Genomic DNA, 368,790 nt, shown 5'->3' on the forward strand with positions numbered 1-368,790 from the left:
ATCCTCATCCCGCCTGAAGAGACGATGAATGCCCGCATGGGTTCCGTGGTGGTGGTTGAGCTGGTCCAGCGTCCGAACCGTCGCAGCAAAGCGATCGGTAAAATCGCCGAGATTCTGGGCGATGATATGGGCACCAGCCTGGCCGTAGATATGGCGCTGCGTACGCATGAAATCCCGCACACCTGGCCGCCGGAAGTGGAAGCTCAGGTCAGCAAGCTGAAAGAAGAAGTCCCGGAAGAGGCCAAAAAAGGCCGCGTCGATCTGCGTAAGCTGCCGCTGGTCACCATCGATGGTGAAGATGCCCGTGACTTTGATGATGCTGTTTACTGTGAGAAGAAGCGCGGTGGCGGATGGCGCCTGTGGGTGGCTATCGCGGATGTCAGCTATTACGTCCGTCCTGGCACTCCACTGGATGACGAAGCGCATCAGCGCGGAACCTCGGTCTACTTCCCGTCGCAGGTTGTGCCGATGCTGCCGGAAGTGCTGTCGAATGGCTTATGTTCGCTTAACCCGCAGGTCGATCGCCTCTGCATGGTGTGCGAGATGACCATCTCGACCAAAGGTAAACTGACCGGCTTTAAGCACTACGAAGCGGTGATGAACTCCCATGCGCGTCTGACCTACAACAAAGTCTGGAACATCCTGCAGGGCGACAAAGAGCTGCGTCAGCAGTATGCGCCGCTGGTTAAAGACCTTGAAGAGCTGAACAACCTCTATCATGCGCTGGAAGCCGCTCGTGAAGAGCGCGGCGGTATCTCGTTTGAAACGGAAGAGGCGAAGTTTATCTTCAACGCCGAGCGCCGTATTGAGCGTGTTGAGCGTGTGTCACGTAATGACGCTCATAAGCTGATCGAAGAGTGCATGATCCTGGCGAACATCGCCTCGGCACGCTTCGTTGAGAAAAATCAGGAACCGGCGCTGTTCCGCGATCACGATCGCCCGACTGACGAAAGCATCAAGAGCTTCCGTACCGTGCTCAACGAGCTGGGACTGAGTCTGCCTGGCGGCAACAAACCGCAGCCAATCGACTATGCGGCGCTGCTGAAGCAGGTTGCCGATCGTCCTGATGCGGAAATGCTGCAAACCATGCTGCTGCGTTCGATGAAGCAGGCCGTTTACGACCCGGAAAACCGTGGTCACTTTGGTCTGGCACTCTCGTCGTATGCGCACTTTACCTCGCCAATCCGTCGTTACCCGGATCTGACGCTGCATCGCGCCATCAAATATCTGCTGGCAAAAGAGCAGGATGAAGGTAAAGGCCTGGTACAGCGCGCTATTAAATACCTGATGCCGAGAGATCGCAGCGTCGCCAAAGATATGACGACAGCAACCGGTGGCTATCACTACGACATGCCGCAGATGCTGCAACTGGGCCTGCACTGTTCTCTGACCGAACGCCGCGCCGATGAAGCGACCCGTGACGTCGCGGACTGGCTCAAGTGTGACTTCATGCAGGATCAGGTTGGCAACGTCTTCAACGGCGTCATCTCCAGCGTGACCGGATTTGGCTTCTTTGTACGCTTAAGCGATCTGTTCATTGATGGACTGGTCCACGTTTCGACACTCGACAACGATTACTACCGTTTTGACCCGGTAGGTCAGCGTCTGATCGGTGAATCGGGCGGTCGCACCTATCGTCTGGGTGACACGGTTGAAGTGCGTGTTGAAGCCGTCCATATGGATGAGCGTAAAATCGACTTTGCCCTGATCTCCAGCCAGCGTCAGGTACGTGGTGAAGGCAAAACCGCACGTGACCGGGCGAAGCGTGACGACAAAGCGCCAGCGAAACGCCGTCGTGATGCGAGCAAGAAGTCCAACTTCGAGCCGGACGCCGCTTTCCGGGGCGACAAGGGTAAGCCCGCCGCTGCAAATACCGAGAATAAAAGTAAAAACGTCTCGGAAAAAACCCGTAAAATCGCCGCCGCCACCCGGGCGAAGCGCGCCAGAAAAAAGGCGCAGCCTGACTGATGCGCGCACCCGCCCTTTCTCACTGAGAAAGGGCGGTAATTCATTCATTTCCAAACACTGAGCAGATCGATGAGCGAAATTATTTTTGGTATCCATGCCGTGCAGGCGCTGCTGGAACGTGATCCACAACGTTTCCAGGAAGTCTTTATCCTCAAAGGCCGCGACGATCGTCGCCTGCAACCCGTGGTCGCCGCGCTGGAAGCTCAGGGGGTCGTGATTCAGCTGGCCGAGCGTAAGTGGCTCGACAGCCAGGTTGAAGGCGGTGTACATCAGGGTATTGTGGCGCGGGTAAAACCGGGTCGTCAGTATCAGGAAGGCGATCTGCCGGATCTGCTGCAGAGCCTGGACAAACCCTTCCTGCTGGTGCTGGACGGGGTCACCGATCCGCACAATCTGGGTGCCTGCCTGCGCAGTGCCGATGCGGCCGGTGTTCACGCGATTATCGTGCCGAAAGATCGCTCTGCGCCCCTGAATGCAACGGCCAAAAAAGTGGCCAGCGGCGCGGCAGAAAATGTGCCGTTGATCCGCGTCACCAACCTGGCACGTACCCTGCGTCTGCTGCAGGAGTACAACATCTGGGTTGTCGGTACCGCAGGTGAAGCTGATCATACTGTCTTCCAGAGCAAAATGACCGGTCCGATGGCGCTGGTGATGGGCGCGGAAGGGGAAGGCATGCGTCGTCTGACCCGTGAGCATTGCGATGAGCTGATCAGCATTCCGATGGCGGGCAGCGTCTCTTCGCTGAATGTCTCGGTTGCAACGGGTGTCTGCCTGTTTGAAGCGGTGCGTCAGCGCAACGCCTGATCCCTGTTGTGATCTTCGCCACAAATTAGTTTCTGTACCAGGCATAACTGCGCGTCATTCGTATATACCCAAAGGATTTCGGGTTGCATTGAGGCGGCAAGAGAACGAATCCCGATGAGCTTACATGAGTAAGTGATTCGGGTGAGTGAACGCAGCCAACAAAAATGCAGCTTGAAAGACGACGGGTATACTTACTGAGTGACATCCGCGAGGAGTGGTTATGACCTGGACAACACACACCGTTTTTAATCAGCCCCATCCTCTGAGCAACAGCAACCTGTTCCTGTCTGATACGCCGCTCGGCGAGGCACTGTCACGCGAAGGCGCCGGATGGGACCGGGAATGGCTGGCTTCCGTAGGCCTACAGCTGGGCAGCGCCGAGTCGCTGGAGCTGGGCCGGCTCGCCAATGCGGAGCCACCGGAACTGCTGCGCTACGACGCCCGTGGCGTACGGCTGGATGAAGTCCGTTTTCACCCCGCCTGGCACCTGCTGATGCAGGGTGTCTGCGCCAGCCGCCTGCACAATCTCAGCTGGCACCCCACAGTACGTGAACAGGCCAGCGTGGCGCGGGCTGCGCGCTTTATTCTGCATGCGCAGGTTGAAGCGGGCACGCTTTGCCCGGTGACCATGACGCACGCGGCCATTCCACTGCTGCAGACTTATCTGCCCGCCGCGTTCGAAGGCTGGCTCGATCCGCTGCTCAGTGATCGTTACGACACCCATGCGCAGCCCGGCGACCAGAAGCGGGGTCTGCTGATCGGTATGGGCATGACGGAAAAACAGGGCGGCAGCGATCTGCTCACCAGCACCACCCGGGCCGAGCCGCTGGGCGCGCGCGGCCCGGGTGAAGCCTACCGGCTGACCGGCCACAAATGGTTCTTCTCGGTGCCGCAGAGCGATGCGCATCTGGTGCTGGCGCAGACGCCGGCCGGATTAAGCTGTTTCTTCCTGCCGCGCCTGTTGCCTGACGGGTCACGCAACGCCATCCAGCTTGAGCAGCTTAAAGATAAGCTGGGTAATCGCTCAAATGCCAGTTGTGAGGTGGAGTTTCGCGATGCGACCGGCTGGCTGCTGGGAGAAGAGGGCGAAGGCGTGCGGCTGATCCTTAAAATGGGCGGTATGACGCGCTTCGACTGCGCACTTGGCAGTCATGGCCAGATGCGGCGTGCATTCTCGGTGGCACTCTGGCATGCACATCAGCGCCAGGTGATGGGGAAAAACCTGGTGGATCAGCCGCTGATGCGTCAGGTTCTGGCACAGCAGGCGCTGCAGCTGGAGGGGCAAACTGCGCTGCTGATGCGGCTGGCGCGCGCCTGGTCACAACCGGCAAAACCGCATGAGGTCACGTTTGCCCGCTTATTAACTCCGGCTGCAAAATATCAGATCTGCAAAGCGGGTGCCCCGTTCGTCGCGGAGTCGATGGAAGTGCTGGGGGGCATCGGCTACTGCGAAGCGAGCGAGCTGCCGCGCCTCTATCGTGACATACCGGTCAACCGCATCTGGGAAGGGTCGGGCAACGTGATGTGTCTTGACGTACTGCGCGTGCTCACCCGTCAGGCAGAGGTTTCGGAGATGCTGAGTCAGGAATTTGAAGCGGTGAAAGGGAGTAATCGTCATTTCGATGCGCGCTGGCGTCAGTTACGGCTGCGAATGAGCAACGTCCCCGAAGAGCAGGCGAGCGAGGTGACCCGCACGCTGCTGCAGCTTGCGACAGGCGCTCAGCTACTGAAATATGGCGAACCACCGCTGGCAGATGCCTGGTGCCAGCAGTGGCTCGATCGACGTGGCTCCCGCCCGCTTGAGACAGCAATCACAGACCGTTTACTGGCCCGCGCCTGTGGCAGGTGATGCGCCGTAAAGAATCGCGCTGGCGTACCAGAGACCGGGCATCACTGTTTCACTCAGCGCCACGATCTGATAGTAAGCCGCACCAGCCTGGTTAGCCCGGGCGGCCACGGCCCGCCCGGCATCATCCGGTGAGCCACGCACGTTAACGGTAATATTGCCCAGCTTCGGCAAACCGCCACTCTGCGCCCGTGAAATTTCCTGCGCCTGTTGCGTCGGCGCGGGCGGTGCTTTTGGCGTGGTATCAAGCGCGGAACAGCCTGCCAGCAGCAGGCTTATCATCAGTAAATAAGCGAAACGCATAGCAAAACCCTCTTTCAGGACGAAGCATTAAGTGTATGCCATCGCCCTGAATGGCGTCAGGATTTAAGGCTGAATACACTGACCAGCTGGGTCAGGTGATGCCCTTTATCACTCAGGTTCTGCGCGCTGTTTTCCGCCTGTGTCACCAGTTCGCTGTTCTGGTGAGTCGCCTGGCTGATCTGGTTCATCGCCAGATTAACCTGGCCGATGCCTGCCGCCTGCTGCTGCGCCGCGACGTTGATCTCGCCCATCAGCGCCTGCACCTGCTCGATGTGGGTCACAATGTCGCTCATCGCATCGCGCGTCTGCTCAGATAACTGATGGCCTTCCGCCACATTGCTGATGGAGGTCGCAATCAGTCCATCAATCTCTTTAGCGGCCTGCGCAGAACGCTGTGCCAGCGCACGCACTTCTGCAGCCACCACGGCAAAGCCACGGCCCTGTTCCCCGGCACGTGCCGCTTCAACGGCGGCGTTCAGCGCCAGGATATTGGTCTGAAAGGCGATCGACTCAATCACGTGGGTGATATCCGCAATGCTTTGTGATGAAACCTTAATTGCCGACATGGTGTTGACCGAGCGCACCACCGTCTGGCTGCCGTGACTGACGATATCGCTGGCTTCGGCCACCAGTGACATCGCCTGACGCAGGCTGTCTGCGGTGTGTTCAACCGTTGCGCCAAACTGCTCCATGCTGGCGGAGGTCTGTTCCACACTGCTGGCCTGACGTCCGATCTGCTCGCTGATGTTATGACTGCTGGCCGCGATGGTGTCCGTGCCGTCGCTGATCTCCTGCGCCGCGCCGCGCACCTGGCTGACGATTTTCTCAAGGCCATCGCCAATGCCGTTGATCGCAACGATCAACTGGCCCACTTCATCGCGACGCTGGGTATCCATATGGACCTGCAGATTCCCGGCGGCATACTGCTCCGCCAGATGGATCACCTGCTGCAGCGGACGGGTAATCGCCCGACGGCTGTACCAGACAAACCCCAGCGCAAAAACCACCACCAGAATCAGTCCGGTTATCAGGAACAGGTTACGGCTATGCGTAATCGGGGCGAGCAGGCTGGCCCGGTTAACTTCGCCGGCGATCACCCAGTTCCAGCCCGGCAGCTGCTGCCAGGCCAGAATCTGGTGCTCGCCGTTGATCTCTGCCTGCAGCATGCCCTGCGGCTGAGTCAGCAGCGGCTGGAGTGTCGCGTCATCCCAGGCGGGTCGTTTTCCTTCGTCGTGCTGATCGAAAAGATACACTCCCTGCGTCTTGCCGGGGGTGCCGTTGAGCACAAAGAAATGACCACTATCACCCAGCTTGCGTGCCAGGATTTTTTCACGCATCAGCGCATACTGCTTATCAATGCCAACGCCGACAAACAGGATGGCGACGACCTTGCCACTCTCATCTTTTACCGGCTGATATTGTGTGATGTAGCGATGGCCGAACAGCGTCGCCAGTCCCTGATAGACGTCGCCCTGACTGACGCTTTTCCAGGCGGCGCCGTTGCGGTCAAGCTGCGTACCGATCGCGCGACTGCCATCCTGCTTTTTCAGCGAGGTGGAAATACGGATAAAATCATCGCCGTCGCGTACAAAAATGGTCGCCACAGCGGCGGTGCGTTCGGTGAAATCGTCTACCGCGGTCTGGTCGAGGTTCAGCGTTTTTAACCCGGCGCGCAGCACCGGCGTCGAAAAGGCGCCGACCTGCACCCGGGAGCCTTCATCCAGGCTAAAACGCTTAGGCAGGAAGCTGGTAAACAGACTGGTGTAGTGAGCCACCTCTTCGGTGAGGGTAGCATTGAACATGGTGGCCATTTCACTGATGCCCTGCACCTGGTTCTGCATGTCATCGATGGCGAGATTTTCCAGCTGCCGCGAGGCGGTGTGGCTCTGGGTCAGCGTCAGAACCAGCAACAATAGCGCTACGCTGAAAGACGTCAGTACAGACAGCTTAACTCCAAGACTCAGGCCGCTGAGAGAGAGACGCTTCATAAATTACCTTTGATCAAATTAGGGGGACACAACATCAACGGCAAAGCGCGGGAAAAGTTTAGGCCGAAATCTGGCGACTAAACGCAGCAGGGGATTTCGTAAATTAACCCGCAGACGTACACTCAATCGGCACGCCTTGCCCCTTCTCAGGAGAGACCATGATTGAACTCACCACAGAAACGCTGGCCGGTATCGAATGCCTGCACGCCACGCCTGCCGGACAACGGCATCAGCCACTGCCTACCGTGCTGTTTTATCACGGCTTTACCTCTTCAAAAGAGGTCTACGCCTACTTCGCTGTCGCGCTGGCTCAGGCGGGGTTCCGGGCGGTGATGCCGGATGCGGATCTGCACGGCGCGCGCTATCACGGCGATGCCGATGCACGCCTTGGCCGCTTCTGGGAGATTCTGAAACAGAACATTGATGAGCTGCCGCTGCTGGAGTCGGCGCTGCGCGCTGACGATCTGATCGCCGGCGAGCGCTTTGCGGTGGCGGGCGCGTCGATGGGCGGCATGACGGCGCTGGGCGCGATGGCGCGTTATCCGCAGATTCAAAGCGTCGCCTGCCTGATGGGATCGGGCTATTTTATGCAGCTCAGTCAGTCGCTGTTTCCGCCGCTGGTGGCCGACACGCCTGAGCAGCAAGCGCAGTTTGCTGCCCGCATGGCACCGCTGGCGGACTACGATCCCTGCAACCGGCTGGAGGCACTGGCAAACCGTCCGCTGCTGTTGTGGCATGGTGAGGCGGATGAGGTGGTGCCCTGGGCGGAGAGCGTCCGGCTGGAGAGGGCGCTGCGTGACAACGGGCTGGCGCAGCATCTGACTTCGCTGTCGGAAAAACAGATTGGACATAAGATCACGCCATCAGCATTGACGGCGCTGGTCAGCTTTTTTAAACAGCAGCTATAAAAAATGAACGGGCGGAGAGTGAATCTGCCGCCCGTAAACTTACCGGCACTTACCAGTGCGCAGACGATTTCTCTGCTGCTCTGGCAGGCGCGTTGACCGGGTTCTTTTGTGGCGCATCCAGCCGATTAACGTAGATATAACCCGATGCCGCTTCGCTGCTGTGACTTCTTATCTGCTGCGCACAGTCAGCATTGCTGGCAAGAGCGGGTGGAGACAGGAAGAGACCCAGTAAAGTGGCGATGACGAACGTTTTCATGCCCGACTCCTCACTTCAGGGAACACACTCTGTTAGACGCCGATAAGCCAAACCGCAACGTCTGCATTAAGTTTAGCGACTGTGCACATTATCGCCAGATCGTCCGCCTGAACCTCTTTATCAGCTTTTTTGAACCTTTCCCGCTTAACGCGCTGTATTCACATGATTAGCACGAAAAGCTACCGTATATGGCACGCCGGATGGCATTTGTTGAAATGCGCGCTTGAGTTTAGCCGTTGCCGCCAGTATGATTACGCGTCAATTTTTCAGCCGCATTCTCAGGCTGTGTCCCACAAACGCTCGTCACAACGAACCTTTGTGGGACACAGCCTATAACGTTCCTTGCTTCCATGGGCCGCGGTTGACCCCGACAGGAGGCTGAATAATCCGTAAGGAGCAATTTCGATGCGTCATTACGAAATCGTATTTATGGTTCATCCTGACCAGAGCGAACAGGTTCCTGGCATGATCGAGCGTTACACTGGTGCTATCACTGGTGCAGAAGGCACGATTCACCGTCTGGAAGACTGGGGCCGCCGTCAGCTGGCTTACCCGATCAATAAACTGCACAAAGCGCATTACGTTCTGATGAACGTTGAAGCGCCGCAGGAAGCGATCGATGAGCTGGAAACGAACTTCCGCTTCAACGACGCCGTTATCCGTAGCATGGTTATGCGCGTTAAAAACGCGGTAACTGAAGCATCACCGATGGTTAAAGCGAAAGATGAGCGTCGTGATCGTCGCGAAGATTTTGCTAACGAATCCGCTGATGAGTCAGATGCTGGGGATTCTGAAGAGTAATCCATCGTGACGGTTAATCGACTGCGCTTGTCTGGCACTGTGTGCAAGACGCCGGTTCGAAAAATTAGCCCGTCAGGAATTCCTCACTGTCAGTTCGTGCTTGAGCACCGCTCAGTGCAGGAGGAGGCCGGGTTTCACCGGCAAGCCTGGTGTCGTATGCCGGTTATTATCAGCGGCAGTGCCCATCAGGTGATTACTCAACATATAACGGTCGGCACGCAACTCACACTCGACGGTTTCATTAGTTGCCATCAGGCACGAAATGGCCAGAGCAAAGTGGTGTTCCATGCCGAGCAGATTGAATTGATAGATTCTGGAGACTAGCCTAATGGCACGTTATTTCCGTCGTCGCAAGTTCTGCCGTTTCACCGCGGAAGGCGTTGTTGAGATCGATTACAAAGACATCGCAACGTTGAAAAACTACATTACCGAAAGCGGTAAAATTGTCCCGAGCCGTATCACCGGTACTCGTGCAAAATACCAGCGTCAGTTGGCTCGCTGCATCAAGCGTGCGCGTTACCTGTCTCTGCTGCCGTACACTGATCGTCATCAGTAATCGGCAACTGTCCATTAACGACTTTAAGAGGATAAGGTAATGCAAGTTATTCTGCTTGATAAAGTAGCAAACCTGGGCAGCCTGGGTGATCAGGTTAACGTTAAAGCGGGCTACGCTCGTAACTTCCTGGTACCACAGGGCAAAGCTGTTCCTGCTACCAAGAAAAACGTTGAGTTCTTCGAAGCACGCCGTGCTGAACTGGAAGCCAAACTGGCTGACGTTCAGTCTGCAGCAACTGCACGCGCTGAGAAAATCAATGCACTGGGCACTGTAACCATCACGTCTAAAGCGGGCGATGAAGGTAAACTGTTCGGTTCAATCGGTACCCGCGACATCGCTGATGCAGTCACTGCAGCAGGCGTTGAAGTGGCTAAGAGCGAAGTTCGTCTGCCGAACGGCGTTCTGCGCACTACCGGTGAGCATGAAGTGGACTTCCAGGTTCACAGCGAAGTATTCGCGAAACTGATCGTGAAAGTAGTTGCTGGTTAATTATTAACTGAGCACTACACAAACGCCGGCCCTGTGCCGGCGTTTTTGTTTTTGTGCCTTTCAATCGCCGCTGTTCGCGTTACTGCGCGCGAATAAAGCTGCCGTCTGGCTGACGTGTAAACAGCACCGGGCCGTTTGTGCCATCGACCGTCAACCCTGTTACAGCCCCCTGCGCATCCTGACGGATTTTCACCTGCTGACCACTTTTCAGTGAGCTGAGTGGCTGATCGCTGCCTTCCACCCGCGCCATCGCAAACACATCATTGACCGGCAGACTGTTATCACGAAACAGCTGCGCCAGCGTCTGACCGGAAGCGATGGTCAGGTTGCGCCACTCGCCCTGAGAATCGGCTTTTGGCGTCTGCTGAGACGGTGAGGATGACGGCTGGCGACTACTGTTGTTCTCATAAATATCCGCCTGCATCGGCACCTCTTTTTCCGTCTGGGGTGCGACTGGTTGCTCGACCGGATAGCGCAGCGTGCTGGCGGGCCAGAGGAACGCCACCAGCATCACCAGCAGTGCGGCCACAATGCCACGACGGTGCGGCGCAGGCAGCGGGTCCATCCAGCGAATGTGGTCGGTAAAATGCCAGATACGCTGAAGCCATGTCGGCAGGCGGGATGACGTGTCTGAAGCCATGCGGGGTTCCTCCTCTCCGGCAGGCTGCTTTAGCCTGCGTGCGGCCAGCCAGGTCTGCAGCCGGGATACAAGATGTTTTGCACGCATCCTGCGGCGTCGTGGGGCTATCTGGCCCATGTTTGCTCTCTTATTCGTGTGCTACAGAGGGGGTGATCCCCCCCGATAGTTATAGTATGGGCAATACCGGCGCGAAGTGCCTGCCAGCATTGATAAAATTGACGGCTCTATTGTTTCTCTTTCCCCGGCAAAAGTCATCTGCGATGCAGGGCATTTTACGCCAGCGGCCTGCGCTGCTATGCTGCCGGTTCGAATTTATCCGAGAGTGAAAGGAACGAAGATGACTACCCCTTCTTTCGACAGCGTCGAAGCACAAGCAAGTTACGGTATTGGTTTACAGGTTGGCCAGCAGTTGCTGGAATCTGGTCTGCAGGGTCTGCAACCAGAAGCACTGCTCGCGGGTCTGCGCGACGCGCTGGAAGGGAACTCGCCGGCCGTACCGGTTGATGTGGTTCATCGCGCACTGCGTGAAGTGCATGAACGCGCTGAAGGCGTGCGTCGTGAGCGCACCGAAGCCATGGCCGCAGAAGGTCAGGCGTTCCTGCAGGAACATGCGCAGCGTGAAGGCGTGAGCAGCACCGAATCAGGCCTGCAGTTCAGCGTGATTACGCAGGGCGAAGGTCCAATCCCATCACGTCAGGATCGCGTACGCGTTCACTACACCGGTAAACTGATCGACGGCAGCGTATTCGACAGCTCTGTTGCCCGTGGCGAACCGGCGGAATTCCCGGTAAGCGGCGTGATCCCAGGCTGGATTGAAGCGCTGACCCTGATGCCGGTTGGCTCAAAATGGGAACTGGTGATCCCACAGAACCTCGCGTATGGCGAGCGCGGTGCGGGTGCCTCTATCCCACCATTCAGCACCCTGATCTTCGAAGTCGAACTGCTGGAAATTCTGTAATTCCGGACGCTGCAACCCCCCCGGTTGCAGCGTTTTCCCCCGCCTTATTTCTGCTGTAAATTCACCTGCCACAGAGCAAAGCCGATCGCATCTGTCCCTTTGGGCTGAAGCGGATATTGCGCATGCTGCTTAATAAATCCGGTCGCTTTATCACCCGGTGCCGTTTCAAACTGAATGTCGAGCGGGGTGGATGAGGTAATCGGTGCCAGACGCCAGTTATTGTCCGCCTTCGGCTGAACTTCACCGTGCGCTTTGGTTTCCGCGCTGATGTAGGCTGCAACCACGGAACGGTTCTCATCCGGCGAGGCAAAGGCGATGTATTTATCCCCGGTGCCGGCAAACTTGCCGCCGTAAGCGCGATAGTTATTGGTCGCCACCAGGAAGGTCGCCTGTGGATCGACGGGTTTACCCTGCCAGCTAAGCTGACGGATACGTGAGGCCTCAGGATGGATCAGCTGACACTCTGCGTCGTAGCGCGCGGGCTGGGTCACATCAATCTGGTAATTAACCCCGTCAATCACATCAAAGTTATAGGTGCGGAAATCCCAGTTGATCAGCGACTGCGTTTTCGTACTGTGGGGATCGATCTGATTAAACTGGCCCGCTGAGCACTCCAGCCACTCTTTTACCTGCGCACCGCTGACTTTCATGACCACCAGGGTATTGGGATAGAGATAGAGGTCGGCCGCGTTACGGAAGGTCAACGCGCCTTTCTCCACTTCGACATAGCTTGCCGGATCGTTTTTACGTCCGCCCGCTTTAAACGGCGCAGCAGCAGAGAGCACTGGCAGGCGGCCCAGATCTGGATCGCCCTGAATGAAATGTTCCACGTAGGCGTGCTGGGCATTATTGACGATCTGTACCGTCGGATCGTCCTGTACCAGCGACAGATAGCTGTACATCACATCGGCGGACTTGCCGATGGGCTTCGCCACAAACTCCCGCGTGGCGCGGTGATCGTCAGCCAGTACCTTCACCAGCGCCGGATCCTCTGCCGCCAGCGATTTCTTCGCTGCGGTGTCATAGATTGGCCGCGCCTGTGCTTTGCCGCTGCTCACCTGCCAGCGTCCGCCCTCATTGTTCAGCACCAGGTCGACCACGCCAAGGTGATCGCCCCACATGCCTGGCATCACCGCCGGAATACCGTTCAGGGTGCCGTTGGCGATATCTGCGCCCTTGATGTCAGAAAACTCCTTGCCGGGGAAGACCGCATGCGCATGACCAAACAGGATGGCGTTGATGCCTTCCACCTGGCTGAGATAGTAAACCGAGTTCTCCGCCATCGTGTGATACGGCTCGCTGCTCAGGCCGGAGTGGGGGATAGCAATAATCACATCAGCGCCCTGCGCGCGCATCTCAGGCACGTAGCGGCGTGCTGTTTCGGTGATGTCATCGACGCGTACCTTGCCCTGCAGGTTGGCTTTATCCCACACCATGATCTGCGGCGGCACAAAGCCGATATAACCTATCTTCAGGGTCTGCGTCTTGCCTTCGCGATCAACCACCGTAGTGGATTTGATGAGGTAAGGGGTAAACAGCGGTTTGCCGCTCTTCACATCAATCACGTTGGCGTTCACATAGGGAAAACGCGCGCCTGCCAGCGCTTTTTTCAGGTAGGGCAGGCCATAATTGAATTCATGATTACCGAGGTTACCGACACTGTAATCCAGCGTGTTGAGCGCCTTGTAGACCGGATGGATCTCGCCCTCACGTAATCCTTTGGCCGCCATGTAGTCACCCAGCGGGCTGCCCTGAATGATGTCGCCGTTATCGACCAGCAGGCTGTTTTTCACCTCCTGGCGTGCGGCATGGATCAGCGTGGCAGTTCGCACCAGACCAAACTTCTCGGTTGGCGTGTCTTTGTAATAGTCGAAATCCATCATATTGCTGTGCAAATCGGTGGTTTCCAGTATCCGCAAATCCACCGTCGCCGCCTGAGTGGCGATGGAAACGCTCAGTGCCAGTAACATCATTCCGGGCTTAAACATGCTTGCTCCTGCTGCAAAATAAATAAGGATCTCAAAATAATGTAAAAGCATGACAGATAGTCATTTTAAATCGTGATGGGTATAACGTTTTGGCGCATCGGTCAGCGACGGATTCTTAAACGATGGAGGCGTAGCGGCACAGGCGTGGCGATAAATGGGTAACTATGATATTGATATATCTATAAATTGAATCGCCGGAGTGCCTGTAAATGGGTACTTCAGGCGGAACTGCTAAAATGTCACTATCTGACGATGAGCTGATCCGGCAGCAGACAGACACAATGAGGTGAAAAATGTTAGAGCAAATCTGCCAACTGGCACGCGAAGCAGGCGACGCGATTATGCAGGTCTATAACGGTGCCGCGCCGCTTGACGTTTCTCACAAATCGGATGATTCGCCGGTGACCGCCGCGGATATCGCTGCGCACGAAGTGATCCTCGCTGGCCTGACACAGTTAACGCCTGATGTGCCGGTGCTGTCAGAAGAAGATCCGCCAGCCTGGGAGGTGCGTCAGCACTGGCAGCGCTACTGGCTGGTCGATCCGCTGGATGGAACCAAAGAGTTCATCAAACGTAACGGCGAATTTACCGTTAACATTGCGCTGATCGAAGCGGGTAAGCCGGTAATGGGCGTGGTCTATGCGCCGGTGCTGGGCGTGATGTACTCCGCTGCAGACGGCAAAGCGTGGAAAGAGGAGGGCGGTCAGCGTGAACAGATTCATGTCCGTGATGCGCGACCTCCGCTGGTGGTGGTGAGTCGTTCACATGGCGACGACGACGAGATGAAAGAGTATCTGAAGCAGTTAGGTGAACATCAGACCGTCGCGACCGGATCCTCACTGAAGTTCTGCCTGGTGGCAGAAGGAAAAGCCCAGCTCTATCCCCGTTTTGGACCCACCAACATCTGGGATACGGGCGCGGGCCATGCCGTGGCGATGGCGGCGGGCGCGCATGTGCACGACTGGCAGGGTAAAACTCTGGACTACGCGCCGCGCGAATCCTTCCTTAATCCTGGCTTCCGCGTTTCACTGTTTTAACGCTGTCTGAGCGCTCAGCCTGCTGAAGGCTGAAACCCCGGCGGGCGATTCTCTTCCCACCGGGGCTTCAGCGATTAATCCTTCAGCAGGGATGTGACCAGCGTAATCACTTTCGTCACTTCATCCTGCGTCAGCGATCCATCCTTCACAAATTTCACCTTACCCTGCTTATCCAGCACCACAATGGCGGAACCGCCCGGCTGTAACTGCCAGGCATGCTGCACATTGCCCTTGCTGTCGACGACAAACTGCGACCACGGATATTGCTGCTTGTTGGTCTCGACGCTGCTGCGCACAAACATGCCCGTACCGGGAATGGCATCATCTGTATTCACGATGGTGGTGGTCTGATAGCGATCATGCGGCAACTTCGCGGCCTTAATCGCCTCGATCAATGCGGCATTCATCTCTTTAGCGGATGAGCGCCCCGCGATGTGCTGAACCACGCGAACTTTTCCGCTGAGCTGCGCGCTATTCCAGTTTTTGTAGCTAAACTTATCCTGCTGCAATAACAGCTCGCCTTTGTCATTCACGCCAACGGCCGGTACCCGCATATCCTGCCTGAGGTCATGAGCCATCACGCTTGCCGGTATCAGTAAAGACAACGCTACAGCTGTCAGAGTTATTCGCATTGCTATTTCCTTGAGTGATCAGACCAGTTAGTCATTTTACTGCAATAGTAAGCAGGGATGATGCGCCTGTCCTGGAAAGGTGTCAGGTTTGTTATGGCCGCCACAATTCCTTAACCAACGAAGGTTTATACTGTGTTGTGTGAGCCTGATAACAGAGTGTTCTGTAATGATGTGTCAATTCAGTAAAAAAAATCACTTTTAGGAACATTAGTAGGTTTGAGTGTTCTATAGTTATCGCGAATTCGCGCTTCATGGGCTGGAACCAAATTTGGAAACGGCGAAGCGTGCTTAAAAATGTACAGGAGTTAGTCAGTATGAAGATCTTCCAGCGCTATAATCCGCTACAAATAGCGAAATATGTAAAAACGCTGTTCAAAGGAAGGTTGTATATCAAGGACGTCGGCGCGTTCGAGTTCGACAAAGGGAAAGTATTAATCCCGCGCGTCAAAGACAAACAGCACCTGAGCGTGATGTCAGAAATTAACCGCCAGGTCGTTCGTCTCAAACTTGAGTTCAACTAATCATAAGGGCGCCATCGGCGCCCTTAGTGTCTGGCCAGTCAGGCCATTCTATTTGTTACTCTGAACCTGAGCACTGCTCACAATTCTCACAGACTACGTCTGCTTCGGATTGTTCCGCGCTGTCCGTGTCCAGACTGCCTGCAGCAATTATACCTGCTGGGCCAGGTTGCTGGTCATTCTACTCTTCTTCGCTTTTCGTCATGCTTAGCACCGGTGGTCGTTCATCGATGCGGGTGACCAGCAGCTGATCGATGCGATAGCTATCAATATCCACCACCTCGAACTTGTAGCCAGCAAACTTCACAAAATCGGTACGCTTCGGAATCTTGCGCAACATATACATCATAAAGCCGCCGATGGTTTCGTAGTTACCTGACTGCGGGAAATCATCAATGTCCAGCACGCGCATCACGTCATCAATCGGCGTACCGCCTTCAACCAGCCATGAATTCTCATCGCGCGCCACAATCTGCTCTTCCATACCCTGACCAACCAGATCGCCCATCAGCGTGGTCATTACATCATTCAGGGTAATAATGCCTACAACCAGCGCATATTCGTTCATGATCACCGCGAAATCTTCTCCGGCGGTTTTAAAACTTTCCAGCGCTTCAGAGAGCGTCAGCGTGTCCGGCACGATCAGCGCTGAGCGAATCTGCAGGCCGCTGTTCAGCGCCATGCTCTGATTACCCAGTACGCGCAGCAGCAGCTCTTTGGAGTCGACATAACCAACGATATGGTCGATATCGCCGCTGCAGACCAGAAACTTCGAGTGAGGATGCTGGGCGATTTTGGTTTTGAGGCTGGTTTCATCTTCATGCAGATCAAACCAGACGATATTCTCACGTGAGGTCATTGAAGAGGGAACGGTACGTGACTCCAGCTCAAACACGTTTTCAATCAGCTCGTGCTCCTGCTTACGCAGCACGCCAGCCAGCGCACCGGCTTCCACCACCGCGTAGATGTCGTCGGAGGTGATGTCATCTTTACGCACCATCGGCAGCTTGAAAATACGGAAGAAGACGTTTGCCAGGCCATTAAACAGAAACACCAATGGACGCATTATCAGCAGGCAGAAACGCATCGGGTTGATGATGCGCAGCGCGATGGTTTCCGGTGCGACCATGCCGACCCGCTTTGGGGTTAAGTCAGCAAACAGGATAAACAGGCTGGTAACGATGGTGAAGGAGCAGATAAAGCTGAGCTGCTCCGCCAGTTCCGGCGAGACAAACCGGTTAAACAGGCCGCTGAAAACCGGTGAAAACGCCGCATCACCGACAATACCCCCCAGGATGGCGACGGCGTTGAGGCCAATCTGCACTACGGTGAAGAACATGCCCGGCGTTTCCTGCATTTTCAGCACGCGCTGCGCATTTACGTTGCCTTCATCGGCCAGCAATTTCAGTTTGATCTTACGGGCGGCCGCCAGCGAGATCTCCGACAGGGAGAAAAAGGCACTGATTACGATCAGTAACAGAATGACAAGTAAGCTATCTAACATATGAGATCCAAAGGGTTATCCACTTGTCATTTTTGGCCTGGGCAGCGTGGGTAAGCGCAAACAGAGTTGGTTTATCCGTGAAACAAAGCTATCCGTGCCAAAAATGTCTGCGCCAGTTCGACAACAAACGACATGTCGGGGCAGAAATGAAAACAGGCGGCATGCCTGTGGTGGCCGATTATAGCAGGAGCGCTCATCGCGCCGCCAGAGGGCAAACCGCTGCTTAAGGGCGCATTAGCAGCCAGAGCGGCCGGTTACAGACTCGGATTTATCTGAGTGAGTCATATCGGACTGATCATTCCGACCCGCAGGAGTTGTATCGCTCACCCCATTTACCGACAATAGCCCCGTTATTTGACTTAGATGTCAGTGTTGCTCCGCCGTTTGCCATAAAGTGCGGCTATGATGAGGATGTTGCCGTTGCGGTAGTGCGGGCAAAGAAGATTAATAAGCGCCCCGCGGAAAAGGGGCCGGCATGATTAACAGGAGTACAGGTGCCACGATTTTATGTTTATTGCATGGCTGGCCTGCTGCTTGCCGCGCCCGCCCTTGAGGCGGCAACAGTGCGATTACAGGTAGACGGCTTATCCGGGGATCTGCAAAAGAATGTCAGAGCGCGTCTGTCCACCATCGGCAGCGATGAGGTCTCTAATGATGGCCGCTTTCGCGCGCGCGTTTCTGTTGCGATAAAAGAGGGGCTGCGCGCGCTCGGTTATTACGAGCCCACCATCGATTTTGAATCCCGCCCCGCGCCTGCGCAGGGGGGACGACCGGTATTAGTGGCACACGTAACGCCTGGTGAACCGGTAAAAATCGGCGGCAGCACGATTGTGGTCGAAGGCGATGCGCGTAATGACGCGGATTACAAAGCCTGGGTGAAGCAGGGACGCCCTGAAGTGGGCAGCCAGCTTAACCACGGGCAATATGACAAATTCAAAAGCGGCTTCTCTAATCTCGCACTGCGTAACGGCTATTTCGACGGCACGTTTAAAAAAAGCCAGCTTGGTGTCTCGGTGGAGCGGCGTGAAGCGTTCTGGGATATCGACTACGACAGTGGCGAACGCTATCGCTTCGGCGACGTCACTTTCCAGGGATCGCAAATTCGCGAAGAGTACCTGCAAAACCTGGTGCCGTTTAAAGAGGGGGACTACTACAGCTCCCGCGATTTAGCCGAGCTGAATCGCCGCCTCTCCGCTACCGGCTGGTTTAATTCGGTGGTGGTCGCGCCGGAATTCAGCAAGGGACGACAGACCAAAGTGCTGCCGCTGAGCGCAGTAATGTCACCCCGCACCGAAAACACCATTGAAACCGGCGTCGGCTATTCCACAGACGTCGGTCCGCGCCTGAAAGGGACCTGGAAAAAACCGTGGATCAACGACAGCGGTCACAGCCTGGCGGCCAGCGCCTACGTTTCCGCGCCGGAACAGCAGGTCGATCTCAGCTATAAAGTGCCGCTGCTGAAAAGCCCGCTTGAGCAGTACTATACCTTCTCCGGCGGCCTGAAGCGCACCGACCTCAACGACACCAAAGCAGATACCACGACGCTTGCGATGTCGCGCAACTGGGACAGCAGCAGCGGCTGGCAGAAGGCGGTCAACCTGCGCTGGAGCCTGGATCACTTTACTCAGGGCAGCGTGACCAACACCACTATGCTGCTCTATCCTGGCGTCAGCGTAAACCGCACCCGTTCCCGTGGCGGCCTGATGCCGACCTGGGGCGATTCACAGCGCTATTCGGCAGACGTCTCTGATACTACCTGGGGTTCAGACGTCGACTTCCTGATCCTGCAGGCGCAAAACGTCTGGATCCGTACCCTTGGCGACAGTCATCGCTTTGTGGCGCGCGGCAATCTGGGCTGGATCGAAACCAACGACTTCGACAAAGTGCCGCCGGATCTGCGCTTCTTTGCCGGTGGTGACCGCAGTATTCGTGGCTACAAATACAAAAATATTTCACCGCGCGATGATGACGGCAAACTCACCGGTGCATCAAAACTCGCCACCGGATCGCTGGAATATCAGTACAACGTCACCGGGAAATGGTGGGGCGCGGTGTTTGTCGACTCGGGCGAAGCGGTTAACGACATCAAGCAAAGTAACGTCAAAACCGGTGCGGGTGTCGGCGTGCGCTGGTCTTCACCGGTTGGCCCAATCAAATTTGATATCGCCAGACCCATCGGGGATGACGAAGAGCATGGATTACAATTTTACGTAGGGCTGGGGCCAGAACTATGAAGCTGTGGAAAAAGGTCCTGATCGGCATTCTGATCTTTCTGGTCGTGCTGTTGGGCGGCGTAGCATTTTTAATCGGTACCACGCCTGGGCTGCATTTAGTGCTGAAAGGTGCGTCGCGCTGGGTGCCGGGCCTGTCAATCAAACAGGTCGATGGGGGCTGGCGTAACCTGACCCTTAACGGTCTGCGTTACGAAATGCCCGGCGTCAGTGTCGATGCCGGGCAAATTCATCTGGCGGTGGATCTCAACTGCCTGCTGCACTCCTCCGTGTGCGTTAACGATGTCTCCCTGCGCGATATCAGCGTGGTGGTCGACAGCAAGAAAATGACGCCAGCCGCACCAGCCCCGGAAGAGGAGAGTGGCAACACTAACCTCAGCACGCCATACCCCATCACGCTGCGTCACTTTGGCCTGCACAATATCAATGTCAAAGTTGATGACACCGCAATATCGCTGCTCGACTTCACTACCGGCCTGCAGTGGCAGGATCGTGCGCTGACGCTGAACCCGACCCATATTCAAAGCCTGCTGATTGCGCTGCCGAAAGCGGCGAAAGTGGTCAATGACGAGGTGGTGGAGCCGAAAGTCCAGCAGCCACATCCCGCTGAAAAACCGCTGGGTGAAACGCTGCAGGCGATGTTTGCGCAACCCCTGCTGCCTGAGATGCCTGATTTCCGTCTGCCGCTGGATATTGAGGTGCAGCAGATTCTGGGTGAACAGCTGCGCATTACCGGCGACACCGATATTTCTGTGAGCCGGTTGCTGCTAAAAGCCAGAACCGCTGACCGCCAGATGCAGCTCAGCACGCTGGAGGTGGACTCGAACCTCGGCAACCTCAAGGGTAGCGGTCAGGCGACGCTGGCGGATAACTGGCCGGTCGATTTCTCCCTTAACGGCACAGTGAATACCGATCCGATTAAAGGCGAAAAGCTCGCGCTGAAACTTAATGGCGCGATGCGCGACGAGCTGAAGATGGGGCTGAACCTCTCCGGTCCGGTGAATGCGCAGCTGGACGCCACGACCCAGCTGGCGGTGGCGGGATTGCCGCTGTCACTGAAGCTGACCAGTCCGCAGTTACGCTGGCCGCTGACCGGTCCGGTAGCGTATCAGGCGGATAACCTGGACTATCAGTTCAAAGGCAAAGCCACCGACTATGTGATGTCGCTGCAGACCGCCGTGAAGGGTGAATCTGTACCACCGGCGACGATCTCGCTGACGGGTAAAGGCAACGTTGAGCAGTTCAGCCTCGACCGCCTGCGCGTGGCTGCGCTGCAGGGCAATATCGATCTCACCGCGCTGGTGGACTGGAGCAAGGCGATAAGCTGGCGCAGTGAACTGACGCTGGCGGGAATCAATACCGCTAAACAGTATCCCGACTGGCCAGCACGGCTGGATGGCAAAATCACCACCCGCGGCAGTCTGTATGGCGGCAGCTGGCAACTGAGCGTGCCGCAGCTACAGCTGAAAGGCAATGTGAAACAGAACGCCGTGACCGCTGATGGATCCCTGACCGGTAACAGCTACAACCAGTGGACGGTGCCGGGCATTAAGCTGGCGCTGGGACGCAACCATCTGGATGTTAAAGGGGCGCTGGGCGACAGTCTGGATCTCGATGCCAGCATCGACGCGCCCCAGCTCGACAATGCGCTGCCGGGTCTGGGCGGCGTCATCAACGGCACAATAAAAGCGCGTGGCACCCTGAAGGCACCGCAGCTGCTGGCCGATCTCAATGCCCGTGGTCTGCGCTGGCAGCAGATGCAGATCAATCGCGTCACCCTGAATGGCGACGTCCGTTCCGGCGAGCAGGTGGCGGGTAAACTGCAACTGCGCGTCGAGCAACTGAAGCAGGATGCGCTGAACATCAGCCTGCTGACGCTGAATGCGGACGGCAATGAGCATCAGCATCAGCTGAAGCTCAATGTGCAGGGCAAACCGGTCTCTGGCCAGCTGGCGCTGAACGGCAGCTTTGATCGCCAGACCGAGCGCTGGAAAGGGTCGCTGAACGACACCCACTTTGATACGCCAGTCGGTGAGTGGCGTCTGACCCGCGCCATGGCCATCGACTATCTGAACAGCCGCCAGACGGCAACCATCGGGCCGCACTGCTGGCAGAACCCCAATGCGCAAATTTGTGTGCCGGAGCCGGTTGAAGCGGGCCCGGCAGGCAAGGCGCATGTGGTGCTGAACCGCTTTGACCTGGCGATGGTGAAGCCGTTTATGCCGGATGCGACTCAGCTTAGCGGCCTGTTCAGCGGCGACGTGCGCGTCAACTGGACTGCCGATGGCAGCCTGCCGACCGGTACCGTGGCGCTGAAGGGCAACGGCGTGAAAGTGGTGCAGGATGTGCAGGGCAACAATCTGCCGATCGCCTTTGACACGCTGAACCTCAATGCCGCGCTGCGAAACGGACGCGCCCAGCTCGACTGGCTGATCCGCATCGCCAATAACGGTCAGTTGGATGGTAACGTGCAGATCGACGATCCGCAAAATCGCCGCACGCTGGGCGGTAACGTCAACATCCGCAATGTCTCGCTGGCGATGCTCAATCCGGCGCTGATGCAGGGCGAGAAGATCAAAGGCAGCCTGAACAGCAGCCTGCGCCTGGGTGGCAGCGTGCAGCAGCCGCAGGTATTTGGTCAGCTTGGCCTGACGGGTGTGGATGTGGATGGCAACTTTATGCCGGTTGATCTGACCAGTGCCAACCTGAATCTGGTATTTAACGGCATGAGCTCCACCCTGAACGGGCTGGTGCAGACCGGGCAGGGCAATATCAACCTCAGCGGTAACGCAGACTGGAGTCAGCTCGACAACTGGCGTGCGCGCATTGCGGCGCAGGGCAGCCGGGTTCGCGTGACCGTGCCGCCGATGGTGCGCATGGATGTCTCGCCGGATCTGGTGTTTGAAGCGACGCCAGCGGCCTTTAACCTTGATGGCCGGGTCGATATTCCATGGGCGCGCATCACGGTGCAGGAAGTACCGGAAAGCGCCACCGGCGTCTCGTCGGATGAGGTGATGCTGGATAAACAGCTGAAGCCGATTGCACCGCAAACCGCGGCTATTCCGATTAACAGCAATCTGGTGATCCACGTCGGCAACGATGTGCGGCTCTCTGCGTTTGGCCTGAAAGCGAAGCTGAATGGCGATCTGAAAATGGTGCAGGATAAGTCAGGACTCGGTCTGAACGGTCAGATCAACATTCCGTCCGGCCGCTTCCACGCTTATGGTCAGGATCTGATCGTGCGTAAAGGCGAGCTGCAGTTTGCCGGTCCGCCGGATCAGCCTTACGTCAACCTGGAAGCCATCCGTAATCCGGATGCTACCGAGGATGGCGTCACCGCGGGTCTGCGCGTCACTGGCCTGGCGGATGAGCCAAAAGCGGAAGTCTTCTCCGATCCGGCGATGTCGCAACAGGAAGCGCTTTCCTATCTGCTGCGCGGTCAGGGATTGGGCAGCGACGGCGACAGTAACGCCCTCACTTCAGCACTTGTTGGCTTAGGGGTTGCACAAAGTGGGCAGGTTGTGGGTAAAATCGGGGAGACATTCGGTGTCAGCAATCTCGCTGTTGATACTGCCGGTGTTGGCGACAGCCAGCAGGTGCAGGTCAGCGGCTATGTGCTACCGGGTCTGCAGGTAAAATACGGTGTTGGCATATTTGATTCACTGGCGACGTTAACCTTGCGTTACCGCCTGATGCCTAAACTCTATCTGGAAGCCGTGTCCGGTGTGGATCAGGCTCTCGATTTGCTCTATCAGTTTGAGTTTTAGCAATGCGAATAATTGTCTACGGCAGTTTACGGCGCAAACAGGGAAACAGTCACTGGATGACGAATGCGCAGTGGCTGGGTGATCACCAGATTGAAGGCTTTGAGCTTTACAGTCTGGGCCATTATCCCGGCGTGATTGAGGGCAATGGAGCGGTACATTGTGAGGTGTACCGCATTGATGCCTCAACCCTTGCGGAGCTGGATGCGCTTCGCACCAAAGGGGGAGAGTACAAACGTTATCTGACTCAGACGCCGTTTGGCAGTGCATGGCTTTATGTCTATCAACGCTCAGTGGCAGGACGCCAGCGCATCATGAGTGGTGACTGGCTGAAGCGCGATGAGGAGCCAGAGGCCTGAACAAAAACACCGTCCATCCGGACGGTGTTTTTTTTTCGACTCACAAACCGGCAGCAGAATTACTTCTTCTGTGCGCGCTCGTAAGAGGAGATGATTTCAGCTTTAGCGGCTTCGGCATTATCCCAGCCATCCACTTTCACCCATTTGCCTTTTTCCAGATCTTTGTAGTGCTCAAAGAAGTGGGTGATCTGTGCACGCAGCAGTTCTGGCAGGTCGTTCACATCTTTGATGTGATCGTACTCTTTAGAGAGTTTGGTATGCGGAACGGCAACCAGCTTGGCATCTTCGCCAGACTCGTCGGTCATTTTCAGCACGCCAACCGGACGGCAGCGGATCACTGAGCCTGGAACCAGTGGATACGGGGTCGGAACCAGTACGTCAACCGGATCACCATCCAGAGAAAGGGTATGGTTGATGTAGCCGTAGTTGCACGGATAGAACATGGCGGTAGACATGAAACGGTCTACAAACAGGGCACCAGACTCTTTATCAACTTCATATTTGATCGGATCAGCATTCGCTGGGATCTCAATGACAACGTAGATATCTTCTGGCAGGTCTTTACCTGCTGGCACCTGGTTCAAACTCATCTGGCATTCCTTCAGTAGTCGTATGTTGAGTGTCGGCTATTATAGCCAACTGACTCTGAAAGTATGCCCCCTTTTTGGCGTTTCGGAATGCGCCCAAACGCTACTTAGCCGCCACAAACAGCGAAACAATGCCTGCGGCAATCAGTGGTCCTACCGGCACCCCACGGAAGAACGCCACGCCAATCACCGTACCAATCAGCAGACCACCAATCACCGAAGGCTGGACGCTCATAAAGTTCACGCCACGACCGCCCAGCCAGGCGACAAAGATCCCTACCAGAATCGCCACAATCGACTTCCAGTTAGCAAACGACTTGATCAGCGCAGAGGCGGGCAGTGAGCCGCTTGCCAGCGGGGCCATCACCGCCACGGTAAGAATAATGATGCCTAAGGTAATGCCCTGTTTTTCTACGTAGGGGAAGAACTGAGCCAGCGGGGTGATTTTAATCGCCAGCAGCACCAGAATCGAAATCGTGACCGCGTTGTTGTGAACGAAATAACTCAGTACGGCGAGGCAAATCAGAATGATGGTCGAGGCGTAAGCAGCCATGGTTTCTCCCTGAAGGTTAATGAGTGCGCTGACTTCAGTCAGCGCAAAAGCCGGTTATCGATCAGCAGTCATCGGGGTTAGCACAGCTGCCTTTACCAAGTGACTGCAACATCAGTGCCTGATTGCGCACCAGGCTCAGGCTCTGAGCGCTCAGCGCCACGCTGCCCAGCGAGCCTTGTGTACTGAGCTGGCTGCGGCTCGCCTCAAGCCAGCTGTCGCGGTAGCTCAGCCAGGCGCGCTGTGCGACACGCAGTTTGTTTTTAGGTTCGCCGGAGAGGGTTTTCATCAGTTTGTTGTACTGCTTATTCATCTCCTGATCCCAGGCCCGATTGGCCGCAGCGTAGCACTGGTTCATGGCAAGGGTAGTAGAGGCGTCATTGAGGCAGCGGTCGGGCGAGGCGTCCTGGGGCATATCCTCTGCCAGCGCCGCCGTGCTGAGGCACAGCAGCATCAGAAGTAATCCTGGTTTCATTCTTTTCTCCGGAGAACGGATAAGCGGCGATTAGCTTGATGGATGTTCCCGTGATGATCAAGTTGTTAACACTAATCAGGGTTAAAGTTTCGCGCCGTTACTGCCGATACTTCATCCGTTTTAGGGCCGCTGGAAAATTTGCCTTTTCACATACACGGAAACTATCTGGATGAAACAGTTATCACTTCGCACGGGGTTGCTGGCCTTGCTGGCATTTATGACACTGCTGCTGTTGGCGGTGAGTTTTATGGGTATCGTGGCAATTAACAAAGGGAATCGCTCGCTGGATGTGATCAACCGCATTCAGGGGATCGAGCTGAACAGTCTTTACCAGAGCAATGCAGATCTGATGCGGGCCCGCGCTAATGCCGCGCTGGCGGTGCGTAAAATTGAAATTGGTTTACTGGAAGAGGGGGCGGCAGTAACAAAACTGTCGCAGGCGGATGTGGTCTCATCACAGCAAAGCCTGAAGCGCTTTGTGGACGCCGGAACGGTGACGGCGCACGGCAAAAAGCTGGCCGATGCGGTTTCGGCCAGTTACAAAGCCTATCTCGACCAGGGCATCAAACCGATGATGAACGCCCTGGATAAGCAATATACCGACGAGTATTACCAGCTGCTGGAAGGCAACCTGGCGACGCTGGCGGCCAGCTACAACAAGGCCGTCACGGACTTCAGCCAGCTGGCCGATCAGATCACGCAGGCCCAGCTGGCGCAGGCGGCCTACAACGAAACCAAAATGAAAATCCTGATCGCCGTGGCGGTGGTATTAACACTGCTGCTGCTGGTGCTCGCCTGGCAACTGCTGCGTCGGATGCTGCTGCAGCCGCTGAACCTGGCCATTCTCCATCTTGAGCAGGTCGCGGCGGGTGACCTCTCGCAGGTGCTGCCACCGTCGGGCAACAATGAGCTGGGGCGGCTTAATCATGCGCTCGCCGGGATGCAGCAGTCGTTGCGTACCTCGGTGAGTCAGGTGCGCGAAGCGAGTATGCAGATCGACATCGGCAGCCGTGAACTGGCCGCGGGCAACGTCAATCTGTCGCAGCGTACCGAAGAGTCCGCCGCCTCGCTGGAGCAGACTGCGGCCAGCATGGAGCAGCTCACGGCAACCGTGCGGCTTAACGCCAGCAACGCCCAGCAGGCGCACCAGCTGGCTAACGCGGTCTCTGATACCGCCGATCGCGGCGCAGAGGTGGTCTGCTACGTGATGGAAAAAATGCATGAGATTACCGACAGTGCCAATCGTATCGGCGACATTCTTGGCGTGATTGATGGTATCGCCTTCCAGACTAATATCCTGGCGCTCAACGCCGCCGTTGAAGCGGCGCGCGCAGGCGAACAGGGCCGTGGCTTTGCGGTAGTGGCAAATGAAGTGCGCACGCTGGCACAGCGCAGCGCTAACGCGGCCAAAGAGATCCGTACGCTGATTAGTGATTCACAGTCGCGGGTCAAAGAGGGCAGCGAGATGGCGACGCGGGCCGGGGAAACCATGGATGAGATTTCTGGTGAGGTCATGCGCGTAACGGCGCTGATGAAAGAGATCTCGATGGCCTCCGACGAACAGAGCCGTGGCATTGAGCAGGTCAATCTGGCGGTCACACAGATGGATGCGGCGGCGCAGCAGAACGCGGCACTGGTGGAGCAGGCAACCGCCGCGACCCAGTCGCTGGAAGCGCAGTCCGATCAGCTTCAGGCAACCATGGCGCAGTTCAGGTTGCAGACGGCGTAAAAACAGCAAGGGCGCGAAAATCGCGCCCTTGCTGTTTTATATGATTTTTATATCACTGCCGGATTAACCCTGACGGCAATCCGGGAACTCGGCCAGGAAACGCTCAACGTCGTTCACCATCGCCTCGTTACCGCAGTAGAACGGGCAGCGCTGATGCAGCGTGACCGGTGGAATATCCAGAATACGCTTCTGACCGTCGCTGGCTTTACCGCCCGCCTGCTCTGCCAGGAACGCCATCGGGTTGCACTCATACAGCAGACGCAGCTTACCCTGAGGATGGCTGGCGGTGCTTGGGTAGAGGTAGATGCCGCCTTTCAGCAGATTACGATGGAAATCCGCGACCAGCGATCCGATGTAACGTGAGGTATAAGGACGGTGCGTTGGCAGATCCTCTTCCTGACAGAACTTCAGATATTTCTTCACACCCTGCGGGAAACGAATGTAGTTACCTTCGTTAATAGAGTAGGTGTAACCCGTTGGTGGATAGGTCATACGTTCGTGGCTGAGGCAGAACACACCCAGAGACGGATCGTAAGTAAACGCATGCACGCCTGCACCGGTGGTATAAACCATCATGGTGGAGGAGCCGTAAACCACGTAACCGGCAGCGACCTGCTTGTTGCCTGGCTGCATGAAGTCCGCTTCTACAACCGGCGTACCCGGCTCGCTGACGCGGCGGTAGATAGAGAAAATGGTGCCGACGGAAACGTTAACGTCGATGTTAGAAGAACCATCCAGTGGATCCATTAACACCACGTACTTACCGTTTTCTTCACCTTCAAAGATCACAAACTCGTCTTCTTCCTCAGAAGCGATACCGGCGACGATGCCGCGTGCCTTCAGTGCTGCCTTCAGTTTCTCGTTGGCAAACAGATCAAGTTTCATCTGCTGCTCACCCTGAATATTCTCGACGCCGCTGGCACCCAGAATATCCACTAAACCGGCTTTGTTGATATCGCGGTGGATGATTTTGGCACCCAGCTTAATAGCGGAAATCAGCGCTGTCAGTTCACCTGTAGCGTGCGGAAAGTCATGCTGCTTCTCGACGATAAATTCGCCCAACGTTTTCATAACACATTCCCTGAATCTTCGATGGAGTGGCAGCACGCGTAACAGTCTGCCAACGGATGCGTACGCAGTTTAGCCGATTGAACTTCAAAAACCATAGTCCTAATCCGTTTCTTCCATCTGCGAGCGGCGTTACACTGTGCGCCGAACTTTTGAGTAATGGATCACGTAATGCGCATTCACATCCTCGGGATTTGTGGCACTTTTATGGGCGGTCTGGCGATGCTGGCCCGTTCACTTGGTCATCAGGTGACCGGGTCAGACGCCAACGTTTACCCACCTATGAGTACTTTGCTTGAACAGCAAGGCATTGAATTAACAGAAGGTTACGACGCCAGCCAGCTTGACCCGGTGCCTGACCTGGTGATAATCGGCAACGCGATGACGCGGGGTAATCCTTGCGTGGAAGCAGTGCTGGAACGCAACATTCCTTACCTCTCTGGCCCGCAGTGGCTGCACGATTTCGTGCTGCGCGATCGCTGGGTGCTGGCGGTCGCGGGAACCCACGGCAAAACCACCACAGCCGGCATGGCAGCGTGGATTCTTGAGGCCTGCGGCCTTGAGCCAGGCTTTATTATTGGTGGTGTACCCGGAAACTTCGATGTCTCGGCAAAATTAGGAAAAAGTCCATTCTTCGTGATTGAGGCGGATGAGTACGACTGCGCGTTTTTCGATAAGCGTTCCAAGTTTGTCCATTACTGCCCACGTACGCTGATCCTCAATAATCTTGAGTTTGATCACGCCGATATCTTTGACGATCTGCGGGCGATCCAGAAGCAGTTCCACCATCTGGTGCGGATCGTGCCGGGCCAGGGCAAGATCCTGCTGCCGGAACATGATCCTAACCTCAAACAGGTGATGGCGATGGGCTGCTGGAGCGAACAGGAGAACGTCGGCGAGCACGGGCGCTGGCAGGCGAAGAAGCTCACTAACGATGCCTCTCACTGGGAAATCTGGCTCGACGGCGAAAAAGTCGGGGAAGTGAACTGGGCGCTGGTGGGTGAACACAATATGCACAACGGGCTGATGGCGATTGCTGCCGCGCGCCATGTGGGTGTGAAGCCGGAAGATGCAGGCCAGGCGCTGAACAGCTTTATCAATGCGCGTCGACGGCTGGAGCTGCGCGGCGAAGTGAACAGTATCAAAGTCTATGATGACTTCGCCCACCATCCGACCGCGATTCTGGCGACGCTGGCTGCCCTGCGTAGCAAAGTTGGCGGCAGAGCGCGTATCCTGGCTGTGCTGGAGCCACGCTCTAATACCATGAAGATGGGCGTCAGCAAGAACGATCTGGCACCGTCGCTGGCGCGTGCTGATGAGGTCTTTCTGTTCCAGCCGCACCATATTCCGTGGCAGGTATCAGATGTCGCAGAAGCGTGCATTCCGCCTGCGCACTGGAGCGCGGATATCGATACCCTGGTGGAAATGGTGGCCAAAGCCGCTCAGCCAGGCGACACGATTCTGGTCATGAGCAACGGCGGGTTTGGTGGCATCCACCAGAAGCTGCTGGACAGGCTGGCATAATGTCACAGGCGCCCGTTTCGGGCGCTTTTTTTAAAAGCATTATTTCCGGAAATATTATTCCCTCAATAAATCCCGCATATTTTTGAATTCGATCTGCTCACTCTTCCTGCCGTTGCCATATTTTTCTTATTAGTGTCTGAAACAGAAAGGCCGCTCTCGCCGGTTATTTCTAGCATCATCCCTGTTGTTACTGAGGAATAATAATTAAAGCCTTAAAGTTAAAGGAATAAATAACGGGTTATCTTTATGCGCGGTCTTATATTGATGATGATTTTAAATATAAGTTAACTTTGAGTTAAATGAATGAGTTCGGATAATTCATTGCTCTGATTACCACTAATAAGGATGTTCATATGGGAAATAATATTTCATTGCCGTTTTTGCTGGGCGCCGCGCTGTTATGCAGTTCTGCTGCGGTGCTGGCCACGGCCACCGTTGATTACCGGCATGAGTACCGCCTTCGCGACCGCACGCACTATGATAAGCTGGGTCTGAGCACCACGCTGCCGGACAATATGTTTCTCGGCGTCGAAACCAAATTCAAAACCGGCGGCGCCGATCCAAAAGACAAATATTATAACGACACCGTGTTAAATGTGGTGGAGGTGACCTTTCTGAAATCGTATTACTGGGGGAACTGGACACTGTCGCCTTTTATTCAGCCAGAGTTTAACTCCTCGCGCACTGAATGGAAATTTGGTGTGGCACCCTGGTATAAATTTAATGATCGCTGGTCTCTCGGTGGCCTTTATCGTCTTGAGCTGACCGATTATGCACATGACGATCAATGCCGTACCGGAGGTATTGATTATTGCGATACTGACCGGCATCGCACTGCCAACCGTTTTGATCTCTATCTGCGAAATAAAAGCGATCGGCTGACCACTACGTATAAGCTGGTGTATAAGCACGCGGATGCGAAACTCTTTGCCAATAAACATGATGATTACGAACAGGAGTTACAGTTCGATTATGCGCCTGGCAACGATCGCGTCTGGGTGCCTTACGTCACCTTTGGCGATATCGGACGTTCTGCGACATCGAGCGAACGCCAGCTGCGGCTGCGTACCGGTATTCTCTACATCTATCGATGAATGCGCTGCCGGGAGGCGGGCGAGGCTGCCCGCCATGGCGTTACTTCGCTTCGGCCAGTTCGCGCAGATACTGGAAAATCTGACGGGCAGACTTCGGCGGCTTGCTGCCCGCTTTCTCTTTCTGCGCGTTACGGATCATGCTGCGTAACTGCTGACGATCGGCATCGGGATAAAGCGCAATCACGTCGCCCATCGCTTCATCACCCTGTTCAATCAGACGATCGCGCAGCATTTCCAGTTTATGGAACAGCGCAACCTGCTGGTTATGGCGATTATTGAGCTTGTCCAGCGCAACGCGGATCGGCTCCACATCAATACTGCGCAGCAGTTTACCGATCAGCTGCAGCTGACGGCGGCGACCCTCTTTCTTGATGCGCTGTGCCAGTTCAACTTCGGTACGCAGGCGCTCATCCAGCGGGATTTTATCCAGCGAGTTTTTACCCAGATCAACCAGTTCGGCACCCAGGCGCTTTAACTCTTCTGCATCGCGTTTAATTTCACTCTTACTGACCCAGATAATCTCTTCATCTTCTTCTTCGTCATTATCTGGCACATCGTCGAGCCACTCATCGGGCTGTTTGGTCATTTCCGGGCTCCCAAAAAAAAGAGGCTAATCCTACCAGTTTATCGGGTGACTGCGAAATTGTTCTCTGACTCTGATAGACTCAAATCATTCACACATAAGATTAGACGGCAGGTCGATGAACGTATCTACTCAGGTTGCAGAACAGCGAAAAGTACTGGAGCAGGCCATTGCGCAGGCACTTGAACTGGCTAAAGCAAGCACTGACAGCGCGGAAGTGGCAGTCAGTAAAACCACCGGCATCGGGGTCAGCACCCGCTATGGCGAAGTGGAAAACGTCGAATTCAACAGCGACGGTGCGCTGGGCATCACCGTCTATCATCAGAATCGTAAAGGCAGCGCCTCATCGACCGACCTCAGCCCGGACGCGATCAAACGCACCGTGCAGGCGGCGATTGATATTGCACGCTATACCTCGCCCGATCCCTTTGCCGGTCCGGCCGACGCAGAGCTGCTGGCCTATGATGCGCCAGACCTGGATCTCTACCATCCGTGGGAGATTGATGCTGACCGCGCCATTGAACTGGCTGCGCAGGCGGAACAGGCATCACTGCGCGCCGACAAGCGTATTACCAATACCGAAGGTGGCAGCTTCAACAGCCACGTTGGCATCAAAGTCTTTGGCAACAGCCACGGTATGTTGCAGAGCTACTGCTCAAGCCGTCACTCGCTCTCCAGCAGCGTGATTGCCGAGCAGGATGGCAACATGGAGCGCGACTACGCCTACACTATTGGCCGCGCGTTTGAAGATTTGAAGAGCCCGGAGTGGGTCGGTGCAGAGTGCGCGCGCCGCACGCTCTCCCGTCTGGCACCGCGTAAACTTCCGACCATGAAAGCCCCGGTGATTTTCGCCTCAGAAGTGGCAACCGGCTTATTTGGTCATCTGGTTGGCGCGATCAGCGGCGGCAACGTTTACCGTAAATCGACCTTCCTGCTGGATTCTATGGGTCAGCAGATCCTGCCGGAGTGGCTCACCATTAATGAACAGCCGCATCTGCTGAAAGGGCTCGCCTCCACGCCATTCGACAGCGAAGGGGTGCGTACCCAGGCGCGCGACATCATTAAAGATGGCGTGCTGCAGACCTGGCTGTTAACCAGCTACTCAGCCCGCAAACTGGGCCTGACCAGCACCGGTCATGCTGGCGGCATTCATAACTGGCGCATTGCCGGCCAGGGCCACAGCTTTGACGACCTGCTGAAGCAGATGGGCACCGGGTTAGTGGTGACCGAACTGATGGGGCAGGGCGTCAGCGCGATTACCGGTGATTACTCACGCGGTGCGGCCGGATTCTGGGTCGAGAATGGCGTTATTCAGTACCCGGTCAGCGAAGTGACTATCGCCGGAAATCTCAAAGAGATGTGGCGCAACATGGTGACCATCGGTGACGATATTGAAACCCGCAGCAATATCCAGTGCGGTTCAGTGTTACTGCCTGAGATGAAGATAGCGGGACAATAAAGATGGATTCCTGAAGCAGCCGGTTGGCTGCTTTTTTTTCATCACAATAAAAAGGAAGTAATGATGCGTAAGCATGTGATTGCAATGTTGTCGGCTTCTCTGTTGTTCTCCAGCGTCAGTCTCTATGCGGCGGATCTGGAGCAGGATATGGATACACTGAATGCGAACTTGAAAATCGTCAAAAAAAGTGACAATGCCCAGGAGATGCAGCAGGCGTTAACCAAAATGCGTGCCGCGGCACAGGATGCGCGAAAGGGCACGCCGGATAAGCTGGAAGGCCAGCCGGCTGACAGTCCACAGGTGAAAGATTTCCATGCCGGTATCGACTCGCTGATCGCGCAGATCGATGTGGTCAGCACGCTGGCGAAAGCCAATAACGTGGATGGTGCAAAGCGCGAAGCAGCGAAGTTCGACGACATCCGCAATACCAACCATAAGAAATTCCGTTAATCAGATCGCCGGTCAGCCCGACCGGCGGTTTTTTACCATCACTTCTGCTTATCACCGCACCCTGAACCCCCGCGCGTCCGGCTTGTCGCCGCACAACATCGCCGCCTTTCACGATTTAATCCATCAAATTGCGCATTTTGCGACGCATGTCGCACTAAGCATGCAGCCTGCGATCTGACGCACAACCTTCACTTCAATTTCCACTTGCTGCTGGAAATGTTGCCTCTCCACAGCCGGGGCGATGACCGTTAATTTGTTTTTAACGCGAATTATCCGGTTTAACAGGAGTAGCAAGGTGAGTAATAACGGCGTCCCGGTGTATGAAGCGGCACCTGAGAAAGTGCAACAGCTGGCTGACAGCGTGATGACGCAGATTGCTGCGATCTATCAGCAGCAGGGTATTCAGCCCAATGCGGTTCAGCAGCAGATGCTGCAATCGCATGTCGGTGCCATGGCGTCACGCTCGCTGAGCGGTGAGCCGCTGCCGGAAGTGGAAGCGGAGCTGTTTGAAGATATTCCGCCGGAAACGTTAGCGCTGGCGCAGCAGGTCGTCGATCTGTTTGGCAATCTGCCCCGCGAAGAGGCCTGGCTGCTGTCAGTGCATATTGAAGTCGCGCGATCAAACAACTAGAGAGGAACACAACATGGTAACAGTAGTGATTGGCGATCGTTTAGGTAAAGGGCAGAAAGTGGCTGCGGGCATCGAAAAAGCGGGTGGCCGTGCCGTCGTGGTGCCAGGTGTCGCCGCTGACATGAAACTGGGTGACGTGATGAAGGCGGAAAACGCCGATTTCGGCATCTCGTTCTGCGGCAGCGGCGGCGCTGGTGCTATCACCGCTCAGAACAAATATGGCTACAAAGCAAAGCATGGCATGCGTTCTGTCGACGAAGGCGTCACCGCCATCAATGAAGGTGCCACGGTGCTGGGCTTCGGCTTTATGGATAAAGAAGAGTTAGGCGAGCGGCTGGTGCAGGCCTGGAACAAGAAGCACGGCAGCTGATTATGAAAGAACAATACGTTACCCAGGTGACGGTCGAGGGCAAAGGCGACACTAAAGCGAAAGCCTTTGCCGATGCCCTGAGTCGTGTGCAGAACCAGGTTCTGCGCGCGACGCAAAAAATTCTGCTGCGCATTGAACCTCAGGATGTCCGGGTGCTGCGCGCGCAGGAGAGCGTCAAAACCGAGAAGTTTCTCTTCTTCTTTCTGGCGCGCCAACGGCGGAGCTTCAGCGTCACGCTGGAGATCACCGTCAGCGTCACCGTTTTCGACACCGAACAGGTGGCGTTCACGGCGGCATAGTAAAACAGAGCCTGTTAACGCCAGCCAGCCGTTTGCCCGATGCTCTGCTGTCGCGACATCGCGATGATCAGGCGTGGGCGATGCGGTGGCGTGCGATAGGGCAGGTAAAAACGACAACAAGGTACAACAACATGTTTTTAATCATTTTGTTTAAGTCGTTGATCATTGGCGGGCTGGTAGGGGTCGGCGTCGGCGCGGGTGCGGCGCGCATGTTCCACGCGCCAACCACTCAGGGCATGGGCGCTTTCCGTACGCTGGGCGAGCTGAACTCGTGCGAGGGCGATCCGGCATCCCACTTCTCCTTTGGTCTTGGCTTCTTTTTCAATGCCTGGGCATCATCTGTCGCAGCCGGTTCATTCACTCAGGATGTGGATCATCGCATCATTCCAAACTGGGGTGCGGCCGCCTTGATGGTGAAGAATCGTAATGTGGCGGAGACGCTGCACGATCCGAAAAAAATGGCCATCGCCTGCGGCATCATCGGCATGATCGTGGTCGCCTTCCTCAACTCCACCGCCTCGGCTGTTCCGGCTGCACTGCAGGTCACGGCGGTCAAAGTGCTGGTGCCCGCCGCTAACCTGCTGGTGAACACCGTCATGCCGGTGATCTTCTGGCTGGCGGCAATCGACGCGGGCAAAAAGTCAGGCTTCTGGGCCACCATTTTTGGCGGTCTGGCGCAGCTGATCATGGGCAATGCCGTGCCGGGACTGGTGCTGGGTATCCTGATCGGTAAAGGCGTTGAAGAGAGCGGCTGGAACCGGGTCACCAAAGTCATGATGACCGCCATCGTGCTGCTGTTTGTGCTGAGCGGCTTCTTCCGTGGTTTCGACATGAAGCTGCTGCAGTCCTTCCAGCTCGGCATTCCCGGCTGGCTCGACATGATCCACAACTCAGTCAGCGGCAAATAAGAGGCGATGCGATGAACGAAAATAAAGGCTTCTGGTATGCCGACTGGTCTTTCCCGATCTTTGTTGGCCTGCTCTCTTCTGGCGTCTTTGCCGGAACTCACATGTATTACCTCTATGGTATCGGCGCGTTCAACGAAGTGGCGTTTGTGTCGATGCTGCGCGCAGGCATGGAGACCGGCGTCTACGGCGCGGTCGCTGCCTTTGGTGCCAGCTTCCTGTTCGCCCGTATCATCGAAGGCTCACTGGTGGGCATTCTGGATATCGGCGGGGCGATTCAGACCGGCGTCGGGCTGGGCGTTCCGGCACTGCTGCTGGGTGCGGGCATTGTCTTCCCGGTGGCGAACTTCGCTGCCTCGCTGGCGACGGGCCTGGTAATTGGTGTGGCGATTGGCTACCTGATTATTCTGGCGCGTAAATTCACCATCAATCAGAGCGACTCAACCTACGGCGCAGACGTGATGATGGGTGCGGGTAATGCCTCGGGGCGCTTTCTGGGGCCGCTGATCATCCTGTCAGCCATGGCGGCATCCATTCCGATTGGCCTGGGTTCGCTGCTGGGCGCGCTGCTCTTCTATCTCTGGAACAAGCCCATTACCGGCGGCGCCATCCTCGGCGCGATGATCCTTGGGGCACTGTTTCCGATTGCTCTCTGAATCTCACCGGCAGCCCGGCAGCGGGCTGCCGTTAAGGAGAAACCATGTACGACTTGATTATTCGCGGTGCGCGTCTCAGCGATGAGCAGGTGGTCGACATTGCGCTGCAGGATGGCCGTATCGCCGCCATAGGCAAGGTGCAGGGTAACGCGCAGCACGAGCGCGATCTGGCTGGCCGTTACTACCTCAGCGCAGGCTGGATCGACTCCCACGTTCACTGCTATTCCAAATCACCGATTTATCATGATGAAGCGGATGCGATTGGTGTTACGCATGGCGTCACCACGGTTGTCGATGCGGGCAGCACCGGCGCTGAGCACATTGATGACTTTTACCGGCTGACACGCGCGGCACAGACACAGGTTTATGCACTGATCAATATCGCCCGCACCGGCATCGTCACCCAGAATGAGCTGGCTGACATGAAACAGATAGATGGCGAGGCGGTGCAGCAGGCGGTGGCGCGGCTGCCCGATTTTATTGTCGGCCTTAAGGCGCGCATCAGCAGCAGCGTGGTGGGCGAGAATGGTGTGCAGCCGCTGATCAAAGCGAAGGCGATCCAGCAGGAAACCGGCGGTCTGCCGCTGATGGTTCACATTGGCAATAATCCGCCCAATCTCGACCAGATTGCGGATCTGCTCACCACGGGCGACATCATCACGCACTGCTTTAACGGCAAACCCAACCGTATCCTGACGCCGCAGGGCGACCTCAAAGTAGCGGTAAAACAGGCTATCGCGCGTGGCGTCAAACTCGATGTCGGCCACGGCAGTGCCAGCTTCAGCTTTGAAGTCGCCCGCACGGCGATTGCGCAGGGCATTCTGCCCGACACCATCAGCTCTGACATCTACTGCCGCAATCGTCTGGCCGGACCGGTTCACAACCTGGCGCATGTGATGTCGAAATTTTTCAGTGTCGGTATGACGCTGCCGCAGGTGATTGACTGCGTAACGGTCAATGCGGCGGCAGGACTGCGCCTGCAGCGCAAAGGCCAGCTGAAAGTCGGCTACGACGCCGATCTGACTGTGTTTAGCGTCAAAGAGGAAACCCGGCCATTCATCGATTCAGAAGGTGAACAGGTCGCAGGTGAGAAGCATCTGGTCCCGCTGGCGGCCGTCGTTGCTGGTACGTGGATCGCGACTGAAGAAGGAATAGCGCATGACCTCGGTATATGAAAAGTATGGCCTGAAGCCGGTGATTAACGCCTCTGGCCGTATGACGATCCTCGGCGTCTCTACACCATCGAGTGAGGTGATCGATACGGTAAAATATGGCCTCGATCACTACTTCGAAATGAAAGATCTGGTGGACAAGACCGGTGCTTATATCGCCGGTCTGCTGAAGGTGGAGAACGCGCTGGTGGTCTCCTGCGCCTCGGCCGGTATCGCCCAGAGCGTGGCGGCGGTGATTGTGAAAGACAACGACTGGCTGGTGGATAACCTGCATGCCGCGCCGCTGACCGTCCCGCACCAGATTGTGGTGCCGAAAGGGCACAACGTGAACTATGGCGCACCGGTCGGCAGCATGGTGGCACTGGGGGGCGGACAACTGGTGGAAGCGGGTTACAGCAACGAGTGCTCACCCGCCCAGCTGGCGGCGGCGATCACCCCACAGACCGCGGCGATCCTCTATGTAAAATCGCACCACTGTGTGCAGAAGAGCCATCTCAATGTGGCGCAGGCCGCAGCCGTTGCGCGCCAGCATGGCGTCCCGCTGATCGTCGATGCGGCGGCGGAAGAGGATCTGCAATGCTACTACCAGGCGGGTGCCGATCTGGTGATCTACAGCGGAGCAAAAGCGATTGAAGGGCCGACCAGCGGACTGGTGATTGGCCGACACCACTACGTTGAGTGGGTCAAACGCCAGACCAACGGTATTGGCCGCGCGATGAAAGTGGGCAAAGAGGGGATCCTGGGGCTGACCCAGGCGATTGAAAACTATCTGACGCAGCCAAAAATCAGCGGCGCGCAGATGGTAGAAAAAATGACGCCGTTCATTGAACAGCTCAACAGTCTGAATGGCGTGACGGCCCGGGTAGTGTGGGACGCAGCCGGACGCGACATCGCCCGTGCTGAGATCAAGTTCGACGAAGCCGCGATCCAGCAGCGCACCGGCGATCTGGTGCAGGCGCTGAAAAACGGCGACGTGGCGATCTACTTCCGTGGATACAAAGCCAACGAAGGGATCATTGAGGCGGACGTACGCAGCGTCAGCGCCGATCAACTGCACACTATTTTCACCCGCATTCAGGCACTGTTAAACGGAGAGAAAAACGCATGACGCTGACCCCAAATTTCTATCAGGATCGTCTCTGCCTTAACGTACTGGCGGGATCGAAAGAGAATGCGAGCGCTATCTGGCAGGCGGCAGAAGGGCATGTGCTGGTCGGCGTGCTGTCGAAAAACTACGCCAGCAATGAAGCCGCTATCGCCGATATGCGCGAGTATGCCGCGCTGATCGATAATGCGCTCTCGATTGGTCTGGGTGCGGGCGATCCCAACCAGTCACAGATGGTGAGTGAGATCGCGGCAGTGCTGCAACCGCAGCATGTGAATCAGGTCTTTACCGGCGTCGCCACCAGCCGTGCGCTGCTGGGGCAGTCGCAGACGATAGTGAACGGTCTGATCTCGCCCACCGGCACGCCAGGGCAGGTGAAAATCTCCACCGGACCGCGCAGCTCAAAACAGCGTGATGGGATTGTGCCCGTCGAAACGGCGATCGCGATGCTGCAGGATATGGGCGGCAGCTCGGTAAAATATTTCCCGATGGGCGGTCTGCAGGCGGTGGATGAGTATCGCGCTGTGGCGGAAGCCTGTGCAAAGCTGGATTTCTGGCTGGAGCCAACCGGCGGCATCGATCTGGAAAATTTCGGTGAGATCGTGCGCATAGCGCTGGAGTCGGGCGTCAGCAAAGTGATCCCGCACGTCTACAGTTCGATCATCGACAAAGCCAGCGGAGAGACCCGCGTTGAAGATGTGAAGCAGTTGCTGGCCATCTGTAAAACGCTGCTGGCTTAGAGATCAACACGATCTGCCTGTAACAGGCAGATCACGCAACATGGACGTTGCGAGACGATCTCCGTAGGCTGATGTTCCCTATTTCTGTCTGCAAACAGGTAACGCTTGTGAGATTTCCCAATCAGCGCCTTGCGCAACTGTTCGATGCCATGCAAAACGAAACGCTGCCTCAGGATGAGCTGGCGCGGCGTTTCGCCGTCTCGACACGCACCGTGCGTACCGATATCACGGCGCTGAATGCGCTGCTGGCAGAACATGGCGCGCAGTTTGTCCTCAATCGTGGCGCGGGCTATCAGCTGAAGATTGAGGATGCTCAGCGCTTTCAGCATCTGCAACAGCATACCGCGTCGCCGCTGCGGGTGCCGCGCACCTCGCCGGATCGGGTTCGCTACCTGCTGACCCGCTTTCTTACCGCCGCCTATTCCCTGAAACTTGAAGAGCTGGCAGAGGAGTGGTTTGTCAGCCGCGCCACCCTGCAGAATGATATGGCGGAGGTGCGCGAATGGCTGGGGCGCTATCACCTCACCATTGAGAGCAAGCCACACTACGGCATGAAGCTGTTTGGCAGCGAAGTGGCAATTCGTACCTGCCTGACCGACCTGTTATGGCAAATCGATCAGGCGCAGCCCGAGAGCCCGCTGCTCACTATCGAAGCGCTGAACAGCGGCATGCTGGAGACGCTGCGCCCGCTGCTGCAAAGCTGTTTTGCTCAGCACAACATTCGGCTCAGCGATGAGGGTGAACGCTATCTGCGGCTTTACTGCGCCGTGGCGGTGCGGCGCATTAGTGAAGGCTATCCGCTTAACGATCCGGGTGCAGAGGAGATTGGTGATGAGGTGCGTGAAGCGGCCCATCACCTGATTAATCTGATACGCCCGCTGGTCAGCAAACCGATTTCACCGGCGGAAGAGAACTGGCTGCGGGTCAATATCGCCGCGCGACGCATTCAGGCGATTGCTCCCAGCGCCATCAATGCTGATGACGCCGACGCGCTGGTGGATTATCTGCTCAGCTTTATCAACACCCATTACAACTTCAATCTGCAAAACGATCAGCAGCTGCGTGCTGACCTGCTCACCCACATCAAAACCATGATTACGCGGGTGCGCTATCAGATTCATATTCCCAACCCGCTGCTCAGTAACATCAAACAGCACTATCCCATGGCCTATGATGTCACCTTAGCGGCGGTGACCAGCTGGGGGAAATATACCCCTTACGTGATCACCGAGAATGAGATTGGCTTTCTGGTGCTGCATATTGGTGTCGGGCTGGAGCGCCACTATGACGTCGGTTATCAGCGTCATCCGCAGGTGCTGCTGGTCTGCGACAGCGGTAACTCTACGCTGCGAATGATTGAGGCGATGCTGCTGCGCAAATATCCGCAGTTGCAGGTCACGGCCCGCCTGTCCCAGCGCGAGTATGAGGCGCGCAGCCGCATCGACGAAGATTTTGTTATCTCTACCATCCGGCTCAGCGAAAAAGAGAAACCGGTAGTGGTGATGTCGCCGTTTCCCACCGGTTTTCAGCTGGAACAGATTGGCAAGCTGGTGCTGGTGGACCGTACCCGGCCCTATATGCTGGCGAAATTTTTTGATGCCCAGCACTTTCATATCGTCGACAGGCCGATGACCCAGTCTGAACTGTTTCGCCAGCTGTGCGATCAACTGGAGGCGGAGGGATTTGTGGATGCGGCGTTCTATCCGTCGGTTGAAGAGCGCGAAGCGATTGTCAGCACCATGCTCGGCGAAGGCATTGCGCTGCCGCACTCGCTGGGGCTGCTGGCAAAGAAAACCGTGGTTTACACCGTGCTGGCACCGCACGGCATCGCCTGGGGAGACGATACTGCCTATGTCATTTTCCTGCTGGCGATCAGCAAAAGTGAATATGAAGAGGCGATGGCGATATACGATCTGTTTGTGACGTTCCTGCGTGAAAGGGCGATGACCCGCCTGCGGGACAGCACCGATTTCACCCGCTTCAGGGCAGTGGCGATGGATTGCCTGAGCCGCTCCTGGCCCTCGCCCTGAATCGGCGCTTTAGTTTTTCTTCGCCAGCAGGCGCGGGATCTCACGCAGGCACCAGGATTTGGCTTCGCCCATGCTGTCACGCCGCCACGCCATAATAATATCGACTTCGCGGGTATATTCCGGACTCACCACCCGCAGACGGCCTTCCGCAATATCCTGCTCCACCAGCGAATAGGGCATGGTCGCCACGCCCAGGCCAGCCAGCAGCGCACGGCGCTTATCGTCCATGCTGCTCACGGTCAGGCGCTGCTGCTTATCCAGTAACTGCACGGTCAGCACCGGACGCTCACGCGCGGTATCTGCGACCGCAATGCCACGGTATTTCACCCGCGTCACTTCAGACTGGGGCTCAGGCTCGTTATGAATCGGGTGGTCAGCACTGGCGACATAGACGCTCATCATGGTGTAGAGCTTGCGCGTATTGATCTCGGTGGAGGCGCGGAAGTGCATATCGGGAGCGATCACGATATCGGCCCGGCCCTGTTCCAGCCGTTCCCATGCGCCTGCCAGCACTTCCGTCACCAGTGAAAATTGCGTATTGGCCTTGTCGGCCAGTCGCGTCACCAGCGGAAACAGCGCATCAATGGGCACCAGCGCTTCGGTGACGATGGTCAGATGGGTTTCCCAGCCACGCGCCAGCGCTTCAGCATCGGTGGTGAGCTTATCCGCCGCTTCCAGCAGCACCCGGCCACGCTCCAGCAGCATGCGTCCCACGTTAGTAAATTTGGTACGGTGACCGGAACGGTCAAACAGCACCACATCCAGCTCTTCCTCCAGCTTTTGCATGGTGTAGCTGAGGGCGGAAGGGACGCGCCCCAGTTCATCCGCCGCCGCGGCAAAACTGCCACGCCGATCAATCGCATCCATAACGCGTAAAGATTCAAGGGTTAACGCACGCTCTTTAGCCATCCCGGTTCTCTGTCAGGAAATTTGAACATGCCCGGCAGATTAACTGGCTAACAATCCGGCGTCCAGACTTTTACCATGGGAGCATATAGTCCGTGGCCGATCCTCGTCACCGGATGCTGGAGGTAAACAATGATAACGACACGCAGTGCGTCCGCATGTGGTCAGGCCGATTTCGGCTGGTTACAGGCGCGCTACAGTTTCTCTTTTGGCCACTATTTTGATCCCAAACTGATGGGGTACGCGTCGCTGCGCGTACTGAACCAGGAAGTGCTGGCGCCGGGTGCCGCTTTTCAGCCGCGCACCTATCCACAGGTTGATGTGCTGAATATCGTGCTGCAGGGTGAAGCTGAATACCGCGACAGCGAAGGCAACACGATCAGCGTGCGGGAAGGGGAGGCGCTGCTGCTCTCTGCCCAGCCGGGTGTGAGTTACACCGAAATGAACCTGAGCAAAGATCGACCGCTGACACGCATGCAGCTCTGGCTGGCCGCCTGTCCGGAGCGCGAAAATCCACGGATGCAGAAAATCGCCCTGACGGATGGCCGGTTGTCCCAGCTGATCGCCTCGCCGGATGGCATGGACGACAGTCTGCAACTGCGTCAGCAGGTGTGGATTCATCAGGTCGAGCTGGCACCAGGCGAAAAGCATTCGCTGCGGTTACAGGGGCCGCGAGCCTATCTGCAGTCGATTCACGGTTCGCTGGAAGCGATGTCCGGCACGGATCATCAGGAGAAGCTGGGCTGTGGCGATGGTGCCTTTTTACAGGAAGAGAAGCTGTTGCAACTGACGGCGAAAACCGCGACCCGCGCGCTGGTCATCGACATTCCCGTCTGAACATCGGGCAATAAAAAAGGCGGCCATGGCCGCCTTTTTTGCTTTTTGCGTATTACTTCAGCATGGTGAAGGCCGTGGTGACGTGCTTCACGCCACTGACGCGGCTGGCGACATCAGCCGCTGCCTGCGCTTCCTGCGGTGTCACCAGACCCAGCAGGAACACTTCGCCATTCTCCGTCGTCACCTTCACGTTGGAGGATTTCACCTGATCGCTGCCCAGCAGCTGCGAGCGGATTTTTGTGGTAATCCAGGTGTCTGACGACGTGGTGCCCAGCGTCACTTTCTGGCCGATACGGATCTCGTTATAGACCTCGGTTGCGCCATCAACGCCCATGGTGATCTGTTTGGCACGACCGGCGATCTCCTGAGAAGGCGCCTGACCGGTCAGCAACACTTTGCCCTGATAGGCCGTGGCGATAATGCGGGCATCGGTTTTAATCTGCTGATCTTTAGCCAGCGCGTTAGTGACGCGTAGCTCCAGCGTGCTGTCATCAACCTGCGTACCCACCGAGCGTGGATCGGTGGCCGTTTTAGTGGCAACCGCTGCGCCACCCGCCACAACCGCAACGCAGCCCTGCAGCAGCATGGCGGTTAACAGAATAGCTATAGCATTCAATGCTTTCATTCGTGCTCCTTCGGTCATTCCTGATGGGGAAAGAGAGTGTTATCGATCAGATCGCATAAGCAATTAACGGTGAGCATATGCATCTCCTGAATACGGGCGCTGCGGTGCGACGGAATGCGGATCTCCACATCCTGCGGACCCAGCAGTCCGGCGAGCTCTCCGCCATCATACCCGGTAAGCGCAACGATAGTCATATCGCGTGTTACCGCCGCTTCTACGGCCTTAACGATGTCGCGGGTGTTGCCACGGGTTGAGATAGCCAGTAACACATCGCCTGCGTGTCCCAGAGCGCGCACCTGCTTGGCATAGATTTCATCGTGCAGGCGGTCATTACCAATCGCGGTCAGCATCACGTTGTCGGCGCTCAACGCCAGCGCCGGTAAGCTTGGGCGTTCGGTCTCGAAACGGTTGATCATGCTGGCGGCGAAGTGCTGTGCATTGGCGGATGAGGCACCGTTGCCACAGCTCAGGATTTTATTGCCATTCAGTAACGACTGCACCAGCGTCATAGCGGCGCGGGAGATGGCATCGGGCAACGCTTCGGCTGCGGCAATCTGAGTTTGAATACTTTCGGTAAAACACGCTTTAATTCTGTCCTGCACACGACCACCTGGTTCTAAACGTCTGCATTAAAGGCATTCGGCAGCCACTCGAGCGCCGTGCCGGTAATGGCGATGATGTCGAAACGGCAATTCACTGTTTCAAAACTGCCGCCGCGTTGCGCCAGCCAGAGAGCGGCAGCGCACAGCAGCTTTTGTTGTTTATTCCGGGTTACGCTGGCGAGCGCGCCACCATAACGCGCATCGCGTCGGTAGCGAACTTCAACAAACACCCAACAGTGCCCGTCACGCATTATCAGGTCAAGTTCACCATTGCGAAAGTGAACATTACTGGCGACCCATATCAGGCCAGCCTGCTCCAGATAGCGCCGGGCATCTTCTTCATGCCTGGCGCCAGTCTGACGCCGATTTAGTTGGCCGGTGCGATTTCGCCCCGACGATACTGGTTCCATGTCAACTTCCTGTTGATCACACAATCCGTGTTGGCGCTGAGCTTGCCGGTATTGCCGTCCAGCGTAAAGCCAGGTGACTGACGCATCTGGTTAAAGTGATTCGCCAGCGTCCAGGCATCCATTCCCATGGCATAGAGACGCACCAGCGAATAGTCATTATTGAATGACTTCGACGTCTGCTGCATCAGGCCAGGATTGCTGCCGGAGAGCAGCGGAATATCGCTGAACTGCAGGCCATCCATTTCCAGACGGAAGTCCGGGCCGGCACCTGCCTGCGCGCTGCGCGAACTGGCGTAGAGCGAGATATTGCTGCGACTGCCGGTGCGCATGGTGATCATCGGTTTGATTAGCTGCAGTTCGTCCTGCGTTGAGACGATGTAGACCGCATCGACGCCACCACCGCTGCTGGTGCTGACCACATCTGGCGTGTTCTGCTGCGGTGCCGGGATAGTCAGGCCCGCAATCGTAACACCCTGCGGCTCGGCAGGTGCAGCGTTCACTGGCGTACCGGATAAGCTGATGCCCGCGCCGCTGTTAATACCCTGTTTCAGTTCTGAGGTCGAACCAAAGCGCTGCTGCATCACCGTGCTGCCACCCAGCGTCTGCCACTCCTGAGCAAAGGCGTTGGTGACGCGATCGCCCAGTCCGCTGCGCGGAACCAGCAACAGCGGCTGGCGTTTACCCTGATCCCAGATATGGTGCGCCGCATCGCGCGCTTCGTCTTCAGGAGAAAGCGCAAAGTAGCAGATATTCGGATGGTTCTGGATTTTTTCCGGCTCGTTGAGCGCCAGCACATTCAGTGGCGTCTGGCTGTTGGCAACCTTCTCAACGTTGCTCTTCAGCAGTGGGCCGACCACAATGGTGGCACCATCCTGCTGTGCCTGTTGCATCACCTGCTCAATCGGCTGGCTGCTGGTGTCATAGACCTTGATCTGTGCGTTGCTGGCCGGTTCTGCGGCAGCAGGCTGAGATTGAGGCTGTGGCGTCGTGTCGGCAGGCTGTTGCTGCTGCGGCGCGCTGATTGGATCGGTGGAAGAACCAGCAGCGGCAGCGGGTTGGGTGCTGGCTGTTGCATCAGCGGCGGCGGGCTGAGCAGCTGCTGGCTGAGCGACCGGCGCGGAGATGCCATTCTTAGCATCATTAAAGCCTTTCTGAATCGCGTTGGCGAACACCTGCGCCTGGCCATTCAGCGGCAGCAGCAGCGCGATGATGCTGGTTGAGGCTTTGGTGTAGTTCTGCATCTGGCTCAGCTGCGTCGGCAGCGTTTTGGCCGCCGGGTTCTGCGGATAGCGGGTCTGCCAGTCTTTGATGCCTGACTTGAGCATCTCAGCATCCTGCGTGTTGGCGCGCCAGACCGCGAGCAGATCCAGCCAGCCCTGCAGCACATTTTCATCGGCATTGATGACCAGGTTGCTGACTTCCTGCGGCGACATCTGGGTCAGTGTCTGCCAGGTGGCGTCGATATTGCCCTGATGATCGGTGCCTTTCAGCAGCGGCTCCTGGGCAATATAGTTGCGCAGCAGCGAGAGTGAAGGGCGACCCTGTGCGCTGGCAATCTGCAGGCTGTAATAACGCGCCAGCTGATCCTGCGACAGTGCGCCGGTTTTCACTGCCGCTAACAGCGGTTCGGCGTCTTTGATCTTCTGCTGTGCAATCAGCAATTGCGCTTTCAGCAGCAGGGATTCCTGTTGCTGCGTCTCAGAGAGCTGCTGCGGCAACTGGCTCAGTTGCTGAGTCGCCTCAGGATACTTTCCTTCCTTCAACAGGGCGCGGATTGCAAGTAATTGCCAGTCGGTCTTGCTATCATCGCTGCTTTGCTGCGCTTGCTGCAGATAGTAAGCGGAGCTGGCTGTGACGGGCCCCTGAATATTGACGGTTGAGGTTTGCGGCCCCTGACCGCTACATGCGGCTAAAATCAGCCCAGCAAGAATGACAGGCAGAAAGCGTCCTGCTTTATGACGAACGACTTTTGAAGGAAGCATACTGTATCCAGTGATGTTTTTTTCAAGATGCTCAATATTAAATCGGCAATTCGGATGAAACAATGAAACAACTCGATCGGGCAGAGATTTCTGCCAGCACGCTCTACATCGTTCCAACCCCGATTGGTAATTTGGGTGATATCACCCAGCGGGCGCTGACGGTGCTTTCGAGCGTCGATCTGGTCGCTGCGGAAGATACACGTCATACCGGACTGTTGCTACAACATTTCGCCATCAATGCGCGACTCTTCTCACTTCATGACCACAACGAGCAGCACAAGGCTGAACTGCTACTGACGAAGCTGCAGGAGGGTCAAAGCATAGCCTTAGTTTCTGATGCTGGCACGCCGCTGATCAACGATCCGGGCTACCATCTGGTGCGTCGCTGCCGTGAAGCGGGCATCCGTGTGGTGCCGCTGCCGGGCGCCTGTGCTGCCATTGCTGCATTAAGTGCTGCAGGACTGCCATCCGATCGTTTCTGTTACGAAGGGTTTCTGCCCGCCAAAACCAAAGGCCGTTGCGACGCCCTGCGGGCGCTGGTGCAGGAGCCGCGCACGCTGATTTTCTATGAGTCGACCCACCGTCTGATCGACAGCCTGCAGGATATGGTGAGTGAGCTGGGTGCCGAACGCTACGTGGTGCTGGCGCGCGAGCTGACTAAAACCTGGGAGTCGATCTACGGTGCACCGGTCGGCGAGCTGCTGGCGTGGGTAAAAGAAGATGAGAATCGTCGCAAAGGCGAGATGGTGCTGATTGTCGAAGGGTACAAAGTTGATGATGACGATGCGTTACCGGCCGATGCGCTGCGTACGCTGGCGCTGCTGCAAAAAGAGCTGCCGTTGAAACGCGCGGCTGCGCTGACCGCTGAGATCCACAGCGTGAAGAAAAATGCGCTTTATAAGTATGCGCTGGAGCAGCAAGGGGCGTGACAAACGCCGGCGAATGTCCTATTATCCCGCGCCGAAGCTGACCAGACAGTCGCCGCTTTGTCGTCGTCCTCACTTGTGGGGAGACGGGCAGAGGGGAGGAAAGTCCGGGCTCCATAGGGCAGGGTGCCAGGTAACGCCTGGGAGGCGCAAGCCTACGACAAGTGCAACAGAGAGCAAACCGCCGATGGCCCAGAAATGGGATCAGGTAAGGGTGAAAGGGTGCGGTAAGAGCGCACCGCGCGACTGGCAACAGTTCGTGGCACGGTAAACTCCACCCGGAGCAAGGCCAAATAGGGGTTCACAAGGTACGGCCCGTACTGAACCCGGGTAGGCTGCTTGAGCCAGTGAGCGATTGCTGGCCTAGATGAATGACTGTCCACGACAGAACCCGGCTTAACGGTCAGCTTCGACTTTTTATCAAAAACCCCGCTTCGGCGGGGTTTTTGCTTTGTGTTGCGCGGTGGTTTGAAGGTCAGCGGTGAGATCGCGCCTGCAAAGGAAACAGGGTCAGATCGGAAAGTCGCAAAATCCGTCATCCCTGACATGCTCGGCCCGCGCCATCCCTGGCGCGGGACGCTTTCCTCTTCTGACCCTGTTCCCTTCGCGTTTAGATTGTCATTGCGGTCAGATTGTATCTGCTCCCTGCGCGATATGCATGCAGCTTAACCGCGGCCGTGCGGCTCATCCCAGTCAAATGCCGGGCCCAGCGAAATAACACCGTTCGGGTTGATGGTCTTGTGGCTGCAATAGTAGTGATGACGAATATGCGGCAGATTAACCGTCTCTGCGATACCAGGCATCTGATAGATATCACGCAGGAAACCACTCAGGTTTCTGTAGTCACTGATACGATGGCGATCGCATTTAAAGTGGGTCACATAGACCGGATCAAATCGCACCAGCGTGGTCCACAGCCGCAGATCCGCTTCGGTCAGTTGATCGCCGGTGAGATAGCGATGCTGGCCTAAAATCTGCTCCAGCCGCGACAGCGAATGGAACAGCGCAGTGACTGCCTCGTCATAAGCAGACTGCGAAGTGGCAAAGCCTGCTTTGTAAACGCCGTTGTTCACCGTGTCGTAAATCCAGCCGTTCAGTTCATCAATCTTCTCATGCAGAGCAACAGGATAATAATCCCCTGCACGGGCACCGACAGCATCAAACGCACTGTTGAACATGCGGATGATATCGGCAGACTCATTGCTGACGATGGTGTTCTGCTGCTTGTCCCACAATACCGGCACGGTTACGCGGCCACTGTATTGCGGATCGGCGTGCAGATAGAGCTGATAGAAGAACTCATTCTGGTAGAGTTTATCGCCGGTCGCATCCTGGAAACTATCATCGAAGGTCCAGCCATTCTCTAGCATCAGCGGATGCACCACGGAGACATCGATCATGCTATCCAGGCCCTTCAGCTGACGCATCAGCAGTGTGCGGTGTGCCCAGGGGCAGGCCAGCGAGACATAAAGATGATAGCGGTCGCGTTCGGCGACAAATCCCGCTTTACCCACCGGACCGGCGCTGCCATCCGCGGTAACCCAGTTGCGGAAAGTCGACTCTGAACGCTTGAAACGTCCGCCGGTAGATTTAGTGTCGTACCAGGTGTCATGCCAGACACCGTCAATTAACTGTCCCATAATGGCTCCAATGCAAACAGGGCGGGGAAATGTCCCCGCCCTGCTAAGTATATGTGGCATTACGCTTTATGTGAGATTAGCGCGCAATCGCTGGCTGTGGTTTTCTTTTGCTGATCAGGCGATCAATGCTGTATGCACCAGGACCCACCAGACCTAACACCAGGAAACCACCGGCGATAGAGAGGTTCTTCATGAACATCAGCTGGTTCACGCCTTCGGCAAAGTTACTGTGGAACAGAAACGCGGTCAGGATGGTGAAGCCTGCAGTAAACAGGGCAGTGAAACGGGTCAGGAAACCAAACAGGATGGCCAGACCGCCGCCAAACTCCAGCAGGATAACCAGCGGCAGCATAAAGCCCGGGACGCCCATTGCTTCCATATATTGCTGAGTGCCTGCATAACCGGTGATTTTGCCCCAGCCAGCCGTAATGAACAGGATTGGCATCAGGATGCGAGCCAGTAACAAACCAACGTCTTCGAATTTTTTCATCATTTACTCCAGCGCTATCAGGGATGCAGGGCACGCTGCCCGCAAGGTTTATGCCCGCTGAAAGCAGTATTGCGTTCATTGGGTTGATAGCTGGAGATGATAGTCGCGGAGTGGAAAGGTTGTAAGCGAGATATACTGTCAGTGTTTTTCAGAAATTCTGATGAAGAAAAGCCGGCCTTTTCAGGACCGGCTTTTAGCAAAATTAACGCGGTGGCAGAGCGGACTTGATCATGCGCCAGGTACTCCAGGCGCCGAATCCCCGTTTTACCCAGCGTAACAGCATGTTGGGACTGCGAACGGAGTAGATGGCCAGCGCGCTGCTGCCAATGGCCAGATAGCGGCGTAAGCTGAGGAAAGTGAACCAGCCGCGATCGTAATGGGCGGTGCCTTCCAGCCAGTCACGCCGCGCAGCGCTTAAATCCAGCCGCTGCTGCTGCACATGCTTAAGCAGTTCATGGATGCGTTCTTCACGCTCGCGGCGGCTCATCAGCGCTGGTCCTCAAGTAAATCCCGGTCTGTTTCCAGCTCCTTGCGCGTGTGGCGCAACAGCGTGGACTGACGTGATTTTCGAAGCGTCCAGAGCCCCAGAATAACCGCCAGCAGTAGCAGCGTGCCGGTCGTGATGCCAATGGCCATCAGACGGTACTGCGCATCCACTGCCCAGATAATCAGAACCATCAGGCTCATCAGACCAAATGCAGTGAACAGCATTGTCAGGCCAACCATCAACAGCAGCTGAATCAGGTTAGCTTTCTCGTGCTCCAGTTCCACCACTGCCAGACGAACGCGCGTCTCGACCATGCCAACCAGCGTGGTAACAATGCGCTGGCCGATGTTAATGACCCCTTTAGCCGGGCCGTGGTTATGCTGTGAGTCAGCCATAATTATCGACGCGAAATGAGCATGCCCAGTGCGACGCCAATCGCTGCACCGATACCCACACCATGCCATGGATTTTCACGCACGTAGCCTTCGGCTTTTTGCGCCGCTTCGCGGGTGGTCGCAGCAATGCGCTCGCTTGATTCGCCCAGACGTTCACGTGAGCTATCCAGCGCCACACGCGCTTTATTGCGAAGTTTATCCAGCTCGCCTTTGGATTTTTCAGTGCTGCTGCTCAGCACCTCTTCCAGGGTATCGGCCAGGTTTTTCAGTTCAGCACGCAAATGTTCCGATGATGTGTCTTTAGACATAAAATACTCCTTTAACATCAGTTGGTTAGTTCCGATTAATAGGGCTCCGCCTGTAACTTTTTCAGCTCCCGGCGCGCTTCATCCAGTTTTTGTTGTCGCTTAGCAATCTTCTCCTTGTCATGGCCCTCTTCACGCTCTTCCCTGAGTGCGTGCTCACGCTCAGCAACTTTCTGCTTCTGAGCGTTAATTCTTTCCAGATGGGCGGCCTCGAGCTTTTTGTCGCTGCAATCGGCCCGGACTTCGGTCAGCGCGCGCTCCAGACCGTTAACCCGGCGCTGGTTGTTATGCTTCTGCGCCATCCCGATTTCACGCTGAATATCCTGCTCTTTCTGCTCACACAGCGATTCTGCCGCCAGCAGCGATCCCGACAGCGAAAACAGCGCGACTCCCAGTAATACTTGATATTTCATTGGTCCTGGACCCTTCCATTGCGACCTGATCCGTCATCACCCGCGTAATCATATGGCTGCGGGTGCTAAGAATCGACTCTCGCTTAAGCATAGACACCCATAGTAAAAAGTTCAAAGAAGACCGGGAGATAGAGCGCCTTTCAGACCGCCGCAGGATGGCGCGACGGTCTGAAAAGGAGAGGGGAGTCGGGGGATTACGCCAGTGAGAGGTGCTGAGAGTGATCGTGCTGCGCCACAATAAAGCCCTGTGGCAGCAGACGGCGTAACACCTTCTGGGCCGCCAGGCTCTGCTCTTCGCTATCAAAATGGATGATCAGTGCATCACCCGCAGGCGTAATGCTTTTGATACGAATACCCTGCGCACTTAATTGCTGGTAGAGATAAAAACCATCGGGCAGGGTGGCGCCAGCATGGGAAACCCGAATCTGCACCACCGTCTCGTGCTTCATCAGACCGGGGACCACACAAAGCGCGACCAGTGCAAAGACGCCAGCGATCAACCACGGTAACCACCGTTTAGGAATAGCCTGCAGCAGTTTCATTACTCGGCTTTCCCGTTCTGATTCGCCTGACGCTTACGCCATATGACCACCAGCGATCCCACCAGACCAAACACCAGCAGCACCAGCGGCAGCATCATCAGGAAGAACATCATCTCATCTTCATAACGACGGAAAATCGGGGTTTTACCCAGCGCGAAGCCGATAACGGTCAGAATCACCACCCACAGGAACGCACTTACCCAGTTGAAGAACTGAAAGCGGGCATTACTTAGGCCTGATAATCCGGCGATGGTAGGCAGCAGAGTCCGCACAAACGCGATAAAGCGACCAATCAGCAGGGCAGATAAGCCGTGACGATGGAACATGCTGTGCGCGCGCAGATGATACTGGGCAGGAAGATGGGAGAGCCATTTCTGTACCGTGGGCGTGTTACCCAGCCAGCGGCCCTGTAAGTAGCTTACCCAGCAGCCAAGACTGGCACCGGTCGTTAACACCAGAATCGTCAGAGGGAAGCTCATGGTGCCTTTAGCAATCAGTACGCCGACCAGAATCAGCAGACTGTCACCCGGCAGAAATGCAGCGGGAAGAAGGCCATTTTCCAAAAACAAAATCATAAACAGCACGCCGTAAATGGCCCATACCAGCGTGGGATCGGAGAGGGTTTCGTAGTCCTGCTGCCAGAGGGCATGCAGCAACGATTGCAAAATATCCATCAATTCATTCCTGAACATCATTGTTAAACATGTCCCACAGGGACTTAAACGCAGACCGGCATTTCGTTATAAATTTTAGGAGCGCAGCCTGGGCGGGATTTTCCGGATCCTTCCAGAATTGATTGTTAAATCAGCGACTTTATAACCCCCAGTCGCAAAGGGTAATAAAAGGGCGATAACTGTAACAAAAATCGCCTGTCTGAGACAGGAAAACTCTCTGGCGAACAGGAGTTTTACCTTGTGAAACGGCGTGTAAAAAGGAGCTTTACATGACCTGACACTATTGCAGATTAACTGACCGTCTCAGGGCATTTTCAGGCACTTTTAGCGGGCGTTATTGGACCCATCAGGCAGGATGACCGGATTCTCACCAAACATGTATCGATCCACGTTAAATTCAAAATCATCCGCCGTCGCGTTAAACAGCATCTGTTTAGTATTTTCCAGATGTTGCCACATCGCCAGTTTGCTGGCGGCGGGATCTTTGCGCATCAGAGCTTTAAGAATCTGATCGTGGTCGTCGCACCAGCTGAGAATGCTGCGCTGGTCGATGTGTTCGTGAAGTTTGAGCCAGTAGGGATTGTGCAGGCGATGCAGCCACATTTTTTCAACGATGGCGGCTAAGGCACTGTTCTGGGTGGATTGCGCGATACGTACATGAAACTGCATATCCCACTCGGAGTCGCGGAAATGATCCTCCTGGCGGGCTTTTTCCTGAATCGCCATCAGGTCGATAATGTCCTGACGCGTTACCTGCGTTGCAGCGAACTCGGCCACATTACTCTCAATCAGCTGACGAGCCTGGAGCAGTTCGAAGGGGCCAAACGTGGCGAACTCCAGCTGACTGCTGGTGGAGGCGATGCGGTTCTGCTGCTGGCTGGCAATGACGTGGATGCCCGAGCCTTTGCGGACCTCAACATAGCCTTCAACTTCCAGCATGATGATCGCTTCACGTACGACGGTGCGGCTCACTTCCATCTCTTCGGCAATCAGGCGCTCAGCAGGCAGTTTATCACCCACCGGATAGATTCCGGTTTCAATGCGGCTTTTCAGCTCGCTGGCCAGCTGTTGATAAAGTCGACGGGATTCAGTGAAGTCCATAGCACAATCCTGGTAGCAGACAGATAAGTTGTTATACCACTTCAGGAGGTGCGAGGAAATGGGCTGGCTTGCGCCAGCCCGGCAGATTAACTGCGAACGGCGCTGGCCTGCGGAATAACGGCTTCGGCATTCAGCTCTGAAATGGGTTTATTTTTCAGAACCGTCCAGATAACGACGGCACCCAGCAGATCAAACACCGCCAGCGCGGCAAACAGCGGGCTGAAGCCCAGCGTATCGGCCAGTGCGCCTACCACCAGCGCAAACATGGTACTGGCGGTCCAGGCTGCCATGCCGGTCAGGCCATTAGCCGTAGCGACTTCATTGCGGCCGAAAACGTCTGAGGAGAGGGTGATCAGCGCGCCAGAGAGGGCCTGATGCGCAAACCCGCCGATGCACAGCAGACCAATGGCTATGTAGGGGCTGGTGAACAGGCCGATGGTGCCCGGCGCAATCATTAACACCGCACCCATCGTCACGACCATCTTGCGGGAGACGATCAGGTTAACGCCGAACCAGCGCTGAAACAGCGGCGGCAGATAGCCACCCAGGATGCAGCCGAAGTCCGCGAACAGCATCGGCATCCAGGCGAACATCGCAATCTCTTTAAGATTGAAGCCGTAAACCTTAAACATAAACAGTGGAATCCAGGCGTTGAACGTTCCCCACGCCGGTTCTGCCAGAAAACGCGGCAGGGCAATACCCCAGAACTGGCGGTTACGGATAATCTCCAGTGCTGACATTTTGCGGGTGTTGCCGGTCTGATGCTGCGCTTCCTGACCGGAGATAATATAGTCGCGCTCTTCATCGCTCAGCTTCTTCTGCTGTTTCGGGTGTTTGTAAAACACCAGCCAGCTGAGTGCCCAGGCCATGCTCAGCACACCGGTCATGATAAATGCCATCTGCCAGCTGTGCGCCACAATCGCCCAGACCACCAGCGGCGGAGCCAGCATCGCACCGATAGACGAACCCACGTTAAAGTAGCCCACGGCGACCGAACGCTCTTTAGCCGGGAACCATTCGCTGCTCGCTTTCAGTCCGGCCGGGATCATCGCCGCTTCAGCCGCACCGACTGCGCCTCGTGCCAGCGCCAGTCCGCCCCAGCTGCCCGCCATCGCCGTAGCGGCACAGAAAATCGCCCACATAATAGCAAACACCGCGTAGCCGACTTTGGTGCCGAGCAGATCCAGTACATACCCTGCCACCGGTTGCATCAGCGTGTAGCAGGCTGAATAGGCCGCAATTATGTAGGAGTACTGCTGCGTGGTGATATGCAGCTCTGACATTAATGTCGGGGCCGCCACGGCAATGGTGTTACGGGTCAGATACCCCAACACCGTACCGAGCGTCACCAGTCCAATCATGTACCAGCGTAACCCTTTGATCTTACGCATCCTCTACCTCTTCCAGTTCTGTATGCGGTCTTGCCGCTGTTGTTATCTGGAGCGGGACAGCACGTGATGCAGCTCTGCTCACGCCCGCAGGTTCTGTATAAGCAACCCTGTTATGACCTTGCCATTTGTGAGTCGCTAACGACCTCACGATGGGGCGAGAGCCTAACTTGTTATACAACTTTAAAAGTTGAGAGCCATCACAAAAACCCTTTCTGCACTGTGGGATACTGGAAACCTGCGTAATGACAGCCATTTAGCGCGATACGGGCGACAAAAACGTCCATAACGGCAGCCAGCTACCGCCGTTTATGTGAGCAGGATCGCAAATAAATCCGTAACGGACTAGAATTGGTATGATAACTTTGGGCCATCAGTGGTTCAGTCGATGAGGAAGCATGTATGTCACGTTTCATGACCGAAGATTTTTTGCTGGATACCGAATTCGCCCGTCGTCTCTATCATGACTATGCTAAGGATCAGCCGATTTTCGACTATCACTGCCACTTACCGCCGCAGCAGATTGCCGAAAATTATCGCTTCGCCAACCTTTATGACATCTGGCTGAAGGGCGATCACTATAAGTGGCGGGCTATGCGCGCCAACGGTGTGGCTGAGGCGTTCTGCACCGGTAACGCCAGCGATCGTGAAAAATTTGACGCCTGGGCGCGCACCGTGCCGCACACTATCGGCAACCCGCTTTATCACTGGACCCACCTGGAGTTACGCCGGCCTTTCGGTATCACCGATACGCTGCTTTCTGAGAAAACAGCTGACAGCATCTGGCATCGCTGCAATGAACTGCTGGCGCAGGATAGCTTTACCACGCGCGGCATCATGCAGCAGATGAAGGTAAAGATGGTGGGCACCACTGACGATCCGCTGGATGACCTGCGCCATCACCGCGCGCTGGCAGACGATGCCAGCTTCAGCGTTAAAGTGCTGCCGAGCTGGCGTCCGGACAAAGCGTTTAATATTGAAGCGGAAACCTTCCTGCCGTGGATCGAGACGCTGGAGCAGCTGACGGACATCAGCGTGCAGCGTTTTGACGATCTGCGCAGCGCACTGCATCAGCGGCTGGATCACTTCGCGGCGCACGGCTGTAAAGTCTCCGATCACGCGCTGGATGTGGTCTGCTACGCCGAGGCGGATGACGCTACGCTGGATGCGATTCTGGCGCGTCGTCGCAGCGGTGCCGCGCCCAACCCGCAGGAAACGGCACAGTTTAAAACGGCGGTGCTGGTCTGGCTGGGCAGCGAATATGCCCGCCGTGGCTGGGTGCAGCAGTATCACATTGGCGCACTCCGCAATACCAATCCGCGCCAGTACCAGCTGCTGGGGCCTGATGTCGGCTTCGATTCAATCAACGACCAGCCGCTGGCCGAACCGCTGGCACGCCTGCTGGGCGCGCAGAATCTCAATAATGCGCTGCCTAAAACCATTCTCTACTGCCTGAACCCGCGCGACAACGAAGTGCTGGCCACCATGGCGGGCAACTTCCAGGGCGAAGGTCAGGCGGGCAAGATGCAGTTCGGTTCAGCCTGGTGGTTCAACGACCAACTGGATGGTATGCAGCGTCAGATGACGCAGCTGGCGCAGATTGGTCTGCTGAGCCGTTTCGTCGGCATGCTGACCGACAGCCGCAGCTTCCTCTCCTACACCCGCCACGAATATTTCCGCCGCCTGCTGTGCCAGATGATGGGCCGCTGGGTGGAGCAGGGTGAAGCGCCAGCCGATGAAGCACTGTTAGGCCAGATGGTACAGAACATCTGCTTCAACAATGCCCGCGATTACTTCGGCATCGAGCTGGGAGCCTGATAATGAAAAGGCTAAACCGTCACGACTTCCCGGGCGCTGTCTATCGCGACCGGGTGATCCAGTTCGGCGAAGGCAACTTCCTGCGCGCCTTTATTGACTGGCAGATCGACTGGCTGAATGAACATCAGGGCACCGATGCCGGGATCGTGGTGGTGCGGCCGCGCAACCGTGAAGTCAGCGACAGCCTGAATCAGCAGGATGGTCTCTATACCACGCTGATCCGCGGGCTGAACGATCAGGGCGAGCAGGTCAGCGAAACCCGGCTGATCCGCAGCCTCAACCGTGAAATCCACCCCTGGCAGCAGTTCGGCGAATTTATGGCGCTGGCCCGTAATCCTGATCTGCGCATGGTCTTCTCCAATACCACCGAAGCGGGCATCGCCTTTGTCGGCAAGGATCAGCTTACCGATCAGCCCGCCAGCAGTTTCCCTGGCAAACTGACGCAGCTGCTGTGGGCGCGCTATTCCCACTTCAATGGCGCCAGCGACCGGGGCTGGCTGGTGGTGCCGTGCGAGCTGATTGACCATAACGGCGATACGCTGCGCGATCTGGTGCTGCGCTACGCCGATCAGTGGCATCTGCCCTCAGAATTTAAAACCTGGGTTCATCAGCACTGCGCGTTCTATAACACTCTGGTCGACCGCATCGTCACCGGCTTTCCGGCGGAAAGCGAGCAGCTGCAACGCGAGCTGGGTTATGAAGATCGCTATCTGGTGGCGGGCGAAGTCTACTATCAGTTTGTGATTCAGGGGCCGTCGGCGCTGTTTAATGAACTGAAGCTGGCGGCACTGTCGCCGCAGGTTCGGCATGTGGATGACATTGCGCCCTATAAAGCGCAGAAAGTGGCCATTCTCAATGGCGCGCACACTGCGATGGTACCGGTCGCGTTTCTGGCCGGTATTGAGAGCGTGGGAGAGGCGATGGCCGATCCGGCTATCGCCGGATTTGTGGATAACCTGCTGCGTCACGAAGTGATCCCGACGCTGGATCTGCCTGCCGATGAACTGCACGCGTTTGCCGATGCGGTACAGCGTCGTTTCCGCAATCCGTTTATTCGCCATGCGCTGCTGTCGATTGCCCTTAATGGCATGACTAAATTCCGCACCCGTCTGCTGACGCCACTCCTTGCCGCGCATCAGCAAACCGGCGAGTGGCCGACACACATCACCTTTGCGCTGGCCGCACTGATCGCTTTTTATCGCGGCGAGTCAGCCGGCAAGAGCTGGCCATTGCAGGACGAGCCGCAGTGGTTACAGCGCTACGCCGACGCCTGGAAAGCACTTGATGCGGATCAGCTGTCACCGCAACAGCTGGTGAACGGCGTACTCAGCGACGCGCAACACTGGGGTGAAGATTTAACCCGTCAGCCCGGACTGGCTGCGGCTGTCACCCAACACCTGCAAAATATCATCGCCCACGGAATGCGTGAGGCGCTGAGCCAACTGAGATAACGCTATGCAAGACGCAATTAAAATTGATCCCCGCGACAATGTCGCCGTGGCGTTACGTGATTTAGACGCGGGCGCCACGATAGAGCTGCCGCCACTGCGTGTGGCGGTGCAACAGGCGGTCGGACGCGGGCATAAATTTGCTCTGCAGCCTATCGCGCAGGATGAACTGGTGATCAAATATGGGCTGCCGATTGCCCATGCCACGCAGCCTGTGGCCGCCGGTGAGTTAATCCATTCGCAGAACGCCCGCACCAATCTCAGCGATCTGGATCAATATGCGTATCAGCCCGAGTTTGTGACGCTGCCGCCGCAGCCGGGTGACCGTGAGGTGCAGATCTACCGTCGTGCTAACGGCGAGGTTGGCATCCGCAATGAGCTGTGGATCCTGCCGACCGTCGGCTGCGTCAACGGCATTGCGCGTCAGATCCTGCAGCGCTTTCTGAAGGAGACGCAGGATGCAGAAGATATCGATGGCGCGTTCCTGTTCAGCCATACCTTCGGTTGTTCGCAGCTGGGGCAGGATCACGAAAACACCCGCACCATGCTGCAGAATATGGTGCGCCATCCTAATGCTGGCGCGGTGCTGGTGATTGGTCTCGGCTGCGAAAACAATCAGGTTGATGCCTTCCGTGACACCCTCGGCGCGTTTGAAAGCGACCGGGTCGAGTTTATGGTGTGCCAGCAGCATGACGATGAGGTGGAAGCCGGGCTGGAGCGGCTGCACGCATTGTATGAAAAAATGCGTCACGACCAGCGCGAGCCGGGCAAACTCAGCGAGCTGAAGTTTGGTCTGGAGTGCGGCGGTTCAGATGGTTTGTCTGGCATCACCGCCAATCCGTTGCTGGGACGTTTCTCGGACCAGATGATCGCTAATGGCGGTACCACCGTACTGACCGAAGTACCGGAAATGTTTGGCGCAGAACGGATTCTGATGAGTCGCTGTCGCGACGAGGAGACCTTCAGCAAAACGGTGGCGATGATCAACGACTTCAAACAGTATTTTATCGATCACCAGCAGCCGATCTACGAAAACCCGTCACCAGGCAACAAAGCGGGCGGTATCACCACGCTGGAGGAGAAGTCGCTGGGCTGTACCCAGAAAGCGGGGCAGAGCCAGGTGGTTGATGTGCTGAAGTATGGCGAACGGTTAAAAACGCCGGGGCTGAATCTGCTGAGTGCGCCGGGTAATGATGCGGTCGCCACCAGTGCGCTGGCAGGTGCCGGTTGCCACATGGTGCTGTTCAGTACCGGACGCGGCACGCCTTATGGCGGTTTTGTGCCGACGGTTAAGCTGGCCACCAACACACCGCTGGCGGAGAAGAAGCCGCACTGGATCGACTTTAATGCCGGACGGTTGATCGAGGGGATGAGCATGGACGCGATGCTGGAAGACTTTGTCGACAGCATTGTGGCGATTGCCAGCGGTCAGCCGACCAACAACGAGAAGAACGATTTCCGCGAGCTGGCGATTTTCAAAAGCGGTGTGACGCTTTAAACAAAACGACCCGCTAAAGTGCGGGTCGCTTGAGATCGTTGATAAAGTCCGGCTCTGTGGCGGTGAGACCGAGCCTGCGAAGGGAACACGGTCAGATCGGAAAGTCGCAAAGGCCGTCATCCATGACACGCTCGGCCCGCGCCATCCCTGGCGCGGGACGCTTTCCTCTTCTGCCCGTGTTCCCTGCGCGTTGAGTTTATCCGTTGCGGCTGGATTAACCCTGATGTGGGCATGGCAGCAGCCTTAAGCGATCCGTAATTATTCATACGGGTCGCCTTTTTTATGTTAACTGAATCAGGCCCGGCTGGTTTTGCGATCTGCTTCAGCCTGACAGACGGCTGCGGTAAACAGAATATCGGTTGAGGAGTTCAGCGCGGTTTCCGCCGAATCCTGCAAGACGCCGATAATAAAGCCGACCGCCACTACCTGCATTGCCAGATCATTCGGAATGCCGAACATGTTACAGGCCACCGGGATCAGCAGCAGCGAACCGCCCGCCACGCCAGATGCACCACAGGCACAGAGTGATGCCACCAGACTCAGCAGAATCGCCGTCGGCACATCAATGCTGATCCCCAGCGTATGCACCGCCGCCAGCGTCAGCACGGTAATGGTAATCGACGCCCCCGCCATACTGATAGTTGCGCCCAGCGGAATCGACACCGAATAGGTATCCTCATCCAGATCCAGACGTTTCGCCAGCGCCATATTCACCGGAATGTTGGCGGCAGAACTGCGGGTAAAGAAGGCGGTCACGCCGCTTTCGCGCAGGCAGGTAAAGACCAGCGGATAGGGGTTACGGCGGATTTTGCTGAATACCAGCAAGGGATTCACCACCAGCGCCATCAGCAGCATACAGCCGATCAGTAACGTCAGCAGATGGGCATATTGCCACAGCGCGCCAAAGCCGGTAGACGCGAGGATCGAGGCCACCAGACCGAAAATACCGACCGGTGCGCAGCGAATCACGCAGCGTACCAGCCAGGTCACCGCATGAGAGGCATCATTGAGAAAGGCGCGCGTGCTGTCACTGCTGTGACGGAACGCCAGCCCGAGACCAATTGCCCACACCAGAATGCCGATGTAGTTGGCGTTCATCAGGGCCGTGATCGGATTCGACACCATGCTCATCAGCAGTCCGCGTAATACTTCGGTAATGCCGGATGGTGGTGTGATTTCCGTGGTACCCACCGCCAGCGTCAGCGTCTGCGGGATCAGATGGCTGAAGACCACCGCGACGACCGCCGCGAAAAAGGTGCTCAGCAGATAAAGCATAATAATCGGCCGGATATTGCTCTTCTGGCCCTGCTGGTGGTTGGCAATCGAGGCGATTACCAGCATCAGTACCAGCAATGGCGCGACCGCTTTCAGCGCACTGACAAACAGTTCACCCAGCAGACCGACCGCGATCGCGGCATCGTGTGAAATCCAGGCGAGCGCCACACCAGCGATCAGCCCAATCATGATTTGCTTCACCAGGCTACCGGCGAGCAGCGTACCCAGACGTGCGGAGAGAGTTTTCTGCATAATATTTTCTATATTTTGTCGCGGATGTAGTTTCAGACGCGATGTTTTGCATCGGCTAAAACGGTTTGCCCGGCGGAGTATAAGGAAAAGATCGGACGAGAAAAGAGAAAGTTCTGTCACTGTGGAGCAGGTCAGATTTTTATTATGCTGGATAGTGGAAGTGTGACAGAGGGATGAAATGGCGTGACAGGCTGCCACAAAATAAAACAGGGGCATCCGCTGCCCCTGCAGGTAATTATGGTGCGAGCTTTTTCTGGTCTCTTTTGCGGTTAACCCAGGCATTAATCAGCAGAGTTGATGCCAGAATGGCACCGACCACACCCAGCGAGATACCGACCGGGATATGGTAGAGGTCGACAATCAGCATCTTAAAGCCGATGAACACCAGCACAATCGCCAGGCCATACTTCAGCATTGAGAACCGTTCCGCCACGTTTGCCAGCAGGAAGTACATGGCACGCAAACCCAGGATAGCGAACAGGTTTGAGGTCAGCACAATAAACGGGTCGGTTGTCACGGCGAAGATCGCCGGGATACTGTCGACCGCAAAGATCACGTCGCTGATTTCCACCATGATCAGCACCAGCAGCAGTGGCGTCGCAAACAGCACGCCGTTTTTGCGGGTGAAGAACTTCTCGCCGTCGAGATCGTCAGTCATGCGCAGATGCTTACGCAGCCAGCGCACCACAGGTTTTTCGCCCACCGCGCCGTCATCCTCTTTTGCCAGCGCCATTTTCACACCGGTGAACAGCAGGAAGGCACCGAACACATAGAGGATCCAGCTGAACTGCGTGACCAGCCAGCTACCGGCGAAGATCATGATGGTACGCAGCACGATAGCGCCTAATACTCCATAGATCAGCACCCGGCGCTGCAGATTGGCCGGAATAGAGAAGTAACTGAACAGCATCAGCCAGACGAAGACGTTATCCACCGCCAGCGCTTTTTCCAGCACGTAACCGGTCAGGAAGGCGAGCGTCTGCGTGTTAGCAACTTCACGTCCTGCGCTGCCCTCCAGATACCACCAGAAGGCGGCGCTGAACAGCAGTGAGACTGAAACCCAGATCAGCGACCAGATAGCCGCCTGCTTGAAAGACATGGTCTGCGCGCCACGGCGTCCCTGCAACAGCAGGTCGATAGCCAGCATGATAAGCACCACAACCGCAAAGCTGCCCCACAGTAAAGGCGTACCCACAGTTTGCATATTCGTATCCTGTCCGAAAAATAAAAAAAACGGCTGAAGTCAGAAGACGTCAGCCGCTTATTTTTGTGTAAGCAAACCTCGCCTTCCGGCAAGGTCTCACTTACAACACAGAAATTGATTCCGGGTTGCCTGATGACCGGATGCTTTCGCATCGTAATGACGATCAATCAGCTTACAAGTTACTCCCCTTTGCAGGAGGGTAAGTTACGGTTTAGCTGCACAGGAAGCAACACCTCTCAGACATATTTAGAAATATTTACACAGCAGCCTGGTCGGCCGGGAAGATCACGCCGGTCTGGCGGCGTATCTCAGTCAGCAGCGATGCAGTAATCCGCGAAACCTCAAGCGAAGGGTGGTCCACCTGGCGCTGCTCAACCAGCCGGGCAAAAGCGGCGGCCTCATACAGCATGGTGTTGATATGCTGCGGCTGGTTCAGCGTCTGCTTTTCCGCGCCCCGTGGCACAAACGTCAGCTGCTGGCACTCCGATAACTTCTCTATCACCAGCGCGCCCGCTTCACCCTGAATCTCGCTGGGGAGGCTGGAATCACTCACCTTCGAATGCAGAATCGTCACGTCGAAATCACCGTAACTCAGCACCACCACGCCGTGCGCGTCCACGCCGCTTGCAAGCAAAGTCGCGCTGGCCTGCACGCGATCTGGCTCGCCCCACAGCGTCACCGCCGAGGCCAGGCAGTAATAACCGATATCCATAATTGAGCCATTCGACCAGCGCGGATCAAAGGTATTGGGGTTCTCGCCGTTGAGATAGCGTGGGTAACGTGAGGAGTACTGGCAGTAATTCAGCAGCGCTTTTCGCAGTTTACCCACGTCAGGCAGTGCCTGCTGCAGCCGCAGGAAATTCGGCAGGCTGGCAGTTTTAAATGCCTCAAACAGCACCACCTGATGCTCACGGGCGCAGGCGATCATCTGCTCCACTTCTGCCAGGTTAGAGGCCAGCGGTTTTTCGCAAATCACATGCTTGCCGTGCGACATAAACAGCAGAGCCTGCTGGCAGTGCAGTGCGTTGGGGCTGGCCAGATAGACCGCATCGATCTCCGGGCTGGCGGCCAGCGCTTCCAGTGAGGTAAAGGTCTGTTTGCAGGGATAATCGGCGATAAAGGCCTCAGCCTGCTGCTGACTGCGTGAATAGACCGCACAGAGCTTCATCGCTCCGGTTTCATGAGCGGCATCAATAAACTGGCGTGTAATCCAGTTTGTTCCCACAATGGCAAAACGAATCACGTCATCTCTCCGGCAGCTGTAAAGCGGCAGAGTAACATCTCACCCACGCTGTGCAATGGTGCCGGGCGGGCAGGGATTGATCCTGCGATCCGCATTCCAATAATATGCGGAAGCGATGATGTTTATGTACCAACCAGGGAGCGCAGGTGAAAGCAAGTAAGCACGCATTAAACTGGACCACACTTCTGATCGCCATTCCGGTCGGGTGTGCGGCGTCGCTGGTGACGCTGGCTTTCCGCGGCGTGATTGAACTGATCAACCATCTGCTGTTTGCCCGCAGTGGCGAAATAACCGAATCCCTGCATCTCTGGCCGTGGATCTTCTGGCCCCTGCTGGTGGGGGCGGGCGGCGTTCTGGCAGGCTATTTTCTGCGTTATGCCGTTGCCATTGAGCAGCAGCAGACGGTGAAAACGGATTACCTTGAAGTGATCAACGCCCGGCTCGATGCGGTGCCGACCCGGACCTCACTGTTCCGCGCCTTATCGTCGATTGCCAGTATCGGCAGCGGCGCGTCGATAGGTAAAGAGGGGCCGATGGTGCAGCTCTCGGCACTGTGCGGCAGTGCGATTGGTCGCCTGTTACCGGCCTCACTTAACCTGAAAAACAGTGACGTGGTGGCGATGGCGGCGGCGGCGGGCCTCGCGTCGGTTTACCATGCGCCGCTGGCGTCGGCGATTTTTGTGGCGGAAATCGCCTTCGGCATTTCTGCGTTGCAGCGGCTGATCCCCCTGATCATCGCAGCCGCCACGGCGGTGATGACCATGTGGACGCTGGGTTTTCGCAGCGCGCTCTATCCGCTGGCAGACGCGAACTTCGCTATGGATCTCAGCAGTCTGCTGATGACGGTAGTGATTGGTCTGTGCGCCGGGCTGGCGGGCTGGATCGTGATTAAATGCATCGCCCGCAGCAAAGTGCTGTTCAGCCGGGTCGCCTCCCTGCCGCTGCGCCTCGGGGCGGGCGGCTTTGCGGTCGGCTTACTGGCACTGATCTCCACTGATATCCTCGGCAACGGCTACGAGGTGATCGTCAAAGTGATGGCAGGGCACTACCTGCTGCCGGGTCTGCTGCTGTTGCTGGTGCTGAAAACCCTTGCTACCAGCCTGTCGGTAGGCTCGAACGCCGTCGGCGGACTCTTTACCCCTTCGCTGCTGATTGGCGCGCTGCTGGGGGTGATCATCGCGACGGTGGGGGCAGCGCTGCATCTGCCGCTTGGCAATGTGCTGCTCTATGCCGCGATTGGTATGGCGGCGGTGCTGGCGGCGGTCAGTCAGGCGCCGTTGATGGCGATGCTGATGGTGCTGGAGATGACGCTCAACAGCAGCCTGCTGTTTCCGCTGATGATCGCTACCGTGCTGGCGTCGATGGTGGTCTATCGCCTGCAATCCGCCAGTACCTATCCGGTCGTAAGTCATCACTTCAGCCGTTCAGAAGCGAAATATGATTTCGATAATATGCGCATTGCCGAGCTGATTATTGCGGGTGCGGCGTTGCAGCCGGAGGAGTCGGTGGGGCAGGCGCTGGCGGTCAGCTCCCTGAAGCGTGAACGCTATGTTTATGTGATCAACGCCGCGGGCGCTTTCCTCGGTGTGGTCTCGATTCATGAAATTTCGCGCCGGGTGCTGGCACAGGAGATCACCCTCGACTCACCGGTGCAGTGCGTGATGGATCAGGATTTCCCGGTGGTGTATCAGAATCAGAGTATGCGTGAGGGATGGGAAGCCTTTGCGGCGGTGACGCTGGAGCGGTTGCCGGTGCTCAACAATCCGCAGGAACGGCGCTTTCTGGGGGCGCTGACCAAAACCAGCCTGATTCAGAAAGCGCAGGAGTTTCTTTAAGCTGCGTTGCCGCGCATCGCCTGGTCCGTCATCCACAGTCGCGCATCAAATTCGAGCTGGTGATAATCCGGCTCCATATGGCAGCAGAGCTGGTAGAACGCCTTATCGTGATCTTTCTCTTTAAGGTGTGCCAGCTCATGCACCACGATCATCCGCAGAAACGGCTCTGGCGCGAGGCGGAAAAAGGTCGAGATACGAATTTCCGCTTTCGCCTTAAGCTTACCGCCCTGAATCCGTGAGATGGCTGTGTGCAGCCCGAGTGCATGCTTCATCACCTTAATCTTGTTATCCCACATCACTTTGCTGATCGGCGGCGCATTGCGCATATAGCGATTTTTCAGCGCCTGCGTGTAGTCATACAGCGCTTTATCATTCATCACGTCGTGGGTGTCGGGATAACGTTCCTGCAGAAACGCACCTAAGCGCTGATGGGCGATCAGCGACTGAACCTGCTCAAGAAGGGGGGCAGGATAACCCTGAAGGTAGATCAGTGAGGACATTAGGGATTCCAGGCGAAAGACAGTATACTGCGCCCCCGATTTTGGGGCGAAAATCAACCAAAGTGTACCACGCCGGAGAATTCATGAGCCAACTTGAACTGAACGATCGCACACTGATCCTGCATCGCTTCCCGCAGATGCGTGACGAAAGTCCATTACAAGCCTGGGATGCGGCTGATGAATATCTGTTACAGCAGGCGCTGCCAGAGGGGCCGGTGCTGGTCTTCAACGACAGTTTCGGGGCATTAACCTGCGCCCTGAATCCGCGTACCGTCTGGCACGTCAGCGACTCCTGGCTGAGCCAGCAGGCCGCCCGTCAGAATCTGACCTTTAATGGGCTGGATGACAGCGACGTTCACTTTGTTGATAGCCTGGCTGAACTGCCTGCTTCACCTGCGGCTGTGCTGATCAAGGTGCCTAAAACCCTGGCGCTGCTGGAGCAACAGTTGCGCGCCATTCGCGAAGTCGTCACGCCTGATACGGTGATTCTGGCGGCGGCGCGCGCCAAAGAGATCCATAACTCTACCCTGCAGCTGTTCGAACAGATCATTGGTGAAACCAAAACCTCACTGGCGTGGAAAAAAGCGCGTCTGATCTACAGCCAGTTCAGCAGGCCTGAACTGCGTGAGGCCACGCCGACGCTGGTCTGGCCGCTGGATGGTACCCCTTATCAGATTCACAACTACGCCAACGTCTTCTCGCGCGCTTCGCTGGATATCGGTGCACGGCTCTTTGTGCAGCATCTGCCGGAAAACATTGAGGGCGAGATTGTCGATCTCGGCTGTGGTAACGGCGTGGTGGGACTGGTGGCGCTGGAGCAGAACCCGCAGGCCGAGGTGCATTTCCTTGATGAGTCTTACATGGCGGTCGCCTCCAGCAAGCTTAATGTGGAAGTGAACCGTCCTGAGGATCTGTCACGCTGTCAGTTCCTGGTGAACAACGTGCTGAGTGGCTATCCGTCGGATCGGCTGCACGCGGTGCTGTGCAACCCGCCGTTCCACCAGCAGCACGCGGTGACCGATCACCTGGCATGGCAGATGTTCCGCGATGCCAAACGCTGCCTTCAGTATGGCGGCGAGTTGCGCATTGTCGGCAACCGCCACCTCGATTATCACCACAAGCTGAAGAAGCTGTTTGGTAACTGTACGCTGATCGCCTCTAACCAGAAGTTCGTGGTGCTGCGCGCGGTGAAAATGCGCTAGTCAGACGGTTAATGCCAGTTGCGTCGCCTGCGCAATCGCACGGCGCGCATCCAGCTCCTGCGCCACATCCGCACCGCCGATGACTGTTACCCTCTGTCCTTTTGCACGCAGCGCGGCTTCCAGTTCGCGCTGCGGCTCCTGTCCGGCACAGATAATCACGTTATCGACCTCCAGCAACAGCGTTTCGCCGTTGCGCCGCAGATGCAGGCCGCTGCCATCAATCGCCAGATACTCAACGCTGCCCCACATCTCAACGCCCTGCGCCTGCAGACTGGCGCGATGGATCCAGCCGGTGGTTTTTGCCAGCCCGGCACCCGGTTTTCCCGATCGGCGTTGCAGCAGCCAGATTTGCCGTAACGCGGCAGGCGGCTCGGGTTTCATCACACCGCCACGCTGCGTCAGGCTGTGGTCGATGCCCCATTCGGCATAAAACGCCGCCAGATCTTCGTCATGGGATGGCTGTGACAGATACTCCGCCACATCGAAGCCAATACCACCGGCGCCGATAATCGCTACCCGTTTACCCACCGGGCGCTTATCGCGCAGCACCTCCAGGTAGCTCAGCACGCTGGGGTGGTCGATGCCCGGAATGTCAGGCGTACGCGGCTGAATGCCGGTCGCCAGTACCACTTCATCGGCGTCACTCAGCTGATCCGCCGTCACCCGACTGCCCGTCTGAACCGTCACGCCTGCGGCCGCCAGCTCATGCCTGAAATAGCGCAGCGTTTCGCTGAACTCCGATTTGCCGGGGATCAGCCGGGCAAGATTGAACTGGCCACCTATCTCCGGCGCGGCCTCATAGAGTGTTACCTGATGGCCGCGCTGCGCCGCCTGTAGCGCAAACGCCATGCCGGCCGGACCGGCACCCACTACGGCCAGCCTGCGCGGGGCGGTGCTGGCGATGACCGGCATCAGCGACTCGTGGCAGGCGCGCGGATTGACCAGGCAGGAGGTGATTTTACCGGCGAACACCTGATCGAGGCAGGCCTGATTACAGGCAATGCAGGTGTTGATGCTGTCCGGTTCACCGCGCTGGGCTTTAGTGACAAAGGCGGGATCGGCGAGAAAAGGGCGGGCCATCGACACCATATCGGCGCAGCCCGACTGCAACAGCTGCTCGGCGACGGCGGGATGGTTGATGCGATTGGTAGCGATGACCGGCACCTTCACCTGTTCACGCAGGCGCTGCGTCACCCACGCAAAGGCCGCACGCGGCACGCAGGTGGCGATGGTCGGGATGCGCGCCTCATGCCAGCCAATACCGGTATTGAACAGCGTGACGCCGCACTGCTCCAGTTCGCCCGCCAGCAACAGCGTCTCCTCCAGCGTGCTGCCCTCTTCGATCAGGTCGAGCATCGACAGCCGGAAGATGATGATAAAGGCGTCGCCGGTCGCGGCGCGAACGGCGCGGGTAATCGCCAGCGCGAACTGCATCCGCTGCCGGAAGTCGCCGCCCCAGCGGTCGGTGCGCTGATTGGTGTGCTTCACCAGAAACTGATTAATCAGATAGCCTTCGGAACCCATGATCTCCACGCCATCATAGCCCGCCTGCTGTGCCAGTCGGGCGCAGCGGGCAAAGTCATCAATGGTCTGTTCAATCGCCGCCTCGCTCATCGCCTGTGGCGTAAACGGGTTAATCGGCGCCTGGCATGCCGAGGGCGCAACCAGATCGGGCTGATAGCTGTAACGGCCGGTATGCAGGATCTGCAGGGCGATTTTGCCCTGGTGCTGATGCACCGCCTCCGTGATCTGCCGGTGCCAGTCACATTGCGTCTCGTCGGTGAGCATCGCGCCATGCGCGGTGGTGACACCCTGCGCATTGGGTGCGATGCCGCCGGTGACGATTAGCGCGACACCTTCACGCGCCCGCTCGCCGTAAAAAGCCGCCAGCCGGGCTGCACCATCCGGATGTTCTTCCAGTCCGGTGTGCATCGACCCCATCAGAAAGCGGTTTTTCAGTCGGGTAAAGCCAAGGTCCAGCGGCGTAAACAGCGCAGGATAGTCAGGATTGACGGACATGATAGTCACTCACGATAAAGTGGTCGGATGAGTTCACTCTAGCCACTTCTGCGTTAAAAAAAAGTGAAAGAATGTCAGGGTGTGAGTGAAATCATAAACAACGGCAGGTGAGTGAGGTGAGTGACAAAGAGTGGGCGGAGCTAGCCCGTGCCTGGCGCAAAGAGGTGAAGACCGCCATCCATGGCCCGCGTGGCTTTGCGACAGGCGTCAGCGCCCGTCTCAGTTCAGGTTCCGCTATCTGCTGTCAGCGCGGTGCTAGAAAACCCATTAACGTCGACGGATCCACGAATAGCGCGAGCGATAGCCGCTGCCGTGGTGAGTATTGAAGCGGTAGCTTGAACCGCTCTCGGCCATACAGTAGGTGCAGACATTGACGTTATCGATCTGCGCAGCCGGCACACCCGCGTTTATCAGCAACTGCGTCGCCAGCGCAGGCAGATCGAACCAGACACCCTGCTGGCGGGCAGCGGCCTGTGGACGTTGCGCCAGAGGATTAACCGGCTGGTTCTGGTGCCAGCGCAGCCCGCTGGCCAATGCCGGGTTCTGCGCAATCTCCGCCAGCTGCGGTTCGGCCAGTTCATAACAGCAGGGGCCCATCGCCGGACCGATCGCCACCATCAGGTTCTGCGGCTCACAGCCCTGTTCGCACAGTTTTTCAACCGCGCGGGTCAGCACACCCGCCAGCGTACCTTTGAGTCCGGCATGAACCGCGGCCACGATCCGCTGCTGGTGATCGGCGAACAGCACTGGCAGGCAGTCGGCAGTGTAGACCGCCACCGGGCGCGTCCCACTGCCGATCACGCCGTCAGACTCGCAGCTTTTGGGTGGGATGTTCTCGATATCGGTGACTACGGTCGCGCTGTGGCGCTGATGTCCATAGGCGGCCTCAGCGGGTGGTGGCTCTCCGGCTGGCTGAAACGCATATTCGAGCCACTCCAGCGAATCGAGCAATGGCGAGCGCGGGATCACGGCCATAGGAATCTCCTGTTATAACAGCGTGCGTTGGGCTGCCCACAGCTTACGTTAACTGCTACATTTTTGAAGCTTCTCCTCAGACCTTTCTCACCTTAAGGATGAAATGATGAAAACCTCCGCAAAACTGGCTGCATCCGGACTGGTCGCGCTGCTGCTTACCGGCTGCGCCTCGTCGTCACATCAGACCGCGCAACAGCAACTCGGCCAGCAATCGGTGCTGGCGGTAAACTGGTTCCAGCAGTCTGGTGAATATCAGGCGCTGACCTGGCAGGCATTTAATACCGCGCGTATGGCATTTGATCAGGCCCCCTCGCTGACCGGCAAACCCAAAGCGGTGATTGTCGATCTGGATGAAACGATGCTGGATAACAGCGCCTACAGCGCATGGCAGGCGAAGAACGGCCAGCCGTTCAGCAGCAAAACCTGGTCAGCCTGGACGCAGGCGCGGCAGGCGAAAGCGGTGCCGGGCGCGATAGAGTTTGCGCGTCATGTCACACAGAATGGCGGCACGCTGTTCTATGTGTCGAACCGCGATCAGAAAGATTACGCGGCCACGGTTGCTAATATGCAGCAGCTCGGCTTCCCCAACGTCAGCGATAAAACGGTACGTCTGAATACTGACAGCTCCAATAAGCAGGCGCGTTTCGATGCCATTAAAAATGCCGGCTATAACGTGGTGCTCTACGTAGGCGATAACCTCAACGATTTTGGTGGCGCGACCTGGCATCAGGGCAATCAGACGCGTCGTGATTTTGTGAATCTTAACCATCAGCAGTTTGGAACGCAGTTCATCGTGCTGCCGAATCCGCTCTACGGCGACTGGGAGAGCGGAATGGCGGAAAACTACAATAAACTGACACCGGAACAGCAGCTGTCTGTGCGGGAATCGCGCCTGCAAAGCTGGAACGGTAAATAATTCGTCAAGAAAAAGAGCCTGACCGGGTCAGGCTCTGTTAAATCGTGGTCCTGATTTACTTTCTCCCGTCACTATTTTGCTGCAAATTAAATTAATTATCTCTTGCTTCATTCTTATCTGAAACCAGGCATATCTGACTGGCTATCAGCAATTAAGCCGGTTGATCGTGCTAATGGTTAATTTTTTAATTAAGAGTATTCCTGGTAAAAAGCAGGCCGGTTGGTATGGCAATTAATACCCCCTTCTTTAATGATTGTATTTTTTTGTCAGCAGTAACTTTAGTTTATTATCTTTTATATTTTAATGTATTGATATTGTTAGCTTTAAAATGATTGCCGCTAATTATTCCACTTCTCTTCTGCTTAATTAAATTTACTTAACCCTGACTCTTACTGACGTCAGATTGACAAATAGCATGATGTTAAAGTGCTGTGAAATATTGCTCGTGCATTGGTAATGGTTAGCGGCTATAACCTTTTTCTGTGACTCAGTTCTTATTTACCTGGCGGCTCACGCTTTATTTGTGAGCCGATACACTTTGTGGTTAGCCAGGATGCGACATCCCGGTAGTAGAGAGAAGATGATTGTGACGACACTTAAACCCTTATTAGCGAAAAATCGCAGTTGGGCATTACAGCGCCGCCAGCGTAATCCAGACTACTTTAAAAAATTCCTTCATCAGCAAAAGCCGCACTCACTCTGGATAGGTTGTTCTGATAGTCGCGTTCCGGCAGAAGTCTTAACCGGCTCCCATCCTGGCGAACTCTTTGTGCATCGTAATATCGCCAACATGGTGATTGAGGACGATGACAATTTACTGAGCGTGCTGCAATACGCGCTCTTTTTTCTCGGTGTAAAACGCATTGTATTAAGCGGCCACTATGGCTGCGGTGGAGTGGAAGCCGCGCAGAATCTGCCGGGTAGCGTGCTGGACGGGCAGGAGAGCGCGCTGGCGAGACGCATTCAGACGCTGCGTCATGATATTCAGCATGGCCTGGCGGAAAGCCCCCCTTCAGACGCGGAGCCGGGTGAACAGCTCGATCGGCTGGTTGAGGCCAACGTTAAGGCGCAATTCGCCAGACTGGTGAAATCTGAACCGGTCCGGCAAATCTGGCAATCGGGCCAGGAACTGGAGGTGTTTGGTTGTGTTTATGACCTGCGCTCCGGCCATCTTAAAGAGCTGATTCATCAATCTGCAGAGGAACCTTCATTATGAACCTCGATACCCTGCGTCGCGACATTCCTGCGGGTCTGGTGGTGTTTCTGGTCGCCTTACCGCTCTGTCTTGGCATCGCACAGGCCAGCGGATTACCGCCGTTTGCCGGTCTGCTGACCGGTGTGATTGGCGGCCTGGTGGTCACATCACTGAGTCCGTCCCGGTTTGCCGTCAGCGGCCCGGCGGCAGGCCTGGTCACCATCGTCGTCGCCTCAATGGCATCACTGGGCAGCTTTTCCGCCTTTCTCACCGCGCTGATTATCGCCGGAGCACTGCAATGTCTGTTTGGCCTTCTGCGTGCCGGACGATTTATTTCGCTGGTGCCGGGCAGTGTCATCAAAGGGATGCTGGCGGCGATCGGTTTGCTGCTCATCATGCAGCAGATCCCGGTGGCGCTGGGTGCCGCGGGCGATGCGGAGCTGGTTTCACTGGTGACCGGTGAGATGACCTTCTCGCTGCCCGCGATTCTGGTAGCGGGTGTCGGGCTGGCCATTTTATGTCTCTGGACCACCGCACCGGTGAAACGGATCAAAGCGCTGGCCTGGATCCCTGGGCCGCTGATTGCCGTGCTGATAGGCTGCCTTGCTACCGTCGTGGGTGGACGGCTGTTCCCGGAGATGACCAGCGGTCTGGCGCGCATTTCGTTGCCCGCTTTTGACAGCATTTCCGCGCTGGTGGCAGAGCTGGAAACGCCCGACTGGATGGCCTGGCAGAATCCGCAGGTCTGGGTCGTTGCGGTGACCTTAGCCCTGGTCGCCAGTCTGGAAACGCTGCTGAGTCAGGAAGCGCTGAAAAAACTGCGTCCTCAGACGCCCGCGCCGTCGCCCAACAAAGAGATGTTCGCGCAGGGTATCGGTAACCTGGCGGCCGGTTTCCTTGGCGCGATGCCGATCACGGCGGTGATTGTGCGCAGTTCCGTTAACGTCAGTGCGGGCGCGCAGACCAAACTGTCGATCTTCATTCACGGTGTGCTGCTGCTGATTTGCGGTATGTGGTTCAGCGAGATGCTGAACGCCATTCCGCTGGCCAGCCTCGCTGCCGTGCTGCTCTATACAGGCTACAAGCTGGCGACACCCAAACTGTTTATTGAGCAGTTCCGGATGGGCGCCCAGCAGTATGTGCCGTTTCTGGCCACCATCGTCGGTATTATCACGCTTGGCATGCTGGTCGGGATTGGTATCGGCATCGCCACGCAGATTCTCTATAGCATCTATAAAAGCCATCGCAACGCGTTGCAGCTTACCCGCTATGACGACCACTACGTGCTGCGCTTTCAGCAGAACCTGACTTTTATGCACAATCCAAAGCTGCAGGGATTGCTGGATGAGATCCCGGAGAACAGCGTAGTCATCGTTGATAATGACAATGCGGAATATATCGATCCCGACGTCAAAGCGGTGCTGAAAGATTTTGGCGATAACGCCGACAAACGCGGCATTCGCCTGAGTCAGTGGCCGGTTGCCGTAAAATAGCGTTAGCGCAACGGTAAAGTCGTCAGAACAGCAAAAATCGGATATCTCGGATATCCGATTTTTTTATTTGCGATGCATAATAGAGTCCCAGTTTCTGCTGTCATCTGATGGGTTTAGCCTCAAAACGGTAACTTTTCTGAGTTAGCCCATGAAACGAGGTTTTATCGCCGGATGACACTGAGGATATTCAGGATTTAATCATTCTGACACCACGCGCCTGTCCAGGCTGGCGTGGACAGCCAGCCTCTCTGTGACAAGGTCCGGATGTATGCGCATACAGCTGTTTGAAGAGCACAACGTTAAGAAGAACGCATTTTCACTGTTTTTAATCACGTTGCTGTTTTGCTTTATCGGCGGACACCTGCGCTTTCCACAGGAGCTGTCGCTGTTCTGGCCGGTCAACGCGATCGTTACTGGCGTGATCGTCCGGAATCCTTTTCTGCATCAGACCCGCTATTACCTGGCCACCTTTGCTGCGATGGTGTTTAACGACATCGTTTTTTCAGGCTGGGCGCTCTCTGCTTTTACCCTCAACATGGCGAATCTTCTGTTTGTGCTGGTGGCGGTGACGCTGCTGGTAAAACATCTTCAGCACGACTCCGGCAGCGAGCGTATAACCAGCGTGCTGCGCATTTTTCCGGCCTGTCTGCTGGCCGGACTGGCCTGCGCCAGCTGGGGGGCGCTGGCGCAGCAGGCCGATTTCAACAGTGGGCTGGTGACGGCCTGGGGCGAATGGTTCAGCGAACAGTTCTCAACCGGACTGATGCTGCTGCCCTTTTTGCTGACGCGCGACTGGGCGTCGCTGTCGCCCCGGCAGTTTATGCAGATGCGCAAACTGGCACCGGTTGTCGCCGTGATTTTTTCGCTGATGATTGGCGCGATGATGGGCGGCGCAGGCAGCCTGACGTTCCCGGTTCCGGCGCTGGTCTGGTGCGCCATCGTGCTGCCGATGCCGCTCACCAGCCTGGTGATTTTGCTCACCGGCATTAGCGAAATCATTCTGGTTTCGCATGGCGTGATGAATATCCAGGGCGATGACAATATGCTGCCAATTACCCATCTGACCTCGGCACGGCTGGGCGTGGCGACCATTGCGATCAGCCCGCTGATTGTGGCGGTGAGCATGGATGCGATTCGCCAGCTCAACCAGCGTCTGGCGTTGCGCGCCAACTATGACTTCCTGACCCGGCTGCTGTCGCGTTCCGGCCTCTATGAAAGTCTGCGTGCTGAGCCGATCTTCCCGGACCGCCGGGCGGGCGTGATCCTGCTGGATGTCGACTACTTCAAAGCGATTAACGACAATTTTGGTCATGATGCGGGTGACAGTGTGCTGGAAGAGATCGCCCGCCGTATGCAGCGCGTCGTGGGTAAAGAGGGGCGCATCTGCCGTTTTGGCGGCGAAGAGTTTGTGGTGGTGCTGTTCGACCAGAATCCGGAAAAGCTCTACTTTCTTGCTGAGAGCATCCGGCAGAAGATGGCGAAAGAGAAGTTCTGGCTGCAGGGCAGTACGGCCACGGTCACTGTCAGTCTGGGGCTGGCGCATGGCAGTGCCGGTGAGGCGCCGGAGTGGCACCGCGTGATCAACCGGCTGATTTCCGCAGCCGATAAAAATCTCTATCTGTCGAAACGCAATGGCCGCAATCAGACCTCGCCGGTTAACTACCGTGCCATCACCAGCGACGTGGCATAACGCCACGCCGCCGGGTTGTGTCAGCTGACGCTGCTTTTCAGGGTACTGGCCTGCTGGTGGCGTTCAATCGCCAGGTCGATCAGACGACTGATCAGATCCTGATAGCTGAGTCCGGCCGCCTGCCACAGTTTCGGATACATGCTGATATTGGTGAAGCCGGGCAGGGTATTCACTTCGTTGACGATAATTTCGCCGTCGGCAGTTAAAAACACATCGACGCGCGCCATGCCAAAGCACTCCAGCGCGGTAAAGGCTTTGATGGCGACCTCACGAATCGCATCGCTGGTTTCCGATGAAATGGCTGCCGGGACCACCGTCTGCGCACCGCTCTCGGAGATATATTTGGTGTCATACGAGTAGAAAGCGTCATGCACCACCACTTCACCGCAGGGGCTGGCTTCAGGGGCATCGTTGCCCAGCACCGCACACTCGATCTCGCGGCCTTTGATACCCTGCTCAATCAGCACCTTGCGGTCAAAGGAGAAGGCCAGCGCCAGCGCGGCATCAAACTCTTCAATGCTGTCCACTTTGCTGACGCCCACCGATGAACCCTGGTTGGCGGGTTTGATAAACAGCGGCAGGCCAAAGCGGGCAATGACTGCGCTGGCGTCCAGCTGTGCGCGCTGGGCCTGGGTGACGCTCACCCATGGCGCGACGTTGAGGCCGGCGTCGCGCAGCAGGCGTTTGGTAAAATCTTTATCCATGCTGACCGCAGAGCCCAGCACGTCGGAACCGACGAAGGGTAACGAGGCCATACGCAACAGGCCCTGCAGGGAGCCATCTTCACCCAGCGTACCGTGCACGATAGGGAAGATAACGTCGATCTGCGACAGCGGATGGGCGTTATGACGGGTGATGATCTGCTGCTGAGTTGTGCCGGGCACCAGCGCCACATCTTCAGCGGCGTGATTCAGCGCGATCAGCGCCGGATTTTCAGCGTTAAGTAAGAAGTTTGAAGCATCGTTAAGACGCCAGTGTCCCTGCTTATCAATGCCCAGCAACACCACGTCAAACCTGGTTTTGTCGATCGCCTCAAGGATATTTTTGGCCGACTGTAACGACACCTCATGCTCAGCCGATTTCCCGCCAAACACGATCCCTACCCGCAACTTTGTCATCAATTTTGCCCACTGAAAAAATCAAAACCACAAGATAGCATGGGCTTCGCGCGGGAAAACAGGGCAGGGCGACAGATAATTGTGGGCAGGTTGAACCCTCGCCATTCACCAGAACGCTGCCGTTGAACTGCCCGTGCTGACGCCGGTGGCAGCTCAACGGCTCGCTTGCTAAGGTCACTGAATCTCCTCTTTCACCTGATGCAGGCGGAGTGTCTGGTTTAACTTAATCTGACGCAGAGCCCAGCCAGACTTCAACCTGATGTTCCTGGCTATGGCTTTCCAGCGCTATTTCGTCGCCGTCACACCGTTTGCCATCCAGCCACAGCTGATAGGTGCTGTCACCGCGAGTAACCCGGATGTTGTAGATCCCTTCTCCCTCACGGTAGACGATTTTTATCTCTGACCAGTCAGCGGGCAGCTGTGGGCGAAGAGACAGCGCGTTGCCGCGCCGGCTTATCCCAAGCAGACTCTCACTGATAAGCTGATAGGCCCAGCCTGATGAACCGGTATACCAGGTCCAGCCGCCTCGCCCGCTGTGGCCTTCAGCCGCATACACATCCGCAGCCATCACATAAGGTTCCGCTTTGTAGATCGCCATATCCTGTTGATTGCCACTATGATTAACCGGATTAATCATCGAGAGCAGGGACCAGGCGCGCTCTGTTTCACCCATCGCCGCAAAGGCCATAATCGCCCACAGCGCCCCATGGGTGTACTGACCGCCATTTTCCCGGACGCCCGGTAAATAACCGCGAATGTAACCCGGATTTGGCCCTGCGCCATCGAAAGGCGGAGTGAGCAATTTAATCAGCCGGTTGTCCTTATCAACCAGATGCTGATAAAGCGCCGCCATCGCTGACCGGCATCTGGCGTCCTCGCCTGCACCAGAGAGTACCGACCAGCTCTGGGCAATGGCGTCTATCCGGCACTCACTGTCAGCATGTGAACCGAGCGTCTGGCCACTGTCAAAAAAGCCGCGCAGATACCATTCACCATCCCAGGCCGCATGGTTAAGCGCGGTTTTGAGCGTCTGCGCGTGCTCCTGACAGTGGCGGGCGGTATCGGTATCGCCGAACCGCGCAGCCAGCGCGGCAAAGCGGTCCAGAACCGTATAGAGGAAGAAGCCGAGCCAGACGCTTTCACCTTTGCCGGCAATCCCGACGGTACTCATACCATCGTTCCAGTCCCCGGAGCCCATCAGCGGGAGGCCGTGCTGGCCGAAATTAAGGGCGTGGTTAACCGCGCGAACGCAGTGCTGCCATAGCGTTTCATTAATCTTACTGACGCCCGGAAGCTCATAGACAGACTCTTCGTCCTCTGCCAGCAGGCGACCTTCAAGGTAACTAACTGGCTGTGACAGCAGCGCCATATCATCGGTTGCCTGCACATAGCGGCACAGCGCATAGGGCAGCCACAGGTAGTCGTCGGAGCAGCGGGTTCTGACGCCACGGCCAGCAGGCGGATGCCACCAGTGCTGTACATCTCCCTCGATAAACTGGCGGGATGCACACAACAACAGCTGATCGCGCAGCCGCTGCGGGGCAGCGTGGGTCAGCGCCAGCGTATCCTGCAACTGATCGCGGAAACCAAAGGCACCACCGGATTGGTAATATCCGCTGCGCGCCAGCAAACGGCTGGCCAGCGTCTGGTACAGCAGCCAGCCGTTTGCCAGTAAATCGACCTCCGCTGCCGGCGTCTGGATTTGCACTTTAGTCAGTAGCTGGTGCCAGTGCTGCTTAACCCTGGTCAGCTCGTTCTGAGCTTCCCCGGTGGAGAGGAACTGTTGCATTAGTGCGGTCACTGCACTCTCATCCTCCCCCACGCCGAGGGCAAACACAAAGCTGCGGCTGTCGCCGTCAATCAGTGTCGTCAGCGTCTGCAGCGCGGCGCAGGGATCTATTCCTGCCCCGGTATTACCCGACAGACCACGAACATTCATCATCGCGGGCTGCCGTGTAGTGCCGTTACGACCCAGACACTCAAGCCGGTTGCCGCTGTGCGCAATCCGGGTACCTGTGACGGCAAAAAAAGCGGTCCGCGCAGAGCCCGTGCTGTTATAAAAGTTTCTGGCCAGAACCGCGTTGCCTGTGGCGATAGCGGCAGGGGAGGTCACCACATGCCTTGCGGAGCGGCTCGCCAGCTCACCCAGAACCCATTCGACGTATCCGGTAATCGACAGATTACGCGTTTTGCCAGAGAGGTTACTCAGCGTCAGCAGGGAAAGTCTGACCGGCGCCTCCTCTGCCACGAACACCGTTAACGTGCTGCTGATGCCATACCCCGTGTGTTCAAACGTGCTGTAACCGAAGCCATGACGGGTCAGATAATCCCCCTTGCCGCGAACCGGAAGCGGCGTCGGCGACCAGACATCACCCGTCTCTTCATCACGCAGATAAAGCGCTTCGCCAGAGCTGTCACTGACGGGATCGTTGTGCCAGGGCGTCAGACGATATTCATGCGCGTTTTCATACCAGCTATAGCCCTGGCCACTCTCGGAAATGACGGTGCCCAACTGGCTGTTGGCCAGCACATTGCACCACGGCGCAGGCGTCTGCTGCTGGCCGGAAAGAATGATGTGATATTCGCTACCGTCCTCGTTGAAGCCACCGGTACCATTGAAAAACTGCAACCGCTCCGGCGAAATGGTGACGGCTGCAGGCGGCGGCGTCTTACTGACCGATGGAAACGCAAAAGCAGGCGGGGTGCGCACCGGTTTTAACAGCGTGCTGAGCTGATCGGCGAGGCTGCCGTTCCGGCCTTCCAGCACGACCGCCGCGACGCTCAGCAACAATTGCAGATCGTCAGCGGAAAAACTTTCGCTTTTGCGGATAAATATGCCGCCAGGTTTGTCCGCCTGCTGCCGTTCATCTCCGGCGGGGATCAGGGTCGTGAGCTGATTGAACAGGTTCTGCTGGTAGCCGCCCTGGTCGCTGTTCAGGATGAGCAGATCGACCGTCAGCCCTTTTTGTCGCCAGTACTGGTGCGCCTGAATGAGCGTGGTGACCAGGTCGAGCTGATTATCGTTTTCTATCCGAACCAGAAGAATCGGCAGATCACCTGAAATGGCATGGCGCCACAATGACTCCTGGCCCAGCCGGTTCTGCATCAGCGCGTCTGATTCGCCACGCATTTCGGCGCTGGAAAACAGTACGGCACTGGCCAGCTGATTAAACAGGCTGGTATCTTCGGTGCGGATATTCAACTGACGCAAGGCGACCTGACTGTGGGACCATGCCAGTTCAAACACCCGATCGGCGCTGATGTGGTTACGGTACTTCTCAATCAGCGCAATAGTGGTGTCACGCTGAAGTGTCACACCGTAAAGCATATCGATGGTGACGGTCTCTCCCGCTTTTAACGTCACTGACTGGCGAATTGATAACACGGGATCTAACACCGCTCCCTGCTGACCCGTTAATTCATTGCCCGGCATCAGCGCCTGAGCATCGGCTGGCGTCCTGCCGCGCCCGAGAAAACGAGCCCGGTCGGTTTCAAAAGAGGTCTGGCGGCCGGTATTGCCATGTATCGCCATCGCGTGAAACATCCATGCCGTCACTTCTTTCTCTTCACGTGGCCGACGGTGAGCCAGAATCGCTTCCAGCCTGTCAACGATCTCAGTCTGGACGAACAGATTACTGAACGCAGGGTGAGCCATATCGCTGGCTGCTGGCGCCAGTACCACTTCGGTGTAGCTGGTGATATCAAACGGGCGGGTCTGACGGGAACGGTTAGTGACCGTGATGCGTCTGATCTCCACATCATCTTCCGGGGAGACCACGATATGCGTGTGAATGCTGAAGGTGCTGCCTGAAGCGTCAAATTCAATCCCGGCATCATTGAAACGGGTTTTATAATGCGGACGCTCGCAGCAGGTCGGCTGATAGCTGTGAGCAATCACTTCGGCGGATTGCTGATCGGTAACGTAGCAGAACGTTCCGTAGTTGTTGCTGGTGCTATCCGCACGCCAGCGGGTGAGTGCCAGCCCCTTCCACTGGCTGTAGCCTGTCCCCGCGTGCGTCACCATCAGATGATAATCTGCATTGGAAAGCAGCTGAAGTTGTGGCTGGCGCGGATCTGAACCACTGAATTCACGCTGGTCGGGAATGCTGCGCTGCTGTTTAGGGTCACTGTTTTCGACAAAACTGCGGCGTGGGGTATAGAGCTCAATATCATCAGGCACTTTTTCCTGAAGCAGCAAACGCGAAGACTGAAACAGTGCGCTGGACATAAAGCGCGCGACCATGGGCGCATCCAGCAGCTGGTGAGAGAGCGCAAGCAATCCCATCGCCTGATGATGAGCCATATACGATTTGACGATCGCAAATGGCTGACCGGGAGCCAGTCGATCCGCAGTGAAATCCAGCGCTTCGTAATAACCGTAGTCACCGCTGGCACCCATTTTTTTAAGTCTTATCAGATTAGCCGTCGCCTCATGTGGCAGCACCATCAGCGCCAGCAGCGTCGCATAGGGCGCAACAACATGATTGTCATTCAGGCCGCGTTTCAGCCCCAGTTCCGGCGTACCAAATGCCCGATACTGGTAGTTATGATTGACGTCAAACGCAGCGTAACCCGATTCCGAAACACCCCAGGGCGTATCAGTACTGTTACCCGAGGCAATCTGTTGCCTGACCGCCGATAACGCCATCTTTTCCAGCAGCGTGTCGGGGTAAACCGGCATGACCAGGTGCGGCATCAGGTATTCAAACATTGAGCCGCTCCATGACATCACGGCGGGCTGGTTATTAAGCTGAGTAAATAAGCGACCCAGTACAAACCAGCTCTTGGCAGGAAGCTGACTGGTGGAGATTGCAAAGTAGTGTGTCAGGCGGACTTCTGAAGGGAAAAGGTCATATTTGCTGGCGTCCAGCAGACCGCTGTCCATGTTGTAGCCCACGCTGAGTAAAGACGTGGCCGGATAATAGAGAAAGCGGAAGTCCATACTGGCGTGATCGCTAAGGCGGCTGTCCAGCTCCAGCAGGGCAGCCATCCGTTCGCGGGCGGCCCATATCACAGTCTCTGCCTGTTTTTCCGGGAGTCCGGGGCGGTTCAGGTTCAACTCAGCGAGCCACAGCAATGACGGAATGTCGGCAGGTAGTGGCGCATCCGGGCTAACCCAGCTGAAAAGGAGGGCCCACTCCTGAGTAAAATCGACCAGCTGCTGATGGAAAAGCGCCGGCCAGTTTACCCGCGTTGTCGGAAGATAAGCCTGTTCTGCCACCACGCTTAACGCCAGCAGAGCCTGCATCCCGGCGTGAAAATCGGCGGGCGAAGCGCGCTGCATCAGGCTTAGCTTAGCTGCGATTTGTTCCACAATGTCGCTGCGGGTGTCGCTCAGTTGGTTTTTAAGCAGTGAGAAGGTATCGCTGAGACCTTCCAGGATACAGGGAAGAGACATCACCGGCTGGTATTTCCACTGCGCCAGGCCCGCCTGAAGGGTTACAAGGTGAGCCGCCATATTACCGCTGTCTACCGTTGAGACGTAGCGTGGGTTCAGCGGTTTTAACGTCTGGGTGTCATACCAGTTATAAAGATGACCTCTGAAATGCTCCATTCTATCAAGGGTATCGAGGGTGTCGAGCGTCCGGCTGATGACCCGATTCTGGCTGATGTAACCAAAATCCCAGGCCGTCAGGTTTGCCAGCAGCGACAGGCCAATGTTGGTCGGTGAGGTCCGGTTGGCCACCCGCGACTCCGGAATCTCCTGCAGATTATCCGGCGGCAAATGGTTGTTATCACTGCTGGCAAATTCGTTAAACCAGGCCCAGGTTTTACGCGCGGTGCGACGCAAAAAGATGCGCTGTTCCGCTGAAAGGCTGCCTGGCTGAGCGCGTTTAGGCTGGCTCATGCGGCTCAGTAACGCGGGGGCGACGGCCCACAATAATGCGAGCGCCAGTGCGACATGCGTCATCGACGGCATGCTCAGGCTGGTCAGAAATACCAGAACCGCGCCTGCTACCGGATTAATCCACATGCGGCGGTAGAAATGGCGCACATCAGGCTCGACAGGTTTCTGTGATGAAGCGCTTTTCCACTCGTTCAGAAAGCGGTGGCTGATAGTCAGGCGCCATAAGGTTACGATAACCGCCTTCAGCGACCAGTAACTCTCGTGAGGCAGGACGGCCAGCGCCAGGCCAGCGCGGGAGAGGCGGTTAAAGGCATCGGTGACCAGCATGGATAGATGCTGCCGCCAGGCACGCTTTTTACTTTTCGTCACCCCATCGATTACCAACGCTGGCAGCCCCGGAAGCAGCAGAAAGAGCATGATGCATCCGACCCAGAATACCGGGTTCGGCACTATCGTACACAGCATAAACACCAGCATCAGCAGGGCTGGCGCCACCAGGCTGCGGCGCAGATTGTCTGTTAATTTCCAGCGGGAAAGCGCACTGAGCGGGTTTTTTTGACGACTGCAATCTTCCTGCCGCACCTGCAGCCGTAGCCAGTTAAGGAGTTGCCAGTCCCCCCGCACCCAGCGAAATCGGCGGGCAACATCGCTCAGGTAGCTATCCGGATATTGTTCATACAGTACGACGTTACTGACCACACCGGAGCGGGCATAACATCCCTCCAGCAGGTCATGGCTCAGCACCAGATTTTCCGGACAGGTATTGCGTATCGCCCGGCTAAAGGCAGCGACATCGTAAATACCCTTGCCGACAAATGAGCCTTCACCAAACAGATCCTGATAAATATCGGATGAGAGTGAGGAATAAGCATCATTCCCCGGAATGCTGCTGCACAGCCGGGCATAGCGGCTCTGACCGTTAACCGGTATCTCTTCAGCCAGACGAGGCTGCAGGATGGCATAGCCTTCAACCACCCGATTTTTGAGATCGTCGAACACCGGCGCATTGAGCGGGTGGGCCATGACGCCAATCAGCTTATGCGCAGTCTCACGCGGCAGTATTGTGTCGCTGTCGAGAGTAATCACATATTTAACGCTGTGCAGCTGCGCCTGCGTGGCACCTACCGTGACGCTGAAGGCGTTTTCTTCACCCTGAAGCCAGCGATTCAGGGCATGGATCTTACCGCGCTTGCGTTCATACCCCATCCAGACGCCCTGAGAAATATTATGGGTGCGGTCACGGTGTAACAGGGAGAAGAGCGCAATATCCGATTTACCTCCGCTGTAGCGCCGATTCAGCGCTTCCGTTTTCAGCACGGCGTAACGGATAAGCGCGGCGTCATGATGATGATCCTGTTCGGCGCTATCGGTAAAGTCGGTCAGTAACGCAAAACTGATATTCGCTAAGGCGTTACCGAGATAGCAGATTTCCAGAGAGCGCAACAGGGCGTCTGTTCCCTCATTGCTGCTGAGTAAACAGGGGATAATTACCAGTGTGCGGTTATGCTCCGGTACCGCCAGAGCATAATCGAGTCGGGGCAGGGGAAGCGGATGGCGGCTGCGGGTGGTCAACTCGCTCAGCAACTGCAAGGCTAGCTGGCTGCTGACAATGATGGCGGGCAGCACCAGCAACCAGAGTAAAGATGCCATGCCCGCCTGATGAGTGCTGTAGAGCATCTCGGCGGTAAACGCGGTTGTCAGCAGTAAAAGGCTGCCTAACCAGGAGAGCAAAGGGGTCTGGCTCAGATGCTGCCGGCTCTTGTTCAGCCACGTCACCTTAACGTCAAGCTGTTGTTCCAGTTGCTGAAATCCTTTATCCAGCAGGTAATAGCCGACATGCTGCTGACGCAGGGGAAGATCAGGCTGGCTTGCCAGCGTCAGCACAGCCTGGGCGACTTCACGTTCATCAAACCGACTGTGCCGCGCCAGACGTTCAATCACGTGACGGTAGTCATCGCGACTGTCAAAATGCATCAGCGGGTATGTCCCGGTGGGATCCTGCTGCAGGACTTTCTCAACCACGCTGACGGATTCGACAAAGGCCTGCCAGTCAATTTCACCGAGTTGCCGCAGGCCGGTAATACTGTTGCTGACAGAGAGCTGACTCAGGGCCAGCTGCCGGTTGAACTGCTCAATGACTTCCGAGGTTTTCCGGCCGGTATTCTCCAGCTGTTGTTCGACCCAGGTTAATGTCAGGGTATTGTTCTGGCCACTTAATCGCCGTTCAAGTTCAGCGACGAAAGCGCCGGAAACCTGCGGGTTCTGGCGGGCCATATCAGCGATGACCAGAATAACTTTTGACGCATCTTCGGCGGCAGTGGAGAGGATATCGCTGATCCACTGCTCCGCTTTATTACGTTCCTGATGTACCCTGGCGACGTCAGCCGCAATCCGGGCCAGATTGTTGATAAGCGCAAACCGTAACATGGCAGGCAGGGCCCACAGTTCGCCGAGCAGCAGGGGCGTAACGCGCTGGTAGGCAGCGATAAAAGGATGCAGGACGCTGGTTTCCAGTCTGCCATCACTGTGCTTAATCATCTCCTCGGCGATAGCCTGGATGCGCAGGTAATGAGCCGACTCCTCCAGCATGGGCAGTCCTTTACCGAATTTGGCCGGTAACAGGTGCCGGACCAGGCGGATCTGCTCTTCAATGATGTAAAAATTATCCAGTATCCAGACGGCCGCCGGTGTCTGGCTGCGTTTATCGCCTTCACTCAGGATCTCTGCGCTGCGCGTCAATGACAGTTCATTATCTGCCAGCTGCTGCAACAGTCGGTAGGACCATTTTCCACCCGACAGAGTATGCGTTTTCGCTAATTTTTCGCCGTAGTTATCCATTTGTTCAGCCGAAAAAATATCTGGCCGGTGGGCCTGATAAATACCTTCAGTCGGGAACAAAGGAAAATGCTCATCGGGTAATTCACTTTCCCGGCTGAACCACGTCGTCAGTTTTATTTTCACACTCATTTCCTTGCGCTTACGCAGCAGCTGGATCCGGAAAAAAAGAAAGGATGACAAAAAGGAGCCAAAAGAAGGGCTGGAGGTGATAAACAGGTGTAGATGATATTGATTATAGTCCTGTTTCCGTTATTCGTAGCTATCCTGATTAACCGGCTGGCGTTCCTTTATGGCGATAAAATAAAGTTAAAAAAAATAAACAGCTGCCTTCTCCTCACCTTAGCCCTTTTTAACATCAGAGCCGACAGATAAAAAAAATTAATTTACCTGCACTGTGTTACGCTAATGGCAACATTTCAGAGGATAACGACATGACCTGGTTGAGCTTTCTCTTCGACGCGCTACACAGCAGCGAAACCAATACACAGTGTCCGGTGTGTAAAAAGTTTTCCAGACAATCTGTAGCTAAAAAGAATAAAGGACAGGCAGTCTTATGCCCTCACTGTAAGTCATTGTATGTTATATAAAGTCCGTCGTCTTTTTAGGTTGTGATCACCACGCAGCAGCAGGTCATACTGTTTAACCTTATCCCTCATTGAGGCAATTTATCCGTAACATGTTTTTCAATGCGCTGATAATTCTGCATTATCTTTCGTACTCGGTGAAATAACGCTGTGATTCACCCTGGTCGAGAAATTCGAATGGTGAAGGTTGAATAATATCTGGTCCTGCAGACCACGCTTCATTAACTCTTGAAATAATATCGCCTTCCTGAAGCGTCAGAAGGTTATTAATGCGTAACACAGCAAATCTGCCATTTTCAAATTCGACCTGATACAACGCAACTTTCTTCAGCGGCATGATGGTTCTTCCACGAATTACCCGGCAGCAGAGTTCAGCACTCGATGAACTTTTCATGATAAACCTCTAATCTATTCATACTCTTCTGTTCAATAAATTAATCTGCAAAATTGTGAATCTGACCTCAGCGCACACGTTGTGCAGATTTCAATTGGCCCGTCTGGACTGTATTTGTTCATATCCGTAAATATAGCGGGTTGATGAAAATAATCTGATACACCCTCTGCAGGGTTTAAAAGTGACTCCGGGGTATCAGTCGGGTTATCAGAATGAGGATGAGTGGCGTTTTTTACAGGGAAAATGGTGGGTAAGAGAATGTGAGGTTAAGCAGGGAAAGGAGAGGTGAAACGGCAATATACTGAAGCCTGCCTCCCGCTGACTTGGTTTACCCTGCGTGGCCCCGACCAGTGGGAATAAGCGCACTAAGGCATCACCACGGCGCCTGTTGAGTTCGCGAAAGGCCGCACTTTCGATCTGATGGAATCGGATATCAATCAGCAGATTTCCGGCCTGTCGGGTTAGCTGTCGGTGGCTTAACAGAAAAATTTCAGATTTTTATAGAAAGAGAGAAACAAGGAATGGGATTTGAAGGACAAACAAAAAAACACCCTGAAAGGTGGCTTCGATCTGCTGATTAAACAGCTAAAATTTGGTGGCCCCTGCTGGGTTTGAACCAGCGACCAAGCGATTATGAGTCCCAATTTAAAGTGAATTAAATCATTGGGTTACTGATTTTTATGTTTTGTTCAGGCCGAATAGTAACGAAAAGTGGCGCATAGCGCTGAGCTTTGCTGCCACTTTATCAGACATCTAGGAATTCAAAATTTTCATCAGGATGAATTGGTTTCGATTTAGTCTTTGTTGCAGCAAAAAAATCTTTATCTTCGATATTTTTTCTTTTAAGAAAATAGGATTTTATTTTATTATCGAGAAAGTAGGACTTCTGATTTTCTAACCAAAATAAATTTCCTGTTGTTAGGAAAACGGTTTTGGCCATAAAAATTCTGTTCATAACGCTGGGTAGATATTCTTTTTTATCGAAATTATTAAATGGATTTCCAGTTGAGAAAATTGAAATATTTAACGGGCTCGCATTTTTTTTTAATTTCTCTGCCGATTTTGTAATTCCATAAGGAAGAAACATTCCAGTTTTTATGCCTTTTTTTAAGGAGGAAAATGCAATCTTTTTATCAAATGAAGATCCTCCAAAAAGAACACTTAATTTATTTGATTCACAAAAGTCAAGCAAACGTAATATGAATTTAGTTTCTTCAATGTCAGGGTTCGTGCTTGCAATTATTGAAATGTCATAATCTTCAGGTTTTTCACCAATGAAATAAATATTATTAGTAGTGTATCTTGAAAGGCTTTTAGGATAATCATAACTGTTAATTTTTATAGTATTAATATGTAAGTCATCAAGTTCTTTCAGCTGATTAGATGACAGCGATTTTTTGTTTTTAAATTCTCGAGATGATTTAGGATTAAATACTAATATGCGATTGTCGGAGCTTGATAGCTTTGAGAGGATCATTTTTTTCACAATGCTCCAATCAAGGCCGCCATGCCCACATCCTAAAGCAGGCAATGTAATTGTGAGTCCTTTTTTATCTTTTAAATATTTTTCTAACCATATTAAACCCTTATCAATATATTCATATTCAGAAGGGTTTTTCCAATGGTCTTTAGTCGGAAAGTTTATTATTTCAAGGCTAATAGAAAACATATCTCCTTCTTTCCAGACTGTAGGGTTTCCTGGAGAGATTTCATTATTCTTACACTGCATAACGTATTCTTTATACATTTTAGGGTATTTGTTTTTAAATAAAAGGGCAACGCCCGCTCCCATAACACCGACACAGTTAACAGTATTGATACGAATATCGGCATCAAAATCAAAAAAATCTCCTTCGACGAACTCAATCATAAATCATCCTCAAGATATTTGTACATTTCTTGACGCAAATCTTCAATTTCATCTTGATATTTTATCACCCAATCTGGATTGATTGCACCCATATCAGCTTTTGCTATTGATATTAATAGGTTAACATCAGTCCTGTTACGGATTATTTCTTCTAACTGACATTTTTTTCGGCATTTAGCTAGAATATCACCAACTAAGTCGTCATAAATCACTAGCATGTGAATTCTTCTTATATCACTTTTAGATAATCCGGATATTTCATCACATAATATCCTTTTCAGCATAGGTAGAGATTTTCGCGGATGATCTTCATCCACTTTTTGTATACCAGTTTCCCATCTTGATTTCGGGCCTTTACCTATATCGTGTAAATAAGCAGAAAGTATTAAAATCAATTTCTCATTTTCATTATACTCATTGAACATGCTGTCTTGTTTGACTAACGCTGCCACAGACCTACTGTGCGTACCTACGCATTCTTTATGAATAATATTATCGGTTTCGAGACCATCTATATCTTCAAGTTCTTTAATACATGAAAAATTTTTTTCAATTGCATCAACTAATGATTTCAAATTGGTGTGGTGACAATCTTTTTTTTGGTTTTCTATAGTTTGATTTATATTTTTCTTGGTTAGAAGATATAGCTGTCTTGGGCCGGTTATAATATTGGTTCTTTCTTTTTTGTCGAATATTGTGAAGTAATGATGCTTAAAGTGTTTTTCGTAGTCTGTTACAACTGGTAAAGAATCTATATTGTTCTTCGTAAGAATCTCTTCAATGTGTTTTTTGAATTTTTCATTCCACACAACAATATGAGAAAATTCATTAATGTTTACTTTTCCATAGATTAGCATCTCAGCCATTTTGTTGTGCCTGTCATCATCATTAGGATAAGTCCATTTGTAACTGTCAATTGCATCCCAATCAAGGTTATTTAAATCTTCAGGTTTGTTATAGAAAGTAGGGGGAGGGTTTGTATTTGCAGACGATCTTGAAAAGACAACATCATCATCAATCACTTTCTCAATTGGAATAGCTAAATACATGATGTCAATCTGGTCAAAGTTTTTAGATTTCACTATATTTAAAAGCATTGGTGTTCTTTTCGCAAAGTAGAAGGGGACATAATCATGTACAACTCCTCGTTTTCCGCAGGTTACTGCCATAGTGCTACGGCGCTGCTGTATGCTACCATTCGCAATATCGTCATGAGTTATATTAAGGCTGTTTTTTAAGTTAGTGCTTAATAGTCCATTAGCAATTATATCTTCAAAGTTGTATACAGAAGTAAAGTGATAAGCAAAACGTCCTTTGCATTTGTTAGGAATCATATCATCCTTCCTGATTTTGATTTGTTGGATTAAATATTGTTGGTAGTTTAAGGTTTTTTTGTTAGGTAGTTAGATCAATAATCAATATATATCGCTAATATATGTAATATCAACCACATTTTTGGTTTTTTTAAGTTATTGATCTGTTTGTAAAAATAAGCTAGGTGGAGTGGTGGGGATTTAATTCCTAGATTTTAACGTTATTTTGGGACTAAATTTTATTTAGTGGATTAAGTATCACCGCTTCTGACAAATGATCGGGGGCAAAGTGTGCATACCTCATTGTTACCTTGATATCCGTATGCCCCAAAATCCGTTGAAGCACAAGAATATTGCCACCATTCATCATAAAGTGGGAAGCAAAGGTGTGACGTAAAACATGCGTCAATTGCCCGGCAGGTGTCTCGATTCCGGCACGTTGCATGGCCTTTCTGAAAGCTGAATAACATGGTTTAAAGAGCAACTGCGCTTTCCTGCTCGATGGCAGTTCAGCCTGTAATTTTTCAGTTATCGGCACCGCTCGGTTTTTCTTGCTTTTAGTTTTCACGTAGATGATCTGACCGGCGCGGATTTGGTTGCCCTTCAAGCCTTCGGCTTCACTCCATCGTGCACCTGTTGCCAGGCAGATTTTCACAATGGTCGTCAAATCTTTAGATCGGCTGTTCTCACATTCGGCGAGGAGGGTTCTAATTTCCTCAATGGTGAGATACGCCATCTCTGATTCACTGATTTTAAACTCGCGCACGTTCTCTAATGGGTTCGGTGCCGTCCATTCATCTAACCGGCGTAGTTCGTTAAACATCGCCCTGAAATACGCCAGCTCTAAATTAACAGTGCGCGGCGTAACCGTCTTCACTCGGATGGAACGGGTGATCTTCCCGCTTAATCGCTGCTCACGATAAGACGCCAAAATTTTCGCGTTGAATTCGGTAGCCAGTGGATTTCCCATCGCTTCGCAGGCGAACGCCATCGTAGTTCGCCGCTTCTCGCCATCTGCCAACGTGATGCCATGCGTGTTGAACCACAATTCAACCAGCTCAATTACCCGGCGCTTATCTGTTTTCTCTCCCAGCCAAGGTTTGTTCTGAGCCTGATCTTTTACAAACTTCTCAAAAGATTGCGCTTCGCCTTTAGTGGCGAACTGGCGGCGAATCCTTTTGCCGTCGCGGCCGTTTGGGAAAACTTGTGCCTGCCATTTCCCGTTGGGTAATTTACTGATCGCCATGCTGTGCCTTTATAGATACTCAGTGCGGGCAACGACTTTGCCCAATACCTTTATGTCGTCTGCTTTGCATTCGAATGAGGTTTTTCCTTCTCAACACGAATACGTCCTCCAAGAAAACGATATAGCTCCTTAACGCTGATGAGCTTATCGATCTCGATTAGCCACACCCCATCGGTGATCTCTGCGGCGGTCATATCAACCAGGTAGTTCTGCTTCTCAAAATGTAATGACAGAGCAGGTTTAACATCAATGGGTAGAATTGCGCATCATATTCAACCTAATCAGATGATGAAAAGTTCCCATTTGTGATTTTTCTGCGTTCGATTATGGTTGATAAAGCTTCCTGGTTTGTGATGTTTGAATCACCGCGGCCATACGTTAGCCACTCCAGCGAAGTACCGATTTCCATAGAGCAAATCAAAACTCAATCAGCAGGAAAGTTCCCACGCATTATGCGGTTAGCCATAGTACTTTGAGACACGTTCAAATGGCGGCACAGTGTCTGGATGAAGTACAGGAAGGTGGTACAGGCCATCGACGTGTCGGGCGCGCCGGTTTTCAGTTGGCCGGAAAAGCCCGTCTGATGGGCAAAGCGGTAACGGATTAACAAGCTGTCGCGCAGATGTTAGAGTTAAAATTTGTTGACCATCCAATGAGAGGGATCTGAGACGATGGATACGACTGAGCAACTGAACGGAACCTATTTTTACCACGGCGTGCCGAACCTGACACCGCAGGAATTATTATTCTGGGTGCTGCTTGATGAAACCCAGAAACAGTTGGGCGTGCAGGATATTGTAGCCGTTGCAAACATCATTCTCGGTAACAATAATATTGACGTGCCGGGGAAACCGCTCACGTCAACGCCAGGCACGTCGGTTGTGTCACTCTTTTTCCGCAGGCATATGTCCTATAAATTCCGGCGGCGCATTCTTCCAACTCTGACCTTAAAATCCTTCAGTCTGCGCGGGCTGAAAATTTTCTGGGTGAATAATCTGGGAGCCTTTGTGGGCAGGGCCGTGCCGGTTGTAGGGTGGGTTATCCTGGCAAATGATGTTGCGCAAATCAGTTTTCGCACCGTACATCGCTATAACATGATTGTGAGGCCGGAGGATAAAATCTGGTGAATGATATGACGACTACTCCTGACCTGGTGCGCAAATATATCCTGCGCGAACTGCCGCTGGTAACCACGCTTCTTTTAAAAAAGATTGAAATCGGTGACGATGATGTTTTGCAGGAACTTTTTGAAGCAGAAGATATTGCAGAGGTATCGGAGAAATTTTTTCGTGATTTTAACGTACAGCCAGCAGCTTTTACGCTCGCCACTTATTTCCCCTGGAAAACCCGTTCTTTTTTCACGCGCGCGCCAGTAAAGCAGGGTAAAGCCCCCCTGACTATACGCATGTTTATTGAGTCAGCTGTTGCCGGTCGCTGGCTCTTTTAGTCACTGTCTGCGGGCAGCAGGTTTGTCTGTTGTGTCAGCTGCCACACAGTGACAACAGCATGATTTCCCTTCCCTAAAATCTGACCATCGCGGAACCCCTTCACAGGAGAACCGCCACATGTCACAGGATTATCACCACGGCATGCGCGTTGCGGAAATCAACGAAAGCACGCGAACCATCAACACCGTTAGCACCGCGATTGTCGGGCTGGTCTGTACCGGCGACGACGCGGCCACTTTTCGACTAAACCGCCCGGTACTGTTAACCGACATACTCACCGTCTGCGGCAAGGTCGGATACTGGGAGCGCCAGACCGATCAGGCCATTCGTGAAACGTCCATGAGCCGGGAAGTTAAAGCCGATATGGAAACGCGTGATCTGGTCAGCAGGGAAACGACAGTCAAAGCCACGGACAGGACCACTGTGATCGGAACGGCGTCACTGATGGCCGGAGCAATTCAGCACGTAACTACCGGCAGTTACAGCGTGGCTGCATAGCAGAATCAGCTGATTACAGTGGGCGGCAATGCGGAAACGGACGTCACCGTCACCGTCAGCGTGACGATAAATGTTGGTCAGGCACTGACTGAAAAAATTGGCCAGCTGCGCCAGAGTATTGCCGGGGCGCGTCAGGAAATTATCGCGCCGGTGGGGTGGATAGGTTCAGCAAAGATTAATGTGGCCCAGCTGATGCTCGATACCGTGGCGATTATGCAGCCGCTGGCTGACCAGCTATACGTACCCCTCAACCGGCCAGCCCACGAACAGCAGTGCCATCGCACAGAGTGGCCAGCAGGCCGCCGCGCTTAGTACGAAATACTCACCCGTCATCGGCAAGTAAGCCAGCCAGCAAGCAGCGAGTTTTTTATTGCCCGTCACCAGAACGCCTCAGACGCACGATGCGCCACGCAAAGGCGCGCCCATCAGCAAGTCAACCATAAACAGATCATCCGCACAGCGCGGCACTGGCTGCGCGTCAGCACGGCAAAATAATCGTCCGGCAGACAAAATCGGCGCTACACCGCACCCGCCTGCAGGTTTTGGATCATAAAAATTTTTCAGTTTTATTTTTCTTCAAACCACATTGCTTGACCGCGTCATTGTTGGCGGCTTTGCGGAAAACCAAAACTGAAAAGATTGAAAAGAATTTCAGTACTTTTCAGTTTTCGAGGATCTAATACATGGCGGTGATTTTTCTAATTAACTGATAATTAATGGGAATTTTTATTTATGCGATGTGTGAGGATCTAACTGCTCGGAAGTAAGGGATAACTTAAAAAGCCCGCTCAACCAGTTGGTTTGCGGGCTGTGCAGTATTGTAAGATTCGTTGTTGACTGAAATAATTCAACTAACTATTGGCTAACATTTGAATTAACGCTTCTTAGGAGGTGGGGAAACCTGTTGTGTCTGTTGAGTTTGGCTAGGAGGTTGATACCCGTTATTTTGCTGGTTTGGTCTACTAGTTGGTTGGTTACCCTTGTTCACAGGTTGCCAGCCGTCATTTGCAAACCCTGGTTTGCTGACTGGTTTTTCTTCAGGCATCTTTCGTCTCTCTATTGCTGGTTGTAGGTTCTTGCAACTTAATAAACTCAACACTTTCTATTTCATTAGTCAATATGATAATGCCTAATGTATCGGTCAGTTCATGATCGAAGTCGCCATTGTTATCCAAAGCCCAATTTTTTTCTAAGTAGAGTTGTTCTGGTTCCGGCCTACTTGATGCAAAAGAGTTATAGCTATATAAGCCGCCATATTTTTTCCCATTTTTGAGTGTTACTAAAACCCAGCAGCATTGGTTCGTTGAGAAAAAATAGTCCCAAGCACGTCCCATAGGATGAGGGAGTATCTGCCTAATTCGATTGCTTTGTCGAATCATCAGCAGGAGTATGGGTAAAAAAACGGGAACAATAATTAGAACTAAGAAATAAAAAATATAATACCAGAATGGATGTGAATCGATAATCTTATTTGTTTCAATTAAGTAAATGGGTATTAGCAAAAATGAGTAGTTAATGCAACTATATGAAACTACGTCGATTAATATTTTTGATGTGTCATTATCTGCGGCTGGATGAAAAAGCCGATAAACTCTCATGCTGATAAAACCGGGCATAATAAAAAGTACGAATAAAAGTAATTTACCTTTTTCAAGTACGTCCACAGTCATTCCTTCAGTGTGTGAAAATCATTGAATGGCTAAAAGTAAGAATTATAGCTTTGCATCGTAGGTCCTGACATCAATAATCTGCTTATTTTTTAAACAATACCAGTAAGTTTCTGCAGGTGTTAATACCCCTCTTTACATTCTTTGCACTTGGTGAGGGGCATGTAAATTCCTTTTTGCGTGTCTGAGCCGCGATTCATTGCCTAGTCAGGGGATTGTGGGGGGACAAAAAGGGGCATTGACCTTAGTAATAAAAAAGCCACTTAGCGTTTAAGTGGCTTAATTATATGATTTTAAATCTAAAATTTGGTGGCCCCTGCTGGGCTTGAACCAGCGACCAAGCGATTATGAGTCGCCTGCTCTAACCACTGAGCTAAGGGGCCAGCGGAGCGGGGATTATAAAGTATCTCTTCAGGGCAATCCAGCACTCAGCCACCGGTTGCTGAAATAAGCAGCAGTGATTTACCTGCTGATTTCTATAACAAATCTGGCGAACCGCGATCCTGAAGTCGCAAACAGGCACGGATCATGCTTCTCCGTGCCTTTAGTGAAACCGGACTTCAGTCGTTATGGCTGACGGCTGACTCAGCGCTGACGATAACGTGATGCTGATTGATTCCGCGAAAGGTGGGGAACCATTGTGCCACGTGCCTGATCGTAGTCGTGCCACATCTGCAGATCTTCCAGCGCCGGAATGGTTACCGTCTCCTTGCTGTCGAGTCCGGCAAGCGCGGCGTCCACCATCTCATCAACGTCCATCAGCATTTCAGCCGGAATGTCATTAATAGACTGGCCTGCGCGGTCGAAAATCTCCGTACGGGTCGCACCGGGCAACACCGCCTGTACCTGCACGCCGCTCTCTGCAAGTTCACGCTGCATCGCACGCGTCAGAGTCAGTACGTAAGACTTAGTGGCGTTATAAGCGCCGTTGAACATCTCGTGCACCAGTGACAGCACTGAGGCGATATTGATAATGATGCCATTTCCGCGCGCTTTGAAAGCCCGGCCAGCTGCCTGTGCCAGACGGGTGGGTGCCAGAATATTTAACGCCAGCATGGTGTTTATGCGTGTGATGTCCGCCTCCAGAAACTCACCCTCAACGCCCATGCCCGCGTTGTTCAGCAGCAGCGTAATCTGTGCGTTGTTCGCGAGTTCCGACTCCACGCGTTGCAGATCCTGCTCGTGCGTTAAGTCAGCCGCCATAACCGTCACCCGAATATCGTGCTGCTTTGCCAGTGCGTCAGCCAGGGTGGTGAGCCGCCCCTGATCGCGCGCGACCAGAATCAAATCATAACCGCGTGCTGCCAGTCGTTTTGCATAGGTCGCACCGATACCGCTGGATGCGCCGGTGATTAAAGCTGTGCCTGATTGTGACATCTCTTTTTCCTCGTATGATGGTCGTCATAATAGCCATCAATATGACGATCATCATATCTGTCGTCAAGCTGGAATATGATGACCGTAATAATTACTATAATAGCCAGACGCTACGTAGCAGATACCGCAGGAGATGAAATGGAGAAGCAGAGCAGCAAAGCGCATACGCGGCGGCGTATCCTTGATGAGGCGGCGCGCGTGATGCGTGAAACCGGCACCGAAGGAATTGGTGTAGCGGCGCTGATGAAGCGGGTCGGGCTGACACACGGCGGTTTTTATGCGCATTTTACCTCACGCGAGGAGCTGGTTGAGGAGGTGCTGAAGCATATGTTTGCTGAAGCCGATACCTTAAAGCCCGCGGAGTCCGTGACCCAGCCAGCGCAACAGCTGGCAGATTTTATTGATAGCTATCTTTCCGAGGCGCATCGCAATGCACCAGCGCAGGGCTGTCCATTAGCCGCTCTGGTGAGTGAAGTAGCTCATCTTCCACAGCCAACGCGGCAGATCTTCGCACAGGGCTTTAATGCGATGCACGCCGGTCTGATGCAGATATTGCTTGGGCTGAGGCTGCCGGATGCGGAAGCGCTGGCCTCCAGCATGCTGGCAGAGATGGTTGGCGCGCTGGCGCTGGCGCGAGCCTGTCCGGATGCAGAGCAGGCCAGCCAGATGCTGCAACGCAGTCGCGATGCGCTGAAGCAGCGCACGCTGGAGGTGGCGGCATGAGTGAACACGCTATCCGCGACATCATCACCTCCGGTCTTGATGTGCTGTTCTGTGGCATTAACCCGGGTCAGTCAACCGCCCATCAGGGGTTCCACTTCGCGCATCCCGGCAACCGGTTCTGGAAAGTGATCTATCTGGCCGGATTCACCCAGCAGCAGCTGAAGCCGGAAGAGGAGCAGCGCTTAACGGAGACCGGCTGCGGCATCACCATGCTGGTTGAGCGGCCCACGGTACAGGCGAGTGAATTAGCGCCTGATGAGCTGCGCGATGGCGGCAAACGGCTGATGGAAAAGGTGCTGGATTACCAGCCAGCAGCGCTGGCGATTCTGGGTAAGGATGCGTTTCGTCGTGCTTTTAAACAGGGCAAAGTCGAATGGGGCAAACAGCCGATATGTATGGGGAAAACGCAGGTGTGGGTGTTGCCGAATCCCAGCGGCCTTAATCGCGCATCTCTGGATGAGATGGTAGAGGCGTATCGTCAGCTCTATGTTGAACTGCATGCGGGGAACGAATGAATCTGCGCAGGGCAGGGGAGAGGCAGTAACAGGCAGGCATAAAAAACCCCGGCGAACCGGGGTTTTTGTCTGACTTAATCGTCGAGGAAGCTGCGCAGCACTTCCGAACGGCTCGGATGGCGCAGTTTACGCAGAGCTTTGGCTTCAATCTGACGAATACGCTCACGCGTAACGTCGAACTGTTTGCCCACTTCTTCCAGCGTATGGTCAGTGTTCATATCGATACCGAAACGCATGCGCAGCACTTTCGCTTCGCGCGCGGTCAGGCCAGCCAGCACGTCATGGGTCGCAGAACGCAGGCTCTCTGAGGTAGCAGAATCCAGCGGCAGCTCCAGCGTGGTGTCTTCGATAAAATCGCCCAGATGTGAATCTTCATCATCACCAATCGGCGTCTCCATAGAGATCGGCTCTTTAGCGATTTTCAGCACCTTGCGGATTTTATCTTCTGGCATCAGCATACGTTCGGCCAGCTCTTCCGGCGTGGGTTCGCGGCCCATCTCCTGCAGCATCTGGCGTGAAATACGGTTGAGCTTGTTGATGGTCTCAATCATATGCACCGGAATACGGATGGTACGCGCCTGGTCGGCGATAGAGCGGGTGATAGCCTGACGGATCCACCATGTCGCATAGGTCGAGAACTTGTAACCACGGCGATATTCAAACTTATCTACCGCTTTCATCAGGCCGATATTACCTTCCTGAATCAGGTCAAGGAACTGCAGACCGCGGTTGGTATATTTCTTGGCAATCGAAATAACCAGACGCAGGTTAGCTTCCACCATCTCTTTCTTGGCGCGACGTGCTTTGGCTTCACCGATCGACATGCGACGGTTAATGTCTTTGACCTGTTCAATGGTCAGACCGGTCTCTTCTTCAACCTGCGCCAGTTTCTGCAGGGAACGTGTCACGTCATCCTGCACTTCCAGCAGCTTTTCAGACCACGGCTTGTTCATGGCCAGTGCGGCTTTGAACCAGGTTTCATTGGTTTCGTTGCCGGTAAACAGCGTGATGAAGTTTTTCTTCGGCATTTTGCACAGCTCAATACAGAGCTTCATGATCAGACGTTCCTGCGTACGGACGCGTTCCATCATGGTGCGCATGCTGCCTACCAGGTAATCGAACTGCTTCGGTACCAGGCGGAACTGCTTGAAGACATCAGAGAGGTTCTGGATTTCAGCAACGGCGGCAGCATGACTGCGACCTTTGCTTTTAATCACTGCGCGGGTAGTTTCATATTGCTTACGCAGGTCAGAAAACTTCTCGCGCGCCAGTTCCGGATCGATTGAGTTATCGTCGTCGGAGCTGTCATCATCCTCCTCATCTTCTTCTTCATCGTCCTTACGATCGGCTTCAGAAAGTTCAGAGCCCACGTGCGTTGCCGTTGGGGCGATATCTTCTTCTGCGTTAGGATCGACGAAACCGGTGATCAGATCGGAGAGGCGTGATTCGCCTGCTTCAACTTTGTCGTACTGATCAAGAAGATACGTAATCGCTTCAGGGTATTCGGCTACAGAACACTGAACCTGGTTGATACCGTCTTCAATACGCTTAGCGATGTCAATTTCGCCTTCGCGCGTCAGCAGTTCAACGGTACCCATTTCGCGCATATACATGCGGACCGGGTCAGTGGTACGCCCGATTTCAGATTCAACGCTGGATAACACCTGAGCGGCAGCTTCCGCGGCATCTTCGTCAGTATCGGAGCTGTTTTCGTTCAGCATCAGATCGTCGGCATCCGGGGCTTCTTCAACCACCTGAATACCCATGTCGTTAATCATCTGGATGATGTCTTCGATCTGATCTGAGTCGACGATATCTTCCGGCAGATGGTCATTGACCTCAGCATAGGTCAGATAGCCTTGCTCCTTACCACGGGTGACAAGAAGCTTGAGCTGTGACTGCGGGTTTTGCTCCATAAGACGGTATCCACACTTCTGTTAAATTAGATTGGTGTCGGTCGGCAGCGAGCCAACAATAGCAGTAAAGGCATTTAATTCTTGCCGCTGCCTTCGTCGCGGCGTGGGCTTTGCCCATCAGTATTCGGCACTTAAGCCGCTTGTATAAACTCTGTGCTAAGGGCCTGGCTTACTTGCCATTCTTGTCCCCGGCAGTGCTCGCTTTCCTCACGTACTTCAGTACGCTCCGGAAGCGGTGCGCTGGCGGTGACCAGACTGGCTTTGACGCCTGCGGCCTTTAAATTTTGTGCTGCTGGCCTGGCTCTACGCCAGAGGCCTTTAAACCTGGTACTGCGGGCCATTTCGATCCCGGACTGTTCACGGTAGTGAAACAGCTGGCAGCACTAAAACAGGCAATCTGCCCTTTCCTCTGTCAGAACGGGCAGCGTGCTGAAAACAGTTACTTTCTGGCAAACGCCTGACTGAGAGTCCAGAGTTCCCGGCGCTCATCGGCGCTCAGTCCCTGGGTGCGTTCACGCGCAATCAAAAACTCCAGGCGCTCTTCAAGAGCAGAGTCGTAGATGCTGGCCAGCGAGTCCTGAAACACCGCTTCGGCTTCCTCATCTACTATCATGTGGTTCCAGATCGCCAGTGTTTCAAGCGTCTGACTAAAATTTGTTCCGCGATATAACTCTAGTAGCTGACCGGTGGTCAATCCAGGATTCTCATTACAACGGCCCACTAATTCAATAAATAGCGGTAAACCCGGCATTTTTGACTCAGACAGCCCATCAAGCGAAGGCACCAGGGTGGCCAGCTGCGGACTCTGAATCAGCAACGCGATCAGCACGCGCATAGTGGTACGCTTCAGCGGTGGCGCTACCGGCGTCGTTCCGCTTGCGGCCAGCTTCGGCATCAGCTTTTCAAGCTGATTGTCGTCAAGAATACCCAGCTTATTCCCCAGTTCCTGACGCATATAAATTCGTAAGGTCTCACCAGGGATCTGTGTAATCAGCGGTAAAGCCAGCGTGCTCAGGCGCGCCTTTCCGTCGCGTGAGCTCAGATCCACCTGCGGCAGCAGGCTATCAAATAAAAACGAAGAGAGCGGCATCGCCTGCTCCATCCTCGCTTCAAAGGCGTCTTTACCCTCTTTGCGTACCAGCGTATCCGGGTCTTCCCCATCAGGTAAAAACATAAAGCGTAGCTGACGACCATCATTCATGTAAGGCAATGCGGTTTCAAGCGCACGCCATGCCGCTTCACGACCAGCCCTGTCGCCGTCGTAACAGCAGATCACGGTGTCGGTACTGCGAAACAGCAACTGAATGTGTTCAGCAGTGGTGGAGGTGCCTAATGACGCAACGGCATAATCTATCCCGTACTGCGCCAGCGCAACCACGTCCATGTATCCCTCAACCACTAACAGGCGGGCGGGTTCAGGATGGTTCTTAACGGCTTCATAGAGGCCATAGAGCTGGCGGCCTTTATGGAAAATAGGTGTTTCCGGCGAGTTCAGATACTTCGGCGTATCGTTACCCAGCACGCGTCCGCCAAAACCTATGACGCGTCCACGCTTATCGCGGATCGGAAACATGACGCGGTCGCGAAACCGGTCATAAGTACGGCCTTTGTCATTGCTGACCAGCATGCCCGCTTCCATCAATGACTCGCGATCTTCCGATTGCTTACCAAAACGCTTGAGAACGTTATCCCAGCCGGCTGGCGCGTAACCTATGGCGAAGTGATTGATGATTTCGGCGCTCAGACCACGACGATCAAGATAGTCGCGTGCTGGCTGCGCACTGGATTGCTGCAGACCCTGCTGATAAAAACCGTTCAGGTTCTCCATCAGCTGATACAGGCTCTGGCGCTGATGGCGTTCCATCTGGCTGGGCCCGTTGCCTGCTTCATAAGGCACGTCTAAACCGTGGGAAGTGGCTAACTCTTCGATACTTTCCACAAACTCCAGACGATCAAAGTTCATTAAAAAGTCGATAGCGTTGCCGTGTGCACCACAGCCGAAACAGTGATAGAACTGCTTTTCGCCGTTTACAGTGAAAGAGGGCGTTTTTTCATTATGGAAAGGACAGCACGCATGGAAATTCTTACCCTGCTTTTTCAGCTTAACGCGGGCATCGATAAGATCCACGATATCCGTGCGGGCAAGTAAATCGTTGATAAATACGCGTGGAATTCGTCCAGCCATACGCCCCAGATTTTCAGCTCATAAACGGCAACAAGCCGCGCTTCCTTTCGGAAAGCACGGCCTTTTACTTGACTCTGTCTGCGTGAATCACGCGGTGGAGGCGGACCTCCGGAACGACTTAGTACAGACGAGTGCGGCGTGCGTTTTCGCGAGCCAGTTTCTTGGCGTGACGCTTAACTGCTGACGCTTTAGCGCGCTTACGTTCGGTAGTCGGTTTTTCATAGAACTCACGACGACGAACTTCAGCCAGAACGCCTGCTTTCTCGCATGAACGCTTGAAGCGACGCAGTGCTACGTCAAATGGCTCGTTTTCACGTACTTTAATTACCGGCATGTAACTCTCACCTCGATAAAATTCGGTTTTTGCTGCTGACTGCGGCGCCAGCACATTTCAAAATGGTGCAGCATTTTACTCCAACTCAAGTTGGTTTGTAAAGCACCATGGATAATTTGAAACCAACAGGAGCGTTTGCCTGTGCGGCTGCCGGTTTTTCCAGGGGCGGGAGTATAGCGCACTCTTTAGCCGACAGAAAATGACTTTTTACGGTGGATGCCCGCGCTGCACATCCAATTGCTGTGATAAACTGCGCGCCGCAAGAATGAGGTGATGCAATGCGAATTCTGGGTATTGAAACGTCGTGCGATGAAACCGGCATCGCAATCTATGATGACGAGGCCGGATTACTGGCTAACCAACTCTACAGCCAGGTAAAACTGCACGCCGATTATGGCGGTGTGGTGCCGGAACTGGCCTCACGTGATCACGTGCGTAAAACCGTGCCGTTGATTCAGGCTGCGCTGAAAGAGGCCGGTCTGGAGCCGCAGCAGATCGACGCGGTGGCTTACACGGCAGGCCCTGGACTGGTCGGTGCGCTGCTGGTTGGTGCCACCATTGGCCGCGCCCTGGCGTTTGCCTGGAAAGTCCCCGCCGTGCCGGTCCACCATATGGAAGGCCACCTGCTGGCGCCAATGCTGGAAGAGAATCCGCCGGAATTTCCGTTTGTCGCACTCCTGGTGTCGGGCGGACATACGCAGCTGATTAGCGTCACCGGCATTGGTGAATACGCGCTGCTGGGTGAATCGATCGATGATGCCGCGGGTGAAGCGTTCGACAAAACGGCCAAGCTGCTTGGGCTGGATTATCCGGGCGGGCCAATGCTGTCTAAGATGGCGCAGCAGGGCACGGCGGGACGTTTTACCTTCCCGCGTCCGATGACCGATCGTCCGGGCCTGGATTTCAGCTTCTCCGGCCTGAAAACCTTTGCCGCCAATACCATCCGCGCCAATGATGATGACGCTCAGACCCGTGCTGACATCGCCCGCGCCTTTGAAGACGCGGTGGTGGATACGCTGTCGATCAAATGTAAGCGTGCGCTGGATCAGACCGGCTTTAAGCGTCTGGTGATTGCCGGTGGCGTCAGCGCTAACCGCACACTGCGCGAGCAGATGGCGATCATGATGCAAAAGCGCGGCGGCGAAGTGTTCTACGCCCGCCCGGAGTTCTGTACCGATAACGGTGCGATGATCGCGTATGCGGGCATGGTGCGGTTAAAAGGCGGAACGCGGGGAGAGTTAAGCGTCAGCGTGCGACCGCGCTGGCCGCTGGCGGAACTGCCCGCCATCTGATGTGAAAAAAGCCGGCTTGCCGGCTTTTTTTATGGCTGAGATTTCTTTTTGCGCTTCCAGATTTTGCCTTCCTGACCCCGCCACAGCCGCTGAATATTATCGTGATGACGCAGCAGGATCAGACAGGAGAGCATAGAAACCGGGAAGGTGAACTGCGGTTTGAACCACCACACATAAAAAGGCGCGATCAGCGCGCTGACGATGGCACCCAGCGAGGAATAGCCGCTGAGTAAGACCGTTAACAGCCAGGTGCCGGTGACCAGCCCGGTTAAGTCCCAGCCAATCGGCGCAATCGCGCCAAATGCCGTCGCCACACCCTTGCCACCGCGAAAGTGAAAGAATACCGGATAGATATGACCCAGACAGGCGGCGATGGCGGTCAGGCCGAGATAGAGCGGAGTCACATGCATCAGATAGGCCAGCCAGACCGGCACCATCCCTTTCAGCACATCAAACACTAATACGCTGGCTGCTGCGGTTTTACCGCCCAGACGCAGGACGTTGGTGGCACCCGGATTGCCGGAACCGTGTGTGCGCGGATCGGGCAGGCCAGCGAGTTTGCAAACCAGAATCGCACTGGAAATCGAACCGCAAAGATACGCGAAAATAATCATACCAAGCGCGAAAGCACTCATAACACCGTACCGTTCCCTTTAGGGTCGTTTTGATCTCTTTAACCGTGGATAATACGCATAATCAGCCGGAAGTGGTATCCGGCTTAGCCAAAAACAGAGACTCTCATCATGGATATCGTATTTATAGAACAACTCACGGTTTTCACCACCATTGGCGTTTACGACTGGGAACAGGGCATACAGCAGAAGCTGGTGCTCGATGTCGAAATGGCCTGGGATAACCGTCTGGCGGCCAGCAGCGACGATGTGAAAGATTGTCTCAGCTATGCGGATGTCTCCTCGGCGATTCTGACGCATCTTACCGGCAGTCGTTTTGCGCTGGTTGAACGGGTTGCTGAAGAAATCGCGGATCTGTTGATGAACCGTTTCAATTCGCCCGGCGTCCGCATAAAGGTAAGCAAACCGGGGGCTGTAGCCCAGGCAGCACAGGTTGGCGTGCGAATTGAGCGCGGGACTATTCCTAAATAAATACGATGTGATTGCCATCACAATGAAACCAAACCAAATTACTGTCTGTCATAGCGTGTACCGTTTCGTTACAGCAGGCGAAATGGTGTAGACCTTAAGGTTTAATTCAGGCTGATAGCGGCATGATTTCAGGCGATAGCCACGCGCTACCGCCTTTTTAATGGTTTTGAAACGGATAGAGGAAACATTTGATGGCAGATATTCATCAGCTTTGGGTAGCTGCAATCCTGGGCGTTGTGGAAGGGCTGACCGAATTTTTACCGGTCTCTTCCACAGGGCACATGATTATAGTGGGTCACCTGCTGGGCTTTGAGGGTGAAAAAGCCGAGACCTTTGAAGTTGTGATCCAGTTAGGATCGATTCTGGCTGTAGTAGTGATGTTCTGGCGCCGTCTGTTTGGCCTGATCGGCATCCACTTTGGCGAAGTCAAACATGAAGGCGTCGGTACTGGCCGTCTGTCGCTGATCCATATCCTGCTGGGTATGGTACCGGCGGTGGTCGTGGGTCTGGTGCTGCACGATCAGATTAAAACGCTGTTTAATCCGATCAACGTGATGTACGCCCTGGTGGTAGGTGGTGTGCTGCTGCTGGCAGCAGAGTTCCTTAAGCCAAAACAGCCGAAAGCGGTGGGCGTCGATGATATTACCTATCGTCAGGCGTTTATGATTGGCTGTTTCCAGTGCTTAGCGCTGTGGCCGGGCTTCTCACGTTCCGGTGCAACCATCTCCGGTGGCATGCTGATGGGCGTGAGCCGCTATGCCGCGTCTGAGTTCTCCTTCATCCTGGCGGTGCCAATGATGATGGGTGCGACCGTACTGGATATGTACAAGAGCATCGGCTTCCTGACGATGGCGGATTTCCCGATGTTCGCAGTGGGCTTTGTCACGGCGTTTATCGTGGCGCTGATTGCGATTAAAGCCTTCCTTCAGCTGATCAAACGCATCTCGTTTGTTTCGTTCGCGATCTACCGCTTTATTGTGGCAGCCGCGGTTTACATGGTCTTCATGTAAAGCCCACGCAGCCTGCTAGTCAGGCTGCGTAATCGCCAGACCCTGCGCGACGGCGTCAATCCGTCGTCGCGTCAACTCTTCCCGCACTTCTGCACCTTTAAATCCCGCTTCGACCACTGCTTTGGTCGGCACCGCCTGCGCCAGCGCAAAAGCACGACGCAGATAGTCGCCCTGCGGATAAGGCATGCTCTCCAGCCCGGCTCGCCCGCGCGCATCCGCTTCGCTGGTCAGTGCCATCTGCTCAACGCGCTGTGGCTTACGCCAGGCATCGATCCGGTCAAACAGTGCCACCAGTGACGCGGCGGATTGCCGTTCAATGGTGTGCACTACGTCGTGAAATTCGGTCACAATCAGCGCCAGATCGCGAATCGCGTTTGGCACCCGCAGTCGCTGGCACAGCGCCCCGACCAGGGGAACGCCCGCCAGGCCATGACCGTGGTGGCTGGGCCACAACTCAGGCGGCGTCAGAGCCTTGCCGACGTCATGGAACAGCGTGGCGAAGCGCACCTCGATCTCACTGGAGAGGGCGGCGGCCATCGCCAGTGTCATCAGCGTATGGACGCCGGTGTCGATCTCCGGGTGCCACTTAATCGGCGCAGGAATACCAAACAGATTATCCAGCTCAGGAAACAGCACCTGCAACGCACCGCAGTCGCGCAGAACCTGAAAATAGACCTGCGGATTACGGGAGCTCAGCGCCTTTTCCGTCTCTTTCCACACCCGCTCAGCAGTGAGATTCGACAGCTCGCCGCTTTCGGCCATCTGCTGCATCAGCTGCTGGGTTTCGGGGGCAATACGGAAGTTGAGATGGGCAAAACGCGCCGCAAAGCGCGCAACGCGCAGTACCCGCAGCGGATCTTCACTGAAGGCGTCAGAGACGTGACGCAGCAGGCGCAGGGCAATATCACGCTGGCCATTATAAGGATCGACCAGCTCGCCGTTTTCATCCTGCGCAATCGCATTGATGGTCAGATCGCGGCGCTGTAAGTCCTGCTCCAGCGTCACGTCGGGCGCGGACCAGGTGACAAAACCGGTGTAGCCTTTCCCGTTTTTCCGCTCGGTACGTGCCAGCGCATACTCTTCGCGACTGACGGGATGCAGGAAAACGGGAAAATCGCGACCGACCTGGTGATAGCCCTGCTCAAGCATGGCTTCGGGCGTGGAACCTGTCACCACCCAATCTTTGTCTGTAACCGGCAGATTCAGCAGCGCATCACGCACCGCACCGCCAACAAGAAACGTCTTCACGCAAAACTCCAGAGAAAAAGAAATGACCTGCACGCCGGGCGCGTCCCGCGCCTGAAATCAGCGGTGCATATCATTTTATTGTTGCACAGATTCCCCGGATTGCAGACATGCCAAAAGGGGGATCCTGCGATCCCCTGCTCAAATCCGGCTAAATGGTATCAGTTCATCCAGCGATCGCTTTTCTTACGGCGCGGCAGCATGTGCGGCAGTAACAGGCCCAGCAGCAGGCCGACGCCCAGCACGCCGCCGCCATACATAAACCACTGCATGATGATGGTGCGCTGCTTATCATCCAGCTGAACGTTAGCGGCGCTGACTTTCTTCTGCGCGACGATCAGCTCATTTTTCAGCTTCTGATTCTCGCCTTTCAGCCCGTTGATAACGCCGTCGCTGCTGGCGACTTTGTTCTGCATCTCAGCCGTGCGCTGGTTCCAGCTGTTGTCGATGTTATCCAGTTTGGCGGTCAGATCTTTCACCTGCTGCTCAAGCTGAGGCACCCGGGTGCGCAGGCTCGGATTAGCACTGAGCTGCGACAGCGGGATCCAGGTAGTACGGCCTTCCGAATCACGGATCTGGCCATAATGCGTGTCATTGTTGGTCTGTAACAGTTGCACCTCTTCCCCGGCGTTCAGCTTACCGAGCAGGCGAAACTGATCGCCCGGTCCGCTACGAACCCAGGTTGAAAGTTCATCAGAAACATAGCGTTTTTCGTCGGCATGGGCAGGTGCAAGGGTGCTAAGGGCCAGCAAAGTGAGTCCAGCGAGAGTAATTTTTTTCATTCGATTTCGTTTGGCTTAGTCTGACTAAAAATTTACCGGCACAGTCTGGAGAGGCCTCGCATAAATCTGAATGAGAACTATCCTGGTCTCATGAGAGTGCGAAAAGGTCTGCGAAAGAGCAAAGAAAGCAGAGACAGCGCGGCTTCTGTGCATTAATCTTCGCCTGATAACCCCTTGCCCTCCAGGCGACAGCTTGAGTAACCTGCTGATAATCGCCTGAAATATGCAGGAAACACCCTCTTAAGTGCCAGCGGCGTAGTGAATAAAAAATTATGACCATCGAAATCGAACTAAAGTTCATTGCAACTCCACAGGCGGCCGGGAAACTGGCTGAACTGCTCTCCACTCTGCCGCATCAGCATCAGGCTGCTCGCGAGCTGACCAACATCTACTTTGAAACCGACGACAACCAGCTACGACGCTGGAATATGGGATTGCGTATCCGCGGCGTTGACCAGCGTTATGAAATGACGCTGAAAGCGGCGGGGCAGACGCTCGGCGGACTGCATCAGCGCCCGGAATACAACGTTGAGCTCAGCGAACCGGTTCTGGACATTGCACGCCTGCCAGCAGAGATCTGGCCGCAGGGCACTGATGTCGCGGCGCTGCAGCCGCGCTTGCAGCCCCTGTTTACCACTCATTTCCAGCGCGAGATCTGGCTGATCACCACAGGCAACAGTGAAATTGAAGTGGCGTTTGATCAGGGCGAGGTCACGGCAGGTGATCTCAGCGAACCGCTGTGCGAGATCGAGCTGGAGCTGAAACGTGGCGAACGCCAGGATCTGCTGGCCTTCGCACAGCAGCTGGTGGCGCTGGGCGGTCTGCGTATGGGCAGCCTGAGCAAAGCCGCCCGCGGCTATCAGCTGGCGCAGGGTAATCCGCCGCGCCAGATACAGCCTTTCCCGCTGCTGAAAGCGGGTGCCAAAGCCACCGTAGAGCAGGGCATGGTGGCCGCGATGTCGGCAGGACTTCATCACTGGCAATATCATGAAGAAGTCTGGCTGCGCGGCAATGCGGCGGCTCAGGATGCGGTGCGCGAAGCGCTGGATCTGCTGCGTCAGGCGTTCAGCCTGTTTGGTGCGCTGGTGCCGCGTAAAGCCAGCAGTGCGCTGCGTCAGCAGCTGACCACGCTGGAAGAGACGCTGGTGAATGAAGAGCAGGATGCTGCCACTTTCTGCTTATCTTCCCTTTCGGTTGAGACGCAGCTGGCGCTGACACACTGGCTGGCTGAATCTCAGTGGCGTCAGTGGATCGATGCCAAAGGGGAAGCCAAGCTGCAGGGGTCCTATAAACGCTTCAGCGACATTATGCTGAGCCGCGTCAATGCCGATCTGAGAGAAACGTTCATCACGGTAAAACAACCCAACGAGTATCAGGACAAAGCTACCCGTCTGGCGCGTCAATTGCTTACCGTCCACCTGCTGGCGGGATTCTATCCGTCTGAGGCGGTCGTCAGCTGGCTCGACCCGTGGCAACAGCTGCTGTCGGCAATTCATGAAAAACAGACGTCCGGGTTAGCCTGGCTGGCGATGCAGGCGCTGAAACAGCCTCCGTTCTGGCTCACCAGCGGCGCTGGCCGCTAACGGGCATTCCGTCACGCCATCAAGGAGGGAGTTATGTTGTCAGCACTTCCCGCGTTGCTACGCGACCAGGCCGAAGAGGCCGCCCGACAGCTTGGGGTTCCGCTGGCTTCGTTAAGCCCGGAGCAGGCTGCCGGACTGGCTTTCAGCGATTTTGTGCTGGAAAACCTGCAACAACATCCCGACTGGTGGCAGGCGTTGCTCGACCAGCCGCCGCAGCCTGATGAGTGGCAACACTATGCTGCGTGGCTCAATCAGGCGCTTAGCGGCATCGACAGTGAAGCGAGCCTGATGCGTGAACTGCGGCTGTTTCGTCGCCGTATGCTGGTACGCATCGCCTGGATGCAGTCTCTGCAGCACGCCACAACCGAACAGAGCCTGCAACAGCTCAGCGCATTAGCCGAAGTGCTGATCAGCCGGGCGCGTGACTGGGTTTATCAGGATTGCTGTCGTGATTTTGGTACGCCCTGTAATGCGGACGGCGACGCGCAGCCGATGCTGATTCTTGGCATGGGCAAGCTGGGCGGCGGCGAACTCAATTTTTCTTCTGATATTGACCTGATCTTTGCCTGGCCGGAAAACGGCACAACGCGTGGCGGACGGCGTGAACTCGACAACGCTCAGTTCTTTACCCGCATGGGGCAGCGGTTGATCAAAGTGCTGGATCAACCCACCATGGATGGCTTTGTCTATCGGGTGGATATGCGGCTGCGCCCGTTTGGCGACAGCGGCCCGCTGGTGATGAGCTTTGCCGCGCTGGAAGATTATTACCAGGAGCAGGGACGCGACTGGGAGCGTTACGCTATGGTCAAGGCGCGGCTGATGGGTGATGACCACGATCGCTGGAGCCTTGAACTGCAGCAGATGCTGCGACCATTCGTTTACCGCCGCTACATCGACTTCAGCGTGATCCAGTCGCTGCGAAACATGAAAGCGATGATCAGCCGTGAAGTGCGGCGACGCGGGCTGAAAAACAATATCAAACTGGGTGCGGGCGGCATCCGTGAAACCGAATTTATCGTTCAGGTATTCCAGCTGATTCGCGGCGGGCGTGAGCGCTCGTTGCAGCTGCGTTCACTGCTGCCGACGCTGGAGGCGATCAAAACCCTGGCCCTGCTGCCCACGGAACAGGTCGATGCGTTGCGTGTTGCCTACCTGTTCCTGCGGCGGCTGGAGAATCTGCTGCAAAGCCTGGGCGACGAGCAGACCCAGACCCTGCCAGAGGATGAACTGCATCGTGCCCGGCTGGCGTGGGCGATGGATTGTGCCGACTGGCCTGCTCTGATGACCCGGCTCGACGGCCAGATGGCGGCGGTGCGCGCTATCTTCGACGAGCTGATTGGCGAAGATACCCCCGAAATTGGCGACCAGCGTGAGCTGGCGGAGTTTCAGGTGCTGTGGCAGGACCAATTGGAAGATAGTGAACTGGCGCCGCTGGTGCCGCAGCTCAGTGACGAGCAGCGGCTTACGCTGCACCAGACGCTGGAGGCGTTTCGGCAGGATATCAACCGGCGCACCATCGGCCCACGTGGTCGTCAGGCGCTGGACCAGCTGATGCCGCGTCTGCTGAGCGAAGTCTGCCCGCGTGAAGATGCGGCGGTGACGCTCGGCCGCCTGACGCCGCTGCTGCTCGGCGTGCTGACCCGCAGCACCTATCTGGAGCTGCTGACCGAATATCACGGTGCGCTGCGCCACTTAATTCGCCTGTGCGGCGCCTCACCGATGGTGGCCAGTCAACTGGCGCGTCACCCCTTATTGCTGGATGAACTGCTCGATCCCGCCACGCTCTATCAGCCAACCGCCACCGATGCTTATCGCGATGAGCTGCGTCAGTATCTGCTGCGCATCCCTACCGAGGACGAAGAGCAGCAGCTGGAAGCGGTGCGGCAGTTTAAGCAGGCACAGCATCTGCGTATTGCCGCCGCCGACATCGCCGGAACGCTGCCGGTGATGAAAGTCAGCGATCATCTCACCTGGCTGGCAGAAGCGATTATCGAATCTGTGGTGCGCCAGGCGTGGAATATGATGGTGCAGCGTTACGGGCGTCCTTCGCATCTGAGTAATGAACATGAACGCGGTTTTGCCGTACTGGGCTACGGCAAACTGGGGGGCTGGGAGCTGGGTTACAGTTCTGACCTCGATTTGGTGTTCCTGCATGACTGCCCGGCAGACGCGGTGACAGAAGGAGAGCGCAGCATCGATGGCCGTCAGTTCTATCTGCGCCTCGCCCAGCGCATCATGCATCTTTTCAGTACCCGCACCTCCTCCGGCATTCTCTACGAAGTGGATGCGCGCCTGCGTCCTTCGGGTGCGGCGGGCATGCTGGTCAGTACCTTTGAGGCGTTTGAAGAGTATCAGCGCAGTGAAGCCTGGACCTGGGAGCATCAGGCGCTGGTCAGGGCACGCGTCGTCTTTGGCGAGGCAGCACTGGGTGAACGTTTCAGCGTGATTCGTCAGGCGATTCTGGCGCTGCCCCGTGCCGCCGAAGCGCTGCAAACTGAAGTGCGTGAGATGCGTGAAAAGATGCGCGCTCACCTCAGCAACAAACATAAAGGTCGCTGGGATATTAAAGCCGACGCGGGCGGCATCACCGATATTGAATTCATCGCCCAATATCTTGTCTTACGCTACGCCGCTGAGCAGCCTGAACTGACGCGCTGGTCTGACAATGTGCGCATTTTCGAGTTGATGGCGAAGTACCATAAAATGCCCGCCGATGAAGCACAGGCGCTGACGCAGGCTTATGTGACGCTGCGCGACGCATTGCACCATCGCGCCCTGCAGGAACAGCCCGGTCACGTTGAGCCAGAGGCCTATGCAGCGGAGCGGCAGACGGTTCTGAGCAGCTGGCAGCGCTGGCTGATAACGCCTGCGTCTATCCTGGCGTGATGCTGATAGCACAAATCGCAACTGTGCTATCATCCGCGCACTATTTTTAATGCAGTCTGGAGTGTCTGGAATGAAAGTGACTCTGCCCGCGTTCGGCCAAGCCTCAGTGCTGGTTGTTGGCGATGTAATGTTGGATCGTTACTGGTATGGCCCAACCAGCCGTATCTCCCCTGAAGCGCCGGTTCCGGTGGTGAAAGTGGACACGGTTGAAGAGCGCCCTGGCGGCGCGGCAAACGTGGCGATGAACATTGCAGCACTCGGTGCCGCGTCGCGCCTGATTGGCCTGACTGGCGAAGATGATGCGGCGCGAGTGTTGAGTAACACGCTGAAAGACGTCAACGTGCATTGTGACTTCGTGGCGGTCAAAAGCCATCCGACCATTACCAAACTGCGCGTGCTTTCCCGTAATCAGCAGCTGATCCGTCTCGATTTTGAAGAGGGCTTTGATCAGGTCGATCCGGAGCCGATTCACCAGAAAATGCGTGATTCACTGGCCGCCGCGGGTGCGCTGGTGCTATCCGATTATGCCAAAGGCGCGCTCTCCAGCGTGCAGACTATGATTACTCTGGCGCGCGAAGCGGGCGTACCGGTATTAATTGATCCGAAAGGCACCGATTTTGCGCGCTACCGTGGCGCGACGCTGCTGACGCCGAACCTCTCTGAATTTGAAGCCGTGGTCGGCAAATGCAAAAACGAAGAGGAGATCGTGGCGCGTGGCACCCAGCTGATCGCCGATTTTGACCTCTCCGCGCTGCTGGTGACCCGTTCAGAAAATGGCATGACGCTGCTGCAGCCGGGCAAAGCGCCTCTGCATCTGCCCACCCAGGCACAGGAAGTCTATGACGTGACCGGTGCGGGCGATACGGTGATTGGCGTGCTGGCGGCGGCATTAGCGGCCGGTGACTCGCTGGAAGAAGCCTGTTTCCTGGCCAACGCGGCTGCGGGTGTGGTGGTGGGTAAACTGGGTACGTCTACCGTCAGCACCGTTGAGCTGGAAAATGCGATTCACGCCCGCCCGGAACAGGGGTTCGGCATCATGACCGAAGCGCAGTTAAAAGCCGCCGTGGAGATGGCCCGCCGCCGTGGCGAAAAAGTGGTAATGACCAACGGCGTGTTCGACATTCTGCATGCCGGTCATGTCTCCTATCTGGCAAATGCCCGCAAGCTCGGCGATCGACTGATTGTCGCGGTGAACAGCGATGCGTCGACTAAACGTCTGAAAGGCGAAAGCCGTCCGGTGAACCCACAGGAAAACCGGATGATCGTGCTGGGCGCGCTGGAAGCGGTCGACTGGGTGGTGGTCTTTGAAGAGGATACGCCGCAGCGGCTGATTGCGGGCATTCTCCCTGACCTGCTGGTCAAAGGGGGAGATTATAAGCCGGAAGATATCGCGGGCAGCAAAGAAGTGTGGGCAAATGGCGGCGACGTTCAGGTGCTGAACTTCGAAGATGGTATCTCTACTACCAACATTATCAAAACCATCCGCGGCAGCTAAAGCGCGGCGTAAGCGGGAGCCGCGCTCCCGCTTAAAGGCTTATTCTGGCTTGTTGTCCGCGACGGGTTTCACCACGTCTGCAACCGGTGACGGCGAAGCTGCGGGTGAGGTCGCTACGGCGGCTGATGGTGTGGTTGCAGCAACAGGCGTTACCGGTGCGGTTGCCGTCGGCGGCGTACCGGCTGATGACCCCTGACTTTCCAGCTGCGCCAGACGCTGCTCCAGCGCCGCCAGCTTCTCACGTGTACGCAGTAATACCTGCGTCTGCACATCAAACTCCTCACGGTTGACCAGATCCATCCGGGTCAGCTGCGCCTGAAGAACCTGACGAATTTTCTTTTCGACATCATCACCAAACTCACGAACACCTTTAGGCATCGCTTCGTGAACCTGACGGGCAAGTTGTTCAATTTTTTTCGTGTCGATCATGATGATTTCCTGGTTACGGGGAGCTGTGTCAGCGTGTTTACCAACGTAATAAGTGTTAAGTGTAATGCCAGAAATGAAAAGGATAAACCTCAAATCGGTAACGCAGGAAATGCAAAAGCAATTGCGCTATTGATGATTGCCGCCTCAAACGATCGGCGTTATAGTTAAAGTGCTTATTCTCAGGGCGGGGCGCAATTCCCCACCGGCGGTAAATCAGCTTCGGCTGAAAGCCCGCGAGCGCTTTATCTTGATGAAAAGAGAGGTAAAGGTCAGCAGATCCGGTGTAATTCCGGGGCCGACGGTTACAGTCCGGATGGGAGAGGGTAACGACATCTGTCGGACAATTGTGTCTGCTTCACGTTATTGCCACGTCTTTTTGACGTCACTCCTAAGCACGCCCTGATTCTGGTAACCCATACATTTTAAGGTTTTTAATTACCATGAATCAGACGCTACTTTCTGAATTTGGCACGCCTGAACAGCGTGTAGAACGTGCTATCGCCGCCCTGCGTGAGGGACGCGGTGTGATGGTACTCGACGATGAAAATCGCGAAAACGAAGGCGACATGATCTTCGCCGCAGAAACCATGACCGTTGAACAGATGGCACTGACTATCCGTCACGGCAGCGGCATCGTCTGCCTTTGCCTGACCGAAGCGCGTCGCCAGCAGCTCGATCTGCCAATGATGGTGGAAAACAACACCAGCTCTTTCGGCACTGGCTTCACCGTGACCATTGAGGCCGCAGAAGGCGTCACCACGGGCGTCTCCGCGCAGGATCGTATCACCACCATCCGCGCCGCCATTGCCGACAATGCCAGACCCACCGATCTGCATCGCCCTGGTCACGTCTTCCCGCTGCGTGCCAGTGAAGGCGGCGTATTAACCCGTGGCGGGCATACCGAAGCGACTATTGATTTAGTCACCCTGGCCGGCTTTAAGCCCGCAGGTGTGCTGTGCGAACTGACCAACGATGATGGCACCATGGCCCATGCGCCAGAAGCGATTGCGTTCGCCCGTCAGCACAACATGCCGGTGGTGACCATCGAAGATCTGATCGCCTGGCGTCGCGCGCACGAAACACGCCACGCCAGCTAATCTGGCTGCCGCGATAAACAGGCCCCTCCCGGGCCTGTTTTTCTTCCTGACGCCCGGGATGGCGCGGCCTGACCGCTGACTTCTCCTCTCTCCTTCATGCCGAAGGCTCTGTTAAACCCGCCACGTTAAATTTCATTCAAATTTCCTGATGATCACCATCATGGTTATCCGCGTGATAAAGCAGTGGATGCGCGTATCGTAATGGCTATCAAATACTCGATCCCGGGGATCACATGAGCCAGTTACGAATGCCAGCGCTGTTTTTGGGTCACGGCAGCCCGATGAATGCCCTTGAAGAGAATCGCTATACCGCCGCATGGCGTCACCTGGGCGATACTCTGCCACGTCCACGCGCGATTATTGCGGTTTCGGCGCACTGGTATACGCGTGGCACCGCCGTGACGGCAATGGCACAGCCTGAGACCATTCATGATTTTGGTGGCTTTCCGCAGGCGCTGTTTGATACGCGCTATCCGGCACCGGGATCGCCTGAACTGGCGCAGCAGCTGGTGGAACAGTTAGCGCCCGTTGCGGTGACGCTGGATCACAAGTGGGGACTGGATCATGGTTCCTGGGGTGTGCTGATCAAGATTTATCCGGATGCCGATATTCCGGTGGTGCAGCTAAGCATTGATGGCACCAAACCCGCGGCATGGCACTTTGAGATGGGCCAGAAACTGGCTGCACTGCGCGATCAGGGTGTGATGATTGTCGCCAGCGGCAACGTGGTACATAACCTGCGTAAAGTGCGCTGGGATGGCAACAGCGAAGTTTATCCATGGGCCAGCAGTTTTGAACAGTTCGTGCGCGATAACCTGGCAGTGCAGAGCGATGCTGCTTCTCATCCGCTGGTTAACTTTATGGATCATCCTGGTGCGGCGCTTTCTAATCCGACACCTGAGCACTATCTGCCGCTGCTCTATGTACTTGGCGCACGTCAGCCGGATGACGCCATCAGCATTCCGGTTGATGGCATGGAGATAGGTGCGATCAGCATGTTGTCGGTTCAGGTAGGTTAGGGAAGCCAGAAGAAAACAGGCCAGAAGCTGGCCTGTTATTATCGCGGTGCATTAACCGATAAAAGCGTGCGGATAGAAACGGGAAAGATCCTGCGTGATCAGGTCGCGATCTTCCCGCAGGCCGATACCGGCCGGTTGATCGTCAATCAGCCAGCTGCCGATCAGCGTATAGCTGTCGCCAAACTTAGGCAGCGGATGGAACTGCTGGACGATCATTCCTTCTTCGCCACAGGGTCCATCGACGCGGGCGATCTCCTGACCATTTTCCACGATGCGGATGTTGGCACCTTCACGTGAAAACAGCGGCTTAACCACATATTTGTCCATGTGCGGCACGTCATCTTCCGCGAACCAGGCGGGCAGCAGGTTAGGGTGATTCGGGAACATCTCCCACAGCAACGGCAGCAAGGCTTTATTCGAGATAATGCTTTTCCAGGCCGGTTCCAGCCAGCGCACGCCAGCATCGCCCAGCTTGGTGGAGAACATCTCACGCAGCATGAATTCCCACGGATAGAGCTTGAACAGGTTGCTAATCACCTGATCCTGGGCGTCGGTAAATTCCCCTTTTTCGCCCAGTCCAATTTCATCCATGTAGAGAAACTCACTCGGGAGTCCCGCTTCGGTGGCGCAATCCTGAAGATATTGCACGGTGCCGCGATCTTCGTCGGTATCACGGCAGCAGGCGAAGTGCAGCCAGTTGAAGCCGTGCTGCTGATGTAACGCGGCAAAGCGTTCAATCAGCTTTTCCTGCAGGCTATTAAACTGATCGCTGCCTGCGGGGAGCTGACCGGCGTTGAGCTGGTCCTCCAGCCACAGCCACTGGAAAAATGCCGCTTCATACAGCGAGGTCGGCGTATCGGCATTGTTCTCCAGCAGCTTTACATCGCCTTTGCCATCCCAGGCGAGATCCAGACGAGAGTAAAGCGAAGGCTGACGCTGATGCCATGAATCGCGCACAAAGTCCCAGGTGTGTTTGGGGATGCGGAATTTAGTCAGCAGCGCTTCGCTGTTAACCACTTTTTCCACCACCTGCAGGCACATTTGATGTAATTCAGCGGTCACATCTTCCAGATGCTCGATTTGCGCCAGCGTGAACTGGTAATAAGCATCTTCACACCAGTAGGGTTCACCATGCATGGTGTGAAAACGAAAACCGAACTCGGTGGCTTTTTCGCGCCAGCCTGGGCGCTCTGAAATGGCAATGCGTTCCATCGGGGCGTTAGCCTCCCATTGAACGGCTGGAAGTGCCGCTGGCGCTGCTACGCTGCATGCTGTTCTGCTTCGCGACGGTTTCACCAAAGCCACCACGGGTAATGGTGGAGGTGGTAGCCGGTTTTGGTGCCAGCGCCGTTTTCGGCACGGTCATGCTTTTGCCGGATGTTGCTGCACCATAATTGCGGCCTGATGCATCAACAAACTGACCATTGGCCGGGCTGCGGGCATTTTTTGGAGAGAAGAGCGGTTGCTGTGCAAAGCCCGAACCACCGCCCATCATGCGGCCCATCATGTAACCTGCCATCAGTGGCATCCAGAAGCTGCCGCCACTCTGCTGCGATTCGGCATTAGTGGTGCCCACGCCCGCCTGAGCCGGTGTCTGCTGACACTGGTTTTCACCAAATTCAGCGACACAATCTTCACGCGTGGCATATTTTGGCGCGGTGCGTTCCGCCTCTTTTCTGGCTTCATTGAATGCGGTAGTACATTGCGCACTCTGGCCCGGATTGGCTTTTGAACAGTCATCGGCATTCTGGTACATCGAAACTGTTTCGTCGTTCTGTTCACAGCCAGCCAGCATAAATACCGCCGAAACGGCGATAGCAACGGGCGTTAAATGGCGTGCCTGCCAGCTTTTGCGAAAAGCGGCATAGCGAATAGATTTTGTGCGTTTCATTATGATTATCCTGTGCCCAAAGGTAGCGCATAGAATAGGGGATGGGGGGGTAAAATTGAAGCTGGAGGCCTGGTACAACAGGGATCTTTACTTAGTTATACGTTCAACAGAGAGACGGGCCGCAAAGCAGCCCGTCCGCTCATTAATTACCGAAAGGATTACCGCTGCTGTGGCGAGCCGCAGGACGCGCTGCCTCAGAAGAGCCGGTTGCTGCCGGACCGCTATCCACGCGCGCGGTCTGCTGTGCATTTTCCGGTGCTACCGTTTCCGGTGACGTCGGGATCTCTTTACCCAGCTGGCTGTTCAGTTTCTGCAGGCTCTGCTCATTGAGCGTACCCAGCGCATAGCTGATATTCAGCTGGTTAATCAGATAGCTATAGCGCGCATCGGAGAGCTGCTGCTTAGCGTTGTAGAGCACGGTGGTTGCATCCAGCACATCAACGATAGTACGCGTACCAACCTGATAGCCCGCTTCTGACGCATCCAGAGAGCTTTGCGCAGAGACCACGGCCTGTTTATAAGCGTTGATGCTGCTGATAGAAGCATTCACGTTGTTAAACGATGAGCGGACTGTCTGAACCGCAGAGCGGTGCGCGCTTTCCAGTGATTCACTGGCGCTGACGAAGCTGTACTGTGCCTGTTTCACCTGAGAGGTGACGCTGCCGCCGCTATAGAGTGGCAGCGAGAAGCTCAGACCCACCTGGTTAGAACCGGTAATCGAGTCAGTAGATCCCTGGCTCTGGTTCGCACGGCTGCCGCCATATTTGCTGTTCGACATGCCGGTAGAGGCCGTCAGACCCAGCGTCGGCATGTGACCAGCTTCAGCTGAGCGGATCTGCTCACGGGCTAAATCCTGGTTCAGACGCGCAGAGAGCAGCGACAGGTTACGGCTTTCCGCCTGCTTAAGCAGCGCGCTGACCGGTTCGGGCTTATCGGTTCTGAAGCGATCAATACTCAGAGAAGCCAGCGACATGTAGTCCATGCCGGTAATCTGACGCAGCGTTTCCACGTTGTTATCGAGGTTATTACGCGCGGTCACTTCGTTAGCCAGCACGCTGTCATATTGCGCACGGGCGTTCTGTACATCAGTAATGGCAACCAGGCCAACGTTAAAGCGCTGGGTGGTTTGATCCAGTTCGCGATAGATCGACTGTTTCTGCGCTTCGGTGTAAGAAAGGGTATCAATCGCTTTCAGCACGTTGAAGTAGGCGGTCGCGGTATTCAGAATCAGATCCTGCTGCGCCACCTGATAGGTCACATCCTGGATACCGGCAGCTTTTTCCTGCAGGGTCAGTGCGCGCCATTTCGACATGTCGAAAATAGTCTGGGTTAATTGCAGCGAGCCGCTGGTCGTGTTGGAATGGAGACCGCTACTGTCGCGATAGCCGTTGTTATAGGTGTAGTCTGCACCCAGGCCGAGCTGGGGTAATAATGGGCTACGCGCTTCGTTGATTTTCTCAAAGGCAGAATCGCGATCGGCAGCGGCGCTGCGCAGATCCGGGTTGCTCAGACGTGCTTGTTGATAAACCTGAAGCAGGTCTTCGGCCTGGCTGGCGAAGCTGAAACCGCCCAGGCTCAGCCCAATAAAAAATGGGAGCAGTTTTTTCATTTGCATTCCTTTTGTTGCAGCAAATTGCAGTGGGTGCGCTGCCGGGTAAGCCAAAAAATTATCGCCGATTCTAGCAGAGGGCAACTGTGAGATAAGTTGGCTGAACGTGCCTTCTCCCCCTAATTTACGTAAATAATTCAGAAAGAACCACTTACATGGAGCACGGTTACAGGCTTTTTTCGCTCCACCTCAATCTGCATAAGGAACCTGATGATGCCGGAAGAAAAAAAATCCCCTGTGACTTTCACAAAAAACGATGTAGAAATTATTGCACGCGAAACCGTCTATGATGGTTTTTTTTCCGTCGTACGTTATCGCTTCCGCCACCGCCAGTTTAACGGCGAAATGAGTGGAGAAGTACAGCGCGAAGTTTTTGAGCGCGGACATGCCGCCGTGCTGCTACCTTATGATCCCTTACGCGATGAAGTGGTGCTGATTGAACAGATCCGCATCCCGGCTTATGACAGCAGTGTTTCGCCCTGGTTGCTGGAGATGGTCGCCGGCATTATTGAGCCCGGTGAATCTGTCGAGCAGGTCGTGCGCCGTGAAGCCGTTGAAGAAGCAGGATTAGAGGTCGGCCGGATTAAGCCCCTGCTTAACTATCTGGCCAGCCCTGGCGGCACCAGCGAACGTCTGTCGGTGCTGATTGGGGAAGTGGATGCCAGCCAGGCAGAGGGATGCCATGGTCTGGAGGAAGAGAATGAGGATATTCTTGTCCATGTGGTGAGCCGCGAACAGGCTTACCGCTGGGTGGAAGAGGGGATAATTGACAATGCGGCGTCTGTCATCGCCCTGCAATGGCTGGCGTTGCACCATGAGAAACTACGCGAAGAGTGGATACAAAAATGAAACAGCGCTATACCCCTGACTTTCCCGAAATGATGCGGCTCTGCGAAACCAATTTCGCCCAGTTACGCCGCCTGCTGCCGCGTAACGATGAGGCGGGAGAATCGGTGATCTATCAGGTGAGTGGCGCCCGTTATCAACTGACGATTCAGGAGTCGACACGCTACACCACGCTGGTGGAGATCCGCCAGGTCGCGCCTGCCGTGAGTTACTGGAGTCTGCCCTCGATGTCGGTAAGGCTCTATCACGATGCGATGGTCGCCGAAGTGTGTTCAACTCAACAGATCTATCGTTTCAAAGCGCGCTATGATTATCCTAATAAAAAATTGCATCAGCGCGATGAAAAACATCAGATAAACCAGTTTCTCGCAGACTGGCTGCGCTACTGCCTGGCACATGGTGCGATGGCAGTTCCGGTCTGCTGATGCGTATAATGCAGTAAATGGCGTGGAGACGAAGGAAACGCTTTGGATAGCCTGCTAACTCTTCCTGCAGCGAACGGTTCCGAAATCAGGATTTTGCAAATCACGGATACCCACCTGTTCGCGGGAAAACATGAATCGCTGCTTGGGGTGAACACCTGGTCGAGCTATAAAGCGGTGCTGGATGCGATTATTGCGCAACATCGTGACTACGACCTGATTATCGCCACCGGCGATCTCGCCCAGGATCACTCTATCGAAGCCTATCAGCATTTTGCTGAGGGCATCTCACGTTTGCCCCGGCCCTGCGTCTGGCTGCCCGGTAATCACGATTTTCAGCCCGCGATGTTCGACACGCTGGCAGCCGCTCATATCAATGCCCACAAGCAGGTGCTGGTGGGCGAGCAGTGGCAGATTGTGTTGCTGGACAGCCAGGTCTCAGGTGTGCCGCACGGGATGCTGAGCGATTATCAGTTGGAGTGGCTCGATAACGCGCTGGCCCGCTATCCGCAACGTCATACGCTGGTCCTGCTGCACCACCATCCGCTGGCCTCTGGCTGTACCTGGCTCGATCAGCACAGCCTGCGCAACTCACATCAGCTCGATGCGGTGTTACAGCATTACCCGTTAGCCCGGACGCTGGTCTGTGGTCATATTCACCAGGAGCTGGACCTTGAGTGGCACGGTCGTCGTGTGCTGGCCACCCCTTCAACCTGCGTTCAGTTCAAACCGCACTGCACCAGCTTTACGATCGATACCGTGGCACCAGGCTGGCGCTGGTTCACGCTGTATCCGGATGGCGGTCTTGAGACCGAGGTTAACCGGCTCGACACCGACGCTTTTCGTCCCGATTTAGACTCAGAAGGATACTGACGCGTGGCGGCATTACTCTATCTGCACGGTTTTAACAGCTCGCCGCAGTCGGCTAAGGCGACGCAGTTCCGGCAATGGTTAGAGGCGCAGCATCCGGAGATCGAAATGATCGTGCCCCAGCTGCCGACGTTTCCGGCCGATGCCGCCGCAATGCTGGAAGATCTGGTACTGAGCCGCAGCGGCGAAACGCTGGGGCTGGTGGGCTCTTCGCTGGGCGGTTATTATGCCACCTGGCTGTCGCAATGCTTTGTGCTGCCTGCTGTGGTCGTCAATCCCGCGGTGCGGCCTTTTGAGCTGCTGGCGGATTTCCTGGGCGAAAATCAGAATCCCTACACCGGCCAGCAATATGTGTTAGAGTCACGCCACATTTACGATCTGAAAGTAATGCAGATTGAACCGCTGGAAGCGCCCGATTTACTCTGGCTGCTGCAACAGACCGGCGATGAAGTTCTCGATTACCGTCAGGCGCTCGACTATTACAGCGCGTGCCGTCACACGGTAGAAGAGGGCGGAAATCATGCATTTACTGGATTCGAGCGCCATTTCCCGCAGATTCTGGACTTTCTCGGTCTGAATCATCCCTGAGTAATGCGGAAATCGCACCCCATTTCACCCTTCTAATCAGACATTTACGATGAGTCAATCTAACTATAACGCGGATGCCATTGAGGTCCTGACTGGCCTTGAGCCTGTTCGCCGTCGCCCCGGGATGTACACCGATACGACGCGGCCCAACCATTTGGGTCAGGAAGTGATTGATAACAGCGTCGATGAGGCGCTGGGCGGCCACGCGAAGCGGGTTGAAGTGATTCTGCACGCTGACCAGTCGCTTGAAGTTATTGATGATGGTCGCGGCATGCCGGTGGATATTCACCCGGAAGAGGGCGTGCCTGCCGTCGAGCTGATCCTGTGTCGTCTGCACGCGGGCGGCAAATTCTCCAATAAAAACTATCAGTTCTCGGGCGGCCTGCATGGCGTTGGTATCTCGGTGGTTAACGCCCTGTCAAAACGCGTCGAAGTCACGGTGCGCCGTAATGGCGAAATCTATGACATGGCGTTTGAGAATGGCGACAAAGTCCAGGATCTCACGGTTACCGGCACGGTTGCTAAACGCAACACCGGCACGCGCGTCCATTTCTGGCCCGATGAAAGCTTCTTCGACAGCCCACGTTTTTCGGTGTCACGCTTATCACATCTGCTGAAAGCCAAAGCGGTGCTCTGTCCTGGCGTTGAGATTGTCTTTAAAGACAAGCTGAACAATACCGAACAGACCTGGTGCTACGAAGATGGCCTGACTGACTACCTGTGCGAAGCGGTGAATGGCTTACCGACGCTGCCGGAAAAACCTTTTGTCGGCAGCTTTGCTGGCGATGTGGAAGCGGTTGACTGGGCGCTGTTGTGGCTGCCGGAAGGCGGTGAGCTGTTAACTGAAAGCTACGTTAACCTGATCCCGACCATGCAGGGCGGGACTCACGTCAACGGTCTGCGTCAGGGACTGCTGGATGCGATGCGCGAGTTCTGCGAATACCGCAATATTCTGCCGCGTGGCGTGAAGCTCTCCGCTGAAGATATCTGGGATCGCTGCGCCTATGTGCTGTCGGTGAAGATGCAGGATCCGCAGTTCGCCGGGCAGACCAAAGAGCGCCTCTCTTCACGTCAGTGCGCAGCCTTTGTCTCTGGCGTGGTAAAAGATGCCTTCAGCCTGTGGCTGAACCAGAATATCCAGATCGCAGAGCAGCTGGCTGAGCTGGCGATCTCAAGCGCCCAGCGACGTATGCGGGCAGCCAAAAAAGTGGTGCGTAAAAAGCTCACCAGCGGTCCGGCTCTGCCGGGCAAACTGGCGGACTGCACCGCGCAGGATCTGAATAAAACAGAACTGTTCCTGGTCGAAGGGGACTCGGCAGGCGGCTCGGCTAAACAGGCGCGCGATCGTGAATATCAGGCGATCATGCCGCTTAAGGGCAAGATCCTTAACACCTGGGAAGTCTCTTCCGATGAGGTGCTGGCATCGCAGGAAGTGCATGATATTTCCGTGGCGATCGGCATCGATCCCGACAGCGAAGATCTTTCACAGCTGCGCTACGGCAAGATCTGCATTCTGGCGGATGCGGACTCCGATGGTCTGCACATCGCCACGCTGCTGTGTGCCCTGTTCGTGAAACATTTCCGTTCACTGGTCAGAAACGGACACGTCTACGTTGCCATGCCGCCGCTCTACCGTATCGATCTCGGTAAAGAGGTCTACTACGCGCTGGATGAAGATGAGAAAGAGGGCGTGCTTGAGCAGCTGAAACGCAAAAAAGGTAAACCTAACGTTCAGCGCTTTAAAGGGCTGGGCGAGATGAACCCTTTACAGCTGCGCGAAACGACGCTGGATCCGAATACCCGCCGTCTGGTACAGCTGACCATCAGTGAAGAGGATATCGATCAGACGCTGCGCATGATGGATATGCTGCTGGCGAAGAAACGTTCCGAAGACAGGCGTAACTGGTTGCAGGAAAAAGGCGACAAGGCCGATATCGAAGTGTAAAAAAACAGGACGCGAAAGCGTCCTGTTCTCTTTGTGCTTCAGCCAGCACATTCCCAGAGAACCCGGCAGATTCAGAGCAGAGACAGTAACCCTTGTGAAAATTACCCTGGAAGAGCTACGCGCCTGGGTGGCGGTGGTGGACAGCGGTTCCATTACCGCGGCAGCATCCCAGCTGGCGCAGACCAGTTCGGGCATCAGCCGGGCGTTGTCCCGGCTGGAGAGCAAGCTGCAGACCACCCTGTTGCATCGCACCACCCGACGGCTGGCGCTGACCGAAGAGGGACAGGTTTTTCTGGAGCATGCGCGCCAGATCCTGGCCTCGGTTGAGCAGGCCGAAGAGCAGATAGCCCTGCGGCGCGAGATGCCGTCAGGACGGCTGCGGGTAAACGCCGCCACCCCTTTTATGTTGCATGTGATTGTGCCGCTGGTGGACGATTTCCGCGCCCGCTATCCCCTGATCCAGCTTGAACTGAATACCGACGATATCCTGATCGATCTGCTGGAGCAGCAAACGGACATTGCCATTCGCATCGGCGAACTGCGCGACTCTACGCTACGCGCCCGGATGCTTGGCAGCAGTGCGATCCGGCTGATGGCCAGTCCGGCCTATCTGGCGAAAGCGGGCACCCCGCAGAGCGTGGCCGATCTCGCGCAGCATCAAATCATCGGCTTCAGCCATCCTGAATCCCTCAACGTCTGGCCGGTCCTGCAGCCTGATGGAGATTTCATGCGCATTAAGCCCACAATCTCTGCCTCCAGCGGCGAAACCATCCGGCAGCTGGCGCTGGCAGGACAGGGGATCGCACGCCTCTCCGACTTTGTCAGCCGGGAAGATTGCGCGGCAGGCCGGCTGGTGCCGGTTCTCCCCGCTGAAACCCGCGAGCTGCGGTTGCCGGTGCATGCGGTCTATTACCGTAACACCACGCTCTCTTCGCGCATCGGCTGCTTCCTGGATTTTCTCCGCACCGAGATTGATCAGCGTCAGCTGCTCTGAACCAGCCTGTCAGAAACAAAAAACCTCTGTCACAGGACAGAGGTTCAGATGGGTGACAATTACGCATTCGGGCACATCTGGCCGCAACGTATTAGCTCAGCGCGCAGGGACCAGGGTCAGAAGAGGAAAACGTCCCGCGCCAGGGACGGCGCGGGCCGAGCATGTCATGGATGACGGCTTTTGCGTTTTTCCGATCTGACCCTGATCCCTGTGCCGGCTCGATCTCACAGCGACTGTGGCCGGAATTTGTCAGCAGCCTTGACCCCTTTTACCGAAAAGGGGTTAAGCTTTCAGCATGAATCAGGCGCTGGGTTCCAGCACCAGAATCTTCACATCCACCACATCATCTTTAATGATGGCGCGATGCGCATCCATATGCGGCATCTGCTGATGCTGCTCCAGATGACGCAGCGTTTCCCACTGTTCCAGCATAAAAATGGAGTCTGGCGAGTTCTGTTTCCATGGCACCTGCGCCTGATGGTCCAGCAGCGCGTCATACTGATGGCAGCCATCTTCTTCTAAAACCAGCGGGATCAGTTTTTTCACCGCATCCAGCACGGCCTGACGGCGACCGGGTTTGACACAAATTTCAGCAACGACTGTTAACATTCGCGAATTCCTCTTTCGTGGGAAAATAGGGGGTATCCCCCAGCCATCTTACGCAAAAACGCGACTAAGATGGGTCCGATAAGCGGCAATATCGCGTGGCACGTCCGGCGCTTTAATCACATCGTTGCAGATAAAGGTCGGCAGCGCTTCCATACCCAGGAACTGGTTGGCTTTGTGGAAGTGCAGATAAAGACCGTCGACGCCGACGCCTTCAAAGAACTGCTCCGGGTCGGTAAAGGCCTGCAGTGGCGCATTCCATGTCAGCGACAGCATATATTTTTTGCCCTGCAGCAGACCGCCGGAACCATATTTCTTCGCCGCATCAGAACGGGTACGGCCATCGCTGGCGTAGAGTGAGCCGTGGCCTTCGGTAAAGACTTCATCGATGTAACGCTTCACTGTCCACGGCTCGCCCATCCACCAGCCAGGCATCTGATAAATCACCACATCGCTATCGACATATTTCTGCACTTCATCGGCGACCACGTAGTCGCTGTCAGCCAGGGTCACAGACACCTCATGCCCCATGTCACGCAGCTGGCTGGCCGCAACGTCGGTCAGCGTGTGGTTCAGTTCACCTTTAGAGTGGGCAAAGGTTTTGCCGCCATCGATAATTAAAATCTTGCTCATGAATCGTTTGCCTCATTTCCTGAATATGGCGCTTAGCTTACGCGCGCTGCGGTCGCAGAAAAATGGGAGGTTGATCACAACACTTTTGCTGTGGAAGCAACAATGCGCCGGTTTATGGCACCATCGGCAGGCAAACTCACTGTGAAAACAATTATAGAAAAACGCAAAATGAAAAAAATTGTCCTCTCTTTGCTGCTGGCCACCGGTGCTGTCCAGGCACAATCTCATCTCGACACCATCCTCAGTTCTAAAACGCTTAAGGTCTGCACCACCGGCGATTACAAGCCTTACAGCTACCTGCGACCCGATGGTCAGTATGAAGGGCTGGATATCAGCATGGCGAACGCGCTGGCTACCTCGCTCGGCGCGAAAGTGGAGTGGGTGCCAACCAGCTGGAAAAACCTGATGCCCGATTTTCTGGCAAAGCAGTGTGATATCGCCGTCGGCGGCGTCTCCGTCACGCTGAAACGCCAGCAGACCGCCTGGTTTGCCCGGCCGCTGGATGTGGATGGCAAAATCCCGCTGGTGCGCTGCAGCGATAAAGAGCGCTTCCAGACCATCGAACAGCTCAACCGGCCTGACGTGCGGCTGATTGAACCGGCTGGCGGCACCAACGAAGCCTTTGTGCACAGCCACCTGCCACAGGCCTCACTGACGCTGTTCCACGATAACGTCACCATCTTCCGGCAGCTGGTGGACAACAAGGCGGATGTGATGATCACCGATGCCTCTGAAGCGCGTTTTCAGCAGCAGCATTACCCGACGCTCTGTGCGATCAATCCCGACAAACCGCTGCAGTATGGCGAGAAGGCTTACATGATTCCGCGTGACGATATCAGCTGGAAGCTCTATGTCGATCAGTGGCTGCATCTCAGCACCGCCACCGGCGAATATCGTGACATTGCCCGCCAGTGGATGGGCGCAAAGCCCTGATCCACTTCCGCAGACAGGTCAGACACTTGCCGGTCTGAATCCGGCGTGTCTCTGACACATAAAATTGCGCGGCGGGACGCCTGCTCTCCCGCGCTTCCCCTGTGACTAACACCAGCGAATAAGGTACTATCCTCGCCAAACCACCGCCGGGTGTCCCGCCGTTGTGGGCCACGATGTGAGGATGAGAAATTAATGAGTGAACTGACTCAGGATGGTGCAGAGCGTCTTGCCCTGCACACATTCACCGAGAATGCGTACTTAAACTATTCGATGTACGTCATCATGGACCGCGCCCTGCCTTACATTGGCGACGGATTAAAGCCGGTTCAGCGACGTATCGTCTACGCCATGTCCGAACTGGGACTTAGCGCCAGCGCAAAATTCAAAAAATCGGCGCGTACCGTAGGTGACGTGCTGGGTAAATACCATCCGCACGGCGACAGCGCCTGCTATGAAGCGATGGTGCTGATGGCGCAGCCGTTCTCCTACCGTTATCCGCTGGTCGATGGCCAGGGTAACTGGGGTGCACCGGATGATCCCAAGTCATTCGCGGCGATGCGTTACACCGAATCCCGCTTGTCAAAATATGCCGAGCTGCTGCTGGGTGAGCTGGGTCAGGGGACGGTCGATTATCAGCCGAACTTTGATGGCACGCTGCAGGAGCCGAAGATGTTACCGGCGCGCCTGCCCAATATTCTGCTGAACGGCACCACCGGGATTGCCGTCGGTATGGCGACCGATATTCCGCCGCACAACCTGCGCGAAGTGGCTCAGGCCGCCATCGCACTGATCGACTCGCCGAAAACCACGCTGGAACAGCTGCTGGATATTGTCCAGGGGCCTGATTATCCTACAGAGGCGGAGATCATCACGCCGCGTGACGAAATCCGCAAAATCTATCAGACCGGTCGCGGCTCGATTCGCCAGCGTGCAGTCTGGAAGAAGGAAGAGGGCGAGGCGGTGATTACCGCGCTGCCGCATCAGGTGTCGGGCGCGCGCGTGCTGGAGCAGATTGCGAACCAGATGCGCAATAAAAAACTGCCGATGGTGGAGGATCTGCGTGATGAATCGGATCACGAGAACCCGACCCGCCTGGTGATCGTTCCGCGCTCCAACCGCGTCGATCTCGATCAGGTGATGAACCATCTGTTCGCCACCACCGATCTGGAAAAGAGCTACCGCGTTAACCTCAACATGATCGGGCTGGATAACCGCCCGGCGGTGAAAAATCTGCATGAGATCCTGACCGAATGGCTGGTGTTCCGCCGCGATACGGTCAAACGTCGTCTGAATCACCGCCTGGATCGCGTGCTGCGCCGCCTGCATATCCTGGAAGGTTTGCTGGTTGCGTTCCTGAACATCGATGAAGTGATCGAGATCATCCGTACTGAGGATGAGCCTAAGCCGGTCCTGATGTCACGCTTTGGCATCAGCGAAACCCAGGCCGAATCGATCCTTGAACTGAAGTTGCGCCACCTGGCAAAACTGGAAGAGATGAAGATCCGTGGCGAGCAGGCGGAGCTGGAAAAAGAGCGCGATCAGCTGCAGGCCACGCTGGCCTCTGAACGCAAGATGAACACCCTGCTGAAAAAAGAGTTACAGGCTGACAGCGCCAGCTACGGCGACGATCGTCGCTCGCCGCTGCGTGAGCGTGAAGAAGCCAAAGCCCTGAGCGAAACCGAGCTGGTGCCGTCTGAACCGGTGACCATTGTGCTGTCGCAGATGGGCTGGGTGCGCAGCGCCAAAGGCCACGATATTGATCCTGCCGGACTCAGCTACAAAGCGGGCGACAGCTATCTGGCTGCAGCACGCGGCAAGAGCAATCAGCCGGTGGCCTTTATCGACTCCACCGGCCGCAGCTACACTCTGGATCCGACGTCGCTGCCTTCAGCGCGCGGGCAGGGCGAGCCGCTGACCGGCAAGCTGACGCCACCGCCGGGTGCGGTAGTTGAACAGGTGCTGATGGAGCCGGATGACCAGCGCCTGCTGATGGCCTCTGATGCGGGTTACGGCTTTATCTGTACCTTCAGCGATCTGGTGTCGCGCAACCGCGCCGGTAAAGCGCTGCTGACGCTGCCGGAAAACGCCCGTGTGATGACGCCGATGGCCGTCCATCATGAAGATGACATGCTGCTGGCGATTACCCAGGCGGGACGGATGCTGATGTTCCCGGTTGGGGAGCTGCCGCAGATGTCGAAAGGCAAGGGCAACAAAATCATCTCGATTCCATCCGCGGAAGCGGCCGCCGGTCAGGACAAACTGGCCTGGCTGATGATTTTGCCGCCGGGCAGCGCTATCACGCTGCACGTGGGCAAGCGTAAAATGCTGCTGCGCAGTGAAGAGCTACAAAAATTCCGCGCCGATCGTGGACGTCGCGGCACGCTGTTACCGCGCGGCCTGCAAAAAATTGATCGTGTTGAACTGGATGCGCCTGCGCGTCCGGCGAGCCCGGATAGCGAAGCGTAAACTACCCGGCTGACACCGCGTCAGCCGTGGCTCAATGAGGGAACTATGTTACTGATTCTGCGTGCCATTATTGTGGTCATCTATTCGATCTTAGTCTGTATATCTGGCTGTATCTGGTGTCTGTTTTCACCGCGCAATCCGCGTCACGTCGCCACATTTGGCCATCTGTTCGGCAAACTGTCGACGGTGTTTGGCCTTAAAGTAGAACTGCGCAGACCGGAAGGTGCTGAGAACTATGGTAATGCGATCTACATCGCGAACCATCAGAACAACTACGACATGGTCACTGCGGCTAAAATGGTGCAGCCCTGCACGGTGACGGTGGGCAAGAAGAGCCTGCTGTGGGTGCCGTTTTTTGGCCTGCTCTACTGGCTGACCGGTAACCTGCTGATCGATCGCGATGACCGTGCAAAAGCACGCGGCACGATCGGTCAGCTGGTAGATGAGTTTAACAGTAAGCGCATCTCCATCTGGATGTTCCCGGAAGGGACGCGCAGTCGTGGCCGTGGCCTGCTGCCGTTTAAAACCGGTGCCTTTCACGCCGCTGTGGCGGCGGGTGTGCCGGTCATTCCGATTGTGGTCTCCAACACGCATGGCAAGATCAACCTCAATCGCTGGAAAAACGGGCTGGTGATCGTTGAGATGCTGCCACCGATTGATGTAAAGGCTTTCGAGTCGTCGTCGGTGCGTAAGCTGGCGACCCACTGTCGCGAACTGATGGCGGCAAAGCTGGAAGAGCTGAACGCCGAAGTCGCAGAACGCGAAAAAAACGGAAATATCTGACCGGCGAACCATTCGCCGAACTATCCTGCAGGGATGCCGCACGGCGGGGCACGTCCGCCCGCCGTGAACGCAGCACAGCAAAAACAGATCAATAAAAACAGGGTCGGCGCTTAGCGCCACGCGTAAAGGGTCAGAAGTTTTATGTCTTTCAGCAGACGTCAGTTCATCCAGCTTTCTGCCGGAGCGGCGCTTAGCGCCAGTGTACTACCTCATGCGGCGCGTGCCGCTTCTTCAGCTAATGGCGACACGCCACTTCCGGTTCCGCCGTTGCTGGAATCCCGTCGCGGCCAGCCGCTGTTCCTTACAATGCAGCGCAGCCACTGGTCTTTTAATGGCGACAACAACAAAGTGCCGGTGTGGGGCATTAATGGCCTCTATCTTGGCCCGACCGTCCGGGTTTACAGCGGCGATGACGTTAAGCTGATCTACAGCAACCGTCTGAACGAGCCGGTCTCCATGACTATCAGCGGTCTGCAGTTGCCGGGTGCGCTGATGGGTGGCGCGCCGCGTATGATGTCAGCCGGTGTTGACTGGTCGCCGGTGCTGCCGATTCGTCAGGCGGCCTCAACCTGCTGGTATCACGCCAACACGCCGAACCGCATGGCTCCGCACATCTACAACGGACTGGCGGGGATGTGGCTGGTGGAAGATGATATTGGCAGGCAGTTGCCGTTGCCGAAGCATTACGGCGTCGATGACTTCCCGATTATCATTCAGGACAAGCGGCTCGATAACTTTGCCACGCCGGTCTATGACCCGCCGCAGGATGGTGGTTTCCTGGGCGACACGCTGCTGGTGAATGGCGTACGCAATCCGTTTGTGGAGGTATCACGCGGCTGGGTGCGTCTGCGTCTGCTGAACGCGTCGAATGCGCGCCGTTACGAGATGGTGCTCAGCGACAATCGTCCGTTTATGGTCATCGCCAGCGATCAGGGCTATCTGCCTGCGCCGGTGGCGGTGCAGCGCCTGTCACTGGCACCGGGCGAACGCCGCGAGGTGCTGGTGGATATGTCGCAGGGCGATGAAGTGTCGATTACCGCAGGTACGGCGGCGGGCATTATGGATCGGCTGCGCGGCTTCTTTGAGCCATCCTCCATTCTGACGTCAACCCTGATCCTGACGCTGCGGCCAACCGGCTTGCTGCCGCTGGTGACGGATAATCTGCCGATGCGGCTGCTGGCCGATCAGATTCTGGATGGCGTGGCGGTTCGCACCCGTGAATTCCGCATCGGTGACAGCATGCCGGGCATTAACGGTGCGATCTGGGATATGAGCCGCATTGACACCACGGCACAGCAGGGCACCTTTGAGCGCTGGATCCTGCATGCTGACCGGCCACAGTCGCTGCATATCCAGGGCGTGATGTTCCTGATTAAAAATGTGAATGGTGCGCAGCCGATGGGCGAAGATCGTGGCTGGAAAGATACGGTGTGGGTCGATGGCAGCGTGGAACTGATGGTCACTTTCCCGCAAAGTTCGTCAGATCACTTCCCGTTCGTCTACTACAGTCAGACGCTGGAACTGGCCGACCGTGGCACTGCCGGTCAGCTGGTGGTGCAGCCCAGCGCATAACAGCGCGGTCAGGCAGGGAGAGCCCGCCTGACCGCGTTAATCGTTAGCTGCCCCAGCCGCAGGGCAGATAAGGTGAGGTCACCTGGTGACGCCAGGCCTTAGTTAAAGGTTTCCGGATCCGGCCCCAGACGATTGCCGCTGTCCAGCTTCGCAATATCACTCACTTCATGCTTGTCCAGACGGAAGTCGAATACCTTAAAGTTCTCTTCGATGCGGGCTGGTGTCACCGACTTCGGAATCACCACCAGGCCGCTATCCAGATGCCAGCGGATCACGATCTGTGCCGGCGTCTTGCCATATTTCTTCGCCAGCGACTTAATGATCTCCTGATCGAAGACCCCTTTGCCGCCCTGCGCCAGCGGACTCCAGGATTCGGTCTGGATCTGATGCAGTGCATTCCACGCATGCAGCGTGCGCTGCTGTAGCATCGGGTGCAGCTCAATCTGGTTCACCACCGGCGTGACACCGGTTTCATCCAGTAGTCGCTTCAGATGCGCCTCATGGAAGTTACAGACGCCAATGCTTTTGGTCAGCCCCTGCTGCTGCAGTTCAATCATCTTCTTCCAGGCATCGACATAATTGTCTTTTTCCGGGCACGGCCAGTGCATCAGATAGAGATCGACCTGCTCCAGTTTCAGTTTCTCCAGGCTGGTTTCCATCGCCTGCTGAACGTTCTGCTGATCGTCGTTCCAGAGTTTGGTGGTCACGAAAATCTCTTCACGCGGCACGTCAGTTTCCTGCAGTGCCTGGCCAATCGCCTCTTCATTCTTATAGGCGGCGGCGGTATCGATTGAGCGATAGCCGACCTCCAGCGCTTTCAGCACCGCATGACGTGCATCTTCAATGCTGGCCTGCCACACGCCGAGTCCGAGTTGCGGCATCATATTGCCATCGCGCAGTTTGATAATGGGTTGGTCTGCCATAGTTGCTCCTTTCCGTTGCGGTTAATCCGTGAGATTTCACTGTGCTTAAGTCTAGCCAACAATTCTCAGCCTGCTTAGCTGAGGCAACAACAGCGGTTCTGCCGCCATGCCCGATTCGGTAAATTTCTTGCCTGATTCTCCAGGCTGCTGGTGATTCAGGCATTCGCACGGCACACTGGCTTTTTGCCCGTAAAAGGAGTCGCTATGGCGCACGATGCCCTGTGTCACCGGCTGGCGCAGCAGGTCGTCACGTTAATGACCCACGGTCACGACCGTCTTTGCCCGGTCGAAAATGTGTCGCTGATTTACGCTAATCAATATCGTCCCCGTACGCCGATGATGTATCAGCCCGGCATTGTGATCCTGTTTCAGGGCAGCAAAACCGGCTATCTCGGCAGCACCGTGTTTCAGTATGACGCCAGCAAGTACCTGATGATCACCGTGCCGCTGCCGGTGGAGTGCGAAACCTGGGCCTCGCCAGAGGTGCCGATTGCCGGGCTGTGTCTTAATGTCGATACCGCCAGCCTGCAGGATCTGCTGATTGAAATCGGCGATGACGATCAGTTTCAGCCGCAGCCGCAGACCTCGGGGATCCACTCGGCCTGGCTGACGGAACCGATGCTGTGTGCTGCTGAGCGGCTGCTTGATGTGATGACCCAGCCGCGCGATGCGCGGGTGCTGGGGCCGCACATCGTGCGGGAGATTATCTACTACGTGCTGACTGGCCCGATTGGTGGTGCACTGCTCTCACTGGTAAGCCGACAGACGCAATTCAGCCTGATCGCGCGTGCCCTGCGACGGATTGAGAATCACTATGCGAAAAACCTCAGCGTCGATGCGCTGGCGGCGGAAGTGAACATGAGCGTTTCAGCCTTTCACCATAACTTTAAAGCGGTTACGCAGACGTCGCCCCTGCAGTATCTCAAGCGATATCGCCTGCATCAGGCGCGATTGCTGATGCTGCACGATGGACTGAAAGCGAGTGCGGCGGCGGTGCGGGTTGGCTATGAAAGTCCCTCACAGTTTTCGCGGGAATTTAAGCGCTATTTTGGCGTGACGCCAGGAGAAGAGGTGAATCGTGTGCGGCAGACGGTAGCGGATCCGTCCGCCTGAGTGGCGGCGGATCCTGATGCTACACGCTGACGTCAGGCCTGTTTCTGCCGACGCTTTTTCCAGATAACCAGAATGCTGCCAAACAGCCCGAGAAACAGCAACACCATCGGCAGTACCATCAGGATCTCCATCACCTGATCTTCATGACGCTTGATGAAAGGCACCTGGCTGATGCCATAGCCAAACGTCACGACGATGCCAACCCACAGCACGCCGCTGAGCCAGTTGAAGAGCTGAAAGCGACCATTCTGTAAGCCCGCAATGCCCGCCATGGTCGGCAGAATCGTCCGGATGAAGGCCAGAAAACGGCCGACCAGCAGCGCCATCAGGCCGTGACGGTTAAACATATTCCAGGCGCGCTGGTGATACTGCGCCGGCAGATGCATAAGCCAGCTCTTCACCAGCCGGGTATTCCCCAGCCAGCGACCCTGCAGATAGCTCAGCCAGCAGCCCAGGCTGGCGGCGGTGGTGAGGATCACCATCGTCGGCACAAAATCCATTACCCCTTTTGCCACCATCGCACCCGCCAGCAGCAGCAGGCTGTCGCCCGGCAGGAAAGAGGCGGGTAACAGCCCATTTTCCAGAAACAGCGTCAGGAACATCACGCCGTACACCACCCACACCACATCCGGATTTGCCAGCGCGGCAAAATCCTGATGCCAGAGCGCGTGGACAATCTCGTGTAAAACACCCATTTGCTATTCCATCACGTCACAAGGAACTATCCGTCTGCATTCAGGCAATCGGTCGCGGCGCTGCGCAATAAATGCAGCGACCTCACTGATGACCTGAACGTTCTGGGATAAATTTTAACAATAAATGAGCAGCAGCCCGGCAAACTCTGCGGGTGGCCGCTACCCGGTTCATCTTCTGTTTAGCGTCTGTTTATCTTTTACCTGAGTTTATTAACGCGTCAGGCGCGCAAAACCGGCGTCCAGGTCAGCCAGCAGATCGTCAACGTGCTCCAGACCAATATGCAGTCGCACCAGCGTACCGGTGAAATCGACTCCACCCGCCGGACGAATCGCGGCCAGCTCTTCCGGCTGATTCGCCAGGATCAGCGATTCATAGCCGCCCCAGGAGTAGGCCATGCTGAAATGATGGAAGTGATCGAGATATTCCGCCAGCTGGGGCGCGCTGAGTTTTTCCTGCAGGATAAAAGAGAACAGGCCGCTGCTGCCGTTAAAATCACGCTGCCAGAATTGATGACCTTTGCTCTGCGCCAGCGCCGGGTGATTAACCCGCGCCACTTCTGGACGCGCGGCCAGCCACTCTGCCACCTGAATCGCGCTCTCTTCATGCTGACGCAGACGGGTGCCCAGCGTGCGGAGACCCCGACTCGCCATGTAGGCGGTATCGGCATCGACCATCTGACCCATCAGATAGGAGTTCTCGCGCAGCTGATCGATACAGCGCGCATTGGCGACCGCCGTGCCAATCATCGCATCGCTGTGCCCAATCAGATATTTGGTGCCCGCCTGAATCGAAATATCGATGCCGTGCGCCAGCGCATCAAATAAGATACCGGCCGCCCAGGTGTTGTCGATCATGATGATCGCCTCGGGCGCTTTAGCGCGAACCGCCGCCACAATCGCCGGAATATCCTGAACTTCCATCGTAATAGAGGCTGGCGATTCCAGGAAAACGACCCGGGTATTGGGCTGCACCAGCTCACCGATTTCACTGCCGATGCAGTGATCGAACCAGCCCGTTGAAACCTGCAGCTTAGTCAGGATTTTAGTACAGAAATCCTGGGTCGGTTCATAGACTGCGCCACTCATCAGCACGTGGTCGCCCGCCTCGACAAACGCCAGAATCGCGTTCGCCACGGCAGCCGCGCCGCAGGGATAGAGCACACAGCCTGCGCCGCCTTCCAGCTCCGTCATCGCATCCTGCAGCGCAAAGTGCGTCAGGGTGCCACGACGGCCATAAAAGAGTTCGCCTTTTGCCCGACCGGCGGTGGCGCGTTTCTTCTCCGCGACCGTATCAAAAACCAGCGAGGAGGCCCGTTGAATTACACTGTTCACCGAGCCCTGGGTATAACGCTTGCTGCGTCCTGCACTGACGAGCGTGGTATCAATTTTTCTGGTGGTCATGAGTCGCCTTTGCCGCTTCTGACTAAGCCCTCACGTTACCACGAAACGACCAGCAGGGTTGAGACTCAATGGTGATTATCAGAGTGCGTCGCAGGATGAAAATCGGGTCCGCTACCGGACCCGATTTTGCCGACGCTACATCACGCCCATCAGGCGCGGTAACCAGAGGGAGATAGCCGGAATATAGGTAATCAGCATCAGCACGATAAACAGCATGCCGTAAAACGGCAGCATGGCACTCACCACCTGCTCGATTTTCTGCTTACTGACCGCACTGGCGACAAACAGTACCGTACCGACCGGCGGGGTGATCAGGCCGATCCCGAGGTTGGTCAGCATGATCATGCCGAAGTGAACCGGATCGACGCCAAGCGCGGTGGCGACCGGCAACAGCACCGGCGTCAGGATCAGGATCAGCGGCGCCATATCCATCAGCGTCCCCACCACCAGCAGCAGGATGTTGATACACATCAGGATCACATATTTGTTATCGGAGAGGCTGGTAAACGCCTCAGTGATAATCGTTGGCAGTTGCATGAAGGTCATCACCGCGCCGAATCCGGCCGCGAAGGCGATCAGCACCATCACGATGGTGACGGTTTTAATGGTGCGGAACAGCAGGATATGCAGCTGGTTCCATTTAAAGTCACGATAAATAAACATGGTGACGAAAAAGGCCCAGATACAGGCAATCGCGGCGGACTCCGAGGCGGTAAAGATGCCGGAGAGGATGCCACCCATAATAATCACTACGGTAAACAGTCCCCAGAACGCGTCGAAGAAGATTTTCAGCGCCTGACGAAACGGAATACGCTCCCCTTTGGGATAGCCGCGTTTATGGGCAAAGCCGAGGCACATTACCATCAGGCAGCCACCCAGCATCAGGCCAGGCAGGATACCCGCCACGAACAGGGAAGAGATAGTTACCAGCCCACCGGTCGCCAGCGAATAGATCACCGAGTTGTGGCTGGGTGGCGTCAGCACCGCCTGCACTGAGCCGCTCGCCGTTACTGCGGCAGCGAAATCACGCGGATAGCCTTTCTCCTCCATCTGCGGAATCATCACCGAGCCAATCGAGGCGGTATCCGCCACCGATGAGCCAGAAATCGCGCCGAAGAAGGTCGAGGCGACAATGTTCACCAGCGACAGGCCACCGCGGATAAAACCAACAAAGATATAGGCGAAGTTGACCAGCCGGCGAGCAATGCCGCCCTCCGCCATGATCGCCCCGGCGAGAATAAAGAACGGGATAGTCAGTAGCGAAAATTTGTTAATGCCGTTGGTAATCTGAATCACCACGGCTTCCAGCGGCAGATCGATCCACCATGCACCAATAAATGCGCTCAGGCCGACCGCAAATGCCACCGGAAACCCCACCAGCAGCAGTACCAGCAAACTGCCTAACAAAATCAATGCATCCATCTTCTGCTCCGGATTAGTGGGTGCCACCCAGTGTGACAATCGGCCGCTGGCTCTGATCGCCTGTCAGCAATCGCTCAATAACAAACAGCAGGGTAAAGATCGCGCCAATCGGGATCGGCAGGTACATCTCGCCATAGGTAACGGCGGGCAGCGAGGCCAGGGTCTGGACCCACATCGCTTCACACAGGCTGTAGCTGGCCTGAAAGATCACCAGGCAGGTGAGGATCATCAGCACATCGCAGACCAGCAGCAGCAACCGTTGCCGCACCGGCGACAGGCGATCGGTCATCATGGAAACGCAGATATGCGTTCCGGCCCGCAGTCCGACCGGTGCACCAATAAACGTAAAAATAATCATGCAGATAATGGCCACCGGTTCCGGCCAGGAGAGTGCACCGTTCATCACGTAGCGGGCGAAGATCCCGATCGGGATCACCGTCACCATAATCATCAGTGCCACGGCGGCAATCAGCATGCACAGCAGATAGAGTCCATCCATCAGACGTGTATAAGCGGCCATAATTGATACCTGATTAAGCACGCCACACGGCAGTGTGGCGCGGAAGGGTTATTTCACCTCAGCGATCCGGGTCATCAGATCCTGATATTTGCCGCCAAACTGATCGCGCACCGGCTGGGTCGCTTTGACGAAGTAGTCGCGGTCGGTCTGCTGGAAGGTGACGCCGCCTGCCTTCATTTTGGCGATCGACTGCTCGGTATAGGTCGCCCAGAGCTGACGCTCCTCATCCTGCGCCTCTTTGCCGAGCTTCTTCAGCAGCGCCTGATCCTCAGGTTTCAGGCGATCCCAGGCGCGTTTTGAAAACAGGATCATCTCTGGCTGGATAAAGTGGCCGCTGAGGGTGTAGTACTTCGCCACCGGCATATAGTTATGGGCGACAAAAGTAGGCGGGTTGTTCTCGGTGCCATCGACCACACCGGTCTGCATCGCACTGAACACTTCACTGACGCCCATCGCCACCGGATTCGCGCCCATCGCTTTCAGGGTCGCCAGCGAGATGGCGCTGTTCTGCACCCGGATCTTCATGCCTTTCAGATCTTCCGGTTTTGCCAGCGGCTTCTTGGTGATCATGTTGCGCTCACCAGCATCAGTCCAGCCCAGAAACACCATGCGGGCGTTGGGATCTTTATCGAACTTGTCGGCAATTTCGCGGCCTATCTCGCCATCCAGCACTTTGTGCATGTGGTCAATGTCGCGGAAAATGTAGGGCAGGGTCAGCACGCTGGTTTCCGGGGCGATCGAGGTGACCGGCGCCAGCGACACACGGATCATGTCGATTGCGCCTAGCTGCACCTGTTGCAGCGTCTGATCTTCGTCCCCCAGCACGCCACCGGCATAGAGCTTCATCTCCAGCCGTCCATCGGTGGCCTGTTTGAGTTTATCGCCCATGTGCTGCAGCGCGACCACGGTCGGATAACCGGCAGGCTGGACTTCAGCCACTTTGATCACCTGTGCCGTGGCGGTGGCGCTCATCATCATCGCCGCCAGGGCACTGGCCAGGCATGTTTTCGTCATTCTCATTATTTTGTCTCCCGCTGAGGTAGGACGGCGTCCGGCGTCGGGGGCTAACCGGAGAGAACCGTGTGGAGCCAGCATAGTGAAAACGCGCGCCAGTAAAATACGGCAATGCTGATTGAATGAATGCCATCACATTTTGAAACGATGTTTTAATAAATTTTCATGCAACTTCACATTTTCGAAACATCCTTCTTAAAAGTGTTTAAACCTGGTCAATTGCGGGTAAATGGCGGCGATCAGCTTTGTAAATACTAATGAGAACTACTATCAATTCGCCGTCGTTTTGCTATTATTCGCGCTTGTCTCGCATCCCTGAATCAGAAGTTGGAGAAGCAGCGTGGTAGCCAGTGATTTGATGCAAACGGACCTCTCCGTTTGGGGCATGTATCAACATGCCGATATCGTGGTAAAGGTGGTCATGATTGGCCTGTTATTGGCCTCAGTGGTGACCTGGGCGATCTTCTTCGGCAAATATGCCGAACTCAGCGCCGCTAAGCGCCGCCTGAAGCGCGAGCATCTGGCGCTGGGCGAAGCCCGCAATCTGAATGACGCCGCCCGCATTGCCCAGTCGTTTACCGGTCACAGCCACAGTGTGGTGCTGCTGAATGATGCGCAGAATGAACTTGAACTGTCGGCTGGCGTGGAAGATACCAACGGGATTAAAGATCGCACCAGTTTCCGCCTTGAGCGCCGCGTTGCTGCGTTCAGCCGCCATGCCGGCCGGGGCAATGGCTTCCTGGCGACCATCGGTTCGGTTGCGCCGTTTATCGGCCTGTTCGGCACCGTATGGGGCATCATGAACAGCTTTATCGGCATCGCTAAAACCCAGACGACGAACCTTGCGGTTGTTGCACCGGGTATCGCCGAAGCGCTGCTGGCAACCGCGATTGGCCTGATCGCTGCGATTCCGGCGGTGGTGATCTACAACGTCTTTGCCCGCATGATCGCCAACTATAAAGCCTCGCTGGGTGATGTCGCCGCTCAGGTGATGCTGCTGCAGAGCCGTGATATTGATCTGGGCACCGTCGCTACTGATGTTCCGCGTCCTGCGACGGCTCAGAAACTGCGCTTAGGGTAAGTTCTTATGGCAATGCGATTAAACGACGATCTGGAAACCGATGGTGAAATGCATGAGATCAACGTGACGCCGTTTATCGACGTCATGCTGGTTCTGCTGATCATCTTTATGGTGGCCGCGCCGCTGGCCACGGTCGACGTACGCGTCAATCTGCCCGCCTCAACCAGCGCGCCGCAGCCGCGCCCGGAAAAGCCGGTTTACCTGTCGATTAAAGCGGATAAGCAGCTTTACGTTGGTAACGATCAGGTCACGCCGGAGTCGCTGGTTAACGTGCTGACTAACCAGACCCAGGGCAACAAAGAGACCACCATTTTCTTCCAGGCGGATAAGTCGGTCGATTATGAAACGCTGATGAGCGTGATGGATAAGCTGCGCACGGCGGGCTATCTGAAAATTGGTCTGATGGGCATGGAAACCGTGAAGAAATAGCGGTTTATCCGGTTCAGGAAAAAGGCGACTGTTCAGGTCGCCTTTTTTTATGGCTGCTCTCCAGCCCTATAAAATCAGGCAAATCAGGGCCAGGGTAATCACTTATGCTGCCTGAGCTGAATTGTTAATTGGTTGTTACTTATGTACATAGATTTGTAAAGTGCAATGGTGAGCCAGGTCACATTAATCCCGCGTCAGGCAGGCTAAAACGGCTAAAAAACAACAGGAAGCCGTTATGAGTCACACCCCGTCTTTACAAAAGCCGCCGAAAAGTGCCGCCCGAACCATCTTCACCGTCACCAGTGGTAACTTCCTGGAGATGTACGATTTTATGGTGTTTGGCTACTACGCCACCGCCATTTCAAAAACCTTCTTTCCCGGTGATGACCCGTTTGCTTCCCTGATGCTGACCCTGATGACCTTTGGTGCCGGCTTCCTGATGCGCCCGCTGGGGGCGATCATCCTCGGTGCCTACATCGACCATCATGGTCGTCGCAAAGGGCTGCTGCTGACGCTGGGCTTAATGGCGATGGGCACCCTGACCATCGCGCTGGTGCCGGGCTACGCCACCCTGGGCGTGGCAGCGCCGATTCTGATCCTGCTGGGACGGCTGTTGCAGGGCTTCTCGGCGGGCGTGGAGCTGGGTGGCGTGTCGGTCTATCTGGCCGAAGTCGCACCCAAAGGACGCAAAGGCTTTTTCGTCAGCTGGCAGTCGGGCAGCCAGCAGATTGCGGTGATCTTTGCTGCTCTGCTGGGTCTGATGCTGAATCATCTGCTGGCGAAAGAGGCGGTGACGGAGTGGGGCTGGCGTATCCCGTTTGTGGTCGGCTGTCTGATTGTGCCATTCCTGTTCTATATCCGCCGGATGCTGGAAGAGACAGAAGCGTTCAGCAAACGTAAACATCATCCCAGCATGACGGAAATCATGCGGTCGGTCGCCAGCAACTGGGCGCTGGTGCTGGCGGGGATGCTGATGGTGGTCACCACCACGGTGATGTTCTACATGATCACCGCCTTTACTCCGACCTTTGGTAAAACGGTGTTGATGATGAGTGACAAGCAGGCGTTCCTGGTGACGCTCTGTGTCGGTGTCTCAAACCTCTTCTGGCTGCCGCTGATGGGGGCGCTGTCAGACCGCGTCGGACGCCGTCCGCTGCTGATCATTTTTACCCTGCTGATGATTGTCACCACCTGGCCGGTGCTGCACTGGCTGGTGGGATCGGCCAGCTTCGCCCACCTGCTGGAAGCGGAACTGTGGCTGTCGTTTCTCTATGCCAGTTATAACGGTGCGATGGTGGTCTATCTGGCGGAGATCATGCCTGCTGAGGTGCGCGCCGCCGGTTTCTCTATGGCTTACAGCCTGGCGACGGCGCTGTTTGGTGGCTTTACGCCTGCCATCTCCAGCTACCTGATCCATGCCACCGGTGACAAAGCGATGCCGGGCGTCTGGCTGACCTTTGCCGCAGTCTGTGGGCTGATCGGCACGTTGCTGATTGGCCGGATGGTGAAGCAGTACCAGATCCGTCACAGCGGCACGCCGGTCAGTGCTTCACTCTAAAACGACAAATCGACCACCACGCTGTCGCTGTAGTTCCCGGCTGGCGGCGTGTTCTGCGTGGTCAGGATGCGCGCGGTGTAGTTAAAACCGCGCGTCAGTCCATCCGTGGATACCGCCGTCGAGGTGGTGCTGCTCCAGCGTTCAGTGCCTGCCGATCCCCAGCGATTGCTGGTGGTACTTTTATAAATTTCATAGCTCAGCCGATTCGCGCCGCTCGCCATATTCCTGACGCTGCCCACCGGATAACTGCCGTTGCTCAGCCCGACGGTATAGGTGCTGCCTTTGCTGCACAACACGTTGATGGTCTGTGATACGGCGGAGAAGCTGCCGACCAGCGGCGCGCTGCCAAAGCTGATATTCGGCGCGGTAATGGTGGTGCAGTCATTGGTAAGAATGGCGGTGATATTAATCGGGATGACACCGCTGCCGTTCTGCTCGCTTAAACAGATATTGCCAATCGCAATGCTGGTGCAGATGCGATAAGTCACGGCCATATTCAGTGTCAGCTGGTACGTCCCGGCGGCGACCACCTGACCGGGAACGGTGCGCAGATAGACCGGAATGGCGAAGTTAAGGCTGCCCAGCAAACCCGCCAGGTTGATCAGGGTCTGCGAACCATAGACAAACGGCGTGCCGCCAATCGTCAGTTCAGTCGCGCAGGCCGTGTCGGTGCAGAGCCGCACCGGCACATTATCGCTGCCGGTATCACCGCTGCGTTTCAGCGTACCGCGCGTGCCGTTGCTATTGGTCGCGCCTGTCAGCTGAAAGGTGATCTGGTTATTGCCCAGCAGCGACAGCCCGGCACCCGCGCCACAGTTGACGTTGGCATTCGTGGTGGTGGAACTGACGGTGGTGTTCGCCACAAAGGTCGTAACTGAACCGAAACTGGCGGTCGATGCGGGCAGGGCGCAGGCGGCGTAGCCCAGCGACGGCAGTAACAGCAGCAGGCCAGCCAGTATTACAGATTTCATCATGGTCGGTTTCCGGACGTAAAAGATTCAGCGGGAGAGGGGGCGCTGCCTGCGGCAGGAGCGGGCAGCGCACAGGTCAGGGGGCCGTAAGTTTTCAGCGCCTGCGGCTGACCGCTGGCGATGCGCAGTTCGGCTTCGCAGTGGCGGCCATCGGGCGTCACCACCTGCATCGGGTTACTGGCGGTGAGATCTTCCATCCAGACGATGCCATCCCAGCCGACATACTCGGTGGGATGATTGGGACGCTGTACCAGGCTTGATACCGGCAGCGGCTGGCCCTGCGCATCGACCAGGATTACGCTGGCGGAGCGCAGTTTCTCCACCGGGAAGTTGAGCAGATAGCCGCTCTGGCGTTTCACCGCAAAGCGCTGCTCAACCCGTGGCGTGGTCATATCTGCCGGCAGGTCGAGGGTGTCGATATCATATTTGGCCGGGTAGTAGCTGCTGATGGCGGGCACCAGCAGATAGCCCTGTTGATTGGTGCGTCCCATCGACTGATTCTCGTAGCGCACGTTTACGTCGGGATAGTTGGTCTTCACCAGTACAAAGGCGTCGTTGATCTCGTTAGCGGCAAAGACGCTGTTGTCCATTAACACCAGCGCACCCGAGAGATCGGCCCACTGGGTAAGGTTGTCATCGTCGCCATAGAAGCCCGCCGATGTGTCGATCTGGTTATTGCGATAGCGCAGACTGCCCTGACGATAATCGCCGCTGTCTCCGCTCTGATTCGCCCAGGAGGCATCCCAGGCGAACCCGCCGTCGCTGGGCATGGCGCGTGAGGCATAAACGCGCTGACTGTCGCGGCCACGCTGATCGCGTTCGGTGCTGAGGGCCACGCTGCCCTGTTCACCAAACGGGATCACCAGCGAAATCGCCCCGGTCCAGCTTTTCTCCTGCTGATCGCGGCTGGCCGAGACATAGAGGCTGCTGTTACCCCACAGGTTTTTACTCCATGAGAGGTTCCACAGCCGGGTGCGATCGCCCTGACCGTCGGTGATGTCGATGAAGGCGGCACCGACGCTGCCAAAGCGGTTCAGCGAGACGCTGGCGCTGTACTGAGCACTGCGGCGTGATAGTGCGTAGCGGCTATCCGCCTGGCTACCGGCACGGCTGCCGACCAGCGCCAGATTGCCGAAGTCGCTGCTGCGCTGGGTCTGTTGAGTGCCGATGTTGAACCAGCGGTTGTTGTACTGATATCCCCAGCTATATTGCCTGCCGCTCTCGCCATCGAGCTGACTTTGCGCCACCGCGCCGTTGACCACGCCCCAGCTGCCGACGCGCAGCTGACCACCCAGCCCGCCCATCGCCAGCGTTTCGCTGCCTTCGGCGTGGCTCTCCAGCGTCAGCCAGTCGGTCATACCGTAACGATAAGAGCCGCTGGCCGCTGCCTCACCATAATCGAAGTTCTTTATGCCGTAGTTTTCGCGGATTGCCCCGGCAGAGAAGGCGTAGTCCGACAGCCCCGATTTCAGCAGGTTACTGGAGACGTAAAACGGCATGGTGGTGGTGACGCGGCGGCCAACCGCATCGGTGGTGGTGATCACGGCGTCACCCGCGCCGTTAACGAATGGCACATTGGTCATCGACCAGGGGCCAGGCTGCACGTTCGCCTGGCTGGAGCGATAGCCGTTGATAAAGAGATCAACGGTGGAAGGCACGGCGGCCTGACCGGAAAAAGCGGGCAGCGGATAGGTCACCAGATCGGGGCGGACGCTGAAGTCGCGACCGACGCAGATGCCACCGAGCCGCACGCTGCTGCTCCAGGCCAGCGAGTCGGTGACCAGATCGCCGACCCGCCAGCTCACCGCCGCATTCTCATCTTCATTGCTCCACCAGGTGTCGTAGCGGATATAGCCATCATCCTGATAAGTGGTACTGCCTACCAGCTGCTGTTGCCAGACGCCATTAGTAGAGAAATGACCGGCATCACCAAACAGCCGCAGTTCGTTCCAGGCGGACAGGCGGGAGCCACTGTTATCCGTGCGGCTGGCGTAAAGATCATAATTAATCAGCGCGCCGCTGCTGGTACGGCCCGGATAGCGCGGTCCGTTCTTCGCCTCGCCAATCACCTGACCGGGCAGCCACTCAGGCGGTACGGTCAGCAGCAGACGCTGTCGCGCAGCGTCATACTCCACTTTGATGGGGTGCAGGCTGCTGACATCGACCTGCGGCTGCTGGCCCAGCTTATCCGCTGGCAGGCCGGCACGCTGCAGATCGCCACTGCGAATCCAGAAATGACCATCGCGCTGCTCTGCCGGCACAATATTGCCGTTCTCCTGCTGGTTAATCACCAGTTCCAGCATATATTGCTGACCGTTGCTGTTGGTCTGCAGGCTGGGCGGCGGGGGCAGGGATGAGTAAGTCTCCGCCAGCACAGGATCCGGCGTAAAAGTGTAAATGACGCTGGCCACGGCCAGCGCGCAGGGATGCAGGGAAAACGGTCTCATTCAGCGCTTACTTCTGGGCAGCGCTGCGCCACTGGCTCTTGTTAACCTCTGCGGTGAGTTCGCCGCTCACTGGCGAGGTAAGCGGCCAGCGGTGATAGCTGTCAGCCAGCACATAGCCGTATAAGCCTTCGCCCAGTTTGCGACCGCCAATCGCCACATTGCTCAGCCGGGCGTGACCGCTGCCGCTGTTGGTTAACTGGAGCCAGCGCCTGCCGCCCTCGCTGATCTGTTGCCAGCGCAGAGCCGGGCGAGCGCTGTCTGTGTTCAGCCCGGTACCATAAACAAACAGCGGCACCGAATAGCGCATCTGGAAGGTCAGCCCGGCCTGATTCTCGCCGGGGTTACGCGGGGTGGGGATCTCATCCAGCACCACCCGATAGGCCAGCTCTTTACCGGCCGCAGGCGGCGTCTGTTTAATCAGCCTGACCAGCTGTTTCTGGCCTGGCTCCATCCGCACCATTGGCGGGCTGGCGACCACCTGCTGCTGAGTCTGATACTGCTCCTGGCCATTGTTCTGCTGCCAGCTGAAGACGCGGATCTGCATCATGGTAGTGCTGTTACCGCGATTCTCCAGCCAGAGTTCGCTGGCTTTCTCTTCGGGATTAATGGCGGGATCGATGGGCCAGATCATGACCGAATTCGCGGCGAAGGCCGGGGAGAGCAGGGTGGAACTTAGCAGCAGCAACAGGGCGCGCAGTGGCTTCATGATCATATCCTTGTTTTCTATCACCTCACCAGCTCAGGGTGACGGTCAGCGTGTCGGTATAAACGCCGGCGCGCGCAGTGCCGGGCAGTTGTAGCTGACCGTAGATCGGCAGCGTAATGTTATTGGCATTGCTATAACTCAGCGGCACCGCCTGGTTCACGGGGATCACCGTGGTGCGGCTGGCGTTGCTAAAGAGCGTGTAGGGAACGGTATTGCTGAAATTGGGCAGCTTCAGGTTACGGGTCGTGGTGAAATTGTTGCCCTGATTAATGCTCATGCTCAGCGTGGTGCCTGGCGTACAGGCGAGATTAATCGAGGTGCTCTGCAGATAGCTGGCGTTGACGGTATTCGCCGCCACGCCAGACTGCGTACCGAAATTAAGCGTGCCAAAGACGCCGGTATTGGTACCGGATATCACGCAGCCTGCCACAATCGACGCGGTAACCTGGAAGGTGCTGGTTGGCAGACTCCAGGCGCTGATACTCCCTGTCAGCAGGGGCAGACCGCATGCGATCGTCAGGCAGGATCGCCAGAGAACCACCCGTATTTACCTGCGACAGCAGTTAATAGTTCACGGCAACGTTAATCGTGTCGGTATAGGTTCCGGCAGGGATCAGGGGGTTAAAGCCGCCGCCGACTACCCGGCCATAGATGGCGTAGTTGGTCCCCAGCGTCGGATCGGTGGTACCGCTGGCGGCGATAGGCGTATTGTTGGCGATCGCCGTGGTAAAGGAGGCGTCACTGTAGAGGGTATAGGCAATGCCCTGCGCATTATCCGATCCCAGCACCAGATAACGCGGCGATGCAGAGGCGGTGCCATAGATGGTCGCCGGTGCAGTATTGCTGCTGGTGACCACCACGTTGTAGTCCTGACCGGTGGTGCAGCGCACAAAAATACCGTTACCAGCCGCACCGACCAGTGTGGCGTTCAGGGTATCGAAAGTGGCGGCGCTGCTACCAAAGTTCAGGGTACCGAAGTTAACGCCCGCCGTAGCCGACTGACCGTTCACCAGACAACCGGTGGTCAGAGTTAACGTGGCATTGATGGTTCCCGAGGTCGTCGCCGCCTGGGTTAATGACGGAATAGCGACAGTTAATCCTGCAGCGGCAAACAGAAAAAGCTTGAGTTTCATAATATTTCCTTACGGATTATCCAGAGTCAGTGCTTTTTCACCCGGTGTTTATTAACGATTCAATCCAGAATAAGGAAATAAAAATAACAAGGCAGGCAGTGCCGCTATCTTAAGAAAAATCTTAGACTTAAGAATACTGATTTATATCAGTTTTACTTACTATAGATCAGTTAAAGCGTTACGCGAAGCCTTGCTATTTATTTTTGACTAATCAAAACGTCTCCCCGGCCGATAACCCAGTAACAGCAAGGCGCGAAGACGAGGCGATAAAACAAAATTCTTAGTTTTTTCGGGCTCTGGCAAGCTTTCTGCTTCGGTGATATGTTCCTGTACCAATCAGACATAATAACGGTTTACCGGCTTGCTCTGCGGGCGGTTAATAAGATGCAGGTTATAAATGGCCAGCGTCGGCGGGCGCGTTTTGCCTGGCCGTCAGGACCAGAAAATACCGAAATTTAATTACTTTCACCCATCGGGTGTTTTCAGATCACTTTTCAGACTGTACACAGCATCCGTTTCTCTGCGGGTGGTGAGGAGTTGCACATGTTGCCTGTCACCTGGGATAGCGTCCTGATCTGCGTTTCGCTGATCGTGGTGTTCATTGCCTCTTTTACAGCCCTGGATACCGCCGGACGGGTGGCGGTAACCCGTGGCTGGAGCGCCCGGTTCTGGCTGTTGGTGGGCGGCATCGCAATGGGGATTGGCGTCTGGACAATGCACTTTATCGGGATGCTGGCGATGATGTTGCCGATGATGATGCGCTATGACACGCGGCTGACGATCCTCTCGCTGCTGGTGGCTATCCTGGCGTCTGTGCTGGCTTTTGGCCAGACAGTAGGAGGCCTGCATCTCACCCGCCAGCGGCTGCTGCGCGGCACGCTGATCCTGGGCGCGGGTGTAGCGATAATGCACTATCTTGGTATGTATGCCCTGCTGATTGAACCGCAACCGGAGTGGAATGCGCTGCTGGTGGCGCTCTCTGTGCTGATTGCGTTTGCGGCCTCTGGCCTGGCGCTGTGGCTGGCCTTTCATCTGCGCCAGGGCGATCATCATCTGATGCTGATGCGTGGGCTGGCCTCTCTGGTCATGGGTATCGCCATCGCCGGTATGCACTATGTGGGTATGGCGGCAGCAGAGTTCAGTCACAGCAGTATGATGCAGCCGCACGGCGTCAGTAATGCGGGCCTGGCGGTGTGGGTAACGCTGATTACCCTGACTATTCTGGGTATCACTCTGCTGAGTTCGATGCTGGATGCGCAACTGCGCGCCGCGCGTCTGGCGACCCGCCTCAATCGCGCTAACCAGGAATTGCGTCAGCTGGCGATGCATGACAACCTGACCACGCTGCCCAATCGTGTGATGCTGGAGCAGCAGCTCGATCTCGCCATTAAACAGGCGATGATTAATGAGCATCGCTTTGCCGTGATCTATATGGATCTCGATGGCTTCAAAGCGGTCAATGACACATGGGGACATCACGTCGGTGACCGGTTGCTGGTGGCGGTGGCGGAACGGCTGCGCAGCCAGCTCAGCAACACGATGCTGCTGGTGCGTCTGGGGGGCGATGAATTTGTGCTGATGGCTGAGTGCGATATCAGCGCAGCCCGCCAATTGGCGCAAAAACTGGTTAAAGTTATCAGTTCGCCGTTTGAACTTGACCGCTATGTGCTGCACGTTTCACTCAGTGCGGGCATTGCGATCTTTCCATTGCACGGTCGCAACCGGCAGGAGCTATTGTTTAATGCTGATGCTGCGATGTATCACACCAAACACAGCGGACGAAACGGCTGGTGCCTGTTTGAACCGGCCATGAGCGCCGCGACGCAGCATCAGCTGGAGCTGGCGAACGATCTGTGGGAGGCGATAGAGCGCGAGCAGATGCGGCTGTTTTATCAGCCCAAATTCTGTTCCGGCGGCACCAGGTTAATGGGATTCGAAGCGTTGTTGCGCTGGCAGCATCCGCAGCGCGGTTTACTGACGCCAGAGCTGTTTCTGCCGCGTGCCGAAAAAACCGGTCAGATTATTGCGCTGGGTAACTGGGTGATCGGGGAGGCCTGCCGTCAGCTCAGGATATGGCACAACCAGGGCCACAGTGACTGGACGGTATCGGTGAATCTCTCCGCGTTGCAGTTTCACCAGCGTGATTTGCTGACTATCCTGACGCAGACCCTGGCGCGTTACCAGCTGCCAGGCAGCGCGCTGATGCTGGAGATCACTGAAGCGATTGCCATGCGCGATCCCGCTTTCAGCCAGCAGCGCATTCGTGAATTGCAGCAGGCGGGTGTCAGCGTCGCGATTGATAACTTCGGCATCGGCTATGCCAACCTGCTGCATCTCAAAGATCTGGATGCCAGTGAACTCAAAATTGATCGCAGCTTTATTAACTGCCTGCGGCCCGGCAGTGAAGATGCGACCGTGGTCAGTGCCATGCTCACCCTGGCGCAGAGCCTCAATCTGCGCATGGTGGCGGAAGGGGTGGAGACTGAAGAGCAGCAGCATTTGCTCACCAGCTTAGGCTTTGATGCGTTGCAGGGCTATCTGCTGGGTAAGCCGACTCCAGCGGACCGGGTTGAGGCGCTGAGTTTCCCCTCACTGCGACAGCCGGTGGCGTCACTGTCCGGCTGACTGTATTGACAGCAGCGATAGATTTCATCACTCAGAATGAGTGGAAGGATGCAGGGTTGGCGGCTCATTAACCGCCGGGCTGTGCCGATAACTAAGAGAATAATTTTAAAATCCTCTGCCCAACCACAAGCTCTGCTTTCGCGGGAATGCACTATGTTAGCGACCTCATACGACTCTTTTATCGTCATCGTCTCCGTTCTTGTCGCGATGCTGGCTTCGTTTACCGCCTTAGATATGGCGGGACGGGTGGTGCATTCAACCGGCAAAGTTGCGCTGGTCTGGCTGTTCGGCGGCGGTTTTTCCATGGGCATCGGCATCTGGGCGATGCACTTTATCGGCATGCTGTCGATGAACATGGAGATGGTCATGAGCTACAACGCGGGGCTCACCGCCTTTTCTGCGGCCATCGCGGTCTGTGCGTCGATATTTGCGTTGTGGCTGGTCTGCAGTGGCGATCTGCCTTTGCCGCGCCTGGCAGGTGGCGCGCTGATCCTCGGCAGCGGCGTAGTCGCGATGCACTACACCGGCATGGCGGCGCTGATGTTCTCTCCCGGTATCGTCTGGAAATGGGGCTGGGTGGCGCTGTCGGTAGCGATCGCCCTGGCCGCCTCTGGCACCGCGCTGTGGCTGGCTTTTAACCTGCGGGAAGGACAGACCAGCCGGGTCACCCTGCTGCGCATTGGCGCATCGGTGGTAATGGGCTGTGCGATTGCCGGCATGCACTATACCGGCATGATGGCGGCAGAGTTTCCCGTCCACAGCCATCCGGTCGGGCAGGGCGTCAACAGCAACTGGCTGGCGATCCTGGTCACGGTGGTCACTATTTCGATTCTGGGCATTACTCTGCTGGTGTCGATGCTGGATGCGCGGATGCAGGCGCGTACCTCGATTCTCGCCAGTTCGCTGGCTGAAGCCAATCGCGAGCTGGCACAGCTGGCGCTGCACGACAACCTGACGCGGCTGCCCAACCGCATCCTGCTGGAGGATCGGCTGGAGCAGGCGATCAACAAAGCGAACCGTGAGCAGAGGCAGTTTGCTCTGATGTTTATGGATCTCGATGGGTTTAAGGCGGTCAACGACGCGTTCGGGCACCACATTGGCGACAGCCTGCTGATTGGCGTGACCGAGCGCATGAGCGAGCAGATGACCGGCTACTTCACGCTGGCGCGGCTTGGCGGTGATGAGTTTGTGCTGCTGGTGGAGATCGACGATCCCAATGATGCGGCGGCCATCGCCGATAAGCTGGTCAAAGCGGTGGATCGTCCGTTTGATATCTCACGCTATGAGCTGGTGGTCTCGCTGAGTCTTGGTATCGCAGTCTATCCCGGCGATGGCGTGGATGAGCGCGAACTGATGTTCAACGCCGATGCGGCGATGTACCACACCAAAAATAATGGCCGCAACGGCTACACCTTCTTTCAGCCTTCAATGAACATTCAGGCCCAGAGCCAGCTTCAGCTGAATAACGATCTCTGGCAGGCGCTGGATCATGATGAACTGCGCCTGTTCTATCAGCCAAAATATTGCGCGCCGAGCGGTCCGATTCTCGGTTTTGAGGCGCTGCTGCGCTGGCAGCATCCGCAGCGCGGCCTGCTGTCGCCGGATAAATTTCTGCCAATGGCAGAAAAGACCGGAATGATTGTCAATATCGGCAACTGGGTCATCCATGAAGCCTGTCGCCAGCTGCGCCAGTGGCATCTGAAGGGCCATCCGGACTGGTCGGTGGCGGTGAACCTGTCGGCGTTGCAGTTTGAGCAATCGAATCTGGTGAAGACGGTGGTGGATGCGCTGGAAAAACATCAGATTCCGGCCGAACTGCTGACGCTGGAGGTGACGGAAACCACCGCGATGCGCGATCCCGATGAGAGCGTGCGTATTCTGACTGAGCTGACTCAGCTCGGGGTGAAAGCTTCAATTGATGACTTTGGCACTGGCTACTCCAGCCTGCTCTATCTGAAACGGCTACCGGCCAGTGAACTCAAGATTGATCGGGCCTTTGTAAACGAACTGCAGCATCACACAGAAGATGCCACCATCGTGTCGGCGATAGTGGCGCTGGCGCAGTCGCTGCAATTGAAAGTGGTGGCCGAAGGTGTTGAAACCGCTGAGCAGCAGGCCTTCCTGACCAGCCTGGGCTGTAATACGCTGCAGGGTTATCTGCTGGGCAAGCCGGTTCCCCCGGAGCGGGTGCCGGAACTGGCTGATTATGTGGTGGCGGAAATTAAAGAGGCGGTTGCGGAAGTGAGTCTGAATGCCGAAGCCGAAGCCGAAGCCGGGCAGCCGCTGACGCCGCAGGTCGCTGTGATCTGACCTGCCTGAAGCCGTGAAGAATCAGCGCAATCGGATAAAGCGATTCGCGCCGCCTGTCATTGGTCGCCGTGCGTGGTAAAGTCTCGCGGTCAGACTATTCACGGTAAAACAAGGAGCGGTCACCCGTGGCGAAATACCAGCGATTGATGGATGAGATTCAGCAGCAGATAGAGGCCGGCATCTGGCTGCCGGGCACCCGTCTGCCGTCATTGCGTCAGCAGGTCGCGCAGCAGGGCGTCAGCCTGATGACGGTGCTGCATGCCTATGAATTGCTGGAGAGTCAGGGCTGGATCGTCTCCCGTCCACAGTCGGGTTACTACGTTGCGCCGCGTGCCTTAGCACCCGCGCCGCTGAGCGTGGCGATCAGTGAACAGGTCGATATCAACGACTTTGTGTTTGATGTGCTGCAGGCCACGCGCGATCCGGCCATCGTGCCGTTTGGCTCCGCCTTTCCCGATCCCGCACTCTTTCCGCAGCGCCAGCTGATGCGCTCGCTGGCTAACGTCTCTCATCATCTGACCCCAACCGATGCGCTGCACAATCTGCCGCCAGGCAACGCCACACTGCGACAGCTGCTGGCGCAGCGCTATGCGCGTCAGGGCATCACCCTGTCGCCGGATGAAATAGTCATCACCAGCGGGGCGCTGGAGGCGCTGAACCTCAGTCTGCAATCCCTGACCGAGCCGGGCGATTATGTGGTGATTGAACAGCCGAGTTTTTATGGCGCGCTGCAGGCGATAGAGCGGCTTAAGCTCAAGGCGCTGGCGATTCCGGTCGATGCCAGAAATGGCATCGACCTCGTCCAGCTGGAGGAGGCACTGCAGCGCTGGCCGGTGAAAGCCTGCTGGCTGATGACCACCCTGCAGAATCCGCTGAGCGTAACCTTAACGCCGGAACGCAAACAGCAGCTGGTCGCCCTGCTGGCGCGTTATCAGGTGCCGATGATTGAAGATGATGTCTATGCCGAACTCTGGGCGGGTGATGCGCCGCCGCTGCCGGCGAAAGCCTGGGATCGCCAGGGGAACGTGCTGCACTGCGGCTCATTTTCAAAGTCGCTGGTGGCAGGATTCCGCGTCGGCTGGGTCGCGGCGGGGCAGCATGCGCAGCGTATTCAGCGGCTGCAACTGATGAGCACGCTCTCTACCAGTGCGCCGATGCAGCTGGCGCTGGCCGATTTTCTTGCCACGCGGCGTTACGACACCCATCTGAAGCGGCTGCGGCAGATTCTGGCGAAGCGACAGCAGATGGTGCGCCAGGCGTTAATGAAGGTGCTGCCGCCACAGGCCACGGTCAGCGAAGCACGCGGCGGCTATTTTCTCTGGGTGACGCTGCCGGAAAGCATCAACACGACCCGGCTCTATCAGCGGGCGCTGGCTCAGGGGATCAGTATTGCACCGGGGCAGCTATTTTCGGCAGGTGAGCAGTTCAGGCATTGCTTCAGGTTAAATACCGCCTGGCCGTGGGATAGTCGGGCCGAGGCGGCAATCGTGAAGCTGGGTCAGCTGATGGCGGAAGGACAGGCGGATTAGACCCGCGCCGCTTCCTGATGGCCCCAGGTCAGGTAGTAGACATCATAGAAGTCCACTTCCCCTTTTTGCGTCAGCAGACGCTGGATACCGCTCTTCACGCGTTCTGGTGTCTCAGGCAGCGACAGAATACGTGAGATTGCCTGTTCGCGCACCGGCTGAATGTAATACCACTCGCCGTTGTAGCAAACGCGCAGGTCGAGTGCATCGATATCTTCAAAGCGATATTTCGGGTTGATATCCAGCAGCATCAGCACACTCATCACCAGCACAAACACGGTGGCGAACCAGAAGGCGGGCCAGCCGAGCATCTCGGTAGTGAAAATCAGCGCTACGCACAGGCCGTAGCAGAGATACATTACTGCCCAGAGACCGGGGTGGTTCTTCAGAAACGAGAGGCTGAAACGCGGCAAATTGTCGCGACGTTCTTCGCGGTTAAGCAGGGCGATCTCGTCAATCAGGATTTGTTTAATAGCGTCCATTTGTTACCTCACTGTCATCTGTTAGCTATTACAACAGATAACAGTCAAGCATATCAGAAACAGATCTGTGCTTTTTTTATATAACAGTTTATACAACAGTAACCGGGGCGTCGGGCTGCTGCGCCTGTGTGACTTGCCGCCTGACATTTTGCAACACTTTGCCGCAGTAAGAACCGCTACCCTCTGTCGCACAGGCACACTCCGGCCCTATAGTTAACGACACATTTGGCTTTAGTCAGCAATATCAGTCAATTATCTCAATTTTGTCGTCTGGCGCACATTGCATTGTGTCGCGGGTTTGCCACACTTAGAAAAACATCGGAGAACCTGTATGCGTGCCTCATCCTCCAGTCTGCTATTAATGATGTCCTTTGCCGCTGGCACCTTCTCGGCCGGGGCTTCTGACAATCCTCAGCATCTGATGCTCGCCAGCCCATCGGGCGGTGTGCCCAATAACCCGTTACCTCTGATTATCTGGCCGCGCGTGGTGCCGGAAGAGGAGGAGATCGCTGCGTGGTTTGAGAAAACCTTTGAGGATAACGGCTGGCCACCCGCCTGGCGCTATCCGATCTTCCCATACACCCATTATCATCCTAATACCCATGAGCTGCTGGGCGTCGCTGAAGGCTGGGCGGAAGTGCTGTTTGGCGGCGACAGTGGCCGGATGGTGACCCTGCGCGCAGGCGATGCAGTCCTGATTCCGGCCGGTGTCGGCCACCGGCAGGTCAGCGCCAGCGAAGATTTTATGGTGATTGGCGCCTATCCGCACGGAATGTCGCCGGAGACGCTGCGCGATGAGCCCGCGAAGCTGAAAATGGCCCAGGAGCAGGTGAAAAAAGTGCCGTTCCCGACACACGACCCCTTTACCGGCAAAGAGGGCGCATTAACCGAGATCTGGCAGCCGATTGCGGCGCTCACCGCCCAGCAGTAAGCCACGGGGCGAGCACGTTCCGATGCCGCCCGGCTTTCGCGTCTCGTAAGCCTGGCTGTCACCGGGCTGTCATCAAACTGTCGTAGCGTTTTGCCCAGCATGTTAACGGCAAAGGCAGAGTAAGATGGCGGCAATATCGTTAACCGGACTGAGCAAAGCGTTCGGCGCGCAGCCGGTACTGGACGCGATTTCGTTACAGATTAACCAGGGCGAGTTTGTTGCCGTTCTTGGGCCTTCTGGCTGCGGCAAAACCACCCTGCTGCGCCTGCTGGCCGGCTTTGAAACGCTAGACAACGGTGAAATCCGCATCGGTGAACGTCAGGTTGCCGCAGACGGGCTGCACCTGCCGCCGGAAGCCCGCGAGCTCGGCGTGGTGTTCCAGAACTACGCTTTGTGGCCGCATATGACGGTCGCGGAGAACGTCGCCTACAGCCTGAAGGTGAACGGTGTGGCGCGCGCAGAACGCGAACTGCGCACCACCCAGGCCCTGACGCTGGTCGGGCTGGATCGCTTCGCCGACCGCCGACCCGCCGATCTCTCCGGCGGCCAGCGCCAGCGCGTGGCGCTGGCTCGCTGCCTGGTGGCACGGCCGACGCTGGTGCTGCTGGATGAGCCGCTGGCTAACCTCGATGTCCATCTGCGCGCTACCATGGAAGAGGAGTTCCGCCGCTTCCATCGCCACAGTGGCGCCACCTTACTCTATATCACCCACGATCAACGCGAAGCGATGGCACTGGCCGACCGCATCGTGGTGCTCGATCACGGCAGAGTGATGCAGTTCGCCAGCCCGCAGACCCTGTGGCGCGAACCGGCTAATGAGATGGTGGCGACCTTTATTGATGAGGGGCGGGTGCTGCCGGTCAGCGACATTGAGCCACTCGATCCGGGTCAGGCAACCGCCACGCTCTGCGGGCTGCGGGTTTTGCTGCGCTGCTCGCCTCACCAGCGCCCGCTGCCGCACGGCAAAGCCAGCTTCCACAGCGTCAGTTTTCACCTCGCCGCTGAGGGAGAGCGGCAGTTTGCCGCCCGCGTTGAGCGCATCATCTTTCGCGGTGGCTACCATCAGATCAACCTTCGACCGCTTAATCAACCGGATGTCAGCCTGTCGCTGACGCTTAATGATGCTGCATTACTGGCGGTGGATGACACCGTCGGCGTCGCCGTCGATGACGGCTGGATTCTTCCTGCATAAAGGGTTTCAGAAACCATGAAAACGGCTTTTCGTACTCCGCTTCACGCGCTGTTGTTGCTATCGGGCCTCGCGGCCTCAACCCTGCTGCAGGCGGCCGACGCGCCCGGCGGCAAGCTGGTGGTTTACACGTCGCAGGCACCTGAAATTGCGCAACAGACCATCGATGCGTTTAAGGCCGCGTATCCGGCGGTGGAGGTGGAGTGGACCCGCAACGGCACCACTCAACTGATGAACGTGCTGCACACGGAGATGATGAGCGGCCAGGTCAAACCCGATGTGCTGCTGGTGGCCGACGCGATCAATCTGGGCGCGCTCAAGAAAGAGGGGCAGCTCTATGCTTACCCGGCCGCCCCGGTCAGCCACCTGAAGCCTGCCTATTACGATGCGGATAAAACCTTTTTTGGTACCAAAATTATCGCCACGGTGATCGCCTATAACACCCAGCGTGCGAAGCCGGTCAGTAGCTGGAAAGCGCTGGCAGTAGAAGAAAACAGAGGCCAGATTGCGGTCCCCAGTCCCCTCTATTCCGGTGCGGCGCTCTATAAGCTGCATACCGATATCCATACCCCGTCGATTGGCTGGGCGTTCTATCAGCAACTGGCCGCCATCGGCATTGCGCCACAGGGTGGCAATGGACCGGCGCTGAAAGCGGTTGCCAGCGGCATGGATAAGTATGGCGTGATCACGGATGCCGATATTATCCGCGCCAAAAAGCAAGGATCGCCCATCGATCTGGTCTATCCGCAGGAGGGCGTCTCCTATGTGACCGAGCCGGTGGCGATCATGAAGTCGGCGCATAATCTGCCGGCCGCCAAAGCCTTTGTTGATTTCATGCTGTCGGAAGCGGGGCAGCAACTGGTGGCGAAGCAGGGCAACCGGCCGGTCGATGCCCGCGTGGCGGCACCCGGTGGCTTTGCGCCGATTGAGCAAATCACGCTGCTGACGCCGGACGTGGCCCAGGCGGTGGCCGAGGATGCTCAGGTCCGCGAAACCTTTACTGAACTGTTTGGCGGCTGATCGTGAGCGTGCTGGGCAACGAATGCCGAAGAGGCCAGGCTGCCAGGCATCGCAGATGGCGGGCGGAACCGCTGGTGCTGGGCGTACTGGTGCTGGTGATCGGCCTGCTGTCGGTGGCACCCTTTGCCCGGCTGATGGGAACCGCGCTGGCACCGGATGGCATACTGGATAGCGATCGCCTGCTGAGATTGCTGACCAGCCGCCGGGTGCTCAGCGCCACGCTGAATACCCTGGCGATCGGCATCAGCGCAACGCTGATGTCGCTGCTGCTGGGAACGGTGGCCGCCTGGCTGGTGGCGCTCACCGATTTGCGTGCCAAAGCGGCCTGGGTATTCGCCTTTATCCTGCCGCTGATGATCCCGCCGCAGGTGACTGCGCTGGCCTGGATACAGGCGCTGGCACCGGGCAGTCTGCTGGCCACTGCGGTGAGTGCGCTGGGCGGGACGTGGCTGGCACCCGGTCAGCAACCGCTCTATTCCGCGACCGGCATGGTGCTGCTGCTGGGTCTGCACAATGCGCCGCTGGTGTTCCTCACGGTGCGGGCTGGCCTGCGTCGACTCCCCGCCGAACTGGTGGAGGCGGCCCGTATCAGCGGCGCATCACCCCGGCAGATTCTGTTCACGGTGATCCTGCCGCTGGCGCGCCCCGCGATCTTCGCCGGGGCGGCACTGGCGTTTGTCGCTGCGGTCGGGAATTTCGGTATCCAGGCGATGCTGGGTATTCCGGCGCGGGTGCCAACGCTGATTACGCTGGTTTATCAGCAGCTCAATACCCTCGGCCCCGGTGCGCTGCCCAATACCGCCGTCTACTCGATGCTGATTGCGCTGATCACCCTCGCCGGGATGCTGATTAGCGGCTGGCTGGGCGGACGACGCGATGTCCGGGTCAGCGGATCGCCACGACCCTGGCACCAGCCGCTGCGGCGCGCGCGACTGCCGGGCGAAATCATCGCCTGGCTGTGGATGGTGATGACCTTGCTGCTGCCGCTCAGCGCCTTGCTGACCACCGCCTTAACCCGCGGTTTCGGTCAGGCTCTGAACTGGCAAACCCTGACGCTGGAGAATTTTCAGCAGGCGCTGTGGGGCTATCCGGCGATACGGCAGGCGTTCTTTACCAGCCTGTGGCTCACCGGCCTGACGGCGCTGTTGCTCAGCGTCATGGCACTGTTCCTGGCTTTCTTTCTCAGCTGGCATCGTACCCGGCTGGTGCGGGGGCTGGGATTCGCCAGCGAGCTGACCTATGCGCTGCCCGGCATTGTCACTGGTGTAGCGGCGATGCTGTTTTTCCTGCGGCCGCTGCCGCTGCTGGGATTTTCTCTTTACGGAACGGTGTGGATTATTCTCGCGGCCTATCTGGCCAATTTCCTGGCGCTGGTGTTAAGGCCGACGCTGGCCGGGTTCGCGCAAATCGAACCGTCACTGAATGAGGCGGCGCGCTTATGCGGCGCAGGTCTGATGCGGCGGATGACTGACATCCTGCTGCCGCTGGCGGCGCCTTCTGTGCTGGCCGGTGCGCTGCTGGTGTTCCTCACCGCGCTGAATGAAATACAGGTTTCAGTGCTGCTGGTTACCGCGCAAACCCAGACGCTTGGTCCGACCATTATTTTCCTGGATGAAGGCGGATCGGCGCCGCTGGCGGCGGCGGTCGGATGCCTGATGATTGGGATCGTGCTGGGCTTAATGCTGCTGGCCTCACGGCTGACGCGTCGTCTGCCGCAGGGAGTCCTGCCATGGCAAGCCTGACGGTGATCAGCGGCGTCGGCGGAAAACTGCCGGCCGCTTTCCTGCTGGAGATAGAGGGGTACCGTCTGTTATGGGATTTAGGTGCCGGGCCGGAGCCGGGCGTCCGGCCCGCAGTGGCCGCCATCGGCCAGGTCGATGCGCTCTGCCTGACCCATTCCCATGTGGATCACGCGGCGGCGCTGGATAGCTGGGCCGACATCGGTTCACCGCCGGTCTATGCCAGTGAGATCACCTGGCAGCAGCTGGGCGAGGCTGGCGTGCCGGCTCAGGCACGACGCATCCTGCCATTGCGCGGCCAGTGCGCGCTGGGGCCGCTGAATCTCTTTACCGGTCGCAGCGGGCATTCGCCGGGATCGATCTGGTTCCATCTGCCGATTGCGGGTGGCATCACCTATATGGGCGACTGGAGTCGCGAATCGCTGCTGTTGCCGTTTGATTGCCCGCCACGCGCACGGCTGTTGATTACCGATGGTTCCTATGGCGACCGGAATCAGCGACTGGCGCAGCAGATCGACGCGCTGGCCCTGGCGGCACAAGGGGGCGCCGTGGTCACCGCGCCGCTGCACGGTCGCGGCCCTGAGATGGCGCTGCAGCTCAGCGCTCGCGGGCTGCCGGTGGTGATGTGTCCCCAGGTGCGCGAAGAGGTGGCGCAGTTGCTGGCGCTCAACAGCCTGCCCGCTGCGGCGATGCTGGCGCTGGCCCGGTTATTGCGCGTCGCAACGCCGGACTGCTGGCGACCGGATACGGTGATTGTCGCGGCGGATGCGGTGGCTGACAGCGGCCTGGCGGCGCAGCTCAGCCATGAGCCCGACTTTCGTCTGATCTTCAGCAGCCACGTTTCCCGCGGCACCCGTGCCTTTGAGATGCTGCAATCCGGCATGGCGCGCTGGCTGCCGTGGAATGTGCATCCGCCGCTCGACGATCAGCTGGCGCTGATCAGACAGACGGCGGCCCAGAAAGTGATCCCGGCGTTTGTCGCGCCGCAAGAGTGCCAGCAGCTGATGAGCCAAAGTCCGGCAATGCTCTGCTGGCAGCTCCGTTATTCGCTCTCCTCGCGCTGGGAACGGGTCGTCTGACGCGCCGCCACGACGGAGTCATTGAACATTTACTCGCCGCTGCCGATAAACCCCCTATAAACACTGATTAATCTTCTTAATGCGCTTGTCATCTCAGCTCTTTTCGGCTGTAGTCTGCGCACGCTATTGAGAACATTCCTAAGCCGTCATCCGGCTACAGAGCAGCAGGCTAATCACAATGGATAATAACTCTGATGTCATCTATCGCATGCTGGTACAAAGCGTGAATGATTACGCCATCACTATGCTAAAACCTGACGGTATCATCGGCAGCTGGAATCAGGGTGCTCAGCGCACGATAGGCTATACGCCAGAAGAGATGATTGGTTGCAGCTTCGCCCTGTTGTATAGCGAAGAAGATCGCCGCCGGGGCCTGCCGCAGCGTGGACTGGATATGGCTGCCACAGCCGGACACCATGAAAGCGAAGGCTGGCGCTATCGCAAAGATGGCAGTGCTTTCTGGGCGCATGAGACGATCGATCCGATACGCAATGACGCCGGTCTGCTGGTGGGATACGCCTGTATTACCCGCGACTGCACTCAGCAGCAGGAGCAACAGCGCAAGGAGCGGGAGCAGGAGATGCGCTTCCGCCTGCTGGTGGAGGGCGTTACCGATTATGCCATCTATATGCTCGATCATGACGGCAACGTGGTGAACTGGAATGCTGGCGCACAGCGCGCCAAAGGCTATGTGGCGGAAGAGATTGTCGGCCAGCATTTTTCCCGCTTCTACAGCGCCCAGGATCGCCTGAACCGTGTCCCGGAGCAGAACCTGCAAACCGCTTATCGCACCGGCCGTTTTGAAGATGAGGGCTGGCGCTACCGCAAAGATGGCAGCGCCTTCTGGGCGCATGTGGTGATCGACACGATCCGCGACGATCAGGGCAAGCTGCTGGGCTACGCTAAAATCACCCGCGACTGCACCGAACAGCAGCGCGTCCGCAGCCAGCAACGGGAGCAGGAGCAGCGTTTCCGTCTGCTGGTTGAAGGGGTCACCGATTACGCCATCTATATGCTCGATGTCGACGGCGTGGTGGTGAACTGGAATGCCGGTGCGCAGCGTGCCAAAGGGTACAAAGCGGATGAAGTGGTGGGTCAGCACTTCTCGCTGTTTTACAGTTCCCAGGAGCGGCTGAACCGCATCCCGGAAGCGAATCTCGGTATCGCGCTTAAGACCGGCCGTTTTGAAGATGAGGGCTGGCGCTACCGCAAAGATGGCAGCGCCTTCTGGGCGCATGTGGTCATCGACGCGATCCACGATGATGACGGTAAGCTGGTCGGCTTCGCTAAGATCACCCGCGACCGCACGGAACGCCGTGAGCAGGAGCAGCAGGTGCTGCGCGCCAGGGATCTGGCTGAAGCCCAGAGCACCCAGAAAACCGCGCTCTCTAAATTTCTGGATAACATCATCGCCAACATTCCCTCCTGCGTGATTGTGGAAGATGCGATCACCCGCGAGATCCTGCTGGTTAACGACCGCACTCAGCAGCTGTTTGGCCTGTCGAAAGCGCTGATCGTCAATAAGCGCCCGCACGAATGTATGTCGCCCGAACTCAGCGATTACTTTAATAATCTGGCGGATGTTGCGCTGCGCAGTGAAGGCATGCATGAACGTGAGCAGTTGCTGATGACCGCCAGCGGCGAACGCATTCTGCATACCCGCGCCACCGCGATTAATGGTCAGGATGCGCGTCGTAACTACCTGATGCTGCTGGTGGAAGATGTTACTGACCAGCGCGCTGCTGATGCCCGTATTCACCATATGGCGCACCACGATAACCTCACCAGCCTGCCGAACCGCATTCTGTTCCGCCAGCGTCTGAGTGAAGCCCTGCGCACAGCCGGTCAGATACAGCGCCAGACCGCCGCGCTCTGCCTTGATCTCGATAACTTTAAAAATGTGAACGATGCGCTGGGCCACCAGATTGGCGACGAGTTGCTGCGCAGTGTGGCTAAGCGTCTGCGTAACGCGCTGCGCGATCAGGATACCCTGGCGCGTATCGGAGGCGATGAGTTCGCCATCGTGCTGCCTTCGGTGGCCAGTAATGAAGAAGCGAGCATTGTCGCGCAGCGCCTGATTGAGGCGATTCGCCCGCCGGTCAACGTTGAAGGCCATAATCTGTCGGTCGGGCTCAGCGTGGGGATTGCGCTCAGCACCACCATCACCAATACGCCGGAACAGCTGCTGCGCTGTGCTGACATGGCGCTGTATGAAGCCAAACGCAACGGCCGCAACCGCTATGAGCATTTCACGCTGGAGATGGACGATGTGGCGCGCAGTCGACGCCTGATTGAAAACGATCTGCGCGATGCGATTAGCGGCGGGCATCTGCGGCTCTACTATCAGCCCATCACCAACGGTGATAACCGTACCATCATTGGCTATGAGGCGCTGATGCGCTGGCATCATCCGATTCGTGGGCTGATCATGCCCAACGACTTCATCCCGATCGCTGAAGAGACCGGCCTGATCCATATGCTGGGGGCGTTTGCACTCTATGAAGCCTGTCGCGAAGCGGCGAGCTGGGAAGGGGAGCAGTCGGTCTCGGTTAACCTTTCACCGCTGCAGTTTAAAAACAGCTCGCTGGTACCGGTGGTGGAAGGCGCGCTGAAAGAGTCGGGCCTCGATCCGGCGCGGCTGGAGGTTGAGATCACCGAATCGGTGCTGCTGGACGATTCGCTGGGTAATATCCGTACCCTGCAAAACCTCAAGGCGCTGGGCGTGCAGATTGCGCTGGATGATTTCGGCACCGGCTATTCGTCGCTGAGCTATCTGCGATCTTTCCCGTTCGACAAAATCAAAATCGACAAATCCTTTATCAATGATATGGGTGACAGCCGCGAGGCGCTGGCGATTATCCGTGCCATCACCGGCATGAGTCGCAGTCTGGATATCCAGATTACCGCCGAAGGGGTGGAGAGCGATGAGCAGTTCGCTAAGCTGCGCGATGAGGGCTGTACCCTGTTCCAGGGCTTCCTGTTCGGACGGCCTCAGCCGTCGGAACTGCGGCTGAAAACGCTGGGTTAATCCGCACCGGGTTAATCCATACCGTGTTAATCATAGAGGCCATGCTGCTGGACCGGTGCATGGCTGAGATTATCGCGAATGCGCCGCACCGACTCGCGCACCACCAGCCTGCCATTCAGCAGCAGGCTGCCGGTGGGCGTGCCGGGATTCAGTCGCATCTCCTGCAACATTCTCACTGCCGCTGCGCCCAGCTCATCACGCGGCACCTGCACCGAGGTCAGCGGAATATCGTGGATAGCGGCCAGGTTAAAGCCATCCATACTCATCACCGAAATATCCTGCGGCACCCGCAGGCCAGCCTGCTCCAGCGCAGTGACGGCGCCCGCCGCAATGTAATCACCGCTGGCGAGAATTGCGGTCGGGCGCAGCGCATCAGGGCAGTGGCGCAGATATTCACTCAGCCGTTCCGCCGCTTCATTGCTGCTGAAGCTGTTCAGGGTCAGCAGATGCTGGCGGCTGTCAAACCGCAGGTTCATGGCATGCCAGGCGTCGCGCACCCCCTGCAATCGCTGCTCCATGGTGTAGCGGCGCAAGCAATGCAGCGACAGGATCTGCCGGTGTCCCTGCTCAAACAGATAGCGCGCTGAGAATTCACCAATCAGCTGATGATGGGGCGAGACCGAAGGCAGGCGCATTCGGCGATCGCGGGCGTTAATCAGCACGCAGGGTTTGTTCATCTCCGCCGCCAGCTGATGAATATGCTCATCATCAATGCCGATCAGCAGTGCCGCTTCGGTCTGCTGCATCTTATCGATAAACAGCGCCGCATCACTTTCCACCTCCTCCAGCGGGCAGTAGCGCAGCCGTACCTCATGTGGCTCCACCGCCTGGCTGATCCCCTGAATGACCTTGTAGTAGAAGATGTCACTGCGTACATCAAAGGCGCGAGGCGGGGCAAAGACCATCAGGTTATTCAGCAGCAGGCGACCACTGTGCAGGTTGTTAAGTACGCCCTGTTGCTGCGCCACGGCCAGCACTTTGTCTCGGGTGGCGGGCCGGGTATTGGCTTTACCCGCCAGCACCCGTGACACCGTACTGATGGAGACGCCGCTGAGTGCCGCAATTTCGCTTACTTTCAGCCTTTGTTTCATTCTGTGATCGCCTTCAAATCCGCTGATGAAAAATTTTTCATAACCTGCTGAATCGCGTCATATAAGCGTTTCAGTGCCATTTTCGGCCGGGATTCAGCCTGCCATGAAAAGCGTTGCAAAAAAGTGTCTGTACCCACGTTTCGCACTTTTCTAAGTTCGTTACAGGACACGCGGTACGCCAGCAGGCGGTGTGCGTCATCAATGGCAATCAGGAGTGGCACAATGAGCCTCGAATCAACAACCAAACCCATCAGTGCATCCCGCACGGTGCGCGTGATTAAAAATTTACGCTGGTGGATGCTGGGAATGTTCCTGCTGGGTGTAACCGTCAACTACATCACCCGCAACTCGCTCGGCATTCTGGCACCGGAACTTAAAAACAGTCTGCACATGACGACCGAACAGTACTCCTGGGTGGTGGCGGCGTTTCAGCTGGCCTATACCCTGTTTCAGCCAATCTGCGGCTGGCTGATCGATGTGATCGGACTGAAGATGGGCTTCCTGATCTGCGCGCTGATCTGGTCGGTGACCTGTCTGCTGCACGCCGGTGCGGGAAGCTGGCTGCATCTGGCATTGCTGCGCTTTGTCATGGGCGCCTCTGAGGCGGCGGCAACGCCCGCTAACGCCAAAGCGATCGGTGACTGGTTTCCGAAAAAAGAGCGCCCGGTCGCGGCGGGCTGGGCGGGCGTCGGCTTTTCGATTGGTGCCATGCTGGCGCCACCGATTATCTATGTCGCACACATAACGTTTGGCTGGCAGGGCGCCTTTCTGCTGACCGGCGGGCTGGGCCTGCTGTGGGTTGGACTCTGGTGGTGGGGCTATCACTCGCCTGAGAGCCATCCTCGTCTCTCTGATGAGGAGCGGGCCTTTATTAATCAGGACAACGAAGCGATCGGGGAAAAACTGCCGTTCTTCACCGCGCTGAAAGTGATTGGTAAAGAGAAGAAATTCTACGGCATCGCCATCCCGGCTTTTCTGGCCGAACCGGCCTGGGCGGTACTGAGCTTCTGGGTGCCGCTCTATCTGGCCAATGAGCGCGGCATGGATCTCAAGCAGATCGTGATGTTTGCCTGGCTGCCGTTTCTGGCCGCCGACCTCGGCAGCGTCGCCAGCGGCTATCTGACCAAAATCTATGTGCGCTGGTTTGGTCTCACCCGCGTCAATTCGATTGTCGCCAGTTCGGTGACCGGCGCACTGCTGATGGTCTCACTGGCGCTGATGACGCTGGTAAAAGATCCCTGGCTGGCTATCGCCCTCATCTCCGTCGGTGGCTTCGGCCATCAGGTGATCTCCTGCATGCTGAGCGCGCTGGTGGTGGAGCGTTTTGATCGCCGCCAGATGGCCACGGTCAACGGCATGCGCGGCTCCTGCGCCTGGATCGCCAGCTTTATCTTCTCGCTGATTATCGGTGTCACCGCCGATACCATCGGCTTCAATCCGCTGTTTGTGGCGATGGGCTTCTTTGACCTGATTGGTGCCGTTTTCCTGGTGATGCTGGTCGCCGAACGCCGCCAGCGCCCTGCTAACCCATAAGGATATCGCGATGAAAACCCTGAAGAACTGGACGCTGCATCAGCAGGCCGATCACTTTGTTGAACTCAAGGTCGAAGATCGTCACTTCCTGCGGCTTTACGTGCTGGAGGATAAGCTGATGCGCGTGCTGCTGAAGCGCGACGGTGAGCTGGCGCTGAACCGCACCTGGAGCATTGCGCCTGTCAGCGACGTGCCCTGGCAGGGGCGGGATCGTGAGGCGCTGGATGGCTTTACGCTGCCGGCATTTAAGGTTGAACACGATGCGCAGCAACTTCGCATCAGCACGCAACGGCTGCGTGTTACGGTACATCAGCCGCTCTGCCTGAGCTGGGAGCAGTTTGATGGTGAGAGCTGGCAGCCGCTGGCCGCCGATCGTCACACCGGTGCTTATCTGCTCAATGCGCACGGCGACGGGGTCGAGCACTATCAGCGTCGCCAGCCGCAGGATCGGGTTTATGGCCTGGGCGAGAAGAGTGGCGACCTGAACCGCGTTAACCGCCGTTTTGAGATGCGAAATCTGGACGCCATGGGCTACAACGCCGCCAGCACCGATCCGCTCTATAAACATATTCCGTTTACCCTGACGCAGCGCGATGGCGTCAGTTTTGGCCTGTTCTATGACAACCTGAGCAGCAGCTGGCTCGATCTGGGGAATGAGCTGGATAACTACCATCTCCCTTATCGTCGCTACCGCGCCGAGGCGGGCGATCTCGATTACTACATGATGCTGGGCCCGACGCTGCTCGATGTCACCAAAGCCTTTGTGCGTCTGACCGGTCGCACCCTGTTTCAGCCGAAGTGGAGCCTGGGTTACAGCGGGTCCACCATGCACTACACCGACGCGCCCGACGCACAACAGCAGCTGCAATCCTTTATCCGTCTGTGTCGCGAGCATGAAATTCCCTGCGACTCGTTCCAGCTCTCTTCGGGTTACACCTCGATTAACAACAAGCGCTACGTCTTCAACTGGAACTACGACAAAGTCCCGAATCCCAATGCGCTGAGCGACGCGTTTCATACTGCCGGAATGAAGCTGGCGGCCAACATCAAACCCTGCCTGCTGCAGGATCATCCGCGCTATCAGGAAGTGGCCGCGCAGGGGCTATTTATTCGTGACTCTGAGCAGGATCGTCCTGAGCGTTCGGTGTTCTGGGACGATGAGGGATCGCACCTCGACTTCACTCATCCGCAGGCGGTGCGCTGGTGGCAGGAGAATGTCACCCGGCAGCTGCTGGAAAAGGGCATCGATTCTACCTGGAATGACAACAACGAATATGAGGTGTGGGATGGCGAAGCGCGCTGTCACGGTTTTGGTCAGCCGATCGCCATCAAGCATATCCGGCCGGTAATGCCGTTGCTGATGATGCGCGCCTCAATGGAAGCCCAGCAGCAGTTTGCACCGGACAAACGCCCTTATCTGATCTCCCGTTCCGGCTGCGCCGGGATGCAGCGCTATGTACAGACCTGGAGCGGCGATAACCGCACCAGCTGGCAAACCCTGCGCTACAACATCCGCATGGGACTGGGGATGAGCCTCTCCGGGCTGTTTAACGTCGGGCACGATGTCGGTGGCTTCTCGGGCGATAAGCCGGATGCCGAGCTATTTGTGCGCTGGGTTCAGAATGGCGTGATGCACCCGCGCTTTACTATCCACTCCTGGAATGACGATCACACGGTGAATGAGCCCTGGATGTACCCGGAAGTCACGCCGATGATCCGCGAGGCGATCCGGCTGCGCTATCGCCTGATGCCCTACCTCTATAACCTGGCATGGCAGGCCAGCGTGGAAGATGAGCCGATGCTGCGCCCGACCTTCCTCGATCACGAGCAGGATCCGCTGACCTATCAGGAGTGTGATGACTTTATGCTGGGGCGCGATCTGCTGGTCGCCAGCGTAGTAGAGCAGGGCGCGCGCAGTCGTGAAGTCTATCTGCCCCGTAACCGCGGCGGCTGGTATGACTGGCACAGCGGCAAGGCATTTGCGGGCGGTGAGACCATCACGCTGGATGCGCCGCTGGATCGGCTGCCGCTGCTGGTGCGGGCCGGAGCGGTGATCCCGCTGGGCGAGTGCGAAAGCACCACCGATGCGCGGCGAGATACGGTGCGGCAATGGCAGCTATGGCCTGCCCCCGAAGGCGTGCAGACACAAGGCGAAATGTTTGATGACGATGGCGAGAGCCACGGCTGGCAGCAGGGTAATGCGCTATGGCTTCGCTGGACGCTCTGCAGCAGCGCCACGCGTATCGATCTGACGGTGGAAAAACGTGGAGATTATCAGCCAGCCTGGCGGGAGATCGCGCTGTTACTGCCTGCGGGTGAAAACCGTGAACTGTGGGTGAATGGCGGGAAAGCCGCGAGTTACCGGCTGGAATAGCGGTGCCGTGGTGGCAAAGCCTAATCAATCAGGTTTTGGGCAGCAACGCTTAAGTTCAGTTAGCAGGGGCAGAGGAGGAAAGCGTCCCGCAGCAGGGGCAAAAGCGCCGGGAGCACTTTTGAACAACGCAAAGCGTTGGCCCGTTTACGGGCGCACCTCATGGATGAGGTGCGTAATAGCGCGGGCCGAGCGTGCCAGGGATGGAGGCTTTTGCGTCTTTCCGATCTGACCCTGTTCCCTGTGAAGGCACGATCTCACAGCGACCAGGCCTTCTACCTCAGTGGCCCCAACAGAAATTACTCTGCGTGGTTCTCGGTGCTCATGCGGCCCAGATCTTTATCGACCAGGAACAGACCGTTGCCGCTGTTGCTGACCAGCGCCAGTTTATCCAGCACGGTTTTGAACAGCTTCTCTTCTTCATGCTGCTCGGCAACATACCACTGCAGGAAGTTGAAGGTAGAGTAATCCTGTGAGGTCATGGCGGCATGGGCCAGTTCATTGATTTTGCTGGTGATCAGCTGCTCATGCTCCAGCGCCTGCTGCAGAATTTCATTCAGCGAGGTGAAAGAGACTGGCGGCGCAGCGATGGTACCCAGCACCGGCATGCCGCCGGTATCGCTCAGGTAATCAAACAGACGCTGCATATGCTGCATCTCTTCGCGTGAATGCATCTTCAGGAAGGAAGCGGCACCCTCAAAGCCTTTGTCGCTGCACCAGGCGCTCATTTGCAGATAAAGATTGGCAGAGAAAAATTCCAGGTTCAGCTGGTCGTTTAAACGCCCAGTCATTTCAGCAGTCAGCATGGCCGAGTCCTTTTAAGAAGATGTTAAATAAACAGGTATAGTCGGTGAATTATGCATCAAATATGTTAGTAAAGCGAAGGCTTTTCCGCAAAAACAGCCAATTTATCTGATTGATTTAAATAGAATTATTTCACAAATTGAATGCGAGCGATTCTCATTCTGCATCATCCCTTATCGGGCAACAAAATCACGATTTCAGCACCATGATAGTGCGCCCGGTCGCTATCCTGCTGGTGCAATCGCCGCTGAAGCTGGAGAAATAGCGGTCCTCTGATGACGCGCCGGAAATATCACGTTGTCGTCAGAAAAAGATATTTCGATGAGCCATAACAGGTATGGCGTGGATTAAACGCCCGGTGGTGACAGCAGGGTCATTAATCATCGCGCACCGATCGGCTCTGGCATAAATCATGCTTAGAACTCAGTTCCATATATTGAAACTTGCCACGGCAGGGAAGAGGCGGCAAGCCTGCTTATCAGGAGAAAATAATGTCAGATGAGAGTGTGGTTAGTCCGGTAAAAATGACGGCGACCAAAGGCAGTTATGTCGCGTTAATTTTTGCCATCCTTTTTTTCTCAGGGTTGTTTTATAACGTCGAGGGTCTTTCATGGCTGGGCGCCTTTGACTTCACCACGCTGGGCGGCAGCTTTGGCACCATGAAAGATCCCGCCAGCAACACCTTTCTTGGCGCAGGCGGACTCAGTGCCAAAGCGGGGTTCCTGTTTGCGCTGTCGCTGACGCCCACGGTGATGCTGGCGCTGGGCGTGCTGGAAATCTTCACCCACTACGGCGCGATTCGCGCGGCGCATCGGTTGCTGACGCCGCTGCTTAAGCCGCTGATGGGGCTGCCGGGCCATTGCGGTCTGGCATTAATTACCGACCTGCAAAGTACCGATGCGGGCGCGGCATTAACCAAAGAGATGGCTGACCAGAAACAGATCGGTAAAAAAGAGGTGGTGGTGATGAGTGCCTGGCAATATTCCGGTGCCGGCTTAATCAATAATTACTTCGCCATCGGCTCCGCGCTGTTCGCCTCAATGACGCTGCCGATTATTATTCCGCTGTTATTAATGTTCGTGCTGAAATTTGTCGGTGCGGCAATAACGCGCGCTGTGTTAAACAGTGTTTATAAAAAGGATTTCGCCGATGGAAAATAAAATCACGACCAGCAGTAATCCCTTTGATGTGTTTGTGACCGGCGCGCGTAAAGGCTTTCACATCGCCATTCACAACCTGATGCCAAATGTGGTGATGGCCTATGTGCTGGCAGAAGTGCTCAATCTGCTCGGCATCATGCAGTTTCTCGGGCACGTTTTTGCGCCAGTGATGGGGCTGTTCGGCCTGCCGGGTGAGGCAATTACGGTGCTGCTCACTGCCTGGCTCTCGTCGTCGGCGGGCACCGGCGTAGCGGTGAGTCTGCTCACCAAAGGGCTGCTGACCGGGGCGGATATCACGATTCTGGCCCCGGCGATTTTCCTGATGGGATCGCAGCTGCAATATATGGGACGGCTGCTGGGCGTGGCCGATGTGCCCAAAAAATACTGGCCGCTGCTGATGCTGGTGAGCATCATCAACGCGCTGATCGCAATGTCTGTTATGCGTCTGTTTATGCAGGAGTAACGCTGTGTCTGAGGTATTAGAGCATTACCACTATTTGCACGAAATTCCGGAGCTGGGTTTTCAGGAGGTGAAAACCTCGGCCTACATCGCCGATCAGCTGGAGAAAGCGGGCCTGAAGGTGACGCGCAATATCAATAACACCACCGGCATTGTGGCCGAGATCGACAGCGGTGTACCGGGCCCGGTGCTGGCGCTGCGCGCGGATATGGATGCGCTGGGGCACATCATTGATGGCGTGCCGTGTGCGCGCCACACCTGCGGTCACGACGGTCACTCTTCGGTCGTGCTGACGGCGGCGACGGCTTTGCTGCAGGAGGGTGCGGTGAAACGTGGCCGGCTGAAGATCCTGTTCCAGCCCGCCGAGGAGCTGGGCGCCGGTGCGCTCTCAATGATCGAAGGTGGCGCACTGGATGATGTGGAGATGATTCTGGGGTTCCATCTGCGTCCGCTGGAGGAGTGTGTGGTCGGCCAGGCGGTGCCTGCGGTGCTCTACTCAGCCTGCAGCACGCTGGAAGCGACCATCAAAGGCCAGCCCGCCCATGCGGCGCGTCCGCACCTTGGGGTGAATGCGCTGGATGCTGCCGTACAGGCGGTTCAGGCGGTCAACGCCATCCATCTCTCGCCCGGGCTGACCTGGAGCGTCAAAGCAACCCGCTTCCTGTGCGATGCCGGTGTTACCAACTCGGTGCCGGATGAAGCCCGCGTAGTGTGGGATCTGCGTTCGCAGGATAACGGGCCGATGACGCTGCTGAAAGAGCAGGTCACGCGCGCCATTACTCACAGCGTGGCGGCACTGGGTGCCAGCGCCGAGGTACGCGTATTAAAAGAGATGCCCGCCGCCGAGATTGATGATGAGGCGACGGCGGTGATCCGCGCCGCGATCGTCGAGGTGCTGGGAGAAGAGGGCGCGCTGTCAACCCGGACCACGCCAGGTAGCGAGGACTTTTTCTACTATCCGGTGAAGCGTCCGGGTGTAAAAGCGGGCTTCTGGGGACTGGGCACCAACCTGACGCCAGGATTGCATCATCCCGACATGCATTTTGATCTCGACTCGCTGGAGATTGGTGTGCAGATCTTCAAAGCCTGCGTCAGAAAGGTGCTGGGATAAGGTAGGCGGGGCGGGTGCAGACCCGTCCCGCTTTGTTGTGGCATCCACCGTTCCCCGATTCCCCGCCCCTGAAATCCTGCCCCTCTCCCTGTAGGCCGCGCGCGCAAAATATTGTATGCTATGCCGCCTTAAAGCTGACCAGGTAACCGGAATTCACGCCAATGTAACTTCGCGCTGACCCGCCAACGATGAAAGATCGTTTTTGGCACCGTTTACCCGCCGGTAAGGTTCTGCCGGCCACCGTGATTTATCAGCAGCGCCAGTAAGTTGCGCTGCCTATTGAGAAGAATTCCATGTCTAATCCCTTTTTAGAAGAGGTGGCACGCCGCCGCACCTTCGCGATCATTTCGCACCCGGATGCCGGTAAAACCACCATTACCGAAAAAGTGTTGCTGTTCGGACAGGCTATCCAGACCGCCGGTACGGTAAAAGGCCGTGGCTCTAACCAGCACGCTAAGTCGGACTGGATGGAGATGGAGAAACAGCGTGGTATCTCCATTACCACCTCGGTGATGCAGTTCCCCTATCGCGATAGCCTGGTGAACCTGCTGGATACCCCAGGTCACGAAGATTTCTCGGAAGATACCTACCGTACGCTGACCGCGGTTGACTGCTGTCTGATGGTGATTGATGCCGCTAAAGGCGTTGAGGATCGTACCCGTAAGCTGATGGAAGTTACCCGTCTGCGCGATACGCCGATCCTGACCTTTATGAACAAACTTGACCGTGATATCCGCGACCCGATGGAAGTGCTGGATGAGGTGGAAAGCGAGCTGAAAATTGCCTGCGCACCGATCACCTGGCCTATCGGCTGCGGCAAACTGTTCAAAGGGGTTTATCACCTCTACAAAGATGAGACCTATCTCTACCAGACCGGTAAAGGCCACACCATTCAGGATGTCCGCATCGTGAAGGGGCTGAACAACCCGGACCTCGACACCGCAGTCGGTGACGATCTGGCGGCACAGCTGCGTGAAGAGCTGGAGCTGGTACAGGGCGCATCGCACGAGTTTGAGCAGGAAGCCTTCCTGAGCGGCAAACTGTCGCCGGTCTTCTTCGGCACCGCGCTGGGTAACTTTGGCGTTGACCATATGCTGGATGGCCTGGTGGCATGGGCACCGCGTCCGATGCCGCGTGACACCGACACCCGTACGGTAGAAGCGAAAGAAGAGAAGTTCACCGGCTTCGTGTTTAAGATCCAGGCCAACATGGACCCGAAACACCGCGACCGCGTGGCCTTTATGCGTGTGGTGTCAGGTAAATATGAAAAAGGGATGAAGCTGCGTCAGGTGCGCACCGGCAAAGATGTGGTGATCTCCGACGCCCTGACCTTTATGGCGGGCGACCGTTCGCACGTTGAAGAAGCGTATCCTGGCGATATCATCGGCTTGCACAACCACGGCACCATTCAGATTGGCGACACCTTTACTCAGGGTGAAAACATGAAGTTCACCGGTATTCCGAACTTCGCGCCAGAGCTGTTCCGCCGTATTCGTCTGCGCGATCCGCTGAAGCAGAAACAGCTGCTTAAAGGGCTGGTTCAGCTGTCGGAAGAGGGTGCAGTACAGGTGTTCCGTCCGGTGCATAACAACGATCTGATCGTGGGTGCGGTCGGGGTGCTGCAGTTCGATGTGGTGGTCGCCCGTCTGAAAAGCGAATATAACGTCGAAGCGATCTACGAAGCGATCAACGTCTCTACGGCGCGCTGGGTTGAATGCAGCGACGCGAAAAAGTTTGAGGACTTCCAGCGTAAAAACGAAGTTAACCTGGCGCTCGATGGCGGTAATAATTTGACTTATATCGCGCCAACCATGGTTAATCTTAATATTACGCAGGAACGTTACCCTGACGTCCGTTTCCGCAAAACGCGCGAGCACTAATCGCCTGTTTCCGGGCCATTCCAGCTGGGAGTGGCCCTGTTTTCCTCCTTCCAGACTCCTCCTAAAAACCCCGTTTTTCTTCTGTTTTGACGTGTGATCAACCAGTTAGCCAGGCAAATTGCAAAATGCCGTCTATGATTACTCTATCGGACGGCGGAAGAGACTTCTCTTGTCCTTACGTCCTGTAACGCAGCGGCACCTGTGCCTCTGTTGCGCCCACAGTTTTTGGGTGAGTTAACTGATAGAAGGAAGATATCGATGAACAAGACTAAGATTGCTAAAACCCTGATGGCCGCCATGATTGGCTCAGCACTGATCAGCGGCAGCGCACTGGCTGACGAATCAATGTCGCAGAAAGCGTCACAGACAGCCGACAGCGCGGGTTCAAAAATCGATAGTTCTATGAAAAAAGTCGATGGTTATATGGATGACAGCGGCATCACCGCCAAAGCCAAAGCGGCGCTGGTAGATGATGACGCAATTAAAAGCACGGATATCTCGGTAAAAACGCATAGCGGCGTCGTGACCTTAAGCGGTTTCGTCACCTCACAGGATCAGGCTGAGAAGGCTGTGGCTGTGGTGCAGAAAATCGAAGGTGTTAAATCCGTCAGCGACAAACTACACGTCAGAGACAGCAAAGCATCATCAATGAAAGGTTATGCGGGCGATACCGCCACGACCAGCGAAATTAAAGCTAAGCTATTAGCGGATGACATTGTTCCGTCGCGCAACGTAAAAGTTGAGACCACCGACGGCGTTGTTCAGCTTTCAGGGCAGGTTGCTAATCAGGCACAGTCAGATCGTGCAGAAAGCATTGCTAAAGCCATTGAAGGCGTGAAAAGCGTTAAGAATGACCTGACGGTTAAATCTTAAGCTTGCGTACGGCCACTTCTGTGGCCGTACGAATAAAAGATACCCATCCGGGGATGAAATAAGCAGATCGATTTTAAAATATTCGATTTTTAAATAGGGTAAGGAGAGGCTTATGTTTCGTTGGGGCATTATTTTTCTGGTGATCGCACTGATCGCTGCAGCGTTAGGTTTTGGCGGTTTAGCGGGCACAGCAGCATGGGCAGCTAAAGTTGTCTTCGTCGTTGGTATTATCCTGTTCCTCATCAGCCTGTTTACCGGCCGTAAAAAGCTTTAGCCGATGAGTCCTGCAGTGTAATGCAACGCAAAGCATAGAGCGGAGACCAGTCATCTGTAGCGACTGACGTGAAGAGAGGGACACCTTCACATCGCTGCAAGGTAAGCCAGCCCAGCTGGCCTGCCGGTTAAAGGAACATATGACTGGTTCTCCGGAATGCTGCCGTCTTTAACGGATCGATCCTCCAGCAGACCCGGAACCGCTTTTTGAGGTTCGCACAGTGGGTATACGCATTCCTGTCACGCTCGGCGCCATTGAACCTCTGGCCCTGACTCCGTTTAAATCTCAGAAAATTGCGCTGGTTTGTGAAGGCGGCGGTCAACGCGGCATTTTCACCGCAGGCGTGTTAGATGAATTTCAGCGTGCCCGATTCAACCCCTTTCAGCTGATGCTCGGCACCTCTGCCGGTGCACAAAATCTTTCTGCCTTTGTCTGTGGTCAGCCCGGCTATGCCCGACGTGTGATTACCCGCTATACCACCAGTAAACTCTTTTTTGATCCGCTGCGCTTTGTGCGTGGTGGCAATCTGATCGACCTCGACTGGCTGATAGATATTACCCGCAGTGAATTTCCGCTGGCGATGAGCAGCGCGGAGCAGCTGTTCTCCAGCGGCCGCGAGTTTTATATGTGCGCCTGCCGCAGTGACGACTACACGCCCGGCTACTTCAACCCGACCGCCGATAACTGGCTGGATCTGATCAAAGCCTCCAGTGCCATTCCCGGTTTTTACCGGCTGGGGGTCAGTCTGGAAGGGATCAGCTATCTCGATGGCGGCATCAGCGATGCGATTCCGGTGCGTGAAGCCGCCCGCCGTGGCGCTGATACCATTGTGGTGATCCGCACCGTGCCGTCGCAGATGTTCTATACCCCGAAATGGTTTAAGCGGATGGAACGCTGGCTCAGCACCGGCGCACTGCAGCCGATGATCAACGTGCTGAATAAGCATGAACAGAGCTATCGGGAAATTCAGCAGTTCATTGAGAATCCGCCCGATGATTTGCGCATTATCGAAATCTTTCCGCCGCATGCGCTGGCCAGCAGTGCGCTGGGGAGCCGCATCGCTTCACTGAATCAGGATTATCATCTGGGACGGCGTTGCGGTCGCTATTTCCTCGCCACGCTGGGCCAGTGGCTGAGCGATGCGGAACCGATGACCACGGCGCGTATCGTAACGCCGCCTGCTCCGGTAGCCAATGCACCCGATACCCGCCTCATCATCACACCGCCGCTGGCGGATAATGATGCTGATTACGACAAAGGATCGCTGGCATGAAGTTTATCGATACGCACTGCCACTTCGATTTCCCGCCGTTTGAAGGGGATATCTCTGGCAGCCTGGCACGTGCTGCAGAAGCGGGCGTGGAAAAGATTATCGTTCCGGCGATCGATGCCAGCCGCTTTGAGCGGGTCTGCGCGTTAGCCGCGGCGCAACCGGCGCTCTATGCCGCGCTGGGCCTGCATCCGATCGTTATCGAAAATCATCAGGAGGCCCATCTCGACCAGCTGGAAACCTTACTGCAACAGCGGCCGCGTAAGCTGGTGGCGATCGGCGAGATCGGGCTGGATCTCTATCGCGACGATCCGCAGTTTGATAAGCAGCAACGCTTTCTTGAGGCGCAGCTTAAGCTGGCGAAAGCGTATCAGCTGCCGGTGATCCTGCATTCGCGCCGCACTCATGACAAACTGGCGCAGATTCTGCGTCGTTACGATCTGCCGCGCCGTGGCGTGGTGCATGGTTTTGCGGGCAGCCTGCAGCAGGCGCAGGCCTTTATTAAGCTGGGTTATGCGATTGGCATCGGCGGGACCATTACCTATGAACGCGCCAGCAAAACCCGTCAGACCGTGGCGCAACTGCCGCTCTCTTCGCTGCTGCTGGAAACCGATGCACCCGATATGCCGCTGCAGGGCTTTCAGGGCCAGCCTAATCGTCCGGAGCGGGCGCGTCAGGTGTGGGAGGTGCTCTGCAGCCTGCGTGAAGAGTCACCTGAGGAGATTGCCGATGCGCTGTGGCACAACAGTCAGCAGCTATTTCAGCTCGATCCCGCTTTCCCGGCGCTGCGCAACTGACCGCCCGTGTCTCACCCGACCTGCAGCCTTCGCGCTTAAATGTGATAATAGTAACATTGCACCCGCTGGCGTATAATAACCACCAAGCCCTGTTATCTGTAATGTTAGTCACAGTAAGCGTGGCAATGTTGCACTAATTTCTTATTCCTATGTGACTCCTGGCACATATCAGGCCGCATCAGAGTGTTATTATTATAACATTCCGCCGGCGAGCCGGTGGGTTGCACCCCGATCCTTTGGAGAGCCTCATGACCGATATCAAAAACCTTGCCCTGCGCGCCCTGAAACTGATGGATTTAACCACCCTGAATGACGACGACACCGACGCAAAAGTGATCGCCCTGTGTCATCAGGCCAAATCCCCGGCAGGCAACACCGCCGCAATCTGTATCTATCCGCGTTTTATTCCGATTGCCCGTAAAACGCTGCGCGAGCAGGGAACTCCGGAGATCCGCATCGCCACGGTGACTAACTTCCCGCACGGCAATGACGACATTGATATTGCGCTGGCAGAAACCCGCGCCGCTATCGCCTACGGTGCCGATGAAGTGGATGTGGTGTTCCCGTATCGTGCGCTGATCGCCGGTAACAGTCAGGTCGGTTTCGATCTGGTGAAAGCCTGTAAAACCGCCTGTGCCGAAGCAGATGTGCTGCTGAAAGTGATCATCGAAACCGGTGAACTGAAGCAGGAAGCGCTGATCCGTCAGGCCTCTGAGATTGCCATTGATGCCGGTGCCGATTTCATCAAAACCTCGACCGGTAAAGTGCCGGTTAACGCCACACCTGAAGTGGCGCAGATCATGATGAACGTGATCCGCGATAAAGGCGTCAGCCAGCAGGTTGGCTTTAAGCCCGCTGGTGGCGTGCGCACCGCTGAAGATGCCGCGATCTATCTGAAAATGGCGGAAGAGACGCTGGGTGCCGACTGGGCCGATGCGCGTCATTTCCGCTTTGGTGCATCAAGCCTGCTGGCGAGCCTGCTCAACACTCTGGGTCATGACAGCGACACCAGCAAAGCGGGTTACTGATCTTTCAGGCGGTCGCTGATCGCCTGTTCCCCATCCTGATTTCCCTGAACCAGGGGGTTACCTTGTTCCTGCCACAAGAAATAATTCGCAAAAAACGTGACGGCCATGCGCTGACTGAAGAGGAGATTCGCTTCTTCATCAATGGCGTGCGTGATAACACCGTTTCGGAAGGTCAGATCGCCGCGCTGGCGATGACCATCTATTTCCACGACATGACGCTGCCTGAGCGGGTCGCGCTGACTATGGCGATGCGTGATTCCGGTACGGTACTGAACTGGAAATCACTTAATCTCAATGGCCCGGTGGTGGATAAGCACTCGACCGGCGGCGTTGGCGATGTGACGTCGCTGATGTTAGGGCCGATGGTCGCGGCCTGCGGCGCATATGTTCCGATGATCTCGGGTCGTGGCCTTGGCCATACCGGCGGCACGCTGGATAAACTGGAAGCGATTCCGGGCTTCGATATCTTCCCGAGTGATGATCGCTTCCGCGAGATCATTAAGCAGGTCGGTGTGGCGATTATCGGCCAGACCAGCTCGCTGGCACCGGCGGATAAGCGTTTCTACGCCACGCGTGACATCACCGCCACCGTCGATTCGATCCCGCTGATTACCGCCTCGATTCTGGCGAAAAAGCTGGCAGAAGGGCTGGATGCACTGGTGATGGATGTCAAAGTGGGTTCCGGCGCGTTTATGCCAACCTATGAGGCGTCAGAAAGTCTGGCGCAGTCGATTGTTGGCGTCGCCAATGGCGCAGGTTGCCAGACCACCGCACTGCTGACGGATATGAACCAGGTTCTCGCCTCCTCAGCCGGTAACGCGCTGGAAGTGCGTGAAGCGGTTCGCTTCCTGACCGGCGAAGAGCGGAATCCGCGCCTGCTGGAAGTGACGCTGGCGCTCTGCAGCGAAATGCTGGTCTCCGGCAAACTGGCCGCGAGCGACACCGAAGCGCGTCATAAGCTGATGACGGTGCTGGATAACGGCAAAGCAGCCGAGGTGTTTGGTCGCATGGTCGCTGCCCAGCAGGGACCTGCCGATTTTGTTGAACGCTACGACGCTTATCTGCCGCAGGCGATGCTGAGCAAGCCGGTGTATGCCGACCAGCCAGGCATCGTCAGCAGCATGGATACCCGTGCGCTGGGTCTGGCGGTGGTGGCAATGGGCGGCGGACGTCAGCGTGCCAGCGACAGCATTGATTACAGCGTCGGCTTAAGCGACATGATCACCCTGGGCGAACGTGCCGATGCGCAGCGTCCACTGGCGATCATTCACGCCAGCAGCGAAGACAAATGGCAGCAGGCCGCCGCGGCGGTCAAAGCCGCGCTGGTGCTCGGTGATTCCGCCCCGGCTGAGACGCCGGTTGTCTATCGCCGTGTGAGCGATATCAGCTAACTGACCGGTAACCGGTGCCAGCCGCGATGCATTCGGGTATACTGATCTGATCGCTTTTTTTTGACTTGTCACGCGCCAATGCGCAGGAGACTTGCATGAAACGTGCTTTTATTATGGTTCTCGATTCCTTTGGAATTGGCTCCAGTAAAGATGCCGATAAATTCGGCGACGCAGGTTCGGATACGTTAGGTCACATCGCCGAAGCCTGTTTCAGGGGTGAAGCAGACAAGGGACGTAAAGGCCCATTGCATCTGCCTAATCTTACCGCGCTGGGTCTGGGCAAAGCCGCAGAGCTGTCGACCGGCCGCTTCCCGGCAGGTCTGGATCCTGAGGCGAAAATCACCGGCGCGTACGCTTACGCCAGCGAGCTTTCTTCAGGTAAAGATACGCCGTCAGGCCACTGGGAGATCGCCGGTGTGCCGGTGCTGTTTGACTGGGGCTACTTCAGCGACAAAGAGAACAGCTTCCCACAGGAGTTGCTGGACAAACTGGTCGAGCGCGCAGATCTGCCGGGCTATCTCGGTAACTGCCACTCATCAGGTACGGTGATCCTCGACCAGCTGGGCGAAGAGCACATGAAAACCGGCAAGCCGATTTTCTATACCTCTGCGGACTCGGTGTTCCAGATCGCCTGTCACGAAGAGACTTTTGGTCTGGATCGACTCTATGCGCTGTGCGAAATCGCCCGTGAAGAGCTGACCGAAGGTGGCTACAACATTGGCCGGGTTATCGCCCGTCCGTTTGTGGGCGACAAAGCGGGTCAGTTCGAGCGCACCGGCAATCGTCACGACCTGGCAGTTGAGCCACCATCCGCCACCATGCTGAAAAAGCTGGTGGATGAGAAGGGCGGTCACGTGATCTCCGTGGGTAAAATCGCCGATATCTATGCTGAGCAGGGCATTACCAAAAAGGTCAAAGCGACCGGTCTGGATGCGCTGTTTGACGCGACGATTCAGGAGATGAAAACTGCGCCGGATCAGGCGATTGTTTTCACTAACTTCGTTGATTTCGACTCAACCTGGGGACATCGTCGTGATGTTGCCGGTTATGCGGGCGGGCTGGAGCTGTTTGACCGTCGTCTGCCTGAGCTGATGGAATTAGTCGGAGAAGATGACATTCTGATCCTGACCGCTGACCACGGCTGTGACCCGACGTGGGAAGGCACTGAACACACGCGTGAGCACATTCCGATTCTTATCTACGGACCGAAAGTCGAGCCGGGTTCACTCGGTTACCGCGAAACTTTCGCCGATATTGGTCAGACAATTGCACACTATTTTGGCCTGTCCGAGATGGACTATGGCAAGAACATGCTGTAAATCAGCAATTTAATAAGGATTAAACAATGGCAACCCCTCATATTAATGCTGAAATGGGCGATTTCGCAGACGTCGTGCTGATGCCTGGCGATCCGCTGCGTGCAAAGCACATCGCTGAAACCTTCCTGGAAAATCCGGTAGAAGTGAACAACGTGCGCGGGATGCTGGGCTACACCGGCACCTATAAGGGCCGCAAAGTCTCTGTAATGGGCCATGGAATGGGTATTCCTTCCTGCTCCATCTACACCAAAGAGCTGATCACCGACTTCGGCGTGAAAAAGATCATCCGTGTGGGCTCCTGTGGTGCCGTGCGTGCCGATGTAAAACTGCGTGACATCGTGATTGGTATGGGTGCCTGCACCGATTCCAAAGTGAACCGTATGCGTTTCAAAGATCACGATTTTGCTGCGATTGCTGACTTCGACATGGTGCGTAACGCGGTTGATGCGGCGAAAAACCTGGGTGTTGAAGCGCGCGTAGGTAACATCTTCTCTGCCGATCTCTTCTACACTCCGGATCCGCAGATGTTCGACGTGATGGAGAAATATGGCATCCTCGGCGTTGAGATGGAAGCTGCAGGTATCTACGGTGTGGCCGCAGAGTTCGGTGCTAAAGCGCTGACCATCTGCACCGTATCAGACCACATCCGTACGCATGAGCAGACCACCGCTGCTGAGCGTCAGACCACCTTCAACGACATGATCAAGATTGCGCTGGAGTCTGTTCTGCTGGGTGATTAATCAGCGTGGCAGGCATTGACGCCTGCTGCCCGATCCCCCTGTGCAGATCCCCCTTAACCGGGGGATCTGCATTTTCCCGCCTCGCCGTCCCGGTAACATTCACATCAAATGACACACTTTTGCTCAGGCTTGTGCATCTTCGCGCTGGCACGCCCGCGATCGCGCTTTATCATGGTGCGCAATAACAGATAATAATTAATCGCCTGATAATGCCCCCTGATGAACTTTCGTAACTTCGAAGCTGAAGAGAAGCTGTTTGCCCGCCGCGCTGCAATAGCCTTTGCTCTGGTCTGTCTCTGTTTCACCATTCTTGGCGTAAACCTTTTTCGCTTACAGGTGCGCGACCATGGCTATTACCAGACGCGCTCTAACCAGAACGACATCAAAATGATCCCCATTGCGCCGACGCGTGGGCTGATTTATGACCGCAATGGCATTCCGCTGGTGCGAAACGTCAGCTGGTACGCCATTACGCTGACGCCTTACAAAATCAGCGACATGGATGCCACGCTGCGGGCACTCACGCCGATCGTTAATCTGACGCCGGACGAAATCGACACCTTCCGCCATGCGCTGAAGCAGACCAGCCGTTACAAGCCGGTGGTGCTGAAAGAGGAGCTGACCGAAGAGCAGGTCGCCCGCTTTGCGGTCAATCAGTTTCACTTCACCGGCGCCAGCATTGAGACCTACCAGGATCGTGAATATCCCTATGGCGCGGATCTGGCGCATGTGATCGGCTATGTGTCGAAAATCAACGATAATGACTATAAACGGCTGAATGCGGAAGGCATCGCCGAAAACTATGCGGCTGACCATAACATAGGTAAGCAGGGGATTGAGGGCTATTACGAAGCGCTGCTGCACGGCAAGCCGGGTTATCAGGAAGTGGAAGTGGATAATCATGGCCGCATTGTGCGGGTGCTGAAAGAGGTACCGCCGGTCGCGGGTAAAAACCTGACGCTGACGCTGGATCTGCACCTGCAACAGTATGTGGAAAGCCTGCTGGCGGGGCAGCGTGCGGCGCTGCTGATTGAAGATCCGCACGACGGCTCCGTGCTGGCGATGGTCTCCAGCCCCAGCTACGATCCCAATCCGTTTGTGAAAGGCATCAGCTATCAGGCCTACAAAAAGCTGCTACAGGATAAAGACCTGCCGCTGATTAACCGCGTTACGCAGGGACTCTATCCGCCCGCCTCCACGGTGAAGCCTTACATGGCGATGTCGGCGCTGCTGACTCATGTGATTACGCCGCAGTCGCAATTCTTTGGCGCACCTACCTGGACGCTGCCAGGCACGGACCGGCGCTATCGTGACTGGAAAAAAACCGGGCACGGCATGCTGGATGTGACGCGGGCAATCGAAGAGTCCGCCGACACCTTCTTCTACCAGGTGGCGTTCATGATGGGCATTGATCGCATTCACACCATGCTCAGCCAGTTTGGCTATGGCAAATCGACCGGCATTGACCTGAATGAAGAGTACAGCGGCTTACTGCCGAGCCGGGAGTGGAAGCAGAAGGTGCATAAAAAGACCTGGTATCAGGGCGATACGGTGTCCGTTGGTATCGGACAGGGCTACTGGGTTGCGACACCCATTCAGATGGTGAAAGCGATGGTGGCGCTGATTAATAACGGTCGGGTTATTGCCCCCCATCTGCTGGAGAAAACCCAGCGCGGCACCCTGGTGGAGAACTACCATCCCAGGCTGCATGAAGCGCAGATTGGCGATCCTCATTCACCCTACTGGTCGCTGGTACGCCATGCGATGTTTGGCATGGCTAATGCACCCAACGGCACCGGTTATAAATATTTCCACACGGCACCTTATGGCATCGCCGCGAAGAGCGGGACGTCGCAGGTATTCAGCCTGCGCCAGAACCAGACCTATAACGCGAAGATGATACCAGTACGGCTACGTGACCATATCTTCTACACCGCCTTTGCGCCCTTTAATGACCCGAAAGTGGCGGTGGCGTTGATACTGGAGAATGGTGGCAACGAAGGGATTACTGCGGCACCCGTGATGCGGGCAGTTCTGGATCACATCTTTATTCCGCCGACGCCAGAAGCGCCGGTTCAGGCAACACCTTAAAAGGGGGCGGTTGCCCCCGCAGCGCGTCAGACTTTAAGCGTTTTGGTCACCTGACCGATGGCGCGTACTACATCGGTTGCGCCTTCACGGATTTCCGCAATCACGCCGCCCGCCTCCTGGGCCAGCTGTACGCCCTGATCGGCGCGCTTCAGGTTGGATTCAATCCCTTTCAGTGCCCGGCTTGCCAGCAGATGGTTTTGCTGTATCCGATTTTCGATGTCGGTGGTGGCGCGGTTGATGTTTGCTGCCAGCGTGCGGACTTCATTAGCCACTACCGCAAAGCTGCGGCCATGGGTTCCGGCCCGCGCCGCTTCAATAGCGGCATTTAACGCCAGCAGGTTAGTCTGATCGGCTATCCGGCGGATACCTTCCACAATCGCACCGATACGCTCTGAGGATTCACTCAGGCCGGTAATATCACCGGAGATCCCCTGCAGTTCACCCGCCAGGGCGTTCATGGTCTGCACGCTGCTGGCGATAACATCGGCACCCAGCTTTGTGCTTTCATCCGTTTGCAGCGCGGTGTGATAAGCCCGCTGTGCCGCATCATGTTCCTGCTGATTCTTTTCCACCTGCGTGGTCACATCGGTGGCGAATTTCACGATTTTGTAGAGCCTGCCCTGTTCGTCAAACACCGGATTATAGGTGGCGCGCAGCCAGATAGTCTCACCCCGTTTATTGACCCGGGGAAACTGGCCTGAGACAAACTCGCCGCGGTTCAGCTGCTGCCAGAACTCGCTATATTCGCGGCTATCGCGCAGCGCCTGCGAGCAGAAGCGACGGTGGTGAACACCTTCTACCTCCTCACGACGATAACCCATCGTTTTCAGGAAGTTGTCATTGGCTTTCAGCACTTCACCTTTGAGGTTAAAAGCGATCACCGCCATCGAGCGTTCTATGGCGGTGGTGATGGCGCGCTGCTCCTGCGCATCGTTGATATGATCGGTGATGTCGGTTGCCAGTTTGACGATTTTAATCACCCGGCCATGGCGGTTCTGCACCGGTACATAGTTGGCTTCGAGCCATACCGGTCGGCCGTTTTTCGCTACGCGCAGGAACTTATCGCTGAAGCTTTCGCCCCGGTTCAGTCGCAGCCAGAAATCCTTGTACTCCCGCGACTCAAGCTGCTCTGCGGTACAAAACAGACTGTGGTGCTGGTCTTCGATCTCAGCCAGCGTGTAGCCCATGCGCGCCAGAAACAGCGCATTCGCGCTGAGAATGGAGCCATCGGGAGAGAATTCAATCATGGCGATGGAGCCGTTGAGAGAGCTCAGCGTTGCCGCTGAGTGTGAACGCTTCTGCCAGCTGTGACGGGAAGCGATACCTGATGTAATGGTGGAAAACATGGCGATCCTTATTATTAGTGTTGGTCTCGCATGCTATATCGGCAATTTCGCCTCACAATGCAGACTCTGCCTGCCTTCTGACTAAAATATATCCGGCCAACAGAGAGGTTTATGGCGGCAGGTCAGACCCACTCTTTGGGTTGATGGAAAAGCGGTCAGTCGATTTGATTTTGGTGAAAAGCGTTTGACGCTGCCGGGCCGCTTTGGTTTAATGCGCCCCGTTGCCCGAATAGCTCAGTCGGTAGAGCAGGGGATTGAAAATCCCCGTGTCCCTGGTTCGATTCCGGGTTCGGGCACCATCTTTAAAGAACCCGCCTCTGGCGGGTTTTTGCGTTCTGGAGCGAACCCGTTATCGAAGGTTCGATTCACTCGCCACATCCCTGTGGCTCGCCCTCTGGGTCGCGCGAAGCCGCGCGATGCAAAAATGCTCCCGGCATTTTTGTCCGGGTTCGGGCACCATCTTTAAAGAACCCGCCTCTGGCGGGTTTTTGCTTTTTTAAGGCCACCCGATTCGCTATCTCCCCGAACATTCCGAATTTCACCTCTCCCAGGCCCATTCCACTTCTCAACCCTGTAGCAACACAAACAGATTTCATGGCGAAATCAATTTGCCGCTTCGCCTCTGTGCTGCGTTGCCAGACTGGCACCGCCTGATATCCTGTCCAGCCTGCAATTGACCGCGGCTAATCGTGTTTTATAAGCCACCCTTTACAGAATCAGCCTGACAGGCACAATACCCCTTTTTCCTCCTCTTACACGGTTATGTCAGAAGAAGCGCTGCGTCTGCAGATACAGAACCTCAAAAAGCACAATGCGCGTCTGAAGCGTATAGCGCATGACGCCCGCACAAAACTCAATGCGGCGCTGGATGGTACCGGGCTGTTCCTGTGGCAGCTGGATATTCCCAGCGGCAAACTGGTGATCTTCAACCGGCGCTGGGGGGCGATGCTGGGCTTCCAGCCGAAAGAGACCGACGCCAACTTTGAATCCTGGAAAGAGAGCCTGCATCCCGATGATGCCGCCGACGTTTTACAGGCATTCAACGACCACATCGCCGGGAAAGCGCCTTATTACGAGGCTCTGCACCGCATGATCGCCAAAAATGGCAGCATTACGTGGGTGCTGGATCGGGGCCGGGTCAGCGAATGGAATGCGCACGGAGAGCCGGTTAAAGTGATCGGCACTCACATCGATATGACCAAAGAGAAGCAATATGAAGAGCAGCTCGCCCTGCTGGCGCTGCACGATCCCCTTACGCTGCTCAACAATCGTCATGCTCTGCAGAATTATTTCTGTGAAATGAAAACTCAGGGACCGCTCTGCGTGGTCTTTATTGACCTGGATAACTTTAAACACGTCAATGACACCCTGGGGCACCGCAGCGGAGATGAAGTCCTCATCCAGTTGAGTCAGCGGTTTACGGAACTCTCTCCGGCAGAAGTGATCATTGGCCGACTGGGCGGCGACGAGTTTGTATTGTTAATACCCTGGGCGCTGAACCATCCGCGGGTAAAGAAACTGGCGCACGCCTGTCTTGACGCGGTAATGACACCTTTTGATATGGCAAACGGGCATGCACTCATTGGGGCGTCTGTCGGTGTCTCTCAGGCGCAGGACAAAGAGGACTTTGATACTGCACTGCAGCGTGCTGATGAAGCGATGTACCGCATCAAGAAAAATGGCAAGCGCGGTGTCGCTTTTGATTCCGATTTTCCCGACTCCCTCTGACTCTGCTGAACAGGGTATATGTTTTGCCTGCCATTAACGCACTATCTCCCTCATGAATTTGCGCCATCTCATTCATAACGTTGAGTTACCCTTTTCACAGGCATGCAAAATTTATGCTTATCCCCACAGAAAATGCTTTTTAGTACTATTCCGAAAAGACGTTTTTTACCCTCAGGAAGCAGAAATTCATCCGCTTCGCTTAGATTCAAATTTCATCGCTAAATCTGCCCTCTATCGTTAATAAAAATTTTCATTAAATCAGCATAATTGATCGTTTATTGATCGATTCAGGCTATTTTTACCTGATGTCATCAATGCGTCACGCTTCGCTTATTTTTAACGTAAAAGCAGGGTTTCAGATTTCTATTTAGCGCTTCGCTTGGGGAAATTGATCGTTTGTTGATCATCTTCACTACCTGATGTTGATTAATCTGTCTATTCACCGCTTCGCTTATATTTTTTTCAATTGGACTTTTTTTGAAAATGATCGATTAATAGGGCGCGGCGATTTTTGTTATAAAGGTTTTTCATGCCGCGGCTCTTTTATGAATTCAAAAGAGCGATGGTTGGAATCCGTTATCATTTTGGTTGAGAGTAGTACGTTCAATAAACCAGAACTGTGACGGGTTTTTTATTTATCTCACTTGATCGGCCCGATTTTCTGTCTACATTTATGTTGCTGAATCGGCCTGATGAAGCGTTAGCTGTGCAAATTCTATTTTTAAAAATCAAAGAGGACGCATATGACTCAATATCGCGGTGGGGCCGGGAATTTTGCGGCCGACAAAGAGCGTGCTGCTGAAGCAGGACGCAAAGGTGGCCAGAAAAGCGGCGGCAACTTCAAGAACGATCCTGAACGTGCCATTGAAGCGGGGCGCAAGGGAGGTAAGGTTAGCCGCCGGAGCTGAACGTCTTTAACACTGCTGTGACGGCAGGGTTACTCTGTTAGCCGGGCATTTTGAATCTATTTAGTTCTTTTGTAAGATAATTGCCATCTGAATTATGCCAGTGCTGAATCATTAGCCATGGCCGGAACTGTTAATTAAACCGGAAGGGTTTTCCCTTCCGGTTTTTTATTTCCGCTAGGTTAAAGCTATACGGATTAATAAAACTTTGTACAGGTAAGTTTTAGACTGGTACTTTTTTATGCAGTTAATCTTATAAAATTTATACAACGATTTCTTAGTTTGTACAATTACAACGCCACTAGCGAAGCCGCAAAGATAAAAACAATTTTCCAGCTAAATGTTTGCTGCAAAAAGGAAATTGCATTTTGCATGCCACTTTTGTATTAAATTCATACTGATGTGGCGTGCGATATTAAAAATCTCCACTAGACTTTTCAGGTGTCAACGATATGACTGGCGCTGCGTTATTACAGACGCAGCTTTTTAATCAATGAGGCTATCTTATGACAGTGAAAACGTTAAACGACCTGTTCATCCATGACTTATCCGATGTATACAGCGCTGAGAAGCAGATAACCCGTGCATTGCCTAAAATGGCGCGTGCAGCCAGTGACGAAAATCTTATCGCTGCGTTTAATCAGCATCTGGAAGAGACCCGTGCTCAGATTGAACGACTCGACGAACTGGTGGAAGTAACACCTGAAGTCAAAATCAAACGAATGAAATGCCATGCGCTGGAAGGTCTGGTTGAAGAAGCGCAGGAAATTATCGACTCGGTCGAAAAGGGCGAGGTTCGCGATCAGGGGCTGATCGGTGCAGCGCAGAAAGTTGAGCATTATGAGATTGCCACCTACGGTACGCTGCATGCGCTGGCGCTGAAGCTGGGTTACACCAAAGCCGCGCAGCTGCTGGAAGAAACCCTGAATGAAGAGAAGCAAACGGATGAGAAGCTCACCTCGGTAGCCGACTCTATTACCGTCTCTTAAGGAGCAACACATGACTGCGATTGAACATTATCACGACTGGCTGCGCGATGCGCATGCGATGGAAAAACAAGCAGAAAGCATGCTGAGCAAGATGTCAGGTCGTCTTGAACACTATCCGGCGCTGGAACAGCGTCTGGCGCAACATCTGGATGAAACTAAACATCAGCTGACTCTGCTGGAACAGCTGCTCGACAGCCACGGTATCGATCACTCTGTAATGAAAGATGCGATGGGCAAAATGGCAGCCACCGGCCAGGCCGTGGGCGGCATGTTTAACTCAGATGAAGTGGTGAAGGGCGCTATCAGTGGCTATGTATTCGAGAATGCCGAGATCGCCAGCTACACCAGCCTGATCGCCGCGGCTGAGCAGGTCGGTGATGCGCAGGGCGTACGCATACTAAGTGAGATCCGCGATCAGGAAGTGGCGATGGCGGAGTGGCTGCTGCAGCACCTGCCTGAAGTGACACAGCAGTTCCTGCAACGTGCGTCACAACCAGGCACTGAAGCGAAGAAGTAGCGCTGAATAGGCTGCATGAAACATGAAAAAGCCGGGATAGCCCGGCTTTTTGCGTTTTAAAGGTTTACAGGCTGCGATACTCAGTCAGCCATTAAATGCCCATACATCGTCATCAGCTTACGTGTAACGCCGTTAGTCCAGCCGAATCCATCCTGTAACGGATACTCACCACCGCCGCCTGGGCGGGCGCGCTCGCCGCTGATGTCATACTTCTCTACCAGCTTATGGTGCAGCTGATAGAAGTTATTGACCGTGTTGAGCCAGTTCACGGCCACTTCAGTCGCCAGCGTCTCTTCACCGTAATTATTCAGGCCAACAACCGCCATCCACTGCATCGGTGCCCAGCCGTTGGGTCGATCCCACTGCTCACCGCTTTCCACCATTGAGGTCAGCAGGCCGCCGTTGCTTAATAGCAGATGGCGCAGCGAGATCGATTGCAGGTGCGCCTGGTGCGGCGTCGCAAGACCGACAAACAGCGGAACCACAGAGGCGACGGTAAAGGCACCGAAACGCTCACGACGCCAGTCGTAATCACGGAACACACCGGCGGTGCTGTCCCAGAGATAACGGGTAATCGCACGCTTGCGCGCTTCGGCTTTTTTCTGCCAGGCCAGCGCAGTCAGCTCTTCGCCTTTTGCGTGCGACAGAGTAGCGATCATCAGTTCCAGCTTGTACAGGAACGAGTTCAGATCGATAGGAATAAACTGCGTGGTACGGATGCTCGACAGCCGTTTCGGGTTACGCAGCCAGCGCGAGGAATAGTCCCAGCCCGATTCCGCTCCGGCACGCAGGTCACGATACACTTCGCTGGCCGGACGTTTCGATTCGCGGGCGGTTTCCACATCTTCAATCCACGACTCATCACGCGGCGTATCGCGGTCATCCCAGTAGCGGTTGAGCAGTGAGCCGTTTGGCATCCGCACCACGTGGCGATAAGCCTGGTTCGGCATCAGCGAACCGGCACCATCCATCCAGAACTGATACTCCTTCATCAGCTGTTCCTGATAGCGCTTAGCACCGCGCACGCCATCTTCTTCGAACAGCTCAACCATCAGGGCAAACACCGGCGGCTGCGAGCGGCTGAGATAATAGGTACGGTTGCCGTTTGGCACATGACCGTAGTTATCGATCAGCCAGGCAAAGTTATCCGCCATGTGACGCAGCAGATCGTCGCGGCCCGATTCTGCCAGGCCGAGCATGGTGAAGTAAGAATCCCAGTAGTAGGTTTCGCCAAAACGTCCGCCCGGCACCACATAGGGTTTGGGTAACGGCAGCAGCGATGAGTGCGGCATATGCTGCTGCGGCATTTTGGTCAGAACCGGCCACAGGTCGTCAATATGCTCATTGAGCGTTTTATCCGGGTTGGAGACATAAAAGCTTTCGTTTACGCCAGGCAGATAAAAGTGATCGGCGACAAAACGCGACAGGTCAAAATCACTGCTGCGTTTCTGTCGACGATAGCGCATCAGCACATCCAGCGGATCGTACTTGGGCGAACAGTCGGGGAAGGTTTTGCTGTCCTCGAAAATCCGCGACATCTGAACATGTTCAAACAGTTCCAGATAACGATCGGCAGGGGTCAGCGCATCCGGCGCCGGCAAGCCTTCAATCAGCTCCGGCTCCGGTTCAGAATCCTGCATGCGATCCAGCTTCAGTTCATGGGGATCGTATTGATACTCAACTTCCGCCCCGGCACGAACCTCTTCAAGTGCATTTTGTTGCTGGCGATGGGTATTAATAACGGCCTCCTGAGCGGTCGTGGTTGCACAAAGGACAAATTATAGACCTCTCATCCCGCGGAACAACAATGCAGAATATCTATGAACGTAATAAATATTGTCGATTAATCGAGGTTTTTGGATAAATTCCAGACAATTCAACCAAATATAGCGCTGTTCACAAAAAACGCATTTCAGATGAATCTCTTAGCGACCTGAATAAAAAAATTTAACCTGAAGAAAACTGGCTTTTATTCACATTTTGTAAAAGAAACCGCAGCCGCAAAGAGTGCAGAAAGTGGCATACCCAACGGGAATACGGCAGGAGAGTGAGGTGAGCGGACCCGATTGCCCGCTCATGAACGACAGAATTAACGGTTCGCCAGCGCCGCGCGAATGACAGCCTGCCAGGTGGTGGTAGGGCGACCGATGAGCTGGCTCAGCTGACGGGAGTCATCGAACAAACCACCTTTCTCTGCACCGGCATCGGAATCTGCCAGCATTTCCGCCAGACCTTCTGGCAGGCCTGCATTTTTCAGCGCCGCCGCAAACTCACTCTGAGAGAGATTGACGTAATCGACCTTCTCACCGCTCTGTGCGGCAATCTCTGCAGCAAACTGCGCCAGCGTGTAGCTGTCGTCGCCTGCCAGTTCATACACTTTGCCCGCCTGATCCTCTCGGGTCATCACTTCTGCCGCCGCTTCAGCATAATCCTGACGCGCTGCCGAGGCGATACGACCTTCACCTGCTGCGCCAATAAACGCATGATGCGCCAGCGCCGGTGGGATGCTCGCGGCGTAGTTCTCGCTGTACCAGCCGTTACGCAGCAGGGCGAACGGGATACCAGAGGCTTTCAGCAGCGCTTCTGTTGCACGGTGTTCAACGCCCAGGCCCAGCGGCGAGGTATCTGCATGCAACAGGCTGGTGTAGGCGATAAAGCCCACGCCCGCCGCACGAGCAGCCTCGATGACGGCTTTATGCTGCGTTTCACGCTGGCCCACTTCACTACCGGAGATCAGTAGCAGCTTATCCACGCCTGCAAAAGCGGCCTCCAGCGTCTCTGGCTGGCCATAATCGGCCTGGCGGACAATGACGCCCAGCGCCGCAAGATCGGCCGCTTTGGCAGGCGTACGGACGGCGGCAATAATTTCTCCCGCCGGGACTTTTTTCAGTAATGCATCGATAACGATACGGCCAAGCTGGCCGGTGGCACCTGTTACTGCAATCATGTTATTACTCCCGTGGCTGTTGGTGAAATTCAGACTAGTGTATAAACTAATTTTTAGTAAGTACTTACAGAATTGTTAGTTTGAGATGGGTAAGTTAAATGTCTGAAAAAATGAGTGAAAAATTTATCCGCGGCGAATTGCTCAACGTTAACTGCCCGTCACGTGACGTGCTGAAACGCGTGACCAGCCGCTGGAGCGTATTAATTCTGCTGGCCCTGCAGGACCAGACGCTGCGCTTCAGTGCGTTGCGCCGGACGGTCGGTGGCGTCAGCGAGCGGATGCTGGCGCAGAATCTGCGCTACCTGGAAGAAGATGGCTTCGTGCAGCGTATCGCCTACGATGTGGTGCCACCGCACGTGGAATATCGCTTAACCCCGCTTGGACGCGAAGTCGGTGAACAGGTTGTGGGACTGGCTGACTGGCTGGAGCTGAACCTGAGCCGGATTCTGGCACAGCGCGAAAAATCTGCGGCAGAGTAAAATCACCCTGTATCAGCCGTCATAACGTGATGGCATGGGGATACTCACTGCAAAATTTCTGACTCCATTTGTCTGTCATATGACTTCCTGAAACCGTAATAACGTAACGGCAGCGCAAATAATCCCCGCGGTCTTTTCGCACGGTTGCTGGTTATTAAATCGTTTTATGAATCTCTGGCCCGGAATAATCAACTGCCCGTAGCGCGCTGTTAATTCATACCTTCTTTTTGACTCATTTTATTAACATCTCTTATGGCGCTTAAAAGCGCCGTTCTGCGTTTTTTCTGTCAGAAGTTATAGCTGCATTAGCCAGGCAAAAGCAAAAAAGCAAACAAAGCGGCAGAGGTAACAACTTACTCTTTTAACCTGTTAAAAAATAAGGGGATTAAATTTGTTGTCTCTAAAATTTGACCTTTACTCAATCAGGGTTTATAACAAAATAGTGCCTGAAAACAGCCTGTTGAAGGAATTTTCCAGGCAAGATTCGCCTTAGCGCGAGCGATTTTTAAAGTACAAATTACCGTAACATTAACGACACATAAACACGCTCTGATTAACCTTTAGGCCTTATTTTTAAATAAATAATTCCCGTCAAAAACAATGATCAGAATCAATAAAGACTGTTATAGTTTTCATTAACCCCACTGTTTCTATTTCCTCGCCGCGAATAGTTTTAAATTTGCGGCGGGAATTTCAATAAGCGCAGAGAACCAGGCGCATCAGGCTTAAGTTGTTAATTATAAGTAAATACATGGTGTTCTATGTGGCAAAGAGGTAAGCAATGTTCGGATTAGATGCCTTTCATCTGGCCAGGATTCAGTTCGCATTTACTGTTTCCTTCCATATTATCTTTCCCGCCATCACTATCGGTCTCGCCAGTTTTCTGGCTGTGCTCGAAGGTATGTGGCTCAAAACCCGCGATCAAACCTATCGCGATCTCTACCACTTCTGGTCGAAAATCTTTGCCGTTAACTTCGGCATGGGTGTGGTATCAGGACTGGTCATGGCTTATCAGTTTGGGACGAACTGGAGCGGCTTCTCGGAGTTTGCTGGCAGTATCACCGGTCCGCTGCTGACCTATGAAGTACTGACAGCGTTCTTCCTGGAAGCGGGCTTCCTGGGCGTGATGCTGTTTGGCTGGAATCGCGTGGGGCCCGGGCTGCACTTCTTTGCCACCTGCATGGTCGCTCTTGGTTCGCTGATTTCCACCTTCTGGATCCTGGCCTCTAACAGCTGGATGCATACGCCTCAGGGCTACATCATTCAGAATGGCATCGTGGTTCCGCAGGACTGGTTCAAAATCGTCTTTAACCCCTCATTCCCTTATCGCCTGTTCCATATGTCCGTAGCGGCGTTCCTGGCGAGTGCTTTCTTTGTGGGATCGTCGGCGGCCTGGCATCTGCTGAAGGGGAATAACAATCCCGCTATCCGCAAGATGTTCTCAATGGCGTTATGGATGGCACTGATTGTCGCGCCGATTCAGGCGATGATTGGTGATGCTCATGGTCTGAATACGCTGGAACACCAGCCTGCCAAAATCGCGGCGATTGAAGGGCACTGGGAAAACCCACCGGGGGAAGCCACACCGCTGATCCTGTTCGGGATCCCCGACATGGAGCAGGAACGTACCAAATATGCGCTGGAGGTGCCTTATCTTGGCAGCCTGATTCTGACGCATAGCCTGGACAAGCAGGTCCCGGCGCTGAAGTCCTTCCCGAAAGAGGACCGGCCTAATTCAACGGTCATCTTCTGGTCCTTCCGCGTGATGGTGGCGCTGGGCCTGCTGATGATTACGCTGGGCGTGGTCAGCCTGTGGCTGCGTTTCAAAGGGCGTCTCTATGAGTCGCGTCCTTTCCTGTGGTTTGCGCTATTGATGGGGCCGTCGGGTCTGATTGCGATTCTGGCAGGCTGGTTTACTACTGAAATCGGTCGTCAGCCTTGGGTGGTCTATGGCGTGCAGCGCACGATTGATGCGGTCTCGGCACATGGGGACATGCACATGAGCATCAGCCTGCTGGCCTTTATTCTGGTCTACAGCTCGGTGTTCGGCGTGGGGTATCACTACATGATGCGTCTGATTAAGCAGGGCCCGGTTACCGGCGAAGGCCATATCACCGAAGAGGGTGGTCCTGGCCAGAAGAAAACCCCGGCGCGTCCGCTTTCCGCTGCCACCTTTAAGGATGGAGACCACTAAGATGATCGATTATTCCGTTATCTGGTTTGCGATTATCGTTTTCGCAACCCTGATGTATATCGTGATGGATGGCTTCGACCTGGGTATTGGTCTGCTGTTCCCGTTCAATAAAGATGCTGGCGAGCGCGACATGATGGTTAACACCGTCGCGCCGGTCTGGGACGGAAATGAAACCTGGCTGGTTCTGGGTGGCGCTGGTCTGTTCGGGGCGTTCCCGCTGGCCTATGCGGTGATTGCCGATGCGCTGTCGATTCCGCTGACCGCTATGCTGATTGGCCTGATTTTCCGTGGTGTCGCCTTTGAGTTCCGCTTCAAGGCGGTAGAAGGCCATCGGGCGTTCTGGGACAAGTCGTTTATTGCCGGTTCAGTCATCGCCACCTTCAGTCAGGGTGTGGCCGTGGGTGCGTTGCTGGATGGTATTCCGGTTGAGGGACGTCGTTTTGCCGGTTCCGCAATGGACTGGCTGGCACCGTTCCCGCTGTTCTGCGGCGTGGGTCTGGTTGTTGCCTACGCGTTGCTGGGCTGCACATGGCTTATCATGAAGACCGAGAACGAGCTGCACCGTAAAATGTCTGCGCTGGCTACGCCGCTGGTGATTGCGCTGTTAGTGATTATCGGCATCATCAGCCTGTGGACACCGTTTGCGCATGCTGATATCGCGCATCGCTGGTTCAGCAAACCCAACCTGTTCCTGTTCCTGCCGGTTCCGGTATTGGTGCTGCTCTGTTCGTGGGGCATTGTGCGCGCCATTAAACGCGAGGCGCACTATTCACCGTTTCTGCTGACGCTGGCGCTGATCTTCCTGGGCTTCTCAGGGCTGGGCATCAGTATCTGGCCAAACATTATTCCGCCATCAGTGACCATCTGGGCTGCCGCCTCACCGCCGCAGAGCCAGGCCTTTATGCTGGTGGGTAGCCTGTTGATTATCCCGATGATCCTGGGCTACACCTTCTGGAGCTACTACGTGTTCCGTGGAAAAATCAAAGCAGACGCAGGATATCATTGATATGAAAAGCCTCAGCAGCATGAAAGACCACAATCACAATCAAGAAACGAAAGCGCCATGGTGGAAGCGTGTGATGTGGCTGGTGTTTATCTATGCCGCCAGCGTACTGGCGCTGGGCGTTGTCGCCTCGCTGTTTCGCATGATGATGACAGCGGCCGGAATGCGCAGTCATTAGTTGTCGCAGGCTCCGTCTTACAGCTATCCGGCGCAGTTTTTATCAATAATCAGAAGGCTGACGACAGTCAGCCTTTTTTAGTTAGTAACCTAAGCAATTAATGCGGAAACGCCCTGAACGGGCGCGCAATGCTTACCCTTTCCTTACACCGATTTGCGATTTTTGTTATCCTTTTGTAACTGAAATCCCAGTCCTAACCCGCGTCGTAAATCGCCATCATGCTCAGTCAGGCCATTAAAAAACAGCACATCAACGATCTGGTCGAGTGGATTGAAGCCAATCTCACCGACGATCTCAATATCGATCAGATTACCCTCAAGTCAGGTTATTCCAAATGGCACATGCAGCGCATGTTTAAGGAGATGACCGGACAGACCCTGGCGGCTTACACCCGTAAACGGCGTCTGACGATGGCCGCTATGGCGCTGCGTCTGACGCGCATGACGCTGATCGATATCGCCGTACGTTTTGGTTTTGATAACCAACAAAATTTTACCCGGGTATTCAAAGGTCACTTTTCGTTGACGCCTGGTGCGTTTCGCCGTATCCCCCATTTGCCGGTTAAAAACTTCCATGGTCGCATTCTGGTGCGATCGCTGGCAGAGCGTGCAACGCTGGTGGAGCGTGAGGAAGAGCTGCATCTGTGCGGAGAGACGCTGGAGTGGGAGTGTAAGTTTGGCGATTACATTGCCGATCGCGATCACCGGGTGGCTGAACAGGCGCGGCAACTGGTGTCGCTGGCGGGCGGCCGCGTGTCGCAGGGCTGGTTAGGCTTTCAGTATGGCCCCGGCCATAGCTCTGCTGATCAGCAAAATATCAGCCTGCTTCAGGCGCTGGAGCCGCAACATGCCGGGTTGCTGGGTGACGACACCGCCAGCTGGAGCGAGGTTCGTGGACTCTATGCGTCGATCCGCTGGAGCGGCAGCCCGGAGCAGCTGACACGCTTTATCGAGGATATCTACTATCAGCATCTGCCGGCACTGGGTGTGTCACGTCGTCCCGGTAAAGATCTGCTGCGTCTCGATTTTGCGCACTGTAAGCCCGACTGGCTGAGCGGCGTTTTTTCTATTCCGGTGATGCAGGCGTAGCCAGCAGGGCAGGGCGAGTGGCTCCCGGCTCCCTAATGCATAATTCGTGCGGTAAACCGTGACAAACCGCACGATTTTATAAAATAACTCGCCGTTCTGGCGTAAAATCCTCTCCCGAAACCCTGCCATGCCTGAATCATCGAGCATCTGTGCCAGGGCTGGAATATTTACCTGCATTTCAGGCCTTTTCTGGTCAAAAAAACAAACGAAGACAACTATGCGACGCTTAATGATTTCACTGATCCTGGCATTGCCTCTCATGGGGATGGCACAACAGGCTGAACCTTTTTCACCTCCTGCCGGACTGCATCCGCACTCTCAGGCCACCCAGCATGAAATTCTGGGTGATGGTGAACTGCCGGAACACACCAGCAGCAATCCTTCCCTCTCCGGATTCAACGACACACTGTAAGTGGTCATGCGCTGCCATAATGTGTGGCGCAACATCATGCCCGGCTCGTCAGGAGCCGGACAGTTTCCGCCTTCTCTGCCTGCCCCCGTAAACACGCCGCACCTGCTGCTTACCTCTCTCTGAACGCTCTTATCAGGGCCGCTCTTCGCCTGCACTGTGCACACCCGTACAGGCATAAAATATATCTTAAGCCGCTGGATCGCATTTTTCGTTCTTGTAGTGAAGATATATCATAGCTAATCTTGGCACTTCAGATGAGAATGATTGTTATTCCATGGTTATCAGCATGCCTTGAGTCACGGGCATCCATCCCATTTCAGGAGAGAAATTTTGCCTGTATCAGCCGATCAGCGTATACCACAGCGCGTCCGTAATGAATTGCGTTTCCGCCATATCCAGGTCGCGAGTAAAACTAACATTGCCGTTAAATTCTGGCGCATCCGGTTCAGCGGCAGCGATCTGGCGGGCTTCACGTCGCCAGGCTTTGATGACCACATTAAGGTTTTCTTCCCTTCCGCTGAAGGGGCCACACTGGCTCTGCCACAAATCACCGATGCGGGGATTGTCTGGCCTGAAGGGCTGCGTCCGCAGGCGCGCGATTACACACCGCTGGAATTCGATGGTGAATCTTCACTGACCCTCGATTTTTATATTCATCAGCAGGGCGTAGCCAGTGACTGGGCAACTCAGGCACAGCCTGGCGATCGGTTGATTGTCGGCGGGCCACGCGGCTCGCTGGTGGTGCCGACCGATTACGCATTCCAGCTCTACGTCTGTGATGAAACCGGGTTGCCGGCTTTTGCGCGCCGTCAGCGTGACGCCCGGGCGCAGGCGCTGCATCTCTATGCCTTTACCAGTGAAGCGACGGGCCGCGACTATTTATCTGATACGGCTGATGTGACGACAAACTGGCTCGGCAGCGGCCAGATGCAGAAAGCGCAGCTCAGTCAGCTGATTGCCCGGCTGGATCAGATCTCTATCCCGACGGAAGATTACTTTATCTGGCTGACCGGCGAAGGTGAGTTTGTTAAAGCGCTGTGTGACTACTTCACGGTGCAGCGCGGCCTCAAAAGTGACTTCGTGCGGGCGGTGGCCTACTGGCACCAGAAGTAAGCCGCTAAGGCAATTGAGTTTTGCCAGGCAGCGCACTACCATCAATTCCACTTTTTTCGCAGCAGGGCAGGCCATGAAACAGCATCCGACTTCCACTTCATCTGACGATCAGACTGCGCGCGCAGGCAGTTGCAGCGGACGGCGCAAGCGACGTGAAAAGATGCTGGAAGCGAGCGAGATTCGCCTGCTGATGCTCCATTTCCTGGCGCAGAATGCCGCACACGGCTATGAGCTGATCAAGTCTGTTGAGGAGCTGTCAAAGGGAGAGTATTCGCCCAGTCCGGGGATCATTTACCCCAATCTGACGCTGCTGGAAGAGATGGAGGCGATTCAGGTGGTGGATGCGCAGGCAACGCGTAAAGCCTACCGCCTGACGGCAGCGGGAGAAGCGCAGCTGGCAGAGAACCGTGAAACGGTCACCAGCCTGATTACACGGCTCTCTACGCTGGCAATTCTGGTCAATAACCGCAGCATTCCTGCTGTTGAGCAGGCGATTCATGGGTTGAAGGTCGCGCTGAACCGGCGGCTTGCGCAGGAAGATATCTCAGAAGCCGCGCTGCAGACGCTGATTAAGGCGCTGCACGACGCGGCAGAAAAAATCACCCACAGCTAATAGCGGACTTAGCTGACTTCAGTTTTGTGTTTGTCGATGTGGCCCAGCGTACGATCCGGGAAGCAGATGTCCCGCACACGCTGTTTCAGCGTGGTTGCATCCGGGAAGCCACCATCCCGCTTACGTTCCCACAGCAGATGCTCATCCAGCGTAATCTCAAAGATACCGCCGGTGCCCGGTTTCAGCGTCACTTCCGCCAGATCCTCAGCGAAGGTATGCAGAAGTTCCTGTGCCATCCACGCTGACCGCATCAGCCAGTTGCATTGCATACAGTAGTGAATAACAACCACAGGTTTTTGCGCCATAACTCTATTCCTTTACGTGTTGATAAATGCCAATGCATTCGGGTTAACAATTTGTGCGCTGTGGTTTATATCTAAATGTAAATAAGATTGATAATGATTATCAGTTGCATTAAATTCCGGGCGATAATTACTACACCAGCATGATGTTCTGACTTTTCACGGCTTTTATGCGGAGCCGTTTTACTGTTGCCAGCAAGCAAGTGAGCGAATACTAACAATTAATCAGGTAATTCGCGCCTATGTCACCACGTTTTCGGAGATTGACGCAACCGCGTCTGACTCAACTGGCGTTGCTCGCCACCTTCATCAATACCACCTGCACTTATGCTGCGGGCAGTGAATCTGCCACGCTAACCCTTTCTGACCGCTATGGCAGCAGTGCCGAACCGGTAATGACGGTGACGGCACCGGAAATCAAAAAAACGGCAGGCAGTAAAACCTCTCTCTCTGCCAGCGATCTGCAACAGCGTGGTGCCACTGACTTTGGATCGATCATGCGCTATGAACCGCTGATCAGCGCTACCGGTACCCGTGGCGGTTCATCAGCCGGTAAGAGCGGTTTTGATCGGGCCGGTTATACCGGCTACAACATTCGTGGCCTAGAGAGCAACCGAGTCGGTCTGGATGTGGACGGCATTCCGTTGCCGCAGGCCACTGGCCGCAGTTATGTAGGACGCGCAGGTCTCGACAGCTTTGGCATTGGTCGCGATTACATCGATCCTTATATGTTTGGCCGTATTGAGATTGAGAAGGGCGCCACAGCAGTGGATCAGCCGAACACCTCGATTGGCGGCAACGTCTCGTTCCGTAATAAGTCTCCCGACGATTACCTGCATCCCGGAAAAGCGACCGCATTCAGTTATCAGAGCGACTATGACTCATCCAGTCGCAGCTGGCATAACGGCATCACCGCCGCTGCCGGTGACGATGAACTGCGCGGCATCTTTGTTTACAGCCGCCGCGACGGTCAGGAAACCCGTAATAACAGCGGCACGCTCGATGCTTATCCGGCCAACTGGCACTCCGACGCCTTTATGACCTCCGGCATCTGGCAGCCCAATGATGCTCATAAGCTCAGCGCGACGGTCGATTACTATCACAAAACCCACCACAGCCATTACGACAGCTGGAGCACTTCAGGCAATACAGTTTGGGGAACGGCCCAGCAGCAGAGTGATACCCGCCGCTGGGGCATCAGCCTGGCGGATGAGTACACGCCTTACAATGACCTGATCGACAGCCTGACGACCCGCATTTACTGGCAGCAGACCCAGGCGCATGACAACACCCGGATGCCGTCGAGTGCCACCGCCAGGCAAACCGTCTATTCCGACTACAATAGCGACAGCTACGGTTTTGACGCCCGCGCGCTCAAAAGCGTCGGGCGACATGAACTGAGTGCCGGGCTGAATGCGCGCCTGGTGGATACTGAACGACCTTTCCGTCAGTCACCACCCGCCAGTGCTTTTACTGCGATCATGCAGCCGCAGGCTGACAGTCGTAGCTACACCGTGGGCGGTTATCTGCAGGATACCATCAGCTTCGATGCTGACGGACATCGGGCGGCCATCGTGCCGGGCGCGCGCGTGGCCTATCAGAACACCCGACCGCGTGATGTGGCGACGCTGACCACGAACAGTAGCGTGCTCGACGCCAGCGAAGTCTCAGCGCTCTATGGATCGCCAAACAGCGACACCCAGATATTGCCGTCGATCGCCTTCCAGTACGATCTCACACCGAAGCTGATGACTTATCTGCAATATACCCGTGGCGCGCAGTTCCCCAACGATACCCAGCTTTATGGCTCATGGAACCTTGGCTCCAGCTATGCCGGACCTGCACAGTATGCGCTGATTGGTAATGCAGACCTGAAAACCGAAACCAGCAACAACTACGAGTGGGGTGTAAAAGGAGAGGTGGCAAAAGGCGTCACGCTTAACGCTGCCGCTTTTTATAACGACTATAAAAACTTTATTGCCTTTACCCGCTACAGCCGGGCGGCTAATCCGGGTCAGTTCGTCAATGTGCCCGCCAACATTTACACCACCTATCAGGCGGAGAACCGCGATAAAGCCTACATCTACGGGGCTGAAATCAGCAGTAAAGTGAACTTCGGCAGCTGGTTCAGCGAGGTCGAAGGTCTGAGCGCCAATCTGGCGTTTGGTTACACGCAGGGCGCGGCAAAGTCGAGCTACCTTGGTGACCGCTATATCGACCTTGAGAGTGTTGCCCCGATGAAAGCGATCGTCGGACTTGCCTGGGATGATGAGGCGCGCGGCTACGGTGCCGCCGTTACCGCTACCTTTGTCAAAGGTAAGCAAGCCAGCGCGACTAACCGCGAAAGCTTCGCTAACAACGGCAGCAGCCTGGCCGACTCCAGCACCGATTACATGCGGGTGCCGGGTTATGGCATGGTGGATATGACCGCTTACTGGCGTGTCGCGCACAACGTCAGGCTGAGTGGCGGGCTTTACAACATAACCGATCGCAAATACCGGGATTACCTCAGCAGCCGTGAACTGACCAGCGCCACTCAGCAGGAGCGCAACGATCAGGCACTGGCCGTGATGCCGGGCCGTACTTTCCAGTTAGGTGTTAACGTCGATTTTTGATAGCCGTCGCCCTGCGCTGATGCAGGGCATTACTAAGAGAGCCTGAGTCATGAACCCGATTTATCAGCACTATCTTGTCCTTAAAGGTGAACAACCGAAGAAATATGCCCGCGACCTGGCCGCGCTGATCGGCATCAGCGAAGCGGAATTGTGTGAAGCGCGCATCGGCGTTGATGCCGTGGCGCTGAAACGCGATTTTCCGGCGTTGCTGAAGGCACTGGGCGCAGTCGGCGAAACCAAAAACATTACCCGTAACGCTTATGCGGTACATGAACATCTGGGTGAATACCACAATGTGCAGATTGGCGCACATGGTGGCCTGGTGCTAAATCCCCGAGCGCTCGATCTGCGCCTGTTCGTCGGTCAGTGGTGCAGCGCCTTTGCTCTGCAGGAGCCGACCGGGCAGGGCGTTCGTCACAGCATTCAGATTTTTGATCGTCATGGCGATGCGGTGCTGAAAGTTTACGCCACGGAGCAGACCAGCATGGCAGTGTGGCAGACGCTGATCGCCGACTTTACCGACGCCGCGACGACGCCGCTCGTGGTTGAGCCGGTTGCCGCTGCTCCCCTGGCGGAGGCGATTGATGCCACCGCCATCGACCGTGAATGGCGCGCCATGACCGATGTTCATCAGTTTTTCGCGTTGCTGAAGCGCCACCAGGTGTCACGGCCGCAGGCGTTTCGCGCGGTGGGTGAGGATCTCGCCTGGCAGACCGGCAACGACGCGCTTGAGCGCCTGCTACAGATGGCACAGCAGGCGGGCAATGAAATTATGATTTTTGTCGGCAACCGTGGCTGTACTCAGATTTTCACCGGCAGGGTAGAAAAGCTGCAGCCAGTGGAAAACTGGCTCAACATCTTCAATCCGCAGTTCACGCTGCATCTGATGGCTGATCAGATCAGCGAAAGCTGGGTAACACGCAAGCCAACGGGCGATGGCTTTGTTACCAGCCTGGAACTGTTTGCCGCCGACGGCACGCAGATCGCCCAGCTCTACGGTCAGCGCACGGAAGGTACGCCAGAGCAGTCACGCTGGCGCGAGCAGATTGGCGCACTCCGCACGCCGGGAGCGGCGGCATGAAAAGAGTGATGCTGTTATGGCTGCTGATGACGCTGCCATCACTGGCGGCGGAGCGGGTGGTGTCGATTGGCGGAGACGTCACTCAGATTATCTATGCGCTGGATGCCCAGTCACAGCTGGTGGCGCGCGACAGCACCAGTCTGCGTCCGGCGCAGGCCGCCCGACTGCCGGACGTGGGTTATATGCGTCAGCTCAACGCCGAAGGCATTCTGGCACTGAAACCGACACTGGTGATCGCCAGCGCGCAGGCGCAACCGTCGCTGGTGCTGCAACAGATTGCCCGCGCGGGCGTCAGGGTGGTCACGGTCAGCGGCGACAGCAGCCTGCAGGCAATTCCGCAGAAAATTATCACTGTGGGCCAGGCGCTGCAGCGTGAAAGCGAAGCTCAGGCACTGGCGCAGCAAATGACGCAGCAGATTCGCCAGTTGCCGCAGCAACCCCTGCCGGTAAAAGTGCTCTACATCATGGCGAACAGCGGCATGAAGTCGATGGCGGCTGGAAATCAGACTGCGGCCGATGGCGCCATTCGCAGCGCCGGGCTGGAGAATGCGATGGGCCCGGTGCCGCACTATCAGGCACTGTCACAGGAAGGGGTGATCGCCGCCGCGCCGGATCTGGTGGTAATAGGCGAGGATGGCCTGAAAACCCTGGGCGGCGAAGCGCAGCTGTGGCAGTTACCGGGATTGGCGCTGACGCCTGCCGGGCAGCAGCATCGTCTGCTGGTGATCGACACCATGGCACTGCTGGGGTTTGGCCTTGATACGCCACGGGCAATCGTGAAATTGCGCCAGGCGGCGGAATCGCTGAACCATGATTAAGGATAATGCGCTGCGTGGCCTGATGCTGATGCTGATCTTCCTGCTGGTGGCGATGATGCTGGCGGCAAATCTGGGGGCGATGTCGCTTTCAGTGCGGGCGCTGTGGCAGGCACCGCTCAGCGATCTTATCTGGCAGATCTGGCTGGATATTCGCCTGCCGCGCGTCCTGCTGGCGGTGGTGATGGGCATGGCGCTGGCAGTCTCTGGCGCAGTGATGCAGGGTGTTTTTCGTAACCCACTGGCCGATCCCGGTCTGCTGGGGATCAGCAGCGGGGCGGGACTGGCGGTGGCGCTGGCAATCATTATTCCGCTGACGTTGCCGGCACCGCTGGCATTGTGGCTACCGATGATCGCCGCGTTTATCGGCAGCCTGCTGGTTACACTGCTGATCTTCAGTTTCAGTCGGCTGGCGCGCGGCAATCTTTCGCGGCTGTTGCTGGTCGGCATTGCGATTAATGCGTTGTGCGGGGCGGCGGTAGGCGTGCTGTCATGGCTGAGCAACGACCAGCAGCTGCGCCAGCTGTCGTTATGGGGCATGGGAAGCCTCAGCCAGGCACAGTGGCCCGCACTGCTGATCTGCCTGCTGCTGATTCTGCCAGCCTTGCTGCTGTTACAGACTCGCGCCCGCCACCTTAACCTGCTGCAGGCGGGCGAAGAGGATGCGCACTACATGGGCGTTGATGTGAAGCGTACTCAGCATCAGCTGCTGATCCTCAGTGCGTTGCTGGTCGGTACGGCGGTCTCGGTCAGCGGCGTGATCGGTTTCGTCGGACTGGTGGTGCCACACGTGATGCGTTTTTGCCTTGGCGGCGATCATCGCTGGCTGCTGCCTGGCTCAGCGCTGGCGGGGGCGATTCTGCTGCTGCTGGCCGATACGCTGGCGCGCACTCTGGTGGTTCCTGCCGAGATGCCGGTGGGGCTGCTGACCAGCCTGATTGGCGGTCCGTGGTTTCTCTGGCTGATTCTGCGTCAACAGCGAGGGCTGGAGTGATGGACATTTTACAGGCCAGGGGATTGTGTCTCGCGCGCGGCGGCAAAACTGTTATCGATAATCTCGATGTTACGCTGTCAGGTGGCGAGCTGGTGGCGCTGATTGGCCCCAACGGCGCGGGTAAATCGACGCTACTGCGGATGCTGACGGGATTTCTGTCGCCCGATCGGGGCGAGTGCTGGCTGGGCGATCGACGGCTGACGGCATGGCCGCGTGAGCAGCTGGCACGACGCCGGGCAGTGATGCGCCAGCAGAACAACCTGACGTTTGCACAGTCGGCGCAGTCGGTCGTGGCGATGGGCCGTGCGCCCTGGCCGGAGGCTCAGACGTCGCAGATTGTGGCTGAGGTTATGCTGCTGACCGGTTGTGAAGGGCTGGCGCAGCGCGATTACCGCCAGCTCTCTGGCGGTGAACAACAACGGGTGCAGCTGGCACGGGTGCTGGCACAGCTCTGGCATGAGGGAAGACCACGCGGCTGGCTGTTTCTGGATGAGCCGACTTCGGCGCTGGATCTCTTCTGGCAGCAGCAAACCCTGCGTTTATTACGCCAGCTGACGCGCGCCGGAGATCTCACCGTCTGTACCGTGTTACATGATCTTAATCAGGCCTCATTGTGGGCCGATCGCATACTGCTGCTGCACGCAGGCCGACTGGTGGCACAAGGCTCGCCGCAGACGGTGATGACGGAAGCGACGCTGACGCGCTGGTACCAGGCCGATCTGCAGGTAGTGGCGCATACCGGGAGTGGACAGCCGCATATCCAGCTGCGTATTTAGACCGTTTCGCTTTAAAAACATTGCCTTGCGCGGTTTTATTCGCTGATTTTGCGCTATACCTGGAGTTCCGGACAGATTCAAGGAGACCATAATGGCAAAATCATTAGATCAGACCGCTGAGCAACTGGGTAATATTTTACTCTCTTCCGGACTTCATCTGGCGACTGCCGAATCCTGTACCGCCGGGCTGATCAGCATGACGCTGGCCGCGGTGGAAAACAGCGGAGATTTTTATACCAGCGGCTTTGTGACCTATAGCGAAAATGCCAAAATCCGTCTGCTGGGGGTGCGCCCTGACACGCTGAAACAGCATACGGCGGTGAGCGAACAGACGGCGCGGGAGATGGTGCAGGGCGCCTGCGCCCGCTCCGGCGAGCCGGTGGGATTATCCATTACTGGCTATGCCGGACCGGATGGCGGCGAAGATGGTACACCGGCGGGCACCATCTGGTTTGGCTGGGTATTGCCCGACGGCAGAGACGAAGCGGAGTGCCATCAGTTCAGCGGCGATCCGAAATCGGTGATGGAGCAGGGCACGCAGTTCGCACTGGAAGGACTTATAAAACGGCTGCAGCGAGCCGATCGTTAAAGGCGCGAAAACGCGCCTTTAAACAGGATTAGCGACAGTCGACAATCAGACGACCCTGCACTTTACCATCCAGCAATGCCTGCGCACCTTCTCTGGCTTCACTTAGCGGGATCACCCGGCTCAGCTTACTGAGCCGTTCGCTATCCATCAGCTCACCGAGTCGCTGCCACGCCTGCTGACGAAGCGGCTTCGGACACATCACGCTATCGACACCGGCCAGCGTAACGCCACGCAAAATAAAGGGTGCGACGCTGGCTGGCAGGTCGAGTCCCTGCGCCATACCACAGGCGGCAACCGCGCCGTCGCGCTGGGTGGCGGCCAGCACATTCGCCAGGGTGTGACTGCCTACGCTGTCTATCGCGGCGGCCCAGCGCTCTTTTGCCAGTGGCTTGCCGGGTTGGGAGAGTTCTTCACGGTCAATGACCGATGCCGCGCCCAGCGTATCGATCAGATAGGCATGGTCGCTGGTGCGCCCGCTGGAAGCGATCACCTGATAGCCCAGACGCGCCAGCAGGCTGACGCTATAGCTACCGACGCCGCCACTGGCACCGGTTACCAGTACCGGCCCCTGTTCAGGTGTAATGCCCTGTTTTTCCAGCGCCATCACGCAGAGCATTGCGGTCAGTCCCGCCGTACCGATTGCCATGGTTTGCAGCGGACTCAGCGTGGCGGGCGGGCGCACCAGCCAGTCGCCGCTGACGCTGGCTTTCTGTGCCAGGCCGCCCCACTGTTTTTCGCCCACGCCCCAGCCCGTCAGCAGTGCCACATCATCCTCTTTCCAGTCGGGATGGCGGCTGGCCGTCACCCGGCCAACAAAATCGATACCTGGCACCATCGGGAACTGGCGCACAATCGGGCCTTTGTTACAGATAGCCAGGGCATCTTTGTAGTTCAGGGATGAGTAGCTGACGTCGAGCGTGACATCGTGGTCGGGCAGTTGAGATTCGGGGAGATCTTTCAGCAGGGAACGGTAACCTTGTTCGTCATTTTCAATGACCAGTGCCTTGAACATGCAGCCTCCGGCAGAGTGGGAAAGAGAAGATCAGTTTACGCCTGGCAGATGCAATGCGGTAGGGCAATGGCCGCGTCTCCCGGCAATGAAGACGACACGAGCGGAAAAACAGGCTGACAGCGGCAGTGAGTTAAGTGCATAAATCTGCATATAATTCAGATAATTAGTCGTATTGTGAATTTTTTATGATAAATAGACTATAAAAATCATGTTGTTACATATGAAGGGGGTGACTGAATAATTACCTGGTTCGGGTTGTCGATGCCTGAAAAAGATGACATTATGACCGCCACTTTTTGACCCTGCTTCTTTGCCACAGAGGACGTCGCCATGTCCGGTTCACCGCGCATCCGCCCGGATTACCGTTCGTTTTTTCCGGCGCTCACCGGGTTTTCCTCTTTTCCGATATCTCCGTTATTCACCATGCGGTGAGGCCAGCCAGGCAGCGGCTATGGATCTGCTCTCCACGGGCTGCGGAACGGCTTCTGACTGTTAAGTATTCGCCGGGGCACTGTCCCCTTAATTGTGCCTCTGGCACTTCCTCCCTGACGTTAGGGATTCTGTTATGACTCCACTGAAAATTGCTGCCAGCGCCGCTGTGGCGCCCAGTCTGACCCTGAACACTGCGCGAGACGTGGTGACGCTGGATAACACCGACTTCACCGATGTGGCGGCGGTTGTCGTCTCGCTGGCGGATACCCGCAGCGGCGTGCTGGCGCTGCTGCGTCATACCGGCTTTAATCTGCCGGTATTTGTCGCTAACGCGTTTGAAGAAGAGGTGATGCACCTGCCCGGCGTCAGCGGTGAGCTGAATGGCGATCCGCAGGAGTGGATCGCGCTGGAAGCGGCTGCGCAGGCGTATGAAGCGGCGCTGCTGCCCCCTTTCTTCGAGACGCTGACCCGCTATGTCGATATGCAGAACAGCACCTTTGCCTGTCCCGGACATCAGGGCGGTGCTTTCTTTAAAAAGCATCCGGCGGGCAAACAGTTTTATGACTTCTACGGCGAGAATGTTTTCCGCTCTGATATGTGCAATGCCGACGTCAAACTGGGCGATCTGCTGATCCACGAAGGCTCGGCTAAAGATGCGCAGAAGTATGCGGCAAAAGTGTTTAACGCCGATAAAACCTACTTTGTGCTCAACGGCACCTCAAGTGCCAATAAAGTGGTGACCAATGCGCTGCTGACCCGTGGCGATCTGGTGCTGTTTGACCGCAACAATCACAAGTCGAACCATCATGGCGCGCTGATTCAGGCGGGCGCGACCCCGGTTTATCTTGAAGCGACGCGCAATCCTTTCGGCTTTATTGGCGGCATTGACGCACACTGCTTCGATGAGGCTTATCTGCGCGAGCAGATCGCTGCCGTGGCTCCGCAGCGCGCGGCTGAAGAGCGGCCTTTCCGTCTGGCGATCATCCAGCTGGGCACCTACGACGGCACGGTCTACAACGCGCGTCAGGTGGTAGATCGCATCGGCCATCTGTGTGATTACATCCTGTTTGATTCCGCGTGGCTGGGTTATGAGCAGTTCATTCCACTGATGGAAGGCTGTTCTCCGCTGACCCTGCAACTGAATGAGAACGATCCCGGCATTTTTGTCACGCAGTCAGTGCATAAGCAGCTGGCAGGTTTTTCGCAGACTTCGCAGATCCATAAAAAAGATAATCATATTCGCGGACAGAGCCGCTTCTGCCCGCATAAGCGACTGAATAACGCTTTTATGCTGCACGCATCCACCAGTCCGTTTTATCCGCTGTTTGCCGCGCTGGATATCAACGCCAGAATGCATCAGGGGGAAGCGGGGCGTCGTATGTGGGATGAGTGCGTCACGCTGGGTATTGAGGCGCGTAAAGCCATCCTGGATCGCTGTGAGATGATCCTGCCGTTTGTGCCGGAGACGGTAGATGGCCAGCGCTGGCAGGATGCGCCCACTGAGACGATCGCCCGCGATCTGCGCTACTTCAGCTTTGAACCGCAGGCGAAGTGGCACGGTTTCGCGGGTTATGCGCGCGATCAGTATCGGGTGGATCCCTGCAAGCTGCTGCTGACCACGCCGGGGATTGATGCGGCCAGCGGTGAGTATAGTAATTTCGGGATTCCGGCGACCATTCTGGCGAACTATCTGCGCGAAAACGGCATTGTGCCGGAGAAGTGCGATCTCAACTCAATCCTGTTCCTGCTGACCCCGGCAGAGAGTCCGGAGAAGATGGCGAATCTGGTGGCGATGCTGGCGCAGTTCGAACAGCACGTCAAAGAGGATGCGCCGCTGGCCGAAGTGCTGCCGACCATTTACCGCAAAAATGCTGAACGCTATGCCGGGTATACCCTGCGTCGCCTCTGCCAGGAGATGCACGACCTTTACGTCAGTCACAACGTCAAGGATCTGCAGCGCCTGATGTTCCGCGCCGCGGAGTTCCCGCCGGTCAGGGTGAATCCGCAGGATGCGCATCAGGCTTATATTCGCGGCGAAGTGGAGCTGGTGCCGATAGCCGAAGCGCAAGGCCGGGTTGCCGCGGAAGGTGCACTGCCTTATCCACCGGGTGTGCTGTGCGTCGTCCCGGGGGAAGTCTGGGGCGGCGCGGTGCAGCGTTACTTCCTGGCGCTGGAAGAGGGGCTTAATCTGCTGCCTGGCTTCTCACCAGAGCTGCAGGGCGTCTACACCGAAGAGGATGACCAGGGACGGAAGTATCTGGTGGCGAATATGATAGTGGGGCGCTGATCTGAGCGTGGGCAGAGGCGGGTAGCGGCCCGCCTGCCTTTTTGTTCGCTGCGCGAACGGGGCTGAGAAGGTTTCGCCTGGCGGCGGTGTACGCTTTGCAGCGAGCTGGCACTTAATGGGTTTTCGCCTGGCAGCGGGCTACGCTTTGCAGCGTGTATGCACTGAGTGGGTTACGACCGGCAGGCCCTGGGTTCGCTGCGCGAACGGGCTATGAGAAGGCTTCGTTCGCTTAGCCGCGGGCTAACACTGAGCGGGTTCCGCCCGCCAGGCGATGGGGAGTTTCAGGTTGCCTGAGCAGGCGGACGCGTCAAGGGGCGGACGCCCGCCCCTTAACAATCCCGGCGTCCGGCTGCCTGCGCGCCCCGCTGTGCGGGGTACCTTCGTCACGCCCTGCGGCCGACGGACCGTCCGGACTCGCCATCCCTGGCTCGTGCCGTCCTTTCGCCGACGTCCTGTCGGCTCATCCTGGCCTGCGGTTGTTCCTCAGCGCTCCGGACGCCTCTGGGAAACCCCCGGCTGTGATTTCTTTATGTTTTCTTTGGTGCACAGTTGTCTGGTGGTCTGAAAGCCAGTCTCAATTCCTGAAGTTCACCGCAACAATCTTAGTTACCTGAAAACGAGATAACAGTGGGTAGGGTTGAATGCCATTCTGTGTGATGAGCCGAAAGCCAGAGGCAATCCCAAAAAACCACAGCGATAAAGTACCCGACATAAAAAGCAGAGATAACAGCGGAAGGGGGTGAATGCCGCTCTGTCTGCCGACCCGAAAATCACAGGCAATCCCAAAAAACCACAGCGATAAAGTACCCGACATAAAAAGCAGAGATAACAGCGGAAGGGGGTGAATGCCGCTCTGTCTGCCGACCTGAAAATCACAGGCAATCCCAAAAACCCACAGCGATAAAGTACCCGACATAAAAAGCAGAGATAACAGCGAGGGGGTGGGGAGGCCGTCAGAACCGCTGAGCGGATGAGGGATTTCAGGACGAGCGACAGGGATGTCGCGAAGAGGCGGGTTCGCGCCAGGGATGGCGCGTCCCGCCGTTCCGTGAGAAATCCTGAAGTAGCGAAGGAACCGCGAAGCGGCGGTGAAGCAGGCCGGAGCCCGGGGTCAAGGGGGCGCGGCGACTGGCGCCCCCTTGTCGGTCGCCTGCAGAGGCGAATCTGAAACTGCCCGGCTTACCAGGCGAACGAAATCTTCTCATAGCCCGTTCGCGTAGCGAACAATCCCAGCTTCAGGCGCTTCACTCCTGATCGCCTGGCGGGCGGAACCCGCTCAGTGCATACCCGCTGCTAAGCGAACGAAACCTTCTCATAGCCTGTTCGCGCAGCGAACACTCCCAGCTTCAGGCGCTGCACTCCTGACCGCCTGGCGGGCGGAACCCGCTCAGTGCATACCCGCTGCTAAGCGAACGAAGCCTTCTCATAGCCCGTTCGCGCAGCGAACAATCCCAGCAGCCAGGCGCTACACCCAAGCCCGTTCGCGCAGCGAACACTCCCCGCTTTAGCGCTGAGCCAATCAGAATCCCCGATAACTCTTCTGCGCGGTACTCACCTTATAAAGATAACGACGCGACTCCGCCGACGGATGCTGGTTCGCCAGGGTCGAATAAACCTTGCTCGGTGACATGCTGTTAATCATCGAAAACGCCCGATCTTTATCGCTGGAGAAGACTCGCAGCACGCTGCCTGCGCCGCCGTTATAGGCGGTGATCACCGCATAACGACGTGACACCGGATCCTGAATGCCGCCCAGATAGCTACGCTGCAACAGCGACAGATAAGCAGTACCCGCATCAATATTGTTCTCCGGATCCAGCAGATAGCTGCGGCTCGGCTTGCCCCATTTACCCTTCATGCGGAACACGTCAACACCGGCAGTATGCTGCACCACCTGCATCAGACCCAGCGCATCAGAATGGCTCACGGCGTAGGGGTTAAAGCTCGACTCGGTCTGCATAATCGCCAGAATCAATGAGGCATCGACCCCATACTGATCGGCGGCTTTACGCACCATCGGCAGGTATTTGTGCGCACGCTTATCCAGGTGGTTCGGCACCATCGGAATTGAAATGGTGTAAATCACATGCAGACCCGAGGTGCGGCGCTGCAATTTATTCTGAATCAGATAGTCAGCAAAAGCTTCCGCGCGACCCTGCCAGCGAATCGGCTGACCGGTATTATCCAGCACCTGCCCATACAGCAACGGCTCTTTACTGATTTCAATATCGTTGGCGTCAGAGTAGAGATCGACATTACCCGGATCTTCGCCAATCAACAGGGTGGTCACGATTGCCTGACGCAGGCTGGCCATAGGATCGGTGCCAGAAATCGTCTCAATGGTCAGCTTACCGCTTTCAAAGTTAATGTGGCTGCGGGTGTAATAGTTGTCACTATATTTGACGTAATCTTTGGGTCCGGCGATCAGGACCTCATTGATACCCCAGATATTCTCAATATTATGAGCAAACTGCCCCATCAGAATATCAAAGGCGTTGGTATCTTTTACCCACTCCTCGTGGGACTGCTGTTTCTTTGACCCGGAACAGGAAACCAAAAGTGGTGCTATCACCAGCAGGGCGATTAATTTTTTATTCATTGGGAATGCAAGCCTGACCTGGATAACCGGCCTCAGCGATGAGGCCCGGAATGTTTACGCTTCTGGCGGTGTATAGCCTTCGATATGAACGTCTTTACCTTCGAACAGGAAATTGATCATCTCCTTCTCCAGCACTTTACGATCTTCGGGATTCATCATGTTGAGCTTCTTCTCGTTGATCAACATGGTCTGTTTCGCCATCCACTTCTGCCAGGCTTCTTTAGAAATGTCGTTGTAAATGCGCTTACCCAGATCGCCCGGATAGAGCTGAAAATCCTGTCCTTCCGCGTCGCGCTGTAAAAAAGTACAAAAAATGGTGCGGCTCATTATTCTTCCTCATTAATCTCACAACTGTTCAAAGCCAGTTGTCGGGGATGGCGCAGCTCGTGTAACAGGCGCTCAACGGGTGCGGCTAATCCCACAGATGGTGGCAGCGCTAAGTTATACCAGAGACCGCCTGCTTCATCCATCGCCGCCCCGACAGAAGGCCACGTCAGCCACATTGGCACGATATCGAGATGGAAATGGCTGAAGGTGTGGCGAAACGCAGTAAGCTGCTGCGGTTTTGCATGGATGCCGCGGGCCGCCAGCCAGTCGGTCAGTGCCGCTTCCGTTGTGAACTGCGGGAAGCAGAACAGACCGCCCCACAAGCCCACAGGCGGGCGCTGCTCCAGCCAGACATCATCACCATCCTGCATCATCAGGAACCAGCCGCTGCGCTCTGGCAGCACCTGCTTAGGCTTCTTACCGGGATAGCTCGCCCAGCTGCTGCTGGCATACGCCTCACAACCGCTGTTCAGCGGGCAGATTTCGCACTTCGGCTTCGATCGGGTACAGACGATAGCACCCAGATCCATCATCGCCTGATTAAACTGGCTGACGCCCTCGGCGGGTGTGACCTCTTCGCTGATCTGCCAGAGCCGTTTTTCGACCTCTTTTTTACCCGGCCAGCCGCTGACGGCATAGCAGCGGGCCAGCACGCGCTTGACGTTGCCATCCAGAATCGGGAAATGCTGCCCCAGTGACAGCGACAGAATCGCGCCCGCCGTGGAGCGGCCTACGCCGGGCAGGGCGGAGACATCATCGAAATTACGCGGGAACTCGCCCTGATGAACCTCGACAATCTGCTTTGCGGCTTTATGCAGATTGCGCGCACGGGCGTAGTAGCCGAGGCCGGTCCAGAGATGTAACACCTCATCCAGCGGAGCCGCAGCCAGATCGGTGACCGTGGGGAAGCGCGCCATAAAGCGTTCAAAATAGGGAATAACCGTGGCAACCTGGGTTTGCTGTAGCATAACTTCGGAGAGCCACACCTTGTAAGGCGTTTTCTCCAGCTGCCACGGCAGGGTTTTGCGACCAAAGCGCTGATACCAGTCCAGCACCTGTTGCGCGAACTGCGGCGCTTGCATCATAAGAAGGAAATTTTCCGTGTTTACTCTACACTCAGGCAGGAATTCCAGCACATGCGCACCTGGGTGTAAACCGGAAGATTGCAAAGGCTTGCTTCTGCTTATGAACTTTGCATAATGCCCGTTTCCCGGAACAGGCTAACCAGCAGGCTTTTACATGATTAATGACGTCATCACCCCAGAATTTGATGAGAACGGGCGGCCATTACGCCGGATCCGCAGCTTTGTGCGCCGCCAGGGCCGCTTAACCAAAGGCCAGCAGCAGGCGCTGGACACCCTGTGGCCGGTCATGGGGGTGGAATATCAGCCGGAGCCTGTCGATCTGCCCGCGCTGTTTGGTCGCGAAGCCCCGGTGACGCTGGAAATTGGCTTTGGTATGGGCGCTTCGCTGGTAACAATGGCGCAGAACACGCCACAGCAGAACTTCCTGGGTATTGAAGTGCATGCGCCGGGCGTGGGTGCCTGTCTGGCCGCCGCCAAAGAAGCCGATGTGCAGAACCTTCGGGTGATGTGCCATGACGCGGTGGAAGTGCTGGAGAAGATGATTCCGGATAACTCGCTGCGCATGGTTCAGCTCTTCTTCCCCGATCCGTGGCATAAAGCGCGTCACAATAAACGCCGTATCGTTCAGGTGCCTTTCGCCGAGCTGGTGATGCGTAAACTGAAGCTGGGCGGCGTCTTCCACATGGCGACCGACTGGGAAGCCTACGCGGAGCATATGCTGGAAGTGATGAACAGCATCGATGGTTACCGCAACCAGTCAGAACAACAGAATTATGTGCCGCGTCCTGAGACGCGTCCACTGACCAAGTTTGAGCAGCGCGGGCAGCGTTTAGGCCACGGCGTATGGGATTTAATGTTTGAGAGGGTGAAATAATGGCCACACAACGCAGCCGCCGTTTACGTAAAAAACTGCATATCGATGAGTTTCAGGAACTGGGCTTCTCGGTTGCCTGGCGCTTCCCGGAAGGCACCAGCGAAAGCGAAATTGATGAGACGCTGAACCAGTTCATCAATGAAGCGATCGACCCTAACGGCCTGGCCTTCGATGGCAGCGGTTACCTGGTGTGGGAAGGTCTGGTTTGCCTGCAGAAAACCGGCAAATGCACCGATGAGCATCGTGCTCTGGTTCGTAAATGGCTGGAAGATCGCAAGCTGCAGGACGTTCAGATGACTGAACTCTTTGACGTCTGGTGGGACTAAGTCGTCACACAGTGTCGGGCTGAGGCCCGATCAGAGGGTTTCAGATCCGATCTTAGGGAGTAGATATGATGCGTAAAGCGCTTCTTGCTGTGCTGCTGGTGGCAGCAACCCAGGCTCAGGCAGCCTATGAATGCAGCGTTAAGCCGCAGGACGATGTGGTGATTAAGCCGCAGAGCGTGCAGGTGGTCGGTGCCAACGGCAATATGGAAATCTCGCCGCAGGGCGACGTGCAATTCAATGGACAGAAGGTCACGCTCGATACGGCCGGACGCCAGAAAGCGATCGACTATCAGAACGCGCTGCGTCGCGATCTGCCGTGGATCGACAGCGGTGCGACATCACGTCTGGAGAAAGGGCGTGCGGCACTGGATCAGGTCATCGTTGAAAAACTGGGCACCGACAGCAACGTGCGTAATCGCCTGACCACGCTGAATGGTCAGCTGAAACAGCAGATGAACCGCATCATTGAACACCGTGAAGATGGGCTGACGTTCCACCATCAGGCGATTGATCAGGTACGCGCCGAAGGTGAAAGGCTGGTGCAGTCGACCCTGGGCGGCGTGATGCAGGATAGCCTGAACGAGATGGGCAGTAAGCAGGGCAGCGGCGGCAGTAATCCGTTGCAGGCGATTATGGGTAATCTGGGCGGTTTGCAGCAGTCGATTCAGGCTGAGTGGAGCAAGCAGGAGCAGGATTTCCAGAACTTCGGTCACGAGGTATGTAATCGCGTTATTTCGCTGGAAGATCAGCGTAAACAGCTTACCGGCGCACTGAAAAAATAGGTTAACGCCTCAGTCTGTCGGGCTGAGGCGCTTTTGTTACTCTTCCGCTAAGAACAGCTCCAGCAGCGAATTCAGAAACAGCTTCCCTTTCTCCGTAATCTGCCACTGCTCCGCGGTTTCAGTCACGTAACCCGCGGCAATCGCGGCATCCATCTGCGGACGGATCACCTGCTCTGATAAACCGGTATAGCGGCTGAACTCGTCGCGCGGCGCGGCTTCCAGCAGGCGAAAGCGGTTCATGAAATATTCAAATGGCTTGTCGCTATCGGCAACGTCATACTGCTTTTCGCGGTAGTTCCCCTGCATAAATCCACGCGGATGACGGGTTTTCACCGTGCGGACTATGCGGCCATCCGGTTGCGTCAGCTTGCCGTGTGCGCCACACCCAATCCCCAGATAGTCGCCAAAGCGCCAGTAATTGAGGTTGTGTTCACAGCGATAACCCGGCTTCGCGTAGGCGGAGGTCTCATACTGCTGATAACCGGCAGCCTGCAGCAGTTGATCGCCCTGTTCGAAAATATCCCATAGCGCATCATCATCCGGCAGCACCGGCGGACGTGAGCCAAACAGGGTGTTGGGTTCAATCGTGAGCTGATACCAGGAGAGATGCGGAGGATTAAGCGCAATCGCCTGACGTAAATCGTCGAGCGCCTCTTCCAGAGACTGATCGGGCAGGCCATGCATCAGGTCAAGGTTAAAACTGCGCAGCGACAGCGACTCTGCCAGTTCAGCGGCGCGGACCGCCTCTTCCGGGCCGTGAATGCGGCCAAGACGCTGCAGTTTTTGCGGACTGAAACTCTGTACGCCAATCGAAATACGGTTGATACCGGCGCGCTGATAGGCGCTGAACCGGTCCGCTTCCACGGTGCCCGGATTGGCTTCCATGGTCACTTCCGCGTCGGGTGAGAGCGTCAGACGCTCCCGCACACCATCCATCAGCATCTGCATCGCGCTGCTGCTCAGCAGGCTGGGCGTGCCGCCACCGATGAAGATCGTGCGCACTTCCCGGCCATTGATCAGCGGTAAATCGATCTCCAGATCGCGCAGCAGATGCTGCACGTATTCAACGTGCGGCACCTCATCTTTCAGCGCGTGGGAGTTAAAATCACAGTAGGGACATTTCTGTACGCACCACGGAATGTGGATATAGAGACTTAACGGCGGCAGATTAGGCATTACGCATCGCTTCCAGCAACAGCGTCAATGCTTTACCCCGGTGAGAAACTGCACCTTTTTCCGCTTTACTCAGTTCGGCCGCGGTTTTACCCAGCGCCGGAACAAAGAAAATCGGGTCGTAACCAAAACCACCGGCACCAGCGGCGGCGCGGGTGATCTCACCCTGCCAGCTGCCATGGAACACCAGCGGGGTCGGATCTTCCGCATGACGCAGATAGACCAGCACGCAGTGAAATTGTGCCTGGCGCTGACCGTCCGGCACGTTTTCCAGCGCCTGCAGCAGCTTCTCCAGGTTCTGTTGATCGCTGGCTTCTTCACCGGCGTAGCGCGCCGAGTAGATGCCGGGCGCGCCGCCCAGCGCATCCACGGCCAGGCCGGAATCATCGGCAATGGCCGGTAATCCGGTGATCTGTGCCGCGTGACGCGCCTTGAGAATCGCGTTCTCAATAAAGGTCAGACCGGTCTCTTCCGCCGATTCAACCCCAAGGTCGGTCTGTGCGACGATATCCAGACCAAAGGCGGAGAGTAACTCCGCCAGTTCACGCACTTTGCCGGGATTGCCGGTTGCGAGGACAACTTTTTGCATAACAGTTCCAGTTTGATTCATTTACAGCAGATACCAGAGACCCGGGAACAGGTCCATGCCGAGAAAGTTCAGGGCATACAGCACCAGGATGACGATCATCGCTGAGAAATCGATGCCGCCCATCGCAGGCAGAATACGGCGAATAGGTGCCATCATCGGCTCGGTTAACTGCACCAGCAGATAGTCGACAGGACCCCGGCCCTGGCTGATCCAGCTCATCAGGGAGCGAATAATAATCACCCAGAAGACCAGATAGCCGGCGGATTTAACCAGCGACAGCAGGCCGACCAGCAGATTGGTTGGGTCGACCGAGAAAACGCCCACCTGAATCAGCAATAAAATCGGGTATTTCAGCGTGGTCAGCACAAATGCCAGCAGCAGCGAGGCGGTATCAATCGGTCCCAGTGCCGGCAGTATACGGCGCAGCGGCTTAACAATCGGCTGTGTCACTTTTACGACAAACTGCGCCACTGGATTGTAAAAATCGCAGCGGGACCACTGCATCCAGATGCGTAACAGCAGCACCATGACGTAGAGATCGATCAGCGTTTTTACTAAAAACGTCAGTGTTAACATGAAGTTCCTCTGTTATTGTTGTGAGTTGTGCGCATAATCTCGTGCGCCAAAAATGGCGGTGCCGATACGCACCATCGTACTGCCTGCGGCGATTGCCGCCTCCATGTCATCGCTCATTCCCAGCGAAAGCGTGTCTGCATGCGGATAGTGCTGTTGCAGCTGCCGGAAGGCTTCCGCCATCTGCTGACACACCGCCAGCTGCCGCGCGTAATCACTCTCTGCTGCCGGAATCGCCATTAATCCGCGCAGCCGCAGTTGCGGCAGGGCAGCGATCTGCTCCGCCAGCCCGGATACGGCCTCCAGCATGATGCCAGATTTGCTGTTCTCGTCACTGATATTTACCTGAATTAACACATTCAGTGGTGGCAGCGAAGCAGGCCGCTGATCGTTGAGCCGCTGCGCGATGCGCTGACGGTCAATGGTGTGACACCAGGCGAAATGTTCCGCCACCAGACGACTTTTATTGGACTGCAGCGGGCCGATGAAGTGCCACTCCAGCTCAGGATGTGCGGCCAGTGCCTGGACCTTTTCAACCCCTTCCTGAACGTAATTTTCACCAAAGGCAATCTGGCCAGCGGCAAAGGCTTCTTCGACCGCCCTCGCAGGTTTGGTTTTACTGACTGCAAGCAGGGTAATTTCTTCTGGTGCGCGGCCGCAACTCGCGGCAGCAGCAGCGATTCGCTGCCGCACTTGCTGTAGGTTCTGCTGGATTGAGGTCATAGTCAGGAGAAATTATGAATCTGGATGAAATGGTGGAGCTTAGTGTAAAGCATAATGCCGCCGATCTGCACCTTTGCAGCGGACATTTGCCCTACTGGCGGCGGCAGGGAAGGCTGGAGGTGATGCCGCAGCAGTGCCCGCTTTCTGGCGCATGGATGGCGCAGTTTATGGCCCGCTGGCTCAGTGACCCGCAGCGTCAGGAGCTGGAGCGCGCAGGGCAGCTCGATTTCGCTCTGAGTCTGGCCGATGGTCAGCGTCTGCGCGCGAATCTCTTTATGCAGCGCAATGGCCTGTCACTGGCACTGCGCATCATCGCCACGGCATGCCCGACGCTTGCGAGCCTGCAACTGCCCGCCATTGTCCCGACGCTGCTGGAGCAGCAGGATGGGCTGATTCTGGTGACGGGAGCGACCGGCAGCGGTAAATCAACCACGCTGGCGGCGCTGGTCGATGCGCTGAACCGCCAGCAGGCGCGGCATATCATCACGCTGGAAGATCCGATTGAATTTATCCATCACAGCCAGCAGTCGCTGATACAGCAGCGGGAAATCGGCCTGCACTGCGGTTCGTTCTCGCTGGGGGTAAAGGCAGCACTGCGTGAAGATCCCGATGTCATCCTGCTGGGCGAACTGCGCGACAGCGACACTATTCGTCAGGCACTGACTGCTGCGGAGACCGGCCATCTGGTACTGGCGACGCTGCACACGCGTGGCGCGGCGCAGGCGGTGGATCGGCTGGTTGATGTCTTTCCGGCAGAGGAGAAACAGCTGGTGCGTACTCAGCTGGCGGGCAGCCTGAAAGCGGTAATTGCACAGCGGCTGGTGCCATCAGTTGCTGGTTCGCGCATCGGACTGTTTGAGGTCCTGATCGCCACACCGGGCATCACCAATCTGATCAGAGAAGGCAAGATGCACCAGATCCCTGCGCTGTTACAAACCGGCGCACAGGCCGGTATGCAGACGTTTGAGCAGAGCAGACTGGCACGTCAGGCAGCCGGACTGATTGAGTCAGGATGTCAGTAATGGTTTTCGAACCAGTCCTGCAAAATGATGGCAGCAGACTGTGAGTCGACCGATCCTTTATTGAGCGCGCGATAGCCGCCGCGTTCAAACAGGCCTGCACGCGCTTCTACCGTGCTGAGTCGTTCATCCTGCAGCTCCACGCGGATGCCAAAGCGCCCGTGCAGGCGGTTGGCAAATTTACGTGCGCGATCGGTCAGCGGCTGCTCGGTGCCATCCATATTCAGCGGTAATCCCACCACCACGAAATCGGGCTGCCACTCTTTCAGCAGTTTTTCAATTACCAGCCAGTCCGGGATGCCATCCTGCGCTTTCAGGGCGGTCAGCGGACGGGCGCTGCCAGTGAGTTGCTGACCTACGGCGACACCAATACTTTTGGTGCCGAAGTCGAATCCTAACAGAGTTTGAGTTGACATCAGGCGTGTCCGGCGTCGCTGGCCATGTTGTGGATATCGACGCCAATACTGCGCGCCGCTTCGCGCCAGCGCTCTGAAATCGGCGTCTGGAACAGGATGTTGCTGTTAGCGGGCGTGGTCAGCCAGGCATTTTCCATCAGCTCATTCTCCAGCTGATCTTTTTCCCAGGCGCAGTAACCCAGCGCTACCAGCACGTTAGTGGGCTGAGACGCCGTACCGATCGACTCCAGCACGTCACGGGACGTGGTGATGATCGTGTTATCGGAAACACGAATACTGGAGGTAAAGGTGCGTTGTGCGGAGTGCAGGATAAAGCCACGATCTTCCGCCAGCGGGCCGCCGGTAAACACCGGTTTATCCAGCTTGATCGCCGGATCGCGATCGTCAGCAGAGATTTTGAGCTTCTTCAGAATGCCTTCAACCGTCAGGTTTTCCATGGGTTTATTGATGATCAGTCCCATTGCACCCTCTTCGTTATGTTCGCAGAGATAGACCACGGAACGTTTAAAGAAAGGATCCTGCAATGAAGGCATGGCAATCAAAAAGTGATGTTGTAGATTCATTCTCACACGATGTACCAAAAAAATAACCGGCACGCGACGGCCGCACCGGTATTGGGTTGATCACGGAGCTTCGCCCCGGCGTCATGCTCAGCCCAGGCGCTTCTCAATGGCATCCATCAACATGCCGGTGATGGAGATCGGGAACGCAGCCTCAATTTCACGAATGCAGGTTGGGCTGGTCACGTTAACTTCAGTCAGTTTATCACCGATGATGTCCAGACCGACAAAAATCAGCCCTTTTGCTTTCAGCGTTGGACCAACACGGCGCGCGATTTCCCAGTCGCTTTCGCTCAGCGGACGCGCTTCACCGCGACCACCGGCGGCGAGGTTGCCACGCGTTTCACCGCCCTGCGGAATACGCGCCAGGCAGTAAGGCACCGGCTCGCCATCGACGACCAACACGCGTTTGTCACCCTCGGTGATCGCCGCAATATAATTCTGCGCCATGCAGAAACGGCTCTCATGCTCGGTCAGCGTTTCGGTAATCACGCCAAAGTTAGGATCATCTTTCTTCACGCGGAAAATCGACGCACCACCCATGCCATCCAGCGGCTTCATGATGATGTCGCCATGCTCCTGCCAGAAGGCGCGCAGCTGCGCTTTGCTGCGGGTCACCAGAGTGTCAGGCGTAAACTCGGCAAACCAGGCGGTGTAGAGCTTTTCGTTACAGTCACGCAGGCTCTGCGGTTTGTTCACGATCAGCGTACCCAGCTCTTCAGCGCGTTCCAGAATGTAGGTCGCATAGATGAACTCGGTATCGAATGGCGGATCTTTGCGCATCAGCACCACATTCAGGTCAGCCAGCGGGATCACCTGCTCGCTGCCGAACTGATACCAGTTCTCAGGATTCTGCTCGACGGTCAGCAGGCGGGTGCGGGCAGAGGCCACGCCACCGCGCAGGGAGAGATCGTGCATCTCCATGTAGTGAATTTCGTAACCACGGCGCTGTGCTTCCAGCAGCATAGCGAAGCTGGAGTCTTTTTTAATATTGATGGACGAAATAGGGTCCATCACGATGCCAAGTTTAATCATTATTATCTCCTCGGTGAGGCGGCATTTACCGCCTCGTCTGGTTCGGTCTGCAGTGGGCCGATCGGTCAGGACATCATGCCTGCTCTCTTTCCGCTGAAAGTATCGCTTAACCCAGGTCGCCAAACCTCACCTGAAGTGCCGTAATGGCCGTCAGCGCGGTAGTTTCGGTTCGCAATACCCGTGGGCCAAGCAGAATGTCAGTAAAATCGTGCTGCGCCGTCATCGCAATCTCGTCCGCAGACAAACCGCCTTCAGGGCCAATCAGCAACCTTACCCGCTCAACAGGCTGTGGCAGCGTGTTGATGCTGTGGCTGGCGCGCGGATGCAGGTTAAGCTTCAGACCGCTATCCGCTTCTGCACACCAGGCTTCCAGCGTCATCGCTTCACGAATCTCCGGCACGCGATTACGGCCGCACTGCTCGCAGGCGGCAATAGCAATTTTCTGCCACTGCTGGATCTTCTTCGCCAGACGCTCAGCATCAAGCTTTACGCCACAGCGCTCGGAAAACAAGGGTGTAATGACATTCACGCCCAGTTCAATCGATTTCTGGATAGTGAATTCCATTTTTTCACCGCGCGACATCACCTGACCTAAATGCAGATGTAACGGTGACTCACGATCGTCCGGCTGGCTCTCTGTGACCGATACTTTTACACGCTTTTTATCAACATGCGTGATCTCTGCTGCAAAAGTCAGATTAGTGCCATCAAAGAGTTCCAGACGCTGACCTGCCGTCATCCGGAGCACCCGGCCCACATGATTGGATGCATCTTCATCCAGGGTAATTTCACTGCCGATGCTTAATGGCCCGGCGTGATAGATGCGAGGTATGCGCATAAGGTTCCTGAGACCGGACGCCGCGCTGCAGCGGCGTCATTGGAAAAAGAGCTAGTGTAGGGCAGGGATTTTAGCGCTGGCAAGCCTGCTGCACATAAGGATTATGATTGCCCTGAACCTTTGCAATGCGCTGGTCGCGTTCGCACTCCCAAATTGTTACGGGATAGAGCTTGTTCCAGGCGGTAAACAGCTGCGTCTGCTGGCGCGAAATACGCAGATGATACTGGTCGCGCATATAGAAATAGGTGCGGGCAATGGCACCACGCGCCCGCGCAGGTGGCTCCGCCTGTTTGAGTTTAAAGTCGATCTTCATCTCACACTGGCCGTACTGCTGCTCGCTGCCGTTCCATTGACTGTAGGCGAAGTTGCCACGGTCGCCATTCACTTCACCCACCGCAGGCTGCAGGTTGTGCAGGTCGGTTTCGATGCGGCGGTAGTCGGGATCTTTGCTGCAGTTTTTACGACCGCCATCCTGCCAGCACTGACGCTGATGGCCAAACTCCCAGGCGGGCATCACGTGTTCCCACTCAATGCGTGCGGCGCGATTGGCGTTTTTGCGCACCTGATAGCCACAGCTGTTGAGATCGGGAATCCCCTTTTTTCCCTGCCACTGAATCTTACAGCCACAGTAAAAAGAACCCGGCGCATCGGCGTTGATCGCCGCCGCAAAGGTTTTGGCCTGCTGAAAGTTATTTTGATGATAGTTATTCAGGTTGAGGGCATCAGCGGCGGGCGCAAACAGCAGCGCAACCGCCAGACTTAGTATGCGAGACATATTCCAGATTTCTACTCAGTACGAAAAAGGGCGGCAGGGTAACAGAATGTGGAATGGGGCGGAATGGGGATTCTTCTCAGGACGCGACAAATTCACCCGCGGTCAGCAGGCTGCCGCAGTGCACGCAGCGATATTCACTCTCTTTGCGCAGTATGCGATTGTGGCGGCGCACCGTCAGCTGATGCTGCTGGCACTGACAGCGGTAGGCAAAGGTGTTGCTGCGCACGGATGCGATCTCAAACTGGTGAGTACGCCGTGCCGGAACGCCCAGCACCTGCTCCATCATCCATTTCCACTCTTTGCCGTGCGGCGCAACGCGACCAAATTGCTTCCAGACCAGCAGATGCGCCAGCTCATGCGGCACCACTTCATCGATAAATGCCTGCTGGTTTTCCAGCAGCAGCACCGGATTGATGCGAATTTCCCAGGACGCCAGCCAGGCGGTGCCCGCCGCCGTACCACGCTGCTGGTAGAGCAGTTTCGGTTCCGGATAACGGGTTTTCAGCGCCTGATTCGCACGTTCAAGCGACTGGCGCAGCGAGCGCATCACGGCCTGCTGCAGGGCAATGGGGAGACGAGGCGTTTTCATGACGCTCAGAATAATCGCCGCCGCGCAGGAACTCAACGTCGCCAGCGACAAGTGCGGTTCTGGCTGGGGAAAATTTCTGGTTTAAATATTGTTATGCTCTTTTTTAGAATATTCTATTAATGACATTCACCGCAGAGTGGATGGATGAAAAGCGAACGGCACAGGGCATGGATAAAGCAATGAAAAATAATGATAACGTCAGGAAACAACGGATTGTGCTGGTGACGGATCTGATGGCCGGTCGTGGTGGTATGGAAAATGTGACCGGACAGTTGATCACGGCCCTGAATGCGGAACCCGGTACCGAAGCAGGGCTGTTTATTATCAACAGCGGTGAGGAGAGCCACTCCCGCGCCTGGACCGCCAACGCTGTTCTGGCTGAGAGCGTCTGCACGCTGCGCAATAAGAAAATAAAAAATCTTATTCATACGCTGAGAATGGCCGCCTTCTTTCGTCGTTATCAGCCCGATCATGTCCTGACCCTCAACACCATTCCCTGCCTGATGACGCGCCGGGCAATCACGCTTTCAGGACGTAAAATCGTGTTGTCGAGCTGGATGCACCTGCCTCCGCGTGAACGTTATCGTCCCCATTATCTGCTGCGGGCCGATCACCATTTTGCGATCAGTAATCAGATTAAAGAGCAGCTGGTGGAACTGGGCGCACGCGTCACTGACGTTGACGTTATCTATAACCCGATCAAACGCAATGACACGGTAATCGGCAGACCCCAGGCGCTGAAGTTCCTCTATATTGGTCGCGTCCATTATCAGCGGCAGAAACAGCTTAAAGATCTGTTTGATGCTCTGCAGCAACTGGATGCGCCCTGGACGCTGGAGATAGTGGGGGACGGGGAAGATCTGACGCAATGTCAGCACTATGTGACGCAACTCGGCATTCAGGATCGCATCACCTGGCATGGCTGGCAGGAAAATGCCTGGGAGTATGTCATCCGCCATATCAGACAGGTCACCTGCCTGGTCATGACCTCTAACTTCGAAGGCTTTCCGCTGATCCTGCTGGAGGCGATGTCGCGCGGCGTCTACTGTGTTTCATCCGACTGCATCAGTGGCCCGGCGGAAATTATTCAGAACGGTATTAATGGTCAGCTCTATCCCACCCATGACAGCATGGCGCTGGCCGCGATTCTCAACGCCATGAGCGGGGATTTCCACTTCCCCGATCATCAGGCTATTAAAGCGAGCATCACCGGTTTTTATGAGGAAAATTATATGAAGCACCTGATGAGTGTGTTTAACCGCCTTACTGAGGTTAAGCATGACGAATAAAATCAGTCGCAATGGATTAACGTTAATGGTTAATTTTTCAGTTATTGCGCTCTGCCTGGCGCTGTCGCTGAATATGTTTGTTACCGGCCTGCCGCAAAAAATATTCTATCTGGTCTCTTATCTCTCTATCGCGTCAGTGTTGTATGGCCTGGTGCGCAGGCGGATGGACTTTAAAGAGAATGGTTTTTATATCGCCCTGTTTGCTGTGCTGATTATCTTTGCCCTGATTCGGCTGTTCTGGGCGATACACGTGAAGGGGATCGAAACCGCGCCCTCAACCGATGCCATCACCAATATCGGCAACTATCTGCTGGGGGCGAAGCGGCTGTTGATGGGTGCCTTTGTGCTGCTCAGTCTGGCTGTTTATGGGGATCGGGTCTCCCTGACCACGCTACGCGTCGGAAAAGGGCTCATCCTTCTCGGCCTGCTGATTACGCTGGGCTTTGGTATCCACGAGCATCTCTACACTGAGAATATTCGCATCAAGCTCACTACCGAAGCCGCCTCCATGTCCTCCTACATGATTCTGTTTATTTACTGTGCCTGGCTCTGGCTAAGCCGCTATGAGACGCACGCTTACTGGAAGGTGGCCGATATCGCTGTGCTGGCAGTGACCTTTGCCTTGCTCTACCTGTGCGGCACCCGTGTGACCCTGATTGCGCTGATTGCCGTGGGGCTGCTTTTCCTGGTGCAGACCTACCGGCTGTCGCTGCTGACCAACTGGCGGATTAGCGCTCTGCTGGTGGGCGTAATGGCGGTGCTGATTCTGATGACCAGCAACCGCTGGGTAGAGGGGGTGCAGGATATTGAGAACTTTGGTTCAAACAGTTCGACCTCGCTGGGCGCACGTGTCGCCATCTGGGGCGGGGCGGTCAACTTTATTGAGCACCATGGCGGTTTTGCGACGCCGGATGCGCGCACCACTGAGGCGCGTCAGTTCATCACTGCGCACTATCCTCTCAATGTCGAAGGCTTCACCAACGTTAAATACAACATGCACAACGAGTTCCTCGAAGTTACGTCATTGCAGGGATGGCTGGGTACAGCGTCGCTGGCGCTGCTCTATCTGACGGTGCTGGCGGGCTGGCTGAAGAAGTGTGATCTGCGCGGCGTGGCGCTGCCGATGGTGGCACTGTTTACCACCGGACTGACCGATTCGGTGCTGCCCTATAATCAGACCGCGACCATTTTCATTATGGCGCTGGCGCTCTGCTGCATACGGCGGCCCCTGCGGGTAACCACAGCGTAGTGGGGCGTTGAACAAATAAAAACGGCGGGGTTTCCAGAGAAACCCCGCCGTTTTTTTACCGGGTAAAGTTAGTCGCGTGAACCGATGTCGCGCAGTTTTTTACCTGCCATCAGGTTACGTTCAATGTGTTCCAGCGAGACGTTTTTGGTCTCAGGGATCAGCATCACCGTCAGCAGAATGAAGAACAGGTTAAGCAGTGCGTAGACCCAGAAGGTGTTCGCATTGCCCAGCGTATTCAGCATCGTCAGGAAGGTCGCACCCACGATCATGTTCGCGATCCAGTTGGTGGTGGTGGAGACAGTGATACCGAAATCGCGGCCTTTCAGCGGCTGAATTTCGGAACAGAGTACCCAGATCAACGGACCGGCTGACATCGCAAAACCGATGATGAACATCAGCAGCATACCTACCGCAAAGTACTGTGCGCCCGCCGAGTGAATGCCGAAGTGCAGCATCGTACCCAGAACGCCCATACCGGCTGCCATCACCATAAAGCCCAGAATCAGGGTAGGTTTACGACCCCAGCGATCCACCAGGCCAATGGCAATAAAGGTCGCCAGTACGTTAACCAGACCCACAATCACCGTACCCCACATCTGCTGGGTGGTGTTGGTGAAGCCCGCGATTTCAAAGATTTTTGGCGCGTAGTACATGATGACGTTCATGCCGGTAAACTGTTGCATCACCTGCAGCAGGATGCCGAGATAGACCGCACGGCGGAAGTGACTGCTGCTGGTGAACAGACCCCAGCCAGACTGTTTGATCTTCAGGCTTTCACGGATCTCTTCCAGCTCACGTTTTGCCTGCTCGCTGGTGTCACGCAGACGATCCAGTACGCGTTGTGCATCGCGGAAGTTGCCTCGCGCCGCCAGCCAGCGTGGGCTGTTTGGCAGGAAGAAAACGCCGACCAGCAGCAACAGTGCCGGAATAGTGATGATGCCCAGCATCCAGCGCCAGTTGCCGGTAAAGCTGAACGCCGTATCGGACAGGTAAGCGCCAAGAATACCGATGGTGATCATCAGCTGATAAAGCGAAATCATACTGCCGCGAATTTTTTCCGGAGCGATCTCAGAAAGATAAAGCGGGGCAGTATAAGAGGCGATACCGACTGCCAGGCCCAGCAGAACGCGGGCGCTGATCAGCATTTCCGGGTTTGGCGACATCGCCGACCAGAGTGAACCGATAACGAACAGAATCGCACCGGCCATCAGGCTTTTTTTACGGCCCAGGCGGGATGACATCCAGCCGCTGCCGATAGCACCGACCGCCGCACCAAACATCATGGAACTGACGATCCACTCCTGCTGATGAGGGGTGACGTTAAAGTCCTTTGCGATAAACGGCAGAGCACCGGCGATAACGCCGATATCCAGACCGAACAGCAGACCCGCAAGGGCCGCCAGAAAGCAGACAAATAAGGTCATCGCCTTATTTGAAGTTCTGCTTTTGTGTGTATTGCCAGGCATTTTAGCCTCCAGGTTTATCCATCATTGTTTTTATCAATGTTAAAAAACCTTTTGCCGGAAAAAAGTGAGCCTGATCACATCAGTGTAATCGCTTACACACGCTGAAACCCTGAAATTCAGCATATTTTTCCCGGAAAGATTAATTAACCAGTGAGGTATAGCACTCATTAAGTTTCTGACAATGCTCTATTTACTGGCTATCAGACGACGCTGAAAATAACGCATTTTCAGCAGAATAACTACGTGCGTTAATTCCTAAATGTCGGATAAACAAAGCATTTCAATTTGTAATCGTTAACATTAGTCGTCAGAAAAAGCGAAAAGAAGTGTAGCTGAGAACTGAAAATTTGCTGCAGAGAGAAGAAGAAGTTGGGCAGATGCGTTTTTTTGTCGTCACGCGCTCGCCAGAAACTGCGCTGGCTTGTCGTTCAGAAGGGTAGCGGGAGCAAAATTGCTCCGGTTAGCAATGGGGCTGAAAAGGCAATAAAACACCCTGCCGCAGTAGCATAATGCCAGTCAGTTAAGCGACAGGTGATAACGCAGTCTGGTGCCGGGCAGGGGCTGGCGGTCCTCGCGCCGCTGCGCGGTTCCTTCACGTCATTCCTCTGCCTGACGGACCGCCGGGGATGGCACATCCTGTGCCGCCCCGCCTTTCGCCCGCGTCCTGCGGGCTCTCCTGGCAGACTCATTCTGTTCAGCGCTGCGGATTGCCTGCCCCTGCCCGGCCCCGGCCTGCTCTGAAACTTCAGTGTGTATTGTTAAAAAGGGCACGAGAGTGGAGGCCTGAGCGCCTCTGCTGCTGAAAGGGCTATCCGCAGCGCTGAGGCGTGACGGTTCGTCGGCACGACGTCAAAGCCGAAGGTACCGCGTGAGCGGCGCGAGGACGGCCCGGCAGCAGCAGAGGTGCGCTGGCCCGTACTGCGGCTCGCTCGCCCAGAAAAAAAGGCTGCCACGTTTGACCGTGGCAGCCTTTACAAAGCTAATCTTAACTGACCAGCATCAGGCCTCAGTGGCAGGGTTTTTATCAGCAGCCGGTAACCTTACAGGCCAGCCGCTTCACGCAGCAGGGCAGCTTTGTCGGTTTTTTCCCATGGGAAATGTTCACGACCAAAGTGACCGTAAGCTGCGGTCTCTTTATAGATTGGGTGCAGCAGATCCAGCATCTGGATCAGACCATATGGACGCAGGTCGAAGAACTCGCGCACCAGCAGCGTCAGCTGTTCGGTAGAGATTTTCTCGGTGCCGAAGGTTTCCACCATGATAGAAGTAGGTTCTGCCACGCCGATAGCGTAGGAGACCTGGATTTCACAACGGTCAGCCAGACCGGCCGCTACGATGTTTTTCGCCACGTAACGCGCCGCATAGGCTGCAGAGCGGTCAACTTTAGACGGATCTTTACCTGAGAACGCACCGCCACCGTGACGCGCCATGCCGCCGTAGGTGTCTACGATAATTTTACGACCGGTCAGACCGCAATCGCCCATCGGGCCGCCGATCACAAAGCGACCGGTTGGGTTGATGTGATATTTGGTCGAGGCGCTCAGCCACTCTGCGGGCAGAACCGGCTTGATGATCTCTTCCATCACCGCTTCCTGCAGATCTTTCTGGCTGATGGATTCAGCATGCTGGGTAGAGAGCACAACTGCATCGATGCCCACGATTTTGCCATCGTCATACTGGAAAGTGACCTGGCTCTTGGCATCCGGACGCAGCCACGGCAGGGTGCCATTTTTACGCACTTCAGCCTGACGCTGTACCAGACGGTGCGCATAGGTCACCGGCGCAGGCATCAGCACGTCTGTTTCGTTAGTGGCATAGCCGAACATCAGGCCCTGGTCGCCCGCGCCCTGTTCCAGCGGATCGGTACGGTCAACGCCCTGATTGATATCCTGAGACTGTTTACCAATCGCGCTTAATACCGCGCAGGAGTTGGCGTCAAAGCCCATATCGGAATGGACATAGCCGATTTCACGTACGGTTTTACGGGTGATCTCTTCGATATCGACCCAGGCGCTGGTGGTGATTTCACCGCCAACCAGCACCATACCGGTTTTAACGTAGGTTTCGCAGGCCACGCGCGCTTTAGGATCCTGTTCAAGGATCGCATCCAGCACAGCATCGGAGATCTGGTCGGCGATTTTATCGGGATGTCCTTCTGATACAGACTCGGACGTAAAAAGGTGTTTAGCCATTCTATTCTTTACCTTAAATATGGTTTGAGTACGACTGCATAGCGCCAGTGAGGTGGTCTGACCTGACGCCCCTTCAGGCAAAGCCGCGAGCAGTGAGGTTGTGTCAGCACAGCAGGCCAACACCGCCTGGATAGTAACCTGTTTAGATGGAAAACCATCTGGATGGCTATTTTAGGATAGAGGATAAACCAATTACCAGCCCTTTTTCTGTTTCAGCATTTAACCTGTCTCTGTTATCGGCATAATTTGCTGACGCTACACGCAATTCCCCGATAATATTTTTGCATTTTACGGCGGTAAACTGTATAAAACGCCGCTGCTTTGATAGCATCAGCAAGGATGACGCCACTGTTTGCGTCGCGCCTGTCAGACTCTGGTCTGGCTTTCACCCAGGTTGTTTTCCATGTGCCCCTGGCATATGCGGAGGTGATACAAGTAATGAACCACGCTTTTTCTTCTTCCGGTTCTCTGCGCTGCGGCGCTGCGCTGGCTCTCTCCTGCCTCCCATCTGTTTCTCTTTCCTGCCGACGCGATGTCCGATGCGGTAATTTTACCGACACAGGCGCAGGCTAATCTTTATCTCTGCTCGATCGGTTTTGTCTCTTCTCTGCGCCCGCGCAGCGGAACGACGCAGGTTATCCATGGTCAATACAGATCAGTTAAATGTTCTCTGTTTAAACGGAGATGGCCCGGGTGTTTTACACTTAACTCTCATGCGTGAATCGCGCTGACGGCAACGTCAGGTGAACAGGACATTGCGTTTAATGTGGCAACAGGTTTTCAGATTAGCGGCCATAAAGCCGGTTAACAGTTTCATCTTTCAACGGAAAATTGAGGTTCGCGATGTCTGACGACATGAAGAATATCAAAGGTTCGTCAGCTGGCGAACAGGGTACACTCCGCTCTATGCAGGAGGTTGCAATGAACGATCAGGATGCGAGCAAAATGTTGCGTACGTACAACATCGCCTGGTGGGGCAACAACTATTATGACGTTAACGAACTGGGCCACATCAGTGTCTGCCCCGATCCGGATCGTCCTGACGTGCGCGTCGATTTAGCTCGTCTGGTCAAAGAGCGCGAAGCGCAGGGCCAGCGTCTGCCTGCTTTATTCTGCTTCCCGCAGATCCTGCAACACCGTCTGCGTTCCATTAACGCCGCCTTTAAACGTGCGCGTGAATCCTACGGTTACAAAGGCGACTACTTCCTGGTTTACCCGATTAAAGTTAACCAGCACAAACGCGTGATTGAGTCACTGATCCACTCCGGCGAACCGCTGGGACTGGAAGCGGGCTCAAAAGCCGAGCTGATGGCGGTGCTGGCGCACGCCGGTCAGACCCGTTCGGTGATCGTCTGTAACGGCTATAAAGATCGCGAATATATTCGTCTGGCGCTGATCGGCGAGAAGATGGGCCATAAGGTCTATCTGGTGCTGGAGAAGATGACCGAAGTGCGGCTGGTGCTGGAAGAAGCAGAGCGTCTGAATGTGGTGCCGCGTCTTGGTATCCGTGCGCGTCTGGCTTCGCAGGGCTCCGGTAAATGGCAGTCGAGCGGCGGCGAAAAGTCGAAGTTTGGCCTGTCAGCCACCCAGGTGCTGAAACTGGTTGAGATCATGCGTGAAGCAGGCCGCATCGACAGCCTGCAGCTGCTGCATTTCCATCTGGGTTCGCAGATGTCCAATATCCGCGACATCGCTACCGGCGTGCGTGAGTCGGCGCGCTTCTATGTCGAACTGGCTAAGCTGGGCGTCAACATCAAATGTTTCGACGTCGGCGGCGGTCTGGGCGTCGATTACGAAGGAACGCGCTCGCAGTCTGACTGCTCGGTCAACTACGGCCTGAATGAGTACGCCAACAACGTAATCTGGGCGATTGGTGCTGCCTGTGATGAGCACGGTCTGGAGCATCCGACGGTGATCACCGAGTCGGGCCGTGCCGTAACCGCGCACCACACGGTGCTGGTCTCCAACATCATTGGTGTGGAGCGCAACGAGTTCAGCGAACCTGAAACGCCGGATGCGGATGCGCCGCGCCCGATCCTCAGCATGTGGGAAACCTGGCAGGAGATGCACGAGCCAAGTACCCGCCGTTCGCTGCGTGAATGGCTGCATGACAGCCAGATGGATCTGTTTGATATCCATACCGGCTACTCGTCAGGTACCTACGATCTCAAGCAGCGTTCCTGGGCTGAGCAACTCTATCTGAGCATCTGCCACTATATTCAGCAGCATCTCGATCCGAGCAACCGTGCACACCGTCCAATCATCGACGAACTGCAGGAGCGGATGGCGGATAAGATCTACGTTAACTTCTCGCTGTTCCAGTCAATGCCGGATGCGTGGGGTATCGATCAGCTGTTCCCGGTACTGCCGCTGGAAGGGCTGAACAAGAAGCCGGAGCGCCGTGCCGTGCTGCTCGACATCACCTGTGACTCCGATGGCACCATCGATCACTACGTGGATGGCGACGGTATCGCGACGACCATGCCGATGCCGGAATATGACCTTGATAACCCACCCATGCTGGGCTTCTTTATGGTGGGTGCTTATCAGGAAATTCTGGGCAACATGCATAACCTGTTTGGTGACACCGAAGCGGTGGATGTCTACGCACGCGAAAATGGCGATGTGGAAGTGCAGCTCTCCGATGAAGGCGACACTGTGGCGGACATGCTGCGTTACGTGCAGCTTGATCCCAACGAGCTGATGGCGCTGTTCCGCAATCAGGTTCAGGCATCCGATCTCGACGAAGAGCTGCGTGCGCAGTTCCTGGAAGAGTTCGAGAGCGGCCTCTACGGCTATACCTATTTAGAAGATGAATAATCGATCCTGGCGTCCGGTAATCGCATATTGCAGTTGCCGTTAACTATGTCGATAATCTGACTCACTCAATCCCTTCCTCGTCGGGCCTAACGACGCGGAGGGGATTTTTTTCATCTCAACCTTAATGGTTTGCGGGCTGGCCCGACTTACGCACATAGAGAGAGCAATTATGTATAACACGCTTGGCAATCAGTACGACAACTCCCTGGTTTCTAACGCCTTTGGTTTCATGCGTTTTCCGCTGAATTTTCAGCCTTACGACAGCGACGCCGAGTGGGTTATCACCGGCGTGCCGTTTGATGCCGCGACCTCGGGTCGTCCGGGCAGCCGCCTGGGTCCGGGCGCGATTCGCCAGATCTCCACCAATCTGGCCTGGGAAGGCTGCCGCTGGCCGTGGGATTTCGACCTGCGTCAGCGTCTGAACGTCGTCGATTGCGGCGATCTGGTTTACGCCTTCGGTGATTCGCAGGATCTCTCCGACAAATTGCAGGCCCATGCTGAAAAACTGCTGGCCAATGGCAAGCGCATGATGACCTTTGGCGGCGACCATTACGTCACACTGCCACTGCTGCGCGCCCATGCAAAACACTTCGGCAAGATGGCGCTGGTGCACTTTGATGCGCATACCGACACCTACTCCAACGGCCCGACCTTTGACCACGGCACCATGTTCTTTACCGCGCCGAAAGAGGGTCTGATCGATCCGCAGCACTCAGTGCAGATTGGTATCCGTACCGAATTCGACAAGAGCCTGGGTTTCAACGTGCTGGATGCGGCGCAGGTCAACGACCGCAGCGTTGACGATATCCTCGCCGAAGTGAAACGCACCGTCGGCGATCTGCCGGTCTATCTGACCTTCGATATCGACTGTCTGGATCCGGCGCATGCGCCTGGCACCGGCACGCCGGTGATTGGCGGCCTGACCACCGATAAAGCGACCAAACTGATCCGTGGCCTGCAGGGCATGAACATTGTCGGCATGGATCTGGTGGAAGTCGCACCGGGTTACGATCATGCTAATCTGACGGCACTGGCGGCGGCTACCCTGGCGCTGGATATGCTGCATGTTCAGGCTGTGAACAAAGGCTGATGCCTGCTGCCTGCCGGCTTCAGTCCGGCAGGCGCTGAACGCGGCGTCCTGTCCGTCGGGCGGGCCGCTGCTGTGATCTTCCTCTCTTTGCCATGATCCGATTGATTCCCTTCTGACCCCGACGGGTAACCGTCAGGCGCGAACCCCTATCTGCAACTAAACTTACAGCGTAAAAATGGCGTAGTGGAGATAATCATGGGCTTTCTTGATGAACTGGCTGGCGCACTGGATGGCAACCAGAGTGAAGGGCATCCGCCGGGACAGTTACAGGCTGTCTGGCATTGGGTGCAGGAGCAGGGCGGTATTGAAGTGCTGCTGCAAAAATTTCAGCAGGGCGGGCTGGGTGAGGTGTTTGGTTCCTGGATCGGCACCGGCGATAACCATCCGGTTGGCCACAGTGAGATTCAGTCTGCTTTTGGTCAGGATGAACTGCAGTCACTGGCCGACAAACTCGGCACCGATGTGAAAGGGGCATCGGGTACGCTGGCCGCGCTATTGCCGCAGCTGATTGATAAAATGTCGCCGCAGGGACACATGGATGAACAGGCGCTGCATGACAATAAGCTGGATCTGGGCTCGATGGTGGATCAGATATTTAAGCGCTAGCGGAGTTCGCACGGCTAAGCGCGCACGCCGGATGCATGCGCGCTCAGAGGCGGGATTACTTGCTGTCGGCAGCAATTCGCTCACGAATATGCGCTGCGCGCGCTTCAGAGGCGGGATGCGAGTCAAACATCGAACTCTGACGTCCCTGTTCCATCTTCGCCAGCTTTTCAAAGCTGGTGGCCAGGCCCATTGGATCGATATTGCGCTTCTTCATCAGGTCGTAGGAGTAGTCATCCGCCTGTGACTCCTGCGTCTGGGAGAACTGCGCATTCACCAGTTTTTCACCCATTTCACCCAGTTGCGACTGCGACAGTGAACCAATCACGCCGCCAACCGAGGCGGCTGCGGTGCGGGCCGCGGTTGTGGCATATGCCAGCTGCATCGCCTTGCGCGTATGCCCTAACGCAACGTGGCCCATCTCATGACCCAGCACGCCTTCCACTTCATTGTCAGTCATCATATCCATCAGACCGCTGTAAACGCGAATACAGCCGTTTGCCATCGCCCAGGCGTTGACATCTTTGGTCTGATAAACCTTGTAGTTAGCCGGTACGCCGTTGATGTTATCGCCCAGCGCCGCAGCGATCTTGTTCAGACGCTGCTGATAATCACTGTTAGCAGGCGCAATCTGATTATCTTTGTCCATCTGCTCACAGGATTTATCGCTCAGCTGCTTTACCTGATCGTCGCTGAGGGTATAAGCCTGATACGCCTGCGCGCCCGACTGCATCAGCGCATTGTTGTCTAAACCCTGACAGCCACTCAGCAGCGTCGTCAGTCCAAGCGCTAACACCATTTTTTTGATTTTCATGCTGTATCCCATTCATAACAAGGTAAGAAAAACAAACACCTGAAACTCAGCCAGGTGAATAAACGATTTGGTTATAGCGTGCCAGTCTGCACTTTGCTAGCAGATATGGCTGGAAAAGCCATACGAAGCGGCTGCATTTAGCGTTTTACAGCATGTACTTTTGCCCCGTTTCTCATGTACATTGATGGGCAACTTTTTCCTTGTTTTGCCCGGTAACTCATTAATAACAATAAGTTAAGGTGCGAAGCATTAATCCGACCTGGAGTAGAAAATGCCCTCTCGTAAAGAGCTTGCCAACGCCATTCGTGCGTTAAGTATGGATGCAGTACAGAAAGCGAAATCGGGACATCCGGGTGCCCCAATGGGCATGGCGGACATCGCTGAAGTACTCTGGCGCGGCTACCTGAACCACAACCCAACCAACCGGCTGTGGGCTGACCGCGACCGTTTCGTGCTCTCTAACGGTCACGGCTCAATGCTGATCTATAGCCTGTTGCACCTGACCGGTTACGATCTGCCCCTGAGCGAACTGGAAAACTTCCGTCAGCTGCACTCAAAAACTCCAGGTCACCCGGAATATGGCTACACCGTGGGTGTTGAAACCACTACCGGTCCGCTGGGGCAGGGCATTGCTAATGCAGTAGGTTTTGCTATTGCTGAGCGCACGCTGGCAGCACAGTTCAACCGTCCGGGTCATGACATCGTAGACCACAACACCTATGTCTTCATGGGTGATGGCTGCATGATGGAAGGTATCTCGCACGAAGTCTGCTCACTGGCCGGTTCGCTGAAGCTGGGCAAACTGGTGGCGTTTTATGATGACAACGGTATCTCTATCGACGGTCACATTGATGGCTGGTTCACCGACGACACCGCTAAGCGCTTTGAAGCTTACGGCTGGCACGTGGTGCGCGGCGTCGATGGTCACGATGCGGATGCGATTGCTAAAGCGATCGAGGAAGCGAAAAGCGTCAGCGACAAGCCTTCACTGCTGATGTGCAAAACCGTTATCGGTTTTGGTTCACCGAACAAAGCGGGTACCCATGATTCGCACGGCGCACCGCTGGGTGATGACGAAGTAGCACTGACCCGCAAACAGCTGGGCTGGACCCACGCGCCGTTCGTTATTCCTTCTGATATCTACGCTGAGTGGGACGCGAAAGAAGCGGGCCAGGCGAAAGAGTCTGCATGGAATGAGAAATTCGCCGCTTACGCACAGGCTCATCCTGAACTGGCTGCCGAGTTTAAACGCCGCGTCAGCAACGAACTGCCAGCTAACTGGCAGGAAGAGTCGCAGAAGTTCGTTGAACAGCTGCAGGCGAACCCGGCGAAGATCGCCAGCCGTAAAGCCTCACAGAATGCTATCGAAGCTTTCGGTAAAATTCTGCCGGAATACCTGGGCGGCTCAGCCGATCTGGCACCCAGCAACCTGACAATCTGGTCGGGCTCTAAGCCGATCAACGAAGATGCTGCGGGTAACTACATCCACTACGGCGTGCGTGAGTTCGGTATGACCGCAATCGCTAATGGCCTGGCGCTGCACGGCGGCTTCCTGCCTTACACCGCGACCTTCCTGATGTTCGTTGAATATGCGCGTAACGCAGCGCGTATGGCGGCACTGATGAAGATCCGTCAGATCATGGTCTACACCCACGACTCTATCGGTCTGGGCGAAGATGGCCCGACGCACCAGCCGGTTGAACAGATGGCGAGCCTGCGCACCACGCCAAACATGAGCCTGTGGCGTCCATGTGACCAGGTTGAATCTGCGGTGGCGTGGAAATATGCCATTGAGCGTAAAGATGGCCCGACTGCGCTGATCTTCTCTCGTCAGAACCTGGCGCAGCAGGAGCGTGACACGGCACAGCTGGCTAACGTAGCGCGCGGCGGTTACGTGCTGAAAGATTGCGATGGCACGCCTGAGCTGATCCTGATCGCCACTGGTTCCGAAGTTGAACTGGCAGTCGGTGCCTGGGACAAACTCACCAGCGAAGGCCGCAAAGTGCGCGTGGTCTCTATGCCATCAACGGATGCCTTCGACAAGCAGAGCGATGAGTACCGTGAATCCGTGCTGCCAAAAGCGGTCAGCGCACGCGTCGCAATCGAAGCGGGCATCGCTGATTACTGGTTCAAATACACCGGCCTGAACGGCGCTATCGTGGGTATGACCAGCTTCGGCGAATCGGCACCTGCCGATCAGCTGTTCGAACTGTTTGGCTTTACCGTCGACAACGTCGTCGCGAAAGCGAAAGCGCTGCTGGCGTAAAACCGGTCAGGCGGGCCTGTTCCCGCCCGGCTGTAAAAACAGAGGGACGAAATTTTCGTCCCTTTTACTTTTTTATTCCTGCAGTAATAACCGCCTTTTGCTTTAATTTGTGACGCAGATCCAAATTTAAGCAGTCAGATTGATCACAATCATTCCTGTTATTCCTTCCTTCTATTATTGTAGCTGAACCGTTTCAGTCGCCAGGCGAATCGCCCTGGTTTCGGACAATGCCGGGTAAGAATCTCCTGTACAAAATGCAGTGAAACGCTCAGGCTAACGGCACGTTTTTTTCAGTCTGACGTGGCAGGAGAGAAATGACGGTACGGGTAGCGATAAATGGTTTTGGCCGGATTGGACGCAACGTCCTGCGCGCGCTGTATGAAACGGGGCGACGTGCAGAGATCACTGTGGTCGCGATTAACGAGCTGGCAGAAGCCACCGGTATGGCGCACCTGCTCAAATACGATACCAGTCATGGCCGTTTTGCTTTCGATGTCCGCCAGGAGCGCGATGTAATGTGGGTGGGTGGCGATACCCTGCGCATTTTGCACCGTGCAGCCATTGCCGATCTGCCGTGGCGTGAACTCGATGTGGATGTGGTGCTGGACTGCACCGGCGTCTATGGCTCGCGCGCTGATGGCGAAGCGCATCTTCAGGCTGGCGCCAAAAAAGTGCTGTTCTCTCATCCCGGCGGAAACGATCTCGACGCCACAGTGGTGTATGGCGTTAACCAGCAGTTACTCACCGCCAGTGACCGCATCGTCTCCAACGCTTCCTGTACCACTAACTGCATTATCCCGGTGATTAAACTGCTGGATGATGCGTTTGGCATCGAATCCGGCACCGTCACCACGATCCACTCAGCGATGCACGATCAGCAGGTGATCGACGCCTATCACAGCGATCTGCGCCGTACGCGTGCAGCCAGTCAGTCGATCATCCCGGTGGACACTCGCCTGGCGGCAGGCATTACCCGTATTTTTCCGAAATTCAACGATCGCTTCGAGGCGATAGCCGTTCGCGTCCCGACGATTAACGTGACGGCCATTGATCTCAGCGTTTCCGTGCATCAGGCGGTGACGGCGTGTGAAGTTAACACCCTGTTGCGAAGCGCGGCAGAAGGGACATTTCGTGGTATAGTTGACTATACGGAATTACCGTTAGTCTCAGTAGATTTTAACCATGATCCGCACAGTGCCATTGTGGACGGAACACAAACGCGGGTCAGCGGTCAACACCTCATCAAGACCCTGGTCTGGTGTGACAACGAATGGGGCTTTGCTAACCGAATGCTCGACACGACGTTAGCGATGGCCGCAAGCGGTTTCAGGTAAGACGCGGTATGCGTCTGGCAAAACTTATGAGAATCAACGAGAGGATTCACCATGTCTGTAATTAAGATGACCGATCTGGATCTGGCTGGTAAACGCGTTCTGATCCGTGCCGATCTGAACGTACCGGTTAAAGAAGGTAAAGTGACGTCTGATGCACGTATCCGTGCTTCTCTGCCAACCATTGAAGCGGCGTTGAAACAGGGCGCGAAAGTAATGGTTACCTCTCACCTGGGTCGTCCGACCGAAGGTGAATACAATGAAGAGTTCTCGCTGCTGCCGGTAGTTAACTACCTGAAAGACAAGCTTAGCGGCACCACCGTGACCCTGGCAAAAGATTACCTTGATGGCGTTGAAGTCGGCGCTGGCGAGCTGGTTGTGCTGGAAAACGTTCGCTTTAACAAAGGCGAAAAGAAAGATGACGAAGCGCTGTCTAAAAAATATGCTGCTCTGTGCGACGTATTTGTGATGGACGCCTTTGGTACTGCGCACCGCGCACAGGCTTCTACCCACGGCGTTGGCAAATTTGCCCCTATCGCCTGTGCGGGTCCGCTGCTCTCTGCAGAACTGGAAGCGCTGGGTAAAGTCATGAGCAACCCGGAGCGTCCGCTGGTGGCTGTGGTAGGGGGCTCTAAAGTTTCTACCAAATTTGACGTGCTGCAATCTCTGGTCAAAATAGCGGACACCGTGATTGTGGGCGGCGGCATTGCCAACACCTTCGTCGCTATCGACAACAACGTCGGTAAATCTCTGTATGAGCCAGACTTCGTTGAAGCGGCTAAAGGCCTGCGCGATCAGCACGGCATTCCGGTTCCAACTGACTCACGTGTCGGCACAGAATTCTCTGAAACTGCGACCGCTACCGTGAAAAAGGTTTCGGAAGTTGCGGATAACGAAGAGATTATGGACTTTGGTGATGAAACTGCACAGGCGATGGCTGCCATCCTGAAGGATGCCAAAACCATCCTGTGGAACGGCCCGGTGGGCGTGTTTGAGTTCCCTAATTTCCGTAAAGGCACCGAAATCGTGGCTAACGCCATTGCAGACAGCGATGCCTTCTCTGTTGCAGGCGGCGGCGATACCTTAGCGGCTATCGACCTGTTCGGCATCGAAGACAAAATTTCCTACATCTCTACCGGCGGCGGCGCGTTCCTTGAGTTCGTGGAAGGCAAAAAACTGCCTGCAGTTGCCATGCTGGAAGAGCGTGCGAAGCAGTAATCCTTTGGGGGCGATGCCTGACGGCATCGCCTGAAGTCTTGCCCGTCTGGGCGTTTAAATCGACGTTCCTCAAGGGGAACAACGGTCACGAAACAGGACACAATCATGTCTAAAATTTTTGATTTCGTAAAACCCGGCGTTGTCACTGGTGATGACGTACAGAAGATCTTCAAAGTTGCGAAAGAGAACAAATTCGCACTGCCAGCCGTAAACTGCGTCGGCACTGACTCCATCAATGCGGCACTGGAAGCAGCGGCGAAAGTTAAAGCGCCAATCATCATCCAGTTCTCTAACGGCGGTGCTGCATTTATCGCGGGTAAAGGCTTCAAGACTGACAAACCACAGGGCGCGGCAATTTTCGGCGCTATCGCGGGTGCGCACCATGTCCACCTGATGGCTGAGCAGTATGGCGTGCCGGTTATCCTGCACACTGACCACTGTGCCAAGAAACTGCTGCCATGGATCGACGGTCTGCTGGACGCAGGTGAAGAGTACTTCCAGAAAAACGGTAAGCCACTTTTCTCTTCTCACATGATCGATCTGTCAGAAGAGTCACTGGAAGAGAACATCGAGATCAGCAGCAAATATCTGGCACGCATGGCGAAACTCGACATGACGCTGGAAATCGAACTGGGCTGCACCGGTGGTGAAGAAGATGGCGTTGATAACAGCCACATGGACGCATCTGCACTCTATACCCAGCCAGAAGATGTGAACTACGCGTACGAAAAACTGAATGCTATCAGCCCGCGCTTCACCATTGCGGCCTCATTCGGTAACGTTCACGGCGTTTACAAGCCAGGCAACGTGAAACTGACTCCGACCATTCTGCGCGATTCGCAGAAATATGTGTGTGAAAAACATGGCCTGCCGCACAACGCGCTGGACTTCGTTTTCCACGGCGGTTCAGGTTCTTCTGCTGCAGAAATCGAAGAGTCTATCAGCTACGGCGTGATCAAGATGAACATCGATACCGATACCCAATGGGCAACCTGGGACGGCATCCTGCAGTACTACAAAAAGAACGAAGGCTATCTGCAGTCGCAGCTGGGTAACCCGGAAGGCGCTGACAAGCCAAACAAAAAATACTACGACCCACGCGTCTGGCTGCGTTCAGCCCAGGCATCTATGGTGGTGCGTCTTGAGCAGGCTTTCAAAGAGCTTAACGCTGTCGACGTGCTGTAACTGAAGAGTCGTTACCGTACAAAAAAGGCCCGGAAGGGCCTTTTTTTTGACCTTTTTTCGCCAGAATGGCGTCAAAGGTCATGCAGGTTTGGCACGCCGCCATTTATTGTTTACCCTTTTGTCAGGGATTGTCAGAGCGGTTCTGACAATGTGGTGTCATTTCCCTTGGGAATTTAATTACAGGATGGTTACATGCAGGATACGGGTATGCTCGGTGAACTCAATAACGCGGGAAACTGGATAGTACGTAATCAGGAGCTTCTGATTAGCTATGCGGTAAACATTGTCGCAGCCATTGCGATTATCGTTGTGGGGATGATGATTGCACGCATCATCTCCAACACCGCTAATCGTCTGCTGCAGGCACGCCACATTGATACGACCGTTGCTGACTTTTTGTCGGCGCTGGTGCGCTACGGCATTATCGCATTCACACTGATCGCGGCACTTGGGCGCATCGGGGTACAGACAACCTCGGTCATCGCAATCCTCGGTGCGGCCGGTCTGGCTGTGGGTCTGGCATTAAAAGATTCGCTGTCAAACCTTGCTGCGGGCGTGCTGCTGGTGATTTTCCGTCACTTCCGTGCCGGTGAGTTTGTTGATCTGGGCGGTATCATGGGTACGGTAATGAACGTACAGATCTTCTCTACCACGCTCAAGTCAGCCGACGGCAAGCGAGTGGTGGTGCCTAACGGTAAAATCATCGCCGGAAACATCATCAACTTCTCGCGTGAGCCGGTACGCCGCAATGAATTTATCATTGGCGTCTCTTATGATGCGGATGTTGATCAGGTTCTGACGCTGCTGCGTGAAGTGGTCGACGCCGACAGTCGTGTGTTACAGGATAAAGGCGTGCAGGTCGGTCTGAATGAGCTGGCGGCTTCTTCAATGAACTTTGTGGTGCGTTGCTGGAGCAACAGCGGCGACCTGCAGGACGTTTACTGGGATCTGCTGAAGAACTTTAAGCGTGCGCTGGATGGAAAAGGGATTGGTATTCCTTATCCACAGATGGATGTGCATCTGCACCGTGTCAGACAGTCCGACGCAACTACGCCAGAGACACAGCCACAGTAATCTTTCAGTGGGCGGCTTCCGTCGCCCATTCATTTTGCTAATCGCAGATTAATTCTTTCAATTTCCGCTAATCATCCTCTCTCTTTATACTTCTCCTCCTCTAACGATGTGAGGAACTAATCCTGTGTTATCTCTCTATTTTCAGGGACTTGCCCTGGGCGCCGCGCTGATTCTGCCGCTGGGGCCGCAGAACGCTTTTGTGATGAATCAGGGCGTGAAGCGTCAGTATCATCTGATGACGGCGGCCCTCTGTTCGCTGAGTGATATTCTGCTCATTTGCGGTGGGATCTTTGGCGGCAGCGCCTTGCTGAGCCAGTCTCCACTGCTGCTGATGGTGATCACCTGGGCGGGTGTAGCCTTTCTGTTGTGGTATGGCTGGGGCGCACTGCGTAGCGCTTTTCGCGGCGACACCGATCTGGCGGACGGTGAGCCATTAAAGCAGAGCAGGGGACGCATTATCGCGACGCTGCTGGCAGTGACCTGGCTCAATCCGCACGTCTATCTCGATACCTTTGTGGTGCTGGGCAGTCTTGGCGGTCAGTTGCCGACCACCACTGCGCGTCAGTGGTTTGCGCTGGGCACCATCAGCGCCTCTATCCTGTGGTTCTTTGGTCTGGCGCTGCTGGCCGCCTGGCTGTCACCACGCCTGCGCACCGCCAAAGCCCAGCGTATCATTAACCTGCTGGTGGGCGCGGTGATGTGGTTTATCGCCCTGCAGCTGGCGCGCCAGGGCATTGCCGGATTTTGATCCCAACGTCAATCCGATGCGGTTATTGCCGCGCGGAGGCCGAACTTTTGCCATAATGACCACTCAAAGCATGGCGCATACCGATGCGCTGTTGGGCTTCGCCGGTTGGAAGCCGTCATAGTACCTTTTCAAGGAGGACTTTCATGAAACTGAAAGCATTGGCTCTGGCCGCAATCATGAGCGCCGGGGCATTGCCTGGCGTACACGCTGATGAGTTACCGAACGGGCCACACGTGGTGACCTCAGGCAAGGCAACGGTCGATGCCCGTCCCGATATCGCCACGCTCTCTATCGTGGTGAACGTGTCGTCAAAAGATGCCGCAGATGCGAAAAAGCAGGCGGATAGCCGGGTTGCACAATATTTCGATTTTCTGCAGAAAAACGGCATTGAGAAGAAAGATATTGATGCGGCAAACCTGAGCACCCAGCCAGAGTACGATTACACCAAAGAGGGTAAATCCGTCCTGAAAGGCTACCGTGCGGTGCGTCAGGTGCAGGTAACCCTGCGTCAGCTGGACAAGCTGAATGATCTGCTGGACGGGGCGCTGAAGTCCGGTCTGAATGAGGTGCGTAGCGTCGAGTTAGGCGTGGCAAATCCGGAGAGCTACAAAGAGCAGGCGCGTAAAGCAGCCATTAAAAATGCGACTCAGCAGGCATCACAGCTGGCTGAAGGCTTTAACGCGAAGCTGGGATCGATCTACAGCATTCGTTATCAGGTCGCTAACTATCAGCCAATGCCGATGAACCGTATGTATAAAGCGGCTGCAGCGGCAGATACCTCGGCGCAGGAGACCTACGATCAGCAGAGCATTAACTTTGACGATCAGGTTGATGTGGTGTTTGAGATCAAGCCCAATACGCCATAGTGCAAAACGGGGCTGATGCCCCGTTAAGACTGCCGATGAATCTCAGGATCTGACCTTGTTCCCTGAGCCAATCCATCCTTACAGCTGTTCGGGGCATAATTTGTCAGCAGTAAAAACGGGGCTTTCGCCCCGTTTTTGTTTTCAGGCTGCGACGTCATCCTGACGCAGCACCCGATGTCCATGCGCAATGAGCGCATCGGTCACCCGACGCATTAACCGGCTTTCCGGTGCAAAACGATGCCAGTAGAGCATCCGGCGCTGACACAAGCCTGGCGTCAGATCAATTAACTCACCGCTCGCCAGCTCACGCTCAATCTGCAGATGCGGGATCATACAGCAGGTCGAACCCTGTCGCGCCATCTGCACAAAGGCTTCAGAGGAGTTCACGATGTGGCAGGGCACACTGCCCGGTGAGAGATCAAAGTTCTGTTGCAGGAAGGCCTGATGCATATCATCAAGATGGTCAAACGCCACCGCAGGCGCTTTCAGCAGGGCAGAGCGGGTGACGCCGTTGGGGAAGAAGCGATCGGCAAAGTCGCGCGACGCCACAAACAGGTAGTCGAGCGCACCGAGCTGATCCACCAGGCAACTGGGCAGCGGCTGTGGCTGAATACTCACCGCACCCACCACTTCACCACGACGCAGACGCTCCTGGGTGCGGGTTTCATCTTCGACCTGCAGATTCAGGCGTACGGGTGAATCTGCCAGCACATCTTTCAGCGCAGGCAGCAGCCAGGTCGCCAGACTGTCGGCATTGACCGCCAGCGACAGCAGCAGCGGCGTGGTGCCACTGTTCTCATCGCCCAGCCACTCCTCTTCCAGCAGTTCCACCTGGTGCAGCAATGCCAGCAGTTTCTGACCCTGTTCGGTCGGACGTGGTGGCACGGTGCGCACCAGCAGCGGCTGGCCAAACAGATTCTCCAGCTGCTTGATACGCTGTGAAACCGCTGACTGGGTGATACATAATTTTTGAGCGGCACGCTCAAATCCGCGTTCGCGGATCACTGAATCCAGCGCCTGAAGCGTTCGATAATCCGGGCGTTTCATTATTCTTCTCTCTCCTTCAGGATGGATGTCACTATGCCACAAAAGTATCACCTGTGATGGCTCTCTTGTTTTTTGTGGGCTGGCTTCCAAAGCGATAAATCCACGTCGGTCAGCCGAGCATTTTCAGCAAGCCTTGTTTTATACTACGCGCACTTCGTTGTCGCACAGGTTTTAAACATACCATGACCCAGGATGAACTGAAAAAAGCCGTTGGCTGGGCTGCACTTGAGTACGTGCAGCCGGGCACCGTTGTTGGTGTGGGTACCGGATCCACCGCTGCCCACTTTATCGATGCGCTTGCCACGGTCAGGCATCAGATTGAAGGTGCCGTCTCCAGCTCGGATGCCTCAACCCAGAAGCTGAAGAGCCTGGGTATTCAGGTGTTCGACCTGAACGAGATTGACCTGCTGTCGGTGTACGTAGATGGCGCGGATGAGATCAACCCACAGATGCAGATGATCAAAGGCGGCGGCGCGGCGCTGACGCGCGAAAAGATCGTGGCCGCCGTGGCTGAAACCTTTATCTGTATCGCTGACGCTTCAAAAGAGGTCGATGTGCTGGGCCGTTTCCCGCTGCCGGTCGAGGTGATCCCAATGGCGCGCAGTTATGTGGCGCGTCAGCTGGTGAAAATGGGCGGCTTGCCGGAGTATCGTCAGAACGTGGTCACCGATAACGGCAACATTATTCTCGATGTGCATAATCTGCGCATTCTCGATCCCATTGAACTGGAAAAAACCATCAACGCCTTGCCAGGTGTCGTTACCGTGGGCCTTTTTGCCGCGCGCGGTGCTGATATTGCGCTAATTGGCGGGCCTGATGGCGTGAAAACCATCAAAAAATGATCTGTCCGGCGTCGATGCGGCGTCGGTTATTTCTGCCCGCAAATCATCTTTTCTCGCTGTGGTGAAATTTGGTGACTTATGTCACATAACCGTCATCCGCAGCGGGTTCGTTCTCTCTTCCAGGCTGACCTCCTTATTTTGTCCGGCAATGTGCTGTCGTCAGCCGCTGCCGTGCTGGCGGCCGGGCAATCGTTTGTATTGCCCGACGCGATTTTTTTGATATTTTGACAGAAGGCTGGCTTATGGTAGTCCTCATTGAATGCTGAATAGGATCGGGAAATGGCAAAGGTATCACTGGAAAAAGATAAGATTAAGTTCCTGCTGGTGGAAGGTGTCCATCAGAGCGCGCTGGAGAACCTGCGGGCTGCAGGCTATACCAACATCGAATTCCATAAGGGCGCACTGGATTCCGACGCGTTAAAAGCATCGATCCGTGATGCACACTTTATTGGTATCCGTTCCCGCTCCCAGCTCACTGAAGAGATTTTTGCGGCGGCTGAAAAGCTGGTCGCCGTTGGCTGTTTCTGTATCGGTACCAACCAGGTTGATCTGCAGGCGGCTGCCAGCCGGGGTATTCCCGTGTTCAATGCGCCGTTCTCAAATACCCGCTCGGTTGCGGAGCTGGTGATTGGTGAGATGCTGTTGATGCTGCGTGGCATCCCGGAAGCGAATGCGAAAGCACACCGTGGCATCTGGAATAAGATTGCCAAAGGCTCATTTGAAGCGCGTGGCAAAAAACTGGGTATTATCGGTTACGGCCATATCGGAATGCAGCTGGGCGTGCTGGCAGAAAGCCTGGGTATGCATGTTTTCTTCTACGACATTGAAAACAAGCTGCCGCTGGGTAATGCCACGCAGGTACGCCATCTGGCCGATCTCCTCAACATGAGCGACGTTGTCAGCCTGCACGTGCCGGAAACCGTCTCTACACAGGATATGATTGGTGCAGAGCAGCTGGCGCAGATGAAGCCTGGCGCGCTGCTGATTAACGCCTCACGCGGTACCGTAGTAGATATTCCGGCACTGTGCGATGCGCTGGCCAGCAAACAGGTGGGTGGCGCAGCCATCGACGTCTTCCCGAGCGAGCCAGCTACCAACAGCGAGCCGTTTATCTCTCCACTGAGTGAGTTCGACAACGTGATCCTGACGCCGCACATTGGCGGATCGACGGAAGAAGCGCAGGAGAACATCGGCATTGAAGTGGCGGGCAAGCTGGCGAAATACTCCGATAACGGCTCGACTCTCTCGGCTGTTAACTTCCCCGAAGTGTCACTGCCGATTCACGGTATCAGCGCCAGTCGTCTGCTGCATATCCATGAGAACCGCCCTGGCGTGCTGACGGCCATCAACCAGATTTTTGCCGAGCAGGGCATCAACATCGCTGCCCAGTATCTGCAAACTTCACCGTTTATGGGCTATGTGGTGATCGACATTGATGCAGAGCCGGAAGTGGCCGAGAACGCGCTGCAGCTGATGAAGGCGATTCCGGGTACCATCCGCGCTCGTCTGCTTTACTAAGCGCTACCAACCTGAACAGGCGCTTAGTCGCGTCTCTTCAGGTTGTTAATACAGGCTGTCCCGATTTGCTGTAAGACCGAGACTGCGAAGAGAACACGGCCAGATCGGAAAGACGCAAAAGCCGCCATCCAAGGCATGCCCGGCCCGCGCGATTACGCACCTCATCCCTGAGGTGCGCCCGTAACCGGGCCAACGCGTTGCGTTGTTCAAAAACGCTCCCGGCGTTTTTATCCGGGCGGCGGGACGCTTTCCTCTTCTGACCATGTTCCCTGCGCGTTAAGCTATTTTATTGCTGCCAGATGCGCCCAGGTATGGGTTTTCACTTGTCTGCAAAAGCGACTCTTCTACTCCCACTGCCAGAGTTTTGACGGCGTCATTACCGCCGGCAAAGGTACATCCCATTCTGCCACTGGCAGGCTATCGACCTGCTGACAATCGTGTGCCAGGCCCACCGGCAAAAAACCGTGCTCCCGCCAGTTCTGCAGGGTGCGATCGTAGAAGCCGCCGCCCATCCCCAGACGCTGCCCATGCTGATCAAACGCCACCAGCGGCACCATCATCAGATCCAGTTGATCAAGGGTGATCAACTGCCGGATATCCAGCGGCGGTTCAGGAATGCGCAGCTTATTTTTGAGCAATGGGGTATCGGGCGAGTAGCGCAGAAACAACAAATTACCGGGAGAGAAGGGGTGTAAAACCGGCAGACAGACTGTTTTCTTCAGATGCCAGAGGCGGGCAATCAGCGGACGGGTATTGAGTTCGCCATCCACCGACAGAAACAGGGCAATATTGCGCGCTTCGGTCACCGGGGCGTAGTTGAGCGCATGTTCAGCGAGCTGCTCAGCGGCCTGCGTTTGCTGCTCATCGGTAAGTGCCCGTCGCAGATGTCGCACATGCTGGCGAATCGCCTGACGCTGGGTCATTGAAGGTTCAGACATGGAAGGTTCAGACATGATTTCCCCGCCGGATAAGTCGCTGTTGAGCGACTATAACATGTCAGTCAGGGGAAAAAAGCAGGACTACAGGAAGAGAGATCTCCGAGATGCCGCCGTAGGCTGTAACCCTTGAACCCTTGGTTCAAGGTGAACATGCCGTCATAACCATCAGGCTTCTCGGACGAACCGAGCATGCACACAGGTTACGAGCGTCACATTCTGTTTTTTCGAAATATCGGCTCAGGGGACTGGCCCACATGCAAACATCTCAGAGAAAATTTACCTCACCGTTACTTAAGTATAGCAACCATGAAGTTTTATTCGAACTTCGCACCCTCACGCTCAGAGATGCGACCCTGCTCAACTAATGCCTGTTCAATCGTCTGCTGCAACATACGGATACGCTGTTCCATATTAGCAGCATAATCGCGCGTTTTCACTTTCTCTTGCGCCAGCTCGTGGCAGACGTTTAACGCGGCGATGAACACCAGTTGTTCTGTATTGGTGACTCTAGTGCGAACTTTTAGATCTTGCAACCGTTGATTGAGATCTTCAGCCGCGCTATTGAGCGCATCTTGCTGCTCTGGCGGACAATTTACTCTCAACGAACGACCAAAAATTTGTAAATCTACCGGTTGTGCAGACATGCCACCTTCCTGACTGATTACTTCGCTCGCAACTCCCTTAGCAGTCAATGGCTTGGGAGGCGGGCAACTATATAGACCCACGAAATAAGATACAACCCCTTTTCTGGAAACCTTGAGGCAGCTAGTGGTAGCATAACACGAACTTATTCTGCCAACGACGATGAAAACTTATGTCCTTACAGAACGCAACCCCCGATTACAACGCGCTCGCGGCGGTGCTCTCACAGCAGGGCGTTGGAATGACGCCCGCGGAAATGCATGGCCTGCTGAGCGGGATCCTCTGCGGTGGTAACCAGGACACCAGCTGGAAGACGCTGGTACACGATCTGGCTAACGAAGGCATGGCGTTTTCACACACTCTTGCCGTGCCGCTGGCGGAGCTACACGAGCATACGGCGACTACGCTGGAAGATGAAGGCTTCCTGTTTCAGTTGCTGCTACCTGCTGACGACGACATCACCGTCTTTGACCGTGCCGACGCGCTGGCGGGCTGGGTTAACCATTTTCTGCTCGGCCTGGGCGTAACACAGCCTAAACTGGATAAAGTCACCGGCGAAACCGGCGAAGCAATCGATGATCTGCGCACTATCGCACAGCTCGGTTACGAAGAAGATGAAGACCAGGAGGAGCTGGAGCAGTCGCTGGAGGAGGTGATTGAGTATGTACGTGTCGCCGCGCTGCTGTGCCACGATACGTTCACCCGCCCGCAGCCAACCGCGCCAGAAGTGCAAAAACCGACGCTACACTAATTTCAGGTCAACGAGTTTAACCGGTCAGTTTACAGGGAGTGCAGAGATGATTTCACTGGAACGATTCCTGCAGCGTCGTCAGGCGCTGCTGGCGAAGATGGTGCCTGGCAGCGCAGCGTTAATCTTTGCTGCGCCAGAAGTGATGCGCAGTAATGACACCGAATATCCGTTCCGCCAGAGCAGCGACTTCTGGTATTTCACCGGTTTTAACGAGCCGCAGGCATTGCTGGTGCTGATCAAAAGCGATGATAATCATAACCACAGCGTGTTGTTTAACCGCGTGCGCGATCCTGCGGCGGAAACCTGGTCTGGCCGTCGCCTGGGTCAGGAGGCCGCACCCGACAAACTGGGCGTCGATCGCGCTTTACCCTGGAATGATATTGGTGACCAGCTGCACCTGCTGCTGAATGGCCTGGATGTGGTTTACCATGCGCAGGGCGAATATGCCCACGCGGACACACTGGTGTTCAGCGCGCTGGATAAGCTACGTCGCGGCTTCCGCCAGCATCTTAGTGCGCCCGATACCCTCACTGACTGGCGTCCCTGGGTGCATGAGATGCGTCTGTTTAAAGATGCGGATGAGATTGAACTGTTACGTCGCGCCGGGAAAATCAGTGCACTGGCGCATACCCGCGCCATGCAAACCTGCCGGCCAGGCCTGTTCGAGTATCAGCTCGAAGGGGAAATTCAACACGAATTTAACCGTCACGGCGCGCGTTTTCCCTCCTATAACACCATTGTGGGTGCCGGAGTTAACGGCTGCATTCTGCACTACACCGAAAACGAAAGCGAAATGCGCGACGGCGATCTGGTGCTGATCGATGCAGGCTGTGAGTTCCACGGCTATGCAGGCGATATCACCCGCACCTTCCCGGTTAACGGCAAATTCAGCCCGGCGCAGCGCGCGATTTATGACATCGTGCTGGCTTCCCTCAACCGCTCGCTTGAACTGTTCCGGCCGGGCATCAGCATTCGTGAAGTGAATGATGAAGTGGTGCGTATCATGGTCACCGGGCTGGTGGAGCTGGGCATTCTGGAGGGCGACGTCGATACGCTTATCGCCGAGGAAGTCCATCGTCAGTTCTATATGCATGGCCTGGGCCACTGGCTGGGGCTGGATGTTCACGATGTCGGCCACTACGGCACCCCGAGCCGCGACCGCGTACTGGAACCGGGCATGGTGTTAACCGTCGAGCCGGGTCTTTATATCGCACCGGATGCCGACGTGCCCGCGCAGTATCGCGGCATTGGTATCCGAATCGAAGATGACATTGTGATCACTGAAGATGGCATTGAAAATCTCACCGACAGCGTCGTGAAAGAGGCGGATGAGATTGAAGCATTGATGGCGGCGGCAAAACAGGCATGACGATTCTGATTGCCGGTGGCGGCATGACCGGGGCGACGCTGGCGCTGGCGATCTCCCATCTGACCCAGGGCACACTGCCGGTAACGCTGATTGAAAGCAGCGAGCCCGGCAGCCGGGCGCATCCCGGTTTCGACGGCCGCGCTATTGCGCTCTCTGCCGGTACCTGCCAGCAGCTTGCGGACATTAATCTGTGGCAGCACATCGCCCGTTGTGCCACGCCGATTACCGACATTCATGTCTCCGATCGCGGTCACGCCGGTTTTGTGTCGCTGGCGGCGGCTGACTACGCTATTCCGGCGCTGGGACAGGTTGTCGAGCTGTTTGACGTCGGTCAGCGTCTGTTTGCTGAGCTGAAAAAAGCACCCGGTGTAACGCTGCGCTGTCCGGCTCGTGTTACCCAGGCTAACCGCCGTGAGCAGCAGGTTGAGGTGACGCTGGACAGTGGCGAACAACTCAGCGGCAAACTGCTGGTAGCGGCGGATGGAACGCGCTCTGCGCTGGCGGCTTCGTGCGGTATTCAGTGGCAAAGAGACGACTATCAACAGCTTGCCGTGATTGCCAATGTTTCCACCGCGCTGCCTCATCAGGGCCGGGCATTTGAACGTTTTACCGAACATGGCCCGCTGGCGCTGTTGCCGATGTCCGGCAATCGCCTGTCGCTGGTCTGGTGTCATCCGGTTTCGCAGCGTGAACGCATTGAGCAGTGGAGCGAGGCCGAATTCCTCAGCCAGCTGCAGCGTGCCTTTGGCTGGCGGCTGGGTAAATTCACCCACACCGGCCAGCGTGAGTATTACCCGCTGGCGCTGCACCGGGCGATGTCGCCAGTGACGCATCGCGTGGCGGTGGTGGGCAATGCGGCGCAGACGCTGCATCCGATTGCCGGGCAGGGCTTCAACCTGGGTCTGCGCGATGTGATGTCGCTGGCTGAAACGCTGGCAGCCGCCCATCGGCAGCAGCAGGACCCCGGCAGCTATGCGGTGCTGCATCATTATCAGCAGCGTCGTCAGCCCGACCGCGCCGCCACCATCGGTATCACCGACGGACTGGTTCGCATCTTTGCGAATCGCTATGGCCCGCTGGTGGCAGGACGTAACCTGGGCCTGCTGGCGATGGATCATCTGCCGTGGTTAAGAAATCAACTGGCTGAGCGCACGCTTGGCTGGGTTAAGCGTTAATAAAGAGGCTCAGATGCAAACTTTTGATGTGGTGATTGCCGGTGGCGGTATGGTGGGACTGGCGGTGGCCTGCGGCTTGCAGGGCAGCGGACTGCGCATCGCCGTACTGGAAAAATCACCGGAGCCACCGCTGGCGCTGAGTGCGTCACCGTCAGTTCGCGTGTCGGCAATCAATGCCGCCAGCGAACGGCTGCTGCATAAGCTGGATGTCTGGTCGACCATTCTCTCGCTGCGCGCCAGCGCTTATCACGGCATGGAAGTGTGGGATAAGGACAGTTTCGGCTCCATCGCCTTTGATGATGAGCAGCAGGGCCTGTCGCATCTGGGCCATATCATCGAAAATCCGGTGATCCACAATGCGCTCTGGCAACGTGCCAGCGCCTGCAGCGACGTGACGATAATGGCACCCTCGCAGTTACAGCAGGTCGCGTTTGGTGACAACGAAGCCTTTGTTACCCTGCAGGATGGCAGCATGTTAAGTGCGCGATTAATGATTGCCGCTGACGGCGCTAACTCCTGGCTGCGCAACAAAGCCGATATCCCGCTGACCTTCTGGGATTACGATCACCATGCGTTAGTGGCTAATGTCCGCACTGAGAAGCCGCACGATGCGGTGGCGCGCCAGGTGTTCCACGGCGACGGCATTCTGGCTTTCCTGCCGATGCAGGATCCCCATCTCAGTTCCATCGTCTGGTCGCTCTCGCCACAGGAAGCGAGCCGTCTGGAAACCATGCCGGAAGCGCTGTTCAATCAGCAGCTCTCGGTGGCGTTTGATATGCGGCTCGGCCTGTGCCAGCTGGAAAGCGAGCGCAAATCGTTTCCGCTGGTGGCGCGCTATGCCCGCAATTTCGCGGCACACCGTCTGGCGCTGGTGGGCGATGCGGCTCACACCATTCATCCGCTGGCGGGTCAGGGCGTTAACCTTGGCTTCATGGATGCCGCCGAGCTGATCGGTGAGATTCGCCGCCTGCATCAGCAGGGCAAAGATATTGGTCAGCACCTCTATCTGCGACGCTATGAGCGCAGCCGCAAGCACAGCGCCGCGATGATGCTGGCGGGAATGCAGGGCTTCCGTGAAATGTTCGCAGGCAATAATCCGGCGAAAAAATTGCTGCGCGACGTTGGTCTGAAACTGGCTGATCGCCTGCCGGGTGTTAAACCCATGATGCTGAAGCAGGCGATGGGCCTGAATGATCTGCCCGCCTGGCTACGCTAAATTCGCTTTTCTGTTAAGCCAGCTTTTGCTGTAATGCTGAGCAGTTAAGATTAGATTTGTAAAGGCTGTCACGGTCAAACGTGGCGGCTTTTTTTATGGGCGAGGGAGCTGCAGTGCGGGCCAGCGCACCTCTGCTGCTGCCGGGCCGTCCTCGCGCCGCTCACGCGGTACCTTCGGCTTTGACGTCGTGCCGACGAACAGTTCGGGGATCGGCCCTCACTGGCCGGCCCCGAACTGTCCACGCTTCCCGGCGTGGACTTCTGGCCCACCGTCACGCCTCAGCGCTGCGGATAGCCCTTTCAGCAGCAGAGGCGCTCAGGCCTCCACTCTCGTGCCCTTTTTAACAATACACACTGAAGTTTCAGAGCAGGCCCGGCACCAGACTGCATTATCACCTGCCGCTTAACTGACAGGCATTACAGCTTCTGCTGGCTTTTTTTATGCCTGACACCGCTCTGCACCACAAAAAGGCAACGCTGCACCAGCAGAGGTCTTCGTTTGATTTATTCTAATTTTGCGGGCGAATTCGCATTACTTTTTCTCATTCTTCTGTCCGCTGAGCGCGGGATTTTTTTAACATCCTGAATGCCATCCCGCATAAATTTGCTGCGTATATTTAAAATCCCTGCATTTATTGCGCGATTAATCACAAAATTGCAGTTTTATATCCTGTTGGCAGCTGTTCCTGGTTAGGCTGTGCCTCTGCTTTCGACCCCGGTTTGCTTATGGTTAATCGTCAGATTCGGTGGTAACGTCAGCCATAAGAGAACGTTTGCGTCGGCACTGAATCCCGGCGCATTTTTGCACTCACTCGCTTCGGCACAGGATGGTTATGACTCAGCAAACACCTCTGTTTGAACAGCATCAGGCCTGCGGTGCCCGCATGGTGGATTTTCATGGCTGGATGATGCCGCTGCACTATGGCTCCCAGATGGATGAACATCATGTAGTGCGCACCGACGCTGGTATGTTTGATGTCTCTCACATGACCATCGTCGACCTGACAGGCCCGCGTACCCGTGAATTTCTGCGCTACCTGCTGGCAAATGATGTGGCAAAACTGACCCAGCCAGGCAAAGCGCTCTACACCGGGATGCTGAATGCCTCGGGTGGCGTCATTGACGATTTGATTGTTTACTTTATGAACGAAGAGTTCTTCCGGCTGGTGGTGAACTCTGCCACCCGTGAAAACGACCTCGCCTGGATCACGCAACACGCGCAGGGCTATGGCATAACGCTGAAGGAACGCGACGACCTGGCGCTGATTGCCGTGCAAGGTCCGCAGGCGCAGCAGAAGGCACAGACGCTGTTCAGCGAGGAGCAGCGTCAGGCTGTTGCTGGCATGAAGCCATTTTTCGGTGTGCAGGCGGGCGACCTGTTTATCGCCACTACCGGCTATACCGGCGAAGCCGGATATGAGATTGCTATGCCCGCAGACGAGGCGGCCGATTTCTGGCAGCGTCTGCTGGCCGCTGGCGTAAAACCTGCCGGACTGGGCGCACGCGACACGCTGCGTCTGGAAGCGGGTATGAATCTGTATGGTCAGGAGATGGATGAAGGCGTTTCACCTCTGGCTGCCAACATGGGCTGGACGGTCTGCTGGGAACCTGCTGACCGCGATTTCATCGGCCGGGAAGCGCTGGAACTGCAGCGTGAACGCGGTACCGAAAAGCTGGTGGGACTCATCCTCACAGAAAAAGGGGTGCTGCGTAACGGCTTGCCGGTGCGTTTCACCGATGACCAGGGGCAGCCGCAGGAGGGGATCATCACCAGTGGCTCTTTCTCACCGACGCTGGGTTGCAGCATCGCCCTGGCGCGCGTACCGGCCTCAGTCGGCAGCACCGCCATCGTTGAGATCCGTAACCGCCAGATGCCGGTCCAGGTTACCCGTCCCGTTTTTGTCCGCGCCGGTAAACCGGTCGCTCAGTAAATTCTATTCAGGAGAAATGGCCAATGAGCAATGTGCCGAATACGTTGAAGTACCGCGACAGCCACGAGTGGGTGCGCAAAGAAGAAGATGGCAGCTACACCGTGGGTATCACTGAACACGCGCAGGAGCTACTGGGCGATATGGTGTTTGTCGATCTGCCGGAAGTGGGCGCGACGTTTGCCGCCGGAGAAGAGTGCGCGGTCGCGGAATCCGTTAAAGCGGCTTCAGATATCTATGCGCCGATCAGCGGTGAGATTGTGGCGGTCAACGAAGCACTGACTGACTCACCGGAGCAGGTCAACAGCGAGCCTTATGAAGGCGGCTGGTTATTCAAAATCAAAGCCAGCGACGCGTCTGAAATCGACACGCTGCTGGATGCGGATGCTTATAAAGCCTCCATCGACGAGTAGTCGTCAGGCGGCCTCACACAGAGGCCGCAGATTTATGTTTGCTCTCCGGTTCCCCCAGCCCGATTCAGGATTTACTGCTAATGACTCAGACTCTCAGCCAGCTTGAACACAACGGTGCATTCATTGAGCGCCATATTGGTCCTTCACCTGAGCAGCAGGCGCAGATGCTTGACGCTATTGGTGCCCGTTCGCTGGAAGCATTAATCAGCACGATTGTGCCGGCAGACATTCAGCTGCCAGGCCCGCCAGCGGTTGGCGAAGCCGCCACTGAACAGCAGGCTCTGGCCGAACTGAAAGCGATTGCCAGCCAGAATCTGCGTTACAAATCCTGGATCGGTATGGGATACAGCGCGGTGATCACCCCGCCGGTCATCCTGCGTAATATGCTGGAGAATCCGGGCTGGTACACCGCCTATACCCCGTATCAGCCTGAGGTCTCCCAGGGCCGTCTGGAAGCGCTGCTGAACTTCCAGCAGCTGACGCTGGATCTCACCGGCATGGATATCGCGTCCGCCTCACTGCTGGACGAAGCAACCGCTGCCGCTGAAGCGATGGCGATGGCAAAACGCGTCAGTAAGCTCAAAAATGCCAATAAATTCTTCATTGCCGATGATATCCATCCGCAGACGCTGGATGTGGTCCGCACCCGTGCGGAGACGTTCGGGTTCGAACTGATTATTGATAGCGCGGACAAAGCGCCCGATCATGACGACCTGTTTGGTGTACTGCTGCAACAGGTGGGCACCACCGGTGAAGCGCATGATTACAGCGCACTGATTGCCGGACTGAAAGCCCGCAAAGTGGTGGTCAGCGTGGCGGCGGACTTTATGTCGCTGGTGTTACTGGAAGCGCCAGGCAAACAGGGTGCAGATATTGTCTTTGGTTCAGCTCAGCGCTTCGGCGTGCCAATGGGCTACGGCGGCCCTCACGCGGCCTTTTTCGCCAGCCGCGACGAACATAAACGCTCTATGCCAGGCCGTATTATTGGTGTTTCACGTGATGCGGCGGGCAACACAGCGCTGCGTATGGCGATGCAGACCCGTGAACAACATATCCGCCGTGAAAAGGCCAACTCCAACATCTGTACGTCGCAGGTGCTGCTGGCAAACATCGCCGGTCTCTATGCGGTATTCCACGGCCCGGCGGGCCTGAAGCGCATTGCCTCACGCATTCATCGCTTCACCAACATTCTGGCGGCGGGACTGCAACAGGGGGGCCTGAAGCTGCGCCATCAGCACTGGTTCGATACGCTGACGGTGGAGGTGGCGGATAAAGCCGCCGTGCTGAACCGCGCCCTGAGCTTTGGCGTTAACCTGCGTAGCGACATCCATAACGCCGTGGGCATTACGCTGGATGAAACCACCTGCCGCGAAGATATTCTGGCGCTGTTCGCCATTCTGCTGGGTGATGAACACGGCCAGGACCTGGAAAAGCTCGACAGCGAAGTGGCCAGAGAAAGCCACGCGATTCCTGCTGGCCTGAAACGCTACAGCGAGATCCTGACCCATCCGGTGTTCAACCGTCATCACAGCGAAACCGAGATGATGCGCTACATGCACAGCCTGGAGAAAAAGGATCTGGCGCTGAATCAGGCGATGATCCCGCTGGGCTCCTGCACCATGAAGCTCAATGCCGCGGCAGAGATGATCCCGATCACCTGGCCGGAATTTGCGGAGCTGCATCCATTCTGCCCGGCTGAGCAGGCTACCGGCTATCTGCAGATGATCGGCCAGCTTTCGCAGTGGCTGGTGCAGCTCACCGGCTATGATGCACTCTGTATGCAGCCAAACTCCGGCGCGCAGGGTGAATATGCCGGACTGCTGGCGATCCGCCGCTATCACGAAAGCCGTGGCGAGGGCGATCGTCATCTCTGCCTGATCCCGAGCTCGGCGCACGGGACTAACCCGGCCTCAGCCCAGATGGCCGGCATGGACGTGGTGGTGGTGGCCTGCGATAAACAGGGCAACATCGACCTTGGCGATCTGCGTGAGAAAGCGGCTCAGGCGGGCGACAGGCTCTCCTGCATCATGGTGACTTACCCGTCAACTCATGGCGTTTATGAAGAGACCATCCGCGAAGTGTGCCAGATCGTGCATCAGTATGGCGGTCAGGTCTATCTGGATGGCGCGAACATGAATGCGCAGGTCGGCATCACCACGCCTGGCTATATCGGCGCGGATGTCTCACACCTGAATCTGCATAAAACCTTCTGCATTCCGCACGGCGGCGGCGGTCCGGGTATGGGACCGATTGGCGTCAAAGCGCACCTGGCTCCGTTTGTGCCGGGACACAGCGTGGTGCAGATCGACGGTGTGCTGACGCAGCAGGGCGCCGTATCCGCAGCGCCGTTTGGCAGTGCATCCATTCTGCCAATCAGCTGGATGTACATTCGCATGATGGGCGCAGAAGGGCTGAAACAGGCCAGCTCGGTCGCGATTCTGAATGCCAACTACATTGCCCGCCGGCTGCAGTCTGCCTATCCGGTGCTCTACACCGGCCGTGACGGTCGCGTGGCGCACGAATGTATTCTCGACATCCGTCCGCTGAAAGAGCAGACCGGCATCAGTGAGCTGGATATTGCTAAGCGCCTGATCGATTATGGATTCCACGCACCAACGATGTCCTTCCCGGTAGCGGGTACGTTGATGGTGGAGCCGACCGAATCGGAGAGCAAAATCGAACTGGATCGCTTTATCGACGCGATGCTGGCGATCCGTATGGAGATTGACCGGGTGACGTCGGGTGAATGGCCGCTGGATGACAACCCACTGGTTAATGCGCCGCATACACAGCTGGAAATCGTCAGTGAGTGGTCACATCCTTACAGCCGTGAACTGGCTGTCTTCCCGGCGGGCAGCCACAACAAATACTGGCCGACGGTAAAACGTCTGGATGATGTGTTTGGCGACCGTAATCTCTTCTGCTCCTGTGTGCCGATGAGTGACTATCAGTAATTTTCCCGCAGGCAAACGTTAACCATAAAGGGCCGATTCGTCGGCCCTTTGTACTGGAGAATCAGCATGAAACTGGCACTGGTTACGGGTGGCAGCCGCGGTATCGGGCGGGCCACAGCGCTGTTACTGGCCGCCCGGGGTTATCGGGTTGCGGTGAACTATCGTCAGCGCGAAGCGGAAGCTCAACAGTTGGTTGCGCAGATCCGGCAGCAGGGCGGTAAAGCCTTTGCAGTTCAGGCAGATATCAGTGATGAAGCCCAGGTGATGGCGATGTTTGCGCAGCTCGACCAGCAGTCCGAACCGCTGGCGTTGCTGGTGAACAACGCCGGGATTTTGTTTCAGCAGTGTCGCACCGAGCAGCTGGATGCGGCACGCCTGCATAAGGTCTTTGCCACCAACGTGATTGGGTCTTTTCTCTGCTGTCGTGAGGCGGTTAAGCGGATGGGCACGCATCACGGCGGCCAGGGCGGAGCCATCGTCAACGTCTCATCGGCAGCGTCGCGTACCGGTGCGCCTGGCGAATATGTCGATTACGCCGCCTCAAAAGGGGCGATGGACACGCTGACCAGAGGATTGTCGCTGGAAGTAGCGCAGCAGGGAATTCGGGTCAACGGCGTACGTCCGGGATTTATTTATACAGAGATGCATGCCGATGGCGGAGAGCCAGGCAGAGTAGACAGGCTTGCCAGTGTGATCCCGATGGGACGCGGCGGTGAAGCAGAAGAGGTGGCGGAAGCGATCGTCTGGCTGGCCAGCGACGCGGCCTCTTACGTCACCGGCAGCATCATTGACGCTGCCGGTGGGCGTTAACTCGCTTCGCCGCTGATGCGGCGTGATGACTTACAGGTTTTCGCCGTTACTGGCGATAACCTGCTGATACCAGCTGAAACTCTTTTTCTTCCCACGAGAAAAATCGCCACTGCCATCATCGTTTTTATTCACATGAATAAAGCCGTAACGTTTGTCGTACTGGCCGGTGGTGAAAGAGACGCAATCGAGGCAGCCCCACGGCGTATAGCCCATTAACTCAACACCATCGTATGCCACGGCTTTCTTCATCTCTTCGATATGCGCACGCAGATAGTCGATACGGTAATCATCTTCAATTACGCCATTGGCGTTTGGCTTATCGATAGCACCAAAGCCGTTTTCAACAATAAACAGCGGCTTCTGGTAACGCTCATACAGCTCGTTCATGGCATAGCGCAGGCCAACCGGATCGATCTGCCAGCCCCAGTCTGAGGCTTTCACATGCGGGTTTTTCACCACACCTTCAAAGCCGGTGATCGGATCGTCAACGCCGCTGGCATCGGTTTTCACCGCGTTGCTCATGTAGTAGCTGAAACCGACATAGTCTGCACAGCCCTGGCGCAGCGTCTCGGCATCATCCGCTTCCATCTGAATGTCGTAACCCTTGCGCGCCCACTCTTTCAGGGTGTAGGCCGGATAGTAGCCGCGCATCTGCACGTCACTGAATACATAGCGCTGATGCATCGATTCCTGTGCCAGCACCACATCGTCCGGGTGGCAGGAGAAGGGATAGACCGGCACCATGGCGATCATGCAGCCAATCTGCAAGTCAGGATTGATGTCGTGGCCGAGTTTCACCACTTTTGCACTGGCAACAAACTGGTGGTGCATCACCTGATACATCGCCTGTTCAGGTTTCTCATGTTCGGTAAAGATCACGCCTGAACAGCAGTAACCAAACAGCGGATACTGCCAGTTACGCTGGTTGTTGATCTCATTGAAGGTCATCCAGTATTTCACTTTGCTTTTATAGCGGTTCAGCACCACTTCGCTGAAGCGCACAAAGAAGTCGACCACTTTGCGGTTGTGCCAGCCGCCATACTCTTTGACCAGGTGATAAGGCATTTCGAAGTGCGAAAGGGTGATGACCGGTTCAATGTCATACTTCAGCAGTTCATCAAACAGGTCGTCATAGAATTGCAGGCCCGCTTCGTTGGGCTGTTGCTCGTCACCGTTAGGGAAGATACGGGTCCAGGCAATCGAGGTGCGGAAACATTTGAAGCCCATCTCGGCAAACAGGGCGACATCCTGTTTGTAGTGGGAGTAAAATTCCACACCCTTGTGGTTCGGGTAGAAATGACCCGGCTGCACGCCGTCGGTGATCACCCGGTCAACACCATGTGAACCGCCGGTCATCACGTCAGCAATGCTGACGCCTTTGCCGCCCTGATACCAGCCGCCTTCAACCTGATGCGCTGCCACCGCTCCGCCCCAAAGAAAGCCTTTTGGTAACTGCAATTCTGCACTCATGCTTCACCCCATTACGGATATTGAAATTGAGCTGAGTGTAGCAAGGCAATAATGAAAGTCACGATATAACAGCGCGGCAATAATTGCGTTTGTTACATCCAAAAAACAGGCTGTTTTATTTCCCCAGCTGGCGGCCGATTGCTTCAATAATATAGGTCACCGGCACCTGAGTCGTAATGTCTGAATTGTCCGCCATACGGATGATTGGCACATGGTAGCAGAGGTTGAAATCACCGATCTTCGCCAGCGAGCAGCTCTCCGTATTGGTTATCGCAATGATTTTGCACTTATTCAGGCTGAACTGGCTGGCAATGCGCAGGATCTCTTCCGTTTCGCCGGAGACCGATAAAATAATGGCAATGGCGTTTTCATAGAGGTCGGGACTGACCGGATAATAGGGATCGTCAATCGCGTGGCTGAATTTACCGAGGTTAGAGAAAAAGCGTGCGCCATATTTTGCCAGGCTGCCGGAGGTGCCGACGCCAATAAAGAAGACCCGCTCAGCCTGATTAATCTTCTGCGCGGCCTCAGCGATGAGCTGTTCAAACTCAGGATTATTGATGCTCTTAAAAAAGCTCAGCATTTCACTGACGCCCGCCGTGTTGAGCATTGGCGCACTCTGCTGTTCGTTTAAGCGCAGGCGGATGCGGAATTCCGACCAGCCTTCACAGCCCATCTTGCGACAGAAACGCAGCACGGTGGTGGTGGAGACACCAGCCTGCTCAGCCAGCTCGCGGATCGTCATGTAGCTGACGCCTTCGCGGTGCTTAATGATGAACTGATAGACCTGCATTTCCAGATCGTTAAGGCGGGCGAGATCGCTATGCGAAAACATGGATGACTCGTTGAACAGTGGACTGGCGGCCAGTTTACCAGATTCATCACCCGGTTTAAGGGATAGTGAATTTCACCAGGATAATTTTAGCGTACAAGTGTACACTGAAAAAATTGTTGGCTACGCTGGATAACGATATCACCGCTATGGAGCTGCTCAGGAACCTGTTATGACCCCCACACTCTCTCACAAACATCAACACGCCGCGGGCTATTCGTTCGCCGAGGAAATTGCCAACAGTATCAGTCACGGTCTTGGCTGCCTGTTCGGCATCGTCGGTCTGATACTGATGCTCAATCAGGCCATCGAGAGGCAGGCCGACACCATCACTTTTATCAGCTACAGCCTCTATGGTGGCAGCATGATCCTGCTGTTTCTGGCCTCGACGCTCTATCACGCTATTCCGGCTGGCCCGGCCAGACCCTGGCTGAAAAAGTTCGATCACTGCGCCATCTATCTGCTGATTGCCGGCACCTATACGCCGTTTCTGCTGATCGCGCTGAGGACGCCGCTGGCATATGGACTGATGGCGGTGATCTGGGGGCTGGCGCTGGCCGGTATCCTGTTCAAGCTCACGATTGCGCATCGCTTTAAAGCGCTGTCGCTGGTGACCTATCTCTGTATGGGGTGGCTGTCACTGATTGTGGTTTATCAACTGGCGATGATCCTGCCGCCGGGCTGCATCTGGCTGCTTGCCGCAGGCGGGATTATCTATTCGCTGGGAGTGATTTTCTATGTGGCGCGCCGCATTCCGTTTAACCACGCCATCTGGCATTTGTTCGTGCTGGGCGGCAGTCTCTGCCACTTCTGCGCTATCTACTTTTATGTGCGCTGAATTGAGCCTCTGAATTGCGGTACTGGCCCTTCCCTTAGCGGAAGGGCCATACGCTCAATCAGCTCTCATCAAGCGAGTAGGGCAGTGGCTGAATGGTCAGATGTCCGCCTTCATCGCCTTCCACCCGCAGCACGCTGTCCGGCTCCAGATCGTTATTCATCACGACCTGAATCCAGCTAATCCCGTCATCTAACTGTACCGCAGCCAGCACGCTGCCGGTTCGACGCCAGCGTTCACCCATCTGCAACTCCAGCGGGGCATTGGCTTCGGGCAGATGACTTGCCTGACCCGCCAGCCAGTAGAGCGCGCGTTTATTGGCGCCGCGATATTTCGCCCGGGCCACCATCTCCTGACCGGCATAGCACCCTTTTTTAAAGCTGATAGCATCCAGCGCCTGCAGGTTGGTGGCCTGCGGAATAAACTGCACGCTGGTGGCGGGATCAATCACCGGAATGCCGGCTTCAATCTCCAGCGCCAGCCACTGCTGACTGTCATTGAACTGTGCATCGTCATTGAGCTTCTGCTTCAGCGCTTCTGCCTGGGCCAGCGAAGTGACAATCAGAAAACGTTCGGCCGGATGGGCAAACCACAGCAGCGTGGTTTCTCCCTGCTGCACCACCGGTTTTTCACTGTCGGGCAGGCTATCAAACAGATTTGCCAGCGCGGCGCGCGCCTGAAAGCCGGCCACACCCAGTAATACTGACTCATCATCAGCCACCATCGACACTTTCGAAAACACGGCGTATTTCTTTAACTCGGGCAGCTGGGTGTCGCGCAGTTCACGACGGATCAGATAGGCATAGCCTTCACCGCGATGGAACAGGCGCATATTGCTCCACATTTTGCCTTTGGCATCGCAGTGTGCGGCAAGCGAATGATGGTCGGCATCCAGCGCGGCGACATCCAGCGTTAACTGACCCTGCAGGTAAGAGGTGCTGTCGGCGCCGGTAATGGAAACCAGCGCCCAGCTATCCAGTGACATCAGGGTTAACGGCAGACGAGACGACGCGGCAGGCTGGCGCGGCGGTAAAGTAAATGTGGGCATGGAGATATCCTGTATAAGAAGGTTCATCCGGAATAATATCTTCAATGTTAAAAGAGCCGACTGGCAATGCAACCTGTTTACGGAAAACGGCGCACAAAAGGCGTGATAACCCTGAAAACATTCAGCCTGAAATGTGGCAGGTTGCACAGCATGCGACGCTGCGCCTGCGAGCCGTATTAAACCAGGTTACACTAGGCGCCACGTTGTGAATTGTGGAAATTGATGCATGGATATTAATGATAAATCACGCATTCAGTGGGCCTGCCGTCGCGGCATGCTGGAACTGGATGTGGCTATTATGCCGTTCTTCAAATTTGAGTATGAGACGCTGAGCGACACCGATAAGCAGGTCTTTGTGGATTTGCTAAAGAGTGACGATCCCGATCTGTTTAACTGGCTGATGAATCACGGTGAGCCAAAGGATCCGGAGCTTAAGCGAATGGTGAACCTGATCCAGCAGCGTAACCATGATCGCGGCCCGGTGGCAATGTAAGCTGCAGCCCTCTCGCCTGGCGTGCGGGTTAGTCTGCGCCTGGCTGATAGCAGCCGTGACTGGCGTGGTGGTGATGACGCTGCCTGCAGGCAACTGGCTGGTTAAAGCACCAATTATTCTGCTGTTGCTGGCTGAGGGCTGGCGCAGCGTTCGGCGCCTGATTCAACGGCAGGGTACGTTACAGCGGGAAAGCGTCCATTGCTGGATCTGGCAGGGAAAACGCTGGCGGCCAACTCAGCCTTTATGCTGGTTACCCGTTGGCGTGCTGCTGGTGGCGAAGAGCGAACAGGGTGCCACGCTACGCTGGTGGCTGATGCAGGACAATATGCAGCCGGGCGAATGGCGGGCGTTACGCGCCTGCTGCTTCAGCAAGGCACGGCATTAACGCCAGCAGGGCAGGCAAAGCGTCTTAAGCCGTTTATCTGCCTGCACTGCGGTTCAATAATGACAGGCAAGGGTGGTTAAAGCCGCTCACCTGTTCATGCTACGGTTCGACACCGGCAGAAGGGCCGTCAGAGCAGTCCGGCTGTTTCGGTTAACACCTGCTCGCACCACTGCTCAACGCGCTCATCGGTGACCTCGAACTGATTCACATCATCCAGCGCCAGACCCACAAACTGCGAGCCATCGGCACTCAGCGGTTTCGGGCTGGTGAACTCATAGCCTTCAAGCGGCCAGTAGCCAACAAAACGTACTCCCATCGGCTGCAGCAAATCGTGCAGCATGCCGAGCGCATCTAAAAACCACTCGCCATAGCCAATCTGATCGCCCATGCCATACAGTGCGACAATCTTGTTTTGCAGATTCAGCGCGGGCAACTGCGGCCAGATCGCCTCCCAGTCCTCCTGCAACTCACCGAAATCCCATGTCGGGATGCCCATGATCAGCAAGTCGTACTGCTCCATCAGGCGTGGGTCGTCATCTTTCACGTTATGCAGCGTCACTAACTCTTCGCCAATAAAATCGCGAATTTTCTCCGCTACGATTTCGGTGTAACAGGTACTGGAACCGTAAAAAAGACCGATTTTCATGCAGATAACACTCTGTAAATACTGACTTTGGCGCAATTGTACCAGAAGCGCTGCTGAATCAGGCATAATGAGCATGATTTTACACCAGAAGGCGGAGATAACGTGCAGGACAGCGATCTGACAGAACAGTTTCTTGATGCGCTCTGGATTGAACGCAATCTGGCGCAGAACACTCTCTCCTCTTATCGCCAGGATCTTCAGACGCTGACCGGCTGGCTGGCGCATCATCAGCTGACGCTGCTTAGCGTGGCGCCGCTGGATCTGCAGCAGTTTCTGGCTGAACGGCTGGAAGGCGGCTACAAGGCGACCAGCTCAGCGCGGCTGCTCAGCGCCATGCGTCGCCTGTTCCAGTATCTTTACCGCGAAAAGCTGCGCCCGGACGATCCCAGCGCGCTGCTGTCAGCACCAAAACTGCCGCAGCGTTTACCGAAAGATCTCAGTGAGGCGCAGGTCGAGCGGCTGTTGCAGGCACCGAATATCGATATCCCGCTGGAGCTGCGCGATAAAGCGATGCTGGAGCTGCTCTACGCCACGGGCCTGCGCGTCTCCGAACTGATTGGCCTGACGCTCAGCGACATCAGCCTGCGCCAGGGCGTTGTCCGGGTTATCGGTAAAGGGGATAAAGAGCGGCTGGTGCCTTTAGGTGAAGAAGCGGTTTACTGGCTGGAGCAATATATGGAACATGGTCGTCCGTGGCTGCTTAATGGTCAGACGCTGGACGTGATGTTTCCCAGTAATCGGGCGCAGCAGATGACGCGCCAGACTTTCTGGCATCGCATCAAGCATTACGCCACGCTTGCGGGGATCGACAGCGAAAAGTTATCACCGCATGTGATGCGCCATGCCTTTGCGACCCATCTGCTGAACCACGGTGCCGATCTGCGTGTCGTACAAATGCTGCTGGGACACAGCGATCTCTCCACCACCCAAATTTATACGCACGTCGCCACTGAGCGCCTGCGTCAGTTGCATCAACAACACCATCCGCGGGCCTGAACCGCGGCGATAAGGACAAAAATGAACAAGCATTTTGCCATGCTGGCTCTTTTAGCCAGCGCCTTTTCCGGTCTCGCACAGGCCGATGACAGCGCCATTCAGCAATCACTTAAAAAGCTCGGTCTGAATCAGACAGAGATCAGCCCGTCACCGCTGCCGGGTTTTAAAACCGTGCTGTCAGAAAGCGGCGTGCTCTACGTGACCGACGACGGCAAACATATGATCCAGGGGCCGCTCTATGACGTCAGCGGCAAACAGCCGGTCAACGTCACTAACCAGCTGCTGGACAAAAAAGTCGAGGCGCTGGTGCCGGAGATGATCGTCTACAAAGCGCCTAAAGAGCAGCACGTGATCACGGTCTTCACCGACATCACCTGTGGCTACTGCCACAAGCTGCATGAGCAGATGGCGGACTACAATGCGCTGGGCATCACCGTGCGTTACCTGGCGTTTCCGCGTGAAGGGCTGAATGGTCAGATTGAACCGGCGATGAAAGCGATCTGGTGCAGCGCTGACCGCAATAAAGCGTTTGATGAGGCGATGAAAGGCAATGCGCCGAAGATGGCCGCACCAGACAGCTGCAAAATCGATATCGCCCAGCACTATAAACTTGGCGTGCTGTTCGGCATTCAGGGCACGCCCGCGATGCTGACTGACAGCGGCATGATGATCCCAGGTTATCAGTCGCCGCAGGAGCTGAAGCAGGTGCTGGACAATCAGAAGCGTGGTGGTTAATCGGTGGTAAAACAGGATGTGGAACTCCGTCGCCGTGAGGTGACGGTTGACGATGCGCTTCCGGCGACGCTGCCGCCGCTGCTGAAACGACTCTATCTGCAACGCGGCGTGCGCGACGCGGCAGAGCTGGAGCGCGGAGCGAAAAACCTGCTGCCGTACCAGTCCTTAAGTGGGATTGAGAGCGCAGTGGAACTGCTGCATCAGGCGCTGCTGGATGGGCGTCGCATTATGGTGGTGGGCGACTTTGATGCTGATGGCGCGACCAGTACCGCGCTGACGGTCATGGCGCTGCGCAGCATGGGCGGCGGCAACGTGCAGTATCTGGTGCCTAACCGCTTTGAAGATGGTTATGGCCTCAGCCCTGAAGTGGTTGAGCAGGCGCGGGCGCGCGGCGCGGCGATGATCCTGACCGTCGACAACGGCATATCCTCCCACGCCGGCGTTGAATGTGCCCATCAGCACGGGATTCCGGTGCTGATTACCGACCACCACCTGCCGGGCGAGACCTTACCGGCCGCTGAGGCGATCGTTAATCCCAATCTGCCGGACTGTAACTTTCCCTCACGTGCACTGGCGGGCGTGGGCGTTGCGTTCTATCTGATGCTGGCGCTGCGCGCCCATCTGCGCACCCAGGGCTGGTTTGGTGCCACCCGCACCGAACCCAATCTTGCAGAGATGCTGGATCTGGTGGCGCTCGGCACGGTTGCCGACGTGGTGCCGCTCGACGTCAACAACCGCATTCTGGTGTGGCAGGGACTCAGCCGCATCCGGGCCGGAAAATGCCGGCCAGGCATCCGGGCGCTGCTGGAGATTGCTAATCGCGATGCGCGTCAGATGGCGGCCAGCGATCTCGGCTTTGCGCTGGGGCCACGGCTCAATGCCGCAGGCCGGCTCGACGATATGTCGGTGGGTGTGGCGCTGTTAATGACTGAGGATCTCAGTCAGGCACGGATGTTAGCCAGTGAGCTGGACGCGCTGAACCAGACGCGCAAAGAGATAGAGCAGGGCATGCAGAGCGAAGCGCTGGCGCTGTGCCAGGCGCTGGAGCGTGAGCAGAGCGATCTGCCGCTGGGGCTGGCTTTTTATCATCCCGAATGGCATCAGGGGGTGGTGGGGATCCTCGCCTCCCGTCTGAAAGAGCGTTTCCATCGTCCGGTGATTGCCTTTGCGCCGGCGGGCGACGGCACGCTGAAAGGCTCAGGCCGCTCAATTGCCGGTCTGCATCTGCGCGACGCGCTGGAGCGTCTGGATACGCTGAATCCCGGCCTGATGCTGAAGTTCGGCGGTCATGCCATGGCGGCAGGCTTATCACTGGAAACCGCACGCTACGAGGAGTTTCGTCAGCGCTTTGCCGATCTGGTCGGTGAGTGGCTGGATGGCGAATCTCTGCAGGGCATCATCTGGTCAGACGGCGCGTTGCAGCCGCAGGATTTTTCGCTGCAGACCGCTGAGATGCTGCGCGAAGCGGGGCCCTGGGGCCAGGCGTTCCCGGAACCCGCTTTTGACGGCAAATTTAAGCTGCTGCAACAGCGGCTGGTGGGCGAGCGACATCTGAAAGTGATGGTCGAACCGCTGGACGGCGGTCCGCTGATCGACGGGATCGCCTTTAATGTCGATACCACTCTGTGGCCCGACAGCAGCATTCGTCAGGTCGAGCTGGCCTATAAGCTGGATATCAATGAGTATCGCGGTAACCGCTCGGTACAGCTGATCATTGACCATATCTGGCCGCTTTGATTTTTATAAGGGGCGCGCGTCTCCGGCCACGGCAGAGGCGCGTCAGCCTGTTTTTCCCCTGCGTTAACCTGCTGTGCGAGCGTTTGTCGTCGCGGCCCGATAAGCAAATGCAACGCGTCACGCCGCCCCGGCATCAGCCCGCTGTCTCAGCGCTACAATCTGCCGCCAGTTTCGGGTAAACTTGTGCGTTAAATTTCCTGTCCCATCGAACATAAGAAAGACGCTAAAGCCATGTTTGAAATCAACCCGGTCAAAAACCGTATTCAGGACCTCAGTGAGCGCAGCGACGTTCTTCGGGGGTATCTTTGACTACGATGCCAAGAAAGAACGCCTCGAAGAAGTAAACGCCGAGCTGGAACAGCCCGATGTCTGGAACGAACCTGAGCGTGCTCAGGCGCTGGGCAAAGAGCGCTCCTCGCTGGAAGCGATCGTGCAGACGCTGGATCAGATGTCGCAGGGCCTGGAAGATGTGCAGGGTCTGCTTGAACTGGCGGTAGAAGCGGAAGACGAAGAGACTTTCGACGAAGCGGTTGCCGAGCTGGATGTCCTTGAGGGCAAGCTGGGCGAGCTGGAATTCCGCCGCATGTTCTCTGGCGAGTATGACAGCGCCGACTGCTACATCGATCTGCAGGCGGGTTCCGGCGGCACCGAAGCGCAGGACTGGGCCAGCATGCTGATGCGTATGTATCTGCGTTGGGCTGAAGCCAAAGGCTTCAAAACCGAAATTATCGAAGAGTCTGAAGGTGAAGTTGCAGGCATTAAATCTGTGACCATTCGCGTGTCAGGCGACTACGCCTTTGGCTGGTTGCGTACCGAAACGGGCGTACATCGCCTGGTGCGTAAGAGCCCGTTTGACTCCGGCGGTCGTCGTCACACCTCATTCAGCTCAGCCTTTATCTACCCGGAAGTCGATGACGATATTGATATCGACATCAACCCAGCCGATCTGCGCATTGACGTCTATCGTGCGTCAGGGGCGGGCGGCCAGCACGTTAACCGGACGGAATCTGCGGTACGTATTACCCATATTCCAACCGGTACCGTCACCCAGTGTCAGAATGACCGTTCTCAGCACAAGAACAAAGATCAGGCGATGAAGCAGATGAAAGCGAAGCTGTACGAGCTTGAGATGCAGAAGAAAAACGCTGAGAAACAGGCGCTGGAGGACAACAAGTCCGACATCGGCTGGGGAAGTCAGATCCGTTCTTACGTTCTCGATGATGCACGCATCAAAGATCTGCGCACCGGCGTAGAGACGCGTAACACCCAGGCGGTGCTGGACGGCGACCTGGATCGATTCATTGAAGCTAGTTTAAAAGCAGGGTTATAAGGAACCGACATGTCTGAACAACAACCGCAGAGCGCTGATGCCGCCGTTGAGTTAAATAACGAACTGAAAGCGCGTCGCGAAAAGCTGAGCGTGCTGCGTGCAAATGGCGTGGCGTTTCCTAACGATTTCCGTCGTGACAGCCTCTCAAAACAGCTGCATGAGAGCTATGGCGAAAAGAGCAACGAAGAGCTTGAAGATCTCGGCATCGAAGTCAGCGTCGCCGGACGTATGATGACCCGTCGTATCATGGGTAAAGCCTCTTTCGTGACCCTGCAGGATGTGGGTGGCCGGATTCAGCTTTACGTCTCGCGTGACGATCTGGCTGAAGGCATCTACAACGAGCAGTTCAAAAAGTGGGATCTCGGCGATATTCTGGGCGCGCGCGGCAAACTGTTCAAAACCAAAACCGGCGAACTGTCGATTCACTGTTCTGAACTGCGCCTGCTGACCAAAGCACTGCGTCCGCTGCCGGACAAGTTCCACGGCCTGGCCGATCAGGAAACGCGCTACCGTCAGCGTTACCTTGATCTCATCGCCAACGAGGAATCGCGTAACACCTTCAGAATTCGTTCGCAGATCATGGCCGGCATTCGCCAGTTCATGGTGGGCCGCGACTTTATGGAAGTGGAAACCCCGATGATGCAGGTGATCCCTGGCGGCGCGTCTGCGCGTCCGTTCATCACCCATCACAATGCGCTGGATATCGACATGTATCTGCGTATCGCCCCAGAGCTTTATCTGAAGCGTCTGGTGGTGGGCGGATTCGATCGCGTGTTCGAGATCAACCGTAACTTCCGCAACGAAGGTATTTCGCCACGTCATAACCCAGAGTTCACCATGATGGAACTCTATATGGCTTATGCGGATTACAAAGATCTGATCGAGCTGACCGAAAGCCTGTTCCGTACGCTGGCGCAGGATGTGCTGGGCAGCACCGTGGTGCCTTACGGCGAGCAGGAGTTTGATTTCGGTAAGCCGTTTGAAAAACTGACCATGCGTGAAGCGATCAAGAAATACCGTCCGGAAACGGATCTGGCCGATCTGGAAGACTTTGATAAAGCGGTGGCGATTGCTCAATCACTGCACATCAAGGTTGAGAAAAGCTGGGGTCTGGGCCGCGTCGTAACCGAAATCTTTGAAGAGACCGCAGAAGCGCATCTGATTCAGCCGACCTTCATCACTGAATATCCGGCTGAAGTCTCTCCGCTGGCCCGTCGTAACGACGAGAACCCGGAAATCACCGATCGCTTTGAGTTCTTCATTGGCGGTCGTGAAATCGGTAACGGCTTCTCTGAGCTGAACGATGCGGAAGATCAGGCTGAGCGTTTCCTGCAGCAGGTGAATGCCAAAGATGCTGGCGACGACGAAGCGATGTTCTACGACGAAGACTATGTCACCGCACTGGAGCACGGTCTGCCGCCAACCGCCGGTCTGGGTATCGGTATTGACCGTATGGTGATGCTGTTTACCAACAGCCACACTATCCGCGATGTGATTCTGTTCCCGGCACTGCGTCCAGGCAGCAAGTAATCGTTATGAGTCGCTACAAGGCCTGATTTTCAGGCCTTAAGCTTGCTGACAAAGTTTGGCCCGGTTCGCTGTCAGACCGTGCCTGCTCAGGGAACACGGTCAGATCGGAAAGACGCAAAAGCCGTCATCCATGACCGCTCGGCCCACGCCATCCCTGGCGCGGGACGCTTTCCTATTCTGACCGTGTTCCCTGCGCGCCTGGTTTATCTGTTGCTGTCAGATTTACTCAGATTTGGCGTTGTAAACATGCGAAATGGCCGGAAATTCCGGCCTTTTTTACATCTGTTCGTTCAGAATATATCAGGATTTAATCGCCTGATCCAGCCAGGTCTGAAATCGTGCATAGGGCACATAGAGCGCAACGTTCTTATAGAGTGTCTTACCGCTGACATTGTCGTTAATGTTATTGCTGTAGCCGATAATCACGCCCGCCAGCGTATCATCAGAGGCGTTATAGACTGCGCCGCCCGACATCCCTTTAACCACCCCCGCATTCGCCGCCACCACGACGCAGTCTGATTTGTTCCAGCTGTTCGCCAGCGTGGTATTGATCAGGTTCTGCCCGCTGGAACTGACCGGCATGGCCGAAATAAAACTGTAGCCGTAGAGATTGACCTGATCGCCGATGTGGCTGTTACGAAAGTTGGGTGGCAGGTTCATTTCGCTGTTTTTGTGGTAGACCACGGCCAGATCGCATTGCGGATGCCAGGCTTTTACCCGGTAAAGCGAAAACTTTGCCACATGGGCGGCGGTCAGGCTGTACTCCGGCGTCAGTGGGATGGTGGTACCTAGCGTGCCTAAACCCAGCACGGTGGGAATGCCGGTCACGGTCATATCCACCCGTTTTTCAGCTTCTTTACTGTACTCATAATGACCCACCGAGCAGCCGGTTAAGCCAAACACCATTAAGGCTATGAGTCGTTGCATTCTCTCTCCCTGCGTCAGAAGTTGATCACATCACCTGGCAATTGATTAGGGATATATCGGCAACGTTAAGGATTTATTAATTAAATACGCACTAAAAAGCGTAACGGGTTCGCGGGAAATGACAACCTGACCCTGGGTTATGTGCGCTTTAACGGGCTTAGCCAGCAGGCTGACAAAGCCATTTGTTCCGGCAAAGCGGCAGGATTATTGCGGCCCCGGCAATAATCCTTTGCTGCGCGCAGGCTATGTCGCGCATCAGCACTGTGCTGTAATGCTCACCGTGACGCAGATCAAATTTTAATAAGCGTCGAGGGGCTGCGCGTCTGTGCAGTTCACCTGCAAATGATATTGGGAGAGTGTTATGCCTGTAGCATTAATGGCGCTGGCGTTGAGTGCGTTCGCCATCGGAACCACTGAGTTTGTCATTATGGGATTGCTGCCGGAGGTGGCGCGTGACCTTCAGGTGACAATTCCGTCGGCGGGCTGGCTGATCAGCGGCTACGCGCTGGGCGTGGCTATTGGTGCGCCGATTATGGCGCTGCTTACCGCCAGGCTGCCGCGTAAAAAAACGCTGATTCTGCTTATGGTGATATTTATTGTCGGCAACCTGCTGTGTGCGCTGGCTTACAATTATAACCTGCTGATGCTGGCACGCATCGTCACCGCGCTCTGTCACGGTGCCTTCTTCGGTATTGGCGCGGTGGTCGCCGCCAGTCTGGTGCCAGCCGGTCGTCAGGCTTCCGCTGTCGCACTGATGTTTACCGGACTGACCTTAGCCAACGTACTGGGCGTTCCGCTGGGGACCAGTTTCGGACAGATGTTTGGCTGGCGAGCCACCTTCTGGGGCGTGGCTGTGATTGGCGTGCTGGCGTTTATCGCCCTGATCGTGAGTCTGCCCAACAATAAACAGGAAAAGCCGGTTCACCTGGCGAGTGAAATTGGTGCACTGGCCAACGGGAAACTGTGGCTGTCACTGCTGATGACGGTGTTCTTTGCCGCGGCGATGTTTGCGCTGTTCAGCTACATTGCGCCGCTGCTGTTAGAGGTGACAGGCATCAGCGATCGCGGCGTCAGCTGGACGCTGTTCCTGATTGGCGCAGGCCTGACGGTCGGTAACATTCTTGGCGGCAAACTGGCCGACTGGAAAGTCTCCTTCAGCCTGATCCTCAGCTTCTCCCTGATCGCCATCTTCTCGCTGCTGTTCAGCTGGACCAGCCATGCGCTGTGGCTGGCGGAGATCACCCTGTTCCTGTGGGCGATGGCGACCTTTGCGACGGTGCCGGGCCTGCAGATCAACGTGGTACGTCATGGCAAAGAGGCGCCTAACCTGGTCTCAACCCTGAACATTTCGGCGTTTAACGTGGGCAATGCGCTGGGTGCCTGGGTCGGCGGTGCGGTGATTGGCCGTGGATATGGCCTGACGGCGGTGCCGGTTGCTGCCGCTGCGCTGGCGGCAATCGGCCTGCTGATCTGTCTGATCACCTTCCGCAAATCGGGCCGCGCAGCCGCCAGGGTTCGCGCTTAAGCCAGGCGGGCGGTGATGCGTGCCGGAAAGTCAGCCACCTGCCGTTGCAGATGGCTGACAAAGGCATCGACCAGCGCCGACGCAGGCCGGTGCTGCGGCCTCACCAGGCTGACGGTAAAGGGTACGGCCACGCTGAACTTACGCATCACCACACCGCTGTCGGCGTAATCCAGCGCCGTCAGCGGATTCACAATCGAAATGCCCACGCCCGCTCTGACCATGGCGCACACCGAAGCGGCACTGTGCGTCTCCATCACCAGCCGCCGCTCGACGCCCTGCTCATGAAACAGCGCATCCAGCAACTGACGATAGCTGTCACTGCGCGACAGGCTCACATACTGTTCGCCCGCAAAATCGTGCGGCGTCAGCTCTGTACGCTGACTCAGAGGGTGGTTCTGAGGCAATACACACACTTCATCGCAGGTGAGCAGGGCGAGACGGTCAGTACCGGCCGGAGCGTGCTGAGTTTCAGTTAAGCCGATATCATAGCGCTGTGCTGACAGCCACTCCTCCAGCAGCGGCGACTCCTGCGGAATCACATTCAGGCTCACATCCGGGTAGCGCTGTAAAAAGGGCTGACACAGTGGTGGCAGCAGCGACTGCGAAAAAACGGGCAGGCAGGCGATCGACAGCTCACCCTGACGGAACTGGCGCAGCCCTTCAGCCGCTTCCATGATGCGGTCCAGACCGTACCAGGATCGCTGCACCTCTTCAAACAGACGCAATCCCTGCACCGTCGGTTGCAGGCGACCGCGTACCCGTCCGAACAACTCTAATCCCAGCTGCTGCTCCAGGCGTGCCAGCTCCCGGCTCACCGTCGGCTGTGAGGTGTGCAGCAGCGTCGCGGCCTGAGTCAGATTGCCGCTGGTCATCACCGCATGAAAAATCTCGATATGCCGCCAGTTAATGTTCGCCACGTACCCTTCCTATATCTATTCTGCATAGACGATATTAAAACAGATATTTTTCGCTATGACACGATTCTGGCTTAATGCCGTTATTGCCACAGGAGAATTGCCATGCCACGTTCCTTACAGAGTACCGAAACCGCACTCAGCGCCGCTAACCTGCTGCCGCTGGCACGCCGCTACGCCGGGCCATTCTGGGCTTATGATGCGCAGATTATTCAAGCGCGTATTGCCCAGCTGCAGGCATTTGATGTGGTGCGCTTTGCGCAGAAGGCCTGCTCGAATACGCATATCCTGCGCCTGATGCGCGCGGCGGGTGTGAAAGTGGACTCGGTATCGCTGGGTGAGATCGAACGTGCGCTGGCTGCGGGCTATCAGCCTGGCGGTGACGAGATCGTCTTTACCGCGGATCTGTTCGATCAGCCGACGCTGGAGCGGGTGACCGCGTTAAAGGTGCCGGTTAATGCCGGATCGATCGATATGCTGCATCAGCTCGGCGCGGTCTCACCGGGACATGCGGTGTGGCTGCGGGTCAATCCTGGTTTTGGTCACGGCCACAGTCAGAAAACCAATACCGGTGGCGAAAACAGTAAACATGGTATCTGGCACGCCCATTTAGCCGAGGCGCTGGCGGCGATTAAGCAGCACGGCCTGCAGCTGGTGGGCATACATATGCATATCGGCTCTGGCGTCGATTATGCGCATCTGCAGCAGGTCTGTGATGCGATGGTTGAACTGGTGATGGCGTCGGGTCAGGATCTGACCGCGATCTCTGCGGGCGGCGGCCTCTCTGTGCCTTATCGCTATGGCGAAGAGGCGATCGATACCGATCACTATTTCGGCCTGTGGGATGCAGCACGGCAGCGTATCGCCCAGCATCTGGGTCACGCGATAAAGCTGGAGATCGAACCGGGCCGTTTCCTGGTGGCCGAGGCGGGTGTGCTGGTCTCTCAGGTACGGGCGGTTAAGGCGATGGGCAGCCGTCACTTCGTGCTGGTCGATGCCGGTTTCAGTGACCTCATGCGCCCCGCAATGTATGGCAGCTATCACCATATCTCGTTGATGGCGGGCGATGAGCGGGCGATTGATGAGCAGCAGACTATCGACACGGTGGTCGCTGGCCCACTGTGTGAATCGGGTGATGTCTTTACCCAGCTGGAGGGCGGCATGGTCGAACCACGCGCGATTCCGGCGGCAAAGGTTGGCGATTATCTGGTGTTCCACGACACCGGTGCTTACGGCGCATCCATGTCCTCTAACTACAACAGCCGTCCGCTGATCCCGGAAGTCCTGTTTGAGCAGGGCCAGCCGCGCGAGATCCGCCGCGCGCAGACTATTGAGTCGTTACTGGCACTGGAAATCATCTAATCACCTCACTCAGGTGGCCAGCGCGCCGCCTGTCAGCCATAGATCTCTTTACGCAGCATGACCAGCTCCTCTGCCAGCTCGCGGCACAGCATGGCATTCATCAGATGATCCTGCGCATGCACCAGAATCAGCGTGACCGGCAATTTTCCGCTTCCCTCGTCTGCACCAATCAACGCGGTCTGAATTTTATGTGCCGCTTTTGCCGCGGTATCTGAAGCAGCCAGCGCCGCGTCAGCCCCGGCCCAGTCGCGTTTGCGCGCACACTGAATCGCCATCATCGCCGACGAACGGGCTTCCCCTGCATTGATCAGCAATTCCATCATGGTCTGTTCGTAATCCATAACGCCTCCGCTATTGGTATGCCAAATTGGCCGTTTTAATCATACTGGAATGCCAATAAGCGTTTCCGGGAGGTTCGTCACAGAAAAAAACGAGGGGATTCGTCATTTTGGTATGCCACTAACAGGGAAGACCACGACGATTACAGGAATACCGATCTTACATCTCTGAGGGTTGATCATGTCTCTACAGGACCGCCTTATCGATTCCCTGGGCAGCTTTGCCACCCGCTTTAACAGTTATCGCTACATCATGGCGATTAAAGCCTCGTTCATTACCCTGATGCCGGTGATCATTGTTGGCGCCTTCTCGGTATTGATCTCTAACATGGTGCTGGACAGCAAAAATGGGCTTGCCAGCTTTGCCGCCCTGGCTTTTTTAGCTGACCTCAAGCCCATCACCAGCAGTATCAATTACGCCACGCTCAGCTTTCTTAACATTGGTGCGGTGTTTCTGATTGGTATTGAGCTTGGGCGCATAAACGGTATAAAAACGCTGTTTCCCGGCCTGCTGGCGATCATCTGCTTTGTATCCGTAACGCCGACCACCTTACAGATGATGGTCGATGGGCAGATGCACCTGGTCACCGACGTGCTGGCCAAACAATTCTCCGATACCAAAAGCCTGTTTCTCGGCATGTTTATCGCTATTCTGTCGGTAGAGATCTACTGCCGCCTCGAACAGGTTGAGCGGCTGAAAATCAAAATGCCCGACACCGTACCGCCCAACGTGGCCGCCTCTTTCTCCGCGCTGATCCCCTCAATTATCACCGTGACGCTGATAGCGACCTTTGGCTTTATCTTCCATCGTGTCACCGGCATGTACCTTTACGACGCGGTATACCAGGTGGTGCAGCAGCCGCTGGAGTCGGTGGTGCAGAGCCTGTGGGGCATTCTGATTCTGATGTTCGTTGCCCAGCTATTCTGGGTAATTGGTATTCACGGCAACCAGATGGTGAAGCCGATCCGTGAGCCGCTGTTGCTGGGCGCGATTATGGTCAACATGACCGCTTTTGAGCAGGGAAAAGAGGCACCGAACATCATCACGATGCCGTTCTGGGATGTTTATATGAGCATCGGCGGTTCCGGCCTGACCATCGGACTGCTCACCGCCGTGATGCTGGCGACGCGGCGCAAAGAGATGCGTGAAATCGCCAAACTGTCGTTCGGGCCAGGCATTTTCAATATCAACGAGCCGGTTATATTTGGTATGCCGATTATGCTTAACCCGATTCTGGCTATCCCTTTCATCATCACACCGCTGGTAACAGGTTCTATCGGCTACTTCGCTACGGTGATGGGATTTGCCGGGAAAGCCGTGGTGATGGTGCCCTGGACCACGCCTCCGATTATCAATGCCTGGCTTTCAACGGCCGGATCGATGGGCGCGGTGGTGACGCAAATCGTCTGCATTCTGGTGTCAGTACTCATCTATCTGCCATTTGTGAAAGTCGCAGCCCGCCGCGCGGATGCAGCGGAAGCAAAGAGCCTGCAACCTGAGCTGAACCCCAACCGTACGGAGGTGTTATGAGTCGTCAGACTGTCCACATACCTGAGAATTTCATTCTGGGGGCTGCTGCCTCCGCCTGGCAGACGGAAGGCTGGAGCGGAAAAAAAGCGGGGCAGGACTCCTGGCCTGACGCCTGGTATCAGCAGGATCGTCACGTCTGGCACAACGGTTATGGCCCGGCGGTTGCCACCGACTTTATCAACCGATTTAGTGAGGATGTGGCGCTAATGAAGGCCAGCGGGCTGACCCACTACCGCACTTCAATCAACTGGTCGCGTTTCCTGATCGATTACGAAACCGCCACGGTCGATGAGGAATACGCGGCTTACTATGATCGGCTGATTGATGAAATGCAGCGCCAGGGCATTGAACTGATGCTCTGTCTGGAGCATTACGAACTGCCCGCCACGCTGCTGGAGCAGTATGGCGGCTGGCAGTCAAAGCATGTCGTTGAACTCTTTATCCGTTATGTCGAACAGGTGTTTAAACGCTATGCCGGTCGGGTCACGCGCTGGTTTGTGTTTAACGAGCCGATTGTGGTTCAGACCCGCGTCTATCTCGACGCGCTGCGCTGGCCTTATGAGCAGAACACCCATAAATGGATGCAGTGGAACCACCACAAGAATCTCGCGACCGCCCGGGTAGTGCAGCTGTTCCGCGCGGCAGGCTATGCCGGTCGCATTGGTACCATACTCAATCCGGAAGTCACTTATCCGCGATCATCAGCCCCGCACGACCAGAAGGCGGCGCATATTTATGACCTGTTCTACAACCGGGTGTTTCTCGATCCCGCCATTAAAGGCGAGTATCCGGCGGAGCTGCTGGCGCTGCTTGATAAGCATCAGATTGAGTGGGAAACCACCCCGGAAGAGCTGGCGATTATTGCCGCCAATACCGTCGATGAGGTCGGGCTTAATCTCTACTATCCGCATCGCGTGAAGGCACCGTCCCGCGCCTGGCATCCCGGGACACCCTTTCATCCCGCCTGGTATTACGAACACTTTGAACTGCCGGGGCGACGGATGAACCCTTCGCGCGGCTGGGAAATTCAGCCTGAAATTATCTGGGATATGGCGCAGCGGATGCGCGATGAGTACGGCAATATCCCGTGGTTTGTGGCTGAAAGCGGTATGGGAATTGAGAACGAAGCGCAGTTCAAAAATGACGGCGGGGAGATTCAGGACGATTACCGCATCGCGTTTATCAGCGAGCACCTGCATCAGGCGATACGCGCCAGTCAGGCGGGGATTAACTGTCAGGGCTATATGCTGTGGGCGTTTACCGACAATGTCTCGCCAATGAATGCCTTTAAAAATCGCTATGGTCTTATCGAAATCGACTTAGATAAGCAGCGTCAGCGCCGTATGAAGAAATCTGCCCACTGGTTCCGTACGCTGCGCGACATGCAGCAATTTACCCTGTGGCTTGATGATGAGCCGAAATAACGCGAGGAAACGAGCATGAAAAGAATTGTTCTGGCCTGTGCTGCGGGCATGTCGACCTCAATGGTGGTGACGCGGATGGAAAAAGAGGCTGCCGCTCGCGGACTGGCATTCCAGATCTACGCCATTCCGGAGCAAAACCTGCGTGAAGAGCTGCAAAACTACGGCAACGAGGTGGTGGTCGTGCTGCTCGGGCCACAGGTGCGCTTCAAACTGGAGGAGAACCGAAAACTCACCGACAGCTATCAGTTGCCCATCGCGGTGATCGATACGGTTGCTTACGGCACGCTGAATGGTGCAAAGGTACTCGATCAGGCGCTGGCTTTGATACACTGAGCCCCAGTTTGCGAGCCAGCCTCTCCGGTTCGCGGGCATTGTCGCGCAGGGAACCGCGGCAATGCCGTTAGCGCATTGATTGCAAAGGGTGACAGTGTGGACAAAGCCGAAGCGCCGCAAGAAAAAAAGCAGTATCAGGAAATTGGTCAGCACCTGCGTCAGCAGATCTGTGACGGGCACTATCCGGTGGGATCGCGCCTGCCGCCTGAACGTCAGCTGGCTGAAACCTGGGGCGTCAGCCGGACCATCGTGCGCGAGGCATTATTGATGCTGGAGCTGGAAGGTACGGTGGATATCCGCCAGAGCTCTGGCGTCTATGTGATGCGTATTCCTTCCGCCAGTGATGATGAAGAAGAGGCCTTCTTCCGCAGCGATGTTGGCCCGTTTGAAATGCTACAGGCACGTCAGTTGCTGGAAAGCAATATTGCAGCCTTTGCCGCAAAAATGGCGACCAAAGCGGACATTGAAAATCTGCGTCGTACGCTGGAACAGGAGCAGCGTGCCATCGCCGCCAACGACAGCAGTCAGGACAACGACAAGTTGTTTCATCTGCTGCTGGCGGGTGCCAGTCAGAATCAGATGCTGCTCGATACCGTCACCAGTATCTGGCGACATCATGATAGCAGCCCGCTCTGGCAGCAACTGCGCCCGCAGTTTGAAACCCGCGCCTATCGCCTGAAGTGGCTTGGCGATCACCAGACAATCCTGGCCGCTCTGCGTCGGCGTGATGTGATGGGGGCCTGGCAATCTACCTGGCAGCACCTTGAGAACGTCAAGAATACGCTGCTGGAACTTTCCGATGCCGATGCGCCTGACTTTGATGGCTTCCTGTTTGATTCAGTCCCGATCTTTCAGGGGAAACTGATGTGATCGAGATTGTATCGCTCAGCGATGCCCCCCAATTTGCCGATCAGATCATTGACTGGCAGTGGCGCGCATTTGGTGAAGCCACCAGCCGGGCGTTCTTTGGCAGTGTGGTGAACAGCAGCCTTATCGGTGCTGATTTTCCGGTGACTTTCGTTGCCGTGGAGGGGGACAGGGCAGTCGGCACGGTGGGATTCTGGCGCTGCGACCTGATCAGCCGTCAGGATCTTTTCCCCTGGCTGGCGGCGCTCTATGTTGATGAGTCGGTGCGCGGCAAAGGTGTCAGTGAGGCGCTGCAGCAGCACGTCATCGCCTATGCACAGGCACGGGGCTATCCACGGTTATGGCTATGGTCAACGTTTGGGGGCTACTACGAACGTTATGGCTGGCTGCCACAGGGCGAAGCGCTGGAGTATCCCGCTAAGCCGGTAAAACTCTATTATCGCGACCTGTAAGAGATGCCAGCCGCCATCGCGGCAGCTGGCAACAGAACGCTCAGGGAGCCGGATAGGTATAACGACGGTGGATCGCCTCAATGCCTTCCAGGATCTCTGCATTTAAGGTCAGATTGAAGCTGTCGATATTGATCTGCAACTGTTCAGGCGTGGTGGCGCCCAGCAGCGTGCTGGCCACAAACGGCTGCTGACGCACATAGGCGAGAGCCATCTGCGACGGGTCGATCTGATGCTGCTTAGCCAGTGCTACATATTCGGCAATCGCCTTTTGTGACTGCTCGCCGCTGTAGCGGGTAAAGCGGCTGAACAACGTGTTGCGTGCACCCGCAGGCTGTGCGCCATTCAGGTATTTACCGCTCAGCGTACCAAACGCCAGGCTGGAATACGCCAGCAGCTCTACGCCTTCATGCTGGCTGATTTCGGCCAGACCTACTTCAAAGCTGCGGTTCAGCAGGCTGTAAGGATTCTGAATGCTGATAATGCGCGGCAGTTCATGCTTCTCCGCCAGCTGCAGATAGCGCATCACGCCCCACGCGGTTTCGTTCGACACCCCGATATAGCGGATCTTACCGGCGCGCACCTGTTCGGTCAGCGCTTCCAGCGTCTCCAGCAGCGTCACCTGAGCAGTGGTTTCGCTGTACTGATAGCCGAGCTTGCCAAAATAGTTGGTCTGACGCTGTGGCCAGTGCAGCTGGTAGAGGTCAAGGTAGTCAGTATTCAGGCGTTTCAGGCTGGCATCGAGTGCTGCGCGGATGTTTTTACGGTCCAGTGCCATATCCGGGCGAATCGACGCATCATTGCCACGTGAAGGCCCGGCCACTTTACTGGCCAGAATGATTTTGTCGCGGCTGCCGCGCTGTTTAAGCCAGCTGCCAATATATTGTTCGGTCAGACCCTGGGTTTCCGGACGCGGGGGCACCGGATACATCTCGGCAGTATCAATAAAGTTGATGCCGGAACGGATAGCTAAATCCAGTTGAGCATGGGCGTCGGCTTCGCTGTTCTGTTCGCCAAACGTCATGGTGCCCAACCCCAGCTGACTCACTTCCAGCGTGCTGTGGGGAATACGATGATAGTGCATTGCCAGCTTCCTTTTCTTTATGGAATGGAATGTTGTGTCCTCAGGGACTATAGCGCGAGCAATGGCGGGTAAGGAAGGGGGAAAAGTCGGGGAAATCACCTGCCAGCCGGGAATCGGTGGCAGGCGATTAAATCGGGCACTTAACGTTCAATGATCGTCGAAACCTCATCGCTGTTAATCTGCACCATATGACCTGTCTGGTCTGTGTACTCCACCAGACCGGTCTCTTTATCGATGCTCGGCTTGCCTTCGGTCATGATCATCCGGCCATCTTTGGTCGCCATGACATAATCAGAACTGCATCCACTTAAGAATGCGGCGGTTACCATCACCAGTGCTACTCCTGCCAACCCTTTCATCACGCCAAATCCTCACAAATGGTCAAGTGCAAACAGTGTAGTAATAAATGGTTTTGCCGGCGGGGTTAATCGTAGAAATCTGAAAATAACCGGGCGAGCAGGCTCGCCCTTGACTTTATCAGGCGTGCTTTTTCTTACTACGCATCAGGTTAAGACACTCAACCGCCATTGAGAAGAACATAGCGAAATAAATGTAACCTTTTGGTACGTGGACCGCAAAACTCTCCAGAATCAGGGTGAAACCGACCAGAATCAGGAAAGAGAGAGCCAGCATTTTCACTGACGGATGGCGGTCAACAAACTCACCGATCGCGCGAGCAGCGAACATCATCATCAGCACGGCAATAACCACCGCCGCCATCATAATGAACAGATGATCGGAGAGGCCGATCGCCGTGATCACTGAGTCGAGGCTGAAAATAATGTCGAGCATCATGATCTGCACAATCGCACCCAGGAAGGAATGGACGCGGGTGTTGTGTTCGCCTTCGCTCCCTTCGATCGTTTCATGGATCTCCATGCTCGATTTCCACAGAAGGAACAGTCCGCCGAACAGCAGAATCAGATCGCGCGCCGAGAACGCATGATCCATCAGCGTAAAGAGCGGATTAGTTAGACGGGCTACCCACGCGATAGAAGCCAGCAGGCCAAGACGCATCAGCATCGCGCCCATCAGACCAATGCGACGCGCGCTGGCTTGCTGGTGTTTTGGCAGTTTAGCGACCACCAGCGACAGGAAAATGATGTTATCAATACCCAGCACCACCTCAAGGATGGTCAGGGTGCCCAGCGCCAGCCAGGCGTTGGGATCGGAAATCCACTCAAACATACCGACATTTAATCCTAAACGAAAAGTAAACGGCGATTATACGCATTCAACTCGCCGATCTCCCACAAAATTGCGACACATCAACGCGGGTGGCGACGTTCAGAGGAGAAAATGACGCGCCAGCAGGGGCCCGGTGAAGCTTTTCTTCAGGTAGAAACCGCGCGGCAGCGTCATGATTGGCTGGCCCTGATCGCCGATTCCTTCTGTCAGCGCTTTGCTATTGGCGGCTTTGGGCCGGATTTGCAGCCAGGCACCATGTCGCGCGGTAATCTGCTCTACGCGACCCAGCACAATCATATCCATCAGCTCTTCCCAGTCCTGCCGCAGCATCTCATCTTCTTCCGCATCGGGGCTCCATAACAGCGGCGCGCCGACACGGCGTTCCCGCAGCGGAATCTCACGCCCGCCTTCAACCGGGATCCACAATACCCGCGCCAGCTTGTGGCGCACATGGCTGGTGAGCCAGGTCACGCCGCTGTTGCCGGTCAGAGGTGCCACGCAGACAAAGGTGGTTTCCAGCGGTTTACCCTGCGCATCAATCGGGATAGTTTTCAGTTCGATACCCAGATGGGCAAAGTCCTGCTCCGCTTTGCTACCTGCGCTGGCACCAAGATGCCACTCCAGCAGCATGCCGACCCAGCCCTTGTCGCGTTTGAGATCCGCAGGCATGGGCAGACCGGCGCGCGCGGCCAGGGTTTCCAGGGTCAAACCGGCTAAATCCTGCGCGCGTGCCAGCAGGCTGGCTTCATCTTCAGGTGGTCCTGGCTGGTAACTCATGGTGAACACTCGCAATGATTAAAATTTGTACAGCAGCAGGTGAGTCACGTTTCTCACTTAAATAATCCGCGTCAGGGATCGATAATAACATGATAGATCGTGCTTTTTTTAGCGGATTGCACGCTCGCCGCCCTAAGTGCTTCAGGGTTATCCCAGCTTACCCGCAACAATGAACAGGATCTCCAGCCCGGTTATCCACAGAAAAATGGGATAACCACCGACTGAGTGCGGTACTGGTTCCATTTACAGCCTTGACTTTTCACGATCTGGCCATAATTTCGCCGCTCTGGCCTAACCCTGAGCGATTATCTGTGGATAAAAAGCAGTGTGCTTATATTTTAAGCAATTGTCAGTTGCCATGAAAATATTCACTGTTTATGAAAGATTTATTGATAAGATTTTTGATTTAATATCATTAAAAATCAGATGGATGTGTTGTTATCTTTTTTCGGCTCTCCAGCGCGCATGGAAAAGGTTATTCAGATAACTCCCGCGTTCTGCACAAAGCTATCCACAGAAAAGGTGAATAAGATCGATCTTTTTCACGGTCATTGTTTATAACTTTGCCATTTTCTGTGAGTTATCCCGACGCTGATGGCTTAACCCCCCGTGAATCCAGTGGTTTACCGCCTGTAAGGAGTGTGAAACAATCAGCTCATTCAAATTTTGCTTTGAGGTAGTCCGGTGATCGATGATGATGGCTACCGCCCGAATGTTGGTATCGTAATCTGTAACCGGCAGGGACAAGTGTTATGGGCCAGGCGCTTTGGACAGCACTCCTGGCAATTTCCTCAGGGAGGCATCAATCCCGGTGAAACCGCAGAACAGGCGATGTATCGCGAACTGTTCGAAGAGGTCGGATTACACCGGAAAGATGTTCGAATACTTGCTTCTACCCGTAACTGGTTACGTTACAAGTTGCCAAAACGTTTGGTGCGTTGGGACACAAAGCCGGTATGTATCGGCCAGAAACAAAAGTGGTTTCTTCTGCAGTTAATGTGTAATGACGCGGATATCAATGTGCAGCACAGCAGCACGCCCGAGTTCGATGGCTGGCGCTGGGTCAGTTTCTGGTATCCGGTGCGTCAGGTTGTCTCCTTTAAGCGCGACGTTTATCGTCGGGTGATGAAGGAATTCGCTGGCGTGGTGATGTCTATGCAGGAGAGTGCGGGGCAGCGAAATAATCCTGCCCATCGACGTAAGAGAGGATAGGCCACGCCCTTTATGCTCACTCAGTTGCGCGAAATTGTAGAAAAAGTGGCGAGTGCGCCGCGTCTCAATGAAGCACTCGACATCCTGGTTAATGAGATCTGTCTGGCGATGGATACGGAAGTCTGTTCCGTTTACCTCGCCGACCACGATCGTCACTGCTACTACCTGATGGCGACGCGCGGACTTAAAAAACCGCGTGGCCGCACCGTGACCCTGGCGTTTGACGAGGGGATCGTCGGTTTAGTGGGCCGTCTGGCCGAACCGATTAACCTTGCTGACGCCCAGAGTCATCCCAGCTTTAAATATATCCCCGCAGTGAAAGAGGAGCGCTACCGCTCCTTCCTCGGCGTGCCGATTATCAGCCGTCGCCAGTTACTGGGCGTGCTGGTGGTGCAGCAGCGCGAGCACCGTCAGTTTGATGAAAGCGAAGAGTCGTTTCTGGTCACCCTTGCCACCCAGATGGCGGCATTGCTGTCGCAGTCGCAGATGGCCCAGCTGTTTGGTCAGTTCCGGCAGACGCGGGTGCGCGCAATTGCAGCTGCGCCTGGCGTGGCGGTAGCACCGGGCTGGGTAGATGAGACGCAGCCACTGCTCGATCAGGTTTCGGCTGCCTCAACGCTGGATGTTCATCGCGAACGTGAGCGTCTGTCGCTCGCCATGAGTGAAGCCACCAGTGAATTTCGTCGCTTCAGTAAACGCTTCAGCGCCAGCGCTCAGAAAGAGAGTGCGGCCATTTTCGACCTTTACTCTCACCTGTTAACCGATGCCCGACTGAAAAAAGATCTGTTCGATGAGATCGAACGCGGATCGGTCGCCGAATGGGCAGTGAAACAGGTGATCGAGAAGTTTGCTGAACAGTTTGCCAGCCTGACGGACACCTACCTGCGTGAACGCGCAGGCGATCTGCGGGTGCTGGGTCAGCGCCTGCTGTTTCACCTTGACGATACGCTGGTCGGGACCAATGCCTGGCCGGAACGCTTTGTGCTTGTGGCCGATGAGCTGACCGCCACCACTTTAGCTGAGCTGCCGCATGAGCGGCTGGCGGGCGTGGTGGTGCGTGACGGCGCAGCCAACTCCCATGCGGCGATTCTGACCCGCGCGATGGGGATCCCGACCGTCATGGGCGCTGATATCCAGCCCCATCAGCTCAACAAACGTTTGCTGATCGTCGATGGGTATCGCGGTGAGCTGTTGATCGATCCCGAGCCGGTGCTGGTGCAGGAGTACCAGCGTTTGATCAGCGAAGAGAATGCGCTGAGCAAAATGGCGGAAGGCGTGGTCGATCAGCCCGGTGAGCTGAAAAGCGGCGAGCGCGTGCAGGTGATGCTGAATGCCGGATTAAGCCCGGAGCATGAGCAGACGCTGGGCAACTGGGTGGATGGCATCGGACTCTACCGCACCGAAATTCCGTTTATGCTGCAGAACGGCTTCCCGTCGGAAGAGGAGCAGGTGGCACAGTATCAGGGCATGTTACAGCTGTTTCACAACAAGCCTGTGACGCTGCGGACCCTGGATGTGGGGGCAGATAAACAGCTACCCTACATGCCGATCAGTGAAGAGAATCCCTGTCTGGGCTGGCGCGGCATCCGCCTGACGCTTGACCAGCCGGAAATTTTCCTGGTGCAGGTGCGCGCGATGCTGCGTGCTAACGCCGCATCCGGCAACCTCAGTATTCTGCTGCCGATGATCAGCCATATCGACGAGATCGACGAAGCGAAAAAGCTGATCGATCGCGCAGGACGCGAAGTCGAAGAGATGCTGGGCTATACGATCCCCGCGCCGCGCATCGGCATCATGATTGAAGTGCCGTCGATGCTGTTTATGATCCCGCATCTGGCGTCACGGGTCGATTTTGTCTCGGTTGGCACCAACGATCTGACCCAGTATCTGCTGGCGGTGGATCGCAACAACACCCGCGTGGCCAATCTCTACGACTCGCTGCATCCGGCGATGCTGCGCGCACTAAATACGATTGCGCAGGAAGCCCGTCTGGCCAATCTGGAACTGTGCCTGTGTGGTGAAATGGCTGGCGATCCAATGTGCGTGGCGCTGCTGGTCGGGCTGGGATATCACCATCTCAGCATGAACGGCAAAAATGTACCGCGGGTGAAATACCTGCTGCGCCATCTGGATCACGAAGAGGCGCAGCAGCTCAGTGAGCAGGGGATGAATGCTCATACCGCCACCGAGGTTCGTCATCTGGTCTCGACCTTTATGGAGCGTCGCGGGCTGGGTGGATTAATCCGCGGCGGTCGCTAAGCGCCACTTCAGGCTATTTTATTTGCCATTCTGGCCCCGGGCAGTGCTCACACAGGCTGCTTTAGCAACCTGAACGCCCGTCAGGGCGGCCCTGAAGGGGCGAGCACAGCGAGTAATCCTCACGTACTATGTGTACGCTCCGGTTGTTGCGCGCTGTTCGTGACCAGTCTGGCTGCAACAATATACGCCTGACGGGTCAGGCTATTTTATTTGCCATTCTGGCCCTGGGCAGTGCTCACAATCCTCACGTACTACGTGTACGCTCCGGTTGTTGCGCGCTGTCCGTGACCAGTCTGGCTGCAACAATGTACGCCTGACGGGTCAGACTCTGGGCGTTATCCGCGTTTACATTTGCGGGACAATTCACAAAACCGGCTGTGCTATGATGCGCAGCCTTAATTTATGTGCCTGACAACGCCCCTTTTCAGGGTTGAAAAATAGACGGTGAATGATGAATAACGGCTATATTGCATTTCCGCAGTTCGATCCGGTGATCTTCTCGATTGGACCGGTTTCGCTTCACTGGTACGGTCTGATGTATCTGGTAGGCTTTGTTTTCGCCATGTGGCTGGCTGTCCGCCGCGCCAATCAGCCGGGCAGCGGCTGGAAAAAAGAGGAAGTGGAGAACCTGCTTTATGCCGGTTTCCTGGGGGTCTTCCTGGGTGGACGCATCGGCTATGTGCTGTTCTACAACTTACCGCTGTTCCTGGAAAATCCACTCTATCTGTTCAAAGTCTGGGATGGCGGCATGTCGTTCCACGGTGGCCTCATCGGGGTGATTGTCGTCATGCTGGTCTTTGCCCGCCGCACCCGACGTAATTTCTTCCAGGTGGCTGATTTCATTGCGCCGCTGATCCCGTTCGGTCTGGGTGCCGGTCGTCTCGGCAACTTCATTAACGGTGAGCTCTGGGGCCGTGTCGATCCGGGCTTCCGCTATGCCATGCTGTTCCCTGGCTCCCGCGGCGAAGATGTCGCGCTTGCTGCCACCAATCCGCAATACCAGGCGCTGCTCAACACCTACGGCGTGCTGCCGCGTCATGCTTCGCAGCTCTATGAACTGGCGCTGGAAGGGATAGTGCTGTTTATCATCCTGAATCTGTTTATTCGTAAGCCACGCCCGATGGGCAGCGTCTCAGGCCTGTTCCTGATTGGCTATGGCGCCTTCCGTATTATCGTTGAGTTCTTCCGCCAGCCGGATGCCCAGCTTGGCCTGTTTGAAGGCGGAATCAGTATGGGACAGATCCTCTCTGTGCCAATGATTATTGCCGGTATTATAATGATGATCTGGGCGTATCGTCGTCGCCCGCAGCCACAATTTCGCGAGGAAAAATGAAACAGTATCTGGATTTGATGCAACATGTGCTGCACGAAGGCACGCCAAAAGCTGACCGTACCGGCACCGGTACGCTTTCAATTTTTGGTCACCAGATGCGTTTCAATCTGCAGGATGGTTTTCCGCTGGTCACCACCAAGAAATGTCATATCCGCTCGATTATTCATGAGCTGCTGTGGTTTCTGAAAGGCGATACCAACATCGGTTATCTCAAAGAAAACAACGTCTCCATCTGGGATGAGTGGGCGGATGAGAATGGCGATCTCGGCCCGGTTTATGGTAAACAGTGGCGCAGCTGGGGAACGGCCAGCGGCCAGGAGATTGACCAGCTAAGCCAGGTGATGGAGCAGCTGAAGCGCGATCCCGACTCACGCCGGATTATCGTTTCTGCCTGGAACGTCGGCGAGCTGAGCGAGATGGCGCTGGCCCCTTGCCACGCGTTCTTCCAGTTCTACGTGGCGGATGGCAAACTCTCCTGCCAGCTTTATCAGCGCTCGTGCGACATCTTCCTGGGCCTGCCGTTTAACATCGCCAGCTATGCGCTGCTGGTACATATGGTGGCGCAGCAGTGCGATCTGCAGGTGGGTGACTTCGTCTGGACCGGCGGTGATACCCACCTCTACAGTAACCATCTGGAGCAGGCGCGCCTGCAGCTGACCCGTGAACCGCGTCCGCTGCCATCACTTGTTATCAAACGCAAACCGGCGTCACTGTTTGACTATCAGTTCGAAGATTTTGAGATTGAAGGCTACGATCCGCATCCCGCGATCAAAGCCCCTGTCGCCATCTGATTCGCGATAAAAGATAACGCCCTGGCACTTCGCCGGGGCTTTTTTTTGCCCGCCAACCGGTAAATCTGCGGCAACGCTCGCACGCTTCTGCCAATTGATGCTGTTGGGGAAGCTTCTCTGCGACGTGCTTTCCAGCCTGACAAACCGAGCCTTGTTTCATCTGTTCATCACCCGCACTCTGACACCATGAAAACAGCACACTTACGCGGTTTCACCCTGCCGGAACTGCTGCTGGTGATGGTGATTGCCGGCATGCTGAGTCTTGCCGCGCTGCATGGCTGGCAGCGCTGGCAACAGCGGCAGCAACTGCGCGACAGCGCTCAGCAACTACAGGGATTCCTGCTTCGGCTGCGTGCCCAGGCCAACCGGCAAAATAGCGACCTGATTTTATGGTCACGGCCTGGCGATCCCTGGTGCATCGGTGCCGGAAGCCGCCCCGTTGCAGGCTGTGATAGCCGAAAACGGCTGCAATTCGTAGCGCCGCACGCTGGCGTTGCGCTCTATGACATCCGGGGTGAACCGGGCTTCTATGGCCGACGTAATGTGGCCCGGGCGGGCAGCATTGAGTTGGGTAACAGCACCGGACGAATGCGGCTGATTATCTCGGCAAGAGCCCGTATTCGCCTCTGCATGACGGATGAGGAGACGTGCCGTTGAAAATGGCCGGATTCAGCCTGCTGGAGATGCTGATCGCCCTGGCAATCAGCGCCGTCGTGATGTTAAGTGCTGGCCGTTTTCTGCCGCTGCTGCTGGCAGAGAACGCCGGCGTGCTGCAGCGGGCGCAGCTGCGTCAGGAGTTACAGCAGATGATGGCGACGCTGGAAAAAGCGGTGCGGCGTGCCGGTTATTGTCACGGTGAGTGTGGCAGTGGGGCGCTGCAAATCAGAGAGAATTGCCTGCTGCTGCGCTGGGATGAGAACAGCAACGGAAAATGGGAAGGGGTGAGCCATGCAGAGAGTGACTATTACGGTTATCGCCTGCGACAACAGCAGCTTGAGATGCAGCGAGGTGTTGACCAGTGTCAGTCAGCGGGCTGGGAGCGGCTCTCCGATCCCGCATTTATGACGCTGGAGAAGTTCAGCGTCAGCCAGCAGGGCGCGCAGGTCAGGTTTGTGCTGCAGGGACGGGCCGGACGCTGGCTTGAAACGGTGGAGAGCTGGGTTGAGGCAGATAACCTGTGAAGCAGCGAGGCAGCAGCGCCCTGGGCATGGTGTTGATGATTATGGTCATCGGCAGCTTTACGCTGCATGCCAGCCGTAAGATGTCTGAGCAGGGAATGCGACTGCTGGCGGATGAGCAGCAGTTTATTCAGGATTTCTGGCGGGCGCAGTCTGCGCTGCAATGGGGCTTCTCCCTGAGCTGGTCAGCCAGTGAGGCGGCCAGCTGTCAGCAGGATGATCGCCAGGGCTGGCGCAGCTGTTTACAACGAGGTGAAAAGGATGAAGGTCTGCTTAAAGGGGAGGCCAGCGGCAGTGGTATGGCGGTCTGGCAGTGGGTGCGGTTACGGGGCAATCAGATTACCGCGTTGCCGCACGGCTGGATCGATTACTGCCCGCTCACGCCCCCGGCCACCTGCCAGTAAGCGCGGTGGATTCAGCCTGCCGGAAGTGTTGTTTGCTCTGCTGTTAATGGCATTAAGCAGCAGCACGCTGTTGCACTATCATCGCGCCCTGGCACTGGGATTCAGCCAGCAGTGGTATCAGCGTGAGGCATGGCGGGTGGCTGAGCAGCAACTGATGGGACATGAGAGTCCCGGCTGGACCTCAATACTGCAACAGCAGAGCGGCCCTTCAGGTTGCACCCTGGATCGGGCTGACGTGACGGGGCCTTATCAGCGCAGTGCCACCCTGACGCGGCTGCGATGTTAACTCTCCCCGGTCGCCCTTTTGATGGGTTTCAACCGCGATACGCGGTAAAGTGACAGAGCCGCAATACCGCAGTCACGTTCTGAGTTATCACAGGAGTTTTCATGTTTCACGTTTATCACTCAAATCAGCTTGATGTGCTGAAGATTCTGGCGGCTGCGGTGATTAAACATGACCCTCTTGATGATCCTTTCGCCTCAGAAATGGTGCTGGTGCAGAGTCCGGGTATGGCGCAGTGGCTGCAGATGGAGCTGGCGCAAACCTTTGGTATTGCTGCTAATATCGAATTTCCGCTGCCCGCCAGTTTTATCTGGGAGATGTTCGTCCGCGTCCTGCCCGATATCCCGGTAGAGAGTGCTTTCAGTAAGGCCAGCATGGGCTGGAAGCTGATGCACCGGCTGCCGGAGATGCTGAAGCACGAAGAGTTTGCTTCTCTGCGCCACTATCTCCATGACGACGGCGACAAGCGTAAACTGTTTCAGCTCAGCACCCGCGTGGCCGATCTGTTCGACCAGTATCTGGTCTATCGTGCCGACTGGCTCAACAGCTGGGAGCGTGGCGAAACCATTGAGGGGCTGGGCGAGGCGCAGCGCTGGCAGGCCGCCCTGTGGCGCGATCTGGTGAGTTATACCCAGGCCCTGCGCCAGCCTGAATGGCACCGCGCCAACCTCTATGCGCGATTTATCCAGACGCTGGATCAGGCGAAAAGCACGCCGGAAAATCTGCCCAAACGGGTCTTTATCTGTGGCATTTCTGCGCTGCCGCCGGTCTATCTGCAGGCGTTGCAGGCGCTGGGACGTCACATCGACATTCATCTGCTGTTCACCAATCCCTGCCGCGATTACTGGGGCGATATTCAGGATTATGCGTTTCTGGCGAAACTACAAAGTCGTCAGCGCCGACGCCATGGTGCTGATGAATCACGCGGACTCTTCCGGGATGCTGAGCAGGCACCGGCGCTGTTTAACGATGCCGGTGAACAGCAACTGACCAACCCTTTGCTCGCCTCCTGGGGCAAGCTGGGGCGTGACAACCTGTTTCTGCTGAGTCAGATGGAGTCAAACGACGACATTGATGCTTTTGTCGATGTGGAGCCGGACAACCTGCTGCACTGTATGCAGCACGATCTTCTCAATCTGCAGGATAACGCCATCATCGGACTGAATGCGGCGGAACTGGCACACAGCGATCAGAAGCGCTGCCTGGATCCGGAAGATAGGTCAATTGCGGTGCAGGTCTGCCACAGTGCCCAGCGCGAAGTTGAAGTGCTGCAGGATCATCTGCTGGCGATGATGGAGGTCGATCCGACGCTGAAAGCACGTGACATCATCGTCATGGTGGCGGATATCGACGCCTACGCCCCTTTTATTCAGGCGGTGTTCGCCAATGCACCTGCCGATCGCTATCTGCCGTTTGCGATTTCAGATCGCCGTGCCAGTCAGGCTCATCCGGCCATTGTGGCGTTTTTGCATCTGCTGGCACTACCAGACAGCCGTTTTGTCTCGGAGGATGTGCTGGCGCTGCTCGATGTCCCGGCGCTCGCTTCCCACTTTGCCATTGATGAAAGCGGCCTGCGTTTACTGCGGCGCTGGGTCAGCGAATCGGGGGTACGTTGGGGGCTGGATGATGCCAGCGTAGAAGCTCTGTCATTACCGGTTACCGGCCAGCACACCTGGCGCTTTGGCCTGCAGCGTATGCTGCTGGGTTATGCGATGGAGAGCCACAACGGTGACTGGGAAGGAATTCTGCCTTATGACGAGTCGGGTGGTCTGGTGGGGGAGCTGGCGGGACATCTGGCCGAGCTGCTCTCCCGGCTTAATCACTGGCGGCAGCTGCTTGCCGAACCCCGGCCACTGGCGGCCTGGCTGCCCATGTGCCGGGAACTGCTCAATGCCTTTTTCAGCCCCGATGCAGAAACCGAGGCCGCCTTGCTGCTGGTGGAAGAGCAGTGGCAGCAATTGATTGAATATGGCATGGATGCGCGGTTTGAAGAGGCGATTCCGGTGGCGCTGTTGCGCGATGATCTGCGTAGCCGGCTTGATCAACAGCGCATCAGTCAGCGTTTCCTGGCGGGGCAGATTAACTTCTGTACCCTGATGCCAATGCGCTCCATTCCTTTTCAGCTGGTCTGTTTGCTGGGCATGAACGACGGCGTCTATCCCCGTACTTTAGCACCGTTAGGTTTTGATCTGATGCAGCAGCAGTCCCGCAAAGGCGACCGCAGTCGCCGCGATGATGACCGCTATCTCTTCCTGGAGGCGATGATTTCGGCGCAGCAGCAGCTCTATATCAGTTATATCGGCCGGGCGATTCAGGATAATACGGAACGCTACCCCTCGGTGCTGGTCACAGAACTGCTGGATTACATTGGACAGAGTTTTTATCTGGACGGTGATGGCCATCTTGAGCTGGATGAGAGTGCCGAACGGGTGCGGATGCACCTGCAGCACCTGCACAGCCGGATGCCGTTTGCCGCCGAAAACTTCCAGCCTGCTGCCAGACTGCAAAGTTTCGCCCGTGAGTGGCTGCCTGCTGCCCGGGGCGCGGGGCAGCCCCAGCCCGATTTTGTGCAGCCACTGGAGGCGCCGTTAATTGATGCGCTCACGCTGGAGGCGTTTCTGCGCTTCTGGCGACATCCGGTCCGGGCCTGGTTCCACCAGCGGCTTGGCGTGAGTTTCTGGCTGGAGGAGAACGAACTGCCCGACAGCGAGCCGTTTGCGCTCGACAACCTTGAGCGTTATCAGATCAACGCGCAGTTGCTGAATGCGCTGGTCGAAGGCGAGGATACTCAGCGGCTCTATGCGCACCATCGTGCGGCCGGTAATCTGCCTTATGGCGCGTTTGGTGAGCTGTTCTGGCAGGCGCAGCGCGATGAGATGCAGGAAGTAGCGGCAGAAGTGGTCACCCAGCGCAGCGACGGCGAGAGCTGGGAAGTGAATCTGCAACTGGAGCAGGTCAGCTTAACCGGGTGGCTGACGCAGGTTCAGAGTGATGGATTGCTGCGCTGGCGGCCTGGCGTACTCAACATGAACGACGGACTGCTACTCTGGCTGGAACATCTGGTCTACTGCGCGCTGGGCGGCACCGGCAGCAGCCGGATGTTTGGCCGGCAGCAGAGCCGCTGGTGCTTCCTTGCCGTGTCGCAGGCAGAGGCGATTGCTGCGCTGAATGAGTATGTCACGGGGTATCTCGCGGGTATGCGTCAGCCGCTGATGCTGCTTAATAAAAGTGGCGGCGCATGGCTGACCGCCAGCTACGACAAAAAAAGTCAGCAGTTACTGACTGATGAGGCAACCCAGCTTAAGGCGCGTAATCGCCTGCTGACGGCCTGGTCAGGCAACTATCAGCTTGAGGGTGAAGGCAGCGATCCCTATCTGCAACGTCTTTGCCGGGTGCTGGATGAGCCACAACTACAGCAGATAACTGAGGCGGCACAGCGCTGGTATTTACCGGTGCTGGCTGCACATCAGGATGATGAATAGCCGATCAGAAGGCGTTTTTGCTGACTGACTCATTACACAGAAATTTTGCTCTGCTTTGAGCCGCCGCGTCCGACATTGGCGGTTTATCGGGAAACGAGAGGGGTTTACATGCGGGTACACGCACGCTGGATAGCGGCGCTAATGTTAAGCCTGGTGGCTTGCACAGCGCCGGCGCAGGCATCATCAGGCTGGCAGCCGGTTAACGACACTATTCGCAAAAGTGAACAGGATCCCCGCCACTATCAGGCTATCCGGCTTGATAATGGAATGACGGTATTACTGGTTTCCGATCCTGTGGCACCGAAATCGCTGGCGGCGCTGACGCTGCCGATAGGATCGCTGGACGATCCCGATCAGCAGGCGGGACTGGCGCACTACCTTGAGCATATGGTGCTGATGGGTTCAAAGCACTACCCGCAGCCCGACAACCTGGCTGAATTCCTGAAAAAGCATGGCGGCAGCCACAACGCCAGCACAGCCTCCTACCGCACCGCCTTTTATCTGGAAGTGGAAAATGACGCGCTGGAACCGGCAGTTGATCGCCTGGCGGATGCGGTGGCTGAGCCGCTGCTGGATCCGGTTAACGCTGACCGCGAGCGCCACGCCGTGAATGCCGAGCTGACCATGGCGCGCTCGCGCGATGGCCTGCGTATGGCCCAGGTCGGCGCAGAAACCCTGAACCCGGCGCATCCGGCGTCACGTTTCTCGGGCGGCAATCTTGAGACCCTTAAAGATAAGCCAGGCAGCAAACTGCACCAGGCGCTGCAGGACTTTTATCATACGCATTACTCCGCCAATCTGATGAAAGCGGTGATCTACAGCAACAAACCGCTGCCGGAGATGGCGTCGATTGCGGCTAAAACCTTTGGCCGCGTGCAAAATCATGACGCCAGCGTGCCGGAGATTACGGAGCCGGTGGTGACCGATGCGCAGCAGGGCATCATCATTCATTACGTTCCGGCCCAGCCGCGCAAGCAGCTCAAAATTGAATTCCGCATTGCCAACAACAGCGATCGGTTCCGCAGTAAAACCGACACGCTGATCAGCTATTTAATCAGTAACCGCAGCAAAAACACGCTGACTGACTGGCTGCAAAAACAGGGACTGGCCGACGGGGTGAATGCGGGTGCTGACCCAATGACCGAGCGTAACAGCGGCGTGTTTGCGATTACCGCGTCACTGACTGATAAAGGGCTGGCGCAGCGCGATCAGGTCGTGGCGGCGATATTCAGCTACATCAATCTTCTGCGTCAGCAGGGGGATGATAAGCGCTATTTCGATGAAGTTTCGCATGTGCTGGCGCTCGACTTCCGCTATCCCTCAATTACCCGCGATATGGATTACATTGAATGGCTGGCCGACACCATGCTGCGCGTACCGGTTGAACATACGCTGGATGCACCTTATCTGGCGGATCAGTACGATGCCGCCGCGATTAATGCCCGGCTGGAAGAGATGACCCCGCAGCATGCGCGTATCTGGTACATCAGCCCGCAGGAGCCGCACAACAAAAAAGCCTATTTTGTGGATGCGCCTTATCAGGTTGAGAAGATCACCCCACAAACCTTTGCAGACTGGCAGCAGCGCGCCAGCCAGATTACGCTGGCGATGCCCGTGCTGAACCCCTATATCCCGGACGACTTTACCCTGCTGCCGTCAGACGGCAAAACGTATCAGCATCCGGTGAGACTGGATAACCAGGACGGTATGCGCATTTACTGGATGCCGAGCCGTTATTACGCCAGCGAGCCAAAAGCGGCGATCACCCTGGCGTTACGCAATAAGCACACCATCAGTGATGCCCGTCAGCAGGTGCTGTTTGGCCTGAATGACTACCTTTCCAGCCTGGCGCTGGACGAGCTAAATTCACAGGCTTCAGTGGGCGGTATCAGCTTCTCAACGGGTGAAGATGAAGGGCTGGTGTTCAGCGCCAACGGCTTCACTCAGCGTCTGCCGACCCTGCTGAAGAAACTGGTGGAAGGTTATGCCACTTTCCAGCCAACAGAACAGCAGCTGGAGCAGGCGAAATCCTGGTATCTCGAGCGGCTGGACGCGGCGGAAAAGGGCAAAGCGTTTGAACAGGCGATTCAGCCGATGCAACTGCTGTCGCAGCTGCCATATACCCAGCGCGAGGCTCGCCGCAAGCTGGTAAGCACACTCTCACTTAAGGATGTCACTGACTATCGCGATACGCTGTTCCGCGACGCGACCCCGGAGATGCTGGTAGTGGGCAACCTCAGTGCTGACAGCGTGACGCAGCTGGGGCATGAGCTCAAACAGCAGATGCAGAGTCATGCGATCCGCGACTGGCACAGCCAGTATGTCTCGATTAAAAAACCGCTGAAAGCCAACCTGCAACAAAAAGGCAGCAGCACCGACTCCGCCCTTGCCGCGCTCTATGTTCCACTGGGATACAGTGAATATCAGAGCATGGCGCACAGCTCCATGCTGAGCCAGATTGTGCAGCCGTGGTTCTACAATCAGCTGCGGACCAAAGAGCAACTCGGCTACGCGGTGTTTGCCTTCCAGATGCCAGTGGGTCGCCAGTGGGGGATCGGCTTCCTGCTGCAAAGTAACAGTAAGCAACCGGGCTGGCTGTTGCAGCGCTATCAGGCCTTCTACCCGCAGGCGGAAAAACGTCTGCGCAGTATGAGCCAGGCAGACTTTGCCCAGTATCAGCAGGCGATGATCAATGATTTGCAGCAGCGTCCTCAGACGCTCTTTGAGGAAGCGGATCGCTTCAGCCGCGACTTTGATCGGCAGAATGATCAATTTGATACCCGGCAAAAAATGACAGAGCAGGTTCAGCGGTTAACCCCGGCCAGCCTGGCAGACTTTTTCCGGCAGGCTGTGATCGAACATAAGGGCATGGTGATGACCTCGCAGATTGCGGGCACCGGCAATGGCAAAGTTGAGTTTGCCCGTCAGCCTGGCTGGAAAACCTGGAGTGAAGTGGCACAACTGCAGCAGTCGCTGCCGGTAAAGAGTGAGATCCAATGACGCAGTTACCTCCCGTATCGCTGAATCCTTTAACGCTGCCGCTCAAAGGTGAGCGGCTGATTGAGGCGTCAGCGGGCACAGGAAAAACCTTTACCATTGGTCTGCTCTATCTGCGCCTGCTGCTGGGGCTGGGCGGTGAAAACGCCTACAGCCGGCCGCTCTCTGTCGAAGAAATTTTAGTCGTGACCTTTACCGAGGCCGCGACCGCCGAATTGCGCGGGCGCATCCGCGAGAATATTCATCAGCTACGTCTGGCCTGTATCCGTGGCAAAAGCAGCAATCCGATGCACCAGTTACTGCTGGAGCAGATGCCGGATCTGAGTCAGGCCGCCGCGCAGTTGCTGGCTGCCGAGCGGCAGATGGATGAAGCCGCCATTTTCACCATTCACGGCTTCTGTCAGCGGATGCTGAATCTCAATGCCTTTGAGTCGGGCATGCTGTTCGAGCAGGAGTTGATTGAAGATGAGCAGGCGCTGCTGAAGCAGTCGGCCGCCGATTTCTGGCGTCGTCAGTGCTATCCACTGAGTCTGGATGTGGCGCGGATCATCGCCGCAGAGTGGAGCGGGCCGGACAGTCTGCTGGCCACGCTGCGCCCCTGGCTACAGGGGGAGTCGCCGGGGCTGAAACGTCCGCCTGCAGCCGATGAGACGCTGGCATCACGGCACGCCCGCAATCTGGCGCGCATCGAGGCCATCAAGCAGCAGTGGCAGGCGCTCAGCGCCGATGTTGAGGGCATTATCACTGCATCGGGCGTTGATAAGCGCAGCTACAGCAGTAAACATCTGCCCAACTGGGTCGCCCGCGTCACGCAGTGGGCCAGCAGCGACACGCTGGATTATCAGTTGCCCAAAGAGCTGGAGCGCTTTGGACAGCAGGTGCTGGAGGAGAAAACTAAAAAGGGTGAAGCGCCGCGTCATTCGCTGTTTGAGGCGATCGATCAGTTTCTGGCAGAACCGCTGTCGCTGCGGGATGTCATCATTGCGCAGGCGCTGACCGATGTGCGCGCCACGGTGCAGCGCGAGAAACGCTTACGTGCGCTGTTAGGCTTCGACGATCTGCTCAGTAAACTGGATGAAGCGTTGCAGCAGCCAGGCGGCGTTTTGCTGGCAGAAACCATCCGGGCGCGTTACCCGGTGGCCCTGATTGATGAATTCCAGGATACCGATCCGCAGCAGTACCGCATCTTCCGCACCCTCTATATTAATCAGCCTGAACAGGCACTGTTTCTGATCGGCGATCCCAAGCAGGCGATCTATGCGTTTCGCGGTGCGGATATTTTTACCTATCTGCGGGCCAGAAACGAAGTCAGCGCTCACTACACGCTCGATACCAACTGGCGTTCATCACCTGAGATGGTCGGGAGCGTCAACCGCCTCTTTTCTCAGCTCGATTCGCCTTTTCTGTTCTCGGCGATCCCCTTTCAGCCGGTTAAGCCTGCTGCGCCCAATCAGTCACTGAAACTGATTTTTGACGAGCAGCAGCAACCGGCGTTACGGTTCTGGCTGCAGCCTGGCGAGGGCGTCGGTAACAGCGATTACCAGCAGTTTATGACACAGCAGTGTGCGGCCGATATCAGCCGCTGGCTGGTGGCCGGACAGCAGGGGAGGGCCCGCCTGGGCAAAGGCGAGGTGCTGCAGCCGGTGCGGGCTTCCGATATCACCGTGCTGGTGCGCAGTCGCAATGAGGCCGGTTTAATCCGTGACGCGCTGAATGCGCTGGCGATTCCTTCGGTCTATCTCTCCAGCCGGGACAGTGTCTACACCACGCCGGAAGCGCGCGAACTGCTCTGGTTACTGCAGGCGATACAGGCACCTGAGCAGGAACGTCTGCTGCGCAGCGCGCTGGCGACCTCAATCTTTGCTATTGATGCAGCAACGCTCGACGCGCTGACACAGAATGAACGCGAGTGGGATGCGCTGGTTGAGCAGTTTGCCGTCTGGCAGCAGCTCTGGCATCAGCGCGGCGTGTTACCGATGCTGCGTGATGTGATGATCAAGCGGCAACTGGCAGAGAATATGCTGGCCTCAGAGAACGGTGAACGTCGCCTGACTGACCTGATGCATCTGGGCGAACTGCTGCAGGAAGCTTCGGTGCAGCTGGAGAGTCCGCACGCCCTGGTGCGCTTCCTGGCGCAGCAGATAGCCCGGCCAAACAGCCAGGCCTCCAGCCAGCAGTTGCGTCTGGAAAGCGACCGCCATCTGGTGCAGATCATCACCATCCATAAATCGAAAGGACTGCAATATCCGCTGGTCTGGCTGCCATTTGCTGCCGGGTTCCGCGAGGCGGCCAGCGCGCTTTATCACGATCGCGACACGTTCACGGCACTGCTGGATGTGCAGGGTGATGCACAAAGTCTGGCGCTGGCCGAAGAGGAGCGCCTGGCGGAGGATCTGCGTCTGCTCTACGTGGCGCTGACCCGTTCGGTCTATCACTGCAGCGTCGGCATTGCGCCACTGATCAAAGGCACCCGCAAAAAAGAGGGCGAAAGCGATCTGCATAAGAGCGCGCTGGGCTACCTGGTGCAGCAGGGCGAGGCGGCGGATGCGCAACAGCTCAGTCAGCGACTGAATGCGTTAACCGGTGAAGGGATTGCGCTGGTTGAAGAGGGGCTGCTGCCGGGAGAAATGTGGCAGGATGCGCAGCTGGGTGATGAGGTTTTAAGCAGCCGCGACATTACGCGCGCGCTGGCTGACGTCTGGCGGGTAACCAGTTATTCAGGCCTGCAACAGCATCACAGCTCGCCGCTGCTGGATGCGCTGCCCAACTTTGATATTGATGCCGCGGGCGAAGAAGAGAAGGGTGAAGAGGCTGCATTGACACCCCACCACTTTCCGCGCGGAGCGGCACCCGGTACGTTTTTGCACGGTCTGTTTGAGTCGATCGACTTTACCGAACCGCCGGACAGCGTCTGGCTGGAAGATCAGCTGCAGCATAATGGCTATCCGCTGAGCTGGTTGCCGGTTCTGGAACAGTGGATTGACCGGGTCTTACATACGCCGCTCAATGCTGAGGGGCTGACGCTGTCGGCGATAAAAAGCAGCGAACGCCTGATCGAGATGGAGTTCTATCTGCCAATCAACAATCTGCTGACCGCGGCGGATCTTGACGCTCTGCTGCGCCGGCACGACAGCCTCTCTCAGCAGGCCGCCCCCCTGGATTTTCGTCAGGTGCGGGGCATGCTGAAGGGCTTTATCGATCTGGTCTTCCGCTGGCAGGGAAAATATTATCTGCTCGACTACAAATCGAACTGGCTGGGGGATAGCCACGCCGCTTACACGCCAGAGGCGATGGCGCAGGCGATGATTGGCCACCGCTACGATTTGCAATATCAGCTCTATACGCTGGCGCTGCATCGCTATCTGCAGCATCGTTTGCCGGACTACGACTATCAGCGTCATTTTGGTGGGGTGTTTTATCTGTTTTTGCGCGGGATGGATGGCAGCTCGCCGGACAACGGCATTTTCACCACCCGACCTGCCGAAGCCTTTGTGGAAGAAATTGATGCACTGTTTGGTGAAAACGGGGAGATGTTATGAGTGACATGCTGAGTCTGCTGCTGCAGGCGGTAGAGAAGCGTCTCCTGCGGCCGCTGGATATACAGTTTGCCCAACTGGTAGCCCCGGAATCACAGCCTGGGCTGCTGCTCGCTGCGGCCTGCGTCAGCGCTGACGCGGGTGAGGGGCACGTCTGTTTACCGCTGAGCAACCTCTGCGAAGCGAATCTGTTCGCTGGTCGCCAGCCTGCGCTGGCTCAGGCGATCTGGCACGCCGCTGGTGCGCCGGAAGACTGGCCAGCACGCTTTGCTGACTGGTCGGCTGTCAGTGATGGCAGCCTGGTTACGCCGCTGGTGCTGAGCAACCAGCGTTTATATCTGCATCGACTGTGGCAAAGCGAAGGCCGGGTCGCCGACTTCTTCGCTGCGCAGGAAGTGAAAACCGCGTTTGATATGCATGCTGCAGGCGACGTGCTGAACAGCCTGTTTGACGACCAGCCGGAGAACTGGCAGAAAATTGCGGCGGCCGTGGCGCTGACCCGCAAGACTGCGGTCATTTCCGGCGGGCCGGGTACCGGCAAAACCACCACCGTAGCGAAACTCCTCGCTGCCCTGATTCGTCTGAACCCCGGTGCACTACGGATTCAGCTGGCGGCACCGACCGGCAAAGCCGCCGCGCGACTGACCGAGTCACTGGGCAGCGCACTGCAGGATCTGGCGGTCAGCGACGAAGAACGCCGGCGTTTTCCTGCCGAAGCCACCACGCTGCATCGCCTGCTGGGTGCACAGCCCGATACTCAGCGGCTGCGCTACCATGCCGGTAACCTACTGCATCTTGATGTGCTGGTAGTGGATGAAGCGTCGATGGTCGATCTCTCGATGATGGCAAACCTGATTGCCGCGCTGCCTGCCCATGCCCGCGTCGTGTTTCTGGGCGATCGCGATCAGCTGGCCTCTGTTGAAGCCGGTGCAGTGCTGGGCGATATCTGCCGCTGCACCGAAAGCGGCTACAGCCTGGCGCGGGCAGAACAGCTCGCCCTGCTGACCGGCTGCACACTGCAGGGCAGTGATGATGTGCAGGCACCCGCAGTCCGCGACAGTATCTGTCTGTTGCAGAAGAGTTATCGTTTTGATGACTCATCAGGCATCGGCCAGCTGGCAAAAGCGATCAACCGTGGCGATGCAGAGCAGGTCAGGGCGGTGTTTGCTGCGGCGTATCAGGATATCAGTTACCAGCCGCTGAACAGCGCTGACGCTTATCAGGCGATGCTGGATGAGGTCGCACTGGGTTATCAGCCCTTCCTACAGTTGATCAAAGAGCAGGCGCCGCCCGCAGAGGTGATTGCCGCTTTTGGCCGTTATCAACTGCTGTGTGCATTACGTGACGGGCCATTTGGCGTGCAGGGTCTGAACCAGCGTATTGAGCAGCGACTGATGCAGCTGCAGCGCATCCGTCGTCCTGGCATGGGCAGCCGCTGGTATGAAGGGCGTCCGGTGATGATTACCCGAAATGACAGCGCGCTCGGCCTGTTTAATGGCGATATCGGCATGACGATGCGGGATGAAGAGGGCAACCTGAAGGTCTTTTTCCCGCTGCCGGATGGATCGATCAAGGCGATTCAGCCGAGCCGGTTACCCTCACATGAAACGGCCTGGGCGATGACGGTGCACAAATCACAGGGATCGGAGTTTGACCATACCGCGCTGGTGATGCCCACGCAGTTTCTGCCGGTGCTGACCCGTGAACTGGTCTATACCGCGATTACACGTGCACGGCGGCAACTGACCATCTACAGCGAACCCGGTGTATTTCAGCGTGCCGTGCAGCTGCAAACGCAGCGACGCAGCGGTCTGGTGGAACGACTGGGGGAAACCGGCTGAGAAGAGAGGGGACAGACCACGTGGGTGGCGCCTGTCCCTTACTGAATCAGGTAAGGTCGGCCATCAACACTTTTGAACGGCGCTGATAGTTATACATCTCTTTTTTACTCTCGGGCAGCGACTCAATATCTACCGGCGTAAAGCCGCGTTCCTGGAACCAGTGGATGCTGCGGGTGGTTAACACAAACAGTTTTTCCAGCCCCATCTGGCGTGCCTGAAGTGCCACGCGCTGCAGCAACATCTCACCACGTGAAGAGCTGCGATAGTCAGGATGAACCGCCACACAGGCCATTTCGCCAATCTTCTCATCCATAAACGGATAGAGTGCTGCACAGGCGATGGTCAGATTATCGCGCTGAATGATGGTGAACTTATCAATTTCCATTTCCAGCTGCTCGCGCGAGCGACGCACCAGAATACCCTGCTGCTCCAGCGGACGGATCAGTTCGAGGATGCCGCCGATATCATTGATATTGGCGCGACGGATCTGCTCTGCCGACTCCATAACGATCTGGGTACCGATACCGTCGCGTGAGAAGAGCTCCTGCAACAGCGCGCCATCTTCCTGATAACTGATTAAATGGCTGCGGCGTACACCACTGCGGCAGGCTTTCACCGCACCACGCAGGAAGCGGACAGTCCCGGAAAGATAATCGCCTTCCTTTTCAATCTCGTCGATACGAGCCTGCGCATCATTCGGGAAGAGCTCGGAGATGATTTCACCTTCGCTGTTCAGCACGCCCTGCTCAGAGCAGAAGCCGATCATTTTTTCCGCTTTGAGTTTAATCGCCAGCTGGGTAGCCACTTCTTCCGAAGTCAGGTTAAAGCTTTCGCCGGTAACAGAAACCGCAACCGGGCCCATCAGCACAATCGCATCGTTATCCAGCTGACGATGAATGGCCTCTTCATCAATACGACGGATACGGCCGCTGTGACAGTAATCCACGCCATCATCCACGCCCAGCGGCTGTGAAATAATGAAGTTGCCGCTGACTACATTGATATGCGCGCCCTGCAGCGGCGTATTGTTGAGACTCATTGAGAGGCGGGCCGTGATATCTAACTGCAGCCGGCCGGCGGCCTGCTTCACTAACTCCAGCGATTGCGCGTCGGTCACCCGGGTAAACTTATGATAAACCGGCTCCAGCTGCTGCTGAGCCAGGCTGGCATCAATCTGCGGGCGTGCGCCATATACCACGACGAGGCGAATGCCCAGGCTGTGCAGCAGGCCGATATCATTAACGATGCCAGAGAAGTTCTCATGCTCAATCGCTTCGCCACCCAGCATGATGACAAAGGTTTTACCCCGGTGGGCATTGATATAGGGAACGGTATGGCGAAAACCCTGAACCAGTTCGGTACTACGTTCCTTCACGGCCAACCCTCAGTGAATGTTTATTCGTATTTTTTGTATTTTTATGCTTTTACGCCCGGTTTTGCAAGTCTTAATCCTGACGAAAATTTACGTTTTTCTGGGTGTCAAAGCCGCTAACAGCCTGCATTATTTAAGGTTTCCGGGGTGACATCATGCTGCGGATTGGATAAAGTTTTCGCCGCCATTTTAGTAACTGGCGCTTTTTTAGACATTACACAGCAGCTGGAGCGGCATGTCAGACGTTAATTCCCATTTTTCACGCAGACGATTTTTACAGGGGACGGGCGCCTTACTGCTGTTAAGCGTCAGCCGGACAGGGTTGGCGGCGAAGAACCACATTGTGGCGGTGCGTATCTGGCCCTCATCGACCTACTCGCGGATGACGCTGGAGTCCAATGTCGCGCTGAAGTACAAGCAGTTTGCGCTGAGCAATCCCGAACGCCTGGTGATTGATATTCAGGGCCTGCATCTCAATCCGGTTCTGAAAGGGGTAGATAAGCAGGTTCGGGTCGACGATCCCTTTATTAAAAATGCCCGAGTCGGTCAGTTCGACAGCAACACGGTGCGCGTGGTACTGGAATTAAAGCGCAACGTCGCGCCGAAGATCTTTAATCTCTCGCCGGTCGCCGGGATCAATCACCGGCTGGTGGTCGATCTCTATCCGAGCCAGAACCAGGTTGAGGACGATCCACTGCTGGCTCTGCTGAAAGATTATAACCAGGGCGATCTGGAGAAAGATGAAGGGGTGCAGGCACCCTTACCCGGCAAAGCGGGGCGCGATCGTCCGATCATTATCATGATCGATCCCGGTCACGGCGGGGAAGATCCGGGCGCGCACGGCAAATATAAGACCCGCGAGAAAGATATTGTGCTGAAGATTGGACGGCGACTCAAAGCGCTGATCGATAAAGAGTCCAATATGAAAGCCTATATGACGCGTAATGAAGATGTCTTTATTCCGCTGCGGGTCAGAGTTGCTAAAGCCCGTAAACAGCGTGCCGACCTCTTTGTGTCGATCCATGCGGATGCTTTTACCAGTCGCGCGGCACGCGGCTCTTCAGTGTTTGCCTTATCAACCAGCGGTGCCACTTCGGCGGCAGCCCGTTTCCTGGCTCAGACTCAGAATGAATCAGACCTGATTGGTGGCGTCAGCAAAAGCGGCGACCGCTATCTCGATCACACCATGTTCGACATGGTGCAGCGCCAGACGATTCATGACAGCCTTAAATTCGGCAAAGAGGTGCTGCATCGCATGGGGCGCATCAACCATCTGCACAAACGCACCGTGGATCAGGCCGGATTCGCAGTGCTTAAAGCCCCTGATATCCCGTCAATTCTGGTCGAGACGGCGTTTATCAGTAATGTGGAGGAGGAGCGTAAGTTGCGAACGACCCGTTACCAGCATCAGGTGGCAGAGGCGATTCTGAACGGCATCAAAGCGTATGTGGAGAGTGGGGCGGCGCTGGCCCATCGGTAAAAGAGTGCGGGTAGCCGGGCTATCCGCGCGCTTTTCAGGGCAGAAAGAGGCTGAAGCGGCTTTTGGGAACGTCAGAAACAAAAAAACACCCTTTCAGGTGTTTAAATGATTGGTTGCGGGGGCCGGATTTGAACCGACGACCTTCGGGTTATGAGCCCGACGAGCTACCAGGCTGCTCCACCCCGCGTCCGTATCATACTTTTTTCACATTGTGACTTCTGTAAAACAACTGCAGAAGTATTGGTTGCGGGGGCCGGATTTGAACCGACGACCTTCGGGTTATGAGCCCGACGAGCTACCAGGCTGCTCCACCCCGCGTCCGTATTGCTTCTATTACTTTTACTTCTCACATTGTGACTTCTGTAAAACTGCTGCAGAAGTATTGGTTGCGGGGGCCGGATTTGAACCGACGACCTTCGGGTTATGAGCCCGACGAGCTACCAGGCTGCTCCACCCCGCGTCCGTGGAAGCGCACTATACTCTCCGCGCTAATTCATGCAACCCCTTTTTGCAGATAAAAGCCAAATTAACAGCCAGTTGCTGAAGGATTCAACCATCTGGTTAATTATTAAACTGATATGCGTGACGTCTGAGCGGATGCATTTCATTCTGTCGGGGGCTTTGCTATCGTCGCGGGGCGAACAGTTATAAAAAGAGAAGATAATGAAATCACATTGGGTGAAGTATGCACTCACTGGCGCGTTAATTACGCTGCTGGCGGCCTGTAGCTCCAAACCGACCGATCGCGGTCAGCAATATAAAGATGGCAAACTGGAACAACCGCTGGCGCTGGTGAATCAGCCCAATGCCAAAGGCGCACCAGTTAATGGCAGAGACTTTGGCGAACAGGTCCGTCAGATTCAGTCCGCCTCATCCGCCCTGTATAGTCGTCAGAACGGCACCTATAGCGCGATTGAGAGCTGGCTGATGGCGGGTGCCGATACCCGACAGCTTCGTCAGTATGGGCTTAACGCCTGGCAGATGGAGGGAACGGATAACTACGGTAACGTGCAGTTCACCGGTTACTACACGCCGGTAGTAGAAGCGCGTTATACCCGTCAGGGTGAATTCCAGTATCCCATCTACCGTATGCCTCCGCGCAAACGCGGAGAAAAATTACCGAGCCGCGCCTCTATCTATAGTGGCGGACTCGATGACCGCTACATCATCGCCTACAGCAATTCCCTGATTGATAACTTCATGATGGATGTGCAGGGCAGTGGTTATGTCGACTTTGGCGATGGCCGCCCGATGACCTTCTTTGGTTACGCCGGTAAAAATGGCTGGGGTTATCACAGTATTGGTAAAGAGCTGATCGATCGCGGTGAAGTGAAGCGCGAAGATATGTCGATGCAGGCGATTCGTCAGTGGGCGCAGGAGCACTCACCGCAGGAGGTCCGTACGCTGCTGGAAACCAACCCATCATTCGTCTTCTTTAAGGCTGAGCCATTTACGCCGGTGCGCGGTGCCAGCGCAGTTCCGCTGGTGGCGAAAGCCTCCGTTGCGTCTGACCGCTCAATTATTCCGGCGGGCACCGTACTGCTGGCTGAAGTGCCGCAGTTAAATGAGAAGGGCAAATTCAACGGCAAATATGAGATGCGGCTGATGGTGGCACTCGACGTGGGTGGCGCGATTAAAGGCCAGCACTTTGATATCTATCAGGGTATCGGCCCGGACGCCGCGCATCTGGCGGGCTTCTATAATCACTACGGACGCGTCTGGGTAATTAAAGCCGCGCCGGGTGCCGGACAACCGCTGTTCTCCAGCCCGCAAAACGGTAATAATGGTTCACTGCTTCTCGGCGCTAACTAACTTCTTCTCTGCGGGCCTTCGGGCCCGCACGACGTAACAGGTTCAACTATGAAAGTGTTAAATGACGCCTGGCATCAGCGCTTTGGCGGCACGGCGCGTCTCTATGGCCAGGATGCGCTGCAACGTTTTGCTGACGCACACTTCTGCGTCATCGGTATTGGCGGTGTCGGATCCTGGGCGGCGGAAGCGCTGGTGCGCACCGGGATTGGTAAAATCACCCTGATTGATATGGATGATGTCTGTATTACCAACACCAACCGACAGCTTCATGCGCTGCAGGGCAACGTCGGCAAAGCTAAGACGGACGTGATGGCAGAACGGCTGCGTGCGATTAATCCTGACTGCGAAGTGATCTGCATTGATGACTTTATTACGCCAGAAAACACCGCCGAACTGATGGCAGCCGGTTTCGACTATGTGATCGACGCTATCGACAGCGTGCGACCGAAAGCGGCGCTGATCGCCTGGTGTCGCCGGAATAAGATCCCGCTGATCACCACCGGTGGCGCGGGTGGGCAGATCGATCCCACTCAGATCCAGGTCGCCGACCTGGCGAAAACTATCCAGGATCCGCTGGCGGCGAAGCTGCGCGAACGACTGAAAAGCCTGGGCGTGGTAAAAAACAGCAAGGGCAAGCTTGGCATCGACTGCGTCTTTTCTACCGAAGCGCTGGTCTATCCGCAGGCTGATGGCAGCGTCTGTGCTTCACGCAGCACAGCGGAGGGGCCAAAGAGAATGGATTGCACATCCGGCTTTGGCGCGGCCACCATGGTGACCGCCACCTTCGGCTTTGTTGCCGTCTCGCATGCGCTGAAGAAGTTTCTGGCGCGTGCTGCCCGTCAGGACGCCGTCAGCGCCTGACGCGCGGCGTGCTCCACTGCGGCGGCCAGCGCCTGCAGGCCGCTGCTGCGGGAGGCACTGAGCTGGGCGCGCAGGCCCAGTTCATCAAAGAGTTTTAAGGGATCCATTGCCAGCAGCTGTTGCGGCGTCTGGCCCTCAACGGCGGTCAGCAGCACGGCCAGCAGACCGCGCACAATACGTCCTTCACTGTCACCATAGAAATGCAGCGTGCCATCCTCGCATAACTGGCTGCCCAGCCAGACCCGATTTTCACAACCGCTCAGTTCAATTTCCGCTGTTTTCAGTTCCCCGGCTAAGTCAGGCAACTGGCGGCTCAGCTGGATCAGCTGACGATAACGATCTTCCCACTGATGAAAGCGGCCAAAGCTCTCTTTAAGACTGGCAACGGTAATCTGTTCGCCAAACGGGTGCGGCGCTAACAGCGATGAATGCATAATCAAAACTCCGATAACAGCGAGATGGCGCTCTTCATGGCGCGCACCAGCGCATCAACATCCTGCAGATTATTATAGGGTGCAAAAGAGGCCCGCAGCGTGCCGCTGACGCCCAGCGCCGCCAGCAACGGCTGCGCGCAGTGCTGGCCAGCGCGCAGGGCGATTCCCTGCTCAGCGAGCAGCGTCACCAGATCGCTGTGATGCAGGCCAGCGAATTCAAATGCCAGCAGGCTGGCATTTGAACAGCGGAAGCTGCGGAAACCGGGTAATTCCGCCAGTTGCTCTTCCGCCAGCGTCGCAAGATGCTGACTCCAGCGCTCCGCTTCGGGCAGATCGTACTGCGCCAGCCAGCTCAGTGCTGCACTCAGGCCCACCACGCCCGCCACATTCGGGGTGCCAGCCTCAAAACGCCACGGCACCGGCTGCGGCGTGAATCCGCTGAAATCGACATCCGTTATCATCTTACCGCCGCCCTGCCAGGGCTCCATCGCCTCCAGCAGTTCCGCTTTACCATATAACGCGCCAATGCCCATCGGGCCGTAAATCTTATGGCCGGAAAAGGCGTAAAAGTCGATATCCAGCGCCTGTACGTCAGGCGGGCAATGCACCACGCCCTGTGCGCCATCGACCATCACTTTCGCGCCTGTGGCGTGAGCGAGTGGGATCGCCTGAGCGAGTGCGGGACACCCGCCGGTGACATTCGACATCTGACCGACCGCCAACAGGCGGGTTCGGCTGTTGAGCAGGGCGGGGAGCAGGCTGATATCCGGCAGGCGATCCGCGCCTAACGGCCATTTTACGACGCGGGCTCCGCACGCCTGCGCAGCCATCAGCCAGGGCACCAGGTTGGCGTGGTGTTCTGCCTCGCTGACCACAATCTCATCACCAGGCTGTAAGCGCGGACGCAGCCAGCTGTTTGCCACCAGGTTTATCGCTTCGGTGGTGCCGCGCGTCCAGACAATCTCACGATCGTCAGCGGCGTTAAGCCAGCGGGCAACCTGGTTGCGCGCCTGCTCATAGCGATGGGTTAAGGCCTGGGCGGCGGCAAACTGGCAGCGATGGACTGTACCCGCGCTGAGGCTGTAAAACTGCTGCGTGCTGTCAATGACGGCCTGCGGCTTCAGCGTGGTCGCTGCGCTGTCGAGATAAACGCCTGCGTCGGCGAGTGCGGGAAACTGCTGGCGAAATGCGGTGGGATTGAATGCGGTCATGCCTGGTCCATGATAAGAAAAATTAGGACCACACTGAAAGAATGGTCTGCGTCTGGCAAAGCTGGGAAAGCGCGTTATGCTGAATATTGCAAGGTTTGAACCAAACCCGCATAACGATCGGACGTTTACTAGTCGATCTCACTTATCGGCTGCCTCTGGTTAGCGTAACGCGGGTGGTTTGATGCAATCAATCTACAAGGAGATAGCAGATGAAAAAATTAACCGCAGTACTGGCCGTGTGTACCCTGGCTTTTACCCTTAGTGCCTGTTCAAGCAATTACGTGATGCATACCAATGATGGTCGCACCATTGTGGCTGCCGGCAAGCCTAAAGTCGATAACGATACCGGCATGATCAGCTATAAAGATGCGAATGGCAACGAGCAGCAAATCAACCGCTCTGATGTCAAAGAGATGGTAGAGTCTGGCAACTAAGCAGCAAAAAAAAGCACCGCAATTTGCGGTGCTATTTAAAAATCACTATGGACAGACAGGGTAAATCTACAGGAATTAAGAGTTCGATCCGCAATCGTCGGATCAAAAATTGCAAACACAACATCACGACCACAAGCCAAAAGCTTTCAGAAAATCTGCGAACTCACTCACAAATCTAAAAACTTTTCGTTCCGGCTCAGGAAGTGCGGCAACTATAGGTATTTGCTGGAGGTTCCTCAACGGACAAATTATAATGCCTCGGATTAAAAATTCTAATACGTAAACGCTTTGTATAAGCCAGCGTATTTTTTGCCGATCCGGATACGGAAAACCATGTCGAAACGCCTTCCTCCTCTCAACGCACTGCGTGTTTTTGATGCAGCTGCACGCCATTTAAGCTTTACCAAAGCCGCAGAAGAGCTGTTTGTCACCCAGGCTGCTGTAAGCCATCAGATTAAATCTCTGGAAGATTTTCTGGGGTTAAAGCTATTTCGCCGGAGGAATCGTTCGCTATTACTGACCGAAGAAGGACAAAGCTACTATCTCGACATCAAAGAGATTTTCTCGGCAATCAACGAAGCGACCCGCAAACTGCAGGCGCGCAGCGCCAAGGGGGCACTGACCGTCAGTTTACTTCCGAGCTTTGCCATTCAGTGGCTGGTTCCCCGCCTCTCCAGCTTTAATATGGCTTATCCGGGAATCGACGTGCGTATCCAGGCGGTTGACCGCGACGAAGAGAAACTGGCCGACGATGTCGACGTGGCGATTTTTTACGGTCGGGGTAACTGGCCCGGCCTGCGGGTTGAAAAACTCTATGCCGAATATCTGCTGCCGGTCTGTTCACCGTCGCTGATGACGGGGGATAATCCGCTGAAAACGCCGATGGATCTGTCGCGTTTTACTCTGCTGCATGATGCCTCCCGCCGGGACTGGCAATCTTATATCCGGCAACTGGGCCTGCAGCATATCAATGTGCAGCAGGGGCCAATCTTCAGCCACAGCGCCATGGTGTTGCAGGCGGCGATTCATGGTCAGGGCGTGGCGCTGGCGAATAACGTCATGGCGCAGAGCGAAATAGAAGCCGGGCGATTAATCTGCCCGTTTAATGATGTATTAGTCAGTAAAAACGCTTTTTATCTGGTTTGTCATGACAGTCAGGCAGAACTGGGTAAAATAGCCGCCTTCCGACAGTGGATCCTGGAAAAAGCTGCAACCGAACAAGAAAAATTCCGCTTTCGCTATCAACAATAACATATTGATTTATTTGCATTCAGATGCAAAAGGACTCTGAGGATCGGTTAATGTCCAGTCGTGCCATGTTTGTTTTTTCGGCTATCAGCGGATTTCTGCTGGTGGCTTTTGGCGCATTTGGTGCCCACGTTTTGAGTCAGTCGCTTGGTGCGGCTGAAATGGCCTGGATTCATACCGGGCTGGAATATCAGGCTTATCACACCTTAGCGGTGATGGGGCTGGGGGCTGCGATGTTACGCCGCGCCAATATCTGGTTTTACTGGAGCAGTGCGCTGATGGCGCTCGGCACCGTGCTGTTTAGTGGGAGCCTCTATTGTCTGGCGCTGTCACATCTGAAGTTTTGGGTTTTTATCACACCCGTGGGCGGGGTCTGTTTCCTCGCCGGTTGGGTATTGATGTTGATTGGCGCGCTGCGTCTTAAACGAAAGGCAGAACGCCATGAATAAAGTTTTACTCTATTGTCGTCCCGGTTTTGAAAAAGAGTGTGCGGCGGAAATCAGCGCCAAAGCGGCTGAACGTGAAATCTACGGCTTTCCACGGGTTAAAGATGACTCCGGCTACGTGCTGTTTGAGTGCTATCAGTTTGAAGATGCCGAGCGGCTGGCACGTGAGTTGCCGTTTGACGAGCTGATTTTTGCCCGTCAGATGCTGGTCGTCGGCGAAATGCTGCGTGACCTGCCGCAGGAAGATCGTATTACCCCGATTGTCGGCATGCTGACCGGCGTAGTGGAAAAGGGCGGCGAACTGCGTGTTGAAGTGCCAGATACCAACGAAGCCAAGGAGCTGACTAAGTTCTGCCGTAAGTTCACCGTGCCGCTGCGCTCGGCACTGCGTGAAAGCAAGATCCTGTTGAATTATGAGAGCCCGAAACGTCCGGTCGTGCATGTGTTTTTCATCGCACCGGGCACCTGCTACGTCGGCTACTCCATCCGGGAAAACAGCTCGCCGTTTTACATGGGTATTCCACGCCTTAAGTTCCCCTCCGATGCGCCAAGCCGTTCCACCCTTAAGCTGGAGGAGGCGTTTCACGTCTTTATCCCTGCGGATGAGTGGGATGAGCGTTTAGCCAGCGGCATGTACGCCGTGGATCTCGGTGCCTGTCCGGGCGGCTGGACCTATCAGCTGGTTCAGCGCAGCATGATGGTGTATGCGGTGGACAACGGACCGATGGCACCGAGCCTGATGGATACGGGCCAGGTGATGCACGAGAAAGCAGATGGCTTTAAATTCCGTCCGCCACGCACCAACATCAGCTGGCTGGTGTGTGACATGGTGGAGAAGCCGGTGCGCGTGGCTAACCTGATGACCGACTGGCTGGTTAACGGCTGGTGCCGTGAAGCGATCTTCAACCTTAAGTTGCCCATGAAAAAGCGCTATGAAGAGGTGACGCAGAATCTGGCCATGATGCAGGAACGATTTGATGATAATGGCATTAACGTGCAGATTCGCGCCCGCCAGCTTTATCATGACCGCGAAGAGGTGACGGTACATGTGCGCCGAATCTGGGCGGCTGCCGGTGGTCGTCGCGACGAAAGTTAATCGCCGGGCTGAGTGCAGGGGCACTCAGCCGGTATAACGCAGCGTATTCAGATTGCCCTGCAATACCAGATCCTGCTTCAGGGTTGCGACCTGACGGCTGATCTCTGCCATCTGCTGACCCTCAGCGAGCTTCTCCCGCCATCTGGCTGGCACCTGATCCAGTTGCTGATAGATCCCTTCAAGCGTGTGAAACTCTGTCAGCAGCTGTTTCGCGCTTTTCGGACCGATGCCGGTGATGCCCGGAATTTTACTGCTGCTGATGCCGCACAACCCCCAGTAGTCGGGTAGCCGCTGTGGTGCCACACCAAATTCAGCCTCGATAAAAGGCAGATCAAGCCAGCGTTTCTGGAAGTAGTCGCGGATGCGGATCTCGGGTGCCAGCAGCTGACAGTAGCCTTTGTCGGTTGAAACAATGGTGGCCTGATGTCCGGCCTGAGCCATTTTCACCGCCAGCGTCGCCGCTAAATCGTCCGCTTCATCCTCGCCCGCTATCCAACAGCTTACGCCTGCGGCGCGAAAGGCCTCCTGTAACGCCGGCATCTCTGCCTGTAAATCGTCTGGCATCGGCGGGCGACCGCTTTTGTAATCGGGTAGCAGCTGATGACGCCAGCCCTGATGACGTGCTTCGCCATCAAACACCGCCACCGCATGAGTCGGATGGGCGTGACCCAGTATCTGGCGCAGCGCAGCCTTGCAGCCTTCGACACAGGGTGAACCCTGTACCGCATGCAGACGGCGAATCAGATTCAACGCGTCAACAATAACAAGATGAAGAGCCATGAGAGTATGGGCAGCCCGGGGGCTGCCTCCTGGTTTATTTGATAATTTCGTAGCAGGGAATGTAGGCGGTGCCTGGCAGTTTCATGCGTTGCTGTGCAACGAATCCCTGAAGCAGCTCATCCATGCGGTGCATGATGTCGGGGTCGCCATGCAGTTTGTAGCGTCCCTTCTCACGGATTTCGCGGATGCCCATCTCTTTGACGTTACCGGCTACGATACCTGAGAAGGCGCGGCGCAGGTCAGCAGCCAGCTTTTCGGGTGGCTGATTGGTGTAGAGATTGAGATTCGCCATGTTTTCATGGGTTGGCAGGAACGGCACCTGCAGATCGGGTTCAATGCGAATCGACCAGTTAAAGCTGTAAGCATCGCCGGTTTCGCGACGATTCTCTTTTACCTGCGGCATCGCTTTCTTCATCAGACGCGCCACTTCGGCTGCATCGTTAATGATGATCTGATAATGCTTACGCGCCTGTTCGCCCAGCGTGTTAACGATGAAATCATCCAGCACGCGGAAGTAGTCGGCGCTCTCTTCCGGCCCGGTCAGGATCAGCGGTAATACCTGATCGCTGTTCTGCGGATTCATCAGGATGCCCAGCAGATAGAGCAACTCTTCTGCGGTCCCTACGCCGCCCGGGAAAATGATAATGCCATGGGCGATGCGCACAAAAGCTTCCAGACGTTTTTCGATGTCCGGCATGATGATCAACTCATTCACCAGCGGATTCGGCGGTTCAGCCGCAATGATGGAGGGTTCGGTCAGGCCGATAAAGCGGCTGTCACGATAGCGCTGCTGAGCATGGCCTACGGCGGCCCCTTTCATTGGCGCTTCCATCACGCCCGGCCCGCAGCCGGTACAGATGTTCAGTTCACGCAGTCCAAGCTGAGTTCCGACATTGCGGCAATACTGGTACTCAACGGCGTTGATCGAGTGACCGCCCCAGCAGACCACGGTGTTGGGATACTCGCCGATATGCAGCGCCCGCGCGTTACGCAGAATGGAAAACACGGTGTTGGTGATAGTGGCGGAGTCATTTTCTTCAGCCGCAGTGAACCGACCCGGCATGTTGAGCTGACCGCTGACAAACAGGATGTCACGCAGCACCGCAAACAGGTTAGCCTGCAGTGAACGGATGATGCGGCCATCCACAAACGCCTCCTCCGGTGGATTGATCAGCTCCAGTTTGACGCCGCGCTCACGGCGCAGCACATTGATGTCGAAATTTTCAAAGCGGGAGAGCAGCTCCTGGCTGCTGTCAGTCTGGCTGCCGGAGTTAAGCACGGCAAGAGAGCAGTTGCGAAACAGCTGGTAGAGGTCGCTGCTGGCTGTGCGCTTGAGCATATCGACTTCCAGCTGTGAAAGCAGATCCATCGAGCCAAGAGGGCTGATATGGGTAATCAAATGAACTCCTTTACACCCGCCTGGGTGCGTGTTGGCACTGCAACGGCAGTGACGAAAATCCCTGGTCGGCAACCCGCAGGTAGCCGCCATCACCAGAGTAGCCTTGTCGGCCCGCACAGCTCAAGCGGAACTGCGCTTAGTGCACGCAGCCTGCGAGAAGTCTCGCAAACTACTGACGGACCAGCCGCGAAAAACCGGGCGAGAAGGGCACATTGGTGCGCCATGGATTGATATCCAGCCCGCCACGACGGGTGTAGCGTGCATAGACCGTCAGCGCTTCCGGATGACAGAAACGCATCACATCATTAAAAATGCGTTCGACACACTGCTCGTGAAATTCGTTGTGCTGGCGGAATGAGACCAGATAGCGCAGCAGCGCTTCACGGTCGATACGCGGGCCTTTATAACGAATCATCACGGAGCCCCAGTCGGGCTGATTGGTAATCAGACAGTTTGACTTGAGCAGGTGGCTGACCAGCGTCTCTTCAACGATTTCGCTGCCCGCAGCATCGGCCAGATAGTCAGCATTGAAGCGATAATCCTCTATTGCGATATCCTGCTCATCAATACAACACCCCTCAAAATGGCCGATGGGCTGACCTTCCACTTCATTGAGACGGAACAGCGCGACCCGCGCTTCACCTTCAGCACAGGCACTCAGGTCCCGCTCCAGCGTCTGACGAACCTCGCCCCAGTCGGCAAAGCGGGTCTGGTTGAAACTGTTAAGATAGAGCTTGAAGCTTTTGGACTCGATAAGGTTGCGGCTCTGCGCATTGAGCACCACTTCGCCAACGGCAACCTGTGGCAGACCTTTGCTGTTGAGCCACGAGAGTTCATACAGGGTCCAGATATCACTGCCGGTAAAGGGCAGGCTGTCGGGAAACAGACCAAGGGGTTCACGATTCAGGCTGCGCGGCACCGCCTGCAGTAAGCTGTTGTCATAATGATCGTGATAGGCTGTGGGTTTGCCCAGCGTCAGGTTGCTGAGTGCCTGATCCTGTTCGTGTGTAGTCATTGCGGTTACCACCAAAATTAATCAAAGTGGCTAAGTGTAACCCATCAGAAGTGAGAATATGAATGATGCAGCAAACTGCCGCCGCGTTGCGCGACTTTTCCACCCGATACTGCCAGCACTGGCTTCAGCAGGCCGGGCATGCGCCGGCCAGCAGCGATCTCTTTGGCGTACCTTCGCCCTGTGCCCTGGAGGATCGCGATCAGCAGGTCGTCTGGCAGCCGCAGCCTTTTACTCTGCCACAGACGCTGGATGCGGTTGAGCGGGCAATCGACATCCAGCTCCAGCCGCAGATCACGGCTTTCTATACCACGCAGTTTGCCGGGGATATGCAGGCCAGTTTTGGTGAGAATCAGCTGACACTCTTACAGGTCTGGAGTGAGGATGATTTCCTGCGGCTACAGGAGAATCTGATCGGGCATCTGGTGATGCAGCGCCGCCTTAAACAGTCGCCTACGCTGTTTATCGCTACCACCGAGTCAGAACAGGAGATCATCTCGCTTTCTAATCTCAGCGGCGAAGTGATTCTGGAGCAGCCTGGTGGTAAACAGCGTGTGAAATTAGCGGAAACGCTTGAGATATTTCTTAAGTCATTACAACCGGTTATCATCTGAGTTGCAGTGATTTGCCCCTGATCTTGTGAGACATCTCTTACATGTGCTGTGAGAGATCGCTATATAACAGGTGAGCCTTCCGGAAGGCTGAGATGTAAAAATATTGTGAATCATCAACTTAATGGCGTTTATCTGAATTTACGCCGCACATTTCGTAAAGTTCTGCTGTGAGTACCTTGTGCGCGTAACGAGTTCTGTCAAAATGTTTCGCACTGCAGGAAGCTCAGGAAAAAGATATCGTCAGGATGATGATAAGCCATGAGGCAGGAACGTAACGGAGCTTACGGCACACGGAAGGTTTCAGGACGAAACAGGATAGCTCAGGATTGAGCAAGGGACACCTCCAGGATGGAGAATGAGAACCCCCTCAGAAGAGGTGGTGGGCCAGGATGCTAAGGATACATCAGGACGATGCGCGACAGGAGTTCGCACTGGACAAGTTGTCATGGAAGAGCAGGGAGCATTAACGTGGCGGGATGGCTGCAAACGAACCGGGAGCACTGTTTATACAGTGCTCCCTTTTTTTGTGCCTGTGCCAACTAGTGATATGCTTGCCGCCCATTTTTGACTGCTCACGGAGGTGGCGCATGACGCCTGAACAACTAATTACGCAACGGCTGGAACAACTGGAAGCGGTGATGCGTGAGCACCATCTCTGGCAGAGTACCCCGCCGGCCGAGGGGGCGCTCGAGAGCCGTGAACCCTTTTGCCTGGATACGCTGGAGCCGCTGCAGTGGCTCCAGTGGGTGTTAGTCCCGCGGATGCATGCCCTGATTGCGGCCCGACATCCGTTACCACAAAATTTTGCCGTGGCCCCCTATTATGAGGTGGCTCTGGTGCCTGACCAGCCGGGTATTGCAACGCTGTTGCTGACCCTGCGTCAACTTGATGCGTTAATCACGGATGCTGCCCACTGATGCTGGAGATACTCTATCAGGATGAGTGGCTGGTTGCCGTCAACAAGCCCAGCGGCTGGCTGGTTCATCGCAGCTGGCTGGATCGCCATGAAACGGTGTTTGTGATGCAGACCGTTCGTGATCAGATTGGGCAGCATGTGTTTACGGCACATCGTCTCGACAAGCCCACGTCAGGGGTACTGCTGATGGGGCTCTCCAGTGAAGTCGGACGTCTGCTTTCCCTGCAGTTTGAACAGCACCAGATGCAGAAAACCTACCACGCTGTGGTTCGCGGCTGGCTGGAGAGCAGCGGGACGCTCGATTATCCGCTGGTGGAAGAGCTGGATAAAATTGCCGATAAACACGCCACGGAAGCGCGCACCGCACAGCCCGCGGTCACCGATTATCAGTCACTGGCAACGGTCGAGATGCCGATCGGCATTGGCCGTTATCCCACTTCGCGTTATAGCCTGGTTGAACTGGCCCCTAAAACCGGTCGCAAGCATCAGTTGCGTCGTCATATGTCACACCTGCGTCATCCGATTATTGGCGATTCGGCGCACGGCGATCTGCGTCAGAACCGGGGTGCTGCCGAACATTTTGGCGCTAACCGCCTGATGCTGCACGCCAGCAGCCTGGCATTAACTCATCCGGTGACCGGTGAACCGTTGTTGCTTCGCGCCGGACTGGATGGCGTCTGGCAGAACCTGATGAACCAGTTTGGCTGGCAGGATCGCATTCCTGAGGTGCCGCGGGTTGAGTTTGACGCACCGCCAGGACAGGATAACGTTTCAGAATAACGGAGAAAGCAGATGGCTAAAATTGGCATTTTTGTAGGTACGGTATATGGCAATGCGCTGCTGGTCGCGGAAGAAGCAGAGCCCATTCTGCAGCAGCAGGGGCACAGCGTAACGGTGTTTGACGATCCGACGCTGGCTGACTGGCAAAACTATGCCAGCGACGTGGCGTTAATCGTCACTTCTACTACCGGGCATGGCGATTTTCCCGACACGATTTCAGGTCTGTTCCATGCGATTAAAGATCAGCTCGGTCATCAGCCCGCGCTGCGCTATGGCGTGATTGCGCTGGGTGACAGCAGCTATGACCATTTCTGTGGCGCGGGTAAAACCTTTGACGTGCTGCTGCAGGAGCAGGGCGCTCAGCGGGTCGGCGAGGTGTTACTGGTTGATGCCACTGAAAATCCGGAACCGGAGGCGGTAACCTCGCCGTGGGTTGAAGCCTGGGGCGCGCAGCTCTGATTGCCACGCCAGGCTTATCTCTGCCTTAGCTGAGATAAGCCTGTGTTGCGCACACGGCGATGTCCGTTGAGTGCAATATCAGGTGACAGGCGCCGGGTTAAACACCGCCAGCTGATTACGAATGCCCCAGCGATCGGACCAGGTCTGCTTTCTGCCACTGGCGATATCCAGAATCAATTCAAACAGTCGCCAGCCCACCTGCTCAATACTCTCTTCACCGGTAGCAATCGTCCCGGCATTGATGTCCATCAGATCGTGCCAGCGCTCCGCCAGCGCATTACGCGTCGCCATCTTGATCACCGGAATTGCGGCAAGACCGTAAGGCGTACCGCGACCAGTAGTAAACACCTGCAGGGTGATACCGGATGCCAGCTGCTGCGTACCGCAGACAAAATCGCTGGCTGGCGTCGCCGCGTAGATCAATCCGCGTCGCGTGGGCCGCTGGCCGGGCGAGAGCACTTCAACAATGGCGCTGCGTCCCGATTTTGCGATCGAGCCAAGCGCTTTTTCCACCACGTTCGCCAGCCCGCCTTTTTTATTGCCCGGCGACGGGTTAGCGCTGCGATCGGTCTGGCCCTGGTCGAGGTAATTATCATACCAGGCCATCTCCTCCAGTAAGCGCTTACCGACTTCCTGATTAATCACCCGCGGCGTCAGCAGGTGAATCGCATCACGCACTTCAGTGACTTCGGAGAACATCACGGTGGCACCGCAACGCACCAGCAGATCAGAGGCGAAGCCCACTGCCGGATTTGCCGTCACGCCCGAAAACGCATCGCTGCCACCACACTGCATGCCGACAATCAGCTCTGCTGCGGAGCAGGTTTCGCGCTGGCGCTGATTCAGCCGCTGGAGATGACGCTCCGCCACCTGCAGAATCTCATTGACCATCGCGCCAAAGCCCACCAGCTTTTCATCCTGCAGACGCACGATGTCATGATCGTCCAGCGAAATCGCCTGCACGTCGGGGGTGCCAGTCAGCAGACGCTCTGGCTGTAACTTTTCACAGCCGAGGCTGACGATCATCACTTCGCCACCGAAATTCGCATTCAGCGCCAGGTTATGAATGGTGCGAATCGGCACGACCGCCGCGGGTGCGTTGATCGCCACACCACAGCCATAAAGGTGGTTCAGGGCAACCACACCATCCACATTCGGATAGCGCGGCAGCAACTCCCGTTCAATGATCTGTACGACATGATCCACCACACCGGCCACACAGTGGACGCTGGTGGTGATGCCGAGCAGGTTACGCGTGCCTACGCTGCCATCCGCATTGCGGTAACCTTCAAAGGTATAGCCCTCCAGCGGCGGCAAATCAGGTGGAACCTGAGTAGCTAACGGCAGACTCTCCAGTGGAGGGGCTTCCGGCAGCGCGACCAGTGACTCATCAATCCAGCTGCCCTGGGCAATATCCCGCAATGCATAGCCAATGACTTCGCCATAACGCACGATCTCTGCACCCTGATTAATCGCGCTCAGCGCCACTTTGTGGCCCTGCGGCACATGCTCTGTGAGGGTCAGGCCATCCGCAAACTGCGTACCGGCTGGCAGGCCGAGGCTGTTAACCACAATCGCCACATTGTCGTGCTCATGGACTTTGATATAGAGCGGTTGTTCATCTGTTTTTGGGTTCATCGCTCACCTTCCTGTCTGTCGTACCGTACTTGTGCGGCACGCTTTAATAATCTGACCTGTCACGCCCTTGTTTGCCAGCTTCAGTATAGGGAGGCGGGGCGGGTCGCGCATTGTGCAAATGACCACCATTAAGGCAATTCACTTCGCTGTTTTGGGTCGATTATCCAAAAGCAAGTGAAGACCCTCACAAACAGAGGGGGAAAGCGTTATCCGGGGCGGATTTTGCACGGGTATTTGCCACTTTCGTGAGCTATACCGCAGGCTTTTGTGCATCCGCCAGACAATCACTTCAATACGGCGATTATTCCAGGGCGATGCGCCAATGTGATCGCCACAGGCTGTTCTTATACTGAGTTCCGTTAGCCAAAGTCAGGTTATCTGTCACGACGTATTATTCATCCGAAAGAGGTTGCCTGGACGTATTACCTGCCGCGGCTGCCAGACGCCGGATGAATAAATAAAGTTTGCCAAAACAAAAAGATCGCCGTGTTTAACCCAACTTCTCTCTGATACCCAACGCGATGTGTATGCAGTCAGAGCGAATGTAGCTCACGCTATATTTCAGGAGTGCATCATGAATAGTTTCAGCCAGACCGCGGAAACGGTGCAGAAACGCACCAATGCCCGTTACTGGATTGTGGTGATGTTATTTATCGTCACCTCATTCAACTACGGTGACCGCGCAACCATTTCGATTGCCGGTTCGGCGATGTCAAAAGATATTGGCCTCGATTCGGTCGGACTCGGCTATATCTTCTCAGCCTTCTCATGGGCGTATGTTATTGGTCAGATTCCGGGCGGCTGGCTGCTTGACCGCTTCGGCTCAAAACGCGTCTATTTCTGGAGCATCTTTACCTGGTCGCTCTTTACCTTTTTGCAAGGGTTCGTCGATCTGTTCAGCGGCTTCGGCATCATCATGTCGCTGTTTATTCTGCGTTTCCTGGTGGGACTGGCCGAAGCGCCCTCATTCCCTGGCAACAGCCGCATTGTCGCGGCCTGGTTTCCGGCGCAGGAGCGTGGCACGGCCGTGGCGATCTTCAACTCGGCTCAATACTTCGCCACCGTCATCTTCGCGCCCATCATGGGCTGGCTGGTCTCTTCCGTGGGCTGGGCGCACGTGTTCTGGTTCATGGGCGGCCTGGGCATCATCCTCAGTTTCATCTGGCTGAAAGTGATCCACGATCCCACCGATCACCCAGGCGTGAATAAAGCCGAACTGGAGTACATGGAGCAGGGCGGTGCGCTGATCAACATGGATGTCAAAAAGGATAGCCGCAAAGTGAGCTGGAGCGAGAAGTGGTTCCAGATCAAACAGCTGCTGACGTCACGCATGATGCTGGGTATCTACCTCGGTCAGTACTGTGTTAACGCCTTAACCTACTTTTTTATCACCTGGTTCCCGGTCTATCTGGTACAGGCGCGCGGCATGTCGATTCTCAAAGCGGGCTTTATTGCCTCGATTCCGGCGGTGTGCGGCTTCCTCGGCGGCGTACTGGGCGGGGTGATCTCCGACTGGCTGATGCGTAAAACCGGCTCCCTGAATATCGCGCGTAAAACGCCGATCGTGCTCGGCATGCTGCTCTCTATTTCGATGGTGATGTGTAACTACACCGATACCGAATGGGTGGTGGTGTTCTTCATGGCACTGGCGTTCTTTGGTAAAGGCATCGGTGCGCTGGGCTGGGCAGTGATGGCAGATACCGCGCCGAAAGAGATCAGTGGCCTGAGCGGCGGTCTGTTCAACATGTTCGGTAACTTCTCTGGCATCGTGACGCCTATCGCCATCGGTTACATCATCGCCACCAGCGGCTCCTTTGAAGGCGCGCTGATCTATGTCGGTATTCACGCCTTTGTCGCCGCATTCAGCTTCCTGGTGATCGCGGGCGACATCAAACGTGTCGAACTGAAAACCTGGCCCGGTAAGGATGCATTATGAATACGCAAAGTTCGCCGGTGATTACTGAGATGCAGGTTATCCCGGTCGCCGGTTATGACAGCATGCTGCTCAATATTGGCGGTGCGCACAACGCCTGTTTTACCCGCAATATTGTGGTTCTCACCGACAGCGCCGGTCACACCGGCGTCGGTGAAGCCCCCGGCGGCGACACCATCTATAAGACGCTGGTAGAGGCGATTCCGCAGGTGAAAGGCCAGCAGATTGCGCGAATGAACCGTCTGGTGCAGCAGGTGCACAAAGGCAATCAGTCGGCTGACTTCACTACCTTCGGCAACGGTGCCTGGACTTTTGAGTTGCGGGTCAACGCGGTAGCTGCGCTGGAAGCAGCGCTGCTCGATCTGCTGGGACAGTGTCTGGGCGTACCGGTGGCTGAACTGCTGGGGCCAGGTAAACAGCGTGATGAAGTGACGGTGCTGGGCTATCTGTTCTATCTCGGCGACCGCCGCAAGACCGATCTGCCCTATCTGAGTGGTGAGCAGGCCAGCCACGACTGGTATCACCTGCGTCATCAGGAAGCGCTGACCAGCGATGCCGTGGTACGGCTGGCTGAGGCGGCTGCGGATAAATATGGCTTCAAAGATTTTAAGCTCAAAGGCGGCGTGTTGCCGGGCGAGCAGGAGATTGCCACCGCGGCGGCGCTGAAGCAGCGCTTTCCCGACGCCCGCATTACGGTCGACCCGAACGGCGCCTGGCTGCTGGACGAGGCGATAGCGCTGTGTAAAGGGATGCAGGATGTGCTGAGCTACGCTGAAGATCCGTGCGGCGCGGAGCAGGGCTATTCAGGACGTGAAGTGATGGCCGAGTTCCGGCGCGCAACCGGCTTACCGGTGGCCACCAATATGATCGCCACCAACTGGCGCGAGATGAATCATGCGGTGATGCTCAATGCGGTCGATATTCCACTGGCGGATCCTCACTTCTGGACGCTGAGCGGTGCCGTGCGGGTCGCGCAGCTCTGCGATGAGTGGGGCCTCACCTGGGGCTGCCACTCCAATAACCACTTCGATATTTCGCTGGCGATGTTCACCCATGTGGGTGCGGCGGCGCCAGGTAATCCTACCGCGATTGATACCCACTGGATCTGGCAGGAGGGCGATCAGCGCCTGACGAAAAATCCGCTGCAAATCCGCAACGGGAAAATTGCCGTGCCGGATGCGCCGGGTCTGGGCATTGAGCTCGACTGGGAGCAGGTAAATAAAGCCAATCAGCTTTATCAGTCACTGCCCGCCGGTGCACGTAACGACGCCACGGCGATGCAATATCTGGTCCCCGGCTGGACATTTGATCGCAAACGCCCGGCATTTGGCCGAGCAACAGCATAAGGAGCAGGAGATGAGTTCAACACCGAAAGTCACCGCCATGCAGGTTATTCCGGTCGCAGGCTACGACAGCATGCTGCTGAACCTCAGCGGCGCTCACTCGCCATTCTTTACTCGCAACATTGTGATTATCAAAGATAATGCCGGACACACCGGCGTCGGCGAAATCCCGGGCGGCGAAAAAATCCGCCAGACGCTGGAAGATGCGGCGTCGCTGGTGATTGGCAAAACCGTGGGCGAATACAAAAACATTCTCAGCCTGGTGCGCAGCACCTTCGCCGACCGCGATGCCAGCGGGCGCGGCACCCAGACCTTCGATCTGCGCACCACTATTCATGTGGTGACCGGCATTGAAGCGGCGCTGCTCGACCTGCTGGGTCAGCATCTGGAGGTTAATGTGGCCTCGCTGCTGGGCGACGGACAGCAGCGCGACCGCGTTGAGATGCTCGGCTATCTGTTCTACATCGGCGACCGCCGCAAAACGTCCCTCTCTTACCAGAGCCAGGAGAGCGATCCGTGCGACTGGTATCGCCTGCGCCACGAAGAGGCGCTAACCCCGGAGACGGTGGTGCGACTGGCGGAAGCGGCGTATGAGAAATATGGCTTCAACGATTTCAAACTCAAAGGTGGCGTGCTGCGCGGCGGCGAAGAGGCCGAAGCGGTCACTGCGCTGGCCAAGCGTTTTCCTGAAGCCCGTATCACCCTTGATCCCAACGGGGCCTGGTCGCTCAACGAAGCGATCATGCTCGGCAAACAGCTCAAAGATGTGCTCGCCTACGCAGAAGATCCCTGTGGCGCGGAGCAGGGCTACTCCGGCCGTGAAGTGATGGCGGAGTTCCGCCGCGCCACCGGCATGCCAACCGCCACCAATATGATCGCCACCGACTGGCGTCAGATGGGCCATACCCTGTCGCTGCAGTCGGTGGACATTCCGCTGGCGGATCCGCACTTCTGGACCATGCAGGGTTCGGTGCGGGTAGCACAGATGTGTCACGACTTCGGCCTGACATGGGGCTCGCACTCCAATAACCACTTCGATATTTCGCTGGCGATGTTCACCCACGTCGCCGCTGCCGCGCCGGGCGCGATCACCGCCATTGATACCCACTGGATCTGGCAGGAGGGCAATCAGCGCCTGACCAAAGAGCCATTCCAGATCAAAGGCGGCATGGTGCAGGTACCGCAGAAGCCCGGTCTCGGCGTCGAGCTGGATATGGATCAGGTGATGCAGGCCAACGCGCTCTATCAGAAGCAGGGGCTGGGCGCGCGTGACGATGCCGAAGCGATGCAATTTTTAGTGCCGGGATGGACCTACGACAACAAACGTCCCTGCCTGGTACGTTAACCTTTTCGGCTCCCCACGGGGAGCCATCGTCACAGGAGTTTAACCATGAGTAATGCAGCCTGGCCAAATGGATTTCGTCGTCGTTTGTTAGCGGGTGAAACCCTGATCGGCAGCTGGTGTGCGCTTGCCAGCCCGATTTCTACCGAGATTTTAGGGCTGGCCGGTTTTGACTGGCTGGTCCTGGATGGCGAACACGCGCCCAACGATATCACCACGTTTGTGCCGCAGTTGATGGCGCTTAAAGGCAGCCACAGTGCACCCGTGGTGCGTCCGCCCTGCAACGAGCCGGTGATCATTAAGCGTCTGCTGGATATCGGGTTTAACAACTTCCTGGTGCCATTTGTCGAGACCGAAGAGGAAGCAGTGCGTGCCGTCGCATCAACCCGCTATCCGCCAGCCGGCATTCGCGGTGTCTCGGTTTCGCACCGCAGCAACATGTACGGCACCCTGCCGGATTACAACAGCACCATCAATGACAACATCACGGTGCTGGTGCAGATCGAAACCCAGCAGGCGGTCGACAACATTGACGCCATCGCGGCGGTTGACGGTGTCGACGGTATTTTTGTCGGGCCGGGCGATCTCTCTGCTGCGCTGGGCTATCTCGGTCAGCCCGCCCATCCTGAAGTGCTGAAAGTGATTAAACACATTTTTGAACGCGCCAAAGCCGCCGGTAAGCCGAGCGGCATTCTGGCACCGGTGGAAGCGGACGCGCGTCGTTATCTGGAGTGGGGTGCCACTTTTGTCGCCGTCGGCAGTGATGTCGGTATGTTCCGCAACGCCTCTCAGGCGTTATGCGACAAATTTAAGCGCTAATCAATTAAGGGGAAACGCAATGAAAATTGGATTTATCGGCCTGGGTATTATGGGCAAACCAATGAGTAAAAATCTGGTGAAAGCCGGTTATTCGCTGGTAGTGCGCGATCATAACGCTGACAACGAAGCGGAACTGACTGAACTGGGCGCGACCGTGGCGAAATCGCCAAAAGAGGTGGCTGAGCAGTGCGATGTGGTGATTACCATGGTGCCCAACTCGCCGCAGGTCATCGAAGTCTGTCTGGGTAAAAATGGCATTATCGAAGGGGCGAAGCCAGGCCTGGTAGTCATCGACATGAGCTCCATTGCGCCGCTGGCGAGCCGTGAAGTCCATGATGCGCTGGCAGAAAAAGGGATCAAAATGCTGGATGCGCCGGTCAGTGGCGGTGAACCCAAAGCGATTGAAGGCACGCTCTCTGTGATGGTTGGCGGTGATAAAGCGGTGTTCGATACCTGCTACGACATCATGAAATCAATGGCGGGATCGGTGGTGCATACCGGCGACATCGGTGCGGGTAACGTGACTAAGCTGGCCAATCAGGTGATTGTGGCGCTGAATATTGCGGCGATGTCCGAAGCGTTATCACTGGCGACCAAAGCGGGTGTAAATCCGGATCTGGTCTATCAGGCGATTCGTGGCGGCCTGGCGGGCAGTACGGTACTGGATGCCAAAGCGCCCATGGTGATGGATCGCAACTTCAAACCCGGCTTCCGTATTGACCTGCATATCAAAGATCTGGCGAACGCGCTGGATACCTCGCACAGCATCGGCGCGCATCTGCCGCTGACGGCGGCGGTGATGGAGATGATGCAGGCGCTGCGTAACGACGGACAGGGTAGCGCCGACCACAGCGCGCTGGCCTGCTATTATGAGAAGTTAGCGAAGGTTGAAATCGCCCGCTAAAACCCGGTGTCGGTCTCTGCGGAAACCGGACTGGTTCAGAGCCGTTTCAATTACTCAACTGCGCTCGGATTGCCTATGAAAATCGTAATCGCACCGGATTCATATAAAGAGAGTTTATCCGCCCTGGATGTGGCATCGGCGATTGAAGCGGGTTTCCGTGACATCTTTCCCGATGCGCATTACGTGAAAATACCGGTCGCCGACGGCGGAGAAGGAACGGTAGAAGCGATGGTGGCGGCGACGAAGGGAAAAATCGTCAGGCTGAAGGTGACGGGGCCGCTGGGAACACAGGTCAGCGCCTTCTATGGCCTGTCCGGTGATGAGTCCACCGCCTATATCGAAATGGCCGCGGCCAGTGGACTGGAGCGGGTGCCTGCGTCACAGCGTGACCCGCTGATAACGACCTCATTTGGCACCGGCGAGTTGATCAGACATGCGCTGGATAAGGGGGTCGGCCATATCATCATTGGTATCGGCGGCAGCGCCACCAATGATGGCGGAGCCGGCATGATGCAGGCGCTGGGCGCCCGGCTGCTGGACGCCCAGGGCTGCGAGATCGGTCACGGTGGCGGTGCGCTCGCCGATCTTGCCAGCATTGATATTGACGCGCTGGACGCCCGCATTCATCAGTGCCGCATTGAAGTGGCCTGTGACGTCACCAATCCGCTGACGGGCAAAGAGGGTGCATCGGCCATTTTCGGCCCGCAGAAAGGGGCGACACCGGCGCTGGTGCAGCAGCTCGATCAGGCGCTGGCCCATTACGCCGCGATAATTCACCGCGATCTCGATATTGATGTGCTGCATATTCCGGGCGGCGGCGCAGCGGGCGGTATGGGGGCAGCGCTGCACGCCTTCTGTCATGCGGAGCTGCGGCGCGGCATTGAGATTGTTACTGAGGCGCTGGGGCTGGCTGAACAGGTAAAAGATGCTGACCTGGTGATTACCGGTGAAGGGCGTATCGACAGCCAGAGTATTAATGGCAAGGTGCCGATCGGCGTCGCCAGCGTGGCAAAGCGCTTTAATAAGCCGGTGATTGGCATCGCCGGAAGCCTGACGGCCGATGTCGGCGTGGTGCATCAGCACGGGATCGATGCGGTATTCAGCGTGCTCTACAGCATCTGTACCCTGGATGAGGCACTCGCCAGTGCCGGAAAGAATGTTGAGATGACGGCGCGTAATGTGGCAGCCACGTTAAAGCTGGCCGGGTTTAACTAACTCCCAGCATTACCCGGCCACTCAACATCGGCCGGGTTTAACTAACCAATAGCCTTATCCAATCCCTAACAGCTGGCGGGCTTCTCGGGCGACGTTCTCCATCTCATCCTGCAGCTCCAGCAGTTCCGGCTCCAGCGCAGCGATATCGCTGGCCTCAAGCAGCTCTCTTTCCAGCTGATGGCAGAGTTGCTTCATGCGCGGCACGCCGCTGTAGCTGGCACTGCCGTGCAGCTTGTGAATAATCTCACGCAGGGCGTTGACCTCATTGGTCGACATAAACTGCGCCATCTTCGCATGCACTTCCGGCAAAAATTCCAGCAGCATTCGCAGCAGATCGCGCGCCAGATCGGCTTTGTTCGCCGCCTGTCGCAGCGCCAGTTGCCAGTCCAGGGTAGGTAATATTGGCAGCAGTTCCGGCACGGTGACCACCGGTGGTGGCGTATAGCGCGCCAGCAACTGTCTTAACTTGCTCTCATCAATCGGTTTGGCAAGATAGTCATTCATGCCCGCCTTGATCAATTGTTCACGCTCACCATCAATCGCATGGGCGGTGACCGCCACAATCGGTGTACTGGCATGATGCGGCATGCTGCGGATAATTTCGCTGGCGCGAATGCCATCGATGTCCGGCATCTGAATATCCATCAGAATCACATCCAGCGATTGCTGACGTGCTTCACGGATGGCGTGTTCGGCGCTGCTGCACAGCAGGATGTTCTGCACCTGCTCCTCCAGCAGCGCGCCAATCAGCTTGAGGTTGGCGGGGTTATCATCCACCGCCATCACCGTCAGCGGCAGCCGGGGTGAAAGCGGCAGTTCGCTGATCTGACGGATATGCATATCCAGTAACATCGGCAGGAGTCGCGTCAGGGAGATCGGTTTAGCGATGCAACCGTCGATGCCGCGTACCTTCAGCTCATCTGCCAGCAACATCATCGGGCTGGGGAGCGCCATCAGCACGTTGTCGGCCCGATCCAGCAGCGCATTAATCATGCGTTCATTGAGCAGCTCGGGCTGGCTGATGTCGACCGGCATCGCCATCAGAAGCAGCGGATAGTGAGACGCTTTTAAACCCTCCAGCGTTTCGCTGTAATCGATCTGCAATGGTGTGGCGCTCAACATCTCCAGTGCTGCGCTGGCAACGTTAGCATCCGCTTCCACATAGGCAATGCGCGCATGTGACAGCGCATCGAGCACGCGTGGCATGCCGGGCGCATTGGGATTGAGATCCAGCTGCACGCGAATCACAAAGGTGGAGCCCTTGTCCGGCTGACTGCTGAAGGTGATTTCGCCGCCCATCTCCCGCACCAGTTTCTGGGTGATCACCAGCCCCAGCCCGGTCCCCCCATGACGGCGTGAAATGCTGGCATCAGCCTGACGGAACGCCTGGAACAGCTGTGTCTGTTGCTGCTCAGAGATGCCGATGCCGCTATCTTCAACCTGAATCTCCAGCTCGACGCGCGTCTGTGTGATCACCCGCTGTCCGACGCGCAGGCCGATATACCCTTTCTCGGTAAACTTGATGGCGTTGCCGATCAGGTTAATCAGAATCTGTTGCAGGCGCAGCGCATCGCCAATCACGTTGTCCGGCACGCTGCTGTCACACACCACCGTCAGCTCCAGCCCTTTGTCATGCGCCGACGGGGCCAGCAGCACCAGCGTTTCATCCAGTGTGGCACGCAGCGGGAAGGGGATTGCCTCCAGCATTAGTTTGCCCGCTTCCAGCTTTGAGAAATCGAGCACGTCATTGATAATACTGAGCAGGTTATTAGCTGAACGTTCAATGGTCTGCATATAGTCGCGCTGGGTGGTGCGCAGCTGGGTTTTCAGCATCTGCCGGGTAAAGCCCAGCACGCCATTAAGCGGCGTCCGCAGCTCATGCGACATATTGGCCAGAAACTCAGACTTAATGCGCGCCGCTTCCTGGGCGCGTTTCTTCGCCAGATCCAGCTCAACGTTCTGAATCTCCAGCTGTTCCAGCGTCTCTCGCAGATCGTAGGTCGCCTGATCGATATTGTGCTGCATCTCTTCGTGATAGGCGGTCAGCGACATCGCCATCGCATTAATCCCGTTTTTCAGAATGCTGAGCTCACCCAGCATGTATCCCTCAACGCGGCTGTCGAGCTGGCCGCGACGGATGCGGTCAACGGTGGTGACCATATTGCGGATCGGGCCGGTGACATCACGCATCAGACGATAGGCAAACAGCATGGCCAGGCAGAGGCAGAAGAGCAGCATCAGCGTGGCGACAAACACCTCTTTGTACTGCTGCAGGCGCACCGACTGCAGATCCAGTTCTATCGCCACGTAGCCCAGCGGATTGCCCGACGGCTTGGCATCTTCGTCCGGCAATTCATCCACATCGTAACGCTCGGTGGTGATCGGTGTGCGCAGAATCAATACGTTGCCGTGACGCTCCATTGAGACATCGTCGGGCAGGGCGCGGATATCATCCTGTTGCAGCAGGCTGAGGTTCTGCTTGTGATTGGAGGTGACGTAGAGCTGGTTGTGATTATCAAATACCGAGATCGCCCGGACGATGCCGGAATGGCGGCGGTGCAGCAGGCTGACCAGTTCACGCATGGCGTCACGATTGTGCCAGGTCATGCTGTATTCGCTGGAGATCGCCAGCGGTTCAATGATATTGGCTCCGGCATCGATAACCTGGCGCTGCAGTTCATTGTAGCGGTGTACCACAAAAAATGAGCTGAGCAGCAGGCCAACCATCAGCGTGGGTGCCAGAATTAAAATCATCATTCGCGCCCGCAGGCTGTATTTGGTCATAATAGTCGCCTGGCTACTCCGGCATTAACGTCCCTGTGCATGCTGTCGACAAAACAATGCAGGTCGTTTTCGATAAAGAGAATTAATAACACTATGGCGCAATTTTACGTTGCAAAACAGCGCGTGACGACGCAACAACGGATCACCGTCACCATTGAGGCGCTCGATCCGTTCGGACAAGGTGTGGCGCGTCACAAGGGCAAAACCCTTTTTGTCGCCGGTGCCCTGCCTGGGGAACAGGCGGAGGTCATGCTGACAGAGGATAAACGTCAATTTGCCCGGGCGAAAGTGACACGACTGATTAGCCGCAGTCCGGCGCGCGTCACGCCGCGCTGCCCACATTATGAACGCTGCGGCGGCTGCCAGCAGCAGCATGCCGATGTGGCGCTGCAACAGCAGAGCAAAGCCCAGGCGCTGAGCCGGATGCTGCGCCAGGTCGCCGCACAAGACGTGGCGGTGGATGAGGTGATCGCCGGTCAGCCCTGGGGCTATCGTCGTCGCGCCCGTCTGGGGCTGCAATGGCAAAATAAGGCGCAGCGGTTGCAGATGGGCTTCCGTCAGGAAGCCAGCAACGATCTGGTCGATATTCAGCAATGCCCCATTTTAGTGCCCGAACTTGAGGCTTTACTGGTTCCATTGCACAAGTGTCTCAGTGACTTACGCGCCGTCAGGCATCTCGGGCATGTGGAGCTGGTGCTGGCAGACAACGGGCCGCTGATGATTCTGCGCCATCTTGATGCGCTGCATGCGGATGACCGTGAAAAACTGGAACAGTTTTCGCATAAGCATGAGCTGATGCTGTTCCTGGATGCGGGCGAGGAAGAATTGAGTGCGTTAAGTAAGTCGACGCCGTTTTATCAATCTCACCAGCTTAAGCTAACCTTCAGCCCACAGGATTTTATTCAGGTTAACGACAGTGTTAATCAGCAGATGGTCGAGAAGGCAATTGCCTGGCTCGATCTGCAGCCGGAAGACCGGGTGCTGGATCTGTTTTGCGGCATGGGAAACTTCACACTTCCTATAGGAATCTTCGTACATAATGTGGTTGGTGTGGAGGGGATTGCAGCATTAGTGCGGCAGGCAGCGTATAATGCTGATTTGAATAATCTTAAAAATGTCAGTTTCTTTCAGCATAATCTGGAAGAAGAAGTGTCGCGCCAGCCGTGGGCGGCACAGGGATTTAACAAGGTATTACTCGATCCGGCACGCGCCGGGGCTGCGGGCGTAATGGCGCATGTGGTTAAACTTGCACCAGATCGCGTGGTCTATGTTTCGTGTAATCCCACCACACTCGCCCGCGACAGCCAGACATTGCTGTCGGCAGGCTACCAATTGGAAAGGGTCGCGATGCTGGATATGTTCCCACATACCCGTCATCTCGAATCCATGGTGCTGTTCAGAAAAACATAAGCGATGTATGTCGTTGTGCAGGAGAGGTTATGGTTGCGGTCAGAAGTGCGCATTTAAATACTGAGGGGGATTTCGCCCTCGACCAGTGGATCGCCAGTCTCGGTATTGCCAACCCGCAATCATGTCAACGTGTGGCCGAGACCTGGCGCTACTGCGAAGCGCAGACGCAGGGCCATCCTGATCAGTCGCTGCTGCTGTGGCGCGGTATTGAGATGGTTGAAATCCTCTCAATGCTCAGCATGGATATCGAAAGCCTGTGTGCGGCGCTGATTTTCCCGCTGGCTAACGATGAAGTGGTGAGTGAAGAGGAGCTGGAAACCGCCGTCGGCAAAGGCATTGTCTCGCTGGTACACGGCGTGCGCGATATGGACGCCATCCGCCAGCTGAAAGCGATCCACAACGACTCCATGGCCTCTGAACAGGTGGATAACGTCCGCCGCATGCTGCTGGCGATGGTGGAGGATTTCCGCTGCGTAGTGCTGAAGCTGGCTGAACGCATCATGAACCTGCGCGAAATGAAAGATGCGCCGGAAGATGAGCGGGTACTGGCCGCCAAAGAGAGCACCAATATCTATGCGCCACTGGCCAACCGTCTCGGTATTGGTCAGCTCAAATGGGAGCTGGAAGATTACTGCTTCCGCTATCTGCATCCCGACGAATATAAGCGCATCGCCAAATTACTGCATGAGCGGCGTATTGACCGTGAGCAGTACATCGAGAACTTCGTCAGCAATCTGCGCAAAGAGATGGTCAAAGAGGGCGTGCGCGCCGAAGTCTATGGCCGTCCCAAACATATCTACAGCATCTGGCGCAAGATGCAGAAAAAATCGCTGGCCTTTGATGAGCTGTTTGACGTGCGGGCGGTGCGCATCGTCGCCGATCGCCTGCAGGATTGCTACGGTGCGCTGGGTACGGTGCATACGCTCTATCGCCATCTGCCCAGCGAGTTTGATGACTATGTCGCTAACCCCAAACCCAACGGCTACCAGTCGATTCATACGGTGGTGTTAGGGCCGCAGGGCAAAACGGTGGAGATCCAGATCCGTACCCGCCAGATGCATGAAGATGCCGAGCTGGGCGTGGCGGCGCACTGGAAATATAAAGAGGGGCCAACTTCCAGCAGCGCGCGTGGCGCGGCCGGTCATGAAGAGCGGATCGCCTGGCTGCGTAAGCTCATCAGCTGGCAGGAAGAGATGGCGGACTCCGGCGAGCTGCTGGAAGAGGTCCGCAGCCAGGTGTTCGATGACCGGGTCTACGTCTTTACCCCGAAAGGCGACGTGGTGGATCTGCCCGCTGGATCGACGCCGCTCGACTTTGCCTATCATATTCACAGCGACATCGGTCACCGCTGCATCGGCGCGAAAATCGGTGGCCGCATCGTGCCGTTCACCTACCAGCTGCAGATGGGCGATCAGGTTGAAGTGATCACCCAGAAGCAGCCGAACCCGAGCCGCGACTGGCTCAATCCGAATCTGGGCTACATCACCACCAACCGTGGACGTTCGAAGATCCACAACTGGTTCCGCAAGCAGGATCGCGACAAGAATATTATCGCCGGACGGCAGATTCTGGATAACGAACTGAATCAGCTGGATATCAGCCTGCGTGAAGCCGAAAAACTGCTGCTGCCGCGCTATAACGTGACCTCGCTTGAAGAGCTGCTGGCGGCAATTGGCGGCGGCGATATTCGTCTTAACCAGATGGTTAACTTCCTGCAGGCGAAGCTGAACAAGCCGAGCGCCGAAGAGGAAGATCGCGAAGCGCTGCGTCAGCTGACCCAGAAATCGTACACTCCCTCTTCACGCAAAGAGAGCGGACGCGTCGTCGTGGAAGGCGTGGGCAACCTGATGCACCATATTGCCCGCTGCTGCCAGCCGATTCCGGGGGATGATATTGTCGGCTTCATCACCCAGGGGCGCGGCATCTCTATTCACCGCGCCGACTGCGACCAGCTGGCTGAACTCATTTCGCATGCGCCGGAACGTATCGTCGACGCGGTGTGGGGCGAAAGCTACTCCAGTGGCTACTCGCTGGTGGTGCGCGTGACCGCCAACGATCGCAGCGGCTTACTGCGCGACATCACCACCATTCTCGCCAACGAGAAAGTGAATGTCCTGGGCGTCTCAAGCCGCAGCGACACCAAAAAACAGCTGGCGACCATCGACATGGATATCGAGATCTACAACCATCAGGTATTGGGACGTGTCCTGGCGCGTCTGAACCAGGTCTCTGATATCATTGACGCCCGTCGCCTGCACTGATATTCAGGCAGGCACTGAGGCAACCGGCAGCAGGAGGTTGCGCAGGCTTTTTCTGCACCACCAGACACGGCCGGACGCTATTCACGGCGTCCGGCCATGTTGTACGCTTTGCCTCTTCGCCCGTTGCCTGTCATCTCACTAATCAAGGATCCTCCTGAATGAACGCTATTGAGCGCCTGCTTGGCATAATGAAAACCCTGCGCGATCCACAGAATGGCTGTCCGTGGGATCGTGAACAGACCTTCGCCACCATCGCGCCCTATACGCTGGAAGAGACCTACGAAGTGCTGGACGCTATCCAGCGCGAAGATTTTGACGATCTGCGCGGTGAACTGGGCGATCTGCTGTTCCAGGTGGTGTTCTATGCGCAGATGGCCAGCGAACAGGATCGCTTTAATTTTGAGGATATCTGCCACGCAATCAGCGACAAGCTGGAGCGCCGTCATCCGCACATTTTTGGCGATGCCACAGCAGAAACCAGCAGCGAAGTGCTGAAAAACTGGGAAGCGATAAAAACCGCTGAGCGGGCTGACAAAGCCCAGCATTCGGCGCTGGATGATATCCCTAAGGCTCTGCCCGCACTGATGCGCGCCCACAAGATTCAGAAGCGTTGTCACAATGTCGGATTCGACTGGACCACGCTGGGACCGGTGGTGGCTAAAGTGCATGAAGAGATTGATGAAGTGATGCACGAGGCGCAGCAGAGTGTGGTGGATGGTGAGAAGCTGGAAGAGGAGATTGGCGACCTGCTGTTCGCCACGGTTAACCTGTCGCGCCATCTGGGCAGCAAAGCGGAAACCGCGCTGCAAAAGGCCAACGACAAGTTTGAGCGCCGCTTCCGCGAAGTCGAAGCGATCATCGCTGCACAGGGGTTAAGTATGCCGGGTGCCACGCTGGAGCAAATGGAAGCCGCCTGGCAGCAGGTGAAACGGGGTGAGAAGCGCTGATTATTCCAGCGCTATGCATAAAGTCACCGCTTTCGCTTACTCGATTCAGCCTGACGGCAACTTTGTGACGCACGTCAACATTTCATTGGCGGCTATCGGCTATGTTAGCCGCAGCAATGCGTTGGAGGATGGCGGTGATTCATCAATTGTGGCTGATAGCGGTTTCCAGTATACTGTTTTCCCGTCCTGGTTATTCCACCGTCTTTAAACCTAAACTCTCAGGTTCAGCATGACAACGAATTATATTTTTGTGACCGGCGGGGTCGTTTCCTCTCTGGGTAAAGGCATTGCCGCAGCCTCCCTCGCAGCCATTCTCGAAGCCCGTGGTCTGAACGTGACCATCATGAAGCTGGACCCGTATATCAACGTGGATCCAGGCACCATGAGCCCGACGCAGCACGGTGAAGTTTTCGTCACTGATGACGGCGCTGAAACCGATCTGGATTTGGGTCACTACGAGCGCTTCATCCGTACCAAAATGTCGCGTCGTAATAACTTCACCACAGGCCGTATCTACTCAGAAGTCCTGCGCAAAGAGCGCCGTGGCGACTATCTGGGCGCAACCATTCAGGTTATTCCGCACATCACCAACGCCATCAAAGAACGCATTATTGAAGGCGGTGAAGGTCATGATGTGGTACTGGTCGAAATCGGCGGCACGGTCGGGGATATCGAATCACTGCCGTTCCTGGAAGCGATTCGCCAGATGGCCGTTGATGTGGGCCGCGAACACACCATGTATATGCACCTGACGCTGGTGCCGTATATGGCGGCTGCCGGTGAAGTGAAAACCAAACCGACCCAGCACTCGGTGAAAGAGCTGCTGTCGATTGGTATTCAGCCAGACGTGCTGATTTGCCGTTCTGACCGTGCCGTACCGGCCAACGAACGCGCTAAAATCGCCCTGTTCTGTAACGTCCCTGAAAAAGCGGTTATCTCGCTGAAAGACGTTGATTCCATTTACAAGATCCCTGGCATGCTGAAATCGCAGGGCCTGGATGACTATATCTGCAAGCGCTTCAACCTGAATGCACCGGAAGCCAACCTGGCCGAATGGGAGCAGGTGATCTACGAAGAAGCCAATCCGGGTGGTGAAGTCACCATCGGTATGGTGGGCAAGTATGTTGAATTGCCGGATGCCTACAAGTCGGTAATCGAAGCGCTGAAACATGGCGGCCTGAAAAATCGCGTCACCGTGAACATCAAACTGATCGATTCGCAGGATGTTGAATCACGCGGTGTCGAATTACTGAAAGATCTGGATGCGATTCTGATCCCGGGTGGCTTCGGTTACCGTGGCGTGGAAGGCAAGCTGATGACCGCGCAGTATGCACGTGAAAACAACGTGCCGTACCTGGGCATCTGTCTGGGCATGCAGGTTGCGCTGATGGAGTTCGCCCGCAATGTCGCCGGGATGCCGGGCGCCAACTCCACGGAATTTGTGCCAGACTGTAAATATCCGGTGGTGGCATTAATCACCGAATGGCGTGACGAAGATGGCAACGTCGAAGTCCGCAGCGAGCAGAGCGATCTGGGCGGCACCATGCGTCTGGGCAGCCAGCAGTGTCAGTTAACGCCGGGCAGCCAGGTTCGCCAGCTCTACGGCTCTGACACTATCGTTGAGCGCCATCGCCACCGCTATGAAGTGAACAATATGCTGTTAAAGCAGATTGAAGCAGCCGGTCTGCGCGTAGCAGGTCGCTCTGGTGATGATCAACTGGTTGAGATTATCGAGATCCCGAACCATCCGTGGTTTGTGGCCTGCCAGTTCCATCCTGAGTTTACCTCGACCCCACGCGACGGCCATCCGTTGTTTGCCGGCTTTGTTAAAGCCGCACATGAGCATCAGAAGCGTTTAGCGAAGTAAGTTTCACAGGCAGCGCGCGAACTTTTCGCGCGTTGCTTGTCTTAGGATTGACTAACTTGTACTGAGGAAAATCGTAATGTCCAAAATCGTAAAAGTCATCGGTCGCGAAATTATCGACTCACGTGGTAACCCGACTGTTGAAGCTGAAGTGCATCTGGAAGGCGGTTTCGTAGGCCTGGCAGCTGCGCCATCAGGTGCCTCTACCGGTTCACGCGAAGCGCTGGAACTGCGTGACGGTGACAAATCACGTTATCTGGGCAAAGGCGTAACTAAAGCCGTTGCTGCAGTAAACGGTCCGATTGCTGAAGCGGTAAAAGGCAAAGACGCGAAAGATCAGGCGAACATCGATAAGATCATGATCGACCTGGACGGTACTGAGAACAAATCTAACTTCGGTGCTAACGCCATTCTGGCTGTTTCACTGGCAGCCGCTAAAGCTGCTGCAGCCTCTAAAGGTCAGCCGCTGTATGAGCACATCGCTGAACTGAACGGCACCCCAGGCAAATACTCTATGCCACTGCCAATGATGAACATCATCAACGGCGGCGAACATGCCGACAACAACGTCGACATCCAGGAATTCATGATCCAGCCGGTTGGCGCTCCGAACCTGAAAGAAGCCATCCGTATGGGTTCTGAAGTGTTCCACAGCCTGGCAAAAGTGCTGAAAAGCAAAGGCATGAGCACTGCTGTGGGTGACGAAGGCGGCTACGCGCCTAACCTGGGTTCCAACGCCGAAGCGCTGGCTGTTATCGCTGAAGCGGTAAAAGCAGCAGGCTACGAGCTGGGCAAAGATATCACCCTGGCGATGGACTGTGCGGCATCTGAGTTCTACAAAGATGGCAAATACGTTCTGGCCGGTGAAGGTGGCAAATCGTTTACCTCTGAAGAGTTCACCCACTTCCTGGAAGATCTGACTAAACAGTATCCGATCGTTTCTATCGAAGATGGCCTGGACGAATCTGACTGGGACGGCTTCGCTTACCAGACCAAAGTACTGGGCGACAAAATCCAGCTGGTGGGTGATGACCTGTTCGTTACCAACACCAAAATCCTGAAAGAAGGTATCGATAAAGGTATCGCTAACTCCATTCTGATCAAATTCAACCAGATCGGTTCTCTGACCGAAACTCTGGCTGCGATCAAAATGGCGAAAGACGCGGGCTACACTGCCGTGATCTCTCACCGTTCAGGCGAAACCGAAGATGCGACCATCGCTGACCTGGCGGTAGGTACTGCAGCGGGCCAGATCAAAACCGGTTCAATGAGCCGTTCTGACCGTGTTGCTAAGTACAACCAGCTGATCCGTATCGAAGAAGCGCTGGGTTCTAAAGCGCCATTCAACGGTCTGAAAGAAGTTAAAGGTCAGTAATGACTGTGCGTTGATGTCGCACTAGGTGACATCATCGGCCCCTGAAGCCCCGCCTTGTGCGGGGCTTTTTGTTGGTGGCGGTGTGCAGACGCAGATGGCAAGGCCCGATCGCATAAGCGGCATCTCTGCCGGCCCGGTCCGCGCGATTACGTACCTCATCCCTGAGGTGCGACCATTACCGGGCCAACGCTTTGCGTTGTTCAAAAATGCTCCCGGCGTTTTTTTCCTGAGCGGGGGACGCTTTGCTCTTCGGTCCTGGCCATCCACGTTTTGAGCCTGTTAGCCATCTGAAGCCCCTCTTTTGTGTTATGTCCGGCGCGGAGAAAAGGCACAACGCGTGGTTGAGCTGCGCGGCAAATCTGCCATAATCAGCGCCCTGTTTTTTTCAAGCGAGTCCGTAATGCAATACCCGATTAACGAAATGTTCCAGACACTGCAGGGCGAAGGTTATTACACCGGCGTGCCTGCCATTTTCATTCGTTTGCAGGGATGCCCGGTGGGCTGTAGCTGGTGCGATACCAAACACACCTGGGAAAAGCGGACAGATCGGGAAACGTCGCTGGGCGATATTTTGATCAAGACGGTGGAAAGCGACGCCTGGGGTGATGCCGACGCGGCGACCCTGGTGAGTGCCATTGCGCAGCAGGGCTGGACGGCGCGTCATGTGGTGATCACCGGTGGTGAACCTGCGATTTACGATCTGCGTCCGTTAACCACTGCGCTGGAGCAGCACGGTTTCCAGTGCCAGATTGAGACCAGCGGAACCTACGAAATCCACTGTTCCGAACGGACCTGGGTGACCGTCTCGCCGAAGGTCAATATGCGCGGCGGCTACGATGTTCTGCCCCAGGCGCTGAGCCGGGCCGATGAAATCAAGCATCCGGTAGCGCGCGAGCGTGATGTGGAAGCGCTGGATCTGCTGCTGGCAGGCATTGATGACACCAAAGCGCGTATCATCGCCCTGCAGCCGATCAGCCGCAAAGATGATGCAACCCGGCTCTGTATTGAGACCTGCATTGCCCGTAACTGGCGTCTGTCGATGCAGACCCATAAATATCTCAATATCGCCTGATCCTGATAAAGCGGCACGCATTGAGCCGTTAACCACAGGGAAGCGTTGAGCATCAGAGGCGGGATGGAGAGAAGCCGCGTCGGATCGAAGAGTTCGATCCGACAGGGTTAGCCGCGGTAAACGCAGCCTGCGGTGCAGGTTTCTTTGATCATCACCGCGCTTAGCAGCGGCAGTTGCGGTTTCATCTGATCCCAGATCCATTTCGCCAGCACTTCGCTGGTGGGATTTTCCAGGCCGGGAATATCATTCAGATAGTAGTGGTCCAGCCGATTGTAGACCGGCTTAAATGCCGCTTTCAGCTCAGCAAAATCCATAACCCAGCCGGTATGCGCATCCACTTCGCCGGTAATCTCCAGACGAACCAGGAACGAATGACCGTGCAGACGGCCACATTTATGTCCGGCCGGCACATTCGGTAAATGATGCGCGGCTTCGAACTGGAACTCTTTAAACAAGGTGGTAGACATAGTGGTTCTCAGACATTAAAAAACCGCTGAATTCTACCTGATTACGGCTTTTTTCGCACCCGCCCCGCACAAACCGAACCTTTTCCTGCGCGTTTATACAGTGGTGTCCAGCTAATTAACTGATATATCACCGCTTTGCTTACCACTTTTAACGATTATTCCTACCTGGAAAACCATTTAGTCATTTTGGTTATTTTATATGTCGAAGGTGTATTTAATCGTTAATATACGGACCGGTAACCTACGCACTCTTCCGCCATTTTACGGTCCGGACTTCTGATACTGGAATTTTTAACGCGATGACGACTCAGGCACCTGGTTCAATGCTTCCGCTCTCCCCGGAACAACTCGCTCGCTTACAGGCGGCGACGACAGATTATTCCCCGACTCAACTGGCGTGGCTGTCAGGCTATTTCTGGGGCAGGGTGGAACAGACCCCGGGTAGCGCCGTCGCCAGCACTGCATCTGCTCCGGCTCCGGCCGAAGCGCCCGCCATTACGCTGCTTTCCGCCTCCCAGACCGGCAATGCCCGTCGTCTGGCTGAGCAGTTGCGTGATGACCTGCTGGCCGCAAAGCTGAACGTAAACCTGGTGAATGCCGGTGATTACAAGTTCAAACAGATTGGCCAGGAAAAAATGCTGGTGGTTGTAACCTCCACCCAGGGCGAAGGCGAACCGCCGGAAGAGGCGGTGGCGCTGCATAAATTCCTGATGTCGAAAAAGGCACCGAAAATGGAGGGTGCCGCCTTCGCGGTGTTTGGCCTGGGCGACACCTCTTATGAATTCTTCAGTCAGGCGGGTAAAGATTTTGACAGCCGACTGGCGGAGCTGGGCGGCGAGCGTCTGCTGGATCGCGTTGATGCGGATGTTGAATATGCGGAACAGGCCGCCGCCTGGCGCAATGCACTGACGGAAATTCTCAAGAAACGCGTGCCGACCGAATCCCCGGCGCAGGCTGCGGCGACAGCAGCCGGCAGCGTCAACGAAGTCACCACCAGCCCCTATACTAAAGAGTCGCCGCTCAGCGCGAGTCTTGCGGTGAATCAGAAAATTACCGGACGGGACTCAGATAAAGATGTGCGCCATATCGAAATCGATCTGGGCGATTCCGGTCTGCGCTACCAGCCTGGCGATGCGCTGGGCATCTGGTATGAGAACGACGCGGCGCTGGTCAGCGAACTGCTGGAGCTGGTCTGGCTGAAAGGCGATGAGCCGGTAGAGGTTCAGGGGAAAACCCTGCCGCTGGCGGAGGCGTTGCAGAAGCATTTCGAGCTGACGGTTAACACCGCGCAGATCGTGGCGCAGTATGCCCAGCTGTCACGCAACGCGGAGTTGCTCTCACTGGTGGATGATAAAGCCAGGCTGCAGCACTATGCGCAGCACTATCCGATTGTGGATATGGTGCGCCTGGCACCGTCCGAACTCAGCGCTGAACAGCTGACCGGACTGCTGCGACCGCTGACGCCGCGACTCTACTCTATCGCCTCTTCGCAGGCTGAAACCGATACCGAAGTGCATATCACCGTCGGTGCCGTTCGCTTTGATATTGAAGGTCGCCAGCGTGGTGGCGGTGCATCGACCTGGCTGGCCGATCGCATTGAAGAAGAGGGCGAAGTCCGTGTCTTCATCGAGCACAATGACAATTTCCGCTTGCCGGCTAATCCGGATGCGCCGGTGATCATGATTGGCCCGGGCACCGGCATCGCGCCGTTCCGCGCCTTTATGCAGCAGCGCGACAACGACGGTGCCGGCGGCAAAAACTGGCTATTCTTTGGTAATCCGCACTTCACCGACGATTTCCTCTATCAGGTGGAGTGGCAGAAATATGTGAAGGATGGTCTGCTGACCCATATTGACCTCGCCTGGTCACGCGATCAGGCAGAGAAGATTTACGTACAGGATAAGATCCGCGCGAAAGGAGCCGAAGTGTGGCGCTGGATTGAAGAGGGCGCGCATCTTTATGTCTGTGGCGATGCGAATCGTATGGCAAAAGACGTCGAGCAGGCATTGCTGGATGTGGTGGTCGAACACGGCGGAATGGATCGTGAAACGGCCGACGAATTTTTAAGTGAGCTGCGCATTGAGCGCCGTTATCAGCGAGACGTTTACTAATGAGCGATAAACACCCTGGACCGCTGGTTGTAGAAGGCAAATTAGCAGATGCTGAGCGTCTGAAGAAGCAGAGCAACTATCTGCGCGGCACCATTAAAGAAGATCTGGAAGAGGGTCTGACCGGCGGTTTTACCGGCGATAACTTCCTGCTGATCCGTTTTCACGGCATGTACCAGCAGGACGATCGCGATATTCGTGCCGAACGTGCTGAGCAGAAGCTGGAGCCGCGCCACGCCATGATGCTGCGTTGCCGCTTGCCGGGCGGCATCATTACGCCGACTCAGTGGCTGGCCATCGACAAATTTGCCACCGATAAAACCATCTATGGCAGCATCCGTCTGACTAACCGTCAGACCTTCCAGTTTCACGGCATTCTGAAGAAGAACGTCAAGCCGACGCATCAGATGCTGCATGAGGTGGGGCTGGATGCGCTGGCGACCGCCAACGACGTCAACCGTAACGTGCTCTGTACCTCGAACCCGGTTGAGTCGGAGCTGCATCAGGAAGCGTATGAGTGGGCGAAGAAACTCTCTGAGCATCTGCTGCCACGCACCCGTGCCTATGCAGAGATCTGGTGGGATAAAGAAAAAGTCGCCACCACCGACGAAGAGCCGATCCTCGGTGAAACGTATCTGCCGCGTAAATTCAAAACCACCGTGGTGATCCCGCCGCATAACGACGTGGATCTGCACGCCAACGATCTGAACTTTGTCGCTGTCGCCGAGCACGGCAAGCTGGTGGGCTTTAACCTGCTGGTGGGTGGCGGGCTGTCGATTGAGCACGGTAACAAAGCGACCTATGCGCGCACCGCCAGCGAGTTTGGCTATTTCCCGGTGGAGAAGATCCTCGACGTCGCCGAGGCGGTGGTCACGACTCAGCGCGACTGGGGCAACCGTACCGACCGTAAAAACGCCAAAACCAAGTACACCCTGGAACGCGTTGGCGTCGAGACCTTTAAAGCCGAAGTTGAAAAACGTGCCGGTGTGACGTTTGAGCCGATCCGACCTTATGAGTTCACCACCCGTGGCGATCGTATTGGCTGGATTAAAGGCATCGACAACAAATGGCACCTGACGCTGTTTATCGAAAATGGTCGCCTGCTCGACTATCCGGGCCGACCGCTGAAAAGCGGCATCGCTGAAATTGCAAAAATTCATCAGGGCGATTTTCGCCTGACCGCTAACCAGAACCTGATTGTGGCGGGCGTGCCGGAAAGCGAAAAAACGCAGATTGAAGCGATCGCGCGCGAACATGGTCTGATGGATCGCGTTACGGCACAGCGCGAAAACTCGATGGCCTGCGTGGCGTTCCCGACCTGTCCGCTGGCGATGGCAGAAGCCGAGCGCTTCCTGCCTGCCTTCGTGACCAAAGTGGAAGGGATCATGCATGCGCATGGCGTTGGTGATGAGCACATAGTGTTACGCGTTACCGGTTGTCCCAACGGCTGTGGCCGTGCCATGCTGGCTGAGCTGGGTCTGGTGGGTAAAGCGCCAGGTCGCTACAACCTGCATCTGGGTGGAAACCGCAGCGGAACGCGTATTCCCCGCATGTACCGTGAAAACATAAACGAAAGCGAAATTCTCGCCACCATTGATGAGCTGGTGGGACGCTGGGCCACTGAGCGCCAGGCCGCGGAAGGCTTTGGTGACTTCACCATCCGCGCGGGCATTGTTGCGCCGGTGCTGGACCCGGCACGCGATTTTTGGGAGGAAGCAAAATGAGTCACCCCGACCTCGCAGCACTGAATGAGATGTCCAAAGTCCAGCGTGCTATGGCGCTGGCCGCGACTAATGCGCAGCTGGAGAAGTCATCAGCGGAAGAGCGGGTCAGCTGGGCGCTGGAGAATCTGCCGGGTGCCTATGTGCTCTCCTCCAGTTTCGGTATTCAGGCCGCGGTGTCGCTGCATCTGGTGACGCGTCTGCAGCCCGATATTCCGGTGATCCTGACCGACACCGGCTATCTGTTCCCGGAGACCTATCGTTTTATTGATGAGCTGGCGGACCAGCTCAATCTCAACCTTAAAGTGTTCCGCGCCGAAACCTCACCGGCCTGGCAGGAAGCGCGCTACGGCAAACTGTGGGAGCAGGGCGTCGAGGGGATTGAGAAATATAACGAGATCAACAAAGTTGAGCCGATGAATCACGCCATTGAAACCCTGGGCGCGCAGACCTGGTTTGCCGGATTGCGCCGCGACCAGTCGGGCAGTCGGGCGAATCTGCCGGTGCTGGGCGTCCAGCGTGGTGTCTTTAAGCTGCTGCCGATTATCGACTGGGATAACCGCCAGATTCATCAGTATCTGGAACAGCATAAGCTGAAGTACCATCCACTGTGGGATGAAGGCTATCTTTCCGTGGGCGATACCCATACCACCCGCAAGTGGGAACCGGGTATGGCAGAAGAAGAGACGCGCTTCTTCGGTCTCAAGCGCGAGTGTGGTCTGCACGAAGGCTGACGCAGGACTTCTCTCCCCCAACACAGGGAGAGAAGTTTTTCGCTGCAGTCAGGCGGAAAGCTAAGCGCCTTTTAATCCGGCAAACGCCTCTGCTGCACGGGTCACATTCACTTTCGTCACCTCATACTCTGCCACCGTGACAAACGGATCTTCCGCTAAAATTGCATCCAGCTCTTCTCGCTCCATTTCCCTGACCAGCAACATGCCGCCCGTGCGCGGATCTTTACGTCCCGCTGCAATAAAAAAGCCCGCGTCAAAATAGCGATCCAGCCATTCGATATGGGCTGCCAGCAGCGCTTCAACCTCTTCTACCGGACGAACGTAATTCAGAAAGACCACGTACATGTCAGATCCTTACACTTTGGGATTGGTCAGTTCACTGAGCAGCGGCAGCAGCACGCGAACGCTGTCGCGGGTTCGCAAGGTTATCTGCCCCGGTAGCCAGCGGTCGAGATAGCTCAGATTATCCAGGTCAGTCTGATGGCGGGTAACGCCATCAGGAAAGTGGGGACTGCCATGACGCTGCAGTGCACCATCTTTATTACCCAGCGTCCAGTTGCTGGCGGTCACATCCAGCAGCGGAAAGCCCGCCTTGTCGAAGGCATTAAGCGCGTCAAAGTCTTTACGGTTCAGCTGATGACTGGCGGCGGGAATGCCCTGCTGACGTGCCAGCAACAGGGCTCGTTCGCTGGTCTGCTTGCGCACCGCCCGGGGCGTATTCATGCCGCTGTTAAAATAGAGATGATCGCCGGTGATCAGGCTATTCAGATCGATGACCAGCAGGGTATTTTTCTTCTCACGCGTGCTCATCCGCTCAACATAATCATCCATGCCGTGCAGATCTGCCTCTCCGGCGCTCAGCGCCACAAAGCGTATGCCGTAGTGCAGCGGTTTGTGGCTCAGCTGCTGCGCCAGCTCCAGCATCACGCCAAGACCCGATGCATTATCATCGACGCCCTGCAGGCGTAAGCCGCCCAGATTGTGCTGGGCCTGGCTGCTATTTTGCGGCGTCCAGGTATCCAGATGTGCCACGATCAGAATCTCCTGCGGCACGCTGCCGGCACGCGCGGCAATCACCGAGGTTGCCGTAAGCTTATGCCAGCGCTGCGTGCCGTCCTCTTCCTGCCACTTATAGCCGGTCCTGAACTGGCGGGTATTGGTCTTATAACCCAGCGCGGTAAATTGCTGTTGCAGGTAGTCGGCTGCCATCAGCTCAGCCGGGCTGCCGCTCATCCGGCCAGGAAACAAGGTGGCGATATGCCGGACCTGCTGTTCGGCAAACTGACCAGGTGGAGTGGCCAGAGCCAGCGGGGAGATGAGTGCGCCAAATAAAATTGTCGCTACCCTCAAGCGGAGGGAATAAAACATAGTGCATCCTTTTTCATTATTCGGGAGCCGTTCCGCATGGGGGCCAGGGCCAGCCATGCCGCGCGCATTATATCCTTTTTGTCCCGTGACTTTGTTAGTGGAATCGGGCGCTGTCACTACCGAAAGGCGTAACGGACCATTATCGCTGGCACTTATCTGCTTTTGCTGCCGCAGGTGTGGCTTTCAATATGTGAGCCTGTTCACGAAAAAGCCATTATATTTCATCTGTTAAGACCAAATTGTTCTGTGCTTTGCGGCGTCGTTATTCCATTCGGTAACTACTCATTCCAATTCGTAATTTCATCTGGATAAACCCAGCGACGTATAGTCGCGTTAATACAAAGTTAAAACATCAGGGTTAACGTGGACTATTTGCCTCTTTTTGCCGATCTTTCTGGCCGCCCGGTTCTGGTTGTCGGCGGGGGAGATATTGCGGCGCGAAAAATTGAACTGCTGCGCCGTGCACGCGCGCGCGTTCTGATCGCATCTCGTGAACTCTGCCCTGAACTGCAGGCACTGCTGGATAAGCAGGAGCTGGAGTGGCTGGCGACCGAATTTGACCCGGCCCAGCTGGATGGCGTTTTCCTGGTGATTGCCGCCACCGACGACAACCATCTCAACAGCCAGGTGTTTGAAGCCGCCAACGCGCGGCATAAGCTGGTTAACGTGGTGGATGACCAGCCAAAATGCACCTTTATCTTCCCCTCGATTGTTGACCGCTCACCGCTGGTGGTGGCGATCTCCTCCAGCGGCACCGCACCGGTGCTGGCACGCATGCTGCGTGAAAAAATCGAAACGCTGCTGCCTGCCAGTCTGGGTCAGATGGCTGAAGTGGCCGGACTCTGGCGCGATAAAGTCAAACAGCGCTTCAGCCGCATGTCTGACCGTCGGCGCTTCTGGGAACGCGCTTTCGACGGCCGGTTCGCCAGTGAGATGTCTGCCGGTAACGTCGAAGAGGCGAAACGCACGCTGGACCGTGAGCTGCAGGAAGAGCCGACCCGTCAGGGCGAGATCTTTCTGGTGGGTGCCGGGCCGGGCGACAGCGGCCTGCTGACGCTGCGGGGCCTGCAGGTGATGCAGTTAGCCGATGTGGTGCTCTACGACCATCTGGTCAGCGAAGAGGTGTTGGATCTGGTGCGCCGCGATGCCGATCGCATCTGCGTCGGCAAACGGGCCAGCGCCCACACGTTGCCGCAGGAAGAGATCAATCAGATGCTGGTTTCACTGGCGCTGAAAGGCAAGCGCGTCGTGCGCCTCAAGGGTGGCGATCCCTTTATCTTTGGCCGCGGCGGCGAAGAGCTGCAGGCGGCTCAGCAGGCGGGTGTGCCGTTCCAGGTGGTGCCGGGCGTCACCGCGGCAGCCGGAGCGACAGCCTATGCCGGTATTCCGCTGACCCACCGCGACTACGCGCAGAGCGTGATGTTTATTACCGGTCACTGCCGTCCCGATGGGGATGACATTGACTGGCCATCGCTGGCGCGTGCGCGTCAGACGCTGGCGATCTACATGGGAACCGTTAAAGCCGCTGCCATCAGCGAGGCGCTGATTCAGCACGGTCGCGCGCCATCAACGCCGGTGGCGGTGATCAGTCGCGGCACCCGTCCGGATCAACAGGTGCTGACCGGTACCTTAGAACAACTTGAGGCGCTGGCCGCCTCGGCACCTACTCCGGCGCTGCTGGTGATCGGAGAGGTGGTAAATCTGCACGGGCAACTCGCCTGGTTTAAACATTCAGCACAGCAGGGGGCTCGCGAGTCCGCTGTTGTCAATCTGGCTTGAGGGAAAATCATGGACCAAAAACGACTCACTCATTTGCGTCAGCTGGAGGCGGAGAGTATCCACATCATTCGCGAAGTGGCGGCGGAGTTCAGCAATCCGGTGATGATGTACTCCATCGGCAAAGACTCCTCGGTCATGCTACATCTGGCGCGTAAAGCCTTCTACCCAGGCACGCTGCCCTTCCCGTTGCTGCATGTGGATACCGGCTGGAAATTCCGTGAAATGTACGAATTTCGCGACCGCACCGTGAAAGCGATGGGTGCAGAGTTGCTGGTTCACCGCAACCCGGAAGGCGTGGCGATGGGCATCAACCCCTTTGTTCACGGCAGTGCCAAACACACTGACATCATGAAAACCGAAGGGCTGAAGCAGGCGCTGAACAAATATGGTTTTGATGCGGCCTTTGGCGGCGCACGTCGTGATGAAGAGAAGTCACGCGCCAAAGAGCGTATCTACTCATTCCGTGACCGCTTCCATCGCTGGGATCCGAAAAACCAGCGCCCTGAGCTGTGGCACAACTACAACGGTCAGATCAACAAGGGTGAAAGCATCCGCGTCTTCCCGCTGTCGAACTGGACCGAACTGGATATCTGGCAGTACATCTTCCTGGAAAACATCGAGATTGTGCCGCTCTATCTCGCCGCACCGCGTCCGGTGCTGGAGCGTGATGGCATGCTGATGATGATCGATGACGATCGCATCAACCTGCAGCCGGGTGAAGAGATCACCGAACGGATGGTCCGTTTCCGTACGCTCGGCTGCTGGCCGCTGACCGGCGCGGTAGAGTCTGAAGCGCAGACGCTGCCGGAGATCATCGAAGAGATGCTGGTTTCCACCACCAGCGAGCGTCAGGGCCGCATGATCGATCGCGATCAGTCCGGTTCGATGGAACTGAAAAAACGTCAGGGTTATTTCTAAGGAGACGCCAGATGAATACCGTAATTGCACAACAGATTGCCGACCAGGGCGGCGTTGAAGCCTGGCTGACCACGCAACAGCACAAGAGCCTGCTGCGTTTTCTGACCTGCGGCAGCGTTGACGACGGAAAAAGTACCCTGATTGGACGTCTGCTACACGACACCCGTCAGATCTATGAAGATCAGCTCTCATCGCTGCACAACGACAGCAAACGTCACGGCACCCAGGGCGAGAAGCTCGATCTGGCGCTGCTGGTGGATGGTCTGCAGGCTGAGCGTGAGCAGGGCATTACCATTGATGTGGCCTACCGCTACTTCTCGACCGAAAAGCGTAAATTTATTATCGCCGACACGCCGGGACATGAGCAGTACACCCGTAACATGGCGACCGGCGCGTCAACCTGCGATCTGGCGATCCTGCTGATCGATGCGCGTAAAGGCGTACTGGATCAGACCCGCCGCCACAGCTTTATCTCGACGCTGCTGGGGATCAAACACCTGGTGGTGGCGATCAATAAAATGGATCTGGTGGAGTACAACCAGGAGCGCTTCGAGCAGATTAAACAGGATTACCTCGACTTTGCTGCCCAGCTGCCGGAAGACCTCGATATCCGCTTTGTGCCGATGTCGGCGCTGGAAGGGGATAACGTCGCTTCTGCCAGTCAGACCATGCCGTGGTATAGCGGCCCGACGCTGCTGGATGTGCTGGAGACCGTGGAGCTGAAGCGCGTCGTCGATCATCAGCCGATGCGCTTCCCGGTGCAGTATGTCAACCGTCCGAACCTCGATTTCCGTGGCTATGCCGGCACCCTGGCGTCGGGCAGCGTGCAGGTAGGCCAGCGCGTTAAAGTGCTACCTTCTGGCGTGGAGTCGGCCATTGCCCGCATTGTGACCTTCGATGGCGATCTGCAGGAAGCGGGTGCAGGCGAAGCGATTACCCTGGTGCTGCAGGATGAGATTGATATCAGCCGTGGCGATCTGCTGGTGGATGCCAGTGAAGATCTGGCAGCGGTTCAGTCTGCCAGCGTTGACGTGGTCTGGATGGCAGAACAGCCGCTGCAGGCCGGTCAGAGTTACGACCTGAAAATCGCCGGTAAGAAAACCCGTGGCCGGGTAGAGAAGGTGCTACATCAGGTCGAGATCAACTCGCTGGAGACGCGTCAGGTCGATACGCTGCCGCTGAACGGTATTGGTCGCATTGAGATCACCTTTGACGAACCGATGGTGCTCGACAGCTATCAGCAGAACCCGGTGACCGGCGGCATGATCTTTATCGATCGCCTGAGCAACGTCACCGTGGGTGCCGGTATGATCCATCAGCCAAACCATGATGCCCCGGTTAATACCGGTGAGTTCAGCGCGTTTGAGCTGGAACTGAATGCGCTGGTGCGCCGCCACTTCCCTCACTGGAATGCGCGCGACCTGCTGGGCGGTCAGTAATGGCTCAGCACGACGATAACGTGGTGTGGCATGATCATCCGGTGACACGCGCCTCACGCGAACAGCAGCATGGCCATCAGGGCGTGGTGCTGTGGTTCACCGGGCTTTCGGGCTCGGGGAAATCCACCGTTGCCGGTGCGCTGGAGCAGGCGCTGCACCGTATCGGCGTCAGCACCTATCTGCTGGATGGTGACAATGTGCGTCACGGCCTCTGTCGTGACCTCGGTTTCAGCGATGATGACCGTAAAGAGAATATCCGTCGCGTCGGTGAAGTGGCGAAACTGATGGTGGATGCCGGACTCGTGGTGCTCACTGCCTTTATTTCGCCGCATCGCGCCGAGCGTCAGATGGTGCGCGATCTGCTGGAGCCGGGACAGTTTATCGAAGTTTTTGTCGATACGCCGTTAGCCGTATGTGAAGCGCGCGACCCGAAAGGGTTGTACCGCAAAGCGCGCGCCGGTGAACTGCGTAATTTCACCGGTATCGACAGCGTCTATGAGGCGCCCGATAGCCCGGAAATCCAGCTGGACGGCGAACAATTGGTTACAAAACTGGCCGCCCAATTGTTAGACCTGCTGCGTGACCGCGATATCATCAGGTCCTGAAGAGACAGCGGCAAATCGTTTCTGATTTGCCGCCCTCGCGCCAACAGGATGCCTATGCAGAACATTACCCCAATGCTCGCCCGAAAAGATGACTCCTCCCCGGATGAGCCGCGCTCATTGCTGCCGGGCGGCGTTATCGGCTTTCTCGCTTACTGGTGCGCGCTGGCGATCCCTTTCCTGCTGTTCGGCTCTAACACGCTGTTCTTCTTTCTTTATACCTGGCCATTCTTTCTGGCGCTGCTGCCGGTTGCGGTGGTCACGGGTATCGCGCTGAATACGCTGCTGAGTGGACAGTGGCTGTGGGCCGCGCTCGCAACGGTGATCCTGGTAGTCACGCTCTTCTGGTTAATGTTCTCTTTTCTCTCTGGCTGGTAAGCCGTCAGTGCGCCCGCGCTGATGTGCAAACGCATCGGCAGGTTACAAATCTTTTCCCGTCTGAATCGGTACTGATTCATATTTTGCGCAGACGCGCAGCAAAGCGCGCCATTTTCTCCGCTGGTGTGGAGTCCTGTGCAAAGTTATGGGATGATTGGGCCGTTTTTAGGGGGCGGGATGGGAAAACTGACGTTACTGTTATTGGTGCTGCTTGGCTGGCTGCAATATTCATTGTGGCTGGGGAAAAATGGCATCCATGACTATACGCGCGTCAATGATGATGTCGCGGTGCAACAGGCAAACAATGCCAAACTGAAATCGCGAAACGATCAGCTGTTTGCCGAAATTGACGATCTCAATGGCGGCTCGGAAGCGATCGAGGAGCGTGCACGCAATGAACTGGGCATGATTAAGCCCGGTGAGACTTTCTATCGTCTGGTGCCTGACCAGAACAAACGCAACGCGCAACAAGCTGCGCAAAACCAACAACGATAAAACATGAACACTCTGGCCTCCCTTGCGGATGTGATTGCCGTGGTGCCCGCTGCCGGGATCGGCAGCCGCATGCAGGCAACCTGTCCGAAGCAGTATCTGACGATTGGTCAGCACACCCTTCTGGAACACAGCATTGCGCGTCTGTTTTCCCATCCCGCTATCAAACAGGTGATTGTCGCCCTCAGTCCTGATGACCAGCACTTCGCTTCACTGCCGCTGGCACGCGATCCGCGCGTGCTCAGGGTGACAGGCGGAGAGACCCGCGCCGAATCGGTGCTGGCCGGATTGCAGGCTGCACAGGGTTCCGCCTGGGTGCTGGTCCATGACGCCGCGCGTCCCTGTCTGCATCCCGACGATCTCCAGCAACTGCTCAACGTGCGTGAACAGAGCCACGTTGGCGGGATTCTGGCCGCGCCAGTGCGTGACACCATGAAACGGGGCGAGCCGGGCAAAGCCGCGGTGGCGCATACCGTAGAGCGCGACGATCTCTGGCACGCCTTAACGCCGCAATTTTTCCCTCATGCGCTGCTCACCGCCTGCCTGACGCGGGCGCTGGCAGAAGGCGCAACCATCACCGATGAAGCTTCGGCGCTGGAGTATTGCGGCTACCACCCGCTGTTAGTCAGCGGACGCAGTGATAACATCAAAGTCACCCGGCCAGAAGATCTGGCGCTGGCGGCTTTTTATCTGAGTCAGATTCAATTAAAGGAGAGCGCATGATGCGTATCGGTCACGGTTTTGACGTTCACGCCTTTGGCGGAGAGGGTCCGTTAGTGATTGGCGGTGTGCGGATCCCGTTTGAGCAGGGTTTTATCGCCCATTCCGATGGCGATGTGGCGCTGCATGCGCTGACTGACGCGCTGCTGGGCGCAGTGGCGATGGGCGATATCGGCAAGCTGTTTCCTGACACCGATCCGGCCTTTAAAGGGGCGGACAGCCGCGGCCTGCTGCGTGAGGCCTGGCGCCGTATCGAAGCCAAAGGCTATCGCATCGGTAATGTCGACGTCACGATTATTGCTCAGGCACCGAAAATGCTGCCGCACGTGCCACAGATGCGGATCAATATTGCAGAAGATCTGGGCTGCCATATGGATGCGGTCAACGTCAAAGCGACCACCACCGAAAAGCTGGGCTTTACCGGGCGCGGCGAAGGCATCGCCTGTGAAGCGGTGGCGTTAGTCCTGAAAGCTGACAGCCAATGATGCTGAATTACCTGCACGGCACACCCGTGGCCTCCGGCGTGATCAAAGCCAATCCGGAAGATTTCGTGGTGGTTGAAGATCTCGGTTATGGCGCGGATGGTGAAGGTGAGCACCTGCTGGTGCGCATCCGTAAAGTGGGGGCCAATACCCGCTTTGTGGCGGAGGCACTGGCGAAGTATCTCGGTATTCATCAGCGCGACATGAGTTACGCCGGAATGAAAGATCGCCATGCGGTGACGGAACAGACACTCTGTTTTCGCCTGCCGGGTAATGCGATGCCCGATCTGCGCGGTTTTGAGCTGGAAGGGGTCGAGATTCTGCAGGTGGTGCGCCACAAACGTAAGCTGCGCATCGGCGCACTGGCGGGGAATGCGTTCCGGCTGATCATCCGCCAGATCAGTGATCGTGATGCGGTTGAAACGCGTCTGGCGCAGATTCGCGATGCAGGCGTGCCGAACTATTTTGGTGAACAGCGTTTTGGTCGCGGCGGCAATAACCTGGTGATGGCAGAAAAGTGGGCGCGTAATGAGATCATTATTCGTGACCGCAACAAGCGCAGCCTGATGCTCTCTGCCGCGCGCAGTGCGCTGTTTAATCAGGTGACCAGTGCGCGTCTGCAACAGCAGGGTGGGCTGACTCAGGTGCTCAACGGCGATGCGTTGCAGCTGACCGGACGAGGCAGCTGGTTTGTCGCGCAGCCTGATGAACTGGCAGAGTCACAGCGCCGGGTTGATCAGCATGAGCTGCGCATCACCGCGCCGCTGCCGGGACGGGGCGAGCCTGGCCCGCAGGCTGACGCGCTGGCCTTTGAACAGCAGGCGCTGGCTGATGAGACGCTGCTGCTGGGACTGATTGAGCGTGAGAAGGTCGATGCTGCACGCCGCGCCATGCTGGTGGTGCCGCGCGATATGCAGTGGAGCTGGTGGGATGATGTCACCCTGGAACTGGCATTCTGGCTGCCAGCGGGCAGCTTTGCCACCAGCGTGGTCCGGGAGCTGCTGACCCACGCGGACTCGCCCGATCAGATTGATGAGTAATCTTCGCCGCAACCTGACCCGCAGTGTGGGTAATGTTGCGGCAAACCCCCACCGTCGTGTGATTTACGCCTACCACTTCCTTGCGCGCCTCGCTAGAATGCAAAAATCGCCGTCTATTCCTCACCTGTTGCCATGCCGTTAAAACAGGTTCCGTCACGGCGACCAGTCGAATAAAAAAAGGTCAGAACGAAATGCGGATATTGCTCAGTAACGATGACGGCATTCATGCGCCAGGCATTCAGACTCTGGCGAAAGCCCTGCGGCAGATTGCTGACGTGCAGGTTGTTGCCCCCGATCGTAACCGAAGCGGTGCCTCGAACTCATTAACGCTGGAAACGCCTCTGCGCACCTTCACCCATGAAAACGGCGATATCGCCGTCCAGATGGGGACGCCGACCGACTGCGTCTATCTGGGGGTGAATGCGCTGATGCAGCCGCGTCCCGACATCGTGGTGTCGGGCATCAATGCCGGCCCTAATCTGGGCGATGACGTGATCTACTCCGGTACGGTGGCGGCGGCGATGGAAGGGCGACATCTTGGCTTACCGGCTATCGCGGTTTCGCTCAATGGCCATCAGCACTACGCCACCGCGGCGGCCGTGACCTGCGCGCTCCTCAGGGCGCTGACGCATGAACCGCTGCGCACTGGCCGCATTCTCAATATTAACGTCCCCGATCTGCCGCTGTCTGAACTCAAAGGCATCCGCGTGACGCGCTGTGGCAGCCGCCATCCGGCGGATCAGGTGATTGCGCAGCAGGATCCGCGTGGCAATACACTCTACTGGATTGGTCCGCCAGGCGAAAAACTGGATGCGGGCCCGGATACAGACTTCGCCGCCGTGGATCAGGGCTACGTCTCTGTCACGGCACTGCATGTCGATTTAACGGCGCACAGCGCGCAGAACGTGCTCAGTGACTGGCTGGCTAAAGCTGAGGTGAACCTGGCATGGTGAATCGGCGTATTGAGACGTTGCTGTCACAACTGCGTCAGCAGGGCATCGATGATGAAAACCTGCTGAAAGCCATCAGTGAGGTGCCGCGCGAACGTTTTATCGACGAAGCGTTCGAGCATAAAGCCTGGGACAATGTTGCCTTGCCCATCGGCTCCGGTCAGACGATATCACAGCCCTACATGGTCGCGCGGATGACCGCGCTGCTCGGGCTTAATCCGCATTCGCGTGTGCTGGAGATTGGTACGGGTTCAGGTTATCAGACGGCGATTCTTGCCCATCTGGTGGACCATGTTTATTCAGTGGAACGCATCAAAGGGCTGCAGTGGCAGGCCAAGCGCCGCCTGAAACAGCTGGATCTGCATAATGTCTCAACCCGTCATGGTGATGGCTGGCAGGGCTGGCCTTCACGTGGCCCCTTCGATGCCATCATCGTTACGGCAGCACCGCCTGAAATTCCGATTGCGCTGATAGCACAACTGGCAGAAGGCGGCATCATGGTGCTGCCGGTTGGTGAAGATCAGCAGGTACTGAAGCGCCTGCGTCGTCAGGGCGAAGAGGTGATTGAAGAGACCATCGAACCAGTGCGTTTTGTCCCGCTGGTGCAGGGCGATCTGGCCTGACCCTCTTCGTATTTCTTCACAACTGTTTCATAGCACCACGTACCTGATGTTGTTACTATCCAGTTTATTCATCGAAAACGCAGATTTTATCGCGCCGCGCAGAGTATCCTGCTGGCAGATACAGTGAAACAGATAGATCAGAGTTGCCATCACGGGGGATTAATGAGCACGGGAAGCACACTTTTTCAGTTACGCCGTCTGGCGGCGCTTTCACTGGTAGGTTTTTGGCTGGCAGGCTGTAGCTCCAGCGACAACTCACAGGCACCCATCAGTCGCGTTGGCGATAATGGTGGCATGAACGCTAACCAGTCTGGAGCAGACACGAGTTCAGGCGGCGTTCCTGCCACGCCAGCCCAGGGACAAATGTTAAGCAAAAATTCAGCATCTGCCCCCGCTAATGGTGGAATGATTAGTACCAACAGCAATGTTGAGACACAAAATGGCCGGATTGTTTACAATCGCAGTTATCAGAACATTCCTAAAGGTAGCTACTCCGGCGAAACTTATACCGTTAAGCGTGGCGACACATTGTTTTACATTGCCTGGATTACCGGCAACGATTTCCGTGATTTAGCCCAGCGCAACAATGTTCCTGCGCCATATGGCCTGAATGTCGGCCAGACTCTGCAGATTGGCAATGGGTCGGGTCAGCCGATTACCGGCGGCAATCCCATTACCGTTGCTGATGCAACGCAGGGCGGCGTTCCGGCGGCGCCACAAATTAAATCGCCTGCTGTTGCACAGCAACCTGTTATTACGTATTCTGATGATTCAGGTAATTCGGGTGGCAGCAAAATGTTGCCTTCGAATGGAGCAAATGTTGCAACGACAACAGCTCCAGTCGTTACCGCACCCCCAACGGTTAGCAGTACAACCAACAGTTCAACGCCGGTCGGAAGCTGGCGCTGGCCGACTGACGGGAAGATCATCGATAACTTCTCTGCCGCCGAAGGTGGCAATAAAGGTATCGATATCGCCGGGACGCGCGGACAATCTGTGGTCGCCACTGCTTCAGGACGAGTGGTTTACGCAGGTAACGCACTCCGGGGTTACGGTAATTTAATCATCATTAAACACAACGATGATTACCTGAGTGCCTACGCCCACAACGATACAATGCTGGTCCGGGAACAACAGGAAGTTAAGGCGGGGCAAAAGATCGCTACCATGGGTAGCACCGGAACCAGTTCAGTCAGATTACACTTTGAAATTCGTTACAAGGGGAAATCCGTAAACCCGTTGCGTTATTTACCGCAGCGATAATCCGGCAGAACAAAACAGGTTTATGTTCTGCCCTGGAATCACGGGTAGGAGCCGCTTATGAGCCAGAATACGCTGAAAGTAAACGAGTTACATGAGAACGCGGAATTCGATGAGAACGGAGCTGAAATTTTTGACGAGAAGGCACTCGTTGAAAATGAAGCCAGTGATAGCGACGTAGCGGAAGAAGAGTTGCTATCACAGGGTGCGACGCAACGTGTGTTAGATGCGACGCAGCTCTATCTCGGGGAGATTGGCTATTCTCCGTTGTTAACGGCAGAGGAAGAGGTCTTCTTCGCTCGCCGTGCATTACGGGGTGATATCCCTTCCCGTCGCCGTATGATCGAAAGTAACTTACGCCTGGTGGTGAAAATCGCTCGTCGTTACAGCAATCGTGGTTTAGCTCTGCTGGACCTGATTGAAGAAGGTAACCTCGGCCTGATTCGCGCCGTAGAGAAATTTGACCCGGAGCGCGGGTTCCGTTTCTCAACGTACGCCACCTGGTGGATTCGTCAGACTATTGAACGGGCGATCATGAATCAAACCCGTACCATCCGTCTGCCGATTCACATTGTGAAAGAACTGAATGTTTATCTGCGTACTGCGCGTGAACTTTCCCACAAGCTCGACCATGAGCCGAGTGCGGAAGAGATCGCAGAGCAGCTTGATAAACCAGTTGATGACGTAAGCCGCATGTTACGTCTCAACGAACGCATTACCTCGGTTGATACGCCATTAGGCGGTGATTCTGAAAAAGCGCTGCTGGATATTCTGGCCGATGAGAAAGACAACGGCCCGGAAGACACCACGCAGGACGATGATATGAAACAAAGCATCGTTAAATGGCTGTTCGAACTGAACGCCAAGCAGCGTGAAGTGCTGGCACGTCGTTTCGGCCTGTTGGGCTATGAAGCGGCAACACTTGAGGATGTGGGTCGTGAAATCGGCTTAACCCGCGAGCGTGTACGCCAGATTCAGGTTGAAGGTTTACGCCGTCTGCGTGAAATCCTGCAGGCGCAGGGCCTCAGCATTGAAGCACTGTTTCGTGAATAATCGTTAACAGTAAATCTGAGTTTGAATGCGAAAAGCGATGGTGAAAACCATCGCTTTTTTTATGTCTGCAGAAAAGTGATTTGCGGGCGAGTAAGCATCGCACCGCGCATTAACGCGGTGCGGTTGACTATCAGAGGAGCGATTTAAGACGATAAATCCAGTCGAGCGCCTGACGCGGTGTCAGCGTATCCGGATCCAGCGCCTCAAGCGCCTCCACCGCAGGCGAGGTCTCTTCAACCAGCAGCGGCAGCTGAGAGCCATCGACCGTCGATGACGCGGAGTGGTTTGAAACGGTCTCAAGTTCCTTCAGCTTATTGCGTGCCCGCTTAATCACCTCTTTGGGCACCCCGGCCAGCGCCGCTACCGCCAGACCATAGCTCTTACTTGCCGCACCCTCCTGGACGCTGTGCATAAAGGCGATCGTGTCGCCATGCTCAACGGCATCCAGATGGACGTTGACCACGCCTTCCATTTTTTCCGGCAGTGTTGTCAGCTCGAAGTAATGGGTGGCAAACAGCGTCATCGCCTTGATGCGGTTCGCCAGGTTTTCGGCGCAGGCCCAGGCCAGCGATAAACCGTCGTAGGTGGATGTTCCACGGCCAATCTCATCCATCAGCACCAGGCTGTTTTCGGTGGCGTTGTGCAGGATGTTAGCGGTTTCGGTCATCTCAACCATAAAGGTCGAGCGCCCGGAGGCGAGATCGTCAGCGGCACCGACACGGGTAAAGATGCGATCCAGCGGGCCAATCAGCGTCTCATCGGCAGGAACAAAACTGCCAATCCATGCCATCAGCGCAATCAGTGCCGCCTGGCGCATATAGGTACTTTTACCGCCCATGTTGGGGCCGGTAATAATCAGCATTCTGCGCTGGGGTGCCAGTGACAGTGGGTTGGCAATAAACGGCTCTTTCAGAACCTGTTCCACCACCGGATGACGTCCGCCGCTGATTTTAATCCCGGCTTTATCCTGCAATACCGGGCGGCAATAGTTCAGGGACCAGGCACGTTCTGCCAGATTGCTTAACACATCCAGCTCTGCCAGCGCGGCGGCACTGAGCTGCAGCGCTTCAAGATGCGGCAGCAACTGATCGAACAGCGCCTCATACAGGCTTTTTTCCAGCGACAGCGCTTTACCTTTGGAGGTGAGTACTTTGTCTTCGTACTCTTTCAGCTCCGGAATGATATAGCGTTCAGCATTTTTCAGGGTCTGACGACGCACATAGTGCATCGGTACCTGATGGCTCTGTCCGCGGCTCACCTGAATGTAATAACCATGCACGCCGTTAAAGCCGACCTTCAGGGTATCCAGTCCCAGCTTCTCGCGTTCGCGGATCTCCAGCCGGTCAAGATAGTCGGTTGCGCCATCTGCCAGTGCGCGCCACTCATCCAGCTCCGCGTTGTAGCCGGGCGCAATCACTCCGCCGTCACGGATCAGCACCGGCGGTGACTCAATCACCGCCTGCTCCAGCAGCTCACGTAACGCAGTGAACTCGCCCATCTGCGTGCGCAGCTTCTGCAACTGGGGCGCCTCAACATCGGCCAGCAACTGGTTAAGTTCCGGCAGTTGCTGAAACGCATGACGCATGCGAGCCAGATCGCGCGGACGTGCGGTGCGCAGGGCCAGGCGAGCCAGGATTCGCTCCAGATCCCCGACCTGACGCAGCACCGGTTGCAGCACGTCGCTGAGATTTTGCAGCTCAGCAATCGACTCCTGACGCTGGTTAATGATGCGCGCATCGCGCAGCGGCATATGCAGCCAGCGTTTCAGCATCCGGCTACCCATCGGGGTGACCGTTTTATCCAGCACCGCCGCTAAGGTGTTGTCGGTGCCGCCTGCCAGGTTCTGGGTGATCTCCAGATTACGGCGGGTGGCCGCATCCATGATGATACTGTCCTGCTGCCGCTCCATGCTCAGCGAGCGGATGTGGGGCAGCGTGGTGCGCTGGGTATCTTTGGCATACTGCAGCAGGCAGCCCGCCGCGCTCAGTCCGAGGTGCGCATTCTCCACGCCGAAGCCATTAAGATCGCGGGTGCCGAACTGCAGGTTCAGCTGCTGGCGTGCGGTGTCGATCTCAAACTCCCACAGCGGACGGCGTCGCAGGCCGCGTCGCTGATCGATCAGCGACATCGCCTGAAAATCTTCGGGGTAGAGCAGCTCCGCCGGATTGGTGCGCTGCAGCTCTGCCGCCATGGTTTCAGCATCGGCAGGTTCGCTGAGGCGAAAACGGCCTGAGCTGATATCCAGCGTGGCGTAGCCAAAACCGCGCGGGCTTTGCACAATCGCCGCCAGCAGATTGTCGTGTCGCTCCTGCAACAGCGCCTCATCACTGATGGTACCTGGAGTAACGATGCGCACCACTTTGCGTTCGACCGGGCCTTTGCTCAGCGCCGGATCGCCTATCTGCTCGCAGATGGCAACGGATTCGCCCAGCTGCACCAGTTTAGCCAGGTAACCTTCAACCGCATGATAGGGCACACCCGCCATCGGAATCGGCTCGCCCGCTGACGCACCGCGCTTGGTGAGTGAAATCTCCAGCAGCTGCGAGGCACGTTTTGCATCGTCATAAAACAGCTCGTAGAAGTCACCCATACGGTAAAACAGCAGAATGTCAGGATGCTCCGCCTTGAGGCGCAGGTACTGCTGCATCATTGGCGTATGGGTTGAAAAGTCCTTATCTGTAGACTCTTTCATATTGAATTAACTCATTTTTATGGCTTTAGAAGTACTCAAGTGGCCCCATTTGAAACCCTGATAAATCCATCTAAATCCGAAAATTTGTATGCCAGATGTATTCTAGCTACTATCGAGAATACAACATGGCTCTTCTGGTATACATGAGGCAACAACAGTGAAGATGACTCTGAATCAATCAATAATTATCAATAAGTTATCGATAGAAACCAAACCTGAGTTAGATTCAGACGGACGAGTTGTGTATGTGCCTAACATTTCTGGTAAGCCGTATCTTATCACTGACAGCCACCGTGATTCACCCGTAGGCTTTGGTGTAAAGATCAGTGCAACAAAGAAGACCTATATCATCCAGAGAAGAGTTTCAGGAGGGGACAGAAGTCCTTCAGAGGGCAAGTCACCTTCACAGGTAATCAGAGCGACGATAGGTAATGTATCGGATTTTGCATCGATTGATCAGGCTCGTGAAGTTGCGAGAACCTATGCACAATCGATGAAATCTACTAAAAGAAACCCAAATGCAGTTAAACGAGAAGCTGATATCGCAGAGCTGACCCTCAGTGAGATTTTTGCTCAGTATCGTCAGCACCTCTTAGGACGAAGCAAACCAGCAAAACCAAATTCAATCCGGGTGCTGGATAAAGCGGAACAAAAGCTTAAAGAGTGGGAGCGGTATAGGGTCCGTGACCTCACAGGAAGCCTCATTCTTAAGAAGTTTGATGAGATAGCCTCAAAAACCAGAACGACGGCCGAGCAGACTTTTAGATGGGCAAATGTGGCAGTTCAACATTCTATCGATGTAGAAGCGATGAATGCACAAAGCCAGCAACGACTGCCTGTACTCACTTACAACCCATTCACTGTGCTCAGAGTGCAAAAGAAATACCGTAGTCGCTCTGAACTGGAAGAAAGCTATCAGTCAAAAGGTGTGAGAAATCCGCTTTCAGCAAAAGATACATTGGGTAAGTTTCTGGATGCACTGAACAACAAGAGAAGCTTTAACCGCCCTGGTTGCGATTATCTTCTGCTAACGGTGTTGCTTGGTGCGAGGAAGGAAGAAGCGGCTTCTCTATGCTGGAGAGAGGAGCTATCGGCAGAAGAAGCAAAGTCTACGAGCTATGTCGATTTGGCTAATAAGAGAATTTTCTTCTTTGATACTAAGAACAGGACGAATCATGAGCTTCCCATCTGTGATGCTGTCAGATGTTTGTTAGAGCAAAGAAGGGATATCGTTTTTGATAAGGAAGTAAAAGCGAGTCGCAGAAAATGGGTGTTTCCGGCACGATCACCTCGAAGCAAAAGCGGGCACTATAGTGACAGTAAAACACTTAGGGAATACCTATGTGCAGAAGCCGGAATCGCTAAGTTAGGCACTCATGACCTGAGAAGAACCTTTGGCAGGATCGCTGAAGAGATTGGCTCCTATGCTGTTGTAAAGAAGCTGCTGAATCACCGTAACACAACCGATCCTACCGAGAGATATGCTGAACCAGACAAAAACCGTGTTTTTGAGGCACTACAGCGGATTGAGCTACATATACTGATGACTGCGCCAGGGTTATATAATAATTTACTGGCTTCAGCAAAATACCCACCAATACCTGAATATTCTGGGAAGCAAGCATGAGTGCTATTGAAACCTTGAGAGAGATGTCAGAGGTCTGGAGTTTGTTCGGTGACATGCCGGATGATGCCACCATTGGGGTAGATTTAGCAGCACTGTATTTAGGAGTAAGTGTTAAAACCCTTGCTCGTTATCGCCAGAATGGTGATGGTCCACCCTATGTGCAGTATCAGTCTTCTGAAAGCAAAGCCCGAAATCAGCGAGTAAATTATCTGCTTGGCGATCTTCGTGTTTGGCGAAACAATCATAGAGTCAGTGGCACCATGCAGGCCGCTCAGGTTAGGGGATTGGCATTCACAACCCTTTCCGATCTTACTTGCTCACAACCGTTCTGGAGCATAAGTAAGGGGAGGGTGATTATCGGTCATGCTCTCAGGATTACAGATGACGCTTTTAAAGGTTACCTCAGGGATAGTGACTATGTTTTGATATGGCTTTCGGTTGAAGAAGCTCTACTCAAAGATTGGGTATGGGCAAATGAGAGAGAAATCTGGCATTCGAACTTTGTGGAATACTTAAAGAAAATAATACTGAATTCGATTGCTCTGCAAGAAAAACACGAAATAAATCAATTTTTGAAAGATTCAAAGGAGCTTTAGCTCAATCTTTTAGATTAGTCTTTTCTTACATAATTTAAGTTTTAAAAGGTGACTTACAAAATTCTTCGGTTAAAATTATTGAGTGGACTATTTATAGTAATTTAGAAAGTTTAATATAGGGAGCTTTACAATGAGCGAAGATTTAAAAGTATTTAGTAACATCCGAACCTTAAGAGCACAAGCTCGCGAAACTTCTCTGGAGATTCTCGAAGAAATTCTTGAGAAAATTGCAGCAATCGTTGAAGAAAAACGTCTTGAGGAAGAATCAGGTAAGAAAGAACAAGAAGAAAGAAAAGTGAAACTTGAAGCTATCCGTGAGCAACTTCTTGCTGATGGGATTGATCCACAGGAACTACTTGGTAACTACGGGTCAAGCTCAACATCAGCAAAACAAAAATCAAGCCGTAATCCTCGACCTGCAAAATATAAATATACGGACGAAAATGGCAATGAGAAAAGCTGGACGGGGCAGGGGCGTACACCTAAAGCTATAAAATATGCTCTCGACACTGGTAAAAATCTTGATGATTTTATGATCTAGAAAATGTTTTAGCTAATCCATTTTATTGGGTTGGCCTTTCTTTACTTTATTTTTAATGAAATTATTTTTAGTGCTAAGCTAAACCCCTTCTATTGATATCCCATTATTAAAAATTGGTTTTTATATTTATAACTACCATCCTCACCCACGATTTCATGTTAGTAAAATATCAACTTTAAAAATCTTTTTATAAGATCCTTAGTTCGGTAGTGGACAAATAGGATGGTATATTAAATTTGACTAAGTGTTTTTGGTGTGCTAATAAAATAACAATTCTAATGAATAAATGAATTAGAATTAATTTAAAAATGCAAGATATAAAGGATTTATTCAGGGGAATGTTGCCAAATACTTTACTGGAATTATTTAAAAGTGAGATATACCAAGGGATAAATTAGTGAATAGTTAGTATCAGGTAGATAGAAAGCACCTTCTATCTACCTTATATATAAATGTAAAAATAATATTAGATCCACTTGATATTACTAACTTTATTAAGTAAAAGACAATGATTTATTTGCAAGATACTTATAGGTCATTTTCTATGTAGGTTATACATATACCTATTTTGCAAGATTTTTAATTAAGAGTGGAACTAAAATAATGTAATTAAAATAAGGAGACGTATGGATAGAATAGTAACTAATACAATAAAAATGGATACTGGAGAGAGATGTTGTTTGATCACTGATAAAGTTTCAAAAGTGCCACTTTATTATCCGTGTTTGTATATATCAACTGAGTTAAGAAAGAAGAACGAATCAATTTCAACTATTGAGCTACATTCAGCGAGTATAGCTCTATTTTATAGATTTCTCAATCTCAAGAGTATAGACATAGAAGCAAGGATCAGAACAGCAGAGTTTCTTCATCTTCAAGAGATTGATGCATTGAAGGAATTTATAACTAACAGAATGAAAAAAGAGAGAGTTATTAATCTTAATAGTGGTTGTAGGGTTAGTAGCAATACTCAATACTTCAGATTAACAGCTATTACAAAATACCTTGAGTGGTTATGTGACTTTTTCACTGTAAGTTATAAAAGAGATCATATAATCATTGATAAATTCATTGCGAAAATGAAAAGTCATCGACCTAAAATTAGATTAAGGAATCAAGATTCAGCAATCGATAAAAACCTCAATCAAAATCAACTTAATGTTTTGTTTGAGATTTTGAAGATAGGTTCAGAAATGAATCCATTCAATGCTAATGTCCAAAGACGAAACAGATTAATGATGTTAATTCTTTATCATTTAGGATTAAGGGCAGGAGAGTTACTAAACATCAGGGTCACAGATATTGATATAGGCTCTCAGACAATTTCAATTAACAGGAGGGCTGATGATCCTAATGACTCAAGGATTAAACAACCGCTTGTTAAAACCTTAAAAAGAAAGCTGTCTATATCAAATGACCTATGCAATGAAATCTGCAATTATATAAAAATTGAAAGGCGTAAGCATAGAATGAAAAAAGATAATGGCTATTTATTTATCTGCCATAAAAAAGGAAATACATTCGGAGAACCCTTGTCTATTCAGGCATACCATAAAATTATTAATGCCTTGAAGAATTCATGCCCCGAACTTTCCAGAATGACAGGACATAAGTTAAGACATACCTGGAACTATGAGTTTTCTTCAAAAATGGACCAGATGGAAAATCCACCTAACCAATATGAGCAAGAACAAATGAGGTCTTTACTGATGGGTTGGAAAGAGGGTTCTGGCACTGCTTCTACTTATAACAGAAGATTCATCGAAAACAAGGCCGCAGAGATAGCTTTAAATATGCAGAAAGAAATGATCAACAGAGGAGGTGCTTGATGCTAAAAGTATATGTTAATGGAGACGATAATGAGAGCACTAATGAAGCTAAAACTAAAGGTTATTACTTTTCCCTAAATGATGAGACATGGAAGCTAAGTCGAAATGTGATAGTTAACATCAAGGCGGTGAAAGATGTGATAAATAAAGAATTGCTGGAGGGCTATTTAAAAACGCTAAAATATTTAGCCTGTGAATTAAGTCCTGCTTCAGTTAAATTAATAAGCAATAACTTTAGGAGGTTTATTATAAATCTTAACCCAAAAAAGGTTGATGAATTTTCCCTTGTCAGGTTCAGAGGATCTGAGGGTAGGGACAATAACATTATGTCATCGGTAAGGATACTAATCAAAAAGTGGTATGAGTTAGGCTATTGTGGAATAAGTAAAGAAGCATATGATTTTTTATGTAAATTGGTCATTCCTGATAATAAAAAAGGAGAAGTAGTAAGGAGAAGAGATCAGGTTAAAGGCCCTTTTACTGATATTGAGTTACAGTCTTTTCTTGAAGCTTGTTATAGGGCATATGATAAGGAAAAAATCGACATTACGCAATTAGCGATGGCTTTGCTGATAAGTGCAACCGGAAGACGGCCACTACAGATCTCACAGATGAAGGTTTCAGATATAAAAAGGATAAAAGTAAACGAGAATAGCTATTCCTATGTCATTTGTATCCCAAGGATAAAACAAGGCTTGGGATTCAGGGAATCTTGCAGAAATTATCAAGTGACAAAAGACTTGTATGATTTACTCTGTAAGCAGTGTGATTTAAGTATCGAAAAAGTTCGTAGTGTACTTAATAGAGATTTAATTGATAAAGAAGTTGAGAATATACCGCTATTTATATCACTACAAAAGTTAGAAGGCTTCAAAATCAATAACGAATCCAGAGAGATATTTGTATCGGATAAAGCTCACGAATACTCTGTGAAGATAAATAAGACGCTTAATTTCATTGCTGAAATAGAAAATGTTATTTCTGAAAGAACTTATGAAAGATTAAATGTAAATCCCCGAAGGTTTCGTTATACCGTTGGCACCAGAGCAGCAAGAGAAGGTGCAAGCGAATTAGTTATTGCAGAACTATTAGACCACTCTACAACTCAATATACGGGGGTGTATGTTGAGTTTAATGCTGAACATGTTGCAAGAATTGATGAGGCAGTGGGAAGTCATATGCAGAAATATGCTGGTTTCTTTCAAGGTAAAATTCCTTCAATGAAGAAAAATGAATTGCCAGTAAGGAATTTATCAGGGGAGGTCACTGGAGTATGTGATGGTTGTAAGTCTTGTAGGGCTAATGTTCCTATTCCTTGTTATACCTGCCATCACTTTCGCCCATTTGTTGATGCACCACATAAAGAATTACGAGATCATTTATTAAAACGAAGAGAAAGAATTATGACTGATACTAATGATGAAACTATGAGTAAAACATTAGACAGAACAATAATGGCTGTAGAGGAAGTATTAAAAAAATGTGAGATTTTAAAATTACAAAGGAGAGATAGATATGAATGAAATTGATATAGTTGAATTTAAAAGTAAAACGGAAATCTTAGCAGGGAAAAACCTCGATGAATTTATTAAAAACTGCAAAGAACAGTTAAGTGGAAATCTGCATGATAACAATTGGGAATGCAATCATTGGAAGAAAATTTTTAAATTTACTAAATTTAAGAGAGGGAATAGTAAGGTTGATTTAAGTAGTAACACGGAATTCCTTGATTTCGTTTACATTGAATTTTGCAAATCATATGTAGCTTTTATTTTTTGCTCTAATCCAAAAGGATTTGATAAGTTAACTTTTCCAATTGTACTTAGGGTTATTGAAAAAAATCTTTTAGCCTACACGGGGTCTGGTGATATAAAAAAACTAAACCCAGTCATTCTTGATGAGTGCTTGTCCGAGATAGATGATAACTACACTAAAGGGGTGGCATACAAATGTGGTAAATTCATGGAGAGGTTAATTGCTTTCCTGAACGAGAAAGAACTTCTTAATTGTGGATTAATGAAGTGGAGTAGTTACATCAGACCACCTGAGTCAAGATTGTCGATCTCTGATAATGCAGACAAAGCCAGATTAGCTAAATTGCCCACTGAAAAAGCATTACAAGCAATTGGTGAGATCTTTTCAATGCAGGATCATGACCTTCACGAAAAAGACCTGTTTGTTACTTCAGTGTTTGCATTGCTCATGTGCGCACCCAGTCGTATAACTGAAATATTATCGCTTAGAGCTGATTGCGAAATTTTCGAAAAGAACAGGGAAGGAAAGGAATGTTATGGCTTGAGGTTTTATTCATTAAAAGGTTACGGGGCAAACATAAAGTGGATTCCTGAAATCATGGTTCCCACTGCCCAACTTGCCATTGAAAGGCTGCTTAGAATATCTGAAAAGCCAAGATTAAGAAGTAAGGTTCTTGAGGAGGATATGAAAAATGAACGAGGCGGAAAAATTTGGTTTGATAAGGAAAAGGATGTTCGCTTCAGTAACGCTATTTGTGCTCTATTCGATAACCAACTCAGTATGAAACGAGAAACGGGTAATAAACTGTTCAAAATAAGAAATGTCTTTTTCTCAAAGGAGTTAGGGAGTTCAAAAGTCGGTAAGCATAAGAACATTTTCGAAAGGCATGGATACTATGATGAACATAACAAAGCTTTGTTCTTGAGAACTCATCAGGCCAGACATCTACTTAACACTATCGCTCAAAGAGGGGGCCTTGGAGAACTGGACATAGCAAAGTG

327 protein-coding genes, 5 tRNA genes, 2 other RNA genes, 1 pseudogene and 1 riboswitch (1 of these 336 cut by a window edge) are annotated in these 368,790 nt (G+C 55.7%); of the genes and pseudogenes, 213 read left to right on the plus strand and 122 right to left on the minus strand.

The window, feature by feature from the left end:
* The 3 genes from rnr to FOV68_RS12930 form a co-directional block, all read left to right on the plus strand.
* Positions 1–1,968, plus strand: the 3' portion of a protein-coding gene (gene rnr, locus FOV68_RS12920; RefSeq protein WP_010256132.1) for a ribonuclease R. The gene continues 525 nt to the left of window position 1, outside the view; the window shows 1,968 of its 2,493 coding nt (coding positions 526–2,493); its start codon lies off the left edge, out of view; the stop codon is at positions 1,966–1,968.
* Positions 1,969–2,037: 69 nt separating this feature from the next.
* A complete protein-coding gene (rlmB, locus tag FOV68_RS12925; RefSeq protein ID WP_010699804.1) occupies positions 2,038–2,772 on the plus strand; it encodes a 23S rRNA (guanosine(2251)-2'-O)-methyltransferase RlmB in 735 nt (244 codons plus the stop codon).
* A 220-nt stretch (positions 2,773–2,992) separates the two neighbouring features.
* Positions 2,993–4,621, plus strand: a complete 1,629-nt coding sequence (locus FOV68_RS12930; RefSeq protein ID WP_143991031.1) for an isovaleryl-CoA dehydrogenase — start codon at positions 2,993–2,995, stop codon at positions 4,619–4,621.
* On the opposite strand, the gene bsmA is transcribed toward FOV68_RS12930, so the two are convergent.
* Positions 4,595–4,921: a biofilm peroxide resistance protein BsmA gene (bsmA, locus tag FOV68_RS12935; RefSeq protein WP_115387135.1), complete on the minus strand. Its 327-nt coding sequence runs from the start codon at positions 4,919–4,921 to the stop codon at positions 4,595–4,597. The genes FOV68_RS12930 and bsmA overlap by 27 nt on opposite strands.
* Positions 4,922–4,977: 56 nt before the next feature.
* Positions 4,978–6,909, minus strand: coding sequence for a methyl-accepting chemotaxis protein (locus FOV68_RS12940; protein ID WP_031592742.1), 1,932 nt, complete (start codon positions 6,907–6,909; stop codon positions 4,978–4,980).
* Positions 6,910–7,067: 158 nt separating this feature from the next.
* On the opposite strand from FOV68_RS12940, the gene yjfP reads away from it, so the two are divergent.
* Entirely contained in the window at positions 7,068–7,817 is a 750-nt protein-coding gene (gene yjfP / locus FOV68_RS12945) for an esterase (protein ID WP_064704059.1), read from the plus strand.
* A 49-nt stretch (positions 7,818–7,866) separates the two neighbouring features.
* Here the strand turns inward: yjfP and FOV68_RS12950 are convergent, their stop codons facing one another.
* Positions 7,867–8,073 (minus strand): hypothetical protein, encoded by a 207-nt coding sequence (locus FOV68_RS12950; protein ID WP_010256150.1) that lies wholly within the window; start codon positions 8,071–8,073, stop codon positions 7,867–7,869.
* A gap of 405 nt (positions 8,074–8,478) precedes the next feature.
* Between FOV68_RS12950 and rpsF the strand changes: the two genes are divergently transcribed.
* Genes rpsF through rplI form a run of 4 tightly spaced genes read left to right on the plus strand, consistent with a single transcriptional unit; the run spans position 8,479 to position 9,919 of the window.
* The gene (rpsF, locus tag FOV68_RS12955; protein WP_003855334.1) at positions 8,479–8,874 is read left to right on the plus strand and encodes a 30S ribosomal protein S6; all 396 of its coding nucleotides are present in this window, start codon (positions 8,479–8,481) and stop codon (positions 8,872–8,874) included.
* Positions 8,875–8,880: 6 nt separating this feature from the next.
* A complete protein-coding gene (priB, locus tag FOV68_RS12960; RefSeq protein ID WP_031592744.1) occupies positions 8,881–9,198 on the plus strand; it encodes a primosomal replication protein N in 318 nt (105 codons plus the stop codon).
* 4 nt (positions 9,199–9,202) lie between these two features.
* Complete coding sequence (gene rpsR / locus FOV68_RS12965; RefSeq protein WP_002210155.1) at positions 9,203–9,430, plus strand: 30S ribosomal protein S18; 228 nt, start codon at positions 9,203–9,205, stop codon at positions 9,428–9,430.
* Between the two features lie 39 nt (positions 9,431–9,469).
* Positions 9,470–9,919, plus strand: coding sequence for a 50S ribosomal protein L9 (gene rplI, locus FOV68_RS12970; RefSeq protein WP_031592745.1), 450 nt, complete (start codon positions 9,470–9,472; stop codon positions 9,917–9,919).
* 79 nt (positions 9,920–9,998) lie between these two features.
* Here rplI and FOV68_RS12975 read toward each other — a convergent pair whose 3' ends face one another.
* Positions 9,999–10,676, minus strand: coding sequence for a LysM-like peptidoglycan-binding domain-containing protein (locus tag FOV68_RS12975; RefSeq protein WP_155740537.1), 678 nt, complete (start codon positions 10,674–10,676; stop codon positions 9,999–10,001).
* A gap of 220 nt (positions 10,677–10,896) precedes the next feature.
* Here FOV68_RS12975 and fklB point away from each other — a divergent pair, with 220 nt between their 5' ends.
* Entirely contained in the window at positions 10,897–11,517 is a 621-nt protein-coding gene (fklB, locus tag FOV68_RS12980) for an FKBP-type peptidyl-prolyl cis-trans isomerase (protein WP_010256433.1), read from the plus strand.
* A 44-nt stretch (positions 11,518–11,561) separates the two neighbouring features.
* On the opposite strand, the gene FOV68_RS12985 is transcribed toward fklB, so the two are convergent.
* Complete coding sequence (locus tag FOV68_RS12985) at positions 11,562–13,505, minus strand: bifunctional 2',3'-cyclic-nucleotide 2'-phosphodiesterase/3'-nucleotidase (protein WP_143991032.1); 1,944 nt, start codon at positions 13,503–13,505, stop codon at positions 11,562–11,564.
* Positions 13,506–13,798: 293 nt separating this feature from the next.
* On the opposite strand from FOV68_RS12985, the gene cysQ reads away from it, so the two are divergent.
* The gene (gene cysQ / locus FOV68_RS12990; protein WP_031592749.1) at positions 13,799–14,542 is read left to right on the plus strand and encodes a 3'(2'),5'-bisphosphate nucleotidase CysQ; all 744 of its coding nucleotides are present in this window, start codon (positions 13,799–13,801) and stop codon (positions 14,540–14,542) included.
* A 74-nt stretch (positions 14,543–14,616) separates the two neighbouring features.
* Here cysQ and FOV68_RS12995 read toward each other — a convergent pair whose 3' ends face one another.
* The gene (locus FOV68_RS12995; protein WP_031592751.1) at positions 14,617–15,174 is read right to left on the minus strand and encodes a YtfJ family protein; all 558 of its coding nucleotides are present in this window, start codon (positions 15,172–15,174) and stop codon (positions 14,617–14,619) included.
* A gap of 314 nt (positions 15,175–15,488) precedes the next feature.
* Here FOV68_RS12995 and FOV68_RS13000 point away from each other — a divergent pair, with 314 nt between their 5' ends.
* Positions 15,489–15,695, plus strand: coding sequence for a DUF1107 domain-containing protein (locus tag FOV68_RS13000; RefSeq protein WP_003855513.1), 207 nt, complete (start codon positions 15,489–15,491; stop codon positions 15,693–15,695).
* A gap of 178 nt (positions 15,696–15,873) precedes the next feature.
* Here FOV68_RS13000 and FOV68_RS13005 read toward each other — a convergent pair whose 3' ends face one another.
* Positions 15,874–17,196: a hemolysin family protein gene (locus FOV68_RS13005; protein ID WP_010256442.1), complete on the minus strand. Its 1,323-nt coding sequence runs from the start codon at positions 17,194–17,196 to the stop codon at positions 15,874–15,876.
* Between the two features lie 518 nt (positions 17,197–17,714).
* On the opposite strand from FOV68_RS13005, the gene FOV68_RS13010 reads away from it, so the two are divergent.
* The 3 genes from FOV68_RS13010 to FOV68_RS13020 are packed head-to-tail and all read left to right on the plus strand — an operon-like array spanning position 17,715 to position 23,550.
* A complete protein-coding gene (locus FOV68_RS13010) occupies positions 17,715–19,430 on the plus strand; it encodes an autotransporter assembly complex family protein (RefSeq protein ID WP_174819611.1) in 1,716 nt (571 codons plus the stop codon).
* On the plus strand, positions 19,427–23,194 hold the full coding sequence (locus FOV68_RS13015; RefSeq protein WP_115387140.1) for a translocation/assembly module TamB domain-containing protein: 3,768 nt from the start codon (positions 19,427–19,429) through the stop codon (positions 23,192–23,194). The genes FOV68_RS13010 and FOV68_RS13015 overlap by 4 nt, the downstream gene beginning before the upstream one ends.
* A 2-nt stretch (positions 23,195–23,196) precedes the next feature.
* Entirely contained in the window at positions 23,197–23,550 is a 354-nt protein-coding gene (locus FOV68_RS13020; RefSeq protein ID WP_010256451.1) for a gamma-glutamylcyclotransferase, read from the plus strand.
* Between the two features lie 59 nt (positions 23,551–23,609).
* Here the strand turns inward: FOV68_RS13020 and ppa are convergent, their stop codons facing one another.
* The 3 genes from ppa to FOV68_RS13035 form a co-directional block, all read right to left on the minus strand.
* A complete protein-coding gene (ppa, locus tag FOV68_RS13025) occupies positions 23,610–24,140 on the minus strand; it encodes an inorganic diphosphatase (protein WP_003855519.1) in 531 nt (176 codons plus the stop codon).
* Positions 24,141–24,240: 100 nt separating this feature from the next.
* Positions 24,241–24,690 (minus strand): DUF441 domain-containing protein, encoded by a 450-nt coding sequence (locus FOV68_RS13030; RefSeq protein ID WP_003855520.1) that lies wholly within the window; start codon positions 24,688–24,690, stop codon positions 24,241–24,243.
* Between the two features lie 61 nt (positions 24,691–24,751).
* A complete protein-coding gene (locus FOV68_RS13035) occupies positions 24,752–25,162 on the minus strand; it encodes a lysozyme inhibitor LprI family protein (RefSeq protein ID WP_031594493.1) in 411 nt (136 codons plus the stop codon).
* A gap of 169 nt (positions 25,163–25,331) precedes the next feature.
* On the opposite strand from FOV68_RS13035, the gene FOV68_RS13040 reads away from it, so the two are divergent.
* Positions 25,332–26,891, plus strand: coding sequence for a methyl-accepting chemotaxis protein (locus tag FOV68_RS13040; RefSeq protein ID WP_031594492.1), 1,560 nt, complete (start codon positions 25,332–25,334; stop codon positions 26,889–26,891).
* 63 nt (positions 26,892–26,954) lie between these two features.
* On the opposite strand, the gene fbp is transcribed toward FOV68_RS13040, so the two are convergent.
* On the minus strand, positions 26,955–27,962 hold the full coding sequence (fbp, locus tag FOV68_RS13045) for a class 1 fructose-bisphosphatase (protein WP_010256459.1): 1,008 nt from the start codon (positions 27,960–27,962) through the stop codon (positions 26,955–26,957).
* A 168-nt stretch (positions 27,963–28,130) separates the two neighbouring features.
* Here fbp and mpl point away from each other — a divergent pair, with 168 nt between their 5' ends.
* Together mpl and FOV68_RS13055 are read left to right on the plus strand one after the other, a co-directional pair.
* Positions 28,131–29,483: a UDP-N-acetylmuramate:L-alanyl-gamma-D-glutamyl-meso-diaminopimelate ligase gene (mpl, locus tag FOV68_RS13050; RefSeq protein WP_010256463.1), complete on the plus strand. Its 1,353-nt coding sequence runs from the start codon at positions 28,131–28,133 to the stop codon at positions 29,481–29,483.
* Between the two features lie 353 nt (positions 29,484–29,836).
* Positions 29,837–30,577, plus strand: a complete 741-nt coding sequence (locus tag FOV68_RS13055; protein WP_143991033.1) for an oligogalacturonate-specific porin KdgM family protein — start codon at positions 29,837–29,839, stop codon at positions 30,575–30,577.
* A gap of 40 nt (positions 30,578–30,617) precedes the next feature.
* Here FOV68_RS13055 and yjgA read toward each other — a convergent pair whose 3' ends face one another.
* Entirely contained in the window at positions 30,618–31,163 is a 546-nt protein-coding gene (yjgA, locus tag FOV68_RS13060; protein ID WP_010256467.1) for a ribosome biogenesis factor YjgA, read from the minus strand.
* 115 nt (positions 31,164–31,278) lie between these two features.
* Here yjgA and pmbA point away from each other — a divergent pair, with 115 nt between their 5' ends.
* The 11 genes from pmbA to FOV68_RS13115 all read left to right on the plus strand — a co-directional run bounded on the left by pmbA (position 31,279) and on the right by FOV68_RS13115 (position 40,977).
* Positions 31,279–32,619, plus strand: coding sequence for a metalloprotease PmbA (gene pmbA, locus FOV68_RS13065; protein ID WP_010256470.1), 1,341 nt, complete (start codon positions 31,279–31,281; stop codon positions 32,617–32,619).
* 63 nt (positions 32,620–32,682) lie between these two features.
* Positions 32,683–33,069, plus strand: coding sequence for a cytochrome b562 (gene cybC, locus FOV68_RS13070; protein WP_031594490.1), 387 nt, complete (start codon positions 32,683–32,685; stop codon positions 33,067–33,069).
* 295 nt (positions 33,070–33,364) lie between these two features.
* On the plus strand, positions 33,365–33,700 hold the full coding sequence (locus tag FOV68_RS13075; RefSeq protein WP_031594489.1) for a glycine dehydrogenase: 336 nt from the start codon (positions 33,365–33,367) through the stop codon (positions 33,698–33,700).
* Between the two features lie 13 nt (positions 33,701–33,713).
* The gene (locus tag FOV68_RS13080; protein ID WP_010256477.1) at positions 33,714–34,070 is read left to right on the plus strand and encodes an SFCGS family glycine-rich protein; all 357 of its coding nucleotides are present in this window, start codon (positions 33,714–33,716) and stop codon (positions 34,068–34,070) included.
* Between the two features lie 2 nt (positions 34,071–34,072).
* The gene (locus FOV68_RS13085; protein WP_143991034.1) at positions 34,073–34,369 is read left to right on the plus strand and encodes a DUF4312 family protein; all 297 of its coding nucleotides are present in this window, start codon (positions 34,073–34,075) and stop codon (positions 34,367–34,369) included.
* Positions 34,370–34,500: 131 nt separating this feature from the next.
* Complete coding sequence (locus FOV68_RS13090; protein ID WP_008925780.1) at positions 34,501–35,277, plus strand: DUF4311 domain-containing protein; 777 nt, start codon at positions 34,501–34,503, stop codon at positions 35,275–35,277.
* Between the two features lie 11 nt (positions 35,278–35,288).
* A complete protein-coding gene (locus tag FOV68_RS13095; protein WP_010256482.1) occupies positions 35,289–35,930 on the plus strand; it encodes a DUF4310 family protein in 642 nt (213 codons plus the stop codon).
* 44 nt (positions 35,931–35,974) lie between these two features.
* Positions 35,975–37,105, plus strand: a complete 1,131-nt coding sequence (locus FOV68_RS13100; protein ID WP_143991035.1) for an amidohydrolase/deacetylase family metallohydrolase — start codon at positions 35,975–35,977, stop codon at positions 37,103–37,105.
* Complete coding sequence (locus FOV68_RS13105; RefSeq protein WP_143991036.1) at positions 37,089–38,210, plus strand: DgaE family pyridoxal phosphate-dependent ammonia lyase; 1,122 nt, start codon at positions 37,089–37,091, stop codon at positions 38,208–38,210. The genes FOV68_RS13100 and FOV68_RS13105 overlap by 17 nt, the downstream gene beginning before the upstream one ends.
* A complete protein-coding gene (locus FOV68_RS13110; RefSeq protein WP_143991037.1) occupies positions 38,207–38,947 on the plus strand; it encodes a KDGP aldolase family protein in 741 nt (246 codons plus the stop codon). Before FOV68_RS13105 ends, FOV68_RS13110 begins: the two co-directional genes overlap by 4 nt.
* A gap of 107 nt (positions 38,948–39,054) precedes the next feature.
* Entirely contained in the window at positions 39,055–40,977 is a 1,923-nt protein-coding gene (locus FOV68_RS13115; protein WP_143991038.1) for a transcription antiterminator, read from the plus strand.
* Between the two features lie 9 nt (positions 40,978–40,986).
* On the opposite strand, the gene FOV68_RS13120 is transcribed toward FOV68_RS13115, so the two are convergent.
* Positions 40,987–41,886 (minus strand): LysR family transcriptional regulator, encoded by a 900-nt coding sequence (locus FOV68_RS13120; RefSeq protein ID WP_013359142.1) that lies wholly within the window; start codon positions 41,884–41,886, stop codon positions 40,987–40,989.
* A gap of 129 nt (positions 41,887–42,015) precedes the next feature.
* On the opposite strand from FOV68_RS13120, the gene FOV68_RS13125 reads away from it, so the two are divergent.
* Positions 42,016–42,720, plus strand: a complete 705-nt coding sequence (locus FOV68_RS13125; RefSeq protein WP_010256500.1) for a pirin family protein — start codon at positions 42,016–42,018, stop codon at positions 42,718–42,720.
* Positions 42,721–42,772: 52 nt separating this feature from the next.
* Here FOV68_RS13125 and dolP read toward each other — a convergent pair whose 3' ends face one another.
* From dolP to FOV68_RS13145, 4 genes are read right to left on the minus strand one after another with little or no spacing between them, the layout of a single operon-like run.
* On the minus strand, positions 42,773–43,345 hold the full coding sequence (dolP, locus tag FOV68_RS13130) for a division/outer membrane stress-associated lipid-binding lipoprotein (protein ID WP_010256504.1): 573 nt from the start codon (positions 43,343–43,345) through the stop codon (positions 42,773–42,775).
* A gap of 14 nt (positions 43,346–43,359) precedes the next feature.
* On the minus strand, positions 43,360–43,947 hold the full coding sequence (diaA, locus tag FOV68_RS13135; RefSeq protein ID WP_010256507.1) for a DnaA initiator-associating protein DiaA: 588 nt from the start codon (positions 43,945–43,947) through the stop codon (positions 43,360–43,362).
* 14 nt (positions 43,948–43,961) lie between these two features.
* Positions 43,962–44,357, minus strand: coding sequence for a YraN family protein (locus FOV68_RS13140; RefSeq protein WP_143991039.1), 396 nt, complete (start codon positions 44,355–44,357; stop codon positions 43,962–43,964).
* A complete protein-coding gene (locus FOV68_RS13145) occupies positions 44,315–46,339 on the minus strand; it encodes a penicillin-binding protein activator (RefSeq protein WP_031594360.1) in 2,025 nt (674 codons plus the stop codon). The genes FOV68_RS13140 and FOV68_RS13145 overlap by 43 nt, the downstream gene beginning before the upstream one ends.
* Positions 46,340–46,401: 62 nt before the next feature.
* On the opposite strand from FOV68_RS13145, the gene rsmI reads away from it, so the two are divergent.
* Entirely contained in the window at positions 46,402–47,268 is an 867-nt protein-coding gene (gene rsmI, locus FOV68_RS13150; RefSeq protein ID WP_134161580.1) for a 16S rRNA (cytidine(1402)-2'-O)-methyltransferase, read from the plus strand.
* Between the two features lie 33 nt (positions 47,269–47,301).
* Positions 47,302–47,680: RNase P RNA component class A (rnpB, locus tag FOV68_RS13155), an RNA gene on the plus strand.
* 250 nt (positions 47,681–47,930) lie between these two features.
* Here rnpB and FOV68_RS13160 read toward each other — a convergent pair.
* From FOV68_RS13160 to FOV68_RS13205, 10 genes are all read right to left on the minus strand, one after another.
* The gene (locus FOV68_RS13160) at positions 47,931–48,905 is read right to left on the minus strand and encodes a glutathione S-transferase family protein (RefSeq protein WP_143991040.1); all 975 of its coding nucleotides are present in this window, start codon (positions 48,903–48,905) and stop codon (positions 47,931–47,933) included.
* A 76-nt stretch (positions 48,906–48,981) separates the two neighbouring features.
* Complete coding sequence (locus FOV68_RS13165; RefSeq protein ID WP_039390592.1) at positions 48,982–49,395, minus strand: DoxX family protein; 414 nt, start codon at positions 49,393–49,395, stop codon at positions 48,982–48,984.
* A 202-nt stretch (positions 49,396–49,597) separates the two neighbouring features.
* The gene (locus FOV68_RS13170; RefSeq protein ID WP_010256526.1) at positions 49,598–49,882 is read right to left on the minus strand and encodes a YqjK-like family protein; all 285 of its coding nucleotides are present in this window, start codon (positions 49,880–49,882) and stop codon (positions 49,598–49,600) included.
* A complete protein-coding gene (locus tag FOV68_RS13175; RefSeq protein ID WP_031590952.1) occupies positions 49,882–50,277 on the minus strand; it encodes a phage holin family protein in 396 nt (131 codons plus the stop codon). The genes FOV68_RS13170 and FOV68_RS13175 overlap by 1 nt, the downstream gene beginning before the upstream one ends.
* A gap of 2 nt (positions 50,278–50,279) precedes the next feature.
* Positions 50,280–50,585: a YqjD family protein gene (locus FOV68_RS13180; RefSeq protein ID WP_010256532.1), complete on the minus strand. Its 306-nt coding sequence runs from the start codon at positions 50,583–50,585 to the stop codon at positions 50,280–50,282.
* 35 nt (positions 50,586–50,620) lie between these two features.
* Entirely contained in the window at positions 50,621–50,995 is a 375-nt protein-coding gene (locus tag FOV68_RS13185) for a DUF1090 domain-containing protein (protein ID WP_010256536.1), read from the minus strand.
* A gap of 194 nt (positions 50,996–51,189) precedes the next feature.
* Complete coding sequence (mzrA, locus tag FOV68_RS13190; protein WP_010256540.1) at positions 51,190–51,537, minus strand: EnvZ/OmpR regulon moderator MzrA; 348 nt, start codon at positions 51,535–51,537, stop codon at positions 51,190–51,192.
* On the minus strand, positions 51,537–52,211 hold the full coding sequence (locus FOV68_RS13195) for a DedA family protein (protein WP_010256544.1): 675 nt from the start codon (positions 52,209–52,211) through the stop codon (positions 51,537–51,539). Before FOV68_RS13195 ends, mzrA begins: the two co-directional genes overlap by 1 nt.
* A gap of 324 nt (positions 52,212–52,535) precedes the next feature.
* Positions 52,536–53,312, minus strand: coding sequence for a transcriptional regulator ExuR (gene exuR, locus FOV68_RS13200; protein ID WP_022623920.1), 777 nt, complete (start codon positions 53,310–53,312; stop codon positions 52,536–52,538).
* A gap of 86 nt (positions 53,313–53,398) precedes the next feature.
* Positions 53,399–54,703, minus strand: coding sequence for an MFS transporter (locus FOV68_RS13205; protein WP_031590946.1), 1,305 nt, complete (start codon positions 54,701–54,703; stop codon positions 53,399–53,401).
* Between the two features lie 399 nt (positions 54,704–55,102).
* Here FOV68_RS13205 and uxaC point away from each other — a divergent pair, with 399 nt between their 5' ends.
* From uxaC to FOV68_RS13220, 3 genes are read left to right on the plus strand one after another with little or no spacing between them, the layout of a single operon-like run.
* The gene (uxaC, locus tag FOV68_RS13210; RefSeq protein ID WP_033780649.1) at positions 55,103–56,518 is read left to right on the plus strand and encodes a glucuronate isomerase; all 1,416 of its coding nucleotides are present in this window, start codon (positions 55,103–55,105) and stop codon (positions 56,516–56,518) included.
* Between the two features lie 2 nt (positions 56,519–56,520).
* Positions 56,521–57,969 (plus strand): tagaturonate reductase, encoded by a 1,449-nt coding sequence (locus tag FOV68_RS13215; RefSeq protein ID WP_115387151.1) that lies wholly within the window; start codon positions 56,521–56,523, stop codon positions 57,967–57,969.
* 4 nt (positions 57,970–57,973) lie between these two features.
* Positions 57,974–59,464, plus strand: a complete 1,491-nt coding sequence (locus FOV68_RS13220) for a UxaA family hydrolase (RefSeq protein ID WP_031590941.1) — start codon at positions 57,974–57,976, stop codon at positions 59,462–59,464.
* 294 nt (positions 59,465–59,758) lie between these two features.
* On the opposite strand, the gene sstT is transcribed toward FOV68_RS13220, so the two are convergent.
* The 3 genes from sstT to FOV68_RS13235 form a co-directional block, all read right to left on the minus strand.
* Positions 59,759–60,991, minus strand: coding sequence for a serine/threonine transporter SstT (gene sstT / locus FOV68_RS13225; protein ID WP_031590938.1), 1,233 nt, complete (start codon positions 60,989–60,991; stop codon positions 59,759–59,761).
* A gap of 235 nt (positions 60,992–61,226) precedes the next feature.
* Positions 61,227–62,195: a TerC family protein gene (locus FOV68_RS13230; protein ID WP_031590936.1), complete on the minus strand. Its 969-nt coding sequence runs from the start codon at positions 62,193–62,195 to the stop codon at positions 61,227–61,229.
* A 256-nt stretch (positions 62,196–62,451) separates the two neighbouring features.
* Positions 62,452–63,438: a Gfo/Idh/MocA family protein gene (locus FOV68_RS13235; protein WP_039390598.1), complete on the minus strand. Its 987-nt coding sequence runs from the start codon at positions 63,436–63,438 to the stop codon at positions 62,452–62,454.
* A 146-nt stretch (positions 63,439–63,584) separates the two neighbouring features.
* Between FOV68_RS13235 and FOV68_RS13240 the strand changes: the two genes are divergently transcribed.
* Positions 63,585–65,273, plus strand: a complete 1,689-nt coding sequence (locus tag FOV68_RS13240; RefSeq protein ID WP_022623916.1) for a chloride channel protein — start codon at positions 63,585–63,587, stop codon at positions 65,271–65,273.
* Here FOV68_RS13240 and FOV68_RS13245 read toward each other — a convergent pair.
* A complete protein-coding gene (locus FOV68_RS13245; protein WP_143991041.1) occupies positions 65,270–65,773 on the minus strand; it encodes a M48 family metallopeptidase in 504 nt (167 codons plus the stop codon). The genes FOV68_RS13240 and FOV68_RS13245 overlap by 4 nt on opposite strands.
* An 83-nt stretch (positions 65,774–65,856) precedes the next feature.
* On the opposite strand from FOV68_RS13245, the gene rlmG reads away from it, so the two are divergent.
* Positions 65,857–66,975 carry a 23S rRNA (guanine(1835)-N(2))-methyltransferase RlmG gene (rlmG, locus tag FOV68_RS13250; RefSeq protein WP_143789725.1) on the plus strand — a complete coding sequence of 373 codons (1,119 nt, stop codon included), beginning with the start codon at positions 65,857–65,859 and terminating at the stop codon, positions 66,973–66,975.
* On the opposite strand, the gene FOV68_RS13255 is transcribed toward rlmG, so the two are convergent.
* Together FOV68_RS13255 and FOV68_RS13260 are read right to left on the minus strand one after the other, a co-directional pair.
* Positions 66,976–68,994, minus strand: coding sequence for an NADPH-dependent 2,4-dienoyl-CoA reductase (locus FOV68_RS13255; protein WP_143991042.1), 2,019 nt, complete (start codon positions 68,992–68,994; stop codon positions 66,976–66,978).
* A 267-nt stretch (positions 68,995–69,261) separates the two neighbouring features.
* Entirely contained in the window at positions 69,262–69,969 is a 708-nt protein-coding gene (locus FOV68_RS13260; protein WP_143991043.1) for a polyphenol oxidase family protein, read from the minus strand.
* 106 nt (positions 69,970–70,075) lie between these two features.
* On the opposite strand from FOV68_RS13260, the gene FOV68_RS13265 reads away from it, so the two are divergent.
* The 4 genes from FOV68_RS13265 to FOV68_RS13280 all read left to right on the plus strand — a co-directional run bounded on the left by FOV68_RS13265 (position 70,076) and on the right by FOV68_RS13280 (position 75,263).
* Complete coding sequence (locus FOV68_RS13265; RefSeq protein WP_010256579.1) at positions 70,076–70,885, plus strand: 5'-nucleotidase, lipoprotein e(P4) family; 810 nt, start codon at positions 70,076–70,078, stop codon at positions 70,883–70,885.
* 580 nt (positions 70,886–71,465) lie between these two features.
* Complete coding sequence (locus FOV68_RS13270) at positions 71,466–72,101, plus strand: carbonic anhydrase (protein ID WP_029519418.1); 636 nt, start codon at positions 71,466–71,468, stop codon at positions 72,099–72,101.
* Entirely contained in the window at positions 72,098–73,573 is a 1,476-nt protein-coding gene (locus tag FOV68_RS13275; RefSeq protein WP_031590918.1) for a SulP family inorganic anion transporter, read from the plus strand. The genes FOV68_RS13270 and FOV68_RS13275 overlap by 4 nt, the downstream gene beginning before the upstream one ends.
* Positions 73,574–73,841: 268 nt before the next feature.
* A complete protein-coding gene (locus tag FOV68_RS13280) occupies positions 73,842–75,263 on the plus strand; it encodes a GGDEF domain-containing protein (RefSeq protein ID WP_031590917.1) in 1,422 nt (473 codons plus the stop codon).
* A gap of 20 nt (positions 75,264–75,283) precedes the next feature.
* Here FOV68_RS13280 and ddlA read toward each other — a convergent pair whose 3' ends face one another.
* Both ddlA and FOV68_RS13290 read right to left on the minus strand, forming a co-directional pair.
* Complete coding sequence (ddlA, locus tag FOV68_RS13285) at positions 75,284–76,381, minus strand: D-alanine--D-alanine ligase (RefSeq protein ID WP_033785579.1); 1,098 nt, start codon at positions 76,379–76,381, stop codon at positions 75,284–75,286.
* A 223-nt stretch (positions 76,382–76,604) separates the two neighbouring features.
* Positions 76,605–85,190 (minus strand): GH36-type glycosyl hydrolase domain-containing protein, encoded by an 8,586-nt coding sequence (locus tag FOV68_RS13290; protein ID WP_143991044.1) that lies wholly within the window; start codon positions 85,188–85,190, stop codon positions 76,605–76,607.
* Positions 85,191–85,498: 308 nt separating this feature from the next.
* On the opposite strand from FOV68_RS13290, the gene FOV68_RS24170 reads away from it, so the two are divergent.
* A complete protein-coding gene (locus FOV68_RS24170; protein WP_216844881.1) occupies positions 85,499–85,654 on the plus strand; it encodes a YnfU family zinc-binding protein in 156 nt (51 codons plus the stop codon).
* A 118-nt stretch (positions 85,655–85,772) separates the two neighbouring features.
* On the opposite strand, the gene FOV68_RS13295 is transcribed toward FOV68_RS24170, so the two are convergent.
* The 6 genes from FOV68_RS13295 to FOV68_RS24580 all read right to left on the minus strand — a co-directional run bounded on the left by FOV68_RS13295 (position 85,773) and on the right by FOV68_RS24580 (position 91,009).
* Positions 85,773–86,045 carry a hypothetical protein gene (locus FOV68_RS13295; protein WP_255473688.1) on the minus strand — a complete coding sequence of 91 codons (273 nt, stop codon included), beginning with the start codon at positions 86,043–86,045 and terminating at the stop codon, positions 85,773–85,775.
* A gap of 745 nt (positions 86,046–86,790) precedes the next feature.
* Complete coding sequence (locus FOV68_RS13300) at positions 86,791–87,915, minus strand: macro domain-containing protein (RefSeq protein ID WP_143991045.1); 1,125 nt, start codon at positions 87,913–87,915, stop codon at positions 86,791–86,793.
* On the minus strand, positions 87,912–89,249 hold the full coding sequence (locus FOV68_RS13305) for a DarT ssDNA thymidine ADP-ribosyltransferase family protein (protein ID WP_143991046.1): 1,338 nt from the start codon (positions 89,247–89,249) through the stop codon (positions 87,912–87,914). Before FOV68_RS13305 ends, FOV68_RS13300 begins: the two co-directional genes overlap by 4 nt.
* Before the next feature lie 211 nt (positions 89,250–89,460).
* Positions 89,461–90,474, minus strand: a complete 1,014-nt coding sequence (locus FOV68_RS13310) for a tyrosine-type recombinase/integrase (protein ID WP_143991047.1) — start codon at positions 90,472–90,474, stop codon at positions 89,461–89,463.
* A 50-nt stretch (positions 90,475–90,524) separates the two neighbouring features.
* Entirely contained in the window at positions 90,525–90,668 is a 144-nt protein-coding gene (locus FOV68_RS24400) for a hypothetical protein (RefSeq protein ID WP_255473689.1), read from the minus strand.
* Between the two features lie 230 nt (positions 90,669–90,898).
* Positions 90,899–91,009, minus strand: a complete 111-nt coding sequence (locus FOV68_RS24580) for a helix-turn-helix domain-containing protein (protein WP_370513290.1) — start codon at positions 91,007–91,009, stop codon at positions 90,899–90,901.
* On the opposite strand from FOV68_RS24580, the gene FOV68_RS24585 reads away from it, so the two are divergent.
* From FOV68_RS24585 to FOV68_RS24410, 5 genes and pseudogenes are all read left to right on the plus strand, one after another.
* The gene (locus FOV68_RS24585; protein ID WP_143991117.1) at positions 90,981–91,058 is read left to right on the plus strand and encodes a tail fiber assembly protein; all 78 of its coding nucleotides are present in this window, start codon (positions 90,981–90,983) and stop codon (positions 91,056–91,058) included. The genes FOV68_RS24580 and FOV68_RS24585 overlap by 29 nt on opposite strands.
* An 87-nt stretch (positions 91,059–91,145) precedes the next feature.
* On the plus strand, positions 91,146–91,601 hold the full coding sequence (locus FOV68_RS13325) for an STM2901 family protein (RefSeq protein WP_050679865.1): 456 nt from the start codon (positions 91,146–91,148) through the stop codon (positions 91,599–91,601).
* Positions 91,598–91,921 carry a DUF1493 family protein gene (locus FOV68_RS13330; protein ID WP_143991048.1) on the plus strand — a complete coding sequence of 108 codons (324 nt, stop codon included), beginning with the start codon at positions 91,598–91,600 and terminating at the stop codon, positions 91,919–91,921. Before FOV68_RS13325 ends, FOV68_RS13330 begins: the two co-directional genes overlap by 4 nt.
* A 118-nt stretch (positions 91,922–92,039) precedes the next feature.
* Positions 92,040–92,219 (plus strand): annotated as a pseudogene (locus FOV68_RS24405) (phage tail protein); the annotation flags it as partial.
* A 219-nt stretch (positions 92,220–92,438) separates the two neighbouring features.
* On the plus strand, positions 92,439–92,732 hold the full coding sequence (locus tag FOV68_RS24410; protein ID WP_255473690.1) for a hypothetical protein: 294 nt from the start codon (positions 92,439–92,441) through the stop codon (positions 92,730–92,732).
* Positions 92,733–93,457: 725 nt separating this feature from the next.
* Here FOV68_RS24410 and FOV68_RS13340 read toward each other — a convergent pair.
* The 3 genes from FOV68_RS13340 to FOV68_RS13350 form a co-directional block, all read right to left on the minus strand.
* The gene (locus tag FOV68_RS13340) at positions 93,458–94,084 is read right to left on the minus strand and encodes a DUF6338 family protein (RefSeq protein WP_143991049.1); all 627 of its coding nucleotides are present in this window, start codon (positions 94,082–94,084) and stop codon (positions 93,458–93,460) included.
* A gap of 310 nt (positions 94,085–94,394) precedes the next feature.
* Positions 94,395–94,470 (minus strand) — tRNA-Ile (locus tag FOV68_RS13345).
* 202 nt (positions 94,471–94,672) lie between these two features.
* The gene (locus FOV68_RS13350; protein WP_143789733.1) at positions 94,673–95,464 is read right to left on the minus strand and encodes an SDR family oxidoreductase; all 792 of its coding nucleotides are present in this window, start codon (positions 95,462–95,464) and stop codon (positions 94,673–94,675) included.
* A 138-nt stretch (positions 95,465–95,602) separates the two neighbouring features.
* Between FOV68_RS13350 and FOV68_RS13355 the strand changes: the two genes are divergently transcribed.
* On the plus strand, positions 95,603–96,187 hold the full coding sequence (locus tag FOV68_RS13355; protein WP_115387173.1) for a TetR/AcrR family transcriptional regulator: 585 nt from the start codon (positions 95,603–95,605) through the stop codon (positions 96,185–96,187).
* Positions 96,184–96,702, plus strand: a complete 519-nt coding sequence (mug, locus tag FOV68_RS13360) for a G/U mismatch-specific DNA glycosylase (protein WP_143991050.1) — start codon at positions 96,184–96,186, stop codon at positions 96,700–96,702. Before FOV68_RS13355 ends, mug begins: the two co-directional genes overlap by 4 nt.
* Positions 96,703–96,776: 74 nt before the next feature.
* Here the strand turns inward: mug and rpoD are convergent, their stop codons facing one another.
* The 3 genes from rpoD to rpsU form a co-directional block, all read right to left on the minus strand.
* Entirely contained in the window at positions 96,777–98,618 is a 1,842-nt protein-coding gene (gene rpoD, locus FOV68_RS13365; RefSeq protein WP_010699749.1) for an RNA polymerase sigma factor RpoD, read from the minus strand.
* 439 nt (positions 98,619–99,057) lie between these two features.
* A complete protein-coding gene (dnaG, locus tag FOV68_RS13370; RefSeq protein WP_031590890.1) occupies positions 99,058–100,803 on the minus strand; it encodes a DNA primase in 1,746 nt (581 codons plus the stop codon).
* Positions 100,804–100,921: 118 nt separating this feature from the next.
* Positions 100,922–101,137, minus strand: a complete 216-nt coding sequence (gene rpsU / locus FOV68_RS13375; RefSeq protein ID WP_001144069.1) for a 30S ribosomal protein S21 — start codon at positions 101,135–101,137, stop codon at positions 100,922–100,924.
* Positions 101,138–101,415: 278 nt separating this feature from the next.
* On the opposite strand from rpsU, the gene tsaD reads away from it, so the two are divergent.
* Entirely contained in the window at positions 101,416–102,429 is a 1,014-nt protein-coding gene (gene tsaD / locus FOV68_RS13380) for a tRNA (adenosine(37)-N6)-threonylcarbamoyltransferase complex transferase subunit TsaD (RefSeq protein ID WP_010249066.1), read from the plus strand.
* 29 nt (positions 102,430–102,458) lie between these two features.
* On the opposite strand, the gene plsY is transcribed toward tsaD, so the two are convergent.
* Entirely contained in the window at positions 102,459–103,064 is a 606-nt protein-coding gene (plsY, locus tag FOV68_RS13385) for a glycerol-3-phosphate 1-O-acyltransferase PlsY (RefSeq protein WP_010249063.1), read from the minus strand.
* Between the two features lie 108 nt (positions 103,065–103,172).
* On the opposite strand from plsY, the gene folB reads away from it, so the two are divergent.
* Both folB and bacA read left to right on the plus strand, forming a co-directional pair.
* Positions 103,173–103,532, plus strand: a complete 360-nt coding sequence (gene folB / locus FOV68_RS13390; protein WP_010249061.1) for a bifunctional dihydroneopterin aldolase/7,8-dihydroneopterin epimerase — start codon at positions 103,173–103,175, stop codon at positions 103,530–103,532.
* A gap of 191 nt (positions 103,533–103,723) precedes the next feature.
* The gene (gene bacA, locus FOV68_RS13395) at positions 103,724–104,542 is read left to right on the plus strand and encodes an undecaprenyl-diphosphate phosphatase (RefSeq protein ID WP_031590888.1); all 819 of its coding nucleotides are present in this window, start codon (positions 103,724–103,726) and stop codon (positions 104,540–104,542) included.
* 15 nt (positions 104,543–104,557) lie between these two features.
* Here the strand turns inward: bacA and FOV68_RS13400 are convergent, their stop codons facing one another.
* Both FOV68_RS13400 and FOV68_RS13405 read right to left on the minus strand, forming a co-directional pair.
* Complete coding sequence (locus FOV68_RS13400) at positions 104,558–105,790, minus strand: multifunctional CCA addition/repair protein (RefSeq protein ID WP_031590887.1); 1,233 nt, start codon at positions 105,788–105,790, stop codon at positions 104,558–104,560.
* 158 nt (positions 105,791–105,948) lie between these two features.
* Positions 105,949–106,569, minus strand: a complete 621-nt coding sequence (locus tag FOV68_RS13405; RefSeq protein ID WP_008925741.1) for a TIGR04211 family SH3 domain-containing protein — start codon at positions 106,567–106,569, stop codon at positions 105,949–105,951.
* A 272-nt stretch (positions 106,570–106,841) separates the two neighbouring features.
* On the opposite strand from FOV68_RS13405, the gene FOV68_RS13410 reads away from it, so the two are divergent.
* The 3 genes from FOV68_RS13410 to hldE all read left to right on the plus strand — a co-directional run bounded on the left by FOV68_RS13410 (position 106,842) and on the right by hldE (position 112,533).
* A complete protein-coding gene (locus tag FOV68_RS13410; protein WP_033769845.1) occupies positions 106,842–108,152 on the plus strand; it encodes an inorganic triphosphatase in 1,311 nt (436 codons plus the stop codon).
* Between the two features lie 33 nt (positions 108,153–108,185).
* Complete coding sequence (gene glnE / locus FOV68_RS13415; RefSeq protein ID WP_143991051.1) at positions 108,186–111,038, plus strand: bifunctional [glutamate--ammonia ligase]-adenylyl-L-tyrosine phosphorylase/[glutamate--ammonia-ligase] adenylyltransferase; 2,853 nt, start codon at positions 108,186–108,188, stop codon at positions 111,036–111,038.
* Positions 111,039–111,108: 70 nt separating this feature from the next.
* Positions 111,109–112,533 (plus strand): bifunctional D-glycero-beta-D-manno-heptose-7-phosphate kinase/D-glycero-beta-D-manno-heptose 1-phosphate adenylyltransferase HldE, encoded by a 1,425-nt coding sequence (gene hldE / locus FOV68_RS13420; protein WP_010249049.1) that lies wholly within the window; start codon positions 111,109–111,111, stop codon positions 112,531–112,533.
* 39 nt (positions 112,534–112,572) lie between these two features.
* On the opposite strand, the gene FOV68_RS13425 is transcribed toward hldE, so the two are convergent.
* Entirely contained in the window at positions 112,573–112,962 is a 390-nt protein-coding gene (locus FOV68_RS13425; RefSeq protein ID WP_033772624.1) for an accessory factor UbiK family protein, read from the minus strand.
* Positions 112,963–113,133: 171 nt separating this feature from the next.
* Positions 113,134–113,291: riboswitch (FMN riboswitch) on the plus strand.
* Between the two features lie 111 nt (positions 113,292–113,402).
* Here FOV68_RS13425 and ribB point away from each other — a divergent pair.
* Positions 113,403–114,059: a 3,4-dihydroxy-2-butanone-4-phosphate synthase gene (gene ribB, locus FOV68_RS13430; protein ID WP_031590879.1), complete on the plus strand. Its 657-nt coding sequence runs from the start codon at positions 113,403–113,405 to the stop codon at positions 114,057–114,059.
* Positions 114,060–114,292: 233 nt separating this feature from the next.
* Positions 114,293–115,078, plus strand: a complete 786-nt coding sequence (gene ygiD / locus FOV68_RS13435) for a 4,5-DOPA dioxygenase extradiol (RefSeq protein WP_143991052.1) — start codon at positions 114,293–114,295, stop codon at positions 115,076–115,078.
* Between the two features lie 51 nt (positions 115,079–115,129).
* On the opposite strand, the gene FOV68_RS13440 is transcribed toward ygiD, so the two are convergent.
* The 3 genes from FOV68_RS13440 to tolC all read right to left on the minus strand — a co-directional run bounded on the left by FOV68_RS13440 (position 115,130) and on the right by tolC (position 118,578).
* The gene (locus FOV68_RS13440; RefSeq protein ID WP_143991053.1) at positions 115,130–116,290 is read right to left on the minus strand and encodes a glutathionylspermidine synthase family protein; all 1,161 of its coding nucleotides are present in this window, start codon (positions 116,288–116,290) and stop codon (positions 115,130–115,132) included.
* Positions 116,291–116,297: 7 nt separating this feature from the next.
* On the minus strand, positions 116,298–116,969 hold the full coding sequence (locus FOV68_RS13445; protein WP_143991054.1) for a DUF1190 family protein: 672 nt from the start codon (positions 116,967–116,969) through the stop codon (positions 116,298–116,300).
* 142 nt (positions 116,970–117,111) lie between these two features.
* Positions 117,112–118,578 (minus strand): outer membrane channel protein TolC, encoded by a 1,467-nt coding sequence (gene tolC, locus FOV68_RS13450; RefSeq protein WP_010249035.1) that lies wholly within the window; start codon positions 118,576–118,578, stop codon positions 117,112–117,114.
* A 213-nt stretch (positions 118,579–118,791) separates the two neighbouring features.
* On the opposite strand from tolC, the gene nudF reads away from it, so the two are divergent.
* The 6 genes from nudF to FOV68_RS13480 all read left to right on the plus strand — a co-directional run bounded on the left by nudF (position 118,792) and on the right by FOV68_RS13480 (position 124,243).
* Complete coding sequence (gene nudF, locus FOV68_RS13455; RefSeq protein WP_031590867.1) at positions 118,792–119,427, plus strand: ADP-ribose diphosphatase; 636 nt, start codon at positions 118,792–118,794, stop codon at positions 119,425–119,427.
* Complete coding sequence (locus FOV68_RS13460; protein ID WP_008925735.1) at positions 119,424–119,849, plus strand: DUF1249 family protein; 426 nt, start codon at positions 119,424–119,426, stop codon at positions 119,847–119,849. The genes nudF and FOV68_RS13460 overlap by 4 nt, the downstream gene beginning before the upstream one ends.
* A 42-nt stretch (positions 119,850–119,891) precedes the next feature.
* Complete coding sequence (cpdA, locus tag FOV68_RS13465) at positions 119,892–120,719, plus strand: 3',5'-cyclic-AMP phosphodiesterase (RefSeq protein WP_022623882.1); 828 nt, start codon at positions 119,892–119,894, stop codon at positions 120,717–120,719.
* A 3-nt stretch (positions 120,720–120,722) separates the two neighbouring features.
* Complete coding sequence (gene yqiA / locus FOV68_RS13470) at positions 120,723–121,304, plus strand: esterase YqiA (RefSeq protein WP_069025388.1); 582 nt, start codon at positions 120,723–120,725, stop codon at positions 121,302–121,304.
* 49 nt (positions 121,305–121,353) lie between these two features.
* Positions 121,354–123,249: a DNA topoisomerase IV subunit B gene (parE, locus tag FOV68_RS13475; protein WP_010249031.1), complete on the plus strand. Its 1,896-nt coding sequence runs from the start codon at positions 121,354–121,356 to the stop codon at positions 123,247–123,249.
* Between the two features lie 94 nt (positions 123,250–123,343).
* On the plus strand, positions 123,344–124,243 hold the full coding sequence (locus FOV68_RS13480; protein ID WP_064703159.1) for a LysR substrate-binding domain-containing protein: 900 nt from the start codon (positions 123,344–123,346) through the stop codon (positions 124,241–124,243).
* 300 nt (positions 124,244–124,543) lie between these two features.
* Here FOV68_RS13480 and FOV68_RS13485 read toward each other — a convergent pair whose 3' ends face one another.
* Together FOV68_RS13485 and FOV68_RS13490 are read right to left on the minus strand one after the other, a co-directional pair.
* The gene (locus FOV68_RS13485; RefSeq protein ID WP_031590861.1) at positions 124,544–124,852 is read right to left on the minus strand and encodes a putative quinol monooxygenase; all 309 of its coding nucleotides are present in this window, start codon (positions 124,850–124,852) and stop codon (positions 124,544–124,546) included.
* Positions 124,853–124,900: 48 nt separating this feature from the next.
* Positions 124,901–125,482, minus strand: a complete 582-nt coding sequence (locus tag FOV68_RS13490; RefSeq protein ID WP_010249028.1) for an NAD(P)H-dependent oxidoreductase — start codon at positions 125,480–125,482, stop codon at positions 124,901–124,903.
* A gap of 114 nt (positions 125,483–125,596) precedes the next feature.
* Between FOV68_RS13490 and FOV68_RS13495 the strand changes: the two genes are divergently transcribed.
* The 4 genes from FOV68_RS13495 (at position 125,597) to ftsP (ending at position 131,236) form a co-directional block, all read left to right on the plus strand.
* Positions 125,597–126,415, plus strand: a complete 819-nt coding sequence (locus tag FOV68_RS13495; RefSeq protein WP_143991118.1) for a transporter substrate-binding domain-containing protein — start codon at positions 125,597–125,599, stop codon at positions 126,413–126,415.
* 192 nt (positions 126,416–126,607) lie between these two features.
* Positions 126,608–128,881: a DNA topoisomerase IV subunit A gene (gene parC, locus FOV68_RS13500; protein WP_010671122.1), complete on the plus strand. Its 2,274-nt coding sequence runs from the start codon at positions 126,608–126,610 to the stop codon at positions 128,879–128,881.
* Between the two features lie 45 nt (positions 128,882–128,926).
* Positions 128,927–129,664 carry a 1-acylglycerol-3-phosphate O-acyltransferase gene (locus tag FOV68_RS13505; protein ID WP_064703161.1) on the plus strand — a complete coding sequence of 246 codons (738 nt, stop codon included), beginning with the start codon at positions 128,927–128,929 and terminating at the stop codon, positions 129,662–129,664.
* A gap of 141 nt (positions 129,665–129,805) precedes the next feature.
* Entirely contained in the window at positions 129,806–131,236 is a 1,431-nt protein-coding gene (ftsP, locus tag FOV68_RS13510) for a cell division protein FtsP (protein ID WP_143991055.1), read from the plus strand.
* 98 nt (positions 131,237–131,334) lie between these two features.
* Here ftsP and dkgA read toward each other — a convergent pair whose 3' ends face one another.
* Positions 131,335–132,159 (minus strand): 2,5-didehydrogluconate reductase DkgA, encoded by an 825-nt coding sequence (gene dkgA / locus FOV68_RS13515; protein WP_010249022.1) that lies wholly within the window; start codon positions 132,157–132,159, stop codon positions 131,335–131,337.
* Positions 132,160–132,363: 204 nt separating this feature from the next.
* Between dkgA and FOV68_RS13520 the strand changes: the two genes are divergently transcribed.
* Complete coding sequence (locus tag FOV68_RS13520; protein WP_039390680.1) at positions 132,364–133,272, plus strand: AraC family transcriptional regulator; 909 nt, start codon at positions 132,364–132,366, stop codon at positions 133,270–133,272.
* A gap of 32 nt (positions 133,273–133,304) precedes the next feature.
* Here FOV68_RS13520 and FOV68_RS13525 read toward each other — a convergent pair whose 3' ends face one another.
* From FOV68_RS13525 to FOV68_RS13545, 5 genes are all read right to left on the minus strand, one after another.
* Positions 133,305–133,967 carry a DedA family protein gene (locus tag FOV68_RS13525; protein WP_143991056.1) on the minus strand — a complete coding sequence of 221 codons (663 nt, stop codon included), beginning with the start codon at positions 133,965–133,967 and terminating at the stop codon, positions 133,305–133,307.
* A 210-nt stretch (positions 133,968–134,177) separates the two neighbouring features.
* Complete coding sequence (metC, locus tag FOV68_RS13530; RefSeq protein WP_010671119.1) at positions 134,178–135,368, minus strand: cystathionine beta-lyase; 1,191 nt, start codon at positions 135,366–135,368, stop codon at positions 134,178–134,180.
* A gap of 135 nt (positions 135,369–135,503) precedes the next feature.
* Positions 135,504–136,790, minus strand: a complete 1,287-nt coding sequence (locus FOV68_RS13535) for a TRAP transporter large permease (protein WP_039388120.1) — start codon at positions 136,788–136,790, stop codon at positions 135,504–135,506.
* Positions 136,791–136,803: 13 nt separating this feature from the next.
* Positions 136,804–137,310, minus strand: coding sequence for a TRAP transporter small permease (locus tag FOV68_RS13540; protein WP_039388122.1), 507 nt, complete (start codon positions 137,308–137,310; stop codon positions 136,804–136,806).
* A 48-nt stretch (positions 137,311–137,358) separates the two neighbouring features.
* On the minus strand, positions 137,359–138,330 hold the full coding sequence (locus tag FOV68_RS13545) for a TRAP transporter substrate-binding protein (protein ID WP_031594445.1): 972 nt from the start codon (positions 138,328–138,330) through the stop codon (positions 137,359–137,361).
* A gap of 352 nt (positions 138,331–138,682) precedes the next feature.
* Here FOV68_RS13545 and exbB point away from each other — a divergent pair, with 352 nt between their 5' ends.
* The 3 genes from exbB to FOV68_RS13560 all read left to right on the plus strand — a co-directional run bounded on the left by exbB (position 138,683) and on the right by FOV68_RS13560 (position 141,392).
* The gene (gene exbB, locus FOV68_RS13550) at positions 138,683–139,405 is read left to right on the plus strand and encodes a tol-pal system-associated acyl-CoA thioesterase (RefSeq protein WP_022623877.1); all 723 of its coding nucleotides are present in this window, start codon (positions 138,683–138,685) and stop codon (positions 139,403–139,405) included.
* A 6-nt stretch (positions 139,406–139,411) separates the two neighbouring features.
* Positions 139,412–139,834, plus strand: a complete 423-nt coding sequence (gene exbD, locus FOV68_RS13555) for a TonB system transport protein ExbD (protein WP_010249013.1) — start codon at positions 139,412–139,414, stop codon at positions 139,832–139,834.
* Between the two features lie 235 nt (positions 139,835–140,069).
* Positions 140,070–141,392 carry an MFS transporter gene (locus tag FOV68_RS13560; protein WP_031594444.1) on the plus strand — a complete coding sequence of 441 codons (1,323 nt, stop codon included), beginning with the start codon at positions 140,070–140,072 and terminating at the stop codon, positions 141,390–141,392.
* Here the strand turns inward: FOV68_RS13560 and FOV68_RS13565 are convergent.
* Genes FOV68_RS13565 through FOV68_RS13585 form a run of 5 tightly spaced genes read right to left on the minus strand, consistent with a single transcriptional unit; the run spans position 141,389 to position 146,649 of the window.
* The gene (locus tag FOV68_RS13565; RefSeq protein ID WP_031594443.1) at positions 141,389–142,366 is read right to left on the minus strand and encodes a spore coat U domain-containing protein; all 978 of its coding nucleotides are present in this window, start codon (positions 142,364–142,366) and stop codon (positions 141,389–141,391) included. The genes FOV68_RS13560 and FOV68_RS13565 overlap by 4 nt on opposite strands.
* Positions 142,363–144,810 carry a fimbria/pilus outer membrane usher protein gene (locus FOV68_RS13570; RefSeq protein WP_143991057.1) on the minus strand — a complete coding sequence of 816 codons (2,448 nt, stop codon included), beginning with the start codon at positions 144,808–144,810 and terminating at the stop codon, positions 142,363–142,365. The genes FOV68_RS13565 and FOV68_RS13570 overlap by 4 nt, the downstream gene beginning before the upstream one ends.
* Before the next feature lie 7 nt (positions 144,811–144,817).
* Positions 144,818–145,516, minus strand: coding sequence for a molecular chaperone (locus FOV68_RS13575; RefSeq protein ID WP_010249009.1), 699 nt, complete (start codon positions 145,514–145,516; stop codon positions 144,818–144,820).
* Between the two features lie 25 nt (positions 145,517–145,541).
* Entirely contained in the window at positions 145,542–146,057 is a 516-nt protein-coding gene (locus FOV68_RS13580) for a spore coat U domain-containing protein (RefSeq protein WP_010249007.1), read from the minus strand.
* A gap of 22 nt (positions 146,058–146,079) precedes the next feature.
* On the minus strand, positions 146,080–146,649 hold the full coding sequence (locus FOV68_RS13585; protein WP_010249006.1) for a spore coat protein U domain-containing protein: 570 nt from the start codon (positions 146,647–146,649) through the stop codon (positions 146,080–146,082).
* Positions 146,650–147,192: 543 nt separating this feature from the next.
* Between FOV68_RS13585 and FOV68_RS13590 the strand changes: the two genes are divergently transcribed.
* The 3 genes from FOV68_RS13590 to FOV68_RS13600 all read left to right on the plus strand — a co-directional run bounded on the left by FOV68_RS13590 (position 147,193) and on the right by FOV68_RS13600 (position 153,113).
* Positions 147,193–149,274, plus strand: a complete 2,082-nt coding sequence (locus FOV68_RS13590) for a bifunctional diguanylate cyclase/phosphodiesterase (protein WP_143991058.1) — start codon at positions 147,193–147,195, stop codon at positions 149,272–149,274.
* Between the two features lie 153 nt (positions 149,275–149,427).
* Positions 149,428–151,584, plus strand: coding sequence for a bifunctional diguanylate cyclase/phosphodiesterase (locus FOV68_RS13595; protein ID WP_143789748.1), 2,157 nt, complete (start codon positions 149,428–149,430; stop codon positions 151,582–151,584).
* A 125-nt stretch (positions 151,585–151,709) separates the two neighbouring features.
* Entirely contained in the window at positions 151,710–153,113 is a 1,404-nt protein-coding gene (locus FOV68_RS13600) for a PLP-dependent aminotransferase family protein (protein ID WP_010249003.1), read from the plus strand.
* Here the strand turns inward: FOV68_RS13600 and FOV68_RS13605 are convergent.
* Entirely contained in the window at positions 153,110–153,592 is a 483-nt protein-coding gene (locus tag FOV68_RS13605; protein ID WP_010249002.1) for a YlaC family protein, read from the minus strand. The genes FOV68_RS13600 and FOV68_RS13605 overlap by 4 nt on opposite strands.
* Before the next feature lie 331 nt (positions 153,593–153,923).
* Here FOV68_RS13605 and FOV68_RS13610 point away from each other — a divergent pair, with 331 nt between their 5' ends.
* From FOV68_RS13610 to FOV68_RS13635, 6 genes are all read left to right on the plus strand, one after another.
* Positions 153,924–154,523, plus strand: a complete 600-nt coding sequence (locus FOV68_RS13610) for a cupin domain-containing protein (protein ID WP_143991059.1) — start codon at positions 153,924–153,926, stop codon at positions 154,521–154,523.
* Between the two features lie 124 nt (positions 154,524–154,647).
* On the plus strand, positions 154,648–155,715 hold the full coding sequence (locus FOV68_RS13615; protein ID WP_143991060.1) for an ABC transporter ATP-binding protein: 1,068 nt from the start codon (positions 154,648–154,650) through the stop codon (positions 155,713–155,715).
* 15 nt (positions 155,716–155,730) lie between these two features.
* Complete coding sequence (locus FOV68_RS13620; protein ID WP_039388145.1) at positions 155,731–156,732, plus strand: ABC transporter substrate-binding protein; 1,002 nt, start codon at positions 155,731–155,733, stop codon at positions 156,730–156,732.
* A gap of 2 nt (positions 156,733–156,734) precedes the next feature.
* Positions 156,735–158,474, plus strand: a complete 1,740-nt coding sequence (locus FOV68_RS13625) for an iron ABC transporter permease (protein ID WP_143991061.1) — start codon at positions 156,735–156,737, stop codon at positions 158,472–158,474.
* A complete protein-coding gene (locus FOV68_RS13630; RefSeq protein ID WP_143991062.1) occupies positions 158,462–159,550 on the plus strand; it encodes an MBL fold metallo-hydrolase in 1,089 nt (362 codons plus the stop codon). Before FOV68_RS13625 ends, FOV68_RS13630 begins: the two co-directional genes overlap by 13 nt.
* Positions 159,551–159,728: 178 nt before the next feature.
* Positions 159,729–162,578, plus strand: coding sequence for a bifunctional diguanylate cyclase/phosphodiesterase (locus FOV68_RS13635; RefSeq protein WP_143991063.1), 2,850 nt, complete (start codon positions 159,729–159,731; stop codon positions 162,576–162,578).
* Between the two features lie 26 nt (positions 162,579–162,604).
* Here the strand turns inward: FOV68_RS13635 and FOV68_RS13640 are convergent, their stop codons facing one another.
* On the minus strand, positions 162,605–163,669 hold the full coding sequence (locus FOV68_RS13640; RefSeq protein ID WP_010248992.1) for a LacI family DNA-binding transcriptional regulator: 1,065 nt from the start codon (positions 163,667–163,669) through the stop codon (positions 162,605–162,607).
* Positions 163,666–163,920: a hypothetical protein gene (locus FOV68_RS13645; RefSeq protein ID WP_143991064.1), complete on the minus strand. Its 255-nt coding sequence runs from the start codon at positions 163,918–163,920 to the stop codon at positions 163,666–163,668. The genes FOV68_RS13640 and FOV68_RS13645 overlap by 4 nt, the downstream gene beginning before the upstream one ends.
* Between FOV68_RS13645 and FOV68_RS13650 the strand changes: the two genes are divergently transcribed.
* Together FOV68_RS13650 and FOV68_RS13655 are read left to right on the plus strand one after the other, a co-directional pair.
* Positions 163,892–165,202, plus strand: coding sequence for an MFS transporter (locus tag FOV68_RS13650; protein WP_031593879.1), 1,311 nt, complete (start codon positions 163,892–163,894; stop codon positions 165,200–165,202). The two genes, FOV68_RS13645 and FOV68_RS13650, sit on opposite strands and share 29 nt — an antisense overlap.
* A gap of 10 nt (positions 165,203–165,212) precedes the next feature.
* Positions 165,213–167,576 (plus strand): TIM-barrel domain-containing protein, encoded by a 2,364-nt coding sequence (locus tag FOV68_RS13655; protein WP_143991065.1) that lies wholly within the window; start codon positions 165,213–165,215, stop codon positions 167,574–167,576.
* A gap of 296 nt (positions 167,577–167,872) precedes the next feature.
* Here FOV68_RS13655 and ftnA read toward each other — a convergent pair whose 3' ends face one another.
* Positions 167,873–168,379: a non-heme ferritin gene (gene ftnA / locus FOV68_RS13660; RefSeq protein ID WP_010248984.1), complete on the minus strand. Its 507-nt coding sequence runs from the start codon at positions 168,377–168,379 to the stop codon at positions 167,873–167,875.
* Positions 168,380–168,868: 489 nt separating this feature from the next.
* On the opposite strand from ftnA, the gene FOV68_RS13665 reads away from it, so the two are divergent.
* From FOV68_RS13665 to mrdA, 13 genes are all read left to right on the plus strand, one after another.
* Positions 168,869–169,537 (plus strand): nucleoside recognition domain-containing protein, encoded by a 669-nt coding sequence (locus tag FOV68_RS13665; RefSeq protein ID WP_010248983.1) that lies wholly within the window; start codon positions 168,869–168,871, stop codon positions 169,535–169,537.
* Complete coding sequence (locus tag FOV68_RS13670) at positions 169,527–170,000, plus strand: YjiG family protein (protein WP_069025372.1); 474 nt, start codon at positions 169,527–169,529, stop codon at positions 169,998–170,000. The genes FOV68_RS13665 and FOV68_RS13670 overlap by 11 nt, the downstream gene beginning before the upstream one ends.
* 4 nt (positions 170,001–170,004) lie before the next feature.
* Positions 170,005–171,108: a M20 peptidase aminoacylase family protein gene (locus FOV68_RS13675; protein WP_143991066.1), complete on the plus strand. Its 1,104-nt coding sequence runs from the start codon at positions 170,005–170,007 to the stop codon at positions 171,106–171,108.
* 293 nt (positions 171,109–171,401) lie between these two features.
* Positions 171,402–172,988 (plus strand): peptide chain release factor 3, encoded by a 1,587-nt coding sequence (gene prfC / locus FOV68_RS13680; protein WP_010671098.1) that lies wholly within the window; start codon positions 171,402–171,404, stop codon positions 172,986–172,988.
* A 258-nt stretch (positions 172,989–173,246) separates the two neighbouring features.
* Positions 173,247–173,861 carry a molecular chaperone OsmY gene (gene osmY / locus FOV68_RS13685; RefSeq protein WP_010671097.1) on the plus strand — a complete coding sequence of 205 codons (615 nt, stop codon included), beginning with the start codon at positions 173,247–173,249 and terminating at the stop codon, positions 173,859–173,861.
* A 112-nt stretch (positions 173,862–173,973) separates the two neighbouring features.
* A complete protein-coding gene (locus FOV68_RS13690; RefSeq protein ID WP_003848537.1) occupies positions 173,974–174,135 on the plus strand; it encodes a DUF1328 domain-containing protein in 162 nt (53 codons plus the stop codon).
* A gap of 220 nt (positions 174,136–174,355) precedes the next feature.
* Complete coding sequence (locus tag FOV68_RS13695) at positions 174,356–175,408, plus strand: patatin family protein (protein ID WP_010248962.1); 1,053 nt, start codon at positions 174,356–174,358, stop codon at positions 175,406–175,408.
* Positions 175,405–176,202 (plus strand): TatD family hydrolase, encoded by a 798-nt coding sequence (locus FOV68_RS13700; RefSeq protein ID WP_010671095.1) that lies wholly within the window; start codon positions 175,405–175,407, stop codon positions 176,200–176,202. Before FOV68_RS13695 ends, FOV68_RS13700 begins: the two co-directional genes overlap by 4 nt.
* Before the next feature lie 248 nt (positions 176,203–176,450).
* Positions 176,451–177,230 (plus strand): deoxyribose-phosphate aldolase, encoded by a 780-nt coding sequence (gene deoC / locus FOV68_RS13705; RefSeq protein WP_033764479.1) that lies wholly within the window; start codon positions 176,451–176,453, stop codon positions 177,228–177,230.
* A gap of 62 nt (positions 177,231–177,292) precedes the next feature.
* Positions 177,293–178,621: a thymidine phosphorylase gene (gene deoA / locus FOV68_RS13710; protein WP_143991067.1), complete on the plus strand. Its 1,329-nt coding sequence runs from the start codon at positions 177,293–177,295 to the stop codon at positions 178,619–178,621.
* A 95-nt stretch (positions 178,622–178,716) separates the two neighbouring features.
* A complete protein-coding gene (deoB, locus tag FOV68_RS13715) occupies positions 178,717–179,940 on the plus strand; it encodes a phosphopentomutase (RefSeq protein WP_010671093.1) in 1,224 nt (407 codons plus the stop codon).
* A gap of 26 nt (positions 179,941–179,966) precedes the next feature.
* Positions 179,967–180,680 (plus strand): purine-nucleoside phosphorylase, encoded by a 714-nt coding sequence (gene deoD, locus FOV68_RS13720; RefSeq protein WP_010248951.1) that lies wholly within the window; start codon positions 179,967–179,969, stop codon positions 180,678–180,680.
* Positions 180,681–180,899: 219 nt separating this feature from the next.
* Positions 180,900–182,771, plus strand: a complete 1,872-nt coding sequence (mrdA, locus tag FOV68_RS13725) for a penicillin-binding protein 2 (RefSeq protein ID WP_109652130.1) — start codon at positions 180,900–180,902, stop codon at positions 182,769–182,771.
* Between the two features lie 26 nt (positions 182,772–182,797).
* On the opposite strand, the gene FOV68_RS13730 is transcribed toward mrdA, so the two are convergent.
* Positions 182,798–184,117: a PAS domain-containing methyl-accepting chemotaxis protein gene (locus FOV68_RS13730; protein WP_143991068.1), complete on the minus strand. Its 1,320-nt coding sequence runs from the start codon at positions 184,115–184,117 to the stop codon at positions 182,798–182,800.
* 223 nt (positions 184,118–184,340) lie between these two features.
* On the opposite strand from FOV68_RS13730, the gene FOV68_RS13735 reads away from it, so the two are divergent.
* The 5 genes from FOV68_RS13735 (at position 184,341) to FOV68_RS13755 (ending at position 188,256) form a co-directional block, all read left to right on the plus strand.
* A tRNA-Phe gene (locus tag FOV68_RS13735) sits at positions 184,341–184,416 on the plus strand.
* A 463-nt stretch (positions 184,417–184,879) separates the two neighbouring features.
* A complete protein-coding gene (locus tag FOV68_RS13740; protein WP_109652137.1) occupies positions 184,880–185,845 on the plus strand; it encodes a sensor domain-containing diguanylate cyclase in 966 nt (321 codons plus the stop codon).
* Positions 185,846–186,588: 743 nt separating this feature from the next.
* Positions 186,589–186,753, plus strand: coding sequence for a general stress protein (locus tag FOV68_RS13745; protein ID WP_004571242.1), 165 nt, complete (start codon positions 186,589–186,591; stop codon positions 186,751–186,753).
* Between the two features lie 503 nt (positions 186,754–187,256).
* Positions 187,257–187,739, plus strand: coding sequence for a ferritin-like domain-containing protein (locus FOV68_RS13750; RefSeq protein ID WP_069025367.1), 483 nt, complete (start codon positions 187,257–187,259; stop codon positions 187,737–187,739).
* Positions 187,740–187,749: 10 nt separating this feature from the next.
* On the plus strand, positions 187,750–188,256 hold the full coding sequence (locus tag FOV68_RS13755) for a ferritin-like domain-containing protein (protein ID WP_031594042.1): 507 nt from the start codon (positions 187,750–187,752) through the stop codon (positions 188,254–188,256).
* Positions 188,257–188,336: 80 nt separating this feature from the next.
* Here the strand turns inward: FOV68_RS13755 and treF are convergent, their stop codons facing one another.
* Both treF and FOV68_RS13765 read right to left on the minus strand, forming a co-directional pair.
* A complete protein-coding gene (treF, locus tag FOV68_RS13760) occupies positions 188,337–189,995 on the minus strand; it encodes an alpha,alpha-trehalase TreF (RefSeq protein WP_045139632.1) in 1,659 nt (552 codons plus the stop codon).
* A 350-nt stretch (positions 189,996–190,345) separates the two neighbouring features.
* Positions 190,346–191,203 (minus strand): SDR family oxidoreductase, encoded by an 858-nt coding sequence (locus tag FOV68_RS13765; RefSeq protein WP_143991069.1) that lies wholly within the window; start codon positions 191,201–191,203, stop codon positions 190,346–190,348.
* A gap of 98 nt (positions 191,204–191,301) precedes the next feature.
* On the opposite strand from FOV68_RS13765, the gene FOV68_RS13770 reads away from it, so the two are divergent.
* From FOV68_RS13770 to FOV68_RS13805, 8 genes are all read left to right on the plus strand, one after another.
* Entirely contained in the window at positions 191,302–191,682 is a 381-nt protein-coding gene (locus FOV68_RS13770; protein WP_010248931.1) for a helix-turn-helix domain-containing protein, read from the plus strand.
* A gap of 781 nt (positions 191,683–192,463) precedes the next feature.
* Entirely contained in the window at positions 192,464–193,876 is a 1,413-nt protein-coding gene (locus FOV68_RS13775) for a cytochrome ubiquinol oxidase subunit I (RefSeq protein ID WP_143991070.1), read from the plus strand.
* Between the two features lies 1 nt (position 193,877).
* Positions 193,878–194,882 carry a cytochrome d ubiquinol oxidase subunit II gene (gene cydB / locus FOV68_RS13780; protein ID WP_010248926.1) on the plus strand — a complete coding sequence of 335 codons (1,005 nt, stop codon included), beginning with the start codon at positions 193,878–193,880 and terminating at the stop codon, positions 194,880–194,882.
* Between the two features lies 1 nt (position 194,883).
* Entirely contained in the window at positions 194,884–195,057 is a 174-nt protein-coding gene (locus FOV68_RS13785) for a DUF2474 domain-containing protein (RefSeq protein WP_064689978.1), read from the plus strand.
* A gap of 218 nt (positions 195,058–195,275) precedes the next feature.
* A complete protein-coding gene (locus FOV68_RS13790) occupies positions 195,276–196,145 on the plus strand; it encodes a helix-turn-helix domain-containing protein (protein WP_109652143.1) in 870 nt (289 codons plus the stop codon).
* A 217-nt stretch (positions 196,146–196,362) separates the two neighbouring features.
* Complete coding sequence (locus FOV68_RS13795) at positions 196,363–196,557, plus strand: hypothetical protein (RefSeq protein ID WP_143991071.1); 195 nt, start codon at positions 196,363–196,365, stop codon at positions 196,555–196,557.
* A gap of 330 nt (positions 196,558–196,887) precedes the next feature.
* Positions 196,888–197,670, plus strand: coding sequence for a siderophore-interacting protein (locus tag FOV68_RS13800; protein WP_143991072.1), 783 nt, complete (start codon positions 196,888–196,890; stop codon positions 197,668–197,670).
* Between the two features lie 73 nt (positions 197,671–197,743).
* Entirely contained in the window at positions 197,744–198,283 is a 540-nt protein-coding gene (locus tag FOV68_RS13805; protein WP_115759159.1) for a PadR family transcriptional regulator, read from the plus strand.
* Between the two features lie 8 nt (positions 198,284–198,291).
* On the opposite strand, the gene FOV68_RS13810 is transcribed toward FOV68_RS13805, so the two are convergent.
* Positions 198,292–198,588 carry a SelT/SelW/SelH family protein gene (locus tag FOV68_RS13810; protein WP_010248912.1) on the minus strand — a complete coding sequence of 99 codons (297 nt, stop codon included), beginning with the start codon at positions 198,586–198,588 and terminating at the stop codon, positions 198,292–198,294.
* Positions 198,589–198,827: 239 nt separating this feature from the next.
* Between FOV68_RS13810 and FOV68_RS13815 the strand changes: the two genes are divergently transcribed.
* From FOV68_RS13815 to FOV68_RS13840, 6 genes are all read left to right on the plus strand, one after another.
* Positions 198,828–201,200 (plus strand): TonB-dependent receptor domain-containing protein, encoded by a 2,373-nt coding sequence (locus FOV68_RS13815; protein WP_143991073.1) that lies wholly within the window; start codon positions 198,828–198,830, stop codon positions 201,198–201,200.
* Between the two features lie 49 nt (positions 201,201–201,249).
* Positions 201,250–202,281, plus strand: a complete 1,032-nt coding sequence (locus tag FOV68_RS13820; protein WP_069025361.1) for a hemin-degrading factor — start codon at positions 201,250–201,252, stop codon at positions 202,279–202,281.
* Positions 202,278–203,099 (plus strand): hemin ABC transporter substrate-binding protein, encoded by an 822-nt coding sequence (locus tag FOV68_RS13825; RefSeq protein WP_064703191.1) that lies wholly within the window; start codon positions 202,278–202,280, stop codon positions 203,097–203,099. The genes FOV68_RS13820 and FOV68_RS13825 overlap by 4 nt, the downstream gene beginning before the upstream one ends.
* Positions 203,092–204,090, plus strand: coding sequence for an iron ABC transporter permease (locus FOV68_RS13830; protein ID WP_039388212.1), 999 nt, complete (start codon positions 203,092–203,094; stop codon positions 204,088–204,090). Before FOV68_RS13825 ends, FOV68_RS13830 begins: the two co-directional genes overlap by 8 nt.
* A complete protein-coding gene (locus FOV68_RS13835) occupies positions 204,090–204,866 on the plus strand; it encodes a heme ABC transporter ATP-binding protein (protein WP_143991074.1) in 777 nt (258 codons plus the stop codon). Before FOV68_RS13830 ends, FOV68_RS13835 begins: the two co-directional genes overlap by 1 nt.
* A gap of 91 nt (positions 204,867–204,957) precedes the next feature.
* On the plus strand, positions 204,958–205,455 hold the full coding sequence (locus tag FOV68_RS13840) for a CinA family protein (RefSeq protein WP_010671076.1): 498 nt from the start codon (positions 204,958–204,960) through the stop codon (positions 205,453–205,455).
* Between the two features lie 28 nt (positions 205,456–205,483).
* On the opposite strand, the gene FOV68_RS13845 is transcribed toward FOV68_RS13840, so the two are convergent.
* Complete coding sequence (locus FOV68_RS13845; RefSeq protein ID WP_064689971.1) at positions 205,484–206,467, minus strand: MDR family oxidoreductase; 984 nt, start codon at positions 206,465–206,467, stop codon at positions 205,484–205,486.
* A gap of 565 nt (positions 206,468–207,032) precedes the next feature.
* Between FOV68_RS13845 and FOV68_RS13850 the strand changes: the two genes are divergently transcribed.
* Positions 207,033–209,186, plus strand: coding sequence for an ornithine decarboxylase (locus tag FOV68_RS13850; RefSeq protein WP_143991075.1), 2,154 nt, complete (start codon positions 207,033–207,035; stop codon positions 209,184–209,186).
* A 1,519-nt stretch (positions 209,187–210,705) separates the two neighbouring features.
* On the opposite strand, the gene mltC is transcribed toward FOV68_RS13850, so the two are convergent.
* From mltC to mutY, 3 genes are read right to left on the minus strand one after another with little or no spacing between them, the layout of a single operon-like run.
* Entirely contained in the window at positions 210,706–211,785 is a 1,080-nt protein-coding gene (mltC, locus tag FOV68_RS13855) for a membrane-bound lytic murein transglycosylase MltC (RefSeq protein ID WP_143991076.1), read from the minus strand.
* A 54-nt stretch (positions 211,786–211,839) separates the two neighbouring features.
* Entirely contained in the window at positions 211,840–212,112 is a 273-nt protein-coding gene (locus FOV68_RS13860) for an oxidative damage protection protein (RefSeq protein ID WP_003853409.1), read from the minus strand.
* Positions 212,112–213,197, minus strand: a complete 1,086-nt coding sequence (mutY, locus tag FOV68_RS13865; RefSeq protein ID WP_033769896.1) for an A/G-specific adenine glycosylase — start codon at positions 213,195–213,197, stop codon at positions 212,112–212,114. Before mutY ends, FOV68_RS13860 begins: the two co-directional genes overlap by 1 nt.
* Positions 213,198–213,351: 154 nt before the next feature.
* On the opposite strand from mutY, the gene trmB reads away from it, so the two are divergent.
* From trmB to FOV68_RS13880, 3 genes are all read left to right on the plus strand, one after another.
* Positions 213,352–214,071, plus strand: a complete 720-nt coding sequence (trmB, locus tag FOV68_RS13870; RefSeq protein WP_064703564.1) for a tRNA (guanosine(46)-N7)-methyltransferase TrmB — start codon at positions 213,352–213,354, stop codon at positions 214,069–214,071.
* Positions 214,071–214,397 (plus strand): YggL family protein, encoded by a 327-nt coding sequence (locus FOV68_RS13875; protein ID WP_003853403.1) that lies wholly within the window; start codon positions 214,071–214,073, stop codon positions 214,395–214,397. Before trmB ends, FOV68_RS13875 begins: the two co-directional genes overlap by 1 nt.
* A gap of 65 nt (positions 214,398–214,462) precedes the next feature.
* Positions 214,463–215,179, plus strand: coding sequence for a DUF2884 domain-containing protein (locus FOV68_RS13880; protein WP_010248885.1), 717 nt, complete (start codon positions 214,463–214,465; stop codon positions 215,177–215,179).
* A gap of 36 nt (positions 215,180–215,215) precedes the next feature.
* Here FOV68_RS13880 and hemW read toward each other — a convergent pair whose 3' ends face one another.
* From hemW to FOV68_RS13900, 4 genes are read right to left on the minus strand one after another with little or no spacing between them, the layout of a single operon-like run.
* Positions 215,216–216,355: a radical SAM family heme chaperone HemW gene (hemW, locus tag FOV68_RS13885; RefSeq protein ID WP_010248883.1), complete on the minus strand. Its 1,140-nt coding sequence runs from the start codon at positions 216,353–216,355 to the stop codon at positions 215,216–215,218.
* Positions 216,348–216,941, minus strand: a complete 594-nt coding sequence (locus tag FOV68_RS13890) for an XTP/dITP diphosphatase (protein ID WP_010671072.1) — start codon at positions 216,939–216,941, stop codon at positions 216,348–216,350. The genes hemW and FOV68_RS13890 overlap by 8 nt, the downstream gene beginning before the upstream one ends.
* A gap of 21 nt (positions 216,942–216,962) precedes the next feature.
* Entirely contained in the window at positions 216,963–217,517 is a 555-nt protein-coding gene (locus FOV68_RS13895; RefSeq protein WP_039388228.1) for a YggT family protein, read from the minus strand.
* A gap of 12 nt (positions 217,518–217,529) precedes the next feature.
* Entirely contained in the window at positions 217,530–218,237 is a 708-nt protein-coding gene (locus FOV68_RS13900) for a YggS family pyridoxal phosphate-dependent enzyme (protein WP_143991077.1), read from the minus strand.
* Positions 218,238–218,251: 14 nt separating this feature from the next.
* Here FOV68_RS13900 and FOV68_RS13905 point away from each other — a divergent pair, with 14 nt between their 5' ends.
* Positions 218,252–219,259, plus strand: a complete 1,008-nt coding sequence (locus FOV68_RS13905) for a type IV pilus twitching motility protein PilT (RefSeq protein WP_143991078.1) — start codon at positions 218,252–218,254, stop codon at positions 219,257–219,259.
* Here the strand turns inward: FOV68_RS13905 and ruvX are convergent.
* The 6 genes from ruvX to FOV68_RS13935 all read right to left on the minus strand — a co-directional run bounded on the left by ruvX (position 219,253) and on the right by FOV68_RS13935 (position 223,469).
* Positions 219,253–219,672 (minus strand): Holliday junction resolvase RuvX, encoded by a 420-nt coding sequence (ruvX, locus tag FOV68_RS13910; protein WP_003853387.1) that lies wholly within the window; start codon positions 219,670–219,672, stop codon positions 219,253–219,255. The genes FOV68_RS13905 and ruvX overlap by 7 nt on opposite strands.
* A complete protein-coding gene (locus FOV68_RS13915) occupies positions 219,672–220,235 on the minus strand; it encodes a YqgE/AlgH family protein (RefSeq protein WP_010248870.1) in 564 nt (187 codons plus the stop codon). The genes ruvX and FOV68_RS13915 overlap by 1 nt, the downstream gene beginning before the upstream one ends.
* Before the next feature lie 87 nt (positions 220,236–220,322).
* Positions 220,323–221,267: a glutathione synthase gene (gene gshB, locus FOV68_RS13920; RefSeq protein WP_010248868.1), complete on the minus strand. Its 945-nt coding sequence runs from the start codon at positions 221,265–221,267 to the stop codon at positions 220,323–220,325.
* 106 nt (positions 221,268–221,373) lie between these two features.
* A complete protein-coding gene (rsmE, locus tag FOV68_RS13925) occupies positions 221,374–222,105 on the minus strand; it encodes a 16S rRNA (uracil(1498)-N(3))-methyltransferase (protein ID WP_010248866.1) in 732 nt (243 codons plus the stop codon).
* A 70-nt stretch (positions 222,106–222,175) separates the two neighbouring features.
* The gene (gene endA / locus FOV68_RS13930; RefSeq protein ID WP_031594098.1) at positions 222,176–222,880 is read right to left on the minus strand and encodes a deoxyribonuclease I; all 705 of its coding nucleotides are present in this window, start codon (positions 222,878–222,880) and stop codon (positions 222,176–222,178) included.
* A gap of 76 nt (positions 222,881–222,956) precedes the next feature.
* The gene (locus tag FOV68_RS13935) at positions 222,957–223,469 is read right to left on the minus strand and encodes a SprT family zinc-dependent metalloprotease (RefSeq protein WP_069026548.1); all 513 of its coding nucleotides are present in this window, start codon (positions 223,467–223,469) and stop codon (positions 222,957–222,959) included.
* A gap of 140 nt (positions 223,470–223,609) precedes the next feature.
* Here FOV68_RS13935 and FOV68_RS13940 point away from each other — a divergent pair, with 140 nt between their 5' ends.
* Both FOV68_RS13940 and FOV68_RS13945 read left to right on the plus strand, forming a co-directional pair.
* Positions 223,610–224,758: a glycosyltransferase gene (locus tag FOV68_RS13940; protein WP_115758953.1), complete on the plus strand. Its 1,149-nt coding sequence runs from the start codon at positions 223,610–223,612 to the stop codon at positions 224,756–224,758.
* A gap of 25 nt (positions 224,759–224,783) precedes the next feature.
* Positions 224,784–226,007, plus strand: a complete 1,224-nt coding sequence (locus FOV68_RS13945; RefSeq protein WP_143991079.1) for an O-antigen ligase — start codon at positions 224,784–224,786, stop codon at positions 226,005–226,007.
* Positions 226,008–226,075: 68 nt separating this feature from the next.
* Here FOV68_RS13945 and FOV68_RS13950 read toward each other — a convergent pair whose 3' ends face one another.
* Together FOV68_RS13950 and metK are read right to left on the minus strand one after the other, a co-directional pair.
* Positions 226,076–227,473, minus strand: a complete 1,398-nt coding sequence (locus tag FOV68_RS13950; protein ID WP_033772546.1) for a sugar porter family MFS transporter — start codon at positions 227,471–227,473, stop codon at positions 226,076–226,078.
* A 1,040-nt stretch (positions 227,474–228,513) separates the two neighbouring features.
* A complete protein-coding gene (gene metK / locus FOV68_RS13960; RefSeq protein WP_010248851.1) occupies positions 228,514–229,665 on the minus strand; it encodes a methionine adenosyltransferase in 1,152 nt (383 codons plus the stop codon).
* A gap of 843 nt (positions 229,666–230,508) precedes the next feature.
* Between metK and speA the strand changes: the two genes are divergently transcribed.
* From speA to FOV68_RS13975, 3 genes are all read left to right on the plus strand, one after another.
* On the plus strand, positions 230,509–232,485 hold the full coding sequence (speA, locus tag FOV68_RS13965) for a biosynthetic arginine decarboxylase (RefSeq protein ID WP_010248849.1): 1,977 nt from the start codon (positions 230,509–230,511) through the stop codon (positions 232,483–232,485).
* A 169-nt stretch (positions 232,486–232,654) separates the two neighbouring features.
* On the plus strand, positions 232,655–233,575 hold the full coding sequence (gene speB / locus FOV68_RS13970) for an agmatinase (protein WP_143991080.1): 921 nt from the start codon (positions 232,655–232,657) through the stop codon (positions 233,573–233,575).
* Between the two features lie 195 nt (positions 233,576–233,770).
* Positions 233,771–234,181: a YidB family protein gene (locus FOV68_RS13975; protein WP_010248845.1), complete on the plus strand. Its 411-nt coding sequence runs from the start codon at positions 233,771–233,773 to the stop codon at positions 234,179–234,181.
* A 55-nt stretch (positions 234,182–234,236) separates the two neighbouring features.
* On the opposite strand, the gene FOV68_RS13980 is transcribed toward FOV68_RS13975, so the two are convergent.
* Positions 234,237–234,992: a M48 family metallopeptidase gene (locus FOV68_RS13980; RefSeq protein WP_031592558.1), complete on the minus strand. Its 756-nt coding sequence runs from the start codon at positions 234,990–234,992 to the stop codon at positions 234,237–234,239.
* 271 nt (positions 234,993–235,263) lie between these two features.
* Between FOV68_RS13980 and tkt the strand changes: the two genes are divergently transcribed.
* The 7 genes from tkt (at position 235,264) to FOV68_RS14015 (ending at position 243,680) form a co-directional block, all read left to right on the plus strand.
* Positions 235,264–237,258: a transketolase gene (gene tkt / locus FOV68_RS13985; RefSeq protein WP_143991081.1), complete on the plus strand. Its 1,995-nt coding sequence runs from the start codon at positions 235,264–235,266 to the stop codon at positions 237,256–237,258.
* A gap of 314 nt (positions 237,259–237,572) precedes the next feature.
* Positions 237,573–238,592 (plus strand): erythrose-4-phosphate dehydrogenase, encoded by a 1,020-nt coding sequence (gene epd / locus FOV68_RS13990; RefSeq protein ID WP_010248839.1) that lies wholly within the window; start codon positions 237,573–237,575, stop codon positions 238,590–238,592.
* A 51-nt stretch (positions 238,593–238,643) separates the two neighbouring features.
* Entirely contained in the window at positions 238,644–239,807 is a 1,164-nt protein-coding gene (pgk, locus tag FOV68_RS13995; RefSeq protein WP_010248837.1) for a phosphoglycerate kinase, read from the plus strand.
* 105 nt (positions 239,808–239,912) lie between these two features.
* Positions 239,913–240,992 (plus strand): class II fructose-bisphosphate aldolase, encoded by a 1,080-nt coding sequence (gene fbaA / locus FOV68_RS14000; RefSeq protein WP_010248835.1) that lies wholly within the window; start codon positions 239,913–239,915, stop codon positions 240,990–240,992.
* 192 nt (positions 240,993–241,184) lie between these two features.
* Positions 241,185–242,066, plus strand: coding sequence for a small-conductance mechanosensitive channel MscS (gene mscS / locus FOV68_RS14005; protein WP_031592556.1), 882 nt, complete (start codon positions 241,185–241,187; stop codon positions 242,064–242,066).
* A gap of 124 nt (positions 242,067–242,190) precedes the next feature.
* A complete protein-coding gene (argO, locus tag FOV68_RS14010) occupies positions 242,191–242,814 on the plus strand; it encodes an arginine exporter ArgO (RefSeq protein ID WP_039389202.1) in 624 nt (207 codons plus the stop codon).
* Between the two features lie 143 nt (positions 242,815–242,957).
* Positions 242,958–243,680 carry an oxidative stress defense protein gene (locus FOV68_RS14015; RefSeq protein ID WP_010248826.1) on the plus strand — a complete coding sequence of 241 codons (723 nt, stop codon included), beginning with the start codon at positions 242,958–242,960 and terminating at the stop codon, positions 243,678–243,680.
* A 141-nt stretch (positions 243,681–243,821) separates the two neighbouring features.
* On the opposite strand, the gene FOV68_RS14020 is transcribed toward FOV68_RS14015, so the two are convergent.
* Positions 243,822–244,727, minus strand: a complete 906-nt coding sequence (locus FOV68_RS14020) for a LysR family transcriptional regulator ArgP (protein WP_010248822.1) — start codon at positions 244,725–244,727, stop codon at positions 243,822–243,824.
* Positions 244,728–244,909: 182 nt separating this feature from the next.
* Here FOV68_RS14020 and rpiA point away from each other — a divergent pair, with 182 nt between their 5' ends.
* Entirely contained in the window at positions 244,910–245,569 is a 660-nt protein-coding gene (rpiA, locus tag FOV68_RS14025; RefSeq protein ID WP_010248819.1) for a ribose-5-phosphate isomerase RpiA, read from the plus strand.
* Between the two features lie 279 nt (positions 245,570–245,848).
* A complete protein-coding gene (gene serA / locus FOV68_RS14030) occupies positions 245,849–247,087 on the plus strand; it encodes a phosphoglycerate dehydrogenase (RefSeq protein ID WP_033780721.1) in 1,239 nt (412 codons plus the stop codon).
* Positions 247,088–247,431: 344 nt separating this feature from the next.
* On the opposite strand, the gene FOV68_RS14035 is transcribed toward serA, so the two are convergent.
* From FOV68_RS14035 to zapA, 3 genes are all read right to left on the minus strand, one after another.
* A complete protein-coding gene (locus tag FOV68_RS14035) occupies positions 247,432–248,025 on the minus strand; it encodes a 5-formyltetrahydrofolate cyclo-ligase (protein WP_064703569.1) in 594 nt (197 codons plus the stop codon).
* Between the two features lie 92 nt (positions 248,026–248,117).
* Positions 248,118–248,300: non-coding RNA, 6S RNA (gene ssrS / locus FOV68_RS14040), on the minus strand.
* A gap of 39 nt (positions 248,301–248,339) precedes the next feature.
* Positions 248,340–248,669 carry a cell division protein ZapA gene (gene zapA, locus FOV68_RS14045; RefSeq protein ID WP_008925677.1) on the minus strand — a complete coding sequence of 110 codons (330 nt, stop codon included), beginning with the start codon at positions 248,667–248,669 and terminating at the stop codon, positions 248,340–248,342.
* Between the two features lie 170 nt (positions 248,670–248,839).
* Between zapA and FOV68_RS14050 the strand changes: the two genes are divergently transcribed.
* The 8 genes from FOV68_RS14050 to FOV68_RS14085 all read left to right on the plus strand — a co-directional run bounded on the left by FOV68_RS14050 (position 248,840) and on the right by FOV68_RS14085 (position 259,282).
* The gene (locus tag FOV68_RS14050; RefSeq protein WP_022623836.1) at positions 248,840–249,418 is read left to right on the plus strand and encodes a YecA family protein; all 579 of its coding nucleotides are present in this window, start codon (positions 248,840–248,842) and stop codon (positions 249,416–249,418) included.
* Positions 249,419–249,464: 46 nt separating this feature from the next.
* Positions 249,465–250,787 (plus strand): Xaa-Pro aminopeptidase, encoded by a 1,323-nt coding sequence (gene pepP, locus FOV68_RS14055; protein ID WP_143991082.1) that lies wholly within the window; start codon positions 249,465–249,467, stop codon positions 250,785–250,787.
* Positions 250,784–251,962: a 2-octaprenyl-6-methoxyphenyl hydroxylase gene (ubiH, locus tag FOV68_RS14060; protein ID WP_115387200.1), complete on the plus strand. Its 1,179-nt coding sequence runs from the start codon at positions 250,784–250,786 to the stop codon at positions 251,960–251,962. The genes pepP and ubiH overlap by 4 nt, the downstream gene beginning before the upstream one ends.
* A 13-nt stretch (positions 251,963–251,975) precedes the next feature.
* Positions 251,976–253,178, plus strand: coding sequence for an FAD-dependent 2-octaprenylphenol hydroxylase (gene ubiI, locus FOV68_RS14065; protein WP_143991083.1), 1,203 nt, complete (start codon positions 251,976–251,978; stop codon positions 253,176–253,178).
* Positions 253,179–254,010: 832 nt separating this feature from the next.
* Entirely contained in the window at positions 254,011–255,108 is a 1,098-nt protein-coding gene (gene gcvT, locus FOV68_RS14070; RefSeq protein ID WP_143991084.1) for a glycine cleavage system aminomethyltransferase GcvT, read from the plus strand.
* 23 nt (positions 255,109–255,131) lie between these two features.
* Entirely contained in the window at positions 255,132–255,518 is a 387-nt protein-coding gene (gene gcvH / locus FOV68_RS14075; protein WP_010248802.1) for a glycine cleavage system protein GcvH, read from the plus strand.
* Between the two features lie 80 nt (positions 255,519–255,598).
* A complete protein-coding gene (gcvP, locus tag FOV68_RS14080; RefSeq protein ID WP_143991085.1) occupies positions 255,599–258,472 on the plus strand; it encodes an aminomethyl-transferring glycine dehydrogenase in 2,874 nt (957 codons plus the stop codon).
* A gap of 66 nt (positions 258,473–258,538) precedes the next feature.
* On the plus strand, positions 258,539–259,282 hold the full coding sequence (locus FOV68_RS14085; RefSeq protein WP_039389276.1) for an SDR family oxidoreductase: 744 nt from the start codon (positions 258,539–258,541) through the stop codon (positions 259,280–259,282).
* Positions 259,283–259,312: 30 nt separating this feature from the next.
* Here FOV68_RS14085 and FOV68_RS14090 read toward each other — a convergent pair whose 3' ends face one another.
* Together FOV68_RS14090 and FOV68_RS14095 are read right to left on the minus strand one after the other, a co-directional pair.
* The gene (locus tag FOV68_RS14090; RefSeq protein WP_143991086.1) at positions 259,313–260,752 is read right to left on the minus strand and encodes a 6-phospho-beta-glucosidase; all 1,440 of its coding nucleotides are present in this window, start codon (positions 260,750–260,752) and stop codon (positions 259,313–259,315) included.
* Between the two features lie 115 nt (positions 260,753–260,867).
* Positions 260,868–261,587: a MurR/RpiR family transcriptional regulator gene (locus tag FOV68_RS14095; protein WP_010248792.1), complete on the minus strand. Its 720-nt coding sequence runs from the start codon at positions 261,585–261,587 to the stop codon at positions 260,868–260,870.
* Positions 261,588–261,756: 169 nt separating this feature from the next.
* Here FOV68_RS14095 and FOV68_RS14100 point away from each other — a divergent pair, with 169 nt between their 5' ends.
* Positions 261,757–262,422: a hemolysin III family protein gene (locus tag FOV68_RS14100; RefSeq protein ID WP_143991087.1), complete on the plus strand. Its 666-nt coding sequence runs from the start codon at positions 261,757–261,759 to the stop codon at positions 262,420–262,422.
* Between the two features lie 58 nt (positions 262,423–262,480).
* Here the strand turns inward: FOV68_RS14100 and ygfZ are convergent, their stop codons facing one another.
* Entirely contained in the window at positions 262,481–263,467 is a 987-nt protein-coding gene (gene ygfZ, locus FOV68_RS14105) for a tRNA-modifying protein YgfZ (RefSeq protein WP_143991088.1), read from the minus strand.
* A gap of 226 nt (positions 263,468–263,693) precedes the next feature.
* On the opposite strand from ygfZ, the gene sdhE reads away from it, so the two are divergent.
* Together sdhE and FOV68_RS14115 are read left to right on the plus strand one after the other, a co-directional pair.
* Positions 263,694–263,960: an FAD assembly factor SdhE gene (gene sdhE, locus FOV68_RS14110; RefSeq protein WP_143991089.1), complete on the plus strand. Its 267-nt coding sequence runs from the start codon at positions 263,694–263,696 to the stop codon at positions 263,958–263,960.
* Positions 263,935–264,345 carry a protein YgfX gene (locus FOV68_RS14115; RefSeq protein ID WP_143991090.1) on the plus strand — a complete coding sequence of 137 codons (411 nt, stop codon included), beginning with the start codon at positions 263,935–263,937 and terminating at the stop codon, positions 264,343–264,345. The genes sdhE and FOV68_RS14115 overlap by 26 nt, the downstream gene beginning before the upstream one ends.
* A gap of 127 nt (positions 264,346–264,472) precedes the next feature.
* On the opposite strand, the gene fldB is transcribed toward FOV68_RS14115, so the two are convergent.
* A complete protein-coding gene (gene fldB, locus FOV68_RS14120) occupies positions 264,473–264,991 on the minus strand; it encodes a flavodoxin FldB (RefSeq protein ID WP_010248777.1) in 519 nt (172 codons plus the stop codon).
* 102 nt (positions 264,992–265,093) lie between these two features.
* Between fldB and xerD the strand changes: the two genes are divergently transcribed.
* The 5 genes from xerD (at position 265,094) to lysS (ending at position 271,319) form a co-directional block, all read left to right on the plus strand.
* Positions 265,094–265,987 carry a site-specific tyrosine recombinase XerD gene (gene xerD / locus FOV68_RS14125; protein WP_010248689.1) on the plus strand — a complete coding sequence of 298 codons (894 nt, stop codon included), beginning with the start codon at positions 265,094–265,096 and terminating at the stop codon, positions 265,985–265,987.
* Positions 265,988–266,008: 21 nt separating this feature from the next.
* A complete protein-coding gene (dsbC, locus tag FOV68_RS14130) occupies positions 266,009–266,722 on the plus strand; it encodes a bifunctional protein-disulfide isomerase/oxidoreductase DsbC (protein ID WP_010671049.1) in 714 nt (237 codons plus the stop codon).
* Between the two features lie 3 nt (positions 266,723–266,725).
* Positions 266,726–268,459: a single-stranded-DNA-specific exonuclease RecJ gene (gene recJ / locus FOV68_RS14135; RefSeq protein ID WP_143789772.1), complete on the plus strand. Its 1,734-nt coding sequence runs from the start codon at positions 266,726–266,728 to the stop codon at positions 268,457–268,459.
* Between the two features lie 231 nt (positions 268,460–268,690).
* Positions 268,691–269,789 (plus strand): peptide chain release factor 2 gene (gene prfB / locus FOV68_RS14140; RefSeq protein ID WP_099257461.1). Its coding sequence is split into 2 segments (ribosomal slippage): positions 268,691–268,765 and positions 268,767–269,789, totalling 1,098 coding nucleotides; the frame shifts between segments, so codons are not numbered across the junction.
* A 9-nt stretch (positions 269,790–269,798) separates the two neighbouring features.
* Entirely contained in the window at positions 269,799–271,319 is a 1,521-nt protein-coding gene (lysS, locus tag FOV68_RS14145) for a lysine--tRNA ligase (protein ID WP_031592533.1), read from the plus strand.
* A 300-nt stretch (positions 271,320–271,619) separates the two neighbouring features.
* Here the strand turns inward: lysS and FOV68_RS14150 are convergent, their stop codons facing one another.
* Positions 271,620–272,246 carry a serine protease gene (locus FOV68_RS14150; protein ID WP_031592530.1) on the minus strand — a complete coding sequence of 209 codons (627 nt, stop codon included), beginning with the start codon at positions 272,244–272,246 and terminating at the stop codon, positions 271,620–271,622.
* A gap of 361 nt (positions 272,247–272,607) precedes the next feature.
* Between FOV68_RS14150 and FOV68_RS14155 the strand changes: the two genes are divergently transcribed.
* Positions 272,608–273,771, plus strand: coding sequence for an MFS transporter (locus tag FOV68_RS14155; RefSeq protein WP_039389286.1), 1,164 nt, complete (start codon positions 272,608–272,610; stop codon positions 273,769–273,771).
* Here the strand turns inward: FOV68_RS14155 and FOV68_RS14160 are convergent.
* Positions 273,768–274,688 (minus strand): LysR family transcriptional regulator, encoded by a 921-nt coding sequence (locus FOV68_RS14160; RefSeq protein ID WP_083069992.1) that lies wholly within the window; start codon positions 274,686–274,688, stop codon positions 273,768–273,770. The genes FOV68_RS14155 and FOV68_RS14160 overlap by 4 nt on opposite strands.
* A 102-nt stretch (positions 274,689–274,790) precedes the next feature.
* Here FOV68_RS14160 and lysA point away from each other — a divergent pair, with 102 nt between their 5' ends.
* Entirely contained in the window at positions 274,791–276,047 is a 1,257-nt protein-coding gene (gene lysA, locus FOV68_RS14165) for a diaminopimelate decarboxylase (RefSeq protein ID WP_143991091.1), read from the plus strand.
* A 32-nt stretch (positions 276,048–276,079) separates the two neighbouring features.
* Here the strand turns inward: lysA and FOV68_RS14170 are convergent, their stop codons facing one another.
* Positions 276,080–276,388, minus strand: coding sequence for a PTS lactose/cellobiose transporter subunit IIA (locus FOV68_RS14170; RefSeq protein WP_031592523.1), 309 nt, complete (start codon positions 276,386–276,388; stop codon positions 276,080–276,082).
* A 178-nt stretch (positions 276,389–276,566) separates the two neighbouring features.
* Between FOV68_RS14170 and FOV68_RS14175 the strand changes: the two genes are divergently transcribed.
* The 5 genes from FOV68_RS14175 to FOV68_RS14195 all read left to right on the plus strand — a co-directional run bounded on the left by FOV68_RS14175 (position 276,567) and on the right by FOV68_RS14195 (position 280,992).
* The gene (locus FOV68_RS14175) at positions 276,567–277,916 is read left to right on the plus strand and encodes a PTS sugar transporter subunit IIC (protein WP_039389290.1); all 1,350 of its coding nucleotides are present in this window, start codon (positions 276,567–276,569) and stop codon (positions 277,914–277,916) included.
* Complete coding sequence (locus FOV68_RS14180) at positions 277,913–279,340, plus strand: glycoside hydrolase family 1 protein (protein WP_143991092.1); 1,428 nt, start codon at positions 277,913–277,915, stop codon at positions 279,338–279,340. Before FOV68_RS14175 ends, FOV68_RS14180 begins: the two co-directional genes overlap by 4 nt.
* 15 nt (positions 279,341–279,355) lie before the next feature.
* Complete coding sequence (locus tag FOV68_RS14185) at positions 279,356–279,673, plus strand: PTS sugar transporter subunit IIB (RefSeq protein WP_010248665.1); 318 nt, start codon at positions 279,356–279,358, stop codon at positions 279,671–279,673.
* A 96-nt stretch (positions 279,674–279,769) separates the two neighbouring features.
* The gene (locus FOV68_RS14190) at positions 279,770–280,543 is read left to right on the plus strand and encodes an FCD domain-containing protein (protein ID WP_031593704.1); all 774 of its coding nucleotides are present in this window, start codon (positions 279,770–279,772) and stop codon (positions 280,541–280,543) included.
* On the plus strand, positions 280,540–280,992 hold the full coding sequence (locus FOV68_RS14195; protein ID WP_109652195.1) for a GNAT family N-acetyltransferase: 453 nt from the start codon (positions 280,540–280,542) through the stop codon (positions 280,990–280,992). The genes FOV68_RS14190 and FOV68_RS14195 overlap by 4 nt, the downstream gene beginning before the upstream one ends.
* Before the next feature lie 40 nt (positions 280,993–281,032).
* On the opposite strand, the gene FOV68_RS14200 is transcribed toward FOV68_RS14195, so the two are convergent.
* The 4 genes from FOV68_RS14200 to mutH form a co-directional block, all read right to left on the minus strand.
* Positions 281,033–282,073 carry an NADP(H)-dependent aldo-keto reductase gene (locus FOV68_RS14200; RefSeq protein WP_143991093.1) on the minus strand — a complete coding sequence of 347 codons (1,041 nt, stop codon included), beginning with the start codon at positions 282,071–282,073 and terminating at the stop codon, positions 281,033–281,035.
* Positions 282,074–282,213: 140 nt separating this feature from the next.
* Entirely contained in the window at positions 282,214–282,432 is a 219-nt protein-coding gene (locus FOV68_RS14205) for a YgdI/YgdR family lipoprotein (RefSeq protein ID WP_003853956.1), read from the minus strand.
* Positions 282,433–282,550: 118 nt separating this feature from the next.
* Positions 282,551–283,261, minus strand: a complete 711-nt coding sequence (locus FOV68_RS14210; protein WP_010248654.1) for a TerC family protein — start codon at positions 283,259–283,261, stop codon at positions 282,551–282,553.
* 99 nt (positions 283,262–283,360) lie between these two features.
* Complete coding sequence (gene mutH / locus FOV68_RS14215; RefSeq protein ID WP_010248652.1) at positions 283,361–284,038, minus strand: DNA mismatch repair endonuclease MutH; 678 nt, start codon at positions 284,036–284,038, stop codon at positions 283,361–283,363.
* A 684-nt stretch (positions 284,039–284,722) separates the two neighbouring features.
* Here mutH and rppH point away from each other — a divergent pair.
* From rppH to recD, 12 genes are all read left to right on the plus strand, one after another.
* Positions 284,723–285,250, plus strand: a complete 528-nt coding sequence (gene rppH / locus FOV68_RS14225) for an RNA pyrophosphohydrolase (protein WP_009087042.1) — start codon at positions 284,723–284,725, stop codon at positions 285,248–285,250.
* 12 nt (positions 285,251–285,262) lie between these two features.
* Positions 285,263–287,509 carry a phosphoenolpyruvate--protein phosphotransferase gene (ptsP, locus tag FOV68_RS14230; protein ID WP_010248647.1) on the plus strand — a complete coding sequence of 749 codons (2,247 nt, stop codon included), beginning with the start codon at positions 285,263–285,265 and terminating at the stop codon, positions 287,507–287,509.
* A 451-nt stretch (positions 287,510–287,960) separates the two neighbouring features.
* Positions 287,961–288,842 carry a prolipoprotein diacylglyceryl transferase gene (gene lgt, locus FOV68_RS14235; protein WP_143991119.1) on the plus strand — a complete coding sequence of 294 codons (882 nt, stop codon included), beginning with the start codon at positions 287,961–287,963 and terminating at the stop codon, positions 288,840–288,842.
* Positions 288,839–289,633, plus strand: a complete 795-nt coding sequence (thyA, locus tag FOV68_RS14240; protein ID WP_010248642.1) for a thymidylate synthase — start codon at positions 288,839–288,841, stop codon at positions 289,631–289,633. Before lgt ends, thyA begins: the two co-directional genes overlap by 4 nt.
* Before the next feature lie 186 nt (positions 289,634–289,819).
* Positions 289,820–290,290 carry a prepilin-type N-terminal cleavage/methylation domain-containing protein gene (locus tag FOV68_RS14245; RefSeq protein WP_031593708.1) on the plus strand — a complete coding sequence of 157 codons (471 nt, stop codon included), beginning with the start codon at positions 289,820–289,822 and terminating at the stop codon, positions 290,288–290,290.
* Positions 290,287–290,814, plus strand: coding sequence for a prepilin peptidase-dependent protein (locus tag FOV68_RS14250; RefSeq protein ID WP_143991094.1), 528 nt, complete (start codon positions 290,287–290,289; stop codon positions 290,812–290,814). Before FOV68_RS14245 ends, FOV68_RS14250 begins: the two co-directional genes overlap by 4 nt.
* Positions 290,811–291,215: a DUF2509 family protein gene (locus FOV68_RS14255; protein WP_033758709.1), complete on the plus strand. Its 405-nt coding sequence runs from the start codon at positions 290,811–290,813 to the stop codon at positions 291,213–291,215. Before FOV68_RS14250 ends, FOV68_RS14255 begins: the two co-directional genes overlap by 4 nt.
* A gap of 25 nt (positions 291,216–291,240) precedes the next feature.
* On the plus strand, positions 291,241–291,501 hold the full coding sequence (locus FOV68_RS14260) for a prepilin-type N-terminal cleavage/methylation domain-containing protein (RefSeq protein ID WP_370513289.1): 261 nt from the start codon (positions 291,241–291,243) through the stop codon (positions 291,499–291,501).
* A gap of 101 nt (positions 291,502–291,602) precedes the next feature.
* Complete coding sequence (gene recC / locus FOV68_RS14265; protein ID WP_143991095.1) at positions 291,603–294,980, plus strand: exodeoxyribonuclease V subunit gamma; 3,378 nt, start codon at positions 291,603–291,605, stop codon at positions 294,978–294,980.
* Positions 294,981–295,088: 108 nt separating this feature from the next.
* Positions 295,089–297,980 carry a pitrilysin gene (gene ptrA, locus FOV68_RS14270; protein WP_069025330.1) on the plus strand — a complete coding sequence of 964 codons (2,892 nt, stop codon included), beginning with the start codon at positions 295,089–295,091 and terminating at the stop codon, positions 297,978–297,980.
* Entirely contained in the window at positions 297,977–301,516 is a 3,540-nt protein-coding gene (recB, locus tag FOV68_RS14275) for an exodeoxyribonuclease V subunit beta (RefSeq protein WP_143991096.1), read from the plus strand. Before ptrA ends, recB begins: the two co-directional genes overlap by 4 nt.
* Positions 301,513–303,354 (plus strand): exodeoxyribonuclease V subunit alpha, encoded by a 1,842-nt coding sequence (gene recD, locus FOV68_RS14280; RefSeq protein WP_143991097.1) that lies wholly within the window; start codon positions 301,513–301,515, stop codon positions 303,352–303,354. Before recB ends, recD begins: the two co-directional genes overlap by 4 nt.
* A gap of 46 nt (positions 303,355–303,400) precedes the next feature.
* On the opposite strand, the gene argA is transcribed toward recD, so the two are convergent.
* On the minus strand, positions 303,401–304,729 hold the full coding sequence (gene argA / locus FOV68_RS14285) for an amino-acid N-acetyltransferase (protein ID WP_010248624.1): 1,329 nt from the start codon (positions 304,727–304,729) through the stop codon (positions 303,401–303,403).
* A gap of 232 nt (positions 304,730–304,961) precedes the next feature.
* Here argA and amiC point away from each other — a divergent pair, with 232 nt between their 5' ends.
* A complete protein-coding gene (amiC, locus tag FOV68_RS14290) occupies positions 304,962–306,206 on the plus strand; it encodes an N-acetylmuramoyl-L-alanine amidase AmiC (protein ID WP_010248623.1) in 1,245 nt (414 codons plus the stop codon).
* A gap of 110 nt (positions 306,207–306,316) precedes the next feature.
* Here amiC and FOV68_RS14295 read toward each other — a convergent pair.
* The 3 genes from FOV68_RS14295 to FOV68_RS14305 form a co-directional block, all read right to left on the minus strand.
* Positions 306,317–306,393, minus strand: a tRNA-Met gene (locus FOV68_RS14295).
* 54 nt (positions 306,394–306,447) lie between these two features.
* A tRNA-Met gene (locus tag FOV68_RS14300) sits at positions 306,448–306,524 on the minus strand.
* A gap of 65 nt (positions 306,525–306,589) precedes the next feature.
* Positions 306,590–306,666: transfer RNA gene (locus FOV68_RS14305), tRNA-Met, on the minus strand.
* Between the two features lie 203 nt (positions 306,667–306,869).
* Between FOV68_RS14305 and mltA the strand changes: the two genes are divergently transcribed.
* Both mltA and tcdA read left to right on the plus strand, forming a co-directional pair.
* Positions 306,870–308,018 (plus strand): murein transglycosylase A, encoded by a 1,149-nt coding sequence (gene mltA, locus FOV68_RS14310; RefSeq protein ID WP_064703528.1) that lies wholly within the window; start codon positions 306,870–306,872, stop codon positions 308,016–308,018.
* A gap of 48 nt (positions 308,019–308,066) precedes the next feature.
* Complete coding sequence (gene tcdA / locus FOV68_RS14315) at positions 308,067–308,879, plus strand: tRNA cyclic N6-threonylcarbamoyladenosine(37) synthase TcdA (protein WP_033786744.1); 813 nt, start codon at positions 308,067–308,069, stop codon at positions 308,877–308,879.
* Here the strand turns inward: tcdA and csdE are convergent.
* The gene (gene csdE / locus FOV68_RS14320) at positions 308,858–309,313 is read right to left on the minus strand and encodes a cysteine desulfurase sulfur acceptor subunit CsdE (protein ID WP_064703526.1); all 456 of its coding nucleotides are present in this window, start codon (positions 309,311–309,313) and stop codon (positions 308,858–308,860) included. The two genes, tcdA and csdE, sit on opposite strands and share 22 nt — an antisense overlap.
* A 2-nt stretch (positions 309,314–309,315) precedes the next feature.
* On the minus strand, positions 309,316–310,524 hold the full coding sequence (gene csdA, locus FOV68_RS14325) for a cysteine desulfurase CsdA (protein WP_143991098.1): 1,209 nt from the start codon (positions 310,522–310,524) through the stop codon (positions 309,316–309,318).
* Positions 310,525–310,733: 209 nt separating this feature from the next.
* Between csdA and FOV68_RS14330 the strand changes: the two genes are divergently transcribed.
* The 4 genes from FOV68_RS14330 to rlmM all read left to right on the plus strand — a co-directional run bounded on the left by FOV68_RS14330 (position 310,734) and on the right by rlmM (position 313,748).
* On the plus strand, positions 310,734–310,958 hold the full coding sequence (locus FOV68_RS14330) for a YgdI/YgdR family lipoprotein (protein ID WP_010248613.1): 225 nt from the start codon (positions 310,734–310,736) through the stop codon (positions 310,956–310,958).
* A 333-nt stretch (positions 310,959–311,291) separates the two neighbouring features.
* Positions 311,292–312,209, plus strand: a complete 918-nt coding sequence (locus FOV68_RS14335) for a transcriptional regulator GcvA (RefSeq protein ID WP_003854641.1) — start codon at positions 311,292–311,294, stop codon at positions 312,207–312,209.
* A 50-nt stretch (positions 312,210–312,259) separates the two neighbouring features.
* Positions 312,260–312,655 (plus strand): DUF423 domain-containing protein, encoded by a 396-nt coding sequence (locus FOV68_RS14340; protein ID WP_010248611.1) that lies wholly within the window; start codon positions 312,260–312,262, stop codon positions 312,653–312,655.
* On the plus strand, positions 312,648–313,748 hold the full coding sequence (gene rlmM, locus FOV68_RS14345; RefSeq protein ID WP_143991099.1) for a 23S rRNA (cytidine(2498)-2'-O)-methyltransferase RlmM: 1,101 nt from the start codon (positions 312,648–312,650) through the stop codon (positions 313,746–313,748). The genes FOV68_RS14340 and rlmM overlap by 8 nt, the downstream gene beginning before the upstream one ends.
* A gap of 24 nt (positions 313,749–313,772) precedes the next feature.
* On the opposite strand, the gene xni is transcribed toward rlmM, so the two are convergent.
* From xni to queF, 3 genes are all read right to left on the minus strand, one after another.
* Positions 313,773–314,528 (minus strand): flap endonuclease Xni, encoded by a 756-nt coding sequence (gene xni, locus FOV68_RS14350; RefSeq protein ID WP_143991100.1) that lies wholly within the window; start codon positions 314,526–314,528, stop codon positions 313,773–313,775.
* Between the two features lie 34 nt (positions 314,529–314,562).
* On the minus strand, positions 314,563–315,927 hold the full coding sequence (gene ppnN, locus FOV68_RS14355) for a nucleotide 5'-monophosphate nucleosidase PpnN (protein ID WP_010672144.1): 1,365 nt from the start codon (positions 315,925–315,927) through the stop codon (positions 314,563–314,565).
* 169 nt (positions 315,928–316,096) lie between these two features.
* A complete protein-coding gene (gene queF / locus FOV68_RS14360; protein ID WP_031594510.1) occupies positions 316,097–316,942 on the minus strand; it encodes an NADPH-dependent 7-cyano-7-deazaguanine reductase QueF in 846 nt (281 codons plus the stop codon).
* A gap of 62 nt (positions 316,943–317,004) precedes the next feature.
* Between queF and syd the strand changes: the two genes are divergently transcribed.
* From syd to FOV68_RS14380, 4 genes are all read left to right on the plus strand, one after another.
* Positions 317,005–317,553 carry a SecY-interacting protein gene (gene syd, locus FOV68_RS14365; RefSeq protein ID WP_143991101.1) on the plus strand — a complete coding sequence of 183 codons (549 nt, stop codon included), beginning with the start codon at positions 317,005–317,007 and terminating at the stop codon, positions 317,551–317,553.
* Positions 317,554–318,140: 587 nt separating this feature from the next.
* Complete coding sequence (locus tag FOV68_RS14370; protein WP_031594512.1) at positions 318,141–318,470, plus strand: YqcC family protein; 330 nt, start codon at positions 318,141–318,143, stop codon at positions 318,468–318,470.
* Positions 318,470–319,249: a tRNA pseudouridine(65) synthase TruC gene (truC, locus tag FOV68_RS14375; RefSeq protein WP_143991102.1), complete on the plus strand. Its 780-nt coding sequence runs from the start codon at positions 318,470–318,472 to the stop codon at positions 319,247–319,249. The genes FOV68_RS14370 and truC overlap by 1 nt, the downstream gene beginning before the upstream one ends.
* 12 nt (positions 319,250–319,261) lie before the next feature.
* The gene (locus FOV68_RS14380) at positions 319,262–319,708 is read left to right on the plus strand and encodes a flavodoxin (RefSeq protein ID WP_143991103.1); all 447 of its coding nucleotides are present in this window, start codon (positions 319,262–319,264) and stop codon (positions 319,706–319,708) included.
* A 78-nt stretch (positions 319,709–319,786) separates the two neighbouring features.
* Here the strand turns inward: FOV68_RS14380 and garD are convergent, their stop codons facing one another.
* Positions 319,787–321,346 (minus strand): galactarate dehydratase, encoded by a 1,560-nt coding sequence (gene garD / locus FOV68_RS14385; RefSeq protein WP_033769943.1) that lies wholly within the window; start codon positions 321,344–321,346, stop codon positions 319,787–319,789.
* A 574-nt stretch (positions 321,347–321,920) separates the two neighbouring features.
* Here garD and FOV68_RS14390 point away from each other — a divergent pair.
* The 6 genes from FOV68_RS14390 to FOV68_RS14415 all read left to right on the plus strand — a co-directional run bounded on the left by FOV68_RS14390 (position 321,921) and on the right by FOV68_RS14415 (position 328,902).
* Positions 321,921–323,282: an MFS transporter gene (locus tag FOV68_RS14390; protein WP_010248591.1), complete on the plus strand. Its 1,362-nt coding sequence runs from the start codon at positions 321,921–321,923 to the stop codon at positions 323,280–323,282.
* Positions 323,279–324,625 (plus strand): enolase C-terminal domain-like protein, encoded by a 1,347-nt coding sequence (locus tag FOV68_RS14395; RefSeq protein WP_039389335.1) that lies wholly within the window; start codon positions 323,279–323,281, stop codon positions 324,623–324,625. Before FOV68_RS14390 ends, FOV68_RS14395 begins: the two co-directional genes overlap by 4 nt.
* 10 nt (positions 324,626–324,635) lie before the next feature.
* Complete coding sequence (gene gudD / locus FOV68_RS14400) at positions 324,636–325,967, plus strand: glucarate dehydratase (RefSeq protein ID WP_010248587.1); 1,332 nt, start codon at positions 324,636–324,638, stop codon at positions 325,965–325,967.
* A 45-nt stretch (positions 325,968–326,012) separates the two neighbouring features.
* Positions 326,013–326,783: a 2-dehydro-3-deoxyglucarate aldolase gene (gene garL, locus FOV68_RS14405; protein ID WP_010248585.1), complete on the plus strand. Its 771-nt coding sequence runs from the start codon at positions 326,013–326,015 to the stop codon at positions 326,781–326,783.
* A 19-nt stretch (positions 326,784–326,802) separates the two neighbouring features.
* Complete coding sequence (garR, locus tag FOV68_RS14410; RefSeq protein WP_010248583.1) at positions 326,803–327,687, plus strand: 2-hydroxy-3-oxopropionate reductase; 885 nt, start codon at positions 326,803–326,805, stop codon at positions 327,685–327,687.
* A gap of 75 nt (positions 327,688–327,762) precedes the next feature.
* Positions 327,763–328,902, plus strand: coding sequence for a glycerate kinase (locus tag FOV68_RS14415; protein WP_031594087.1), 1,140 nt, complete (start codon positions 327,763–327,765; stop codon positions 328,900–328,902).
* A 54-nt stretch (positions 328,903–328,956) separates the two neighbouring features.
* Here FOV68_RS14415 and barA read toward each other — a convergent pair whose 3' ends face one another.
* Entirely contained in the window at positions 328,957–331,686 is a 2,730-nt protein-coding gene (gene barA / locus FOV68_RS14420; protein ID WP_143991104.1) for a two-component sensor histidine kinase BarA, read from the minus strand.
* Positions 331,687–331,779: 93 nt separating this feature from the next.
* Here barA and rlmD point away from each other — a divergent pair, with 93 nt between their 5' ends.
* The 7 genes from rlmD (at position 331,780) to queE (ending at position 340,615) form a co-directional block, all read left to right on the plus strand.
* Positions 331,780–333,096, plus strand: a complete 1,317-nt coding sequence (gene rlmD, locus FOV68_RS14425; protein WP_143991105.1) for a 23S rRNA (uracil(1939)-C(5))-methyltransferase RlmD — start codon at positions 331,780–331,782, stop codon at positions 333,094–333,096.
* A gap of 29 nt (positions 333,097–333,125) precedes the next feature.
* Positions 333,126–335,357, plus strand: coding sequence for a GTP diphosphokinase (gene relA, locus FOV68_RS14430; RefSeq protein WP_010248576.1), 2,232 nt, complete (start codon positions 333,126–333,128; stop codon positions 335,355–335,357).
* Positions 335,358–335,515: 158 nt separating this feature from the next.
* Positions 335,516–336,304 (plus strand): nucleoside triphosphate pyrophosphohydrolase, encoded by a 789-nt coding sequence (mazG, locus tag FOV68_RS14435; RefSeq protein WP_064703516.1) that lies wholly within the window; start codon positions 335,516–335,518, stop codon positions 336,302–336,304.
* Complete coding sequence (locus tag FOV68_RS14440; RefSeq protein WP_143991106.1) at positions 336,291–336,512, plus strand: hypothetical protein; 222 nt, start codon at positions 336,291–336,293, stop codon at positions 336,510–336,512. The genes mazG and FOV68_RS14440 overlap by 14 nt, the downstream gene beginning before the upstream one ends.
* Before the next feature lie 21 nt (positions 336,513–336,533).
* Positions 336,534–338,171, plus strand: a complete 1,638-nt coding sequence (gene pyrG, locus FOV68_RS14445; protein WP_010248572.1) for a glutamine hydrolyzing CTP synthase — start codon at positions 336,534–336,536, stop codon at positions 338,169–338,171.
* A gap of 76 nt (positions 338,172–338,247) precedes the next feature.
* Positions 338,248–339,543 (plus strand): phosphopyruvate hydratase, encoded by a 1,296-nt coding sequence (eno, locus tag FOV68_RS14450; protein WP_010248571.1) that lies wholly within the window; start codon positions 338,248–338,250, stop codon positions 339,541–339,543.
* A gap of 400 nt (positions 339,544–339,943) precedes the next feature.
* Positions 339,944–340,615, plus strand: coding sequence for a 7-carboxy-7-deazaguanine synthase QueE (queE, locus tag FOV68_RS14455; protein WP_143991107.1), 672 nt, complete (start codon positions 339,944–339,946; stop codon positions 340,613–340,615).
* Positions 340,616–340,722: 107 nt separating this feature from the next.
* Here the strand turns inward: queE and queD are convergent, their stop codons facing one another.
* Complete coding sequence (queD, locus tag FOV68_RS14460) at positions 340,723–341,082, minus strand: 6-carboxytetrahydropterin synthase QueD (RefSeq protein ID WP_010248568.1); 360 nt, start codon at positions 341,080–341,082, stop codon at positions 340,723–340,725.
* A gap of 299 nt (positions 341,083–341,381) precedes the next feature.
* Between queD and cysJ the strand changes: the two genes are divergently transcribed.
* From cysJ to FOV68_RS14475, 3 genes are read left to right on the plus strand one after another with little or no spacing between them, the layout of a single operon-like run.
* Positions 341,382–343,193 (plus strand): NADPH-dependent assimilatory sulfite reductase flavoprotein subunit, encoded by a 1,812-nt coding sequence (gene cysJ, locus FOV68_RS14465; protein ID WP_137241368.1) that lies wholly within the window; start codon positions 341,382–341,384, stop codon positions 343,191–343,193.
* On the plus strand, positions 343,193–344,914 hold the full coding sequence (cysI, locus tag FOV68_RS14470; protein ID WP_143991108.1) for an assimilatory sulfite reductase (NADPH) hemoprotein subunit: 1,722 nt from the start codon (positions 343,193–343,195) through the stop codon (positions 344,912–344,914). Before cysJ ends, cysI begins: the two co-directional genes overlap by 1 nt.
* On the plus strand, positions 344,911–345,645 hold the full coding sequence (locus FOV68_RS14475; protein ID WP_143991109.1) for a phosphoadenylyl-sulfate reductase: 735 nt from the start codon (positions 344,911–344,913) through the stop codon (positions 345,643–345,645). Before cysI ends, FOV68_RS14475 begins: the two co-directional genes overlap by 4 nt.
* Before the next feature lie 60 nt (positions 345,646–345,705).
* Here the strand turns inward: FOV68_RS14475 and FOV68_RS14480 are convergent, their stop codons facing one another.
* Together FOV68_RS14480 and FOV68_RS14485 are read right to left on the minus strand one after the other, a co-directional pair.
* Entirely contained in the window at positions 345,706–345,990 is a 285-nt protein-coding gene (locus tag FOV68_RS14480) for a YciI family protein (protein ID WP_010248560.1), read from the minus strand.
* Between the two features lie 9 nt (positions 345,991–345,999).
* Complete coding sequence (locus tag FOV68_RS14485) at positions 346,000–347,013, minus strand: aminopeptidase (protein ID WP_143991110.1); 1,014 nt, start codon at positions 347,011–347,013, stop codon at positions 346,000–346,002.
* Positions 347,014–347,376: 363 nt separating this feature from the next.
* Between FOV68_RS14485 and cysG the strand changes: the two genes are divergently transcribed.
* The 13 genes from cysG to rpoS all read left to right on the plus strand — a co-directional run bounded on the left by cysG (position 347,377) and on the right by rpoS (position 358,749).
* Positions 347,377–348,792, plus strand: a complete 1,416-nt coding sequence (cysG, locus tag FOV68_RS14490; protein WP_109652232.1) for a siroheme synthase CysG — start codon at positions 347,377–347,379, stop codon at positions 348,790–348,792.
* Between the two features lie 9 nt (positions 348,793–348,801).
* Positions 348,802–349,710 carry a sulfate adenylyltransferase subunit CysD gene (gene cysD, locus FOV68_RS14495; protein ID WP_010248554.1) on the plus strand — a complete coding sequence of 303 codons (909 nt, stop codon included), beginning with the start codon at positions 348,802–348,804 and terminating at the stop codon, positions 349,708–349,710.
* An 11-nt stretch (positions 349,711–349,721) separates the two neighbouring features.
* The gene (cysN, locus tag FOV68_RS14500; RefSeq protein ID WP_031593990.1) at positions 349,722–351,149 is read left to right on the plus strand and encodes a sulfate adenylyltransferase subunit CysN; all 1,428 of its coding nucleotides are present in this window, start codon (positions 349,722–349,724) and stop codon (positions 351,147–351,149) included.
* Positions 351,149–351,754: an adenylyl-sulfate kinase gene (gene cysC, locus FOV68_RS14505; protein WP_013358869.1), complete on the plus strand. Its 606-nt coding sequence runs from the start codon at positions 351,149–351,151 to the stop codon at positions 351,752–351,754. Before cysN ends, cysC begins: the two co-directional genes overlap by 1 nt.
* Positions 351,755–351,808: 54 nt before the next feature.
* Positions 351,809–352,129: a DUF3561 family protein gene (locus FOV68_RS14510; protein ID WP_064703510.1), complete on the plus strand. Its 321-nt coding sequence runs from the start codon at positions 351,809–351,811 to the stop codon at positions 352,127–352,129.
* Positions 352,130–352,306: 177 nt separating this feature from the next.
* A complete protein-coding gene (ftsB, locus tag FOV68_RS14515; RefSeq protein WP_013358867.1) occupies positions 352,307–352,624 on the plus strand; it encodes a cell division protein FtsB in 318 nt (105 codons plus the stop codon).
* Positions 352,625–352,627: 3 nt separating this feature from the next.
* Positions 352,628–353,344: a 2-C-methyl-D-erythritol 4-phosphate cytidylyltransferase gene (gene ispD, locus FOV68_RS14520; RefSeq protein WP_010248543.1), complete on the plus strand. Its 717-nt coding sequence runs from the start codon at positions 352,628–352,630 to the stop codon at positions 353,342–353,344.
* Complete coding sequence (gene ispF / locus FOV68_RS14525) at positions 353,344–353,826, plus strand: 2-C-methyl-D-erythritol 2,4-cyclodiphosphate synthase (protein ID WP_010248541.1); 483 nt, start codon at positions 353,344–353,346, stop codon at positions 353,824–353,826. Before ispD ends, ispF begins: the two co-directional genes overlap by 1 nt.
* Positions 353,823–354,863 (plus strand): tRNA pseudouridine(13) synthase TruD, encoded by a 1,041-nt coding sequence (gene truD / locus FOV68_RS14530; protein WP_031593987.1) that lies wholly within the window; start codon positions 353,823–353,825, stop codon positions 354,861–354,863. The genes ispF and truD overlap by 4 nt, the downstream gene beginning before the upstream one ends.
* Before the next feature lie 191 nt (positions 354,864–355,054).
* Positions 355,055–355,816 (plus strand): 5'/3'-nucleotidase SurE, encoded by a 762-nt coding sequence (surE, locus tag FOV68_RS14535; RefSeq protein ID WP_003849099.1) that lies wholly within the window; start codon positions 355,055–355,057, stop codon positions 355,814–355,816.
* On the plus strand, positions 355,810–356,436 hold the full coding sequence (locus FOV68_RS14540; RefSeq protein ID WP_039389361.1) for a protein-L-isoaspartate(D-aspartate) O-methyltransferase: 627 nt from the start codon (positions 355,810–355,812) through the stop codon (positions 356,434–356,436). Before surE ends, FOV68_RS14540 begins: the two co-directional genes overlap by 7 nt.
* Before the next feature lie 162 nt (positions 356,437–356,598).
* Positions 356,599–357,699, plus strand: coding sequence for a murein hydrolase activator NlpD (nlpD, locus tag FOV68_RS14545; protein WP_031593985.1), 1,101 nt, complete (start codon positions 356,599–356,601; stop codon positions 357,697–357,699).
* Positions 357,700–357,756: 57 nt separating this feature from the next.
* Positions 357,757–358,749, plus strand: coding sequence for an RNA polymerase sigma factor RpoS (rpoS, locus tag FOV68_RS14550; protein WP_003849090.1), 993 nt, complete (start codon positions 357,757–357,759; stop codon positions 358,747–358,749).
* Between the two features lie 130 nt (positions 358,750–358,879).
* Here the strand turns inward: rpoS and mutS are convergent, their stop codons facing one another.
* A complete protein-coding gene (gene mutS, locus FOV68_RS14555; protein ID WP_143991111.1) occupies positions 358,880–361,441 on the minus strand; it encodes a DNA mismatch repair protein MutS in 2,562 nt (853 codons plus the stop codon).
* Positions 361,442–361,598: 157 nt separating this feature from the next.
* Between mutS and FOV68_RS14560 the strand changes: the two genes are divergently transcribed.
* From FOV68_RS14560 to FOV68_RS14585, 6 genes are all read left to right on the plus strand, one after another.
* Positions 361,599–363,068, plus strand: a complete 1,470-nt coding sequence (locus FOV68_RS14560) for a tyrosine-type recombinase/integrase (protein ID WP_143991112.1) — start codon at positions 361,599–361,601, stop codon at positions 363,066–363,068.
* Positions 363,065–363,664 carry a hypothetical protein gene (locus FOV68_RS14565; RefSeq protein WP_116584997.1) on the plus strand — a complete coding sequence of 200 codons (600 nt, stop codon included), beginning with the start codon at positions 363,065–363,067 and terminating at the stop codon, positions 363,662–363,664. The genes FOV68_RS14560 and FOV68_RS14565 overlap by 4 nt, the downstream gene beginning before the upstream one ends.
* A gap of 130 nt (positions 363,665–363,794) precedes the next feature.
* Positions 363,795–364,205, plus strand: a complete 411-nt coding sequence (locus FOV68_RS14570) for an H-NS family nucleoid-associated regulatory protein (protein WP_143991113.1) — start codon at positions 363,795–363,797, stop codon at positions 364,203–364,205.
* Positions 364,206–364,831: 626 nt separating this feature from the next.
* Complete coding sequence (locus FOV68_RS14575) at positions 364,832–366,034, plus strand: site-specific integrase (protein ID WP_143991114.1); 1,203 nt, start codon at positions 364,832–364,834, stop codon at positions 366,032–366,034.
* Positions 366,034–367,557 (plus strand): site-specific integrase, encoded by a 1,524-nt coding sequence (locus tag FOV68_RS14580; RefSeq protein ID WP_143991115.1) that lies wholly within the window; start codon positions 366,034–366,036, stop codon positions 367,555–367,557. The genes FOV68_RS14575 and FOV68_RS14580 overlap by 1 nt, the downstream gene beginning before the upstream one ends.
* Positions 367,550–368,790 (plus strand): hypothetical protein (locus tag FOV68_RS14585; RefSeq protein WP_143991116.1); only part of this gene is annotated, 1,241 nt, incomplete at its 3' end. The genes FOV68_RS14580 and FOV68_RS14585, both read left to right, overlap by 8 nt.

It is taken from the genome of Pantoea sp. paga (assembly GCF_007558755.1).
Classification (GTDB): domain Bacteria; phylum Pseudomonadota; class Gammaproteobacteria; order Enterobacterales; family Enterobacteriaceae; genus Pantoea; species Pantoea agglomerans.

What these genes read in the sequence shown, in the direction of transcription:
- rlmB (WP_010699804.1), top strand. Translation starts at nt 2,038, where the DNA reads ATGAGCGAAATTATTTTTGGTATCCATGCCGTGCAGGCGCTGCTGGAA.
- FOV68_RS12930 (WP_143991031.1), top strand. Translation starts at nt 2,993, where the DNA reads ATGACCTGGACAACACACACCGTTTTTAATCAGCCCCATCCTCTGAGC.
- bsmA (WP_115387135.1), bottom strand. Translation starts at nt 4,921, where the DNA reads ATGCGTTTCGCTTATTTACTGATGATAAGCCTGCTGCTGGCAGGCTGT.
- FOV68_RS12940 (WP_031592742.1), bottom strand. Translation starts at nt 6,909, where the DNA reads ATGAAGCGTCTCTCTCTCAGCGGCCTGAGTCTTGGAGTTAAGCTGTCT.
- yjfP (WP_064704059.1), top strand. Translation starts at nt 7,068, where the DNA reads ATGATTGAACTCACCACAGAAACGCTGGCCGGTATCGAATGCCTGCAC.
- FOV68_RS12950 (WP_010256150.1), bottom strand. Translation starts at nt 8,073, where the DNA reads ATGAAAACGTTCGTCATCGCCACTTTACTGGGTCTCTTCCTGTCTCCA.
- rpsF (WP_003855334.1), top strand. Translation starts at nt 8,479, where the DNA reads ATGCGTCATTACGAAATCGTATTTATGGTTCATCCTGACCAGAGCGAA.
- rpsR (WP_002210155.1), top strand. Translation starts at nt 9,203, where the DNA reads ATGGCACGTTATTTCCGTCGTCGCAAGTTCTGCCGTTTCACCGCGGAA.
- rplI (WP_031592745.1), top strand. Translation starts at nt 9,470, where the DNA reads ATGCAAGTTATTCTGCTTGATAAAGTAGCAAACCTGGGCAGCCTGGGT.
- FOV68_RS12975 (WP_155740537.1), bottom strand. Translation starts at nt 10,676, where the DNA reads ATGGGCCAGATAGCCCCACGACGCCGCAGGATGCGTGCAAAACATCTT.
- fklB (WP_010256433.1), top strand. Translation starts at nt 10,897, where the DNA reads ATGACTACCCCTTCTTTCGACAGCGTCGAAGCACAAGCAAGTTACGGT.
- FOV68_RS12985 (WP_143991032.1), bottom strand. Translation starts at nt 13,505, where the DNA reads ATGTTTAAGCCCGGAATGATGTTACTGGCACTGAGCGTTTCCATCGCC.
- cysQ (WP_031592749.1), top strand. Translation starts at nt 13,799, where the DNA reads ATGTTAGAGCAAATCTGCCAACTGGCACGCGAAGCAGGCGACGCGATT.
- FOV68_RS12995 (WP_031592751.1), bottom strand. Translation starts at nt 15,174, where the DNA reads ATGCGAATAACTCTGACAGCTGTAGCGTTGTCTTTACTGATACCGGCA.
- FOV68_RS13000 (WP_003855513.1), top strand. Translation starts at nt 15,489, where the DNA reads ATGAAGATCTTCCAGCGCTATAATCCGCTACAAATAGCGAAATATGTA.
- FOV68_RS13005 (WP_010256442.1), bottom strand. Translation starts at nt 17,196, where the DNA reads ATGTTAGATAGCTTACTTGTCATTCTGTTACTGATCGTAATCAGTGCC.
- FOV68_RS13010 (WP_174819611.1), top strand. Translation starts at nt 17,715, where the DNA reads ATGGCTGGCCTGCTGCTTGCCGCGCCCGCCCTTGAGGCGGCAACAGTG.
- FOV68_RS13015 (WP_115387140.1), top strand. Translation starts at nt 19,427, where the DNA reads ATGAAGCTGTGGAAAAAGGTCCTGATCGGCATTCTGATCTTTCTGGTC.
- FOV68_RS13020 (WP_010256451.1), top strand. Translation starts at nt 23,197, where the DNA reads ATGCGAATAATTGTCTACGGCAGTTTACGGCGCAAACAGGGAAACAGT.
- ppa (WP_003855519.1), bottom strand. Translation starts at nt 24,140, where the DNA reads ATGAGTTTGAACCAGGTGCCAGCAGGTAAAGACCTGCCAGAAGATATC.
- FOV68_RS13030 (WP_003855520.1), bottom strand. Translation starts at nt 24,690, where the DNA reads ATGGCTGCTTACGCCTCGACCATCATTCTGATTTGCCTCGCCGTACTG.
- FOV68_RS13035 (WP_031594493.1), bottom strand. Translation starts at nt 25,162, where the DNA reads ATGAAACCAGGATTACTTCTGATGCTGCTGTGCCTCAGCACGGCGGCG.
- FOV68_RS13040 (WP_031594492.1), top strand. Translation starts at nt 25,332, where the DNA reads ATGAAACAGTTATCACTTCGCACGGGGTTGCTGGCCTTGCTGGCATTT.
- fbp (WP_010256459.1), bottom strand. Translation starts at nt 27,962, where the DNA reads ATGAAAACGTTGGGCGAATTTATCGTCGAGAAGCAGCATGACTTTCCG.
- mpl (WP_010256463.1), top strand. Translation starts at nt 28,131, where the DNA reads ATGCGCATTCACATCCTCGGGATTTGTGGCACTTTTATGGGCGGTCTG.
- FOV68_RS13055 (WP_143991033.1), top strand. Translation starts at nt 29,837, where the DNA reads ATGGGAAATAATATTTCATTGCCGTTTTTGCTGGGCGCCGCGCTGTTA.
- yjgA (WP_010256467.1), bottom strand. Translation starts at nt 31,163, where the DNA reads ATGACCAAACAGCCCGATGAGTGGCTCGACGATGTGCCAGATAATGAC.
- pmbA (WP_010256470.1), top strand. Translation starts at nt 31,279, where the DNA reads ATGAACGTATCTACTCAGGTTGCAGAACAGCGAAAAGTACTGGAGCAG.
- cybC (WP_031594490.1), top strand. Translation starts at nt 32,683, where the DNA reads ATGCGTAAGCATGTGATTGCAATGTTGTCGGCTTCTCTGTTGTTCTCC.
- FOV68_RS13080 (WP_010256477.1), top strand. Translation starts at nt 33,714, where the DNA reads ATGGTAACAGTAGTGATTGGCGATCGTTTAGGTAAAGGGCAGAAAGTG.
- FOV68_RS13085 (WP_143991034.1), top strand. Translation starts at nt 34,073, where the DNA reads ATGAAAGAACAATACGTTACCCAGGTGACGGTCGAGGGCAAAGGCGAC.
- FOV68_RS13090 (WP_008925780.1), top strand. Translation starts at nt 34,501, where the DNA reads ATGTTTTTAATCATTTTGTTTAAGTCGTTGATCATTGGCGGGCTGGTA.
- FOV68_RS13095 (WP_010256482.1), top strand. Translation starts at nt 35,289, where the DNA reads ATGAACGAAAATAAAGGCTTCTGGTATGCCGACTGGTCTTTCCCGATC.
- FOV68_RS13100 (WP_143991035.1), top strand. Translation starts at nt 35,975, where the DNA reads ATGTACGACTTGATTATTCGCGGTGCGCGTCTCAGCGATGAGCAGGTG.
- FOV68_RS13105 (WP_143991036.1), top strand. Translation starts at nt 37,089, where the DNA reads ATGACCTCGGTATATGAAAAGTATGGCCTGAAGCCGGTGATTAACGCC.
- FOV68_RS13110 (WP_143991037.1), top strand. Translation starts at nt 38,207, where the DNA reads ATGACGCTGACCCCAAATTTCTATCAGGATCGTCTCTGCCTTAACGTA.
- FOV68_RS13120 (WP_013359142.1), bottom strand. Translation starts at nt 41,886, where the DNA reads ATGGCTAAAGAGCGTGCGTTAACCCTTGAATCTTTACGCGTTATGGAT.
- FOV68_RS13125 (WP_010256500.1), top strand. Translation starts at nt 42,016, where the DNA reads ATGATAACGACACGCAGTGCGTCCGCATGTGGTCAGGCCGATTTCGGC.
- dolP (WP_010256504.1), bottom strand. Translation starts at nt 43,345, where the DNA reads ATGAAAGCATTGAATGCTATAGCTATTCTGTTAACCGCCATGCTGCTG.
- FOV68_RS13140 (WP_143991039.1), bottom strand. Translation starts at nt 44,357, where the DNA reads ATGGAACCAGTATCGTCGGGGCGAAATCGCACCGGCCAACTAAATCGG.
- FOV68_RS13145 (WP_031594360.1), bottom strand. Translation starts at nt 46,339, where the DNA reads ATGCTTCCTTCAAAAGTCGTTCGTCATAAAGCAGGACGCTTTCTGCCT.
- rsmI (WP_134161580.1), top strand. Translation starts at nt 46,402, where the DNA reads ATGAAACAACTCGATCGGGCAGAGATTTCTGCCAGCACGCTCTACATC.
- FOV68_RS13160 (WP_143991040.1), bottom strand. Translation starts at nt 48,905, where the DNA reads ATGGGACAGTTAATTGACGGTGTCTGGCATGACACCTGGTACGACACT.
- FOV68_RS13165 (WP_039390592.1), bottom strand. Translation starts at nt 49,395, where the DNA reads ATGAAAAAATTCGAAGACGTTGGTTTGTTACTGGCTCGCATCCTGATG.
- FOV68_RS13170 (WP_010256526.1), bottom strand. Translation starts at nt 49,882, where the DNA reads ATGAGCCGCCGCGAGCGTGAAGAACGCATCCATGAACTGCTTAAGCAT.
- FOV68_RS13175 (WP_031590952.1), bottom strand. Translation starts at nt 50,277, where the DNA reads ATGGCTGACTCACAGCATAACCACGGCCCGGCTAAAGGGGTCATTAAC.
- FOV68_RS13180 (WP_010256532.1), bottom strand. Translation starts at nt 50,585, where the DNA reads ATGTCTAAAGACACATCATCGGAACATTTGCGTGCTGAACTGAAAAAC.
- FOV68_RS13185 (WP_010256536.1), bottom strand. Translation starts at nt 50,995, where the DNA reads ATGAAATATCAAGTATTACTGGGAGTCGCGCTGTTTTCGCTGTCGGGA.
- mzrA (WP_010256540.1), bottom strand. Translation starts at nt 51,537, where the DNA reads ATGAAACTGCTGCAGGCTATTCCTAAACGGTGGTTACCGTGGTTGATC.
- FOV68_RS13195 (WP_010256544.1), bottom strand. Translation starts at nt 52,211, where the DNA reads ATGGATATTTTGCAATCGTTGCTGCATGCCCTCTGGCAGCAGGACTAC.
- exuR (WP_022623920.1), bottom strand. Translation starts at nt 53,312, where the DNA reads ATGGACTTCACTGAATCCCGTCGACTTTATCAACAGCTGGCCAGCGAG.
- FOV68_RS13205 (WP_031590946.1), bottom strand. Translation starts at nt 54,703, where the DNA reads ATGCGTAAGATCAAAGGGTTACGCTGGTACATGATTGGACTGGTGACG.
- uxaC (WP_033780649.1), top strand. Translation starts at nt 55,103, where the DNA reads ATGTCACGTTTCATGACCGAAGATTTTTTGCTGGATACCGAATTCGCC.
- FOV68_RS13215 (WP_115387151.1), top strand. Translation starts at nt 56,521, where the DNA reads ATGAAAAGGCTAAACCGTCACGACTTCCCGGGCGCTGTCTATCGCGAC.
- FOV68_RS13220 (WP_031590941.1), top strand. Translation starts at nt 57,974, where the DNA reads ATGCAAGACGCAATTAAAATTGATCCCCGCGACAATGTCGCCGTGGCG.
- sstT (WP_031590938.1), bottom strand. Translation starts at nt 60,991, where the DNA reads ATGCAGAAAACTCTCTCCGCACGTCTGGGTACGCTGCTCGCCGGTAGC.
- FOV68_RS13230 (WP_031590936.1), bottom strand. Translation starts at nt 62,195, where the DNA reads ATGCAAACTGTGGGTACGCCTTTACTGTGGGGCAGCTTTGCGGTTGTG.
- FOV68_RS13245 (WP_143991041.1), bottom strand. Translation starts at nt 65,773, where the DNA reads ATGTCCTCACTGATCTACCTTCAGGGTTATCCTGCCCCCCTTCTTGAG.
- rlmG (WP_143789725.1), top strand. Translation starts at nt 65,857, where the DNA reads ATGAGCCAACTTGAACTGAACGATCGCACACTGATCCTGCATCGCTTC.
- FOV68_RS13255 (WP_143991042.1), bottom strand. Translation starts at nt 68,994, where the DNA reads ATGTCCGTCAATCCTGACTATCCTGCGCTGTTTACGCCGCTGGACCTT.
- FOV68_RS13260 (WP_143991043.1), bottom strand. Translation starts at nt 69,969, where the DNA reads ATGGCCGTGATCCCGCGCTCGCCATTGCTCGATTCGCTGGAGTGGCTC.
- FOV68_RS13265 (WP_010256579.1), top strand. Translation starts at nt 70,076, where the DNA reads ATGAAAACCTCCGCAAAACTGGCTGCATCCGGACTGGTCGCGCTGCTG.
- FOV68_RS13270 (WP_029519418.1), top strand. Translation starts at nt 71,466, where the DNA reads ATGATTGTGACGACACTTAAACCCTTATTAGCGAAAAATCGCAGTTGG.
- FOV68_RS13275 (WP_031590918.1), top strand. Translation starts at nt 72,098, where the DNA reads ATGAACCTCGATACCCTGCGTCGCGACATTCCTGCGGGTCTGGTGGTG.
- FOV68_RS13280 (WP_031590917.1), top strand. Translation starts at nt 73,842, where the DNA reads ATGCGCATACAGCTGTTTGAAGAGCACAACGTTAAGAAGAACGCATTT.
- ddlA (WP_033785579.1), bottom strand. Translation starts at nt 76,381, where the DNA reads ATGACAAAGTTGCGGGTAGGGATCGTGTTTGGCGGGAAATCGGCTGAG.
- FOV68_RS24170 (WP_216844881.1), top strand. Translation starts at nt 85,499, where the DNA reads ATGACCTGGTTGAGCTTTCTCTTCGACGCGCTACACAGCAGCGAAACC.
- FOV68_RS13295 (WP_255473688.1), bottom strand. Translation starts at nt 86,045, where the DNA reads ATGAAAAGTTCATCGAGTGCTGAACTCTGCTGCCGGGTAATTCGTGGA.
- FOV68_RS13300 (WP_143991045.1), bottom strand. Translation starts at nt 87,915, where the DNA reads ATGATTGAGTTCGTCGAAGGAGATTTTTTTGATTTTGATGCCGATATT.
- FOV68_RS13305 (WP_143991046.1), bottom strand. Translation starts at nt 89,249, where the DNA reads ATGATTCCTAACAAATGCAAAGGACGTTTTGCTTATCACTTTACTTCT.
- FOV68_RS13310 (WP_143991047.1), bottom strand. Translation starts at nt 90,474, where the DNA reads ATGGCGATCAGTAAATTACCCAACGGGAAATGGCAGGCACAAGTTTTC.
- FOV68_RS24400 (WP_255473689.1), bottom strand. Translation starts at nt 90,668, where the DNA reads ATGACCGCCGCAGAGATCACCGATGGGGTGTGGCTAATCGAGATCGAT.
- FOV68_RS24585 (WP_143991117.1), top strand. Translation starts at nt 90,981, where the DNA reads ATGAAGTACAGGAAGGTGGTACAGGCCATCGACGTGTCGGGCGCGCCG.
- FOV68_RS24580 (WP_370513290.1), bottom strand. Translation starts at nt 91,009, where the DNA reads ATGGCCTGTACCACCTTCCTGTACTTCATCCAGACACTGTGCCGCCAT.
- FOV68_RS13325 (WP_050679865.1), top strand. Translation starts at nt 91,146, where the DNA reads ATGGATACGACTGAGCAACTGAACGGAACCTATTTTTACCACGGCGTG.
- FOV68_RS13350 (WP_143789733.1), bottom strand. Translation starts at nt 95,464, where the DNA reads ATGTCACAATCAGGCACAGCTTTAATCACCGGCGCATCCAGCGGTATC.
- FOV68_RS13355 (WP_115387173.1), top strand. Translation starts at nt 95,603, where the DNA reads ATGGAGAAGCAGAGCAGCAAAGCGCATACGCGGCGGCGTATCCTTGAT.
- mug (WP_143991050.1), top strand. Translation starts at nt 96,184, where the DNA reads ATGAGTGAACACGCTATCCGCGACATCATCACCTCCGGTCTTGATGTG.
- rpoD (WP_010699749.1), bottom strand. Translation starts at nt 98,618, where the DNA reads ATGGAGCAAAACCCGCAGTCACAGCTCAAGCTTCTTGTCACCCGTGGT.
- dnaG (WP_031590890.1), bottom strand. Translation starts at nt 100,803, where the DNA reads ATGGCTGGACGAATTCCACGCGTATTTATCAACGATTTACTTGCCCGC.
- rpsU (WP_001144069.1), bottom strand. Translation starts at nt 101,137, where the DNA reads ATGCCGGTAATTAAAGTACGTGAAAACGAGCCATTTGACGTAGCACTG.
- tsaD (WP_010249066.1), top strand. Translation starts at nt 101,416, where the DNA reads ATGCGAATTCTGGGTATTGAAACGTCGTGCGATGAAACCGGCATCGCA.
- plsY (WP_010249063.1), bottom strand. Translation starts at nt 103,064, where the DNA reads ATGAGTGCTTTCGCGCTTGGTATGATTATTTTCGCGTATCTTTGCGGT.
- folB (WP_010249061.1), top strand. Translation starts at nt 103,173, where the DNA reads ATGGATATCGTATTTATAGAACAACTCACGGTTTTCACCACCATTGGC.
- bacA (WP_031590888.1), top strand. Translation starts at nt 103,724, where the DNA reads ATGGCAGATATTCATCAGCTTTGGGTAGCTGCAATCCTGGGCGTTGTG.
- FOV68_RS13405 (WP_008925741.1), bottom strand. Translation starts at nt 106,569, where the DNA reads ATGAAAAAAATTACTCTCGCTGGACTCACTTTGCTGGCCCTTAGCACC.
- FOV68_RS13410 (WP_033769845.1), top strand. Translation starts at nt 106,842, where the DNA reads ATGACCATCGAAATCGAACTAAAGTTCATTGCAACTCCACAGGCGGCC.
- glnE (WP_143991051.1), top strand. Translation starts at nt 108,186, where the DNA reads ATGTTGTCAGCACTTCCCGCGTTGCTACGCGACCAGGCCGAAGAGGCC.
- hldE (WP_010249049.1), top strand. Translation starts at nt 111,109, where the DNA reads ATGAAAGTGACTCTGCCCGCGTTCGGCCAAGCCTCAGTGCTGGTTGTT.
- FOV68_RS13425 (WP_033772624.1), bottom strand. Translation starts at nt 112,962, where the DNA reads ATGATCGACACGAAAAAAATTGAACAACTTGCCCGTCAGGTTCACGAA.
- ribB (WP_031590879.1), top strand. Translation starts at nt 113,403, where the DNA reads ATGAATCAGACGCTACTTTCTGAATTTGGCACGCCTGAACAGCGTGTA.
- ygiD (WP_143991052.1), top strand. Translation starts at nt 114,293, where the DNA reads ATGAGCCAGTTACGAATGCCAGCGCTGTTTTTGGGTCACGGCAGCCCG.
- FOV68_RS13440 (WP_143991053.1), bottom strand. Translation starts at nt 116,290, where the DNA reads ATGGAACGCATTGCCATTTCAGAGCGCCCAGGCTGGCGCGAAAAAGCC.
- FOV68_RS13445 (WP_143991054.1), bottom strand. Translation starts at nt 116,969, where the DNA reads ATGAAACGCACAAAATCTATTCGCTATGCCGCTTTTCGCAAAAGCTGG.
- tolC (WP_010249035.1), bottom strand. Translation starts at nt 118,578, where the DNA reads ATGAAAAAACTGCTCCCATTTTTTATTGGGCTGAGCCTGGGCGGTTTC.
- nudF (WP_031590867.1), top strand. Translation starts at nt 118,792, where the DNA reads ATGCCGGAAGAAAAAAAATCCCCTGTGACTTTCACAAAAAACGATGTA.
- FOV68_RS13460 (WP_008925735.1), top strand. Translation starts at nt 119,424, where the DNA reads ATGAAACAGCGCTATACCCCTGACTTTCCCGAAATGATGCGGCTCTGC.
- parE (WP_010249031.1), top strand. Translation starts at nt 121,354, where the DNA reads ATGAGTCAATCTAACTATAACGCGGATGCCATTGAGGTCCTGACTGGC.
- FOV68_RS13485 (WP_031590861.1), bottom strand. Translation starts at nt 124,852, where the DNA reads ATGTTAACAGTCGTTGCTGAAATTTGTGTCAAACCCGGTCGCCGTCAG.
- FOV68_RS13490 (WP_010249028.1), bottom strand. Translation starts at nt 125,482, where the DNA reads ATGAGCAAGATTTTAATTATCGATGGCGGCAAAACCTTTGCCCACTCT.
- FOV68_RS13495 (WP_143991118.1), top strand. Translation starts at nt 125,597, where the DNA reads ATGGCACCATCGGCAGGCAAACTCACTGTGAAAACAATTATAGAAAAA.
- parC (WP_010671122.1), top strand. Translation starts at nt 126,608, where the DNA reads ATGAGTGAACTGACTCAGGATGGTGCAGAGCGTCTTGCCCTGCACACA.
- FOV68_RS13505 (WP_064703161.1), top strand. Translation starts at nt 128,927, where the DNA reads ATGTTACTGATTCTGCGTGCCATTATTGTGGTCATCTATTCGATCTTA.
- ftsP (WP_143991055.1), top strand. Translation starts at nt 129,806, where the DNA reads ATGTCTTTCAGCAGACGTCAGTTCATCCAGCTTTCTGCCGGAGCGGCG.
- dkgA (WP_010249022.1), bottom strand. Translation starts at nt 132,159, where the DNA reads ATGGCAGACCAACCCATTATCAAACTGCGCGATGGCAATATGATGCCG.
- FOV68_RS13520 (WP_039390680.1), top strand. Translation starts at nt 132,364, where the DNA reads ATGGCGCACGATGCCCTGTGTCACCGGCTGGCGCAGCAGGTCGTCACG.
- FOV68_RS13525 (WP_143991056.1), bottom strand. Translation starts at nt 133,967, where the DNA reads ATGGGTGTTTTACACGAGATTGTCCACGCGCTCTGGCATCAGGATTTT.
- metC (WP_010671119.1), bottom strand. Translation starts at nt 135,368, where the DNA reads ATGACCACCAGAAAAATTGATACCACGCTCGTCAGTGCAGGACGCAGC.
- FOV68_RS13535 (WP_039388120.1), bottom strand. Translation starts at nt 136,790, where the DNA reads ATGGATGCATTGATTTTGTTAGGCAGTTTGCTGGTACTGCTGCTGGTG.
- FOV68_RS13540 (WP_039388122.1), bottom strand. Translation starts at nt 137,310, where the DNA reads ATGGCCGCTTATACACGTCTGATGGATGGACTCTATCTGCTGTGCATG.
- FOV68_RS13545 (WP_031594445.1), bottom strand. Translation starts at nt 138,330, where the DNA reads ATGAGAATGACGAAAACATGCCTGGCCAGTGCCCTGGCGGCGATGATG.
- exbB (WP_022623877.1), top strand. Translation starts at nt 138,683, where the DNA reads ATGCAAACGGACCTCTCCGTTTGGGGCATGTATCAACATGCCGATATC.
- exbD (WP_010249013.1), top strand. Translation starts at nt 139,412, where the DNA reads ATGGCAATGCGATTAAACGACGATCTGGAAACCGATGGTGAAATGCAT.
- FOV68_RS13560 (WP_031594444.1), top strand. Translation starts at nt 140,070, where the DNA reads ATGAGTCACACCCCGTCTTTACAAAAGCCGCCGAAAAGTGCCGCCCGA.
- FOV68_RS13565 (WP_031594443.1), bottom strand. Translation starts at nt 142,366, where the DNA reads ATGATGAAATCTGTAATACTGGCTGGCCTGCTGCTGTTACTGCCGTCG.
- FOV68_RS13570 (WP_143991057.1), bottom strand. Translation starts at nt 144,810, where the DNA reads ATGAGACCGTTTTCCCTGCATCCCTGCGCGCTGGCCGTGGCCAGCGTC.
- FOV68_RS13575 (WP_010249009.1), bottom strand. Translation starts at nt 145,516, where the DNA reads ATGAAGCCACTGCGCGCCCTGTTGCTGCTGCTAAGTTCCACCCTGCTC.
- FOV68_RS13585 (WP_010249006.1), bottom strand. Translation starts at nt 146,649, where the DNA reads ATGAAACTCAAGCTTTTTCTGTTTGCCGCTGCAGGATTAACTGTCGCT.
- FOV68_RS13590 (WP_143991058.1), top strand. Translation starts at nt 147,193, where the DNA reads ATGTTGCCTGTCACCTGGGATAGCGTCCTGATCTGCGTTTCGCTGATC.
- FOV68_RS13595 (WP_143789748.1), top strand. Translation starts at nt 149,428, where the DNA reads ATGTTAGCGACCTCATACGACTCTTTTATCGTCATCGTCTCCGTTCTT.
- FOV68_RS13605 (WP_010249002.1), bottom strand. Translation starts at nt 153,592, where the DNA reads ATGGACGCTATTAAACAAATCCTGATTGACGAGATCGCCCTGCTTAAC.
- FOV68_RS13610 (WP_143991059.1), top strand. Translation starts at nt 153,924, where the DNA reads ATGCGTGCCTCATCCTCCAGTCTGCTATTAATGATGTCCTTTGCCGCT.
- FOV68_RS13615 (WP_143991060.1), top strand. Translation starts at nt 154,648, where the DNA reads ATGGCGGCAATATCGTTAACCGGACTGAGCAAAGCGTTCGGCGCGCAG.
- FOV68_RS13620 (WP_039388145.1), top strand. Translation starts at nt 155,731, where the DNA reads ATGAAAACGGCTTTTCGTACTCCGCTTCACGCGCTGTTGTTGCTATCG.
- FOV68_RS13630 (WP_143991062.1), top strand. Translation starts at nt 158,462, where the DNA reads ATGGCAAGCCTGACGGTGATCAGCGGCGTCGGCGGAAAACTGCCGGCC.
- FOV68_RS13635 (WP_143991063.1), top strand. Translation starts at nt 159,729, where the DNA reads ATGGATAATAACTCTGATGTCATCTATCGCATGCTGGTACAAAGCGTG.
- FOV68_RS13640 (WP_010248992.1), bottom strand. Translation starts at nt 163,669, where the DNA reads ATGAAACAAAGGCTGAAAGTAAGCGAAATTGCGGCACTCAGCGGCGTC.
- FOV68_RS13650 (WP_031593879.1), top strand. Translation starts at nt 163,892, where the DNA reads ATGAGCCTCGAATCAACAACCAAACCCATCAGTGCATCCCGCACGGTG.
- FOV68_RS13645 (WP_143991064.1), bottom strand. Translation starts at nt 163,920, where the DNA reads ATGGGTTTGGTTGTTGATTCGAGGCTCATTGTGCCACTCCTGATTGCC.
- FOV68_RS13655 (WP_143991065.1), top strand. Translation starts at nt 165,213, where the DNA reads ATGAAAACCCTGAAGAACTGGACGCTGCATCAGCAGGCCGATCACTTT.
- ftnA (WP_010248984.1), bottom strand. Translation starts at nt 168,379, where the DNA reads ATGCTGACTGCTGAAATGACTGGGCGTTTAAACGACCAGCTGAACCTG.
- FOV68_RS13665 (WP_010248983.1), top strand. Translation starts at nt 168,869, where the DNA reads ATGTCAGATGAGAGTGTGGTTAGTCCGGTAAAAATGACGGCGACCAAA.
- FOV68_RS13670 (WP_069025372.1), top strand. Translation starts at nt 169,527, where the DNA reads ATGGAAAATAAAATCACGACCAGCAGTAATCCCTTTGATGTGTTTGTG.
- prfC (WP_010671098.1), top strand. Translation starts at nt 171,402, where the DNA reads ATGTCTAATCCCTTTTTAGAAGAGGTGGCACGCCGCCGCACCTTCGCG.
- osmY (WP_010671097.1), top strand. Translation starts at nt 173,247, where the DNA reads ATGAACAAGACTAAGATTGCTAAAACCCTGATGGCCGCCATGATTGGC.
- FOV68_RS13690 (WP_003848537.1), top strand. Translation starts at nt 173,974, where the DNA reads ATGTTTCGTTGGGGCATTATTTTTCTGGTGATCGCACTGATCGCTGCA.
- FOV68_RS13700 (WP_010671095.1), top strand. Translation starts at nt 175,405, where the DNA reads ATGAAGTTTATCGATACGCACTGCCACTTCGATTTCCCGCCGTTTGAA.
- deoC (WP_033764479.1), top strand. Translation starts at nt 176,451, where the DNA reads ATGACCGATATCAAAAACCTTGCCCTGCGCGCCCTGAAACTGATGGAT.
- deoB (WP_010671093.1), top strand. Translation starts at nt 178,717, where the DNA reads ATGAAACGTGCTTTTATTATGGTTCTCGATTCCTTTGGAATTGGCTCC.
- deoD (WP_010248951.1), top strand. Translation starts at nt 179,967, where the DNA reads ATGGCAACCCCTCATATTAATGCTGAAATGGGCGATTTCGCAGACGTC.
- mrdA (WP_109652130.1), top strand. Translation starts at nt 180,900, where the DNA reads ATGAACTTTCGTAACTTCGAAGCTGAAGAGAAGCTGTTTGCCCGCCGC.
- FOV68_RS13730 (WP_143991068.1), bottom strand. Translation starts at nt 184,117, where the DNA reads ATGTTTTCCACCATTACATCAGGTATCGCTTCCCGTCACAGCTGGCAG.
- FOV68_RS13740 (WP_109652137.1), top strand. Translation starts at nt 184,880, where the DNA reads ATGTCAGAAGAAGCGCTGCGTCTGCAGATACAGAACCTCAAAAAGCAC.
- FOV68_RS13745 (WP_004571242.1), top strand. Translation starts at nt 186,589, where the DNA reads ATGACTCAATATCGCGGTGGGGCCGGGAATTTTGCGGCCGACAAAGAG.
- FOV68_RS13750 (WP_069025367.1), top strand. Translation starts at nt 187,257, where the DNA reads ATGACAGTGAAAACGTTAAACGACCTGTTCATCCATGACTTATCCGAT.
- FOV68_RS13755 (WP_031594042.1), top strand. Translation starts at nt 187,750, where the DNA reads ATGACTGCGATTGAACATTATCACGACTGGCTGCGCGATGCGCATGCG.
- FOV68_RS13765 (WP_143991069.1), bottom strand. Translation starts at nt 191,203, where the DNA reads ATGATTGCAGTAACAGGTGCCACCGGCCAGCTTGGCCGTATCGTTATC.
- FOV68_RS13770 (WP_010248931.1), top strand. Translation starts at nt 191,302, where the DNA reads ATGTCTGAAAAAATGAGTGAAAAATTTATCCGCGGCGAATTGCTCAAC.
- FOV68_RS13775 (WP_143991070.1), top strand. Translation starts at nt 192,464, where the DNA reads ATGTTCGGATTAGATGCCTTTCATCTGGCCAGGATTCAGTTCGCATTT.
- cydB (WP_010248926.1), top strand. Translation starts at nt 193,878, where the DNA reads ATGATCGATTATTCCGTTATCTGGTTTGCGATTATCGTTTTCGCAACC.
- FOV68_RS13785 (WP_064689978.1), top strand. Translation starts at nt 194,884, where the DNA reads ATGAAAAGCCTCAGCAGCATGAAAGACCACAATCACAATCAAGAAACG.
- FOV68_RS13790 (WP_109652143.1), top strand. Translation starts at nt 195,276, where the DNA reads ATGCTCAGTCAGGCCATTAAAAAACAGCACATCAACGATCTGGTCGAG.
- FOV68_RS13795 (WP_143991071.1), top strand. Translation starts at nt 196,363, where the DNA reads ATGCGACGCTTAATGATTTCACTGATCCTGGCATTGCCTCTCATGGGG.
- FOV68_RS13805 (WP_115759159.1), top strand. Translation starts at nt 197,744, where the DNA reads ATGAAACAGCATCCGACTTCCACTTCATCTGACGATCAGACTGCGCGC.
- FOV68_RS13810 (WP_010248912.1), bottom strand. Translation starts at nt 198,588, where the DNA reads ATGGCGCAAAAACCTGTGGTTGTTATTCACTACTGTATGCAATGCAAC.
- FOV68_RS13815 (WP_143991073.1), top strand. Translation starts at nt 198,828, where the DNA reads ATGTCACCACGTTTTCGGAGATTGACGCAACCGCGTCTGACTCAACTG.
- FOV68_RS13820 (WP_069025361.1), top strand. Translation starts at nt 201,250, where the DNA reads ATGAACCCGATTTATCAGCACTATCTTGTCCTTAAAGGTGAACAACCG.
- FOV68_RS13825 (WP_064703191.1), top strand. Translation starts at nt 202,278, where the DNA reads ATGAAAAGAGTGATGCTGTTATGGCTGCTGATGACGCTGCCATCACTG.
- FOV68_RS13830 (WP_039388212.1), top strand. Translation starts at nt 203,092, where the DNA reads ATGATTAAGGATAATGCGCTGCGTGGCCTGATGCTGATGCTGATCTTC.
- FOV68_RS13835 (WP_143991074.1), top strand. Translation starts at nt 204,090, where the DNA reads ATGGACATTTTACAGGCCAGGGGATTGTGTCTCGCGCGCGGCGGCAAA.
- FOV68_RS13840 (WP_010671076.1), top strand. Translation starts at nt 204,958, where the DNA reads ATGGCAAAATCATTAGATCAGACCGCTGAGCAACTGGGTAATATTTTA.
- FOV68_RS13845 (WP_064689971.1), bottom strand. Translation starts at nt 206,467, where the DNA reads ATGTTCAAGGCACTGGTCATTGAAAATGACGAACAAGGTTACCGTTCC.
- FOV68_RS13850 (WP_143991075.1), top strand. Translation starts at nt 207,033, where the DNA reads ATGACTCCACTGAAAATTGCTGCCAGCGCCGCTGTGGCGCCCAGTCTG.
- mltC (WP_143991076.1), bottom strand. Translation starts at nt 211,785, where the DNA reads ATGAATAAAAAATTAATCGCCCTGCTGGTGATAGCACCACTTTTGGTT.
- FOV68_RS13860 (WP_003853409.1), bottom strand. Translation starts at nt 212,112, where the DNA reads ATGAGCCGCACCATTTTTTGTACTTTTTTACAGCGCGACGCGGAAGGA.
- mutY (WP_033769896.1), bottom strand. Translation starts at nt 213,197, where the DNA reads ATGATGCAAGCGCCGCAGTTCGCGCAACAGGTGCTGGACTGGTATCAG.
- trmB (WP_064703564.1), top strand. Translation starts at nt 213,352, where the DNA reads ATGATTAATGACGTCATCACCCCAGAATTTGATGAGAACGGGCGGCCA.
- FOV68_RS13875 (WP_003853403.1), top strand. Translation starts at nt 214,071, where the DNA reads ATGGCCACACAACGCAGCCGCCGTTTACGTAAAAAACTGCATATCGAT.
- FOV68_RS13880 (WP_010248885.1), top strand. Translation starts at nt 214,463, where the DNA reads ATGATGCGTAAAGCGCTTCTTGCTGTGCTGCTGGTGGCAGCAACCCAG.
- hemW (WP_010248883.1), bottom strand. Translation starts at nt 216,355, where the DNA reads ATGCCTAATCTGCCGCCGTTAAGTCTCTATATCCACATTCCGTGGTGC.
- FOV68_RS13890 (WP_010671072.1), bottom strand. Translation starts at nt 216,941, where the DNA reads ATGCAAAAAGTTGTCCTCGCAACCGGCAATCCCGGCAAAGTGCGTGAA.
- FOV68_RS13895 (WP_039388228.1), bottom strand. Translation starts at nt 217,517, where the DNA reads ATGTTAACACTGACGTTTTTAGTAAAAACGCTGATCGATCTCTACGTC.
- FOV68_RS13900 (WP_143991077.1), bottom strand. Translation starts at nt 218,237, where the DNA reads ATGACCTCAATCCAGCAGAACCTACAGCAAGTGCGGCAGCGAATCGCT.
- FOV68_RS13905 (WP_143991078.1), top strand. Translation starts at nt 218,252, where the DNA reads ATGAATCTGGATGAAATGGTGGAGCTTAGTGTAAAGCATAATGCCGCC.
- ruvX (WP_003853387.1), bottom strand. Translation starts at nt 219,672, where the DNA reads ATGTCAACTCAAACTCTGTTAGGATTCGACTTCGGCACCAAAAGTATT.
- FOV68_RS13915 (WP_010248870.1), bottom strand. Translation starts at nt 220,235, where the DNA reads ATGAATCTACAACATCACTTTTTGATTGCCATGCCTTCATTGCAGGAT.
- gshB (WP_010248868.1), bottom strand. Translation starts at nt 221,267, where the DNA reads ATGATTAAACTTGGCATCGTGATGGACCCTATTTCGTCCATCAATATT.
- rsmE (WP_010248866.1), bottom strand. Translation starts at nt 222,105, where the DNA reads ATGCGCATACCTCGCATCTATCACGCCGGGCCATTAAGCATCGGCAGT.
- endA (WP_031594098.1), bottom strand. Translation starts at nt 222,880, where the DNA reads ATGTCTCGCATACTAAGTCTGGCGGTTGCGCTGCTGTTTGCGCCCGCC.
- FOV68_RS13935 (WP_069026548.1), bottom strand. Translation starts at nt 223,469, where the DNA reads ATGAAAACGCCTCGTCTCCCCATTGCCCTGCAGCAGGCCGTGATGCGC.
- FOV68_RS13940 (WP_115758953.1), top strand. Translation starts at nt 223,610, where the DNA reads ATGGATGAAAAGCGAACGGCACAGGGCATGGATAAAGCAATGAAAAAT.
- FOV68_RS13945 (WP_143991079.1), top strand. Translation starts at nt 224,784, where the DNA reads ATGGTTAATTTTTCAGTTATTGCGCTCTGCCTGGCGCTGTCGCTGAAT.
- FOV68_RS13950 (WP_033772546.1), bottom strand. Translation starts at nt 227,473, where the DNA reads ATGCCTGGCAATACACACAAAAGCAGAACTTCAAATAAGGCGATGACC.
- metK (WP_010248851.1), bottom strand. Translation starts at nt 229,665, where the DNA reads ATGGCTAAACACCTTTTTACGTCCGAGTCTGTATCAGAAGGACATCCC.
- speA (WP_010248849.1), top strand. Translation starts at nt 230,509, where the DNA reads ATGTCTGACGACATGAAGAATATCAAAGGTTCGTCAGCTGGCGAACAG.
- speB (WP_143991080.1), top strand. Translation starts at nt 232,655, where the DNA reads ATGTATAACACGCTTGGCAATCAGTACGACAACTCCCTGGTTTCTAAC.
- FOV68_RS13975 (WP_010248845.1), top strand. Translation starts at nt 233,771, where the DNA reads ATGGGCTTTCTTGATGAACTGGCTGGCGCACTGGATGGCAACCAGAGT.
- FOV68_RS13980 (WP_031592558.1), bottom strand. Translation starts at nt 234,992, where the DNA reads ATGAAAATCAAAAAAATGGTGTTAGCGCTTGGACTGACGACGCTGCTG.
- tkt (WP_143991081.1), top strand. Translation starts at nt 235,264, where the DNA reads ATGCCCTCTCGTAAAGAGCTTGCCAACGCCATTCGTGCGTTAAGTATG.
- epd (WP_010248839.1), top strand. Translation starts at nt 237,573, where the DNA reads ATGACGGTACGGGTAGCGATAAATGGTTTTGGCCGGATTGGACGCAAC.
- pgk (WP_010248837.1), top strand. Translation starts at nt 238,644, where the DNA reads ATGTCTGTAATTAAGATGACCGATCTGGATCTGGCTGGTAAACGCGTT.
- fbaA (WP_010248835.1), top strand. Translation starts at nt 239,913, where the DNA reads ATGTCTAAAATTTTTGATTTCGTAAAACCCGGCGTTGTCACTGGTGAT.
- mscS (WP_031592556.1), top strand. Translation starts at nt 241,185, where the DNA reads ATGCAGGATACGGGTATGCTCGGTGAACTCAATAACGCGGGAAACTGG.
- FOV68_RS14015 (WP_010248826.1), top strand. Translation starts at nt 242,958, where the DNA reads ATGAAACTGAAAGCATTGGCTCTGGCCGCAATCATGAGCGCCGGGGCA.
- FOV68_RS14020 (WP_010248822.1), bottom strand. Translation starts at nt 244,727, where the DNA reads ATGAAACGCCCGGATTATCGAACGCTTCAGGCGCTGGATTCAGTGATC.
- rpiA (WP_010248819.1), top strand. Translation starts at nt 244,910, where the DNA reads ATGACCCAGGATGAACTGAAAAAAGCCGTTGGCTGGGCTGCACTTGAG.
- serA (WP_033780721.1), top strand. Translation starts at nt 245,849, where the DNA reads ATGGCAAAGGTATCACTGGAAAAAGATAAGATTAAGTTCCTGCTGGTG.
- FOV68_RS14035 (WP_064703569.1), bottom strand. Translation starts at nt 248,025, where the DNA reads ATGTCTGAACCTTCAATGACCCAGCGTCAGGCGATTCGCCAGCATGTG.
- zapA (WP_008925677.1), bottom strand. Translation starts at nt 248,669, where the DNA reads ATGTCTGCACAACCGGTAGATTTACAAATTTTTGGTCGTTCGTTGAGA.
- FOV68_RS14050 (WP_022623836.1), top strand. Translation starts at nt 248,840, where the DNA reads ATGTCCTTACAGAACGCAACCCCCGATTACAACGCGCTCGCGGCGGTG.
- pepP (WP_143991082.1), top strand. Translation starts at nt 249,465, where the DNA reads ATGATTTCACTGGAACGATTCCTGCAGCGTCGTCAGGCGCTGCTGGCG.
- ubiH (WP_115387200.1), top strand. Translation starts at nt 250,784, where the DNA reads ATGACGATTCTGATTGCCGGTGGCGGCATGACCGGGGCGACGCTGGCG.
- ubiI (WP_143991083.1), top strand. Translation starts at nt 251,976, where the DNA reads ATGCAAACTTTTGATGTGGTGATTGCCGGTGGCGGTATGGTGGGACTG.
- gcvT (WP_143991084.1), top strand. Translation starts at nt 254,011, where the DNA reads ATGACTCAGCAAACACCTCTGTTTGAACAGCATCAGGCCTGCGGTGCC.
- gcvH (WP_010248802.1), top strand. Translation starts at nt 255,132, where the DNA reads ATGAGCAATGTGCCGAATACGTTGAAGTACCGCGACAGCCACGAGTGG.
- gcvP (WP_143991085.1), top strand. Translation starts at nt 255,599, where the DNA reads ATGACTCAGACTCTCAGCCAGCTTGAACACAACGGTGCATTCATTGAG.
- FOV68_RS14085 (WP_039389276.1), top strand. Translation starts at nt 258,539, where the DNA reads ATGAAACTGGCACTGGTTACGGGTGGCAGCCGCGGTATCGGGCGGGCC.
- FOV68_RS14090 (WP_143991086.1), bottom strand. Translation starts at nt 260,752, where the DNA reads ATGAGTGCAGAATTGCAGTTACCAAAAGGCTTTCTTTGGGGCGGAGCG.
- FOV68_RS14095 (WP_010248792.1), bottom strand. Translation starts at nt 261,587, where the DNA reads ATGTTTTCGCATAGCGATCTCGCCCGCCTTAACGATCTGGAAATGCAG.
- FOV68_RS14100 (WP_143991087.1), top strand. Translation starts at nt 261,757, where the DNA reads ATGACCCCCACACTCTCTCACAAACATCAACACGCCGCGGGCTATTCG.
- ygfZ (WP_143991088.1), bottom strand. Translation starts at nt 263,467, where the DNA reads ATGCCCACATTTACTTTACCGCCGCGCCAGCCTGCCGCGTCGTCTCGT.
- sdhE (WP_143991089.1), top strand. Translation starts at nt 263,694, where the DNA reads ATGGATATTAATGATAAATCACGCATTCAGTGGGCCTGCCGTCGCGGC.
- FOV68_RS14115 (WP_143991090.1), top strand. Translation starts at nt 263,935, where the DNA reads ATGATCGCGGCCCGGTGGCAATGTAAGCTGCAGCCCTCTCGCCTGGCG.
- fldB (WP_010248777.1), bottom strand. Translation starts at nt 264,991, where the DNA reads ATGAAAATCGGTCTTTTTTACGGTTCCAGTACCTGTTACACCGAAATC.
- dsbC (WP_010671049.1), top strand. Translation starts at nt 266,009, where the DNA reads ATGAACAAGCATTTTGCCATGCTGGCTCTTTTAGCCAGCGCCTTTTCC.
- lysS (WP_031592533.1), top strand. Translation starts at nt 269,799, where the DNA reads ATGTCTGAACAACAACCGCAGAGCGCTGATGCCGCCGTTGAGTTAAAT.
- FOV68_RS14150 (WP_031592530.1), bottom strand. Translation starts at nt 272,246, where the DNA reads ATGCAACGACTCATAGCCTTAATGGTGTTTGGCTTAACCGGCTGCTCG.
- FOV68_RS14155 (WP_039389286.1), top strand. Translation starts at nt 272,608, where the DNA reads ATGCCTGTAGCATTAATGGCGCTGGCGTTGAGTGCGTTCGCCATCGGA.
- lysA (WP_143991091.1), top strand. Translation starts at nt 274,791, where the DNA reads ATGCCACGTTCCTTACAGAGTACCGAAACCGCACTCAGCGCCGCTAAC.
- FOV68_RS14170 (WP_031592523.1), bottom strand. Translation starts at nt 276,388, where the DNA reads ATGGATTACGAACAGACCATGATGGAATTGCTGATCAATGCAGGGGAA.
- FOV68_RS14175 (WP_039389290.1), top strand. Translation starts at nt 276,567, where the DNA reads ATGTCTCTACAGGACCGCCTTATCGATTCCCTGGGCAGCTTTGCCACC.
- FOV68_RS14180 (WP_143991092.1), top strand. Translation starts at nt 277,913, where the DNA reads ATGAGTCGTCAGACTGTCCACATACCTGAGAATTTCATTCTGGGGGCT.
- FOV68_RS14185 (WP_010248665.1), top strand. Translation starts at nt 279,356, where the DNA reads ATGAAAAGAATTGTTCTGGCCTGTGCTGCGGGCATGTCGACCTCAATG.
- FOV68_RS14200 (WP_143991093.1), bottom strand. Translation starts at nt 282,073, where the DNA reads ATGCACTATCATCGTATTCCCCACAGCACGCTGGAAGTGAGTCAGCTG.
- FOV68_RS14205 (WP_003853956.1), bottom strand. Translation starts at nt 282,432, where the DNA reads ATGAAAGGGTTGGCAGGAGTAGCACTGGTGATGGTAACCGCCGCATTC.
- FOV68_RS14210 (WP_010248654.1), bottom strand. Translation starts at nt 283,261, where the DNA reads ATGTTTGAGTGGATTTCCGATCCCAACGCCTGGCTGGCGCTGGGCACC.
- mutH (WP_010248652.1), bottom strand. Translation starts at nt 284,038, where the DNA reads ATGAGTTACCAGCCAGGACCACCTGAAGATGAAGCCAGCCTGCTGGCA.
- ptsP (WP_010248647.1), top strand. Translation starts at nt 285,263, where the DNA reads ATGCTCACTCAGTTGCGCGAAATTGTAGAAAAAGTGGCGAGTGCGCCG.
- lgt (WP_143991119.1), top strand. Translation starts at nt 287,961, where the DNA reads ATGAATAACGGCTATATTGCATTTCCGCAGTTCGATCCGGTGATCTTC.
- thyA (WP_010248642.1), top strand. Translation starts at nt 288,839, where the DNA reads ATGAAACAGTATCTGGATTTGATGCAACATGTGCTGCACGAAGGCACG.
- FOV68_RS14245 (WP_031593708.1), top strand. Translation starts at nt 289,820, where the DNA reads ATGAAAACAGCACACTTACGCGGTTTCACCCTGCCGGAACTGCTGCTG.
- recC (WP_143991095.1), top strand. Translation starts at nt 291,603, where the DNA reads ATGTTTCACGTTTATCACTCAAATCAGCTTGATGTGCTGAAGATTCTG.
- ptrA (WP_069025330.1), top strand. Translation starts at nt 295,089, where the DNA reads ATGCGGGTACACGCACGCTGGATAGCGGCGCTAATGTTAAGCCTGGTG.
- recB (WP_143991096.1), top strand. Translation starts at nt 297,977, where the DNA reads ATGACGCAGTTACCTCCCGTATCGCTGAATCCTTTAACGCTGCCGCTC.
- recD (WP_143991097.1), top strand. Translation starts at nt 301,513, where the DNA reads ATGAGTGACATGCTGAGTCTGCTGCTGCAGGCGGTAGAGAAGCGTCTC.
- amiC (WP_010248623.1), top strand. Translation starts at nt 304,962, where the DNA reads ATGTCAGACGTTAATTCCCATTTTTCACGCAGACGATTTTTACAGGGG.
- mltA (WP_064703528.1), top strand. Translation starts at nt 306,870, where the DNA reads ATGAAATCACATTGGGTGAAGTATGCACTCACTGGCGCGTTAATTACG.
- tcdA (WP_033786744.1), top strand. Translation starts at nt 308,067, where the DNA reads ATGAAAGTGTTAAATGACGCCTGGCATCAGCGCTTTGGCGGCACGGCG.
- csdE (WP_064703526.1), bottom strand. Translation starts at nt 309,313, where the DNA reads ATGCATTCATCGCTGTTAGCGCCGCACCCGTTTGGCGAACAGATTACC.
- csdA (WP_143991098.1), bottom strand. Translation starts at nt 310,524, where the DNA reads ATGACCGCATTCAATCCCACCGCATTTCGCCAGCAGTTTCCCGCACTC.
- FOV68_RS14330 (WP_010248613.1), top strand. Translation starts at nt 310,734, where the DNA reads ATGAAAAAATTAACCGCAGTACTGGCCGTGTGTACCCTGGCTTTTACC.
- FOV68_RS14335 (WP_003854641.1), top strand. Translation starts at nt 311,292, where the DNA reads ATGTCGAAACGCCTTCCTCCTCTCAACGCACTGCGTGTTTTTGATGCA.
- FOV68_RS14340 (WP_010248611.1), top strand. Translation starts at nt 312,260, where the DNA reads ATGTCCAGTCGTGCCATGTTTGTTTTTTCGGCTATCAGCGGATTTCTG.
- rlmM (WP_143991099.1), top strand. Translation starts at nt 312,648, where the DNA reads ATGAATAAAGTTTTACTCTATTGTCGTCCCGGTTTTGAAAAAGAGTGT.
- xni (WP_143991100.1), bottom strand. Translation starts at nt 314,528, where the DNA reads ATGGCTCTTCATCTTGTTATTGTTGACGCGTTGAATCTGATTCGCCGT.
- queF (WP_031594510.1), bottom strand. Translation starts at nt 316,942, where the DNA reads ATGACTACACACGAACAGGATCAGGCACTCAGCAACCTGACGCTGGGC.
- syd (WP_143991101.1), top strand. Translation starts at nt 317,005, where the DNA reads ATGATGCAGCAAACTGCCGCCGCGTTGCGCGACTTTTCCACCCGATAC.
- FOV68_RS14370 (WP_031594512.1), top strand. Translation starts at nt 318,141, where the DNA reads ATGACGCCTGAACAACTAATTACGCAACGGCTGGAACAACTGGAAGCG.
- truC (WP_143991102.1), top strand. Translation starts at nt 318,470, where the DNA reads ATGCTGGAGATACTCTATCAGGATGAGTGGCTGGTTGCCGTCAACAAG.
- FOV68_RS14380 (WP_143991103.1), top strand. Translation starts at nt 319,262, where the DNA reads ATGGCTAAAATTGGCATTTTTGTAGGTACGGTATATGGCAATGCGCTG.
- garD (WP_033769943.1), bottom strand. Translation starts at nt 321,346, where the DNA reads ATGAACCCAAAAACAGATGAACAACCGCTCTATATCAAAGTCCATGAG.
- FOV68_RS14390 (WP_010248591.1), top strand. Translation starts at nt 321,921, where the DNA reads ATGAATAGTTTCAGCCAGACCGCGGAAACGGTGCAGAAACGCACCAAT.
- FOV68_RS14395 (WP_039389335.1), top strand. Translation starts at nt 323,279, where the DNA reads ATGAATACGCAAAGTTCGCCGGTGATTACTGAGATGCAGGTTATCCCG.
- gudD (WP_010248587.1), top strand. Translation starts at nt 324,636, where the DNA reads ATGAGTTCAACACCGAAAGTCACCGCCATGCAGGTTATTCCGGTCGCA.
- garL (WP_010248585.1), top strand. Translation starts at nt 326,013, where the DNA reads ATGAGTAATGCAGCCTGGCCAAATGGATTTCGTCGTCGTTTGTTAGCG.
- garR (WP_010248583.1), top strand. Translation starts at nt 326,803, where the DNA reads ATGAAAATTGGATTTATCGGCCTGGGTATTATGGGCAAACCAATGAGT.
- FOV68_RS14415 (WP_031594087.1), top strand. Translation starts at nt 327,763, where the DNA reads ATGAAAATCGTAATCGCACCGGATTCATATAAAGAGAGTTTATCCGCC.
- barA (WP_143991104.1), bottom strand. Translation starts at nt 331,686, where the DNA reads ATGACCAAATACAGCCTGCGGGCGCGAATGATGATTTTAATTCTGGCA.
- rlmD (WP_143991105.1), top strand. Translation starts at nt 331,780, where the DNA reads ATGGCGCAATTTTACGTTGCAAAACAGCGCGTGACGACGCAACAACGG.
- relA (WP_010248576.1), top strand. Translation starts at nt 333,126, where the DNA reads ATGGTTGCGGTCAGAAGTGCGCATTTAAATACTGAGGGGGATTTCGCC.
- mazG (WP_064703516.1), top strand. Translation starts at nt 335,516, where the DNA reads ATGAACGCTATTGAGCGCCTGCTTGGCATAATGAAAACCCTGCGCGAT.
- pyrG (WP_010248572.1), top strand. Translation starts at nt 336,534, where the DNA reads ATGACAACGAATTATATTTTTGTGACCGGCGGGGTCGTTTCCTCTCTG.
- eno (WP_010248571.1), top strand. Translation starts at nt 338,248, where the DNA reads ATGTCCAAAATCGTAAAAGTCATCGGTCGCGAAATTATCGACTCACGT.
- queE (WP_143991107.1), top strand. Translation starts at nt 339,944, where the DNA reads ATGCAATACCCGATTAACGAAATGTTCCAGACACTGCAGGGCGAAGGT.
- queD (WP_010248568.1), bottom strand. Translation starts at nt 341,082, where the DNA reads ATGTCTACCACCTTGTTTAAAGAGTTCCAGTTCGAAGCCGCGCATCAT.
- cysJ (WP_137241368.1), top strand. Translation starts at nt 341,382, where the DNA reads ATGACGACTCAGGCACCTGGTTCAATGCTTCCGCTCTCCCCGGAACAA.
- cysI (WP_143991108.1), top strand. Translation starts at nt 343,193, where the DNA reads ATGAGCGATAAACACCCTGGACCGCTGGTTGTAGAAGGCAAATTAGCA.
- FOV68_RS14475 (WP_143991109.1), top strand. Translation starts at nt 344,911, where the DNA reads ATGAGTCACCCCGACCTCGCAGCACTGAATGAGATGTCCAAAGTCCAG.
- FOV68_RS14480 (WP_010248560.1), bottom strand. Translation starts at nt 345,990, where the DNA reads ATGTACGTGGTCTTTCTGAATTACGTTCGTCCGGTAGAAGAGGTTGAA.
- FOV68_RS14485 (WP_143991110.1), bottom strand. Translation starts at nt 347,013, where the DNA reads ATGTTTTATTCCCTCCGCTTGAGGGTAGCGACAATTTTATTTGGCGCA.
- cysD (WP_010248554.1), top strand. Translation starts at nt 348,802, where the DNA reads ATGGACCAAAAACGACTCACTCATTTGCGTCAGCTGGAGGCGGAGAGT.
- cysN (WP_031593990.1), top strand. Translation starts at nt 349,722, where the DNA reads ATGAATACCGTAATTGCACAACAGATTGCCGACCAGGGCGGCGTTGAA.
- cysC (WP_013358869.1), top strand. Translation starts at nt 351,149, where the DNA reads ATGGCTCAGCACGACGATAACGTGGTGTGGCATGATCATCCGGTGACA.
- FOV68_RS14510 (WP_064703510.1), top strand. Translation starts at nt 351,809, where the DNA reads ATGCAGAACATTACCCCAATGCTCGCCCGAAAAGATGACTCCTCCCCG.
- ftsB (WP_013358867.1), top strand. Translation starts at nt 352,307, where the DNA reads ATGGGAAAACTGACGTTACTGTTATTGGTGCTGCTTGGCTGGCTGCAA.
- ispD (WP_010248543.1), top strand. Translation starts at nt 352,628, where the DNA reads ATGAACACTCTGGCCTCCCTTGCGGATGTGATTGCCGTGGTGCCCGCT.
- ispF (WP_010248541.1), top strand. Translation starts at nt 353,344, where the DNA reads ATGCGTATCGGTCACGGTTTTGACGTTCACGCCTTTGGCGGAGAGGGT.
- truD (WP_031593987.1), top strand. Translation starts at nt 353,823, where the DNA reads ATGATGCTGAATTACCTGCACGGCACACCCGTGGCCTCCGGCGTGATC.
- surE (WP_003849099.1), top strand. Translation starts at nt 355,055, where the DNA reads ATGCGGATATTGCTCAGTAACGATGACGGCATTCATGCGCCAGGCATT.
- FOV68_RS14540 (WP_039389361.1), top strand. Translation starts at nt 355,810, where the DNA reads ATGGTGAATCGGCGTATTGAGACGTTGCTGTCACAACTGCGTCAGCAG.
- nlpD (WP_031593985.1), top strand. Translation starts at nt 356,599, where the DNA reads ATGAGCACGGGAAGCACACTTTTTCAGTTACGCCGTCTGGCGGCGCTT.
- rpoS (WP_003849090.1), top strand. Translation starts at nt 357,757, where the DNA reads ATGAGCCAGAATACGCTGAAAGTAAACGAGTTACATGAGAACGCGGAA.
- mutS (WP_143991111.1), bottom strand. Translation starts at nt 361,441, where the DNA reads ATGAAAGAGTCTACAGATAAGGACTTTTCAACCCATACGCCAATGATG.
- FOV68_RS14565 (WP_116584997.1), top strand. Translation starts at nt 363,065, where the DNA reads ATGAGTGCTATTGAAACCTTGAGAGAGATGTCAGAGGTCTGGAGTTTG.
- FOV68_RS14570 (WP_143991113.1), top strand. Translation starts at nt 363,795, where the DNA reads ATGAGCGAAGATTTAAAAGTATTTAGTAACATCCGAACCTTAAGAGCA.
- FOV68_RS14575 (WP_143991114.1), top strand. Translation starts at nt 364,832, where the DNA reads ATGGATAGAATAGTAACTAATACAATAAAAATGGATACTGGAGAGAGA.
- FOV68_RS14580 (WP_143991115.1), top strand. Translation starts at nt 366,034, where the DNA reads ATGCTAAAAGTATATGTTAATGGAGACGATAATGAGAGCACTAATGAA.